We start from the raw sequence: 461,373 nt of genomic DNA, 5'->3' as shown, positions 1-461,373 counted from the left end.
TCTGCATAGAGAATCGCCTTGCCGTTGAGGTTACGTGCCGCACGGCCGATCGTCTGAATCAGCGAACGCTCGGAGCGAAGGAAACCTTCTTTATCTGCATCGAGTATCGCGACAAGTGAAACTTCAGGCATATCAAGGCCTTCTCGAAGCAAGTTAATCCCAACTAGCACATCGAAACCGCCGATCCGTAAGTCGCGGATAATCTCGACACGCTCCACGGTATCGATGTCCGAGTGCAGATAGCGCACTCTCACGCCATGATCCGCCAGATAATCAGTCAGATCTTCGGCCATGCGTTTGGTCAAGGTAGTGACCAGCACCCGTTCACCCTGGGCTACGCGCAGGCCGATCTCGGACAGCAGGTCGTCGACCTGGCTGGTAGCCGGACGCACCTCGATCTTCGGATCGACCAGACCGGTAGGCCGGACCACCTGCTCCACCGTACGTCCCGCATGTTCCTGCTCATAGGGGCCAGGGGTTGCAGAAACGAAGATAGTCTGCGGCGAAATAGCCTCCCATTCATCAAAACGCATCGGCCGGTTATCCAGCGCCGAAGGCAAGCGAAAACCGTACTCGACCAGCGTCTCCTTGCGCGAACGGTCGCCTTTGTACATGGCCCCGACCTGGGGAACCGATACGTGGGACTCATCGATAATCAGCAAGGCGTTCTGCGGGAGGTAATCGAACAGTGTTGGCGGCGCTTCGCCATGTGGTCGGCCAGACAGGTAGCGGGAGTAGTTCTCGATGCCATTGCAATATCCGAGCTCCAGAATCATCTCCATATCGAAGCGCGTACGCTGCTCCAGACGCTGCGCCTCGACCAGCTTGTTCTGGCTGGTGAGCGTTTCAAGTCGCTCCTTGAGCTCGACCTTTATATGCTCTACCGCGTCGACGAGCTTCTCGCGAGGCGTAACATAATGTGATTTAGGATAGATAGTTACGCGTGGAACCTTACGTAGAACCTCACCGGTCAGCGGGTCAAAAAAGCTGATGGTTTCCACCGTTTCGTCAAACAGCTCGATGCGCACTGCTTCAAGATCCGATTCCGCAGGAAAGATATCAATCACATCGCCGCGCACCCGGTAGTTGGCGCGCGAGAGCTCCATGTCGTTACGCGTGTACTGCAGCTCGGCCAGCCGGCGCAACAGCGTGCGCTGATCCAGAATATCGCCGCGGTCCACGTGCAGAACCATGCGCAGATACGACTGTGGATCGCCGAGACCATAAATAGCCGACACCGTAGCAACGATAATGGCATCCGGTCGCTCGAGCAGCGCTTTGGTCGCAGACAGGCGCATCTGCTCGATGTGGTCATTGATGGACGCGTCTTTCTCGATAAAGGTATCTGAAGACGGGACATAAGCTTCAGGCTGGTAATAGTCGTAGTAAGACACGAAGTATTCGACGGCGTTGTTCGGAAAGAACTCCCGGAACTCCCCGTACAGCTGTGCAGCCAGGGTCTTGTTTGGCGCCATGATGATCGCAGGACGCTGCACCTGCTGGATCACATTCGCCACGGTAAACGTCTTGCCTGAGCCCGTCACCCCTAGCAATGTCTGGTGCGAAAGCCCTGCCTCGATACCTTCAACCAGCTGGACGATCGCCGTGGGTTGGTCGCCTGCTGGCTCGAAACGGGTTTGCAGGTTGAATTGGCTCATATTCTCGGGTCCACCGGGTAACGGATACCCCAACATCATAGCATCGAGGTCAACCGGTTCCGGGTGACGATACAGCCGAAAAAGGCGTCGAATGATTTCAGGATACTGCGCCACTCGCAGATGAATGCCGGTCTGTTTATAATGTGCAACCCTGAATGCCACATCCATTCACCTGCCCGAGTCCCCTATACCATGAGTCTGTTCTTCCCCGTCGAAATGGCCCCGCATGACCCCATCCTGGGCCTGAACGAAACGTTCAATGCTGATACCCGCGCGGAAAAGGTCAATCTTGGCGTCGGCGTATATTATGACGAGGCAGGCAAACTGCCGTTACTGAGGGCGGTACAGGCCGCCGAAGAGGCCAGGGTTGCCGAGCACGCGCCCCGCGGTTACCTGCCAATTGATGGTCTCGCCGCCTATGACAAGGCTGTTCAGGAATTGCTGTTCGGTGCCGAATCCTCGGTTATGCAATCCGGTCGACTGATCACAGCCCAATCCCTGGGCGGAACCGGCGCGCTCAAGCTGGGGGCTGATTTCCTCCACCGTCTGACCGACAAACGCCTGGTGGCGATCAGCGATCCGAGTTGGGAAAACCATCGTTCGCTGTTCGAAGCAGCGGGCTATGAGGTCGTGACCTACCCCTATTACAATCCCGAAACGCACGGGCTGAACCTGGCCGGCATGCTTGAAGGCATCGAAGCCCTGCCCGAGGGCAGCGTGGTATTGCTACACGCCTGTTGCCACAACCCCACCGGGGTGGATTTGGGCCTGGCTGACTGGGCTCGGGTGATTGATGTCATCCAGCGTTGCAATCACGTGCCCTTCCTGGATATTGCCTATCAGGGCTTCGGTGAGAATCTGCAGGACGACGCACTGGCTGTACGCCTGTTCGCCGAAAGCGGTCTACCCTTTCTGGTGGCCAGCTCGTTCTCCAAATCCTTCTCCCTGTACGGCGAGCGGGTGGGCGCATTGACCCTGGTTACCCGCGATGCAGACGAGAACGCGCGTGTTCTGTCCCAGCTCAAACGGGTCATTCGCACCAACTATTCCAACCCACCGACGCATGGCGCCAAGATCGTTTCGGCAGTCCTCAATAATGCTGAGCTGTATGCCCTCTGGGAAGATGAACTGGCTGAAATGCGCGAGCGTATCCGCGGGATGCGCCAGGCGCTGGCTGAGAAACTGAAAGCCGAAGGCGTCGATCAGGATGTCGATTTCATTCAGCGCCAGCGGGGCATGTTCTCCTATTCCGGGCTAAGCAAGGATCAGGTAAAGCGTCTGGCTGATGAGTTCGGTATTTATGCTGTAAGCAGTGGCCGGATATGCGTTGCCGCGCTGAACATGAACAACGTCGACTACGTTGCCAAAGCCATGGCTACGGTCATGCGAGAAGCCTGATCAACAGCTGCGCATTTACTCACAAAGCCATTTCAAGGCGTTGACTTTGATGGTTATTTTGGTAAAGTGCGCAGCGTTCATTCCGCGATAGCTCAGTTGGTAGAGCAAATGACTGTTAATCATTGGGTCCCAGGTTCGAGTCCTGGTCGCGGAGCCAACTATCGGAAAACCCGGCAACTGCCGGGTTTTTTATTGCCCGGATTTCATGCTCGCCGTGAGCGTCGCCAGCGTCGAAACCCACTCTGTCCTGAAGCTGAACCAGCCTGCAATTCACGTCTCAGCAGGCGCGTCTGGCTCACAGCTGATAGCCACTCGCACGCGATTGATATGCCGGCTGAAGGCTTGCGTAACCACGGTATGCTCCCCGGGATCGAGACGGATACGGCTTTCCGGCGGGCGCTCCGGACCGTTGACGAACGTGGCTCGGCACAACGCTCGTTCGATGCCCTCGTTTGCCAGCGTAACCGTCGCTATATTGCTCAGATAGGAACTGCTGGCAATGACCGATACACCCTTCGACTGGATTTCGACGTCCACCGGAAACGCCCAGGCGGTCAGTGGAAACAGCAAACCAATCAACAGACCTGCCAAAGATTTGCGCATAATGGTCGCTCCGTTCAATGTCTCGTTTGCAGCCTTGCCAAAGGAAGGACTGATGAAAGCACCCCGCGTCACGTTAGAGCAATGGAGAACCCTCCAGGCAGTGGTTGACCACGGCGGATACGCACAGGCTGCAGAGGCGCTTCATCGATCACAATCATCAGTCAGTTACACCGTATCCCGAATGCAGGAACAACTGGGAGTGCCTGTGCTTGCGATCGAAGGCCGAAAAGCCGTGCTCACGGAGGCGGGCACGGCATTGCTCCGGCGTTCGCGCAGCCTGATTGCACAGGCCAGCCAACTTGAGATGCTTGCCTGGAATATGGACCAGGGCTGGGAAGCCGAGGTTCAGTTGGTCGTAGACGCGGCCTACCCGACAGACCGGCTGGCCCGTGCATTACAGGCGTTCATGCCGCTTAGCCAGGGTTGTCGTGTGCAGGTCCGGGAGGAAGTACTCTCGGGTGTGGAGGAATATCTGGTCAGTGGAACGGCAGACCTTGCCATTTCCGGCCTGAGCATCCCGGGATATCTACCACAACAACTCAACGCAGCCGAGTTTGTCGCGGTGGCGCATCCACAACACCCACTGCATCAGCTGCAGCGCCAACTCAGTCATCAGGATCTGGAGCAGCACCTGCAGGTGGTCATCCGTGATTCCGGCAGGCGTCAGCCGCGTGACGCAGGCTGGCTCGGCGCTGAACAGCGCTGGACGGTTGCGAGCCTGAGTACCGCCGCCAAACTGGTCAGCAGCGGGTTGGGGTTTGCCTGGCTGCCACTGCATGAAATCACCATGCAGCTGGAAACAGAACTGTTAAAGCCATTGCCGCTGCAGCAGGGCGCGCACCGGTCCAGCTGGCTGTATCTGTACTCGAACAAGGATAAGCCCCTGGGCCCCGCTGCGAAGATACTTGCCGACCTGATTATCGAGCACTCGACAGCGCAGTAAGCGCTGGAGGCTGGACTTTTCAGCTGATTACAGGTTTGCTAACCGCCTCGTAACACCAACCTATGGAGTCAGACGAATGTTGAAACGCCTGTTCGGCGCGTGCGCCCTGATGTTGATTGCCGGCTCGGCCCTCGCCGAAAACCCTCGCGTGCTGGTTACCACCAGCCTGGGTGAAATCGAGCTGGAGCTGAATGCAGAAGAGGCGCCAATCAGCGTGGAGAATTTCCTGCGCTACGCGGATGCCGGTCATTATGACGGCACAATCTTTCACCGCGTCATTCCTGGATTTATGGTCCAGGGCGGCGGTTTCACACCTGATATGCGCCAGCGTCCCGTCGGCAAGCCGATCAAGAACGAAGCTGACAACGGTCTGCGCAATGATCGCTACACCGTGGCAATGGCACGGACCCAGGTCGTCGACAGCGCCACCAGCCAGTTCTTCATCAATCTGACCAGCAATGACTTCCTCAACCACGGTGGACGCGACTTCGGCTACGCAGTGTTCGGCAAGGTTGTCGATGGCGAGCACGTTGTGGAAACCATCGCCAAGGTCCCAACCGGCAATCAGGGCGGCCATCAGAATGTGCCAACCAACCCGGTGACCATCGTCAGCGTTGAACGCATCGATCAGCCCGCAGAGTAACGCTGGTAACTAAAGCAATTATTCCGCTTGCCGGAACGGCAGGTAGCTGCGGGCATCGCTTTGGTAATCGAGCATGCCCGCCCGCTCCCGGCGCAGGAAGTCTTCCACCGCCTCATGCAGTCCGGGCTGCAGTTTATGCCAGGACTGCGTCATAACCGGCTCAAAACCACGAATCAGTTTATGCTCGCCCTGCGCCCCGGCATCAAATCGAGCAAAGCCTTCGGCAATGCAACGATCCATGCCCTGGTAGAAACACGTCTCGAAGTGCAACCGGTCGAATTCGTCCAGGCAGCCCCAGTAGCGGCCATACAAGGTATCGTCGCCAGCCAGAAACAGCGCGCCCGCAACATCCCGGTCATCCAGTCGCGCGAAGACCAGTCGCACCGCATCCGCCATGCCCTCTGACAGCAGACTGAAGAAGTCCCGCTGCAGATAGGGATGCTGGCCGCGCTTCAGATAAGTGGCTGCGTAGAACGGATAGAAGCGATCCCAGTCCGCCTCGGTTATCTGTTTCGCTGCCAACCACACAAACTCGATACCCTGCGCTGCTACGGCCTGGCGCTCCTTGCGAAAGTTCTTGCGTTTGCGCGAACTGCAGGCTGCCAGAAAATCATCAAAGTCATCGTAGTCCCGATTAATCCAATGAAACTGACACCCTAGCCGCTGCACCCAACCGGCAGCTTCCAGTGCTGCGTTTTCCTCGCCCTGATTGAAAAGCAGATGCAGGCTGGATACTTCGTTTTGGTCCAGTACGGAATCGAGATAGTCGAGAATCATGGCGCGGCTCTGTTCGCACCGGCCCACCAGACGTGGTCCCTGGACCGGCGAAAAGGGGATCGCCGCCAGGCACTTCGGATAGTACCGCCGCCCTGCCCGCTCCCATGCATCTGCCCACTGGAAGTCGAAGACATATTCTCCATAGGAGTGCAGTTTTTGATACAGCGGCAAAAGCGCCTGCAGACTGCCGTCAGGATTTTCCACTACAAGATGGGACGCAATCCAGCCTTGTTCGGCTGTGACTGAGCCGCTGCTCTCCAATGCTGCGAGGAATGCGTGGCGCAGGAAGGGATAGCCCGAAGGAATAAGCGCATCCCATGACGCGGACGGGACTTCATTGATGTGGTTGAGTTGACGTATATGCATGGCGACAAGCATGCCATAGGGACCAGCGATTGTGCTGCATGAGCCTTACTGGATCGTCAGAAAAGATTGCTGCGGGGGCAACGTTACCCAAAGTTGCCCCCGCAGCGGAGGCAGATTACTGCCTGGCCCAATCCATAAAAGCTTCACGGCTTTCAGGACTGAGCAACAGCCAGAGCTGCTGAAGCGTATTCAAGGTCGCATCGTTATGCGGCAGGGTTTGCTCAGGCGCAGCGGCAGCAGACGGCGCGGATACGGTGGCGACCGTGGTCGCTGCCTGTGCGCTGTTCAACGGTGCCACGGTAGATTGGCCGTTGTTACTCGATGTCTCTCCACCCAGCAGCTGCTTGATGGGCGAAGCCGGCTTAGCGCCTGATTCTGTGGCGATACGCTCACCCGTGCGCAGATTTTCCGCCCACCCGGCGAAACTGTCTTCCATCGCCTGCGCTTCCTGCAGGTTCTTCGGCGTTTCGAACGCCAGACGCCAGGTATCCCCTGCTTCGCCATCCAGTTTGAAAACAGCGCTTCTGGTACGTACGACTTCATGGCTCAGGCCGCCACCAATATCGAATATGTTTTTATAGAAAGCGCTGATCTGATATTCACCGGGCTGCAAATGCAGAGCCTTTGTATCAGTCCCAAACATCGAATTCGCCGCCGGAACCTCTTGTCCGTTTATGCGCATGACCTCAAGCGTATCGGGCACCTGGACCACCACCACCTGCTCCTTCGGTAACTCGGTGCCTGAATACAGCTTGACGTGGGACTGCTGGGCACAGGCAGACAACAGGCCGGCTAGGGCAATACACATGACGCGACGCATGGAAACTCCTCGGTAAGGTGAGCGAACTGAAGACTAGCGACGGGGCCTAGCCCTTCATCCGTGTCGGTTACAACTGGGGAACAAGATTAAGAACAATTGATTGCAATTCGATGACAAAAACCGGGTTGTCTCGAAGAGAGCAACCCGGTTCGGCACTTCAGGTCCCGCTGAGCGAGATCAGAAATCGTAGCGCAGACCAAGGGACAGGCCTGATGCTTTTTCGCCTGATGCATCGGCGCTATCCGGGTCAGCGGTACGAGCCTGGCTCCAGGGCGTCAGATCAGCGAGGTCATCATTGTCGACAACCGCGTAGTTGGCATATACGCGCACAGCCTTGTCCAGTTTGTGCTCGACACCCACAACCCACATGTCGCTGTCAGCGTCGTCCGCATCGGCAGCCCGGGTCATCCACATACCTTTCAGCGCCGTATTGGCAGCGATCTTGAATTCACCGCCCAGACCGTATGTGTCTGAAGTCAGCAGGTCGCGCTCCAGAGCCGTAACGCCATCGTTCTTGTAATCAACAGTCTGATAGAAGCCAACCAGCTTGAAGGCGTCATTCAGTTTGTAGGCCCCTGCAGCGCGGAGGCCATCACGCTCACCGCGACCGGTATCTTCCTCGGCCATTTCGTAAGCCAGTGCCGCTTCAAACGGGCCGCCTTCATAGATCAGCGCCATACTGATTGCATCGGTGTCCAGCGCATCGCCGCTTTCATCAAGCTCGACAGACTGACCTTCATGAACCGAATAGGCCAACCGGCCGGTGAGTCCGCTGAAGGTCGGTGTGGAATACTGGACAGTGTTGTCATAGCGCTCGTCGAACCGAGCGTCACCGACACGGGTCAGGTTACGCATATCGCCGACCTGATCGCCGAACAGATTGGCCGGGCCGCGAGCGGTCTTGAATGGACTGTCGAAGCGGCCCATTTGCAATGCACCGAAGTTTCCATCCAGGCCGACAAAGGTATCGCGGGTGTGGAAGTTGCTACCTGAATCGGTACCAAAATCGATCTGCTGCTCGATCTGGAAGAACGCGCGCAGGCTCGGGTTGATGTCATGGTCGCCTTTGAAACCAAGGCGCGAAGAGTTGCTCGAGAGGTTGGTTTCGGAATAGTCGGCACCGTCGTCAAGAAAGTCGGTGGATACGTGAGCGCGACCATAGATATTAATGTCGGCCATGGCCATAGCGGGCATCACGGCTGCAGCACCAACAACAATCGCAATCAACTTCTTCTTCATCGGAAAAACTCCTTCGGGGTTGTATAACGTCATCCTGCGAGTGACTTGACGTCGTTGTTTCGACCGAAGCGATTATGGAAATCCGATGTGACAGTACGCTTGCTGATTTATGAAGGTTTTAAGTCTGGGGAACTTTTTGAGGGGCGTGGTGGTACGGGATTGGGGACTGGAAGCTAGAAGCTAGAAGCTAGAAGCTAGAAGCTAGAAGCTAGAAGCTAGAAAGTCTAAGTTTGGGGTTTTGGATTAGCAAGAAAGTCTCGATCGCGAGTCCTGGGCGTCCTGCGGACGCCATCGCGGCGGGTCGCCCCTCCCACAAGTTCGGCAGTGTGGGATTACTATCCTTGTGGGAGGCGCGACTCGCGGCGATGCTGGCCCTAAGGCCAATTTTTTTGAGTTTGCGGTTCGGCTCTTCGCCAGGCCAGCCTAATTTTAGAGCTTGCGCACAATCACACAACCAATCGAATACCCCGCTCCGAAGGAGCAGATAACGCCGTGGCTACCTGCAGGCAGGTCGTCCTGGTGCTTGTGGAACGCAATAATGGAACCTGCGGAGCTGGTATTGGCATATTCATCCAGTACGACCGGTGCTTCATGCTCTTCCGGATCACGGCCAAGCAGTTTGCGGGCGATGAGCATATTCATGTTCAGGTTTGCCTGGTGCAGCCAGAAGCGTTTGACGTCGGCGACCGGCAGACCGGTCTCCTGCAAATGTTTGCCGATCAGGTCAGCCACCATTGGGCAGACATCCTTGAATACTTTGCGGCCCTGCTGGATGAACAGTTTGTCAGGCAGCTCCTGACCGCTCTCATCGGCCCGATTGAGAAAGCCGAAGTTATTGCGGATGGCATTAGAGAATTTGGTCAGCAGCTTGGTACCGAGCACTTCGAACTGGTTGTTCGAAACCGCCTGATCGGCACGTTCGACCACAACCGCAGTACAGGCATCGCCAAAGATGAAGTGGCTGTCACGGTCGCGGAAGTTCATGTGGCCAGTACAGATCTCCGGGTTGACCATCAGGATCGCCCCCGCCTGGCCCAGCTGCACCGAGTTGGCGGCGGTCTGGATGCCAAAGGTTGCTGAAGAACATGCCACGTTCATGTCGAAACCGAAGCCTTCGATACCAAGCGCTTCCTGAACTTCGACAGCGATCGCCGGATAGGGACGTTGCAGGTTTGAACACGCAACAATAACGCCGTCGATGTCCGCCGCAGTACGGCCAGCGCGCTCCAGCGCCTCAGTCGCCGCCTTGACTGACATTTCGCACAGGATCGACCATTCGTCATTGCTGCGCTCGGGAATGTCCGGCTTCATGCGGTCAACGTCGAGAATGCCGCTCTTGTTCATCACGAAGCGGCTTTTGATGCCTGAAGCCTTCTGGATAAACTCGGTGCTGGACGGCGACAGCGCTTCCACCTCACCCCGGCTGATCGCCTCGGCGTTCTCTTCGTTGAACTTCGCCACAAAGGCATTGAAACTCTCGACCAGCTCTTCATTACTGATGCTGTTCGGCGGGGTGTACAAACCTGTTCCGCTTATCACGACTCTATGCACGGTCGGTCCTCGTCAATTAGTGTTGGTGTCGCGCATCGTTGTATCACGAGGCTGCGACGGTATTTCAGGGCTGTGCTGTGCAAGCCAGGACAGCACCAGCGGGAAATGATCCACCTCGGCTTGCGGATGCGTCAGCAGGTCGTTGTGGCCGTAATCCCGCGAACAACCGGTGCCCTTCTTCAGTCTTATTATCTGCGCATCATGCTCGCCCAGCTCGCAGGCAAACGCCTTGACGTCGGAAAAATGCCCCAGATGGTGGTCTTCATTGCCCGCCAGATACAATCCCGCGGGCCAGGCCAGGGTTCTCAATGCCAGAGCATAATCGAAAGCGTCCTGTTGATCACGCCATTCACCACCCCAGGCCCATTGCAGATGCTCAGCATGCAGCCTGAGCGATACATCTGCCGAGCCAATGCCCAGCGAACAGGCAGGGATCAAACCCTTGCGGCGACCCATGAGCGGTGCAACACGCCGCCACAGCAGTTCCGAGGGCATGCTTTGCAGACGCAAACCGCCCTGGCGCGCCCGGCTGCCGGCAAAATGCACCAGACCGGCGATTTTGCCCAGTACCTCTGGTCGGCGAATCAGCGCGCTAGCCAGCAACACACTGCCCCAGCCATGTCCGGCGGCAAAGAAGGCTTCGTCCGGGTGGTTGCGTTGAATCAGATCAAAGAAAGCCGGCAGGTCCTCGGTAATGATCTGATGCTGGCTGATTTCCATACCCGGCTTGAGCTCTGGCTTGCTCTTGCCGTAACCGCGAAACTCGGCAATGTAAACGTCGAATCCCGCTTCTGCGAGGAAAACCGCGAGCCCGCCGCCGGAATTCAGATGATAAACATGCTTGTCTTCCGCCAGCCCGTGGATTAGCAAAATCGCCGGACCGCTTGCACCGGTGCGTACGTGCTGGACGTGTAACCGTACCTCCGCCGAGACGGAAAGCAATTCGGAGCTGATGAGCAATTGCGTCACAGATTGATCCTTGTATCTGAACTGAAGCCCAGAGTCTGTTCCCGTTTCATCGCGAGCCGCGTTGCCGTGTCAAACGGCGCCAGGCCGGGCGGCGTTGCGCAAGGTGGAGCCCGCTCCCGGCGGGCTTGCTGCATTCACCGCATCCATGTGGATCGCACGGGACGCAGGTAATGGTTGTTCCCTTGCCAAGTCGCGCAACGCCGCATGGCGTCATTTGACACGCAACCTAGGCGGCCCCACCCCTGGCGCCGGCATCAGGCGGGGATCTCCTGCCACAGTTTATTCAACCGCTTGGCCGACACCGGTACACGGGTACCGAGTTGCTGGGCAAACAACGATACCCGATATTCTTCCAGCAACCAGCGCCAGGTGACCAGGCGATCATCCCAGCGGCCTTCCTGGCGGTACTTTTCTGCCCTGGCGCGATACTGCTGCGAAAGCTGCTGGATTTCATCGGTCCACACGCGGTCACGCTGCACCTGCGCGGACAATTTGTCCAGCCGCTGATCGAGGGCATTTAGATACCGGAGGTACTGGTCCAGCCATTCCGCCGGCACATCCCGCACGAATCCCTTGAACACCAGACCGCTTAGCTGCTCCCGGATATCATTCAGCGCCAACGCCCAGGACAGATCGATCTTGCCCTTGAGCCGTTTCTGGATACCGTGCCAGCTCTTGAGGATAGTCAGTACCAGCGCTGCGAGCTTTTCTGCAGCCGGGATGAAGTCCCCGCGGCCGTGCGCGAGCAGCTTGTCGAGCGTCTGCGGATCCCGCGGCAGCGGTTGTCCGGCCGGCAAGAACACCCTATCCACGGTCGCCAGCAAGACATCATCGGTCAGCTGCTGCTGGTTACCCAGTTCACGAAAATAGATAGCCGCCTCTTTCAGAGCAGGTACTTTCTGCCTCAGGAATTTCACCTGCTCGGGCAATCGCTGCAGGAGTAACCGCTGTACCCCGCGCCGGTGCGCCTGCTCGGCTTGCCCTTCGATATCGAAAAGCTGCTCAACCACCTCATCGCCCTGCTCAACCCACGCTGGCCAGAAAGTCACGGCGATCCCCGCCTGTTTACGATTCACCGTCTGCGGCAGGGCATATTCGCCGGGCGTTCCGGCAGGCGCTGCATGCTGCGCCGCCGGGGTGTGCTCCATCGCCGCGACAGTCTGGCCTGACACCTGACGACACAGGGCATTGAAGTCGCGCCCTGTCGCGATCGGAGTGCCGTCGGCGTCCACCACCTCGAGCCGCATCAACAGATGGTCTTCCACCTCGACCTGGTCCCAGACATCCTCTGGCAAGCGCGCGCCCGTCATGCGACTGAGCTCGCGACCGAGGACCTCGGTCAGCTTGCCCTGACCGAAGGGCATACGCTCAAGCGCGGCGCGGACAAAGTCCGGGACGGGAACGAAATTCTTGCGCAACGCCTTGGGTAATCCACGGACCAACGCCAGACATTTGTCATAGATCAGACCCGGCACCAACCAGTCGAGCCGCTCCTCGGGGAGCTGCCGAAGTAATGCAGCGGGTACGCGGAGCGTCACGCCATCCTCGGGGTGCCCCGGCTCGAAGTGATAGCTCAGCGGCAGTGCAACACGCTCCCAGCGCCAGGTATCCGGGTACTGCTCAACGCTGACTTCGTTCGCGTCGCGCTGCAGAAGCTCCTCGCGGGTCATATGTAACAGCGTGGGGTCGGCCTGGCTTTGCTTCTTGAGCCAACGCTCGAAACTCGCCAGCTGATAGATATTTGCCGGGATCCGTGCATCGAAAAAGCGATAAAGCGTTTCGTCATCGACCAGAATGTCCCGCTTGCGCGCCTTGGCTTCCAGCGCCTCCAGCTCTTCAAGCAGTGCCTGATTGGCCTTGTTGAACGCCGAGCGGCCATGCCACTCGCCAGCCACCAGCGCCTGCCGAATGAAAATCTCGCGCGAGGCAACTGGGTCAATCGGCCCGAAGTGCACCTTGCGTTTCGGCACGATGATCAGCCCGTACAACGTAACCTGTTCATAGGCGATGACCTGCCCACGCTTTTTCTCCCAATGTGGCTCGCTATGGCTGGTTTTGACCAGGTGCCCTGCCAGCGGCTCGACCCACAGCGGATCGATCTTGGCGGCGAGGCGCCCATACAACCTGCGCGTCTCGGTCAGCTCGGCCACCATGACCCATGCCGGCCTTTTCTTCGCCAGCGCCGAGGATGGATGCAACATGAAACGGCGTTGCCGCGCGCCCATGTAGTCACCCTCCTCGGTTCTATTGCCGAGCTGACTGAGCAGTCCGGCAAGTAATGACTTGTGCACTGCATCGTCGGCTGCCGGCTCCTTGTTCACGGACAGGTTCAGTTCGCGGCAGGCCAGCAATAATTGTCGATGCGTCTCACGCCACTCACGCATGCGCAGATAATTGAGGAAATTGCGTCGGCACCAACTACGCAGCTGATTCTGGCTCAGCTCCTGACGCTGGGATTCAAAGCCGCGCCACAGATTGATGAAGGCAGCAAAGTCGGAGCTTTCATCCTTCCACTGACTGTGTGCCTGATCGGCTGCCTGCTGTCGTTCGATCGGACGCTCGCGCGGGTCCTGCACGGCCAGAGCGCTGGCAATGATCAACACTTCATCCAGGCTGTTGCGCTCGTTTGCCTCGATCAGCATGCGGCCGATACGCGGGTCGACCGGCAACCGCGCCAGCTGCCGCCCGACCTCGCTGATGGCGCCAGCTTTATCGACTGCGCCCAGCTCCTGCAACAGAGTGAAGCCATCACTGATGGCGCGGCCATCCGGTGGCTCGATGAAGGGAAAATCTTCGATGCGGCCTAACCGCAAATGCAGCATCTGCAGGATGACGGCTGCGAGATTGGTGCGCAGTATTTCCGGATCAGTAAAGGCGGGACGGCTCTCGAAGTCCTGCTCGGAATACAACCGCACACAGATCCCGGGCGCCACACGACCACAGCGGCCCTTGCGCTGATTGGCGCTGGCCTGGGAAATCGCCTCCACCGGCAGCCGCTGAACCTTGGAACGCGGACTGTAGCGACTGATGCGCGCCTCGCCGGGATCGATTACATAGAGTATGCCCGGCACAGTGAGCGATGTTTCCGCCACGTTGGTCGCCAGTACCACCCTGCGCCCGGCATGCGAGGCAAAGATCTTTTGCTGCTCGGACACGGACAGGCGCGCATACAAAGGCAGGATTTCAGTGTGACGCAGATTGGCTTTGCGCAGGTATTCAGCGGTGTCGCGAATCTCCCGTTCACCGGGTAAGAACACCAATGCATCCCCCGGTGGCAACCGATTGGCGCGCTCGTGCGCTTCCAGTTCCTGGAGCGCCGCGAGGATGCCCTGATCGATGCTCAGATCTTCCTCGACCTGATTGCCCTCTTCATCGATCTCAGCCGTCAACGGCCGATACCACAGATCCACAGGATAGGTCCGGCCGGACACCTCGATAATCGGGGCGTCATCGAAGTGTTCGGAAAAGCGTTCCAGGTCGATGGTTGCCGAAGTGATGATGACTTTCAGATCGGGGCGCTTGGGCAGGATAGTTCTGAGGTAGCCAAGCAGAAAGTCGATGTTCAGGCTGCGTTCATGCGCCTCGTCGATAATCAGGGTGTCGTACTTGTTGAGAAAGCGGTCGTGCTGGGTTTCGGCCAACAAGATGCCGTCGGTCATCAGCTTGACCAGGGTGCGCTCGTTGCTCTGGTCAGTGAAACGCACCTGAAAACCTACCAGTTCGCCAAGGGTGGTGCCGACCTCCTCCGCCACCCGGCTGGCAACAGTGCGCGCTGCCAGACGCCGTGGTTGCGTGTGTCCGATAAGGCCATAGGCACCGCGGCCCAGCTCCATGCAGATTTTCGGAATCTGCGTGGTCTTGCCCGAGCCGGTTTCGCCGGCAATCACCACCACCTGGTTATTGACTATAGCCTCGGTGATCTCCGCGCGCTTGGCCGCTATGGGCAGGTTGTCGTCATAACGCATGGGCGGGATGCTGGCCCGGCGTGACTCGACTCTGCTGCGCGACTTGTCAAACCGAGCCAGCCATTGCTCAAGCCGAGCTGGTTCGGGCTGCTTGCCCAGGGCGTGCAATTGCCTCAGCAAACGGTGCCGGTCTGCGGACATGGCCTGATCAAGGTTAGCGGCTAATGCATGAAAATCGGTCATTCATTCCTGTCTGTTTCAGATGGCGGAAAAAGCAAAAACCCCGACCGGGCAACCGGGCGGGGCTTATTGTCGCAAAGAACCGTGCGGGAGTGTTATTTCGCGCCGAGCTTCTTCAGTTCCTCATCGCGCAATTCGCGTCGCAGGATCTTGCCCACGTTGGTAGTAGGCAGTTCTTCGCGGAACTCGACCTGACGCGGCACTTTGTATGCTGTCAGCTTCTCACGCATGTGGGTCTTGACCTGATCGGCAGTCAAGTCGGCTCCCGGTGCCTTGACCAGGAATACCTTGATCGCTTCGCCGGATTTTTCATCGGGTACACCGATGGCGGCACATTGCACGACGCCAGGAATCGCAGCCATCACGTCCTCCAGCTCGTTGGGATACACGTTAAAGCCGGAAACGACGATCATGTCCTTTTTACGATCGACGATGCGCATATAGCCATCTTCCTGGATGACAGCGATATCACCGGTTTGCAGCCAACCGTCGGCACTGAGCATTTCTTCGGTGGCTTCCCGACGCTTCCAATAGCCTTTCATCACCTGCGGACCTTTGACGCACAACTCGCCTCGCTCTCCGATGGCCAGCTCATTACCCTCATCGTCGATCACCTTGCACAGCGTCGAGGGCACCGGCAAGCCGATTGTGCCGAGCTGCACTGCATTGGCAGGGTTCACTGATACCACCGGGCTGGTCTCGGTCATGCCATAACCTTCACAGACCTTGCTACCGGTCACTTTTTCCCAGCGCTCGGCAGTCGCTTGCTGCAATGCCATGCCGCCCGACAAGGTCAGCTTCATACCGCTGAAATCCAGCTGACGGAACGCTTCGTCGTTACACAATGCTGCGAACAGTGTGTTCAGGCCAACAAAGCCGCTGAATCTGACCTTGGAGATTTCCTTGACGAAAGCCGGAATGTCACGGGGATTGGTGATCAGGATATTGTGATTACCCGTAACCATGACCGACATGCAGTGAAAGGTGAACGCGTAGATGTGATACAGCGGCAACGGACAGATAAACACTTCTTCACCGTCGCGCAGCTCCGCCGGCATGACCGCTTTGCATTGCAGCATGTTGGCTATCAGATTGCGGTGAGTCAGCATCGCGCCCTTGGCGACACCTGTGGTACCGCCAGTGTACTGCAGCACGGCGGTATCGTCGCCCTTGGGGCTGGCTTCAGTAAGATGTGCGTTCTTGCCAGCGGACATGGCTTTGACGAAAGTCGTCGAGCCGGGAATGGAGTAGTCCGGAACCATTTTCTTGACGTGCTTGACCACGGCATTGATCAGCAGCCGCTTGAAGGCTGGCAGCATGTCGGCTACTTCCGTCACCACTACGTGCTTCACACCGGTTTTCGGCACCACTTCCTGCGCCAGGTGAGCCATATTCGCCAGGCAGACCAGTGCCTTGGCCCCGGAATCATTGAACTGATGTTCCATTTCCCGCGCGGTATACAAGGGATTGGTATTCACTACCACGAAACCGGCGCGCATGGCGCCAAACACAACGACGGGATATTGCAGCACGTTCGGGAGCTGGATGGCGATGCGGTCACCTGGTTGCAGCCCGGAGTGCGCCTGCAGATACGCAGCAAACTCACCCGATAACCGATACAGCTCGCCATAGGTGATGGTCTTGCCCAGATTACTGAACGCTGGCTTGTCAGCGAAGCGTTCGCATGATTCCTTCAATACAGCAAGCACACTGGGGTATTGGTCGGGATCGATTTCCGTAACGATGCCAGCCGGATACTTGTCCTTCCAGAAATTCTCGTGCATTAGATGCCCCGCTCCTTAGCTCGACCGGTCATGCCACAGCCGATTCGCTTTTTTTGGGTTTCCGCAATGATGTGACTTTCGATTCAAATATGAATATTTGGTCCAATTGAGTCGAAAAGTGGCCGAAGATTAGCAGTTTTTCTATAGCCCGACCAGTAACGCAATTTCCATCATTTGGCGTTGTGACAGTAGGCAAAAAATCTGGCGTTGACGGCGATAGGAAGGGTTATCGGCCAACGGGCCAACGGGCCAACACTGCCAGTCTGTAGGGAGACGTTCGGTTGAGGCTGCATTGCCGCGCCGTCGCGGAATCAGGGGGGGGGGGCTGGAAACAAGGCTGCCCATCGCCGGAAGCCGGACGATGGGCAGCTGTCGCTTGCGAGTGTTACTGGTCGCGCAGTTCGCGGCGGAGAATCTTGCCGACCGGAGTCATCGGCAAGAAATCCCGCAGTTCGTAATGCCGCGGCACTTTATACCCGGTGAAGTTCTCCTTGCAGTACGCCTTGAGCTCTTCGATCGTCAGATCCGGTGAGTTCGGCACCACAAAGAGCTTGACCGCCTCGCCGGATCTCTCGTCAGGCACTCCGATAACAGCCGCATTGGCCACCTTCGGGTGAGCCGAGACGACATCTTCTATCTCGTTCGGATATACGTTGAAACCTGAAACGATAACCAGGTCCTTTTTGCGATCGACGATACAAACGAAGCCGTCCTCCTCGATCACTGCGATATCACCGGTTTTCAGCCAGCCACCTTCATCAATCGCTTCGGCGGTGGCGTCGGGTCGCTGCCAGTAACCCAGCATCACCTGCGGACCCTTGACGCAGAGCTCTCCCCGTTCGCCGATCGCTGTTTCATTGCCATCGTCATCGATGGTCTTCACGGCTGTACCGGGCACAGGCAGACCGACATAACCGAGACGCTGCAGGCCATCACTCGGGCTGGAACAGACAACCGGCGAGCACTCGGTCAAGCCATACCCTTCGCCAATACTCTTGCCGGTTTTTTTCTCCCAGCGATCAGCCGTTGCCTTGACCAGCGCGGTGCCACCAGAGGTTGTGCCTTTCAGATTGGAAAAATCGATCTGGTCGAATTCCGGATGATCCATCAACGCCACGAAGAGCGTATTCAGGCCGACCATCGAGGAAAACTTCCATTTTTTCAGCTCGCGAACGAAGCCGGTGATATCCCGCGGATTGGTTATCAGCACGTTATGGTGCCCGGCCACCATGATGCACATCAGGTTCACCGTAAATGCAAAGATGTGGTACAGCGGCAGGGGCGCAATGACGATCTCCCCTGCGTCGCTCATGATCTTCTGGCCGTTCTTGTCGAGCTGCTGCATGTTGGCGTACACCTGCAGCATGTTGGCAACCAGATTACGGTGCGTCAGCATCGCACCCTTGGAGGGGCCGGTGGTGCCGCCGGTATATTGCAGAACAGCGATGTCGTCCATGGTCTTGCCGACCTGACGCGGTGAATTGCCCTTGCTGCGGGCCAGTGCAGCCTTGAACGACACCGCACCAGGCAGGTTGTATTCGGGAACCATTTTACGCAGGTGTTTGACCGCCAGGTTGGTCAGGGTCCCCTTGAGCGTGGGGAGCATGTCGCCCATGCGCGCTTCAAAGAGATGCTTGATCTCGGTGTCGGGTAGTACCTGCTCAACCAGGTGGCCGAACACGTTCATATACACAAGTGCCTTGGCACCCGAGTCAGTGAACTGATGCCGCATTTCCCGCGCGGTATAAAGCGGATTGGTATTCACTACCACCAGCCCTGCACGAATCGCCCCGAACACTGCCACAGGAAACTGCAATACGTTCGGCATCTGGATAGCGATGCGATCACCGGGTTGCAGGTCAGTGTGATTCTGCAGATAGCTGGCAAAGGCCCCGGCCTGCTTCTCCAATTCACCATAGGTGATCGTAGTGCCCATACAGGTGAAGGCGGGACGCTCGGCATACTTGCTGCACGAGCGTTCGAACACATCGATGATGGAACTGTACTGATTCAGATCTATGTCGTTAGGAACGCCGGCGGGCCGTTTGTCGTCCCAGAATGCTGCATCCATTATTTTTGTCCTCTTTCCCGATTGTTTTGATTCACGGCCTACAGCGACTGAGCGGGCGCTACTGTGCCCAGCAAACTACCAGTAACCAGGGCTGGTGCAAAACGCAGATCCGCTCCATCAGTGTCATGAATATGGCATCCGCACCCGGCTTCCGCCAACCCCGCTGACAGCTGCTGTTACAAGTTGCAACTGCGGTAGAATCGACTCACCGCCCTCGCCGCTTATAACGGCAGGATTCATTCAACATCACGATCTGGAAGCCAATGATGCACATGCTCGAAAACCGCACATACGACGAACTCAAGGTTGGCGACACGGCCAGCGTTTCTCACACCGTCACAGAGCGTGATCTGGTCCTGTTTGCCGAAGTGTCCGGAGACGTAAACCCCGTACACCTGGACGAAGCGTTCGCCGCAGCAACCCCTTTCAAAGGACGCATTGCCCACGGCATGCTCGCCGGCGCATTCATATCCGCCACCATCGCGTGCGAACTCCCCGGGCCTGGCTCCATTTATATAGGTCAGGAGTTGAGTTTCTTGCGTCCGGTACGCCTGGGTGACGAGATTCGTGTTGATCTCGAAGTGCTTGAGAAGCTGCCTAAAAACCGCGTGCGAATCGCCACACCGGTTTTCAATCAGGACGGAAAAAAGGTGGTTGAGGGTGTCGCCACCGTTATGGCGCCGACCGAAAAAGTCAGCCTGCCCCGTCCTGCGCTGCCAGCAGTAACGATTTCGGCTTGATTGACGCGATTGGCATCACGTGACCGCGCGTGATGCCAAACGTAAGATTTATTGAAGAGCTCAAGTCATAAAGAAGCCGAAGGCAAAGGCTCTGACAATAAACACATGCAGAGGCGCTGGTTGAAACACTACAAACCATTATTCGCAAGCCGCGGCTCACCGGTGAGGCCATCAACCGGGAAGCCTGCCGACCTGATGGCGTCCAGCAGCGCTCGACAACCCGGTCAGGATTCCCCGGTCACTTGGCCAGGTACTTCATCCCCTCTTCCAGACCTTCGAGGGTCAAGGGATACATGCGGTCTTCAATGAGGTCTCTGACGATGCGCGTAGAGGTCGTATAGTCCCAGGCGTCCTTGGGATAGGGGTTTATCCAGATAAGCTTCTTGTACTTCTCCATGAAGCGCTGGATCCAGACGTGTCCAGCCTCCTCGTTCCAGTGCTCGACGCTACCGCCTGGTTGTGTGATCTCATACGGTGCCATCGCCGCATCGCCGACAAAAACCACTTTGTAGTCGGACCCGTATTTGTGCAGCAGATCCAGGGTGGACGTACGTTCTGCCGTCCGGCGCAAATTGTTCTTCCACACGGATTCGTACACGCAGTTATGGAAGTAGTAATACTCCAGATGCTTGAATTCGGTGCGGCACGCGGAGAAGAGCTCTTCGCATACCTTGATGTGCGCATCCATGGAGCCGCCAATATCGAACAGCAATAGCAGTTTCACCGCGTTGCGCCGTTCAGGCCGCATCTGGATATTCAGCAGCCCGCCGTCGCGGGCGGTGTGATCGATGGTGCCATCGATGTCCAGTTCGTCAGCAGCGCCCTGCCGGGCAAACTTGCGCAACCGCCGGAGCGCCACCTTCATATTGCGCGTACCCAACTCGACCTGATCATCGAGGTTCTTGTACTCGCGCTTGTCCCAGACCTTGGCCGCCTTGCCCTGACGCTTGCCCGCATCACCGACGCGGATGCCTTCCGGATTATAGCCACCCGAACCGAAGGGGCTGGTGCCACCCGTGCCGATCCATTTATTCCCGCCGGCGTGACGTTCCTTCTGTTCCTCGAGGCGCTTCTTGAACTCCTCGATCAACTTGTCCAGACCGCCGAGCGACTTGATGTTTTCCCGCTCTTCGTCGGTCAGCATGCGCTCGAATTCCTTGCGCAGCCAATCTTCTGGAATCAGCGCCTCAAGCAGCTGATCGAGACTTTCGAGCCCCTTGAAATAAGAACCGAACGCCCGATCAAATTTATCGAAATGACGTTCGTCCTTGACCATGACCGTGCGTGTCAAATAATAGAATTCGTCCATGTCGGCGAATACCACATGGTGTTTCAGCGCATTGATCAGATCCAGCAGCTCCCGCACCGATACCGGCACCTTGGCTGCACGCATTTCGTTGAACAGGCCCAGTAACATCGGGCACCCCCTTTATCTACGGGTAGACCGGATATCCGGGGCCCGCGATGCAGACTCCGGATGCCACGTCGGTAATGACACTGCTTCGATTGTGGACGCGCGGTTTGGCTAAACGCGCGAAGCCTGGCTCAAGCGCTATCAGCGATTCTGCCGGCGGGTCATGAACGCCAGGCGTTCAAGCAGCTGCACGTCCTGCTCGTTTTTCAAGAGAGCGCCATATAACGGCGGAATCGCCTTGGTTGGATCGCGGTCGCGCAGCACGGCTTCGGGAATCTGATCTGCCATCAGCAGCTTGAGCCAGTCAACCAATTCGGAGGTTGAAGGTTTCTTTTTGAGGCCGGGCACCTTGCGCACGTCGAAGAATATATCCATTGCCTCGGATAGCAGCTCTTTCTTGATCTCGGGATAATGCACGTCGACGATCTTCTGCATGGTCTGGCGATCAGGAAAGGCGATGTAATGGAAGAAACACCGGCGCAGGAAGGCGTCTGGCAATTCCTTTTCGTTGTTCGAGGTAATGATGATGATAGGTCGCTTGCTGGCCTTGATGGTCTCGTTCGTCTCGTAGACGTAGAATTCCATCTTGTCGAGTTCCTGCAGCAAATCATTGGGGAACTCGATGTCGGCCTTGTCAATTTCATCAATCAGCAGGATTGCGCGTTCTTCGGATTCGAACGCCTCCCACAGTTTTCCCTTCTTTATATAGTTGCGAACGTCATGCACCTTATCGACACCCAACTGGGAATCGCGCAGGCGGCTGACTGCATCATATTCATACAGGCCCTGGTGTGCCTTGGTGGTCGACTTGATATGCCAGGTAATCAGCCTGGCGCCCAGCGAGTCGGCCAACTGCTCAGCCAACATGGTCTTGCCGGTGCCAGGCTCACCCTTGATCAATAATGGGCGTTCAAGCGTAATGGCAGCGTTAACCGCCAGTTTCAGGTCGTCAGTGGCGACGTAAGACTGAGTGCCTTCGAACTTCATCGGGGATTTCCTCGGACGAAAGCCCGGCTGAACCAGGCGATACAGGGATAAACGAGGGCGAAACTATAGCTTGCAGGTCGTTCGGGTGTAAACGAAGGCAGACCATTCGCCGCCTGAATGGATAGCAGACTGCATGTATCCCACTACCTCAGGAATCTTCTTCTCCAGTACCCAGCGCGCGCTCGAACTGGGGGCTGAACGCCTCAACGAAGGCGTTGCGCAAAATGGCGAAAAAAGCCTGTAGCGCACTGACCTCCGGATCATCCAGAGAGCCTTCCAGTTCGATGCGGCTAGCAAACTGGTCGGCTGACGGATTGGAAAGGACCTCTTCGCCGCCATGCACCAGCGCCTCCCAGACCCCACGGAAGAATCCTTTATCTTCGTTGGCAACATCCTGCTCGAAATCGAATATCTCCACATCGCGCAACAACGGTTTGATGTAGCCGCTCAGCTGGCTTTCTTCTGCCTCCACTTCCATGACGACTTCGCCGTGGCCCGCCTTGAAATCAAAATTGCCGTAGGCTGCGGCGAAATCATTCAGCCGGGTCAGATCGAGCCCTTCCAGCCGCATCCGCGCATCGAAGTTGTCAAAGCGCAGCAAGGGATCAAAGTTCGCCTGGGCTTCGACCGGTGCATGATCGAGAAAATCGGCCGTGCCCTCGAGGCGAGCGTCTCTCGATCCGTCTTTCTCTTCCGCATTGGTCAGGTTGTACACCATGACATTGACGTTGTCAGCGTAGAGGTTGACCGGCGGGTCCGATGTGAAATTGCGGAAATGCACACGGCCATTGTCGTAATGAAACTCATCGATCTCTACCTGCAGCAACTCCTTGACCGTATCGCGCCAGTCAACCTCATCGCCATACTGGTCTGCTTCCTCTGGTCCATCGACGAAATTAAGCTCAGGCTCCAAAAGATGTATCCTGATCGCCAGTATCTGCTCGCGAATCAATGGGGCCCAGCGCAGAGACAAGTCCGCTTCGGGTGTCTGGAAAAAGGGTACCTGCTCGTTGTCCTGGATCTTGTGAACACTGACATTTTTCAGCGTTGCCGCCCCGCGCCATATCGCCAGGTCGACATCCTCGACTTCACCCCGGTAGTCTTCACCCATGTTGGCCATTTTGTCGTTCAGCGTATCCCGCACGATACCGGGTAACGCCACGCGTAGCGCGACCAGCAGAAGCGCTATAATCACGAGCACGACGAGCAGGATGCTTAAGGACTTTTTCATACTCAACTGACCTCGCACCTCGAGCTCAGTTCAGCGAATCCAGTATGACCGACACGCCCCATCCGTCAGGGCACAGGTGCTAATAAGAGGATCAACCCATGAGCCATATCTTTGCTGACAATTCGCAGTCCATCGGTAATACGCCGCTAATCAGAATCAACCGCCTCGGCCCCAAGGGAGTCGATATCCTGGCGAAGATCGAAGGGCGTAACCCGGCTTATTCAGTCAAATGCCGCATTGGTGCGAGCATGGTCTGGGATGCCGAAGGCAGTGGCCGCCTGAAGCCGGGGATGACAATAGTCGAACCCACCTCAGGCAATACCGGCATTGGTCTGGCTTACGTAGCCGCTGCCCGCGGTTACAAGCTGATCCTGACCATGCCGGCGTCAATGAGCCTGGAGCGCCGCAAGGTTCTCAAGGCACTCGGCGCTGAGCTGGTGCTGACCGAACCGGCTCAGGGTATGAAAGGGGCGATTCAGAAAGCGCAGGATATCGCCGCATCTGACCCCGAACAGCATCTGTTGCTACAGCAGTTTGAAAACCCGGCCAACCCCGATATTCATGAAAAAACCACCGGGCCCGAGATCTGGAAAGATACTGGTGGCTCGGTAGATGTACTGGTGTCAGGGGTAGGTACAGGCGGAACATTGACCGGCGTGTCCCGCTATATAAAGAACCAGTGCGGCAAGCCCATTATTTCCGTTGCGGTAGAGCCGGCAACCTCACCCGTCATCAGTCAAACCCTGGCAGGTGAAGAGGTGAAACCCAGTCCGCACAAGATCCAGGGCATCGGTGCTGGTTTCGTTCCGGCCAATCTGGATCTGAGCATGGTCGATCGTGCCGAGCAGGTCACAGATGAAGAATCCAAGAGCATGGCCCTGCGCCTGATGCGTGAGGAAGGCATTCTATGTGGAATCTCGGGTGGCGCGGCCATGGCCGCTGCAGTGCGCCTGGCACAATTGCCGGAAATGCAGGGCCGGATGATAGTCGTTATCCTGCCTGACTCTGGCGAACGCTATCTCTCCAGCATGCTTTTCGACGACATGTTCAGTGATCAGGAACTGGTCCAGTAAATCGGCACTTTCGCCACCGGCGGGCTTTCTGGCCCGCCGCCCTTTCATTCGCCACAGGCCCTTTGCCCAACATGCCGTTGATACATGCACGTATTGCCCAGCACATTCTTGTCGGGTTTGATGTCTACAGAGCCCGTTTCCAGGAAATAACCCGCGGCGCTCGCAGCCGTTTTGAGCAGGCACGCTGGGTCGATATTCAGGACGCCTCTGCTGCACGCATCAACATGTACGAGGAGTGCGTCAAAGCGACAGCACATAGCCTGAACGGGCAATTCGAACTGGCTGATATCATGGACGTCAGCAACTGGCCGCACATCCGTGAGGCGTACATCGAACTGATCGATCCAAGACTCGATGGAGAGCTGGCAGAGACCTGGTACAACTCGATCTTTTGCCGGTTCCACCGTCACGAGCTGATCAGCGACCGCACCATGTTTGTCCACACCACCAGACCAGTGACCCGCCCACCGTCACGTATTCCGCTGACCAGGGGGCTCATCTCGGAAGGTTCGCTGGATGACCTGGCGCGACAGATTCTTGAGGAATATAGCTTCGAAACCCCGTGGCACGACTTCGATAGCGACTGCGCAAAAATCGTTGCCTATCTGAAGCAGGGTCTCCCCGATTGGGCGCAGCTGGACCGAGGGTTGACCGTAGAGATAATCCAGGACGTGTTCTACCGCAACAAGGGCGCTTACCTCGTAGGCAGACTGCTCAGCCAGGAAGAGCAGTGGCCATTCGTGCTGCCGTTGGTTCATCGTGAAAATCAGGGCATCAGTGTAGACACACTGATTACCGACGAAGCAGAAGTGTCTATCATTTTCTCGTTTACCCGCTCCTATTTCATGGTGGATGCACCCGTACCCTGCGAGATGATCAGCTTTATCAAGCGACTGATTCCGGGCAAACACATAGCCGAGCTGTACACCGCGATCGGGTTCTACAAACAAGGCAAATCCGAATTCTATCGGGCCCTGATAGAACACCTCGCACGCAAGGAAGATCGGTTCATCATGGCGCCAGGTGTGCGGGGCATGGTGATGAGCGTGTTTACCCTCCCTGGCTTCAATACCGTGTTCAAGATCATCAAGGATCGCTTTGCCCCGTCAAAGAATATTGACCGGGCGACCGTCATTGAAAAATACCGTTTGGTCAAACGCCACGACCGCGTCGGCCGCATGGCCGATACACAGGAATTCTCGGACTTCCGCTTCCCGCGTGATCGGTTTGATCCCGAGTGCCTGGCAGAACTGCTTGAGGTAGCGGCCCAGACGGTTATAGAGGAAGGCGACGTCATCCTCATAAGGCACTGCTGGACCGAACGGCGCATGACGCCCCTTAATATCTATCTTGAAACAGCCAGCGAGACCCAGACCCGCGAGGTGCTGCTGGATTACGGAAAATCCATCAAGCAGCTGGCGGCAGCGAACATTTTCCCTGGCGACATGCTGCTGAAAAATTTCGGTGTCACACGCCACGGTCGCGTGGTGTTCTATGACTACGATGAGATCAGCTACCTGACCGAGGTCAATTTCAGGCACATCCCCGAAGCAATGTATCCCGAGCAGGAGATGGCGTCCGAGCCCTGGTACTCAGTCGGCCCCAACGACGTCTTTCCCGAGGAGTTCCCGGTTTTCCTGTTCGCCGACATCAACCACCGCAAGCTCTTCGCCAGCATGCATGGCGAATTGTTCGACGCGGATTACTGGAAGACGTTGCAGGAACAAATCCGTGCCGGACTGATAATCGACGTGTATCCCTACAAGCGTCCCGGGATCGAGACAGGCAGCCCTTTATCCGACATTCAGTAAAAAACCGACGAAAGGGATGTTATTTTCTGAAACTGTCGTATACTGAATTTCGTTCATTTGGTGCCTGAACGCGGCAGCACAAGCATTGCTTGACTTGATCTGCTTTAAGGCGCACAGTGAGCGCGTAGGTTTTCAAGATAGAGTAGTAGGCTACAAGCGCACTTTTAGTACGTAAGTTTGTCATTCTCGTAATCTTCGATTCCCGCGCTACCATTGAGTCTGCTCATGTGAGTGTTCTCAAGTATTTTAATTTGATAGGAATTATCCGAAATGGCAACTGGTACAGTTAAGTGGTTCAACGACACTAAAGGCTTTGGCTTCATTACTCCGGACGGCGGTGGTGATGATCTGTTCGCCCACTTCTCCGAAATCAAGGTTCAGGGCTTCAAATCCCTCGCCGAGAACCAGAAGGTGTCTTTCGACATCACTACTGGTCCTAAAGGCAAGCAAGCTGCGAACATTCAGATTATCGGTTAATCCGGTATCTGACTAAAAAACCCGGCCTCGGCCGGGTTTTTTTTCGTCTGTTTTTTGTGTAACGACTGCCCTGTCTGCTATTCCCTCCTCTGCTTTCGCTCTCCCCGGCGGCAGCCTAAAAAAAACTCGCCTGCCCAGCCGGTACGTCGTACCCTAGGGGCCAACGATCCGAGGGAGCCAAGATCGCTTCAATATCAGCATCTAGCGCCCGCCACCCATTGTCCGGAAGAGGTTTTCGCAGTGGACAGTAGCAATGAAAAAAAGAGTAACGACGCGCTTCGGCTGAGTCTGTTCCGTGCCGCCGAGGCCATCGTCAGCGAGCTGGGCGCATCCCAGCTTACCTTCGCCAGTCTGAGCGAACGCACCGGCGTTGATGAAACGACACTGCGCGCCGAGTTTCCAGACCGTGAAGCTCTGCTGTCGGCAATGATCGAACACCGCCTGGAGCGTTTCCGGGTTCGTTGGGGCGCCTATGAAAGCGTGCTGCCAGATGAGCCCATGCGAGAACTCAAAGCCTTGTTGCTTAGCAACCTGAGCGAATCGACAGAAGAGAAGAATCTCGACTCTGCAATCTTCGCGGCTGCAGCAAGTAACCCAGCGCTTCTACGGACAACGTCCGATGATATCCAGGGCCTGTTCGATATTCTGGAGAAGTCTCCGCTGGGTCTGGCTCAGGCAAGCATCCTGTTCTTCTCGGTGCGCGGCTATCGACTGTTTGAACAGATCGGCATTTGCCCCATGACCGACAACCAGCGGACCGACTTTCAAGAACAGATCATGCAACTGGCCAGGACCATGTACGAACAGAAAACCGGCGAATGATCCAGCGCAGCGCAGCGCATCGCTGCTGCCTTGCCTGACCGCTAACGGCTCGCCGGAACCGATTTGTGATTCCGGCTACGCCAATGCCGCCATCCAGCCCGCAACAGAACCAGACCTACATAGGCGAGACCTGCAACGGTAAGCGCCAGACTGAGGTTACCCAGCATTCTCCCCATGTTGTCCCCTGTATCAAATAGCGTGTCCAACAGCCATATAAAGAAGGCCGGTGCCAGCCATGGCTCCGCCGGATCAACGCGGGACGGGACGAATAACAACACGGCAGCAATAACCCAGAGCGGTTCGCGCACGAACCACCATTTGATCCAGCGGGTCATTTGCCACCAGACCAGCCAGGCACAGCCTGCCGCGGCAAGATAAATCATCCAGACAGTCTGGTACTCGGATTCATTGAACATGGATGGTACAACCGGTGTGAGTGTGCGAGCGGCTATAATATCTTTTTTACCATCCGAGGTCCCAGACTGATGCCACCCGTTGCCCGCCGAGACGAAAAAGCAGTAGATCCCTATGCCTGGCTGGAGCAGCGTGATGCTCCGGAGGTGTTGGCGTATCTGGAAGAAGAAAACCGTCATACCGAAACCTGGCTGTCGGAGAATCTGGATCGTCGCGATCAGCTCTTCGAGGAAATCCGCGGGCGCATCCGTGAGACAGATCTGTCGCTTCCCGCCATCAAGGGCCCGTGGTTGTATTACCAACGCACCGAAGCTGGCGCCGAGTATCCGCGATTCTATCGGTGTCCACGGCCTGACGACGGTAGCCTGGAGATTGATCCGGCGACCCAGCAGCTATTGCTTGACCTCAACGTACTGGCTGGCGATGACTTTCTGCACCTTGGCGGCTTCACCATCAGTCCGGATCAGCATTGGCTTGCCTACAGCCTAGATCGTCAGGGCAACGAGACCTATCAGCTCTATCTGAAGAATCTGAGTAGCGGTGAGGTTGCCGAGCTGGAACTGCCGCAGGCCGATGGCAGCCTGACCTGGGCTAATGACAGCGAAACGCTGTTTGCGATGAGTATGGACGAGACGTCGCGCCCTTCTACGTTGTGGCGCTTACGACCGGGGCAACCTGCCCATCAGGTATTTCACGAAGCAGACCAGCGTTTCTACGTGCACGCCTATCGCAGCAGCTCGGAACAATGGCTGATGCTGGCATGCGATAGCAAGAACACCAGCGAGGTAAGGGTCTTATCGGCGAACGAACCTGAGGGGCAATGGGCACTGCTTGCCGAACGCCGTGAGGGGCATGAATATCAGGCAGACCATGGCCCGCAGGGCCTACTCATCCGCAGTAATGCACAGGGCGAAAATTTCTGCCTCTATCGTTGCGATCCTGCGGCCCCGTCGCGCGATCATTGGGAAATGCTGGTAGAAACTGACCCGGCCCGCACGCTTGAAGACTTTGATGTGCAACAGCACGGACTGGTTCTACATTACCGCGACCAAGGATTGATCACCCTCGAAGTGCGCCCGCAAGCCGGCGCCGCCTATACCGTACAGATGCCTGACGCTGTCTACAGCTTGCACGTACAAGGCGGCGAAGAATACGTCAGCGAACGTATCAGGCTGCGCTATGAATCACTGAACCGGCCGGCCCAGGTGCGCGCATTGGACCTGGTCTCTGGCGAGCAACAGATACTTAAAGAAACGCCGGTGGAAGGCCCGTTTTCCGCAGACGATTACAGCGTCAGACGCGAATGGGCCACCGCACCAGACGGAACCCGCATACCGATCAGCCTGGTCGGCCGACCAGGCTGCCTGAACGCATTGGCGCCTTGTTATCTGTATGGGTACGGCTCCTACGGGGCGAGCATGGACCCCTGGTTTTCCCACGCCCGGCTTTCTCTGCTGGATCGCGGCTGGGTGTTCGCGATAGCTCATGTACGCGGCGGCGCCGATATGGGCGAGGCCTGGTATCAGGCTGGCAAGCTTGAACACAAGGAAAATACCTTCAAGGATTTCATTGCCTGCGCTGAGCATCTTATCGAGGCAGGGTACACCGATAGCCAGCGGTTGGTTGTCGCCGGCGGAAGTGCCGGCGGACTGTTGATCGGTAATGTCATCAACCAGCGACCCGAGCTGTTCGCTGCAGCCGTGGCGGATGTGCCGTTTGTCGACGTATGGAACACCATGAACAACCCCGCCCTGCCCTTGACCATCGGCGAGTATGAGGAATGGGGTAACCCGGCCGAGGCGCAGGTGGCCGAACGCATCAAGGGCTACGCGCCCTATGAACAGGTACGCAAACAGGCCTATCCGGCTTTGTTTGTCACGGCCGGCTATCACGATATGCGGGTTCAGTACTGGGAGGCCGCCAAGTGGGTCGCCAAACTGCGGCATCACAAGACTGATCATCGTCCCTTGGTGTTACGTACGCAGATGAGCGCAGGCCACGGCGGCGCCAGCGGACGTTATCAGGCCATGCGGGAACTGGCGGAGGAATACAGCTTTCTGCTTGCGGTTATTGAGGGCTGACGACGGCCCTGTTGCGCCTACATAGCAACGAAGAAAGCAATCACCAGAGGCCAAGCGAAAGGGCCGGACTGTCAGCAGTCCGGCCCTTCTTTTTTGAATCAGTAGCGGTTGGCTACGTCGTCGAAGGTTTCCTGAATAGTTTCGGAGGGCTCGGGAGTCAGTAGCGTGACGATCACGATGGCAAGGGTGGCCAGAATGAAACCGGGAATAATTTCATACAGACCAATAGTGTCGATCTGTTTGTAGACCACGACGGTTACGCCACCAACGATGATGCCTGCCAAGGCGCCATTGCGGTTCATCCGTTTCCAGAACAACGAGAGGATGACCGCTGGCCCGAATGCGGCGCCAAAGCCCGCCCAGGCATAGGACACCAAGCCCAGTACCGTACTCTCCGGATTGAACGCAAAGATCAACGCCAGAATAGCGATGCCGACCACGGCGAAGCGTCCTACCCAGACCAGTTCGCTCTGAGTAGCATCACGCCGGAACAGCGCCTTGTAGAAATCTTCCGCCAGCGCTGAAGACGACACCAACAGCTGGGAATCAGCGGTCGACATGATTGCAGCCAGCACTGCGGCGAGCAGAATCCCCGCCACCAGCGGATGCATCAGCGCCTGGATCAGCGACAAAAACACCGTCTCTGCGTCCTCGAGGCCTGCCTCGCCAAAATAGCCGATCCCTACCCAGCCGGTCATCAGTGCAGCAAATAGGCAGACAGCGCTCCAGAGCACGGCAATGCGGCGCGCTGTGGGCAGCGCGGCATCATCCCCAACGGCCTTGAAACGCGCCAGAATATGCGGCTGGCCGAAATAGCCTAGCCCCCAGCCAAACAGCGAGATGATGGCAACAAACCCGAGCGCCTCCCCATCGACATCAGTAAAAAACGATAGTAATTCAGGATTCGCCGCTTCCATGGCGCTGCGCGCTTCGCCCCAGCCGCCCATGGTATTCAATGTCATCAGCGGAACCACGACCAACGCTGCAGCCATCAGCAGACCTTGGATGACGTCGGTCCAGGACACCGCGAGAAATCCGCCGAAGAAAGTGTAGGAAACGATAATCACCGTCCCCACAACCACCGCCAGCTCGTAGCTCAGACCGAAGGTGCTTTCGAACAATTTACCTGCGGCGACCAGGCCGGAACTGGTGTAGAACAGAAAGAACAGCAGAATGAACACGGCCGAGATGACCCGTAGCAAACGGGATCGATCTTCGAAGCGGAATTCAAAGTACGCCGGCAGCGTCAGCGAATCGTTTACCGCGTGGGAGTAAACCCGCAAGCGGCGCGCTACGATCAGCCAGTTCAGATAGGTTCCCGCCAATAGCCCGGCAGCAATCCAGGTCGCTTCATAGCCGGCGACCAATGCATACCCCGGCAACCCGAGCAGCAACCAGCCACTCATATCCGAAGCCCCGGCAGACAGCGCTGCAGTCCCCGGCCCGATGGTGCGGCCACCGAGGATGTAGTCGGACAGATTACTGGTTCGCTTGTATGCGATAAACCCGATAGCAAGCATGATTGCGATGTAGACGGCGAAGGTAGCTGTCAGAATCCCTGCGTTTCCAGTCATGTTTTTTAGCTCCTTGGTGTAAGGGCGTCGAGTACGATTCTCATGCCTGCCCCGATTGACCCTGGACATCGGGCTTGTTGGGCAGAGCCCGTCTGTCGGGATGCAATTCTGCCACAGCCAGCTCCCGAGAGGGTCATGACTGGCCCGCTGATGTTAACGGCGACAGCCGGCTATACCCGCTCAATGAAGCAACTTACCCGGTATGCGCAGGCTCCACGCCGGCATAGTGCTACCGGCGCCTCCATCTACATTAGTTCAAAGTACGCCATCCGACGAGTCGAACTTGACATCTGAGCCGGCCTTCTTGGACTTCGTGGCGCCGCTATTGAAATACATCAATGCAGGCACCATCTCATCGCAAGAGACTCACAATAGTACGTTCAACCACACAGGAACCTTCAATGACTGACCAGTCTTCAACGAAACCAGATTTCATCGAGGGGGACGAGCAGGAACCTAAACAGGATTTCGAGCCTGGCACTGGCCTGGTCATTCCCAACCAGCGGCTGCCGGACAAGATCTACCTGCTACCTATCCACAACAGGCCGTTCTTTCCAGCCCAAGTCATGCCGGTGGTCATCAACGAAACGCCCTGGGCAGAAACCATCGAGCAGGTGGCCAACACGCCCCACCACGCGCTTGGTCTGTTCTATGTCGACTCGCCGCTGGACGAAAGCGGCCACCTTGACCCTAGCCATCTCCCGGATACTGGCTGCGCGGTCAAGATCCACCATGCAGTCAGGGAAGACGGCAAGATCCAGTTTATCGCCCAGGGGCTTACCCGCGTCCGTATCACCAACTGGCTGACCCGCAAGCCGCCCTATCTGGTCGAGGTCGAATATCCCGAGTCGCCGACCGACGAGCGCGACGAAGTACGCGCCTATGCCATGGCCCTGATAAATGCCATCAAGGAGCTGCTTCCGCTGAACCCGCTCTATAGCGAGGAGCTGAAAAACTATCTGAATCGCTTCAGCCCGAACCAGCCCTCGCCGCTCGCGGACTTCGCAGCGGCGCTGACGTCAGCGCGCGCCGAAGAATTGCAGGATGTACTGAACACCATCCCTATCCTGCGACGCATGGAAAAAGTGCTGGTCATGCTCAAGAAGGAGATCGACGTTGCGCGGCTACAGGGCGAGATCAGCGCGGAAGTTAACCGCACTATCAGCGAGCATCAGCGCAAGTTCTTCCTCAAGGAGCAGCTCAAGGTTATCCAGCGCGAACTGGGTTTGTCGAAGGACGACCGCACCGCCGATATCGAGCAGTTTCGCCAGCGTCTGGCAGACAAGACGTTGCCAGAGCCAGCCAGCAAGAAGATCGAGGAAGAGTTGCAGAAGCTTTCAATACTGGAGACCGGGTCTCCGGAATATGGCGTAACCCGTAATTATCTCGATTGGGCTACGTCCATCCCCTGGGGCCTTACCCATGCCGACAAGCTGGATATCAAGCATGCCCGCAAGGTCCTCGATCGGGATCATGATGGGCTCGAGGACGTCAAGCAGCGCATACTCGAGTTTCTGGCTATCGGCGTATTCAAGGGCTCTGTTTCGGGCTCCATCATCCTTCTTGTTGGCCCGCCTGGCGTCGGTAAGACCAGTATCGGTCACTCGATTGCGGAAAGTCTGGGGCGCCCTTTCTACCGGTTCAGTGTCGGCGGCATGCGTGACGAGGCGGAGATCAAGGGTCACCGCCGCACCTATATCGGCGCCATGCCGGGTAAGTTCGTACAGGCCTTCAAGGATGTCGGCGTAATGAACCCGGTGATCATGCTCGATGAAATCGACAAGCTCGGCAGCAGCCATCAGGGCGACCCGGCATCGGCGCTCCTCGAGACACTGGACCCGGAACAGAACAACCAGTTTCTCGATCACTACCTGGACATGCGTCTGGATCTTTCCAAGGTGCTCTTCGTATGTACAGCCAACACGCTGGATAGCATTCCCGGCCCGCTACTCGACCGTATGGATGTGATTCGCCTGTCTGGCTATATCGCCGAGGAAAAGCTCGCAATCGCCAAGCATCATCTGTGGCCGCGGCAGCTGGAGCGCGCCGGGTTACGCAAGAGCCAGCTGCGTATCACTGACAAGGCGCTACGCGAGATCATTGAGGGTTATGCCCGCGAGGCTGGCGTTCGTAATCTGGAAAAACAGCTGGCCAAGATAATCCGCAAATCGGTCATGCAGCTGCTGGAAGACCCCGATCGCAAGGTCACCATCAAGCCAGACGATCTCAAGGCTCTGCTCGGCACCCCCGCATTCCGTACGGAAAAGACGCTCAAGGGCGTCGGTATCATTACCGGCCTGGCCTGGACCTCGATGGGCGGCGCGACCCTGCCAGTCGAAGCAACCCGCATTCATACCCTCAATCGTGGATTCAAACTGACCGGCAAGCTGGGTGACGTGATGAAGGAGTCGGCGGAAATTGCCTACAGCTACGTCTGTGCCAATCTTGGACGGTACAAGGCAGACAAGGATTTTTTCGACGAAGCCTTCGTGCATTTGCATGTCCCCGAAGGCGCGACGCCCAAGGACGGCCCGAGCGCGGGCGTAACGATCGCCAGCGCCCTGCTCTCATTGGCTCGCGATGAGGCGCCGCGTGAAGCAATAGCCATGACAGGCGAAATCACTCTCACCGGACAGGTGCTGCCGGTCGGCGGTATCAGGGAGAAGGTTATCGCAGCGCGCCGGCAGTCGATTTATGAATTGATACTGCCTGAAGCCAATCGAGGCGATTTCGAGGAACTGCCGGATTATCTGACCAAGGGGATGACGATTCACTTCGCCAGTCATTTCCGCGACGTGGCCAAACGACTATTCAACTAGCAAACCGGAGTACTGCGTCAGTCCAGCGTGCTGGCAATCTGGCGCAGTAATTCCGATGACGCTTTAACTGTCGCGACGCGGTGGCTGCGCGCCCTGCTTGCCAGGGAACAGATCCTCGTCGTCATCCAGCTCTTCGACCTCGGGCATCTTGCGCAGACCATCACGGAGCATTTCATCATCATGCGGTTCCGGTTGCGCATCGGCGTCCTGACTTCCCGGGTCCCGATTGCCTGGCGCAGGGGTCAAGCCTTCGATCAGATCCCAGTCCGGATCCAGCGTAAAGTCATTCAGGTTCAGCTCGCTGCTCTCCTCATTGCTGGCGAAATCGCCTGATGCATATGACTCGGTACTGCCCGCGCCCTCATCCAGATCGTCGTCCAGTAGCGGCTCGAGCTCATCGACCTGCTCCACCTGATCGCTGCGTCCAGAGAACAATTCCGGGTAGCGCGATTTGATTTCATCAATCCGCGTCGGATTACCGCCGACCGCGAGGATCGCCTGTTCCTGCTCGGTAAATTGGCGCACTTCACCCAACTCGGCCAGCACTCGCAGTTGCTGATAACGCAGGTCCAGACGCTTGGGATTCTCTTCGATGGCCCGTTCCAGCATGACCAGTGCCTCAGCAAAGCGCCCGTAAGTGATGTAAAGCTCCACCCCATCGAGCTGGTCCACTGGTCGCGTCGTACGAGGCGCAACGGCTTCCCTGACCATGGTGGTCTGCACTGCAGCCTCGGCAGCGAGTGTCGCCGCAGCAGCCTCAGGTACCGTCAGCTCCCGCCCATCGACCGTCGTCGTGTCAGCTTCCTGCTCACTTTGCCTGCGCTTCCACAGCCATAGCAGCGTTCCGAGCAATGCCGCGAGCAGGCCTAACAGCGCGGGCCACCAGCGCGACAAGAACGTTTCGTTGCTGACTTGCGGCTCAGGTATGGCGACTTCGGCAGCGATTGCACCGGATTCCGGTTCAGCGCTACCAGACGCAGCGACTGCGCCGGCCCGCTCAGCGTTCTCGCCTACCGTGCCTACCGTGCCTACCGGTGCGATACCGCCCGACGTGCTTTGCGCCTCGGAAGCCTGGGCGGCACGCAAAACCTCAAGCTCCGCCTGCAGATTGGCAATCTGGCGATCACGCGCATCCAGCTCATTCAACAGGACATTGAATCGCGCCTCCAGCGACTGCAGCCGATCAAGCAGAACCTGATTGTTCGCAATAGCGGTATCCGCGGTGGTCTCTTCGATCCGGAATCGCGCACTGGTATTCGACCCGGCACCTTCCGACCGAGCCCGATCAGTCGCTGACGCTGTTTCCGAGTCATCGGATCTCGTCGCCCGTTCCGGTGCAGCCGGGTCAGGACGCGCGCCCTGGGACCCTGCGGTGTTTGTGTTCGAGTCCGTCGGCGCTGTCTGCGCTGTGGCCTCGACGCCCAGCTGCTCTGCAGTAGGCAGCACCAACCTGGCGTTGCTGCGCAGCCGGCCAATATCGCCGCCGATGAAGGCATCTGGGTTCAGGGCCTGGATAGCCAACATATTGTCGCGGATAGAAACCGAATCGGTCGGGCGCGTCTTCGCCGCAATCTCCCAGAGAGTATCCCCCGCCACCGTGTTGTACGTGCTGGCGCCTGGCTGAGCGGTGATATCCGGCAACTGTGCTGGTCGGGCAGGCGCAGCGGAGCGGTTAGTAGAAGAAGAACTGCTGCCCGTGCGCGGTACAGGCGCAGCGGACGCCTGACGCGCTGGCGCCTGGCTCAGCAAACCTGCGTTGGGATCGTACAGGGGCGGGTCGAGCAACAGCGTGTACTCACGCAATACGCGGCCATTAGGCTGACGCAGCTCGACCAGAAAATTCAGATAGGGCTCCAGTACCGGCTTGCTCGATTCGATGCGGATGACCATCTCGTTGCCCGTGATCACCGGGGTGAAGCGCAGGTCGGACAAAAAGAAGGGACGCTCGATACCTGCGTTGGCAAACGCCTCAGCGCCCGCGAGCGATACCCGGATTTCCTCCGGAGAAAACCCCTGGCTGCCTTGCAACTGGATGATTGCGTTCAAGGGCTGATTCAGGGCAGATTGCAGTTCAACCTCACCTAACCCCAGGGCATTGCTCAAACCTGCATAAAGAGCCGCCACCGAGGCGACGCCGAAAACCAACTGGCGCTTTACTGCCATACCCTTTCCTCTGTTATATGAACGACAGACGCTGTGCGACGCTGTCGCTGCCTTCCCGGACACGTTCTCATGCCAGTGAGACCTTTCCGATCACAACTAATATCACTATGACATCACTTTGACTGAAAAACGAGCAGCGCAATGACCCTGTCGTCAAAAAATGGTTCGCGGTGCGTATCATAACCGTAATGGTCATTTTCATGACATAGCGTGTCGTCCGGGATTTGCCGTCGGGGGGCTCACCGCCTATATAAACGCTGCGCCACAGAGGACCTGGCAATCACCAGCTATCGCTGAAAGCAAGTAGTGCACTGGCCAGGCACTGGATTGTCGGCGCCCTCTTACGCGTCGTTTTGCGCTAAAATCCCGACCTCAAAATGATCCGGACCTGACAATGACGGAAGTAGATAAACTGTTCGCTACCCCACTGAGTCGGGTGGCTGATTTCGTATTCGATCATGATGTGGCGAAAGTTTTCCCCGATATGATCAAACGTTCAGTGCCTGGTTACCCCACCATTGTAGAGAGTATCGGGCTGATTGCCGGACAGTATGCCCAGCCAGGCAGCCTGATCTATGATCTGGGATGCTCGCTTGGCGCTGCCAGCCAGTCGATGCGCCGGCACGTGCGCGCCGACGGCTGCCATATCCGCGCCGTCGATAATGCTGAGGCGATGACCGAGCGCTGCCGCGAATACCTCACCGCGCAGGACGCGATGGTGGAAGAGCTCACGCCAATCGACGTGGTGCACGGCGATATACTCAACCTTCCGTTTGAGCCGTGTTCGGTCGTGGTGCTGAACTTTACCTTGCAATTCATCGATCCGGAGCAGCGCCTGGCCCTGCTTACGCGCATCCACGAAGCACTGTTGCCTGGCGGCATATTGGTTTTGTCGGAGAAGCTGCACTTCGCCGACGAGAGCACCCAGCAGAGCCTCGAGTTGCTGCACTACGCATTCAAGCGCGCCAACGGCTACAGCGAACTGGAAATTGCACAGAAACGCTCAGCGATTGAAAAGGTGATGCTTCCGGACACTCTGGAAACGCACCTCGAACGGCTGCAACAGGCCGGCTTCAAGCACGCCCATAGCTGGTTTCAGTGTCTCAACTTCGGCTCGATGATTGCCCACAAATGATTGACTTCGCACCGCTGTATCACAGCCTGGCAGGTACCCCGCTGGAACATTGGCTGGATCCCCTGCCCGCCGCCCTTGAAAAACGTATGGAAACCGCGCGCAGGCATGGCGATTTGCCGCGTTGGCAAGCCTGTCTGGACTTGTTGCCAGACCACGACCAGGTAGCCGTTGAACTGCATGATCGCATCAGCGTGGGCCGAGCCGACCAGCTGACGGAGGCGGAGCACACACGTCTCGAACAGGCGCTGCGTGGTCTGCACCCCTGGCGCAAAGGCCCCTTCGAACTGTTCGGCATGCATATCGATACCGAATGGCACTCCGACTGGAAGTGGCAGCGCGTGGCACCGCACCTTTCTCTGACGGGAAAACGGGTGCTGGATGTCGGTTGCGGCAACGGTTACTACATGTGGCGGATGTGGGAGGCAGGTGCTCGACAGGTCATCGGGGTGGATCCGAATCTGTTGTTCATGACCCAGTTCGAAGCGGTGCGTCATTACCTGCCGGATGCGCCGGTATGGCTACTGCCGCTAACGCTGGAAGACCTGCCGGAACCCACCGGCGGCTTCGATACCGTGTTTTCCATGGGTGTGTTCTACCACCGACGCTCGCCCATCGATCACCTGCTGCAGCTCAAGGCCTGCATTGCCCGGGGCGGCGAACTGGTACTGGAAACACTGGTTATTGAAGGCGACGAAAACAGCTGCCTGATGCCGCAGGACCGCTATGCCCAGATGAGAAATGTGTGGTTCCTGCCATCGGTGGCGATGCTCGAGCGGATGCTGAGTCGCGCGGGGTTCGTCAATATCCGTTGCGTTGACCTCAACCGCACCAGCACCGAAGAGCAGCGCAGCACTGACTGGATGCGCTTCCAGTCGCTACCGGATTTCCTCGACCCGGAGAATGCTGCACTGACCTGTGAAGGTTACCCGGCACCGCTGCGTGCCACGCTGATCGCCGAGCTGCCCTGACCTGTTGTGAGTAATATCAGCCGAAGACTGTGACGGTCTGGCGGCTGATGGCGACCAGCTCGCCGCGTTCGTTCCAGGCTTTGGCTGCGGTGTGCCCGTAACCATCGCGGGCGCGCTCGATTTCGGCCCGGTACAGCAGGTATTCGGTATTACCGACCTGCGGTTGTGGCTGCATGAATTCGATGGTCCAGGTCAGCGTACTCGCCGGCGCGCGTTGCGCCAGATGCGGCAGCACGGCAGGCGGCCAGACATCCATCAGTCCCAGAATATGTCCTTCGTGGATATCACCTTCGTCCTGACTGAAGCCCATCCAGCCGCCCATCTCGCGCTTGCGGCTGTTGGTGAACGGCAGATCACCGAAGAGCCAGCGCACCGAGAAGTGCTGGATGAAGTCGGGACTGATTCCCTTGACGAAAGGCAGTTCCTTGCAATGCTGCGGAGCACTTACCTGCGGCGCGTCTTCGGCGGCGACGTCAACTACCGACTCACGGGACGCGCCGAAGCTGCCCTGAATGATGCACATTGTCTGCCCATTCTGCACGGCCTTGCCAAGCATCTGCGTCACCGCCTTGCCTTCGCGCAGCACCTCGCTTTCGACCTTCATCGGCTCTCCCGGCGCGACCGGGCCGACGAACGTGATGGCCAGCGAGCGAACCGGACGGCCACTTGCCTTGGCGCGCATGCCTTCGAAAACCAGCGCGGCGATCAAACCGCCGTAACCAGCCCTGCCCTGGGCCCAGCTGGCAGGAACAGTAACCTGATGGTCTGGAGATTCAGCCAGCGCAGCGAGCAAATCAGCGAAAGTCATGGTCGTCTCTCTTCATGAATGTTTTCAGCATGTTAGGTGATCCTGCCAGAGCAGCAAAGGCTCCCGTTCCATCATCGATTCGCGGAATGACGCCTTATCGCGCATCGTCTGTGATCAACCGCAAGCCGCATAACCAACCGAGAGCCAGCCAGGCTGCGGGGAGTTCTGGCCAATCATTATCACCCAGCCCATCCAGTGCAGATCCGGGTTCGCCCGCCCGTGCGAGCAATTGATCCTGCCACCAGCCCACATATTTACCGGAGCCAGGCGGGTAGCGCTCAAGCATGACCGTACGCAGCCTGAGCGGTAACGATTCGAACAACAACACATCGATGGCCGGGTAGATCTTCTGCTCATTTTTCAGATAGGCAGACTCGGCGGCAGGTTGCAGATCCAGTTGCCGGGCAAGCACGACAAGCTGCGCGGCATATTCGCGATGACTGTGCAACGGATCGAGCCGCACCCGCCAATCCAGTTGTAGCCGCTCAATCGCCTCTATCAGCGTACTGGCCCCGGCACTCGGCGCATCAAGCAGACTGGCCAGCCAGCGGCGCTGATGGAGCGGCAAGGCTTGCACAAGCAACCCGAGCTCGGCACTGCTGGAGCCTGGCCGTGGCTTCCAACTGGACACCTCCGCATCAGGGATTGCCATCATGCGAGCACAACGAGCGGTCCAGTCGGCCGGCATCAGCTGGTTCTGAAGCGCTTCCCAACGCTTGACCAGCGTTTGCCGACGCTTCGCCAGCCAGCGCTCCATCAGCCAGCGCTGCCGTGATTTATGGGGTTTGTTCATCCTTGACCTTGCCTAACCGTTCCCGAATTCCATTGATAATGCCGCGGTTGTCTTCGGCCAGCATCTGACGGTCTGGCAGTGGCACCGCCCGGCACAGATCCAGGGTAAAGTGACCCAGCCTGGCGCTATACAAGCCGACACCGATCCCCTGTCCGATACGGGCAGCCAGTTTTTCCATGATCCCCGACAACAAGCTGTCGCTCAGCGCGCCGATGGCCATCTCGGTACCACCGGCCAGCGCAATATTACGCAGCACATGCCGCGCCAGTCGCCAACGTCCAAGCTGGCCCATCGGCAATCCGAAACACACGGCTACGCGCTGCATCATGCGCAAGTTCCGCCAGACGACCAGAAGCAGATCCACCGCCACCCAGGGGCTGGTCGCCACCAGCATGCCGGTGCCGATGGCGCCGCGGCGGACCATCTGCCGCGCTTGCATGTCCAGTGGCTGGTAAAACAACAGATTCAAGCGCCTGCTCACCTCGTCGGCGCCGTGAGAGCCATCGAGGTCGGCGCAGGCGATGCGCATGCGCGACGCCAGGGGTGTATTGGCGTAGAGCTGCTGCAGGCGATCCAGCCAGTCCACAGCCAGCCGCTCACGAGGATCCGCCAGCGCGGCCTGCATTTCCAGACGCAACTGCTCGAGTTCGGTGAGCCGTCCGCGCTGCCGGCGCAGATCGCGCCAGGCCATTACACCCGTGCCAGCAATACCGACACCCAGGGCGCCGAGCAGACCGCCAGCCACGGGATGCCATTGCCAGGCAGACAGTGTCCAGGTAGACCATTCGTAGACGGCGCCACCGAGTGCGACACCCACTGCTGCGCGCCATAAACGACGCGGCCAGGGGCTCAAAGGTGGTGCGTTGATTGCGCCAGGCAGAGGTAATTCTTCCGCGATTTCCTGCTCACGCGGCGTCATGCTGGCTTCGCCAATAATGCGGGTCCGTGTGAGCTCAGCCTCGGTGGCAGGCTGCTCCCAGGATTCCAGAATCCGGGTCTTCTCGCGCCGCATTTCGTCTTGATTCATACCTGGCTCCCGTCGACCAACCAGCCGATCAGATCATCCATGCGGTAATGGGGAAAGGGCTCGTTGCGGTGCAGCCCAGGCGGTGGCCGCAATTTGAGCAGCTCCGGTCCTTCAACCTGGAGATCCAACGGCAGATGTTCGGGAATGCTGCCGGGCTGATAGCGCACCCAGCCGGTTTTGCCGACGAGCCCGGCCACCAGCGCGTCGCCCTCCTGACGCGTCGAACGGATTGCTGCCAACGGAAAGCCCCGCACTTTCACCCCACCATGTCTGACTTCTGACAAGCTATCGGTGACCAGGTCTTCCAGGCATTGTTGTACAGCGCGCTGTTGCCCGGGTACCACCTGATCCACCTTGGTTGCGCAGACCGCCAGCTGGTTGATACGCGGCTTGAAAAGCCGCTCGAAGAAGGTGTTGCGGCCATAGCGAAAACTTTCGAGCACTGATTCAAGGCCAGCTTTGAGGTCGGTCAGCGCGTTCTGGCCGGCATCCATCGGAGCCAGCATGTCAACCAGCAGTATCTGCCGGTCCAGCCGGCTGAAGTGCTCGTCGTAGAACCCCTTGACGATGTAGTCGCGATAATAATTGAAGCGCGCCTCGCATTCGGCCCACCAGGTCCCCTTGCCGCCACTGCTGTGCTGATTGGCTGATAACAGCGGAACAAAGCGCAGCATCTCCGGTGCAACGCCACTGCCGGGCAATAGAAACCGGCCCGGCTGATTGCGCGCCAGTCCCGCCTCGCTGCGGCAACGTCGCAGGAACGCCGTCCACTCTTCGGTGAGCTTTGCCAATTGCTCGGGATCGTGCGGCTTGTCCGCGGGCAAGGCCATCAGCTCGTCCCGCAGGGGCCCGGCCAGACTGCGCCGCGGCTCGGTATCCAGCCAGCTGCGCATCTGCTCGCACCACTGGCCATAACTCAGGCGCAGTAACGGCAGATCAAGTAGCCATTCACCCGGATAATCCAGGATTTCCAGCCGCAGTGACCGCGGTCCTTGCAGCTTCTTGAGTAATCCTTGCGAGCGAAAGCGCAGATCGACCACGACACGGGACAGATCCCGGGTGGATTCCGGCCAGCTGGCCGGATCGAGGGACAGCGAGCGCAGCGCCTCGAGGTAGGGAAAGGGCTGCTCGACTGAATCACGCTGCCAGCGGACGGATTCCAGGCGGTCGAAGGGAGCACGCCTGGCCAGCAAGCCGCGCTGGTGGTTTTCCAGCTGATTGATCAGGCTGGTGATGAAGGTAGTTTTACCGGCAGCGCTGAGCCCGGTCACCCCGACCCGCAATCGCTGGGTAGTCAAACGTCCGGCCTGCTCCCGCGCTTGCTGTACCAGGCCGTTTTTTTTCCGTACTACCATGCACCTGCTCCAGTAATCATTTATGGTTAGGTTCTGCAGTTAAGTATTGCATAACGACTAAAAGGAATTGAGGTAGCACTAATGGCATATTCTGACACCCACAGCAAAACCATCGGTTACCTGCTGTGGATCTTCGGGTTCATGGGCGCTCACCGGTTCTACTATGGCAAGCCCTGGACTGGCACGCTGTGGTTTTTCACGCTGGGTCTGTTTTTCATCGGCTGGATCGTCGACCTGTTTCTGATTCCGTCCATGGACGATAAAGCCGATCGGCGCTTTCGCAGCGGCCCCGTCAATTTCAATCTCAGCTGGGTGCTGCTCACCTTCCTGGGTATTTTTGGCGCCCACCGTCTGTATCTGGGCAAATGGATCACCGCGATCATCTATTTCTTCACGGGTGGCCTGTTCCTGCTTGGCGTTTTGTACGATTACTGGACGCTGAACGAGCAGATTTCCGAGAAAAATATCCAGCGCTCGTGGTAATGCGGGCCGTGGAGACTGCGCGAATCAGGTAAACTGGCGGCCTTTTTTCAGCCGGTCAGACTCATGCTTACGCGTCTTTACCAACTCATTGAGCACAGCAGCACCCGCAATGCGGGTGCGCCCGCGCTTGTATGGCGCGATCAGGTTCTCGACTACGCACAGCTGCGAGACGACGTCGAGGCCTTCGCCGGCAGCCTGCAGGCTTTGGGCATACAGCGTAACGATCGGATTGCAGTCTACCTACCAAAACAACCTGAAACCGTGATTGCGCTTTTTGGCAGTAATCGCGCAGACGCGGTGTTTGTTCCGGTCAACCCGCAGCTCAAAGCCACCCAGGTTGGCCACATTCTGCAAGACGCAGGCGCTCGCTGGCTGGTTACAAGCGCCCAGCGGGCGGGCCAGCTGAAAGACACTATCGCTCACTGCAGTGATCTGAGCGGCGTCATTCTGGTCGACAAGGCTGCCGATTTGCCGGTTCGAACCATTGTCTGGGCAGATCTGCCGACTGCGGCTCCGCAGCCGAGCAAGGCGATCGACAGTGATATGGCCGCCCTGCTCTATACCTCCGGCAGTACCGGGCAACCCAAGGGGGTGATGCTCAGCCAGCGCAATATGCTGGTGGGAGCTCAAAGCGTTGCCGAGTATCTGCACAATTCAGCGGAAGACCGCTTGCTGGCGGTGCTGCCGCTTTCGTTTGATTACGGTTTGTCGCAACTCACCACTGCCTTTCTGCGTGGCGCCAGTGTGATATTGCTGGACTATCTGCTACCGCGTGATGTCATCAAGGCCGTGGCACGCTATCAAGTCACCGGCCTGGCCGGTGTACCGCCACTCTGGCAACAGCTGGCCGAGCTGGAATGGCCGGATGAAGCCCGGTGCCTGCGTTATTTCACCAACTCCGGCGGCCGCCTGCACGCAGCGACTTTGCAGACCCTGCGCGCTGCACAGCCGCAGGCGTTGCCCTACCTCATGTACGGCCTGACCGAAGCCTTCAGGTCGACCTGGCTGCCACCACACCGGATTGATGAAAAACCCGGTTCCATCGGCATCGCGATTCCCAATGCCGACGTGCTCGTGGTGCGAGAAGACGGCAGCCTGTGCGATGACGATGAAGAAGGTGAGCTGGTACATCGCGGTGCCTTGGTCGGCATGGGTTACTGGAATGACCCAGCACGTACCGCCGAGCGTTTCCGACCCGCGCCCTGTCAGCCACATCAACAGCCGATCCCGGAGCTCGCGGTATGGTCAGGCGATCGGGTGTTTCGCGATGCTGAAGGTTTCATGTTCTTCGTCGGCCGCCGCGACGAGCAGATCAAATGTTCCGGCTACCGGATCAGCCCCGACGAGATTGAACAGACACTGCTGGAAAGCGGCCTGGTAGATGAAGCGGTTGTTACCGCGGCGGAGCATCCCAGCCTCGGTCAGGCGCCCATCGCTGTGCTGCGTGGCAACCGGGACAACGAAGCGCAACTGCAGACCTGGCTCAAATCACGCTTGCCCAACTATATGCAACCCCAGGCGTGGATCTGGTGCGAGACCATTCCGCGCAATGCCAATGGCAAGTACGATCGAAGCCTGCTGCGTCAAGGCTACGCGCGACAGTTCAATCACGCCTGAGCGCTGCTCAACAGGCCCCGATGACTCAAGGTAATGCCATGAAACCGGAAGATCTGCAGCTACTCCTGACCCGCGAGATGCCCTTCGGCAAATACAAGGGCCGGCTCATTGCTGATCTGCCTGGCCATTATCTGAACTGGTTTGCCCGGGAAGGCTTCCCCTCCGGAGAAATCGGCCGGTTGTTGGAGTTGATGCAGGAAATCGACCACAACGGCCTGTCGTACCTGCTTGATCCGCTGCGTAGCGATGTTCGCCGCGCCAGACCTTGACCTTCGAATCGGGACAGATATGACCACTCACGCCGCTTTCGACAACCTGCCCATCCAGTCCAATCAGCTACTGATAAACGGCCAGACACTGCAGCAACTGACCCTGCGTGCCGGCCAGACGCCCTTCTATGCCTATGATCGCGCCATGATCCGGCGCCGGGTGGCTGAGTTGCGCAGCGCGCTGCCCGATTGTATTGAGCTGCATTATGCAATCAAGGCCAACCCGATGCCGGCAGTCGTGCAACTCATGGCCAGCGAGGTAGACGGCCTGGATGTCGCATCCATCGGCGAGTTGCGCACGGCACTTGATACCACCATGGATCCGCAGGAAATCAGCTTTGCCGGCCCGGCCAAGGGCGACCATGAGCTGGCTGCGGCGATCGCCAGCGGTATCATGTTGAACGTGGAATCCGCCGGGGAGCTGACGCGCATCCGGCGGATCGCCGGGGAATTCGGCCTGCAGCCGCGCATCGCCCTGCGCGTGAATCCCGACTTCGAGCTCAAGTCTTCCGGCATGAAGATGGGCGGGGGTGCAAAACCCTTCGGTATCGACGCCGAGCAGATACCCGCTCTGCTAGATACCTTGCGTGACGGCCCGCTGCAGCTCTGCGGCCTGCATATATTCAGCGGCTCACAGAATTTGCGTCAGGCGGCGATTGAAGAAGCCCAGCTACAGACCTTTGCCCTGGCCAAGCGCCTCAGCGACGCCTGGGGCAAGCCGTTCGAGCTGATCAACCTGGGCGGCGGGCTGGGTATTCCGTACTTTCCGGGTGAACAGGCGCTTGACCTACCGGCGGTGGGCAAGCATCTACAAAGCCTGATCGATGATAATGCCCACTGGCTTGGCCAAACCCGGCTGGTCATGGAGTTGGGCCGCTATCTGGTTGGCGAAGCGGGCTATTACGTATGTCGCGTGATCGAGCGCAAGGAGAGCCGCGGCCAGACGTACCTGATGTGCGATGGTGGGCTGCATCATCATCTGGCCAACTCGGGGAATTTCGGTCAGGTACTGCGCAAGAACTATCCCGTGCTCATCGGTAACAAGGCCGGGTTGCCCTCCACCGAGACAGTGACGGCCCAGGGCCCGCTGTGCACACCTCTGGATATCCTTGCCGACAAGGTCAGCCTGCCCGAAGCTGCGCCGGGCGACTGGCTGGTGGTGTTGCAATCGGGCGCCTATGGCGCCAGTGCCAGCCCGGCATCCTTTCTCGGACACCCGACTGTGGTGGAGTTGCTGGTCTGAGGTAACGGGGCCTTGTTACCAGCAGTGCCGGCTAGATCGGATCGTTGCGGTACAGCAGCTCATCGGGCAGATGAACCAGATAGTCTTCAGGCTCAGGCGGCATCTGCAAGTGATAGCCCTGGGCTTTCAGGTTATCCATCACCTTGAGCACGTCTTCACGCGCGAGTTTGCGCTGCTCGGTCAGGACCAGATCCATGGCGTGTTCCGGCACGCCGAAAACGACCGACAAATGTCCGGGCAGCTCTTCCAGATCGGTTTCCTTCGGTACGTATAGATACATCCCCGGCTTGCGCTTGCTACGGTAAATCGACACTTCAATTTGCATACTCAACCTGCGTTAGCCACGTCCAGTAATTCGGCGCCCATCAGTTCGCGCCGCCAACCATTCAATTCGTCGGGCAGGCTGTAAGGGCCCGCCGGATAACCTGTACGCACGATGGCTTCCAGTACTTTTTTGCGCAGCATCAATTCAGGCGCGATATTCAGTTTGACTGCATGTCGCTGTCCAATCTTACGCAGCGACTTCAACAGGCGATTGGCATCCGGCGGCAGCGGCTCGGGCAAAGGCTGTGGCCACTCGGATGGAGGTATCGCCTGGCCCTGACGGACCAACTCGAGCACCATTTCACCATCATGTCGGACCGAACGAGGATGCATATCCTCGATTCTGGAAAGTGTCTGGAGCGAGTCGGGCTGGCGTTGTGCAATCGGAACCATCGCCGATTCGCGCAGGATACGGTTACGCGCCTGATCCCGCTGCCGCGCTTCACGCTCCCGCCATGCCGCGAGCAGTTTGAGTATGGCCAGTTCATCGGGCTTCAGACGCCAGGCCTGCTTGATGCCCCGATATGCCTGGTCAGGGTCCTGCAAGACCCCTACATGACTGCCCTGCTCCGCCGTATCGCTGAGCAACCAGGAGGTAAGACCCGCTGCATCGATACGCGGCGCCATGAGTTCATAGATCTGCGCGAGGTGCAGCGCATCGTCTGCGGCGTACTGCAGCTGCGTCGGGCTCAGGGGCCGCTGCAGCCAGTCCGATCGCGTTTCGTCCTTGGCCAGCTCGATATCGAGCAAGGCTTTTACCAGCCGGGAATAGCCCATGGAAAAGTCCATGCCGAGATAGGCAGCCGCGAGCTGGGTATCAAATAACGGTTGTGGGACCACGCCACACAGATGATGAAAGACTTCCAGATCTTCGCTGCAGGAATGGAACACCTTGATCACCCCGGGAGCGCCCAGCAGCTCGACCAGGGGAGCCCACTCGGTGATAGCCAGCGGGTCGATCAGATAAGCATGCTGTCCATCGCCGATCTGGATCAAACCAGCAATCGGGTAGAAGGTCTCGGTGCGTACAAACTCGGTGTCTACCGCCACATAGGGTAACTTGAGCCATCGCTCACACCACTCTGCGAGCACTTCATTACGATCAATAAACAATGTTTTCGCCTGGGTCACTTCCATCATGTTTTCCTCGTTTCGCGGCGAGCCCCGACGAAACGTCAACAGCCCCAAACCAGCCGCAAGTATACCCGATCCGCTTCTGGCCGCACTGCACTCTAGGGTCTGTTGCCGTTTCATTGCGGCCGCGACGGAAGCCCGTTTCGTGCAGAACAAGGCGCGAGGAGTGAAGTTTGGTTGTTCCAAATGAGCGACGAGTAACGCAGGGCTGCGCTAAACGAGCCCCGTCCCTACGGGTGGGGCCGCCTAGGTTGCGTGGCAAATGACGCCACGCGGCGTTGCGGGACTTGGCAAGGGAACAACCATTACCTGCGTCCCGCGCCTTGCGGATCGCCGCCCGGCCTTGCGCCATTTGACACAGCAACGCGGCTCGCGATGAAACGGCAACAGACCCTAGACCGGTAAAAGTTTTGCTTTTGCTATCAAGAATATGCCTCACCGACCGATACCAAGACATAACACTCGGGAAATGGATTAGGCATGGTTTCTTTCAAGCATGTACCGCTGAAATACAAGTTCTGGGCAGTGAACGGCGTTTCGTTCGTCAGCCTGCTGCTACTGGTATTGGTCGCTCTGTACGCTGAGCAAAATGCTTTGCATGGCGAGCGCAAGGCACTGGCCGCTTCGTTGATCCATAGTCTGCCTGAAAATCAGCACGTACCCGGTCTGAGCTGGATCAATCCCGCAGCGATACGCAGCCAAATGAAAGCTGGCGCTGGCACTTCGGACGTATGGATCCCGCAAGAGAACCTGAAGCAAGCCGCTACTGGCGACCTGTTTGGTCTGTGGACGGCGCAGGTCGATGGGCAGCAGCGCGCGCTGGGCGTACAACGCCAGGATTATATGGCGTTGTTGCTTTCCCGAATTACTACCTACGCCCCGGCAGTCTTTATGCTGATGCTCGGCGTTCTGGTCGTCTCCCAGGTGCTGATCCTGTTCATTACGCGCCATATTATTGCCGTGCGTGACGTCATGTTATCCGTGCAGGAAACAGGTGATCTGCGGTTGCGTGCCCGAGCTGACACACGTGATGAGGTCGGATCCATCGCCAGAGCCTTTAATGCCATGCAAAGTGCCCAGCAGGAAGTAGTAGGCTCGGTTCGCCAGGCGGCCGAACAGCTAGACCGCAGAGCCAGCGAACTGGCCGGGCTGATGGTACGGGTGCGCGATGGGATGACGGCACAACAAGGCGAGACCGACATGGTCGCCGCTGCGGTCAACGAAATGGGCGCTACGGTACAGGATATTGCCGGCAATACTGCGCGAACCAGCGAACGCTCCAACCGTACCGATGGCCTGGCGCGGGAAGGCCGCGATCAGGTCGTTCGGGTCAGCCAGACGATTACCGGTCTGGCAACCAGCATTGAACGCTGCACCAAGCATATGCAAAACCTCGAAGGCCACAGCCAGGAAATCAGCGGTGTAGTCAGGGTTATCGGCGAGATTGCTGAACAAACCAACCTGCTTGCTCTGAACGCTGCCATTGAGGCTGCCCGCGCGGGTGAGTCCGGGCGTGGTTTTGCGGTCGTTGCTGATGAGGTCAGAGCGCTGGCTCAGCGCGTACAGACATCCACCAACGAAATACAGCGAATGATCGAGGGGTTGCAGCGCGGCACAGGTGATGCAGTCCGGGACATGCAGGACAGTGCGCGGTTAACCCATGAGTCGGTCGAGCAGGTAGAACAAGCGGGCGTCTCGTTGGGGGAGATTACCGCAGCGGTCACCGCCATTCGCGACGGCAACTCGGAGATCGCATCAGCTGTCGAGCAACAGAGCCAGGCGGCTGAAGCCATTACCCAGAGCGTTATCCAGATACGTGACGTAACGGAACAAACCGTCGATCAGACTCGCCAGAGTGCCACCACCAGCGAACAATTGGCGGCCCTGGCTCATCAGCTGACGGATTCGGTAAGTAGACTAAAAACCTGAGAGTCGGATTGAGCGCCATTGCCATGCGAGTTGCAATGACGCCAATCGAGTTACGGAAGGGTTAACGCTTACTGCAGAGCAATACGGGCACGGTTTTTTTCGACGGTAGCCGCACCAATACCCGATACTTCGGACAGGGACTCGACGGAAGCAAAACTACCATTGGCTTCGCGGTAGGCAACAATGGCATCCGCCTTGGCAACACCGACACCCTGCAGGGTTTCGGCGATTTCCGCGGCGCTGGCGTTATTGATGTTGACCGAGATAACCGATGCCGGGGCCGCGGATGTCTCGGCAACAACCGGGAGCGCGAACCAGGACGACAGGACAAACAGAACAGCAAGATATATGGCTTTCATAGGTTTCTTCCTTGATTTGAGTTAAGCCGCACTGCCCGCGAATACCACTACGCGGGTCGACTATCCCTGCGGCTTCACAAACGTAGAACAACCCAACCCCATTAAGCAAAACGGATCACATGGTTTGTGATCCGTTAGCCATAGCTGCCCCTACTACTGTGCGCTACCTCTAGATTGCAGACAGACCCCGCTGCAGATCCGCGCGGAGATCTTCTACGTCCTCCAGTCCTACCGCCAAACGGATCAGGCCTTCGTTGATACCGGCTGCCAAGCGCACGTCGGGCGCCAGGCGACCGTGGGTAGTGCTGGCCGGATGGGTGATGGTCGTTTTGCTGTCACCCAGATTCGCAGTGATGGAAAGCATCCGTGTGGCATCGATAAAACGCCACGCAGCATCGCGACCGCCCTCAAGCTCAAAGCTCACCACTGCACCGAAACCGCTTTGCTGAGACTTGGCCAGTTCATGCTGCGGATGAGAGACGAGCCCAGCGTAATACACCCGCTGGATAGCCGGTTGCTGCTCCAGCCACTCGGCAAGAATCTGGGCGTTTGCACAATGCTCTCTCATGCGCAAACGAAGCGTCTCGAGTCCCTTGAGAAATACCCAGGCATTGAAGGGGCTAAGGGTCGGGCCGGCAGTGCGCAGGAACCCGACGATTTCCTTCATCTGCTCACTGCGTCCGGCGACCACGCCGCCGAGACAGCGGCCCTGGCCATCGATGTATTTGGTTGCTGAGTGCACAACGATATGCGCACCAAGCTCAAGTGGCTTCTGCAAGGCCGGCGTGCAGAAACAATTATCGACAACCAGCCAAGCGCCCTGCTCGTCTGCCACCGCAGACAGGCCGCGGATATCCACCAGCTCTGCCAGCGGATTGGACGGAGACTCGACGAAGAACATTCTGGTATTCGGCTTACACGCAGCCTGCCAGCCATCCAGATCGGCAAGTCCAACGTAGTCAATCTCAATCCCGAAGCGCTTGAAGTACTTGTCAAACAGGCTGACGGTTGCCCCGAAAACACTACGCGACACCAGGATATGGTCACCGGCTGAACAAAGGCTCATGACAGTGGCCAGAATCGCAGCCATGCCCGACGCGGTAGCAACCGCCTGTTCTGCACCTTCCAGCGCGGCGATGCGCTCCTCGAAGGTGCGCACGGTCGGGTTCATGTACCGTGAATAGACATTACCCGGCGCATCACCGGCAAAGCAGGCCGCGGCATCCGCGGCGCTGCGAAACACATAGCTCGAAGTGAGGAACAACGCTTCGCCGTGCTCCGCTTCAGGTCCGCGGCGCTGCCCGGCCCGTACCGCCAGTGTGTCAAAGCCGGCGTCGCCCAGATCACTGTTGAGCCGGCCTGGCTCCCATTCAGTTGTCATGTCAGTCTCAACCATTGTGCTTGTGCAGATCGATCATTTCATTGTGAATCTCGCCACCAGCCATGGCAGCGTCGTTACGCGCCTGCTCGATCTTGCCGAGATAGGCTTCGTTCACGTCGCCGGTGACATATTCACCGTCAAACACCGAACAGTCGAACCGACCGAGTTTCGGGTTGCCTTCGCGTACCGCATCGACCAGATCTTCGAGGTCCTGATATACCAGCCAATCGGCCCCGATCAATTCGCAGACTTCTTCTGTCGTACGGTCATGCGCGATCAGTTCATGCACGCTCGGCATATCAATGCCGTATACATTCGGGAAGCGAACCGCGGGTGCTGCCGAACAGAAATACACGTTCTTGGCGCCGGCTTCCCGGGCCATCTGGATAATCTGTTTGCAGGTCGTACCGCGCACGATGGAATCGTCCACCAGCATCACGTTCTTGCCGCGGAATTCCAGCTCAATGGCATTCAGCTTCTGGCGCACGGACTTCTTCCGGGCCGCCTGGCCCGGCATGATGAAGGTGCGGCCGATGTAGCGATTCTTGACAAAACCTTCACGAAACTTGACGCCCAGATGGTTAGCCAGCTCGACGGCGGACGTGCGGCTGGTGTCGGGGATCGGAATGACTACATCAATCCCATGGTCCGGCCGTTCGCGCTGAATTTTCTCGGCGAGCTTCTCACCCATACGCAGGCGCGCCTTGTACACCAGAATACCGTCAATCATCGAGTCAGGTCGGGCCAGATACACGTGCTCGAAAATGCATGGCGAATACTGCGCGTTATCTGCGCACTGACGCGTGAACAGCTCACCCTGCTCGGTGATATACACCGCTTCGCCGGGCGCCAGGTCGCGAATCAGCTCAAAACCCAGCACATCAAGCGATACACTTTCCGAGGCGATCATGTACTCCGTCCCGCTCTCGGTGTCACGCTTGCCGAATACGATGGGGCGAATCGCATTGGGATCACGGAAACCGACGATTCCATAGCCGGTGACCATGGCGATAGCGGCGTAGCCACCCCGGCAACGGGTATGTACGGCACGCACAGCATTGAAGATATCTTCCTCACCCGGCTGCAATTTACCTGCCCGAGCGAGCTCGTGAGCGAACACGTTGAGCAGCACTTCCGAGTCGGAGTTGGTATTGACATGACGCAGATCAGACTCGTAGATCTCGCGCGACAGCTGCTCGACGTTGGTCAGGTTGCCGTTATGCGCAAGGGTGATGCCATACGGGGAGTTGACATAGAACGGCTGAGCCTCAGCAGAGCTGGAGGACCCGGCCGTAGGATAGCGAACATGGCCAATACCCATGTTGCCGATCAGACGCTGCATATGGCGCTGATGGAAGACGTCGCGCACCAGGCCGTTGTCCTTGCGCAGGAACAGCCGCCCCCTGTCGCTGGTTACGATGCCGGCGGCGTCCTGGCCGCGATGCTGCAGGACGGTCAGGGCGTCATAGAGCGCCTGATTGACGTTCGATCTGCCCACTATGCCAACAATGCCACACATACCTGAACCCTTTCGTTAACGTTGAAACGCGCTCGCCGAGGAAGGCGGAAATCAGCGACCTATCAAACCCAGGATGAAATCCTTGGACCAGTCGGCCACCAGCAAAAAATGGGGAATGAGTTGCGATTGACGCCACCACTCATCAGCCTCTACCGGGGCCAGGCTCAACAATCCAGCAGCCACGACCACCAGCAAGACGCCTCGCGCGGCGCCAAAGACCATCCCGAGGAAGCGATCAGTACCCGACAGACCGGTCGCCACAACCAGCTGACCGATCAGGTAATTGAGCAATCCACCCAGAATCAATGTGAGAACGAAGAGAATACCGCAGGCCACGATGACACGCAGCGATGGCGTTTCAATATAGCCGGTGAGCAGGTCGGCAAAGGCCCCGCCGAACATCCAGGCTACCAGGCCAGCGATCACCCAGGTCAGCAAGGACAGGGCTTCCTTGACGAAGCCACGAGTCAGGCTGATTAGAGCCGATACGACAATGGTCCCGATTATTACCCAATCTACCCAGGTGAATGTCACTATTCGGCGCCCTGCTGCGAAAAGTGCGTCATTCTATCAGAGCGCCGTATCGGATCGAAACATCATTGCGAGCGATTGTCGGAGTCGTATGCGACGACCATTCCCTTGCTGCCATGTCGCCGTGCCAACTCGTCGCGCAGACGGTTCGCACCCTCACGATCGATTACCGGCCCGACGAATACACGGGTGAGCGACTGACCGTCGACACTGGAAGACCGGGTATAGGCGTTGTAGCCCTGGGTCAACAGCGTTTCGCGCAAACCCTCTGCGTTGGAGGTGCTGGAGAAGCTTCCCAGCTGCACTACCCAGTCGCCGGTCGGAGCGGACGCTGCTTGCGTCGGCTGAGACGGCGCCGGCTGGGCAGGCGCAGGCGCAGGCGGGATTGCGTCAGCGGGTTGTGGCGTCGGCGCTACTGCAACCGCCGGTTCAGGTGGTTCAGGCGGCTCAGAAGGCTCGGGCAAAGGGATAGGTTCGGGATCGGGTAAGGGTGTGGGCGGCAAGTCAGGGACCTGTTCGGGCTGCGGTAATTCCACTGGCGCAGCCACGTCAATCTCGCGCTCGTCCATCTGGGGCGCAGGAGGGGCATCGATCTCCACCGTGACCGTCTCGTCCTGTCCGGACAACAGCATGGGCAGGAACACCACGGCAGCTACGATAAGTACCAGTGCACCGATTATGCGCTGCTTAAGGCCTTGATCCATCGGTCAGCTCCTGAGTGTGTTCGGAAAGCCAGAGTATGGCGTCTGCCACGCAAAAAAACGATCCGAAAATCACTATTTCGGTTGTCGCCGGCGTGTTATCCAGCGCATCGCGCAACGCGTCTGCGACGGACTGGAAAAGCTCGGCCCGCTCGCCCCTTGCGATCAAATGCTCCGCAAGCTCCTCGGCGGACCGGCTGCGCGGGCTTGGCAGAGGCGTGACCGCCCAGGACTCGAACAGCCCGCTCAACGGCTCCACCACACCGGGGAGATCCTTATCCGAAAGCAGGCCGAAAATGGCATGACGGGTAACCGGACGTTGCTGCAGTGACGCGCCCAGAAACGCGGCCGCGTGAGGGTTATGCCCGACGTCGAGACACACCCTGCGCGGCTGACCGAGCCAGCTCACCGTGCGCCACTCCACGCGTCCGGGCACGTAAGCGTCGCGCAGGGCCTGAGCTGACAGGGTGTCCGACAGGTCCAGACCTGCAGCCCAGAATGCCTGTATCGCCACCGCCAGGTTGTCACGGGGAAGGCGCACCGCCGGAAGATCGGTCAGCGTGCGCGACTGGCTCTTACAATCCAGGCCATACAGCGACCAGCGCCCATCTGTCGTGTGCGACCAGTCAAATTGCGAGCCGCGCTGCAGCAAGTTCGCATTCAGTCGGTTCACTTCGCCGATGAAGCTTGCAGGAAGGTCGATTTCCCCACATACCACGGAGCGACCCTGACGAAGAATGCCAGCTTTCTCATAGCCCACCAGTTCGCGCGTGTCGCCAAGATATTCCTGATGATCCAGACCGATGCTGGTGACCACAGCGACATTCGCATCGACCACATTGACCGCATCCAGCCGGCCGCCGAGGCCTACTTCAAGCACGACGGCATCCAGCTCTGCATCCTTGAACAACCACAGCGCAGCAAGCGTACCGAACTCGAAATAGGTAAGCGAAACCTCACCCCGGGCCTGTTCCACAGCCTCGAAGGCCAGACAGAGCTGGTCGTCAGTGGCCAGCTGGCCGGCGATGCTGATGCGCTCGTTATAGCGGACAAGATGCGGGGAGGTGTAGCAGCCGGCACGCATGCCGGCCTGGTGCAGAAGCGATGCAAGCGCGGCACAGGTGCTGCCCTTGCCGTTGGTGCCGGTCACGGTAAAAACCAGCGAGGCCGGCCGCAGCACGTCCAGCTGGCTGGCGACACGACTGACCCGCGCAAGCCCCATATCAATTTCCTTGGGATGCAGCCCTTCCAGACGGGTCAACCATTCGGTGAGACTGCGCGGCGTCATCAGACCTCGTCGGCCTCGTCTTCAGTTGTCTCGGTCAGCTCGGTTCCGGGCTGAAGCGCCACGCCGGTCATCATCGACAGAATGCTGGCGACGCGATCACGCATTTCCAGCCGCGAGACGATCATGTCCAGCGCACCATGCTCAAGCAGGAACTCACTGCGCTGGAAGCCGGCCGGCAGCTTCTCACGAACGGTCTGCTCAATTACTCGCGGACCGGCAAAACCGATCAACGCGTTGGGTTCGGACATATTCAGATCGCCAAGCATCGCCAGGCTCGCCGACACGCCGCCATACACCGGATCGGTCATCACGGAAATGAACGGGATACCCTCTTCCTTGAGCCGGGCCAGCGCGGCGCTGGTCTTGGCCATCTGCATCAGGGAGAACAAGGCTTCCTGCATCCGCGCACCGCCAGAGGCCGGGAAGCACACATAAGGGATGCGCTCACGCAGGGCAATCTCAGCGCCCCGGACGAAACGCGCACCTACTACGCTGCCCATGGAGCCGCCCATGAAGCTGAATTCGAAGGCGCTGGCGACAATCGGCATGCCCTTCAGCTTGCCTTGCATCACTATCAGAGCGTCCTTCTCGCCGGTTTCCTTCTGCGCGGCGGTCAGGCGATCCTTGTATTTCTTGCTGTCGCGGAACTTCAGCTTATCGACTGGCTCCAGTTCAGCGGCCACTTCAGTGCGGTCTTCCTTATCCAGGAAAATGTCCAGCCTGCGGCGGGCATTGATGCGCAAGTGATGTTGACACTTGGGGCACACGTCCAGATTCTTTTCCAGCTCCGGTCGATACAGCACCGCATCACAGGAGGGACATTTACGCCATAGGCCTTCTGGTACGCTGCTCTTCTGAGCCTCAGAGCGTACGATGGAAGGAATCAGTTTATCCACCAGCCAGTTGCTCATTGCCAATCCTTATTCAATTTATCTGCTGTTCGAGTTGAACTGCTCACTGATCCATCGCCTGTCGCATGTCTCTGATGGTCGCGGCGATCGCTTCGCGGGCCTGTTCCGGCTGGCTGGCGTAGGTCGCAATCTTGTTGACCAACACCGAACCTACCACCACGCCGTCAGCGACCTTGCCCACCGCCGCAGCGGACTCACCGTCGCGTATGCCAAACCCAACGCCGATAGGCAAATCGGTCACAGTGCGCAGCGCTTCGAGTTTGCTTGCCACATCGGTGACGTCCAGAGCACTGGATCCGGTCACACCTTTCAGTGAAACATAGTAGACATAACCACTGGCCTGCTCGCAGATTCGGCGGGCACGGTCCAGGGTTGTCGTCGGCGACATCAGGAAGATACAGTCCAGATCATGCTGCTTGAAAAAGCCAATCACTTCATCGGCTTCCTCAGGGGGCAGGTCGACTGTCAATACGCCGTCCACTCCGGCGTCAGCTGCCTCCCGGGCGAAGGTTTCATAGCCCATGCGCTCAACCGGGTTCAAATACCCCATCAGTACTACAGGTGTCGTCTGGTCCTGTTCGCGGAACGCGCGAACCATATCCAGCACCTGGCGCAGGCTCACATGGTGCAACAGGGCGCGCTCCATCGCCTGCTGGATCACCGGACCGTCAGCCATCGGGTCGGAAAAAGGGATGCCCAGCTCGATGATATTAGCGCCCGCCTCGACCAGTGCATGCATCAGCGGCAGCGTCATGGACGGATCGGGATCACCTGCGGTGACGTAGGGAATCAGGGCTTTGCGGCCTTCACTGCGCAGGTTTTCAAAACATTGTTGAATTCGGCTCATTTCAGACTCTTCTAGATGCTTATTCCGTCGATGCCTGCAACGGTGTGAATGTCCTTGTCGCCGCGCCCGGACAGGTTGATGACGATTCGTTGATCCTGGCGCATGGTAGCGGCGAGTTTCATTCCGTACGCCACCGCGTGACTGGATTCCAACGCCGGCATGATGCCTTCGATCCGCGTCAGCTCGCGGAACGCGGTCAAGGCTTCGTCATCGGTGATATTCACGTAATTGACCCGGCCGATATCCTTGAGCCAGCTGTGTTCCGGCCCGACGCCAGGATAATCAAGCCCTGCAGAGACGGAATGGGTCTCGATGATCTGGCCGGCGTCATCCTCCATCAGGTAGGTGCGGTTGCCATGCAAGACACCCGGGCGGCCAGCACACAGAGGCGCTGCGTGTTGCCCTGTCTCTATACCGCGCCCGCCGGCCTCGACACCGTACATCTGCACGGCAGAATCTTCGAGGAACGGATGAAACAGGCCGATCGCATTGGAGCCACCGCCTACACAGGCGACCAGCGCATCAGGCAACACGCCGGTCTGATCCAGGCATTGCTGGCGGGCTTCGCGGCCGATAACGCATTGAAAATCCCGAACCAGCTTGGGATAAGGATGCGGACCGGCGACGGTACCGATGATGTAGAACGTATCGTCCACATTGGTGACCCAGTCCCTCATCGCCTCGTTCATTGCGTCCTTGAGGGTTCTTGATCCTGATGTCACCGGAATGACTTCAGCGCCGAGCAACTTCATACGGTAAACGTTCAATGATTGCCGCTGAACGTCCTCGGCACCCATGTATACCTGACATTTCAAGCCTAGCCGGGCAGCGACTGTCGCGGTCGCAACCCCGTGCTGGCCCGCGCCGGTTTCGGCAATGACCCGTGGCTTACCCATGTGCTTGGCGAGCAGCGCCTGGCCGATAGTATTGTTTACCTTGTGTGCGCCAGTGTGGTTGAGATCTTCACGTTTGAGATAGATCTGTGCGCCTCCAACCTTTGCCGTGAGACGCTCAGCCAGATAGAGCGGCGACGGACGACCAACGTAATGTGCGAGGTCTCGATCAAATTCGGCCTGAAAGTCGGCATCGGCGGATAAACGGTTGTACAGCGACTCGAGCTCTTCGAGCGCATCCATCAAGGTCTCGGAAACAAAGCGTCCGCCGTAGGGACCAAAATGCCCCCGGTTATCCGGAACAGCTGAAAAATCGATCGGGTTAGAGTCAGACACGCTTGGCCTCTCTGATAAAAGCATTGATTTTGTCGATATCTTTTTTGCCCTTCGAAAGCTCTACACCGCCGCTCACATCAACGGCCCAGGGGTGAGCCTGAGTGATCGCCTGCTGCACATTGGCGGTATCGAGTCCGCCGGCCAGCACCAGCGACCATTTGCGCTCAGCGGGGATCATGGTCCAGTCAAACACCTCACCCGTGCCGCCAGGGACGCCGGGGCGATAACTATCGAGCAGGATGCCGCAGGCGCCCGGCCATTGTGCGGCTGCCGCGTTGACATCCTGTCCGGGCCTGACGCGGATGGCTTTCAAGTAGGGAATTCCGAACTGTCGGCAGAAGTCGTCCGGTTCATCGCCATGAAACTGCAACATATCCAGGCGAACCTGGGCCAACACCTCGCGGAGCTGTTCGGCAGTCGCGTCAACAAACAGTCCCACGGTGGAAATGAAAGGCGGTAGCGCCTGCTGAATGATGCGGGCTTGTTCGATACTGACGGCACGCGGGCTGGCTGCATAAAACACCAGGCCAATGGCATCGGCACCGGCGGCGGCCGCAGCCAGCGCGTCCTCCACCCGGGTGATGCCACAGATTTTTACTCGTACCATTCGCTATGCCCGTTTGAAATCGAGGGCTGACGATAGTAGCAGATCATCCGGAGAGCGTCAGTCGTCCAGCGAATTCAGCGCAGACAGAAAATGTGGCCCCATATAACGATGAGGAAGCTGGAACCGCTCAGGGTAGGTAACATCAACCAGATACAGACCGAACGGCGGCGCGGTCAACCCTCCTTCCCGCCTGTCTCGACTTGTCAGCACCTCTGCGGCCCACTCTACCGGTCGCTCGCCACAACCAATTTCCATCAATACGCCAGCAATGTTGCGCACCATGTGATGCAGAAAGGCGTTCGCCCGAACGTCCAGCACAATGAACTGGCCGAAGCGAACCAGGCGCAAATGATGGATCGTCTTGACCGGCGATTTAGCCTGGCAGGCAACCGCGCGGTAAGCGGAGAAATCATGCTCCCCGACCAGTAGCGCACCGGCCTGCTGCATCCGTTCGATATCCAGCGTCCTGTAGTTCCACGTCACCTCATGAGCGAGGTGCGCCGGCCGCACCGGGTCGTTGTAGATAACATAACGGTAGCGCCGGGCCTTTGCGGAAAACCGAGCGTGAAAGTCCTGCTCTACCGGCTGCGCCCACGCCAGGCTGATATCCGCGGGCAGGTTGGCGTTCGCGCCATGGAACCAGTTGGCCATGGAACGCCTTGCATCGCTGTCAAAGTGGATGATCTGACTGGACGCGTGGACGCCTGCATCCGTCCGCCCTGCACACACCGTGCTCACAGGATGATTTGCCACTCTGGAAAGCGCCTTTTCGACCGCTTCCTGAACGCTGCGGACGCCACTTTGCTGGCGTTGCCAGCCACGATAGGCCGTGCCGCGATATTCGATACAGGCGGCTACCCTTGAAACAACAACGGCCGCCTCAGGGGCGGCCGCTTCGAAGGTTTGTGAAACCATTTGTCAGGCCAGTTGCTCCATCATTTCACGCGCATCCTGCTGCTGTTGATCGTTCCCTTCTTCAATCACTTCAGCAAGGATATCACGCGCACCTTCCTCGTCACCCATATCAACGTAGGCACGGGCAAGGTCCAACTTGGTTGCGCACTCATCGGTGCCGGACAGGAAGTCAAACTCATCTTCCATGCTTTCACTCATCGCCTGATCGGTGGGCATATTTCCAGTGAAAGGGTCCAGTGCATCAGGCAACGAAGATAGCTTCTCGGCGTCGGCTTCAGATTCCGCTGCCTCAGTTTCCGCTTCGATCGACGCGTTGAGCTCGGATTCAAAGTCCGCCAGATCGGCATCAGAAAAACCGAAGTCACCCGTTGTCTGTTCGGTTTCCGCTGTCTCGCCGGTGCCGGTAGCAGCAGCATCAGCTTCAAGCGGATCGATAACATCCAACTCGGTCAGCGCGTCATTCTCATTGCGTGGAGGCAATACCAGATCAGCGTCATCGAAATCATCAGCGCACGCGGAGGACGCCGTTTCAGAGTCAAGCTCATCATCCAGATCAAGGTCGAATCCTGAAGCAGTTGCTTCGTCAGTCGGCTCAGGCTTGGCCAGCTCTTCGGCAAGCGAGTCGTCCAGATCGAAATCCAGATCGAACGCATCGTTCTCATCTTGCTTGTCTTCGAAGAGACTGTCTTTCGGCTGGGCAGGCTCGTCGAGATCGCCGAAGTCAAAGTTGCGGGCGTCCTCTTCGAAGAGGGAGTCGCTCGTGTCGTCAGTACCACCCGGGGCCGTATCGAGATCAAGGTCGAATTCATTTTCGTCCAGATCACTGATCACCATCGAGGCCCCGACCAGACCTGCAGCCATGGCCGGGAACCGTGCGTTCATTTCCGCCAGCTGCGCATCCGCCCCGCCCAGATGCTCGACCGCTTCAGCCTGCTCTGCATAGCCCTGAGGGTGGTCCTGAAGCGCCTCGACCTCCATCAGCTTGAGCCGCAGATCGGTACGTCCAGGCTCATCATCGATTGCAGAGCGCAGGGTTTCAGCCGCCTCAGCCAGTTTCCCATAGGCAACCAGTGCGTCAGCTTCGGTAATCACATCCCGATTCAGACGCTGGTCATCTTCCGGTTCGTCAAAGTTAGCCAGAGCAACATTGAAATCCTCACCGTCATGCGTACCGATATCGTTGTCCGAGTCTACCGATGAACCGAGGAAATCATTCGACAACTCCTGCTCGCGACGAGCGTTACGGCGCGAAATCGACATCAGGATCAGCAGTAATATGAACAGCGCCGCGGCGCCTGCTATCAACATCAGGGTCTGGTTTTGCAGGAAGCGCTGAAGCATTCCCTCGATGCCGCCAGCTTGTGTTGCACTGACTTCGGCTGGCTCTGCGGACTCGGTCGGTGCCGCTGCAACTTCCGGTCGCGCGGAAGACGTTGCTTCCACAGGCTCGCTTACGCTCGGCGCCTCTGCGACAGCAACGGGCTCAACGGGCGCATCGGCGGCCGATACTGCCTCGTTATCCAATGTCGATACCTCCGCGAGCGCGGCCTCGTCCTGCGCAGTGGCAGACTCCGACTCGTTATCCGATCCCACCGGCTCGGCTGTGCCCGCCAATTGGGGGTCGACCGGTGATTCCTCTTCCACAGCAGCGCTCTCAGGCGCGCCAGGCTCAGCACCGGCCTCTTGCGCTGCCACGTTACCCATTTGCTCCTGTAACGCAGCAAGCTGGGTGTCTTTCAATGTCAGCAGCCGCTGCAAGGTTTCCAGCTGTCCCTGAACATCGTCGAGACGCGAAGCCAATTCGGCTTTTTCACTCTCAGCGGAATCGAGCTGTTCCTTGGTGCGGTCAAGCGCATCACGTAGCTGACCTTCGCCGTTGCCACCCGCGGAGTCCGAGCCACCGCCATCTTCAGACCCGGCAACCAGCCGTAACGAATCGCTGGTATCGGCTTCGGCGGGCGCAGCCGCTGCAGTTTCTCGCTGTCGCGCATCGAGCTGACGCTGCGATGGCTCAGCCGCCCTGCGGCCGCTTTGCCAGGCGCTGGTCTGCTGGGCAACTTGGTCCAGGGCGTCAGCGCGACTTCGCTGCGATGCCTGCTCAGCATCAGGCAAGGTCAACGTCTGGTTCGCCAGCATGGTATTTATGTTCTGGTTCAGGAACGCCTGGGGATTGAGATCCTGGATGGCCAGCATGGTCTGGTGTACTGAAGCGCCGCGCGGCCGGTGTGCCAGGGCGATTTCCCACAGCGTATCGGAAGGACTGGTGCGTAGAGTCCCCCCTTCAGACGCAGCGGATGACGCCTGCTGTGCAGGGCGCGCAGCCGCAGCCTGCTGCGTAGGTCGAGAAGGCGCTGACGCTTGCTGGCGGGGGGCACTCGGAGGGGTTACCGGTGCCGCTGCAGTGACAGGAGTAGATGACGTCTGATACAGGGGAGGATCAAGCAGTACGGTAAATTCGCGAAGCACTCGACCTGAAGGCCAGCGTACCTCCATAAGGAAGTTCAGAAAGGGTTCGTTGACTGGTCTGCTGGAGGTAACCTTGATCACTGCTCGCCCGTCGGGCTTGATTTCGGGGGTGAAATTCAGATCGGTGAGAAAAAACGCCCGGTCGATACCTGCCCTTCCAAAATCATCTGCTGACGCGAGGGTGGGCAGAATCTCTTCACTGGACAAATCCTTGACCTGAAGCAACTCGATCTCTGCTTCGAGGGGCTGATTCAACGCTGAACGCAGGTTTATATCACCTACTCCCAGAGCCAGAGCCATATTGGAAGACATCAAGGCGCTTGCCGCGGTGACAGCCAAAACCAGTTTGCGAACCATAGCGAAAATCCTTTGCTTTATCGTTTTTTCACGCGTCTAAGACTCCGGCTATCTCTATCGGCCCTGTACTCCCCCCATCCGATAGAGACTACCCGTATACCCATCAGAGCCTTACGTAAGTCTGCTTCTGCAAACCTTAACCGCTAAGTTGAAATCCACAGCAAGTATTGATTACAAAAAATCTTTTATCAACAACCCAGCGACCTCAAGACTGTTAAGTGCGACACCTTTTCGCAGATTATCCGACACGGCCCACAGATTGACTGAGTGCGGCTCGAGACGGTCCTGACGCAGACGGCTTATCCAGACATGGTCACTGCCCGTGGCATCGCTGACTGGCGTTGGATAACCGCCCTCGGCCGGCTTATCCAGCAGCTTGATTCCTTTGGCTTTACGCATGAGCGTGCCAAGACGTTTGCCGGCAATTACCTGTTCGGTACGCGCCTGCATCGCCTGGGCAGTGCCAAAAAAGATAGGCACCAGTACACAGGTCGCAGACACCGGGAGATCCGGCAGACCCAGCACTCGCCGCAAATCCTCGGCAAGGCGCCGTTCAGACTGACTATCGCCGTTTTCGTCTACTTCACCGATGCGTGGGATCAGGTTGAATGCAGCCTGCTTGTCGAATGCGCCCCGCTCTGCAGGCTGACCGTTGAGTAACCGACCCGTCTGCAACGCCAGGGCCTCGACCTCTTCCTTGCCTTGAGTAGACATGGACTGATAGGTCGCAATGTTCACCGACCGCAGCCCAGCGTCATCAAGCAGCGGTTTCAACGCGACTGCAGCCTGTGCAACCTCACTATCAGGGCAGGCAACAATGCGCCGCGTCGCGAACCCGGACAAAGACTGAGGGTTAACTTCAGCGACCACCAGGGGGATATCCGCATCACGGAAGGCGCCGGTGGCATCAACCACAGCACATCCGGCAGCCACGGCTTTGGGGGCCCACTCGGCTGCCAGGTCCATGTCGCCAACAAACAGCGCGAGCTGAACCCGGCTGAAATCGAACTGCTCGACAATCTCCACCCGCTGACTCTGCCCATGGATCATCAGCCTGCCACCAGCCGCTTCCCTGGTTTCAAGCAGGTGCACCGTAGCAAAGGGAAATGCGTGATCCTCCAGCAGACTCATCACGTTCTCGCCGACGATCCCGTAGACACCTACTATTGCCACATCACATGACTTCGTCATTACAACCTCTTGGTTTTAAAACAAAAAGGGCATCCCCGAATAACGGAAATGCCCTGTCAGGTCTGCTCAGCTATCGAGCTGGACCAGCCTCAGTCTTCTTGGAGAATGTTCAGCATGCGACGTAGCGGCTCTGCAGCGCCCCATAGCAACTGGTCGCCTACAGTGAACGCGGACAGGTACTGCGATCCCATGTTCAGCTTACGCAAGCGACCTACCGGAACCGTCAGATTACCGGTAACAGCCGTCGGCGTCAGATCCCGGAGAGTGGCTTCCTTCTCGTTCGGCACTACCTTCGACCAAGGGCTGTGTGCATCCAGCATCGCCTCGATATCAGCGAGCGGCACATCCTTGTTCAACTTGATGGTCAATGCCTGGCTGTGACAGCGCATGGCACCAATTCGCACGCAGATGCCGTCCACCGGGATAGGACGACCGCTACGACCAATGATCTTGTTGGTCTCCGCCTGCGCCTTCCATTCCTCACGACTCTGCCCGTTCGGCAGCTGCTTGTCGATCCATGGGATCAGGCTGCCGGCCAATGGCACACCAAAATGCTCAACCGGGAAACTGTCATCACGCAGCGTCGAGGCAACAGTGCGATCAATCTCCAGGATCGCGCTGGCTGGATCAGCCAGTTTGTCAGCGACAGAGGCGTTGATTGTGCCCATCTGGTTAATCAGTTCCCGCATATTCTGCGCGCCGGAGCCACTGGCTGCCTGGTAGGTCATGGCAGTCATCCACTCGACCAGACCGTTTTCAAACAGGCCTCCCAACCCCATCAGCATCAGGCTTACAGTACAGTTTCCGCCGACGTAGGTCTTGACCCCGTCACGCAGCGCCTGATCGATGTTCCGACGGTTAACCGGATCGAGGACGATGACTGCCTCGTCTTCCATGCGCAGGGTGGAAGCAGCGTCGATCCAGTAACCATTCCAGCCTTCGGCGCGCAGCTTCGCATACACGGCCTGGGTGTAATCGCCACCCTGACAGGTGATGACAACGTCCAGCGTTTTCAGGGATTCCAGATCGAAGGCGTCCATTAGCGGCGGGATATCCTTGCCGATATCCGGACCCTGGCCGCCCACATTGGAGGTGGTGAAGAACACCGGCTCGATGTTGTCGAAATCGTTTTCTTCACGCATGCGTTGCATCAGCACGGAGCCGACCATGCCACGCCAACCTACCAGTCCAACTCTTTTCATATTTGCCCCCCGGGGGGTAAAAATTCAGAAACAGCTGCATCCGGCATGAGCCGAATGCACGTAGCCGTACAGATTACAGGTTTTTCAATTCCGCTACCACGGCATCACCCATCTCGGCGGTGCCTATCCGACGGCAGCCCTCCGACATGATGTCTCCAGTGCGCAACCCTTTATCGAGAACCAGGCTGACCGCCTTCTCGATGGCATCAGCAGCGACAACCTGATTGAAGCTGTAACGCAGCATCATCGAAACGGACAGGATGGTCGCCAGTGGATTGGCGATGCCCTGCCCCGCGATGTCAGGCGCGCTGCCATGGCACGGCTCATACATACCCTTGTTGTTCGAGTCCAGCGATGCCGAGGGCAGCATGCCGATGGAGCCCGTGAGCATGGACGCCTGATCCGACAGGATATCGCCGAACATGTTGTCAGTGACGATGACGTCGAACTGCTTGGGCGCACGTACCAGCTGCATGGCAGCGTTATCGACATACATATGCGAAAGCTCGACCTCGGGATAATCCCTGGCCACTTCTTCAACCACTTCCCGCCATAGCTGGCTGGAGGCGAGCACATTGGCCTTGTCGACCGAGCAGAGCTTTTTATTGCGCACCATGGCCATGTCAAAACCGACTTTGGCGATGCGACGAACCTCGCTTTCGCTGTAGGGCAAGGTGTCATAGGCCTGTCGCTCGCCATTCTCGAGCGTACGGCGCTCGCGTGGCTGACCGAAGTAAATGCCACCGGTCAATTCGCGCACGATCAGAATATCCAGCCCTGATACCACCTCAGGCTTCAGCGTCGACGCATCGGCCAGCTGCGGATACAGAATGGCCGGACGCAGGTTGCCGAACAGCGCCAGCTGCGAGCGGATTTTCAGCAATCCCCGCTCAGGGCGCAGAGACGGATCGATCGAGTCCCATTTCGGCCCGCCTACCGCCCCGAGCAGAATCGCATCCGCCTTGCGAGCGCGCTCCAGCGTCTCATCAGCCAACGGCGAACCATAACGGTCATAGGCCGCACCACCCAGGTCGTCGGTCTCAAGTTGCATATCGAGATCGAACTTTTCGATTGCCAGGTCAAGCACCTTGACGGCCTCGCCCATAATCTCCGGACCGATGCCGTCACCGGGTAAAACGAGAATCTGCTTACTCATAATCTCTCTCTGTTAACGCCGCAGCGTCTGGTGAATACAAATCAGCGACCGCCCCACAGCACGATCACATCGGTGCTGAATGAACCGTCACCTAATATCTCGAAATAACTTACAACGTCTTCGCTAACTGATTGTTGCAAAAGACGAATAGCCTCAGTCATAGCGCGGGGAGTGCGCATGCGGCCGACCCAGGAACTGAACTCCAACGACAACCGTTGCATGCGGTGACCGGATACCAGCAACCCAGCCGAAGTGAACATGTCGAGCCATTCGGTCGCGGAGTAATCGCGCACATGGCTGGTGTCGCGCAACACTTCTACTGTCTGAAGATAGGTATCCAGCAAGGCCACGCCAGGTGAAGCAACGTCAACAAAAGCAACTCGACCGTATGGCTTGAGCACGCGCCGCACCTCGCGCAATGCCTGCAGCGGGTCGTACCAGTGGTGCGCCGAATACCGACTGAATACAAAATCAAAGCTTTCATCCGCGAAGGGCAATTGCTCCGCCGCGCCCTGCCTGACGCTTATATTGCCAAGCTTTTTTTCCGCGGCTGTGGCAGCGACAACATCAAGCATCCCTTGCGACAGGTCGTAAGCGACGACAGACCCTGCCAGCGGCGCCACATGAAAGCTGACGTGGCCGGCTCCACAACCCAGATCCAGCACCTGAGCCTGCCGCGTTTGCGTTACGGCTTCCGCCAGCTCGGCCAGTTCAGGCCCAACCGAATGAATGCCGCTCTGCAGATACGCCTGCGCCTGCTCGCCGAATTGACGCTGAACGACCTGGTCATGTGCCAATTTGCTCATCGCGCTCCTCCGGCGAGCTGGTGCACCTACGTTGAGCTACTTGATCGCACCAAACAGCCACGGATTGGCCTGTTTGTGCTGCTCTTCAAAGTTCCGGATGGCATCGGCATCCTGAAGAGTCAGGCCGATATCATCCAGACCATTAAGCAGGCAATGCTTGCGAAACTCGTCAATCTCGAAGGAATAGCTGACACCGTCGGGCCGGGTGACGGTTTGTGCGTCGAGATCAATGGTCAGCTGATAGCCCTCTTCCGTCTCTGCCTGCCGAAACAGGTCGTCAACATCTTTTTCTTTTAAAACAATGGGTAACAACCCGTTCTTAAAGCTGTTGTTATAAAAGATATCGGCAAAACTCGGCGCAAGGATGGCGCGAAAACCGTACTCTTCCAACGCCCATGGCGCATGCTCGCGACTGGAGCCGCAACCAAAATTCTTGCGCGCCAGCAGCACACTTGCCCCCTGATACCGGGGCTGATTGAGCACGAAGTCAGGGTTCAGCGGGCGGTTAGTCGAGTCCTGACCCGGGAAACCTTCGTCAAGGTAACGCAGTTCGTCGAACAGGTTCTGACCGAATCCGGTACGCTTGATCGACTTCAGGAACTGCTTCGGAATGATCAGATCCGTATCGACATTGGCGCGGTCAAGCGGTGCAACCAGGCCGGTGTGCTGTGTAAAAGGCTTCATGCGCTTACCTCCTGCTTGAGCATTTCCCGGACGTCGACAAAATGACCAGCGATGGCGGCCGCAGCTGCCATTGCCGGGCTGACCAGGTGCGTGCGCCCCCCGTTGCCCTGACGACCCTCGAAGTTGCGATTGGACGTTGAAGCGCAATGCTCGCCCGCCTGCAGGCGGTCAGGGTTCATTGCCAGACACATGGAACAACCCGGATCGCGCCATTCAAAACCCGCGGCCAGAAAGATCTTGTCCAGACCCTCGTTTTCGGCCTGCTCCTTGACCAGTCCGGAGCCCGGCACCACCATCGCCTGCTTGATCATTGGCGAAACGTGGCGGCCCTTCGCGACAGCCGCTGCGGCGCGCAGATCTTCGATACGCGAGTTGGTACAGGAACCGATGAATACCCGATCAAGCTTGATGGAGCTGATCGGCTGGTTGGCCGCGAGCCCCATATACTGCAGCGCGCGTTCATAACCGCTGCGCTTGACGGCGTCCGCTTCCTGTGTCGGATCCGGCACCTTGTCGTGGATGGCAACGACCATTTCCGGAGACGTACCCCAGGACACCTGGGGCTGAATCTGCGTCGCGTCCAGTTCAACAACTGTGTCGAACTCAGCCTCGGCATCCGAGACCAGATCCTGCCACGCTGCAACTGACCGCTCCCAGTCCTCACCCTTGGGCGCGTAGGGACGACCCTTGACGTAATCGATGGTCTTCTCGTCGCAGGCAACCAGACCAACCCGCGCACCCGCCTCGATAGCCATATTGCATATGGTCATGCGCCCTTCGATCGACAGATCCCGAATCGCGGAACCGGCAAATTCAATTGCGTGCCCGTTACCACCGGCGGTACCGATCTTGCCGATGACGGCCAGGACAATGTCCTTGGCCGTCACGCCAAAGCCCAACTTGCCCTCAACGTTGACCAGCATGTTCTTCATTTTCTTGGCGACAAGGCACTGGGTGGCCAGCACGTGCTCGACTTCGGAGGTGCCGATGCCATGCGCCAGGGCCGCAAAAGCGCCATGCGTTGCGGTATGCGAATCACCACAGACGATGGTCATACCCGGCAATGTAGCCCCCTGCTCCGGACCGACCACGTGCACAATGCCCTGACGGCGATCAGTCATCTGGAATTCCATGATGCCGAAGTCCAGACAGTTGTCGTCCAGGGTGGTGACCTGCAGCTTGGAGACCTGATCGTCGATACCCGCTACCCCCGCCGACCGATTGGTAGTCGGCACGTTATGGTCTGGCGTCGCCAGGTTCGCATCAATGCGCCAGGGCTTGCGACCAGCCAACCGCAACCCTTCAAAAGCCTGCGGCGAGGTCACCTCGTGCAACAGGTGGCGATCGATATAAAGCAGTGCGGAACCATCGTCCCGCTGTTTAACCAGATGGTTATCCCAAAGCTTGTCGTAAAGCGTCTTGGCGGACATGCTGATCTCCTGAATCAGGCCGAGGACGGTCGGACGCCGTCATGCAGAACCTGCGTTGCTAATCATGGCGAATACTAAAAGCTGGCAACCAATAAAACAAATTCATTATATTCATGGTTTGGATTACCAACTGGAATACCTATGGACACTGCGAATCTGTCTGCTTTTCTGGCGGTTGCGGCCAGCGGATCCTTTTCGCGGGCGGCCGAATCACTGCATCTCACCCAGCCGGCGATAAGCAAGAGAATCGCAGCCCTCGAGACCCAGCTCGGCGCTCGGCTGTTCGACCGAATCGGTCGACATATAACCCTGACGGAGGCAGGCCGTGTGCTGAAACCCCGCGCAGAGGACATCCTTGGCGTGCTGGGTGACACGCAGCGGGCTCTCAGCAACCTGTCGTCCACTGTGCAAGGCCGTTTATCGCTCGCCACCAGTCACCATATAGGGCTTCATCGGCTGCCGCCGGTGCTCCGGCAGTATACCAAGCGTTATCCCGAGGTCGCGCTGGATATTCATTTTCTGGATTCCGAGGTCGCACACGACCGAGTCATGCATGGCGAAGTCGAACTGGCGGTGATTACCCTCGCGCCAAGGGTTGAGTCGCCGATCATTGCAGAGAACATCTGGAACGACGTGCTGGAATTTGTCGTAGCCCCAGATCATCCACTTGCCATTGAACGACACATCACGCTGGAACAATTGGCCAGCTACCCGGCCGTATTTCCGGGGCTGAATACCTTTACCCACCGTATCGTCAGCCAGGCGTTCGAGCGGCATGGCATTACGCCACAAATCAGCATGAGTACCAATTATCTTGAAACGATAAAAATGATGGTTTCCATCGGCCTGGCGTGGAGCGTATTACCGCGCACCATGCTGGATGAGCAGGTGCGCAGCCTGACCGTTCCGGACACTCACCTGGTCAGACAGCTGGGGTGCATCTGGCATAGCGGCAAAACCATGTCAAACGCAGGGCGCGCCATGATCGACATGCTCAAAACGCACCCAGCGCAAGTTTACAGACCACTGGCCTTGTAGCCCGTTAGCCAACCAGCTATTTTCAGAACAGACCGACTTACCTACCGCCGCAGGAACCTTCCATGGAGTATGTGTCAGGGGCCCACGTAGCTGACACCGGGCAATATCAGGATGATGCTTTCGGCATTCTTTTCCACCGCATGCCCACCGCAGGCCTGTTGGTGGGTGATCAGTCCGACCAGATTCTCGATTCGAATAGCGCATTCGACCAACTGTTTGGTTGGAAATCGCAGGCGCTGCAGGGTCAGCAGGACGGGAGATTTCCGCTTTGGCCCAATGCCGCCGGGCGCAAGCAATGGCTTGCACGATTTGCCGCCGGAGAGTATCCAATAACGCTTGAAACATCGCTTCGCTGCCGTGACGGCAGAATGCTCAGCTGTAGCCTCAGCATCGAACGTGTATCCCTTGCCAACGGGCCCCACCGTTTATATCTGTTTCAGCCACTTGCAAGCCCACGAGGCAGTCACCGCCCATCGCCCCTCGATGCTGTGGACACAACCCTCCCCGATCAGGATAGCCTTGCTCTTGCGTTGGATGCCTCACAAATGGGGATATGGGAGCTGGACATCCAGAGCGGCTTGCTGAATGCCTCGGCGCGGTCGGCCGTACTTCACCGTTGCTCGCCGAACGCCTGGAAAGGACTAATACAAACCTTTATGACCGTGGCGCTCAAGGAAGATCAGCGCGCCATGCGCCGTGCCTTCATTGCGATCTGCCGCGGTCGCCGACGCCGCCACCGACTGACCTATCGTATCAGCCAACCGGATGGCAGCTTGAAGTGGCTCGAAGCGACCGCACGCCTGGACCGGGACGTTGAAGACAAGCCATTGCGCCTGACCGGCACGCTGCTGGATATCACTGAACGACGTCGAAGTGAGCAGGCATTGGCGGAGAGCCAACGAAAGTTTTCCGAGCTGTTCCAGGGCGCGCCCGAGCCATACCTGCTGATGTATACCGACAGCGGCGTGATTATTGAGCTGAATCGTGCATTTATCCGTACTTTCGGATACCGCCTGCAAGACGTGATCGGCACGCCATTGACAGAAACAAGGCTGATAAACCCGTCGAATGATTCCCAGCTCACCATTGCCGGTTTGCTGGCAGGCAAAGCCGTGCATGTAGATGAGATCGACGTACGCCATGTGAATGGCCGGACACATACCTGCGAACTTTCCAGCGCGCTGTTTACCATCAACCGTCAGCAATGCACGCTCGTAAGCCTCAAAGATATTACTGCGCGCAAGGCAGCGGAAAGCGCCCTGCGCGCCTCCGAAAACAAATTCTCCCGCGCCTTCCGCGCCAGTCCCGACTCAATCAGTATTACCGAGAAGCGCTCGGGCCGACACCTGGAGGTCAATGAAGGCTTCACCCGTCTTACCGGCTTCACACCGGCCGAAGCCATCGGCCGTACCAGCGCAGAGCTTGAGTTGTGGGCCGAACCTGGAGAGCGTGCTGCAATCCTGGCTGAGCTGAAACGCTGCGGCCGGATACGCCAGCGTGAATTACGCCTGCGTGACAAATACGACCAGATTCGTATCGTGCTGATATCTGTCGAAACGCTCGACATTAACGGCACCGACTGCCTGCTGACCACCGCCCGGGACATCACCGAACAGAAGTACATCGAAGAACGGGTCCGACACCTCGCCTATCACGACGCCCTGACGGATCTGCCCAACCGATTGCTGCTCAGTGACCGGCTCGTACAGAACATCGCGCTGTATAACCGTCACAGGCTAAAGGGCGCACTGCTGTTCTTTGACCTTGACCGCTTCAAACAGATCAACGATACGCTGGGACATGCGTTCGGCGACGCGGTGCTGTGCGAAGTGACGCGGCGCATGCTCTCGGTAGTGCGCAAGGAAGACACCGTCGCCCGGCTGGGCGGCGACGAGTTTGTGGTTCTCATCAGCGGGCTCGAAGAAAATGAGCAGTCCTTTGTGGAGCAGATCAACCAGAGTGCAGTGAAGCTGTTGAATGTGCTGGCTGAACCAATGGACATCGATGGTCACAGTCTGCAACTCAGCACAAGCGTCGGCATCGCACTCATTCCGGATCATGGCGACAATCCTGAGGAGCTGCTAAAGCGCGCCGACATTGCGCTGTACCGAGTAAAAGAGAGCGGCCGCAACGGCATTGCTTTTTTCGAGGAAGCCATGCAGACCCAGGCCGTCGAGCGCCTGGAAATTGAGACGGAATTAGCACAGGCGCTTCAGTGTGGCCAGATGCGGATCCGCTATCAGCCCCAATTCGATGTCTCCAGACAGCGCGTTATCGGCGTCGAAGCCTTCCTGTACTGGGATCATCCGGTCCGGGGGTTGCTTGCGTCCGGAGCGTTCGAAGACGCGCTGGAGCAAAGCGACATACTCATTGAGACCGGGCACTGGCAGCTCGAACAGGCCTGCCAACTGACAGCACAACTATTGGCATCGGGCCTGGCCGAGCCCACACAGTTCCGTGTCAGCGTTAACGTCAGCCCCAGGCAATTTCATCACGCCGATTTCATCCCACATCTCAATCATGCACTGTATGCCAGCGGCATCCCTGCGCGCTGCCTCAAGCTCGGCGTACCGGAAAGTGCAGTCATTCAGGACATGAGCGGAACTCTGTCGAGGATGACCGTACTGCATCAACAGGGCGTACTACTCTCCCTGAACAACCTGGGCACTGGCTACTCATCGCTCAATTACCTCAAGCGCCTCCCCGTCGACGTGCTCAAGATCAATCAGTCATTTGTTCAGGACTGCGCAGCCAGCCCTCACGACGCTGCCGTAGTGCGCGCCATTATCGGCATAGCTCACAGCCTGGATCTGGAGGTTGTGATAGAAGGTGTTGAAACCCGCGAGCAACTCGCCGTATTCGACCACCTCCCCTGCGATTACTTTCAGGGAGCCTTATTTTGTCCTGCAGTGGATGCCGACAGGCTTGTGCATATGCTCGAAGTATTCCGTGTCGCACAGCAGAGCGCACGGCAGAGCTGATTCGCGCCCCACTTCACATCGGCGCCAAATATAAGATTATTGAACCATTTCCTATGGGATGATGTCCGAGGCCCGGCATAATCGCCGGCCGTGCCGGAATCCGGAAATAAGGAAGCGTTACCCATGAATAAATCAATGCTGTCAGGAATTGTCATAGGCGCCATCGTAGCCACTGCGGGCGGCGCTATCGCCGGATATAACGCACTGGCACCCAAGACGCCCACTCACGCAGACGTCGTCAGCGTGGCGGAGATCAAGGAAGACGAGCGCACTTCACGGCAGGTGTGCCAGGACGTGGCAGTTACCCGCCAGAAGCCGGTCAAGGATCAGCACCAGATTATCGGTTCAGTTGCCGGGGCTGTCGTCGGCGGCGTACTGGGCAATCAGGTTGGCGGCGGCAGCGGCAAGAAGATCGCCACTGTGGCGGGCGCTGCGGCAGGCGGCTACGCCGGCAACAAGACACAGGAAAAACTGCAGGCGAACAGCACCTACACCACTATCGAAAACCGCTGTGAAACAGTTTACGACACTACTACCAAAGTGGTTGGCTACCAGGTGGATTACCGCATCGGTGAGGAACAGGGCAGCGTTCGCATGAACGAGCACCCCGGCAAGCAGATCGCATTGACTGATGGCAAGCTGAATCTCGATACGCTCTAAACCGCTTTCATGTTGCAGAAAAGACCGGGCTTGCGCCCGGTCTTTTCGTTTATGCCTGCGCCTCGGCTTCTCTGCACATTTCCAGCCAGCGTTCTATACCGGCGCTGCGGAACTTGTTGCGCTGAAGCACGAAATAGAAGCTGCGCTTGAAGTCTCGCTGCGGCACTGGCAGGGGCACCAGACTGCCGCGTTTGAAGGCTTCGACCAGGGTAATGGCTGACAGGCAACCGATGCCGAGCCCCGCTTCCACCGCACGCTTGATTGCCTCGGTATGCTGCAGCTCGAGCTTGAATTGCAGCCTCGGCAGCAACCCGTGCAAGGCCCATTCGAAATGCTGTCGCGTGCCCGAACCCTGCTCGCGCACTACCCATTCGGCTTCCACCAGCTCCTCGTCCGTCAGCCATGGCTTACCGGCCCAGGGGTGATCCGGTGCGCAGAAAACCACCAGCTCATCATCGCGCCAGTGCTTCATTTCCAGCTCGGGATGGTGTGTTTCGCCTTCGATCAAACCGATGTCGAGCTCGAAGTTGGCGATTTTGCGCACGATCGTTGCGGTGTTGGCGACCTCAAGCTCAACCCGCGCACCGGGTTGTTCGACCATGTAGCGCGCCATGATTTCTACCGCCAGGTAATTGCCGATACTCAGGGTTGCGCCCACCTTGAGATCTCCGACATCAGCATGGTTCGCCAATGCCAACTCAAGGCTCTGCGCCTGATCAATCAGGGCGCGAGCCTTGGGCCGCACGGTGTTACCCAGTTCGTTCAGCTGCAGCCGCTTGCCGACCCGGTCAAACAGCTGTACACCGAACTGCTTTTCCAGATCCCGCAGGGCGCTGCTGGCAGCGGATTGCGACATGGACAGGCTCTCCGCGGCACGCGTCAGGTTCTCGTAAAAGGACGCAGCAAGAAAGACCTCTAACTGGCGCAGGGTAAATTTCATTATCGGTATTTCCGTTTAGCTAAAGAGATACAAGTCGCTTAACCGATATACTACCAGAGCGTAGTATTCACGCCATCAGACGGGCTAAGGAGCATTTGAAAATGGCGGGATTCAACACCGAACGCGTTCTCAGCGTACACCACTGGACAGACAACCTGTTCAGCTTCAAGACCACCCGCGATCCGGGGTTTCGCTTCAAGAACGGTCATTTCATCATGATCGGTCTGGAAGTCGAGGGTCGTCCGTTGATGCGCGCCTACAGTATCGCCAGCCCGAACTACGAAGACACTCTGGAGTTTTTCAGCATCAAGGTGCCGGATGGTCCGCTGACGTCGCGGTTGCAGAATATCAGGGAAGGCGACCAGATCATGCTGAGCCGCAAGCCTACCGGCACACTGGTGCTCGACCATCTGATCCCGGGCCGGAATCTGTACCTGCTCAGCACCGGTACCGGCCTGGCACCTTTTATCAGCATCGTCCAGGATCCGGAAACCTATGAGCAATATGACAAGGTGATTCTGGTGCACGGTTGCCGGTACGTTCGTGAACTGGCATATCAGGATCTGATCGGCCAGGATCTGCCGAACCATGAATACTTCGGCGATATGGTGCGCGACAAGCTGATCTATTATCCCACTGTCACCCGCGAGCCATTCCGCAACCAGGGCCGACTTACCGATCTGATGAACAGCGGAAAACTGTTCGATGATATCGGGCTGCCGCCCATCGATCTGGAGAACGACCGGTTCATGCTGTGCGGCAGTCCGAACATGCTCAAGGACACCTGCCAGATCCTTGATGCGCAGGGCTTCAAGGAAGCGCGGCATGGCGATCAGGGGCACTACGTGATTGAACGGGCGTTCGTAGAAAAATAGGCCGGGTTGGCAGCGCGCCAACTCGTGGATCGCCGGCTTCAGACGAGGCCGGCGTTATTCTTCCAAAAGACCTGACAGAATCCTTCCAAAAGACCTGACAGAATCAGGCGTTACTCGACGTAAAACATCTGTCGGGTCATGCCGCCATCAATCAGGTAATTCTGTCCGGTAATGAAGCCGGCATCCGGCCCCAGGAGGAAGGCAACCAGCGCCGCAACATCTGCTGGCTGCCCTACTCTGCCCGCGGCATGTTGCTCATGATCCACCACCCTCAGCGGATCACTGGCTTGCTGAACCGGCGGTCGCGTGTCGATCCATCCCGGACTGACCGCATTCACCCTGATTTCAGGCCCGAGGCTTACCGCCATGGCATGCGTCAGTGCTATCAGCCCGCCCTTGCTCGCCGCGTAGGCCTCTGTCTGTGCCTCGGACTGTACGGCGCGGGTTGAAGCCATGTTGACGATGGCACCGCCCCGCCGGCGCAACAATCCGACTGCATGCTTGGAAAGCAGGAAAGCGCCGGTCAGATTGGTGCCGATCAAGCGATTCCAGCTGTCCAGACTCAACTGTTCCAGCGGACCATTATCCGGATCGGCGATGCCGGCATTGTTCACCAGGCCATCAAGCTGCCCGAAGTCTTCCTCGACGCGCTCCATGCAGGCAATCACACTGGCTTCATCTGCAACATCCAGGGTGACAAACTCGACCGTGCCCAGTCGCGCCAGCTCTTCGGCGGCCTCCTGGCCGCCAGCTTCGTCGATATCAGCCAGCACTACCGACCACCCGTCCCGTAACAGACGGGTAGCCACGCCATAGCCGATACCTCGAGCAGCGCCGGTAACCAGCGCCACCCTACCATCCAACGGAATCATTTATGGAGTCGTCCCACCGCGTGGGCCGGCAAAGAACCAGACGATCAGGCCGATCACCGGCACGATCAGAATGAACAATACCCAAAGTACCTTGGCGAGCGTACTCGCACCGCTCTGTACAATTTTGATGATGGCCCAGATACTCAGAACGAGTATCACCAAACCAATTAGACCGCCGCCTAAATTTTCCATCGCTAAGCCCTTGTTTTGAGAAGTTCTTCTCCAGTCTAGACCATCATCACAGCTTCGCTTGCGCAATAGGCAACGCAGCGATAATCCAATACGGCCACGGCCTATCGGATCTCAGAATTCCGGCAACTCGATTCCCCTGGCCAGGCGTTCATCGCAGACGACGCACTGGAGCCCGTCAGTGCTATGTGCAAGGCGAACCACAACGCACTCGGGACCAGTGCTCTGACGGAACCAATGGGTCACACCCGCCGGAACCGAGACCAGGTCTCCCGCCTCACACCCCAGCGCGTACAGGTGGTCCGCCTGATGCAGGCAGAATACGCCCCGGCCTTGAACAAACAGCCGCAATCCTGCGTCAACGCAGCGTTGCTCGGGCTCGCCAGCGTCGGATGGCGGCGTTGCGTAACGGGGTATCGCCGGCAGCCGGATAACTTTTCTGTGCGGGTAGTCCTCGAACTGCGCTTCGAGGCTGCCCAGAATCCGCGAGTCATTTTCGACGCCAGTGAATGCAGCGGAGATATCAAGGTTCTCGTAGCTGACGGAGACCGCTTCCAGCGTGGCGGTTATATCGTCGCGGTGCGTCAGCAGTTTGATCGGGTTCAACAGGTTCTCGTGGTGATACACCGCCAGGAAAGTCATGGCCATCCGCCTCTGATTATTCGATTAATGGACCCGATCGTTTTCAGTTGCCATATCGGCTCGACCGGGCAGACGCCACTGCAGCACCAGCGCAGCGAGCAGTGCAGCAAAACTGGCGATGGCAAAGGTCCAGAACGGCCCAATGCTGGTCCAGCTGTAGCCCGAATATAGCGCACCGAGCGCGCCGCCTACCCCGGCAAGCGTCGCATACAAAGCTTGCCCTTGTCCCTGCATCCTCTCGCTGAAACTCTGCTGGACGAAATGGATCGCTGCGACATGAAAGCTGCCGAACGTGGCAGCGTGCAGCAACTGCGCGAACAGCAATACTGCCAGGTGATCAGCCAGCCCGCCCAACAACAGCCAACGCAGCGCAGCCAGCGCAAAGCTGACCACCAGCATCTGCTTTAAACTGCAAAAAGCCAGGATCCGGGTCATCAGGGCAAACAGCAGAATCTCGGCCAGCACGCCGAACGCCCACATCACGCCAATCGCGCTGCGCGTATAACCGAGCGCTTCCAGGTGCAGCGTGAGAAAGGTGTAGTAAGGCCCATGTGACAGTTGCATGAGTGCAACACAGACAAAGAATGCCGGCACACCCGGGCGGAGCAACTGCCTGATGAACCCCGTCGCCAGCTGGCCGCCCTCCTTCACGAGGCGTGATGGGGGCGCCGGAACCAGCAGGCTACACAGAAAAATCGCCGACATGATAGCGAGCATGACGACCGGGTATACATCCAGATCGAACGCCTGTAACAGCCAACCCAGGCCAACCACGGTGGCGATAAAGCCCACCGATCCCCACAGCCTTACCTGACTGTAGCGAGCCGACTGATCTCCCAGATGTGCCAGTGTGATTGCCTCGAATTGCGGCAGCACTGCGTGCCAGAAGAAGCTGTGCAAAGCCATGATCAACGCCAGCCACAGATAATCCTGCCGCAGGAATATCCCGGTGAAACTCAGCGCAGTAGCCAGCGCACCACAGCGAACAATCAGCAGGCGCCGCCCGCTCACATCACCCAACCAGCCCCACAGACTGGGCGCCAGGCAACGCATCAACATGGGGATGGCGACAAGCTCACCGATGCGTGCGGCGGAAAAACCCAGGTGATGGAAATACAGCGACAGAAATGGCGCTATGCCGCCGAGCAGCGCGAAATAAGCGAAGTAAAAACCCGATAGTCGCCAGTACGGCACGATCATGACCCTGACAGGATATTCGGATCAGCCCCGCCTGCGCTGGCGCCAACACCAGCCAGACAGGCCGCAGCAGTCAACCGGAAGATTACAACTGACCGAGCACGGGCGTAGCCACCTGCACCTCTGCATTCTGCCCGCGGTGACGCAGCAGATGGTCGAGCAACACGATAGCAACCATCGCCTCGGCGATCGGTGTGGCACGGATGCCGACACAGGGATCATGCCGCCCCTTGGTAATAACCTCGACAGGATTACCATTGATATCAATGGATTGGCCGGGAGTCGTGATGCTGGATGTAGGCTTTAGCGCCAGGCTTGCGACGATCGGCTGGCCCGAGGAAATACCGCCCAGTACGCCGCCCGCATGGTTGCTCCTGAACCCGGCGGGGGTCATTTCATCCCGATGTTCAGTCCCGCGCTGGGCGACCGAGGCAAAGCCGGCACCAATTTCGACGCCCTTCACCGCATTGATATTCATCAGTGCGTAGGCCAGCTCAGCATCCAGGCGGTCAAAGACCGGCTCGCCCAGGCCTGGCGGAACGCCCTCGGCGACCACGGTAATCTTCGCACCGACAGAATCCTGATCCCTGCGCAGCTGGTCCATATAGACTTCCAGCTCAGCCACCTTGCCCGGGTCCGGACAGAAAAAGGCGTTCTGATCCACCGACTCCCAGGTCTCGAAGGGGATTTCGATCGGACCCAACTGGCTCATATATCCGCGCACGGTGATGCCCTGAGTTGCCAGGTATTTCTTCGCGATAGCGCCCGCAGCCACGCGCATGGCGGTTTCACGTGCAGACGAGCGGCCGCCTCCGCGGTAATCGCGAATGCCGTACTTGTGATGGTAGGTATAGTCGGCGTGGGCCGGCCGGAACAGGTCCTTGATTGCCGAGTAATCCTTGGACTTCTGATCGGTGTTGCGAATCAGCAACCCGATCGGACATCCCGTGGTGCGCCCTTCGAACACGCCGGAAACGATCTCGACTTCGTCTGCCTCCTGACGCTGGGTTGTATGCCGGCTGGTGCCCGGTTTGCGACGATCCAGTTCATGCTGCAGATCAGCCGTGCTCAGTTCCATGCCCGGAGGGCACCCGTCCACAATGGCCATCAAGGCTGCGCCATGGCTCTCGCCGGCGGTGGTGACAGTGAACAGTGTGCCTATGGTATTTCCGGACATGCGCGCAACCCGAAGTCGATGATTGAAGGGCCAGCAGTATAGCGTTCCGTGCAGGAGGGTGACAGCCTGTTGGCCCGGCGCCTGTCTAGCCCTGCCCATGGGGTGCGATCTTGAGTTGCGGCAACAGGCGCACACACCCTAAGCTTCCGTTTTCGCAGCGACGGGCGTTCCGATGGAAACGGTCCTTGAACTCATTCTACCGGCTGGGCTTACTCCGGCACTGGCCAGCATGCTGGTCATCGCTGCGGGCATCACCTCGGCGATAACCGCGTCACTGGGTATCGGCGGCGGCGTTGCGCTGCTCGCTATCATGGCACTGGTCATGCCGCCCGCGGCAATCATTCCGGTTCACGGGATGGTGCAACTGGGCTCCAATTTCAACCGTGCCCTGATGACTGCCCGTCATATCAGACTCTCGGTGATCGCCTGGTTTTTCCCCGGAGTGCTTCTGGGAGCCTGGCTTGGCAGCCAGTTTCTGGTGGATTTGCCGCTGGCCCTGGTCCAGCTGTGTATTGCGGGTTTCATTCTGCTCCTCTGCTGGGGCCCGCAGATCCCGAAGATCGCCACCGGACCGGTCGGCATCCTGATCGCAGCCACGCTGACCACCTTCGTCAGCCTGTTTGTCGGTGCTACCGGGCCGCTGGTGGCCGCCTTTGTCAAACAGCAGCAACAGGGTGACCGCTTTGCCACCGTCGCAACCTTTGCCGCTGCAATGACATTACAGCATGCACCGAAGGCACTGGTTTACGGCGCCGCAGGTTTCATATTCATGGAATGGCTGGGGCTGATACTGATCATGATCGGGGCCGGCGCTATCGGCACCTGGCTGGGACTGACGCTACTGAAAAACCTCAGCGATCAACGCTTCGGCCTGTATTTCAATCTGCTCCTGACGCTCCTCGCGATCCGATTGATCTGGAATGCGCTGAGCAACTGGTAATCAGGTCAAGTTTACCTCCGCGCTGCCGATAAGCCTGTGAACTCTACCGGACATCACTCATGAGCAGCGCGGACCTACCGACCATCAACGCAACGGAACCCAGGTCGCCACGGGATCCCTTTGCCCGCGCCCGGCCAACCGACTTTCACTGGATATTGCTCAGGCCGGTATCGGTGCTGCGCAAGACCATTCAGCCGGAGACACTCGCCCAGGTAGCGACCACCCACGAGCGCATCGGCAACCTTGAACTCTATCGCCTGCAGGTCCGGCTGGATGGCGAACCGCTGCAGGAAGATGGCAACCGGCTTGAAGTATTGGTCGACCACAATCGTCAACGGGTGCGCTTTGGGCCCAGTGGCGTGCGCATCGCTCCAGCTCGGCGCGGCATAGCCGGGTATTTGCTCGCCCAGCTAATCGATTGGTGCCAGCGCAATGTGCCGGAGTATGTGGTCACGCCGCTGATTTTTGATGACCAGGGCCTGAGCGAGGAATTGCAGGAAGTACGCAGGAAGCTGCTCAAGCGCGCCGGATTCGATATCAGCTTCAACCCGGACTCCCCTGCCCGGGGCCGCGCCCAGACCAGCCATCTGCAGCATCTGATCGGAAGCTGGAACACCGAGCGCGTACAACCCATCGAGCCCGGAGAGCTCCTGCATCAACTTCGCGAGCAGGAAGCGGCCCAGCTGCAGCAGCAACGTCAGCTCAACACGTTGCAGGCGTCACTGGAAAGCTATAAACGCAACGATATCGGGCACCGCTTCGCAATCGGCTGTCTGATCGTGTTTTCCATTTTCCAGGCCATATTGCTGCTATGGGTGGTGCTGCGCTGAGTGGCTACAGCGAGGCCTGAAACAACTCCTGATGATCCCGGCACTGCGCCGCGCTCAGTACGAACACGCCGTGCCCGCCGTGCTTGAACGGTACCCACTCGAAATCGACTTCAGGCCACTCGGCCATGACGTGCACCATGCTGTTGCCCACTTCGATCACCAGAACGCCATCATCGGTAAGATGATCGGCGGCTTCTGCAAGGATACGCCGGACCAGATCCAGGCCGTCTTCACCGCAAGCCAGACCAATCTCCGGCTCATGTTGATACTCATCCGGCAGCCCATCCATATCCTGCGCATCCACGTAGGGCGGATTGCTCACGATCAAATCAAAGCGTTCGCCCGGCATGCCGTCGAGACCGTCCGACCAGCGCGCCTCAACCCGATCCTGAACCTGATGCGCTTCGATGTTTTCTTCCGCCACAGCCAACGCGTCGGTGGACAGATCCGCCAGCACCACCTCGGCCTGGGGGAACGCGTAGGCGCAGGCAATACCGATGCAGCCGCTACCGCTACATAGATCCAGAATCCGTACAGGATCGCGCTCCAGCCAGGGCTCGAAACGATTGGCAATCAACTCGGCAATCGGCGAGCGTGGCACCAGCACTCTTTCATCGACAATGAAATCGAGGCCGGCGAAGCGAGCATGCCCGGTCAGATAGGCCGCAGGGATACGCTGGTCTATCCGCTGTTGCAACAACGCGACCACAGCCGCGCGCTCGCTCTCGGTAACCCGGCAATCCATGTACTCCGGCGGCGTTTCCCAGGCCAGTGACAACCCGCTCAACACCAACAGGCGCGACTCGTCCCACGCGTTATCCGTGCCATGTCCGAACCACAGGCCGGCTTCGTGAAAACGACTCACGCCCCAGCGAACGAGATCCTTGATTGTGGTCAGCGCGGCAAGTTCAGTCATGGCAAAGCGTCCTTGAATCAGAGCCGCCATTCTAGCAGGCGCGGCAAATTCGTGGCGCCGGTTTTCTCGTCCGAGGCATAAGTCACAGGGGCTGGTACAATGCGTGTCTGCCAATTATGTGTGACAACCATGACCCACGATTCCAACGAGACCGATGATCTTGACCTGTTCAGGCAGGCGATCCGGGGAGTGAAACCGATCAAGGTCGACCAGGCCGATACCGGCAAGCCGCGCACTGATCACGCCAGGCTCAGGACCTTGCGTCAGGGTGCCGTACGGCCGGACAACCGCATCAAGGTGGATGGGCTGTCGGATCAGTTCGTGATGGATGTGCAACCCGAAGAAGAGCTGTCCTGGGCGTCCAACGGTGTTCAGGAAAGCCAGCTGCGCAAACTGAAAACCGGCCAGATACCCTTCGATGGCACCATCGATCTGCATGGCATGACCGTGGAGAAGGCGCGCGAGATTCTGTGGGAATTTCTTGCCGAGGCTAACCGGCTGGAGATCCGCTGTGTACGCGTGACTCACGGCAAAGCCATGCGCAAGGACGGACGCAAACCCATCCTCAAAAGCCACGTAAACACCTGGCTGCGCCAACACCCGAAGGTGTTGGGTTTTACCTCATGCATTCCACGCCATGGCGGCACCGGCTCGGTTTACGTCCTGCTCAAACGAACAATGCTGGAAGGACGGGACGAATAACCGGCTAACGGTTCACGCCTCGCTGGTTGACCGCTCAGCCAGGTATTCGATGACCGCTTGCTTGTCGCCACTGAATACGACCCGCTGCTCTTTCCCAGCCCGCTGGTAGGCATACATCGGATCGTAATAATGCGTCAGCAGCCCGGCAATCCAGTCACGGTGGGCATGCACATTCCCTTCATGCTGCTGAATGTCCAGCGCGTGACGCATCATCGCTTCAAGAGATTGAAAGCGCTCGCTACCCAAACGCTTGCGAATACGCAGCAGGCTACCCAGCAAAAACTCCGAGAACGCAGCGAAGGCGGCCTCAGGCTGGTCGGGATACAACAGTGCATATTCAGCATGCATATCCGTCACATAGTCCTGCAGGATTCGCTCAACACGGTTTTCGAAGCTCTCTTCCAGCCAGATCAGCGGCGCCTCCTGCATGGCGCGGAACAACTCGATCGGCACCGTGCAACTACCGACCATGCGGCCCTCGTCTTCCAGGACCAGTGATTGGTGACCTCTTGCGCGGACCTTGAGCACCTCGATGGCCAGACGATTCTCGAAATCAATCTGTCCCGGTTGAGGCGTAGCGCGTCGACCGAAGCTCGAGCCCCGATGATGGGCATGGCCTTCCAGATCCAGGCTGGACTCCAGCGCTGCGATCACTTCGGTTTTACCTGTGCCGGTCAAACCGGCTACCAGCTTGAGGGAGCACTCACGAATCGCCTCGTCCAGTGTATCGATCAGGAAACGCCGTAACGCCTTGTAGCCGCCGGCAACACGCGGATATTCCACGCCCGCCTCCGCCAGCCACTGCTGGACGATTTGCGAACGCAAACCACCCCGGAAACAATAGATATAGCCTTCAGGGTGCGCTTCGGCGAAGGCTTTCCAGGCTTCGACCCGCTGCGCCTTGACGTCGCTGTTGACCAGCTTGTGGCCCAGTTCGATGGCAGCCTGCTGGCCCTTCTGCTTGTAACAGATGCCCACCTGCTCGCGCTCGCTATCGAGCATCAGCGGCAGATTCACCACGCCCGGGAAGGCACCCTTGGCACACTCGACTGGCGCACGCACATCCAGCAACGGCACGTCGTCGAGAAAAAGGCGCGAAAAATCCTGCGTGTCAGCGCGCATCAAACGACCTCGACGCAGGGGCTGCCATCAGCGACAACGCATTCGCCAATCGGCTCAAGCTGCAGGCCCTCTGACTCGGCGAGCGCGACAAACGATGCCTCGGCCGCCGGATCGACAGCAACCAGCAAACCGCCGCTGGTCTGCGGATCACATAACAGGTTGCGCCAGGCCTGCGGCATATCGGCGACCTTGTGGCCGTAACTGTCAAAGTTGCGCCCGGTGCCGCCCGGAACGCAGCCAGCCGAGAGGTAATAATCGACGCTGGCCAGGCGCGGCACGCGCGCGTATTCGACGCGCGCCTTGACCCCTGACCCTTCGGCCATTTCCACCAGATGACCGAGCAGACCGAAACCGGTGACGTCCGTCATCGCCTGTACGCCTCCCAGCGTTGCGAACTGCGCGCCGATACGATTGAGTCGGCACATCAGATCACGCGCCACACCGGCGTCCTCGTCGCGCAGCTTTTTCTGTTTCTCTGCGGTGGTCAGAATGCCGATACCCAGGGGTTTGGTCAGGTATAACTTTGCGCCAGCACGCGCAGTATCATTGCGCTTGAGCTGGTTGCGGGTGACCTGGCCAGTCACCGCCAGACCAAAGATGGGCTCCGGCGCGTCGATTGAGTGCCCGCCTGCCAACGGCATGCCTGCCTCTGTGCAGACTGCACGAGCGCCAGCCAGAACCTCGCCCGCTACGGCTGCGGGCAGCACATTCACCGGCCAGCCAAGAATGGCGATTGCCATCAGGGGCGTGCCGCCCATGGCATAGATATCACTGATGGCATTGGTCGCGGCTATGCGGCCGAAATCGTATGGATCGTCAACAATGGGCATGAAGAAGTCGGTGGTGCTGACAATACCGCGTTCGTCATCTATGCCGAAAACAGCGGCATCATCCCGACTGGAATTACCGACCCACAGTTGCGGGAACGCCGGACCGGGTTGCCCGACCGAGAGGATCTCGTCCAGCACCTGTGGAGAAATTTTGCATCCACAGCCGGCGCCATGGCTGTATTCGGTCAAGCGAACTGAAGTTTTCATGCCGTCTCTCCTGCCAATTCAAGAGCGGCATTCTATCAGGCCTGACCAGACCGGCCTACGGAATGGACGGTGTCTGCCAACCTTTCGTCGAAGCCGCTACGAAGCATAGGCTTCGGGCTTGAGTCCCTCGAAACGGTCCAGAGTGTCGCTGGCAACCATCCGGCCGAGCTCGATCAGCTCCGGGGCGCGGTGAAAATCGAAGAAACGGCTCAGGCGTTTCGGTACTTCTATCAGTACGTCAGGGGGATAGCCGGCAATCTTGTACTGGGTCAGTGAAGCCTGCATCGTTTCGAATGACAGGTTCACCAGTTCCAGCATGCTTGCCGGGCCGACATTCTGCTCCACCCGTACCGGGGCCGTTTCGTCCTGTTGACGGATTGCAGCCTTCTCTGCGGGCGGTTCATCTTCGACAGGTTGATCCAGCGCAACCACATCATCGGCGGAGCTTCCGCGACGGCCGATCCAGTTGCGCATATTGATACTGCCCACCCAGTGGTCCCACTGCTGGCGGATCGGCGCAGGCCGCTCGATTACCGGCAAACTGTATCCGTAGGTATGTGTGCCGTTGAGGTTGACCGCCACGATGAGATCGCAATGGGAGGACACCACCGGAACAATCGGCAGCGGATTGAGCAGCCCGCCATCAACCAGCACCCGGCTACCCTGACGAACTGGCGAAAACAGGCTGGGTATCGCCGCCGAGGCGCGCATGGCCTGGTGCAAACAGCCCTGCTGAAACCAGACCTCCTGCTGGTTGGTCAGATCGGTAGCGACTGCGGTGAAGGGAATTTTCAGATCCTCGATCCGCATATCGCCGACGATTTCCCGGACGCGGCCGAAAATCTTTTCCCCACGGATGGCGCCGAGGTTGCCAAACCCAACATCCAGCAGCTTCAGCACGTCGAGATAAGCCAGACCGGAAACCCACTCACGGTATGCCGACAGCCCCCCCGCGGCATATACGCCACCCACTACCGCGCCCATGGAACACCCGGCGATGCACTCGATGGAATACCCGCGACGTTCCAACTCCTCGATCACGCCGATATGAGCGTAACCACGGGCTCCGCCACTGCCCAGAACCAATGCGACGCTGCGTCCCATGCTGCCTTTTCCTCTTCTGATTAATCCCGATTGACGACGGGTTTCACTCTCAGCATGATGCCGGGATAATTTTCACCATATCAAGGCAACCCGTGAACAAACGCCGTACCTTTCTGTTGAAGCTGGCCGCCGTAGTGCTCATTCTCGCAATAACCCTGGCCGGACTGGGCGCCTGGATATTTCACAGCTCGGAAGCACAGCGCAGCGGCACGTTAAGACTGCAGGGCATGGAACAACCGGCGCGGGTATATTACGACACCTGGGGAGTGCCGCATATTGATGCACAATCTGACCTCGATGCCTATCGTACTCTTGGCTACCTGCACGCCCAGGACCGTCTGTTCCAGATGGACCTGTTGCGCCGCATCGGGGCCGGGCGACTGTCCGAACTCTTCGGCCAGGAGTCGCTGGTAACTGACCGTTTCTTTCGCTCACTGGGCATCAGCCGGTTCGCCCGCGAATATGCCAGGCGTATGGAAGAAAATGCCGATGCGCCGCACGTACAGTTGATAAATGCATACCAGAGCGGCATAAACCAGTACATCGACCAAGGAAATGTGCCGGTCGAGTACCGCTTGTTGTTGAGCAAGCCGGACTACTTCTCCACGGCTGATATTGCGCATGTCATGGGCTACATGGCGTATTCGTTTGCCGAAGCCTTCAAGACGGACGCGTTGGTCGACCATGTCCGCGGCACCCTCGGCGAACGCCACATGCAGGATCTGGTGCCTGGATGGCCAAGCAGCAAGCCGCCCACTTCACCGCCAGCGCAGAGCGCCGCGTTGCTCGGGCCGCTGCTCCATCGGGTCGCCCACGTCGAGAAACATCTGCCGGTCGGCCAGTTCCTGGGCAGCAACGCCTGGGCCATCAACGCAAGCCGCAGCGCAAGCGGCGCCCCGATGCTGGCGAACGATCCACATATTGGCTTCTCGGTCCCCGCCACCTGGTATGAAGCCCATATCCGCACCCCTGAGCATGAGGTCTACGGGCATTTCCTCGCCGGGTTGCCATTTGCCCTGCTGGGCCAGACGCGGCATCACGCATGGGGACTGACCATGTTGATGAACGATGAGGTGGACTTCTATCGTGAGCGCGTTCATCCGGACAAACCCGACCATGTGTGGACCGACAACCGCTGGCAGAAGCTGACCGTGCACGAGGAGGTGATCAAGGTGCGCGGCCAGGAAGACCGCCTGATCCGCCTGCGCAGTTCGAAAAACGGACCTATCATCAATGACCGTCTGGACGCATCGGAAGAGGTTGAAGCGGATCGTCGCCCGGTCAGCCTGTTCTGGACGTTTCTTGATCCCGAAAGCGACTCCACCGAGGCCTTCTACGGTTTCTCACGGGCCAGCAACATGGCTGAGTTCGAGGCCGCGGCAGCAAAGCACTGGTCTCCCGGCTTGAACGTAGTGTACGCCGACGTGGAAGACAACATCGCCTCCTGGGCCATCGGTCGCATGAAACGCTGGCCAAAAAGCAATAACAGTTTCGCCCTGCTCAGTGGCGGCAGTGATCGGGACAAATTTCTCGGCTATCAGCCGTTTGCGCTCAATCCGCGCACGGTGAATCCATCCGTCGGGCATGTATACAGCGCCAACCACCCCTACGACCAGGACAACCCCCGGCGCCTGGTGCCTGGTTACTATGCACCGTCCGAACGCTCCCAGCGGCTGGCCGAGATGTTGTCCGACGATCAACCAATGGATCAGACGGTTTTCCGCCATATACAGCTCGATACCCGCCGCTCTCAATCGGCGGCAATGATTACCGACGCCTTGCCGTTGCTCAGCGAAAAACTGTTTCGCGAAGAGCTGCGCGCGCCTGCAGCTCGGGCAGCGGAGTTGGTCGCAGGGTGGGACGGCGAATTCGAACGCAACAATGTGGGCGCAACCCTTTATCAACGCTGGCATGACCAACTGATGCGAGCGCTATTTGCCGATGAGTTGGGCGACCAGTATGAGTTTTTCAAGAACACCAATATGGCCGAGAAAAGCCTGCTCAGTCTTTACTGGAAGCCCGCTTCACCGTGGTGGGACAACCGTGAGCAGCCCTCCCTGGATGGACGCCAGGCAGCGGTTGAACACGCCTGGGTCAGCACAATCGAAGGACTCGCTGAGCAACTGGGGCCAGACGTCGACAGCTGGAAATGGGAGCGTGTCATTCGACTCGAGCATGCCCATCCGCTGGCGGATAAACTTCCCTTTGGCGCGCTCTTGAGTAGTAGTCCGGTGCCTGTTGATGGGAGCCGGGAGAGTATCAACAGTATGACTTTCGGCCTGGAGCAGGACGTCTACCAGGTCAGTGCGGGGCCTTCGTCTCGCCGGCTGGTAGACCTGGGTAATCTCGACGGTACGCTGGGCATCCTGCCGCTTGGGCAGTCGGGCAATCCCTTCGACCCGCATTATGATGACCAGGCTGAGCTATTCAACGAGGGGCGTTACCGCACGCAACTCTTCGACTGGGTGTCTATTCAGGGATTGCCTGACCGTTTGAAGGTCAAGCCTTCCCGGAACCGTTGAGGGTGGCAGGTCTGTTGCCGTTTCATCGCGGCTCGCGATGAAACGGGCAAGACCCTATATCTTGACGATCCGTATTCCCAACCCGGGTGTTGCTTCGCCAATTTCCAGCCGCTGCTTGCGAATACCGCGATCAGCGAGCCCCTGCACAACGGCCGGCGCCTGAGCTCCGTGTATCACTACGCGTAAACGGGTGTCTGTGCGCAGTGCGCGGTTCAACAGGTCCAGCCAGCTTGCCATCGTCTCCCCTTCGGGATCCTCCAGCTCGGCAGCAGGCACACTGAAATGCCCCTCGCTGTTGATAACCTTCAACAAGGTTGCGGGCGTTGGATATAGAGCCCGCTCAACCGGCTCGTCAGGCGTGAACTGATCGACATGCAAATAGACCTGGCGGTTGCCACGGGTGATCGCGTACAGGCTGACAAATCGTTGCGGCGTCTCATCCACACGCACCGCCAGATAGGTCTGATTATCGTCTGGGCCATATAGACGCGAGAAGCCAATTACCTGACTGGCCCAGGTACTGCTGCTGCCGCACTCCCGACCTTCGCAGAAATACAACATGGTGGTGTCGTTATCCAGCAGCTGTTGGGTGGCATGAGCAAGCGCCTCATCTGCGTCATGCCCCGATGGAATAAGCCAGGAAACCTGCAGCAGCGTGCCGATGGTGCGCACTTCACGCTCGGCACGTAATTTGTTGTTGATGCGTCGCACGCTGCCAATGGCGACACCGTGGTCAACGTTCTCTTCCACATTCACCCTGGCAACCTCTGCGCGGGGAAACGGCTGGATCAACAATTCATCCGGGACCGCATCGGCAGCCTGACTGACGGCTGATGCCAGCCCGAATGCCAATCCCATTAACAGCAGAGCCGGTCGTCTTCTTGACGGCATTTGTTCTCCTCAGCGTTGCAGATTACCGCGCCTCCCAGGGGGTTCACGGGGCCAGACCCACCCAACCAACTCTGGCCAGTCATGCGGTGGCATGAGCCTATAGCAAAGACCAACCTTCTGATAGCCTCGGCCAGCGCCCGTAGCGGGTCAAGCAAGGCCTTTGAAAAAACTGTCAATAATCGTTGCGACACGTGGAGCGGCCTGTTCCAGGTGCAAGTGATGTCCGCCTTCAACCCGATGAATCTGCACGTTCTCAAGCTGATCAAGCAGGGCTGACGCCTCCGGGCGCCTGGCAAAGATACCTTCGCTGGCAACCACCAGACAGGTAGGCGTGCGGATCGCTTCAACTATCGCAATGGCCTGCTTATGGGTGAAGCGCAGCGCCGAAGGCAACATCAATTGCGGATCGGTTCGCCAGGTCCAGCCGCCCTGCTCAGGCATCAGCCCGCGTTCAACCAGACAATTGGCAGCAACGCGTGACAGGGGCATGCTGCCGCCCAATATCCGAGCGGTAGTAGCCTTCTCGGGCGATACGTAAATGGGCTTGCGCTTCCTGCTGGTGGCCAGGCTGGCTTTTAGAAAGCGCGCCATCTGAGCTGGCGTGTCATCCGCCTCGGAGGTGATCGGCATCAGGCCATCGATAAGCGCGGCGCCCATGATGCGGTCGGGCACGCTGGCGGACAGAATGCTGCTGATAATCGCACCCATCGAATGGCCCAGCAGCGCGAACCGGTCCCACCCCATGCTTTCGGCGACCTGTAATACGGTAGCGGCTTGCTGCCACAGGCTGTAGCCGCCGGCGGGCAGGTGATCGGAGAGACCGTGACCCGGCAGGTCCAGCGCGATCAGATAAACCCCATCGAGTTCGGGGGCGATCAGATCGAAGGTGGCAGCGTTATCCAGCCAGCCGTGCAGCCCTATGACCGGGAGCCCGTCAGGCTTGCCCCACACTTTTGCGGCTACCTCGACCGAAGGCAGATTGAAGCGGACTTCATGACTCGCGTGTTCCATAAATCCTGGGATCCTTAAAAAAGCGGGAAAATCTATACCTCGGATGGCCCGTAGACAAGGCGTCTGGCATGCATGAAACGCAGCACAACGCCGTCGGAGCGGGTCCGGCTCAAGAGTTCAGCCCGGGGTGGGTGTCTCTTGCCAGAGCACCCGTTTACCGCTGACCGACCATATTTCGAGCTGGTCCTGGTAGGTTGCTTCGACCACGTGACGTTTGAGCTTCAGCGTCGGGGTAATGAAGCCATTATTCACGCTCCATTTATCACCAATCACGACCAGGCAAGCGAGTTGCTGATGCTGAGGCAGCCGCTTGTTGGTTTCGCTGAGGATGCGCGTTAGGCGCTCCTCAACAACCTGATCGCGGCTGGGCGTAGCGGCAGACTCGGTCTCCTGCAATTGCACCAGCGCTATCGGCTGCGGCAGCTTCTCTCCCAGCACGCAGGATTGCTCGATCAGCGAACTGGCATCCAGCAGCCGCTCGATCGGCCCGGGCGGGATCACCTTGCCGGCGCGCGTGGTGAACAGGTCCCGGGCGCGTCCGATGACCCGCACAAATCCCTCCTTGTCGACCTCACCGAGATCTCCGGTGTGCAGAAAACCATTCTCGTCGAGCATTCGGGCGGTGGCGTCCGGATCCTTGAAATAGCCCAGCATAGTGGCCCGGCTGCGCAGCAGGAGCTCGCCATCTTCCGCGAGCCGGCATTCGACGCCCGGGTTCGGCAAGCCGACCCAGCCCGATTTGAATCGCTGGGGTCTGCCAAGGTGGGAATAGCCGCAGTTTTCGGTCATCCCGTATATTTCGACAAGGTTCATTCCAAGACGCTGGAACCAGCGCAGCATGTCGTCGGCTGGAGGCGCGCCGCCGCTGACGGCATAGCGGATATGGTTCAGGCCCAATGTTGCCAGCACCATACGGGCGGGGATTCTGCGAAGCAGCGGTATCTTCAACAGAGGATTCAGCACAATCGCCGGGACCCGTCTGTATACGCTTCGCTGTAACTTGGACCAGAGCCGCGGCACGCCAAAAAACACCGTTGGGCGGGCCCGGCGCATGTCGCGCACGAAGGTGTCAGAGCCATGCACGAAATAAACCGTCTCGCCGCCAAGCAGCGAAGCAATCTGCACGAACTGACGCTCCGCCACGTTACTCAGCGGCAAGTAGGACAGCAGTCGATCATTATCATTGATCACGAACAGACGCAGCCAGTTGCTGGCCGCGTGATACATCGCGCTGAAGCTGAGCATCACGCCTTTTGGTGGCCCCGATGTGCCTGCCGTATAGACCAGGGTCGCGACAGCGGCAGGGTCGGGCAGCACATCTTCGCTCAGCGGCTCGTTGCTCTCCAGCAGGCTCTGCCAGGGCAGCAGATCGGCATCCTCCGGTGCCAATGGCAGCCCGATCCACGGAATGTCCGGGTACACGGTGGGGCGTACCCTCTGCCAACTGTCCAGCTTGCCAATGAAAGCCGCCCGGCACTCGGCATGCTCGAGCATCGGGCGCACTGAATCGCGGCCCAGTGTCGGATAGATCGGCACACTGACATGCCCGGCCATCCAGATCGCCAGGTCGGCGATTATCCAGTGGGCACAATTTTTCGAGAAAAGCGCAATATGGCTGCCAGGTTCAAGCTCAAGCGAGCGCAGATAGCTGGCAATCCGGCGCGCCTGGTCGCCCACCTGAGCCCAGGTGAATTCGTCGACGCTGGCGTCTGCGTGGGGCTGGACCAGATAGACCTTGTCAGGGTGAGCCCGCTCCCGCTCATAGAAGCTTTCGAGAGCAGACGAAACAGCCAGTTTTACCTGATCTGGCATTTGCTGTGCCTCATGGACTTTTTGTTTTTTTCTGCGCTGAATGCTGAATGACCAAGGTATAGCGTCACCCGAATAATCGCTTCGAGCGTCACTATCCCATGCTCAAAAAGGGCAAACAAGCGCAGAACAGAGGCAAACGCACCGATTCTGCAGATGAATGCCAGATCATTTGACGAGCCGGGCCAGCCCCGCTGCCACATAGTCCAGATCAAGGCAGACCAGCCCTGCGGTGGGCATCGGGAAGTGGCCGCGACGATGTCCCTCCACCAGCAGGCTGATCAACTGGCTGACCAAAGGCTGATGACTTACCAACAGCAGGTTCTGCTCGGTCTGCTGTTTCAGCTGGCTGATTACAGTGAGGGGATCCGATTCAGGTACCAGCCAGTCGACGGTGGTTACGTCGCCGCTATAACCGGTTGCCTGGCATGCCAGCTCAGCAGTCTGCTGCGCGCGCACGTACGGGCTCGAAAGCACTGCCTCAAAGGGCTCACCAGCCAGACCGGACATAACGGCCCGCACCTCATGACGGCCTGCCTCGGTCAGTTCACGAAGGGTGTCTGCGGACGCCTGAGCCTCGGCCTGACCATGTCGAAGTATCCAGAGCTTCATGGCTGCACTGGCCCGCTGGGCGATTCGCCGGGAGTTCCAGTACCCGCGTCACCGACCTTGGCGTTGCCCGCGGACATCGGCTCAGCAATAGTGACGTGCCATTGAGCCTGAGGGTCCGGCCATTCCATAAACGGCCAGGGTTTCTGCTCGGTAGCGCCGGTCGCATAACGTCCGATCTGCCACGCATATTGGGAAAGACTGTTACCGAAGCCGGTCAGCCGTGGCTCATGGGCCCCGTTCAGTAACTGGGAGCCGATCTGCAGCGCCACCACCACGACCAGCAGCAGCTCGGTAATCTGCCACGCAAGCGCAAACAACAGGATATAGAGTAACCGCAGCCAGAAATCGGCGGAGGTGATGGCTGTCTTGGCATGCTTCATGGTGTGGCGTTCCCGGCTTCGGTAGTGACATAGGAGGCGAATTCGACGTCGTCTTTCTGAGAGGCTGACATAAGCCGACCGATCACATCAGCCAGTGGCTGACCTTCAAACAAGATAGCGTGCAGGCCGGCGACCAGCGGCATATAGATGCCCTCTTCATCGGATTTCTGCTTGAGCACGCGCAGGGTGTTCACCCCTTCGGCGACCTGCCCCAGTTGCGCCACGCTATCTTCAAGCGTCTGGCCTTTGCCAAGCGCAAAACCAACCTGAAAATTGCGTGATTGCGGTGACATGCAGGTGACCATCAGATCGCCGATGCCGGCAAGGCCGAGGAATGTCATGGGATTGGCGCCCATGCTGACGGCAAACCGGGTCATTTCCGCGAGTGCCCGGGTGACCAGCATGCTCTTGGTATTTTCCCCAACCCCCATTGCCGCTGCCATACCAGAAATGATGGCGTAGACATTCTTCAACGCACCGCCGAGCTCCACACCAAAACGGTCCTGGCTGGCATACACTCGAACACTCTTGCTGCCCAGCACGGCCTGAACCTCGCTGCACAGCGTCTCGTCCCGGCAGGCGATCACGGTGGCAGTCAGTGCGCCTGCTGCCATTTCACGGGCCAGATTGGGCCCCGACAGCACCCCGACCCGCGCAGCAGGCGCCTCGGCTTCGACTATCTGACTCATCAGCAGGAAGCCGGGCTGCTCTATTCCCTTGGTTGTGCTGACGACGCCCTTGCCCGCCAGATCTGGTCCGATCTGCTGCAATACACTGCGAAACGCGCCACTGGGTATGGCCAGAAATATCAACTGGGCCGACGCCAGGGCGGCATGCAGATCGGTCGTGACAACAAGACGCGGATCCAGCGATATGTCCGGCAGGTATCGGCTGTTCCTGTGCTCGCGGTTGATCTCGTCTGCGACGGCCTGATCACGCAACCATAAGGTCACTTGCACCCCATGCGAGGCCATCAGATTGGCCAGGGTGGTTCCGAAACTGCCCCCACCCAGAACGCAAACCGGCTGTTTTTGCTCAGTCATGCAAGATCCTTTGTTCAAATGACAAACGGCATTATAAGTTCAGAGCACGATAACAGCGATGCGGGAGTGGCAAAATCTGTTCTCGCCGCTATGATGGCGCCGCCCAAACAGCCAGGACAGCTCAGGATATGATCAAAACCCGTAGTCTGGTCATTCTATTGACAATAGCCATGACCGGTGCAGTTCAAGCCGGGGAAGGCAGCCCGCTCGGTAATCCCGATCTGCCTACGGTTCTTAGTGCTACGCGGCTCAGGCAAGCGCCAGCTGACGTGCCTGGCAGCATGACGGTCATTGATCGCGAACTGATCCGCGCGAGCGGCGCACGGGATGTGCCCGAACTGCTCAGGCTGGTGCCGGGAATGCTGGTCGGCTACCACTCGGGCAACACGGTCAACGTCAATTACCATGGCACCAACGTAAGCGAAGCCCGCCGCCTGCAGGTGCTGGTGGACGGCCGTTCGATCTACCGCCCCGGATTTGCCACGATCGACTGGCCCGGACTTTCCCTGGCAATGGAAGACATCGAACGCATCGAAGTGTTTCGCGGGCCGAATACCGCGGCCTATGGTGCGAACGCCTTGATGGGCGTGATCAACATTATCTCCCGGGACCCGAGCGGGAGCCTGGGCACCCGTCTGAAGGTAACCAGCGGCACCCGGGGCGTGCGGGATCGCTACGGCAGCCACGGCTTCAAAGCGGGCGACACCCATATGCGACTGAGCATTATCGGCAGACGCGATAATGGTTTTGACCACGACGAAGAAGGCGAGTCCATTCGCGACGGTCAGCGCAGCGATGCATTCACCTTGTCCGGCGTCAGTGAAATCGATCCGACCCAGACGCTGGAGTGGCAACTGGGCGCGGCGGATGGCTCCCGTCAGGTAAATTATGATTACGAAGCCATGGCTCCGGGCAACCCGGATTATCCGGGTGCGGAAGGTTCCGCCTTTGAGCGAAGGATCAACAGCCATGCGCCTTCTTCGGATCTGCGGGATCGTAACTGGTTTGCCTCGGCGCGCTGGACCAACGATTTCTCCTCGACCCACAGCCTTCAGGCGAGTAGCTTCATCCAGCATATGGAACGGCTGCAGCAGTGGCGAGCCTGCGACTCGCCTGTTGTGTTCTCCCCTGAGCTGAAAACGATCTATCAGGCTGATCCGCAACTGGCACGGCATCTGAACAAATATTTCCGCGGCAAGCTGGATGATGCCGAAGCGCTGCAAGCATTATTCCCCGGCGACAAGGCGGCGCTGTTCCCCCTGGCCGAAGAGGTCATCGCGCAGCATGACGCATCCCTTGATACCGGACCGGTCTGCTGGGACATAAACCAGTCGCTGCGCGAAACGCGCTACGAGGTGGAGCTGCAGGACACCTTGCAGCTCACCGAACAACTGCGCACGGTGTTCGGTTCGAATCTGCGTTATGACCGGGTTCGCTCGGAGACCTACTTCAATGGCGTAGTGGACAACAGGACCCTTCAGCTCTTCGCCAACGTGGAATACCGGCCCCACGATCAATGGTTATTGCACGCTGCCGGCATGGCTGAGGACAGCGAGCTGACCGGTTACTCGTTTTCCCCGCGCCTGGCCGTGCATTATTTCCTCCGCCCGAGTCATAGCTTGCGGGCCGTGTATTCCGAAGCGGTACGCTCCCCGGACATGTACGAGAATCATGCCTCCTGGACCTATCGCCCGACTAACATGAACGGAGCCCCAACGCTCAGCCGGACATATTATGCCCACGCAAAGGGACCCGGGAATCTGGAGCAGGAACATATGCGATCGGCCGAGCTGGGCTACAACGGGTACAGCCACCAGCTCGCGCTATCGATGGATTTCCGTGCGTTTCATGAAGAAATCGACGACATGATGAGCGAACCACTGCAGCTGAAGAATTTTGTCCCGACCAACGCCGGGTTCGTGCGCTTTACCGGTGCCGAGGGGCAACTGGATTGGCAGGCCACGCCAACCGATCGTCTTCGGCTCACCTACGCCTACATCGATTTTACAGCGGCACACAAGCTGGACCAGCGCCTCACCCCGCGCAACAGCGGATCGGTGGCGTGGCTGCGGCAATGGCCTGGCGGCTTTGACAGTAGCCTGATCTATTACGGTGCTGACATGCTCAACGAACGACGCTTCGAACGTGTAGACTCCCGGGTCGGAAAACGACTGGAGCTGACCCGCAGCAGCAGCCTGGATCTGGCATTGACCTGGCAATACAGGCTGGATGACGAAGGTCTGACCTGGGCTGAAAACCGATTCGATAGTCCAAGCCATTACTACCTCAGCGCCCAACTGAGTTTCTGAGAGCCGGGAAGCAGCGTATGATCGCGGCTTCGGTCATACTAATAGATCATTGACAAGGATGTTTGATGACTCTTCCTCCCCTTGCGACCCTATGTTGGTGAAGCGCCTGAAAAAGGTGCTGTACGCCTGCCTGGTGCTGCTTGCGCTCCCGACCTGGGCGGCCAACCTGACGGTAGCAACCCCCGAGACCACCGAGTTGACTGACCATTTCACTGCCGCGCTGCGGCAGCTTCGGCCAGCGGACAACATCGAGGTTCATATACTCGGCGAGCCTCTGTCAGAGACGCCTCCCGACATGGTTGTGACCATGGGGTGGCGGGCGGCCCAGTGGCAGAAGGACCATCTCCCCGGCGCACCTACAGTCGCAGCCTACCTCAGGCTTGAACAAATTCAGCAGCACCTGCCCGAGCTGCTTCGGGGCCCGCGACATATCTTGCTTGCCAACCCGAAACCCTCCCGTCAGGTAGCGCTTGCGCGCTTGCTGCTCCCCCGCATCGACACGCTGGGGCTGCTGTACAGCGACGCCAGCCGCATGCAACTGCCGGCCTGGCAGGACGCGGCCGATTCTGCGGGCCTCAAGCTGTCCGCCGAGCTCGTGGAAACCCCGGACAATCTGACCCGCCCGCTGATCGAAGTGCTATCGCGCAGCGACGTACTGATCGCGATCGACGACCAGACGATCTATCGGGCCGACACTCTCAGAACGCTACTGTTAACCAGCTACGCGCGGGATAAGCTCATGATCGGCCCCAGTGCTCCATTCATTTCTGCCGGAAGCCTGGGCACCACGTTCAGCTCGCCTGCCGATACGGCGCGCAGTGTTAACGAGGTACTTGCAGGGGGTATCTCTACTGGCATGAGCTATCCGACCTATTTCTCAGTCATCAGCAACCCACACGTCGCCCGATCACTCGGCTTCCCGCCGCCGGATGACGCCGCACTGTCGCAGGAGCTGGCAACGATGGAGACCGGACAGTGACACACTACAAACCAGGCAGTATCCATAACCGTCTGATTCTCATTGCCTTGATGCCCGCGGTCATACTGGGTCTTACGTTGCTCCTGTACTTCGTCAACGCGCGGCTGGACGACGTCAAACGTCAACAGCATGAAACGGGGGAGCTCATCGCCACGCAGCTGGCGTCCACTGCCGAACTTGGCGTCGTAACGGGCCACACCGCCACGCTGGAAAATCTTATTTCCGGCGCCTTGCAGATTCGCGACGTGCTGGCTATCGAAGTATATGACCGGGACGGCGAGCTGCTGATCCGGTTGCCCCGCAAGGCCAGAAATATCGAACCGGGTTCGGCCAGCCTGGTGTTCAACGCCGATATCCTCCGTCAGCGCATTGAACTGGATCATGAGCTTTACATGCTTGATGTGACAGACCGCACCGATGCTGCGCACGATTTTCTCGGTCAGGTGAAGGTAGTACTCAACCATGAGACGCTTAGCGACCGGCGAGAGGACATCCTCTGGAGTGCCGCATTTATCGGCCTGGCTGTGCTGATTACCTTGCTCCTTGCACTGCGCCTCGCACGCAGGCTGGCCATGCCCTTGACCCATATGAGCAGCGCCATTCAATCGTTGAGAAATGGCCGGTTTGAAACGCGCCTCATCAGCGCGGGCAACGACGAAATCGGCCGCCTGGGCGCGAATATCAATGCGCTTGCCGACAGGCTTCAGCAGACGCGTGAGCAGCAACGTCTGACCATCAGGGACCTGATCGCTGCCAGAGAAGATGCCGAGCGGGCCAACAGCGCGAAATCAGCGTTTCTGGCGATGATGAGTCATGAACTGCGCACGCCAATGAATGGGGTGATGGGCATGCTCCAGTTACTCGAAACCACTGAGCTCGACCCGGAGCAGGCGGAATATGTGCATATCGCCGGCGAATCGACTCACCATCTGCTCGACGTGATCAACGATATTCTCGACCTGTCGCGCATTGAAAGCGGCACCATCGAATATGAGCGCATTCCCTTCGACCTGCGCGAAAAGCTCACCAGTGCTATCGCTCCCTTCGAGTATGCCGCGAAACAGAAAGGACTGCGTCTGGTTGTTGATCTCAATGGGCCGCCAGCACTGTGCGATGTGACCGGCGACCCTACCCGCCTACGCCAGATACTGGTCAATCTGATTGGCAATGCCTTGAAGTTTACTGCGCAGGGTGAAATCCGCATTGATGCCCGCTGGTATCAGGAGGCCGCCGGGGTCGTCTTGCACTGCGAGGTAAGCGATACCGGCATCGGCATCGCAGCAGATCGTCTGGAGACCATGTTTGAAGCCTTCCAGCAGGCGGACAGCAGCACCTCACGGCGGTTCGGCGGGACCGGCCTCGGGCTTTCCATAGCCCGGACATTCGCCCGCAGCATGGGCGGCGAGCTGAGCGCGACCAGCGAGCTGAATGAAGGCTCCTGTTTCACCCTGCGCCTGCCATTTACCCGGTCCGGCATGACGGCCAACAGCACGACGCTGAAACCGTCAGGCAGCAGCCCGCCGTCCGGCGCATTGCTACTGGTAGAAGACAATCCGGTCAATCTGATGGTCATCGAAGGCATGTTGCGCAATAGGGGGTATGAAGTACGAACGGCACATAATGGCCAACAGGCAATCGACCTTCTCACTGATCCGCAGCTGGCTTTCGCCGGCATTCTGATGGACATACAGCTGCCGGACATGGATGGCATCGCCGTTTATCAGCACTACCTGCAGTACTGTCAGCAGCAAAACGCGATTCCGGTTCCCTGCGTCGCGCTGACCGCCAGCGCACTGACGTCAGAGCGTCTGGAATGTGAGCAAGCCGGCATGAGCGGGTTTCTGAGCAAACCGCTGTCAGCCCGCGCGCTGCACCAGGCAATTGATGACTGGATTTTGCCGCGCCATTTACCGCACTGATCGCGCATCATTCTGTTCGTCCTTCATCGGACGCGGCAATGGAATATTGGCCTGCAAATGGAGAAACTAGGACATCCATCATCTTACAGGGCCTAACAACTGATGAGTGCCAATGCCGCTTCGCCAATCACCCTCGAGTCTCCTTTTACCACCCTGCCGGAGCTGATTGCCCAACACGGACGTGACCGCTCGGAACAGACGGCGCTGATCCAGGATGATCGCCGCGTTACATACGGGGAGCTGGATCGGTTGGCCAACCGCGTGGCCGCGTCTCTGCAGCGTGACGGCCTTGAGCCAGGCGACAGCATTGCGATCTGTTCCAGCAATTCGATCAACTACGCCATCCTGTTTGTCGGCGCACTGCGTGCTGGCGTAATCGTAGCCCCGCTAGCGCCCTCCTCGACGCCGGAAAGCCTACTGATCATGCTCAAGGATTCCGCTGCGAAACTGTTCTTCGTCGATCAACATACCGACCGGGAGCTGAGCGGGGTCCAGGAGCGGATAACGCAGCCCTTGTTCACTCTGGACGATAGCCGGCCCGTAGAGGGATTTTCCGAATGGCTGACTGACGCTGCGCCGAAGCCGGTAACGCTCTCCCCCGAGATGCCGTTCAATATCATCTACTCGTCCGGCACCACCGGCGAGCCCAAGGGCATCGTGCAATCGCATGGCATGCGGTGGTCGCACATCCAGCGCGGCCTGGCGTTTGGTTACGGCGCGAATTGCGTCACACTGATGTCGACCCCGCTGTATTCCAACACCACGCTGGTCTCCTTTTTACCGACGCTAGGCCTGGGTGGCACGCTGGTATTGATGAGCAAGTTCGACGCCAAGAAGTATCTGGAGCTTGCCGCCGAACACCACGCCACTCACAGCATGCTGGTGCCGGTGCAATACCAGCGCATCATGGCGCGGGAAGACTTCGATCAGTACGACCTGTCCAGTTTCCAGATGAAGTTCAGCACCAGCGCGCCCTTTCATGCCGAACTCAAGGCCGATATTCTCCAGCGCTGGCCCGGTGGGCTTCTGGAGTTCTACGGCATGACCGAAGGCGGTGGCTCCTGCATGCTCGCCGCACACGCGCATCCCGACAAGCTCGCCACTGTCGGCAAACCACTGGATGGCCATGACATGCGCGTGATCGACGAAGAGGGCAACGAACTGCCCCGTGGCGAAATCGGCGAGGTGGTGGGGCATTCGGTCGCGATGATGACCGCCTACCTCAACAAACCGGAGAAGACCGCCGAAGCAGAGTGGTATGACAGTACCGGCAAGCGCTTCATCCGCACCGGCGATGTCGGCCGTTTCGATGAAGACGGTTTCCTGACACTGATGGACCGCCGTAAGGACATGATCATCAGCGGTGGTTTCAACATTTATCCGAGCGACCTGGAGGCCGAGCTGCGCAAGCATCCGGACCTGCAGGAAGTGACCGTTATCGGCGTGCAGTCGCGCAGCTGGGGCGAAACCCCGGTGGGTTACGCGGTACTCAAACCGGGCGCAACCACAGCTGCCGAAGACATTCTGCAGTGGTTCAATGAGCGGGTGGGCAAGACCCAGCGACTGAACCGCCTGATACTTACTGATGAGCTGCCACGCAGCGCCATCGGCAAAGTGCTCAAGCGAGAGCTACGCGATAGCTTCCAGGCAACCCATGGTGAGCTGGACTGACGCCGGGAATTGCTACTGAGCCACGTGTCCGGCGAAGACAAGAAATTTTGTCCTCGGCGGGCCTTGCGGGTATCCTCTAGCGCCTCTGGTCTGACATGGTGTGACTTTCGCCCCTGGTCAGCAGTCTGAGCTTACGCTGGCGGATGCCTCACACAATTATTACCGCCAAGCCGAATCATTAGCGCCCCACCTTTGGGGATGAGCAGGAGCTTCTATGTCTAGACAAAACGCGTACAGCCGGGAAGAGCTGCTACAGTGCAGCCGCGGTGAACTATTCGGCCCCGGAAACGCGCAATTGCCCGCCCCGAACATGTTGATGATCGACCGGATCGTTCACATCAGCGAGACCGGCGGCCGCTTTGGCAAGGGTGAAATCGTTGCCGAGCTGGATATCCATCCTGACCTGTGGTTCTTCGCCTGCCACTTCGAAGGCGATCCGGTAATGCCCGGATGTCTGGGTCTGGATGCGATGTGGCAATTGGTTGGCTTCCACCTTGGCTGGTTGGGCTTTGAGGGCCGCGGTCGCGCACTCGGCTCCGGCGAGGTGAAGTTCTTCGGCCAGGTCCTGCCGACCGCGAAGAAGGTTACCTATACTATTCATATCAAGCGCACCATCAATCGCTCCCTGACACTCGGCATTGCCGATGGCAGCATGGCTGTTGACGGTCGCGAGATCTATACCGCCGAAGGTCTGCGGGTAGGTCTGTTTACTTCTACTGACAGTTTCTGAGGATTATCACTATGCGACGCGTCGTGATTACCGGTATGGGTATCGTTTCCTGCCTTGGCCAGGATGTCGAAACCGTGGCTGCCAGCCTTAAAGAAGGCAAGCCGGGCATTACCTTCAACCCTGAATACAAGGAAATGGGCCTGCGTAGCCAGGTCTCCGGCAGCATAAAGATCGATCTGGATGCCGCCATTGATCGCAAGATCAAGCGCTTCATGGGCGATGCGGCGGCCTTCGCTTATATCTCCATGCAACAGGCGATTGCCGATGCGGGTCTTTCTGAAGAACAGGTCAGCAACGTCCGCACCGGCCTGGTTGCCGGTAGCGGTGGTGCTTCTACGCTGAACCAGATGGAATCGGTGGATCTGCTGCGTGAGAAAGGCGTGAAGAAGATCGGGCCGTACCGTGTGCCGCGCACCATGAGCAGCACTGTGTCCGCCTGTCTGGCCACCCCCTTCAAGATCAAGGGCGTCAACTACTCGCTGTCCTCGGCTTGCGCCACCAGTGCCCACTGTATCGGCCATGCCGCAGAGCTGATCCAGCTCGGCAAGCAAGACGTGATGTTCGCCGGCGGCGGTGAAGAAGAGCACTGGTCGCAATCGATGCTGTTCGATGCCATGGGCGCTCTGTCCACCCAGTACAACGACACGCCGGAAAAAGCGTCGCGTGCCTATGACAACAAGCGTGACGGTTTCGTTATCGCTGGCGGCGGCGGCATGGTTGTCGTCGAAGAGCTGGAGCACGCTCTGGCCCGCGGCGCCAAGATCTACGCCGAAGTCGTCGGCTATGGCGCGACTTCTGACGGCTACGACATGGTCGCTCCCAGCGGTGAAGGCGCGGTGCGCTGCATGCAGCAGGCGCTGGCAACCGTCGATGGCAATATCGAGTACCTGAACACCCACGGCACCTCCACTCCAGTCGGCGACGTTGCCGAACTGAAGGCGATCCGCGAAGTGTTCGGCGACAAGGCTCCCAAGATCAGCTCGACCAAGAGCCTGTCCGGCCACTCGCTGGGCGCTGCCGGCGTACAGGAAGCCATCTACTGCATGCTGATGCTGCGCGATAACTTCCTTGCCGCCTCGGCGAATATCGATGAGCTGGATGAAAACGCCGGTGATCTGCCGATTCTGCGTGAGCGTCTGGATCAGGCGGTGGATCTGGTCATGTCCAACAGCTTCGGCTTCGGCGGCACCAACGCTACGCTGATTCTCAAGCGCTGGGCCAACGCCTGATCCTTTTGCGGGCGGATTTCTGCCCGCAAGAATCGCGTGAAGACCAACGCCGTTATCCTCCGGGATAACGGCGTTTTCGTATGCACTTTTCGCCGGGTTGTAGCGCGCCTGCGCTACGAAAACCTCATCCTCATAGTCCTACTGGAGGCAGGTCGACCCTGGGGTTGTAGTGCCCCTGCGCTACGACAAGACTGATCCGTGCCCGGCTAATCTGCCACAACAGAACCGACTCGTCTGGACCACAGTGAATCGAACCGCCATGCTATGGTCCGGTCAGATACACAAGTGCTGTAACCCCAAGCATCACCCCGGTCGCACGCTTATCCACGGAGCCCCATGAACCAGCAAGCTGATATTCGCCGCCTGTTACCCTCAGTCGATCAGATCCTCGCCTGGCCGCTTATTCACCAACTGCAGCAAAACCATGGCCAGCCACTGGTCAAACAGGCGGTGATAGAAGAACTGGATCAGTTACGCCAGAACCATTGCCCGTGCGAGCCGGACCAGCTCGCCGCAGCAGTCGAGAACCACCTGCTGCGACTGCTAAGCCCTTCCCTGCGCAAGGTGTACAACCTGACCGGTACCGTGTTGCATACCAACCTGGGACGCGCGCCTTTGCCGGAAGAAGCTGTCCAGGCGATGTGTGACGTCGCGCGCGGCGCCAGCAATCTCGAGTTCGACCTTGAAAAAGGCAAGCGCGGCGATCGTGACAGTCACGTAGAAGCCTGGCTATGTCGCTTGACCGGCGCCGAAGCCGCCACGGTGGTGAACAATAACGCCGCCGCGGTTCTATTGATGCTCAATACTCTGGCGCGCGGTAAGGAAGTCATCGTATCCCGGGGTGAACTGGTCGAGATCGGCGGTGCCTTCCGCGTGCCTGACATCATGCAGCGAGCCCAGTGCAAACTGCGCGAAGTGGGCACCACCAACCGCACCCACCTCAAAGACTATAACGAGGCTGCCAACGCCCGGACCGGGCTGATGATGACGGTGCACACCAGCAACTATGTCATCCAGGGCTTCACCGCGAGCGTACCCGAAGCGCAGTTGGCGCAAGCCGCACATGCCCATGGTGTGCCCTACGCGGTAGATCTTGGCAGCGGCAGCCTGGTCGATCTTCGTCGCTGGGGTCTGCCCTACGAGCCAACGCCGATGGACAGTCTGGCAAATGGCGCGGATCTGGTGTCATTCAGTGGCGACAAACTGCTCGGCGGCCCGCAGGCCGGCATAATCGTTGGCAAGCGGGCGCTGATCGACAAATTGAAAAAGAATGCACTCAAGCGCGCGCTGCGTTGCGACAAGGTAACCCTGGCAGCGCTTGAGGCTGTCCTGCGCATCTACGCCAACCCCGAGCAACTGGCTAGCCGGCTGCCAAGCCTGCGCTGGTTGAGCCGGTCGCAAGCAGAAATCGCCGAACAGGCCGAACGCTTGTTGCCCGCCATGCAGATTTGGGCAGATACCCTGTTCTGCGTGACTTCGGAGCCGGTTATGGGTCAGATCGGCAGCGGCGCCCTGCCCGTCGAACAACTACCCAGCCAGGCATTGGTACTGACACCGAACGCATCCAAACGCAGCGCAAATCGCAGCCTGCAGTCGGCCCAGAAGGCACTGAGGGAGCTCCCGGTACCCGTCATCGGGCGAATTAACGACAGGCGTCTGATTCTGGATTTGCGATGCCTTGACGAAGAGTCGGAGCTGATAAACCAACTGCGCAAATCCTGACGCATTGGACCGGGCGCCTATCCGGGCGGCCAGCGGTCACAAAGTAGCCAACTGTGATTGACCTTTGCACTCACAGGATGTCTATTGGTTATACCGCCTGCCGCAGCAACGCACTCGCCGCATCCGACCAACGTACGCACCGTCGCATGGGAGCTCCGTCGATGAATTATCCTCGAATTGCCCGGCTGTTATGCTTGCCACCGCTGATCGTTGGCCTGATCATGGGGAGCCAGGTCAACGCTGATGGCGGGCACTATCGAGCCGCTCCACCCCGAGCCGATAGTTATGGTGACACGCATTACCGGACGCCAGGCCACTATCGTCCCGCCCCTTCTGTGCAAGTGCAATCCGGCGGTTATCGGCTGTATTTCAGTTCCGGTGACTCGCGCCCCGGGCTCAGCCCAGGCTACGGAAATGAGAGGCATGAAAGAAACCGGCAACATCGCTCCGAGCAGCATTACCGTTCCAGGGACAGGGCACAGGAATATCGCCGGCAGCGCCCGCAGCAGCACAATCCCCATGCGCAGCCGGGCAACCCGCGGGCAGGCGAGAACCGGCTGGGCTCTGGCAATTCGCAGATGCGCAGACCGCCGCAGATGCAAGATCCCGGTCCGCTTCGTAACCGTCAGCCTGAACGTCGCTACCGCTAAACAGGCGCGAGGCCGGGCCATTCAGCGCCCCTGCACTAGTTTGCCAGCGCCGCCTGTGCTTTCTTCACCGTAGCGCGCTGTGCCAGGCGCGCCATCACCAGCGATCCTATACCGCATGTCGCCATGACTGCTGTCATGGGCACCGCCGTACCATCGTGCAGGATGCCGACCAGCGCTGAGGTGATACCTGCGATGACAAACTGCATGGTTCCCATCAGCGCCGATGCCACGCCTGCCTGGTGCCCCTGCCCCGCCATGGCTTCGGCAGAGGAATTGGGCAACACCAGCGCGATGACCGCGACACTGCCGAACAGCGGCAGCAAAAAAGGCCATAAAGACATAGGTTGGTAGATAGCGACGGCCAGTAACAGCACATTGCACACCGCAAAAAACAACGTCGTAAAGCGCAACAGCTTCATTGGCGGATGGCGACGCAGGAACCAGCTATTGATCTGCGCGAACAGGATGAATCCTGACGCGTTTATCGCGAAAAACCAGCCGAAATGCGCGGCTGAGATGCCGTAGAGTTCGATTATCAAAAACGGCGACCCGGCAATATAAGCGAACATTCCAGCCATAGCGATGCCGCCGGTGAGTGCATGAAACATGAACAACGGTTCACCCAGCAGCCGGCGATAGCGCCCCAGAGCGCTCGACAGCGCAGGCGGCGTCACGGTCGGTGGCAGCGTCTCCTTCAGGCCAAAAAACACTGCAAAAGAAAATACCGCCGAGAACAATGTCAGAAACAGGAAGATCCAGGTCCAGTTCCCCAGCGCCAGCAACCACCCGCCGGCAAGCGGCGCCAGAATAGGCGCAACCCCCATCACCAGCATCAGCTGGGAGAACGCCTTGGCGGCTTCGATCGGCTCACATAAATCGCGCACCACCGCCCTGTTCACCACTATGCCGGCGCAACCGCCAAGCGCCTGAGCGAAGCGCGCAACAATCAACCACTCAAGCGTGGGCGCCAGAGCACAGGCCAACGACGCGGCGCAGAATAGTCCAATACCGAACAGCAATGGCTTGCGACGACCAAAACGGTCTGCGATCGGGCCGTAGAACAGTTGTCCAAGCGCCAGCCCGAGAAAGTAGGCGGAAAGACTCAGCTGAATGTGCTCGCTGTCCGTCGCGAATGCTTCGGCCATTGCCGGAAAGGCAGGCAGGTACAGGTCTATGGCGAGTGGGCCAAAGGCACTCAAACCACCCAGGATGAGAAGAATCTTTAACGGCATAGGGTATTCCGGAGACGGGTCCCGACCGATGCGTAGCCGGAACCAAAACGATCATGATGACAGAAACAATTGCTGCATGCCTGCAACAGACCATTGCACTGATGATTCCGGACCTGATCAGGCCATGCCGTTCAACTTGGCGACGGGCCTCGCCAACAAATCCGCGGTACCCCGTTATCGACAGGTTTCGATTCAAGGTAGCATAGCGATCCCACTTTCGACCGGAGCCCTCATGTCGAGCTCTAACCAGCACGAGACACTAGGCTTCGCTCTGCGCTGCATCGCCCCCTATCGTTGGCGGGTCGCAGGCGCTTTGCTCGCATTGGTATTCACCGCCGGGATCACGCTCTCGCTCGGCCAGGGGCTTCGTCTGATGGTCGACCAGGGATTCGTGACCGGTTCGCCTGAACTGCTCAATCAGAGTGTGGGCGTGTTTCTGCTAATGGTCGTGGCGCTGGCGATCGGGACCTATGCCCGCTTTTATCTGGTGTCCTGGATTGGCGAGCGGGTCGTGGCGGATATTCGCCAGCGGGTTTTCGATCATGTCATCGATCTGCATCCCGGTTTCTTCGAGACCAATCGAGGATTGGAGATTCAATCGCGCCTTACCGCCGATACCACCGTCCTTCAGTCCGTGATCGGTTCGACTCTGTCCATTGCTCTGCGGAATGGGTTGATGCTGATCGGCGGCATCGTCCTGCTGGTGGTGACCAACCCGAAACTCACCAGTATTGTCATGCTGGCCGTTCCACTGATTGTTGCACCGATCATCTATTTCGGTCGACGCGTGCGCAGGCTTTCACGCCTGAGCCAGGACCGTGTGGCCGATGTCGGCAGTTATGTCGGCGAAGTGCTCGGCCAGATCAAGACAGTCCAGTCCTACAACCACCAGGCGCAGGATCGGGCGCGTTTCAGCACCGTCGTCGAACAGGCCTTTGAGGTATCCAGAAGCCGCATCCGCCAGCGCGCCTGGCTGACGTCCATAGTAATAGTGCTGGTACTTGGCGCAATCGGGATGATGATCTGGGTCGGCGGTCTGGATGTGATTGCGGGCAGGATCAGCCTTGGCGAACTGGCTGCCTTCCTGTTCTACAGCCTTATCGTGGGGCTTGCGGCCGGTGCGCTTAGCGAGGTCATTGGCGAGTTGCAACGGGCCGCGGGGGCCGGCGCGCGTATAGTCGAGCTGCTCCGTACCGAACAGGAAATCAGCGCACCGAAGACCGGTTTGGTGCAACTACCGGAAAGGCTTTCGCAGGGCATCGCCTTCGACCAGGTGAGTTTCAGCTATTCCACGCGCCCGGATGTGCCGGTAATCAGCGACTTCTCCCTGGATATACGCATTGGAGAAACCCTGGCTCTGGTTGGTCCTTCAGGTGCCGGAAAGTCGACACTGTTTGACCTGCTGCTGCGTTTTTTCGATGTCACCGGAGGCCGCATCACCATCGATGGCCGCGATATCCGCGCTCTCGAGCCAGCACAGCTGCGTGCCTGCTTCGCCCTGGTGTCGCAGAACCCGGCACTGTTCTATGGCAGCGTAGCCGACAACATTCGTTACGGGCGCCCGGAAGCGGACTCGTCAGCCATTGAGGCTGCTGCCCGCGCCGCGCACGCCGATGAGTTCATCGCGGACATGCCCAACGGCTATGAGACGCAACTCGGTGATGCCGGATTAGGTCTGTCGGGTGGGCAGAAGCAGCGCCTGGCCATCGCCCGTGCGCTGTTGACCGATGCCCCCATTTTGCTGCTCGACGAAGCGACCAGCGCGCTGGATGCGCGCAGTGAATATCTTATTCAGCAGGCCATGCCCAGACTGACCCAGGGCCGCACTACCATCGTCATTGCCCACCGTCTGGCAACGGTGAAGAATGCAGATCGCATTGCGGTAATCGATAAAGGGTGCCTGGTAGCGCTAGGTACGCACGAGGAGCTGGTAAGGCATAACGGCCTCTATGCACGCTTGGCCGAACTGCAATTTGGCACCGCGACAATTTGACAGGATTCATTTAGGGTCTGTTGCCGTTTCATCGCGGCCGCGACGGAGGTCCGTTTGGTGCAGAACAAGGCGCGAGGAGTGAAATTTGGTTGTTCCAAATGAGCGACGAGTAACGCAGTGCTGCGCTAAACGGGCCCCGTCCCTTCGGGTGGGGCCGCCTAGGTTGCGCGTCAAATGACGCCATGCGGCGTTGCGGGACTTGGCAAGGGAACAACCATTACCTGCATCCCGCGCCTTGCGGATCGCCGCCCGGCCTGGCGCCATTTGATACAGCAACGCGGCTCGCGATGAAACGGCAACAGACCCTAAAACGCGGGCCATGAGCGGCCCGCGTCCCAGGTGGTCAACTGAAATCAGTCAAGTGACTGGAAGAACGCCGCGCTTTCGCTCGCAGCAAAGCCAGGCCATTCGTGGTTTCTTGAGTTAGGCTGCTCTGCCAGGCTGTACTCACACCAGCGCACCGGATATCCGGTGTCACAGTTGGTGTATTCCACACAACCATTCTCAAGCTGACGCGTCTCCTCGCCACACATGTTCGCATCCAGCCAGTACTGTTTCTGGGCCAGCCCATCTGTGAACGGAATGAGTTTGTCCTGCGGATCGTGGGCGGCCCAGGCCGCAGCGCGGCCGACGCACTCCGAAGCGCTCTTCTGCGGCGGCGCCGAAGCGACGGCCGAGAATGCGCGAACCACATCGCCCCGCTCACAGGCCAGGCGAGAAGCGAACAAACCGCCCATACTCATGCCCATGGTAAATACCCGGTTCTCATCCACACAGGCTTCGCCGCGCAGTTCTTCATACATCGCATCGAAGAAGGCCACATCCCGCGAGCCAACCGTCTCCCAGCTCCTACGCTCGGGATACTCCGCAGCGCTGGGAACCGGCATACCCTGCGGGTGGACCACTATTGCAGCCTCGCCCATGGTTTCGACTACACCGTTTGTCGCTTTGTAGTTCTTGCCTTTTTCCTTGAGTTCGTCTCCGCGTCCGTGGAAGCTGAATACCACCGGGTAGGCTTTCTCCGGATCGTAGCCAGCCGGAAGATCAAGAATATAGCGCCGGTCGTCACCGCCCACTGCAATAGTCCGGCTACCGGCTTGCGGGGCTGGTCCGCCGCAGCCTATGGACGGTGCTGCAGGCGTGGGTCCTGCGGTCGGCGGTGGTGGCGGTTCGGCTATCGGATCATCAGCCGGTGGCGGATCTACCGGGTCAGCTGGAGCAGGATCGCCAGTAACCGGCGGCTCAGTGCCAGGGTCTGTGCCTGGCTCCGTGCCAGGATTGCCGGCGTCTGGCTCAGGTTCGGTAATGACATCAGGCGCGGTTTCATAATCGTCATCGTCGTCTCCGCTGCTACAACCCGTCGCCAGAATCGCCAGCGCCACACAGTACAGCAATTTATATTTGGTCATCGTGTCCCCCTTATAGTCACCCGGAACATTCCGGTGGTCAGCGGCAGACGTGAAGCAGACTGCACGAAAGGAAACACCACGTTTTCAACAAACATTTTCCCTACTACGACTTACCCTCACGCTCAAGCCACAAGCGTCAGCCGAGTCTGACGGCTGACCCACCGAGAAGTGCAGTCCAGACCGCTCGGCTTGTGATGGACTTCAACTTCAACGCACTGTTTTTCGCCGAACGGATGCTGTGAAAAAGCCACTAAAGCCGCTATCAGAGGTACGGAAAAACAGGTACTTCTGACGGAATACCGGATAGCTAGCATTTGCGGGAGGGAATATTGATATGCGAAAGCGGGCCGGTTAACCCGCTTTCCAATGGCCGATCAGTCAAGCGCAAGAAAGAAGTCGGCGGCCTCGCGAGGAGCGAAACTCGGCCATTCATGGTGGCTTGAATAGGGCTTGTCTGCCTGGCTGTATTGACACCAGCGCACCGGATAGCCCGCGTCGCAGTTGGTATATTCAACACAGCCGTTACTCAACTGGCGGGTTTCCTCGCCGCAGACATTTGCGTCCAGCCAGTAATCCCGGAGCGCCAATCCATCGCTTGTGTAGTCAATCAGCTCATCCTGGGGATCATGGGCTGTCCAGGCGGCGGCGCGTCCGACGCACTCGGTGGCGCTTTTCAACGGCGGCCCGGCGGCAGCCGAAGCAAACGCCCGCACCACGTCACCCCGTTCGCAGGCCAGCCGGGCCGCGAAGAAACCGCCCATGCTCATACCGGTGGTGAATACGCGGCTTTGATCGACGCAGGCTTCGCTGGTCAGTTGATCGTACAGGTCGTCGAAGAAGGCGATGTCGCGATCGCCGGTACGCTCCCAGCTATCCCGCTCCGGTTCAACCGGCGCGCCCGGGTCGGGCACCCCCTGAGGGTGGACCAGTATCACTGCATCGCCCATGGTCTCCCGCAAATTACTGCTGGTGCGAAAATCACTTGCCGTCCGCCCTCGACCATGGAAGCTGAATACCAGCGGATAGGCTTTGTCGGCATCGTAGCCGGTCGGGAGATCGAGAATGTATTGTCTGGTGCCACCTGTGACGGCGATGCTCCTGTTGCCTGTTTCTGGAACGGGTCCGCCGCAGCCGATTGAGGGCGTGGGCTGCGAGACCCCGCCGCCTGGCGGTGGGTTGTCCCCAGGATCCTCGGCAGGTGGCTCATCGACGGGCGGTGGATCTGTGGCGGGGGGTTCGTCTATGGGCGGCTCGCTTGTTGGCGGCTCTTCTACCGGTGTCCCTGGGTCTTCTGGGGGTGTATCGGGCGGCGCATCAGAGCCACCTCCGCCTCCCCCGCCGCAGCCCGTCGTCATCACTGCAAGTGCCATCCAGCACGCCAGATTCATCTTCGTCATCGTGTTTCCTTTTTCCGTGTCCAGCCGGATACCTATCCGGCGTCAGCAGCTGGCATGAAGCAGATTGCACGAAAGGAAACACGACGTTTTAGCAAACATTTTCCTGGAACGACTTGCCACAACGCTCTCGCTACAAGCGTAGCGCTAGGACGCCATGCAGTTCGAAAAGTGCCGTTGCGCAGACAACAGTTTGCGAACCGCTCGTCACTTGGAGAACGTTGTTTCAACCGCCAGGCGAAGCTGTTCCATCGCCCGTTGCAGGTTGGCTCGACGGGTGCCGATATTCAGACGCATGAAGCCGCTGCCGCCTTCGCCAAAGCTGATTCCGGGGTTGAGCCCCAGCCCGGCCTGCTTGATAAAAAAGGCCTTGAGTCCAGCATCGCTCAACCCCAGGCCACGACAGTCAAGCCAGAGCAGGTAGGTGCCTTCCGGTTCGATCAGGCTGATGCGGGGTATGTGTTCGCGCAAATAATCACTGACGAAACGGTGGTTGTCCTGCAGATACTCCAGCAACGCATCCAGCCACGGACCGCCGGATCGATAGGCTGCTTCGAACGCAGTCAGGCTGAACGGATTGGCCTGTTCCATGTGCAAAGTTTCGAAGACCTGCTTGAGTGCTTGGCGGTGATCCGGGTCGGGAACCACCAGCGCTGAGAGACCGAGTCCGGGCACATTGAACGTCTTGCTCGGCGCGACCGCCGTGATTACCTGATCATCCGCCTGCGCGACATTCGCCAGCATCAGATGGCGCTTGCCGGGAAGTACCAGATCGCAATGAATATCGTCGGACAGCAGAATCAAGTCATGACGCCGCGCAATCTCCAGCACTGCGCGCAGCTCATGTTCCTCCCAGACGCGCCCGACAGGGTTATGCGGTGAGCAGAGAATCAACATGCGCGCGCCCTGCGCCGCACATTGCTCGAGGTGCTCCAGATCCATCTGATAGCGACCGTTTTCCAGGCGCAGCGGATTGTCAATCAGGCGGCGTCCGGTCTTGTTAACCGAGCTGAAGAACGGCGGATACACCGGAGACTGAACGATAATGCCCTCGCCCGGATTGGCAAAAGCCATGATTGCCGCGTGAATGGAGGGCACGACACCGGGCGCCATGAGTATCCAGTCACGTTCGATGTGCCAGTCGTGCCGGGTAGCAAACCAGTCAATCATTGACTGATACAGACTGTCGGGGAACAGGCTGTAACCGTAAACCGGATGCTGCGCGCGTTCGACCAACGCGCTGGTCACCGCTTCGGGTGCTGCGAAATCCATATCGGCCACCCATAACGGCATCACATCCTCGCCGCCAAAGACCACTCTCCGCGCATCGTATTTTACGGACTGGGTCCCCTCGCGGCGGATGTCCCGGTCAAAATCAAAACTCATATTCCGTACTCCCTTGCTTGTTGTCAGAAGGCGCGGCACCAACGGGGAATGCAATGACCGCGACACCCGTCCACCCGTTGCGGTCCCATTGCTTTATAGCTGCCCTGTTTGGGGTCTGCCTGCAGCGCCCCCATTCAGGCTCACCAACCCCCGAAAGGCAAGTGCCTGTGGCCTGACACCCCCCCGGTCTGAGAGCCTGTTCCATACACCCGGCCGCTCCGTCTCAGCCCCCATGAACGCGCTTCTGCAGCCAGGGTTGCATAGCCCAATTAACCTGCCTACGCTGGAACAAGGGTTTGTTGATCCAAGGCGAGCCAGCAGCCCTTGCGTTCCAATGACGCATTTATAAATCAGGAGGCTTGATGTCACTTTCCCGCTTGAATTCACCACGCTTGTTTCGCCAGCAATGTTACATAGGCGGGAGCTGGGTAGACGCCCAGAACGAAGCCCGTATCAACGTGGACAACCCCGCCACTGGCGAGGATCTCGGCAGCATTCCGTCGCTAAGCGCAGCGGAGATCGAATCAACGATTGATACCGCCCAGGCAGCCTTTGATTCCTGGAAGCGTACTACCGCGCAAGAGCGCGCCAATTTGCTGATGCGCTGGTATCAGCTGATGCTCGATCATCAGGAGGATATCGCCACCCTGATGACCATGGAACAGGGCAAGCCGCTGGTCGAATCCCGTGGCGAAGTAGCCTATGCCGCGTCCTTCGTGCGCTGGTTCGCCGAAGAAGCACCCCGCATGTACGGCGAAACCATCCCCGGTGCCAAGCCTGGTCAGCACATTATCGTCAACCGCCAACCGGTAGGTGTTACCGCAGCCATCACGCCCTGGAACTTCCCTGCAGCGATGATCACCCGCAAGGCCGGCGCGGCGCTGGCAGCCGGCTGCAGCATGATCGTCAAGCCTTCAGAGGCGACCCCTTATACGGCGCTGGCACTGGCTGAGCTGGCCCACGAAGCCGGCATCCCGCCGGGGGTGTTCAACATCGTTACCGGCGATTCAAAAATGATCGGTAAGGTGCTGACCAGCAGCCCGATCGTACGCAAGCTCAGTTTCACCGGGTCCACCGGCGTCGGCAGTCAGTTGATGGCGCAATGCGCCGAACATATCCAGAAGGTCTCGCTCGAACTGGGCGGCAACGCGCCCTTCATCGTCTTCGATGACGCGGACCTCGAGCGTGCCGTGGAAGGCGCGATGATCTGCAAGTTCCGTAACACCGGCCAGACCTGCGTCTGCGCCAACCGTTTTCTCGTCCAGCGCAGCGTACATGAGAAATTCGCCTCGCTGCTGGCCAAGGCGATGGGCGAGCTGAAGCTCGGCAATGGCCTGGACGATGGCGTCACCCAGGCGCCCCTGATCAACCGCGCTGCGGCAGAAAAGGTACAGCAGCATTATCAGGACGCCATCGGCAAGGGTGCCACTCACCTCTACGGACCGACTCCCGGTAGCGATCAAGGCAGCTTCGTGCATCCGGTGCTTATTTCCGACGTGTCGACAGATATGCAGGTCTGCCACGAAGAAACCTTCGGGCCGCTAGCCGCGATCATGACCTTCGAGACCGAAGAAGAAGCCATCAAGATCGCCAACGACACGCCCTACGGCCTGGCCGCCTATTTTTACAGCCGTGACATCCACCGCTGCTGGCGGGTTGCCGATGCACTCGAAGCGGGCATCGTCGGCGTCAATGAAGGCGCCATTTCCAATCCCATGGCACCTTTCGGCGGCGTCAAGGCTTCGGGCCTCGGTCGCGAAGGGTCACGTCATGGCCTCGAGGAATATACCGAGCTGAAGTACATCTGCATGGGCACGGAGTAATCCTATGACCGAGCAATCCGATATCCGCATCGCTCTGATGCCGGGAGACGGTATTGGCCCGGAGGTCATGGATGCCGCCGAAGCGGTATTGGAGGTACTCCGTGAATGCTATTCGCTGCCGCTGAACTGGGATCGGCTCGACTGGCCAAGCACCACCTGGCACAAGGAATACGGCGAGATGATGCCGGCCAATGCGCTGCGCCGCGTATGCATTTACGACGCACTGTTGATGGGCGCGTTGGGCGACCCCGGCCCGGTCAGCGACTCGGAGCGTTACAAGCTGTCCGACAGTATTTCGCTCGCGCCGCTTTTGACCTTCCGCAAGGGGCTCGATCTCTGGGCCTGCGAGCGGCCGGCGCGGCTGCTGCCAGGTGCACCACGGTATCTGGCTGATCCACGCGCGGCGGATGTCGACATGCTGGTCATCCGTGAAAACAGCGAGGGTGAATACGTCAACCAGGGTGGCCGGCTGAACAAGGGCACGCCGTTCGAGGTGGCGACTCAGCTGGAAGTATTCACTCACCGTGGCACCGAACGGCTGATCCGGCATGCCTTCCTGCGCGCCGAACAGCGCATGGCGCAACGAGGTGAAACGCAGCAATTTTACTGTGCAGAAAAAGGCAGCGCGCCAGCGCAGGTGTGTCTGATCACCAAGCGCAACGCGCAGCCGAACTGGGGCGAGCTGTATACCGAGGTGTTTGCCGAGGTGGCAAAGGAGTTTCCGCATATTGGCATCCACCATCAGCTGGTCGATGCCGCCTGTATGAAATTCGTGCAGAGCCCCTGGGAGTTCGACGTGGTTGTTGCCAGCAACCTGCACGGGGACATTCTGACTGATCTGGCCGCCGTGCTGTCGGGCGGTCTGGGGCTCGCGCCCTCCTGCAACATCAATCCGGATAGTCGCGAGCTACCGGCGCTGTTTGAACCAACCCATGGTAGCGCGCCAGATATTGCAGGCCAGGACAAAGCTAATCCGGCCGCCATGCTGTTGACCACCGCCATGATGCTTGAATGGCTGGGATTCACCGATCCCGCAGACGTCGTGCGTCACGCCGTTGCGCAGGATCTGCAGGCCGCCGGCGATCAACCCCGAAGTTGCCAGGCAATTACCGCTGGTGTGATCGAACGCCTCAATCGCTGAGCAATTGAACTAACCGCGACGGGAACACCGTCGCTACCGCTTCACCGGGACCCAGGCCCCGTCCACCCGACAGGAGTCTCTTTATGAGTCACTTATCACCCTTGTTGAAGCAATCCAGCCGAGTCTGCGCTGACCATGGCCAAGGCAGCTGGCTATATGACACCGACGGCAAAGCCTACCTCGACTTTACCTCCGGAATCGGCGTTACCAGCACCGGGCATTGCCACCCGACGGTCGTCGCGGCCGCGCAGGAGCAGGTCGGCAAGATGATCCATGCGCAATACACTACCGTTACCCATCGCCCTATGCTGGAGCTGACCGACCGGCTGGTTGAAAAGATGCCCGCTGGCCTCGACTCGATCGCCTTGAGCAACTCCGGTTCCGAGGCAGTGGAGACGGCCATGCGCCTGGCGCGGCACGCTACGCGCCGCGCGAATATCATCGTCTTCAACGGCGGCTTTCATGGCCGCACCATGGGCGCCGCCTCGCTGACGACCTCCGGCACCAAAGTGCGTACCGGCTTCCACCCGATGATGGCTGGCGTAGTTGTCGCGCCCTACCCGCACAGTTGGCGTTATGGCTGGAGTGAGGAACAGACCACCGAGTTTTGCCTGCGCGAGCTGGACCATATCCTCAAAACCCAGACCGCTCCTGACGACACAGCCGCCATTCTGATCGAGCCGGTACAGGGTGAATATGGTTACTACCCGGCCAATACCGCCTTCATGCAAGGTCTGGCTGAACGCTGCAAACAACACGGCATCCTGCTGATCTGCGATGAGATCCAGGCCGGTTATGGACGCACCGGCAAGTTCTGGAGCCATCAGCACTTCGATGTCCAGCCGGATATTCTGATCACAGCGAAGGGCCTGGCCAGCGGCTTTCCGCTCTCTGCCATTGCTGCCTCGGCGGAGCTGATGGCCAAGGGCGCGCCTGGCTCCCAGGGCGGTACTTACGGCGCCAACGCGGTGTCCTGCGCGGCGGCCCTGGCCACACTCAAGGTGATTGAGCAGGAAAACCTGATCGAAAACGCTGCCGCTCGCGGAACGGAATTGTGGGATCAGCTGCATGCGTTGCAAAGTGACTATCCAATCATCTCCACCATTCGCGGCAAAGGACTGATGTTGGGTATGGAGATCGGCAAGGGGCCGAATCAACCGATGCCGGATGTCGCCCTACGCCTGACCGAGGCGGCAGAAGCCCAGGGCTTGCTGTTGTTGCGCTGCGGTATTGACGGCCAGATTGTGCGCTGGTTACCGCCGCTGGTGGTGACAGCCGAGGAGATCACCGACGCGGTGGGTCGTTTCGCCAAGGCGCTGGCCGAGGTCCAGCCATGACCGAGGTGTTGGTACTGGTCGCGCCCGGCGACGACACCTTGCCGGGGCTTGCAACACTGCCAAGTGAGGTCCGGGTGCGCACGGTCAGCGAAGAGTCCGAACTGCGGGAAGCACTGACGGATACTGATGTGCTGCTGGTAACCGACTTTCGCACCGGCCTGCTTGAGCGCTGCTGGCCGGATGAGCACCGTATCAGCTGGGTTCACGCGGCCAGCGCCGGGGTTGATGCACTGATGTTCCCCGCGCTGATAGAGAGTGACACTCAGATAAGCAACGCCCGCGGTGTGTTTGACCGCGGGATAGCGGAATATGTGCTGGGCGCTGTGCTCATGTTCGCCAAGGACACCCTGGGCAATCTGTCGCTGCAACGCCAACACAGATGGCAACACCGTGACACCGAGATGATTGCCGGGAAACACGCATTGATTATCGGTGCCGGCTCGATTGGTGGCGAGGTGGCAACACTGCTCTCGGCAGTGGGTCTGAGAGTCACTGGTACCGCGCGCAGCAGCCGTGACGATCCGCGCTTCGATTCGGTAGTCAGCAACAATCAGCTTTTTGAATGGCTGCCGCAGGCAGATTACGTGGTGATCACTGCACCCTTGACCGACGACACACAAGGTTTGTTCGACCATCGCGCCTTCCAGGCCATGCAGCCGCACGCGCGGCTGATCAATGTCGGGCGCGGCGCTATTGTCATCACCGATGATCTGCTCACCGCTTTGCGAGAAGGTGAGATTGCAGGCGCAGCGCTGGACGTGTTCGAACAGGAGCCCTTACCGCAAGACCACCCTCTCTGGGACATGCCCAACGTGATGATATCGGCGCATATGGCCGGTGATTTCATCGGTTGGCAACAGGCACTCGGCGAGCAGTTTGTCGCCAATTTCAATCGCTGGCAAAAAGGAGAGGCTCTTTTCAACCAGGTGAAAAAGAGTTGATACGGCAAAGGCTGGCTGCAATAGTGCGGCTACGCCCCATCCGTCGAAGGACGTGTTTTTTCGTGTAGAGCAAGACGACGGGAGAAACAATCATGTCCAAAGACATACTGCAGCTGACCGCTGTTGAACTGCTTGCGCGCTACCGGGACAAGAGCCTGTCGCCAGTAGAAGCCGCCAGCGCCATGCTCGATCAGATCGAGCGGGTGGATACCCATACCAACGGCTTCTGCCTGGTGGATCGGGACACAACACTGGACCTGGCCAGTGAATCCGAACAGCGCTACCAGAACGGGGAAACCCGTGGCCTGCTTGATGGCGTGCCGGTGGCGGTAAAGGATGTATTTCTTACACCGATGTGGCCCACGGTCAAAGGCTCGAAAACCGTCGACCCGGCCAGCACCCTGAACAAGTCCGCACCCGCCACGGCCGCGCTGTCGCGCCACGGTTATGTGCCAATCGGTAAAACCACCACACCGGAGATGGGCTGGAAAGGCGTGACGGATAACCCGATCGATGGTGTCACCAATAACCCGTGGAATGCAGAAAAAACCGCGGGCGGCTCCAGTGGTGGCAGCGGCGTGGCGGTGGCGCTGGGCATGGCGCCTCTGGCCCTGGGGACCGACGCTGGCGGCTCGATCCGGATTCCGGCGGGATTTTGCGGCATCGTCGGTCTCAAGCCCTCCTTTGGTGAAGTACCTCATTGGCCGGCCAGCCCGTTCGGCACCCTCGCCCACGCCGGCCCGATGACCTGGACGGTGGAAGACTGCGCGCTGATGATGAACGTGCTCACCGAAGCCGACCACCGCGACACCAATGCCGTACCGCGTCGCAATATCGACTATTTGGCCAACCTTAAAAACGGGGTCAAAGGCCTGAAAATCGGCTTTAGCCCCAACCTGGGTTATGTCGACGTGGATCCAGAAATCGAGACCGCTATCGCCGAGGCGGCGAAAGTGTTCGAACAGCTTGGCGCGGAAGTCATTCGGGTGGATCCTGGATTCAGCGACCCGCTGGCAGCATTCGGACATCTGTTCTACGGCGGCGCAGCGAATGCCATGCGCGACCTGGGTCCGAAAAAGCGCGAGCAAATGGATCCGCAACTGGTAACCGTCGCGGAGAAAGCCTCTCGTCTGAGCATGCTGGAGTACCTGGGCGCGGTAAACGAGTCCATGGCGCTGCGCGAGCGCATGGCGAATTTTCATCAGAAATACGATCTGCTGCTGACGCCTACCCTGCCCTTGACGGCCTTCGATACGGGTCGGGAGGTGCCTGTGGACTGGCCCAGCACGCGCTGGCCCACCTGGACGCCCTTTACCTACCCGTTCAACATGACCGGCCAACCAGGACTCGCCGTACCCTGCGGCTTCGACAGCAACCAGATGCCGATCAGCCTGCAGTTGATTGGCGCGCGCTTCAATGACGCGTTGGTATTGCAAGCCGGATACGCCTATCAGCAGGCCGCGCCGCTGACTGACCGCCGTCCCCCGTTATTCAGCGCCTAGGCGCCAAGGAGGTCACCATGCCCCTAAGCAACATGGACATCGAGCTGTACGAATCCGAAGATCCTATCTGGAACCCGGCGCTGTTGACCATACCCATCCCCGGCATACGCCGTATGGTCAACATGGCTGCGGGAATGAAGGATGTCATTCATCTGTCGATCGGTCAGCCCGACCTGCCGACGCCCAGCCATGTCATTGATGCCACCATCGAGGCACTACGTGCCGGACAGACTGGCTACACCATGGATGCCGGCCTTCCCGAGCTGCTCGAATCACTGGCCCTGTACTACAGCGACCGATACCAGCGCAAACTGACCTCGGAGAACATCCTGGTCACGACGGGGGCAACGGAAGCTATCTATCTGGCCTTGACGGCGGTCTCGGCTCCCGGCCGTCATTTCATCGTGCCAGACCCGGCCTTCACGCTGTATGCCCCGCTCATTCGCATGAATGGTGGCGAAGTTACCGAGGTGCGCACCCGCGTCGAAAACAATCATCAACTCGATCCTCAGGAGGTGATCGATGCGATAGAGCCTCATACCTATGCCATCGTGCTCAACTCACCGAGCAACCCGACGGGGACCGTTTATCCCAAGGAAACGCTTGAAGCGATTCTGGAGGAAGCGGCCTATCGCGACATTCAGGTGATCAGCGACGAGGTTTATGATCATCTTATTTATGATGGCAAGGAATACCCCTCGGTGCTGTCCTGCACCAGCGATATCGACAATGTCATGGTCATGAGCAGTTTCTCGAAAACCTACAGCATGCCCGGCATGCGTATCGGATGGATGATTGCCAGCCAGGCGGCGATCAAGAAACTGCGGCGCTATCACATGTTCACCACGACGGTCGCCAATACGCCCTGCCAGTGGGCCGGCGTTGCGGCGCTGCATGGCGACAACGCCTTCATCGACCATATGCGTTCGGAATACACAGTGCGCCGCGACCGGCTGGTCGAACTGGTGGAGCAGACGCCTTTTCTCACAGGTTACAAGCCCGAAGGAGCCTTCTATCTGTTCCCCTCGCTGCCCGAGGGAGTCAACGGCACCAACGTCGCGTTGCGCCTGCTCAAGGAAACGGGGGTCTGCACCATTCCCGGCGAAACCTTCGGCAGCCATTGCAGCAATGCCATTCGGCTGAGCTATTCCACTTCGGTGGAAAATATCGAAAAAGCCTTTGAACGCATCATTCCCTGGATGGAAAAGCAGGATTTCGGATAGAGGCCGGTCTATCGCGGGCGTTTTTGCCGGAGGCTAAACGCCCGCGATAGTCGTGTCGCCGGGCGAGTGGTCCCGGCCACTCCTGTCGAAAACAAACCGATCTATGCTGTTCGGGTGCGCAACCTAATCGCAGATCTAGCCCATGCCCGTTCCCGCCCTTGTTGATCGTCTGTACCGCACCCACTCGCGCCGCGTCCTGGCGACGCTCATTCGTCTGCTCGGCGACTTCGAGCTGGCCGAAGAATCCATGCATGACGCTTTCGCTGCCGCGCTACAGCAGTGGCCTGTCCAGGGCATTCCGGTGAACCCCACCGCCTGGCTGATCGGCACCGGGCGCCACAAGGGTATCGATCAGATCCGCCGCAGGCAGACCGCCAGCCAGCATATGCAGCAGCAGATCGAACTTGGCGAGATTCCCGCGCACGCCTTTGATGACCGCAGCGTTGACGATGATCAGCTACGGCTGATCTTTACCTGCTGCCACCCCAGTCTGGCAATGGAAACCCGGTTGGCCTTGACGTTGCGGGAGATGTGCGGTCTGACCACCGAGCAGGTCGCACGCGGCCTCCTGCAGCAACCCGCAACCGTCGCGCAACGCATAGTGCGGGCCAAGCGCAAGATCCGTGATGCGGCGATCCCCTATGAAGTGCCTGAGGGCAAGGCGTTGGCCGAGCGCTTGCACAGCGTATTACGCGTCGTCTATCTGGTATTCAACGAAGGGTATTCCAGCAGTGAAGGCGAAACCGTGACCAAGGTCAGTCTGACTGACGAAGCAATCCGTCTCGGCCAGCTACTGAGTTCGTTGCTGCCGCAGGCCGAGGTCTACGGGCTGCTGGCATTGATGCTGCTGCAAGACTCCCGCCGAGCCGCCCGACAATGCCCGGACGGCGATTTGATCACCCTTGAGCAGCAAGATCGGAGTCTCTGGGATAACCGAAAAATCCAGGAAGGGTTGCAATGCCTCGATGCAGCGATGCAGCTGCCGCAACCCAGGCTCTACAGCGTGCAGGCCGCCATTGCCGCAGAGCACGCCCGTGCTGCCAGCGCAGCGGAAACCGACTGGCACGAGATCGTGGAATTGTACGATGTACTTATCCGCCTCGATCCCTCCCCGGTGATCGCCCTGAACCGAGCCGTCGCCATGGCCATGCGCGACGGCCCCGAAGCTGGCCTGACTCAGTTGGCACAACTGGCTGGTAGCCCCGAGCTGCGACATTACTATCTGTTTCACGCAGCCAGGGCGGATCTGTTTCGGCGGGCCGGCCAGACTAATGCGGCACGCGAGGCCTATCAGCAGGCTATCGCCCTGACCCGTCAGGATCCTGAGCGCCGCTTACTGCAACGCAGGCTATCAGGCCTGCGGGAATAAATTGATGCCTGGCTGTCGATTTCGGCCATCCCGTCACGACTATTCATGCAACCGACAGCTTTGCTGATCAACCGACGGAGGGGACCATGAAATTCATGCTTATACGCAGGGCCGATACCCAGACCGAACAGGGAGTCATGCCCTCGGACGCCATGCTCAACGCCATGGCTGAGTACAACGAAACGATGCAACGCGCAGGCGTGTTTCTGACCGGCGACGGCCTTACGCCAAGCTCTGAAGGCTACCGGATCAATTTTATCGACGGCACGCCAGAAGTGACGCAGGGCCCGTTCGCCCAAAACGAGGTGCTTGCGGGCTACAGTATGTTGCAGGTCGACTCAGCCGAAGAAGCCATCGAGTGGGCCAAACAGTGGCCGGTGATGGATGGCAACGGCAATGTTGCGCTGGAGCTACGACGCTACTACGAGCTGGAGGACTTCGCCCCTGGCGCAGCGTTGGATCGCCATACGCAGCTTGAGCAGCAGCGCAGCAAACGCCCCCAGAGCCTGAGCGTATATCTGGGGTATGACGGGAATTGCCGTGAAGCCTTCACTTTTTATGCTGACACCCTGGGCGGCGATGTTGAAGCCATGCTTACCTACGGCGAAACGCCCATGGCCGCCGATTTCCCTGTGGAGAGCCATGAACTCATCGCCCACGCGCAAATGCGCATCGGCCGTTATCTGATCATGGGTGGTGACATGGCCGGCGACAGCTGCGGGCAGGCACTTGGCGGCTCGACGATAGCGCTCGAATATAGCGATACGGGCCAGGGCCGGCGGATTTTCGACCAACTGGCCGAAGGCGGCTCCGTGCAAATGCCATTCGACAAGACCTTCTGGGCCGAGGGTTTCGGCACGCTGACTGACCGCTACGGCGTTGGCTGGATGCTCAATTGCGGTCTGACTGATCAGCCCACCTGAGCCGAACCGAACCTAGGGAGGGTATAACCATGAAATATGTTGCTCTGGTGTATTTGCAGGAGAGTCTGATCAACGCCATGACGGAAAAGGAATGGCATGACCTCAATCAGGAGTGCGTCGGCTGCGTCGAAAAACTCACCAACCAGGGCAAGTACCAGGCTGGTGAGGCACTGCAACCCACAACAGACGCCACCACCATCCGCGTCCGGGACGGCGAAACGGTGATCTCCGATGGTCCCTTCGCCGAGACCAAGGAGCAACTCGCAGGCTTCTATCTACTCGACGCCCGCGACCTGAACGAAGCGCTACAACTGGCCAGCCACATCCCGCCAGCACGTCTTGGTAGCGTCGAAGTCAGGCCGGTGCGTGAGTTACCGCCAAAGGATCCGTAAACAAGCTGGAAGCTGGAAGCTGGAAGCTGGAAGCTGGAAGCTGGAAAATGTGGGCCGGGGTGTGAGGAGTCTTCAACTTTTTTGTCTGGTTTTTTGGTCCATGTGTAGTCCGCTACAACCTGAAGTCTCAACCCAGACACCTCGCCGCCTTCGAGGGAGCGTTGCCCTCGGCGCGACGGCGGCCGAAGGACGCCCCGGAGTTTGATTCACTGTCCTAACCGCCAGCGTCGCCCCGAGGGCAGACCTCCCACCGAAAAAGATCAGACTGCCCGCGCGCAATGGAGGGCCAGGTTCCCTCCTGGCCAGCTTACTAGCCGGCGATAATGCTGGTCGAGATGGAACTCAACGCTCCATTGCGCGCGGGCTTGTTCATACATCGTGTTAGCGGGCGGCGATGCTAAGTCCCACCCCTACAACTCCACAATCGGCTCAAATCCCCCATAGATCATCCGTTTGCCATCGAACGGCATCGGGTTTACATCGGGTTGCACGCGGGGGTCGGCCATGACTTTCTCCATACCTTCATCCCGGGCCGCTTTGGATGGCCAGGTAATCCAGGAAAAGATCACCGTTTCGTCTTCCTTGCATTTCACGGCCATCGGAAAGGAGGTGATTTCCCCCGGCGGCACATCATCGCCCCAGCATTCCACGAAGCTGATAGCGCCATATTCCTTGAATACGTGGCCCGCGGATTCGGCGTGTTTACGGTAGGCTTCCTTGTTGGCGGTCGGCACTGCGGCTACGAAGCCATCGACATAAGGCATGACAATATCCTCGTTATTTCGAGAGTCATCCGGAATGAATGACCTACCACAGTAGTCGGGCACAGGGTCGGCAAATCGACAAATGCTCAACCTGCCCGGTGAAAAATGATTGTCCCGAGGATAATCAGAGCGCCAGCCAAGCCGAGGTTGGGGGGCAGGCTCTCGCCGAGTATCAGAACCGCGATCAGCGTGCCTACCAGTGCAGCCACCAGGCCAATCTGGCTGAGGTAAACGGGGCCTGCGATTCGTTGCAAGACGAAGAAGAAAAAATACACCACGGCAAATACCGCTGTTTCCGCGAGCAAAAGCATCACAACCCGTGCCGAACCGAAGAGCTCGCCCAAGCGACCGGCTTCATTCGTCAGCGCGAAGGGCGACAATGCCACCGCGCCGCCGAGCATCATCACGGACGCCAGAAATACGGGTGCGGCGTTCTGCGGCCAGCGCCAGGTGCGGTAGATGTTGCCGACTGCCAGTACAACCGGCATAAGCATTACCAGCACTGCCCAGCCGAGTGCGCCGTCCGCATCGCTGCCTTTTGACAGCGCCAGCACTACCCCGCCCGCCAGTCCAAGCAAGACGCCAGCGAGACGCAGCACGCGTAGCGGCTCCATGCGCAAGGTTACGGCCAACAGCCAGGTCACCAACACCGGAAACGCCAGACTCAGCGCTACAAAGCCGGCACCTACGTGACGCACGGAGAGGAAGGAAACGGCATTGGGTATCGCGAACAGAACACCCGACACCACGGCATATTCGAGGGTGCGCCGGTTAACCGGCATGGGCTGCCCGCGTGCTGCCGTGAGCCCTGAAAGAATCAGCGCGGCGCCGACCAGGGCCGTCATCAGAAAGCTCAGACGCGGCGCGCCAGCTTCATCAGCCAGCTTGGCGATGACCAATGACAGTGCAAGAAAACTGCCTACCAGTAACAGACACCCCAAAGCATAAACGCCGACCCGTTTTGACTGGATACTTCGCTCTGCCACCTCGTTCATGTCTTCCCCATCAGCTGATTGTGTTTGCCACAGCTATGCGCGAGCCTGACGCCAGCCTGCATCGCTTCGACAAGAACGGAGCTGCGATCGTTCTCGACAAAACTCTGGCCAGGCGCGGGGGTGACGAGGCAGATGCGTCGCAAATGCACTTCAATCAGCTATGCTGCGATCCCAGCATTGCAAAATGCCACCTGCGTCAAAACATTGAGCGTCGCTATGAATTTTAAGCATGCGCCTGTGTCGACAGGGAGCTCGACCTATCGAGCCTTAGCAGCACATGGAAAAAGCCCGAGGTCATAATGATGCAACGGAAGCCCGGCCCATTTCTCGCACGATGGATGTTATTGCTGGCGGCATTTCTGGCGCTGCTGGTGAGTCTGTCGATGGCATTGCCAGGGGTATGGCTGGCAGTGCTGGGCGGCTCCTTCTATTACGCCATTGCCGGCGCGGCGGGCGCCTTCGCCTGCCTGCGGATCCTGGGCGGGCGATACGGCTCCGGTGTCGGACTCTTTGCCCTGGTCACCATTGGCACCGTCCTCTGGGCGCTATGGGAAATCGATATCAAGGCCTGGATGCACGCCTGGGGCTTCGATCTTGCCGGGCGTACCGGCCTGCATCTCGGTCTGCTGCTGGTAATGGTGTTGGCGCTTGCCTTCATCAGCGGGGAGCCTTCGCGCCGCTCGGATCACGGACTGGCGGCGATGATTCTGGGCATTCCGTTGTTATTGCTTGCCCTTGTGGCGGGTGTTGGATACCTGGTTCGCGGCTCAACGGACGATCCGCAAACGCCGACTCAGGCAACAGCGACCGATGCCGCGCCACTGGCTTCCGCGGTTGAAGCGACAACAGACCCGGAGGAATGGCGAGCCTTTGGGGGAACCAATCACGGGCAACGTTTCTCCACCGCGGACCAGATCACGCCGGGAAATGTCGCGCAACTGACGCAGGTCTGGGAATTTCACACCGGCGATCTCCCGCCCAACAAGCGCGTGGCCTATGCCTTCCAGAACACGCCGATAAAGATCGGCGACAGCCTCTTTGTCTGTTCGAGTAGCAACCAGGTATTTGCCCTGGATCCCGCAACCGGGGAGCAGCAATGGCACTTCGATCCTCAGGTCTCGCCTGATGCCATGGAATCGATGCAGAGCGTGGCCTGCCGAGCGGTGGCCTATCATGCATCGACCAATGCTCAACCTGACGCTGGTCAGTGCGCGCAGCGCGTATTGCTGACTACTGCAGACAGTCGACTGATTGCCCTCGATGCGAACACCGGTGAGCAATGCCGCACGTTTGGCAACAGCGGTACGGTAGACCTGGGCGAAGGGCTCGATAGCCAGGAAGTCGGTTTCGCCTCAAGCACTTCCGGGCCGGCTGTCGTTGGGGATCTGGTGATAGTGGGTCAACAGGTCAGCGACAATCAGCGCCGGGACGCCCCTTCAGGGGTGACACGCGCCTATAGCGCACTGACCGGCGAGCTTGTCTGGGCATGGGACGCCAAGCGCGTCGACCGGCCACGCCATCGCCTTGGCCCCGGAGAAACCTGGCCGCGGGGCACGCCAAACGTCTGGACCCTGATCTCGGCCGATGAACAGCTGGGCCTGGTCTATCTGGCCACCGGTAGCCCTGCGAATGATCACTGGGGCGGCGACCGCAGTGTAGAGGAAGAAGAGTACACAGCATCGGTGGTTGCCGTTGACGCTCTGACCGGCGATACCCGCTGGCATTTCCGCACCGTGGACCATGATCTATGGAACTATGATCTCGGCGCACAGCCCACGCTGACTGATATGGAGATCGACGGTGAGTGGCGCCGCGTCCTGTTGCAAGGTACCAAGAGCGGTTCGATCTATGTGCTCGATGCGCGCAATGGCCAACCTCTCACGCCCGTTGAACGGCGCGCCACACCAGAAGGCACCGTCGAGGGTGACTGGACCTCCCCGACCCAGCAGTATTCCACAGGCCTGCCCAATTTTGCCGGCGCACCGGGACGCGAACCCGAGCTGATCGCCGAGGAACATCTGTTCGGCCTCACCCCCCTCGACGCACTGTTCTGCCGCATCCAGTTCAAGCGCATGCGTTACGAAGGGATCTACACACCGCCCACGGACCAGGGCGATGGCACCCTGGTATTTCCTGGCAGCCTGGGAGGGCTGACCTGGGGCGGCTTATCGGTCAATCCGGAACAGCAGATTCTGATAACCAGCAGCAGTCGCCTGCCGGACCGGGTCCAACTCTACCCACGTATGCAGGTACTTGATCCACCCGTGGGCAGCGGCGGCGCGCGCCCAGACCAGAGCATCGCGCCGCAAGCCGGTGCGCCGTTCGGCGTCGACAACTCGATGTGGCTATCGCCGCTTGGGGTGCCCTGCCTCGCGCCGCCATGGGGATTTCTTTCGGCAACGGACATGCGTACCGGACAGCTACTCTGGAGCCAACCGCTCGGTACCGCCGAAGATGCAGGTCCGCTGGGCATTGCTACCCGCATGAAATCACGTGTCGGCACACCAAATGTTGGCGGCGCGGTGAATACGCGCAGCGGCCTGACCTTCATCGCTGCTGCACAGGACAATTATCTACGCGCCTTCGATACGCGCACGGGTGATTTGCTCTGGGACGGTCGTTTACCGGCTGGCGGACAGGCGAGCCCCATCACCTATATTCATGCGGGGCGGCAGTACGTCGCGATAGCCTCCGGAGGAGATGCGCGCCTCGACACTCGCATCGGAGACAGCGTCGTGGTGTTCGCTCTGCCGCAATAATTATTAACGATAACGCCGCTGGCCCATGCCCCATAGTTGGCCTAGCCTGTGACTTGCGGCTGCCGATATGCGCAGCCGCAACATTGAGAGATTGTCATTGAGGACTTATCGCGTCGCAAGCGCCAGCGTGAATGAAGCAGCGTGGGCCCTCGTTCTCTCACAGGGCAGCAATGGCTGCGGTAAGTATTCGGGGCTTTCGGTCCACCTTGGCTGTAACAGCCCTGCCGGAGGAGTAGCCAACATGTCCAGTAAATCCGGTGTCGCTCTGTTGTTCTCGAGCACAGCTACACCCGAGCATGAACGACAAACATTCCAGGCCGTGGGAACGAGGATCGCGCGGCTATTAGAGGTGCCCTACCAGGGGATCTTCGCCGATACAGCCTCGTCAGGCGCCCTCCCCTATTTCGTCCCTTCGGACACGCTGGTAGGCGTCTCAAATTATGAGAAACTGGCCATTCGTAACGAGAGCGATTTTTTCGGCGGTCTGGTGGCGCAACCATTCATGGGCACCAAAGCGATCTCCCACCCGCTTCACCGTTCCGCAACATATCAACCCGAAGGCTGGGCTGATCGCTTTCATTCCATCGCCGCGGACGCCGTACTGCCAGGCTATACCGCATTCTGCATAAAGGATGCGCTCGCTGCAGGAGCCGAGATGCTCCAAGCCGGGCCCATACGGCTCAAACCGGTCCTGGCGCGGGCGGGAAAAGGCCAAAGCGTAATAACCAGCCTGACCGAGTTGAAAGGCTTCATGGATCAGATCAATGAGACGGAACTGGCAATATGGGGCCTGGTCCTGGAAGAAAACCTCACTGATGTCATAACGTACAGCGTGGGTCAGGTAAGACTCTGCGGCGTGGTTGGAAGCTACTGCGGAACGCAGCGGTTAACCCGCGACAATACCGGCCAGCTGGTATACGGCGGTTCGGATCTACGCGTAGTGCGAGGGGATTATCCCGAACTGCAAAAGCTCGGCCTCTCGTCTGCTTTCAAGCTTGCAGTCGAGCGTGCACAGCAATATGAACGCGCCGCACTGGAGAGCCTGCCGGGGATTGTGCTGTCCCGCCGCAACTACGATGTCGCCGAAGGCACCAATCAACGTGGCGAACGCGTAACCGGTGTATTGGAGCAATCCTGGCGTATCGGCGGAGCAAGCAGCGCCGAGGTCCTGGCTATCGAAATGTTGAGCGCCGACCCCTCGCTCGCCCAGGTGCAAACCTCGACGCTGGAGATCTACGGCGAGGATGCTGAGCTCCCCGCTGACGCAACAGTGGTATACAGCGGAGAAGACAGCGAAGTGGGTTACCTGACCAAATGCGTAAAGGCGAACCATGACAGCTAACAAGGACCCCATCGATATTCTGGTTGAAGATCAACACATAGCCGGCACCTTCATGGCGCCCGAGTCAAAAATGCCCGGCATTCTTTTTGTCCACGGCTGGGGCGGTAGCCAGGCGCGCGACCTTGAACGTGCCAAGGGCATCGCCGGCCTGGGCTGCGTGTGCCTTACGTTCGACATGCGTGGTCATGTCGCAACGCAGGTTCAAAAGGAAACGGTCACCCGGGAGCACAATCTGGCGGACCTGCTTGCTGCGTACGATCAATTGTCCGAGCATCCGGCTGTCGACCCGTCCTGCATCGCCGTCATTGGTACCAGTTATGGCGGCTATCTGGCTGCATTCCTGACCACCCTGCGTCCGGTCAAATGGCTCGCGCTGAGGGTCCCAGCACTGTACTGGGACGATGAATGGACAACGCCCAAGCAAGCTTTGGACAAGATCAAATTGATGGATTATCGGCACGGCCGTCTGACCCCGAAGGATAACCGGGCGCTGGCGGCCTGCGCCGGGTTCGAAGGGGACGTGTTGTTAGTGGAATCGCAATACGATGACCGCGTGCCCCACGCGACCATCATGAGCTACCGCTCCTCCTTCGTCAGTGCCCACTCCTTGACCCACCGAATTATCGACGGGGCAGATCACGGACTCAGCCGCGAAGGATGCCAGGAGGTGTATACCAAGATTCTCACGCGCTGGGTCAGTGAGATGGTCATAGGCGCGCGCGTCGGTATCTGAATAGTGTCGGGCGGCCAGCGAGACTGGCCGATCGGCCGCGTTTCGGGCACCATTACCGGATGACTCAGCACGCCCCACTCCCCCCTTCGTTTGTCTATCGGCGAGCCGTTGAACAGCAAGGTTTCGAGATCGATCCGGCACAGGATCACGCCGTGCAGCTGCTGGATGACTGTCACCACGCCCTGCATTCCAACCATGCAACGACGGTGTCCGGTGTTTATCTCTGGGGGCCGGTCGGGCGTGGCAAAACCTGGTTGATGGATGCGTTTCATCAAGGGCTGACAGTGCCGGCGCGACGTCAGCACTTTCATCGTTTCATGAGTTGGGTCCATCAGCGGCTGTTCCAGCTGAACGGCACTGCCAATCCGCTGCATGCGCTGGCCGATGAACTGGCCCGTGAAGTCCGAGTACTCTGTTTTGACGAGTTGTTCGTCAACGACATCGGCGATGCAATATTGCTGGGCAACCTGTTTCAGCTCGTAGTTGACCGCGGCGTCGTGCTGGTGGCGACATCCAACCAGGCGCCAGATCAGTTGTATGCCGATGGATTCAACCGCGAGCGCTTCCTTCCGGCCATCGCTGCCCTTAACCAGCACATGCATGTTCTAAGCGTGGACGGCGGGATTGACCACCGCTTGCGCGGTGGTCATAGCCATCAGCGATACTGGGTCGTCAACGAGACGCATGCGGGCCCTCTACATGATGTTTTCAACCAGTTGAGCAGAGGCGCACCGGCAAACGCAGGGTCTCTGCAGCTGGGTCACCGCAAGGTGCCTGTCATCAAACATTCACCTTCAGTCGCCTGGTTCGGTTTCGATGCGCTATGCCAGCAACCTCTGTCCACGCTTGATTTCATCGGCCTGTGCGACAGATTCCAGGCGATCCTGCTCAGCGGTGTTCCTTGCCTTAGCGCCGCACAGCGACCTGCACGGATCGCTCGGGGAACTGAAGATGGTGTGCGCCAGGTGATCGCGGGTGATCGGAAACTACCCCGCCTGGCGTCTCATGATGACAGCGTGCGGCGCTTCATTGGTTTGGTCGATGAATGCTATGACCGAGGCGTCCCTTTGTATATCGAAGCAGCGGTTTCCTTGTCCGAGCTGTATACCGAAGGTTATCTCACATTTGCCTTTCGCCGTACCCTGAGCCGCCTGCATGAAATGCAACTGGAACGGTTCGGCGCCGATCACACCAGAGCCGATTGATGGTCCAGGGGCAGCTGATCAAGCGCTATAACCAACGAAGGCCTCAGCGCTCGATTCGAAAGCGCAGAGCTCTTCCATTGCGTCGGCGATCAGTCGGCGTGCGCGCTGCTCACCTATCACCTCAGTGATAGCGTCTGACATTCGGGTTTTACCTCGTAGCACCGCATAACGAGCGTATTTTCGTGCTTCAGCCTGGTACATGGCATCCGCGCAACCATAGCCATCCCAATCTGTGACCGACGGCAATGGAGCGCGAGCTTCGGTCCCCGCTACCAGGCGAGGCCGGGCCGTTTTATGGTGATCGCGCATGTTGCCTCCTTGTTATGAATTGTTCCGCCATCAGCGCCGGCGCCGTATCGGCTGCACCAGTACGGTGGCCCGGGCAGTGCGATACCAGGCCCAGGCATATCCAACCAGCAAATAGGGCGCAATGAATACCGACGTAAACGACAGCAGCGCCAGGAGTGAGTAGCTCATGTCATTCGCAGAATGTTGCTCCGGCCGGATACCACCCAGAAACCCGACCGCTACGTGCTCCGGGTTCAGGAGCGTCAGGGCTGCGGCAACAAGAATCATCGATGCCAGACACGTGGTAACCATAGCCAGACCCGACAATCCGCCAACAAGCCGCACAAACCAGATCAGCAAAGCGACACGCCACAACGTGACCAACCCGAACAGACTGGCATTGACGAACTGGGCATCACGCAAGGACAGGAAAGATTCCACCGGAATCAGAAATACCAGGCCGGGAGGCGCGGTCATCATCAGAAACAGCAGCAGTTCAGACAGCGAACAGTTTCGCGGACGGAAAGGCAAAAGTAATAAACGCAGCACCAGGGCGAGCGTTACGACATAGAACAGCGAGCCCAAGCCAAGCTGTTGCCAGAGTTCGGCGCGCGGGTTGTTCCAATAGCGACCGATCCCCACTAGCAGCGTAATACCTACACCGCAGGCGAAATGCCACGGCCACTGTCCACGAAACCTATCGCCAGGTTGGCGAAAGGCAAGCACCCGCCCTATATCCGCCAACACCCTGCGCAGCCCAGTGACTCGGTCAGGCGTGGCGTGTGCCCCCATCCGCTACTGCTGCTCCGCCGGCGCAGGCTGCTGAACAGGCTGAACGGCGGACGCCGCTTCATGGCGGATCAGAGATATTCGATATGAATTTTCGGATTTCTGCGCCAAGGCCAGCACAAATCCCTGTGGAATGGCGTCTTCGTCAATATCTATCGCGCCGTCCAGCTCATCCTGTAACGCGTTGCGATAGGCGTTCAGGGCCTGGAAATCGAGCGCCGAACCGGCTCCCGTCAGAACGATGCCGATACACAGCAAACGGCCTGGAAAAACCTGAAAGAACTGAACGAAATCAAAGCCATAGGTTTCGGTGTAATAATCCCGGTCCGGACCGAATATCAGAGAGATCACGCCAAGGATCATCAAAGTCACGCCGGCGCAGCTGATCAGATTGATCCATGTAGTGGTCGGTCTGGATGTTTCCAGGCGGATTTCGGCTGGCAGATCCCTGAACCGGATCGTTTTGCGTGCTCGATCCACTGTGAAGTCCCTTCCCATTATCTTTGAGCCGTCCTTCGCCCATGCATTGACGTCAGGGTTAACCTGACCACAACGGGATTCTGCAACCGCTGGGCCTGCAGGCCAAGCCCGCGTTACCGGGAATGGGAGCTGGTTCGCTGGTTATATACAGTGGGTCTGGTTTTCCGTTGTCCGGAACAAAGGATGCCCTGCCCCAACCAACTCGATCGTCTCAAGCCGGTACCCCTTCAGCGTTATTCTCCTGTCGGTTTGCACAGCGTATCCTCCTTCCGATCGACCCATCATTACAATGGTAGCGGCTTTACGCTTTCCGCCGAGCTGCCGCGAAGAGGTTCAGACATGTGGTTCCAAGGGAAACAGCTCCAGCGGCTGGAACGAAAGGTTGCGACTGAGCAGCAATCACTACGGCAAGCACAGCAAAGGATAGAAGAGCTTGAACAGCGCAACGCCGATCTCGTGACCGAGCGGGGTCAGTTACAGCATGAGCGGCAAATCAATCAGCGAGTCATGTCGGGGTTGTCACGCTTCGGCGACTCACTGTCTTCACTGCGAGGTTCTTTTGCTGGTCTGAACAATCTGCTCGATTCACGGCGTGCTGATTCGCAGCAGATCGCCGCCGAGTCATCGAGTAGTGCCCGCGCGATGCTGGAGCTGATTGCCAGTCTCGCGGGAATCAACCAGCAGATGAACGATACTGCTGAGGGAATGCAGAATCTCAACGAAGACGCGTTGGTCATCAACCGTCAGGTTGAATTGATTCGCTCGGTTGCCGACCAGACAAATCTTCTCGCACTCAACGCGAGTATCGAAGCAGCGCGCGCCGGTGAACATGGGCGTGGCTTCAGCGTGGTCGCTGAAGAAGTCCGCGCTCTCGCTGCGCGTACTGACCAGTCGTCGGGGGACATTGCTGGCGTGGTAGAGCGTATCCGCCATCGTGTTACCGATGCCACGCAACAGAGCCAGACCAATGCACGCACAACCGAACAGCTAAGCACATCCGCCGAAGAGTCTCGGGCGCGAATGGATGGCTTGCTTGAACTGGCACAGATATCCTCAGCGACGTTGGAACAGGCCGCCTTTCTCGCAGAGATAGAGCTAGCCAATCTCGAAGAGCTTGAAATCAAATTGACGGTCTACCAGGTTTTATCCGGACAATCCGACGAGACCTCAGCTGCCATACCGGATGAGACCGAGTGCCGGTTGGGCCAATGGTACTACCAGGGCGAAGGCAGCCGGCTGTTTCGTCGCGAGTGTGGTTTCACTGCCATTGAAGAGCCACATCGAGCGGTTCATCGCAATGCTCAAGCGGCATTGGATGCGTATTGGGCAGGTCGGTACGAAGAGGCCATCACCGCCATGGAGGAGATGGAACGCAATAACCTGGACGTCATGGAACGCATGCGGCGATTGATAGCCACGGATCGAACTATGGCTGACGGCTGACGGGTCCCGTTCTCTTCTTCAGGCCCGCCAGTTTCTGTAGCGCTGCAATCGGAGGTCTCGCGATAGCCATGCACTGCGAATCGCATTTCATGCATTCTTTCTCTAACCAGACAATCATGGCAATAACGCCTCTGGCAGCGCGTGCCGACATCCAGTTGCGTTGGTGCTGTTGTAGCCATGGTCATCCTGGGATCATCTAGCGACACGGGCGGGGATACTTTGCGAGGCGTGAGAATCAGAATACGAAGCGGACCGGCGTCTGGATCTCGAGACGGGCATCGATGCTGATTTCGTAGCGGGCCAGGCCACCGGCTTCAGCTGTTTCTGAGATGGGCCATGCGATATCCGGCTCTACAGCGAGCCTGGAATCGTTCCATGCGGTCACTGGCTCGTCGTCGGTGCTGATCAACGTGACCAGAACTGAAGCGGCTATAGCGACAAGAGCGACGGTCGTGCGATGAAGCAGGGGCTCGTGGCAGCGGGACTGGCGGAGTTTAAAATCGATGGACATAGGATATCCGTTCCTTGTGGAAACCGTGTCGTGACTGAAGCAACGCCAGTGCAAGATGCGAATCAGGTCGGCGTTACGAAGTAGCCGGCTTACCGAACGGCCTGGTGAGCACTCAGCGAGGGAGGGATTGTGTTGCTGCGTCGCAGGAAGTTCAATCACCCTGCTGTCAATTCGCGGTGCAGTTCTCAACTGGACAGATATGTGTTCTGAAGGGCTGGCCGAGCCTGGTGACGGCCAGCCTCCGGTCGTCTGGTTTGAGTGCGCCGCAATGGCACGCCCGTGACGATGCAAGCCCTTTCTGAGCCCGTCAAACAGTGCACCGCCAATGGGACAGATGCCACCGCAGCTCCAATGGCGGATTCGATGACCTCGCTCCTGTCGCGGGGAAACTCACTGGTTAAAACCTGAGAAGCCGTGCCCCTTGAAGTTCATCAGCTCATCAAAGACTGACACCTCTGGTGACAAGCGCAGTTAATGCTGGTTAGGCTAGGTTCCAAGCCTCTGAAAGTGAGTGGAGACAATTGATGACCGGTACCAATCAGGTCCCAGCAAGATTACTGGCGAATGCCGACAAGGTCGTGGTCTTCACCGGCGCCGGGGTATCTGCCGAAAGTGGAATACCGACGTTTCGGGACCGCCTTTCGGGCCTGTGGGAGCGCTTTGACCCTTCTCGACTGGCGACACCGGACGCATTTCTGGCCGATCCCGAGCTGGTGTGGGGATGGTATGAATGGCGACGAATGCAGATATGCAAGGCAAAGCCCAACGCCGCGCACATCGCTATCGCTGAACTTGCCGCACGGGTACCGGACCTGACTGTGATTACCCAGAATGTCGATGATCTGCATGAGCGGGCCGGCAGCATTGATGTCCTGCACCTACACGGCAGTCTGCACACGCCGCGCTGTTTTGACTGTAGCGCCCCCTATCCGGACGTTTCCGCGATGCCTGAAGAGCCTGAAGCCGGTAGGCGGCTGGCACCGCCGCGGTGTCGACAGTGCAGCGGGATGATTCGCCCGGGCGTGGTCTGGTTCGGCGAGTCGTTGCCAGAGCAAGCGTTTGCACGGGCCTTCGACGAGGCCGGCCAGTGTGACCTGTTGCTTTCAATCGGCACGTCCGGATTGGTGCAACCCGCAGCGCATATACCGGCGCTGGCCTTGGCCGCAGGTGCCAGCGTCATCCATATCAACCCACAAAGTGTTGATAGTCAGACGCAGAACGAGCACAGCCTCACCGGTGCGGCGGGAGAGATGTTGCCTGACCTGATCAGGAGAGCCTTTAGCGGCTCCCCATGAACACATTACTGAAACATCCAGAAATTGGGGTGCTCTGAAGTGGGCTGTACCGTCTGCTGCCGGGCCGGGCGAACACGTTGAAAGACGTGTTTGATAATGCTCATGATTGATCCCTCTGATTGGTGGAAACTGTGCGAATCTTGGCCCACCAGAACCCATAACCAAAATATATTGCTGCTATCTGGCTCATAGCTTTTGTTGTAAAGCCTTCTTCCGCGTTGAACGTATAGCCGTTACCCGTTTCTGATAATCAGATTTCGTCCGTTGCGTTCATCATCCCGTTTTCATGTTGAGTCTTACCCGGAGCATTCAAGCCATGGCAAAAAACCGACTTCCACGACATGTTGGCTTTATTCCGGATGGCAACCGACGTTGGGCCGTGGAACACGGCATGGCGAAAGAAGCAGGATATGGATACGGAATCGAGCCCGGCCTTCAGCTGTTCGAGCAATGCAAGCAGATTGGCATTGAGGAGGCATCCATCTATTGCTTCACACAGGACAATACCAAACGGCCGGCTACGCAGAAGCATGCGTTCCGTGACGCGTCGGTGGCCTTCGCGTTGGAGGTGGCACGCAGAGGCGCAGCCTTGCTGGTGGTAGGCGATGAGACCTCGGCCCAGTTCCCCGAGCAGCTTCGTCCGTTCAGGGAGCGTCAAGGCGAGGGGATCAAGGTCAATCTGCTGATCAATTATGGATGGGAATGGGATCTGGCCGGCATGCGTACCGGCGAGCTGCGTTCCGACGCTGTGTCGCGCCTGGACCTTATAGTGCGTTGGGGCGGCGGTCGCAGGCTCAGTGGTTTCCTGCCAGTTCAATCGGTGTATGCGGACTTTTTCGTACTGGAGCAATACTGGCCGGACTTCGAGCCGCAACATTTTCACGAGGCACTCGCCTGGTTCCGCAAGCAGGATCAAACGCTTGGGGGATAGCGCTCCATCGCACTCGCTGGCAATTACTACTCCTTCCGGCCACGCTCGGTGGGCTGAAGGTGAACGCTCAAGGCTCTACCGGGTCTATCGGAGTAACGAGCACCCTGAAGGAGAGAACAATGGCCATTCTGAAATTACTCGCCACTGCAGTCACTTTCGCTTCGATCGGCTTCAGCCTGCCGGTGGCCGCCCACGATCATAACGATGCGGAGCATGGCACCGAGACCAGCATGGAACATCAGTCACCCGCCGCCAATGCTGGCGGAACCCCTGGCGAGCAAGGCGTCGGCGGCTCCGTCGAGGTTCCCGGCTCGGACGCCGGTGCCGAGGAAACGACTCCGTATGACGATGTGGGTGAAGATGTCGAAGAACCCCGCGACGACCGCGAGCTTGATGATGTGACGCACGATCGAAACAACGACTGAGAGGCAGGAGACCGGCTTGCGGTTAACTAACGATTACAACCAGGCGGAGCTAATCGAGCGCGGCTTGTTCGTGGTTCTCATGCAGGACGAAGGCTGGACAATTGCCGACGGTCCCGGGACGCGGATACTTGCCCTCGATGAGCTGGAATCCGCCGGTTATCACTTGCCGGTTCGATTCGAGCGTTACGAGGATGCCGCTGCCGCTATTCGTTCCGGTCCGCCAGAGTGGTTCAGCACCCAGCCTGACTCGCCATGGGTCAGGCACTGTTTGAGTGTGGGCGCAAGATATCATCCTGATTACGAAGCGCCTTCCGGCCCTTCCAATCTGTCCAGCAAGTCCGGCTGACTGCGCTAGCGCCTAACCACTCGTCGGTAATACCGACACTGAAATACCCCCCTGAAAACGCCCCGAAGCGGCTTGGCCGGCACCTTGCCGGCCAGAAGCCATCTCCTATACGGACGCCCCGTTGCGCTTGTTTCGCGGGACGCGTTTAAACGTCAGGCACCGGCAGCAGAAATAGCCAGTATTTAGCTATCATTTTGCAACACATTATCTGAACCTATCTGACATAAGCGGGTCCAATACGCCCCCATTTAGCATCCATTCCGCTTCGACTAGGATGCCGTCCGTTCGCATATCGCCGCTTTACGCGGCTGCCGGTAATGCGATCAGAGCAGTTCCTTTCCTTCGTTCACCCAAGCGCAAGCCTGCCCCTGCAGGTCAAAGCGCTCCAGGAGATGTGCCAGAATGGCAAGAACCCCGAAAGCAGTCGGCAAATGGATCGCAGCCGTTACCTTTGGCCTGTTTGCAACCACCAGCGTGGCCACCGCCTCAGTTGATCTGGTTGGCTTGAACATCGCCGGTGCCGAATTCACCAGCAGCGCATTGCCAGGTAAGGCAGGCACTCATTATTTTTTCCCTTCTCGCAAGTTGCTGGAAACATGGAACGACAAGGGCATCCAGACCATACGCTTCCCGATCAAGTGGGAACGCTTGCAACCCAAGCTGAACAAGGATTTTGATCCAATATACGCTGGCCTGATCGACAAGCTGTTCACCGACGCAGCAGCCAGCGGCATTGATGTATTGCTCGACGTGCATAACTACGCCAGGTACCGCGGAAACATCATCGGCAGCAGCGCCGTTCCCCACAGTGCTTTCCGGAATCTGAACGAGCGCATTGCCAAGCGCTGGGGTAACCGCAGTGCATTGATCGGCTACGACATCATGAACGAGCCCTATGGCAGCGCCGACAAAAACTGGCCGACCGCGGCACAGGCCGGCATCGACGGCATCCGCAAACACGATCGCCAGACTGCTATTTATATCGAAAGCATGTCTTACTCCAGCGCAGCGCGTTGGCACTGGTACGCGGACAAGCTGCTCAGGTTGAGGGATCCAGTCGACAACCTGGTGTTCTCTGCTCACGTTTATCTTGATCCGGACGGCAGCGGTAACTACAAGAAGGGCCCTGCTGCCAATCTCGATCCGATGATTGGGGTCAAACGCGTGCAGCCCTTCGTCAAATGGCTGAAGAAGAACTACAAGCGCGGGCACATTGGCGAGCTCGGGGTTCCGAGTGATCCGAAATGGCTGGAGGCGATGGATAATACCCTGGCCTACCTTCAGGAAAACTGCATTCCTATGACCTACTGGGCTGCTGGTCCGTCCTGGGGCAAGCACAAGTTGTCGGTCGAGCCTAACAAAGACGGTTCAGACAAAGCGCAGTGGAAGGTTCTGAAAAAGTATGTCGGCCAGGGTAACTGTTCAGTTATCGGACCCACGCCGTAACGGTGGTTGCTTGATCCCGGTGAAGCGCGGACGCGCTTCACCGGAACGGGTGCTCAACATCACTTCATTAAAACGTCCTTGGCACGATTGATCAGTGCGGCCAGATAGGTACTTCCACCCCGATCGGGGTGCATCTTCTGCATCATGAGCCGATGGGCTTGCACGATATCCTCCCGCGTAGCGCCCTGCTCCAATCCCAGAATCTCCAGCGCATCCTGCTCTGATAGCGAGCGGCCGCCGTCTTCATTTCCTGTCTGTGCCCCTTCGTCCGTCGCACGGGGATCATCTTCTCGCCAGGAATCACCGAAGCGTCGATCCAGATAGGATTCCAGCAAACGCGCAGAATCTTCATCGCTTTGCCGGCAATAACCCAACAGTTCGATAAACTCAGCCTCCCCCAGCTCCGACAGCTCTCGCCCGCTCATTGGACCGGCAAGAATCCGTCCGGACATGTCACCAGAGTCATGATCCAGTGTCATTTCCAGTATCGACGTAGCCACCCGCGACGTATTGCCCGTCTTCGGCTGCGTCCGTGAGCCCATGCCCGGAATGCCGCCACGGAACAGTCGCCCCAGTACCAGACCGGGGAGTATGCGACGCGCCAGGGGCAGCAGGCCTGCGAGCAACCCCAACACCAGATAGAAACGACCGCTGAGAGTCAGATAAACAAGAACCAGCACACCGCCTGTCGCCACCAGCATCACTGCTGCCCGGCGGCGTTGAGCAGGCGGTTGGCTGCGTACCCACGCCCAACCGAGCGCACCAAATAGTGCCAGCAGGAGCAATAAGGCAATCATCAGCGTATCTGCCGGGTCAGGCGCTTGACCTCATTCGAGCTGCGCTGTGAGTAGTCCCGTAGAGCCTTGGCGCCGCCCGAGGCATAGACAGCTACGGCGCCAAGCAAGTCTTTCAACAATTGCGGGCTGCTGCGATCGAAGGGTGCGTAGGCTCCGCCTGACAATTTGCTGATCTGCTGAAAAACGGCAGACGCATGCGGGTCGTTGCCCTCCTGGAACATGAATACGGGTGTGCGCAACATGCCCAGCTCACCCGCTATATGACAGAGCTCATCAATGGGTTCTTCGCAGCAGTCTCCGATAAAGACAATGGCTTCTACTGGCTGGGTACGGGTCTCGTCACGTGCATGCGCGAGTACCCGGCTGATCTGAGTGATGCCGCCAAGGCATTTCACTCCGTTCATCAAGCCGAGTAACTGGGAGGTGTCGCGGACGAATCGGGTCGATTTGAATTCGCGGTAACCACGGTAATAACAAAGTTGTATGGCCAGCCCGCCGACGTCCCGCGTCGCCAGAAAGAGTTCACTTTGCAAGTGGCTCGCCTGGTCCCAGGTCGCTTCGCGGCTGGCGGTAGCGTCAAGCGCAAAGATCAACCGCGCTTGTCCCGCCGCCCCCTTGGGCAAGGTGCGGACCTGATGTATAAACTGGTCGATGGCGCGTTTGTCGGACTGCGCAGGTAAGGATTTGTCGGACATAGGCATCAGCTAGCTTGAACGGAACAGAATCGGGCCGTCACCCGGCGGGCGACGGTTCTGAGTTCAGCTTACCGGTAAAACCCCTTCCGGTAGAACCCGGAATGTATCCCGGCATTACCGTTCAGCGCTGGCGCAGACCATGCAGCCGCTCGCTTCAGCCAGCGGCTGCGTTCAACCTACCTGTAACCCATGCAGTTGGCGTAGTAAGTCGTGGTGGCAGGCCAATCGGAAAAGATGCCGATCACGCCGACATCCCTCGCGAGCACATCGATGACCGTATAAATATCGCCGTCGTTGTTGATCGCATCGTTTATTCCCTGGTAATACCAGCCACCGCCGTCTGCCAGCGGGCCACTACGCTCGATCGACCAGGCGATCATTTCCAGCCTGGCGTCACGCGCATTCTGGGCATACTCCGATGGGACGATCTGCCCTCCTCCATCCAGCGCCAGCATTTTCCAGATTGCCGGAGCGAGAATCCGCACGCCTTTTGCGCGCAGACTTTCCATATAGGCCAGCGAAGTGGTCTCGGCGGTATGCGGCGTTTCATCAAGGAATACCGCCTGGCGGGCGAAGTCCGGCGTTTCGTTGATCCAGAACAACACGTCATCAAGCAGGAAGGACTGGGGCCAGACCTGGTCAGGCTTGATGCCGGCTTCGACATAGTCCTCGATCATCTGGCGCGCGTAATCCTGCTGGGTGTAGTCACCCTCATAGGGCATAGCCACTACGGGCGTTTTCAGCTCGGGGGCGAACTTGACGCCCAGCTTCCGGAACAGCTCGATGCTCTCCTTGTGAGTCATCAGAGCGCCACGCGATGCATACAGATCAGTACGCCAGTCGGCCGTGCCGCCCAGGTATTCTTCCGGCGTGGTGGCCATGGGATCGAAAGCATCCATCTTGCCTTCTAGGCGCTTGAACTCTTCCAGGGTGATATCGCTGGTGCGGCATTCGGCCTGGGCTGGCGTGCCGCTGGCCGGGTCTGCCGGAACGAAGGGCTGCGTGCATCTGGCGTTCAACTCGGGGATGGCGACGATGTTGGTGGTGGTATGCAGGTCATTCTGGGCATGCCGGCACACCAGCTCACGGTCCTTGGTGAAGGCCACATCGCATTCGAGTATCCCGGCACCCATGCGCGCAGCGGCCACATAGGATTCGAGTGTATGTTCGGGAAACTGTAGCGGCGCGCCCCGATGCCCGATGGAAAAATCGGTGGGTTTCATAGGGTCGGACCGGCATGCCTGAAGCGTTTGCTTCAATGGACCTTCGTCCATGTCGTCGACCAGCCAGAACGGGCGCGGGCCAAGGTGCACGGTCTCGCCGCCCTTGCCCTTGTGCTTTGAGCCCGGGCTACCTTTGCCTTCAAAACCATGGTTTCGTTCGGGCAATGAGCCGTTGCTGGCGCAGGCAGTGCCTGCAGTCATGACGCCAGTAGCCAGCAACACGACCGCCAATGAGCGAGCAAGCATGTCAGTCTCCTTCGAAGTGAATGTCAGGATACTGTCTCAGGGGTGAATGTCTGCTTCGTGAAGTTTCGGTGAAGGTATAAGTTTGCGTCCAGGTACGCGGTTCTGCGACCTGAAACCCCGTCGGCACGTCCGAACGCGGCCCGAGACGCACGCCAACCCCCGGAAAACCCAGCCCGCAGTTGAAGCGCACCCCTGGGGGTGTAGCGCGCCTGCGCTACGCCAGGTTCCTTTCGCAAAGAGCCAGGATGGGCTTCCGCTTGGGTTTCGCTCAGGGCAGCACAACCAGACGATTGGGCAGTTGATTGCGCTCGTGAGTCGCCGGTAGCTCCCGTTGCAACTGCTCGCCACAGGTTTCGATACAGCGCAGGAAGCCCTGCAGAACATTGCCTTCGCGAACATCCGCGGTGAAGCGGGCAACAGCTGCTTCCCAGACGGCGTTGTCGATCCGGCTTGAGATACCCCGGTCCGCAAGGATCTCAACGTAATGCTCTGCCTCAGAGACGAAAATCAATATGCCAGTGTCACCGTCGGTATGGTGCAGGTTCTGTTCGATGAATTGCCGGCGGGCCAGATTGCTGGCTCGCCAATGCCTGACCGCGCGGGGGATCAAACGAGTGGTGATCGCCGGAATGCGAAACACCAGCGCCAGCACGATAAAAGCGGCCCACTGCGCTAACAATAGATAGCCAGCACTCAACCATTGTGTAAAAAACACCACTGCGCCCGGCACCAGCAGCGCAATCATGCTGGCCCAGAGCAGCGGGATATAGCGGTAGTCATCCGCCTGCCCGGCCAGAACCGTTACCAGCTCGGCATCAGTGTGTTGCTCGATGCGATCAATCGCATCGGCTACCTGTTGTTGTTCACTTTCGGTGAGAAGAGTCATCGCGTTTCCATCGTTGAATTACCAGCCCCCGGAAGCGCCACCGCCTCCGAAGCCACCTCCGCCGCCGCCAAAGCCGCCACCGCCACCGAAACCGCCGCCTCCGCGACCGCCTCCCATACCGCCAAGCAGGGCGCCAGCAAGCATCGCTGCACCCAGTCGACGTCCGCCGCCGCCTCTTCCACCCCCGCCGATTAGACCGAGGAAAATAAACAGCAACAGAATGAAGATGCCAACCGGGGGTTGCTCCGACTGTGGAGCGCCCGACCGGGGCGCAGCAGTACGTAACGGATCGCCGCCGAGTACCTGCACTATTGCCTCGGTACCTTCTACGATGCCGCGCTCGAACTGCCCCTGGCGAAATGCGGGTGTGATAATGCTGTTGATGATGATCGACGACTGCGCGTCGGTCAGGCGTCCTTCCAGCCCGTATCCCACTTCGATACGCAGGCGGCGATCATCACGCGCCACAATCAACAGCGCACCGTTATCTTCACCGGCCTGTCCGATACCCCATTCCCGGCCCAGCTCGACACCGAATTCTTCAATGCTGCGGCCTTCGAGGCTTGGAATGGTCACCACTACAACCTGTTCGGAGGCAGCCTCCTCATGGCCGGCCAGCATCTGGGTGATGCGAGCCTCCGCCTGGGTGTCGAGCATCTCTGCCTGATCGACCACCCGACCGGTCAACTCAGGCAAGACCAGCTCACCCGCTTGCTCCTGGGCAGCGAGTCCGCTGGCCCAGAGCAGCAATCCCAGGACGATGAAAAGACGGACGCTCATTCGAACTGCACTTGCGGCGCCTGATCGGCGTTCTCGCTGGTTGCCTCGAAATTCTCGCGCAATGGCATGTCGCTATACATAATCGTATGCCAGAGTCGGCCGGGAAAGGTTCGGATCTCGGTGTTATACCGCTGAACGGCGTTGACATAGTCGCGGCGCGCCACGGAAATACGATTTTCGGTGCCTTCCAGCTGGGACTGCAAAGCCAGGAAGTTCTGGTTCGATTTCAGCTCGGGATAGCGCTCGGATACAGCCATCAGGCGGCTGAGGGCACCGGTGAGCTGCGACTGCGCCTGTTCGAAGGCGCGCATCTTCTCCGGGTCGTCAAGATCGTCTGCGCTGATCTGGATCGAGGTCGCTCTGGACCGCGCTTCGGTTACCGCAGTCAGGGTTTCCTGCTCCTGACGGGCAAACCCCTTTACGGTTTCCACCAGGTTGGGGATCAGGTCGGCACGACGCTGATACTGATTCTCCACCTGCGCCCAGGCCGATTTCACCTGCTCGTCATAGGTAGGGATATTGTTGATGCCACAGCCCGCGACCAGTGAGGTCATCAGCATAATGACAGCCAGTTGCAGGGTGAACCGATAGCGCTTTATATGCATGGTCATCCGTCCGTCAGAATTCACAGTCACCTAGAGTCATCTTGAGAGTTACCCTAACAGAGACTATTCGCCGCTGCGTGAGTTCGGGCAATATTCAGTGCCAGGCATCAACCAGGGGCTCAGCTTCAGCGGTTTCGATCTCCGGACGCTGACGCAACCAGCTGACTACGGCATCGCGATCCTCTTCTGTGGCCGAGCCACGGCCGGCTTTGCAGACGAACCCGCCGCCAACCCAACCGCCAAACTCGAGCCCGCGCGGAGAAATGACTTCCTCGATCAAGGCGTCGATCAGCGCATCGGCCTGTTCGTCAGTCAGCGCTTGCTGCGGTGTGGCGGTAAAATTGAAACCCAGTTCCTGAAATTCATCGACGCGCATCTTCTTTCTGAGGCGGCGGCTACGTTGGCTGGTCATGATGTCTCTCTCTGTCTGTCTGGATTCGCGCACACTCTATCCGGATGAGTCGCCCGATGCATGTGATTATTCAGCCGCTCTTAACGCGGCCAAGAGTTCGCGCAGGCGGTCCATACCCTGCGCCACCCGACTTGCTTCTCCCTTCAGACTCAGCTCCACCTCACGCTTGCCATCGGCATTGGGCAGACAGGCCAGGCGCAGATCCGGAAATTCGCTGAGCAGCAAATCCATCGCAGGAATCAGCGGCCCTTCACTGGTATCAGCCAACAACAACGTCTGACTGACCCTGACGCCCGGTGCCTGGAGAACGGCATAATCGTGGTCCAACACCCACTCCACCATCGGCCACGCCATTTTCGGGAAACCCGGTACAAAATGATGCTGCTGGATGGAAAACCCGGGAATGCGATTGATCGGATTGGGAATGATCGAACTGCCCGCCGGATACTCGCCCATCCGCAAATGGTGGGAGTTGAGATGATCACCCAGCTGAGCGCGTATCTCTGCCTCCGCTTCAGGATGCAGGACGATTTCCAGACCCAGCGCAGCGGCAGCGCATTGCCGCGTCAGATCATCAGGCGTAGCACCAATACCGCCGAAACTGAAAACAATGTCGCCGCTGGCAAAGGTCTCGGTCAGCGTGCGGGTGATCAGTTCAGGGTCATCGGTGATGGTACGTACCCAGGCCAGCTCCAGCCCTCTTTGTTCAAAACGCGGAATCATTGCCGGCAGATGTGCATCCTGCTTGCGTCCGTTAAGCAGCTCGTCGCCGATCAGAATCAAACCAAACCGAGGAGATGTCGTATCGCTCATGCGCGCTCCAGTATCAACCAAACCTGTTTCAGCCCCAGCCCCTTCAACGAAGCCGTACTCGCAGTGTCTTGCCGCCCGAGGTCTTCTGGTCCTCGATAGCAAATTTTTTCGGAAACGCTTTTATCAGCTCGCTGAGCTTCTTGTAACCATACAAACGTGGATCAAATTCCGGGCGCAACTTACTGATATTACTACCAACCGGTCCAAGGTTAGCCCAGCCATCCTCGTCCGAAATGTCATCAATCACCTTGGCAATAAACTCCAGCGGCGCCTTGCTTTTACTCTTGGCGGCTGTCGCGGGTGTTGCGGCTGCCTCCTTTTGCTGTGCCTTGCCCGGGGCCTGGCTCTGCGTCTCCCGCACCGGCTCCGCCTCGGTTTCGACCACGTCGGTAGCACCCGCAGGCAGCTCCCGGAGGATCTCGGTATAGATGAACTTGTCGCAGGCGGAAACAAAGGGCGACGGTGTTTTCTTTTCTCCGAAACCGTACACAACCAACCCCTCCTCCCGCAGCCGGGCCGCCAGACGGGTAAAATCGCTATCGCTCGACACCAGGCAAAACCCATCGAAGCGACCGGTATAGAGCAGATCCATCGCATCAATGATCAACGAACTGTCAGTCGCGTTCTTGCCTTTGGTATAGGCAAATTGCTGTATGGGCTGGATTGAATAATCGAGCAAAACCTTCTTCCAGCTCCCAAGTTGCGGCGCCGTCCAGTCGCCGTAGATGCGCTTGACGCTGGCGACTCCGTACTTGGCAACCTCTTCGAAGATGCCATCGATAATCGAGGCCTGCGCATTATCTGCGTCGATGAGCACAGCGAGCCGCTTTTGCACATCGTCAGTGTCAGGCCGTGCCGGATGGCGATTGCCGTTTGATCTGTAATCCATGCTGTTCTCTGTGGATCGTTGTGTGGTTTCGCCCATAGTGCCACAGCGGTCGCTGTGAGCCACGGGGAGAAAGCGGCGACTCCGGGGTGCCTGGACGGGTAAACTGCAAGCTGATCCCGCTCCCAAGGTTTCCGGATGACTTTCGTCACGCTTGGTCTGTTTGACCCCTTACTCAGGACACTGGCCAGCCTGAACTACCGCACGCCGACGCCTCTGCAGCTGCAGAGCATCCCTGCGATTCTGCATCGCCGGGACCTGATCGCTACGGCGCAAACCGGAACCGGAAAAACGGCCGGTTTTGCGCTCCCTGTATTGCAATTGTTGACGACGGCAGGTGCGCCGGTGCGCGCCAATTCAGTGCGCAGCTTGATCCTCGTCCCCACTCGCGAACTGGCCAAGCAGGTGCACCAGAGCGTAAAGACCTACGGTCAGACCCTGCCGCTGCGTACACTCGCCGTATACGGCGGCGTCTCGATCAATCCACAGATGATGGCCATGCGCAAAGGCGTGGATGTATTGGTGGCTACACCCGGCCGCTTGCTCGACCTGCACCGTCACAACGCGGTCCGCTTCAGCCAGCTGCAGGTTCTGGTTCTGGATGAGGCAGACCGCATGCTGGATCTCGGCTTCGCCAGCGAACTCGACGAGCTGACCGCAGTACTGCCGAAGCAACGCCAGACCTTGTTATTCTCCGCCACCTTCTCTGAGCGGCTTGAACAGCTGGCCGTACAGATATCCAGGGATCCGCTGCGTATCGCTGTTAACACACCCAACGCGGCAGCGAGCACCGTCCAGCAGTGGCTCGTGCCGGTGGACCGCAAACGCAAGACCGAGTTGTTTCTGCACCTGCTGAGAGATCGCCAGTGGGGCCAGGTACTCGCTTTCGTGAATACCCGCAAAGGAGCAGATCTTCTGGTACAGGCAATTCAGGCGACCGGTACGCGGGTGGAGGCAATTCACGGAGATAAGCGACAACCCACCAGGCTGCGAGCACTCGAGCGATTCAAAGCCGGAGAGATACAGGTATTGGTGGCAACCGGCGTCGCGGCACGGGGCCTGGATATTGATGATCTACCGCTGGTGGTAAACATCGATCTGCCTGTTGTTCCTGAAGACTATATCCATCGGATTGGCCGGACCGGACGCGCAGGCGCTGCAGGCGAAGCTGTCTCACTGGTCAGCGCCGATGAGGGGCCGCATTTGGCTGCAATCGAGTCGCTGATCGGTGAGCTGTTGACGCGTCGGGAGGAAGCATCCTTTGAACCCGATCATCGGCTGCCGGTGACTACGGTGGACGGGCAGATCAAAAAGAAGCCGAAGAAGCCCAAAAAAGCCAGACAGGCAACACAGCCAGCTCACACAGCGCCCGCGCCAGCCACTGCGCTGAACAGTAGAATCCATCTGGGAGACTGGCTGGAGGACGAACCGAGTGGCGCCCGCACGCCAGCCGCGTCTCGATCAGGCTCCGGCAAGCCTGCATCCACCCGCCGGCCGCCGCGACAATGACAACTGGAACAAGGGTTCTATCGTTCCTGTAGGGTCATCGCCCGGGTCCGCAACGACCGCAAAGTCGTCGAGCCAGGATTTCGCTTCGCGTCTTCAGGGCTCAAGGCGCACTTCTATACGCTGATTCTGGCGCGCTATGGCATTCCATTCTCCGGCAAGCAGAAAATCGTCCATTTCCGGATATTGCACCAGCGGGTCAGGTTGTACGGCGGGCTTCGCTACCAGGCGAATGCGGCTACCTTCAACAAGAGGTTCCCGGTTGGCGAAATTGGCAAAGCCCACCGAGAAAAGATCTGTGCTGCGACCCCAGCGGGCCGCCTCCACACCGAACAGTTCGCAATCACCTAACCGCAAATCGTCCGGCGCAACCACCATCTCACCGCGATCATTCTGTACCAGACAAAAATCGCCAACATGCGCCGTCAGGTGAATAACGCCCTGGAATCCACCACCGTGCAGCATTTGTATCAGTTCGCTGACAAAGCTGAGTCGCCGATCGTTGAAGGGGATCTCATCCGGCGCATATTGCCCGTCGCGATTCAATGCCCATTCGATTCCGCGCAGCAGCGATTCCTTCTCATGTTCCGCACGGCCGCGCTGCTGAGCCAGGGCACCCAGCAGGACGCTGCCCTGCTCCGGGCCGGGCGTGCTGAGTTCGGCAACGGGTCCGGCCTGCGCAGCGTCCGGATCTACCAGAAGGATTTTGTAGCTCAACATCATCAACAATGCGCCGAGTACTACGCCCCCCACCAGCGACGGCCAGCTGCGCTGCACGGGCACCTCGGGCGGTGGCGTCTGGATTTCGTCGAAGAAGCGCCGCAGGTCCGACTTCAGACTCTGGTGCAACCTGGATACTTGCTGCTCGAGCTGCGGCTTGAGCAGCTCGATCATGGCTTCGTCCGCCGCCTCGCGCGCCAGGCTATTCATTTCCAGCGGTGTGCGTGAAGGCTGCGCCGGCGCAGGCTCTTCAGCTTGATTGGCCTCTTCTGCCGCAGCGCCAATCAGGCGCAGCGACCCGAGCACCACCTCCAGATCCGCCGGCTTCACTTCCTTGGGTAGCACACCCACGGCGCCCAACGCGCGTGCCTGACCCAGGAACAACTCTTCGCCGTCCTTCGACGTATACATCATGATCGGAATCAACGCAGTGGCCGGATCGCGCTTGATGATCCCGACCGCCTCGAGACCATCCATACCAGGCATCATGTGATCCATGAAAATCGCGTGCGGCTTGGTATAGATGAGGTATTCGAGCGCATCTTCGGCGGACTCGACCTCATCCACGATGATGCCGTGTTGCTCAAGTAGCCGTTTCAGGACAAGGCGTGCCGAACGTGAATCGTCGACCACCAGTGCGCGTTTTGAACCCATGGCCATATCCGCTTCTGAACTAGCATCAGGCGTATGCCCGATGGCGTATTATTTCGGCCAGCATAGGGAACACACCGGTTACAGGCACATACCTTGTTGCGAATCTGTGACGGTGTGCGCGGCCAAAATGCAACTTTGCAATACAATCGTGACCGCTATCAGAGCGCTATCGCCCGGATGGGGTAATGGCCAAAAGTACGCCTTCACCGAATGGCAAGACGCCCCTGAAAGCTTTTTGTATGGTTTTTGTAGCCACCCCATTATCCGTCGCAATTGCCGGATACAATCCGCCCTCAAAAGGTCGCTTGAGATCCGTTCAAAGCACATCAAATCGGTTCATGTCGAGGCGAACCGCTTTCCGGTCCCGGAACCAGGTACGTAAAGGAGAAAATAATGTACAGGAAGTTTGGCATAGCATTGCTGGCTGTATTCATCGGACAGGCGCACGCCAAGGTCGACTCGCAAGAGGCAGAACGTCTCGGTCGAGATCTGACACCGCTGGGCGCTGAGCAGGCCGGCAATGACGCAGGCACCGTTCCGGCATGGACCGGAGGTGTCAAACCGCCCACTGGCTATCAGCCTGGCATGCACCACCTTGACCCCTACAAGACCGACGCCGAGCTGTATCGAGTCGACAGCTCGAATCTGCAGGAGCATGCCGATCAACTGCCGGACGGCCTGATCGATCTGCTTGAACGCAATCCCGACTATTATTTGCGTGTATTCCCGACTCGCCGCAGTGCATCGGCCCCCCAGCGCATCTACGATGCCACCCGCCAGAACGCAGTAAACGCCGAGCTCATGTCCAATGGCAATGGCGTCCGGGGAGCGGCGGCCGGCGTTCCGTTCCCCATCCCCCAGGGCGGGATGGAGGCGATCTGGAACCATATTCTTCATTACAAGGGCGACCAGACTCATTTCATCAACAATCAGGCGGTAGTCATCAACGGCAACAGCAATCTGATCAAGCGCGACCGGCAGATCTACTATGTCTATGGACGCGAAGGCATGACCGAAGCGGATCTGGATAACACTTCGCTGTACTACAAATATGTGGTCACCGCGCCGGCCAAGCTTTCCGGCACCGCTCTGGTCGTGCAGGATCCATTGGATCAGGTGCTGACTACCCGCCGTGCGTGGCGTTACAGCCCGGATAACCGCCGGGTCCGTCGTCTGCCCTCCTTGGCCTATGACTCGGTACAACCCGATACCAGCGGACTGGCCATTGCCGATGTGGTGGATTCGTACAACGGCGCTCCCGATCGTTATGACTGGACGCTGGTAGGCAAGCGCGAAATGCTTGTGCCGTACAACAGCTATGCCGTTCACCAGCAAGGCATCCCTTACGACAAGATCATCCAGCCGAAAGCGCTGAACCCAGAGCTGTTGCGCTATGAGTTGCACAGGGTGTGGGTTGTTGATGCACAGCTGAGATTCGGTCTGCGCCATCCCTACGAAAGCCGTCGCTTTTATATTGACGAGGACAGCTGGCAAATTCTTGCGGTGGACCTGCGCGACAAGAAGGGTGAGCTGATTGGCCTGCAGGAAAGCCATCCTATCAGCTATTACGATGTGCCCATGTTCAACAGTACCCTCGAAACGCTCTATCACCTGAAGACCGGCGATTACTTCGCTGATGGGCTGGATAACAACGAACCAATGTACAATTTCAACGTCGAGCTGAACCCGAGAGACTTCTCGCCGCAAGCCCTGCGCCGCAGCGGTAACTAAAGGAAAGTCAGCAGAGGTGTTGCCGTTTCAATGAGATCAACGAGGCGGCAACAACCATGCTAGATGACGGCGGAGATCACGGTTGCCAGCACGGCGCCAACGATCACTCCGCCAACAGCTGCAGGCCACATCTCCAGGACCGGCGCGTTTTTGGCTGGCTTGATCGATTCACGCATGGCCTTGAATTCCGATTTGACGATTGACTGCATTCGGCGTGCATGGGCGTCCAGATGCGGCCGCATAAACCTGAACATCGCCTCCTCTGCCGCCTCGCGCCCGAGCGTCTCGGCTTCCGCCGCCACAGCAGGTGCACCAGCTGTTTCGGTTGCAATCTTCTGAACAGGCGCCGGCTCTTCCTCCGGCTCCAGCAACTTCAGCGAATCCAGCGCGGCAGCCAGGTCTGCAGACTCGATGCCCTTGGGAATCACCCCGACGGCACCAAGAGCCCTGGCCTGACCGAGAAAAACGTCGCCCCCCTCCTTTGAGGTGTACATCATGACGGGGATCATCCCGGTGGCGGGGTTGCCCTTGATGATGCGTACAGCCTGGAAGCCATCCATGCCCGGCATGGTGTGATCCATGAAAATAGCGTGCGGTCTTCGATACAGAAGATACTGCAAAGCGTCTTCGGCTGAATCCACTTCATCCACTACGAGTCCGTGCTGCTTTAGCTGGCGTTTCAAGACGTGGCGTGCCGAGCGCGAATCGTCGACTATCAGAACCCGTTTAGAACCCATGTCCATTCTGCCCTTTTCCAGCATCGCGCCTCATGCGCGATGCAGATCCATATCGCGTAGCATAAAAAATACGTCCTCTGCAGACACAGCTGTCTTTCATAAATGTGACGTCGTTAGCAACGATCAACCCTGCGGTTGCGAACGCTTGACGTTAAATGGCCATACCTGGCCTGGCTACGCAGCGGTTTGGTCGCTTACACATGATGTGCATTTGCCCCTCAACCACCCGCTCGTGCTCCCTGTCTCGCCTGTCAGGTTTCGAATGCTTTGGCGAAACGGGTATGATCCACAGGCGGCCTGTACAAGCAGCGCGACGCGCACCAGGCCCCTGGCCTGATCCGTCTCATTTATTCGAGGATTTACCATGCATCGTCTAACCATGTTTATTGCGGCAGGTGTTCTGGGCCTGTCGGGCGCGGCTACCGCCAGCAGCTTCATCGGAACCACCGATGCCATCGGCTCGTCGCTCGCCAACACCGTTGAGGCAACCAGCGACGTCACCTCTTCGGTCGGCGATGACAAGGTGGTTCTGGAAGCGCGCGAAGACGCAGCAAGCTTCGTCGGCAGCGACGGCGGTGTCCGCGGCGTGCGCCTGGAAGCAGCTCTGGCGCATATTCGCAGCGCGTTACCGGATCTCGAAGCAAGTGATATGCAGTTGGCCGCCGCCATCCTGGCACTTTGAATGAACCCTGATCTGCCGCATCAGGATGAGTAGCGCCCGGCAGCTGCAGCGCGGTCGCCTGATCCGTCTGGCTCTTCGCTGCGCCGGGCTGCTAGCGCTTGTTTGGGCAACCAGTCCGGCACAGGCTGCGCTTGAATGGCATCTGGCTGACGGCCCGTTGACCCCTGAAGAAGCAGCAGCTAGCCGCACATTGCTCGAGCACACCAGCACTATCCTGCCGCCTCAGCTGGTCCAGCAACTGGATCGCCAGATAACCGTGGAATGGATAGACACCCTGCCCACCGAAGTAATCGGGCGCGCCACGCCAGGCGGCCAGGTTCAGCTCAACCGCCGGTTTCTGCCAGCACTTATAGCGGGCGATGACGCCATTCTGCCGGCTGGACGCACCCATGACACCCTGCAGCGCGAACTGGTCGCTACCCTCGTGCATGAAATCGCGCACTTCTATGACCGTGGCCTGTACGTGCCGGACGACCACCAGCGACTACTGCGACGTTGTCAGGCTCAGCACGACGCCCTGGGCGGTATCGGGTTGCCCTCAGAATGCCGTGGCCAGATCAGCCGGCGATATACGCTCAGTGATGATCCTCGGCTGCTTGACCTGGCCGGCTGGCCGGAACAGGTTGGCGCACGTGGGCAGAGAGAAACGGAAAATCGCCAACTGGCCCGTACGCCTGACGACTATGAACTGACCAGTCCGCGCGAGTTCGTGGCCGTCAATCTGGAGTATTTCCTGTCGGACCCGCAATACCGCTGCCGTCGCCCTGCGCTGCATGCATATTTTGCCAGGCATTTCGACTGGGCACCGCGCTTCGAACAGAACTGTGCCAATGAACTACCCTTCATAAACGCCGGCCTTGATTCCTCCAGCCCTGCGCTAGGCTGGCTGGATCCCGAGCGCATTTATCAAGTGCATTATCTGCTTGCCGAACCAAACGACGCCTGGGCCAGCCGTTGGGGGCACAGCATGCTGCGCCTGGTTATGTGTGCGCCAGGCCGGCCTCGCGGACCAGAGTGTCTGCTCGATCTTGAGCATCATCTGGTGCTGTCGTTTCGAGCCTTCGTCAATGATGTGCAACTGTCCAGCTGGGATGGGTTGATTGGGAACTACCCTTCCCGGCTGTTTTTGCTGCCGTTGAACCAGGTGGTAGACGAATACACCAAACAGGAGCTACGCAGTCTGAGCTCCATCCCGCTGCGTCTGAGTAGAGCTCAACAGATCAGCCTGGCCGGGCGCGCCGCGGAAATGCACTGGAGCTATGACGGCACCTATTACTTCATCTCCAATAACTGTGCAGTGGAAACCCTGAAGCTACTACGCAGCGGCAGTGATCATCAGGCACTGCGCGACCTCGACAGCATCACGCCCATCGGCTTGTTGAGCAGCCTCGAAGCCCGCGGAATGGCCGATACCTCGGTGCTGCAAAACCGCAGCGAAGCGCTGCGCAAAGGCTGGTATTTCGATTCCTATCGCGAGCGCTATCAGCAGATGTATTCCGTGGTACGCGAACGGCTTGAAGTGCCGCCGAACGCAGTCGAGGACTGGCTGGACTGGTCCGCCGGTGATCGTCAACGCTGGTTTGCCAAAGCGGATTACCGTACTGCAGCGGCGTTGCTGCTGCTGGAACAGGCGGCGCTGCATCGCCTGGCACTGACAATCAGGCATGAACTGAAAGAGCGGTATCTATCCGGGGACCGCCTGGCTGACCCGGATCTCAGCGAGACGGCGGATTTCATGCGCCAGGCAATGGTGGAGAGCAGCTTTCTGAGCAGTCCTGCACAACTGCTTCCTGAAGGTTATGGGCTACCCCAACCTGGGGAATGGCAGGCGTTGAGAGAGACTAGCGGCGCGCGGCAGCGTGAGCTTCTGGATTTGCTTGAATCACTGGATCAAGGCGCCCAACGTTTATTGACACCAGAACAACTCACCGAGCTTGAGTCAGCCAGAGCCAACATCAGTCAGCTGGGTGACCTGCTGCGCCAGTTGCACCGGGACGCCGGCGGCCTGGAGCTTCCCTGACCCCGCCCGACGCACGCCGCGCTGGGCAGATTTACCTCGCATTGCCGTCCGTCGAACTATGCTGATCTGTCTCGGCAACAAAAGCCTAACGTGAAACTGATTACAAGGGAGCTTTCATGAAAACGATCGGCATGCTCGGCGGGATGAGTTGGGAATCCACCCAAAGCTACTACAGCGCCCTGAACCGGGGGATAAACCAGCAACTCGGTGGCCTGCATTCAGCCAGGATTCTCCTGCATAGCGTCGACTTCGCGGAGATTGCCGAATTGCAAGCAAGAGACCACTGGGATCAGGCCGCAGTGTTGCTCGGCGATGCCGCAGTGGCTGTGCAGTCGGCCGGTGCGGATTTTCTGCTCATCTGCGCCAACACCATGCACAAAGTGGCGCCTGCGATTCAGCAACGGATCGACATACCCATCCTGCATCTCGCGGACGCCACGGCTCGCGCCCTGAAAGCCGACGGCATAAGCCGGGCCGGCCTGCTCGGCACGCGCTACACCATGGAACACGCGTTCTACCGGGAGCGCATCGAAGCGCAAGGCATAGACGTGGTGGTACCGGAGGCACAGGATCGGGCCTTGATACATGACATCATCTACTCGGAGCTCTGCCAGGGCATCGTCAACGATCAGTCGCGAACCCGGTATCTCGCTGTGATTGATTCGCTGGCTGACCAGGGTGCCCAGGCCGTCATCCTGGGCTGCACGGAGATCGCCTTGCTGGTTCAGCAACAGCACAGCAAGGTGCCGCTTTATGACACGACCCAAATCCATGTCAACGAAGCTGTCGCCTACGCTATAGGCCAGGATGGCTAGGTACGACGATCAGGGCCGCTTGTCCTTCAAGGTTGCCAGAAAGCTGGCCATATTCTCGGCATCCTCTTCGGTCACACCCAGCCCGGGCATGGCACTGAGCGGGTCTATCTCTTGGGGTGAGCGGATCCAGTGGATCATATTTTCCCGCGTATTCGGTAGCACACCGGCAATGAACGCACGATTGGCGATACCGCCCAATGGTGGCCCGACATGCGCGGCAGCCCCGGTAATGCCCGGAATGGCATGGCAGGTTACGCAGCCATATTGTTGTACTGCCAGAGAACCTCTCTCCTCCGGCGTTTCGCCGGTTGATGCGCGTGCAGGCGAAGCCGCAGCCCCGCCGCTGGATTCCGGCGTGTCGAGCGAAGCAACAAGCTTCTGGTAATCCTCAGCGCTCAGATACGCCGATTGCTTGATGAAGGCAACGACGCTCCACATCTGGCGTTCACTCAGCCGATATTTCCACGGCGGCATGCCGGTCATCTTGATCCCGTGATTGATCACCCAGTACAGCTCGCTGACACTGCGTTCGCGTGCCATGCGGGCATTCGCTGCGGGCACCGGCGTCATACCCAACGCGAAGGCTTCAGGGGCTACGCCCGGAGCGCCATGGCACTGCACACAGTTGTCCCGATGCAGGCGCAGGCCCTCGCCTTGCCAGTCGAAGCCGTCGAGCGGCGGCGCGTTGATTTCCTCCGCACGTTGACTGATGGATGCGCGCAGCGCCTTGTCGACTACCGCATAGACTGGCTGGGTGTGCTGTTCCAGGGCCGAGACGTTGTACACGCCCAGATAGACGAACAACACGCCGCCCACGATGCCAAGCAGCATCAGCACAAACAACGTAGCCACTACGTAGACACTCGGCTTCTTGCGTTGCGAGATAATCATTTCGTTCCAATCACTTCAGTGTGCCCAGATAAGCCGAAATGGCTCTGGCCTCATCTTCTGCTAGCCCGAGGTTCGGCATTGCGGTACGCGGGTCCACTCCCTGTGGATCCATCAGCCAGCGCACCATGGTCTCCGGCTGGTTAGGTACCACGCCGCCCAGATAGGCCCGCCGACCGATCAATTCCAGGCTCGGCCCGACCAGCCCGTCCGCCCCGGTTATCCCGGGAATCCGATGACAGCTGCCGCATCCATAATCGCGTATCAGCTGAGCGCCTTGCTGCGCCTGCGCTTGGGATTTGTCTGTTCCCCAGTGCAGCTCCGGGCAGCCTGCCAGCATCGCAGCCGTCAGCAGCACAAGCATTGGTCGAATGCCTTTAGCGAGGCGACGCAGCGGCGCCGCCGATGCGCTACTGCTGCGCATGATCAGCTCCTCTCGTGCTATCGATCTGCTCCGCGCGACGGGCGCTGTTGCGCATATAGCTGGCAACTTCGAGAAGCGCCGCCGCGACATATACCAGCCCGGATGGCATCCACATGATCAAACCGCCCAGCTGCTGGTCTTCCAGCGCACTCAGACCCCATTCAGGCGCCGTCTGCAGGTAAGGCGCATACCAGACTTCAGGCGAGAACGTCAGCAATGCGCCGAGTACGCTGGCATGCACAGCGGTGGTGAACAAATACAGCACCCCCACCGCAGAGCCATTCTGACGCGCGCGTACCAACGCCCACCAGAACAGCAATGCCACCCAGAAAAAGCTCAGGTGCTGCAGCGCATGAATCCAGGTATTCTCCAGGCCAGCAGAAAACAGTACAGGCAGATGCCAGCCCCATAGCATCGCAAAATGCACCAGCCAGGCAACCAGCGGCGTGGCAAGCCAGGACCAAAACCAGCGCAGACCGTTGCCGCGCAACAGGGCGCCCGTGCCGCGCCCGACAAAGCGTGGCAACCCACGCAGCATCGCCGCACCGGGACGGCTCAATATCAGCAGTGGCGCGGTGATCAGCATCATCACTTCATGTTGCAGCATGTGCGCGGCAAATAGCTGCTCACCCAGCGGGTCGAGTGGCGAAGCCAGGGCGATCACCAGGGTCAGCCAACCCGACCAGAAATACAGCTGGCGGCGCTTGAAGGCCCCCGCATCGGCCTGCGCTCGGCGGTTCTGTTGCTTGATGCCGATCGCGTAGGCCACAGCCATAACAAGCAGCAATACCACCGCAACGGGGTCCACATGCCACCAATGAAATTCGCTGGTTGCCGGCCCGACCAGGTGGGCATGGCTCGGCGTGGCCACCAGAGCAAGCATCACCATCAGGCATGAACGACTCATTGGCATGGGCTCAGTACCAGGTTGGGTACGCTCTGCATGACAATCACGCCCAGCATCAAGACGCTGATGAGCGGACCGCCAGTCGCCAGAAAGCGGCTGCGACTGCTGGCTTCGTGCCCCAACTGCCGGACCGCACGCAAATTGCGCCCGGCCAGGTACAGCCCAGCCCCGGCGAGGATCAGCATGCACAGGGCGACGATATTCAAAACCAGCGAAATGCTCTGCGGTGCGTAATCCCCACCCCGGTTGCAGTACCACTCGACAATGCTATAGCTGATCGCCAGATGCAGGCCCCAGGCCGCGACGGCCAATCCCCAGCCTGCAGTCAGCGCGAGGACACCAGGTCCGCTGTTCACATCGGCACGCTTGTCAGTCACAACAGCCTCCGCTCATGATCTCCGACGGCCCATTCACAGCCATCTCGGCACCCAATAAACAACCAGATACAGCGGAATCCACACCAGACTCACGAAATTCCAGTACAGCGTGTCGACCACCACGCCAATCTTCTGTTGCGGATTGAAGTAACGCTTGATGCCCAGAATTCCGACGACCAGGGTCCCGGCGGCGGCGGATATCAAGTGCACGAAATGGAAGCCCATGATCGTCCAGACAATCGAGCCGTAGACATGTTCGTCCCAGGGCACGCCCAACTCCTGGAACTGCTGCCAACGGAGCATCAGCACCGTGCAGGCCAGCCCGACCGAGGCGAACATCGCGACAACGAACCGGTTGTATTGCTCGTTCTCAATGCATTTGCTGCCCCACTGCATGGTCATAGAGCTTCCGAGGAGCAGCGCAACGGAGATTGACGGCAGCAACAAGGGCGGCGGCTCGACACCCTCCGGCGGCCAGGCGGGGGCCATCAGGCGCAGATAAAAATAGGTGGCGATAAACGCCATGATGACGGTGGCCTCGATCACCACCAGCCCCAGGATTCCCCACCAGACCGGCGCCTGCGGGCCGGGATTGAAGCGTGAGAAGTCACCGACATCGATTACGAAGCGTTCGCGCACGTCAATTCTCCTGCCACGGCCGGCGTGGCCATAACCAGCCAACGATCATCCAGAAGCTGAGGAAAAAGCCGAGCCAGAACCCCCATGGGCTGAATATCGTTCCGATGAAACCGATACTCACCGCCACGGCAAGCAGAAACGGCCAAATGGTCGGCTGTGGCAATATCACTACTGCCTGCGGTTCTGCATCGACCAGCGTGGTCACCAGCACTTCGCGGCGGTCATCGCGCAGCCCGGTGACAAACTGGCGCTCATTGGCAATGGCGTCGTCCCAGAGCGGCGTCCCGCTACGCACGACCGGAATATACCGGAAGTTGTAGTTGGCCGGCGGCGAGTCGGTTGCCCATTCCAGCGAGTCGGCGTCCCACGGATTCGGGCCGGCAGGCGTTCCGCGTAAGCGACTCGTCCACATATTCACAAAGGTCAGTCCGAAACCCAGCGCAAGAACAAAGGCGCTGAGACTGATGAACAGATTCAACGGCCCCCAGCCCATGGTTTCCAGATAGGTATACACACGCCGCGGCATACCCTCCAACCCCAGCTGATGCATGGGAAAGAAGGTGGCATTGAGCCCCAGGAAGATGAGCGCGAAACTCCAGCGCCCGAGCCGTTCGGACATCAGCCGGCCGGTCACCTTGGGATACCAGTAATAGATCCCGCCAAACAATGGCAGCACGGCCCCACCAATCAATACGTAATGGAAATGGGCGACCACGAAATAGGTGTCGTGTACCTGCATGTCGAAGGGAATCGACGCCACCATCACCCCGGTCAGTCCGCCGATCACAAATACCGCAAAGAACCCCAGAACGAACAACATGGGCGTAGCAAAACGGATGCGCGCGCCCCACAACGACGCAATCCAGCAGAAGATCTGCACGCCGCTGGGAATGGCGATCATGGCACTGGCACCGGTGAAGAAGCTGAGCCCCAGATGCGGCAAGCCCGTGGTGAACATGTGGTGCACCCACAGGCCGAAGGAAACGAAACCAATCGCAACCAGAGACAGCACCATTGCCGTATAGCCAAACAGACGCTTGTGCGTAAAGGTAGTGATGATTGCCGACAGCACCCCGAGGGCCGGCACGAAAATGATGTACACCTCGGGATGCCCGAAAAACCAGAAAAGATGCTGCCACAGCAACGGCTCGCCTCCGCTGGCGACCACGAAGAACTGGGTCATCAGGGTACGGTCGAGCATCAGCAGAATACTGCCGACCATTACCGTCGGCATGGCAAACACGATCATGAAGGACATCACCAGAATCGCCCAGACGAACAGCGGCATGCGGTCAAGCGACATACCCGGCGCCCGTTGCTTGAAGATGGTGACAATCAACTCTACCGCTGCGGTCAGCGCCGACAGCTCGATGAAGGTGATCATCGTGGTCCAGATATCCATGCCCTTGCCCGGCGAGAACATGTCGTTGGCCAGCGGCACGTAGGCAAACCAGCCGGCCGCTGGTGCCATTCCAAGGAACAACGACAGATAGAGAACGATACCGGCGATGAGATACACGTAGTAGCCGAACGCGTTCAGACGCGGGAAGCACATGTCCCGCGTTCCGATCATCAGCGGCACCAGGTAAATGCCCAGTCCCTCCATGATCGGCACCGCAAAGAAGAACATCATGGTGGTGCCGTGCATGGTAAACAGTTGGTTGAACAGCTCCGGTCCCATCAGGCTGTTTTCCGGCGTAATCAGTTGCAAACGCATCAGCAGCGCCAGCACCCCGGCCAACACGAAAAAGACCAGGGAGGTCATGATGAAGCGGAAGCCGATCTTGCGGTGGTTGACGTGCGTAAACCAGCCGAAGAACCCGGCTGGGGAGGCCCAGGTCCGGTTCAGCTCGGCAGTGGCCTGTTCCGAAGGCGCTGACGATGCGGATTCGGGCATGTTGGCTGTCACTTGGCTCACGTGCGGTCCTTGTTCTGTCAGCAACGGGTTAACGTCAACGGAGGCTCTGCAGATACCCGATCAAGGCGGTCAGTTCGCCTGGCTCGAGCATTGTCGGCGGCATCAAGACCCCCGGCTTGATGCCCTGCGGATCGGATATCCAACCACCAAGATGGCCTGCCGTATTGGGTCGCGCTCCAGCGGCGAGCGTCAGGCGAGAGCCGAAATGGGTCAGATCTGGCGCAGGTACCGGTTTATCCCTGGCTGCAGTCCGGGCCTTGCTCAAGCTGCGGACGTCAGCAGAAAGCGGATTCTTGCTGTCAGTCTTGACTGCGTTCGCCAGAGCCGGCGGCGTAACGCCGCGAATCACATGGCAGCTAGCGCAGCCAGCGGAAACAAAGGCTTCTCGACCACGCCGCAGCATAGGTGAATCCGCCCGACGCGCGGGCTGCGCCTGCTGCGCGAGCCAGGTTTCGAATTCTGCTGCCGATTGAGCGATCACCCTGAAGCCCATCAGCGCGTGCTGCGTGCCGCAGAACTCTGCGCATTGGCCATGAAAGGTGCCGGCTCGCCTGGCGGTAAACCAGCTGCTGTTGGTCTGGCCGGGTACCAAGTCGGTCTTGCCGTGGAGGTTGGGCACCCAAAAGCTATGGATCACATCTTCGGAGGTCAGCGACAATCGTACCGGCCTATCCACTGGCACATGGATTTCATTGGCAGTGGTGGCGATCAGTTCGCCCTGGGAATCCCGATAGCGGATCTCCCACCACCAGCGCCAACCGATGACTTCGATATGCAACGCGCCATCCGGTGGCCTGGATGAGATGTTATTGCCCAGAAACAGGCTACCTGCCACCAGTGCGATCAGCACCGCCAACGGGACGGCCACGCCAGCGGCGATTACCAGGTTGCGACTGGCAAGATGAGATAACCGATGCTCTTGTCGCCGCGCGCGCCACAAACCCAGTGCAAGAATCAACATCACCGCGACAAAGATCAGGCAGCCTCCGACCAACATCGCCATCCATAACGAAGCAATACCGGCGGCCTGATCGCTGGCGGGCACAAGCGCTGTCTGATTGGGCGGGCTGGCTATCGAGGATTCGGCTACCAATGCCGCCGCCAACACCAGTACGTTCCGGCATCGGAACGTCATAGGGCGCGTTCGGAGCTGATGGGCCAGCGATCATGACCCGTTGCGACAAGAAAACAGATGACTGCGATGTTGATGGCGGCTACCTCCATAACGACCAGGGCGCCTGTTGTTACCGTTACGCTCGCTGGAGCTGCCTGACTGCGGGGTATCGGCCACTCAACCTCAGCTGACCGGTTCTGGCTCCCTCGGTAATACCTGGTTTCTGATTATGCTGCGATCAGTCTCCCTTTGGGACAGTGATCGTCTCGATTGATTCCGATCTCCGCCGACGCCCACCCTCATCTGAGCAGACGGCACAGGGCAAGTGCGACCATTCAACAGCCTTCCTGGAACTCAGAGGATTTGCAGCCCTTCGCATTTGTAGTCTCCGATAAACGTGTCGTCTTTCAATATTGTTCCGTCCAGATTGAAGCAGAACAGATAGCTCTCGGTGCGATCGCCAATCTCGACACTTTTAAGGGCGACGCATTCGTCCGGATGCCCCGGCAGAAGCTTGAAGGACGAAACACCGCGTTCAGGCACGCGCTCACCTACCGCGATGACGCGGATATCACTGAAGTCTTCGTTTGCGATCAGCAGCTTGTTGTTGCCCCGCTCCCGCTCGTCAATGGTTTCATCGAACGGCTCTGAAGACACCTTGCGCGGAAAGAACAGCCATTCCCGGCGATAGGGATGCCACTCGGCAGCCTCATGGATGACATAGCCATGCTCGCCAACCTGCAACGCCTCACGCATCCTCTGGTAACGCTCACGCCAGTCGACGCTCTTGAGACCGTAATTGCGATCCAATACCTTGACCCATTCCTCGGTCGGCTTCTTGCCGTGGCTGCCGACGACCAGGTCATCGTCTTGAAGTGTCGCCCATTCCGATTTGAAGCCCTTGAATTCCTCGTCCCCACTCCCGATCATGAGGATATGCCTGGGCACAAGCTGATTCTTGTCACGCACCTCACATACCAGCCCGGTACGATCATCAAAGGTAACCAGACGTTTGCCGAACATCACCAGCTCGGAAAACTCCGCACCACGGCCAGCCTCGGCTATCAAGCTCATTAGCTGATATTCGCCGCCTTGCGCAGCGGGTACATCTTCGAATGTGAATTCCACCTTGCCGGTAGCGGGATCCAGGTTCCGGTAGAGGCGGTCATAGCGCAGCGTGGACTGCCATGCGTGCTGCCCACCCTCCAGTGCTATCCGGGAAGCATGGTCCTCGTCGACAATGATCGCCAGCGTATATTCCCGTGCTGAGCTGTCGTAGCGTTCGATACGTGCTACATCGGCGCGTAAAGTTTCCATATGGACCACTCCTGATGGTGAGCCTGATCGGCTGTGGACTCGGGACGATGACATACCGTGGGGTCTAGGGAAGCTAGGACCGCCGGGCTCAGCGCAGAGTTTCATTCGAGGCGTATCGCTCACACCCGCGCAGGGTCAGATTCTGATGAGCGCCAGCGATTTTCCGGAACTTGCAGAGCCAGTCAGTGACGTAAAATAATGGGCAGTCCGAAACCGGAACATAAGGCTTGCTGACAGAGGACTCGCCCCGCGCTCCAACGAAACGAGGAGACACCAGATGAACAGAAAAGACCTAATCACTGCTTGCAGGTGCTGCAGTTCTGTCTGCTTCAGCGTGGGCACAGGATCCGCAACAGATGCCGGACGACAGCTGGATAAGCATCAGCGGCACGGTCGAAGCCGTCAGCCCCAACGCATTCACTCTCGATTACGGCGACGCCACGGTCATCGTGGAAATGGATGACAACGATCGGGACGCTGACGGTTACAAACTGGTCACGGGGGATCGTGTCACCGTAGACGGCATGATTGACGACGACTTTTTTGAAGCCACCAGCATCGAAGCAAGTAGCGTTTTCGTGGAAAACATCGGAACCTATTTTTTCGCCAACCCTGTCGATGACGAAACGACGCGCGTACAGCGAACCTTCGCTCCGGTTACCTACCCGATCATAGAAGGCGCCACCTCGATACAGGGGACGGTCACCGCCATAGACCGCGAAGACGAAACCTTCCAGATCAGCACCGGGACCCGGCTAATCACCGTCGCAGTGGACGAGATGACTAACAATCCGCTGGACGATGAGGGTTACCAACAACTTGAAACGGGAGACGAGGTTGTTGCCACTGGCACCCTCGATGACAGGTTCTTCGAAGGGCGCGTATTCATAGCCGATTACGTAACCACCATGGCCAACCGGCAATAACACCGCCGGGCTTGTCCCGACAACAAACTGACTCGATGAACGGTTTTACCGCCTCGCTGTCAGTAGCAGTGAGAGCAATCCAATAACTCTCCAATCGAGGATAAATCATGAACCTAGTAACCAGAACATTCCTGTTGAGTATCACCCTGCTGTTTGCTGTTGCCGGTTGCAACACCATGGAAGGCGCGGGCCAGGACATCGAAGCGGCGGGCGAAGGCATTGAGGAAGAATCACGCGAGAATCGCAACTACTGAAATGTATTAGTAGCTGCTAAGGACCTGGCCCCGCCATAGGGGCCGAGTCTTTTGAGTCATCCCCATGACTTCCTGAGCTACTGTTCGGTTGCACAGGAGCAACGTCCCGGCATTACCCATAATCACCTTGTCTGATGCGTTAACGCAACGCTCGGCACCATGCCTGCCATACCCCCGCCCGTCCCCTTCTGCTATCATCGCCCCCCTTTCATCAGCTAACCGGAAAGTACCCAAACGCCCATGTCTCAGAATGCCAGCCAACGCCAGATTCTTGTAACCAGCGCCCTGCCCTATGCCAACGGTTCGATCCATCTGGGGCATATGCTCGAGTACATTCAGACCGATATGTGGGTGCGTTTTCAGAAGCTGCGCGGTCATCAGTGCATTTACGTGTGTGCCGATGACGCCCATGGCTCGGCCATCATGTTGCGTGCCGAAAAGGAAGGCATCACGCCTGAGCAGCTGATCGACAACGTGAAAGCGGAGCATTCTGCCGATTTCGCCGATTTTCTGGTGGATTTCGACAATTATCATTCCACGCATTCGGAAGAGAATCGCGAGCTGTCTTCGCTTATATATGAAAGATTGAAAGACGCTGGCCATATCAGCACCCGCTCGGTGACCCAGTATTTTGATCCCGAGAAGAAGATGTTCCTGGCTGACCGGTTCATCAAGGGCACGTGCCCCAAATGTGCTGCTGAAGACCAGTATGGTGACAACTGCGAGAAGTGCGGCGCTACCTACGAGCCGACCGAACTGAAGGAGCCGCGCTCGGCCATCTCCGGTACCACCCCGGTACTGCGCGACTCCAAGCATTTCTTCTTCCGCCTGCAGGACTTCTCCGACATGCTCAAGCAATGGACCCGCGGCGGGGCCTTGCAGGAGTCAGTGGCAAACAAGATTTCCGAATGGCTGGATTCAGGTCTTCACGAATGGGATATCAGCCGTGACGCGCCCTATTTCGGTTTCGAGATTCCAGGCGAGCCGGGCAAGTATTTTTACGTATGGCTGGATGCGCCGGTCGGCTACATGGCCAGTTTCAAGAATCTGTGCGCGCGCCGTCCAGAACTGAGCTTCGAAGCCTTCTGGGGCGCCGACTCCACCGCCGAGCTGTATCACTTCATCGGCAAGGACATCATCAACTTTCACACGCTGTTCTGGCCGGCGATGCTCGAGGGGGCGGGTTTCCGCAAGCCTACTGCGGTCAACGTGCACGGTTACCTGACGGTCAACGGACAGAAGATGTCCAAATCCCGGGGCACGTTCGTCAAGGCGCGCACCTACCTTGAGCACCTGTCGCCTGAATACCTGCGCTACTACTACGCGTCCAAGCTGGGCCGCGGCGTGGAAGATCTGGATCTGAGCCTTGAAGATTTCGTCCAGAAGGTCAATTCCGATCTGGTCGGTAAGGTAGTCAACATCGCCAGCCGCTGTGCGGGCTTCATCCATAAGGGCAACGGAGGCGTGATGGTCGCGGCGAACCCCGCTCCTGAGCTGACCGAGGCCTTTGCCAAGGCCGCGCCCGGCATTGCCGATGCCTATGAGAAACGTGACTTTGCCCGGGCCATGCGCGACATCATGGGGTTGGCGGACAGGGCCAATGCCTACATTGCCGATAAAGCGCCCTGGGCATTGAACAAGCAGGAAGGCAAGCAGAGTGAAGTGCAGGCGATCTGCTCGCTGGGCATCAACCTGTTCCGTCAGCTGGTGATTTTTCTCAAGCCGGTCCTGCCGCACCTTGCGACCGATGCCGAGGCGTTCCTCAACGTGCCCGAGCTGACCTGGAAGAGCCACGAAACACTGCTCGCCGATCACCAGTTGAATCCGTTCAAGCCGTTGCTTACGCGCATCGAGCCGGCCAGAATCGAAGCCATGGTCGAAGCATCCAAAGAAGACCTGGAAGCGGCCACTACCGAACAGGCTGCCGCAGCTACAGTAGCCACCGGCAATGGCGAATTGACCAAGGAGCCGATTGGCGACGAGATCGATTTCAATACGTTCGCCGCCGTTGATCTGCGCATTGCACTGATCGAGAAATGCGAATTTGTTGAAGGCGCGGACAAACTGCTGCGCCTGACGCTTGATATCGGCGATGCCAAGCGCAACGTATTCTCAGGTATCAAGAGCGCCTATCCCGACCCGAGCAAACTCGAAGGTCGCCTGACGCTTTACGTAGCCAACCTGGCGCCGCGGAAGATGAAGTTCGGTGTATCTGAAGGAATGGTACTGGCGGCGGGGCCCGGCGGCGAAGAAATCTACCTGCTCAGTCCCGATACGGGCGCCAAGCCGGGACAGCGGGTCAAATAAGGGCTGGAAGCTGGAACGGAGAGATCGGCGTTGTTGGCTGGTTTTTTGCGCTCGTTCGGGCGACGAAGGACAGTGGACATAGAAGAATACGGGATGCCTGCTGAGAGGGACCTGATTCACAGCGTGTCCTGGACAGGCCGGCAGTAACGCGGCCAGGGCACGATAGGCGACCTGACCCATGTTTCCCAGCGACTTCAAACACGGTTAGATGACATGACGGAATTTGCTCTGATCCTGGTCAGTACCATACTGGTCAACAACTTCGTACTGGTGCAGTTTCTCGGGCTCTGTCCATTCATGGGCGTGTCCGGCAAGCTGGAAACGGCCATCGGCATGTCAATGGCGACGACCTTCGTGCTGACGCTGGCGTCGATTCTCAGTTACCTCACGTTCCAGTACATTCTGGTGCCCTTCGAGCTGGAGTTCCTGCGCACCATCTCTTTCATTCTGGTGATTGCCGTCGTCGTGCAGTTCACCGAGATGGTGGTGCACAAGACCAGCCCGCTGCTGTATCGCGTGCTGGGCATCTTCCTGCCGCTGATCACCACCAACTGCGCCGTGCTCGGCGTAGCGCTGCTGAACACCAACCGCGCCGAACAGACCTTCATGAAGTCAGCCTTCTACGGCCTCGGCGCAGCGGTCGGCTTTTCCATGATCCTGATCCTGTTTGCTGGCCTGCGTGAGCGCATCGCCATCGCCGACGTGCCGACACCTTTCCGCGGTGCGGCCATCGGCATGATCACCGCAGGCCTGATGTCCCTGGCGTTCATGGGCTTCACCGGACTCATAAGGTTATAAGCATGGGCATTGTCGTTACAGCCATCCTTGTACTGCTTGGCCTGGCGCTGATATTCGGCGCAATCCTCGGTTACGCCGCGATTCGCTTCAAGGTTGAAGGGGATCCCATCGTCGACCAGATCAACGCCGTGCTACCGCAAACACAATGCGGCCAGTGTGGTCATCCCGGCTGCAAGCCCTACGCTGAAGGCATCGCCAACGGTGGCGAGCCGATCAACAAATGCCCGCCCGGCGGTGAAGCCACCATCCAGGCGCTGGCTGATCTGCTTGACGTTGAACCACTGCCGCTGGATGCCGAGCACGGCGAAGAGAAGCCGCGCATGGTTGCGTATATTCGCGAAGCCGAATGCATCGGCTGCACCAAATGCATCCAGGCGTGCCCGGTCGACGCGATACTCGGCGCCGCCAAACAGATGCATACCGTCATCGTTGATGAATGCACCGGTTGCGACCTGTGTGTCGAACCCTGCCCGGTGGACTGCATCGACATGTTGCCGCTGCCGACTACACCGCAAAACTGGAAGTGGGATTATCCGTTGCCTGGCAAAACCCTGATCGCCACCGACGCCCAGCGAGGCGCCGCATGACCCAAGCTACGCCGATCAAGATCTGGGATATTCCCGGTGGCATCCATCCGCCTGAAAACAAGCACCAGTCCACTGCCAACGGGCTTGAAGTTGCGCCATTGCCGGCACGCCTGATCCTCCCGCTACAGCAGCATATCGGCGCGCGTGCCGAACCCGTCGTCAGCGTTGGTGACAGGGTGCTTAAAGGCCAGCTCCTGGCCGAAGCCAACGGGCTGGTCAGCTGCCCGCTGCATGCTCCGACCTCCGGCACTGTCAGTGCCATCGGGCCCGCGCCCTACCCCCACGCCTCCGGGCTGGAAGAATGGGCGATTACGCTCGAGAGCGATGGCCAGGATGAATGGACTGACCTTGAGCCGATCAGTGATTTTCGGGCACTGGAATCCGCGCCCCTGCTGGAGATGATCCGTCTGGCCGGCATCAGTGGTCTGGGCGGTGCGGGCTTTCCGACTGCAGTCAAGATCAATGCGCGACCGGAGCAGAAGATTCACTCGCTCATCATCAACGGCACCGAATGCGAGCCCTACATCACTGCCGACGATACGGCGATGCGCTACAAGGCGACGGAGATCGTGGCCGGTATCGAAATCCTCAGGCACATCCTGCACCCCGAGGAAGTACTGGTCGGCATCGAAGACAACAAGTCTGAAGCCATCGCCGCGATGCGTGAAGCGGTAGGCGAGCGTGACATACGCATCGTCCCCTTTCCGACCAAATATCCCTCCGGTGGCGAGAAACAGCTGATCCAGATCCTGACCGGCAAGGAAGTACCCAGCGGCGGGCTGCCTGCCGACATCGGCATGGTCTGTCAGAACATCGGCACGCTATTGGCTATTCACGATGCGATCATCCTCGGCCAGCCATTGATCAAGCGCATAACCACGCTGACCGGTGAAGCCCTGACGCATCCCACCAATGTCGAGGCGCTGATCGGAACGCCGATCCGCGATCTGCTCGAATTTGCCGGCCTGCAACCGGACCGGTTGTATCGACTGGTCATGGGCGGCCCGATGATGGGCTTTACCCTGCAGAGCATGGACGCCCCTGTCATCAAGACCAGCAATTGTCTGCTCGCCGGCACGCTCGAAGAATTACCGCCGCCGCCCGTCGCGCAGCCCTGCATACGCTGCGGTCTGTGCTCCGAAGCCTGCCCGGCAATGCTGCTGCCGCAACAGCTGCACTGGTTTGCGCTGGGCAAGGAATACGACCAGCTCAAACGCCTGAACCTGTTTGATTGTATTGAATGCGGCTGCTGTTCCTATGTGTGTCCCAGCAGCATTCCGCTGGTTCAGTACTACCGTGCGAGCAAGTCTGAAATCCGCGCCCTGGAACTGCAGCAGCACAAGGCCGAGCATTCCAAACAGCGTTTCGAGCAGCGCCAGCAGCGTTTGCAACGCGAAGCCGAGCAAAAGGAAGCCGACCGCAAGGCCCGCGCCGACAAGGCCGCACGCATGAAAGCCGCCAAGGAAGCCGGAACAGCCTCGCCTGACACCCCTGCTCCAGCCGAACCGGACGTTGCCCGCGTAACAGCGCAAAAGCCAGCGGGCCTGAACGCCGAGCAGAAACAACTGAAGATTGCCGCTGCCACGGCGCAGATGGCTTTGAAGAAAGCCCAGAAGCAGGTCGCAGCCAATCCGGACAACGCGGAGCTCAAGGCACAGGTGCCGGTGCTGGAGCAGGCCTGGCGCGAGGCGCAGCAGCGCTTCGATGCCAGCCTTGGTGAAGCCTCGGTAAAAGCCACGCCGGCACCTTCGGCCGGAGCCGATGACGAAACCAAACGGCTGAAGATTGAAGCCGCCATGCTGCGGGCCAGCCTGAAAAAGGCTGAGCGCGCTGCCGGCGATACGCCAACCGAAGAGCAGGAAAAGGAAATCTATGCCCTGCGCGAGCAGGTCGCGGTAGCCGAAGCGCGTCTGCCCAAGGAAACCGCAGCGAAAAAACCGGTGGACGAAAACCTGAAAAAGGCCAAGCTTGACGCAGCAATGGCCAAGGCCGCGCTGAAGAAAGCCGAGCGCGCACAGGCTGACAATATGGATGACCCCGCGTTACAGGAAGAAGTGGAACGCTGCCGGGACGTATTGACCGAGGCCCTGCACACACTTGAGCAGGCGGAGGCCAATACCAGCCAGCCTGTACCGGAGCGTGAACGTGTCGACAAGAAACCCATCGATGAAGCAACGCGTCAGCGCAAAACCGAGCTGGCCATGGCCAAGGCAGCTTATAAAAAAGCCGAGCAATCCCTGAAACAGGCGCAGGAAGCCAACGCCGATACTGGTGCAGCGCAGGCTGAGCTGGATCGCACCAAAGAAGCGTTGAACACGGCCGCCAAGGCCCTGGCCGAACATATGGCCAGCAAGGAGACTGACTGATGGCGCTGGTTCGCATGACTTCGCCCCACGCACGGGGCAACAACCGCACCCAGACCATCATGCTCTGGGTGGTTGCGGCGACCTTGCCCGGCGTGCTGGCCATGACCTGGTTCTTTGGCTTCGGCACGCTGATCAATATCATTCTGGCCAGTGTTGTTACCCTCGGCGTTGAGGCGTTGATTCTCAGATTACGCAAACGGCCGGTGTCGTTCTTCGTCACGGACGGCAGCGCACTGGTAACGGCCTGGCTACTGGCGCTGGCGTTACCACCCTTGTCGCCGTGGTGGCTTGTCGTAATCGCCGCCAGCTTCGCCATCGTGTTCGGTAAACAGCTGTACGGTGGACTGGGGCAGAATCCCTTCAACCCGGCCATGCTCGGTTACGCCGTAGTGCTTATATCCTTTCCGGTGGAGATGACCTCCTGGCCAGCCTGGCGCGGCATCGAACAAAGCGTCCCCGACGTCTCCGCCACGCTCGGCCTGCTTGACGCGCTACGCCAGGTATTCGGCTTCTCCGCCCAGGCAATCGATGGTTGGGCGCATGCCACCCCGCTGGATATCCTCAAGACCAACAGCGGGCTGACCATCAACGAACTCGCTACCAGCCAACCCGTGTTCGGAACGCTGGGCGGGAATATCTGGGAGTGGATCAACCTGGCCTATCTGGCCGGCGGGCTGTTGTTGATCTACAAGCGCATTGTGTCCTGGCATGCGCCGTTGGGCATGCTGACTGCGCTGGCGATCATGAGTTTGCTGTTCTGGGGCGGTAGCGGCTCCGATTCGAACGGCTCCCCCATGTTTCACCTGTTCAGTGGTGCGACCATGCTCGGTGCATTCTTCATCGTTACTGATCCGGTGTCCTGCGCCACCAGCAAACTGGGCCGGATAGTCTTCGGCGCCGGTGTCGGCGTGCTGGTCTATGTGATTCGCGCCTGGGGCGGCTATCCCGATGCGGTGGCCTTCGCCGTTCTGCTGATGAACCTCACCGCCCCGACCATCGATTACTACACCACTCCGCGCACCTATGGCCATCGCAAGGCCGAGCGCGGCATGGGCAAGGTTGACTGATATGGAAAATCCAGCCACAGCCGGCCACTCGGTGGCGCGCAACAGCATCATCCTGGGCATCTTTGCCATGGTCACTGTCGGTCTGATTGCAGTGACCCAGCAGAGTACCGCTGACCGTATCGCGGAAGAAATACGCCGCGCGCAGATGAGCGCGCTGACTGAAATCCTGCCCGACGAGCAGCATGACAATGACATGCTCAACGACACTTTCGTGGTGGATGATCGGGAGTTTCTGAATCTGCGCGGCCCTGCTGAAGCCTATCGCGGCAGGCAGGACGGGGAAGTCGTCGCGGTCATCCTGCCGGTGGTTGCGCCGGATGGATACAGCGGACGTATCGATTTGCTGGTCGGCATTCGCGCTAACAGCGAGCTGGCCGGAGTGCGTGTTCTCAATCACCGGGAAACCCCTGGCCTGGGGGACAAGGTCGAGCTTGCAAAGAGCGAGTGGATCCTGAGCTTTGACGGCAAGAGCCTGAGCATGCCTGCCCCGGAGAACTGGGGTGTGCGCAAGGACGGCGGCGCCTTTGACCAGTTCACCGGCGCAACCATCACACCGCGCGCCGTGGTGCAGGCCGTTTATCGCGCGTTGCAATATTTCGATGAAAACCGCGACAGCCTGCTTGAGCTGTCCAACCAGGAGCCTGCCAATGGCTAGCACCAAGTTTTCCGATATCACCGCTGACGGCTTGTGGCACAACAATCCCGGGCTGGTTCAATTGCTGGGCCTGTGCCCGCTGCTCGGCGTGAGTAGCACCGCCGTCAATGCGCTGGGACTGGGCATCGCTACCATACTGGTACTGACCGGCTCAAACCTCGCCGTATCGATCATCCGCAGCGCCGTAACCGATGCGGTGCGACTGCCCGCCTTCGTCATGATCATTGCCGCACTGACCACCTGCGTCGAATTACTGATGCAGGCCTTCACTTACGAGCTGTACCAGATCCTTGGCATCTTCATTCCGCTTATTGTGACCAACTGCGCCATCCTTGGCCGGGCTGACGCCTACGCGGCCAAGCATCCGGTGCTGCCCTCGTTGCTCGACGGCTTCATGATGGGCCTCGGCTTTGCCCTGGTGCTGTTGGTACTGGGATCACTGCGCGAGCTGATCGGCTACGGCACGCTATTCAGCGGCATGGACCTGCTATTGGGGCCGTTCGCAGCTGACTGGCGCATCGTCGTGTTCCCCAACTACAAGGAAGTGCTGTTCGTTATCCTGCCGCCAGGTGCCTTCGTCTTCATGGGTTTGCTGATCGCGTTGAAAAACACTATCGATGCCAAGGTCGCGGAGCGCGCCGCAGCACAGGCAGCGCAGCCGGCAGCCGGTGGCAAACGCGTGCGAGTGACCGGAACGATTGGATGAACAAAGCCAAACGCTACGAAATATTCCGGCGCCTGCGCGAAGACAACCCGAACCCCACCACCGAGCTGGAGTTCACCACACCCTTTGAACTGCTGGTGGCGGTAACCCTATCAGCGCAGGCAACCGATGTCGGCGTCAACAAGGCGACCGCTAGGCTGTTCCCGGTCGCCAACACGCCTGAGGCCATCCATGCCCTGGGCGTGGAGGGCCTTTCCGAGTACATCAAGACCATCGGCCTGTACAACACCAAGGCGCGCAATGTCATCGCCGCCTGCAAGATGTTGATTGATCTTCATGGTGGCCAGGTCCCAGAGGATCGCGCTGCGCTGGAAGCCCTGCCCGGTGTCGGACGCAAGACCGCCAACGTGGTTTTGAACACGGCCTTTGGGCATCCGGAAATGGCGGTGGACACGCATATCTTTCGGGTCAGTAACCGAACGCGCATCGCCCCGGGGAAGAACGTGGTCGAGGTAGAGAAGCAGCTGCTCAAACACGTGCCCAGGGAATTTCTGGTCGATGCGCACCATTGGCTTATTCTCCACGGTCGCTACGTATGCAAGGCGCGCAAGCCACTGTGCGGTAGCTGCCGCATCGAAGATCTCTGCGAATACAAGGCAAAGACCGAGGACTAGCCGGCCTTTTGGTCCTTTTCTTCCGGTTTGATTGAAAAATTCTATTTCCGCTGATCGCAGCCAGCCGCTATAAGGTGCGCAAATGGCATCTTCATAGTGGAGTTGAGTCATGGCCAAAGCGAAAGTTGAACTGGAACTGGATGATGATGATTTTGTCGAGGAGGATGACGCGCCAGAGACTGACTCAGCGCCGAATTCCAAGGCAAGTCTGACCAAACGGCGTCTGATCGATAATTATCTTGAGGAACGCCGACTGCAGAAACAGTTGACCGATTACGACTTCGAATAACGTACAGGCGGAAGGGCTCACCCCCTTCCGCTTTTGTTTCCAGGCGCACCCTACCCGCCCCGGCCTCGCGCTGCGCTGCCGCACACGGCCTCTATTCTCGCGGTGCTGACCCGCATTCCGGCGATTAGTGAAGCCAATCGCACCCATTGTTGTTTTCTTTTTGCTTGTCCGGCTGCCAACCCCTAGTATCACCTCATCAAGAATGATTCTTATTCATTACGAGGTGTTCCATGGTCAAGACAATCACTTTTGCGCTAATGCATTTCTCCATCGCGTTCTGCGTGGTCTACGCCATGACCGGTAGCTGGTTGCTGGGGGGTGCGGTTGCGCTTGTTGAACCAGCTGTGAATACTGTTGCCTATTACTTCCATGAACGGCTCTGGCAGCGGATTGAATATCGCAAGCTGTTGCGCAGGGAGAGGACCTCTCAGCCGATGATGCATGCCTGATCAACATACCGGTTGGCCCAGGGTCTGCTGACGTTTCGCAACTGCAGGACGAAACGACGACGGCCTGACCGAAAGAGGACGCATTCGAGGCTCTCGTTCGGGTTATAGTCGGCGCATTCAACCGGAAGGAAATATGAAAAGAATCATAGCAACTGCAACCTTGAGTTTTGCGCTGTTCGGAAATTACGCCGCCCAGGCTGAGGACTTCAGCTATAGCGAAGAAAACGCCTTCATGGCGACCATCGCGAGTACGCCGCCGCAGCAGGCGGCGCCCGTTCCCGCAGAAGTCGATGTTCAACAGGACGATTTGTCCGTTCGGGTGTTGCCCGATCGGACCCTCCCGCCCATTCTTTCCGGTTTCCATGAGCTGGATTTCAGGCTAGCGTGGCAGGACCAACCGGCTCCCTTGATGTTCCTGATTGCCGGCACGGGTTCCGGTTTCGATACTGCCCGCATGGACTATCTGAAGCGGGTTTTCTGGCAAGCCGGCATGCATGTGATTGTGCTGTCCTCGCCGACAAATCATGACTTCATAGCCGCCGCATCGCGTTCCGGCTTGCCCGGTCTCGGTCGGCGCGACGCACGTGATTTGCATACCGCCATGTCCATGGCTGTCGAGGAAGCCCGCGAAGCCAAGGGCATTGAAATCACCGAATACCATATGGCCGGCTTCAGCCTCGGCGCCCTGAATGCTGCGTTTGTAGGCGAACTGGATCAGCAGCTTGGCCAGTTCGATTTCTCTAAAATCGTGCTGCTGAACCCGCCCGTCGACCTCTACACCTCGGTCACGCGCCTCGACGCCTTGCCCTATACCCGCGTTGAAGGCGTAGACGGCACCGACAGTTTCTACGAGCACATCTTCGATAAGCTTTCGCGCTATTACGCCAGGCGCGGCACTATCGATGTTCAGGCCGGGCTGTTTGCCGACATCCAGGCCTCGGACGACGCCCTGACCGATGCCGAGCTGGCCATGCTGATCGGCGCGGTGTTCCGCTTCGCCGCGGCTGATCTGAGTTTTATGTCGGATGTGATTACCCAGGGCGGCCTTTACGTCCCGGTCGACCAGAAGCTCAAGGTCAGTACCTCGCTGACGCCTTACCTGCGCCAGGCACTGTTCTGCAATTTCAGGTGCTACATGGAGACCCAGCTGTATCCCGACTGGCAAACACGTAACGCTGAACAGAGCATCGAAGACATGTCGCAGGAATCCAGCCTGCGCAGCATTGAAGACTATCTGCGGGACAATTCCGATATCGCCGTGGTGACCAATGCTGACGACTTCATTCTCACCGGCGAGGATTATCAGTACCTTGTGCAGCTATTTGGCGAACGGGCATTCCTGTATCCACGTGGCGGACATGGCGGCAATCTTCAACACAAGGACGTCGTGGCGCGCATTCTTTCCTTCGTGGAGGGCACCCCTAATGAATAAGTTAGCAACTGCGGGTGTACTCGCCCTTTTGGCTACCACCGGCGTTCAGGCTCAACCCACCGAAGCGCCGCAATATCATGATCCGCTGGACAGTCTGGAGATCAATCGCGAAGCCACCGAATACCAGTTCGAACGCTCAAGCCTGCGCGCGCTGGAGGTGCAGGACCCTATCGAAGGGTTCAACCGTCGAGTCTATCGCTTCAATGCGCGCTTCGATGAGTATGTGTACCTGCCGGTCGTTCGAGGATATGTGTGGGCAACGCCGCGCTTCGTTCGCACCGGCGTTTCGAACGTTTTCAGCAACCTGGGTGATGTGTCTAATCTGGCCAACAGTCTTGCGCAGGGTCGTATTCAGAAAAGCGCGCGCACCACATCAAGATTGCTGCTGAACACGACGCTCGGCGTTCTGGGAATTTTCGATGTAGCCAAGGCAATGGGGCTGCCCCAGGAATCAGAGGATTTCGGCCAGACACTGGGGACCTATGGCGTACCGCCCGGCCCTTATCTGGTCATCCCTTTCCTCGGACCCTCTTCCCTGCGTGACGGCACGGGGCGTCTGGGAGACTGGGCCATTCAGGATGAGGTTGATTTCCTCAATAACCGCGAGCACAAGAACGAACACAAGTGGCCCTACGGGTTGCAGGCCGTCGATCTGCGCTACCGGACGCCTTTCCGCTATGGTGCGCTGGACAGCCCCTTCGAGTACGACCAGGTTCGCTATCTGTATACCAAGTTGCGCGAGCTGCAGATCAGTCAGTAGGGCCAGGTTGCGCCGGTGCGCCGGCGCAGCGTGTTAATTCAGCCGGACCTCCAAAATACTGCCCTTCCACCGCCCGAACGCCCGCGAAAAACCAGCTAACAACTCTGACCTGGCCCTTCCAGCTTCAAGCTTCTAGCCTCCATCTTTTGGCCCTACCCCACCCGAAAGATGATGTGATCCTCCCAATCATCCTCATCCACCGCGTCCTCAGCCAGCATCCGCCCCGCCTGCGAGATGCCAACCTTGTGTACCGCCTGGCGGTCACCACACACCAGATGATGCCACGGCGGCAGATCATCGCCCTCGGCTACCAGTCGGTACCCACAGGTCGGCGGCAGCCAGCCGAAGTCCTTGGCATCCCTGGGCGTTAACTGAATGCAATCCGGCACCTGCTTGCGCCGGTTCGCGTAGTCACTGCACTGACAGCTTTCCCGATCCAGCAGCTTGCACGCGACGCGGGTGTAATAGATTGCGGCGGGGTCGTCCTCGTCCTCCAGCTTCTGCAAACAACACAGACCGCAGCCGTCACACAGAGATTCCCATTCCTGCTGATCCATCTCGGCAAGCGTCTTGCGCTTCCAGAAGTCTCTTACGCGCTGCGCCATGTCTCAGGCCTCCTCGCCGATCACATGGGACAACCACAGCATCAGCTGCTCGAAACTCACCGGCCAGTCGAGTTCGTCGCCTGTGTCTTCGCGTTTAAGCACAGGGATACGCAGCTGGTAACGCTCCATCAACGCCGGGTCCTCGGTGATATCCACCTCGTTAACCCGCACGCCGTTGCCTGCAAAGGGCTGCAACAGTGCAGCCGCAGCCTCGCATAGATGACAGGCGGCGGTGCCGTACAGAGTAATGGTCAGCGCAGAGGACATGACGGATCCGGGGTTTATGGCAAAGCCGGCTATTCTACTCCGGATTGCCGGCGCGCTAAATCCCGGCCGACGCTTGGCAGTCCCACGGTCATGTCACATACTCCGGGCAAATACGGGGAGAACGGAATGGATTGGGAAACACTGCTGTGCCGGGAACGCCTCGGCAAACCGGTTGCAAGCTCTGATGAACTGGGGCGTACGCCCTTTCACAAGGACCATGACCGGGTCATTTTCTCTGGTGCCTTTCGCCGGCTCGGCAAGAAAACCCAGGTCCATCCGGTCTCCAGCAATGACCATATTCATACACGTCTGACCCACAGCCTGGAAGTCGGCTGTGTCGGTCGCTCACTCGGGATGCGCGTAGCCGAAATGCTGCGCAGCGAGTTGCCCGAATGGTGTGAACCCGCAGACATCGGCGTCATTGTCCAGGCTGCCTGCCTCGCGCACGATATCGGTAACCCGCCCTACGGACACTCCGGAGAGGATGCGATCCGGCACTGGTTCCATCAGGCCGCGGCTCAGGGCTGGCTGGATCCGCTGACCGACGCGCAGAAACTGGATTTTCTGAACTTCGAGGGCAATGCTCAGGGATTTCGCGTGCTGACGCAACTGGAATATCACCAGTTCGAGGGTGGCATGCGACTGACCTACGCCACGCTCGGCGCCTATCTGAAGTATCCATGGACCTCGCGTTACGCTGACAGTCCCGGGTACAAAAAACACAAGTTCGGCTGTTATCAGGGCGAGTTCGCGCTGCTCGAACAAATCGCCGCCAAGCTCGGCCTGCCCGCCCAGGACGAGCACAGCTGGGCGCGGCATCCGTTGGTCTATCTGGTCGAGGCAGCAGACGATATCTGCTACGCACTCATCGACCTGGAGGACGGCCTCGAAATGGAGTTGCTGGCGTATTCCGAAGTAGAGGGGCTGCTGCTGGATCTGGTCGGCGACGACCTGCCGGAGACCTACCGCCTGCTCGGCCCTAAGGATTCAACCCGCCGCAAACTGGCGATACTGCGCGGCAAGGCGATCGAGCATCTGGTCAATGCAGCCGCCGAAGCCTTCGTCGACCAGCAACCTGCCCTGCTCGCTGGCGAATTGCCCGGCGACCTGGTCGAACACATGCCCGCCAAGGCGCGCCATTGTGTGCTGGAAGCCAAGAGCATTGCACGCAAGAAGATATTCCAGGACAAGCGCAAGACACTGCATGAGATCGGCGCCTACAGCACACTGGAAACGCTGCTTGACGCCTTCTGCGGCGCCGTCAACGAACTACACACTGGCACGCATCTTAGCTTCAAGCATGAGCGCATCCTCGATCTGATGGGCAACAACGCGCCACGTCAGGATTGGGACCTGTACAGCAGCTATATGCGAGTCATCGACTTCATCGCCGGGATGACCGATTTGTATGCAGCAGATATCGCGGCGCGGATTCGGGGGATCAATCCGGGGTAGCTGGCGGCAAACCCGGGAAATCCCCCCTAGCCCGCCTTTTTCAAAGTGGGGAACTTGATCGTGCCAGCCGGGCAGATATGTGTCTGAGCGAGACCTGTGCGGCCGGCAATAATGAAAACCTGCAACTGCTCAAATCGACCCCAACAGAAAAGCTGCTGAAGGGATCTCTGAGGACGGCAACGGACACTAGCCACTGGCAATAACGAAATCGTCCCCGACAAAAAACTGCTGATAAATCTGTCGATACGGCAGCGACCACCCGAGCACAAGCAATAACTAAACCCGCAGCCGCGCGAACCAGTCCCCCCTTTGACAAAGGGGGCTAGGGGCATTCGGGTTTGCCCGGTTTACGCTCAGCGTACGGGTTATCCGTCCTGAGCCGCTGCAGCAGCTGATCAACCAGTACCAGATGCGCAGTGATCGCATGGGTAGCAGTCTGGAAGTAGGTTGCCGCGCGAAGCGTTTTGTCCTCTTCGGCTGCCAGCATCCGGTCCACAAGCTCGAGCAATCGGTCCAGACAATCTTCGGCCTCCTGCACTTGGGTTGCCATCACCTGGCGTAACTGCGGGTCGGCGTGCAGTTGTGCGAGCGGCAGATAAGCCTGGCCTGCAATCCGTATACGCAGCGCCTCCAGCTCAGTGCGCAGCGCTGAATCACTTCCGCGACGTACGATGGTGCCCGTGCCGATTGCGCGGGCCTGGCCCAGTAGCTCGGTGTGCTCGAGCAACTGCAGCCAACACCCGACAGGCTGCGTGGCGAGACCGCCGAGGCATTCGAGGTCATGCCGACCTGCGATGCCCCTGATGACTTCGAGCAATAGCGCTAGCATCCGATTGTGCAATCGCAGGCCAGCTTCTGCACTGATCTCATGTTCCTGTGCGCTTTCAATCTGTACCCACTGAGCCAACGCCTGCCGCCAGCCCGGATAGCATTGCAAGCTGCGCTCATGCGCTCGACAACGTTCCAGTTGAGCGAAAATCTCCTGGTGGACTGCCCAGCGTCGCGCCTGCCAACTCCCCTCGCCCGACATTTCGCCAAAGCTTAACCCGCGATGCTGCTGCACCAGCTCCAGCAACTGCCGCAGGCAAGCTATACGCTCGAGTTCATGCACGCAGGCCTGGCCGCGCTCGTGCAGACGCTTACGACGCGACCGCACGAGCAACGAAACTGCCAGAAGAATCAGGAGAGCGAGCGCAACAGTACCGAGGAACATGTTTGCGCTCCCGGGAGGGCTCAGGACGCGTTCGGTGTTTCCGAACGACCAGAGAGTAACTCGATGCGGTATCCGTCCGGATCCTCGACGAAGGCCAGCACGCTGGTGCCATGCTTCATCGGGCCCGGCTCGCGGACGATCTTGCCGCCGGCTTCGCGGATCTGCTCACAGGCCTTATAGACATCATGCACTTCGATAGCGATATGCCCGTAACCGGTACCCAGCACGTAATGATCGGTGTCCCAGTTGTGGGTGAGTTCGAGAACGGCATTCTCTGCTTCGTTGCCATAACCGACAAAGGCCAGAGTGAATCGACCTTCGGGAACATCCTTGCGACGCAGCAGTGTCATACCCAGCACCTCGGTGTAGAAGGCAATGGATTTGTCCAGGTTACCGACGCGAAGCATGGTGTGTAAGATGCGCATAGAATCTCCTTCGGAGCCTCGCTAAAGGCTTAGGGCTGGAAAGCTTGAAGCTGGAAGACACCCTTCGTGCCAGCACGGCTATCATCCCCCAGCCTACAGCCTCAAGCAGTGTTTACGGCTTTACAGTAATTGACGGCCCTTGCCAGCAGCGATACGCATGCGCAGCGCATTCAGCTTGATAAAGCCAGCTGCATCAGCCTGATCGTAGGCGCCGGCGTCGTCTTCAAAGGTCGCTATGGCGGCATCGAACAATGAGTCGTCAGACTTGCGGCCGGTAACAATGACGTTACCCTTGTAGAGCTTCAGACGCACTACACCGTTCACGTGGATCTGCGATGCATCAATCATCTGCTGCATCATGACGCGCTCCGGGCTCCACCAGAAACCGTTGTAGATCAGCTCGGCATACTTGGGCATCAGGCTGTCTTTCAGGTGGGCAACTTCACGATCCAGCGTGATCGACTCGATCGCACGGTGCCCTTTGAGCATGATGGTGCCACCGGGGGTTTCATAGCAGCCGCGGGATTTCATGCCGACGAAACGGTTTTCGACGATATCCAGACGGCCGATGCCGTTTTCGCCGCCAACCTTGTTCAGGTAGGCCAGCACTTCGGCCGGGCTCATCTGTTTGCCATCAATGGCGACGATGTCACCCTTGCTGTAGGTCAGTTCGATGTAGGTCGGAGTATCCGGCGCGGCTTCTGGCGACTTGGTCCAGCGCCACATGTCTTCTTCGTGCTCGGCCCAGGTATCTTCCAGCACGCCGCCTTCATAGGAGATGTGCAGCAGGTTGGCATCCATCGAGTAAGGCGATTTCTTCTTGCCGTGGCGCTCAATCGGAATGTCGTGCTTGGCTGCATAATCCATGAGTTTTTCGCGGGACAACAGATCCCATTCGCGCCAGGGAGCGATAACCTTGACGCCGGGCTTGAGGGCATAGGCGCCGAGCTCAAAACGCACCTGATCGTTGCCCTTGCCGGTAGCGCCATGGGAAATGGCGTCTGCGCCCGTTTCGTTGGCGATTTCGATAAGACGCTTGGCGATCAGCGGTCGGGCAATGGAGGTGCCCAGCAGGTACTCACCTTCGTAAACGGTGTTGGCGCGGAACATGGGGAACACGAAATCACGCACGAACTCTTCGCGCAGGTCATCAATGTAGATTTCCTTGACGCCCATGGCCTGGGCCTTGGCGCGGGCCGGCTCGACCTCTTCGCCCTGGCCGAGATCGGCCGTGAAGGTAACCACTTCGCAATCGTGAGTGTCCTGCAACCACTTGAGAATTACCGACGTATCCAGTCCGCCCGAATAGGCCAGGACGACTTTTTTCACATCAGTCATTACGCGCTCCCTTGAAGGTTCATTTCCGTCGCCGCTGAGAGCGCCGGTCAAAGGCGCTATTCTAGCGCCCGGCAGCGAGGAATCACAGCGCGGATGCCGATCAAAGCACCATGACCGCCAGCCAGCCGAAGGCAATCAGTGGCAGGTTGTAATGCAGGAAGGTCGGCACCACGGTGTCCCAGATGTGGTTGTGCTGGCCATCCACGTTGAGACCGGCGGTCGGCCCCAGCGTTGAATCCGACGCTGGCGAGCCCGCATCACCCAGGGCCGCGGCTGTACCGACCAGCGCGACAATCGCCAGCGGACTGAAACCCAGCTGCAACGCCAGCGGCACGTAGATGGCCGCAATGATGGGAATGGTCGAGAATGAAGAGCCGATACCCAGGGTGATCAGCAGCCCGACCAGCAACATCAGCAGCGTCGCCAGCCCCTTGCTGTTACCGATCATGTCAGCGGAGCTCGCCACCAGCGTCTCGATCGAACCGGTGGCACGCATGACTTCGGCAAAGCCGGCCGCAGCAATCATGATGAAGCCAATCATCGCCATCATTTTCATGCCTTCGGTGAAGACATCGTCCGCTTCACGCCAGCGCACCACGCCGGACACGGAAAAGATCACAAAGCCGGTGAGCGCACCAATAATCATCGAATCAAGCAGCAACTGCACAACGAAGGCAGCGGCCACAGCAAGCAGAGCGACAACCAGCGAAAGCGGGTTATAGCTTACGCTCTCCCCGCCGGTTTGCTCGATCCGCGAGGTGTCGTAGCTGCGCGGGCGGCGGTAACTGATGAAGATTGCCACCAGCAAGCCACACAACATGCCCAGCGCCGGCAAGCCCATCGCCTGCATGACGTTGACCTCGCTGACATCGGCGCCGCTCTCGGTGAGATTGGCCAGCAGGATGTCATTCAGAAATATCCCGCCGAAACCCACAGGTAGAAACATATAAGGGGTGATCAGACCAAAGGTCAGCACGCAGGCCACCAGCCGGCGGTCCAGATTCAGCCTGGCCATGACCATCAGCAGTGGCGGGATCAGCAGCGGAATGAAGGCGATATGGATCGGGAGTATGTTCTGGGACGATAACGCCACCGCCAGAATGACACCCAGCAACATGATTTTGAGCAGACCGTGGCCCGTTTCGCTTCGCTGGTTGATCATGCCCAGTGCGCGGTCAGCCAGTGCATGAGCGAGACCGGATTTGGCGATCGCCACAGCGAAGGCGCCGAGCAATGCGTAACTCAGGGCCACGTTGGCGCCTTTGCCCAGACCGTTCTGGAAAGCTTCCAGCGTTACCTCAAGCCCCAGCCCGCCCACCAGCCCGCCGGTTACCGCCCCGAGGATGAGTGCGACTACTACGTGCACCCTGCACAAGCTCAGCACCAGCATCACTGCAACAGCTACGACTACGGCATTCATCGTTGGAGTTCCTGTATTTGATTGCAGACTGCCAGACCGGCGCTGGCTGAAGGGCGCGTACTCTGCCGCATAGCCCCAATGCTGTCAAAAAATGACCCCCAAGGTGTTATTTGCGCCATACCCTACCAAAGTCTAATTCCCGCCAGCGAATCAGTGGATCCGTCCCGAGCCAACACGCAAGCGCTCAAGAACAGTGCCTGACGACAACATCTGTACTAACGCCTGCATTCGCAAGAGACAGCCCTATCCAGGGATTCGACCAAGGTCTTACGGTCGGGATGCCAAACGCGTGCTTTATTGAGTGGCGCCGCCGGCTGATGCCGGTTCGCTACCATCCATCAGGAGAATAATAATGAAAAAGCTTGGTAAACCCGGTGCGCTGGCTGCTGCCGTCGCCCTTTCGCTCACCCTGCCTACCTCTCCGGGAGCGCATGCCTCCCCCTTCGTTGACGATGCCAGCGGCTCGCTGCAACTGCGCAACTTCTATTTCAATCGGGATTTTCGCGATACCGGTGCACGTCCACAGGCCGAAGAGTGGGCCCAAGGCTTTATTTTCCGCGGCAAGTCCGGCTATAGCCACGGCGACCAGGGGCTGGGGCTGGACGTTCACGCGGCGCTTGGTCTGAAGCTGGCGTCAGATGATGACCACGCCGGCACCGCGTTGCTTCCCAGCGCACTGGGGGACGAAGGTCCAGGCAGTTACAGCCATATCACCTTCACTGCCAAAGCCAAGATATCCGAGACCGAACTCAAAGTAGGTGGGCTGACCCCGTCTATCCCTGTGTTGCAGGCCAGCGACATACGTTTGCTGCCCCAGACCTACACCGGCGCGGCGCTGACGATGAACGAGATCAGCGGCCTGGCGCTACAGGCAGCGCAGCTACGCGAATTCAATCAGATGAACAGCACCAATCGCGAAGACATGATCGCCAACATTGGCGGCACATCTGACCGCTTCAACTATTTCGGCGGGGCCTATACTTTTCCCGCCCAGTCCCCCGACTCCACCACGCTGGGTCTGTGGCGGGGTGATCTGGATGGTGTCTACGACCAGAACATGATCAACCTGCTGCATAACGTGACGCTCGGCAACTGGAAGCTGGGTGCCAACCTTGCCTACTTCGACAGCGACATCGAAGCCGGCAGCACCGACAACAAGATGAAATCCGTGATGCTCTCGGCCGGTACCGGTGCGCATACCTTCCGGCTCGGCTACCAGCATAGCGATGGCGACTCCGCGTTCCCCTACATAGCGCTGAGTAACCCCTATGTCGCCAACTACATCCAGATTCTGGATTTCGGCCGCCCCGATGAGAAGTCCTGGCAGGCCCGCTATGATCTGGATTTCGCCGCGCTCGGCGTACCCGGCCTCAAGGGTCTGGTGCGCTATGTCAGCGGCGACAATATCGATATCGCTGGCGCAGACAAGGAATGGGAACGGGATATCGACTTCACCTACACCATCCAGAGCGGCGCTCTGAAGAACGTTTCGATTCAATGGCGTAACGCGATGGTGCGCTCCGACGTAGCCGGCGCCATAGATGAGAACCGCCTGATCCTCAACTACACCATCGCGCTGCGGTAAGCGAATCCTGGGGGTGTAGCGCGCCTGTGCTACGCCAGCCTTGGTACCGCAACCCACCCCGTCGGCGAGTCCGGACGCGGCCCGAGGCGCTCACCACCCCCAGGACGGCAAGTCCGGGCCACCCTGGGGGTGTAGCGCGCCCGCGCTACGCCAGGTCTGGCTACCGCACCCAACCTATCGACTCAACGCCCCCAAAGCTGCGCCTGTAGCCCCTCGACGTGTAATATTACGGTCCAATCGTTTTCCCGGCATGCACAGAGACTTAACGCTTTCATGGTCGCCATCCACATTCCCTCCCCCGCACTGACACTCCGGGCCGGCCATAGCGCCATCGATCACATCCGCCAGAACGGACTGCAACCTGCGGACGTGCACATGATTCCCGGTGCCGCAGGCGGGCCCAAGGCGTTGGGTATCCAAGGGCTGGACCTGGCGCTCTTTGGAGACTGGCTTCCGCGCACCGATCAGCCACGCAGTCTGATCGGCGCCTCGATTGGCAGCTGGCGGTTCGCTGCGGCCTGCCTGCCGGACCCGGTTGCCGGCTTGAAGCGACTGGGGGAGCTCTATACCACGCAGCGGTTTCCCCGGTGCATCAGCGTTGCAGAAATCAGCCTGCGATGCGGCGTTATGCTCGATGACCTGCTTGGCAACGAGTTCGAGCAATTGCTACGCAACCCGCTGTATTACCTGAACGTGGTGGTGGTCAGAAGCCTCGGCCTGTTACAGCATGACTCGCGCTCACGACTGGCGCTTGGATTGGGCGGCGTGATTGGCGCCAACCTGTTGGGGCGTCGGTTTCTCAAACGCTACTTCGAGCGCGTCATTTTGCATGATCCGCGACTGCAGCCTCCGCTTGCAGCGCTGGTCGATTTCGCCAGCAGTCACGTGCATCTGAGCCCCGCCAACATGCGCCAGGCCTTGCTGGCTTCCGGATCGATTCCTATGGTGATGGAGGCAGTGCGTGATATTCCGGGCATGGCTGCGGGCGCTTATCGGGATGGTGGCCTGCTCGACTATCATCTGGACTTGCCCTATCAGGCGCCGGGTGTGGTGCTGTATCCGCATTTCATCGACCGGATCGTACCCGGCTGGTTTGACAAGACGCTGCCCTGGCGGCGCGGTAATCTCCAACAGTTGAAGGACGTACTCCTGATGGCGCCGTCACGTGAATACCTGGCCTCCCTACCCTACGGCAAACTGCCGGATCGCAAGGACTTCACCCGGTTTATGGATGATGATCTCAGCCGGGAAAAATACTGGCGCACGACGATGGCGGAAAGCGCCCGACTCGGCGACGAATTCCTCGAACTTGTAGAGAACGGTTGCTTGATTGACCGTATCCAGCCGCTTTAAATGCTGCGATACATGGCACTGCCGAGGCCCAGCCGCTCTGCGCTGGACGACGGCCTGATACTGGTGCGGCTGGCGGTGCTGTATGGCTGCCTCGGCTTGCTCAGCCATTATGTCGCGGCCTGGACCATGCGTCAGGTCGGTCATCGATTTCATATCGACAGTCAGTTCCTGATGCTGGATGCGCTGTTCGCCGCATCGGTCATGCTGGGCAGTCTGCTGATTGCCTGGCTGTTGCAGCCGGATTCGCCGCTACGCTGGCTATTCGGCGCGCACATCAGTCTGCGGGGCGTGCTGTTGGCTGTGCTGGGCGCAACGGTGATGGTGTACGCCGCTGACCCGCTCGCCGGCTGGTTTGATCTGCGCTTGCCCGACAGCGTGTTACTCCCGGAGGACCAGGCCAGGCCGCAAGCGATAACCCCCCTGCTGGATCTGACCGGTAGCCGCTTGGTCGCAGCGCTGCTGATTGCCGTGTTATGGGTGCCCGCCGCCGAAGAGTTCATTTTTCGTGGCTGGCTATTCAAGGCGCTGGCCCGAACGCGCCCCGGCATGCTTTTGGCGTTGCCAGCGTCAACCCTGATCTTCGCACTGCTGCATGGTTTCTACAGTCCCGGTGGCGTTCTGGTCATTGGTTTGCTGGGGCTGTTTCTGGGCTGGCTGCGCTGGCGTTATGACCAGCTCTGGCTATGCGTACTGGCGCATGCGGTGTACAACGGGTTGACCCTGTTGCTGGTGTCGATCCAGTGAATGCCTCCGTCTTTCCATGTCCGCTGTGCAATGCGCCGACCTCGCTTTACTGTACTGATCGACGGCGCGTCTATCATCACTGTTTCGTCTGCGGTCTGGTGCATGTTCCGCGCGAGTACCACATCGCTACCCAGGCCGAACGTGCGATCTACGATCTGCATCAAAACGATACTCATGAGCCTGGCTACCGCCGCTTTCTGTCACGCCTGGCCGAGCCGTTGCTGGCTCGACTGGCACCCGGTAGCGAAGGTCTGGATTTTGGCTGTGGTCCTGCCCCGGCGCTTGCCGCCATGCTGGAAGATCAGGGCCATCGTGTTGCCCTGCACGACATCTACTATCATCCGGCGCCTGAGCGGCTAGAGCAGCAATGGGATTTCATCACAGCCACTGAAGTTGTCGAGCACCTGGCACGGCCGGCGTGCGAGCTGGATCGATTGTGGCAATGCCTGAAACCGGGCGGCTGGCTCGCGATCATGACCAAGCGCGTGCGCGACCAGCACGCATTCCAGAGCTGGCATTACAAGAATGACCTGACGCATATCAGCTTCTTCAGCGATCAGACCTTTGAATGGCTGGCTGAGCGCTGGGGCGCGGAGTTGGAGATTGTCGGCGCGGATGTCGTAATGCTGCGCAAACACGCGCATTAGCGGTTCAAGTCGTAGCGATCAGTCCAGTACGCGACGGGAGCCACTGAACCAGCGCTGCCAATGACTGGCTTGCAAACTGTCGACGCGTACATGCCCACCCGTGCTAGGAGCATGCAGGAACCGACCGTCGCCGACGTATATCCCGGCATGGTTGACCTTGCGGCCCTGCATGGAAAACAGCACCAGATCGCCAGGCTGTAACGGAGCGGATTTCTGTGCGGGTAATGCGCTGAGCCCGGAGGTCGTGCGGGGCAGGCTGACGCCCGCCGATTCGCGGTAAACGTAGTTGATAAGCCCACTGCAATCGAATCCCGTCTCAGGAGACATGCCGCCATAGCGATAAGGCGTACCGAGCAGACTGAATGCGTGGAAAATCACGTCGTCATACGCCTGCCCTGAGGGTGCAGGCGGGGCCGGGCTAACATTGGGGGCATGGGTTTTTGGCGCGCTGGAGCAGCCCACCAGTACCACCGCCGCAGCAAGTATCATCAAACCCGGTAAACGCATGGAGCAGTCTCGATAGCCGATCATGGGCGTAACACTGCCCTGCCATCACAAACCGGTCAAGAATCAATGATTCACGGTGTGGCCCAACATCACAGATAGCTGACACATGGGCCTGCCACTTTCAGCGTGCCACTGATTGAACGCGTCCTGGGTAGCCGCCAGATCACGCTGGCTGCTCGGTACCTTATCGACCACGCCCTGCGCCTTGAGCGCCGCGACCACATCATTGCTGGGTACGAAGGTATCCTTGCCGAGCATGCGCAAATAGCGCGGCGCCGATAATCCGCCCATCTGGTTGCCACGCCGGGCAATCAATCGCCACAGCCCGGTGATGTCGCTGGCCGGCCAATCGGCAATGAAGTTGCCCATCGAACCCTGTTCAGCACTGATATCGAGGATCATCTGGGCGTTGCGCGGCACACTGCGGAGCTTGCCGAGATGCCGTATCAGCCGGGTGTCCTGCATCATCCGCTCAATATGCTCGGCGCCCATCAATACGACCTTGTCCGGATCGAACCCGAAGAACGCTTGTTCGAAGGCCGGCCACTTGGCATCGACCAGGCTGTGTTTCAGACCTGCGCGGAATACACGCAGCGCCAGGGTCGACAGATAGCGGTCGTTGCTCAACTGACGCAGCTGCTTGTCACTTGCCGGCACCGGCAATCGCGCCTCCAGCGCAGTACGCGAGCCGAAGCGGTTCAGGCAATACTCTTCCAGCCAGGTATAACTGCGCAGTTCAGGCATCAGACGTTCATGACATTGAGAAAACGTGGAGTGGCCTGATCGTCAATCTTCAGGCTGGCGAAGTCGAACAATTTGGCATCGGCCAGCTGGGAAGGATGCACATGACGCAGCGAGCGGAAGATGCTTTCAATCCGGCCGGGGTTTTCCCGCTCCCAGGTTTGCAGCATTTGCTTGACGACTTTGCGCTGCAGGTTTTCCTGTGAACCACAGAGATTGCACGGAATGATCGGAAATTCGCGCAGCCGTGAGTAGGCCTCGATGTCCTTCTCGCTGCAGTACGCCAGCGGCCGGATCACCACATTGCGACCATCATCCGACAGCAGCTTCGGCGGCATTGCCTTGAGCGTGCCACCGTAGAACATGTTCAGAAAGAAGGTTTCGACGATATCGTCGCGATGATGCCCGAGGGCCACGCGCGTTGCGCCGATCTCATCGGCAAAGGTGTAAAGATTGCCGCGCCGCAGACGCGAGCACAGCGAGCAGGTGGTCTTACCCTCCGGCACCTTCTCCTTGACGATGGAATAGGTGTCGCGCTCGAGGATATGGTACGGCACGCCAACCTGATCAAGGTAAGCCGGGAGAACGTCTTCCGGAAAACCCGGCTGCTTCTGATCAAGGTTCACCGCGACCAGCTCAAAACGGATGGGCGCGACCTTCTGCAGATGCAGCAGCATGTCCAGCATCGTATAGCTGTCCTTGCCGCCGGACAGACACACCATGATCTTGTCGCCCTCCTCGATCATGCCGTAGTCGGTAACGGCTTCGGCAGCGAGGCGGCGCAGACGTTTCTGCAGTTTGTTCTGGTTGACGCTCAGGGTGGACATGACAGCGGAATCCGGAAGGAGATAAAGCCGGCTATTTTACCCACAAATACTGCGCCATAAAAACAACGCCCCCTGACGACCGGACGGCCGTCAGGGGGCGTTTTGCATCCGGAGCCTGTCTGGCGTCTCGCAATGAGACACCAGACAAGCCCTGGTTAGCGCAGGTAAACCGGACCGATGCCGAAGCCCCAGAAAATCACGGCTGTCGCCATCATCGCGACCAGCACTACCAGGCCAACGGCCAGAATGGAGCTGGAGAAAAGGAAGCCTTCCTCAGGCGGGATGTCCATGAAGATAGGGATACCCTGGTACAGCAGATACGTAGTGTAAGCGACCGCGGCGGTACCGACCGTCATCAGCAGCCACAGGTTCGGATACAAGGCACATAAGCCCGCCAGGAACAACGGCGTTGCGGTATAGGCGGCAAACACCAGGCAGTCGCTCAGGGTCGGACTGGAGTCGTAGGTGCGCGCCATCCAGTGTATGAAGGCACCCATCACCACTACGCCTGCCAGCAAGGCGATATAGGACAGTATGGTCATGTAGAGCGCGCTTGCCTGCGTTAACTTGACCGCATCCACGGTGCCTATCGACCAACCCACCTGCGTAGTGCCAATGTAGGCCGATACGACTGGAATCGCGGCGAGGACAAGAACGTGGACAAGGTACATCGGGCCGATGGTGCGTTCCTCGCCCTTGATTTCTTTCCATTCCTGATCAGGGTGGGTGAACAATCCCATGACGTGTTGGATCATCGTGCGGCTCCTCGATTTATTATTCATTCCTGTCGTCTACGGCTTGGCCGGCGGCAGGTGCGAGGCTGTGACAGTATGTCGCAGCCCTTGCCTTGACTATAGTCAAAAAGCGTTCGGAAAAAAGCAGGACGATTAGAGAGTTTGGCGACTTCAAACGGCCGGGTAATAGCGTTTCAGAATTAAAAAAGCTTCATTGATGCGCTGGACAAGCTGTGTATCGCCCCCGCGATCGGGGTGGTGAGCGCTCATCAGGGTGCGATAGCGCTGCCTGATCTGCGAGAAGTTGGAGGGAGCTTCCAGATCGAAAAGCGCCAGTGCCTGTTCAACCTCGCCATCCAGAGCAATCGGCTGTCGGGACCAGAATGCATCCAGTAGCCTCTGTACTTCATCCGCGTTGGTAGCGGCCCATTGCTGCCAGTCCAGATAGTACGTACGTAGTGGATCGGCCACCCTCAGGCCCGGGCGGGACACCGTGACGGGTACAATAGCGATTCGCATTGCGCCGATTTGCAATTGCAATCCAGCGGGGTTCAGCGCATCGGACAACCGATACAATTTATGGAATAGCAGGAAGTGCATCCGGAACAATTGCAATGGATCGCTGAACACGCCCGGTATGGCAAAGACCGACTGCGGAAAATCCGCGGCCAGGCGTTTGATCAACCCATGCTCGTCCACGCCTTCCGGAGCGGATTCCAGAACGGAGAGCAGATGTTGATCGAACCCGGCGGGCAGCAGATCTTCGGGTGTGACAGTCATGGCGGCATTCTAGCACCGCCCATCCATTACCGTTGCCCAGATGCGCATCCCGGCAACAGGATTCAGCCTCCTCTGCCCGCCGCGGCTTCTGCAGGGTCCTGCACCTCTGCTCCCGACTGCCGGGGATGTTCAGCCTCTGAGGGGTGCACCTGATCTTCCAGCGCCAGCTCGAGCATGGCATCGGTTGAGTGCACCATAGGCACGAAATGCGCCGGTTCCTCGACGATACGGTCGCTGGACTTGCGCGCCTGAAAGAACGCATACAGGGAGCAAGCCGCGAACAGCACCACAAAGAACAGTGGCAGCGCACCCGGCGCGGTCACGCCCATCAGAAAGCCGGCCAATGCCGGCCCAAAAGCCGAACCAACGCCGTTAAGCATCAGCAACGCGGAGTTCCCCGAGAGAATCTCATCGTGGTGCAGGTGGTCGATCAGATGCGCAACAAGAGTGGGATACACCGCGAAGGCACCGGCACCGAATACGGCCGCCGCGACCAGCAACATCTGCATGGACGAAGCGAACACCAGCATCAACAACCCGCCCACCGCCGCGATGCCGGTGACGATAGCCAGCGCCTGTCTTCTGTCGATCCGGTCCGAAAGCAATCCCAGCGGCCACTGCATGAACATGCCCCCGAGAATGGTAAGTGACATGAAGCTTGCGACCCCTGCTGCATCCATCCCCAGCCGGCTCACATACACAGCGCCCAACCCCCAGAAACCGCCCATGGCCAACCCGGCCAGCAGCGATCCCGAGACCGCAACAGGCGCAGCGGCCCACAGGCGCTTCAGTGACAGCGCGGGTGTCTGGGAGATTTTCGGTTGCGGCAGGCGCGTCGCGGTCACCGGCAGGATGGCAGCCATCAGGAATATTGCCGCGACGGCAAACAGCACCGCTCCGACAGGGTTGCCGAATCGCAGTAATTGTTGAGACGCGGCAAGCGCCCCAAGGTTGACGACCATGTACACCGCAAAAACCTGGCTTCGACGCTCGGAGGGCGCCTCGGAGTTCAACCAGCTTTCGACCACCGTGTAGATGCCCACCAGCACGATCCCGGTCAGCACGCGCAGCACGAACCAGAAGGCCGCGTCGACAATCAACACATGCAGCAAGATGAACGCTGCAGTCGCTGCGGCGCAGAACGCAAAGGCGCGGATGTGCCCCATGCGCCGGATGAGTTTGGGGCATACCCAGGTGCCAATAATGAAGCCGGCGTAATAGGCAGAACCCAGCAACCCCAGCGTCTGATCACTGAAGCCTTCGGCACTGCCGCGCAGGGGCAGCAGTGTATTCAACAGCCCGGTGCCCATGAGCAGCAGGCCAATCCCCGACAAAAGCGCCCCAATGGGCAACAGTATTGGAATCATGGATCCGTTTCCCCCTTCCGGTTCCAGACAGCATTTCCCAGCCTGTTGTAAAAGCTGAACTGAACTGCGGTGAGCCAGACAAACCTTCGGCTGCCGCAGCTGGTGGTGTGTTTTTCAGGACTCGCGAGCGTCTTGCTACGTACCGGGCACCGGCAATGGCGCGCTGGAATCGATCATGCGAGCAAAAAACTCAAACCTGCGATCGCTTGCTGAACGGCAAAGGCCCGGCCCGCCTGAGCGCTGCCGCTTCGCTTACCGCTCAAGTCAGGTTCGACACTTCTGAGCCGGTGCGTTCCCTGACATAGCTGATACCTGCCCATCTATACTTGAAACAGAGGAGACAACCGCAGGAGCTGATCATAGAGGGTCGACTTGGTTAGGGTCGGCTGAAATGCACCGATGTTTTCCGTTCAGATGAGAGTTTCGATGGCCCAAAAACAATTGCTCATAGTCGCCCATGCCCCTTCCGCCAACACCCGCCAGCTGGCCGAAGCTGTATTGCGCGGCGCACAGAATCCCGATATCGAATACGTTGAGGCGCGCTGGATCCCGCCGCTGGAAGCCACGCCTGAAGACGTCCTTTCCGCCGACGGGATTATTCTCGGCACGACCGAGAATCTGGGCTACATGAGCGGCGCCCTGAAGGATTTCTTCGACCGTTGTTATTACCCCGTTCTGGAGAAAAAACAGGGGCTCCCCTGCGCCTTGTACATTCGCGCCGGCCTGGACGGCACAGGAACCCGGCGCGCCGTGGAAAGCATCGTCACCGGGTTACGCTGGAACTGGGCCCGGGATCCGCTCACATTCAGAGGTGAATGGCGAAGCGACTTCGCAACGGATGCGGAAGAACTCGGCCTGTACATGGCCGCAGGCCTGGAGAGCGGGATTTTCTAGTGCGCTCACCCCAATGTGTGTACAGCCCGTGCCGCTTCGGTTTTATAATGGACTAATGAAGTCTCTTACCGAAGCAGTCGAACAGGCATACCAGCGCGCAGAGCAACGTCTGGGCAGGGAATTCGTGCGCCCGCGCGTGACGCTGGACCTGCGTGGACAACGTGCCGGGGTCGCCTACCTGGGGCGCAACCTGCTGCGTTTCAACGAGCGCATGTACCGGGACAATCGGGAGGATTTCCTGCTGCAAACCGTCCCCCACGAAGTCGCGCATCTGGTTGCGCACGCCCTGCATGGCGGCAATATCCGCCCCCATGGCATCGAGTGGCAGACCCTGATGATTGAGGTGTTCGGATTGGAGCCGAAACGCTGTCACGACTATGCCGTTCCTGAGCGCCGCCGCACCCATTACTACTACCAGTGCGGCTGCCCTACTCCCATATCCTTCACCCCCCAACGCCATGCCTGGGTAGGCCGTGGCAGGCGTTATCAATGTCGGCGCTGCGGTGATCTCCTGAAATTTACGGGCAAGCTGCAGTTTGCTTGAGGGGAAGCGGTTGCTGTAAAGACAGACGGAATCCACGCATAGCTACTATGCAAAGGGTTCAACGCCGCGGCTATTGTCGCTGAATGCGCAGGGCATACCAGAGTCGGTATAAGCCGGTTGAAGCAGGCGTTTATAGCGGCGGCGCCTCATTAGCCCGACGCAGCAGCTGGATATAGGGCCGCAACGAATACCCGAGCTGCGGTTCCAGTTGGTCAGCCCAGTTCAGCATCCCGACGCGGTCGAGACCCAGCGTGCCACTTGCAGGTACGAACAGCAGGATATTGCCCTCTTCCACTGCCACCTGCAGATACTGATCCCCGAACAGGTCTTCCAGCAACCGCGAAGCATAGGGCTGGCCGGTTTCCCCCATCTGCCATTGATTGATAACCATCACTCCACCCGGCCGCAGCGTACGGTGGCACGCCTGAAAGAAATCCTTCTGCATTTGCAGACGCGAAATCCCACCCTCCATATACAAGTCCATGAACAACAGATCACAACTTGACGGTGCTGATCTGACGTAGGACTCAGCGCAACCAATGCCCACGTAAAACCGGTCATCCTGAGTCAATCCCAACCAGCGACTTGCCAGCTCTACTACCGCTGGGCGAAGTTCGATCGCGGTCAGCTTTTCAGTCCTGAAATGCTCAATTAGGCAATTCGCCAGCGCCCCGCCGCCCAGTCCCAGGATCAGCGTGTCACGCGGTGTCGACTGCCAGAAACAGCCCAGCAGCATAGCGCGCGTGTAGTCATATTCGAGCCATGCAGGCTCCGCAACGAAAGTGCAGCTCTGCTCGGTCTGCTCACCAAAATACAGAAATCGGTAACCCTCAGCTTCGGTAATTCGAAGCTGGCCGTAATCATCGCGGAGTTTCTCCAGGAGTACTTCGTCATCGTTCATCAGCAGGCGCCTCAAACAGCGATAGAGTCGCTTGGCAAAAGGTTCGGAATGTCTTTCAGGCATGGCTGAGGTTACCACTGCAGGGATGCTTTAACACTGACGAGACCTCTGAATGATCGAGACCACGAGCGGCGCCGAAGCCGCTTCATCGCGTAGCCGTCTGCCGAAACCACACCTTGCTCGCTCACGTACAGAAACTGACAAATCTTGCGAAGACGTCGACGTTAGCCGCTCAAAACCACCTGTTTGGGGGGATTTCATCACTTATCTCCCACAGTATTATCTGCCGGCCATAACGCAACTTGTCTCGCCTGGAGGTGCGCTGTCGGCGACTGCCAGGCAATACCAACAATAATAGACCGAGGAATTACCATGTCTTTGATGATCAGGATCAAGCACTGTGTCTGTATCACCGCAGCGCTGACGTTAATGAATATCGGCACCGCCAACGCGGTCAACCCGCCGGTAAGCGGTTCAGCAGATACCATGATTATTGGCGATTCAGTGTTCGCCCTGAGCGGTGACATCAAGGAATATCTTGAAGACGACCTGGGCGAACCCATCACCAGTCACGCACGTTCAGGCTGCCAGATGCTCGGCGGGAACCTGATCTGCTCGCGTCGCTACGCGATTCCAGAGCAATATGACAACGCGTCAAAAAGCGGCATAAAGACTGTCATCATGAACGGCGGCGGTAACGACATCCAGCTCAATGATTGCAGCCCGTCCCTTCGGGAATGCATGCCACTGCTGCAGGATCTCGAAGACGAGATCGCGTCACTGGCTCAGCAGATGCAGGCCGACGGCATCGAAGAGATCATTTTCCTCGGTTATTACAATGCCAAAGGTGATGCTGCGGCAATGAGGGAAATCAACGAATACAGCATGGATTACAAAGCCAGAACCTATCCGGGTCTTGGCATCACCTTCGTCGATGTCCGCGATCGCTTCAACGGCAACGAGGATCGTTATATAGCCAATGACGAGATCCATCCTACCGCTGAAGGTTCACGCGTACTGGCAGACCTGCTGCTTGAAAAGCTGACTGACTGACCGGTTCTACCTCTGCGGCCCGCCACGCTTGGCGGGCCGTTCTGTTAATCCTACGAATACCCGCCATCAGCCTCAGCATGCGCATCAGCTGATCGCATCGGTCTCTCCGAGGCTCTGGCGAGTCAGCGCCGAAGCTCTACCAGCCCCTTCCCCTTGAGCCGTCCGTTTGCCTGGGTCCATAATGCGCACCCTCTCCGCTTTGCCCACAGGCTGCCCCGATGTTTCGCTGGTTCGAACAACGTATCAATCCCTTTCCTTCCGAGGAACCCACTGAGCCGCCCCGCACGCTGCTTGCCTTTTGCCTGCATTTTACGCGTGGGAGCTGGTCGTACCTGTTGATTGCCGGCCTGCTGATGGCGGGTATTGCAGTCGCCGAGGTATGGCTGTTCAGCTTCTTGGGCAACATCGTCGATTGGCTTTCGGAGCAGAACCGCGAGTCCTTTCTGCAGACCGAAGGCTGGAAACTGGCAGCCATGGCGCTGGTAGTCATGGTGCTGCTACCAGGGCTGGTACTCGCCAACTCCCTCGTGACCTATCAGGCGCTGATGGGCAACTTCCCCATGCGCATCCGCTGGCTGGTGCACCGCTATCTTTTGCGCCAGTCCATGGCGTTCTACCAGGATGAGTTCGCTGGCAGGATTGCCACCAAGCTAATGCAGACTGCACTGGCCGTGCGCGAGTGTGTGATCAAGCTGATTGACGTCCTCAACTACGTGATCGTTTATTTCCTCGGCACACTTCTGGTCGTCGGTATCGCTGATTGGCGTCTGGCGATGCCAATGCTGCTCTGGTTTCTGGGTTACCTGCTACTGATGCGCATTTTCGTGCCGGTGATGGGCAAGGTTGCCGAACACCAGGCCGACGCGCGCTCAATGATGACCGGACGCATTGTCGACAGCTACACCAACATCCAGACGGTGAAGCTGTTCTCGCATGCCGGTCGCGAATCCAGCTTCGCCCGCGAAGGCATGGACGAGTTCATGACCACCGTCTACCGGCAGATGCGCCTGGTCACCCAGATCAACGTCTCGCTTTACGCACTGAACGGCATCCTGCTGCTTAGCGTTGCCGGGCTCGCGATCTGGCTCTGGATCAATGAAGCGGTAAGCGTGGGGGTCGTGGCCGTAGCCATCGGACTGGTTTTGCGCCTGTGGGGCATGTCGCAATGGATACTCTGGGAAGTCTCCGCGCTGTTCGAAAATATCGGTACCGTGCAGGACGGCATCAACTCCATCTCGCGGCCGCAGGTCGTCGAAGATGCACCCGATGCCGTGCCGCTGAAAGTCACCCGCGGTGAAATCAAGTTCGAGGACGTGCGCTTCCATTACGGCAAGGGTCACGGCGTGATGGAGCACCTCGATCTGCATATCCGACCAGGCGAGAAAATCGGGCTGGTCGGCCGCTCCGGCGCGGGCAAGTCTACGCTGGTCAATCTGCTGCTGCGCTTCTATGACGTGGAAGGCGGACGCATCCTTATCGACGGGGCGGATATCGCCGGCGTTACCCAGGACTCCCTGCGCGAGCATATCGGCATGGTCACCCAGGATACCTCCCTGCTGCACCGCTCAGTACGGGAAAACATTCTGTATGGCAGACCGGATGCGGACGAAGAAATGATGCTACAGGCAGCCCGCCGCGCCAGAACTGATGCGTTCATTCCGGACCTGCGTGACGCCAAGGGTCGTCAGGGCTACGACGCGCATGTCGGCGAGCGTGGCGTAAAACTGTCCGGCGGCCAGCGCCAACGCATCGCCATTGCCCGCGTCATGCTCAAGGATGCCCCAATACTGATTCTGGACGAAGCGACCTCGGCGCTGGATTCGGAAGTAGAGGCTGCTATCCAGCAGAGTCTGAACTCCCTGATGGAAGGCAAAACCGTCATCGCTATCGCCCACCGACTCTCCACCATCGCCGAAATGGACCGGCTGATTGTTATGGACCAGGGGCATATCATCGAAGACGGTAGTCATAGCGAACTACTCGCCCGCGGCGGGCTGTATGCGCAGCTCTGGGCTCGGCAGTCGGGTGGTTTTCTGGCTGAGGACTGATAGTAGCAGAAGCCCAACCCCGAATCCCCCCTCGCCCCCCCCTTCTGCGAAGGGGGGAACCTTGTCTGTGCGCTTTACTCGCTTCAGGCCAGCCTGAACCCTTGATGTGATCTACTCGGCTCTATTGAAAAGAATGGTTTTGGCCCAAGCCACACCAATTTTAGAACAAGCCCGCCGGCTGGCAGGATGGAGCAAGTGTTGAAAACAGGGATGTTTTCACCAGGCCTCGAGGGACGGGTTCTCGTCTTGCGCCATCCTGCCATACGGCGGGCGACCGGCATCAGCTCTCAGCACACCACTACGCAACCGCAAGCGTCGTCCAGCGAAGAGTCGCTGGCCTCAGCCAGACCAATGCCCGAACAAGCCCGCTGGCTGGCAGGGTGGAGCAAGTGTTGAAAACAGGGATGTTTTCGCCAAGCCCCCAGGGACGGGTTCACGGCGTCTTGCGCCACCCTGCCAGACGGCGGGCGTTAGGCTACGACTTCTCAGTCCGCCCAATTCCATTTAGATTTTCCAATCGTGATGGGTTTGAGGCTGCCAGGCTATTGAGAGCGGCCCAAGCCATCACTGCCCTGAATACCCGCAATCACCGGCACTTTCCGGGAACTGGTCATACAATCAGGCAGACTCTTTTCCATGAATCTGCCTGCCCCCCGCGGCTAACAGACTCTCAGCACGCATAGAGGCCCCATGAAAACACGCATAACAGAACTCTTTGGCATTCAGCATCCGATCATTCAGGGCGGTATGCATCACGTCGGCTACGCCGAGCTTGCTTCCGCCGTCGCCAATGCCGGCGGGCTGGGCATGATCACCGCCCTCACCCAGCCAAATCCGGCGGCGCTTGCCGAAGAAATTCGCCGTTGCCACGAGATGACTGACAAGCCCTTCGGCGTCAATCTGACCTTCTTGCCCTCAGTCAATCAGCCGGATTACCCAGGCTATATCGAAGCCATCATCAAAGGCGGCGTGAAGGTCGTAGAAACCGCCGGCAATAACCCGCAAAAATACCTGCCTGCGCTGAAGGAAGCAGGCATCAAGGTCATCCACAAATGCACCGCCGTTCGTCATGCACTCAAGGCCCAGGCCATTGGTTGCGATGCGGTCAGTGTCGACGGCTTCGAATGTGGCGGTCACCCGGGCGAAGACGATGTACCCAACTTCATTCTGCTGCCCCGTGCAGCGGAAGAACTGGAAATCCCTTTCGTCGCATCAGGCGGAATGGCCGACGGGCGCTCGCTGGTTGCTGCGCTGGCGCTGGGGGCCGATGGCATGAACATGGGCACGCGGTTTATTGCTACCCGCGAAGCGCCCGTTCACGAAAACGTAAAGCAAGCGATTGTCGCCGCCAGCGAACTGGACACCCGACTGGTCATGCGTCCGCTGCGCAACACCGAACGCGTGATGACCAACGAGGCTGTAGAGCGCCTGCTGGAAAAAGAGCGCCGCCTGGGCTCTGAGCTCAAGTTCGCCGACATCGCCGAGGAAGTAGCAGGCGTTTACCCGCGCATCATGAAAACCGGCGAGATGGATGCCGGCGCATGGTCCTGCGGCATGGTGGCTGGCCTCATCAATGACGTGCCCACGGTTCAAGAGCTGGTCGATCGCATCATGGCCGAAGCTGAAGGCCTGATTCGTGATCGTCTGGCCGGCATGCTGAACGGTTGATCTGCGGTCAAGAATAACAACGGAGATTTCCATGAGTTTTGACACCCCACTCTACCTTTGTGGCCCCTTGCGCGAGCCCCGCCAAATGCTGGCCGATCAGGAATACAGCGGCCATACCTCGATCCACGACGACAGCATGGCGGAAAAGCTTGGCTTCAGAGCGGGTCCGATCGAAGGCCCGACTCACTTCAGTCAGTTCGTTCCGCTGCTGGCGGAGGTTTTCGGACAAGCCTGGTTCGAGCGCGGCTGTTTCTCTTCGCATTTTCAGAACATGGTGGTCGAGGGCGAGCAGGTGCGCGCCTTCGTCGAACGGCCCAGCGCAGGCTCGAATCGGGTACGTTGCTGGGCAGAAAAGGCCGATGGCACACCGGTTCTGGAAGCGAGCGCCAGCCTGGGTTCGGACGACGGCCCCACCCTGCTGGAAGAGCGTATGGCCAAACTGCGCCCGCCGGAGAAGCTGGTCATCCTGTCTGAGCTGAAATTGGGCATGCGCGGCGCGGAGGAAGAGCACGTGCGGATGGATGCGGACCAGCATATGGGCAACCTGTATCCGTTTTCGCTCAATCAGAAACTCGAACGGATCACCGAGAATTCGCCCTGGTATTCGGATGCGCAAACCACACCCTGGGGCCGCGCAATCATTCCACTGGAGATGGTCAGCGTGCTCGCTGAATACACCAGCAAGCAGGCGGCCTTTCCCGTCAAACAGCCTGTAGTCGGCCTGTTCGCCGATCAGGAAATTCGCATGATCGACGGCCCCCTCTTCGTAGGTGAGGATTACCTGATCCGCCGCGAGATAGTCGCGCTATCCGAGAGCAAACGCACCGAATCGTACTGGGTGCGCACTCATATCTACGATGCGTCAGGCACGAGGCTCAAGGCGCAGATGCTGCTCAATCACGCCACCCTGAAGCACTCGTATGCCAATTACGAAGCAGAGGCTTCCGCCTGAACCTGGCGTTGTAACATTGAATCCGGCCCGATGCGCATGCACCGGGCCGGATCATCATTACGCCGGGTTACAGCTCTCCTTCCATCGCCATCCGTACATAGGTCGGATCAAACCGCAGCTGCACGTTGGCGCTATTTCCAAGTACCGAGCCATCGGCAAACTCCATCCCGACCACATCGGGACTGGGTGCACCATTGCCCAGCAACCCCTTGTCGAAGGAGAACAACCGCACCTTGTCCATGGTCTCGCGTAAAGCCGGATCGGTAGCAAAAGCATGGGTATCGGCAGGCGTATAGAACAGCATGGTTTCGGCCAGCTGAGCGTCAAAGCCCGCCAGATCTGTTCCAGCTTGCTCGGCCATGTAGGTACGGGCGGCCTTCGCTTCATCACCATCACCAGACATCAGCTCCAGCGTTTCGAACCAGGCCCCTACCAGCGCCTTGCCCAGCTCCGGATTGGCTTTCAACACCTCCGTATTGACCGCCATCATGTCGATGATCTCACCCGGAATCTCGGTGGAATCGAATACCTGGACCGCATCCGGTGATTGTTGCTTGATCAGGCTCAACTGCGGGTTCCATACCGCGGCAGCCGTCACGTCCGGCGTCATGAAAGAGGCGACGGCGTCTGCGTCCGAAGTGTTCATGACCTTGATGTCGCGCTCGGACATGCCATGTTCTTCCAGGGCCCGCGCCAGCAGATAATGGGATACGGACAGCTCAACCAGATTGACCTGCTGACCGCGAATGTCCTCCATGCTGGAGCCGTTCTTCAGCAGCACGCCGTCGTTGCCGTTGGAGTAATCACCAAGAATCAGCGCGGTAGTATCCACCCCGCTAGCCGCCGGGATGGTCAGAGCGTCCATATTGGTCATGCCGCAGGCGTCAAAGGCACCCATGGTGTACTGGTTGATCGACTCGATGTAATCGTTGAATTTCACCACCTCGATCTCGATGCCGTACTTGTCTGCCCACTTATCGACAATGCCGTAATCCGCTGCATAGGCCCAGGGCATCCAGCCTGCGTAGATCGACCAGGCGACCTTGAAACTCTGCTTCTTCTCGTTGGCAGCCGCGCCGGTTGCCAGGCACAGACTGGTAGCCAGCACGGCCGCCCATTTCCAGATTGACGTTTTCAACATCGTAATTACCTCGTGCATCAATAAAAGGATGCCGCCCCGGCCTCAGTAATGCGGCTCGGTATAGCGGGTCAGGGTTGGGGATTCGTGGTCATACCAGGCGGCAGCGTCTTCGCTGAAGCCGGTGGTCTGTTTAAAACTGATTGCTGCTTCAATAGTGTCGACAGCGAAGCGCCGTTCACAGCGCGAGCCCTCGATGGTCAGTTGCTGAACGACCTGATGGGAGTCGGGGAGGTATTCGAATCCATCCAGAGGACACAGGATCTGCCCGACTCGGGCCGGACAGGTCGAATGTTCGACGCGATAGCCCGTGGTTATCGAACCCGATGCCACGGAGGTCTCGAAGTTGAACAGATGGGCCAGGCGCTCGGCATCGCCAGCGGCCTCGGCTACCTCGTCGCACAATAACCCGCTTGCGCTATGCGGTATGAGATCATCAGCGCGCCCAAGCACCAGCGCGGCATGGTCGCCACAGATGATAAGCCCGCCACCGCGATGCCGACGCACGCCGGTGTCCAGATCCCGCTCCTCGATCAGTCTCAAACCGATCAGTGGCCCAGGAGGCGACGGCTGCAAGCGCCAGTCCTCGACATAGGCCCCGCTGGGTGCGAACTCGATCATGCAGTTACCGACGCGCTGCAATAGGGCCGGCTCCGGCCAGCGGTTGTGCAATTGCAGCGAGGATTCGCCATGCCAGCTCAGCGTTTCGCCGGTCCATTCGGAGTCCGCTGCCCAGCCTTCGTAGTTGGCGAGCACCTCAAGCTCTGCAGGCAGGTAGTCGACCCATTCCCGGTGTGGCGGCTGCGCCTGCGCTATTGGCAAACGCAGGTCGATGGTGAAAGTGCGACTCTGAATCCAGCACACCGTGGTGGTGGTGTCAGTCTGGCCATTGGCAAAACTGATGGCGCGGCGTCGGAAATACCCGAGCATCCAGTCTGGTACACCGCTGCTTGCGCGCTGCGGATACCTTTCCAGCAATTCCTGCAACGTCATGCCGTTTCCCCCTGCTTGCGTCCCTGATGTCCAAAGGAAGCGAGGCCGCGGGCACCCTCCGGCATCGATAGTTCGCCGGTTTCGAGGCGGCGCTTGAGGTAGCCGAATGTCTGCACCGTCTGCGCAAACAGATGGTCACCACAGCGTACGGGCTCGTAACGCGCCGGTGCTGACTCGCTTAACAGCTCGGGCACCGGTGCAATCAGCGTGTCGTAATCACAGGCGCAAAACAGCGGGAACGAATAGCGTTCCTCGGCAACCTTGCGCACCCGGTGCGAGGTGGCGACATACATCCCGTTGCTGAGCACTTCGAGCATGTCGCCGATGTTGATGACAAAGGCCCCTTCAACCAGCGGTACATCAATCCATTCTCCGGCGCCGTTGAGTACCTCCAGGCCTGGAGCTGTCGGCAGCAGGATGGTGAAGCACTCATAATCAGTGTGCGCACCAATACCGGGGCGGTCTGCCGCGTCGGGGTTGAACGGATAATGAATCAGCCGGAGCTGGCTTGGTGGGGTCGTAACATAGCGGCTGAAGCCGTCCTCGGGCAGGCCCAGCGCCAGCGCAAAGCCTTTGAACAGCTGACTGCCCAGGGCAAGCACCGCATCGTAGTAGGCTTTTACGTCCTCCTTGAAACCGGGCATATCCGACCACTGGTTCGGTCCCAACATCGGTCGGCGACGCTCGCGTTGGTCCAGATCAAACCCGAGGTCATAGGCTTCCTTGTGGTCGATGGTGCCGGAAGAGAACTGCTCCTCCCCCTCAGGCACATAGCCGCTGTGGTTATTCGAGTGACCGATATAGTGACGCATCTTTTCTTCTATCGGCTGTGCAAAGTATTCCTGTGTGCGGGCCACCAACCTGTCAATCAGTGCCTGGGGCACGCCGTGCCCGGTGATATAGAGAAAGCCTGCATCCTTCGCTCCCTTTCCAAGGTGCGTGGCTGTTTCCATGCGCGCAGCCGGATCGGCCGAAAACAGTCCGGATACGTCTACAACCGGGAGGCTGGTGAAAGCGGAATGGGTGGTACGAGCGCGCGACTCTTCAGACGCCATGGGTCACCTCCTGTTCGGATAATCGAGATGTCACCTGGTCGTCCAGGACTAATGCGAACGGAGCAAACATGTCTGGCACAAATAGCCTGGACCTGCTGCCTGATCGCCCCGGGTCGTCCCGGGAAGCTCAGCATGTAGCCACACGGCCAAGCAGCGCCGTGATGTCTGAGATAAAGCAAGACTCATACCATTGACCCAGCCCATCGACTGATAACGCGCGGCGTGCCCCATCCCGGAGTATCTGTAAGCATCCGATAGCTGATTCTGCCGGCAACAACGCACCAAAACGGCGCATCAATGCTCGCCCTCGGTGCGCTATTTGATCCCAAAACAGGGCACGGCCAGCGGACCAGTGGCCCCTTCAACGCTGCGCAGCACACGCCAACCGGGAGGCCACGCCTCTTTTTCGAGCGCTGGCATGGCGATTGCTATATCTCTGGTGCAGGAAGCTGCGAATCAAAAATGGCTGACTAGGGTTCCGGCTCGCAACGCGAGTGACTGGTCCGAGAGTTGGCGACCTCCAGTGAGGTTACACGGCGGGACAAAAGCCCGGGAGAATAGCGTCTTAGAGCGCAGCTCCGTGCGTCATGCCTAAAACTGGAGGTCAAACATGCGCCGATCAGCACCCGAATTACGATGGGTCCCGCGCCGCAACAGAACCGCGATTGCCAACCCACCTCCTGGTACCCTTGGCGGACAGCGGGGGCCAGCGCCATGCGCCTGATCAACGTCCGCCCCGGTAAACCCGGCAGGCTGCTCCTGCTCCTGCTGCCCTTCGCCCTGCTGGTACTGGTGTACCTGTCCTATTCAGCCCAGCGCCTGGAAATCAACCCGAGCGACAAACTGTTGCCAAGCCCGGCGCAGATGACCACAGCGATGGATAATTTGGCGCTGCAGCCGGACCGGCGTACCGGCGAATACCTGTTCTGGCAGGACACTGCATCCAGCCTGCAACGCATTGCGATCGGCCTGAGCATAGCCGCCCTGGTTGGCCTGTGTCTGGGTGTCGCAGCCGGCGCCATCCCGCTGTTCAGTGCAACGCTTTCCCCGCTGCTGGCGGTGCTATCGATGGTTCCACCACTGGCCCTGCTGCCTATCCTGTTCATCGTGTTCGGGCTGGGGGAACTGTCCAAGGTAATGCTTATCGTGATCGGGATAACGCCGATCATTGCCCGCGATCTGGAACAGCGCGCCAGAGAGATCCCTCAGGAATTATTGATCAAGGCACAGACCCTCGGCGCCAATACCTGGACGTTGATCCTGCGGGTCATTCTTCCGCAACTGTTGCCGCGCCTGCTGATCAGCCTGCGGCTGGTGCTGGGGTCGGCCTGGTTGTTCCTGATTGCCGCCGAAGCCATCGCCGCCACCGACGGCCTGGGCTACCGCATCTTTCTGGTACGGCGCTACATGTCCATGGACGTCATCCTGCCTTACGTCGCCTGGATCACCCTGCTCGCCTGGACCATGGACTTCGGTCTGCGCGGCCTGATTCGCCTGGCATTCCCCTGGTACGAAGGAGCCAAGTCATGAATGACACTACCCCCGCTACGCCGCCGCCCTTTATTCAGGTGAAAAACGTCTGGCAGCAGTACGGCGATCAGGTTGTCCTGGAGCGCTTGAATCTGACCTTTGCAGAAGGCGAGTTCTGCACCCTGGTCGGCACCTCCGGCTGCGGCAAGTCGACCTTCCTGCGCATGCTGCTGGGCCAGGAAATCCCCAGCCGTGGCGAAATCCTGCTCGACGGGCAGCCTCTCCAAGGCGAGCCCGACGCCAGCCGCGGCGTAGTCTTTCAGCGTTACTCGGTGCTACCGCACCTGAGCGTGCTGGATAACGTCGCGCTGGGCCTGGAACTCCCCAGAGCGCCGCTGTTCGGCAGGCTGTTTGGCCGTGCGAAGCGCGATGTTTGCGACCAGGCGGCAGCGATTCTCAACAAGGTGGGCCTGGGTCATGCGCTGGACAAATACCCGGCGCAGCTATCCGGCGGCATGCAGCAGCGCCTGGCGATCGCCCAGGCGCTGATCATGAAGCCGCGCATTCTGTTACTCGACGAGCCCTTCGGCGCGCTGGATCCGGGCATTCGCAAGGACATGCACAGCCTGCTGCTTGAGCTGTGGCAGGAGACCCGCCTGACCGTTTTCATGGTGACCCATGATCTGTCCGAAGGGTTCACGCTCGGCACGCGGCTGATGGTGTTCGACAAGCCGCGCATCGACCCCGATGCCCCGCACGCCTATGGCGCCCGCATCACCTACGACATTCCGCTCAACAGCAATCGTCTGGCTGCCCGCACCGCTGTCGAGTCGTTACCTGAACATATCGTCCATAGCCTGAATTCAGCTGCGTAAGGAGCTTCACATGACCGCTGAACTGACTCTACGTCCCACCTTGTACGAGGAAACCGTCCCCGGGGGCGGCCATACCTCCTTCGTGCTCAAGCGTGGGCAATTGCTACGCATCACCGATCCCCAGGGCGACGCAAACGTCAGCCTGATGCTGCTCAACGCGCATGAAAAGAGCGAGCGGCTGAACCTGCCCGATACCTTGAAAGGCCAGCACACCGCCAGGCTCACCGCCGGCCATTGCCTGTACTCGGACATGGGCCGGGTACTGGCAGCGATTACCGCCGACAGTTGCGGCTGGCATGACAGCTTTGGCGGCGTGCTCAACGCAGCAGAGACCGCGGAGAAGTACGGCCAGGGCCGCTACCAGGAGCTGCGCAACGGTTTCTACCGCAACGGTCATGACAATTTGTTGGTGGAGATGGGTAAGTGGAACCTCAACCAGCAGGACCTGCTGATGACCCTCAACCTGTTCAGCCGGGTCAATGTGGACGCCGATGGCTGCTTCGAATTTGCCCCGGGCAACTCGAAACCCGGCGACTACATCGAACTCTATGCGCCCATGGACAGCCTGGTGATTCTGACCGCCCTGCAGCATCCGATGGACCCCAACCCGGCCTACGATCCGCGCCCAATACAGCTCAGCTGGCATCAGATCGAGAGCGACGGCATTACCGTGCTCTGTCGGACCTCGCGCCCGGAGAATAGCCGGGGTTTCCATAACACTGAACGACTCTATGTCTAGGGGAGCCGAGATGATTACCGCAAGCGAAAGACATCCCGAAGCCGCCGTTTACCAGGCCACCATCCCCGCAGGTGAGCCCTTCCTGTTCGAAATAAAGGCAGGCCAGACGCTGCGCCTGCTCGACCTGGAGGGCAACCAGGCTGTCGATACCCTGTTCTTCAGCGCGGCCAACCCGCGCGAACGCTTCGATCCGCAGCGCACCCTGCGCAGGCAGAACCGCGTCTACCTGACCACCGGGACGGTGCTCTATTCCAACCTGGGCAACCCGCTGCTGAGCATTGTCGCCGATACCTGTGGCCGGCATGACACTCTGGGCGGCGCCTGCGCGCAGGAAAGCAACACCGTGCGCTACGCGCTGGACAAGCGCTACATGCACAGCTGCCGGGATAACTTCCTGCGCGCCTGCCTCACTGATGGACGTCTGGACAAGCGCGATATCGGCGCAAATATCAACTTCTTCATGAACGTTCCGGTGACCAGTGAAGGCGGCCTGACCTTTGAAGATGGCATTTCCGCTGCGGGCAAATACGTCGAGCTGCAGGCCCACATGGACATCATCGTGCTGATCTCCAACTGCCCGCAGCTGAACAACCCCTGCAATGCGTATAACCCGACGCCGGCACAGGTGCTGGTCTGGGACTGACTGATCGATCAACCACGGACGACCGTGGTGCAGAAGATAAAAGCGGGACGGCCCGCCTACCCTCTCGAGGGAACTGCCATGTTCGACACACTGCTTATTGCCAACCGCGGGGCCATCGCCTGCCGCATTCTGCGTACCCTGCGCCAACTCGACGTCAAAGGTGTCGCGGTCTACTCCGAAGCCGACGCCGCCAGTCTGCATATTCAGCAAGCCGATGAGTCCCACAGTCTCGGCGAGGGCCCTGCGACCGGCACCTACCTGGCCGTGGACAAGATACTCGGCATCGCTCAGGCCAACGGCGTCCAGGCTATTCACCCAGGCTACGGCTTTTTATCCGAAAACGCGGCCTTTGCCGAAGCCTGCGAGGCGGTCGGTATCGCCTTCATCGGCCCGACGCCGGAGCAACTGCGCGTCTTCGGTCTGAAGCACACTGCCCGCGCGCTGGCCAAACAGCACAATGTACCGCTGCTCGAAGGCACCGAGCTGCTCGACAGCCTGGATGCTGCCCTGACCGCCAGCGCTCAGATCGGCTATCCGGTAATGCTCAAGAGCACCGCTGGCGGTGGCGGCATCGGCATGCGGGTGTGTAATAGCGAACAAGAACTCAGTGAAGCCTTCGAAGCCGTCAAGCGGCTCGGGCAGAACAACTTCAGTGACGCGGGCGTATTCATCGAGAAATACATCCAGCGCGCCCGTCACCTGGAGGTGCAGGTATTCGGTGACGGCCAGGGCGAGGTGATTGCCCTGGGCGTGCGCGACTGCTCGGTTCAGCGGCGCAACCAGAAGGTGCTGGAAGAAACCCCCGCACCCAATCTTCCCGCCGGCATAGCCGAAGCCTTGTGCCAGGCCGCCATCAAGCTCGGCGAAGCGGTGAAGTACCGCAGCGCCGGCACTGTGGAATTTGTATACGACGGCGATGCCCAGCAGTTTTATTTTCTCGAAGTGAACACCCGCCTTCAGGTCGAGCACGGCGTTACCGAGCAGGTATGGGGCGTTGATCTGGTGCGCTGGATGGTGGAACTGGCGGCTGGCGACCTGGCGCCACTGTCCACGCTGGCGCAGTCGCTGCAGCCCAAGGGTCATGCTATTCAGGCGCGGCTGTATGCCGAAGATCCGGGTCGCGACTTTCAACCGAGCCCGGGGCTGCTCACAGCAGTCGACTTCCCGCATGCCGATGGCAGACAGCTGCGCATGGATACCTGGGTCGAAGCCGGATGCGAAATCCCGCCGTATTTCGATCCGATGATTGCCAAGGTAATCAGCTGGGCCGAATCCCGGGACGCCGCCAGCGCCGGCCTCGACACTGCCCTGGGAGACACCACGCTGTATGGCGTCGAGACCAACCGCGACTACTTACGGCAGATTCTAGCCGACACGCCCTTTGCCAGCGGCGCGCCTTGGACCCGTTGCCTGGAACAGCTGGAATACCAGGCCACCACGTTCGAAGTGCTGAGCGCTGGCACCCAGACCACCGTGCAGGACTATCCCGGCCGGCTGGGTTACTGGGCCGTCGGCGTCCCGCCCTCAGGTCCGATGGACAGCCGCGCCCTGCGCCTGGGCAATACGTTGCTGGGCAATGACGCAGATGCCGCCGGCCTGGAAATAACCATGAGCGGCCCGTCTCTGCGCTTCAATACCGATGCGGTGATCGCCGTGACCGGTGCGCCTCTGCCGGTCAAGCTGGACGGTATTGAGCAACCCATGGCCACCGCGCTGCTGGTAACGGCTGGCAGCGTGCTGACACTGGGCACCATCGCCGGCACCGGCGCGCGCAGTTACCTGTGCGTGCGCGGTGGGCTGCAAGTGCCGAACTACCTGGGCAGCAAGAGCACCTTTACTCTCGGCCAGTTCGGCGGCCACGGTGGTCGCGCCCTGCGGGCCGGCGACGTACTGCACCTGGCCCCGCTTGAGAACACATCTGTCGGTGCAAGCCTGCCAGGCGAGCTGCTGGGTGATCTCCCGGAAGTGCGCGAGATCCGCGTCATATACGGACCCCATGGTGCGCCGGAATACTTTACCGATAACTACATCAATACCTTCTTCGCGACAGCCTGGGAGGTGCACTTCAACTCCAGCCGGACCGGTGTGCGACTGATAGGTCCCAACCCCGAGTGGGTCCGCGACAGTGGTGGCGAAGCCGGGCTGCATCCTTCCAATATTCATGACAACCCCTACGCCATCGGTGCCGTGGATTTCACCGGCGACATGCCGGTGATCCTGGGGCCGGATGGCCCCAGTCTCGGCGGGTTCGTCTGCCCGGTAACGGTCATCGAGGCAGACCTGTGGCAGCTTGGCCAGCTCAAGGCCGGCGACAAGATCCGGTTCGTACCGGTGTCGGTTGATACTGCCCGCAACCTGGCCCGCACAATGAACGCGGAATGCGCCAGCCTGCAGCCACAGCCTTCCCAGCAAGCCGCCGATCTCGCCGTGCCTGAACTGTGCTCACCGATCGTTCTGGATCTGGGGCAGGACGACAAACGCTTGGTTGCGCGGCTGGCCGGCGACACCCACCTGCTGATGGAAATTGGCGACGCCGAACTCGACCTGGTGCTGCGTTTTCGCGGGCACGCACTGATGCAGGCGCTGGAAGCCAGAGAACTCAACGGCGTGATCGATCTGACCCCCGGCATCCGCTCCCTGCAGGTGCATTATCAGCCGGAGACGCTACCCCTCGCGTCGCTGCTGGAGACCATCACAGGCCTGTGGGATCAGGTCTGTGCGACTGACAACCTCAAGGTGCCGTCGCGGATCGTGCATCTGCCGCTGTCCTGGGACGACCCGGCCTGTCAACTGGCCATCGAGAAATACATGACCACGGTGCGCAAGGATGCGCCCTGGTGTCCGAGCAACCTGGAATTCATTCGCCGGATCAACGATCTGCCCGATCTTGATGCGGTACACCGCACAGTATTTGACGCCAGCTACCTGGTCATGGGTCTGGGCGATGTGTATCTGGGTGCGCCGGTGGCGACGCCCCTGGACCCGCGTCATCGTCTGGTGACGACCAAATACAACCCGGCGCGAACCTGGACGGCGGAAAACTCGGTGGGCATCGGTGGCGCCTACATGTGCGTGTACGGCATGGAAGGTCCCGGTGGCTATCAGTTCGTAGGCCGCACTCTGCAAATGTGGAACCGCTACCGCGAAGTCGCGGCCTTTGATGGCAAGCCCTGGCTGCTGCGCTTCTTCGATCAGATTCGTTTCTATCCGGTTTCCGCTGACGAGCTGCTGCGCATTCGCCGCGACTTCCCGCTCGGCCGCTTCGACCTCGAGATCGAACACAGCGAATTGTCCTTGGCTGACTACCAGGCCTTTCTCGACCGTGAAGCATCCGAAATCGGGGATTTTCGTACCCAGCAGCGCTCCGCGTTCAGCGCCGAACGCGAGCGCTGGATTGCATCCGGGCAGGCCGACTATCAGAGCATCGAACCAGCACCGGAACCCGAAGAGAACGCCCCGCTTGAAGAGGGTCAGCACAGTGTCGAAAGCCATATTGCCGGCAACCTGTGGCAGGTACAGGTTGAGCCCGGCGCTACCGTCAAGGCAGGCGACGTGCTGGTCATTCTTGAATCAATGAAAATGGAAATTCCGCTTACCGCGCCCCACGACGGGATCGTACGTGAAGTCCGGGTTCAGCCCGGTTCAGCCGTGCGAGCCGGTCAGCGGGTAATCGTTCTGGAAGAGGTCCGTGAAACATGCCAATAAATACCTTTGATCTGCGTCTGGACACCCTGCGCCTCGCCTACCGCGACGGTCAGCTGACCCCACGCGAACTGATACGCAACCTGCGCGACCGGGCCGCAGCCCTGAACCCGGGCTTCAACCTGTTCATCCATCTGCTCAGCCCGGCCGAACTGGAGCCCTATCTGGATGCGCTGGACGGCAAGCAGCCTGCCGAGCTGCCCCTGTTCGGCGTGCCCTTTGCCATCAAGGACAACATTGACCTGGCAGGCGTCCCAACCACTGCCGCCTGCCCCGCCTTCGCCTACACCCCGGACCGCAGTGCTACGCTGGTCGAGCAGCTGATCGCCCTTGGCGCGATTCCGCTGGGCAAGACCAATCTGGATCAGTTTGCTACGGGACTTAACGGCACACGTTCGCCCTATGGTGAATGCCGCAACAGCGTGCATCCGGATTATCCTTCTGGCGGATCCAGTGCCGGGTCGTCACTGGCCGTCGCCCTTGGCGTGGCCAGTTTTACACTGGGTACCGACACCGCTGGCTCCGGCCGGGTGCCGGCCGCGCTGAACAATCTGGTCGGGCTCAAACCCAGCAAGGGATTGCTGTCCACCGCCGGCGTGGTTCCGGCCTGTCGCACACTGGACTGTGTAACGTACTTTGCGGCCACCGCGCAGGAAGCCAGCCAGCTGCTGGCGCTCACTGCCAAAATTGATCCGCGTGACCCGTACAGCCGCAAGAACCCGCTGTGGAACGACGGTTCAGCCTTCGGCGCAGTAAACGCTTTCCGTTTTGGTGTACCCCGGCAGCTCGAGTTTCTCGGCTGCGCCGAAAGCCCGGCGATGTTCAATAAAACCATCAGCGATCTGCAAGCCATGGGCGGCGAAGCGGTCGAGATTGATTTCGCACCATTTCTGGAAGCAGCCAAGCTGTTATATGAAGGGCCCTGGGTCGCGGAGCGTTATAGCGTCGCCGGGGAGCTGATCGAGCAGCAACCCGATGCGGTGCTGCCGGTGATTCGCGCCGTGCTCGAACAGGCGCCGGGTACCACCGCAGTGCAGGCGTTTCGTGCCCAGTACCGGTTGCAGGAGCTCAAGGCCATCTGTGATGCCATCATGGCCGACCTCGATTGTGTGCTGACCCCGGCCTTCCCGCGCCCGGTGACGCTGGATGAACTGCACGCCGAACCGGTCAAGCGTAACGCCGACCTGGGTTACTACACCAACTTCATGAACATGCTCGACTTCGCAGCCGTCGCTGTACCGGCAGGCTTTATGGGCAACGGTCTGCCCTGGGGCGTCACGCTGTTCGGACGCGCCTTCACCGACCAGTACCTGCTCAGCCTGGCAGCCAGCTTGCAGCGTCAGCATGGGTTGTCACTGGTCGGCAGAACCCGGCTCAACGCTCTGCCACCGCAGCAGCCAGCGCGCAATGACCGCGCGCGGCTGGTTGTCTGTGGTGCCCATCTGGAAGGGCTGCCGCTCAACTGGCAACTGCAGCAACGTGGCGGACGGCTCGTCGAAGCCACCCGCAGCTCACCCGATTACCGGCTCTACGCCCTGTCCGGCGGCCCGCCCTATCGTCCCGGCATGGTACGCGTGGCAGAAGATGGCGCAGCCATCGACATCGAAGTCTGGGAATTGCCGAGCAGTGAGCTGGGGTCCTTTCTGACCGGGATACCTGCGCCCCTGGGACTGGGCAAGGTACAGCTCGAGAATGGTCGGTGGGAGACGGGATTCATCTGCGAGCCTTACGGCCTGGCAGGTGCCGAGGATATAACCGGCTTCGGTGGGTGGCGCGCTTATCTTGCCGAAAAAGGCCAGTAACCGCTCGAGACAAGAACTGCCCGAGACGGTAATCGAAAGCTGAGAGCGCTCCGGCCAGCCAGGGCTGCGCCGGACCACTTTCAGTCCGCATCGAAGGTGATATGTACCGAAGAAGCGCTACGCTTGGCTTCTCCGTGATACACGACCTCGATGTTATTGCCATCGGGATCCAGCACAAAGGCGGCGTAGTAGCCGGGATGATATTCGCGATCGGCCGGTCCGCCGTTATCGGTACCGCCGTTGGCAAGCGCAGCACGGTAGCAGCGTTCCACCTGCTCCGAATCAGCCGCTTGAAAAGCGATATGCTGGCGGCCGGTCAACTCACCCTGCGCCGCGGGCGAATCGGCGCTTGATACAACCAGCTCGTCCGCCCAGAAAAAACCTTCTCCTCGCCCACCCAGCGGCACGCCCAACACATCCAGCAAAGCCGTATAGAAGCGCTCTGCCGCAGCCAGGTCGCGTACCACGAGCTGGATGTGATCGATCAGCCGGCCGCGATAAATTTCCAGAGTTTCCATAATGTTCACCTGTACGGTTTGATTATCGACTCCTCAGGTTAGATCGCGCGCCAACCCCTCGCCAGGTAACTCATCAAGCCATCGCCCTTCCCTAGGCGAATAAGAACAGGACTTGATGCTTAGGCCTGTTTTTTCTCACCTACCGCGACGATGTGGCCGTCGCGCGGATTGACTCGCCCCAGAACCAGGTCTTCGATCAGTTTCTGGGCCGACTCGAACCCGGCATGCTGAGCGATATTCATCCACGGCGCGCTTGCATCGCTAACGCGGCCGATGAACGCCAGCTGCGCTTCGTTGAAACGGCGCGTGACTTCCTTCGGGCCCCAATCCGTGTTGCGCTTCTTGATCTGATAGGGGGCAAAGTAGGGTTGCGGCTGCGGTCCCGGCAGGTTCTGGTCCGCCTGGTCGAGGTGGTCCTGCGACTGGGCTGAGCCGGCGTAGCAGTTGTAGACCAGGGACTCCCCAAAATGATTATGTACGCGGGCACGCAGCGCATTATCGCCGGCGAAATCCACGTAGAGTGTCGGCACTTGCGGATCCAGCGACTCCAGCTCGTCATAGGTCACGGCTTTTTCGTAGCAGCCAAGGGAGTCGACAAAGTCGCGGTTGCCCTTGGAGGTCCAGCCCAGCAGCTTCACATCGTCGCGATTCTCCAGGCAGAAGGCGGTGCCGTAGGCAGTCTTGCTTGAGGCGCTGGAAATCAGAATCTGTTTCGCACCGAAGAAGCTGTTGTCCTCGAGGAAGTCAGCGAGCATGAAGGAAGTGATGAACAAGGGCCGCAGAAGCGCCTGATAGGGCTCGTATTCCGGACGATATGCGGCATCGGTGGTGGTGCGCTGATAATGGTTATAGGCGGAAGTCAGGTCCAGGCGGTGCGGAGCGCCGTCATAGAATCCGCGCTCGCTCACGCGCACCGGCTGCGTGACCAGGTGCGTCGCGATCGGCCAGTAACCGTAAAAACGCTCCCCGGGCTCTATCCCTTCAACAGTGGATTCAACTACCTCGGCAAAACCCCAGGCGGGCATGTGGCCCCAACCTTCAGCCTTGGTGGGGAAGAAACTCCAGTAGCGCAAATGCGGCGTGTCACCAAAGGCGGCATAGGTGATGTTGTTGGCGGTGATCGCCAGATCGGTTATTTTCAACAGCGCTTCGCCGGCTTTGAGCGCCGGTAGTTCAGACGTCACGATGCGAGTGCGTTCCAGTGCTGATTTATCGGTTTGCAACTGCGTTACAGTAGTCATATTCATTCCTTCCTGTCAGTGAGGCCAAGGTGCAACGACTGTATCCCATCGATCCGGCTCCCGGGTTCGGATACCACTGATGCGTACCCGTCCACCGGAACCCCGCACCAAGCCGCTCAAGCGCCCTTCCCAAGCCCGCGCCAAGGTCACCGTTCAGGCGATTTTTGACACCTATGTTCGGATTTGGCAGCGCGACGGCTGGGAGCGCATCAACACCCGCGCCATTGCTCTGGAATGCGGGATTGCCGTGGGCACGCTGTACGACTATTTCCCCAGCAAGATGGCCTTGCACTCCGGGTATATCCGCCACTGCATCGAGGCGCTTATCCAGCAAGTCCAGCAATCGGCGGTTGAGCCCAAAGACCTGAACTGGGAGGAACGCCTCCACCGCTTGTTGCAGCTGGTGTGCGGCCTAGAGCGCTCGGGCCTGCCGTGGTTTCATCCCAAGCTGATCGAGCTGGAACCAACAGTGGCGGAGCACAAACATCAACAACGCGCGCATATCGAGCTCAAGCAGATGTGGCTGCGCGTTTTCGAAGCCTGCGACGACCTCCCCCGCCCGGTCAGCGCCGAAACAATCGAGGCACTGCATCTGGCCGTATGGGGCGGCCGGCGCTACAGCATCCTGTTGCAGCTTGGGGAGGATGAGATTCAGAGTTGGGCGAGGGAGATGGAGCGCATGTGTCGGGGGGTGGTTTTGGGATGCAGCGAGAGCGAACAGCAAAGATAGTGACCTCCGCTTACGCTTTATTTGCTGGTGCGCTGCTGGAATGATGCGCAAGGGTCAGGCTTCTTATTTTGCTGTTGTACCGCTATCGCCGCGGGTCGCGCCTCCCACAAATTAGCCCCAGATGTTCCCTGAACTCGGTGTCTCGTCTGGTCCTGCGAGTATCGGTCAGTCACGTAATTTTCTAATATTTGCTTCGTTTCCAGTGGGAGATTCTATGGTTCACCACAACCCCTTTCAGGCTGTTTTTGGTTGATAGGTGGTTTGGTTCTGCATCAAGGCAAAAGCGATGCGGGCCAGTTTCCTGGCCAGCTTGACCAACGCCTGGGTCGGCTTGAGTCCTTGTGCAATATAGGTTTCATAGAGGCTTTTCCAGGCCTGTGTTTTTCGCGCTGCCATCGCGGCGTTGTAGAGCAGTCGGCGCAGCTCAGGATCGCCTTTCTTGGTGAGCTTGCGTCGACCTATTTGTTTGCCCGAGTCTCTGACTCTGACATCCATGCCCAGGAACGCAATGAAGGCGTCACTGGTTTTGAAGGGGCCGCGATGGAAGGTGTTGGCCAGCGCCATGGCCGTCAGGTCGCCGATGCCTTCGATGGCCTTGCAGCGCTTGGCATCGAGCCACCAGCCGACATCTGCCATAGCTTGTTTTAATCGCTGAACGATTAGCAGCTCTACTCGGCGAATATGCGCATCTAGCTGTTTGGCGGCCTGCTTCAACTCCGGTATGTCCTGCAGACTTTGACTCAGGGCTACTCTGGTATGAACCAGCGACGCCCGGCGGCGCATCAGCCCTTGGACGCGATAGAAGGCATCATGTGCAGGTATCCACGGTTTAAGGCTGTCCATTTCCTTGGTGAGATAGCGGAGAATGAGCTTGGCATCTGACGCATCAGTCTTTGCCCGGGTGCCGACGCCACTGCGGTAATGGTTGAGCTTGTATCCGTCCAGCAGATAGAGCTCAAAGCCTGCTTCGTGCGCCAACCTAGCAAGCTGGCGGTGATAGATACCGGTCGCCTCCAGGGCAATCTTCGATCCAGGTGGCAAAGACTTCAGCCACCGTCTAGTCGGGCCCACGGCGTTGCTAATGGCCTCCACCCCGGACGAATCGCTGCGAGCTATCACGAGCTCAGCTTTGCTGACATCGACACCGGTCAGAACGGGTTCGACTGCCTTTGCCATGGTACGTCCTCCAAGCTAAAGTAATCTTTGACTTGTCAGGGCTCACCAGACGCTGGCTTGCAACATATCGTCGGTCGAAGCGGGCGACGCTCTGCCGATGGATTCTCTATTGGCGTTGTGGTGAGGGTGGGGCTGAATCTCCCACAGTCCGTGCCGAAAGGCCGGAAGGCGCGTTTGCCCCTCCACCCTGACAGGTCCATTTTGGTTTTGGACCTGTGGGAAAACCATACAAGGCGCGACTCGCGGCGATGGCGGCCGCAGGACGCCTGGGGTGTGGTTCAGGTTTGCACATATCCAGGCTTATCGATGCCGCACAGCCTGCGAAGCCAACACTATCCTGTCCGCCGGCACCCTCAGCTGCGTCATCAGATATTCCTTGAACGCGCCCGACCAATCCTGCCGTTCGATGGCATCCGCCATACAGCTCAGCCAGATATCCCGCTCGGCCTCGTTGACAGCCCAACGCACGTGAAATGCAGGAATGCTGATCTGGCCGTAACGCTCGAGATACAGCCGCGGCCCTCCCAACCAGCCACAGAGAAAACGAGTCAGTTTGTCATGCGCCTCGCTGAGGTCTTCCGGGTACAGACGGCGGACGTCGGCCGCTCCCTCGGAGCCATCCATGATCTGATAGAAATCATCTACCAGCTGACAAATGCCTTCATAGCCACCGGCAGCCTGGAACGAAGCGTCTCCTTCACCGAAATGCGCCATTCTCAGGTCTCCTCCTTCCTTTTGCCGAGATTACCCATCAATCGATAAAACCTTCGAGCTGCTGCTCGCGCTGTTGCGCATGGTCGATCATGCAGAACTGGTAGGCCGGCAGGCGTACCGAGCCGCCCTGGTCAAGGGCGAATTGAGCATCGCAATCGGTCTTGCGAAACGCTGCCCATTGATTCTGCGCACGGATCAGCAGCTCCCGCGCTTCGAGTGCATGGGGGTTGTTCTGGCCTTGGGATTCGAGCTCATCAAGCAGTGATTGGAATGTATCGTCGAGGCGTGCGTCTGCGCGTTCACTTTCCTGCGTGACGCATTCGATGATGTCAACATCGGAGATAAATTGGCCGCATTCGCTGCCAGCCATAGCCTGCGATGATAGCGCCAGCATGCTGCCCGCGATAACAGATTTCATATGCCTCATGACTTTTGTCCCTTCAACCCGATCCCCGAAGATTATCAGCAAACCTTCGATCCAGCTGCTTGTCACACGGACAGGCATCTGAAAGAGGATATGACATGGCACATAAGTTCAAGGTCGGTGATCACGTCAGCTGGAACTCCGAAGCCGGTCGGGTCAGCGGCACCATTAGCCGGGTGCATACCTCCGACACCACCTACAAAGTGCATACCCGGCGAGCGAGCGAAGACGCGCCGCAATATGAGATCAAGAGCGACAAGACCGATCACATCGCCATGCACAAGGAAGATGCGCTCAGGAAGAAGACCTGAGTATGGCGCTCCCCGAAAGCATCTGGACCATCGGCCACTCAACCCGCTCGATCGAGGATTTCATCGCTGTGCTCAAGCACTACCGGATCGAAGCAGTCGCAGACGTGCGCCGCTTCCCCGGCTCCCGGCGACTGCCTCAGTTCGGTACGGAAACCTTGCAAACGAGCCTGGCTGTTCATGACATAAAATATGAGCTGATCACCGAGCTGGGCGGTCGACGCCGACCCACCACAGATTCGGTCAATATCGCCTGGCGCAATACCTCATTCAGAGGGTATGCGGACCATGTCGCGAGTGATGAATTCCGGGTCGGACTGGAGCGCTTGTGCGATCTAGCTAAGCGGTACAGGACCACGATGATGTGCGCCGAGGTGCTATGGTGGCGCTGTCACCGCTCGCTGGTGTCGGATGTATTGCAGGTCGCAGGCACCAGCGTTATCCACATTCAGGATGAAAAAAACAGTACCGAACACCCCTTCACACGGCCCGCGCGGCTGTATAAGGGCACGCTCACCTACGATTCAACCCGGGGCGAACCGCTGAATGACAAAGAGCGGAGCCAGGGAGTGCAGACTCAGCTGGACCTGTAGTAGCTGCAATGACAAGCAGCGTAGCCTGTGCTGTTCTATCTTTAACCCACACTTCCCAGCCGGAGCCTTCACATGGCGGATAACAAAGACGACATGCGCAAATATTCATCACAGGTAGTAGATGGCGTCGAAACCGCCCCGGCTCGCGCCATGCTCCGCGCCGTAGGCTTCACTGAAGAAGACTTCAGCAAGCCGCAGGTCGGCATTGCTTCGACCTGGGCCAACGTTACACCGTGCAATATGCACATCAACCGGCTTGCCGAGGATGCCGGGCGTGGCGTGGATGCCAACGGCGGCAAAAGCGTTATTTTCAATACCATCACCATTTCCGACGGGATCGCCAACGGCACCGAGGGCATGAAGTATTCGCTGGTCTCCCGCGAGGTGATCGCAGACTCGATCGAAACCGTTGCCGGCTGTGAAGGCTTCGACGGTCTGGTCGCCATCGGCGGCTGCGACAAGAACATGCCTGGCTGCCTGATCGGCATGGCGCGGCTGAATCGCCCCTCCATTTTCGTCTATGGCGGCACCATCAAACCGGGCGCCAATCACACCGATATCATTTCGGTCTTCGAAGCCGTCGGTCAGCATGCCAAGGGCGATATCGACCTGCTGCAAGTGAAGCAGATCGAAGAAACCGCCATTCCCGGGCCAGGTTCCTGTGGCGGGATGTACACAGCCAATACCATGGCCTCGGCTATCGAAGCGCTGGGCATGTCGCTACCCGGCTCCTCAGCGCAGAATGCTGTCTCGCTGGACAAGAGTGAGGACTGCATCAATGCCGGGCGGCAGGTGCTCGAGTTGCTCAGACAGGACATCAAGCCGCGGGACATCATGACCCGCAAGGCATTCGAGAATGCCATCCGTGTGGTGATTGCGTTGGCCGGCTCGACCAATGCCGTTCTGCATCTGCTGGCCATGGCCCATGCGGTGGACGTGGAGCTGACCCTGGACGATTTCACAGAGATTGGCAAAACCACACCGGTGCTCGCCGATCTGCGCCCCAGCGGTCAATACATGATGTCCGAGCTGGTTGCGATTGGCGGCATTCAGCCGTTGATGAAGCGTCTGCTGGACGCGGGCCTGTTGCACGGCGACACGCTGACCGTCACCGGCAAGACGCTCGCCGAGAATCTCGCTGATGTCGATGACTATCCCCAGGGTCAGGAGATCATTCGGCCCTTCTCCGACCCGGTCAAAAAGGACTCCCACCTGGTGATTCTGCACGGCAACCTGTCTCCGGATGGCGCCGTGGCGAAAATCACCGGCAAGGAAGGACTGCAGTTTGAGGGTAATGCCCGCGTTTACCACGGGGAAGAAGCCGCGCTCGACGGCATCCTCGATGGCCAGGTAGTGGCGGGTGACGTGATCGTGATCCGCTACGAAGGGCCCAAGGGCGGCCCGGGCATGCGCGAAATGCTGTCGCCCACCTCAGCCATCATGGGCAAGGGGCTGGGCAAAGACGTGGCGCTGATCACCGACGGCCGCTTTTCCGGCGGGTCGCACGGTTTTGTGGTCGGCCACATCACGCCCGAGGCCTTCGACGGCGGGCCTATCGCTCTGGTCGAGGATGGCGACCGCATCAGTATCAATGCTGAAACGCGCGAGATAACGCTGGACGTAACAGAGGCTGAGCTCTCCAAACGCAGAGCCCGGTGGCGCAGGCCCGCTCCCCTCTATAACCGGGGCGTGCTGGCCAAATACGCAAAACTGGTGTCGAGCGCGTCCGAGGGCGCGGTTACGGACAAGTAGCGATGGTTTCGTACATCATTGCAGCATGCCGAATCTGACCTGTCGGCGCGTCCGAACGCGGCCCGAGGCGCACGCCACCCCCAGGAGGACACCAGCCGCCCCTGGGGGTGTAGCGCGCCTGCGCTACGCCAAAGGCCTGCACCAACACCAGACTCTGGCGGGGCGCCCGAACGCGACCGAGACACCTGTCGAATCTGCCCCGTCGGCGCGCAGGCGCACGCCAACCCCAGGAAAACCCCAGTCCGAAACCATCCCTCGGGGTGTAGCGCGTCCGAGGGCACGGTCACGGATCAGTAGCGCTGGCTTCGTATATCAACAAGGCGACCGTCCACGAAACGCAGATGTCTGTACATGCCGTTCCGCGGACCATACGTCCAGTGGTCGACTCGCACGGCGTCAGCTACCGGGGCACCATAGCCGTCAATTTCAGCCGGCTCGGTGACATGCTCATCTGGCTCTCCACACTTGTCCCTGACGCTCTGCATGGTTTCTTCGGCACCGACGATACCGTCAGCGCAGCGCATGGAGGCAACAGCTTGCGCGCTGCACAATGAAAGCAGAACTGCTAGAAGTAACGAACCAAGCTTTGAAATATCCATTTTCAGTCACCCGTTAAATAAGGCGTTGATTGAGACTGGCATGGGCTGAGTGAAGTCATTTAAACGACCACAGGATTAGCATGCGACTCTGGACACTCCATCCCAAATATCTCGATCCCAAAGGCCTTGTAGCGCTGTGGCGTGAAGGACTGTTGGCCCGTGCCGTGCTGCATAACCAGACCAGAGGCTACAAGCAGCATCCCCAGCTTGAGCGCTTCCGGGCGCATCCGGATCCGCTTGCAGCTATCGACGCCTACCTGGCGGCCGTACTGGCAGAAGCCACTTCACGCGGATACCGCTTCGATCAGAGTAAGATCGCCCCGACTTTATCCGTCGCGCCCATCGCTGCGACGACCGGCCAGGTAGAGTGCGAATGGGCTCACTTGATGAACAAACTTCTGATTCGTAGTCCGGGCCTGCACGCTCACTGGATTGAAACGGCGAACCCCGATTGCCATCCACTGTTTACTCTTACGCCGGGCCCTGTAGCGTCCTGGGAGCGGGCGCCAGCGGTCGCCGTCCAGGTCAGCAACCCTTTCCTCAAGCGCCTCGATTAGATCCGGCACCACGGCATTCTGATCATTTCCTGCTCATGCTCTCCTCTGTGGCACGCAATCTGCAGCCATCCAGGCACATCCATTCCCGACAACCTTCAAGGGGAGCATATGAATAAGAGCTTCTGGAACGCAGGTCACACGCCCACGCTGTTTGCCGCCTTTCTCTACTTCGATCTGAGCTTCATGGTGTGGTATTTGCTTGGCCCCTTGGCGGTGCAGATCGCCACAGATCTGGACCTGACTGCACAACAGCGGGGCATGATGGTCGCCACGCCGATTCTTGCGGGGGCCATTTTGCGGCTGGTTCTCGGCTTTCTGGCGGACCGTGCGTCGCCCAAGACAGCCGGGATTACCGGTCAGGTGGTGGTCATCACTGCGCTGCTTTTTGCCTGGCTGATGGGCATCAACAGTTATAACCAGGCACTGCTGCTCGGGCTAGGTCTGGGCTTTGCCGGTGCGGCCTTTGCCGTGGCGCTGCCGCTCGCCTCCCAATGGTATCCCGCGGAACATCAGGGCACGGCGATGGGCATTGCCGGGGCAGGCAATTCGGGCACGGTTCTGGCTGCGCTGTTTGCACCCGGTCTGGCCTATCTGTTCGGCTGGCAGAACGTGTTCGGACTGGCGTTGATACCGCTGGTCGCCACGCTGATCATTTTCATCCTGGTGGCGCGCAATGCCCCGGCACGCCCCAAACCGAAGGCGGTCCGTGATTACCTCAAGGCCCTGCGCGACAAGGACAGCTGGTGGTTCATGTTCTTCTATAGCATCACCTTCGGCGGCTTCATCGGGCTGGCCAGTGCCCTGCCCGGTTATTTCAATGACCAGTACGGGCTGGATCCGGTAACCGCTGGCTATTACACCGCGGCCTGCGTCATGGCCGGCAGTTTCATGCGCCCCCTCGGCGGCGCGCTGGCAGACCGGGTCGGCGGCGTGACCGCGCTGTCGTGCATGTACGCTGTTGCCGCCCTGTGCATCGCCGTCGTCGGTCTTAATCTCTCCAACTCCTTCGCTGCCCTGGCATTGTTCGTCGCGGCCATGCTCGGGCTCGGTGCAGGGAACGGCGCGGTGTTCCAGCTGGTTCCGCAACGCTTTCATGGTGAAATCGGCGTCATGACCGGGCTTATTGGTATGGCCGGCGGCGTCGGTGGCTTCGTACTGGCCGCAGGACTGGGGACGCTCAAGCAATACACCGGCGATTACCAACTGGCCCTCTGGCTCTTCGCTGGATTGGGAATGCTCGCCTGGGTAAGCCTGTTGAACGTGAAATACCGCTGGCGGACCACCTGGGGTTCGTCAGGGATGACAGCGGCGCGGGTTTGATTGCTCGCCGGAGCTGCGCAGCGTGATTTACCCGCACGGATATCGAGCTCCGTCCAACCATAGGCTTCCCGGCGAGCACTCGCTCGAGCTGAAACAGAGCGCTTTGGAGTGTCGAGTTCCATCTCGACAAAGGTGACCTCACACAACGCCGCTGGCCGGGATGGAACCCGGCCCTCCATAGTAGGTGGCTTTATAGGTGGATTTAGCAAAATCGATCACGCGGTCGGCCATCGGCCGCTGGAGTACGCCTTCTCCAGCAGCCATTCGAAACCATGCTGCAACGCCCACCACTGCGCACCACCAGTGCGCATCAAAGCCTCAACGCGGTGCATTCAAGGCCCGGGAAATCCCTGCAGAACCTCTCTAGCCCGCTATTCAGGCGAGCAGGCAACCTGGCACAACCTATGCACTCCTTTCACACCAAAACGAGGGCCCATCCATCGGAGTGGGCGCTCCCGCTCACCAAGCGCTTGGTACTGGCGCCTATAAAAGGAGCACTCCATGCAGAAACTCAAACTGGTCCTGATTGGCAACGGGATGGCCGGAATTCGCACCCTCGAAGAGCTGATCAAGCTGACCCCGGATATGTACGACATCACGGTGTTCGGTGCCGAGCCCCATCCCAATTACAACCGCATCATGCTTTCACCTGTACTCGCAGGCGAACAGACCTTCGAAGACATCATCCTCAATGACCTGAGCTGGTATCAGGACAACGGTATTCAGCTACACCTCGGTCGCAGGGTCGAAAAGATTGATCGCATACGTCGTCGGGTCATCGCGGATGATGGAACCGAAGCAGAGTATGACCGGTTGGTCCTGGCGACTGGCTCCAAGCCATTCATGCTGCCGGTGCCGGGCAATGACCTGGGCGGCGTCATCGGCTACCGCGACATCGAGGATACCCAGGCGATGCTCAAGATCGCCAGGCGTTACAAGCATGCCGTCGTCATCGGCGGAGGTTTGCTGGGGCTGGAAGCTGCCAACGGGCTGAAATTGCGCGGCATGAATGTGACCGTTGTGCATATCGGTGAAACCCTGTTGGAGCGTCAACTCGACAGAACCGCCGGCACCCTGCTCCAGCAAGCGCTGGAAGAACGTGGTCTCAACTTTCTGCTGCCCAAGTTCACCAGTGAGCTGATCGACGATGGCTCGGGGCGGGTCTGCGCTGTCCGGTTCAATGATGGCACCGAGATCCCGGCTGACCTGGTGGTAATGGCCGCCGGCATACGGCCGAATACCGAATTGGCTGAATCCTCCGGGCTCGCCTGCAACCGCGGCATCCTGGTCAACGACACGCTTCAGACCTTCGATCCGCGCATCTACGCCATCGGCGAATGCGCCAGCCACCGCGGCATCGCTTACGGCCTGGTAGCACCGCTGTTCGAGCAAGCCAAGGTGTGCGCTAACCACCTGGCCATGCTGGGCTTCGGCCGTTATCAGGGGTCGATTACCTCGACCAAGCTCAAGGTCACGGGCATCGACCTGTTCTCCGCCGGTGATTTTCTCGGTGACCAGGACTGCGAATTCATCACCCTGTCGGATCCTATACGCGGCGTGTACAAGAAGCTGGTGATCAAAAAGGACATTCTCGTCGGGGCCTGCCTGTACGGCGATACGAGCGACAGCGGATGGTATGTCCGCCTGATTCAGGAAGGACAACCTATCAGTGAGATCCGCAACCATCTGATGTTCGGCGAAGCCAGTCTGGCCGCACAACCCGCCGGCGAAATCCGCTGCATCGACGCCAGTTCCCAGCGCCAGGTGGCCAGCAATGCAGAACCTCTGAGAGCCATTGCATGACTGTGAAAACCGCCTCCACCTGCTGCTACTGCGGCGTCGGCTGCGGCGTGCTGATCGAGCACGATGGCGAACGTATCCTTGATGTACAGGGCGACCCGACCCACCCAGCCAATTACGGACGCCTGTGCACCAAAGGCTCGACCCTGCACAAGACCGGCGACATGGCGGCCCGCGCACTGTATCCGCAATTGCGCCTCGGCAAGGGGCTCGCACGCAACCGTGTCGACTGGGATACCGCCATGGGCCACGCCGCGCAGATGTTCGGTCAGGCCATCGCCGAACACGGCCCCGACAGCGTTGCGTTCTATATATCGGGCCAACTGTTGACAGAGGATTACTACGCCTTCAACAAGCTGGCGCGCGCCCTGATAGGCACCAACAACATCGACAGCAACTCGCGACTCTGCATGTCCAGTGCCGTGGTGGGATACAAACGCAGCCTGGGAGCCGACTCACCGCCCTGCTCCTATGAAGACATCGAGCGCAGCGATTGTGTACTGATCGTTGGCAGCAATATGGCCTATGCGCACCCGGTGCTGTTCCGCCGGTTGGAGCAGGCCAAGGCCGAATTTCCGGATAAACGCATTATCGTGGTCGATCCACGACGCACCGACACCTGTGATCTGGCGGACCTGCATCTGCAGATCCAACCCGGCACCGATGTCGCGCTGTTCCACGGCATCATGCATCTGCTGCTATCCGAGGGTTTGATCGACCGTGCCTATATCGATGCGCACACCCGTGGATTCAGCGAGCTCGAAGCACTGGTCGCCGATTACCCACCGGCGGTGGCGAGCGCGCTGTGCGGTATCGCCGAAGACGTCCTTGTGACAGCTGCGCGCATGATCGGCAACGCGCCGAGCTTCCTCTCGCTGTGGTGCATGGGGCTGAATCAGTCAACGTCCGGCAGTGCCAAGAACAGCGCTCTGATCAACCTGCACCTGGCCACCGGTCAGATCGGCAAAGCCGGCAGCGGCCCGTTCTCGCTGACTGGCCAGCCCAACGCCATGGGCGGACGCGAGACCGGCAGCCTGTCAAACCTGTTGCCCGGGCACCGCGACGCCGGAAACACCGAACATCGCGACGAAGTCGCGGATTATTGGGGGGTTGATCGGCTGCCATCCGCGCCAGGGCTTAGCGCCATCGAGCTGTTTGAGGCAGTGCGTGAGGGCCGTATCAAGGCGCTCTACATCGCCTGCACCAACCCGGCCCAGTCCCTGCCGGACCAGACGCTGGTGCGCGAAGCCCTTGCGGCCTGCCCCTTCGTTATCGTGCAGGAGGCCTTCGGCAACACCGAGACCTGCCAATACGCCGATCTGCTACTGCCCGCCGCGAGCTGGGGCGAGAAGCAGGGCTCGGTCACCAATTCCGAGCGACGCATCAGCCATGTGCGCGCCGCGATACCTGCGCCGGGCGATGCGCGCGCAGACTGGGATATCGTCTGCGACTTCGCCCGACGGCTGGAAAAACAACTCCGCCCGGGCCAGGAAACCCTGTTCAACTTCAGCGCACCGGCCGAGCTATTTGATGAGTTCATCGGTCTGACCAAGGGCCGCGACCTTGATTACAGCGGTCTGAACCATGCGTTGATCGAGGTGTTGGGCCCGCAGCAATGGCCCTTCCCTGCTGGCGCGACTGCTGGCACGCGGCGCCTGTATGCCGACGGCCGCTTTCCCACCGATGACGGCCGCGCGCGTTTTTTGCATGAGCCGTATTTACCTGCAATCGAACAGCGCGAATCCAGGTTCCCCCTCACCCTGAATACCGGCCGCCTGCGCGATCAGTGGCATGGCATGAGCCGCACCGGCACTGCGGCGCAGCTCTTCGGGCATGTTGATCAGGCGCAGCTGAGCCTGCACCCGGAGGAGCTTGAGCGGCGCAACCTGAGCGACGGCCAGTTGGTGAAAGTCAGCAGCCGCCGGGGCGAGTTGATATTACCGGTATCGGCTGATGATCAGCTGCGACCCGGACAGGCCTTCATTCCCATGCACTGGGGTGATCGCTACCTCAAGGGGCTCGGGGTCAACGTCCTGACCCAGCCGGCATTCGATCCGTTGTCCAAACAACCGGAGCTAAAGCACACCGGCATTGATCTGCAGCCAGTTTCGCTGCCCTGGGAGCTTTTCATACTGGTGGAAGGCGATGTGCAGCAGCGGTTTGACGCGCTACGCCCGCTATGCGAGCAGTTTGCTTACGCCAGCTTCGCACTGAGTGGTCGCGATCGACCGGCGTTGCTGGTCCGCGCCGCGCATACTACTGCGCCAGATGCGGCGTGGATGAATACTGTCGATCGGTTACTCGGCGTGGATGAGGGCGCTGTATTGGTGTATGACGATCCTGGCCAGTCCGTTGGCAAGCGCATCAGAATCGAACAGGGGCGCATCACCGCCATCCGCCTAACCGGCGAAGCGGCAGCCCGTGACTGGCTACGTGGCCTGTGGGAAAGAGGCGAAATCAGCTCACCCTTGCATCGCTGGTTCCTGGCGCCACTGGCATCGCCACCCGGCGGTGCCACCGCTACGGACAAAACCCTTTGCAATTGCATGAACGTCAGCGCCAGCCGCATACGCGCCGGCGTAGAGGACGGATTGGATTTGCAGGGGTTGAAGGATCAACTCGGCTGCGGCACCCAATGCGGATCATGCGTGCCGGAAATCAAACGCATGCTGGCAACCCATTCGGTAACAGCCTAGGCGGGATCCTCCCAGGCTGTAAGGCGTAGCGCATTCGCGCTACGCCTTTCTACTGGCGAGAATCTACTCGGCAATCAACTGCCGCAGCACGTAATGCAGAATCCCACCGGCCTTGAAGTAATCCACTTCGTTTCGGGTATCGATCCGGCATAGCACTTCGAAGCTGAAGCTGTCTCCGTTGGAGCGGGTCCCTGACACCTTGAGGGTCTGACCCGGCTGAATGTCATCGTTAATGCCCTGGATATCCAGCACCTCATGTCCATCGAGCGCCAGCGATGCAACGTTCTGACTATTGAGGAACTGCAACGGCAGGATGCCCATTCCGACCAGATTGGAGCGGTGGATACGCTCGAAGCTCTCGGCAATCACCGCCTTGACCCCCAGCAAATTAGTGCCCTTGGCTGCCCAGTCGCGGCTGGAGCCGGTGCCGTATTCCTTGCCGGCAATGACGACCAGCGGCGTGCCTTCGCTCTGGTAACGCATTGCCGCATCGTAAATCGCCATCCTTTCTCCGGAAGGCGTGTGGATGGTTTCCCCGCCCTCTTCGCCTCCCAGCATGCGGTTACGGATACGGATATTGGCGAAGGTGCCGCGCATCATTACTTCATGATTGCCACGGCGCGAACCGTAGGAATTGAAGTCCGCCGGCTTGACGCCGAGGCTCTGCAAATATTCACCCGCAGGGGACGTAGCCTTGATGTTACCGGCCGGAGAGATGTGGTCAGTAGTGATCGAATCACCAAACACCGCCAATACGCGCGCACCATTGATGGGTTCGAGCGGGGCCAGCGGCTGGTCGATGGTCTCGAAATACGGTGGATTCTGGACGTACGACGACTGGCTGCTCCAATCGTAGGTATTGCCCTCGCTCACCCGGATCGACTGCCAATGTTCATCTCCGCTGAATACGTCGGCATACCGCGAACGGAACATGCTGTCTTCAACCAGGGCTACGGCCTCGGCAATTTCAGCGTTGCTCGGCCAGACGTCGCGCAGGAACACCGGTTTGTTGTCCTTGTCCAGGCCCAGCGGTTCATCCATCAGGTTCATGCGCGTATTCCCGGCCAGAGCATAGGCTACGACCAGCGGCGGAGACGCCAGCCAGTTGGCCTTGACGTGCTGATGCACGCGGCCTTCAAAGTTGCGATTGCCTGACAGAACAGCCGACACAACCAGATCATGTTCACCAATGGCCTGGGCAATGGGCTCGGGTAGCGGGCCGGAATTGCCGATACAGGTGGTGCAGCCATAACCCACCAGGTTGAAGCCAAGCTGGTCAAGATACTGGGTCAACCCGGCTTTCTGGAGATAATCGGTGACCACCTTGGAGCCCGGTGCCAGGGAAGATTTCACCCAGGGTTTGCGCTGGATGCCACGTTCAATGGCCTTCTTGGCAACCAGACCGGCGGCCATCATGACGTTGGGATTGGAGGTGTTGGTACATGAGGTTATCGCCGCGATGACCACGGCACCGTGTTCGAGTACGTGTTTTTCGCCATTGAGCGTGATGCATGCCTGACTGCCTTCGGCGCCCACTGCTGTTCCACCGCCACCTTCGCCTTCCAGGCGGGCTTCGTCCTGGTCGGCAGGCTTGACCTGCAAGCCCAGCAGCTCGTCGAATGCCTTGCTGACGCTACCCAGTTCGACCCGGTCCTGCGGACGACGCGGGCCGGCGAGGCTCGGTACAACCTCGCCCAGATCCAGATGCAGGGAATCGGTAAATTCAGGTTCGTCGCCGGGGTTGCGCCACATGCCCTGCGCCTTGCAATACGCCTCGACCCGCTCGACCACTTCGGTGGGACGGCCGGTGAGCCGCAGATAACCAATGGTGATCTCGTCGATGGGGAAGAACCCGCAGGTGGCGCCATATTCTGGGGCCATATTGGCAATAGTGGCGCGGTCAGCCAGCGGCAGATCAGCCAGACCATCGCCGTAAAACTCAACAAACTTGCCCACCACGCCCTTCTTGCGCAGCATTTCCGTCACCGTCAGCACCAGGTCGGTGGCGGTCATGCCCTCCCGGAGGCGGCCGGTCATCTTGAAGCCGATCACTTCCGGAATCAGCATGGAAACCGGTTGCCCCAACATCGCCGCTTCTGCTTCGATCCCGCCTACACCCCATCCGAGCACGCCCAGGCCGTTGACCATAGTGGTGTGGGAGTCAGTCCCCACCAGCGTGTCCGGATAAGCCCACTGCTTGCCATCCACCTCGGAAGCCCAGACGCTCTGCGAGAGATATTCCAGGTTCACCTGGTGACAAATGCCCGTACCGGGCGGTACCACACGAAAATTGTTGAATGCCTTCTGGCCCCAGCGCAGGAATTCGTAACGTTCGCCATTACGCTGCATTTCAATCTCAACGTTGTCGTTGAAGGCGCTGGGGTCGCCAAAATGGTCGACCATTACCGAGTGGTCAATGACCAGGTCGACCGGCGACAGAGGGTTGATCCGCTGCGGATCGCCGCCCGCACGAGCCACTGCGTCACGCATCGCAGCCAGGTCCACCACGGCGGGAACACCGGTGAAGTCCTGCATCAGTACCCGGGCTGGCCGATACTGAATCTCGCGGGAGGATGAACGGTTTTGAAGCCAGTCCGCCATCGCCTGGATATCGTCACGTGCGACGGTCACGCCGTCCTCATGACGTAACAGATTCTCCAGCAGCACCTTGAGAGATTTAGGCAAGCGGTCCAGATTGCCCAGCTGTTCGGCTGCCTTGGGCAGAGAATGGTACTGATAGGACTGGTTTCCGACCTGCAGGGTAGACATGGTACCCAGACTGTTCACTTGGGACATTAATCAAATCTCCTTTCGGGCTGACCGACGGATAGCGGCCAAGGCGTTGGAATAGAGTCACCCTGAATGATCATCAAAGCCATTGCAACCGGGCCAATATGGATGCCGCCATGGGTGCTGCGCATTGATACAACCAGCATAGACAACAATTGGGGCATCAGCGTTTCGTCCTTTGATGTTACTGCTGCCTGAAAATGCCAATTCCCGGGACCATGCAACAACGTGCTGCCCGTCTTACCCAGCCGCAAGCCGGAATGCTAGAATGCGCGTTTTGCACATCATCAAGGAACAAGACCTATGTGCGGCATCGTCGGCGCCATCGCTCAGCGCAACATCACCCCTATTCTCCTGGAAGGCCTGCGTCGTCTTGAATACCGGGGTTACGATTCAGCTGGCGTTGCGGTTATTGCTGAAAACGATGGCATCCAGCGCGTTCGTGCAGCTGGCAAGGTGATCGAGCTGGAGAACAGCCTCGAGGCGCAGCCCGCCAACGGTCACCTCGGAATCGCCCATACCCGCTGGGCCACGCACGGCAAACCGGCGGAACACAATGCCCATCCGCACCTGAGCACCCGCCTGGCGATCGTGCATAACGGCATCATCGAGAACCATGCCCCGCTGCGTAGCAAGCTGAAGGAGCTGGGCTATCAGTTCACCTCGGACACCGACACCGAAGTGGTCGCCCATTTGTTGGCCCACCACTACAGTGAATCAAATGATCTGCTGGCCGCGTTCCGCACCACACTGTCCGAGATCCACGGTGCTTACGCCCTGGCGATGATCCATGAGGACGAGCCGAACACACTGTATTGCTCGCGCATGGGCAGTCCGCTGGTGATTGGTGAGGGCAGCGAAGAGCATTATCTGGCTTCTGACCCACTGGCGCTGCTGCAGGTAACCGACTGCTTCCGCTACCTGGAAGAAGGTGACTACGCCCGCATCAGTATGAACAGCTGCGAGATCTGGGACGCTGAACACCAGCCTGCAGAACGTCCGGTCAAGCGCTATGAACACGCAGCGCACAGCCTGGACAAGGGTGAGTACCGTCATTTCATGCTCAAGGAGATCTTCGAGCAACCCAAGGCCATCGAAGAAACCCTTGCCGGTACGCTCGGTGACGACCATGTGCTGACCGCCTTGCTGGGTCCGGACGCTGAAACGCGCCTGGCCGATGTGGCGAACATTCATATCGTGGCCTGTGGCACCAGCTACCACGCAGGACTTGTCGCCCGCTACTGGATCGAAGCCCAGGTCGGTATCCCCTGCCAGGTCGAAGTCGCCAGCGAATACCGCTACCGCACCGTCGTTGTCCCGCCCAACACCCTTCTGATTACCATCTCCCAATCGGGCGAAACTGCAGACACTCTGGCCGCCCTGCGCCATGCAAAGAATCAGCATTATCTGGCTTCCCTTGCTGTCTGCAACGTAGCGGGTAGCTCGCTGGTACGCGAAGCCGACTGGCGCTTGCTCACCCATGCAGGGCCGGAGATTGGCGTCGCTTCAACCAAGGCGTTCACCACCCAGCTGGTTGCGCTGTTGTGGCTCACCACCGCTCTGGCCCAGGTGCGTGGCGGCACCAAGGAGCAGATCATCGCCAATATCATGGCCATGCGTGCTCTGCCTGACGTGATCACCAGGGTGCTCACACTGGAGCCTGCCATCACCGAACTGGCCGAGCGTTTTGCCAACAAGCATCACGCATTGTTTCTTGGCCGTGGAACGCACTTCCCGATCGCCATGGAAGGAGCACTAAAACTTAAGGAAATCAGTTATATACACGCTGAAGCTTATGCAGCAGGTGAGCTAAAGCATGGCCCGCTCGCACTGGTCGACGAAGATATGCCAGTGGTCAGTGTTGCGCCAAGCGACAGCTTGCTGGAGAAGCTCAAATCCAACCTGGAAGAAGTGCGTGCTCGCGGTGGCCAGCTGATTACCTTCGCCTGTGAGACCATCGAGCAGAACGCCAACGACGAGAACAACGAAACCATCGTACTGCCCTGGGTTGAAGAATGCATTTCGCCGATCGTCTACACCATCCCGCTGCAGCTGCTCAGCTATCACGTGGCTTTGGTCAAGGGAACAGATGTGGACAAACCCAGGAACCTGGCGAAATCGGTGACGGTGGAATAATTCGTCAAGCGTGCTGCATTCTAAGCCGGTTCGCGGAGTTCCCTACTCTCCAGAGCGAACCCCTTGGAATGCGTTCCATCTCAATCAGCCGCGCTGTCTTTGAGCGATGTAGCCGGGATGGAACCCGGCCCGCCATGAAGCGCTGCAGCCATGAAACCGGGGGCAGTTCACCTGCCGCAGCTTCATGCTCCGCGCTAAAGCAGCCCCCGCATCACCCCGAACCATTCCCCTTTGAAAAAGGAATTAGGAGATTTCCTTTTACCCGGCCCGCCATCGACAGTCCTGCCATTACTTAGGCGCGTAAAATCCCTCGACCCGGTCTATATCAAGCGGCTGGAAATGCAGTTCTACCCGATTAGCGCCGTGGGCCTGGCTGATAACCAGACGCTTGTCATCCGAAACGGCGTGCAGCCGCCCTTCATGTACACGCCCTGCCAGGGTGGTCAGACGCAATAACGTACCCCTGAACAGGTCCGGCTCATCAACCAGCGCCAATAGACTTACCGGATGCCAGCCAGGCTGCGACTGAACCGATGCCTCAATGGGCTGCGCCAGGGCGTGGGCTGGTTCAGGCCCGACAGCCTTATCGCTACTGATGAGGGCGACCAGCCACGCTGGTGTCTCTTCCAGCACAGCATCGCCTACCAGCCAGGTTTCTTGCACGGTGGGTAAATGCAGGTGTATCTGCAATGTGGTTGTGCCGTCGTTGGCAGGTTGCAGATCCAGATCAAGACTGTATTCGCCGGTCAGAGTACGACGCCCCGGGCTGGCCAGCGCACCCTGGTACCAGCGCAACTGTAATTGCGGCCACTCACCGGCATCGGTAGGAATCCGCTCGATTGAGGTGCTGTTCAGTAAAGACGGTGCGGAGGTAAAACGGATCGCCAGGGACCGGCGAACGCGCTCTGCAGAGGCCTCTTCGAATACCAGCTCATCATCGCGCCAATAAACGCGCTGGGGAGAGAAGGTCTGCCCCGCCACTGCACCGTGAAGCCTCGTCTGCTGACCAGCAGCGTCAAGCCAGCCGCCCGAGATCAGCATCGCGAAACGCTCTGGCTGTTGCTGATGCAGAAGCCCCAGCCCGAAAGCCGTTGCGAGACAGCCGAGGCAGAGCGCCAGACGCGGCCAAAGCGCAAACCCGCGTCGAGGCATCAGTACGGTGATCAGCGGGAACGTCAGAGCCAGCAGTACCAGGCCGATGGACAGATGCCGGGACTGCACCACCAGCCATATCCAGGCCGCGCAAAGGAGAAAAGTACCACTCAATATCAACAAAGCGTCCATGCTCTCGGCCCTTTAGCCAGGGTCCGGCGTTCTTACAATGAAGAAAGCCGGTTGGTCCTAGTCCAGCTTGAAGTGTGCCCGGGCAGTTGCAATCGGTTCGTTGGAGCGATTCTGCCAGGCGGTGATGGCTACATTACCAACCCGGCGCCCCTGGCGCCACACCTGACAGCTGGCGTAGGTATCCTTCTTAAGCCCCGCTCGCAGGTAATCAATCGAGAAGTCAATGATCTTGGGAAATTGCGGGCTGTTCATGAATATCATCAGATGCAGCATAGCTGCCTGTTCCATGAAGCCAGCAATGACGCCCCCATGTATGGCAGGCAGCACCGGGTTACCGATGTTGTCATCGCTCATGGGCAGGCGAAACAGCACCTCATCGCCGAGCGCCTGCACCTGGATACCGATCAACTTTGCGTAGGGTACGGCATCAATCAACGGCTCATAGTCGCCGCTATCGTGTGCCTGACGGATCAAGGTTTCGATACTTGCTGCGTCCTGGCTCATGCCGCACCTCCGTCAATCGTGCGCGACAGCTGACCAGCTGCGTCAGGCTTGCCCATCCGCATGAAGGTACCGACCACGTGGGCGATCGGCTCCTCGCGGGACGCCTGATAGGCGATGCCTCGGGTGAAGATAACAGTCGGAGTGACCCGGTAGCATTCGGCGAATCCATAGATAGCTTCGCCCGGTTGTGCGGGCCGCATATAGTCGATGCGCAGGTCAAGCGTTGGGCAGATTTCGAATTCGGTAAGAAAACAGACCGTCGATATCCCACAGCAGGTGTCCATCAGAGTGGTAATCGCACCACCGTGAACCAGGCCATTGACCGGATTTCCAACTATTTTGTCGCTATAGGGTAGTTTCAGGACCAGTCCGTCCTGATCCGCCTGCTCGACAGCAATGCCAAGCAACTGGCAATGACGCAGCACGGAAAGAAAATTGCGCGCGCGGTCTTCTATGGTTCCCATGATCTTCCTGAACTTAGGCTTACAAGCGCCGCATTCTAGCAGAGATCCTGAGCCCGAGCCGCCTGCGGCTGGCCTCAACCTGTACTCTCTGGAACTAACCCCCTAATAACAAGACCAAAGCTGTGAATATATTCACGGGAGAACGCTATGAAAAAACTTTGCGCAACAGCTGTATTGGTAGCCAGCTTTGGTCTTCTCGCCGCATGTGGCGGTGATGAAGAAGAAGTGGAATACCCAGCAGAAACAACTGACGAAAGCACCATGGGCACCAATGACGGCATGGGCGCTGATCCAGGAGCGACTGGCAGCGGCATGGGCAGTGGAACCGGCACAGGCACCACTGGAACCGGCACTACCGGGACTGGAACTGGCACTGGCACCACTGGAACCGGCACTACCGGGACTGGAACTGGCACTGGCACCACTGGAACCGGGACTGGCACCACCGGCACCGGCACTGGCACCACTGGAACAGGAACCGGCACTGGCACTGGCACCACTGGAACAGGAACCGGGACTGGCACTGGCACTGGCACTGGCACTGGCACTACAGGATCCGGCACCAGCGGCACCGGTACCCAGTAATAGCAATAGCGGTTTTCTGCAGGGTGCGTCCGACGGCGCATCCTGCTTATAACCGCCCCTTCGGTTCGTCATCACCCGCACTGTCCACGCCTTGTCCCCGCTCCGCCCTCGAAACAATGGTCCTAATCAGGATTATCCGGCGTCGGATCGACAAATTCCGTCGGCGTGAACATCATCGCCTCAAGTACATGAGAGTGGAATTCCCGCCGGTACAATACCCAGACGACCCAGGTAGTTGCTGCCAGAAAAAGGAATGGATTGATAAACCAGGCCAGGGTCGCCAGCGCGAAGTAATAAGAGCGCAAGCCCAGATTGAACGAGTAGCCTGCCATCGATAATACCCGTGCCGCCCTTGCTGCATAGGCCTTTCGTTCCGCTTCGGTAACGCGCTTCTCGCCAACCAGCGGCGCCGATCCAAGCAGCACTGACGCAAAGTTGTACTGACGCATCCCCCACGAGAACGTGAAGAACGCATAAACGAATATCCCGAGCATGACCAGTAGCTTGATTTCGGACGCTCCGCGACTGACAGGCACAACGAAAGGGAGATCCTGCAACAGACTTTCGGCACGGTCGGTAGCCCCCATCACAGTGATCAGGCCAGCCAGGATCAACAGTGTGCTTGAGGCAAAAAACGCCGTATTACGCTCCAGGTTGGCTATCACGCTCACATCAGCAATACGCTGGTCGCGCATTAACAGCCGGCTCATCCAATCCTTGCGATACAGATGCAGCACACTGGCCAGGCAGGCGGTATCACGCGCCTTGCGCCGCGCATAGTATGTATAGCCGACCCAGCACGAAAGAAACCATGCGAGGGCAACGCTATTGAGCCAGACATTTCCAGCGTCAGGTAGTGAGAACATCAAACCAGCCTCAGTTATTGGCAGCATGTCGCAGCGCGCCGTGCCGACTGCGATCAACAACAATGGCAACCACCAGCATCACCACCACCGGCACAAGCCAACCCAAGCCCTGCGAAGATAAAGGTAACGCCTGTAACCAGGTGGTTTCAGGTTCCATCAGGCCGGCGGCTTTGAGCCCATCCATGACGCCGAATACCAGCGCCACCAGCATGACCGGTCGCATGATGTTCTGTGGCCGCGCCCACCCGTGCACCAGCAAACCGACCAGCACTAACACGATAGCCAGTGGATACAGACCCACCAGCACCGGGATGGAAATTCTGATCAGATTATCCAGGCCCTGGTTTGCTACGGCCATGCTGAACAAGGTGAAAACCCAGACGACAGCCGAATAGCTCACCGGCATGATCCTGCTGAAAAATTCACCGCAGGCGACCATCAAGCCCACGGCGGTAGTCAGGCAAGCCAGCGTAATAACCACGCTCAACAGCATGCTGCCGGCGGTGCCAAAACGAAACTGAACGAATGCCGCCAGAATACGGCCACCGTTGGCGCCTGGTTCGACCAGTGAGCCACTGGTCGCACCCAGCTGGAACAATGCGAGATATACCAACGCCAGTCCGATTGCGGCAATGACAGCGGCGATCATGGTGTAACGCGTGATGAGCGCGGTGTTATCGATCTGGCGGTCGCGTATGGCCGTGGTCACGACGATACCGAACACCAGTGCACCCAGCGTATCCATGGTCAGGTAACCCTGCAGGAAGCCTTCGATAAAGGGCGCACGCCGATAAGCTGCTGCAGCTGGCGCCACCTCGCCAGCGGGGAACAGAATGGCTGACAGACCCAACACCACCAGCGCGGCCACCAGTATCGGCGTGATGTATTTGCCGACGTTATCCATCAGTCGTCCGGGCTTGAGCGCCAGGAACAGAACCGCAGAGAAGAATACCAGCGTATAAACCAGCAGAGTCTGCCAGCTGTTCTGCACGAAAGGCACCACGCCAATCTCATAAGACACGACCGCGGTGCGCGGCGTGGCAAACAACGGCCCGATCGCCAGATATACCAGCACAGCCAGAGCCACACCGGCCAAACGTCCCAGAGGGCTGGTCAGCTCGTTGATGCCGCCGCCTACTTTGGCCAGCGCCACGAGGGTCAACAGCGGCAAACCCACAGCGGTAATCAGGAAGCCCAACGCGGTCGGCCACATATTTTGCCCGGCGACCAGGCCGGCCTCGGGTGGAAAGACGACGTTACCGGCGCCGAGAAACAGCGCAAAGGTCATAAAACCCAGCGCAAGCAGATTTGCGGATGACAGTTTTCTCACGGGATCTCTTCAAATTCAGGCCCATCCGGTAGAGACAAGCGATATCCCGGGCATTATAGATGACCCGAAAAACAAAAACCCCGCCGAAGCGGGGTTTCATCTGACACAAGGGGCGCGGCCCCGGCTGGTCAGTTACTTCATCGCCCAGCCAGTCAGCTCGGACAAAGCCTTGCCGATATCTGCGAGCGACCGTACGGTCTTGACGCCTGCGTCTTCCAGCGCAGCAAACTTCTCGTCGGCAGTACCCTTGCCGCCCGAGATGATCGCGCCTGCGTGACCCATGCGCTTGCCCGCCGGAGCGGTTACACCAGCGATGTACGAAACGACCGGCTTGGTGACATTGGCTTTGATATAGGCTGCAGCTTCTTCTTCAGCACTGCCGCCGATCTCGCCGATCATCACGATTGCTTCGGTTTTTGGATCCTTCTCGAACATCTCCAGGATGTCGATGAAGTTGGAGCCCGGAATCGGGTCCCCGCCGATGCCAACGCAGCTGGACTGGCCAAAGCCAGCGTCAGTGGTCTGCTTGACCGCTTCGTAGGTCAGGGTGCCGGAACGCGATACGATGCCGACTTTGCCTGGCTGGTGAATGTGACCGGGCATGATGCCGATCTTGCATTCGCCGGGGGTGATGACGCCCGGGCAGTTAGGTCCGATCAGGCGTACGCCCAGCTGGTCACAGACGACTTTGCAGTCGAGCATGTCCAGAGTCGGGATGCCTTCGGTGATGCAGACAATCAGCTTGATGCCACCGTTGGCCGCTTCAAGGACCGAGTCCTTGCAGAAAGGCGCCGGAACGTAGATCACGCTGGCAGTAGCACCGGTCTGCTCGACTGCTTCACGAACGGTGTTGAACACCGGCACGCCCAGGTGGGTAGTACCACCCTTGCCCGGGGTCACGCCGCCGACCATCTGGGTGCCGTACTCGATGGCCTGTTCAGTGTGGAACGAACCCTGTGAACCAGTAATGCCCTGGCAGATTACCTTGGTATCTTTATCGATCAAAATGCTCATTTATTTACCCTCCGCGGCCTTGACGACTTGCTCAGCAGCGTCGGTCAGACTGGTTGCTGCAATGATGTTCAGACCACTTTCCTGCAATACCTTGGCACCCAGGTCGGCGTTGTTGCCTTCCAGGCGAACCACTACCGGCACCTTCACGCCGACCTCCTTCACCGCGCCGATGATGCCTTCGGCAATCATGTCGCAACGAACGATGCCGCCGAAAATGTTGACCAGCACTGCCGCCACATTAGTGTCAGACAGAATGATCTTGAAGGCTTCGGTAACGCGTTCTTTGGTCGCGCCGCCGCCCACATCCAGGAAGTTGGCAGGCTTGCCGCCGTGGTGGTTGACGATGTCCATGGTGCCCATGGCCAGACCGGCGCCGTTGACCATGCAACCGATGTTGCCTTCAAGGGCAACGTAGTTCAGTTCGAACTTGGCAGCGTGGGCTTCGCGCGGGTCGTCCTGGGACGGATCATGCATGGCACGCAGTTTTGGCTGGCGGTACATGGCGTTGCCATCGATGCCAAGCTTGGCGTCCAGGCAGTGCAGATCACCGTCGGCCTTGATGACCAGCGGATTGATTTCCAGCAGCGCCAGGTCGTAGTCGGCAAACAGCTTGCCCAGACCCATGAAGATCTTGGTGAACTGCTTGATCTGGTCGCCCTGCAGGCCGAGCTGGAACGCCAGGTCACGGCCCTGGTAAGGCTGCGGGCCTACCAGCGGATCGATAGTCGCCTTGAGAATCTTCTCAGGGGTCTCTTCTGCGACCTTCTCAATCTCCACGCCACCTTCGGTAGATGCCATGAACACGATACGGCGGCTGGAACGGTCAACGACTGCGCCGAGGTACAGTTCCTGGGCGATGTCGGTGCAGGATTCAACCAGAATCTTGGCGACAGGCTGGCCATCGGCATCAGTCTGATAGGTCACCAGACGCTGGCCGAGCCATTTTTCAGCGAAAGCCTTCGCATCTTCCTTGCTTTTGATCAGCTTGACGCCGCCTGCTTTGCCGCGACCGCCAGCGTGAACCTGAGCCTTGACGACCCACTCGGTACCGCCAATTTTGTCACAGGCTTCTGCCGCTTCTTCAGGAGTGTCAACAGCATAACTCTTGGAGACAGGAAGGCCGTACTCAGCAAAGAGCTGCTTTCCCTGATATTCGTGGAGATTCATACGTGTCTACCGTTTTGATCGTGTAGGAATTGCGTTCATGGCAGCGGCCAGACCGCGCCGCCGTCACCCTTGCCAGGCGATGCATCATCCTTCATCCGACTTGATTCATCGTCTGGGTATCACCCGCAGGTGACTGGCCGATCACTCGGCCTGTGCTTGCAGATAAGGGCCAGGCAACCGGCGGATTGGATGACCCGCCGGTCACAGGGGCGATATCTTAACGCTTCTTGCGATTGGCTACATGTATCGCGTGGCCATTTACTGCTAGCGCTGCTTCCTTCAGCGCTTCTGATACGGTCGGATGCGAGAAGACCATCATGCCGATGTCTTCTGCGCTGGTGCCGAACTCCATCGCAATGGCGCCCTGCTGTACCAGCTCTGCTGCACCCGGACCAATTACGTGTACACCCAGTACACGGTCAGTCTTGGCATCCGCAATCACCTTGACCATACCAGTGGTTTCGTTGGCAGCTACCGCGCGGCCATTGGCTGCGAAGGGGAACACGCCGATATTGACTTCGACGTTCTCTGCCTTGAGCTGCTGCTCGTTCTTGCCAACCCATGCGATTTCCGGATGGGTATAGATAACCGAGGGAACGAGGTCATAATTCATCGCGGCTTTCTGGCCAGCGATACGCTCGGCGACCATCACGCCTTCTTCAGAAGACTTGTGTGCGAGCATTGGACCGCGGACCGCATCACCGACGGCATAGACGCCTGGGGCGCTGGTTTCGCAGTAGTCGTCAACGAAGATCACGCCGCGCTCGTCCAGATCGACACCACAATCGGAGGCCAGCAGGTTCTCGGTGTAGGCACGACGCCCAACTGCCACAATCAACTTGTCGAACGTAAGCTGTTGCTCGCCGTTGGCGTCAGTGAAAGAAACCGTTACCTGCTCACCCTTGACTTCAGTGCCGGTGACCCGGGCACCCAGACGAATCTGCAAGCCCTGCTTGGTAAAGGTCTTGAGCGCTTCCTTGGCAACCTGCTCATCAGCGAGGCTAAGGAACTTGTCCAGTGCTTCGAAAACGACCACCTCAGCACCCAACCGACGCCATACCGAGCCAAGTTCTAGACCGATCACGCCAGCACCAATAACACCCAGCTTCTGCGGCGTCGTCTGGAAATCCAGCGCGCCGGTGGAGTCGACGATGATGTTCTCGGTCAACGGAGCAGGCGGAATATCAATGGGACGTGAACCCGATGCGAGGATGACGTTACCCGCCTCGATAACGGTGGTGGTGCCATCCTTCGCGGTGACTTCAACCTGCTTGTTGGCCAGCAGCTTGCCGTGGCCCTCGATGCTCGTGACACCGTTTGCCTTGAACAACGAAGCGACGCCGCCAGTGAACTGCTTGACGATCTTGTCCTTGCGGTCAATCATCGCCGGCACATCAATGCTGACACCCTTGGTTTCAATACCGTGCAGTGCCAGGCCATCCTGCGCCTCATGGAATTTCCATGAGCTGTCCAGCAACGCCTTGGACGGAATACAGCCCACGTTGAGACAAGTCCCACCTAGGGCCTGCTTGCCATCCTTACCCACATACTCTTCGATACATGCGGTTTTCAGGCCCAACTGCGCGGCGCGAATGGCGGCTACATAGCCACCCGGACCGGCACCGATTACGACCACATCGTATTTCTCACTCATATCCATTTCCTCTATTTGCGGCGGAGCTCAGAAGCTGTCAGTACCTATTCCCCTGACAGCTTGCCGCTCGAAGCTGAACGCGTTTGACTGAATCAGATTTCCAGCAGGATGCGCGCTGGATCTTCCAGCAAATCCTTGATGGCAACCAGAAAGCTGACCGCTTCCTTGCCGTCGATCAGGCGATGGTCATAGGACAGCGCCAGGTACATCATCGGCAGCACCACGACCTGTCCATTGACCGCCATCGGACGCTCCTGGATCTTGTGCATGCCCAGAATGGCTGCCTGCGGCGGGTTCACGATCGGCGAGGACAACAGTGAACCAAACACACCGCCATTGGAGATGGTGAAGGTTCCGCCGGTCATTTCTTCCATCGACAACTTGCCGTCGCGCGCCTTGCGGCCGTAATCGGCGATGGTGCCTTCAATCTGCGCCAGGCCCATGTGTTCGGTATTGCGTAGGATAGGTACAACCAGACCCCGGTCGCTGGATACGGCGACACCGATATCCTGATAACCGTGGTACACGACGTCATTGCCATCAATCGAGGCGTTAACTGCGGGGTAACGCTTGAGCGCTTCAGTAGCGGCCTTGACGAAGAACGACATGAAGCCAAGACGCACGCCGTCGTGCTTCTTCTCGAACTGATCCTTGTACTTCTTGCGCAGATCCATGATCGGCTTCATGTTGACTTCATTGAAGGTAGTCAACATCGCCATGCTGGACTGGGCATCAACCAGACGCTCGGCGATACGTGCACGCAGACGAGTCATCGGGACACGCTTCTCGATGCGGTCACCCTCTCCCAGCGCCTCGGCACCCGATTGGGCTGCGGCAGGCTTGGCAGGCGCAGCGGCAGGCTTGGCCGGTGCGGCTTTCTTCGCCTCGATCGCGTTAACGACATCTTCCTTGGTGATGCGTCCGCCCTTACCGGTACCGGAAATCTGCGAAGCGCTCAGGCCGTTTTCTTCGGCCAGTTTGCGCGCAGCAGGCGCCATCATTGCATCGTCAGACGATTCTGCAGCCGGTGCAGCAGCAGAAGCGGCTTCCTGCTTGGGTGCTTCCTTGGCCGCAGGTGCAGCGCCGGCGGCGCCTTCGTTCAAGGTGCCAAGCAATTCCGCACTGAGTACGGTCTCGCCTTCGCCCTTGACGATGTCTCCGAGTACGCCATCGGCTTCAGCCAGTACTTCCAGTACGACTTTGTCGGTCTCGATATCAACGATCAACTCGTCGCGCTTGACTGCATCACCCGGCTGCTTGTGCCAGGTCGCCACGGTGCCGTCGGCAACCGATTCGGGGAAAGTAGGGGCCTTGATTTCAATAGCCATGGTCGATCCTTATCAATTCTGTTGTGTCTGCAGCTGCTCAGATGGTGAAAGCGTCTTGCAGGAGTTTTGCCTGTTGTTCTGCATGCATGGACGCATAGCCACCAGCCGGGGCAGCCGAGGCCTCCCGTCCAGCGTAGTCCAGATACAGGTTGTCGATCTTGTGCTGGCCGATTACCCGACGCATGTGATGCTGACTGCAATACCAGGCGCCCTGGTTCATCGGTTCTTCCTGACACCAGATGACCTTCTTCAGTGACTGGTAAGGTGCCAGCGCTTCAGCCAGGTCTTCCTCGGGGAACGGATACAGCTGCTCGATACGCACAATGGCAGCTGTCTCATTGCCTTCGGCACGACGTTTTTCCAGCAGATCGTAGTAAACCTTGCCGCTACACATGATGACGCGTTCAACCTTGGCCGGGTCGAGCGTATCGATCTCGGGCACGACCGTGTGGAAGGAGCCCTCGGCAAGTTCTTCCAGACTTGATACCGCAAGCTTGTGACGTAGCAGTGACTTTGGCGTGAGCACGATCAATGGCTTGCGCAGCGGACGAATAACCTGGCGGCGCAGCAAGTGATATATCTGCGCAGGCGTAGTCGGCACACACACCTGGATGTTGTGCTCGGCACTGAGCTGAAGGAAGCGCTCAAGGCGAGCAGACGAATGCTCAGGCCCCTGCCCTTCATACCCGTGCGGCAGCAACATGGTCAGCCCGCACAGACGTCCCCATTTATGCTCGCCACTCGAGATGAACTGGTCGATAACCACCTGTGCGCCGTTGGCAAAGTCCCCGAACTGCGCTTCCCAGACAACCAGCGCATTCGGCGTAGTGGTCGCATAACCATACTCGAAGGCCAGTACCGCCTCCTCCGACAGCAGGGAGTCATAAATGTCGAAGCGTGGCTGGCTTTCCGACAGGTTCGCCAGCGGAACGTAGCTGGTGCCGTCCTTCTGGTTATGCAACACCGCATGGCGGTGCGAGAAGGTACCGCGGCCAACGTCCTGACCGGAAATCCGTACCGGGTGCCCTTCATGCAGTAGTGTGGCGTAGGCCATGGTCTCTGCGAAGCCCCAGTTCAACGCCAGGCCACCAGCGGCCATCTTGCGACGGTCTTCAATGATCTTGCCGGTTTGACGCTGCACGACCAGACCGTCGGGAACGGTATTCAGCTGGTTGGCAAGCTCTTGCAAGGTCTTCAGGTCAAAACGGGTGTCGTGGCGTGCAGTCCAGACATGGCCCAGATAGGGCGACCAGTTGACGAAAGAGGTGCTATCAGGCTCCTTGACCAGGCTCTTGACGACGTGATCGCCATTGTCCAGTGCTGTCCGATATTCATCGATCATGCCCTCAATATCTTCAGCGGTGAGAACCCCGGCTTGCACGAGTCTCTCGGCATAGATATCACGCGTGGTGGGATGCTTGCTGATCACCGAGTACATCAGTGGCTGGGTACCGGACGGCTCATCCGCCTCGTTATGACCACGACGGCGGTAGCAGACCAGGTCGATCACTACGTCGCGCTTGAACTGCATGCGGTAGTCAACGGCCAGCTGGGTAACCCACAGGACCGCTTCCGGGTCATCACCGTTGACGTGCAGGATCGGTGCCTGAATCATCTTCGCCACGTCGGTAGCGTATTCAGTCGAGCGCGCGTCTTCCTGGCGGCTGGTAGTAAAGCCGACCTGGTTATTGATGATGATATGGATAGTGCCGCCGGTCTTGTAGGCGCGGGTCTGGGACATCTGGAATGTCTCCATGACTACACCCTGACCGGCAAACGCCGCATCACCGTGAATACTGATCGGCATCACCTTGTCACCCGTGGCGTCCTTGCGGCGATCCTGACGAGCACGCACCGATCCCTCTACCACCGGAGAAACGATCTCCAGGTGCGAAGGGTTGAAACCCAGTGCAAGATGCACTTCCCCGCCGGAGGTCATTACGTTGGAGGAGAAGCCCTGGTGATACTTGACGTCACCGGAGCCCAACGCCAGCTTGGCTTTGCCTTCAAACTCGTCGAACAGGTCACGCGGGTTCTTGCCCAGCGTATTGACCAGTACGTTCAGGCGACCACGGTGGGCCATCCCCAACACGATTTCCTGGGTACCGTAGGAACCGGCACGCTGGATGATCTCGTCGAGCATGGGAATCATGCTCTCGGCCCCTTCAGCGCCAAAACGCTTGGTGCCGGGGTACTTGGTGCCAAGGTACTTTTCCAGGCCTTCGGCGGCAGTCAGGCGCTCAAGCAGGTGCTTGCGGCTCTCCACCGAGTGCTGCGGACGGCCGCGTACGGTCTCCAGGCGCTGCTGGAACCAGCGGCGCTGGGCCGAGTCGACGATGTGCATGTATTCGGCGCCGAAAGTCGAGCAATACGTCGACTGCAACGCTTCCAGTATTTCGCGGAGGGGTGCTTCTTCCTTGCCGATTTTCAGCTCACCGGTGCGAAACACAGTGTCCAGATCGGCATCGGTCAAAGCGTAGTCATCGAAGGTCAAATCAGCGATCTTGTCCCGAACCCACAAGCCGAGCGGATCGAGGCTGGAGGCCTGATGTCCGCGCATCCGGTAAGCCTGGATGAGGCGCAGCACATCGACCTGTTTCTTCTCGTGCTCACTGCTGACTTGTCCACCTGCGCTCGCCTGGGGGCGGCGGCTACTGGTCGCGAGCTTCTCGAAATGTTCGCGAATGGTGGAATGGGAAACATCCGAGGCGGCGTGTCCGTTGATCTGCGGCAGCTTCTGGAAATAACTGCACCATTCTTCGGCTACGCTGTTCGGATCGTGCAGATAGAGCTCATAGAGCTCTTCAACATAGGAGGCATTCCCACCGGATAAGTGAGACGTGCTCCACAGCTGCTGCATTTCGCTGTCTGGCATGCTTGGTCACCCTCTTTAAGGGGACACCACCTGGCGCAAAGACCATTAATCGGCATAAGAAACTGCCTTCCGTGCAGGCTATGAAGCAAGACGTTCGACAGTGTCGCTGCCGTTCCTTGCCCTACCAGACCCTGCTTTCCGGAATATCGCCGGCCCCGACAGATAGTTCGGGTGTTACCCGAGTGCCCCTGTTGGTTTATAGGTATTACAAACCGCGGCTTTTTGGGCTGCGGTTCGACTAAATCTGACCGACTCCCTATAGCAGGAGCCGGCACAGGCCAACCTTAATGCAGAATCACGCCAATCAGGTACCGCTCTGCAACAACATGTTGCGGATGTGTCCAATCGCACGGGTCGGATTCAGACCCTTCGGGCAGACATTCACGCAGTTCATGATGCCGCGGCAGCGGAATACGCTGAACGGATCGTCCAGAGAAGCCAGACGCTCGTCGGTCTTGGTGTCGCGGCTGTCGGCCAGGAAACGATAAGCCTGGAGCAGACCAGCAGGACCGATAAACTTGTCTGGATTCCACCAGAACGAAGGACAGGAAGTGGAGCAACATGCACAAAGAATACATTCGTACAAGCCATCCAGCTTCGCCCGTTCCTCAGGCGTTTGCAGGCGCTCAATCGCGGGCGCCGGCGTATCATTCTGCAAATACGGCTGAACCTTCTCGTATTGCTTATAGAAGATGCTCATATCCACAACCAGGTCACGTATTACCGGCAAACCAGGCAGAGGACGCAAAACCAGCTTGTTGTTCTTCACCACCTCTGACAGAGGAGTGATACACGCCAGGCCGTTTCTTCCGTTGATATTCATCCCGTCGGAACCACAAACGCCCTCACGGCAGGAGCGGCGGTAGGCCATGCCCACGTCCTGCTCCTTCACCAGAGCCAGCACGTCAAGGACCATGATGTCCTTGCCGCCGGTGTCGATCTGGAAGTCCTGCATGTAGGGAGCGTTGTCGCTCTCGGGGTTATAACGGTAGACGCTTACTTGCAACATATTGGTCACCCTTAATAAGTACGCACTTTAGGCTCGAAGCTCGGCACTGTCTTTGGCGAGAAGTTCACCGCACGCTTGCGCAGTTCCTTGGTCGCGGGCATGTACAGGCTGTGGCACAGCCAGTTCACATCGTCCCGGTCCTCGTAATCTTCACGTGCGTGGGCGCCACGGCTTTCAGTCCGGGTGTCAGCAGCAATAGCTGTGGCCTCGGCGACTTCCAGCAGGTTCTGTAGTTCCAGCGCTTCGATCCGGGCAGTGTTGAACGCCTGGCTCTTGTCCTGGATCTTGACGTTGGCGATACGCTCGCGCAGTTCGGCCAGTTGCTTGATACCTTTCTGCATGAACTCGCCGGTACGGAATACACCGAAATAGTTCTGCATGCAGCTCTGCAATTCCTTGCGCAGCGGCGCCACATCTTCACCGGTAGTGCGCTCGTTCAGTCCGGACAGACGCGCCAGGGACGACTCGATATCGGACTCCGAAGCGCCGCGATGATCGATGCCTTCCTTCAACGCGCTTTCCAGATGCAAGCCGGCTGCACGACCGAACACCACCAGGTCAAGCAGCGAGTTACCGCCCAGACGGTTGGCGCCGTGTACCGATACGCAGGCCACTTCACCGACAGCAAACAGACCGTCGATGATCTTGTCATTGCCCTGGGCATCCTGAGTCAGTGCCTGGCCATGAATATTGGTAGCAACACCGCCCATCATGTAGTGACAGGTCGGAACAACAGGGATCGGGGCAGTGACGGGATCAACGTGAGCGAAGGTTTTGGACAGCTCACAAATACCAGGCAGACGACTGTGCAGGACTTCCTCACCCAGGTGATCCAGCTTCAGCATCACGTGGTCGCCTTCCGGACCACAGCCGTTACCGGCGATGATTTCCTTGACCATGGAGCGAGCAACAACGTCACGACCAGCAAGATCCTTGGCGTTTGGAGCATAGCGCTCCATGAACCGCTCACCGTGCTTGTTGATCAGGTAGCCACCCTCACCACGGCAACCCTCGGTAACCAGCGTACCCGCGCCGGCAATACCGGTGGGGTGGAACTGCCACATTTCAATATCCTGAACAGGCACGCCTGCGCGCAGCGCCATGCCGACGCCATCACCGGTATTGATCAGTGCGTTGGTAGTAGATGCATAGATACGCCCTGCACCACCAGTGGCCAGTACAGTGGCCTTGGCGCGGATATAAACGGTCTCACCGGTTTCAATACAAATGGCGATGACACCCACCACAGCGCCGTCCTGGTTCTTGACCAGATCCACTGCATACCATTCATTAAGGAAGGTAGTGTCGTGCTTGACGTTGTTCTGATACAGCGTGTGCAGCAGCGCGTGACCAGTACGGTCCGCGGCGGCGCAGGTACGGGCAGCCTGAGTCGGGTTATCCGGACCTTTGGACTGACCACCGAACGGACGCTGGTAAATGCGGCCCTGCTCGGTACGGGAGAAAGGCAGACCCATGTGCTCAAGTTCGAATACCGCTTCCGGCCCTACGGAACACATGTACTCGATGGCGTCCTGGTCGCCGATGTAATCGGAACCCTTGACGGTGTCATACATGTGCCAGCGCCAATCGTCGTTCGGATCTGCCGAGGCGATAGCACAGGTGATGCCGCCCTGGGCGGATACGGTGTGCGAACGGGTCGGGAAAACCTTGGTAACGACGGCAGTCTTGTGTCCGCCCTGAGCCAGCTGCAGCGCCGCGCGCATACCAGCACCACCGCCACCTACAATGATGGCATCAAAAGTCAGTGTACGAATATTAGCCATTTAGAAACCCCAAAGAATCTGGACGCCCCAGACGAACAGGACAAACATTGCCAGCCCGCAGACAGTCTGGAAAAGGAACCGAACAACGGTGGCAGACTTGCCCAGTGCCATCGGAGTGAGATAGTCGGTAGAGATCGTCCACATTCCGACCCAGGCATGCACACTCAGCGCGACCAGCGTCAGCAGACTGAAAATGCGCATCCAGTTCTGGCTGAACAGGTTATGCCATTGTTCGAAAGTCAGATCCGGGTTGGCGATCAGGTAACCGAGCAGAAACAGGGTGTAAACAGCTAGCACAACCGCCGATACGCGCTGCGCCATCCAGTCATACAGGCCGCTGCGCGACAGGTTGGTGACGTTGGTTACCATATCCATACCCCCAGAAGAACAATCAGAACAGCGGCAATGACGATCACCGCCTGCGCGCCACGCTTGCCACTTTCAAGCCCTTCACCAACGCCAGCATCCATCACCAGGTGCCGGATACCAGCGACCAGGTGATACAGCAGAGCAGACAGGACGCCCCACGTGATGAACTTGACTAAAGGGTTTTCGAAAACATCCTGAACCTGCTCGAAGCCGCTTTCGGAACTCAGTGAGCTGTCCAGCATCCATAGCAAACCTGCTATGGCGACAAACAGAATGATGCCCGAGATACGGTGAGCAATAGATGTATAGGCAGTGACAGGAAGTTTGATCGTCCTGAGGTCTAAATTGACAGGTCTTTTGCTATTCACGGCTATATTCACACTTATGGCCCTGTGGGCAGGGCTGGATTATAGGAAGGCGCACTCGCGTGGGTACCCAAGCGTCCATACAGGCAGCCATGCCGGGACAGGCAGAGGGCTAATGGGCCGCTTTTCCGGACAGGGAGTATAGAGACTCAGACCTTTGATTACAATGCGATACACTCTTTCCAGCGGGCATTCCCAGTCCATGCTGTGCGGTTAACGCCCCCGATCTAGCGGCTTATTGACTGCCTAAATCAAGCTTATAACCATTCTCTATCCCATAATTGACAAACGGGATTATGACCTTATAGTGATGCGGGCCCTGCGTGGGGGCACACTTTCGATACCATCAAACAGGAGGCCTCATGGCTGATAAAAAGGCGCAATTGATCATCGAGGGCGCTGCCCCCATCGATCTGCCAGTTTACTCTGGCACCCTAGGCCCAGATGTGGTGGATGTCCGCGGTTTGACGGCAGAAGGGGTTTTTACATTCGACCCCGGCTTCATGGCCACATCATCCTGTGAATCAAAGATCACCTACATTGATGGCGACAAAGGGATCTTGTTGCATCGTGGTTACCCGATCGAACAGCTGGCCGAGAAGGCCGACTTCCTCGAAACCTGCTTCTTGCTGCTCAAGGGCGAGCTTCCGACTGACGAAGAGAAGCAAACCTTTGATACCACCATCAAACGCCACACCATGGTGCATGAACAACTGTCGCACTTCTTTAATGGTTTCCGTCGCGATGCCCATCCGATGGCCATCATGTGCGGCGTGGTCGGCGCGCTGTCGGCCTTTTATCATGACTCGCTGGACATCAACGACGCCCATCATCGGGAAATTTCGGCAATCCGCCTTATCGCCAAGATGCCTACCCTGGCAGCCATGGTGTACAAATATTCGGTCGGTCAGCCGTTCATGTTTCCGCGTAACAACCTGTCCTATTCGGAAAACTTCCTGCACATGATGTTCAACACACCATGCGAAGAGAAGAAGATCAATCCGGTCCTGGCCAAGGCGATGGATCGGGTATTTGTACTGCACGCGGATCACGAACAGAACGCCTCGACGTCTACCGTACGCCTTGCAGGCTCCTCGGGTGCCAACCCCTTCGCCTGTATCGCTGCGGGCATCGCCGCGCTCTGGGGCCCTGCACACGGCGGCGCCAATGAAGCCGTCCTGCGGATGCTGGATGAAATCGGCGACGTATCCAACATCGACAAGTTTGTAGAAAAGGCCAAGGACAAAGACGACCCGTTCAAGCTGATGGGCTTCGGTCATCGCGTCTACAAAAACTTTGATCCACGCGCCAAGGTCATGAAGCAGACCTGCGACGAAGTGCTCGGCGAACTCGGCATCAACGATCCGCAGCTCGAGCTGGCGATGAAGCTGGAAGAAATCGCGCTGACCGATCCGTATTTTATCGAGCGCAACCTGTATCCGAACGTGGACTTCTATTCCGGCATCATCCTGAAGGCCATCGGCATTCCCACCGAAATGTTCACGGTGATTTTTGCCACGGGTCGTACGCCAGGCTGGATAGCACACTGGAACGAGATGATCAGCAATCCGTACAAGATCGGTCGTCCGCGCCAGCTGTACACCGGCTCGGAACAGCGGGATTATCCGACCAGATAACGCGAAAAACCCCGCCATCGAGCGGGGTTTTTTGTATCAGGCCAAAGCGCAAAGATCAGGCGGTTTGCTGTTCCCACCATCGCAATATCATCAGCGCTTCCTCGGTACTTTCCCCACATACCTGCGGATCAGCAGCAAACTGGCTGCATACCAGCGGGCGTAACGGTGAAGTAAATATTCCGCAGCGATTATCCGGCGTCAGGTTGATACAGGCGACGCCTGCTGGCTTACCGTCAGGCATACCGGGAATTGCTGAGGATATTGAGGGCGCAATACAGCATGCGCCGCAGCCTTCCCGACATTTCATGTGGACACCCCGCTCAAAACACACTCATCCGCCACCACACTCCCGGCTCGAAGTCATACTGGCCATCGTAATCCGGCGCGCCAGTTTATTTGGGGCGCTCAAACCTGGCAATCAGACTCGATGTATCCCAGCGCCCTCCCCCCATGGCTTGGACATCAGCGTAAAACTGGTCCACCAGAGCCGTGACCGGCAGCTGAGCACCGTTGCTGCGCGCCTCATCCAGAACGATACCTAGATCCTTGCGCATCCAGTCCACTGCAAAACCGAAATCAAACTCACCGGCAATCATGCTTTTGTGGCGGTTCTCCAGCTGCCAGGATTGTGCCGCACCCTTACTGATCACCTGCATTGCCGCCTCGGCATCCAGCCCGGCACAGCGGGCAAAACTCAGCGCTTCGGCAAGGCCTTCCACCAGACCCGCAATACAGATCTGGTTGACCATTTTGGTTAGCTGCCCGCTGCCCACTTCACCCATCCGCCGCACCATCTTTGCGTAGCTGCTGATGGCCGGACGCGCCAGGTCATATACCGCCTCTTCCCCGCCCACCATTACCGTGAGTTTTCCGGCCTCTGCGCCAGCCTGGCCTCCGGATACCGGCGCATCCAGAAAGCCAACCCCCTTGGACGTGCATAGCAGGGCGATTTCTCGCGCCACGCCCGCAGATGCTGTTGTATGGTCGACCAGAACGGCACCGGATCGCACCCCTTCCAACACACCGTCGGGACCACTGACAACCTGTCGCAGATCATCATCATTACCCACGCAGATCATGATGAAATCACGCTCAGCTGCCGCGCGAGCAGGCGTAGAAAAAGCTTCGCCACCAAATTCGGCAACCCAGGCCTGAGCTTTCTCATCCGTGCGGTTGAACACTCCGACCTCATGCCCTGCACGTAGCAGGTGACCAGCCATCGGGTAACCCATTACGCCCAAACCTATAAAAGCGATGCTCGCCATATTGCCTCCAGGGGTGGTGCTGAATCGACGGACTCTTCAAGTCGAGCGCTTAGCCTCGGACTCAAGAGAAGCGGTTATATGGAGAGGATAATAACAGGGCACAAGGGGGAAACCAGGCCGCAGGATGCCTGCGGCAGCTGGTTGTCATGCTTGATCAGTCGTCAATTTCGATTTCTGTTGCGATCATTTCGCCGTTGGTTTCCTCATAGTCCACCTCCACGCGCATACCCTGCTGAAGATCGCCGAACGACTTGAGCTTGTCTTCGTACTCGGTCTGCTCATTGGTCGAGAATGACTTACCGTCGACCACGAAAGACATGGCTTCCTTATCAATCGACTCGATATCACCTTCCAGGTCATCGGCGTGAGCCGAGGCAGCTGTCAAACCGAGAGCCAGAGCGGCAAACCAGGCAGTTGCAGAAGCTTTCATAAGTAACTCCGAAGTTGTTGGGTACACACATACCTGACCCTCGAACAAATCACAGGTTCAGATTGCCGGGTTCGATGCATGCCGATTCGCCCGGGTGCATGCAGAAAGAATCCACCTTTCGGTGATTTGGATTGCCGCTTCGCGAGCCGCATCGGCATAATGTTGACCCTTTTAATCCCTATCAGGAGCGCAACAATGTTCACGGTAAACGAATACTTCGAAGGCAAGGTTGCCTCTATCGCCTTCCGGCAGCTAGAGGGCGCAGCGACCGTCGGCGTGATGGCGCCGGGAGAGTATGAGTTCGGAACCAGTCAGCTGGAGATCATGCATGTGATCAGCGGCCACCTCACCGTCAAACTGCCAGGCAGCGAGCAGTGGGAAGAGTTCAGCGCAGGCATGCAGTTTACGGTGCCGGGCAACAGCCGGTTCCATCTTCAAGTTGAGCAGGATACGGCATACCTCTGCGAATACCGTTAAGCACCGCTTCCAGAATGAAGGGTCGAGCCGACGAACTGTCGGCCCGCCTGATCGCTCTCTGGAACGCTCAGCTCTGCATTTGAGCCTCTGTGAGGCCTCGCGCATATTTCTCGATAAAAACCGGCGGCATGCGTCGCGGTTTGCCAGAGCTCATCTCGATGCAGGCAAAGATTGTTTTTGCCCGCAACAGGGTCGCCTGGTCCGATTTGCGCACCAACTGGAAATGCCGAGTCATGCGCAGCTTGCGGTCCCAGTGCACGATCCACGTCGCCATTACCAGCTCGTCCTTCTCGTACGCCGCGCCAAGGTAATCGATCTCGTGGCGTACCACCGCCATCGCCCTGTCCAGCTCGCGATATTCCTCTACGCTCAGCCCCAGGGATTGAGAATGGTTCCAGGCACAACGCTCCAGCCAGCCGACATAGACGGCGTTGTTGGCGTGCCCCAATTCGTCGATGTCAGTCGCCTGAACGGTGATATCGCAGGTATGCGGGTTGTCGAGATCCCAGTTCACAGAGTCAGCTCCTTCAGCGCATTCGATGGGCGTGCAGCATAACACCGCCGGTCACGGGCCTTCCCCGTATGCCCCCAATAATATGGATCTTTGTTTCGCATGTGTCTTCGTCTGATTTGATGCAATCGTCTGACTTGCCGCAGCAACCACCAACCGGCTAGCGTGTAGGCATACTCCCGACGGAACCGTTCGCATGTTCAAACACCTGCACTTTCCCATTCTGGTGATTAATCCACACATCGGCCGGCAGGACGTGGCCGGTACTCAGCTTGCAGAACTCTTCAAAGGGTTGGAGCAGGAAGGTTTTGAAGTGCTTGGTACCGCTTCGACAGACGAGGGCCGCTTGATCGCCGAGGCGCACCGCGGATTGTCATGCATCCTGTTTACCGCGGACCTGGAAGCCGATCTCGCACCAGTGCGTGCGCTTTTTGAGGCCGCGCATTCGCGCTCGCCCGAACTGCCGATCATGGCGCTGAGCATTCAGCAGAACCTGGATAGCGCCAAGCTTGCCGAGCTGCGCAACCTGCACCAGTTGCGCGGCATCATTTACCTGTTCGAGGACACCCTGCCTTTCATTGCCGGACAGATTGCACGCACTGCCCGCTCTTATCTTTCCCAGCTGTTACCGCCGTTCTTCAAGGCATTGATGGATTACACCGGACGCGCCAGCTACTCCTGGCATTCGCCCGGTCATGGCGGCGGTGTCGCCTTTCGCAAGAGCCCTGTCGGACGTGCTTTTCATGATTTCTTTGGCGAAAACACCCTGCGTTCGGACCTGTCGGTTTCGGTGCCGGGCCTGGGCTCGCTGCTCGACCATAACGGCCCCATCGCCGCGGCCGAGGCCAATACCGCACGCACCTTTGGCGCTGATCACAGTTTCTACGTCGTCAACGGCACCTCCACCGCCAACAAGATTATCTGGCACGCCTATGTCACCCGCGACGATGTGGTGTTGGTGGACCGCAACTGCCACAAGTCGATCCTGCATGCGATCATCATGACCGGGGCGATTCCCGTATATCTCACCGGTTCACGTAACGACTACGGCATCATCGGCCCGATCAGTCTCGATTCCTTCTCTCCCCAGCGGCTGCGTGAACGGCTGGCGGAGCATCCCCTTTTGCAGGGACGCGAAGCCAGGATCCGCCTGGCGGTGGTCACGAACTCGACCTACGACGGGCTTTGCTATAACGCCGAGCTGATCAAGGACGAGCTTGAGGACGCTGTTGATATTCTGCATTTTGACGAAGCCTGGTACGGGTACGCCGCCTTCCACGAATTTTATGCCGGTCGCCATGGCATGGGTCGTCATCGCGGATTTCCCCGCGCGCAGCATCCGCTGGTGTTCGCTACGCAATCGCCGCACAAGGTATTAGCCGCACTGTCGCAGGCCTCGATCATTCTCGCCGAAAACAGCGATGAGCAATCGCTGGATGAGCAGCGTTTCAACGAAGCGTTCATGATGCACACCTCCACTTCGCCGCATTACGGCATCATCGCGTCCATCGATGTGGCCACGGGCATGATGGCCGGCGCACCAGGACGTTCATTGGTACAGGAAACCCTGGACGAGGCGCTGTCGTTCCGCTGCGCCATGCACCAGATTGCCGAGCGGCTTGATGAAGACCAGTGGTGGTTCGACCTATGGGAGCCTGCAGCGGCGCTGAACGCCGAACCGCTTTCAGCGCATGACTGGACACTCGATAACGAGGCCGGGTGGCATGGGTTCGGCCCGATGGCAGACGATTACGCATTGCTTGATCCGATCAAGGTGACCCTGCTTACGCCCGGGGTGGAAGAACAGGGACGCCTGGCCCGAAGCGGCATACCCGCCGCTATCGTCACTCGCTTTCTCGCCGAGCGCGGGCTCGTTGTCGAGAAGACCGGGCTGTATTCCTTTCTGATTCTGTTCTCGCTGGGCATTACCAAAGGCAAGTGGAGCACGCTGGTGTCCGAGCTGCAGGAATTCAAGCGGCTTTATGACACCAATGCACCACTTGAGGTAACGCTGCCTGGCATCGCACGGACAGGGCATTACAGCGGCATGGGGCTGCGCGATCTTAGCCAACAATTACACCATTTCTACAAGACCCAGCGACTGGTAAAGGTATCCCGGCAGCTGTATACCGAATTGCCGGAGATGGCCCTGCGGCCGGCTGATGCCTATCAGGAAATGGTGCGGGGAAACGTCGAATCAGTATCCATCGAGCAACTGGCAGGCCGCGTCAGCGCAGTAATGCTTGTGCCTTACCCGCCCGGCATCCCGGTGATCATGCCCGGGGAGCGCTTTCCTGCCGACAGCACCGCGATCGTGGACTTTCTGCAGATCGCTTCAACGCTCGACCGCCAGTTTCCCGGATTCGAGAGTGATATCCACGGCTTGCGCCGGCTGCAGGCCACAGACGGACAGCTATCCTTCTGCGTTGACTGCCTGACGTCCTGAGCCAGCGAACCCCCGCACAGGGGCCTCGCTGCTGTCGCCGATGACGACTCTGTCCCGGACCTCAACATTCGTCGGCTACAGGTCACACTAACGTCATGAAAGAGTCGCAGGCTGGACACTCTTCCTGTTGAATATCGGCCTTGCAACAACCTGCACATTCTCATCAGGAAGAGCATCGGAACGAGTTCTGGTCTGCGCCTGTCGCGCGATGTCCTGGAGCTCTCTCAGACAATTCGCGTTATCCGCCCGGGTGCAGATAACGAGGCCAGGAGCAGCTGCAATGAACTATCGAAGCCTGAACGACCTATCAATGCTGATTAATGATCATGCCGGCAACTTCCCCCGCGACGCCGAACTGGTAGTTGGGGCGTCGCGTAGCGGCATGCTGGTGGCGAATATCATCGCGCTCAAACTGAACCAGCCGAGCACGGATCTCCAGACGCTTCTGCGCAGCGACGCCTCACCCGAAATTGGCGCCCGGAGAATATTGCTGGTTGATGATTGCCTGTCGAGCCCACATTCGATGCAACAGGCGAAAGAGAAACTCGAAAAGCATCGCGCCGCGTCGGTGACGACACTGGTAGCCTTCGCCGAAAGAGAGCATGTCCTGGATATCGATCTGGTGCTGGAGGTGCTTGAGCACCCGAGGGTCTACGAGTGGAATATCATGCACCACCCACTGGTCGGTCAGGCGTGCTTCGATATCGATGGTGTTCTGTGCGTTGATCCGACCCAGGCCGAAAACGACGACGGTCCTGTATATCGCAATTTCCTCAGTACTACCCGACCGCTTCATATCCCTTCGCTACCGATCGCGCATCTGGTTACCAGCCGACTCGAAAAGTACCGCGCCGAGACCGAGGATTGGCTGCAACGAAATGGCGTGCGCTATGGCACCCTGCATATGCTGGATCTGCCGTCGGCCGAGGAACGGCGACGTCTGAACATGCATCACAAGTTCAAAGCCGAGGTATATCGTAACAATCCGCTGGCGCAACTGTTCATCGAGAGCGAAAAGGCGCAAGCAATCGAGATCATGCGCTCCGCCGGCAAACCGGTGTTCTGCATTGAGACCAACCGTATGTACGTACCCGGCATGAAGCAGAAGGAACTGGATACGACGCAGCCTGGCGGATTGCGTAAAGCACTGGGTAAAGCAAGACGCTTGCCGCGACGGGTGGTGGATACGGCGGTCGCTCGGCTCATGCCAATCGCACAATAGCCGCGCTTAGCGACCGACGCCGGCGCCCATCGCGCCGGCGTACCGGTCCGGTGCGTACTCCACCAGCACAAAAAAAAGGGCCGACAATAAATGCCGGCCCTTTGAAATGGTGGAGCTATGCGGGATCGAACCGCAGACCTCCTGCATGCCATGCAGGCGCTCTCCCAGCTGAGCTATAGCCCCGTGGTCTTGCGACCGCCGATACGATATTGCCTGTACCGGATCAATAATGGCGTCCCCTAGGGGACTCGAACCCCTGTTACCGCCGTGAAAGGGCGGTGTCCTAGGCCACTAGACGAAGGGGACGCAAACCCTTCTATGCGTTTGAGCCTGGGCGCCTCAAGGCATCAGTGTAAAAACAGGTCAACGCAGAACGTTGACCAAAGAAATTGGTGGAGCTAAGCGGGATCGAACCGCTGACCTCCTGCATGCCATGCAGGCGCTCTCCCAGCTGAGCTATAGCCCCGTCTTCTGGACGGGGCGCATATTATGATTCATGCCCTGGTCTGTCAACAGAATTTAACGCAAAACAGCAACTTAACCAGCGAAGCTGAGAACTCAAAAGCTTGAGGCTGAGAGATTGAAGCTGGAAGGTCGAGATCTCCATGGGCGCGCGGGCGGTGCTCAACAGAACAGCGCGTGAGCATAAACCCACTCAACATCTCAACATTTCAACATTTCAACATCTCAGATTTTAACCTTCTACCTTCCAGCTGCTGATCCCGAATGAGAACAAATCCACCCAACCCTTCCGAGCCCGCCCCTTCCAGCTTCCAGCTTCCAGCTTCCAGCCATCAGGCCAGCAGAATGTGCTGATGGTCCAGGCGAGCGAAAAACGAACCACCCTCTCGGACTTCTAGCTTCTAGCTTCTAGCTTCTAGCTTCTAGCCGCGAGCTCTGCGAGCAGCTTCTCCCAGGCTTTCACTTCCTTTTTCGAACTGCCGCCCAGCAGCTCCAGCGCCTGACGCAACCTGAAGCGGGTCAGGTCCGGCCCCAGGTGGGCCATGGCGTCCAATACCGATACGGAACTCGCCTGACCGGTGATCGCAGCGAAAAGCAGCGGCATCAGATCGCGAAGCTTGAGTTCCAGCCCTTCGGCGATGAACTGAATGCTCGCGGTGATATTCTCCTTGCCCCACTCACGTAGCGCCTCCAGCTTCCACAAAAGAAGCTGCAATGCCTGGCGAACCTGATCGGGCGACAATTTCTTGTGAGCGAACAGCTCGGGAGCAGGATTCACCTTGCCGCTCAGGAAAAAGCCCGCCAAGGGAACCAGGTCACTGAAGGTCTCGACCCGCGCTTGAACCAGTGGAACCATAGGACGCAGATATTCAGGGTTGAGTGCCCAGCGTTGCACCGCTTCAACGAAGTCATTCTCGGACAGCTCGCGAATCCATTGACCGTTGAGCCAGGCCAGTTTCTCGACGTCGAAGATTGGCCCGCCCAGCGAGACCCGCTGAATGTCAAAGTGAGCCACCATTTCGTCGAGGGAAAACTTCTCGCGCTCGTCCGGCATTGACCAGCCCATGCGCCCGAGATAGTTGAGCACAGCATGAGGCAGGTAGCCCATGCGTTCGTAGAAGGTAATGCTCGTCGGGTTCTTGCGCTTCGAGAGCTTGCTTTTGTCCGGGTTACGCAGCAGAGGCATATGACACAACTGGGGCATGTCCCAACCGAAGAACTGATAGAGCAACATGTGCTTGGGCGCGGAGTTGATCCATTCCTCGCCACGTAAAACATGAGTAATGCCCATCAGGTGATCATCGACCACATTGGCCAGATGATAGGTGGGCAGCCCGTCGGCTTTCATCAAGACTTGCATGTCCACCTGCTCCCAGGGGATCTCGATCTCGCCGCGCAGCATATCCTGCACTGTGCAGATCCCTTCCGTTGGGACTTTCATACGCACCACATGCGGCTCGCCGGAGGCCAGGCGACGCTCAACTTCATCCGCCTCCAGATTGAGGCAGTGGCCGTCATAACCTGGGGTCTGCTTGTTGGCCATTTGCTCTGCACGCAGCGCGTCGAGTCTTTCTGAGGTACAGAAACAGCGAAATGCATGGCCTCCGTTGATCAACTGCTCGCTATGCTCCTGGTAAATCGCACTGCGCTCACTCTGCCGGTACGGGCCATGCGGGCCGCCAACATCCGGACCTTCATCCCATTCCAGTCCCAGCCAGCGCAGCGAATCAAGGATCTGCTTTTCCGATTCGGCAGTGGACCGCACCTGATCGGTATCTTCGATGCGCAGGATGAACTTGCCGCCGTGCTGGCGAGCAAAACACTGGTTGAACAATGCGATATAAGCCGTGCCGACATGGGGGTCGCCAGTGGGGGACGGGGCAATTCGAGTGCGAACGGTCATGAGGTCTCTCGTCAGAAACAACCCGGCTGGATCCCGGGCTGTACAGGAAAAAGGGAATCTTATCAGCGCTTAGCCGTTAGTCTCTACCGGCCGGTCGAGGAAGGCAGCAAGGCGTTCGATCATGTAGTCGATGAAGGCCTTGACCTTCATCGCCTGGAAGCGTCTTGAAGGATATAACGCATAGAGCTCGGTTGACGGCAACACGGTGCCCTCCAGTATGCGGCGCAGCTTGCCCTCTTCGACGTAGGGCTCCGCAATGAAAGCGGGAACGTTGATGATCCCGGTGCCAGCAAGGGCGGCTTCGCGGGCAAAGGTAATGTTATTCACTGTCATCACAGGGGTAATGGTGACGCTTGTCTGGGGCTGCTGGAAGTGCCATTTACGTCCCCCGTCCATCAACGTCTGAATGCAGCGGTGTGTGGACAGGTCTTCGGGGCGCGCCGGCATACCGTACTGGGCGATATAGGCCGGACTTGCATACAGCTGTCTCGGACTTGCAAGCATCGACCGGGCAACCAGGCTGGAATCCTGCGGGCGTCCAAGATGGATGGCGATGTCGATCCCCTCCTCGACCGGGTTGACCACCCGCGTAGTCAGTTCCACTTCCACCCGGATAGCGGGATAGCGGCACATGAATTCTCCCACCACGCCGCCGAGAAACAGCTGGCCGAATTCAATTGGCGAAGTGACCCGCAGCAGGCCTGTCGGCTCACTTTGCAGCTGCATGATAGCCTGCTCTGCTTCGGCAAATTCCTGCATTATCTGGCGGCAGCGCTCGTAGTACGCCTGCCCGACTTCCGTCAGGCGCAGCTTGCGTGTGGTCCGGTTGAGCAGACGTACGCCAAGCCGCGATTCAAGCTGGGCAATCCGCCTGCTGACCGTGGATTTCTGCATGTTCAGAGTCAGCGCAGCGCTGGTAAAACTATGGCACTCCACCACCCGGGTGAAAACGAGTGCGTCATCCAATCCCATGACAACTGTTCCTGTAGCGCAACAAAGTATCTGATTGTAAACCTTCGGTCTCGTCGGCGTAATAACCGACTGATTTAACTGCCTGATTGGTAGCGTTATGCAGAACAGAGCGGTAGGATCAACAATGTAAAATATTTCAAACATAGGTGTGCCATGTCTGCTACGCCGCATACTGCGTCCTACTACGCTGCCAGCGCCAACCCCACCCCTCCCAGACCGCCGCTCAACGGAAACCATGACACCGACGTGTGTGTTATCGGGGCCGGGTACACCGGTATTTCAGCAGCCCTTCATCTGCTTGAGCAGGGATTTCGAGTCACGGTGCTGGAAGCGGCCAAGGTCGGCTTTGGCGCCTCGGGTCGCAACGGCGGCCAGATCGTCAACAGTTATAGCCGTGATATCGATGTCATCGAGCGGTCCGTCGGCACGCAACAGGCGCAACTGTTGGGGGAAATGGCCTTCGAGGGCGGCCGGATCATTCGTGAGCGGGTAGCAAAGTACGACATTCAGTGTGACCTGAAGAGCGGCGGCGTGTTTGCTGCGTTTACGCCCAAGCAAATGCAACAGCTGGAAGAACAGAAAGCGCTCTGGGAGCGGTACGGTAATACCCAGCTTGAAATGCTCGACACTCGCCGTATCCGCGAGACGGTAGCTACCGATCTGTATGTCGGCGGCATGCTCGACAAGAGCGGTGGCCATATCCACCCGCTCAACCTGGTGCTCGGCGAAGCTGAAGCGGTTGAATCACTGGGCGGTATCATCCATGAGCAATCCGAAGTTATCCGCGTTGACCAGGGCGCGAACCCTGTCATGCACACCGCTCAGGGCCAGGTCACCGCCAGGTTCGTAGTCGTGGCCGGCAACGCCTATCTGGGCAACCTGATTCCGGCGCTGGCCGCCAAGTCAATGCCATGCGGCACACAGGTGATTGCAACCGAACCGCTGGGCGAAGAGCTGGCGAATTCGCTCTTGCCGCAGGATTATTGTGTAGAGGACGCAAGTTACCTTCTGGACTATTACCGTCTCTCGGCAGACAAACGCCTCATCTTTGGCGGCGGTGTGGTGTACGGAGCCCGCGATCCGGCGAATGTCGAGGCGATGCTTCGTCCCAACCTGTTGAAAACCTTTCCGCAGTTGAAGAACACCAGGATCGACTATGCCTGGACGGGCAACTTTCTGCTGACACTGTCGCGCCTGCCACAAGTCGGCAGGCTGGGTGACAATATCTACTATTCCCAGGGCTGCAGCGGGCACGGTGTGACCTACACACATCTGGCTGGAAAGATTATCGCGGAAGCCCTGTCGGGCCAGGCCAAGCGCTTCGATGCCTTCGCCAGCCTGCCCCATTATCCATTTCCCGGAGGCCGCCTGTTGCGGGTTCCCTTTACTGCCCTGGGCGCCTGGTATTACCAGTTCAGGGACAGGCTGGGTCTATAATCGAATTGCCAATCGGAACTCCCGAATTTCAAATCGGGTCGATTGATTGGCAATAGCTGCGCGCTCCATCGGGTCGCAGCCCGGGAGACCGGAATGAACGGCTGACCGCACGGACAGCCAAACAAGAAGAAACAGGAGTTGTAACCATGAAATTGCTGCAATCAACCAAACGCTACATTTCCATCATGCTCACTGCCCTGTTCATGCTTACCAGTCTGGCAAGCATTCAGGCTCAGGCTTCAACTGCCATGGTGGGTACCCATGAGCTCATTGCCGAAGAAAAGCTGAATCTAGACCGCGACGCACTCAAAGGTATGCTTGCCGACCAGGACGTGCAGGACAAGCTGGCCAGCATGGGCGTATCGCCTGACCAGGTGGAGAAACGTATCAACAGCCTGACCGCCAGCGAACTGGCGAGCTTCAATGCCCAGCTCGACAATGCCCCTGCCGGTGCCGGCGTAGTCGGCGTGATCGTACTGTTCCTGGTGATTTTCGCGGTAACCGACATTCTCTGCGTGACCAATATCTACAGCTTCATCAACTGCGCCAGGTAAATCAGTGCCGCCTATCTGGCGCCTGATGGGCTTGCTAGGGCTGACAGCTTTGCTGTCAGCCTGCGCGGGCCGATCAATGATCCTGCCTGATCAAACCCAGCTGCGAGACGTCCCCCAGAAAATACTGCTGACTGACGTCCGCTTTCACCCACAGGATGAGTATCAATGCGGCCCAGCCGCCCTCGCCATGGTGCTCAATCACCAAGGCCTTCCGGACACACCCGAGCAACTGGTAGAGCGCGTCTATATTCCCCAGCGCGAGGGCAGCCTGCAGGTCGAAATGGTCGCCGCGGCGAGAGAAAGAGACCTGCTTGCCTATCCACTGGCCGGAAAGATCGAATCGGTCATACAGGAAGTGGCCGCAGGCAATCCGGTGCTGGTCATGCAGAACCTTGCGTTGAACTGGTACCCGCAATGGCATTACGCCGTGGTGATAGGCTACGACCTTGAACGACAGGTCATGATTCTTCACAGCGGATTGAATGCCGAGCAGCGCGAACCTTTCAGATTATTCAGCAAAACCTGGAACCGCGCCGATAACTGGGCGCGCGTCATGCTTCCGCCAGATCAGTTGCCCGCCACTGCCGAACCCCTGCCCTACCTCACCGCGGCCAGCGAACTGGAGCAGACCGGCAAACTGGAAAGCGCCCGCACGGCTTACACGACGGCACTCAAGCAATGGCCAGACCAGCCTGCTGCGCGTTTCGGGCTGGGCAACGTTGCCTGGGCGCAGGGCCAGCGCGAAGAAGCAGCCCGGCATTTTCTCCGGCTCACAAAGGAACATCCGGGGCTCACAGTTGGCTGGAATAATCTTGCGGTAACGCTGGATGCGCTGGATTGCGAAGAAAGTGCCAAACAAGCGCGACACTGTGGAACCGGCCCCTCCGATTGCCCGCCTGCATTCCACGAATCGCTGTTCAAGCAGTGCCCGCTTCACTGATAACAGCGTTTACTGCGTATTCTGCTCAGAATACTTTGCAAAGAAACAAAACAAGAACGCTGCAACACGTTATAAGTTATTGCGCAACCACTCTTAACATCTCGGTCAACCGCTTAATAATTAAAATGCCAATCCCGGCACAAATATACATTTCATACCGCGACAGAGGTCTCACCTCCTAAAGCAGCAGTACAGAGGGCTTGACGTCAGCCTTCGCTAATAACCATCCATGCCAGTAACGTTTTTCTGGCGTCACTATTAATAGTTTAACTCAATCTCCCATATAGCAAACCAGCGCACAGTTCGCGCCTTGTCGAGCCCGACGCTCAGAACTAGGATACACGCAGCTCAACGAAGTATGCGCAAGTTCTTGCGCTACCAACCGGAATCATATTGCTTGGCAGATATTTGTTGAGCACGTTCTATTCCGACCGCATGAGTTGACAGTTACACACAACTTCGATGCACCAGTTGTTGTTCAGGAGAACACAGCATCGCAACGGATCGCGACCCAAAGGTCGCAACATCAAGGATAGATGGCGTCCATGCCCGTACAGCATTACCTTGAAAACGTGGCCCATAAGCCCATCAGCGATGCCGACTTTGCTGGCACGGATGTGCGCTACTCGCCCGAGTTCGAAGCTCTGGAAGCAGAGCTGGCCAAGACCGGCTCGCTGCACCAGGGCGAAGGTACGGACTGGGAAACTGTACGGGTCACCGCCGAAGCAATCCTGACCACCTCCTCCAAGGATCTACGCGTTGCCGCCTGGCTCGCCTGGAGCTTGTTTCAGGAGCAGTCCCTCAGCGGACTGCAGGCAGGTATCGCCGTGATCCACGCGCTGTGTACCGGGCACTGGTCCGAGCTTCATCCCCGCAAGATGCGCACCCGCTCAGCCGCTCTACGCTGGTTACAACCTCGTCTGGAGCAGGCCCTCGGCGAATGCTCGCCACAGCCGGATGATTTCGATGCGCTGCGGGCTATCGCTCCGCTGTTGCGCGGTCTTGATACGCAATTAAGCGCTCAGCTTGGTTCCGACACGCCCGAACTCCTGCCGCTTTGCCGGCGACTGGAAGAGCTGGTCAAACGCAGCGAACAGGAGCACACACCCCCACCCCTTGCTTCGACGCCGATCAAACCGGTGGTCGTATCTTCGTCCAGCTCCGATTCGGATACGCCACAATCGAGCAAGGACGCCCATAAGCTGCTGCGTCAGCTGCAGGATCAAGGGCGCCAGCTGTGCAGCTGGTGGCAACAACAGAAAGTCGGAGACGTGCGCAGCATCAAGCTGTCCAGAACATTGCTATGGCTACCGATCGACAACGCGCCAGAACACGACGCCAACAATGTTACGGCGCTGCGCGGACTGCCTGCGGACCGCCTGGCGGCCTATCAGGAACGCCTCGCTCAAGGTCACTACAGCGAACTGCTGTTGGACCTTGAGACCAGCATTGCCAGAGCACCGTTCTGGCTGGATGGCCAATACCTCGCCTGGCAGTGCTTGCAAAATCTCAATAACGAAGCAGCCATGCAGGAGCTGGAATCACAGCTCGGTGCCTTTCTCAAGCGACTACCTGACCTGCACACCCTGTGCTTCCACGATGGCGCGCCCTTTGCCAGCGGCGAAGCGCTGAACTGGATCACTACCCGTGTACTGGCTCAGGACCTCACCCATCAACCCGACGCGAACAGTGCAGCTGCAGCAAGCGACACCACAGCCGCCTGGAACAACGCATTGCAGGACGCTCTGGTCGTGCTGCGCGATGACGGGCTGAAAGCCGCTGTGCAGCACATCAAGCAGGCCAGCCAACAGGCGAAAGGTGGTCGCGATCGTTTTCACTGGAAACTGGCGCAAGCGCGTCTGTGCTACCACGCCGGAAAATACGAGATGGCCAGCGTCCAGCTCGATTCACTCGATCAGCTTCTCCAGACCAGCGGTCTGGGGGACTGGGAGCCCGATCTCAACCTGCAGGTATTGAGCCTGTCATATCGCTGCTGCGAGCGTCTGCCGCAGCAGCACATGCGTGAACGCAAGGAAGAGATCTACCGCAGGTTGTGCCACCTCGATCTTGAAGTGGTACTGGACCAGGCCTTCGGGCCATAACTGTAACGGAGAACGACCATGGCCAAAGACGGCTCAGTAGCACCCAAGGAACGCGTCAACGTCACCTTCACCCCTGACAGCGGAGGCGCTCAGGAGGAAGTCGAATTGCCACTGAAACTGATGGTACTGGGCGATTTCACCCAGCGTCAGGACGACCGCAAGATCGAGGACCGCAAGCCCATCGCGATCGACAAGAACAGCTTCGATGAAGTGCTCGGCAAGCAGGATCTGAGTCTGACCTTTGCTGTCCCTAACCGCCTGCAGGAAGACGGCGGCACGGAAGACCTCGCTGTTCAGTTGAAAATCAACTCAATGAAGGATTTTAATCCGGGCAGCCTGGTGGATCAGGTTCCAGAACTGAAAAAACTGATGGAACTACGTGATGCACTGGTGGCGCTGAAGGGCCCGCTGGGTAATGCACCGGCGTTTCGCAAGGCAATCGAGAGCGTGCTGAGCGATGACGACTCGCGCGAACGCGTACTGGCCGAACTGGGCCTGGCCGACCAACAACCGCAAAGCTGATCCGCTCAGACAAGGACGCTACAGATGAGTACTCAAGCCGCAACAGCCGCCGACCATGTAACCGGCGAAGTCAGCATTCTCGACAGCATCATCGCCGAAACCCGGCTCTCTCCCGAAGACGAAGCCTACGGTATCGCCAAGCGCGGCGTATCAGCCTTCATCGAAGAATTGCTCAAACCGCAGAACCAGAAAGAGCCGGTCAAGAAGGCAATGGTCGACCGCATGATTGCCGAGATCGACGCCAAGCTCAGCCGGCAGGTGGACGAGATTCTGCATCACCGTGATTTCCAGGCGCTGGAGTCCTCCTGGCGCGGACTGAAGCTGCTGGTCGATCGCACCAACTTCCGCGAGAACATCAAACTGGAGCTGATCAACGCCTCCAAGCAGGACCTGTTGGAAGACTTCGAAGATAGCCCTGAAGTCACTCAGTCTGGTCTGTACAAGCACGTCTATACCGCGGAATACGGCCAGTTTGGTGGCCAGCCGGTGGGCGCGCTGATTGCCAACTACTTTTTCGATCCCAGCGCGCCAGACGTCAAGACCATGCAGTACGTGGCCAGCGTTGCCAGCATGTCCCACGCCCCCTTTATCGCCTCGGCGGGCCCCAAGTTTTTTGGCCTGGAAAGCTTCACCGGCTTACCGGACCTGAAGGATTTGAAGGACCATTTCGAAGGCCCGCAGTTTGCCAAATGGCAGAGCTTCCGCGAGCAGGAAGATGCGCGCTATGTCGGCCTGACCCTGCCCCGCTTCCTGCTGCGCAACCCCTACGACCCCGAAGACAACCCGGTCAAGAGCTTCGTCTACAAGGAAAACGTGGCCAACAGTCACGAAGACTATTTGTGGGGCAACACGGCCTTCACCTTCGCCACCCGCCTGACCGAGAGCTTCGCCAAATTCCGCTGGTGTCCGAATATCATCGGCCCGCAAAGCGGCGGCGCTGTCGAGGATCTGCCGCTGCACCACTTCGAAAGCATGGGCGAAATCGAAACCAAGATCCCGACTGAGGTACTGGTGTCCGACCGCCGTGAATACGAACTGGCCGACGAAGGCTTCATCGCCCTGACTATGCGCAAGGGCAGCGACAATGCCGCGTTCTTCTCCGCCAACTCAGCACAGAAAGCCAAGTTCTTCGGCAACAGTGAAGAAGGCAAGACTGCCGAACTCAACTACAAGCTCGGCACTCAGCTGCCCTACCTGTTCATCGTCAACCGCCTGGCCCACTACCTCAAGGTCCTGCAGCGCGAGCAAATCGGTTCGTGGAAAGAGCGCACCGATCTTGAACTTGAACTGAACAAGTGGATTCGCCAGTACGTTGCCGACCAGGATAACCCTAACCCGGAAGTACGTGGCCGCCGTCCGCTCCGCGCAGCTCAGATCAATGTCAGTGACGTCGACGGCGAGCCAGGCTGGTATCGGGTGACGCTGAGCGTTCGTCCGCATTTCAAGTACATGGGCGCCGATTTCACCCTGTCGCTGGTGGGCAAGATGGACAAGGAGTAAGCACCGTGAGCTATGGCAGCCTGTTCGAGCGTCTCGGTGGCGAAAGCGCCAGACGCAGCAGTTGGCAGCATGAAAAGGCCGTGACGACATCGGTTGCCAGCCATCTGGCGAAGATGCTGAGTACCCGTGCCGGCAGCGTGCAGGCGTTGCCGGATTATGGGCTGCCTGATCTCAATGATATGCGCTTGTCGTTGCATGATTCACTGCAGCAGGCGCGTATCGCTATAGAACGTTTTATCGAGAACTACGAACCCCGCTTATCCAGGGTGCGGGTCATCTCGTTGCCGCGTGACCATGATCCGCTGAGCCTGGCCTTTGCCGTGGAAGGCCTGCTGGAAGCCGATGGTTTCCGGCAACAGGTGAGCTTCTCGGCGCGCCTCGATGGCAGCGGCCAGGTTCGGGTTCAATAAGGAGCACAACTATGTCTGGCAAACCGATCGCGCGCGTTGGCGATATGACTGAATGCCCGAAGGACAAACACGGCGGCAATCCGATCACCCAGGGATCACCCGATGTACTGATCGAGGGAATGCCCGCCGCCCGTATGGGCGACCCGACCGCATGCGGCAGTACCCTGGCCGCCGGGGTTAGTGGCAGCGTCATGATCAATGGCAAGCCCGCCGCAATCCTGGGCAGCACCGGAAACCATGGCAATGCCGTGGTCTCAGGGTCGACGACTGTTGTAATCGGCAAATGACTGCCATCTATCCAAAGGACTGATCCGTGTCATTCAACCACTACTATCAGAGTGAGCTATCGGCGCTGCGCCAGCAGGGCAAGCGCTTTGCCGAGCGCAGCCCGGCACTGGCGCCGTTCCTCGGGCAGAGCGGTCGCGACCCGGATGTTGAGCGCCTGCTCGAAGGCTTCGCTTTTCTCACGGGACGTCTGCGGCAGAAGCTCGACGATGAACTGCCAGAACTCACGCATTCGCTGATGCACCTCCTGTGGCCCAACTACATGCGGCCGCTGCCAGCCTTCAGCATGCTGCAATTCGATCCGTTGAAGCGCTCCGGACCTGCACTGATGGTCGAGCGCGACACGCCGGTTGAATCGCGCCCCATCGAAGGGGTGACCTGCCAATTCCGTACCGCCTATGCGACCGAGGTCATGCCCCTGGCGCTGAGCCAGCTGGACTATTCAGTCAAAGGTGACGGAGCGCTGCTTAACCTGCGATTGAGCATGACTGCAGACGGCCATCTTGGCGATTTGAATATGCGCAGCCTGCGACTTCATCTGGCGGGCGAGCGGTATATCAGCCAGATGCTGTATCTCAGTCTGCTGCGACACCTTCAGGGAATCAGCCTGGTATTGCTGGACAAAGCAGGCAAACCCGTCACCGACGCCAGCGGCGCGCCATTGGCCGCCCTGCATATCGGCTCGGAACAGGTCACCCCGGTCGGCTTTGCCGAAGATCAGGCGCTGATCCCCTACCCTTTGAATACCTTCCGCGGCTACCGCTACCTGCAGGAGTACTTCGCCTTTCAGGAGAAGTTTCTGTTTGTCGATGTGGGCGGCCTGGAACGCATTCGTCAGCTGCCTGCAGACGTGCTCAAGCAAGTGCGCGGCATGGAGCTGCGGTTCGATATTCGCAAATCAAGCCTGCAACGCATTCGTCCTACCCTGGATAACGTTCGCCTGTACTGCACGCCGGTAGTCAATCTGTTCAGTCATGACGCCACCCCCATTCGCCTCGATGGCCGCCAGGATCAGTACCTGCTGCGCCCAGCCGACTACGGCAGCAACCAATGCGGTGTGTTTTCCGTGGACCGGGTGACCGGCTGGAAGCCAGGCGGCATGGGCTACGAGGAATACGTGCCCTTCGAGTCCTTCGAGCATGACACCAGCTTCGATGTGGATCAGGCCCGGCCGCACTACAGTCTGCGCCAACAGCCTTCGCTGCTCGGCGATAGCCAGGACACCTATCTCAGCTTCGGGCTGCGCCAGGTTGATCATCACGAAACCCTCTCCATCGAGCTGACATGCACCAACCAGAATCTGCCACGCCAACTGGCGCTCGGCGATATCTGTCTACCCAGCGAGGAAACGCCGGAATTTCTCACCTTCCGCAATATCAGCGCGGTAACCCCTTGCTATGCCCCGCCGTTACACGAGGATTTCCTCTGGAAGCTGATCAGCAATATGTCATTGAATTACCTGTCGTTGGCCAACGTCGAGGCGCTCAAGGTGATCCTCGAAACCTATGACCTGCCGCGCCATTACGACAAACATGCAGCCAAAGTCAGTCAGCGCCTGCTGGGCGGCCTCAAACATATCGGACACAGCCACGTCGACCGCTTGCATCGCGGATTGCCGGTGCGAGGCGTGCGCACGGAATTGCTCATGGATCCGGAAGGCTATCTGGGCGAAGGCGATCTGTTTGTATTCGCCTCGATACTGAACGAGTTCTTTGCACTCTATGCCAGCTTGAATTCCTATCACGAGCTGGTCGTCAAAAGCACACAGGGAGAAGTGTACCAATGGACGCCGCGCATGGGGCAGCAGCCCCTGCTTTGAACAACCTGCCAGGCCGGAGTATCCGCGAGTACAGCCTGTTTCAGGGCGTCCTTCTGGTGCTTGATCAACTGCGCCAGGCACATCCTGAACTGGATGACGAGGCGCTGTACGACCTGCTCGAATTCCGTGCAAATCCAAGCATGGGCTTCCCCGGGAGCGACATCCAGAGCGTCGAGTTCTTCACCGAAGACGGACAGCTGCGCGCCACCCTGTGCGTGAACATGGTCAGTCTGTTCGGCGCCGGATCACCGATTCCGGCCTTCTATGGCGAACAGGCATTGGGCGAGACGCCCGAGGGCAACCCGACGCGTGTATTCCTGGACCTGTTCAACAACCGTCTGCAGAGGCTGATGCTGCCGATCTGGCAGAAATACCGATACCGCGCGCGGTTTACTGCCGGCGCTCAAGACCCGTTTTCCGCACGACTCTTTGCCCTGATGGGCCTCGGCGGCGACAACATTCGCAGCGCTACCGAGCTCAACTGGAAGCGGTTGCTGCCCTACTTGGGTCTGCTGAGTATGCGAGCGCAGTCCGCGACCCTGATCGAATCGGTACTGCGTTATTACTTCAAGCACCCGGATCTGCGCATCGAGCAGTGCCTGGAACGCCGTGTAGATATTCTGCCCGAACAGCAAAATCAGCTCGGACGCGCCAACAGTACGTTGGGCTCCAGCCTGGTATTGGGCGATAGCGTGCGCGACCGCAGCGGCAAGTTTCGCGTGCATATACGTCAGCTGAGCTGGGACCGCTTCCAAGAGTTTCTGCCGGTGGGTCCCGGCTATCAGCCGCTCTGCGCGCTGGTGCGCTTCACCCTGAGAGACCCGCTGGACTACGACATCCAGCTGCAGTTACGCAAGGAAGACATACGAGACCTGCGCCTGGGCGCAGAGAACCCGTGCCGGCTGGGATGGACCAGCTGGTTGGGGCTGGAAAACGCCGATGCGGTTGTCACGCTCGCCGGACAGACACATTAAGGACGATGAAATGATCAACGTAGACCTGCAAAAACTGGTCAAGACCCTCGACGCAGCAAGCCGTGCCGATCTCGAAGGCGCCGCTCAACGCTGCGTTGTACGCGGCGGCACCCAGGTGCTGATCGAAGATTTGCTACTCGGTCTGCTTGAACGGGCCGACAGTCTGCTGCTGCGGGCGCTGCAGGACGCGCATATAGAAGCAGCCGATCTGGCCCAGACGCTCACTATCCGAACCCAGCAAAGCGAGTCGGGCAACCCGGTCTTCTCCGTTGAGCTGGTGCAATGGCTGCAGGATGCGCTGCTGGCAGCGAATCTGGAACTGGGCCGCGGTGAGATCGATCAGGCCGCTCTGCTGCTGGCATTGCTGCGCAATCCATTACGTTACGCCGGCAGCCGCTATCAACCGTTACTCGCGCAATTGAATATTGATCAACTGCTCAGCTTCGCTCTCTCTGAACGGTCCACCGAAACCACGGCTGGTCCGGCCCGCACTGCCGAATCCGACGAATCTGCATTGGGACGTTTTACCCATAACTTCACGCAGCAGGCCCGGGACGGCAAGCTGGATCCGGTGCTGTGCCGCGATGCCGCCATTCGCCAGATGATCGACATCCTGGCCCGACGCCGCAAGAACAATCCGATCGTGGTGGGTGAAGCCGGTGTGGGCAAGACCGCCATCGTCGAAGGCCTGGCATTGCGCATTGTTGCAGGCGAAGTGCCCGATGCACTCAAGGGCGTGGAACTGCTGTGTCTCGACCTCGGGTTGCTGCAGGCCGGCGCGAGCGTCAAAGGTGAATTCGAGCGCCGCCTGCAGGGTGTAATTGACGAAGTCAAAGCCTCAGCCAAGCCGGTCATCCTGTTTATCGATGAAGCGCATACCATGATCGGCGCAGGCGGCCAGACCGGCAGCAATGATGCCGCAAACCTGCTCAAACCAGCGCTGGCACGCGGCGAACTGCGCACCATCGCCGCGACCACCTGGAGCGAGTACAAAAAGTATTTCGAAAAGGACCCGGCTTTGGCGCGCCGCTTTCAGCCCGTGCAACTGCACGAGCCAACCGTGGCCGAGGCTGTCACCATTCTGCGTGGCCTGGCACCGGTTTACGAGCGCAGCCATGGCATCTATCTGCGAGACGATGCCGTTGTCGCGGCGGCTGAATTGTCCGCGCGCTATCTCGCCGGCCGACAGCTCCCAGACAAGGCGGTCGATGTACTCGATACCGCCTGTGCGCGCGTACGTATTGGCCTGGCAGCAGCGCCTGAAGCCATTGAACAGTTGCGCGGTGAAATCGCCGAAGGCGAACGTAAACGGACTGCCCTGCGCCGCGATCACGAAGCCGGCCTGAGCATCGATACGGACGCCTTCGATCAACTCGAGACCCGTCTGCACGGAGCGGCGAGCCAATTGAGCGAGCTGACCGCACGCTGGGAAACCCAGCGCAACCTGGCTGAACGGTTACTCGACCTAAGCATGCAACGCGCGCAGCTCACAGCTGCGGAAACGGATGCAACCCAGCCAATGGATGAATCCATCTGCGAGCTGGACGAAGCCCTGAGCGAAACCCGCCAGGCGCTAATCGAGGCACAGGCCAGCGAACGGCTGGTCAGCCATGAAGTGTGTCCACGTCTGGTGGCGGAAGTCATCAGCCACTGGACAGGCATCCCTCTGTCACAACTGGCCCGTGAGCATAACGCCAGCGTCACCGCTTTTGCTGGAGACTTTCGGGCGCGGGTGCGCGGTCAGGAGCAGGCAGTCGAGGCGTTGGACAGAGCCATGCGCGCCAGCGCAGCCGGGCTCAACAAGCCCGACGCCCCGGCGGGTGTTTTTCTCCTGGTGGGCCCCAGCGGCGTAGGCAAAACCGAAACTGCGCTGGCATTGGCTGACCTGCTGTATGGCGGCGAACGCTTCCTCACCACCATCAACATGTCAGAGTTTCAGGAAAAGCACAGCGTTTCGCGCCTGCTGGGCGCACCGCCGGGATATGTGGGATATGGCGAAGGCGGCATGCTGACCGAGGCCGTCAGGCAGAAGCCCTACTCGGTGATTCTGCTCGACGAAGTCGAAAAAGCCGACCCGGACGTGCTCAACGTCTTCTACCAGATCTTCGACAAAGGCGTGGCTAATGACGGAGAAGGTCGGGAAATCAACTTCCGCAATACGCTGATATTGATGACCTCCAACCTGGCCAGCGATCGCATTGCCAGCCTGTGCAACCAGGATCAGCGCCCCTCAGCAACTGATCTTGAGCAGGCCATTCGCCCCGCCTTGAGTCACCACTTCAAGCCGGCATTGCTGGCACGTATGACTATCGTGCCCTACTACCCGGTCGATGGCGACGTACTGCAGGAGCTGATCACGCTCAAGCTGGCCCGCTTCGGCGAACGCCTGCAACGTCGCCAGCTCGCGTTCAGCCACTGCGACAAACTGGTGGACCATTTCGCACTGCGTTGCGGCAGCAGCGACAGCGGCGCCCGGCTGATTGATCATCTTATCGATAGACATCTGCAGCCCCTTGCAGTGGATCGTCTGCTCGAAGCCATGGCCTCAGGCGAAGTACTGCGAAGCGTCCATGCCACGATCAACGAGCAAGGAGCGGTCAGCTGTGAATTCGCCTGAGGCTTCGGCCATGTTCAGCCAGATCCAGAAGCCGCTGCAGTATGCGGAAGCGCTACTTGAGCGGCTCGCCGATCTCAGCGGACGAGCCAATCGCGGTGCCCTGCTTGACGGGCTGGTCGAGGCCGCAGCCGAGCTGGCCGGTTGCGAGCTGAGTCAGCTATACCTGCTGGACGAAACCCATACCCGGCTGTACCTCACCGCCGAATGGCTGGACGGCGCAAGACAATCAGTCGCCTCCTCCAGCTTGTCCAGCGACTACCACGCTGAACAATTGCTGCAATACAGCCTGTGCCAGAACCAGGTCGTGTCCCTCGTCGGACTGGATCGCAGCATTCACGACACCAACTTCCTGCCGTGCACGCCTGATCCCTGGTGCAGCTTGCTGTGCCTGCCATTGCTTAACGAACACAAGCAGGTCGGCGGCCTGCTGCTGGTCGCCAGCCGCAGCGCGCGCGACATGAAACGCTTCACCGATTCGCTCGCACTGCTGGGCAATTGCATACTGGCGCAGCTCCACGTATTGCATCGCCTCGGCGTGCAGCGGCCCGACCCGACCAGCGCGGTGCAGGACAGCCCGCCCTGCGCCAGTGGTTACGGCCTGATCGGCGATAGCCCCCGTATGCGCGCCGTATACAAACTGATCAGCAAGGTGCTGCATAACCCGGTGAACGTCATGCTGACCGGTGAGACGGGTACAGGGAAGGAGCTGGTAGCCCGTGCAATCCATGAGTTCGGCTTCCGGCGCAGCAAGCCCTTCGTGGTGCAGAACTGCGCGTCTCTGCCGGAAAACCTGCTCGAGAGCGAACTGTTCGGCTACCGCAAGGGTGCTTTCACCGGTGCCGATCGGGACCGTAAAGGCCTGTTCGACGAAGCGGACGGCGGCACCCTGTTTCTCGATGAAATCGGCGATATGCCGCTGACCTTGCAAGCCAAATTGTTGCGCGTGTTACAGGAAGGCGAAGTCCGCCCGCTAGGCAGCAACGAAACGCACAAGGTGGATGTACGCATTCTTGCCGCGACCCATTGCGACCTGCGGGCGTTGGCCGATCAGGGCCGATTCCGTGAGGACCTGTTCTACCGGCTTTCGCATTTCCCCATCGAATTGCCACCCCTACGCGAACGCAGCGAAGACATTCTGCGCCTGGCTCGGCACTTCACTGACAAGGCCTGCACCTTCCTGCAACGCGATCCCTGCGACTGGTCAGACACTGCTCTGCAACAGATTGCCGCCTACGCGTTTCCAGGCAATGTGCGTGAACTCAAAGGACTGGTCGAGCGTGCGGTGCTGCTCTGCGAGGGCAATCTGCTGCTGCCCGAGCACTTCAATCTACAGCCCAGTGAGCCGACCCGGAACGTTTTGAATTTGCGTGAACGCCTGGAGCAGGTTGAGCGCAACCTGCTGATGGATTGCCTGCGCAAGAATCAGGGCAACCAGACCAGCGCCGCCAGCGAATTGGGCCTGCCGCGACGCACCCTGCTGTACCGCATGCAACGGCTGAACATCAACCCTGCCGAGCTCAAAACCAAGGAGAGAATCCATGTTCAGTCCGGGCAATGAAGCACACTTCAACCTGACCATCGAAGACGCCGAGCACGACTTCAAGGTCCTTGAGTTCACCGGCCACGAAGCCCTGTGCCGACCCTATCGTTTCGAACTGGATCTGGTCAGCGAAATGCCTGATCTGGACATCGAAGGCTTCCTGCACAAGCCCGCCTTTCTCGCCTTTGCAGCCGATGGTAGCGGCGTGCATGGTTTGATCCACAGCATCGCCCAGGGTGAAGCCGGCAAACGCCTGACCCGCTATCGCATTACCCTGGTACCGCAACTGGCTTACCTCGCGCACCGCACCAATCAGCGCATCTTCCAGCATTTATCCGTGCCGCAAATCATCGCGCAGCTGCTCGAAGAGCATGGCATTCAAGGCAACACCTACCGTTTTCAGTTAGGCAGTCAGTACCTGGAACGGGACTACTGCACCCAGTACGACGAGACCGATCTGCATTTTCTGCAGCGCTTGTGTGAAGAGGAAGGCATTCACTACCACTTCGAACACACCGGCGAGAGTCACAATCTTGTGTTTGGCGACGATCAGACATCCTTTCCCAAGCTAGCCCCGACCCGCTTCGAACAGGGCAACGGCATGGTGGCCGACGAGCCGGTTATCAAACGCTTCGCCCTGCGCCTGGAAACCCGCCCGAGCCGCGTTACCCGCCGCGACTACGATTTCGAAAAGCCGCGCCTGCGACTGGAAAGCGCGGCCCGGGGCGCAGCCGTTCCGGACCTGGAAGACTACGATTATCCTGGCCGCTTCGCCGACCGCGAACGCGGCAAGCATCTGGCCCAGCGCAGCCTGGAACGTCACCGCAGTGACTACCGCCTGGCCGAGGGCTCAAGCGACCAGCCACTGCTAGTCAGCGGCCATTTCCTTCCCCTCGCCAACCACAGCCGGGACAGTTGGAATGACCTCTGGCTGCTCACCGAAATCCACCACCAAGGCAAGCAACCGCAGGTGCTGGAGGAATCGGTCACCAGCGACGTAACCGCTGCCGATGGGTTTACGCAGGGCTACCGCAACCGCTTCACCGCCACGCCCTGGGATGTGCCGTACCGTCCACAGCTCGAACACACAAAACCACAGGTGCTCGGCAACCAGACCGCGGTAGTGACTGGCCCACAAGGCGAAGAAATCCATTGCGATCAATACGGGCGCATCAAGGTCCAGTTCCGTTGGGACCGTCATGGTCAGGGTAATGACAAGAGCAGCTGCTGGTTGCGCGTTGCCAGCAGCTGGGCCCGCGATCGCTACGGCGACATTGCCATCCCACGCGTCGGAATGGAAGTACTCATCTCATTCCTCGAAGGCGATCCGGACCAGCCGTTGGTAACCGGCTGCCTGTACCACAAGGAACATCAGGTTCCCTATGACCTGCCGGCCAACAAGACCCGCAGCGTATTCAAGACCCTGAGCAGCCCCGGCGGCGACGGCTTCAACGAGCTGCGTATCGAAGACAAAAAGAACGAAGAACAGATCTTCATCCACGCCCAGCGCGACTGGGAGCAGAACATCCAGCACAGCCAGCGCATCCGCGTCGGCAACGAACGCCACGACCGCGTCGAAGCCAACAGCTACACCGAGCTGCTCGCCGAAGAACACCACACCACCCACAGCGACCGCCGCACTGAAATCAAGGCCGAGGATCACCTGACGGCCGCAGGCAGCCAGCATGTAAAAGTCGGAGCCGGCCAATTCATCGAGACCGGACACGAGATCCACTATCACGCTGGGAACACAGTCGTCATAGACGCCGGCATGGAGCTTACGGCAAAAGGTGGCGGGAGTTTCCTGAAGCTCGATCCCAGCGGAGTGACACTGAATGGAGCGAGCATAAAGATCAACTCCGGGGGCAGCGCCGGTAACGGAGCAGGGGTTGGCGTTCTGGGAGCAGCGCTGCCTTTCATGGCTGCGGTCGATCAGCCAGGCCACATTCTGGCGAAGCTCGCCTCTTTCGCCAAGTTTCCTGAACCAGAGCTTGATATGCGGGCCACCCCTGTCATCGAAGCCGAAACGGTCGAGGATGAAGAAGAGGAAGAAGAAACCGAGCTACCTCTCACGCAACTAATTACCTTGAGAATCGGCGTATTCTTCGATGGCACCGGAAACAACAAGGACAACAGCCAAAGCGTCGCTGGATGCCGCGCAGAAGATGTTGGCCTGGAAAGTATCGCTGAAGACATTCGGCAGCATTGTGCAAGCCACGGTTTTGATGGCCAGGGTAGTTCGCCCAACAGCAGCTACGGCAACGATCTGACCAATGTGGCGCGGCTGTACGGCCTTTATCAAGACGATTCGCAGGAAAAGCTCGTACCAGACGCCAAGCAAGCGTCGATGAGCGTTTATTTAGACGGAATAGGTACGCGCAGCGGCAGTTCAGACTCTTTATACGGGCAAGGAAGTGGGCGGGGTATCACTGGAGTAAGAGCCCGCGTGGAGGAAAGCCCATTACACATAATGAAGGCAATAGATAGATTCCATACGGCAAATCCTGACGTGCTGATAGAGCATATCGAGTTCGATGTTTTTGGTTTTAGCCGGGGCGCAGCCGCCGCACGTGACTTCGCTAACGACGTGAAAAGAGGAGATAATAGCTTGATCGCCAAAAGTCTTCCTCCCGGCTCCCCTATGCTCACACCAGGCTTTGGCTGGAACATCGGGGTTGATGTAAATATCAGGTTTATCGGCCTTTTCGATACGGTTGCTGGTATCGTTTCCCCGAGTACGCTGGACTTCAGCCCCCATAACCAAAGAAATCAAGGGCTCGACCTGCAACTTACTCCGGGCATCGCAAACAAAGTGGTGCAGCTGGTAGCGCGCGACGAGCGACGACACAACTTCTCACTAAACAGTGCAGGGGCGGCCGACATGCTGGTGCCGGGCGCCCATTCAGATATAGGAGGCGGTTATTTGCCCGCGGCTACGGAGAAAGTTTTAATGAGTCGCCCTAGAAGCAGCCTGGTAAGACGCACCACACCCAATGACGAAACCAACGCATGCATCTCAACCGTCGCTGAACTGAACAAAAGGCTTGGGACACTTCAGCGTTATGGAATGGGAATTTCCATCGAGGAATGGGCAACAGACCGCCCCTTCAACCGCCGACGGGACCTCTACCCCGAAAAACGGGTCTTCTGCGCAATAAAAAGCGAGCGCGAAGTTTCAGGGGCACTCTCCCTAGTCTATTTTCGAGTAATGCGAGAACTAGCTGTTCGGGAAGGCGTGCCTATGAACGAGGTGCCTTTCATTCCACAGTTTGCCCTGCCTCAAGAGCTGGAACCGATATACGCAAAGATATTGGCCTATGCAACGGGAGAGTCCGCCGGTCTAGGGTTAACGGACAGTGAAGAAGCGCTATTGTATCGACGCTATATCCACCTCTCTGCAAATTGGAACGCCGCCAATGGCTGGAATAACAGCAGCCTCTCTATCTTGTTTATCAACCGGCCGGCTCATGATGGAAAACGTATCGTGTATCGACATGACTAAGACTCGAATCGTTGCGCTCCTTTTGGGCTTGTTACTCAGCGGCTGCGCCCCTGGGTTCGGCAAGTCTTTGCCGTATGACGCCTGGTTCCTCGGATTTCTGGCACCTAGCTACATGGAGGTCTGGATTGAAACTGCTGATGTAGTGGATATAGAGGAGCGCGTGTATCGGCAAGCTATGAGCGGCATTGCCGCGATACAAACTCCTCCTGAGAACCGCGGCGACCCAAAAGGATGGCCTGAAGGGCCGGGCATGGGTAAAGGCAAGCACGTCATTGGAGCCAAGCTTCCACGGCTGGTCTATGTACGGTGGCAGTCACTAGCCGAACCCCAAACCTACGATGCTTATATAGTCATTTCCTCGAAGATTCAGGAGTTGATGATCAAGCCCGAACGAGTTCGTTGTCATGGTGTGGGGAAATGGGTTACGGATCATCGATACATGTTCACGATCGGCTTAGCCCCCGGAGGCATTGCAAAAGCCTGGCTAAGCGGACCCTGCCTCCAGCCCATCGAAATTGGTAGAGTAGAAGGCGACATAGTCACCCGCGGCCCTTACTTGGGTGAAATGAAGGGCGTATATGCCGCCAAGCTGAGGCCCGAGTCCCAGGCTTACGTGGATGAATTCGGTATCCCTTTTGGCTCCTGGTAACAAGCCAGGCACAGCCAAGAGTAGCAACATGCTAAGGACGCAGCTCTTCTATTCTTGCTGGCTGCAAGCTCAGCAAATTCTGCAGTGCTGAGCGTAGCCAAGTCGAAAAACGTGCATATCGGTACTCCTTGGCAATTGCAGTGACTCGGAATCTGTAATCTGCGACCTGCGTCGCAGCCTTGGGCTGCAGGTGCCTTGGCCCGGTATGGCGTGGGTTGCTTAGAAAGTACTATTGGGCCTTCACGAATGATCGCGCAATGGATACTTTGGGATGGTCAACCTGGCCTCCCCTGACAGGGAAGTACAGCCATGAATCTGGCTATGAACACGGATGTAATGCCATCAGTCACAAGCGCCGTCGGCACGTTACAGACGGCTATATCCCGACTGGTCTCCAACTCCCGTCTTTACCTTCCGGTTCGACTTCGTCGAGCCGCTTTTTTACTGGCAATGGCAATATCCGTTGCAGGTTGCAGCAACCACAGATTCAACGATGACGACTACCGCCCGCTCGGAGAGTCGCAAACGGTACAGCGCAGCAGTTAAGCGTAAGGAGCAAGAAACCATGGAATTGGTATTCGATGTGGTCAGCGCCCAGCCATTAACCGCTGGTTTTACCGCCACCATGACCTTCAGGAAAGCCGGCGGGATAATCGGCCGGGCCGAGACCTGCGACTGGGTTATTCCCGACCGCAAGCGTGTGGTATCGGGTCGCCACGCATTGGTCACCTTCGAAAACGGCGCCTTCCATCTGACCGACACCAGCAGTAATGGAATACTGGTAAGGGATTCGGGAGCCCGCCTGCAGAAGAACGAGCCCCATCGTATCGAGCATGGGAGCGTCTACTCTTTGGGCGAGTTCGAGATCCGCGCGCGCCTGATACAGGATCCTGCGGTATACGAATCCGACCTCGGCCGCCCCGAGGCGTCAGGCAGCATCATTCCGGACGATGCGTTTCTGGATCTGGATCCGCTGAATGCGTTGGATCAGCAGGAAAGCGCCTATGCGCAGAAAAGCGATCTGGATTTATTCGATCCCCCCTCTCCCGACCATGACATCCAGCAGGACTACGCACGCATCGATATGGAAAGCCTGCTGGTGCCCGAGATGGTCGCTGCGCCCACCCCGCCATCGCAGCCCGAGCCCGCAACACCACCACCGCGCATGCCGTCGCGCTTCTGGGAGAAATACAGCGAAGCGCTCGGCGTGAACATGGACGATTTGGGTGATGATGAGAGAGAAGCGCTTGCGCTGGCCGCCGCGAAATTGCTCAAGCAAAGCATTGGTGGACTGCAGCAGAGCCTGAAAACCCGAAGCGATCTCAAGAGTGAGATGCGGCTGGCGTTGACTGCCGTTCAGGGCGCCGACACCAACCCGCTCAAACACGCCAGTGAAACCAGTGAGGCTCTGACCGGCATGTTGCGTAACCCGAAGCTGGGGCAAATGTCCGCCTCCCGAGCAGTCAGCCTGGCCTTCCGCGACCTGCAGGCTCACCAGGTCGCGCTGATTTCAGCCAGCCGCGCCGTCGTGAAGGCGGTGCTGGATCAATTGGCACCCGACCAGCTTGCCCTCCGTTTCGAAAGCGAAAACAAATCGCTGCTGCGCACAGCCGGCGGAAACTGGCGTGACTACAGTCGCCTGCATCATTCCATGCAGCGCGATGACGAATGGAGCAAGCGCCTGTTTGCCCGTGATTTCGCTATGGCCTATGAAGAACAAGTCCGCCTTATTGCCACCCTAAATACCGATATTCAAGGATGAATCCCATGCCCCGCCTCGCCACACTTGCTCTGATTTCCGCCCTTGCCCTGCTCGGCGGCTGCTCTGGACTCACCAAGATCGATCTCTCACTTGAGAGCAGCAACAAGCTCAATCCGGACCTGAACGGCCGGCCCTCCCCGGTGGTACTGCATTTGATCGAACTCAAGCACCCGGTGGCTTTCGAAAACGCTGATTTCTTTTCGATTTATCAGCATCCGCGAGAAACCCTCACACCCGACTTCGTTCGCCTGGAGGAGCTGGAAATGCGTCCGGGGGAGCGCCGCAACGTGAAATTCTCGGTGGCAGAGAACAGTCGTTACCTTGGCGTTCTGGCCGCCTACAGAGACCTGTCTGGTGGTGAATGGCGAACCGTGATTCCGCTTCGCGCCAAGAAAAAACACAAGGTTTCGCTGTATCTGGACGAACGCGGAATACGGGGTTCGGGCAACACTTCGGGCAGGGACTGAGCCATGAGCACACAGAAAGTCGTCTGGCAGGAAGGCATGCTGCTACGCCCGCAGCATTTCCAGCAGAACGATCGATATTTTGACAACCAGATCAAATCGCGCACCCAGCGCCTGGACATTTACCCCTGGGGGTTCTTCAGTCTGGAGATCGATATCCAGTTCCTCAGCATGGGTAAGCTGGTTGTCAGTCATGCCAGCGGCGTACTGCCTGACGGTAGCCTGTTCGAGCTAGGCGCCGAACGCGAGCCATTGGCGCTGGATATTCCGGCCAACACTTCTGACAAGCCGGTGTATCTGGCCTTGCCGCTGGTCACCGGTAACCACGTCGAAACCCGTCGCCCGGAACAAAAGGACGTACTGGCCCGCTTTACCGCGTATGACGCAGAAGTAGCCGATTCCAACGCGGGCGATACCAGCAGCAGTCAGGTGAGTTGCGGCTCGCCGGACTTTCGACTGCTGCTCGGTGAGCAGCAGAGCGACCAGGCATACGTCAAACTAAAGCTATGTGACGTGCTGGACACAACCCCCGACGGCGTTATCAGCCTGGACCCGGAATTTGTCCCGACCTACATACACTTTCAGGCCAGTAGCTTTCTGCAGTCGTGCATGAAGGAAACCATCAGCATGCTCGCCCACCGCGGCGATATCCTCGGCGAACGCATCCGCGCCACCGGCAAGGTTGGCAGCGCCGAGTTTGGCGACTTCATGATGCTGCAGTTGATCAACCGCTATGAGCCCATCCTGCGGCATTACATGAGCATCGAGCAGATCCATCCGGAGCAGATCTATCGGGAATTGCTCGGCCTGTTGGGCGAGTTATCGACTTTCGCCAGCGAAACCAAGCGTCCACGCCTGGACAGCCGTTATCAGCATAGCGACCAGGGCTCAAGCTTCCGCAAGCTGCTCGATGCGATCCGCCAGGTGCTGTCGATGGTGCTGGAGCAGCACGCGGTTGAATTGCCTCTACAGCAGCGACAGTACGGTATTCAGGTATCCCCGCTGCACGACCACAAATTGCTGGCCTCGGCCTCGTTTGTACTGGCCGCCAGCGCGCAGTGCGATTCGGAAGAGCTGCGCAAGCGTCTGCCAGCGCACCTGAAAATCGGTCCGGTCGAGCGTATTCGGCAACTGGTCAACCTGCATCTGCCAGGCATCAAGGTCAAGCCGCTGCCCGTGGCGCCGCGCCAGATTCCCTTCCATGCCGGCAAAACCTACTTTGCGCTGGAGCTCGGCTCGGAAGATCTGGCGCAACTCGAGCGCTCCGGGGGCTTCGCATTCCACGTGTCGGGCGAGTTCTCCGCACTCGAGTTGAAATTCTGGGCGATAAGGAATCAATAACATGAACAACGAAATGGACTACCGCCAGGACGACCAGACCGTCATTCTCAACCGCAATGGCAACCTCCCAGCGCAAACGCCGCTGACTGATTTCGATGCCCCGCCGAAGTACGAGAAACTTGAGCAGCGCATGATCTATGCCGCGCGGATACGCCCGGCTGAAAGCTACAACTTCAGCCTGAATCCGCTGGTCGCGATGGCATCCGGGTTGCTGTCGGAGGTGGTGCGGCTCAAGCACAGCTACGACCGCGAGGACCTGCACGCGCTCAAGGACCGGCTCAGCGCCGAAATCAAGTTGTTTGAGCACCGCGCCCTGCAGAGCGGCGCCGAAAGCACTGAAGTAATGGCCGCTCGCTACGTGATATGTACTGCCCTGGATGAAGCAATTGTCACTACACCCTGGGGTAACGAAAGCGAATGGTCGCAGATGAGCCTGCTCAGCAGCTTCCATAACGAAACCTTCGGCGGTGAGAAATTCTTTCAGCTTCTGGAACGCCTGTCGCGCAACCCGGTGAAACACCTTGCCATGCTCGAATTGATGTATCTGTGCATTTCCCTCGGCTTTGAAGGCAAGTACCGCGTCATGCCACGCGGCATGATGGAGCTGGAGGTCATCCGTGACAGCCTGTATCGCCAGATTCATCAGATCCGCGGCGACATTCCCCGGGATATATCGCCGCATTGGGAAGGTCTGAAAGACGCCCGCCGCAACCTGATTCGCATCGTGCCCTGGTGGCTGGTCGTACTCTTCACCGCCGTGTGTCTGGCAACCCTGTTCACCGGCTTCAGCTGGGTGCTCAGCGAGCAGCGCAGCGCGGTGCTACAGCCATTCGAACAGCAGGATGCTGCTCCGCTCGTCACGCCGTTTTCAGGGATGAACTGACATGAAATCGCAACTGTTTCGCTTTGCCCGCTTCGCGCAAATCAACCAGCTATCGCGCCTTCCAAAAATATTTCGCCGCGGCTGGGCTCTAAGCCTGTGTCTTGTACTCGCACTGGCTGCGATGGTGTGGTTTGTCGGCCCCCTGCTGGCGGTCAATGACAATAAATTCTGGGCATCGGCCAGCAGCCGGCTGGTGACCATCAGCGTGCTGTTTCTGGTCTGGGGTCTGTCGATGGTGTACTTCAGCTGGAAAGCAGGCCAGCAGAAAAAAGCCGACGAGGACGATGAGGACGCTCAGGAACGCCTGCGCCGTGAAGGGTTGATCGTCGAAGAGCAGGTTGAGCTGCATAGTCGCTTCAAGAATGCCCTGCGTACCCTGCGCCGTTCGAACCTCTACCAGGGACGCAGCGAGCGGTGGCGTAATGAATTGCCCTGGTATTTGCTGATTGGCCCGGAAGGCAGCGGCAAGACCAGCTTGCTGGATTTTTCCGGCCTGGAGTTTCCGCTTAACCAGACCGGCCAGCAGCGCCTGACCCGTGACATCAACGGCACCCGTTATGCTGACTGGTATTTCGCCGAGCACGCGGTACTCATCGACACGGCCGGGCGCTACCTCAGCCAGCCGGCCGAAGACATCGATGGCATGGGCTGGCAAACCCTGCTCGGCCTGTTGCGTCGCCGCCGCCCTCGCCCACTTAACGGCGTGCTGGTGAACGTCCCGGTTGAACAACTACTGCAGGCAAGCGAGCAGGAGCTCGAAGTCCTGGCCCGGCAGACCCGGCAGCGCCTGCACGATATCAATCAACGACTCGGCGTAGATGTGCCTGTGTATCTGGTGCTCAGCAAGGCCGATCGTATTCTCGGCTTCGATGAGTTTTTCGATCAGTTGAGCCGTGAGGACAGTGACCAGGTGTTCGGCACCAGTTTCCGCAAGGAACAGGACGGCACCGATACCCAGGTGGTTCGTCGAGAATTCGAGGAGCTGTTACATCAGATCAACAGCCAGGTCATCATGCGGATGCATCAGGAGCGCGATCATCAGCGCCGCGGCCGCATCATGGATTTCCCGCATCAGCTGAGCCAGATTGGCGAGCCGCTGAGCCTGTTCATCGAGCTGGCATTCGCCGGCAATCGCTATCAGCGTGCCAGCCAGCTTCGCGGTTTTTACCTGACCAGCGCACCAGAGCTGCAGCATGGTCTGGACCCGCTCACTGCCAGCATCGGGCGCAATTTAGGTCCCGCCGGCAATGACCTGCCCACCTTCCGCAACGGTCGCGCGCGCTTCATTCACAATCTGATGAGCAGAGTGATTTTCCCCGAAGCCGAGCTTGCCGGTCTGGACGACCGCGAGGTCAAACGCATCGGTTGGGGGCAACGCTCGTTGTATGCGGCTGCGGTGGTATGCCTTGCCGTATTCGGCTTGAGCTGGGCCGTGAGTTTTTCGAGTAACCACGACCGCCTGGAACAGCTGCGCGATCTGGCCCAGGCCCTGAAAGACCAGCGGCATCAGGCCCGGGACCGACAGGATGCGCTGGACACCCTCGATACGCTTGATACAAGCTTTGCCGCTACCCAGGTATTTCCGCCCAGCGAAGGCGTCAGCTGGTTTCAGCGTGGCGGGCTTTATCAGGGCGAACCGGTGAACAGTATCGTCTATGGCACTTATAGGGATGATCTCGAATCCGTGTTACTGCCGCGGGTGGCACAGCAGATTGAGGAGCAGATTCGCGCTAGCCTGGATAACCGTGAAGGCCTGCTGGCCAGCCTGCGCGCCTACCTGATGCTCAACCTTGAAGGTCGGCGTGACCCCAAGTATCTGCAGGAATGGATGGCTGCCGACTGGTCGCTGCGCTACGCCGGCAACAGCGAAGCCCAGCAAGGTCTCAGCGCGCATTTCAGGCGGTTGCTGGAAGGCTCGTTCAAGCCCTATACCCTCAATAACCGGCTGGTCGCCGATGCCCGCCAGCAGCTGCGTAGCGAATCACTCGCCACCGTGGTCTATCGCATGCTGCGTGAACAGGCACGCAATCTGCCTGACTACCGGCTCGAACAACACCTGGGGCCGCAGGCCGCGCTACTGACCAGCAGTAATAACATCATCCCCGGTTTTTATACCAAACGCGGATACGAAAGCATGTTCGTCGCCCAGGGCGGGGATCTGGTCAAGAATATTCTGCGCGACAACTGGGTGCTGGGTGGCAGCGATACGCTAAGCCGCAATGATCTCAACCGTCTGATGGTCGAAATGGAAGAGCTGTATTTCCAGGACTATGCGGGTTACTGGACGGACGCACTGGCGAGGCTGCACCTGGAACCGCTCGGCGACACCGCGCAGGGTTCCCTGCAACTGGCCAGGCTGACCGCCTCCAACTCGCCCATCCTCGAGCTGCTGTCACAAGTGAAGGAAAACACATCCTTCAGCGAAGCACCGGAGCCGGTCGATTCGCTGCAAGCCAAGGTCAATCTGTTGCAAGCTGAAAACGCTCGCAAGACATTGGAACGGCGCTTCGAACCCCTGCATCGGTTACTCGACATGAATGGCGGCCCCGCACCGGAACTGGCGAGCAGTCTGCAGGCTCTTGATGCCTTGCAGCTTCAACTCACCAGTCTGGCTCAGGCGAGCGTGCCGCAGCAGGCTGCCTTCGACATGGCCCGAGCACGTATGGACGGCCAGCGCGACGCTATCAACCAGGTACGCGCCAGCGCCGCCCCGCTGCCCCAGCCGGTGGGCAAATGGTTCGAGGCTCTGGCGGCAGACAGCTGGATGATGGTACTGACGGATGCGCACAGCTTCCTCAATCAGCGCTACCGCAGTGAGCTCTATGCCGCGTACAACGATTCACTGCATGAGCGCTATCCATTCAACGTGCAGAGCGAAAGCGATGTGGCGCTGACGGACTTCCGCGAGTTTTTCAGAGCTCAAGGGATTGCGGACAGTTTCTATGAGCGTTACCTGAAGTCGTTTTTGAGCGATGCCAACGGAAGCTACCGCGTACGACAGATCGACGGCAGAGGTATGCCCATGTCACGGCAGTTCCTCGCACAGATGGGCAACATTCTCACTATCCGCAAAAGCTTTTTCGCCGAGAACCCGAACGAGCCGCAGATTCTGTTCAAGCTCGAACCCTACTCGCTGGATTCCAGCCTGGGCCGCGCCAGTTTCCGCTTTGGCTCCCAGCAAATGGAATACCGTCACGGTCCGATCATGCAGACCGCCTTTCAATGGCCGGCGCAGACAGAAGACGGTCGTGTGACCCTGCAGTTGGAAGATCTTGGTGGACGGCGTGTGAGCCTCGACGAAGAAAGCGGGACCTGGTCGCTGTTCCGCATGCTGGACCAGGTGGAAGTCGGCAAGCACTCAGAGCGAGATGTACTGATGCTCAAGGCAGACCTGAGCGGTCTGCGGGCGAACTATCTGTTGCATAGCCAGCGCTCGCCCAACCCTTTCGAGACAGGCTCGTTACGCTCGTTCAACCTGCCCGCGAGGCTCTGAGAGTGGCGCCTGGCGGTTCCTGGCGCAGCGCAGGCCGTACCGATACCGGAAAGGTCCGCGCGCGCAATGAGGATGCCTTTCTGGCGCAACCCGAGAAGCGATTTTGGGCCGTGGCGGATGGCATGGGCGGACATCAGAACGGCGCGCTCGCCAGCAGACTCATTGTTGAGCACCTCGCAGAGCTGCCGCATCGGGACGACATGGACCAGCGCGTCAAGGATGTGCGGCGTTGCCTTCACCTGCTCAATCGCAGGCTCACTCAGGAACTCACGGTTACAGCTGAGCAGCCAGATCCGGTTATCGGCAGTACCGTTGTTGTGCTATTGATCGAAGGGGACCACGCTGTGTGTCTCTGGGCGGGAGACAGCCGGTGCTATCTCTGGCGCGGGGGCACGCTGTTTCAGCTATCCAGAGACCATTCGTTCTATGAAGAACTGATACAGGAAGGCCGACTCACGCCTGCTCAGGCGGCTCAGCATCCTTCAGCACGTGCGCTGACCCGCGCAGTGGGTGCCAACGAGACCCTGACGCTGGATCTGGTGGAGTTCACCGTTTATCCCGGCGACACGCTGCTGTTATGCACTGACGGGCTCTACCAGGAGATGAGCACTGACACCATCGGGCGGGGGCTGAGTCAGCCCTCAGTCCGCCTGGCATTACAGCAATTATTTGAGTTGGCCTTGAATGGCCCTGCACGCGACAACCTGAGCGCTGTAGTGATACGTCAATAAACGAGATGGAGTTCTGTATGGATACCCCCCTCATGGACGAGGACGCTGACCTCACTCATATGGTCGGCGGCGCCCCGTCTGCGCTGGCAGATAATCAATCGGTGTCGCCCGTTGCGGCCTTACCGGAAGTGCTCTGCAAGCGATACAAGGTCGAGAGGCTGCTGGGCGTTGGCGGGATGGGCGCTGTGTACCGCGCGCGCGATCTATTGCGTGAGCAATACGGCGATCCCGAGCCCTATGTCGCGCTGAAAGCCCTGAACGAAGAATTTGCCCAGTATCCCGATGCCAGCGCCCTGCTCTACAGCGAGTTCGCGCTGACCAGTCGGTTGCGGCATTCAAACGTAATCCGGCTGTATGCGTTTGATATAGATCCGCCGAGCCAGCGCGCATTTATGACCATGGAATTGCTCAAGGGCCCGACGCTGGATCAGCTATTAGCTGAGCGTCCCGACGGCCTCCCCTGGGCAGAATGCCAATCCATTGCCATCCCTCTGCTCGAAGCGCTGGAATGTTCCCACAACCTGGGTGTGCTGCATGGCGACCTGAAACCAAGCAATGTCATGCTCGCTGCCGATGGCTTGCGGCTGTTCGACTATGGTCTTGGCCAGCCCACCAAAGGTCTACTGACCAGCCTGCCCCGCCTCAGCCGCTCGCGCATCGCCGCCTGGACGCCACGTTACGCCGCTCTGGAACTATTGAACGGCGAAGCCCTGGCGGCTCCGGCAGATATCTACGCGGTGGCCTGTGTGTTGTACGAACTGAGCAGCGGTCACCACCCGTTCAGCCGCCTGACCGCCAGACAAGCCAAGGCCATGGAGCAGGACAAAAGCCTGCAGCGCCCAGCTAACCTGCCACCGCATTGCTGGCCAGCATTACAACGCGCCCTCGCCTTCGATCCGGAGCAGCGTGATATTGACGCTACCGGATTGCTGGATGCGTACCGCGCTCCTGAACCGAGCCTGTTTGGGCGCATGTTTGGCCGTAAGCGGGGATAACGACCCGCTGGGTCGGAGCCGCGAAGCCTGTCCATCTTGGACAAGAGCCGGCGCCGAGAGAGGCATAACGATCAAGCCCAGCGGCCGTTTATTGATCGCCATCGACATGACCTTCTATCCGCAGGCGGAGAGCGTCAGCCCAGCAGTTTCAACAGCTTTTCAGCCACAGCGGCGGAACTGGCGGGATTCTGACCAGTGACCAATTGTCCATCAGCCATCACGTGCACCTGCCAATCGCCAGCCTTGGAGTAGCGTGCACCCAGACGCTGGAACTCATCTTCAATCAAAAACGGCACCACGTCCGTCAGACCTACTGCGGCTTCTTCACCATTGGTGAAACCGGTTACTTCGCGCCCCTGAATCAACGGCTTGCCATCGGCGCCCTTAGCGTGAAGCAGAGCCCCGGGACCATGGCAGACAAAACCATGCGGTTTGTTACCACGGGCGAAGGCTTCAACCAGCGCGATTGAATGTTTGTCCTCGGTCAGGTCCCAGAGCGGACCGTGGCCGCCGGGGTAAAACACCGCATCGAACGCCTCAGCGGTCACGTCGGCCAAGCGTCCGGTATTTGCCAGCGCCTGTTGCGTCTCAGCGTCATTCCGGAAGCGCTCCGTGTCGGCAGTCTGAGCATCCGGCTCATCACTTTTAGGGTCGAGCGGCGGTTGGCCGCCGGCAGGCGATACCAGCGTCACGTCGACTCCGGCATCCTTGAATGTGTAGTAGGGAGCGGCAAATTCCTCGAGCCAGAATCCGGTTTTGTTGCCAGTGTTACCGAGTTGATCGTGTGACGTAAGTATCATCAGTATTTTCATAAAGCACCCTGAGTTGTTGAACGTGATTGAATACGCCCGCTGTGCATTTTCGAAGAAGCCTCGGCGGGAAAGGTTCCATTCATACTAGACCACTTCTCCTTCGTGTCTTTCGCCTGCACAAGGCAAATTACCGTCCTGCAAAGTACGTGCGATTGGCTTATTGGTTGGCCGTTGCTTGTCACCAAACCACCGGTCCAAAAGCCTTTCCCTTGCTTGAACCTCGCTCGGCCGGCGGGCAGAATACTGTATATATAACTAGCAAGTAGGCTTATGCAGATTCCTTTCGGCCCCGCATTTTATTATCTGGCCAATTTCCACACCGCGATTGACTGGCTCTCGTCACGCTATGACGACTTGCTTGATGAGCAGGAACGCCAATTCATCGCGGATTTCCGAACACTGGCATTGCCCGCTCAGGCGCTGCTGGTGCGCTTGGTCATGCGTAAGGGTCCACATTTTCGGGGTAGCAAACTGGATTATGCGGAGATTGGCAATATCCAGGCCGCTGCCGAGCCCCTGCTTGAACTCGGCTGGGTAAAACATGACACGGCGCTGACCATTGAGGAAACACTGGGGCTGCTGCGCCGGGACGAAGCGGTCGTCTGTTTTGGAGAACTTGCCCCGTTACGCTCGGCGCCAAAGAGTGCAATGCATCAGTTGCTCGCGGATATCTGCCCTGGCAGTCGTGCATTCGCTGACTGGTGTCCGGCCCTGACTGATGCGCTCTACACCCTCGTAATCGGAGCACTCTGTGACCGGCTGCGGCTGATCTTTTTCGGCAATATGCGCCAGTCCTGGTCCGAGTTTGTTCTGGCGGACCTGGGTATCTTCCGCTATGAGCAGGTGCCGATCTCGCAGCATTCCCGGGGGTTCAGTTGCCGTACCGATATCGAGCAATACCTGCATATTCATCACTGCCGCGAGGACTTTGACGGCGGCGTGCCGGTGGCACAGGTACTCGAGCGCCTCGGCAGACCTGACTGCGCTAATCCTTATGTTCACACCCGCTACGCCAAGCTGTTATTTCTGATAGCGCGCCAGCTTGAGCGGACAGATGATTGTGAGTTGGCACTTGAGATTTATCAGCGTAGCCAGTACAGCGGCGCGCGCCAACGCCGTCTGCGCATTCTGGAGAAACGCGGGGCAAACACAGAAGCCCATGCGCTTGCGCAGCAGGCGCTTGCTGCACCGGAGAGTGATACCGAACAGCAATTGGTTGAGCGCGCGTTGGCCAGAATATCCCGCCGGCTCGGGCTCGCAGCCTCGGCGCGAAGCGTCCATCCGACTGAGCGCCGTATTGATCTGAGCCTACCCGGGCCTGCGGCTGTTACGGTCGAGCTGCTGGTGCGTGAACGCCTCTCCCGGCCCGACGCGCCGGTGCATTATGTGGAGAACGCGCTGATCAGCAGCCTGTTTGGCCTACTTTGCTGGGAAGCGATTTTTGCCCCGTTGCCCGGAGCGTTTTTTCATCCGTTTCACAATGCGCCGATGGATCTGCACAGCCCGGATTTTCGTCAGCGCCGCGCCGAGCTGTTCGACGCATGCCTGGACCAGATCGATACGGGCATCTACAAGGAGACCATATTGCGAAACTGGCAAGCCAAGCATGGCATCCAGTCGCCCTTCGTATTCTGGGGCGCACTGTCGCCGGAGCTGCTTGAACAGGCGCTCGCCTGCCTACCGCCGGCGCATCTGCGCATCTGGTTCGAACGTCTGTTGTGCGATGTACGGGCCAACCGTGCCGGAATGCCAGACCTCATCCAGTTCTGGCCCGCTGAGCAACGCTACCGCATGATCGAGGTCAAGGGTCCCGGCGACCGGCTACAGGATAACCAGCGACGCTGGCTCGCATTGTGTGCCCAACACGATATGCCGGTCGATGTCTGTTACGTACAGTGGGCGAACGCGTGAATTACAGGATCGCTGTACGTGCACTGTGCGAATTCACCGCCAAGGAAGGTGACCTGGACCTGCGCTTCACTCCCGCGCCCACCGCGCAGGAAGGCATTGCCGGACACAGGACGGTCACCTCCCGGCGAGGCGATCACTATCTGTGCGAGGTCGCATTGGCGGGCAGCTATTCGGGATTGCTGGTTACTGGCCGGGCCGATGGTTACGACCCACTGCTGAATCTGCTGGAAGAGATCAAAACCCACCGCGGCGACGTATCGCGCATTCCGCAGAACCACCGCTTGTTGCACTGGGCTCAAGCCAAGGTCTACGGCTGGCTGCTGTGCGAGACGGAGGAGCTGGAAGAAATCGATCTGGCAATCGTATATTTCAATGTCATCAGCCAGAAGGAAACGGTATTTCGCGAGCGCTTCGGCGCCGACAGTCTGCGTGATTTTTTCGAGCTACAGTGCCAACGATTTCTCGCCTGGGCCGAGCAGGAGACGGCGCACCGGGCAGCCCGTGACCTGAGCCTGGCATCGCTGCAATTTCCGCACGCAAGCTTTCGCAAAGGGCAGCGCCAGCTGGCCGAATCCGTGTATCGGGCAGCGCGAGACGGCCAAACGCTGATGGCTCAGGCCACCACCGGCATTGGCAAGACAGTGGGCACGCTGTTTCCGCAACTCAAAGCCTTTCCGGATCAGCAGCTTGATCGGCTGTTCTTTCTGACCGCCAAAACGCCCGGTCGCAGGCTTGCATTGGATGCACTGGCAACTCTGCGCGAACAGGACCCGGAGATGCCGCTGCGCGTGCTGGAACACGTCGCCCGCGACAAGGCGTGCGAATATCCCGACCGCGCCTGTCATGGCGAATCCTGCCCGCTGGCCCAGGGATTTTATGATCGTCTCCCTGCTGCCCGGTCTGCTGCGCTGGCACGGCGCGTGTTAACCCAGCAGGTAGTACGCGAGGTCGCGCTGCAGCATAAGGTATGCCCTTACTATCTCAGCCAGGAGCTGTGCCGCTGGGCCGATGTGGTGGTGTGCGACTACAACTATTACTTCGATATGGCTGCCCTGCTCTACGGGCTGACGGTGCTTAATGATTGGCGCGTCACGCTGTTGGTCGACGAAGCTCACAACCTGATTGACCGTGGGCGCGGCATGTATACCGCCGAACTGAATCAGGCCCGGTTCAATGACCTGCGCAAGCTGGCCCCGGTCGGATTGAAGACTGCTCTTGACCGTGTAGGGCGGCACTGGAATCAGCTGCACCGGGATCAGGAATCTGATTATCAGATCTACCCAGCTATCGCCGATCTGTTTATTGCCGCACTGCAAAAAGCCGTTAGCGCCATTACCGAACACCTGACCGACCAACCCACCGGCAACGACGGGTCACTGTTACGTTTTTACCTTGACGCCATGTTGTTCTGCCGTCTGGCTGATGCCTACGGTCCGCACTCGTTGTTTGATATTTCCCGTCATCCCGGCAACCACAAACGCACGTTGTCGACGCTCTGTCTGCGCAATATCGTGCCGGCACCCTTTCTGGCGCCGCGCTTTGCTGCCGCCCACAGCAGCACATTGTTTTCAGCCACGCTTAGCCCCCAGGACTACTACAGCGACCTGCTCGGCTTGCCCGAACAGACGCAGTGGCTGAACGTGCAATCGCCCTTTGCAGCAGAACAGCTCGATGTGCGCATCATCGGCAATCTGTCGACCCGCTACCGGGATCGCGAGACGAGCCTTGCGCCCATTGGCAGGCTGATGGCGGATCAGTTTCATGCCCAACAGGGCAATTATCTGACCTTCTTCAGCAGTTATGCCTATCTGGAACAGGTGCTGGATCGTTTTAAACGGGATTACCCGAACGTTCCGGTATGGGCCCAGTCGCGCAGCATGAACGAAATTGATCGACATGCCTTTCTCGAGCGCTTCAGCGCTCACTCGGAGGGGATCGGCTTCGCAGTACTGGGCGGCGCCTTTGGCGAGGGGATCGACCTACCCGGCAACCGCTTGATCGGTGCCTTTATCGCCACACTGGGCCTGCCGCAAATCAACCCGATCAATGAGGAAGTCAAAACGCGCATGCAATCGATGTTCGGCAACGGCTACGAATATGCCTATCTGTATCCGGGAATGCAGAAAGTGGTTCAGGCTGCGGGACGGGTTATCCGCTCCACCGATGATCGTGGCGTGGTGTATCTGCTGGATGACCGTTTCGGCCAGGCAAGCATCCGTCATCTCTTCCCCGACTGGTGGCGGCCAGTCCGCCAGCTGATTGACACCAGTCCACGCGCCTCCAACCGCCATGAACCCGAAGTGGGTATCGGTCAGCTGTTTCCCTGAGGTGTGTCAGCGGTTAAGCATGAAGGTGTCGTACTTGAGATCATCCAGTGCGCGGTTCAAGCGCACCAGCGCGACGAACACACAGCACACCAGGGATACCGTGAAGCCGTAACCGAAAAAACTCGGGCCGAGATACTGGCTCAGCAGCGTCAACAGTGCATTGAGCACTACGAAGAGCGCGCATAGCTGCAACACCACCGTTCGTTTGTCGAGGTAGAAGAAGACATTCAACAACGCCATGAAGACCACCTGCACGCTGACGCCGACCAGATCAACGTAGAACAGCGGCAGGTAATACCGCGACATACCAAGCCAATCCAGCAGGTTCGGTGCGAACAGCAGGAGCAGGACCACCGTGAGCCCCTGAACTTTACAGATCTCCTGCAAACCCTGACGGATCGACAGCGTCATTTCGTTTTTCAGCTGGCCGATATGCTGCAACGTCTCGCCATCGCGGATCGCGCGAAACAACCGTTCGTACCACTCGGCAAAATCGGTTTCGATGCGCACCAGAAATACCGCCATGCCGGGGATAATCGCCAGATAAGCGAGGAAAATTGGCAAGTCGTACAGCATCGATGCGCGAAGCGGTCCAACGATCTGGTTGGAGGTCGCCGGGTTGAACCAGAAAATCAGCTTGTCTATCCAGATCCCAAGGTTGTAGCAAAAACCGGTCAACAGAAGGCTGAGGAAAACCTTGTTGCGGTCGAGAAAATCGAAGGCAATCAAGCGGTCCGAATCGTAGTCGCGGACAATGTCGAAAAGGAACATGAACAAAAGACAGCCGTGGCCAATCAGTAGCGCCAGCAGCAAACCGTCTACTCCCCAATGCCTGAGCAGGAAGGCGCTGGCGACCATGATCGAGTAGCCGCCGGCCATTATCAGCAGGATGCGGTTGTAGGCTTTCATGCCTGACAGGAAAATAATCACCAGCCACAGGTTACAGAGCACCACAAAGTTGGCCAGGACGAGCAACCGGTACACGAAGGGCTCGTCAAACAAGGTGATCAGCACTGCACAGGCCAATACACCCGCCCCCAATGTCACCAGCAACAGGATGCCCAGCAAATTCGGCAGGATGAGCTCGGTTCGCTTTTGAAACAGCTGATCAGAAACGAAACGCGTAAAGAACAGTTGCAACCCACCCGTAACGATCAGCGAACTGGCCATGAGATAAGTCACCGTGACCAGAAACTGGCGCACCAGGGATTGCGATCCGACCACCCCGACGCTCAGCAAGCCGATCAGCATTACACTGATGATCGAGAGAACCCACGGCCCTGAACTGATCAACCCCGCATAGACATAGCCTCTAAGCGTTGCGGTGTAGGAGTCTCTGGAAAGGATCTTTCGTAATTCGAAGCCGATACCAGCCATTCGGTATTCTCCATGGCAGCGTAATAAATATCGCGATAGCAGGCGAGCATCATTGCTTCACCGTAGTATCGATTTACCCGAGCGAGCCCGCTGGCCTGAGCCGCCTGCCAGCGTGTCGGATCCAGTAACAGGTCGAGGATTGCCCGTGCAGTAGCCTGCGGATCGGCAATCGCCACTACCTCCCCGGCTGATCCGAGCGCCTGGTCCTCCCGCGTGCCTCCCTCTATCAACTCCCGACAGGAACCCACGTCCGTGCTGACCACCGGCGTGCCGGCACACCAGGCCTCGAGAATCACCAGCGGCTGGGCCTCACTGATTGACGTGAGCACCATGACTCCCAGTTGCGGAAGGATTTCCTGAATATTCTGGAACCCCAGAAAACGCACCTTGCCTTCCAGTCCGAGACTGGCGACCAGACTGTGACATTCAGCGGCATACGCCGGATCTTCATCCTCGGGGCCTACAATCCAGGCCTCGGCCTCGGGCATCGCGCTGACTACCCCGCGAATCGCCCGGATGAATGTTTTCAGGTCCTTGATGGGTACAACACGCCCTATGAAACCGACCACCGGCGCAATGCCTTTATCGCGCTTCGCCACCGCATCGCTCCAGCGTTGCAGATCAATGCCATTAGGGATGATGCGGGTCCGCGTCGGGTCGGCACCGTCGTTGATCTGCCGTTGCCGGTTACCCGCGTAGAGAGAGATGATCGGACTGGCCGAACGGTAAGTAAGCAGGCCGATGCGCTCGAAATAACGAATCCACAACGATCGAATGTAGCCGGTACCCGAGTCGATCCCTCCACTCAGAGCTTCCATCGGGTCCTCGCCAATCCAGCTGGCCTGCGCCAGATCGATCTTGCGTTCCTTGGTATAAATGCCGTGCTCACTGAGCACATACTCACAGCCCCACAGTTGTTTGAGGATGCAGCCAAGCAGGCCCGCGTAACCGGTCGAAATGGAGTGCAGCACTCGCGTTTTCGGGAACTGGCGAGCCGCCTGGGCAAGCATTACCAGAGGTGCCTGTATGGACCGTAGCGTCCAGAAAAAATCAACAAATGACGGATCGCTGCAGTGGCTACGGTATCCCTCGGTGACGATGTCCCAGTTCTCATGACTGTGCAGCACATCATCAAGATCGATTTTTCCCGCGGCCAGGGAGGCCAGCAACGCCTCGCCAGTTGACTCGTCAGGCACGTCCGGATCATGCAAAAAGCGGTATAGACTGAGCAACTGATCGCCCGGTGCATTCCGTTTCGGACGTCCGCTTTTGCGCCCGTGGGGCTGCCAGGATTCTTCAATGTACAGCTCTTCGATATGCACTACGTTCGCAGGAACCTCATACCGCCGTTGAGGGTAGGCGTCGCGTTTCCCTCCGATGAAGACAACCGAAAAGGTCAGCTCCGGAAGCCCCAGAATCAGCTGATTGACCCAACTGGACACGCCTCCGCGGACGTAGGGCCAGGTACCCTCGAGCAGTAGACAAATATCTGCCTTGTGAGCTTCTTCAGTGGCAAGCGAACGCGTCATAGCCAATACCTCGCCAATTCGGTGAAAGGTGGACGTCTGAGTACATCGCTCGACAAACTGGCAAGCAGCCCCGGCACCTCGGCGTAATCGGCACAAAGAAAGGCTGCTTCGGCACGAAAGGGTGTGAGTTTTTCCGTCGCGATGCCGCCCTGCTCCGCCCGTCTCAAGAAAAGTCTGGCCTCGTGCGGCAGCCCTTGCTCCAGCGCAATACGGGCGCCCAACAGTTCCAGTTCGGGATTTGGTGATGATTCCAAGGCCGTTTCGAGGTGTTCACGAGCCTGCATCAGTACGTGCTTCAATACACTGCCTTGAGCCAGCCCCAGATAGCTCAGCTCCCAGTACCAGTGCGCCAGCGCGGCATGCAGCGCGCCCTTTTGTCTATCGTCAGCGGTGGTCAGCCGCGTCAGCAACGCCTCGATCCGCTCGTTAATGCGGGTTTCCTGCTGATCAAGCATGGAATAAGCGAGCAGCCGAACGTCATCGACCGGGTCTCTCAGCGCCAACTTGAGAATTGGCATAGCGGACTGTCCGGCCATGCGTCGGGTGGCCAGTATGGCGGCAAGGCGTTGCTCCGGATCGGTGGAAAGTCTGAGCACATCCTGCAGACTACCGTCATTGAACAAGGGGGATAGCTGCTGCATTGGCGGACGAAACGGTAGTTGCGGTGCACTGAGTGCCCGCCAGGATTGATTTTCTCGCCGACGCTGAAACCACAGCGCCGGCGTCAAAGCCAGCAGGGTTCCCAGCGCGCCGAGCCCGGGAATGAAGAAAGCCAGACTGAACAACAGTAGCGGCACCCACGGCCAGGGGCGCTGATAACGCGCCGGCAACAATTGCCATAGCCCCGTGGCCAACAACACACATGCTAATGTGTGCAGTAGTAAAAAATACCGGAGTCCATCGGCCAGCAGTGGAGCCAACCCAAGATGCGTCCAGCCGCCGAATTCGATCACAATGGAGCTGAACACGAGGGCACCGCTAGATAGCAATCTGACTTTCATTCAGCTCGCACTCCTTGAACAGGAAGTCACGCAATGCATTGCGAGAGCCTGTGGGTTGCAACTCGAATTGCCTGACCACAACCCCGAGTTCCAGCAACGTGTAGCCCGGGCCAAATCGCTTCGTCAGCAATTGCTCCAGGCGTGCTGCAAACCCACCAACGCCCATTTGCGGCGTCAGCGGCATAAGGATCAGCAAGCAGTCGTGACCGCGTCCATTACGTACGCGCAAATGCAGATCCAGGCCTCGTTGGCTCTCGATGAACAGTCGCATCAGGTCCTCATCGACCTCCGACAGCTCAAGCAGACACAGCGTACCGGGTAATCGATGGCGTTCGGTGTCCATCAGCGAGCGATGCAGATGCTGCGAAAAAGTCTGCATATCAGCACCCGGTAGCTGCAGCGCGCGCGGATCGCTCTGTAGCAGATCTGCAGCGTGCCCAGCCAATAAAACCAGCAGGCTCAGCGTCTTGTCGTTGAACAGAAAAAACGGCATCTGACGAACTGCCAGCACTGCCAGCAGGGTGCCGTGGGTATCGATCAGAGGGATGCACGCCTGCAGCGAAGAGAACCCCTGCTCTTCTCCATGCTCGATAGAATCGGCGCCCACGCTAACCAGATCGCCGCGATCGATGCACAGCCTGATCATGCGATCGTCTGCGTCTACCTCTCCCATCTCGCCTATAGTCGCAAGGGGCCAGGGCAGCATCTGCCTCTCTTTGTTCACGGCGTACAAGCCAGCCACCCTCAGCGAGCCATACTGACCAAGCAGGCCAATTATCGGCTCCGCCATCCATATCAGAGTCTCGCCGGGCGTTTTCACCTCGCGCATACGTTCACGAAGCAGCAGCAAGGAGCTGCGCAAACTCTGGTCACTCCCAGCCACCCGCTGTTCCAGGCGATCATGGGAAATACGCAGCATCTGATGTGCCCGAGTAAACTCGTCGAGTCGATACTGTCGATAATCGTTGGCCATCTTCAGACGCTGCAGGCGACGGCCCCAAAGGTCGCGAAATTCCCCTACCAGCATACTGCTGACCAATACACCGATGATGTAAGGACCCGGCAGTGCGTCATAGAGCGGCCCGTAATAACGTAGCAGTAACAGCGTAAAAACCAGCAACGAGGCGCTCACCAGGGCCTTTACGAAGCCGTAGCGCACCCCAAGCAACAACGGCGCAAGCATGGGCCAGGGGAACCCGAAAACCTGAAGCGGATCGTCAGGCGTCAGCCAGAAACCCAGAATCAGTGCGAGCGCGGTGAATCCAAGCGTTTCAGTCCAGGCAGTCGCGCTGCCAGCCTGAGGAGCAAGGCTGTCTTCCCTGTGCGACAGATCGGTATCCATCATTCAATCCGCAGGTCATCAACCAGTTCGCCCAATACTTTCTGTGCAGTGCCCGCCAGGCTTTCCCGGGACCAGCCAGCACGTGCGGCACTATTGCTCCAAAGTACCTTGCCGGTGGATGGCTCTAGCACACGCAGACTGATACCCACGGCGGGCTCGCCGTCTAGGCCGTTCTTGTATTGCCATTCTTCCACGCTTCCGCTGACCAGATAGTCGAAATCCTGCTGGCGTGCCCAGGTCATGGCTTCAGCGAAACGCTCACGATCATCCAGCAGCACTGCATCCTGGTTGCTGGAATGAGGGTAAACCTGAGGCTGAATATTCTGCTTGCTCAAGATGCTGATCAAGATCTGTTCGCTGCGTTCACCCGCTTGTGGGGCCTGCGAATAATTGACGATCGGCAGGAGCGCCCAGCGGGCGTCAGCCGGCAACGCAGGGCTTTCCTTGCTGGTAATGCTGGTGCAGCCAACAGCAAGCAAAGTTGCCATTGTCATGGTCAAACAACGTATGGATTGCATGGTCTTTCTCCTTGATAGGGTCAGCGTCCGAAACGCCGGCTGTAAGTTATTCCCAACGACCCGCCTGATGATCCGTCACTGCCCCGCGGCGTAGACTGATAACCCAGGGTTATCGCCAGTTCGTCATCTCCCACGACACCAGTACCTACACCGGTGGAAATACCGTAGGTAAATTCGCTCTCTGTCCATTCCCAGCCAGCCTGAACATCAACCAACCAGGTCAATTGCGGCTCGGTCCGGTTCAGCGCGCCCGGCATCCCGCGCCTCAGGGTGCTGCCCACATACACACGGCCATAGCGACTTTGCAGAAGATCTTCGGTCACTGGTTCGTCTAAGGTCAGCAGGCCGCCGGCCTCAGCCAGGGATATATCGCGTAACCGATTGTTCTGATAATCGACGCCAACCCGCGTGGTCCAGGTGGGCCCCCTAAACTGCTGAACCTGGTTGAATTCGAGATTCACGGCTTCTCCTTCACCTAGGCTTTCACCGGAGCGAGTGGAAAATGCTCTATGGGCAACCCACCAGGACAGCTGGTCGCGTGCCGAAAAACCGTGGCTGCCAGCCAACCAGAGCGAATCCGCCTGCCCCAGAGCCCGCATCAGCCCGCTGTCCTGACTTTCGCGCTGCCAATCCAGACCCAGTTCCACTTCGTCCCGCGCGCTTAACTGCCACTGACGCGATATGCCCAGGCCATGACGGTCATGATCCCGGCGCGAGCTGCTGTCCAGCATGATCGAGAAACGCCCGTTATCGAGCGGCCGCTGCAGCGTCGCGAATGCGTTGGTCTCGGTTCCCAGCAGGCTTTCATTCAAGCTGACAGCCTGGTAACGATCGCGGCTGAGCTTAAGACTGGCATACCAGGTGCCGTTAAGATGACGTGCCATCAGCAACTCTGGACCTCTGAGTTCGAGATCGCCGAAATCCCGGCGGAACCACCCCAATCGAATACCCTGGGGCTCCTGTTCTAGAAGGTCGGTGGCCATCAAGCGCAGAGGATTATTAATAACGGGGGACGGATTACTGCCGAGCTGGCTCAACGCGCTACCCAGTGCATGACTGTTGCGTCGTAGCAAACTCAAGGCGCCGGTTTCCTGGACCGGGTCAAACTCGTTGCTGACCAGCGCTCGCTCCAACATGTCACGGTTGTACTGGCGTAACCCCTGCTGCAGTTGTTCATAGCGATCAATCTTCAGGCCGCGCCCGCGGGCCCATGCCAGCCATTGATCCTTGGCCACCTCCTGATTCGACTCGCCCAGCTGCGCCAGTACCCGGTCAAACCAGACCTGCAGCATCAAGGTATCGGCACCACGATTGCTGGCCGCCAACTGCTGGGCATGCAGCCCCGATCGGGTGCTGGCAACCAGGCGCAGCCAGGTCGCGTAGCGTTCCGGCGATTCTGCCAAGAGCTCGTCTTCGAACCGGGCAACGAGGGATTTGCGCAACCGTAGCGCCTGATCGAGTCGTCCTGCGCCCTCCAGCGCGTCGGCATAGGCAGCTCTGACCAGTAGATCGTCCGGTTGCCCTCTCAGATAGAAGTGATACCAGGCCAGCGCCTGATCGTAACGCCCGAGCATTTGATTGCCCGCAGCGAAGGGCAGCCACAGGGCACCAGACTTCAGCGCAACGATGCGCCACTCTTGCAGCAGCTCAGCCAACCCATCGGTGCGCCCGTGGTCAATCAGAAACCATATGAGACGCTCACGGAATACGGCCACCGCTGGCGAGCGCTTGGTGCCCAATCGATAGATTCGCTCTGCATCGTCAAGACGATTCTCATGTACAGCCAACGAGCCCCGGGCAAGCATCACCGTAGGCAGATTCGCCACTGCCGGATCACCTTTTGCGTCAGCCAGCAACTCTGCGACCAGCTCAAAATTGCTATAGGTCTCGGCCAGTTCCAATGCGCCCACCAGGCGCTCTGCCCGCCTGTGACTGCGCCAGCCGGCGACCATGAGGCTCAGCGCCTTGTGCGGGGATTCGAGTCTATAGAGCTCAATCAGCTCCGACTCTTCGCTGAAGAACAGATCGATATTCCTCTGACGCATGGTCTCGTATGCATGCTGCAGCTGTTCGTCACGTTCCAGCTCCCACGCCAACCCGGCACGGGTACGCCAGTAGTCGCCGTCGACTATCCCATCGGTGTCGATATCCAGAACATGCCAGGCATGATCCGGTTGATACAGCCGCCAGTGCACGCTGGCCCACTCGACGCGTTCGGCAGCGCTCAGCTGGAACTGCTCTGCCATGGCCTGCCAGGCCTCAGCTTCCGCCTCATATTGCAAGGTGTTCTCGAGATTCTGGATCAACCGGACCCACCCCAGTCGGTGTTCAGGGTAGGCTTGCAGATAGTTTCTTAACCACTCTTCAGCCTTTGCCGGGGTTCCACGGGACTCATGCGCGTAAATCAATGCATCGAGCTCCTCATCGCTTAGCTGTCGTTTGTCCGTCAGCTCGGTAAGCAGCGGCAGGCCACGCTCGAAATCGAAAATCTGGAACGCCCGACGCCAGACGTAATCCTGTAGCTGCGTATCGGGACGTAGTCGAAGATAGGAGATCCACAACGTCAAAGCCTCGGAGTTGAGACCATTCCACTCGGCGACTTTAGCCATCTGACGTTTCAGCTCAGCATCATCCGGGCGCAGCAGCAAAAGTTGACTTCCCGAATCCCAGGCGGCCGACATGTCCCCGGAGGCGAGGGCGAAATCAAAGGAAGCCTGGACCGCGTCGGGATCCCGCGGATGAAGCTGCCGCCAGCGCTCAACGATCGGGGCCGCGAGATCCAGTCGCGCAATCGACAACGCTACATTGCGGCCCTGCTCTAACCACAGCCGGTCAGGCGACGAGGTAGTCAATTGCTCAAGCTCGGCGACCAACATCAAGGTCGCATCCTCTTCCCGCCCGGTCTCGAGCATCGTCGAGTAGGCCTTGCGAACAAAACCCAAACGTTTTTCCGGATAGCGATTTTCTTCCAGCAGGACCAGATACATTTCGCTGGCCCTGCGAGGCTGGTTGCTCGCCTGATACCACTGCGCTGCCGCTTCGAGATATTCGCTCCGATGATCGGGCTGCGCCTGGGCAAGTTCGTAATAGATATCCGCAGCCAGCCAGGGTTGCTCGAAGCTGAGCGCCAGCTGCGCCAGTGTAAGCAGGCGTGACGTCGGTAACTGGCTCCGATCAAAGGCAGGCAACTGATTCTGAACGGCGCGAATCCGATCGGTTTGCTCAAGCTGCATCGCCGTTTGCGCGTCGATTACCAAGCGAAAAAAGTCCGCCAGCAGTGGCTCGGTTTGTTGCCATTCAAGCAAATGAAACCGCGCTCTATCGTACTGATTCAGGTCGATGAGTAACTGCACCAGCTCCTGACGCAGCTGTGTTGCCTCGGGACTATGAGCAAGCATCAATTCGGCATAACTGGCGGATACGGCATCTGCACCCCGGCCATCTGGCAGAAAGTCTTCTTCCTTGGCGAGCACCAATACCAGCAACACCAACACAGCGACTCCGGCCAGCGCCAATGTACGAAACCGCAATAGCCGTACCGGCTTAGTCGCAGAGGAGTAGCGCATCGCTGACCTCGCTGGTGTCGAAATCGAACTGCCAGAGATCCTGTACAGCGCGACCGGTGTGACGTGTGCCGCCGGCGCTTACCTTGCAAGGCTTGGCTGAACGTACTGAGAAACTGACCGGAAACTCACCAGCAAAGCCAAAGCGCACCCTGCCTTTATCAAGGTACTCCCACTGCAGCAAGGGAACGTTTGCCTCTTCAAGCGCGGGTGTCGGGTCCCGCTCGGAACGAAGCACCAACCGGGCGCGATCGCCACTGAGATGAACATAGCGTCCCTGGGGCAGATCACGCACGCCAGCGACCCCGGAGGATTGCCGCAGGTCGGGCCAACCGAGCGCAGGATCAAGCCGCACGGTGCGCAGCCCTCGCATGGCGCGGATATGCCATGAGCCGTCTACAGCCAGCCCCAGCGAGGCGTCATGCAGTCCAAACACGCGTTGCAAGTAATCGCTCATCCAGAGCGATATCGGCTCCTGTTCGAGCATGTACTGGTAGATCTCATCCATGACCTTGATCGAAGCCTGCTTGGTTCCGGAATAAAAATGGTAGTACAGATGCAGACCACGGAATCTGCGCGGCGCATCGGTCAACTCAAAGGTTTCGATGACGCCGCGGAATCCGTAATAGGGGCCATGCCACAGATTGGTATAAACGTTCTCGTTGATAATCGGTGCATACACATGCAGGCCGCCGGCAGTAGGTCGCAGCAAGGGATACAGGCCGGTCAGCGAAGGCTCGGCGTAGGTCAGCTTGGTCGTCCCGCCATTGACGTTGAGCAGGCCTGCGTTATACGTCAGGCGCAACGTCTCGGCGTCCGGCATCGCATCACCGCTCCAGAACATTACTTTTACCGGCTTTCCAGGGGGGGCAAGCTGTTGGTTGATGTATTGCGTCGAACCGATGATTTCTCGCTTGAAATCCAGCTTTTCATAGCCGGGAATTTCCATATGGAGCCCGTACTCCGGATTAAACCCCTCCCGCTTACTCGCTACTTCCGGTTGCCAGAAGAAAGGATGGCTGAATGAATGAGAAGCCACTTCTACCCGCTTTTCGGCAAGGATCTCCCTGGCGATAGGTTCCAGCTCGTCCGCTAGTTCAGGAAAGGCGCCAGCGGAGCTGACCTCCCCTTCCACTATCGATACGGAAGTGAGCAATGGGTAGGGCCTGATAAAGGCATCCAGAACCTTCTGACCGGCGAATGGCGTGCCAGGTATCTCGGCGCGGGATGGAAACCCGTCGCCGTCGATATGTACCGTGGCAATACGCCGACCATTTTCGGTAGTGGCGTCGGGCGCAGGGATAGGTTCCAAGCGCAAGGTTCGCTGAAGGAATTCGAAAGGGTCGAGAATCCATCGGCGGGTTTCGCCGCCCTCTTCCAGAACGTAGGGATCCAAGGCCATGCCGCCCCAATCCGCGACGACCACCGGCGCATACTGGGTGCCGGAGCCATCGCGTATCAACAGCGCAGCTCTGGCTTCTTGCCCTCGTACGGAGACCGGAACAAGACCGCGGGTACGGGGCGCTAGTGGCGCCTCGAACTGACCCAGCAACTCGGCGTCGTGCTCGGCGATCTCGGCGCCGGTATGCACGATATCGTCGGTTCGGCGCAATCCGAGCCGACGCAGCAACGCAGCATCCTCGACCGGCAGGCCTGCCATGAACGCCAGGGGGACTTTCTCGTCCAGTCGCGCCGTAATCCAACCATGGAAATTGTCGGAGGGCAACGGCACGCCGCTTGTCATCCACACGACGATGCCAGCATAAAAACCAATACCCCGGTTCATCGGCAGCGTGCCATCCACAGGCAGATAATCCACGCGGTAGCCAAGATGCTCCAATAATCCGCCGAGCAATAGATGACCGGAGCTTTGATCCAGGGTACCTTCGCGCGGATCATAAAGCATGGCGATGCGGCGCGGCTGAACCTCCACATTGCTGATACCCAGGTAGTCGAGTTCGGGGGTGCTTACAAAGGGAACATAGCCTTCATCATGCAGCCGTTTGGCCAGTTTGCGTGCTTCGTCACGACGATGTGGTGGCAGGTAATCAATAGCGATAATCGGAACGCCACGCTGGCGTAATGGTTCGAGCTGATCGATCAACCATTGTCGATCCAGCTCAGGCACCTTTCGATAACGTTGCGTACTGGCATCCCATCCCTGGTAAAACGACTCTGCCGCGACAGCTGCGACGCTATCGCCGACATCACCTATTACTTCAAAACCGCGATTAAAAACCAGCTGGAGATGCGGGAAGCGCTTTTTCATGCGGATCAGCAGCTCGACCAGCGCGTCTCTTTGAGCCTTTCGCTCGGCCTCAGGCAGCAGCGTAAAGCTGTCTAATGTATCGAGGAATAAACCTGTGTATCCCTGTTCGTAGAAGTTTCCGGCCTCAGCCATCAAGTGATCACGCCAGCCTGGGACGGTCAGGTCCATGACCTGACTGTCCCAGGCTGCATTGCGTGTTGAAGAAGCGTATTCCCGAAGCTCTGGATTTTTGTCGGCATCATGCGGATCCAGTTCGCCGACAGACAAGTATGCGAAGGGCTGCGATCCCTGGCTGCGAATAAAGGATACGTCTTCGGCTTTGAAATGCTCCGGTTCGACAACCAACCAATCGAACTGCACCAGTTCTGACAGGGGGGGACGATCGCCGTACCAGAAGCCAATACTCGCCGGAGCGAGTGGTTCAGCTCGAATGGACAGCGAGGCTAAACACATAACGAATAGCGTTCCGACCCATAAGCCGGATCGTCCCTGGCGTAACCGCCTTTCCATTGCCGTGCCTTTTGTTGATCAGTGATTGGTCTGAAAGCATTTTCACTCACGCCCGAGCGAGAGCAGGCGCCAATAAACTACCCATCTCGATACCGCTCAAGCATAGATGTCAAAATACCAGCAACAGTTCAAAATTTGGCTAAAAATCATGAAATATTTTGAATCCTATTCTTGTAAGCCCCACTACACGGGCTTTGGGAACTGGTTCACATATTCACAACCGTTCGGCTGCCGGATGATTCAATGGCATCAAAATGATGCCAACCTCCGCTAGCCGGCTGGCGTGGAACGGCTAGCGCTATAAAAAAATGCTGATATTTCAATGGGCTGAACACACCCATCCAGACGGCCACCGTGCGAGAAAAAAAACCCCATTGCTGATACACTAGCGGCCTGGCGTCTATTCAGACGCAGCACCACAACTGAACCACGTCGCTGGCACTGCCAATGTCGACTCCGGTCATATCCCTAGCAGGCTTCACGAAATGCCCCTGGAAACCTCGATCGAGCCAACCACTAACCACCCGGAACCGTCCCGCCGCTTCTGCGTAGCGCCGATGATGGATTGGTCTGACCGTCATTACCGTTACTTCGCCAGGCTGATCAGCCGGCACGCGCTGCTCTATACCGAGATGGTGACGACCGGAGCAGTGATTCATGGCGATCGCGAACGATTCCTCGGGTATAACCCCGAAGAACAACCGCTGGCGCTGCAACTGGGCGGTAGCAAAGCGCAGGAGTTGGCGATCTGCGCCGCCTTGGCGCAGGATGCCGGTTTTGCCGAGGTAAACCTCAACGTTGGCTGCCCCAGCGACCGTGTTCAGAACAACCTGATCGGCGCCTGTCTGATGGCTCGTCCTGAGCTGGTGTCAGAAGGCGTCAAGGCGATGAAAGATGCCTGTGAGCTACCCATTACGGTCAAACACCGCATTGGTATCAACGGGCGGGACAGCTATGACGAGCTGTGTGACTTTGTCGGACAGGTGCACGAGGCGGGATGCGAAACCTTCATTGTCCATGCACGTATCGCGATTCTCGAAGGGCTTTCGCCCAAGGAAAACCGTGATATCCCGCCCCTGCGCTATGAGGTCGTGCACCAGCTTAAAAGGGACTTCCCTGCCCTTGAAATCATTATCAACGGCGGCCTGAGCCAGCTTGAGACAATGACCGAGCAGTTGCAGCACATGGATGGCGTAATGGTTGGGCGCGAGGCCTATCACAATCCTTATCTCATGGCTGAAGTGGATCGTCTTTTTTATGGTGATGATCGCCCCGTCCCTTGCCGGATCGACGTGCTGACCGCGATGCGCCCTTATATTGAGCGGCATCTTGAGCGTGGCGGAATGATGAATCACATCACCCGACATATGCTCGGACTATTCCAGGGCCTGCCCGGAGCCCGGCATTTCCGCCGCGAGCTAAGCAGCTCCCTACACCGTACCGACCAACCCCTTGCGCTCTATGATCGATTGATCGACGAGATGTCACAGCGGCTCGCGCCGCGGGATTGCTCCGCCTAATCGCCATGGGGTAAGGTCAAGGCATATTCGTCTCTCGCGGAAACGTCCATGACCAGCAAACTAGACAGCCTCAAGAAGCTCACTCAGATTGTCGCCGACACCGGCGACATCAATGCCATTCGAACCCTGCAACCCGTCGATGCGACCACCAACCCGTCACTGATGCTCAAGGCTGCCAGCCAGGCCGAATACAGCGGCATGCTCGAGCAGGCAGTGACACAATCGGTTGATAGTGCTGACCGTGCCAGCGACGCTTGCGACCACTTTGCCGTGGCCATTGGCTGCGAAATCCTCAAGCTTATTCCCGGCAGAGTATCCACCGAAGTGGACGCGCGACTCTCCTTTGATCGCGAAGCGACGCTCGACAAGGCGCGACGGATTATTCAGCGCTACGAAGAAGCTGGCGTCACCCGGGACCGCGTGCTGATCAAGATCGCCTCGACCTGGGAAGGCATTCAGGCCGCTGCCGAGCTGGAGAAAGAAGGTATTCAGTGCAACCTGACCCTGCTATTTTCCTTCGCCCAGGCCCAGGCGTGCGCAGATGCAGGCGTGTATTTGATATCGCCGTTCGTGGGCCGTATCTATGACTGGTACAAGCGACACGAACAGCGGGACTATACCGGCCAGGACGACCCGGGGGTACAGTCGGTTGCGCGTATCTATCGCTACTTCAAGCAGCACATGTACGAAACCGTGGTGATGGGAGCCAGCTTCCGTAATGTCGGTCAGATCGAGGCATTGGCGGGTTGCGACCGCCTGACCATCAGCCCTGCCCTGCTGCAACAGCTGTCAGAAGAGCAAGGCGACCTGACCCGTTCCAGCTTGCTTGAAGCCGGCGCGGGCGAGCCGCGGATAGTGCTCAACGAGCCCGACTTCCGCTGGTCGCACAATGAAGACGCCATGGCTACCGAGAAACTGGCCGAGGGCATTCGTGCATTTGCTGCGGATCAGATCAAGCTGGAGCGACTAATGGCCGAGCGAGCGGGATCAGTTGCCTGATTCAAGTGTGCTGACGAGGTCACGGAAGGCCTCGCGGTTATGATCGTTGAGGTTCATCAGGATCCGATGCGCCTCAAGAACCTTGTCCTTCACGACCTCCTCTGAAAGCACCTGTCCGGGCAGATCTTCCAGCTCCACTATGGTAGGCGCGCCTTCCGACAGGATGTTGAACACCTGATCGAAACCCATGCTCTGCAACAGCCGGTTCATATCTTCGTGGTTGGACACCAGCGTCGGCAACAAACCCACCTTCTGTCTGGACAGATTGGATAGTTTTGCCAGCAGACCCAACGAGGTGCTGTCGATATTTTCCGTTTCTGTCAGGTCGATGATGATCGAGTCGAAACTGAGGGCGCTGAAAATCTTCTCGATATAAGCATCAAGCGCTGCGCACAAGGTCAGGCGTACGTCACCTATGAACTTGAGAACAAAGGTGCCCTCCGACTCCGCGAACTGGATCTTGCCAGTAGTCATCATCTCGGGTTCCTGCTTAGCACCAGTAGGGAAATATCATCCGGCATCGCTTGGCCGGGTACCAGGCCAAGTTCGGCCAAAATCGTGGAAAATTCGCCTTCAGCCTGCTCGACAAGACCGGGCAAGCGAGCTTCCTTTTCCCTAAGGGTAGCCCCTTCCAGACAATCCAGCACTCCGTCAGAGCACAGCGTAAGGCTAAAATGCTCAGGCAGGCTGATCTGATAATTATCGTACACTGCGTCATCGAACAGACCGACAGGCCGGCCTTTTCCCTGCAGATATTCCGCCTTGCCATCAATGTAAAGTATCGGCAACGGCAGATGCCCGCCAATGCTGTAAGTCAGCGTATGAGAGGTTTCGTCAATGACCCCGCCAAGCATCGTGACATGCTTGCCGAGCTTGCAGCTGATCAGACTGCGGTTGATATGCCCAAGAACATCCGAAGGCTGGAACGCAATCGGCCCGCTGGTTTCCTGTCGACGTTGCTCGTACAACAGACGCGTTGTCATGAACTTGAGCAGGACCGTAACGAAGGCTGAAGAAGCACCGTGTCCGGAAACATCCGCCAGGTAAAATGCGAGCTGGGTCTCAGATACCCGGAAATAATCAACGAAGTCACCCGACAGATACAGAGAAGGGATAATCCGGTGTTCCAGTCGATACTGACCACTGGACCAGGGGCTGGCCGGCAACATGTTCAGCTGGACCTGCCGTCCGGCGGCCTGATCATCCTTGAGCTCCTGCAAATGATTCTCGAGTTCGTGGTTGGCCCGTTCGAGGCGCTCGCGAATGCGCTGATTCTCGACCCTCAGGCGCGCACGATCAAGCGAGCGCTGGACCGCATGGTCAAGCACCGCCAGGTCAGTGAAAGGTTTGATCAGATAATCGCTGGCACCGACGCGCAATGCTTCGACTACGTCGTCCATGATGCCCGCAGCAGACACTACGATAACAGGGGTGTCAGGCGCATCTTCGATAAGCTGGCGAATCAGTTCGAAACCGCACATATCTTCGATATGCAGATCGCACAGGACAAGCTCCGGCCTGTGTTTTGCGAACAGTTGGAGGCCCTGCTCCGCTTGGCTTGCCTGCAATACATCAAAGCCGCTGTTTTCAAGATAACCGGTAACGTGCTGACGCGCTGCATCGTCATCATCAATTACCAGTAAAGTCGTGCCAGGAAGCTGCATAGAGTCCCTACGTCAATACCATGGTACAAGGTGAGTCCCACAGCCACAGGGTGTGTGCCGTGTCAGGATTCCCTGACGCTTTCAAGGGGCAAACAGTACTCCCATCCAATGCGCCAGGCAACCGCTGCCAGGCGACGAAAACCGAGTGCACAGCTTTCGCATCTCAGAATTCGTCCACCACCTCCCCGTCACGCACCCGGTACTCACGATTTTGCAGAAAGGCATTGCGAATAAAGGCGTAACGATCACCACGGATCAGCCTCTCCTGACTCAACAATGCCGCCCGGGTATCCAGTATGTCGGTACCCAATGCAGTATTGCGCGTTGGGACATGATCGACCTGACCCGTATAGGTGTATCCGATGAAACTCTCGGACACACGTGAACCGGCATCACGCACAGTCGAGGGGCCAAGCAAGGGCAAAACCACATAGGGACCGCTTGGCGTACCCCAGCTACCGATGGTCTGCCCCAGGTCTTCGTCATTGCGCTGCAAACCCATGCGAGTGGCGACGTCAAAAATGCCCACCACACCCAGGGTCGAATTCAGCAAAAACCGGGAGAGATCCACGCTTGCATCATGAAATTTCCCTTGCAAGGTGTTATTGACCAGATTTCTGGGCTCGCCGAGGTTACTGAACACATTGGTAACGCCGTCGTCGAGAAACTCAGGCATGACCGCGTTATATCCCTTGGCCAAGGGTTTGAGCGTGTAGGTATCTATCGTGTCGTTGAAGCGAAAAACCACACGATTGAAGGGTTCCCATGGATCCGGGTTGGTATATTCGTCAGCGTAATCATCGTAGCCTTCCTGCGCGGACGCCGATGTAATACACAAAAGCGAGGCTGTGCAAGCCAGGGCCCAAGGGGTAACGGACTTCAATTTGTTCATTCAACGTCTCCAATTGCGGGGATACCCTGACCTGCCAGGGGGGGCCGCGGTCCGCGAATTGTAATTCAAATAACCGAAGCAGAAGTGAATCCCGTCATAAGCGAAAATGACAACCGCCTCTCCATAAAGCAAAGATTACCGCTCCCGGAGCGACAGACCAATATATTGAAGAAACGAAAATCGAATAACTGGGGCCGAGCACTCAGCCAGGAAGGGACAGGAGCAGATGCTTCTCACTGATTTTCTGCGCGCCGTAGATCATCCGCCGACAATGCTGGTCTGATCGTATGCCGGTGAGGTTGTCGCAGCCGCCTGACTTTCAACATTGATTCTATAGGGAACACGCCGAACCCGTCGGCCCTGAAACCGAAGAACCGGGACAGTTCGGAGTCGAGCGTCAGTGGTCCATTCCGGCGCCTGATAGCCTGCGCATAGCAAGGGGTATCCGCTCGGCAAACCGAACCGGCATGATCGGCCGGCGCGACGCTGGCCGAAAAGACAGGTTATAGTGAAACAAGACCGCCAACGCAGGAGTAGTCAAGATGGCCGAGCAGCACCTGAGAGAACAACTGGAATCACTGGAGGAGATGCTGGGTGACCCCGAAGCGCCTTTGTCGGCTGAAGAACGCGAGTCACTTCAACAACTTGCAACAAACATTAAAGCTAGATTGATAGCTAAAGAGGCTAACGAGGAAGCTGAAGCTGACCCAACGCTGGTGGACGGGGTCAACTTGATGGTCGAACGGCTGGAAGCCCGTCACCCGACCACGGCCGCGACCTTGCGCAGCGTTATGCAAACGCTAGTGGACATCGGCGTCTGAGGCGATTCAGCCCGGCATCCAGCAACCGCCGGGCTCGCTGATAAATCTCTGGCCGCTTATTGCCTGGCCAGACGGAAGTTGTCTGGTGGGCCCGGCTCGGTAGAACGGTATGGATTGATATCCAACCCGCCGCGCCGTACATAGCGAGCATATACCGTCAGTTCGCAGCGACTGCCCAGTAAGGTATACAGATCAGTGAAGATGCGCTCCACACACTGTTCGTGGAAATCCGCCTGCTGACGGAATGACAACAGGTACTTCAGCAGGCTCCTCCTGTCCACCCGGGTTCCCGCATAACTGATCATCACACTGCCCCAGTCGGGCTGACCCGTCACCGGGCAATTGGACTTGAACAGATGCGTGTACAGCGTCTCCCGGGTGCGTCTGGCATTCGGAGCCAGCGTCAGGAGGTCCGCATTATATTCGTATTGCTCGACGTCCACGACTAGATCATCAAGACATTCGCCTGGCAGTTCGACCATCCCGGCGCGGTACAACTGATCCATCGTCAACAGCTTGACCAGTACCGGCCCCTGCGCCGCTACGGACAGATCGGACTCGAGCGTACGCAGCACTTCGTGCCGGTCCCTGAACACCGTCTGATTGAACGAATTCAGGTACAGCTTGAAGGATTTTGATTCGACAATACGCTGAGCGGTGATCGGAAAAATAAACTCGGCAGCAGCTATTTCCGGCTTACCCGACGGCGTGAGCCAGGACAGCTCGTAACAGTTCCAGACGTCCGCGCCATTGAAAGGCAGGTCGTCGGGATTAAGCCCAAGCTCACGCCACTTGGGCAGCCGTGAAATCGGAAATAGTAGAGATGGGGTGTAGACACTTACGTAAGCACTTGATTTACCAAGCGGCGATTGCTCTGCCGGATGCTCATTCATACATTTTCTCCATGCCGGGCCGGCAGCATACCCTGCCGCCGTCCACCCGGCCAGCCAAGGCTACTGACGCATCCCAATGCCGCGTTTGAGCAACCAGTAACTGAAGCAATACAGCACAGCTACGAATACCAGCATCAGTACCAGAGCTACACCAATGTGGATGTCCGATACCCCGAGAATGCCATAGCGGAAGGCATTGACCATGTGCAATATCGGATTGATCAGCGACACCTTCTGCCAGAATTCGGGCAGCATATTGATCGAATAGAACACGCCCCCCAGATAGGTCAAAGGCGTCAGCACGAAGGTCGGCACTATTGAAATATCATCGAAGTTGCGTGCGAAGGTCGCATTGATGAAGCCGCCCAGCGCAAAGACCAGCGATGTAAGGAACACCACCGTGATAGTCAGGCCAATGTGTTGCACCTGCAACCGCGTGAAGAACAGCGACATCAGCGTGACAATCAATCCGACTGCCAATCCCCGGGCTACGCCACCGAAGGTATAGCCAAGCAGGATGACGTGCGGTGATACCGGCGCCACCATCAGCTCCTCAATCGAGCGCTGAAACTTGGTGCTGAAAAAGCTCGACACTACGTTGGAGTAGCTGTTGGTGATGACTGACATCATGATCAGCCCGGGTACGATGTAGTCGATGTAAGGATAGCCATCCATCTCGCCGATACGGCTGCCTATGAGATTGCCGAAAATGACAAAGTACAGGGCCATGGTGATGCCCGGCGGCAACAGCGTCTGCGGCCAGATGCGAGAAAAACGCCGGACTTCCTTTGACAGGATGGTGACAAAAGCGACCCAGCCGCTACGCCAGTGAGACATCAGGCCGCTCCTTTTTCAGCATTTTCATCCACCAGGTTGAGGAACAGCTCCTCGAGCCGGTTGCTCTTGTTACGCAAACTCAGCACCTCGATACCCTGCCCCGCCAATTCGGCGAACAGACCATTCATGCCCTGCGCCTTGTCGATCTGCACTTCCAGCGTGTGCTCATCGATCAGCCGGCATGGATAGGCATCCAGCACGGGCGCTTCCTGCAGGGTTTCACGGCAATCGAGCAGGAAGGTTTCGACATGCAGCTCCTTGAGCAGACGGCGCATGCTGGTGTTATAGATGATGCGGCCCTGATCGATAATCGCGATGTTCTTGCACAGCTGCTCGGCCTCTTCCAGGTAATGCGTGGTGAGGATGATGGTCACTCCCTGGGCGTTGATCTCCTGCAGGAACTGCCACATCGAACGCCGAATCTCTATATCTACCCCCGCGGTCGGCTCATCCAGAATCAGCAGACGCGGTTCGTGAATCAACGCGCGGGCGATCATCAACCGCCGTTTCATACCCCCGGAAAGCATGCGCGATGCAACATCACGCTTATCCCACAGGCTCAGGCGCTTGAGATACTTTTCTGCGCGTTGCGCGGCTTCCCCGGCAGGGATGCCATAGTAGCCGGCCTGATTGATCAGGATATCCATTGCCTTCTCGAACTGGCTGAAATTGAATTCCTGCGGCACAACGCCAATGCAGCGCTTGGCCGCCATCAGGTCAGTATCGATGTCATGACCGAAAACACTGACTCGGCCCGCTGACTTGGTAACCAGCGATGAGAGAATGCCAATAGTGGTGGATTTCCCGGCCCCGTTGGGTCCCAGCAAGGCAAAGAAATCACCTTGCTGCACTTCCAGATCGATACCTTTGAGGGCGGTAAAACCGTTGCCGTAGGTTTTTTCCAGCCCCTTGATACTTATAGCTGCGGTCATGCAAACGTTTCCGGCCTTGAGAGTCGATGGCTAATAATGGGGGCGCGCGCCGGAAAATCAAGACCTTGCGCCAGACGGCGATGATCTGCGCAACGCGTCTCGAGATTACAAAACCACTACAAATGTCCGCCATTCGTCAATTGTCGATGCCTCCGGCCAGCCCGTATGCTCCTAGGGTCTGTTGCCGTTTCGTCGCGGCCGCGACGGAGGCCCGTTTGGTGCAGAACAAGGCGCGAGAAGTGAAGTTTGGTTGTTCCAAATGAATGACGAGTAACGCAGTGCTGCGCTAAACGGGCCCCGTCCCTTCGGGTTGCGTGCAACGCGGCTCGCGACGAAACGGCAACAGACCCTAGCACAAAGACAACAGCCCATGGAGAGCCCGATGGCAAATACGCCCGAATCAGCGGCAGTAGAACAGGATGACGTTGCCAGCCGCATCACGCCCGCCTACCGACGTTATGCGTTAATAGTACTGCTCGCGGCCTACACCTCGAGCCACGTCGACCGCAATATCGTCGGCATCCTGATCGAACCGTTGAAAGCCGACCTGCTGCTCTCTGATACACAGCTGGGCTTCCTGTCAGGCATAGCATTTGCCTTGTTCTATGCCACGCTGGGCATTCCAATCGCAATATTTGCCGACCGCTCCAACCGCCGAAACATCATTGCCTGGTCCATCGCGATCTGGAGCGGCATGACGGCCTTGTGCGGTGCGGCGCAGAATTTCTGGCAGCTGGCAGCCGCCCGGATCGGTGTTGGTATCGGTGAAGCCGGTTCGAGCCCGCCTTCGCACTCGATGCTATCGGATTTGTATCCGAAGGAAAAACGCTCCGGTGCCATGTCGATCTATTCCCTTGGTGTGTACTTCGGCATCATGATCGGCTTCCTGGTTGGCGGGTTCGTCACCGAATGGTGGGGCTGGCGCGCGGCGTTCCTGGTCGTTGGCCTCCCCGGTCTGCTGATTGCCGCACTGGTCCGTTTCACCATGATCGAACCGCCGCGCGGGTTCGCCGACGGGGTCAAGCCGCCGCCGCTGGGAAAAGTCAACGTACGTGCAGGATTCGCGGTGCTATGGCGGGTGCGTACCACTCGGCACGTGGTGCTCGGCCTGACCCTCACCAGCCTGGTCGGTTACGGCAGCATCATCTGGAGCCCTGCCTTTCTGATGCGCAGCCACGGCCTGACGGCGAGCGAAGTCGGCCTGTTTCTTGGTCCGGTAATGGGCGTGATCGGCGGCGTGGGAGCGTTCGTTGGCGGCATGCTCGCCGACAGACTTGCCGCGCGCGATCAGCGCTGGAACGCCTGGATCGTCGGCCTGGCCAAGTTTCTGTCTGTCCCGTTCATTGCCGCGTTCTATCTGATCGACAGCACCATGTGGGCACTGATCGCCTATATGCCTGCCGTGTTCCTCGGCGCCTTCTATCTGGGGCCCAGCTTCGCCATGATCCAGAGCCTGACGCCACTGCGTAGCCGCGCGCTGGCATCGGCAATCATGCTGCTGGTACTCAACCTGGTCGGCCTGGGACTTGGCCCGCAAGCTATCGGCATCGTCAGTGACCTGATGCGCGTCTGGTTCGAGAACGACAGCCTGCGCTACGCACTGCTTGGCGCCGCCATCATCAACTTCTGGTCGGCTGCGCACTACTACCTGGCAGGTCGCACTATCAAGCAAGACACCGCCAACCTCGAAAGCTGATCTGCAATACGTTGCTGCCCGCTCGGGGCAGCAATGCCCCCCTGCTTTCCTTCTGCTATCGTCCGGTCCCCGCCAAGGGCATCATGTTTGGTCGCGATCACCGCAAACCCCAACAGACCCTTCCGCTTTAAACAGCTATGCTGGTTGCTGGACATTTCTCAATCGAAGGAGCGCTAAATGGTGACCCTGCTTTGGCTCATCGGCCTGATACTTTGCGTAACCGTGCTGGCTCATGTGCGCAGCGGCTTGCTGAATGGCTGCATAGCCACCGCGGTCTATCTGCTCGCGATGACCGTGTTAAGTCCCACGCACTGGTTATTGATGCTGGTTCTGTGGGTAGTATTCCTCGGCATCGCAATACCTCTGAACCTTCCCGATTGGCGGCGCGCCAACATCAGTACGCCGACCTTCCACTGGTTCAGAAAAGTGCTGCCGCCTATATCCGATACCGAACAGGAAGCACTCGAAGCCGGCACCGTGTGGTGGGATGGCGAACTGTTCAACGGTCGTCCTGACTGGAACAAACTGCACGCGTTCCCGCGTCCGGCCCTGACGACGGAAGAGCAGAACTTCATCGATGGTCCGGTCGAACAGCTATGCACCATGACCCGGGAATGGGAGGTCACTACGGCCTTTCAGGATCTGCCACCGGATGTGTGGGATTTCATCAAGGACAACGGCTTCTTCGGGCTTATCATCCCTAAAGAACACGGCGGCAAAGGCTTCTCGGCCTTTGCCCATTCGCAGATTGTCATGAAGCTTGCCAGCCGCAGCGGCGATCTCGGCTCTACCGTCATGGTGCCCAATTCGCTCGGCCCCGCTGAGCTGCTGTTGCAATACGGCACCGACGAACAGAAGAAGCACTATCTGCCGCGCCTCGCAGCGGGCAAGGAAGTACCCTGCTTTGCCCTCACCTCGCCTGAAGCGGGTTCCGACGCAGGAGCCATGCCCGACAAAGGCATCGTCTGCATGGGGGAGTGGGAAGGCAAGCAAACCCTGGGGCTGCGCGTCACCTGGGAAAAGCGCTATATCACCCTTGGCCCGGTAGCCACATTGCTGGGACTGGCGTTCAAGGTATACGACCCTGAACACCTGCTAGGCGAAGAAGAAGAGCGCGGCATCTCGCTGGCTTTGATTCCAACCGAAACACCCGGCGTCGAGATCGGCCGCAGACATTTCCCGTTGAACGCAGCCTTCATGAACGGCCCAAACTCCGGCACCGATGTGTTCATCCCCATGGAATATCTGATTGGCGGACAGGACATGATCGGTCAGGGCTGGGTCATGCTGATGAATTGCCTGTCGGTAGGCCGTTCCATTTCCCTGCCAGCTGGCAGCACTGGCGCCGCCAAGATGGCGAGCATGACCACCGGCGCCTATGCGCGCGTTCGCCAGCAGTTCGGTCTGTCTATAGGTGAGTTTGAAGGCGTACAGGAAGCCCTCGCCCGGATCGGCGGCAACACCTATGTCATGGACGCCGCGCGGCGCATGACCGCTGGCGCCATCGATCAGGGTGAAAAGCCATCGGTCCTGTCTGCAGTGGTCAAATACCATCTGACCGAGCGCATGCGTCAATGCCTGAATGATGCGATGGATGTGCACGGCGGCAAGGGCATCTGCATGGGACCCAAGAACTACCTGGGCCGCGCCTATCAGTCGATACCGATCTCGATCACCGTCGAGGGTGCCAACATCCTTACCCGCAGCATGATGATTTTCGGCCAGGGGGCAATCCGCTGCCATCCGTACCTGCTGCAGGAAATGACCGCCACGCAGGATCCGGATGTAAACAGCGGGATTCGTCGCTTCGACAAACTGCTGTTCGAGCATGTCGGCTTCGGCGTGAGCAATGCCGCCAGCAGTCTGCTGCTTGGACTCACCGGCGGCATGCTGGCCAAAACGCCCGGCAACGCCGAGACCAAAGGCTATTACCAGCAGCTGTCTCGCCTTGCTGCCGCATTCGCCACGCTGGCGGACACCACCATGCTGATGCTCGGCGGTGAACTGAAGCGCCGTGAGCGGCTCTCGGCGCGGCTGGGCGATGTGTTGAGCAACCTGTATCTGGCCAGCGCCACGCTCAAGCATTACCACGACCAGGGCTCGCCCGAAGAGGATCTGCCCTTCGTACGCTGGGGCGTTGAGGATCTCCTCGCGCGCACCGAGCAATCCATGCATGAAATATTGCTCAATTTCCCGAACCGGGTAGCCGGTGTGCTGCTGCGCATCGTGGTATTCCCGCTGGGGCGTCACCTCGCTCCACCCAGCGATCGGACCGGTGCAGAGATAGCCCGACGCCTGATGACACCCGGCGCGTCGCGCGATCGGCTGCTGGCGGGCTGCTACCGGAGCAACGACCCTGACGATGTCACCGGCCTGCTGAACAGCACGCTTGAGCAAGTGATCGCCGCCGACGCGTTGACCTCGCGCATGCGCAAGGCGAACAAGGCAGGTGACATTGAAGGGGACGGGCAGGAAGATCTGGTGGCCGCTGCCTTAACCAGCGGAACGATCAACGAAGCCGAGGCAGAACAGCTCAGCGCTGCGATAGCCGCGAGACGCGCGGTGATCGAGGTCGATGACTTTTCTGCCGAGGAAATGAACCCTCAGCACGATACCTCGGTTCCGCTCAAAACCTGAGCCCTACGGAACGATGCCGGCCAGCGTGCCGGCATCGTCTTTACGCGCCCCACCGCACTCACCCTGCACGTCTTCTGCTAGACTCTCGCGCTTGTTTAGGAGACACCGATGAACACTTCACTGCCCTACCACACCTATCATCTGGCGCTTTTGAAAAGCCTGTTCGATACCCTGCGCGCCCAGTCCGTCCTGATGGAACAAGTCCCCGAGGAAAGTAACATCCTTTTCCTCGAGCGCTTCGACGAACTGATCACCGAACTCGAAGCAGGCAATGACGACGCGATGCAGCAAGGACAGGAAATTATCTGTCAGATCATTTCACGCTATCCGCAGATCGCGCACCTGATTCCCCGCGACCTGCTGTGGTATTTCGGCGGTGATTGTCTGCACTTCATGCCAGATGAGGAGATCGCTCTGTACCAACTGCTTGACGAGCACCAGGCCGCTGCTGAAGCGCGTGGCGAAACCTTTGACTGGGCCCAGGCCAAGCAATTGCTTCTGAGCAGCCAGAGCCAGAACTAAGCCGACCCAGGGCCGGGCGCGACAGACGCGCTCTGCTCTGCTCAAGACTGAAGCCTGAGGCCAAATCGCAGGCACAAAAAAGCCGTCACATGGACGGCTTTTTTGATGAATCTGGAGCGGGAAACGAGACTCGAACTCGCGACCCCGACCTTGGCAAGGTCGTGCTCTACCAACTGAGCTATTCCCGCAAAACTGACGCCGAAGTGGCGTCCCCTAGGGGACTCGAACCCCTGTTACCGCCGTGAAAGGGCGGTGTCCTAGGCCACTAGACGAAGGGGACGTATCCGGACTTCACAGTGCCGAGGTAATTAACCCTGGCTACTTGCTGCTCCCGTGTTTCAATGTTCGCTGCAAGTGGCGCGCATTTTAGGCAGGGTCCGGAGAACCGTCAACCCCCCAACCTGATATTTTTTCAGGTTTTTTTCGTGCGCCGCGGAATCTCAGGGATTGCGGGCAGGCGGGCCTGGTTCAACGCTACCCTTCCCTCCCTGAACTGACGAGTCTAGTTATGCCTGTGATGATTTGCGAACTGCGACACAGAAATTCCTGCTTGCAACGTTTCCTGTTTAGTTCGATGCTTGGGCTTCTACCACGTACATCACCAAGGAAGAGAGATCGATCGTGTCCCCTTTAGTCATTGGAGCCCTGGTAGCTGGCGGCGTGCTGATCCTTATCAGCATCGGTTTCATCAGCCACAGCCTTGAACGCGCACGGCTAGAGCGCGCCCGGCAGACTGCCGAGCTGAACGCTCGCATCAGATACTGTTCTACCCTCAGCGGTGAATTGCCCGGCCAGTTCATGACAGTCGAGCTGAAGTCCCTGCTGCTGACCATTGAAGAATATCTGTTAACGCAACTCCTCAAGCTGGACCGGAAGAACGCCAAGGCTGAAAACCAGCTGGCCATGGTCCGCCAGCAGCTGACCACCGGAGACCTGAGTATCGGCAACACGCCGATAGCCATCACCAGCGAAACACAGGCCCGCGACGTTCGCCTTCTGCTGGAAAACCTGCACAAGCTGCTTTCCCAGGCTCACAAGGATGGCCTGCTCGACAGCGCCACCCTGCAGCAATGGGTAGCCAGGATCCGCCAGCATATCGTTGCGATCAACCTGGAAATGTTCCAGTCGCTAGCCAACGAAGCTCTGCAACAAGGCAAGCCACGCGTAGCCAAATTGCAGTATGAGCGCGCAGTAGCGTTTCTTCAGAAGCAGAACGATCCAGCCTTTGCCGAGCTGCTTGCGCAGATGAGACAGAAGCTCAGAGAGGCCGAGCAGGCTGCCATCCGCACCGAGCAGACTACCGATCCGGCAAACAGTGAACTGCTCGCCGGATTGGACGCGCTTGAAGAAGACGATGAAGCCTGGAAAAAACGATCCGTGTACGATGATTAACGCCGTTAAGTACCGCGTGCGCGTGTTGCTAATAATCAGGATGTAGCTACGCACGCCATGTGAGACTTCGGTGGCCTTTTCCATAACAAGATAACGGAGCCCCCGCATGGCACTGACCCTTTATGGCGCGATTCTGTCTCCCTTCGTTCGCAAGGTCCGCATCCTGCTTGCCGAGGTCGGGCAGGAATACGAACTGGTCACGGTCAATCCCTTCGGACAGCCTGACTGGTATTACAAGATCAACCCGCTTGGCCGCGTCCCGGCCATACAGGATGGCGATCTTACCCTGGCCGACTCTGCTGTTATCGCCCAGTACCTGCATGAAAGCCGCGGCAGCTCGCTATACGGCACGAATCCGGAGCAGGCTGCCAGGATCCGCTGGCTGGAAAAATACGCCGATTATGAAGTGGCGCCCTTTGCCACCTTTACGGTGTTCTACAACCGGATTGTCCGGCCACTCAAGGGCGAGACGACCGATGAGCAACTGGTGAGGACAGCGTTGAACGAGACACTGCCGCCGCTGTTTGATTATCTGGAGGCGCAACTGGGCGATAACGAATATCTGGTCGGTGACCGGTTCAGCATGGCCGATATCGCCGTGGCATGTCAGCTGATCAATTTCGGGCACGGCGGCGAAACGCTGGACCCGCAACGCTGGCCCGGCCTGGCTGGGTTACTCGAACGGGTCAGCACACGCCCCAGCATTGCCGATCGCCTGACCGAGGAGCGCGGCCTGCTGGCCAAGATAGCGGCGCGCTCGGCCCAGAAACAGCCCAGCTGAGATGGATCGAACCTAGAGCAAAGCCCGCCCTACCCACGAGCGGGCAAACTGGTAGGCGCAACGCCCGTTGCGATTCCCCCGCGCCAACGCCCAGCGTATTGCCTCCTTTTTCAGCTCCTCAGTCCAGTGCCAGGTCAGGTCATGCTCGCTCGCCAGCGCCGCGAGCCAGTGCTGAACCACTTCAAGATAATGCTCCTGGGAGAACGGATAGAACGACACCCACAACCCAAAGCGGTCCGATAGCGCGATTTTCTCCTCGATCGCTTCACCGGGGTGCAGCTCGCCATCAACCATCGCAGCCCCTTGATTATCGCTCCGCTGCTCGGGCAGCAGGTGCCGCCGGTTGGACGTGGCGTAGAGCAGCAGGTTGTCCGGTGTAGTTTCCAGGGTTCCATCGAGTACAGTCTTCAAAGTCTTGTATGCACTGTCATCCGCCTCGAACGCCAGATCGTCGCAGAACAACAGAAACTGCCAAGGCAGCGATCTTACCTGTTCAATCAGCGCAGGCAGATGCACCAGGTCATTCTTGTCGATCTCGATCAGACGCAGACTGCGACCTGCATATTCATTCAGCAGCGCCCTGATCAACGACGACTTCCCGGTACCACGCGCGCCCCACAACAAGGCGTTATTGGCAGGCAGCCCCCCCACAAACTGCTCGGTGTTGGCCCGCAACAGCTCTTTCTGGCGCTCAACGCCGACCAGATCGGCAAGCCCGGTATGCTTCCCGACGGTCAAGGGCCGTAGCCAGCCTCGATCCCCCTGACCCATCCAGCGGGCGGCCAGCGTCACCTTCCAGTCAACGGCTTCCGGAGCTGGCGGGAGTGTCTTTTCGAAGCGATCCATGAAACTCGCCGCACGTTTCATGAACTCTCCGGGAGTCATTTCGTTCATACCTGTATTCCTGTTCAAGAGAAATGACTTAGCATGCCACGTCTAACGCGAACGACCGATACCATCCCATCACCAGGCAGCGGGGAACCAAGCTAATCTGATGGCGAAAGCAAACCGCAGGATGACCCGTGAACCATATTCGCTTTACTGATCGGCTTTCATTCAAACAGGCGCGACAGGGCGTTCTGGCGGCTTTTATTCTGGGCACCCTGCTAGGGCTGATCCAGGTAGCGCTGGATTACCGGGCCGAAGAGGAAGCTATCGACCATGAAATCGCCGCGCAGATAAACGTCAGCCTCGGGCCTGCATCCCGGATCGCCTACAACGTTGATACCGAACTCGCCCGCGAGCTGACCACAGGCTTGCTGCAGTCTCCGCCAATCGTACGGGCCGAAATAATCGATGATACCGGCGTCGCCCTCGCCAGCGTGAATCGCCCGATGATCGAGAGCCGTTACCGCGCAGTCAGCGACGCACTGTTCGAGCCGTCACGCAATTATTCACAACCGCTATACGTTGAACATGCGCCTAACGAGCTGCTCGGCCACCTGGTAATTGAAGTGGACACCTTTCACCAGGGTGCGAAATTTCTCCGCCGCGCAGGCCTGACACTGGTCTCGAACTTTATTCTGTGCCTGGTGCTATCGCTGATACTGGTGGTGCTGTTCTACGGCATGCTGACCAAACCGCTGGTGCGGCTGATTACCGACCTGCTCGGCATGACCGGCGAGCATGAACGTAGTCGGCTGCCCTGCCCTGCTGGCCATGAACGGGACGAAATTGGCGCACTGGTCGAGGTCATCAACCAGCAGTTGCAGAGCATCGACGTCAACCTTCGCCAGAAGCTGCGTGCCGAAGACCGGCTCCGCCAGTATCTCGAAGAACTTGAAACCATTGTCGAGGCACGCACCACCGAACTGCAGAACGCCAATCGCCAGCTGCGTTTATCCAACCAGGAGCTGGAGCGCTCCCGCCAGGAGGCATTGGAAACCGCGAGCTCCAGAGCCGCGTTCCTGGCTGCCATGAGCCATGAGATACGCACGCCTATCAATGGGCTGTTGGGCATGATCGGTCTCGCCCTGGATAGCCCGCTGAACGACGAACAACGCCAGCAGCTATCCATTGCCTATGATTCAGGCAAGATCCTCGTTGAGCTACTCAATGACATCCTCGATCTATCCAAATTCGAAGCTGGAAAGCTGCAATTGGAAGAGATCCCCTTCGATCTCGGTGCCCTGGTGGAAGACACAACCAGCCTGCTCTCCCAAAACGCTTACAAGCGCGATATCGAACTCAGCTGCCGCATCGACCCAGCGCTGCCGGGGATAATGCTGGGCGATCCCACCCGTATTCGTCAGATCATCAGCAACTTGCTCTCCAACGCGTTGAAATTTACCGAGCAGGGTCAGGTCTCCGTTTACCTGGCCCTCCACCCTAACCGGGGCGGGCAACAATGGGTGGACATCAGCGTGCGCGATACGGGCATCGGCATCCAGACGGAAGCACTGGAATCGGTGTTCGCCCCCTTTACCCAGGCCGACGCACAGATTTCCAGACGCTTTGGCGGGACCGGGCTCGGCCTGGCTCTGTGCAAAAGTCTGGCAGACGCCATGCAAGGCACTCTGAAAGTCGAGTCGGAGCAAGGCCAGGGCAGCACCTTTACCGTGAGCCTACCGCTCAAAACGCACAGCACCGAACCCACCTTCGCTCTGCCTGCCCCGCGCAGCGTGTTGATATGGAATCGTCTGGGACGCCTGCAAGGCAGTTTTCTGCTCGAACAACTGGAGCACTGGGGGATGCGCTGCGCGGTAATCAATTACAGCGCCCAGGTTGAGCCACCGATGAACAACCCTCCCTTCGATCTCTGGCTGCTGGACAGTCCCGACGTCGCGCATCAGCTCGCCGGCCAACGCATGGAAATACCGCGCTTGCTGGTATGCCCCTACACAGGCTGGCTGAGTTCAAGCGACGCGCGCGCCGCAGGCGTACGCCAGCATGTAGCGAGTCCGCCCGGGCGTGCCCGCCTCGCACGTGCAATCGATGATCTGTTCGCCCAGCCCCAGCTAAACGGCGAAGGAGCCGCACTGGCGCAGGCGCAAACCGGTCACACGGTGCTGCTGGTGGAGGATAACCTGGTCAATCAGATGGTCGCCAAAGGCATGCTGGGCCGCCTGGGCTACGACGTAGCCGTTGCAGAGCACGGCGAAGCCGCGCTCCAACAGCTGCATGAACATGAGTTCGATCTGGTGCTGATGGATTGCAACATGCCGGTCATGGATGGTTACGAAACCACCCGGCGCATCCGTGAGCAAGCTCAATGGGCGTCCTTGCCGGTCATCGCGCTGACAGCCAACGCATTGGAAGAAGACCGTGAGCGTTGTGCCGCGGCCGGCATGAACGATTATCTGGTCAAACCCTTTAAACGGGAGGACTTGCAGACCATGATGGACAAGTGGCTCGGAAACAACGACAGCCGCGCCAGTCTGGACAAAACGACTGGCACCTAGGCGAGCAGCGACTCGATATCCCGCGCTAGCTGCTCGGGCTTGGCAGTTGGAGCATAGCGCTTGATTACCCGCCCCTCGCTATTCACCAGGAACTTGGTGAAATTCCATTTGATGCGCTTGCTACCCAGCAGACCGGGCGCCTGGGATGTCAGATGTGTAAACAACGGATGCGCTCCCCTGCCATTCACCTCGACTTTGCTGAATAACGGGAAAGTGACACCGAAGCGCATCTCACAAAACGATGATATGGCCTGTTCGTCCCCCGGCTCCTGCGAACCAAACTGGTTGCAAGGAAAACCGGCTACGCGCAACCCCTTGTCGGCGTAGGTCTTCCAGAGCGACTCCAGCCCCTTGTACTGAGGTGTGAAGCCGCATTTGCTGGCTGTATTGACCACCAGATAGGCTTTGCCGCCCAGCTCCGCCAGGCTGGTCTGCCGGCCGTCTATGGTCGTGCAGGGAATGTGCAACACGTTGTTCTTGTTATGCATTGACGTTCTTCCGTTGAGTTATTCGTTACGCGGGTGCAGCTTCAATGCCACCGAATTAATACAGTAACGCAAACCCGTCGGCGGCGGACCATCCGGAAATACATGGCCGAGATGCGCATCACAGCGCGCGCAAAGCACCTCGGTGCGCATCATTCCGTGACTGGTGTCCCGCTGCTCGGCAACGGCTTGTCCATTGATTGGCTCGTAATAGCTCGGCCAACCGCACCCGGCGTCAAACTGGGTGGCGGTATCAAATAATGGCGCATCGCAGCAGATGCAGTGGTAGACGCCCGGCGTCGTATTGCTGTTGTAGATGCCGGTATAGGGCCGCTCGGTGCCCTTGAGACGACACACCTGGAACTGCGACTCGTCCAGCTGTTCACGCCAGTCCTCTTCGGACTTGATGATCTTATCCATATTTCCTCCTAACACTTGCGTTTATCAGACTTTCCCGATTATGGCTGCACGACGTATCATGCTGTCTCATTTTTATGGCTTCGCTCTACGTCAGCCTTCAGGAACCCAAGGGAAACATCATGCAGGTTAGCAAGTCCAACAAATTGGCCAACGTCTGTTATGACATTCGCGGGCCCGTCCTGCACCACGCCAAACGGCTGGAAGAGGAAGGTCATCGGATCCTCAAGCTGAATATTGGCAACCCTGCGCCCTTTGGTTTCGAGGCCCCGGAGGAAATTCTCCAGGACATCATTCATAACCTGTCCACAGCCCAGGGCTACAGTGATTCCAAGGGTCTGTTTTCCGCGCGCAAGGCGGTCATGCATTACACGCAGACCAAGAACATTCCCGGCGTAACGATCGAGGACATCTATCTCGGCAACGGCGTATCCGAGCTTATCGTCATGGCCATGCAGGGCCTGCTGAACAACGGCGATGAAGTGCTGATCCCGGCGCCAGACTATCCATTATGGACCGCCGCCGTCAGTCTGTCCGGCGGCAAGCCAGTGCATTACCTGTGCGACGAGGAATCTGACTGGTATCCCGACATCGAGGATATCCGCAGCAAGATTACGCCGAACACCCGCGCGCTGGTCATTATCAACCCGAACAACCCCACGGGGGCTGTCTATTCTCGCGATATGCTCGAGCAACTGGCGCAAGTTGCCAGGGAGCACCACCTCGTCCTGCTCGCCGACGAGATCTACGACAAGATCCTCTACGACGGCGTCGAGCATGAATCCATTGCCGCGGTTGCGCCGGATGTGTTCTGCCTGACCTTCAACGGCTTGTCCAAGTCTTACCGGGTGGCCGGCTTCCGTTCAGGCTGGATGATCATCAGCGGCCCCAAAGCCAAGGCTCATAGCTATATCGAAGGCCTGGATATTCTGTCCTCGATGCGCCTGTGCGCCAACGTACCGGCGCAGCATGCCATACAAACCGCTTTGGGCGGCTATCAGAGCATCAATGATCTGGTGCTGCCTGGTGGCCGGTTGCTTGAACAGCGCGATACCGCCTGGGAATTGCTCAACGACATTCCCGGCGTCAGCTGCACCAAGCCCAAGGGGGCGCTCTACCTGTTCCCCAAACTGGACCCCAAGGTCTATCCGATCCATAACGATGAAAAGATGGTGCTGGACCTTCTGCTCAAGGAGAAAATCCTCATTGTCCAGGGCACGGCATTCAACTGGCCGTGGCCGGATCACTTCCGCATCGTGTCGCTACCGCGCAAGGATGATCTGGAAGTCGCGATTGGCCGGATTGCCAATTTTCTCAAGGACTACCGCCAGTAGATACTTCCGGGCGAGGCGACCATGGCCGACCTGCACATCGACGATTTCTACCGGGACGTAGCGGGCATTTTGCTGAGCCTGTACAACGGCTTCCCGTCGCCGAGCATCCTTTTCGTTGAAGACCTCATCGGGCCCCATGAGCCCGATGCCTTTGGCGTTCCGGCGCCCCGTCACCTCGCCTGCTTCAACGCGATGTTGTGGATGGCTGACGAAGGCTTTCTGCGTTACAGCGACAGCATTCGTCAGGAAGGCCTCGATCAATGCAGCCTCACCGAGCGCGCCTTCCTGATGCTCTCGACACCTGCGGCCGACTGGCTGGATGAAGCACTGCCTGCAAGCATCGCCCGGCAACGTGCCACACCCGCCCAGCGGCTTCGTGACGCCCTTGCCAGCCAAAGCTCTACCGAGCTTGCAGAGATCGTTCAGCGCTGCTTTGCACGGGCTTCGGTACGCCGCTGAGCGATACACGATTTGAAATAGACTGCCGATTGAAAGCCGGACGGATTCGCCCAATATACCCACCAGCAAAACTGGGTTCGGATTGCGTATGAAGCAGGATGGAACCCTTATCGAATATCAAAGGAGTTATGAATAGATGATGCGCATTGTGCTGTTTCTGGCGACTAACCTGGCGATTATCCTGGTAGCCAGCGTTACGCTCAGCCTGCTGGGAGTTGGCAGTGTTCATGATGGTCAGGGCGGCATGAATTTGCAGTCGCTGCTCATCTTCTGCGCGGTCTTCGGTTTTGCGGGCTCGTTCATGTCCTTGTTCATGTCCAAGTGGATGGCCAAGCGAGGCACCCGCACCCGGGTGATCGACACCCCGCAGACCCGTCAGGAACAGTGGTTGGTCGATACCGTCGCCGAACTGGCGCAGAAAGCCGGCATTGGTATGCCCGAGGTAGGCATCTTTCCGTCGCGCGCACCTAACGCCTTCGCAACCGGCTGGAACAAGAACAACTCCCTGGTGGCGGTTTCCGAGGGCATGCTGCAGCGCTTCAGCCCCAACGAAATCAAGGCCGTCATGGCCCATGAGATCGGCCACGTAGCCAACGGCGACATGGTCACGCTGACGCTGATCCAGGGCGTAGTGAACACTTTTGTGATGTTCTTTGCGCGGATCATCGGCAACTTCGTCGACCGCGCCGTATTTAAGAACGAGAGCAGCGGACCGGGCATCGGTTACTTTATCGCGACGATTTTCGCGGAACTGATTCTGGGCATTCTCGCCAGCATCATCGTCATGTGGTTCTCGCGCCAACGCGAATTCCGCGCCGACGCAGCCAGCGCGCAACTGGTCGGGAGCGGCATGATGATCGCAGCGCTTGAGCGCCTGCGTGCTGAACAAGGCATACCGGTAGAAATGCCCGGCGAGATGACTGCCTTCGGCATCAACGGCAACCTGAAGAATGGTCTGGCAGGTCTGTTGATGACCCACCCGCCGCTGGAGCAGCGTATTGCAGCGTTGCGTGCAGGTAATTACTAAAACCCCCATCGGGTCGGCGAGCTTTGGGCTCGTCGGCGGACTTGTCGTAGACGCCGACCTGGCGTAGCGCAGGCGCACTACACCCCCAGGACGCGGACTGGGTTTGCGTGGGGTTGGCGTACGGCTCGGACCGCGTTCGGACGCGCCGACGAGGTTTGCCTGGGGTTGGCGTGCGCCCGCGCGCCGACAGGGTTGGTGTAGACGCCGATCTATCCTAGCGCGGACGCGCTACACCCTCAGGGAAACCTACTCCGCCTCAGCCTTCCAGCTGACCGGATAGAGCATTTCCTCGCGATATCCGCTTAGCACCCGACGCAACCCCGTCAGCCGCTGATCAAGGTCCGCATCGCCGGTGTCGACCAGAAACGGCCGGCCCTGCAGTGTTTTGAGCTTGGTTTTGGTAGCCACCACCAGCAGATTCTCGGGACCTACAGCTTCCAGTACGCGCGGTGAAATCTGTTGGTTGCCACGCCCGAGAATATGCCCCTGCCCGCCGATAGCCGTCACCAGAATCCGCCATTCACCTTGATGGACCAGCTCCCACAGCTGCGCCTCGGTGGCGTCCACCAGAATCAGCTCGCCGTGGCGCACCACATCGACACCCAGCAAGGTGCCTTGCAGTCCCATGGCCTCAAGCAGACCCAGGTTGGTCGAGCCAGGCCCGAAGATCCAGCCTTCCACTTCATCCTGCATCTCCTGTAACCAGGCGGCTACATCGTCCAGTACCAATGTTTCCTGTTCACGACCGCCCTGTTTGACCTGCTGGACGAAACGCCCCTCCTCCGGGACCGACAGCTCGCCATAATGCCGCGTGCGCACCAACCCCTGACGGAAGGCGTCTTCGTCGATGTCACGTACCTCTGCTTCACCCAGTCGAACCAGCTCACCCTGCAGCAGCAGCGCAACCAGCTCACCGGCAGCGCGGGGATTGACCGCATACACGCCCGAGTGGATCTTCACCCCCGCCGGGATGCCCAATACCAGCTGCCCCGGTCTGATGCTATTGCATACATCACGCGCTGTGCCGTCACCACCGGCAAATAGCAGCAGATCAATATCACGCTCCTGGAGCATCCTGACCATGCGTTCGGTGTCGGCTGCGGTGGTTCCTGCACCGGAGAGCTCGCCGACCACCTCATAGTCGAAGCCCATGCTGGCCAGCAGATCTTCGCCCATCGCGCCCGGCGCGCAAAAAAACTGCATACGCTCCCGCCAGGCTTCGATGCGCTCCAGCGCCTGGCGTACGCGGTCGTGCGCGCGGGGCTCGATTCCCATGGCCAACGCCTGATGCGCGACACCATCGGACCCCTTCAAAGCCGCCTGACCGCCCAATCCTGCATACGGATTGATAACCAGGCCCAGTTTAAAAGCCTCTTTCATTGGAATTTTCCTGGCCGTTTCGCTGTCACAAAGTTGCCACCTTTATGCCATACCCTGCCTTCGAGGGTCAGTTGCTAAGAAGTGTCGACCCATCATGCCGGATCGAGAGGAGCACCAACGACATGAGTTTACACATGCTGGACACCAGGAACGCTTGCCCGGACGAGAACAACCTGAACACCGAGCCCGCCGGATACGTCATCGATGAACAGGGGCGCGAGATCGCCATAACCGAACAGATGATCCAGCAGGCCTGCGCGGAACTGGATCAGCATTGGCGGCCTGTCAGCCCATCGATGAGCGAAAGCAGGGTCTGAAAACGCTAGGGCTTGAATCCCGCCGCAGCCAGCCTGTTGGTCACCGCGCGCTCCATCGGGGCGTCGGTGTTGACGCGATAGAACGAATTTTCCCGTCGCAACGGATAGTGTTTACGCAACAGGTCAAAACCGCTGCATATATCGCTGTCTGACTCCGCCTTGCCCAGCATGGCTCTGAACCGCGCATCATCGTCACGCACGTCATATACCAGGCGCAAGGCCCGGGCTAGCAGCCATTCCCTGGGCGTCGCCGCGCTGACGCTAAGCTCTCCACTGCCCTGGGATGGCGCGATATCCTCCAGGCGAACAGCAATCTTCTCACCAAAAAAACGGCATAGCGCCTGGTAAATCTGCTCGGTGCCACGCAGCTTGCCGTCCAGGCTGTAGCCTGCAATGTGCGGCGTCGCCAGGGCGCAGAGAGAGGCGAGTTCAGGGTCGACGCGCGGCTCATGTTCCCAGACATCGAGCGCTACCTGCAGGTCATCTCGACGTTCAAGCAGCGACTTCAATGCCTGATTGTCGATGACCGGACCGCGGCTGCTGTTGATCAACCAGGCGCCTGGACGCAATCTGGCCAGGCAGTCAGCATCGAACAAATGACGGGTTGGATACCGTCCCGAATCAGTAAGCGGTACATGGCAGCTGATCACATCAGCCCGCTCGATCAGGGTATCCAGATCGACATAACCGGACTCCTGCTCTGACTGCGGCGGATCACAGAGCCGGCACTCCACACCAAGCTGGCGCAGCGTCCGGGCCAGACGGCCACCCACCTGCCCGGCCCCGATTATCCCGACCACCTGCTGTTGCCAATCGATACCGGTACGCTCGGAGAATGCCAGCAAGCAACTCAGCACATATTCCACCACCCCCCGGGCATTACACCCCGGTGCGCTGGCGACGCAAATTCCGGCCTTTGCCAGCCCGTGCAAATCGAGGTGATCGGTACCGATCGTGCAGGTGCCGACGAAGCGTACCGAGCTTCCGGCCAGCATGGCTGCGGACACCTGCGTCACAGAGCGCACCAGCAGGACGTCTGCATGCCGCACCGAAGACGCATCGATTTCACGTCCAGGCAGGCGCGTGACACGTCCGAAACCGGACATGAATTCATCAAGCAGAGGGATATTTTCGTCAGCAACAATATGCATGGGGAGTTCCGGTTTGCGCGGGTTGCTCATTGTCGGTCGCCGCTCGCTCGCCTGTCCAGAGCCCTTGCCGCAGGGTCGCCGTTATATGCGATCGAGTCTAAAGGCATTCGCGGTGAGCTGGACACCCGGCCGGTAACAATCCAGCAGAGCCTGGATAAAGCGCTGCGGCCGTTCGGACACACCCTCTGCCAGACAGGCATGAACCTGAGCCACCACCTTTCGTTTGAAAGGCAAAGGGTCGGTCGGCTCGCCGCTGAGGTTATCCAGGCTGACACGGAACGGATGGCCTGCAGCTTCGCAGAACAGCCACTCCAATGCCTGCGGTTTGACTTCAACCTGCTCGAATGCCTGCTGCTGCTGGGCCGTTCGACCATCCGGTGCGTACCAATATCCGAAGTCGGGCAGCAAACGCCGCTGTGGTCCCGCGACGCACCAGTGCGAGATCTCGTGCAGCGCACTGCGGAAGTAGTCGCGGGTGAACAGAATGCGGTGATGCGGGCTGGTTTCGTCTGCTGGCAGGTATTCCGGCTCTTCGGCACCAGGCACAAGCACAGTATTGAAATCATTGAGAAAACAGCGCTCGAACAGCTGAACCAGTTCCTTACAATCGAAATTCATTAGCAGGTGGACAATATCGGGCAAATTGATAGGATGGGGCGCTTTTCCTCAGACCATGCCTTCATGACAATCGCTGAACATACCGGCCGGTGGCATCGCAGTGTAACAGAACTGCGCAGCCTCACCTGGCTGGCACTACCTATTATCGCGGCGCAAATGTCGCACACCCTGCTCGGCTTCGTCGATACCGCGATGGCTGGTCGAGTCAGCGCGCTTGATCTGGCGGCAGTGGCGCTCGGCAACGCATTCTGGGTGCCCACTTTCCTGTTCCTCACCGGCGTGTTGATGATCGTCACCTCGAAGGTGGCGGCAAGCAGCGGTCCGGCCCAGATTGGCGAAACCGGTGCTCTGGTGCGCCAGGGCGCATGGCTGGGCGTCGCTGTCGGCGTGGCCTGCGCGGCTTTTCTGTGGTCGGTCGAGCCTGTCCTGCATGTAATGGATGTTCAGGACGACCTGATCCCCTTGACCATGGGCTATCTCAAGGCCGTAGCGCTCGGCTTTCCCGCGGTAGCCATTTACCAGGGTTTGCGCGGGTTGAGCGACGGCCTGTCACGCACCAAGCCGACTATGCTGATCGGTTTTGCCGCCCTGGTGCTCAACGTGCCGCTTAATTACATCCTGGTGTACGGCAAACTTGGCATGCCCGCTTTGGGCGCGATCGGCTGCGGTATCGCCACAGCAGTGGTCATGTGGTTCATGCTCGGTTGTATGCTGATCTACCTGAAACGCTCCCCGGTCTACCGCGCGAGCAAGCTATTCGAACGCTTCGACTGGCCGCGCTGGCCAGCTCAACGGCACCTGTTGGGCCTGGGCTTGCCGATCGGCATCGCCTTGTTCGCCGAGACCAGCATGTTCTGCGTAATCGCCTTGCTGATCGCAGGTCTGGGCGCTGAAGTGGTCGCGAGCCATCAGGTCGCACTCAACTTCTCTTCCATTACCTTCATGGTGCCCTTCAGTCTGGGTCTGGCAATTACCGTTCGGGTCGGGCATAACCTCGGATTGAATGGCGCTCGCGCCGGCTTGTTTGCGGCCAAGGCCGGGATCCTCGCGTCGCTGGTATATGCCGCCATTGCCGCAAGCCTGATGCTGGCCCTGGCAGACCAGATTCCATTGCTCTACACGCGCAACCCGGAGGTCATCGCCCTCGCCTCCACACTGTTTTTCTACGCAGCGCTTTATCAGTTCTCCGACGCGGTCCAGGTCGCCTGCGCGGGTGCCCTACGCGGGTATCAGGACACTCGATTGCCCATGTTGCTGACCATGATTGCCTATTGGGCTATCGGTTTGCCGAGCGGCTACATTCTTGGCCTGACCGATATCTGGGGCCCTGCGCAGGGTCCCGCCGGATTCTGGCAGGGCCTGATTCTGGGATTGACCGCTGCGGCCGTGTTCCTGTCGATCCGCCTGGCAATCGTCGGGGCACGGCGTAAACGCTACCAGCCTCACGGCGTCGGCCTGGCCGGTCGCGAATAACCCTCCACGTCTGCATCGCCTGCACTGCCATACTGACTACATCTGTTACCGGGCATTTGTGGAGATCTTCGATGCTGCGTGTTGTGGTCGTCCTGCTTGTTTGCGCGCTTGCGACTGGCTGTCAGCGCGCGCCTGAAGCAAGCAGACAGATGGACAACTATCTCGACCGGGTCGGCCGCGTTCTTGGTCAGGACTGGCAGGCCTGGGATCAAGATACATTGAGCCAGTACCGGCTGCCGGCGCGCCGAAGCCGTATGCAACCGGTGCCTCAGCTGCGCCTGGGCATGCTCGATCTGGTGGTTGAGTCGAACCAGTGCCCCGCCCTGCAGCAGACCGTCGCACAGCGTAACAGCAGCCTCGGCAAGGTGATGCCCGGCAGCCATCTCCTGGCCTACGAGGGCGAGCTGTTGCGCAATCTTGACGCCTGCCTGGACATCATCAAAGACGACGCCGAACGCGGTGCGCTGCACCAACAGCTCAGCGAGATCGCCGACATCAAACGGGCCAGTCTGCCCACCGCATTCTGGAATGCGCTGAACGCGAGCCCTGAGTTCGAGCACTATATGCGCTTCAATAATGAACCGCTGCCTGTCAGTCAGGAGCCGCTAACTGATCATGCCGCGATAGATGCGTTGCTCGATCTGGCTGCCATAGGCCAGGCCCTGCCCGCTCGACTGCCGCCAGCGCAGTCAACGCTCGAGCCCCTGTTCGAAGCGCTACAGCGTAGCGACCACAGCGGCCAATTGATTCATAGCCTGTCTCGCCTGAGCCATACCCTGGACCAGGCGACCGCCATGTTACGCGCCAGGCAACCTGCCTTCCTGTGTCCTATGGGTCAACCAACGCAACGTTCGCGCACGCTACTGACTGTCTTTACAGCGTTCTACGCCGGTGAAATCCAGCCGCAGATGGCCCAGGCGCAGCGACTCGGCCAGGCCTGGCGGGAAGCCATTTTGCTGTTAAGCCAGACGGCGGAAATTCCCAGCGCGACCGCACAGTATCTGCAGCGTCTTGCTGGTGGGGACAATTCACTCTGGGAGCGTTATCAACGCAGTATCCAGGCGCATAGCGAAGCCTGGCAGGATGTGCTGGGCGCCTGCCAGCAACGTCCGGGACAATCCGGCTGGGACGCCGGGCGACGAGAATAGCGCCGTCTCTCTCAACTCTTGCGTATCAGGTACCGGTAGGTACCCTCCTGCACATCCTGCTCAACCAGCTGGTGACCGAGAAAATCACAGAAGCGCGGAATATCGCGCTGGGTAGAAGGGTCGGTGGCAAGCACTTCAAGCAGCTCGCCAGCGCTGATATCGCGCACTGCGTTGTGCAGCATCATCACCGGTTCAGGGCATAGTAGCCCGCGGGTGTCGAGGTGATTCATATCGGCTGGCTCGGTCATAACACTCTCAGCTTTCCTTCGTTGCACACAGGTTTGTTCAGACCAGAATTCGGGCGCTTCAATGCGAATCAAAAAATGCTTCGCGGATTACAGCGGAAAAGATTATCGGAAAAAAGCCTGTCTCTTGCCAGCAGCGCCGGCAGAGACAACACTATGGGTGACGGGACTAAAATCACTAAGGAAACTTCATGATTAAAGTGTTGATTGAGCGTGTAATTGCCGAAGGCCTGGAAGACCATTACGAAGCCGCGGCACGCAGAATCATCCAGCAAGCCATTCAATCGCCAGGGTTCATTTCCGGTGAATCATTCCGGGACCTGGAACGACCCAACCATCGCATCGTGATGGTCACCTGGCAGAATCGTCATTCCTGGGAGCGCTGGGAAAACTCCGATGGGCGCAGAAACAGCCTCAACGAGTTCAGACCCATGCTGCTGGAAGACGAACGAATCACCCTGCTCGAGCCGCTTTAATCGTCAGGCCACTTGCCGGCTCGCAGCAGCCGGCGAATGAGCCGTTCGACTCACTGTTGAACTGACTGCACCCTGTAGCTGCCCGCATGCAACACCCGCACATGGCAGGTCACTTCTTCGCGGTCGGAGTACAGCTGCTTGCAGGAGATCGTCGCGCGTATGCCCGCCTCGTCCAGTGCGGACTGAACATGATCCATGCACTGCAGCACCTCGTAGTAACGGCGCTTCATCGGTAGCTTGAAGTTCATGATTGCTTCGCGGCACCAGCCTCGCGATACCCAGCGCGCCAGCAACGAGCTGCTGCGCGCTGGCTTGTCGACGATATCGCATACCATCCATTGCACCGGCACCTTCGGCTTGTACATATAGCCGTCGGCCTCGACGTGTTCGACCTGACCGCTATCCATCAGTTTGCGATCCATGGGCCCGTTGTCCACCGCCACCACCTTCATGTGACGGTTGACCATTTGCCAGGTCCAGCCGCCGGGCGCAGCGCCCAGATCAACTGCGAGCATGCCGGGCGCCAGACGACTGTCCCATTCTTCCCGAGGGATGAAATGGTGCCAGGCCTCTTCAAGCTTGAGGGTCGACCGGCTGGGCGCCTCGCGCGGCACCTTCAGGCGTGGGATACCCATTGGCCAGGGCGCGGCGTTATCCGCCCAGGACCAGCCGACAAAAATCCGCTCGCCGCTCTCGAAACATACATGCAGTCGTGGCGCATCGGTTTTCGTCGGGCGGATAAAGCGGGTCTTCAGCAAAGCTGTTTCCAGCGGCTTGCCAAGCTTCTTGGTGAGCGCGGCCATTGCCTTGCCGTCATTGGTATCGGCCGTTTCCAGCCACAGGCTGGAAGCCAGCGGCCCCTTGGAACAGGCGGTGATGATGGGAGCGATGCGGTCTTCAACCGACACATCGAGCCAATCGCCAAGTGCCCACTGTCGAACGAAAATCAGATGATGAAAGCTCAGCTTGCGCATCAAGGTGGCGGCATCGCCTTCACCCGGACACACAAAGCGCACCAGCGCCGTGCCTTCCTTCGTGACGGCATAGCCTGCAATACCCTTTGCGGCTGACAACTCCTGCATCTCGGCAGCGGCTTCGCCCTCGAATCCCGGCCGACAGTGCAACAACAATTCCTGCATGGAAAACCCCAGATAAGTAATCGGTCGCTACTTTACAGGGTACTACGACGCGGAAGAAGGAAATTAGGATCCGCTACCGCTTCCTGTTGCCGCAGTTGACGGGCGGCATCGACCATCGCTTTCAGTGCAGCCCGGGTTTCGGTCCAACCCCGAGTTTTCAAGCCGCAATCGGGATTAACCCATAAGCGTTCCAGGGGGATGACGCGCGCCGCCTTGCGCAACAACCGCAGCATCTCATTGCACTGCGGGATCCGTGGTGAGTGAATGTCATACACCCCCGGGCCTATCGCGTTCGGATAGGCAAAATCGGCAAAGGCGTCCAGCAGCTCCATGTCCGAACGGGATGTTTCGATGGTGATCACATCCGCATCCATGTCCGCGATAGCGCCCAGAATATCGTTGAATTCGCTATAGCACATATGCGTATGGATCTGCGTGGTATCGGCTATACCACTGGCGCTGATGCGAAACACCTCCGACGCCCAGCGCAGGTAGTCGCCCTGCTCGGCCGCACGCAACGGTAATCCTTCCCGATAGGCAGGTTCGTCAATCTGGATGATGTTGATACCGGCGCGCTCGAGATCAACCACTTCGTCACGAAGGGCCAGCGCGAGCTGCCGCGCACTGACTTCACGGGGCACGTCTTCGCGCTGGAAAGACCACATCAGCATGGTTACCGGGCCCGTGAGCATGCCTTTAACCGGGCGCTCCGTCAGGCTTTGCGCATAGCGCGCCCATTCGACCGTCATTGCACGCGCTCGGCTGATGTCACCATAGATGATCGGCGGCTTCACGCAGCGCGATCCATAGCTCTGGACCCAGCCGAATCGGCTGAAAACGTAGCCTTCCAGCTGCTCACCGAAGTACTCGACCATATCGTTGCGTTCGGCTTCACCGTGCACCAGCACATCCAGATCCAGCGCCTCCTGCTCGGCAATCACCTGGGCGATTTCCGACTGCATGGCGGCTACATACTCCGCTTCAGAGAGATCACCCGCCTTGAACGCCCGGCGCGCGGACCGGATCTCGGCTGTTTGCGGAAACGACCCGATAGTTGTGGTGGGCAACAGAGGTAGACGCAAGGTCTGCTGCTGAACCGCCGCGCGGACTGAATAGGCCGAGTGCCGCTGGCTGTGCTGCGGCTGGGTGCCTCGAAGTCGTGCAGCGACCGCTGGATTATGAATGCGGCCTGAGGCGCAACGTGCTTGCTGATTCTGATCGGACAGCTGAATAGCCGCCACCACTTTGGCCTCGAAGGGGTTATTCAATGCCTGGGCAAGCAATGCTGTTTCGCTGACTTTCTGCACAGAGAAGGCCAACCATTCGTGCAACTCTTCGTCGAAATGGTTCTCGCGCTCAAGATCAACCGGAGCATGCAACAGCGAACAGCTGGGCGCCACCCACAGTCGCTCGCCAAATTTCTGCTCTGCACTGCGTAACGCCACCAGCGCAGCAGACAGATCGCAACGCCAGATATTACGGCCATTGACCACGCCCAGCGACAGCACCTTGTAGCTGGGCAGACGATCCATTACCGCCAACAATTGTTGCGGAGCGCGCACCAGGTCTACATGCAGACCATCAACCGGCAGAGCGCAGGCCAGACCAAGATTGTCATCCAGCGCGCCAAAATAGGTGGTCAGCAGTTTGCGCAGCGGTGCCCGTTGCAGCAGGTTATAGGCGCTCTCGTATGCCGCTTTCCACTCCGCTGGCAAGTCGAGTACCAATGCCGGCTCATCAATCTGCACCCACTCGACGCCCCGCTCCGCCAATCGCTCGAAGATCTGGCAATACACCGGTAGCAGGCGTTCGAGCAATCCCAGGCGATCAAACTCGCTGCCCTTGGTCTTGCCCAGCCACAGATAACTGAGCGGGCCGAGCACCACCGGCTTCACTTTATACCCAAGCGCCAGCGCCTCGTCGACCTCATCGAACAGCTGCTGCCATTGCAGGCTGAACTGCTGGTCTTCAACAAATTCCGGGACCAGATAGTGATAATTGGTATCGAACCACTTGGTCATTTCGCAGGCGAAGGTGTCGCTGCCGACGGTGCTAACGCCACGCGCCATGCGAAACAAGGTGTCCAGATCCGCTTGCTCTGTGGCACCGAACCGGGACGGAACGGCACCCACCATCAGGCTATGCGTGAGAACCTGGTCATACCAGGCGAAATCGCCTACCGGCAGCAAGCCCAGCCCTGCGTCTGCCTGTATTTGCCAGTGCGCCGCACGCAATTCGCGGCCCGTCTGCAGCAGGCTCGCCTTATCCAGCGTGCCGTTCCAGTAGGCTTCCAATGCCTTCTTCAATTCGCGGTCGCGTCCTATCCGGGGAAACCCCAGGTTATGGGCCAATGCCATGTCAATCTCCAAGTCTTTTAAGCGAGACGCATAGGATCGGCCGCAACGGATGCTGAATCAAACTCATCGTGCTAACGTTAAACTTCTAAATTATTCATGATGAGCCAAGCATGCTTGAGATCCGCCACCTGAAGACCCTTGCCACCCTGCGCGAAGCCGAAAGCCTGGTTGAAGCATCCGAACGATTGCATCTCACGCAATCGGCTTTATCTCATCAACTGAAAAATCTTGAGGAAGAGTTGGGCCTGCAGCTGTTTGTGCGCAAGACGCGCCCGGTGCGCTTTACCAGTGCCGGATTACGATTGCTGCGCCTGGCGGACAACCTGTTGCCGCAATTGCGCCAGGCCGAGCGCGACCTTCAGCGTCTCGCGGGCGGACAGGCCGGACGCCTGCATATGGCTATCGAATGCCACAGTTGCTTCCAATGGCTGATGCCGACTATCGACCAGTTCCGCAATGCCTGGCCCGAAGTGGAGGTCGACTTTGCTTCCGGGTTCTTCTTCGCCCCGCTGCCGGCGCTGGCCCGTGGAGAACTCGATCTTGTGGTGACCTCCGATCCCCAGGATATTCCCGGTATCACCTATGTCCCGTTGTTTACCTATGAGGCACAGCTAGCGATCAGCAACCAGCACCCGCTGGTCAACCGCGCGTTCGTGGAGCCGGTGGACCTGGCTGGTGAAACCTTGATCTGCTATCCGGTGGATCGTGAGCGACTGGATATCTTCAAGCACTTTCTTGAGCCTGCCGGCATCGAGCCCGCCGCCGTGCGCAATGCCGAGATGACGGTGATGATGATGCAGCTGGTGGCGTCCGGCCGCGGGGTGTGTTGCCTGCCCAACTGGGCCATGGCGGAATATCTGCAACGCGGCTATGTCAGTGCCCGACCGCTCGGTTCTGAAGGGCTATTCGGCACCTTGTATGCAGCCGTGCGTGACGACATGCTCGACAGCTCATATATGCAGGATTTCCTGCTGACAGCCAAGGACATCTCCTTCGCCACCCTCGACGGGGTGACTGCCAAGGCGCTCGCCTAACCTGTTTTGAAATTCGACTGGCAGCTAAACGCAGAAGTTAGAAGCTGTGCAGGGCTATGGAGGGCCGGGCTCCATTCCGGCCATGGTGCTCGGCGGCTACACCGATGTTCGGGATGGGCTCAACCGTCCATTGGCGGTGGGCATGGTGTTTCTCTGACGGCGCTCACATTTTTCCGCCGCCACTCCCCCAATCAGGCGAGATCCAGCATTGCGCTGATCAATATACATTGATCCGATCCAGAGCCTGACTTGGGTCTCGACCATAGCGCTCGGTAAACAGTAACAATAAGAATCGACAGGATTCCAACGATGAACGCTTCCTTGCACAAATTTACCGCTGTTGCTTTTGGTCTGTTGTTGTCTTCTGGCGCCATGGCCTACAACCCGACGCCTCCAACCAATCCTGATCCCGATCCGAATCCGGGTGAAGGCTCCGGCTTTCCATCCGTATCGGATTTCAGCCGCTCTGGCTCGTTCTCAACCACCAATGGTAACGAAGGCCCGAACTGCACCATCTACCGTCCGCGCACCCTCGGTGATAACGGTCTAAAGCACCCCATCATTCTATGGGGTAACGGCACCGGGTCCTCGCCAAGCACCTATAGCGCCTTGTTGACTCACTGGGCCAGCCACGGTTTTGTCGTCGCAGCCGCGCGTACCTCCAATGCAGGCTCAGGCGAAGAGATGATTGATTGCCTTGATTATCTGGTCGAGCAGAACGGCCGCAGCAGCGGCACCTATGGCGGCAAACTCAATGTAAACCGCGTCGGTACTGCCGGCCACTCCCAGGGTGGTGGCGGCACCATCATGGCCGGGCAGGACAATCGCGTCACAGCGACCGCTCCCTTCCAGCCGTACACCATCGGCCTCGGTCACCGTTCATCCTCACAAAGCAACCAGAGCGGGCCAATGTTCCTGATGACTGGCGGTGCGGACACCATTGCCGCTCCCTCACGTAACGCTCAACCGGTCTTCAATCGCGCCAACGTTCCTGTTTTCTGGGGCGAGCTGAATTCGGCCAGTCACTTTGAGCCAGTAGGCAACGCAGGCGGATTTCGCGGTCCCTCTACTGCCTGGTTGCGTTACCACCTGATGGCAGACCAGAACGCACGCAGCACTTTCTACGGCAACAACTGCACACTGTGCTCTGACCGCAGCTGGACCGTTCGCCGTAAAGACATTAACTGATACCCGCGTTTCACTTTGTTCCTCTCTTTACGGCTGCTTTGGCGGCCGTTTTTTTAGCCCAAAATCCAGCTCTCGCGGCCTGCCTACAAGCATCTATTGTGCGCCGTTTCGCAAAATTCAACCGAAGGTGTCTCATATTCACCCGAACAGGCGACTGTGTATCAAATTGGAAAGCGCTAGGGTTTGTTCCGTGAACGTGAAACACCGTCGTTGGAAGTAGCCCCCGAGCTCAATGATGAATCCCCATAAGAAAGCTAAGAAAGAGAGATCACCATGAAAGCACCACTGTTGAAAATGACAAGCGTCGCCATTGGCGTCCTTCTTTCGGCCGGAGCCATGGCCTACAACCCACCAGGCGGTGGAGATGGCGGCGACAACGGCGGAGGTGGCGGCGGTGGCGACTTCCCACCTGTTTCCGACTTCAGCCGGTCTGGTTCCTTTTCGACCACTAATGGAAATGAAGGTCCGAGCTGCAGCATCTACCGTCCGCGCACCCTCGGTGAAAATGGACGTCAGCATCCGATCATCCTCTGGGGCAACGGCACCGGCTCCAGCCCAACTACTTACCGCTCACTGCTAGATCACTGGGCGAGCCATGGCTTCGTCGTCGCCGCGGCACGCACCTCCAATGCCGGTACCGGCCGCGACATGATTGCCTGCCTCGACTATCTGGTTCAGCAGAATGGCCGCAGCACAGGTACTTATGCCGGCAAGCTGAACGTAAACCGCGTGGGTACTGCAGGGCACTCTCAGGGAGGCGGCGGTAGCATCATGGCTGGTCAGGACAGTCGCGTGACCGTTACTGCACCCTTCCAGCCCTACACCATCGGGCTTGGCCACAGTTCATCCTCGCAGAGCAACCAGAACGGTCCAATGTTCCTCATGACCGGTAGCTCGGACAGCATCGCCTCACCAACCTTGAATGCCGCTCCGGTATTCCGCCGCGCCAACGTGCCGGTGTTCTGGGGCGAGCTGTCACGTGCCAGCCACTTCGAGCCTGTGGGTGACGGCGGCGGGTTCCGCGGTCCATCCACAGCATGGTTCCGCTTTCATCTGATGAGCGATGGCAACGCCGAGAGCACCTTCTACGGCAGCAACTGCGGCCTGTGTAGTGATCGCAGCTGGGACGTAGAGCGCAAAGGCATCAACTAAACTGAGGCATCGGCACTCGAAGCCGGTTACCGAAAGGTAGCCGGCTTTTTTATCTTTGGTTGGCAGAACGCCACTGCGCGGGCCGTGATACGGGACACAAAACAGGCCGACTTCACCCTTTTGGGCGAGTGAATAGTCATTCACTGGTCGATAGTTTCTTACTCGCAGCGAGCGCAGCAGTTGTCAGGGATGATCTTGAGCTCAGTTCAACCCTTACAATAATGCTAAGAGAGATCATGATGAATTTACCCGTAATGAAGCTTTCCGCTTTCACACTCGGTCTTGCACTGTCTGCCAGCGCATTGGCTGGTAACCCACCCGGCGGCAACCCTCCAGGCGATCTGCCGGTAGACTCGGGTTTTCCCGCAGTAAGTGATTTTGCAGCGGACGGCCCTTTTGCTACCACCGCCAGCAGTGAAGGTCCCAGCTGCCGGATCTCGCGCCCGCGCACACTCGGAGAAGACAGCCTCAAGCATCCGATCATCATCTGGGGTAACGGTACGGGCGGCGGCGCAACAACCTATGCCGGTCTGCATGAGCACTGGGCAAGCCATGGCTTCGTTGTCGCAGCGGCTACCACAGCCAACGCAGGTAGCGGTGAGGAAATGCTTGCCTGTCTCGACTACCTGGTGCAGCAGAACGGCCGGAGCAGCGGCACCTACGCTGGCAAGCTCGATCTGAACCGGGTAGGCGCATCTGGTCATTCCCAGGGCGGCGGCGGCACCATCATGGCTGGCCAGGATCCTCGCATCACTACCACTGCGCCCTTCCAGCCGTACGTACTTGGCCTGGGTCATGTATCGTCCTCGCAGCGCAACCAGAACGGCCCGATGTTCCTGATGACCGGTAGCGACGATACACTGGCAGGCTCTGCATTAAATGGTCGCCCCGTCTTCCGCAATGCTAACGTCCCGGTATTCTGGGGCGAGTTGCAGGGTGTAAGCCACTTTGAACCTGTCGGCGACGCAGGTGGATACCGCGGTCCGTCGACTGCCTGGTACCGCTATCAGCTAATGGGCGATCAAAACGCTGCCGGCGTCTTTGAAGGCTCCGACTGCACGTTGTGCACCTCACGCGACTGGGAAGTTCAGAAGAAAGATTTCAACTGATATCAGGCTCTGCAGAGCCACAACCCAGCGTGACCGAGAACCGGCTATCATTCGATAGCCGGTTTTTCTTTCCGCTTTCCCGACCTTGTCCAGCCTCGCTGCTCCCGGTAGCAAAAAGCAGCCCTCAGCGGTGACCTCCAAGTCTGACCCAGACTGTCCGCCCAGCAGACATATCCATGTTCCGGTTAAAGGGGAATACAAATTCCGTCTCGCTTATCGCTAGAACACGAAGCTCGTATTTGTCCGCAGACCGCACAACAAAACAAGCGAAGCCCGATCTGCTACCTGCTCCAGGTGCGGGACACTTCTATTCTTGGTATCAGCCTTGCTACTATAGGTGTCAACAATGACAATCACGTGATCAAATAGGCAGTCGATATGAGCAAGCCCAACACCCCACTGGCCCTGGCACTCTCGCAGCGTAAATCAGATGAACGCGCGACACCGTTGAGCGCCTTTCGCATGGCCAGGCGATGGTGGCTGGAGGGCCGCCGACTGAATCTATCCTTGCTGGCAGAAGAGCTGGATATCGGTCGCGCGACGCTGATGCGCTGGGTCGGCAATAAAGACCTGTTGATGGGCGAGATACTCTGGTCGCTCTACAAGGAGATTTACGACGAGTCGATCGAGCGCGCCCAGGCGGACCCCAAACTCACGGGGATCGACTTTCTATCCCAGATCTATAACGACATCAACGTCGCGCTGATCGAAGCCAAGCCGTTGCACAACTTTCTGCATTCCGAGCCCCAATGGGGGCTGCAGCTACTCACTTCGAACATTGCCGGCTTGCAGAATCGCCTGATCGAAACCTGGCGAAAATTGTTCGAACACGAAATAGAGGCCGGCAGGATAAACCCGGAAATGGACCCCGAAAGCCTGGCCTACTTCATTATCCGTATCGGTGAGAGCGCTATTTACTGCGATCTTATTTGCGGCCGCACGCCTGATGCGAAACAGGCCGACACTGCCTTTCGGCTGCTGGTGAATGGTCATAGCCGCTAGGGTTGATCGACCTAGCTCCGGCGTAATGGCCAATCCAGAATAAAGGCCGCGCCTTCCAGCGTTGTGGAGCGTTCAACCCGAGCGCTTCCCTGATGCCAGTAAATAATCCTGCGCACGATAGCCAACCCAAGCCCGTAACCGCCGGATGAGCGAGTGCGGCTATCATCCAGACGCAGAAATGGCGTAAAGATCTGTTCCCGGAATTCTTCAGGAATACCCGGGCCGTCATCTTCCACCATGATGATGCAGCGCTCGTATTGCACCTGGGTGGTGACCAGCACGCGACTCTTCGCATAGCGCATCGCATTGTTGACCAGATTGGCGACGGCGCGCTGCAGATAGCGCGATTCGGCTTCGACGTACCGCGCCCTGCCCATCGAATGATCATCGTGGCGGACCTCGAGCTGCTGATTCAGCGGAGCCAGTTCGCTGACCACCTGCTCGACCATTGCCGGTACATTGGTGCGTTTGAATGTCAGCTCGGGCGCACCCTGATCCAGCCGCGCATATACCAGTATTTCGTCTACCAGCCCATCCAGCTCGTTCAGATCGGCGTCCATCCCCTCCACATACTTTCGCCGATCCTCTGGCTTCACCGCGGTATCGACCATTTCCAGGCCGAACCGCAACCGCGCCACGGGGGTGCGCAACTCATGGGACACCGCGCCAATCATCTCCTGTTGGATGCGCATGAGACGCTGGAGGTGTGTCGCCATACGGTTGAATGCCCGTGCCAGACGGCCCACCGCATCGTTTCCCCTGGCGTCGACGCGAGCGTTCAGGTTGCCCGCGCTGATATGCGCCGCCGCAGACTCCAGCGTCAACAAGCGTCTTTCCAGCTGCCGGACCAAGAGATAGATAAGCAAACCGCATAGCGCCAGCATTAACATGCCAGTGACCAGAAGCAGCCCTGCCGGGTATTCGTTCATTTGATACAACGGACCCAGACTCAGAATCCACTGGGTATCCGGGATTTTCAGGTAGAGCAGCACCGAGTCGCCGTCGGGCCCGAGGGTCATTACAGTATCGCTTTCCTCCAACCGGCGACGTTGGTCGGCATCCAGATCGGCTTCGCGGATCGGCGTCAGGCGCAGCGGATACCCAAAGCCCTTGTCGCCCCTGAGCTGTTGCAACCGACCCGGCATATCTCCTTCTGGGTGACGAACCAGTTCATCGGCCACCAGAAACAGCGTCGCCCTGCCTAGCTGCTCGGAAATCCGGTGGATGGCCGCGGTTAACACAACACCTTCATCGACGCTCACCATGGCATAAATACGCAAACGCGGATTGCTCGATGGCTTTACCAGCACGCGGCCCTTGAGCAACCGGGACCAGGTGCTGGCCTCAAGATTGAGGTTGTCGAGGTGCTTGAGCTCAAGGGGTACTCCAATCAGTCTGGTCCATGCCGCCAGCGCACGCAGCCGTTCGGCCTCGTCCATTTCTTCAAGGTTGTCGGCCATCAGCCGGAACGTACCCGTGGCAATGCGCTCGCGATATTCATCAGAGCGCATATCGTTGACGAACCAGATGGCCGCCAACCCCAGTAGCAGCACAGTAATCAGCACCGCCAGGATGCCGCCATATACCCGAAAAAAAATGGAGTTCACGTGTCGGCCGGCTCAGGCGCGACAAACAGATATCCCTTGCTGCGAACGGTTTTTATAATCCGCGGCTGATCCGGATCATCGCCGATCTTGGGACGTATTCTTGAGATGCGGACATCAATCGAGCGGTCCTGCCCGTCATATCCGATGCCGCGCAGCGCGACAAAAGTTTCCTCTCGGCTCAGCACCCGCCCAGCGTTGCTCGCTAACAGCCAAAGCAGATCAAACTCGGCACCGGTGAGGTCAATCAGCTCAGATCCAAGCCAGGCTTCGCGACGCGTGCTGTCGACAATCAGAGCACCGAATTGCAGCCTGCTCGGTGGCTGACTGACTTGCTGCTCGACGTCACCCCGACGGCGCAGTAACGCGCGGATCCGGGCCAGCAAGACCTGTGGCCGTACCGGCTTGTTTACAAAATCATCCGCGCCAAGCTCCAGCCCCTGAATGTGGTCCTTATCATCACTGCGAGCAGTCAGCATGAGGATCGGTCGGGTGTAACCGGCGTCACGCAAACGCTTGCAGATGGACAGACCATCTTCTCCCGGCAGCATCAAATCCAGCACAACCAGATCAGGCACATGCTTGAGCACACGCTCGACCGCCTTGCTGCCGTCCGGCTCTATTGCTGTCTGCAGTCCTTGAGCGCTGAGAAAATCGGCAATCAGCGAAGCAAGCTTCAAGTCATCCTCGACAATCAGAATGCGTTCATTTTCGTCCACGTGTTCCCCCGGTCGCGTTCTAGGCCAGCGCGGCATTGTAGCATCAGCGCGATGCCGTCCAGCACCGGTCAGACCATCCTTCCAAAACACAACATATTGTAAGTCGCGCAAGCATGTCGAGCTTCACCTGACAGCACAACTGAGCCGCCAAGGCCCGCTCTGCGTCCCAGCATATTTTTCCAACCGAAACTTGCGCCAGAGATATAACCACACTATCTTGTGTCACCTAGATCAATAATCACTACATATACATATAAACACCTAAACCCAGATTGCACAGAAGCTGAGCTTTAACAGCGTTCACTCGTATCTGGAAGCCCGATCGCCATCGCAGACCGGACCGACAACACCACTACATATAGTGATACACAGGAGCACGCATATGCAGCCCTCACCGGCCACCCACACGAATCTTTCAACCGATGCACCGGGGGTCGAAAGCGAACATGACAAGGATCTGTTGGTTACGGCGCCGGGAGCCCTGCGGGTAATCAAGCGTAACGGCGCGCTGGTCAGCTATACCGATGACAAGATCAAGGTCGCCATCACCAAAGCCTTCCTCGGCGTTGAGGGAAGCCAGGCCGCTGCTTCAAGTCGCATTCATAACGTGGTCGATACGCTGACAGAAACCATTACCGCGACGTTCTGGCGACGCATGCCCTCCGGCGGCACCCTGCATATCGAAGATATACAGGATCAGGTAGAGCTTGCGTTGATGCGTTCAGGCGAGCAGAAAGTCGCCCGCGCCTATGTGCTGTACCGTGAAGAACATGCCCGCCAGCGTCAGGCGCGGCAGGGTAATGAACCGGTAGAGGCGCATCCGAGCATTCGCGTCACGCTGGAAGACGGCACCCAGCAGCCGCTGGATCTGGGGCGTTTGCGCATATTGATCACCGAAGCCTGCGAAGGTCTGGCCGAAGTCGACGCCGCGCTGATCGAACGCGAAACCCTGAAAAACCTGTACGACGGCGTCACCGCAAGCGATGTGAGCACCGCCCTGGTAATGACCGCCCGCACGCTGGTGGAACGCGAGCCGAACTATAGCCAGGTGACAGCGCGCCTGCTGATGGACAGTTTGCGCGCCGAAGCGCTTGGCTTTCTCGGTGTGGCCAACAGCGCCACTCATCACCAGATGGCCGAGCTGTATGCCAGAGCCCTGCCCGTCTACGTCAGCACCGGCGCTGAACTGGAACTGCTGGATCCGCGCCTGAAAGACTTTGATCTGGATGCCCTCGGCGACGCCATCAATCATGAGCGCGATCAGCAATTCACCTACCTGGGCCTGCAGACACTTTACGACCGCTACTTCATCCACAAGGACGGCGTGCGCTTCGAGCTGCCACAGATATTCTTCATGCGCGTCGCCATGGGTCTGGCAATAGAGGAAAAGGACCGCACGGCTCGCACCATCGAGTTCTACAACCTGCTCTCGCGTTTCGACTATATGGCGTCCACGCCGACGCTGTTCAATGCCGGCACCCTGCGCCCGCAGCTTTCCAGCTGCTACCTGACAACCGTCCCCGACGAGCTATCCGGCATTTATCACGCCATTCATGACAATGCCATGCTCAGCAAATTTGCTGGCGGCCTGGGTAATGACTGGACCAACGTGCGCGCGCTAGGGGCTTACATCAAGGGCACCAATGGCAAATCCCAGGGTGTTGTGCCGTTCCTCAAGGTGGTTAACGACACCGCCGTGGCGGTAAACCAGGGCGGCAAACGCAAGGGTGCGGTCTGCGCCTATCTGGAAACCTGGCATCTGGATATCGAGGAGTTCCTTGAGCTGCGCAAGAACACCGGTGACGACCGCCGCCGCACCCATGATATGAATACTGCCAACTGGATCCCTGATCTGTTCATGAAGCGCGTATTCGACGACGGCCAATGGACCTTATTCTCCCCCTCCGATACGCCCGATCTGCATGACCTGACCGGCAAGGCCTTTGAACAGCGCTACACGCACTACGAAACACTGACCGAGCAAGGCAAACTCAAACTGCACAAGACCATTCAGGCCCGCGACCTCTGGCGCAAGATGCTCAGCATGCTGTTCGAAACCGGCCACCCCTGGTTCACCTTCAAGGACGCCTGCAATCTGCGCAGCCCGCAACAGCACGTCGGCGTCGTGCACAGTTCCAACCTGTGCACCGAGATCACGCTGAACACCTCAGCCGATGAGATCGCCGTGTGTAATCTGGGCTCGGTCAACCTGCCGAACCACATGACAGACGGTAAGCTGAATACCGCCAAGCTGGCTGCTACGGTCAAGACCGCCGTACGCATGCTGGATAACGTCATCGATATCAACTACTACTCGGTGCCGCAGGCGAAAAACTCCAACCTCAAGCACCGCCCGGTCGGCCTTGGCATTATGGGCTTTCAGGATGCGCTCTATGTGCAGCAAACGCCTTACGGTTCGGACGCTGCCGTCGCCTTTGCCGACCAGTCCATGGAGGCGCTCAGTTACTACGCCATTCAAGCCTCGTGCGATCTGGCCGAAGAGCGCGGCAGCTACGCCAGCTTCGACGGCTCACTGTGGAGCCAGGGCATTTTGCCGCTGGACTCGCTGGACATTCTCACCGAGCAGCGCGGCGCCCAATATATCGATGTCGACCGCAGCCAGACCCTGGACTGGGAGCCGCTGCGCGAGCGTGTGAAACAAGGCATGCGCAACTCCAACATCATGGCCATCGCGCCGACTGCCACCATCGCCAATATCACTGGCGTGTCACAGTCCATCGAGCCGACTTACCAGAATTTGTACGTCAAATCGAACCTGTCCGGCGAGTTCACCGTGATCAATCCCTACCTGGTCCGCGACCTCAAGGCTCGCAACCTCTGGGACCCGGTCATGGTCAACGACCTGAAGTTTTATGACGGCTCGGTGCAGCAGATCGACCGCATTCCCGCCGACATTAAAGCGCTCTACGCCACCGCTTTTGAAGTGGATACCAAGTGGATCGTTGAAGCCGCCAGCCGCCGCCAGAAATGGATCGACCAGGCTCAATCGCTCAACCTGTATATCGCCGGTGCCTCTGGCAAGAAGCTCGACACGACCTACCGCATGGCCTGGTACCGCGGCCTGAAAACGACCTATTACCTGCGTGCGATGGCTGCTACCAGCACCGAGAAATCCACGGTGGAGACTGGCAAACTCAACGCAGTGTCGTCCGGCCCAGCACCGGTCCCCAAAGCCTGCTCCATTGACGAACCAGATTGCGAGGCTTGCCAGTAAACAGATCAGCGCTATCAGCCCTGGGGGTATAAGCACATGCGCGCCGCCAGGTCTGCGGCTGGAACAAATCCTGTCGGCGCGCCGGCGCACGCCAACCCCAGGAAAACCGGCGCATCCGAACGCGGCCCAGCTGCCCCCCGGGGGTGTAGTGCACCTGCGCTACGCCATGCGGTAGCGAACACGCCAAGCAGTGCCCAAGCGCACCATTCAATGACACAACAGAACAGGAGCTAACCCATGCTCAACTGGGACGACCAAGACAACGAACACACCAGCGCCGCGCCGCTGGAAGCATCGAATTCAACCTCGACAACAGCGATCACAGACCGCGCCCGCCGCGTTGCCAGCGAGGACTCGAACGCCGTCGCCCGTGCCAAGGCGGCTCTGGACGAGCTCGATATTCAGGAGGGTCTGGAAGATCTTCAAGGCTCCGCTGCAAGGGTCAACGTCGACGCCAAGCGCATGATCAATTGCCGCGCAGACCTCAATCAGCTTGTCCCTTTCAAATATGACTGGGCCTGGCAGAAATACCTCGACGGCTGTTCCAACCACTGGATGCCGCAGGAAGTAAACATGACTGCCGACATCGCCCTGTGGAAAAACCCCGAGGGCCTGACTGATGACGAGCGCCGCATCGTCAAGCGCAACCTGGGCTTCTTCTCCACTGCCGACTCCCTGGTCGCCAACAATCTGGTGCTGGCTGTATACCGGCTGATCACCAACCCCGAGTGCCGCCAATACCTGCTGCGCCAGTCCTTCGAAGAGGCAATCCACACCCACGCCTACCAGTACTGCGTCGAGTCATTGGGGATGGATGAAGGCGAGATTTTCAACATGTACCACGAGATTCCCAGCGTCGCGAAGAAAGCCGCCTGGGGCCTCACGTACACTCGCTCCATCTCCGATCCGACCTTCGAGACCGGCACCCTGGAAACCGACCGGGAACTGCTGCGCAACCTGATCGCATTCTATTGTGTACTGGAAGGCATCTTCTTTTACTGCGGCTTCAGCCAGATCCTGTCCATGGGCCGCCGCAACAAGATGACCGGCGTCGCCGAACAGTTCCAGTACATTCTGCGTGACGAATCCATGCACCTGAACTTCGGCATCGACGTTATCAACCAGATCAAGATCGAAAACCCGCACCTGTGGGATGCCACTATGCAGGACGAAGCCGCGCAGATGATTCTGCAAGGCACCCAACTGGAAATCGAGTACGCCCGCGACACCATGCCCCGCGGCGTCCTTGGTATGAACGCGGTGATGATGGAGGACTACCTCAAATACATTGCTAACCGCCGCCTGACCCAGATCGGCCTGAAAGAAGAATACCCAGGCACCACCAACCCCTTCCCGTGGATGAGCGAAATCATGGACCTGAAAAAGGAGAAGAACTTCTTTGAAACGCGAGTGATTGAATACCAGACCGGCGGGGCCTTGAGCTGGGATTGAGACACCGGTGAAGCCGGGGCGTCCTACGGGCGCCTTCGCGGCGGCGGTTCGGCGTTCCGATTGCCCCAGACTCGCACTTCCCCGGAGAAAGCTCTCACTAGCAGGAGGTACCACGAACTCTGAGGCACCGGGTCATAGTTTGGGTCTTCCGGAGCCTGCCTAGCCTTGCGTAGCAGGTGTTTTTATCGTGCCCCCCGCTCGTTCACGCTTCACGCAGACGAATATCGCGTTCCCGGATGCTCCTTCCCAGGGAAGGATCGTCTCGTAATCATGCTCAAACACCTGAACATCGAAATACGGCTGCAAAAGCTCAATCAGTTCGCTGAAACTCACAGCCACCATACTGTGCTCGTCCTGCCATACATGGCTTTCATCCGCGGCCGTTCTTTCAACGCGGAGCTTCAACGACTGCTGCTCGCCGACTCCCGAATAGTGCCAGCCGGAGCTAAAGCTGAATAACCCATCAGCGCGCGCAGCCGTGTGCGATACACGCGAGTTGTTGTCGATCATGCGCTTGTCGACAGCGTTGAAGCAAAACAGCCCACCTGTCACCAGCGCTGCATGCACACTGGCGATGCACGACTGCAGCCTCTCAATCCCGGCACTGTAATGAATGGAATACAGGAAACAGGTAATCAGGTCGACCGGCTGGTTCAGCGTGAAGCCACACATGTCCTGTACAGAAAAGTTAGCCTCCGGGCAGCGAATCAGCGCCAGGTCCAACATGGGCTGATTGATGTCCAGCCCACTGCTCTGATAGCCCGCATCGAGCAGATGCCGCACATGCGGCCCGGTCCCGCAGGCCAGATCGAGATGCGTCTTTCCAGCGTTACCGAATAACCGATGCAGCCGCTGAACACCTTGGCTCTGAGCCCTGTAGTCAATATCCGCACACATTAAATCGTAGTAACCCGACAGATCGGTATAGATGGCGTTTCTGGGCATGGTGGCCTGATGCATGAGGCAGCGTATTGGGGCGCGAATCATATCCCGGCCTCACGCTAAGCGCCCGCACATTGTGCGGTCCAAACCAATGTCGTATGGCTTATGCCGCCGGCTGTTTCCCAGCGCGACAGACAAGATAAACAATCCCAGCAACAACAAGCGCAACAGCCGCAACAACGTCTGCCATCACCACCCTGCGGATCGGCTCATTGAACTCCCCCACGGACCACGCAAACCACTGATGCATAACGATTTGCTCAGTTCCATCGCGCGCCCATCAGAACGAGAACCCATCGAGCCTTCGCACGACTGAGCAGACGACGCCCAGCCAACAAAAAAGGAACCCGAGACGCGCAAAATTCTCTGCTGCTATATGCCCCAGCGAAAAGAGGAGTCGCGAAATGAAACTGACCTATGTCTGTGCCGTCATCGGTTGCCTGCCCGCAGTCGCCCTGGGTTCACCGGAGATACTGCTGGATAAGGAGCTCAATGAACTGGATATCCGAGCCTGGGTTATTGAACCGCAGGAGACCTCTGCCCCGGCAACATCGGATAACCTGAAACACCTGCGCCTGACCAACAATCACAGCAGCGCGGTGCAATGCTCGCTCAGGCCTGAGCCGGCAGAGGACTCATGGACCTTCTTTCCCGACGCGACTATCCAGCCGGGCGAGGACGCCGAGTTACCGATTGGCGGCGACTATTCCACCGAAACCATCCGCGTGAAATTGATCTGTGACGACGAAGACTTGCTTTAGCTTCTACGAATCCCAGAGCAGATAGACAGAGCCGGGCTGCACCCTCTGTTTCAGAACCTGTTGGCACCACTGGCAAACGCAGCGGTCAATCAAATATACCCGCCTGATGTGTAGACAGGGAAATGACCCATGCCCGATTCCGCGTTGCAAGCAGACCTGCCTCGCGACTTACGCTACGTCGACGACACCCAGCCCGGCATCAGCCGCAAGAAATACCGCGGCACGTTCAGGTATTTCGATGCCAAGGGTGTGCGCATTACCGAGCCCGATGAAATCAAGCGCCTCGATTCGCTGGCCGTGCCGCCCGCCTACACTGAGGTGTGGATCTGCGCCGACCCGCGCGGCCATCTGCAAGCCACCGGCCGCGATGCCCGCGGGCGCAAGCAATACCGCTATCACCCACGCTGGCGCGAGGTGCGCGACGCCGACAAATACTCACGCCTGCAAGCGTTCGGCAAGACCCTGCCCAAACTGCGCAAGCAACTGGAAGCGCAAATCGCGGAGCCAGGTTTTACCCGCGAAAAGGTACTGGCCACAGTGGTCATGCTGCTGGATGCCACGCTGATCCGCGTCGGCAACACGCAGTACGCCCGGGACAATAAATCCTACGGACTCACCACCCTGCGCACCCGCCATGTCGACATCAAAGGCAGCGCAATCAAGTTCCAGTTTCGGGGCAAGAGCGGCGTGGAACACCAGGTCAGCGTGAAAGATCGGCGCCTGGCCAGGGTGGTCAAACGCTGCCAGGAACTGCCGGGGCAAGACCTGTTTCAATACCTGGACGAAGACGGCGAGCGCCATACTGTCAGTTCCGCCGACGTTAACGACTACCTGCACAGCCTCACCGGGGCCGACTTTACCGCTAAGGATTACCGCACCTGGGCCGGTACCGCGATGGCGTTGGCCGTGCTACGGGAGCTGGAATGGCAGCCCGAATCGCATGCGAAACGGCATGTAGTGGCTGTCGTCAAAGACGTTGCCAAGCAGCTGGGCAACACCCCTGCGGTGTGCCGCAAATGTTATATCCACCCAGCCGTACTGGAGCATTTCAGCCTGGGTGAACTGACCAAGCTGCCCAAGCCGCGCGTGCGCAAGGGGTTGAAAGCCGAGGAAGTAGCGCTGGCGATGTTTCTCGAACGACTGGCCGCCGACATGCCGGAAAAAGCCAAGGCGAGTTAGCCTCCCCTCGTTTGGCCGCTGAATGGTCGCCAGGGTGAATCACACGGCTGGGTTCGCACTGGACATGGCATAGTGTCAGCCCGTGCCCCCCATGAACAACAACAGGAGCCCCTGTGTCCACCAGCGTGCAAATGAGCGGTATTCACCTCAGTTACCCCACAGAGTCAGGCACCGTTGCGGTGCTCGACAACGCCTCGCTCACCGTTCCACCCGGCGAGTCACTGGCGATTACCGGCCCCTCCGGCAGTGGCAAGACCTCGCTTCTGCTGTTGCTCTCCGGTCTCGAACGACCTGATCAGGGCGAGATACGGGTAGGCAGCCAGCGCCTGGGCGACATGGACTCCAATGCGCTGGCCGACTGGCGCAGTGAGCATCTGGGGATCATCTTTCAATCATTTCATTTGCTGCCGGGGCTCAGCGCACTGGGGAACGTCAGCCTGCCGCTGGAGATTGCCGGCCAGGCCAATGCCCGCGAGCGCGCACTGGCCATGCTCGAAGCTGTTGGGCTGAGCCATCGCCTGCAGCACTACCCCACCCAGCTTTCCGGTGGCGAACAGCAGCGTGTGGCTATTGCGCGCGCACTGGTGCATCAGCCGAGCCTGCTGCTGGGCGACGAGCCAACCGGCAACCTGGACCAGATAACCGGTGAAAAGGTGCTGACGCTACTGTTCGACCTGCACAGGCAAAGCAAATCCACCCTGGTGCTGGTAACCCACGACGAGCGAGTAGCCGAGCGCTGCCAGCACCGGGTCAGAATGGATGCAGGGCGTCTGCATGCGCTCTGAAGCCTCTAACAAAGCGCTGTGGATGCTCCGATTCGCGGTTTCCGATCTGCGCTCGCGCATCTCCGTGCTCAAGATCTTTCTGGCCTGCCTGATACTCGGCGTCACGCTGGTGGCGGCTACAGCCAGTCTCTACCGGGTGATCGAGCAGAGCCTGCTGGCGGATACCCGTGCCCTCCTGGGCGGCGATGTCGAGCTGGATTCCAGCGAGCCCCTGCCCGATGATGTGCTCGAATGGCTCCGGACCAGCGGTACCATCTCGCTGGTGCGCCAGCTCGACACCATGGTCACTGACGCAAATGGCGAGAACTTCTTCAGGGCCGCGATACTGGTCCCCGATGCAGCCTACCCGTTGTACGGCAAGTTACAGCTGATGCCAGACCAACCCCTGGCCGCGGCGACTGCACAACAGGACGCGCTCTGGGGCGCAGTGGTCGATCCCCTTCTGGCTGAACGCCTGGGTCAGACCATTGGCGATCAGATCCAGATTGGCGCGGCGACATTTCGCATCAGCGGCCTGATTCAGACGCAGCCCGATCGCAGCCTGAATGCCAACTGGCGCGGCTTGCCGATCATTATTTCCGACGAGGCGCTGCAGGCCGCTGAGCTGATACAACCAGGCAGCCGCATCGACTATGAATATCGGGTGCAGACCGACCGCGACCTGGCTCTCTGGCTGGATGAATTCGAGCAGGCCTTTCCCGATACCCGCTGGGATATCACCACCTTTGCCGAGCGCAGCGAACGTTTGGCCGAACGGCTGGACCAGATTGCCACGGCGCTGATTCTGATCGCCTTTACCACCCTGTTCATCGGCGGCCTCGGTGTCGCCAACAGCATCCACGCCTACCTGGATGAGAAGCTCGGCACCATAGCCACGCTGCAAACGCTGGGTCTGCGGCGCGGGCCGTTGGTGCGCATTTATCTATTGCAGATCGGCATACTCGGCAGCCTTGCCGGCCTCATCGGCGGCGCCATCGGGTTGGGGTTGTCTGCGGTAGCCCTGAGCCTGGCCGGCGATGCCTTCGCGGTATCCGAATCGAGCGGCGCCAGCCAGTGGATAAAAATGTGGCTCCTGCCATTGCTCCTGAGCTGGCTGTTTGCAGTGCTGACCGCCTACGTCTTCGCGCTACCGGCCTTGGCCAGAGCCCTTGCTGCATCACCGGCCGGGCTGTTCAGAGGCAAAGTCCAGGCCGCCAGCCATGAACCTCGTATTTGGCGCATAGCCAGCTATATCCTCCTGGCTGTGTACATCGGGGCCCTACTGCTTTGGCTGCCTTCTTCTCAGCTCGGCTTTCTGTTCCTGCTCGCGCTGGTCGTGCTCTGGGGCTTGCTGGAAGGTCTGATCAAGGGTCTACGACACGCTGCCAAGGCGCTGGAAAACGGCGGCTTTGCCGATCGCAATTTCGCCCGGCGGCTGGCTCTGGCCAATCTGCACCGCCCGGATTCGCCGTTGCGGGCAACGCTACTTTCGCTGGGTACGGCGCTGACACTGGTCGTCGCTTGCACTCTGCTCGTCAGTACCCTGCTGCGCGCGCTGGAATCCACCATACCGGCCGAAGCTCCCGCCCTGATCCTGTACGACGTTCTGCCTGATCAGACTGACGGGCTCCAGGCTGATCTCGAATCGCTCGACTCTTCCAGCCAGACCGAGTTACTGCCTCTGGTACGTGCGCGCTTGGCGACCATCAACCAGGAGCCAATCGCCGAGGCGCTAGCGGACAACTCGCAAGCCAGACGCGAAGCCATGGGTGATGAATACAAACTCAGCTACCTGTCCGGCAACCCGGAAGATCTGGAGCTGATAGCAGGCGACTGGTGGACGATACCTGCGCCGGAGGGCGAGCCCGCCTTTATGGCCATGGAGGATCGCGAAGCCAACGAACTCGGACTGACCGTTGGCGACCAGGTGGCATTTCTGGTCGAAGGCCAGACCATAGTCGCAGAAATCAAAGCCCTCTATCGGCAGAAAGGTCTGCAAACCCGGTTCTGGTTTGAAGGCGTACTGCAAGATGGCGCACTGGATGCGCTGATCGGCCGTTACGTCGGCGTGGTCTACCAGAGCGACCCGGCCGCAAAACAATCCCAACAATGGCTGGCCAGGAACATACCGAACGTAATGACGCTGCGCACCGCCGACTGGCTCGAAACCGCAGGAGACTTGCTTGGCAAGGCCACCGCTGGCCTTGCCGCCGTCGCTCTGGTCAGTCTGACTGCAAGCTTGCTGGTACTGTCCAGCGTGGTCAGTGTCAGCCGCAAGCGCCAGCTTTATGAAGCCAACCTGCTGCATTGCCTCGGCGCCCGGCACCGGGCGATTCGCCTCGCCATGCTGCTGGAAACAGGATTGCTTACCTTCACTTCGACCCTGTTCGCTACCGCCCTCGGCGCGCTGATTGCCCTACCACTGGCGGCCACGCTGCTCAAGCTGCCAGCAGGTGATTTATGGTGGCTCGGAGCGCTGGTGGCGGGCGCGGTCAGTTCGCTTGCGCTATTGGGTGGGCTGCTGCCAACGCTAAGGGCGTTGCAGATGAATCAGGCGATGTTGTTGCGGGAGGGTTGAGCGACTCATACCACAAGCCAAACAGCGCGGTTACGACAAACGAGGTGCGCCAGCCTGGCTCGTGAGTATCCAACGGGTACTCACGAGCTAGACTGCCTCAGAACCAGAGATCAAACAGTCAGGTCCCGACGGCCTGGGACAGGAGCGTTGTTATGTCACCACCCCCGAGCGCCTGGATCCGCTTTCTCGCCCATTTGCTGTTCATCCTCGCCGCCTGGACGCTGTTCATCAAATACCTGTTTCCGATTGGCTATGCTGTGGCCTACGGAGAGCCCTGGGCGCGCTATATCTATTGGGATCTGTGGCCACTGGCCCACATCTGGCTGGGTTGGGCGCTATTGGCGCGGCCTCGTTATACGCGTGTCCTGGCCGTTGGCATGTCTCTCATCGAAATCCTCATCATCTGCACCCTGTTCGTCCGTTTTCTCGCCGACCCGGAGTGGTCGATCTGGCGCACCAACTGGTTTGTTAATAAGGTGTTCGTGCTGACATGCTTTGTTCTGGTGTTGGCTTCCACGGTGCCGATTCATAAAAACATGAAGGAGCGGCCGCTATGAACCATCGCATCACGCGCAGACAAGGCCTCAAGCTCATCGGCGCGACGCTGGCCGCCATGCTGCTGCCGTCGATACGCCTTTACGCCAACACTGGCGGGCCGCGGCAGACGCTCCCGGTCATCGGCCTGGGTACCTGGCGCACCTTCAACGTCGGCAGCGATCCGAAGTTGCTTGATGCCCGCACTGAGGTGGTAAAGGCGTTCTTCGAGCACGGCGGCGGCCTAATTGATTCCTCGCCCATGTACGGTTCGGCGCCGGACGTGATGGGCTATGCGTTACAGCAGCTCGGCACGCCCGAGAGTCTGTTTTCTGCAGAGAAGGTCTGGAGCCCGGCCGGGGGATCGGCCCGCGAGCAGGTAGCCGAACTGCAGGACCGCTGGAACCTGGAACACTTCGATCTGGTGCAGGTACATAACCTGACCGACTGGCGCGAGCACCTGGCAGCGCTCAAGGAGATGAAAGCCGAGGGCGCAATCGGGCATATCGGCATTACCACCTCCCACGGGCGCCGCCATCGAGAGATCGAACAGATCATGACCTCGGAGGACATCGATTTCGTTCAGCTCACCTACAACATCACCCAGCGCGAGGCCGAAGATAGGCTGCTGCCCCTGGCAGAAGAACGCGGCATCGGCGTGATCGCCAACCGGCCTTACAATGGCGGCAGTCTGATCAAGAACCTCAAGCGCCGTAACGAGCCACTGCCCGAGTGGGCGCAAGTAGAATGCGGCTGCAGCACCTGGGGAGACTTTCTGCTGAAGTTTATCGTCAGCCACCCGGCGATAACCTGCGCCATCCCCGCGACCACCCAGGTCGAACATCTGCAGGAAAACATGCGCGCCGGTCATGATCCCATGCCCTCCCCTGACGCCCGGCAGCGCATGGCAGCCTATATCGAGTCGCTATGAACGACTGGGCGAGCTACCGACTGCAGGACTTCATTCCCTTCACGGCGGATGTCTACCTCCGCCTGCTTGAACGCATGGGCGAGACCTTCTGGCCGCTGCACCTGCTGACCCTGGCGCTGGGCGCAGCCGCGCTTGTGCTTGCATTTAAAGGCCACACACGGCTCGCCTGCCTGCTGCCCGCCCCGCTCTGGGCCTTCGTCGCCATCGCGTTCTTTATGCAGCGCTATGCAGAACTCAACTGGGCTGGGGGCTATGTTGGCTACGCGTTCATCGCCCAGGCCGTGCTACTGGCACTGATTGGGCTGACCGGGTTTGGCCTGGATACAACACCGCGCCGCACAAGCCCACCGGTCGTCATCGGCGCAGCAATTACCCTGTTCGGCCTGGTCATCCTGCCGCTAATGGCGCTGCTCACCGGCAGTTCCTGGTACCAGGCGCAAGTGTTCGGCATCCACGCCGATCCCACCGCCATCACCACCTTGGGCCTGGCGCTGATCCTGCTACGCAGTTTGGCGCTCTGGATTGCAGCCGTCATCCCGGCGCTCTGGATGCTGGTCTCCGGTCTCACGTTGCAGGTGCTGAATACGTCCGGGGCCGGTGCGTTGTTCGCCATTCTGGCAATCGCATTACTCGGTGTCGTCTGGAAGAGCATTGAGTCCTGTTCGGCCCACCACAGCGGATAACTGTTAATCTGAGCGGCTGCGAAGTGTCAGATTAGAAGAGAGCCCCGATGTCCCAGAATGCAAACCGCCCGAACATGGTGCTTACCGTACTGTGTGGCACCCTTACGTCCCTGGTTGTGATCGGGTTCGCCCGGCTGGCGTTTGGCATCATCCTGCCAGCGATGCGCGCAGACCTTGGCTTGTCCTACCAGCAGGCCGGGATTCTCAGCACCGTTACCGCCCTGTGTTATGTGTCCTTCGTGCTGGCCGGGGGCCTGGCGGCTGCTCGCTGGGGCGCCAAGGCCTCGGTCATGTTTGGCATGCTCACGGTATCCGTGGGGTTCCTGGGTCTGTCGATGGCCGCGAACTTCTGGCTGGTGATGTTCCTGATGGGGTTACTGGGGTTTGGGACCGCCTTTGCGTTTGCGCCCATGGTGGCGCTGCTAGCGACCTGGTTTCCCGATAAGCGTGGGCTGGTGATCGGCTGCATGACCAGCGGCGTAGGTGTCGGCATTCTGGTGTCCGGTGTCCTGGTGCCCTTCTTATTCAACCTATTCGGCGAGCAGGGTTGGCGGGTCAGCTGGGGCGTGTTTGCCGGCGCAGCGCTGCTCGTGGCGACACTGATCGGCCTGTTCGTTCGCAATCCGCCAAAGGCCACCGCCAGCCCTACTGGCAGCCTGCCCTCGGATGACAAGTGGCGGATCTACCGCAACCCCCGCATCCTGATCGTGGCCACCACCTACGGCATCATCGGCCTGGGCTATATCGTCCAGACGGTGTTCATGATCAGTTTCATGGTCGAAAGCGGGCACAGCGAAGCCATCGCAGGACGCTTCATGGCAATGATGGGCCTGATGTCCATCGCTGCCGGTCCGCTATGGGGATGGGTATCTGATTTCTGGGGCCGGGGCAACGCGCTGTCGATGTGCATCTTCCTGGTGATCGTGGGTATGGCGTTGCCCCTCATCGACCAATCACTGCCCTACTTCTTCGTCCATTATCTGGTGATGGGCGCTTCGGTCAACGGACTCTTTGCGATGATTCAGACCAGCGCTACGGATCAGGTCGCGCCCCGCTACATCCCTATCGCGTTCAGTTTCGCGACCCTGTTCTTTGCCTTCGGCCAATTCCTCGGCCCCGCCATCGCCGGCTGGCTGATCGAAACCACCGGCGGCTTCACCGCCGCGTTCAGCTTCACCTTCGTGGTGTTGTCGGTGGGCTTTGTCCTGACGCTATTGATCCGCCGCTTTCCCAAGGAGTGGGCGGTTGGGGAGCCGAAGACGGAGCCGGTGCAGCCTCCTGAAGGCGCGGGAACAATTAGATGAGCAAGGAGCCCCGTCTCCAGCGGGGCGTAACTGAGCGGTATGTTCACTGCAGGCACGTTAGACAACCCATAGTCGGCATTAAAATGCCGAATTCGCGCAGAATAAGGCCAATTACAGATTTATATTGCCGATTAAACCCGCATGACCTAGATTAGTCAGCATCTTAATGCCGATTGAGTTCGCCGTAATGTTCGAAGCGCTAACCATACAAACCTTTGTAAACGGCCAATGGCACGACGCCCTGGATCTGAGCATCTCAGGTACGCAAGCTGTTGCGGAGACCCGCGTAACGACTTCGTATAAGACAACATATCTGCATGATTTCTTTGACGTGATAGATAGCGTTTTCGAACATGCCGTCAGCGTGAACTTGCCGGTCAACTGGAGCCCTGAGGATACCAGAGGCTTCCCAGCCTTCATTCTCGACATCATACCTGCTGGTCATGCGAGGAAGTCACTGATCAAGCGATTTAATGATGAAAAGCCCCCAGAGATAGATCTTGATCTGTTTCTACTGGGGAGATGTACGCCATCGCCCATCGGCAACCTACGTATCAAAGAGTCCGTTGAGGCTCTTGAGGACACCGGGGCTGAAGCCTTCGCTCGCCAGGAAGTGGTTGAGCGTACCAATGATTTTCTTGAGTACGCTTACGAGGCTGGGGCTGCACTGGGTGGCGCGACTGGCGCTCAGGGTGAAGCACCAAAGCTATTGCTGACCGAGGGGCGTGACGGAAAGCTTTACGCTGATGCCATGCTTGATGATTCTCGCGTGCAATCACACGCATTAGTTAAGTTCGCTCGGAACAAGGTGACGGAGAACGACAAGAACATTCTTCGCGCTGAGTACCAGTACTACAAAGCGGTGTCGCGTCTGGGCTTGAATACCGTTTCGACTCATGGTTTGAGTCTGGAAGAAGCCGAAAGGCCCAGTCTTTGGATGCCACGGTTTGACCGCATCGTGAATGGAGGGAGCGTCGAGCGTCTCGCGGTTGAATCCGTCTACTCCTTACTCGGTAACACAGAGCCTGGATCGAGACTCAAGCATGAGGTTGTGTTGTCGAAGCTGATTGAGTTGTGGTGCTTAAGCGGGCAAGCCGATGAGGTGCCAGAGCTGATCTTTGAATACATACGTCGAGACCTGCTCAACCGAATTCTGGGCAACAGCGACAACCACGGTCGTAACACATCCATATTCCGGTACAGGGAAAAGTTTGATCTGGCCCCGATCTATGACCTGGCCCCGATGGTATTGGATGCAGATGGCGTAACCAGGGCGACAAAATGGGAAGCCGAAAAGAAAGGGAGCCCAAGGTGGCGTGAAATTTGTGCCGGCTTCCCGGATTGGTATGCCCCGGATTATCTGTATGAGCGTATCCGTGGCGCTGCCAATGAGTTCCGAGCGCTGCCGGATTTGCTCGTAGATATGCCCCTGGATATTCGTCAGTCAAAGGCTATCCCAGTGAATAATCTGGACTCGAATTTTGAGTTATGGGAGCTGCTATGAAAGCCACGACCGGAGAACTGCGTAAACAACTGATCGAAGAGATCATTCAGCTGCACACTGATGGTGAATTAACCCTCGGCATGGCTATTCGCAGGCTTCGTTTGGAGGTTACTGGTTTCGATCAGGAAACCTTTGCTCAAATGTGCGGCATGTCCACCAGAGCGCTGTATCAGTTGGAAACAGACAAAGGTAATCCGACGTTGAGTACCGTCGATTCGATATTGCGTAAGTTTGGGCTACGGATGGGGCTCATGGCTGCGATGCCTGCACACAGAAGGCGCGTTATTGCTGGCGAACGCAGCAGCGTATCTCAAATTGTTAAAGGTGAGGTCGTAAATCGCAAGGTCACCCACGCCATTTCAAGGGGGGCGAAGCCTAAAGGGACAGCGGGGAACAGACCTGCAGTTGGCACGTCGCGCAAAATCGCCAAAAAAGAGGCTCAAAAAGATGGGCCAACCAGCGAGGACGATGTCAGTCAGTAGTTGCGCGTAACGTTATCGAGGGGCCCGCTCCTGGCTCGCAAGGCGCCGCGCCCTCTATCCCTCGCATCAAAAACACCCCATTCACTTTACCAGGTCGGCCCTCCACAATTCAGGGTTTGCTGGCTTGGCGAATCCGAACGAGGCCGGCAACCCAAACGCGCTCCTGGGGGTGTAGCGCGCCTGCGCTACGCCGATACTCGTCTTCACCTTGGACATCCCGCACACCGCTAGCTTCGGCCATCAATCGTCCTGCAGAGCCTCTGCAATGAGCTGCAGTGACATCAGCCGCTTCTCCGGATCGAAGATATCGCACACGATCATCAGTTCGTCCGCTCCGGTGTCCTTGATGAGCTGTTGAAGGCCGCGGCGGACGCTTTCTCGGCTGCCAACGACGCTGCAGCTGAGCATCTGCCCCGCCTGAGCCTTTTCTTGCGGCGTCCAGTAGGTCTCGATATCCTTGATCGGTGGCTGCATCAGGCCGCGCGTCCCGCGAAACAGGTCGGTGAACGACATCTGCTGTGAAGTAGCAAGATAACGCGCTTCTTCATCCGTCTCGGCTGCGATCACGTTGACCCCGACCAGCGCGTAGGGCTTGTCCGCCTGCGCCGATGGTTTGAAGGTCGAACGATAAACATCCAATGCCTGGTGAAGCGCCTGGGGTGCGAAATGCGATGCGAAGCCATAAGGCAGCCCCAGGGACGCCGCCAACTGCGCACCGAACAGGCTGGAGCCCAGAATCCAGAGCGGCACGTTGGTGTCCACGCCAGGGATAGCCTCGATGCGCCGTCCGGCCTTCCTGGGTCCAAGAAACCCCTGTAGCTCCAGAACGTCCTGGGGGAAATTCTCGGCGTTGGCCGGATTCCGGCGCAAGGCCCGCAACGTCATCTGGTCGGTCCCCGGCGCACGGCCCAGCCCGAGATCGATGCGTCCGGGAAACAGGGTTTCCAGGGTGCCAAACTGCTCGGCGATCACATAGGGAGCATGATTGGGCAACATGATGCCGCCAGCGCCCACGCGGATACTGCTGGTCCCGGCGGCAATGTGGGCAATGACGACCGAGGTGGCCGCCGTCGTCACGCCAGGCATATTGTGGTGCTCGGCCACCCAGATGCGGCGGTAGCCCAGACGCTCAGCGTGCTGAGCCAGGGTGCGAGCCTCGTTGAGTGCGGTACGTGGGTCTGCCCCTTGACGCACACGCCCAAGTTCAAGAATAGAAAGCGGGATCATGGAACGGTTTCCTTTGATAAAAAAGTCGCCTGCGGGCAGGCGAGCTGTAAGACTGGGATTCAAGGCAACTGGATAAGCACAGCACAACCAGCCACGCGGGCCGTATAGGGCTAATCCTTGTCCAGGCGGATGGTAGAGTCCACCGAAAAGTTGGAGTCGTTCAATTCGTTCACCTTTTTGCCCAAGAGGCGACGGTGCAGGAACGAAATGCCCTGTCGGGTACGCCAGGACGTAGGTGTCAATGTGCTCCCGGCATGATCGCTTTTGATAATAAAGTCTCGAGTGGCGCTAATCGGCCGGGGTTCCGGGCCATACAGAGCGATAATCTGGACACTCAGAGATTCCAATTGTATGTCGCCCTCGGGGCAATAGCCCCGCATCGGGATGCCGGCATGCCGCGCCAGGCGGTTGACGATGCTCTGAAACGTACCGATATGCATATACTCACCCGAGAGGAGTGGGCCCTGTCGAGTATTCTCACGAACGTTCTCGGGCGTCACCGATACAGCTTTCCGATTGCCCTCTTCATCCTCACGCTCCTCAGTAGCGGACTGTTCGAAATCCGTGACATCCATTGTGATATAGCCCGCCGAGGTTTTGAGAGTAGCGAGAAGATACTCCACATAGATCGCCTCCTTGCTCATGTTGCTGATGATGCACAGCCCGTCCAGATCCTTTTGCCTGCCGCGGTTGATGATCACCCGGGGCGTGCGCTGCCGGCGAAAGCCGAAATACAGCAAATGGGCGTATATCAGCCAGATAAGCATCGTAGCGATGTTGACGCCGATCTGGATTACCGTCTGGTTTGCTTCGATCAACTCAACCATGGGCTAAACGAAAACTCCTCGATTAACAAATGTCGGGCAGGATGCCGTGCGCGTATGACAATGAATATTGTGATTTCGTGCACATTTCAAGCACGATGTTATCGGCTTGGGCTGTCCGCTAGCTGGTGATGGGCGCTTCGGTCAACTGACTGTTTGCGAGATTCAGACCAGCGCTACGGATCAGGTGGCGCCCCGCTACATTCCCATCGCGTTCAGTTTTGGGACACCGTTCTTTGCCTTCGGCCAATTCCTCGGCCCTGCCATTGCCGGCTGGCTGATCGAAACCACCGGCGGCTTCACCGCCGCGTTCAGCTTCACCTTCGCGGTGTTGTCGGTGGGCTTTGTCTTGACGCTATTGATCCGTCGTCTTCCTAAAGAGTGAGCGGTTGGGGAGCCGAAGGGGGTGCCGGTTCGAACTTCTGAAGGGCCGGGACCGCTAGATGAGGGTGGGATTGCTAACTTTCATCTCCACACCGCTCGACACCGTTCGCTATCGCGCTCGGCGCGCCGAATTAATTGGGTATTACGTATTGATTCACTAGCAAGCAATGGCGAAAATCCCATCCGCTGATTATCGGCCTCGATCTTTATCGAGCACACGGTTACACTCAGCACCATAATGGAGATTGGATATGATTGATGCGGTCGATTTGTTCTGTGGTGCGGGTGGTCTAACGGCGGGATTGCGCAACGCCAATGTGCAGGTTCAGGCCGGATACGACAATGATAGCAACTGTAAATTCGCCTACGAGCACAACAATGAAGCCACTTTCAACTGCAAGGATGTGGAAAATGTTACTGGTGAAGAACTGCTCAAACACTATCGCCCCGGTCGTGTCAAGCTATTGGCTGGCTGCGCGCCCTGCCAGCCTTTCTCCACATACAATCAGGGCCGAGACACCACCACCGACAAGAAATGGCCGCTTCTCAACGCTTTTTCCCGATTGATCCGTGAAGTACAACCAGAATTGGTTACCATGGAGAATGTGCCTGATGTGACTAAGCACGCAGTCTATGATGACTTCGTAGCAAACCTGAGAGAACAAGGTTACGAGGTCTGGGCCCAGCGAGTCGAGTGCGTAAAATACGGGTTACCCCAACAACGCAAAAGGCACGTTCTTCTGGCTTCAAAGCTCGGACCGATAGAACTCATTGCTCCCACCCACGAAGGCAAATACGTCACAGTTAAGGAGATTATTGGGAAATTACCGCCATTAGGGGCCGGTGAGAGCGATCCCAATGACGACTTGCATCGCGCAGCAACGCTGTCCCCTTTGAACCTAAAACGGATCAAGCATTCCGTACCTGGCGGTACATGGAAGAGCTGGCCTCCTGAACTTATAGCAAATTGTCACCGAAAAGCGAGTGGTAGTACTTATCCCAGCGTGTATGGACGCATGAGAAACGACGCGCCCAGCCCTACTATGACCACCTTGTGTTACGGCTTTGGTAATGGACGGTTTGGGCATCCGGAACAGCATAGGGCGATCTCTCTAAGAGAAGCAGCTCTTCTTCAGTCCTTTCCAGCGGATTATAAATTCATGGAAGGAAAGCGCATCTCATTCAAAGCTATCGGCCGCATGATAGGTAATGCCGTACCCGTGAGGCTGGGCGAGATAATTGGGCTTAGCATCAAAGCCCACGTATATCTGCACACTCGCGCTGCCAGCGTTGAACATCAGGAAAGCTAAGCAACAATTGGGGCCGCAGTGTACTGTTTTTTTCTTAAGTATATAGACACAGACCAAAGGACCGTACGCAAGTAAACTGCTGTTTCTTTGGATACTTTAGCCAGGTGCTCTGCTGCTGTTTCATGCCCGCATTGTTCGAACGAAAGTCGGCCATGAGCCAACCCATTTCGCTTGTCTCTGACCTCGTTAAGAAGCCTCAACACTTGCCGTCCTTTTGCATTCGGGTCAGGACTAATGAAGCCATAATTATTAGCTGTTTTTTGTATTTCAGAACAATTAACATTCCCCGAAAAAATTTTCTCACGGTCATAACCCAACCTCAAAACCGCAATCCCGATAGGATGCTCCAGATTCTGACGAATATGTTTAACATCTCCAGACATAGCTATCTTGAAATGCTTAATAGCAACGGCTTGGAGCTTCTCACTTAAATTAATAAACTCTAAGCCTTCAGATTCAATAGCTCTGTGAATCGTATCAATTGCGTTAGTCATCGTTGCCTCCACCAAGTTATAAAGCAGAAGGTAAGCATTTGCCCTGAAGGTTTTGGTAAGTTCTCTAGACATCTCAAAGCCCGGAACGGGAAGACGATCTCCCCCTTCCAGCTTAAGCAAGCCAACCACACGATTCTCAGTTATACACTCGACGAATTTTAAATATCGATTTACCTCGGCGTATCGCTGTCTAAACAAAACGTAAAGTTCCGCAACTAGAGTATTAGCATCAGACATATTCAACATCCCTACCCAGCAGGCTGTCGCGAACAAAATGAATTCGGTTGATAACTTTAGGGCGGGAGTTACTCGCATCCGATCGAATCAAAGCTTTATACTCTTCGCACTCAACCCATTCCATAGAGGCCGGGACAAGCGACGGCATCTCTTCTAACGCAAGAGCCACTCCGACAGCGATAGATTCGAAACGAATCCGTGGCACGGAGGTGTTCTGAGCACTCTTCTTGAATCCATTGGGGAAATAATTGTTAACAAACGCAACCACAGCATTGAAGGAAACAGCGAGCCCAGCAGAATCAAAAGCTCTTTGATTCATATCTTTTAAGTAGTCATCCAAGAAATCATCCACTCTCTTATTGAAAGTCTTATACCTATCGAGATACGCAAAAAATCTCAACACCATTTCTTCATAGTCACGATGCTTGACCCTAACAGCACTGATGGGGCACAAAGCTCTAAATACGCCATTCTCAGCCACCTCGCGCACAAAATCAGTGAACGGACCGCCTTGAGAACCAAATCGTTGTTCCATATCTTTAAGCCGCGTACCGCCAGTATTCAACCGATCAAACAATTGGCGACGCGCCTCCTCATCAACTTCAATCAACTCGATCATACGCATGGTCTTGCGCTTAAATCGCAGCTGCCTTGAGATAGAAAAGTCCTTAAAAGTAAAACCATTGAGCATCGGAAGCATTTTTAACTTATCAAGGCGGAACTCATTACTAATGAATCGAACAAGCGTCCTGATCCGTTGCGATCCATCAACTATTTCTATGCGCCCTTCATCCTCTCCTTCGGTCACATCCGCAACGTATAAGTACGGAATTGGCAAGTTCAAAAAAATAGATTCGATGAATCTACTTTGCTGTTCCTCGCTCCATACAAGCTCTCTTTGATAATCAGGAACGAAAAGTTCCGACTTATCTGTTTCTTCAAGCTTATTCAGAAACTTTGAAACTATGACTTCAACGGGATATTCTCGTATATCAAAGTCAGTTTCTTTTTGCTTTTCTATAATTTGTTTTTCAGCATTTTCTTTTTGCTCATCAGAAACAAGAGCAAACATTTCACTTTGATTTGCCATAGACCCCTCACCCTAAATATCAATTAGTATAAATTAAAACCAACCCGCGCACTCCCGAGTCCAGAACGGGACAGGTCGACCCTCTAATTTTGATTTCCACGTTGTATACCGCTAACTCGCTCAGTCGTTAGTTGACTCAAGAACCACCTGTTCCGCATCTTCACTATCCTCAATCGCCATCGCCTCGACCGGGTCGCGCTTCTGCAGTTTCGGTGGCTGTGCGACCCAGGCTCTGAGTTTCTGTCCTACTTCCTGGTAAAAATGCGGTACAGCCTTTTCGAGCTCCTCGATGAATACTCTTGCGCCGGAAAAACGCGCGCCGAGGTCGGCCATATAGAACACTTCGAAGGCGCTCGGTGCTACGTTGGTGGAGAGGGTTTCCAGTGCATTCCCGTCTGCAAGCAATTTTGCCAGCGGCGTCTGGGTTTCTTCGGCACGGCCTGGGCGGATGGCTTTGACGTAAAAACCCTCGGCATTCGCCTTGCTGACTTGTTTAATCAACCAGTTAACGCGAGCCGAACTGCGTACCTTGTCTTGCGGTGCAGCCAGTCGCATGGAGCAGGTTATGGTGCGCTTTGTCAGATCTGCTGTTATATCGAAGTCAGCGGCGGCATCAGGAATAGTTAGGCAGCAGGTTAGCTTGTGCTCCTTGGCTAAAAACTCACAGTCATCCTTGAGTCGGAGGACGGGCTCATTGCGGTGGGCTTTACTGATCTTTTGCTTTACCTGCCTGCCAAGCTGGCGGCTCATGACAAGGCACAGGTCGCGTTGCTCCTGATGCCAGCTTGAAACTGTATTCTCTACTTCCTCTGCGGCCTTACCCAACACGGCTCCGCTCTTGACCTTTGCGACGACCTCTTTCCATTCACGGTTCATGCTGTCGAAACGCGTTGCACCGCTGGAATCATGACTGAAATAGCGCAGTACTTCCTCGAGGATGAATCTCTGATCAGGCGACGTAATGTCGCCCGAATCCAGCAGCAAAGTTGCCTGCGTAACCGCGTACATCCAGGACCAATGGTAAAGCTCTACGCCTTTCAGCAGCGTTTTTGGAAGCTTTACTGGATGATGGTTTGGCAAGGCGACAAACTGGTTAGTGATGGTGATGACGGCATCAATCTTGTTCTTCTTGGCTTGCAGCAGGTAGCGCTTCAACTGCTCTTCACCCACTTCGTTATTACCAATCTTGGCTTCGATCAATGCGGACCACTGTTTGCTGCCGGTCACTAGCTGCACAAGACCGTCCGGGCGGTCCTTTTTGGGTATGTCCAGGTCGCATTCCAAAGCGACCTCAGTCCAGGCGCCCATCCTAGCGCGAGCGCTGACTCGATGCCCCAGCGAGGCAAACATCACCTGCCGAAACTCATACACCCCACGCAGCGCAGCAAGCAGAATCGAAGCCGCCCGCTGCTCGCGGTTGGTATCTGCTACTACCGGTATCAAGCGAGCTACTTCTCCATGAATTACGTAATCTGGCCGTTCCATGTCCGTTTATCCTTTTTTTGGTCCTGTTTGCCAGCAGGTCATTCCACCGGTTTTTAGGGCAGGTTTCGCTCCCAGCAGGTATTAGTTCATCCGCCACTGGTGTAGATCATCCATGTTATGAAGGCGGCGAAGGGAGCGATCATTACTAAGCTGCCTGCCAGAACGGCGCAGCCCCAGGCGTAACCGCTCTCTCCCTTAAACTGGCCGCCAGTCAGCAACTTCAGCACGCGAACGCCGATACGATGGGCCGCCACATTGAATATGAAATCGAAAATGTAATCCATTTTGGTTTTCGGGCCTCTGGCTTACCTATCCATGGACTGAGGTTTTTTGCTGACTTACCGCTTGCCTGTAAGCAGCCTCAGCCCCTATCCCACGCATCGAAAGCAACCACCATTCACTTCACTGGGTTATACAGCTCCGATTTTCTGCACGCAGCGGAATACTTGCGCTCGCTGTTGTAGCACAGGTGGTTGTATGCGCTTTTCATCGCCTTTTTATGGCTGCGGCAATCGATACTGCCAGGCTTGAATGGCCAGCAACTTGGCTTCGTTTCCTTCACGACCGTCACGTACCCAGGCTTTGGCTTCGGAGACTGCACCGACGGTATCGCAGAGCGAGGCTGCCTCATGCTGACTGTATTCACCTGCGTAGCCGGCACGTAGTTGGCATCGTTAAATGCAGTTTGCTTGGGTTCGGTGGTAAATGGTCGTACCGCTGGTTCGGCAAGCAGGCGGTTTACTTGCTCGTCGTAGTTATCAACGCGCTGCTTGCTCGAATGAGAAATTGCGGCCGGTTGGGATTTATTCGGTGCCGTTGACGAGGCTCGAACAACGGCCGGAGACGCAGTTCCGGCTGCTTCGTTGATTTGCCAAATGAGTTGCTTCGAGTCGAGATAGTTCGCTACGGCACCAAACGCGATACATACCCCCAGAATCGACAGCCACAATCGCGTGTGCTTGCTCCGCCCGCTCCTGACCCGGATTGGCGCATCATCCCAATCGGCACGGAGTAACAGTTCTTCCAGCTCTTGCCGACGATCAGACATTTGCTACCCCACGGCAGCCTGGATACTTCGAGCATCCCCAGAAAGCATTGCCTGCGTTGGCGCCGCGCTTGGCCAGTCGCTTGATCATGGTGCTGTTGCACACCGGGCACACTGGGTTCTCAGGTACCGGTTGGTGGACTGGCTGTGCGGGCTCGGCGAACGTGGGGTCTACAGGCCGTGAGCGATGCTGGGCAAGCCATGGTTTGAGCTGTGCCCCGTCGAGGAGCTGGATATTGCGGCCGGAGGCGAAGGCTTTCGCAGCACCAGTGAACTCGCCTGAAGTGACAACAAAGCCCCCTGCCGCCCCTTCCACCGCCATCGCTCCAAAGAATTCACGTACCACCGGCACGCCGACTTTCAGTGAGCGCCAGTGCTTGCACTGCACCAGATACTTTTCCCCACCCTTACGCAGGATCAGATCTATGCCGCCGTCCGGTCCGTTACCGCCGGTTTCGGTGATGCTGTAGCCCTGCCTGCGAAACGCTTCACCTATCAGCTGCTCGAACTGCTGCCAGCTGAGTCCATCAATGGTTTTGCCGGGCTGGGTAGCAGCTTTGACGTCTTCAAGCAGGGCCTTGCGCCGATGACGGCCGACGAGAGAGCCTATGGCACCGATGAGGCAAGTGAAGGGAATCAGGTATTGGCCAATCATGGCAAAGGTGTGCCAAAGCTGGCTAAGCATCACGCCCGACATGTCTCCGGGCTTTACGCCGGTGGGAATAATGACAGGACTGCTGGCAACGGGATTCAGGATCAGCCAGCTGACAAATCCAATCAATAAGCTGACCCACCAGGACAGGCGGGAAAGGATCGATATTAGATCTTCGAACGTTAAAGTACGTCTACGCGCCATCCATGGGCTCCTGAGAGTGGCCTAATGCCTTGTCTTGTAAGGTAAACCTTCGCCGCAATAAAGGCCAGAGTTGCGTTCCACACCCGCAGCAACGGAGAAGTCCTTAGTAATTCGTCTTCACAGCAACGTCTTCAACCCGTTCGCGATTTTACGCCACGGGAAAAACTAACACTCTAGGTGTGACTATCGAGGGGAAAATAAACTCGATACGATCCTAATCCGCGGGATTGATTGATCTGTAACTGACCGTGAAACCGATGAGGCACCGACAGCGACCCTCAAAAAGCACACCTCGGCGTGAGGCTTGCATAGCAGATGCTCCGTCTTGGTGTCGGCACTAACCTCGTTTATCGTGTCGAACTATCAGGCCGTTGAACACTTCCGTACCGAACATCAAGGAGACAAGCATGAACACTGCATCAAGTCGGGGCTCTGAAATTCGCAGCGCACTGCAAGTGAACCCTAACCTCAAGGGAACCGCTGAGCTGAAGCAGGAGATCGACCGGCGTGTCGATTTCATCAAGGACACTGTGCGCCGCTCCGGTACGCGGGCGCTGGTGTTGGGGATCAGCGGCGGTGTGGATTCAACGACTGGGGGCAAGCTGTGCCAGATGGCTGTTGAATCGCTGCGTCAGGATGGCTATGAGGCGACCTTCTACGCCATGCGCTTGCCGTATAACGTGCAGGCCGATGAACACGATGCGCAGGCGGCACTGGATTTCATCAAGCCGGATCAGCTACGCACGGTAGACATCAAAGAGTCGGTCGATGCAATGATGGCTTGCTTTGCTGACGAGCCCGCTGAGCCGGCCAAACGTGATTTCGTCAAAGGTAACGTCAAGGCCCGCGCCCGCATGATTGCGCAATATACGCTGGCCAACTTCGTCAATGGTCTGGTGGTCGGTACCGATCATGCTGCCGAGGCGGTGATGGGCTTTTTCACCAAGTTCGGTGACGGCGCCTGTGATCTGGCCCCACTATCCGGGCTGGTCAAGGGCCAGGTGCGGCGTATCGCTGCGGAGCTGGGTGCGCCTGAATCCCTGGTAGGCAAGATCCCCACTGCCGATCTTGAAGAGCTGGAACCCGGCCGGCCTGATGAAGATGCCCACGGGGTAACCTACGCGCAAATCGATGCGTTCCTGCTGGGCGAAGCCGTTGATGAGGAGGCCGCGAAGATCATCATCAGAAATTACGACGCAACAGAGCATAAGCGTCAGGTGCCCTTGGCACCTTGACCCATACCTGCTTGCAGCTGACGCGCCAGCCTCAGCCCGACGCGGTTCGTACGACTGACAAGGGCACCGGGCGCGCCTCGCGCTGCGCCAGGTAGCGCGTGCAGCTTACCCGCAGAAACGAGGCGAAGTTCACCACTTCGCCTCGCAGCTCCATGATCTCCTCATACAACTTGGTGATCAGCTGATTGGTGGTCATGCCATCGACCTCGGCAATTTCCTGCAGAATCTGCCAGAACTGATTCTCCAGCCGCAACGTGGTGACCACACCGCGTATGCGCAGCGAGCGGGAACGTGATTCATACAGAATCGGATCGGCTTTGACGTAAAGCTCACACATACGGCCACCACCTGGTTAAAGAATTATCTGAATACTCAAAGCGTTATCTGAGCGCCCAGCAGTTTAACGAATGCGGCCAGCCACGCTGGATGAGACGGCCAGGCGGGGGCCGTAACCAAGTTACCCTGGACGTGGGCCTGATCCACCGGAATGTCCATATAGGTGCCGCCAGCCATTTTCACATCGGGGCCGCAGGCAGGATACGCGCTGCATTCACGGCCTTTGAGTACGTCAGCTGCTGCCAGGATTTGCGCCCCATGACATACCGCGGCAATGGGCTTTTGGGCCTTGTCGAACTGCTGCACAATCTCGATGACCCGCTGGTTCAGACGCAAGTACTCTGGCGCCCTGCCGCCGGGTATCACCAAACCGACGTAGTCTTCGACCTTCACCTTGTCGAAGTCATAGTTCAACGCGAAGTTGTGCCCCGGCTTTTCCGTGTAGGTCTGATCACCCTCGAAGTCATGGATAGCGGTACGCACCGTGTCCCCTGCTTTCTTGTCCGGGCACACCGTGTCCACTTGATAACCGAGCATGGTCAGCGCCTGAAACGGCACCATGGTTTCATAGTCTTCGGTGAAGTCACCGGCGAGCAACAATAGTTTCTTAGCGGTCATTTTTCGTCCTCCTTTCAATAGTGAGGCCAGCATGCACCGCTAAGAGGGCCTGCGGGTAACAGGCGGCTACTACAAACCCGCCGCCCTGCCCCGCGCCGCATGCAGCTTCTTCAGGCTCTCGATCATCCGGTGATGCCTGTCCAGTCCTTCCAGCTTCATGCTGGTGGGCGTCAAACCGAAGAAGCGCACGCTGCCCTCTACTGAACCGATGACTGCGTCCATGCGCTCGTTGCCAAACATGCGGCGGAAGTTGGCCTCGTAATCTTCCAGCGCCAACTCGTCGTCCAGCTGTACTTCAAGCGCCGCGTTCAGCGCCTGATAGAACAGCCCACGCTCGGCGGTGTTGTCGTTGAATTGCAGGAAGGTTTCGACCAGTTCTTTTGCTTCTTCAAACTGCTGTAGGACGAGGTAGATCAGCAACTTGAGTTCGAGAATCGTAAGCTGGCCCCAGGCGGTGTTGTCGTCAAACTCGATGCCGATCAGCGTGGTGATATCGGTGTAATCATCCAGTTCGCTTTCTTCCAGGCGATCGACCAGCGCTTGCAGGCTTTCTTCGTCCAGGCTGTGCAGGTTGAGGATATCCTCGCGGAAGAACAGCGCCTTGTTGGTGTTGTCCCAGACCAGGTCGTCGACCGGGTATACCTCAGAGTAACCCGGCACCAGGATCCGGCAGGCGGTGGCGCCGAGATCGTCGTATACGGCCATGTACACTTCCTTGCCCATGTCTTCGAGGATGCCGAACAGGGTCGCGGCTTCCTCGGCATTGGCGTGCTCGCCCTCGGCGGAGAAGTCCCATTCGACGAATTCCAAATCCGACCTGGCGCTGAAAAAGCGCCAGGACACCACGCCGCTGGAATCGATGAAATGCTCGACAAAATTGTTCGGCTCGGTCACCGCCTGGCTTTCGAATGTCGGCGCGGGCAAGTCGTTCAGGCCTTCGAAACTACGGCCCTGCAGCAATTCCGTCAGGCTGCGTTCCAGCGCGACTTCAAAGCTCGGGTGCGCGCCGAAGGAGGCGAACACGCCGCCGGTGCGCGGGTTCATCAGGGTGACGCACATCACCGGGTAGGCACCGCCCAATGAGGCATCCTTCACCAATACCGGAAAGCCCTGCTCCTCCAGCCCCTGAATGCCGGCCAGAATGCCGGGATACTTAGCCAGCACGGCCTGCGGCACATCGGGCAGCGCGAGCTCACCTTCGAGGATCTCGCGTTTCACCGCACGCTCGAAAATTTCCGACAGGCACTGCACCTGCGCTTCGGCCAGCGTGTTACCGGCACTCATGCCGTTGCTGAGGAACAGGTTCTCGATCAGGTTGGAGGGGAAGTACACTGTCTCGCCATCGGACTGGCGCACATAGGGCAGCGAGCAGATACCGCGCTCCATGTTGCCGGAGTTGGTGTCGTATAAATGCGAGCCGTGCAGTTCGCCGTCGGGATTGTAAATCTCAAGGCAGTACTCATCGAGGATCTCAGCTGGCAATGCATCCTTGCGGCCAGGCTTGAACCAGCGCTCGTTTGGGTAATGTACGAAGGGCGCGTTGGCGAGGTCTTCGCCCCAGAACTGATCGTTATAGAAGAAGTTGCAGTTCAGCCGCTCGATAAATTCACCCAGCGCCGAAGCCAACGCGGCCTCTTTGGTCGCACCCTTGCCGTTGGTAAAGCACATGGGCGACTGCGCATCGCGGACATGCAGTGACCAGACATTGGGGACGATGTTGCGCCAGGAGGCGATCTCGATCTTCATGCCCAGCTCAGCCAGAATGCCGGACATGTTGGTAATGGTCTGCTCCAGGGGCAGATCCTTGCCCAGCACACGGGTGCCCTCGCCTGTCGCAGCAAGGGGCATCAGCAATGCCTGGGCATCGGCGTCCAGACTTTCCACTTCTTCGATGACGAACTCGGGCCCGGTTTGCACCACCTTTTTCACGGTGCAACGGTCGATGGAACGCAAAATCCCCTGGCGATCCTTGTCGGACATGTCCGCTGGCAATTCGATCTGGATCTTGAAGATCTGGTTGTAGCGGTTTTCAGGGTCAACTATGTTGTTCTGCGACAGGCGAATGTTGTCGGTGGGAATATTGCGGGTATTGCAGTACAGCTTCACAAAATAGGCTGCACACAGCGCCGATGAGGCCAGAAAGTAATCGAACGGACCCGGCGCCGAGCCGTCGCCCTTGTAGCGGATGGGTTGATCAGCCACCACCGTGAAGTCATCGAACTTGGCTTCAAGTCGAAGGTTGTCGAGAAAGTTGACCTTGATTTCCATGGGGGGCACCAGAATGACGAGCAGGACGAATTGGCCGCCATTATCCGGCTTTTGAGTGGGAAGTCATGCGCTGGTCATCAGGTACTTCATACTGGCGCCTGAATACACAGTGTGGAACGGACCGTCACTCGGCTGGCTTTGGGACGCCCCGCTCCGTATAGTCAAACCTCCCCTTTCAGCACGGCAGCCAAATCACGCCCGCCGCTGCAGAGACATCAGCATCTTCACATTTCCGTTTGAATTCCTGGCAATCCAGACGTCGACCCGAGCACTCAGCTATGCGTTTACACCGTTTCATTTCCAGCAACATGGAAGCAATCCTGAAGGAATGGGAAGATTTTGCTCGTGAGATTCAGCCGACCGGCGGGAACCTGGATGTAACCGATCTCAGGGATCATGCGCAGAATATGCTGGAAGTGATTGTTCTGGACATGGCGACAGAACAGACCGAATCGCAGCAAACGACGAAGTCGCAGGGCAACAGCCCCAAAACTGGTCGCGACACCGCAGCAGAGGACCATGCCAATGAGCGCCTTAGCGCAGGCTTCTCCATACGCCTGTTGGTGGCCGAGTATCGCGCATTACGCGCCAGCGTCTTGCGTCTGTGGTTGAGAGATATCGCCACAGGCATGCATGAAGACGAACACCACGTGGATGACATGATTCGATTCAACGAAGCGATAGATCAGGCGTTGGCAGAATCCGTTGCGCGTTATTCGGAAGTGGTCACCGAGAACTCGAATATTTTTGTCGGGATGCTCAGCCATGATCTTCGCTCGCCATTGCAGGTAATGCAGTTCGGCGCGGCAAAACTGAAGAAACTGGAAGAGGCCGCCGAAACCCCGAGCCGACTGGCGCCGGTGATGATTTCCAGCATATACCGCATGAAAGAAATGCTGGACAACCTGATGGACTTTACCGAAAGCCGCCTTGGAACGGGGCTGAAGATAAGTTTTGGACCAGCGGATCTGGCAGCCACCTCCCATCAGCTCGTCGAAGAATTTCGCTCTGTTCATCAGGATCATAGCTTTCTGCACCGCGTGTCGGGCGACTGCACCGGCACCTGGGACGCGCTTCGCGTCGCGCAGATCTGTCAGAACCTGATCAGCAACGCCTTGCAACATGGCGATGCGAATGGCGAGATTGAGGTGGCCTGCGAAGGCAGCGATGACAAGGTCATCCTGACCGTCAAGAATGACGGCAAACCCATACCCACATCGGATCAGAACGCGATCTTCGAAATCTCGACCCGCAAACATTATGCGCAGGGCAACCCGAATCGAAACCTTGGGCTGGGCCTGTATATCGTCAAAGAGCTGGTCACGGCTCATAACGGCAGCGTCCATGTGACGTCCAGCCAGAGCGCCGGAACGATCTTCAGCGTCGTGTTACCGCGAAACCCTAGCGATCGCTCCGAGCGACGTTGAGCGCGCACTTTTCCCACCCTCGCGCACAGGCTCAGTGGCCACAAGCGCTATAGCACCGGTGAAGACCCCGCTGTCGTAAGCTGAGACATCAGCTTGCGACAGTACACACCCTGTCTGGGTCCTGCTCCGCTGATCTCATGCGCCCGTTTTACGCGTGGTCTCGGGTGCTGTCTCTTGTAAGCGTTGCCGCCATTGCGACGCAGATTCGGTGTCACCCGCCTCCTCCGCAGCGCGCGAGGCGCCTTGCAGCGTGTTGTAACGCTGGGGCCAGGTTTGGTCCGACTGTTCGTAGGCCGCCAGCGCCTCGGTCGGGCGGTCCAGCGAGAGCAACAGGTCGCCGAGGGCCTCATAGGGCGGCAGCAGCGCGCCTGGCGACACGGGGTGTTTTTCTACGGTCGATTCAAGCTCTCCGGCGGACTCCATCAGCTCGACGGCGCGTTCAGGGTTACCTTCCGCGTTTGCGATCCACCCTGCAAGGATCTTGCGGTCTACCTCCAGATAGACCGCAAAGCGTGCGTCGGCGGCTGACTTCGCCTCCTCTACCAGCGTGGCCATGCGCTGTTCGGCTTCACGGGCGGCATCCAGATCACCGCTATGTACAGCGCCCAGGCCGCGGGCAAACCAGCTCAACCCATCGGGCCAGGCGAACTTGTCCCAACTGATATAACCAGGTTCGCGGGGCGTGACCGCCGCTGCGGCATCCCAGTTACGGGCTTCGACAGCCAACCTGGCCGGGATAGAAGCCAAATGGTAGGCGCCCGGAAAGTTGCCCTGATGGGGCCCGTTGGCCTGTGCCGTTTTCCAGACAGTTTCAGCTGCCTCATCCTCTCCGCGCTGGAGATGCCCGTAAACGAGGTAGTCCATAGCATGAATGTAGTGAAACGATGTGGCATCACCTTCTTTATGATCTCTTGCTACGTCAGCTGACCGGCGGTTCCATTCAATCGTGCGCGGCCAATCACCAAGCCTCACATAGATGTGCGAAGGCATATGCAAGGCGTGAGGTACTTCGGGCGCGATCTCGCCGTAGGAGTCCACGATTTTTGTGGCATTTGCGCTGCGACCATCAGCATCGGTGGCATGGATGCTGTAGTGCACCGCGCCGGGATGGGTGGGTTCGGTTTCCCAGGCTGCACGCAACACACGCTCGGCCTCGTCATGCAGGGCTTGCGGGTTATCGGCGTACAGAGCGCGCGTCAGCCGTGATAAAGCGTAAAGCGTGGCAACGTTGAGATCCTCCGGAAAGGCCTGGTAGGCCTCTTCCATCCCTGCTATCCACCCGGACAACCGTTCTCTGACTTGCCCGGTCTCCGGCTCGAAGAACGCAGCCGTTGCCTCAATCAGCAGTTTTTCCCGCTCATCCTCAACCGTTTGCCGGGCTTGCTCGATAGCCTCCCTGCCCCGTGTGATTTCTGCTTCACTCGGCGTTGTGCCCCACAGTGGCTGCAATATCGATGTGGCAACGCCCCAGTGAGCAGCAGCGCAGCCAGGGGCCTTTTGCGCAACGGCTTCGAACTCGGCAAGCGCCTGGGTATACATCATGTGGTGCATCATGCCCAAGGCGTGATCGACATCGGGACGTAAATGCTCGGCACAGTTGGCCTGGAAATTGACAGTACCGATGGCTTCCTCGGCGCTGGCAGGAAAAGCGACATTGAGGGAAGTAGCGAGAATCGCGAAGCGTAGGTAAGCGTTCATGACATCTCTCCAATAAACCGTGAAGGTATGGAGCCGGCATGTCGAAAAACCAATCAGGACCTGAATACAGTACTACCAGTGCTGGGCTCTGCATGCGCAGCTTGTACTATTAACGCTAGGCCGATTCTGCCCGCATGGCGAGACGACGATCCGCACGAAAGCATATATGCGAATAAAGCATTCTTGGATACTTCTGCACACCAACCAGGAGCTGATGACACGGCCTCGTACTTCAAGACCCGGTCCGAACTTCAGCAGCTCCCGTCGTGCGGTTTGGGTTTAAAGCTTGATCACAAAAGTGCGCGCCTGGTACAGAGCCAAGCCGCTGAGTACGATAATGACGGCGACGGCGAGCATATCAGCCCCCGGAAAACCCCAGAAATCAGACATGGTATCTCCTTGGTTGTGGTGGGTAATGCTGGCGGTCAGGCCAGCGCGGTGTCACGCATGCGCTGCCGACCGAAGTCGTTGAGGCGAAACTTGAACAGCACTCGGCCAGCGCCGAAATAGGCCTCGTCGTCGAGCTTCTCCTCTACGCTCTCGATAATGCCGCTGGAGAACAAGTCGGTCAGCGTGACGCGAGTATTGCCGCGCCAATACGCACCGCTGAGACCAAACTCGCTCATCAACGCATCGGTGACTTGCCAGTCCCAGATGCCATCGTCCTGCTTGGCATCGATCAGCTGCAGAATCCGGCCTTTCATGTGCAGTTTTTTCATGGGTTGCTCCTCTGATTACACGTTGGCCGAACTGGCAGCAGTGGTGGACGTTTCGCTGTCGCTGGAAACGGCACGCACGACTTCGAGTACTTCGTTGTTTTCCGTGTACATGACGAACCCGCCCGTGACGAACAGGACCAGGCCTGCAAGGAAGTTCCATTCGGGAAACTTGAGGGTGAACGCCGCGAGGAAAATCACCGCAAACAGCCCGTACAGCGCCGCAATCGCTTGTCCGCGCCCTACTCCGATCAAGGGGAAGGACTTGTACCAGGAGACATAGCAGAAGGCGAAGGTCACGCCCGCCAGCGTCAGCCAGCCCAAAGCAGCCCAGTTGAAGGTCGCGACGACCAGCTCCACCACCGGTTGATCGGTGAAGAGGAAGATCGCAGGCAGAATCAGCACTACCCAGTAGAGCACTTCAGCCGTGAAGCGCACGGTAATGCCCACATCCGGGTCAGCCACATCCAGTCCGCGGCCGGCGATTGCGCCTTCAACACCCCAGCCCAGCGCTGCCATCGCGCCGCCGAGATAGCCAAGCCAGCCGGCCTCGCCAGTACCGGTAAGCTCACCGATGATGCCGGGAGCATATACCGTTATGCCGCCTGCCAGGATGATGAAGATACCCAGCGCGGCGCGCCGTGTGATCTTCTCCTGGTACCAGAGCCTGGCCAGCGTGGCGCCGATGATTGGATACATCAGCGCCGAGATGGCCGCGAAGGCCCCGCCGATATAACCCATCGCCAGATACGAGCCAAAGATCGCCATAGGGCCACCAAAGATGGCGCCTATGAAGAACCACTTGGATATATAGCGCATCTGTTTGATGGTGCGTACGTATTCGCCCCATTTACCCAACACCCCGTTCCAGACAAACAGGAAGAACAGCACAGCGATGGCGTTAAAGGTAGTCAGCACCGCCGCAGCCAGCAGGAACTCGGCATTGGTCTCGTAGCTCAAGTCAATATAGGGCGCTTCAAACCAGACTGCAGAGCCCGGCACATACCAGGCGCCCCAGAGCACGGCGCACCATAGCGCCCACATGAACCCCCAGCGGATACTGCTGGAGGTGAAACGCGAGCGCGCCTGGCTCAGGCTTGCCTGACTCATGCGCTTTCCTTTGTCGGCTGGGCTTGCTCTTCGTAGAGGAAGGCTTCCAGCGAATCGTCCATGGCATCCATCCAGGGCGTGTGGTGCACGGGCGCCAGGGTACCGGTCAACGTCGAGCGATAGCTCTTGTTGCGATAACCGAGGATGTCCGCTTCCTTGTGGTGCTCCCACTGTTTGAAGATCTCGGCCACGCCGGTCACATCGAACGCTGGATAGTCGGTAGGCTCAAGCAGATCGAGGATGTAATCAGCCTGGAAGTCGATTGCCTCGAAGGGATTGGCGACCTGCTCTTCGCGGCTCACCCATTCGCTGCAGTCGGCCTGCATCGCCGCTGCTGCTGGCAGCTTGATGCGACCGAGCATCAGGTCGCGGGCATACCAGGCCTGGGCGTCGAACATGTTGAAGGTGTAGTACTGATCCTGCATGCCGAGAAACATCAGCTGCGGACAGGCCAGGGAAACGATGCCCTTGTACAGGCCTTCAGGGTAGAGCCGGTTGTGCGTGGTCAGCGTCAGCTCGTTGGGCAGGAACGGGAAGTGATGCTGGTACCCGGTGCACAGAATGATCGCGTCGACGTCCTTGCGGGTGCCGTCCTTGAAGTGGGCGGTCTTACCGACCACTTCGGTCAGCAGTGGCACTTCGGCGAACGACTCCGGCCAATCGAAGCCCATGGGCTGGGTGCGATAGCTGAAGGTGACCGATCTGGCACCGTACTTGTGGCACTGGGTGCCGATGTCTTCTGCGGAATAGCTACTGCCGATCAGCAGCAGATCCTTGCCTTCGAATTCGCAGGCGTCGCGGAAATCATGCGCATGCAGTACACGGCCGGGGAACTGCTCCAGACCTTCAAAGTACGGCGCATTGGGCGTCGAGAAGTGCCCGGTCGCGACGATCACATGATCGAACTCTTCGGTCTGCAGCTCGTCCTGCTTGAGATCTCGTGTTGTGACCGCAAATTTGCCGGTCGCTTCGTCCTGGGCGACCCAGTGCACCGCGGTGTTGAAGCGGATGTACTGACGCACGTTGCTCTTGGCCACGCGCCCCATGATGTAGTCATGCAGCACGGCACGCGGCGGATAGGACGGAATAGGACGGCCGAAATGTTCTTCGAAACTGTAATCAGCGAATTCGAGACATTCCTTGGGGCCGTTGGACCACAGGTAGCGATACATGCTGCCGTGGACGGGCTCGCCGTAGGCATCCAGGCCGGTGCGCCAGGTGTAGTTCCACAGGCCGCCCCAATCGCTCTGCTTTTCATAGCAGACGATCTCGGGAATCTCGGCACCGTCACGGCGGGCAGCTTCGAAAGCACGTAGTTGGGCCAGGCCGCTCGGGCCGGCGCCTAGAATGGCGATTCTTAAGGTCATAATGACTCCAGTTAACAGCGATGCATCGTGCGCCAGGCGAGAACAGCCCGGGCGACGATTAACAGCGGAAATGAGCGCAGCGCAGACCGTCGAGGGTCCGGCCATGAGGCTCCGCAATGGGCGCACTAACGTCGGGTCTACCGATGGCGCATGTAATGAAGGCAGCATCTGTCGGATGAAACAGACGGCCGGGGGCGGGCAGGCCGCCGAGCTGAAATACGAGAAATCGAGAATACGCCGGAGGGAAGCGCTCGAACGGGTCAAGCAGAGGAAAATACTTGGTAACTCGTATGCCAGGGGCGGCACCTTAACATATTTCGGGTATCGCTGTGTTTATACCGCTGGCACACTGCTCCTATTGACGTGAATCACTTGCGGAGCCGACCCACGGCGTTGAACCGATGAATATGACACCCACCTCCACCAGCCTTTGTCCCCTTTGTGCCGGCGCAAACCAGTGCACCTCTGCCGCGGCCTCAGATACCGGCGCGCCATGCTGGTGTTTCAACGTGCCAATAAGTAGGGAAGCACTCGCCCAGGTGCCGGGTGAGCAGGTCAACAAAGTCTGCCTGTGCGCTCAATGCGCCGCCGGGCTGTACCTGGACGACGAAACGGCAGGCGCGCCACCGGTCTGACAGCGCTAACCCGGCGCCCTTTGCACTCGACTCACCTTCTATTTCGGCACTGGCGCATTCTCGGCCATAAGCCCCTGCTCCTTGGCGGCTTCCCAGAATTCCTTTGGTACGGTGGCCGACATGGACGCCACGTTCTCTTTAATGTGCTCGGGTCTGCTGGCGCCGTGCAGAACGGATGAAACGACGTCCGGTGCATTGCAGAAATGTAACGCTGCGGTACGCAGATCCACTTCGTGCTGCTCGGCCAGCTGGCGATAGCGTTCCCGCTTTTCGCGTATCTCAGCAGGCACGTCCTTGCTGTAGTTGAAGTACTCATTACCGGCGAGATAGCCGGAGTTGAGCGGTGCGCCAAGCACAAAGGTCTGGCCCTGCTCGCTGGCAAGCGGAAACAGATCGTTCAGAGCGTCTTCGTGCTTGAGTAGTGAGTACTGTGTAGCCAACAGAATCACATCGGGATCGGATCGCTCTATCGCTGCGCGCGCTGGCGCCAGTTCGTTCACGCCCATGCCCCACCCCTTGATCAGTCCTTCCTCACGCATCTTGATCAGTTCGGGCATGGCGCCTTCCACCGCCTGGTCCATATATTCGGTCCAGCGCTCACCCAGATCCTTGTTGTCTGGAGAAAGGTCATGAATGAATACCATGTCCAGGCTCGGCACGCCCATGCGCTGCAGGCTGTCTTCGATCGAACGGCGCGTGGCGCTCGCACTGTAGTCATACTCGTAATTGAAGTGGTTCACGCCTTGCCAGTTGTCATGGGAATAGCCGGCTTCCGGCTTGAGTATGCGACCGGTTTTGCTCGATAGCAGATAGTCGTCCGGCATCAGCGGTGATAGCAGCATCGCGTGGCGGCGCTCACTCAGCCCCAGGCCGTACCAGGGGGAGGTGTCGTAATAACGGATGCCCTGATCCCAGGCGGTCTTCAGTAGATCCAGCGCGTGCTGTTCGGACCATACCCGGCGAGAGTCACCCAGGCCGACAGCGCCGCCCAGTCCAACACGGTACTCGGGCCTGTAGCGCCGAGCGTTGCCGGTATTACGGGGCAGCGCGTTTGGTGCGGTGGCGGCTGACGAAGATGAGGACTGGGCAGAGGTTGTGTCCGTTGCGGGAGATTGGGCACTGGCAAGCAAAGGTGCCATGGCGAGACCGGCGGTGCCGATGCCGACGGTCGAAAGAAATGCGCGGCGCTGCATGGAAAACCTCCATGGGACAGGGACATGAATGGCTGTGATAACAAGATTGTGACGTCGTCATTGGCAGGGTGGTTCCATCACCGGCTCACCGCAAAAACTCCACAATCGCGTTCTGAAAGCCTGGTTTGACCAGCACACTGGAATGGTCGCCGGGCACCACCTTGAGTTGCGCACCGCGGATTGCTCTTTGCAATTTCTGAGGGTGGCTGGCGAAGGGATCACTGTCGCCAACGAGAATCAGGGTCGGCACAGTGATGCGTTCCAGCGGGATGCGTTTGGAGTGGAAGGCAAGGGCCTGGGCAGCCATGGCTTTGCGATCGGCCCAGACCATATCCGCGAGCAACCTAAAGCCTGCCAACGTCGGATCACGGATACTCCAGCGGCTGGCGAGCATGGCGTTGGCTAATGCTTTTCGACCGCTCGCCCGATAACGGCTATCCAGATGCAAGGTGGCGCCGCCAATGCCTCCCGCTACCACCCGGCGGATACGCCGTTCCTGCGTAGCCGCCAGCAGTGCGACCGTAGCGCCCATGGAATAGCCAACCAGGTCGATCTCCTCCAGGCCCAGCTCATCCAGCAGGCAGCTTATGTCCTTGGCCATACGGGATTCGCCATAGGAGGCGGGATCATGTGGTCTGCCTGAACGCCCATGCCCCCGCGCGTCCAGCGCGATCACGCTGCGTCCGGCCAGGTTGAGCCGGCGCACTATGCCGGGCACCACCCAATTGACGCGCATATTGGCCACATAACCATGTTGCAACACAACTGGCGGCAAGGCCGATTTACGCAGCCAGGCCTGATAATAGATCTCTACCCCATCGAACGACTTGAAACGACTCATACGCCCCCCGGAACTTGCGCCTGTTATGGCTCGAGTATTGGACGGCGGGGCTAGAGTAAAAAACCTAATTTTGTGATTTTTGATACATGACCGGTCTTGGCGTCGGTCCCCTTGGTCCTGAGAATCGCTGCCATGACAGCGTATCGCTACTCGCGAAGCTCCAGCCCCATCGCCCAGAAATCGATTTCCAGTCGGGTCGCGTCGCTGAATATTCGCGCCAGCCGCTCGAAACGCCGGGGCGTTACATCCGCCAATTCACGGTTCAGCCAGTCGATTTCGGCACGCATGGCGTGCTGGAATTCCTCGCTTTCGTACATGGCGATCCAGGCATCATAAGGGTTCTGCTTACCGCGTAGGGTTTCCGCGCGGCTGTTGAGCCAGTTGGCAATTTCCCCATAACCGACAAGGCAAGGCGCCAGCGCGACGTGCAGGTCCAACAAATCCCCACGGTTACCGGTATCCAGCACGTAGCGGGTGTAAGCCAGGGTCGCCCGCGCTTCAGGCAGCGCCTGCAATTCCTCCTCGCTGATGCCCCACTCCTTGCAGTATTGAACGTGCAGACCCAGCTCCAGATCCACAATCGCCTCAAGTCCCGCTTTGGCCTGCCGCAGGTCATCCAGCGTCGAGCTCTTGTAGGCCGCCAGGGCAAAGGCGCGAGCAAACTGAATGAGGAACAGATAATCCTGCTTGAGATAATGACGAAACGACTCCGGTGCCAGCCTGCCCTCCCCCAGCTGACTGACGAAAGCGTGCTGGATGTAGGCATCCCATTCGCGCTGGCAGTGTTCTCTGAGGTGATCGAAGGTATAGGCCATCTATTTATCTCTCTGTTTCTTATAACGAATATCGTGACAGGACGCACCCTGGCACAGCCGGCGCGAACGCAATCGCGCCGCGCACGTCGTGCCACAAACAGGACGGCAAGCCTAGCGCTTGTTGCGCTCGTCGATGCTCAAAGGTCCTGGCCCCACCGCAGCCAGCAGCAACAGCCCGCCAATCATCGAGATCTCTTTCCAGAAACTGTTCCATTCTCCCTCGACCCAGAACGGATGGAAGATAAACGCTGTACCCAGCGTGAACAGGATCAGCAAACAGGCTGCGATCCGCGTCTGGAATCCGATGATCACCGCCAAGCCGGCGAATAGCTTGATAGCGAACCCGACCCACACGGCAACGGCCGGGAGGCCCTTCGATGCTGCATACTCGACGGGCATATCACCCGTCAGCAAAGCGAAACCACCCAGGAAGTAAATCAGCACCAGAAGCACACGGCCTATTGCCATAACGTATTGGTTGTGAAGGTTCTCAAGCATTGAAGTCACCCGTCGTGGTTGGTTGTGAGCGTTGCTACAAGCGTAGTGGTGATGACTGGTTGGTCAATGCAGTACCGCAAAACCCGGCGCTGTTACTTTTCCACCGTTAACAAGCCGCGGACCACCGAGCCAAGGGCCGTAGCCCGCCGTTGCCACACCCTGTCGGCGCGTGCGAACGCGGCCCAAGCCGCTCGCCAACCGCAGGATCAATCCGAGCTTCCTGGGGGTGTAGCGCGCCTGCGCTACGCCATGTCCGCGAGCAGGCGCTCGCCAACCCCTGATCACCGAAGCGTATTTTTCATGGGAAAATACGCTCGTTCCGCATAAGATCACGGGCAATTTCAACTTTTTCGATTATGGCTATTCCGATGTCCTCTCCATCCGACCTCGACCGCGACGTAACACGAATCGCCAGGATCGACGCTGTCTCGCTTATCCTCAGCATGGTGAAACACACCACAGGGATGCGCTTCGCTGCCGTCGCAAGAGTGACCGATTCCCGATGGGTCGCCTGCGCGGTGGACGACTCTATCGACTTTGGGCTGGAGCCTGGCGGTGAGCTGGTACTTGAGACGACCATCTGTAACGAGATTCGCGATCACCGTCGCCCGATGATATTCCGGCACGCCAGTGAAGACAGTGTTTACTCTGTGCATCACACGCCAAGGCTCTATCAGCTGGAAAGTTACGTATCCATCCCCATCATCACAGCCGACGGTGAGTTCTTCGGAACACTCTGCGCCATTGACACCGCTCCCGCACAATTCGATGAAATGGCCGTTCTGAATACCTTAGGCCTTTACGCACAACTAATCGGGCTCCAGCTGGACATGCAACAAGCCCAGGAAACAACACAGGTTGCGTTGATCAACGAAGAAGAGACTGGTCGTCTGCGCGAGCAGTTTATTGCCGTTCTGGGCCACGACCTGCGCTCGCCGCTCACGGCAATCGGTATGAGCTCCGAGTTACTGGAAGCCAAGCTCACCGGCGAACGCGAGCGCGAACTCGCCTCCGGTATCAAACAAAGTTCACGGCGAATGAGTTCGCTCATTGAAGATGTACTGGATTTCTCCAATGGACGCCTTGGTGACGGCATCCCCGTCAAGCGCGAAGTAACCAGGGACCTGCTTGCAGTTCTAAATTCCGTCGTAGACGAGATCACGGTCTCTCATCCTGAGGTCTCGATAAACAGTCATTTTTCAATAGAGTCGCAGAGCTTTTGTGACGCCGGCAGAATGGGGCAGTTACTCTCGAATCTCCTGATCAATGCAGTCACCCACGGCTCTCCCGATTCGCCAGTCGACGTCACAGCAAAGACAGAGAACGGCGAGATCGCCCTGTCGGTAACCAATAGTGGCCCCGTTATTCCCCAGGAACTGATGTCGCTCTTGTTCCAACCCTTTACCCGTTCCAACGCAGGCGGTAGAGGCAAGGGACTGGGATTGGGTTTATACATTGCCTCCCAGATTGCTGCGGCGCACGATGGCACCCTCTCGGTCTCCTCTACTCCGGAGAACGGCACCCGCTTTGTGGCGAGATTGCCCAACGTTGTTGAAAGAGTAGCGCTGCAACCGATCGGTAAGCCAGCCTAGAGGCCTGCATTCCGGTTGTGTATGGCGCTGTACGCTACGCCACACCCAAATAATGCTCGCCGTTGAGCAGTCGTTCAACAACCCCTGGGGCAACCCGGACGTCCTGATGGATGTAGCGCTGCGCTACGCCATGTTACCGGTCAGTCGCCACTTGCTCTCCCCTGCGTCATCAAGGTAACTTCACCGGCAATACCATTCTGCCTCTTCTACCGCCCCGGGCCGTGCGAGATGCGAGCTGCCTCATATCTGTCGTTCAGATGCTTGGCACTCTTGGATTCATTACGCTATACGAGCATCCGGTCATGCATAACAAACATTCCTTTCTTTCAGGCGGCGGAGAAATGGGAGCGCGCATGCGTGCGCATGACTGGGGCAGGACACCGTTCGGCCCGCCCGATACCTGGCCACAATCGCTCAAATCAGCCATTTCGATCTGTATAAATTCGCCTGTGCTCGGCGCCGTGCTGTGGGGCCCTGACATGAGAATGTTCTATAACGACGCTTATATTCAGTCCATGGCGGAACGTCATCCCCTTGCGCTGGGCTGTCCTGTGGCAGAGGTATGGGACATGTCATGGAAGGCCGTCGAATTGCCTTTCTGCAGATTGATGGAAACCGGAGAAGGATTCGGTCGTAGAAAGGTGGAGCTGCCGATGGTTCGCCATGGTCAGCTCGAGACCACGTTCTGGGACATCACCGCCAGCCCGATTCGCGGCGAAGACGGCACCATCGTAGGTCTGTATAACCAGGGCTTTGAAATCACCTCGAGAGTCATCGCCGAACGCGAGCGTGAGGCGGCGGAAACGCAACTACGTCAGCTTAATGGCAGGTTGACTGAGGAAGTGAGCATCCGCACGGAAGAGCGGAACCTGATGTGGGACACCGCTCCCGACTTGATGGTCATTATTGATTTCAAAGGCATATTCCAACGCGTCAACCCATCCTGGACACGGGTGTTGGGCTATACAGCGGTTGAATTGGTTGGACATCACATCAATGAGTTCGTGATACCGGAGGACCATTCCGCTGCAGTGAAGGCCTATGAATCTGCGGCGACGGGTCACCAGCCGCGCATCATCAACCGCTACAGACACAAGGATGGTTCAGTGCGCTGGTTTGCCTGGGCGGCAGCGCCCGCTGGCAAGCTGACCTATGCCACAGGACGGGACATCACGCTGGAAAAGGAGCGCGAGGCCGAACTGGAAATAGCCCAGGAACAGCTACGCCAGTCGCAGAAAATGGAGGCGGTGGGCCAGCTTACCGGCGGGCTTGCGCATGATTTCAACAACCTGCTGACCGCAATATCTGCGAGCCTGGAGCTTATCAGCCTGCGGATCGACCAGAACCGCCACGACCAGGTGCACCGATACATCGTGGCAGCGAAGGAAGCATCCAAGCGCGCAGCATCGCTAACCCATCGTCTGCTTGCGTTCTCGCGCAGGCAGACACTGGCCCCTCAGCCAGTCGATCCCGACCAGCTGATCAAGGGCATGCTTGAGCTCATCTGCAGGACTGTCGGGCCCATGGTAACGGTCAAGCACGTTGAAGCAGCGCAGCGGTGGACAGCGTTGGTAGATGCATCCCAGCTAGAGAACGCCCTTCTCAATCTCTGCATCAATGCCCGCGATGCGATGCCTGGAGGCGGCCGGATTCTTATCGAGACGAGCAGTCTCGTCTGTGGCAAAAAGCGTGCATTGGAACAGGACATGCCGGCAGGAGAGTATCTGCAGCTTACCGTTAGCGACACCGGAGGCGGGATGTCTCCCGACGTCGCCGCAAGGGCGTTCGACCCCTTCTTCACGACCAAGCCCACCGGTATGGGAACAGGGCTCGGGCTATCGATGATTTATGGCTTCGCCAAGCAATCTGGCGGGCAAGTACGACTCACTTCGACGCCGGGCGCAGGAACGCAGGTCGCTATCTATCTGCCTCGTCATGCCAGCGTAGCCGGGGCTGAAGGAACGTCCCCAAGCGAAGCAGCCCCGCCCATTGGTGCTGCAAGAGAAACTATTCTGGTCGTTGATGACGAGGCCGCCGTACGCATGCTGGTGACCGACGTTCTGCATGACCTGGGCTACAAAACCGTTGAGGCCGAAGACGGTTTGGCAGGCCTGGAGATAATGCGATCGGACCAGCGGATTGACCTGCTGGTGACGGATGTCGGCCTCCCCGGGGGAATGAATGGTCGACAGCTCGCCGATGCAGGGCGCGTGCTACGGCCTAAGCTGCCAGTGCTGTTCATTACCGGTTATGCCGAGCAGGCGCTCTTCGAGGACGCCAACGCCGAAAGCGAAATGGCAATACTGACCAAACCATTCGCCATTGCCACGCTTGCATCCGGCGTTCGAGAGCTGTTGAAGCGTTAGCGTAGCAACCCCCTTCTTCGCTATCATGTTGCCGCTAATAAGAGGCAACGTAGATGGAACTACAAAGACAACTATGGTTATTACTGCTCGTTATGTTGACATCGACTGCAGCCTGGGCGGCCCCGCAGATCGAAATCGACGAAGGCCCGGTCGATCTGACAGACTTTCGCATCGCCTATCATGTAGATGACTCCGAGGTTTTGACCTACGAGCAGGTCAGGCATCTTCCGTTCGCGGAGATCGATAATAAAGCCTCACTCGGCACGGATGCCAAAGTGACATGGTTCAAACTTGTGCTGACCAATGCCACCGGAGTGGAGCAACGCCTGTTCGTCCACCTGCCCCATGCATATCACGTCCAGTCGGTGGAGTTTTACGAGGAGCGCGGCGGGACGTTGCTGCGCCGGGAACGCCTGGACCTGAACGACTCGCCTGTCAGCGATCTGATGTACCGCGGCACGGCTGTTTATCCATTCACCCTGTCGGCCGATCAACCGACCGTATTCTATCTGCGCAGCCATTCCTATTCGCACCAGTGGTTTGGCATCGAAGTTCTGGATGAATACGCATCGCGGCATACCCTGGTCAGCGTTAACTTCGATATTGCCCTGATGGTCGGCATGTTGCTCGCGCTGGTCTTCTACAACGGTTTGCTCTATTTCGCTACCAGCAGAAAAGAAAACATCTTCTATTCGCTATACCTGATCTCGGGCTTGCTGTGGATTGCGCTGTCTTATGGATTGATAGCCAATGTCTTCGACGTTTACGGCAGTCACGTATTCAGATTGAACATCTCGTTGATCACCATGCCGATTTTTTTGCTGCTGTTCATGATGGCAATCTTCGAGACCGGGAAAATTTACCCGGCCGAACATCGCTGGCTTCAAGCTCTCATCGTTTTGCTGGTCGGCAATCTGGGCTGGGGCATCTATGACATTGCCGCCGCGCTGAAGCCGGCAAGTTCGCTAGCGGCATTGATGATGGTTGTTACTTTCTCGGTGAGCATATCGCTATATCGGAAAGGCAATCCGTTGGCGAAATATTTCCTGATCGGTCATAGCTTCTTCGTGGCATTCAACATTATTGCTGTCCTTTTCTATAAAGGCATCATTCCCGTCAGTTATCTGAGCTTTCATGGTGTGGGCATCGGTATTGTGCTCGAAGCGCTGACACTGGCCTTTATCATTTCCTATCGCATCAGAATTCTGGAAAACATCCGCTCCTCGCAAGAGGAGCTGAAAAAGCAGGCTTCAACCGACCCGCTGACCAAGCTGCACAACCGCCGATTCTTTTTCTCCGAAGCCGATTATCTGCTCGATATTGCCAAGAGCAACCAGACGCCCATGTCGCTATTGGCGCTGGACATCGACCACTTCAAAACCGTGAACGACACCCACGGCCATGCCTGCGGCGACCAGGTAATCATCGCGCTGGCGCGGCTCCTGAGAGAGCACAGCCGCGAAAAGGACCTGATTGCTCGTTTCGGCGGAGAAGAGTTCGTCTTACTGCTTCCCGGTGTGGAACTGGTGGATGCACAACGCTGTGCTGAGCGTGTTCGCACAGCAGCCGAAACGCTCGAAGTAAGGAGCGATACTGACAAAACCGTGCGAATAACCGTCAGCATCGGCGTTGCGGAAATCAGCATAGGACATGAGCCGATCGAAGCAGCCCTCGGCCGCGCAGACCGTGCGTTGTATGTCGCCAAACATAGCGGCCGCAATCGAGTGAGCACTGACAGACCAACGCTCGATACACTACAGGCGGTTTGAATTGGCGCACCTTGCTCACCGCCTGTCTTGAGTCGGTGAGCAAGATGCGACAGCGTTCGCCAGGGACTCAGCTTGCGCTCACGCAGCGTAGCGAACACATCGAAAAATGTGTCGTCGCTGGCCTGCTAGTCAATGAATCCGAGCTTCCAACTCTCTGGACATGTCGTGACCCCGGCCGAGGTCCGCATCGGTACGCCAGGCGACACGAGCTTGTTGATATCGGCTTCAGCCAGCCCTTGTTTTGCGGCGATCTCCTTTCAGTTGCGGTCGTCATCAGCTGTCTGCTTCTCCAGCTGAATGCAGGTGAGTAGGCGCAGAGCCTTTCCGCCTCAGATAAGAATATGCTGATCCTTAGTGCACGCTGTTCCACCTATACAGTCAGCACGTGAATGGACTCAATCTGGTACTGACTTCCGCTTCCCACTCGCAACTGTTCCGCTTTGCGAGACGCAGGATTCCTCCAAATGCATCCTTATCGATATTGACAACTGTTCTCTATCGTATTTGACAATCATTCTCATTACTTTTTACTATTACGCCTTGCTGATAACGCCTGCCCGCAGGCTTTCGTAACCACGCTCAGGAAGACGCAATGAAACCCGCAACCTTCGCCACACCCCACGCCCTCGCTATTGCAGTAGCCGCCTCACTCTTACCGGCCGTCTCGTTCGCCCAGTCGGACAATGTGCTGAAAATGCCCTCCATGCAGGTAGTCGGATCCGAGCAGGATGCGATATCGCGCCAGACCGGCGCGGTGGTGATCGTCGATAGCGAAGAGATCCAGCGCATCCAGCCGACGTCTACCGAAGATGTTCTGCGCCGACAGCCGGGCATCAACACCAAGACCGAGGAAGAGTCGGCGATTGTCAGCAATATCGGTATCCGCGGTCTGTCGGCCAGCGAGTCGAAGTCTTTGGTTCTGGAGGATGGGGTACCGGTTGCACCCGGCCTGTTCATTGGTAATGACCGTTATTACAACCCCCGTATCCAGCGCATGGACGGCATCGAGATACTCAAAGGCTCCTCGTCCCTGCGTTACGGACCTTCCACCATCGGCGGGGTAATCAACTACATCACCAAGACGCCCGACGACGGCGTCGGTGTATCAGCGCGCGTTGGTTCTTGGAATACCCGTGAGGCGACTCTGGAAGCAGGCGGACGTAATGAGGCAGGTAATGCTTTTGGTGGTCTGGTTGCGACCCACGCGCGCAGCGACGGCTGGCTCGACCGCGACTATGAGATGACCGATCTGATGTTCAAGGCCGGTATCGCTCCGAATGAAAACCACAACCTGGGAGTGAAGCTTTCCTGGCACGAGAACGATGCCAATATCTCGTACCGTGGGATGTTCCTCGGCGACTATCGCGCAGGCAGAACCTATAACCCCGCGCCAGACGATTACTACCTCACCGACCGCAAAGCGATAGATGTCAATCATGAATGGCACCTAAACGATCGGGCGACCCTGAAAACCCTGGCTTACTGGAGTGAGCTGACGCGGGACTACTGGCGCTACGGTGTTGACACTCCCGCCTCCAACGCGGCGGGCCGCTGGGTCTACACCGACGACCTGACCGGCAATAACCGTACCTTCGAACGCTACGGCATCGAATCACGGCTGTCGCTCGACCACGACCTGTTCGGCTGGATCAACGAAGCCGAGTTCGGCGTACGAGTGATGAAGGAAGAAGCAGATGATCGCCGCATCCGGGCTACGCGGGCCAACGACCGCAGCGGCATCAATGATCGTCATATTATCGATTCCGCCGAAAGCGTCGCGGGGTACGTACAGAACCGGATTATCTTCAATGACCGCTTCAGCGTCACGCCAGGTGTGCGGATTGAGTCCTACGAACAGGAGCGCCGCGTCAAAACGGAGGACGATGCCTCGGCCACGACGCGCAACACCGAAGTGCTGCCCGGCATTGGCGCGACGTACCAGCTGATTCCTGAAGCGCAACTGTACGGCGGTGTATACAAGGCATTTTCTCCGGCATCCAACGGTGTAGCACTTGATGGTCTAGCCGACCAGAAGCTGGATGGCGAACGCTCAGCGAATTACGAGTTCGGTGTGCGCGGGGCGCGCGGCGTAATCGATTACGAGCTGACTGCCTTCTACATGGATTTTCGCAATCAGGTGGTCACCGGCAACAGTGATCCTAATCTGTCGCAGTCCAATGCCGGCAAGACTGAGCATTACGGCCTTGAAGCCGCACTGGGCGTAGCTCTTGGCCACGGCTTCAGCGTCGACTCCAACCTGACCTGGGTACCGGTGTCCGATTTCACCACGGGTGAGTTCGAGGGCAACCGCCTGCCCTACGCACCTGAATACCTCGCTAACCTTGGCCTTCATTACGTCCAGGGTCCGTTCGCCTCATCGCTCACTGCACACTATCGGGGCGAACAGTTCGGCAGCCCCGACAACGTCAAGGCAATACCGGCGGGTGCTGAGGGCGGGATCTGGGGCGGTGAAATGTCCTCCTATACCCTGTTCGATCTGACCACGCGCTATCAGGTTAACGAGCAGTTCGGCGTGCAGGCTGCGGCCAAGAACCTTACCGACAAGCGCTATATTACTGGCCTGCGTCAGGGTGTGTACGTCGGGCCTGAGCGGTCGTTTGAAGTGGCGCTTAATTACGATTTCTAAGCGGCATTCTCCAGCAAACAGCCAGCGCATCTGTCGGCTGTTTGCTGCGCTGAGCATTCAGCTTGGTGTACCTCTATTGGAATCCTTACGAACAGCTCGGCGGTCTTGAACTTGGCAATTTAGGGCGTGTCGTAATCGCTAAGAAACCGGTAATTCGAGCATTCAGGGATAGCGTCGAGGAGACAGCAGTACGCTCCGGAAAGGGGGGCGTGAAGTGTATCCAGCGACATCGACTTGCTGATCAAGTGCGAGGAAAAACAAGGATTCTGACATGGATATCAATCGCGTATCGCCCGAGCGTGTAGGGAACAAGCATTACGAACTTATCATTATTGGATCCGGGTTCGGCTCCACTTTCTTTCTGAACGAAGCGGTCAAGCACATCGCCGGCAGAGCTCTGGTGATCGAATGGGGCGATCATTATCCTTGGGCCGCCCAGGTCCGTGACCAACGAAACAGCGATATTCCCCAGGATTCCACCTACGAGAACCGCGGCGACAAGCCCTGGAACATGACCATCGGCCTGGGCGGCGGCATGAACTGCTGGTTTTCCCAGGCGCCACGCCTGCACCCCAAAGACTTTTACATGAAAACCCACTTCGGGGTGAGTAACGACTGGCCGGTCGACTATGACGAACTGGAACCTTACTACTGCCAGGTCGAGACCATGATGTCGATTGCCGGCGATCCGGCGATGGCACGAATTCTGCCTCGCAGCATGCCCTACCCTCTGCCGCCACACAGGGGCACCACAGTCGACGAAATGATGAAGGCGGCAATGCCCGAACACCATTTTATCGTCCCCACGGGGCGCGCCAGCGTGGTCAACAATAAGCGCGGAGTGTGTTGCTCCAATGCAACCTGTTATCACTGCCCGGCCAATGCCAAGTTCACGGCCGAAAATGGCTTCCCCTCCTTGTTCAGCCATCCAAAGGTGGACGTTTGCCTACGTTCGGAGGTCAAGTCGCTGGACTATCGGGGCGATACCATCACTGCGGCAGTGTTCGAGTCAAAGGGCAAGCAGTACAGGGTTTACGGAGATATGTTCGTGCTGGGGGCCAATGCCATCCAGGCGCCCGCTATTCTGTTGCGCTCGGATATTATCTACGGCGAAACGGCCCTCAACCTCCACGAACAGATAGGGGCAGACGTTGAGGTCTATCTCGATGGTCTGGCTGCTCTGAACGGCAGCACCATCAGTACCGGGCTCAATTACTACTTCTACGATGGCGATTTCCGGAAGGAGCGCGGCGCCAGCGTGGTCGGGTTCGAAAATCGCTGGCCCCATGGGTTGCGGCTCGAGCCAGGCAAATGGCATCACCTCCTTCCGCTCAACATCGTAACCGAGGATTTGCCAAGCCTGGATAACAGGGTGACGGTTGATCCTGACACCGGCAAGGCCATCATCCACCACACCGGCCCATCCGAGTATGGCCGCAAGGGGCTGGACCATGTACTCAATAATCTCGACGAACTGCTGGCGGCGATACCGGTGGAATCCATCCACTTCAGGCGCTGGCGGATAACCGAGTCGCACGTGCAGGGCACGCTGCGTATGGGTGAGGACGGAGATGGCTCGGTAGTCGATCATAGCCTGATGCATCATCGCAAACGCAACCTGATGGTCGTGGGCAGCTCGACCTTCCCTACCTGTTCGGCCTCCAATCCCAGCGTAACCGTAGCGGCGATGTCCATCCGGGCGGCCGATCTGCTCTATGGCAAGGGAGCGTTAGCATGAACAGGCGCAATTTCCTGATTTTGTCTGCAGCCACAGCAAGCGCAGCCGCAATAGGCGGGACCGTTGCCGTGCTGGATGATCCCTATGCCTATATTCACATGCTGCTGCGCGGGTACGTTGGCGAATTCACCATGGACGAAGAGCAGGCGCGTCAGTTCGTGGATGCATTCAGCGAGCATTACGGTACTGAGAAAGTACTGGGCTTTGTTGCTCTGCACCGCCTTCGCAAGGCGACGCCACTAAGCACTGAATATACCGAGGCCAAGGTTAATCTATACGAACGTCGGCTGGTGTCAGATTTCATGACCTCGACAGACTTTTTCCGCCAGTATCAACAGGGCGGCGTGCCGACAGTCAGCTTCACAGGCTTCAAGCTCCCCTGCAGCAACCCCTTCGCTCAGCGGGTTTCTTGACAGGAGCAACAACAAGCCCCGCTCAGCTGAGCGTTCCCGTTTTCAACAGGAAATCAATCAACAGCCGGCTGACCTCTTCCGGTCGCTCCTGCTGCACTCAGTGCCCGGCGTTGTCGATCAGGTGTTTACCCTGTAGCCGGGGCACCGTGCTGGTCGTCGCCTCGATGTCCTCGCCGGTTATCTTCAGCAGGCCAATCGCCCCACCGATGACAGGATCCAGCTGTGCAGGTGCAGCTGAAGCCACCACGCCCGGTTGGCATTGATTCGGGATCATGGCATCATTGTGCCATCCACCTGTTAGTATCGCGCTGAAACCTACGGGCCCTTGCCGTAAGGGCCTGTACCGATCTGATTAGCGTCAAGATCGAAGCTCGCATCACAGGCGTGCGGGTGTGTACGCCTGAAGAAAATGTTTGGCCGCGCTATATCAGGGAAGATTTATCGGTTAAGGCTACAGCCGCTAATGTAGCCATATGGACATCTAGGGACTAATCAATGAAATGCATTAAAATCGCCGGTCTTTTTTGTGCCGTAACTTTGGCAAGTGGCTGCGCCACCGGCTTGAACTCCATGCAGGAGCGCGAATACCGAGCCATGCAGTCAGAGAATGTTTTGGTAGAAGAGAAGAGCCCCACCGCCGGAGCGGTTCTGGGTATATTGCCAGGCGGCGGCTCCTTTTATGCGCGTGAACCAGCATTAGGGATAGTAAATCTATTGTTCTGGCCCTTATCCATCCTATGGGACCCTATCAGTGGGCGCGACGGCGCCATGGCGATCAACTACGATCTCAGCAAACAAAAACTCAAGCGTGATTTGGCAAGCGAGATGTCCGAACTGGACAATCAGCTGACACTGGGTCAGGTTACAAATGTCGAGTATGTGGCTGAAAAAAGAAAGGTCGAAAAGAAGTACGACTTCCAGTAATCAGGATGATATTAGCTAACCAAGCGGCCTGAATCCGGGTCGCCTGGTCATATCGTTCCGCTGTTACTTAGTGAAACCGGTTCACATGCGGGTCCGCATGCGCCGGTTCTAAGTGCCTAAAAGACAGCGGATATTCACTTCAGGAAATCAATCAACAGCCGGCTGACCTCTTCCGGTCGCTCCTGCTGCACCCAGTGCCCGGCGTTGTCGATGAGGTGTTTACCCTGTAAGCGGGGCACCGTGCTGTCCATGGCTTCGATGTCTTCTGCGGTTATCTTCAGCACGCCATCCATGGCGCCAGCGATATAGATCAGCGGCTGGATGATTCGCGCGCCGTCCCAGAACGGCGTCTGCGCCCAGTTTCGGTCCATGTTGCGGTACCAGTTGATGCCGCCGCGAAAGCCGGAATGTTCGAAATGATCAACGAAAGTGCCCAGATCTTCGTCGGATAGCCAACCGGGCAGTTCGTCAGGGATCGTCAGATTGTCGACGAGACGCGTATTTTTGTCGAAGAAGACCATATTGGTTTTCGGCTGATCCGTATCCATGCGTGACTCAGCGGCCCCGTCGTACAGGATGCCAAGCAGACTGCGGCGCACGTCCTCATTCAGCTCTGTTTCTGCCCGACCCGGTGCCTGAAAATACGCCTGATAGAAATGCGCTTTCTGCGAGGCCATTTCGTAACGCACCGCCGGCCTAATGGGCTTGCGCTGCATGAACGGGACGCTCAGCAGCCCTACCCGCGTGAACATATCGGGACGCAGCAACGCGGCGGCCGAAGTGACAATCGATCCCATATCGTGTCCTACGATGGCCGCCTGCTCTTCGCCGAGCGCGTTGACCAGCCCCACCACGTCGCCCACCAGATTGAAGATCCCATAATCGCAGATCTCTGCGGGCGCCTCGGTATAGCCGTATCCACGCTGGTCGGGGGCGACCACTCGGTACCCCGCTTCGGCCAGCGCGGCGATCTGATGCCGCCAGGCATACCAGGACTCCGGCCAACCGTGCAGCAGAACGACCAGGGGCCCCTCCCCTAGCTCGACGTAATGCATGCGGATGCCGTTGGTGTGAACGTAAGCGTGCTTGAAAGAGGCCAATTTGGGTATCCCTTGAGTGTGACAATGGAGCTATTTAAGCTGGGGAAACGCTGAGTCGCCAGCCCACCGGTAAATATCGATATGACACACAGCTCATTCTGCGAACATCTTCGGGGCTATGGTTCGGCGCCCCACTCACCCTTCTGCGATCTTAGCAATCTATCAGACCCATGACGCTTGGGTGGAAGAGGTGTCTCGGTGCAAAAATCCCGACTACGCTCAGATATGGAAATATCACCAGCCCATTGCGTGGTAGTCCCTGACGTACCACACAGGAGATCAAACATGGCGATGAATAATACCTACACAGCCCAGGCACCTTCCCGAGCCGAAGTTGATGCCCTGCAGGGCGCGACGGTTATCGAATTCGGCACCGGATGGTGCGGCCATTGCAGTGCTGCGCAACGGCATATTGCCTCGGCGTTCGCCGGACATCCCGACCTGCGTCACCTGAAGATCGAGGACGGGCCGGGCCGTAAACTCGGCCGCTCGTTCAAGGTCAAGCTTTGGCCGACGTTGATATTCATGAAGGATGGGGAAGAAGTTGAGCGGTTGGTCAGGCCAACCGATGCAGAACCCATCCGCCAGGCAATGGACCGGATTGATCCATGACTGGCGGTCGTGGGGGCAGCTCTACCGGCTAAGGTATCAGCGCGGCGAACGGCGGATGGTCTTGACCAAGTCTTCCGGGGTGATGGAGCCGACAATATTCTGTCCGCTACCCGGGTTCTGTCCGCTGCCCGGCTGCGCCATGTTGAAGATGTTGCTGCGCATCTTGCCGATCACGTGCATCTCGCAGGGTTTGCAGTCGAACTTCAGGGTCAGCACATCGTCTCCATGCACCAGCTGCATCGGCGCGACCTTGGTACGCACTCCGGTAACGCCCTTGGCCTGCTTCGGGCACAGATTGAAAGAAAAGCGCAAGCAATGCTTGGTGATCATCACCGGCACTTCGCCAGGCTCTTCATGGGCCTCATAGGCCGCATCGATCAATTCGACGCCGTAACGCTGATAAAAGGTTCGCGCTCTATGGTTATAGACGTTAGCCAGAAACGTCAGGTGCGACTGCGGATACACTGGCGGTGGAACACTGACCGGCTTGCGGCCGCCGTGCGGGAACGCCGCAACGCGCGCTTCGCTCAACCGCTCGATCAACTCACGGCGTAATGCCTTGAGCTGTGAATTGGGAACAAAGGGCACAAAGTCACCGGCGATCTCGACCTGCTCGGCGTGGTACTGCGTTGTGCCAAGCTGACCGAGCAGGTCGCGTAGTTGATCCAGCGCCTTCGTCTCTTGCTTGGCGGGCTCGAAGGGTCCGCTCAGCTCACCCGAGGCAACGACGCCCTCCTCGCTTACGGCGCTCAGCTTAAAGCTGTCCGCACCGGGTTCGACCTGCCAGCGCAAACCGATACGGCGTTCCGCAGAGACCTTCTGCAAGGCCTGTTGCCAATTGTGATCCAGATTACGACTAAGGGTTTGCGGCAGCCGGGCGCGGCGCAGCGGCTCGGGCAGCTCGTTTGGCTCGATGCGGTATTCCCAGCGCGGCTGCCCGTCTTCCTCGAACTGGCGCAACGGCTCAGCCACATTCGCTCGGAAGCCGACCACCTCGCGTTTGACCATCACGTTCAAGCCGTCGCCATTGGACAGCGGCGTATCGGTCACCGCCAGCAGGTCGTGCTTGTGCACCTGCTGCAGTTGACCAACGGCCAGGCCCGTAAAGGTCGGCGAATCAAAGGCACCGATATCAATCTTGCGATCGGTAACAAAGTAATCGGTGCTGCCGCGGTGGAAGGTCTTGTCCGGATCCGGCACGAAGAAATGCTCGGTGCGCCCGCTGGATGCGCGCGCCAGATCCGGGCGCTGCTCAAGAATGGCATCCAGCTGCTGCCGGTACCAGGCGGTAATGTTCTTCACATAACCCATATCCTTGTAGCGCCCTTCGATCTTGAAGGAGCGAATGCCTGCACTGACCAGGGCATCCAGATTGGCGGACTGGTTGTTGTCCTTCATCGACAACAGATGTTTTTCGTAGGCGATCACACCGCCGCTTTCATCTTTCAGGGTGTACGGCAACCGGCAGGCCTGGGAACAATCACCACGGTTGGCGCTACGGCCGGTCTGCGCATGCGAAATATTGCACTGACCGGAAAACGCCACACACAACGCGCCGTGGATGAAGAATTCGAGGGTGGAATCGACTTGCTGATGGATCGCCCTGATCTCCTGCAGGTTGAGCTCGCGGGCCAATACCAGCTGGGAGAAACCCGCCTTATCCAGGAAATGCGCCTTGTCCAGACTGCGGATATCGCACTGGGTGCTGGCATGGATCTCGATTGGCGGGAGATCCATTTCCATAACGCCCATGTCCTGGATGATCAGCGCATCCACGCCCGCGTCGTACAGCTGATGAATCAACTGCCGCGCCGGCTCCAGTTCATCGTCATGCAGGATGGTATTGAGCGTGACGAAGATGCGTACATGGAAAAGCTTGGCGAAACGCACCAGCTCGGCAATATCAGCCAGGCTGTTCTCGGCATTGTGCCGGGCACCGAAGCTCGGGCCGCCGATATACACCGCATCCGCGCCATGCAGGATAGCCTCACGGGCAATGGCCACATCCCGGGCCGGGCTGAGGAGTTCGAGGTGATGCTTGGGAAGGGACATGGGAGGCTACCGCGCTACGTGGAAGCCGGCAATTGTAGCTGGGTTGGTTGCGTGCTGCACGGTCGGGCGATCGTTGGAATGACCATGGCGGGGTTGCCGCCATGGTTGGTTTAGATTGACCTCGTTATCACAGCGGGCAGGCGGGCAAACCCGGCCGTTGCCCGACGGTGAATCTGCAACCGTAGTCGTCATCCGCAACAACGACCGGATCAAGCACTTCATCTCCCTCGGGCTTATCAGCGACCACATCGCCGTTGACCCATGTCAACCAGTCATCAATGAGCGCCTGGTATTCACCGGCGGAGAAATCGCAATGGCTGGGCGCTCGAATCGCACGCTGAACCAGAAGATTGTCGTTGCCATTTTCCCGGGCTCGCTCACGGTAAAGCTGCTGGTGGCGGAAAGGCACATAGAAGTCGCCCAGGGTATGCATGGTCAGCACCGGTACGTCGAAATCACCGTTGACCAAAGGAATCCAGCGCACGCCGTCCTCACGCAGCGGATTAGCATCCGGATCGGCGCTCACGCGGGCGATACGTTCGTTGAATTCGATTTCTTCGGCGGTTGGTTGCGGACCGTTGGTCCAGCGATAGACCTGGTCTTCGTTGCCATAGCCGTTGCGAGCCAGGATGCCGTTGATATCGCCTGCGGAACCACCCGTTCCCAACACAATGCTCTGAAGGACGCTGTCAAAACCGAATTCGAAAATCGGACGCTCGCCCCCAGTCAGGTTCTCGGCGATGGCCATCAAACGCTGACCCTCGATGCTTTTGGGCGATGACCAGTCCGGTAAGCCACCCGCTTTTTGATCGAACAACGCATTAACCATTGGTCCGGGTTGAATTAGCGGTCCTTGCGGATGAAAAGTTCCGACCAGCTCGGGGAAACTTGAGTAATCTTCATTACCGTAGCCAGACAGCTCCATCATTACCCTTGGGTAGTCGCCCAGCCACTGGAATTGATTCTGCTCTGACTGGCATAAGGGAGCAGCACCAGCGTAGTCGACCTTGAATTGGGTGCGCTCCATGTTCTCCCGATCTACAGATGCAGCGGCAACGTGACCGCCCAGCGATGCGCCCGAGATCAGATACTGGCCGGGCGTGGAGAATCTCTCACCATAATCGCGCTCGACATACTCCACCACATTCAGCGCCAGTTTGTTGGTATCTTCGATACCCGCACGAGCGTCGTACCAGTTGGCGGAATAGGACGACGCGGCCCAGGCGTAGCCCGCATCGATCACGGCTTGGCGCCAGGCTGCGCCCGGCATGGAGAGCCCCAGCTCCAGGTTTTCGCCACCGTAGCCCCGCGTCCACATGATCAGACCGTCACCATCCCAGCCGTCAGGCACTTCAAATGCGTAGAGCGCATCGCCCTGCAGACCGTCATATTTACCGAAATAGATGTCGGCACCACTAAGCGCAGAGGGACGGTCCGTTGCTGCTGGGAGCTCTGCTGTAAAAGAGCGTTCGTCATGCTCCCGTGTCACTTCGGGCGTTCCTGAACCCGGTGCTGCTGGCTTGTCAGAACTTCCGCCACCACTGCTTAAACAACCGCTCAACACAATTGCTGAAAGTGCCATGGGCACGGCGGCCGAGTACCAATGTTGAGTGCGCAAGGTAAACCTCCATTGTTATTTCTTATTAGTTTTGTTATCCGCGGGCATCTGAGCCCAGCGCACTTACAACAATAGTCAAGTCTTCAACAAAAGGCTTCTCCATCATTGCAATTGATACTTCTACCACCGCCCGGACGATTGTCCCGAATCCCGCGTGCATCCAACCTGATTTATCCATCCATTACGGTTGTGCCGACTGACTCACAGCCTTCCCCGTCGCTATTCGAGACAATACGTGCCATCTAAAGGTGACGATCGAGCGCTTATCGTTAGCTCTGCAACGGACTTGCACAAGGAACAACGGATGTTTTCATCTGCAAACACCCCGCATTTCACCCTCCGCATTCAAGGTGATGACCACGATTTCAAGGTGCTGGCTTTCAATGGTCAGGAGAGCCTGTCAAAGCCCTACTGCTTCGAGGTTGAACTGGTCAGCGAACAACCTGACCTGAATATTGAAGACCTGCTGCATGTGCCGGCGTTTCTGAACTTCGCTGGCGAGAGCAAGGGCGTTCACGGGCTGATCCACAGCATCGCCCAGCGTGAAGCCGGCAAACGCCTGACCCGTTATAGCCTGACGCTCGTGCCGCACCTTGCCTATCTGCAACATGCCCGTAATCCACGCATCTTCCAGCACCAGACCGTGCCGCAGATCATCTCCAGCGTTCTGCACGAGCACGGCATCCATGGCGAAGCTTTTCGCTTTCAGCTCCTCAATGAAGGTCCGGAGCGCGTTTACTGCACTCAATATAACGAAACCGATCTGCACTTCATTCAGCGACTATGTGAAGAAGAAGGCATCCATTATCACTTCCAGCATGCGCCAGACGGGCATCTACTGGTCTTTGGCGATAATCAAACTGTTTTCCCCACGCTGGCACCGACCGGTTTCGATCAGGGCAACGGCATGGTGGCCGACGAGCCGGTGATCAAGCGCTTCGCGCTGCGCCTGGAAACGCGCCCCAGCCGTGTCACCCGCCGCGACTACGACTTTGAAAAACCACGCCTGCTGATGCAAAGCGATGCTCGGAGCAAGACGCTGCCTGACCTGGAGGATTACGATTATCCCTGCCGGTTCACTGACCGCCAGCGCGGGAGCGAACTGGCTACGATCAGTCTGGAACGCCACCGCAGCGACTTTCGACAGGCGAGCGGTGAAAGCGATCAACCCCTGCTGGTCAGTGGCCACTTTCTCGCTCTGAACGGGCATTCGCGGCAGGATTGGAATGACCTATGGCTGCTGACCGACATTCGGCACGAGGGCAAGCAGCCGCAGGTGCTGGAAGAGTCCGTTATTAGCGACGCTAAATCCGAAGATGGTTTTACGCAGGGCTACCGCAACCATTTCACCGCGACACCCTGGGACGTTCCCTATCGCCCGCCGATGGTGCACGCCAAACCACGTATTCGCGGCAGCCAAAGTGCCGTGGTAACGGGTCCTGAAGACGAAGAAATACATTGCGATCAATACGGTCGCATCAAGGTGCAGTTTCATTGGGACCGCCTTGGCCAGGCCAATGACAAGCCCAGCTGCTGGCTCAGGGTGGCAAGCAGCTGGGCTGGTGATCGCTACGGCAGTGTAGCCATCCCCCGGGTCGGTATGGAGGTGTTGGTCAGCTTTCTGGAGGGCGATCCGGATCAACCGCTGGTTACCGGCTGCCTGTACCACAATGAACATCAGGTTCCCTATCACCTGCCCGACAATAAAACCCGCACCGTCTTCAAAACCCTGAGCAGCCCCGGCGGTGACGGCTTCAACGAGCTGCGCATCGAAGACAAAAAGGACGAAGAACAGATCTTCATCCACGCCCAGCGCGACTGGGACCAGAACATCCAGCACGATCAAAAGATCCGCGTCGGCAACGAGCGCCACGACCGCGTCGAAGCCAACAGCTATACCGAACTGCTCGCAGAGCAACACCACACCACCCACGGCGATCGCAAAACCGAACTCAAAGATGACGACCACCTTACCGTAGGCAACAACCAGCACATCCAGCTCGGCAAAGCGCATCTGCTCAAAGCCGGTCGCGAAATCCACCTCAAAGCCGGGCAGAAAATGGTCATCGAAGCCGGCGCCGAGCTGACCCTGCAAGCCGGGGGGAGCTTCATAACCATTACCCCGGCCGGGGTGAGTCTGAATGGGCCGGCTATCCGCTTGAATGCGGGCGGTCATCCAGGTAAAGGCTCGGGAGCTAATGTGTTGCGTCCAGCGGTTCCTGTGCCGGCAGATACCGACAAGACAGGTGAACTGACCAGGCCAGCCGGGGCCAACGCCACGCCAACTGCACTTTCCCGACCAACTCTTGCCAGCGCTCAACGCTCCATGGCACTGACAGCGCGTGAACTGGGAGCCAGCCGCTGCCCTGTTTGCGAAGCCTGCATGGAGGGTGCATGTCCGGTATAACAAGCGTTGCCGAGCCAGCCAAGATCTGGATCACTGAACAGCACCGAATGGATCGGGATCTGTTCATGGTGATAGACCGTCTTGCCGAACCAGACCCGATTCCAATGCTGTTTGCAGCGGGGGTTATGGATGAGTACATCAATCTCTATCAGGGTACTGAATGGGATGAGATGGCCGAAATCGGCCCCTGGCTTGTAAAGCTGCCGGCGGGGCAAGCTGAAGCCATAGCGGGCTTCCTTGAAACACCACAGCGCAACTGGGGCTGGCTGGCCAGCGCGACAGAGTTGAAGCTTTCGACGTTTGCAGCGCACTGGCGCGAGCGGATGGTTATTAAAGAGCAGGGAACGACAGCACTCTATCGTTTTCAGGACAATCGGGTGATCGCTCACCATCTCGCTTCGCTAACAGCGGATCAACTGCCCTTATTACTTGGCCCCGCCTGCGCCATACTTTGCTGGCATGGCGAGACTTGGCAGGCGACCAACAACAGCGCCCCCGCGCAGTACATCTCCCCTTTAGATCGTCCATGGCTGGATGTGCCTGAACCAGCCGAGGTGCTCAGGGGTATCCGGCGCAAAAATCTGCAACAGTGGTTATGGGAGCAGCATCCAGTGGCGACGACGCGGCTGGCATCCACCGAGCCACTGCTGCCGTGGTTGGACCGACAATTGGATAAGGCTGAACAATGGAGATGGGAAGAATCTGAACAGATCAAGTTTTTGCTTCACCATCAGCTAGATCCCAAGCTTGCCAATGCTCCGTTCTGGTCGGCGAGGAATGAAGAGCCCCCTGAAAAACATTACCAGCGCTGTCAGCGGGACATCGCCAGGCAAACCCGGAGCCAGGCATGAAAAAACTTTTATTACTGCTACCCCTCGTGTTGCTCACCGCCTGCAACGCAACAGGCTCAATGGTCAAGGAAAGCGCCTTATCTTTAACCGAGCGCGAAGGCCGCGAAAGCTTCACGCTTGCCGGCAAGTTACCCGCGAACTTTCTGATCCAGGCCACTGCCCAGTTCAACCCACTTAATCCAGAGCGCTGCCAAGTGTACAACATGGGGCTGGGGCATAACGTAACCCGGGATACACGCACGCAATACCGTACCGAATTTCAGGATGAACCGTCCTCTTTCAGTTTTGATATCCCGCTGACTTATCACATTGGGCTTTGTGATATGGAGTTGGGCGGAGTCGGGCTTCTAATACGCGGTCGTTACGGTGAGGCGAGCTGGCAGCATCACCGATCCACCGGGGGGATTGGTATCGCTGATACGCGTCCAGCGGGCGCACCGGAGTTTGCTTCCAATGGAACACAGACACTCCGAGGGATTTGCACTTGGCTATTCCAAATAAGCAAACTCCGGCTGGAGCTCAGCAAGGTCCTTAGCTGCTCGGAAACTGACGAGTCGTGGAAACTGGACCCGGACTTCGTTAAGCGTCGTTCTATCGGCACCACGCTGGGGCGCGATGAGCTGGCTGGAAAGACAGTGGTCCTGAATCTTCGTGTGAATCCCAAAGAAGAGCCATCTATGCACCGCAGATGGATACAAACCGAGGCGGGCTGGAAGCCTTGCACTGGGACAGAACAGTCCGGCAGATGCCAATCCCCACCTGTTTTCAAGCCTTTTAAGATGGGTGAGCAAAAATGCACTGTTTACCCGGCCTGCAAGGAGTAACCACGGATGGCTATTATCAGATTCGAGCAATTGGAGTGTCCCAAGCGTAAGCAATGGGTGAGCTTTCGCCTGGTAAATGAATCTGGGGACGGACAACCCTACAGCGGGCTTCGTTTCAAGCTATATGATGCACTCGGCACAGAATATCCCGGCAAGCTGGACGAGGACGGTTTTGCGCGAGTTGATGGCATATACGCAGGACCCGCCCTGCTGAGCATCTCTGAAACATATGGCGGCGGAGAGGACTGGTACGAAACTCTTATCGACCGTAAAGCCTACCCTCTTCCGATAACTGCGCTTCAGGTATTAGCAGAACAATCACCCACCGGCCCCGTCAAAGCTGACGGATCGACCTGGCTAGCGGAACAACGCGCCGCAGAAGAAAACGCCCGATTCTTCCGCGTTGAAGTCAGCGATTTTGTATCAGCCAACAAGCATCTGCCGGCCCCCGATACGAAATGGGGACCGCGCCCCAGCGCAGCATTGAAATCTGCAGCAGGCGAGATGGAAGGTGTAGCTCTAGAGCCAAACCAGCACCACGTATTCGAGATCAAAGCATTACGCGCTTACAGCCCGCTGTTTTCTTTGGCGCCGGAGTTTAGTGCGTTGAACGCCTATCACCTGGCTGTAATGAGCGTGTTGTCATACGCGCCATTCGGCGCCAAACCAGGCTTTGTGGAGTCCTATAAACCCAGCCCGCCGCCATATGATGCCGCAGGCAGTATCGGCCATGTATTACGCGAACAATTGGCCCGATTGGAAAAGCCTACGCAGTTCGATACCGCGAGCTATCACCTGCTTTGTGAAGAAGTACCTTACTCCAAGCGCCTTGAGGTGGTGCCCTACGATCCGGCGCGATATCCGCAGCAACAGGAAGGGAGCACTCCGGAAAGCGTGCACTTTCTTCACGATAAAGACACCGAAACACAGGCATTTGTCACCCACAATGACCAAACGATTCTGGTGTCAATCCGAGGTACTGTGGGATTTCGCGACTGGCTGAGAGATTTCGATGCGCGGCAGATATCTGCTGACGGTATGGAAGGCCAGGTCCATCGCGGCTTCTACGGCGGCTTCTTGGCAGTTCAAAAATTTCTCGAACCCTATCTGGAAGATTTTTATACCAGGGGCCAGACAATCTTGATCAGCGGCCATAGTCTCGGCGGGGCAATCGCCCTGCTCGTGGCTCAATGGCTTAAAACACTACCCGCCGCTCCGAAGGTAATTCTCTACACCTACGGTGCCCCACGCGCCGGCACTACCGCCTTTGTTGAAAGTGCAAGAGACCTGGTTCACCATCGTCTGATCAACCACAACGATCCTATCCCCAGCGTGCCCTTTACCTGGATGGATGCCGAATGGAAGCTGGCCCTGCCCGGCACGGTCTCACTGCTGGCTTCGATCGGAGCGCCATACGCGGGCGTTGCCCTGCTGCTGGGCGGCCTGCTTAATCTGAAAGGGCATGATTATGGTCATCATGGCGAGCAGAGACATTTCATGCCCCGCAAGAGAGGCGGCGGTAGCGAAGCATCAGTCTTGTGGCAGCCGGGTGAAGCAATCGAACATATGGCCGGCGCAGAGCTTGCCGCCAAGCTGGATCTTGAGCGGGATGAAGTAAAACGTGGCAACCTTCTGCTCCAGATGGCTGGCGTCGGTCATCATTCCTCGAATACCGGCTACGCCCGAGCGGCGCTTGCCAACCTGCTGCGCTGGAATGCCAGCCTCAGCCGCAATGGCGCACTTTTCACCGAGGAGGAGCTGCAGGCGTTACAGCCGCAACTGCGCGGGCTGGAAGAATATTTGAGCAACTGGGAAGCCGGTAGCTTCCAGGCGTTTGAGAAACAGGTCCGCGCCCGCCACGACACGCGGTTCTACAATATGTCAAAAACTGAGCGAGTTCAGGCCTATCACGGTGGCGTAGAGAGGGCCCGAGACGAACAAATGGAACAACTGGCCGGGTTGTCGCGCGCTCAGGAACGGCTGTTACAGCAGGCCCAGCAGCCGGTAACACCGCGCTGCGTTTTCGGGGATCGGGCGAACCACGAAGCACTACCCCGATTGCTCAGCGAGTGGCGCCAGTTGGCCGATGTAAAACAGGCAGAGCAGCTGGCCGTGGAGCTGGCCCGAACGGAAGAAGCATTCGCTTGAGGTAGCCTGCGTTATCGCTAAATCGCGGCACCCGGTGCGCCTCGCTGATATTCCGATCAGCGAGGCGTTTTACATGCTGCGCAGGATTACTCGCCCCAACGCCCCGGAGCATAGGTGAACACCGGCAGCGCCAACGACCAGCGAATGGCGCTTAGCCGTAACGCCAACCCTACGCTGAAAGAGGCGAGCAGGTTGATGTCTTCGTTTACGCCCAACCGCATCAGTCCGAGATACAGCAACGCTACGAGCAAGGAAACGCTGGCATACAGCTCCTTGCGCAGTACCATCGGCGTGCGATTACACAGCAGATCCCGCAGGATGCCGCCGAATATACCAGTCGTGATACCGGCCATGATCACTACGGGTGTCGGATAGCCGAGCCTGAGCGCGACGTTGCAGCCAATGACGGTGAAGGCAATCAGGCCCATGGCATCCAGCACCAGAAACAGCGAATGGAGATGGTGCATGAAGCGGGCAATGACCATGGTCAGCAGGCCGGCAGAAATGGTCAGGTAGATATACATTGGATGCTGGGTCCAGGTAACAGGGTAGTTCCCCAACAGCATGTCGCGGACGGTGCCTCCGCCCAGCGCGGTAATAAAGGCGATGAAGGCCACGCCAAACATGTCCATATTACGCCGGCCTGCGGCCAGGGCGCCGGACATGGCTTCAGCGGTGATAGCTATCAGATAGACGTAGATAAGCACACAGTACTCCTGCAGCTGTGTCGCCTCTCCCCCTGTCCGTTGTACCTGAGAGTTACACAGTCATAGACTGCTTGCCCCTTCGGTGGGTTGTCTAAGCAACCTCTCTCCAGCTGGCGTTACGGAGACGTTTTCGTTTGTCTCCGGTAAGATTCGCAGTACGTCTGCCTGAGCGATTATGGGAGTTTGCGCCTTCGGCGGAGACTCGAAGCCTCTCTCTCCTGCGAGCCGCGATTATACAGAAAGCCGAGCGCATTCATATGGTCGCTAAAACCCCGCGCCTTGGAAGATCTCAGCCAGCACCAACCGTCGATACCGGTGTCATTTGCGATAGCGGTCACCCAACAGGACAGGTAATGAATTCAACCGTCAGCATAAGTAATCAGCGTCTGGCGCAAGCCCTGGAGATCCAGGCCATCGGCGTCATTTATCTGGATATGACGGGCCGGCTAGTGGGCGCTAACGATGCTTTCCTCGCTGCAACGCAATATAGCCGTGATGAATTGCAGTCGGGCCAGCTGACCTGGCAGAAGCTCACCCCGCCAGAGTGGATTGAAGCATCGGAAAAGGCATTTGCTGAACTGAGAAGCTGTGGCGAGACCACGCCATACGAGAAAGAATATATCCGCCGTGACGGCTCGCGCTGGTGGGCTTTGTTTGTCGCGAAAATGCTCGACGACGATATCGCGTTCGAATTCACCATCGATATTACCGATCGCAAGTTAGCCGAACAGGCGCTCGAGCGAAGCGAACAACGCCTGCGCTCGCTTATCAACACGATTCCACAGCTGGTCTGGCGCTCAGCGCATACCACCGACTGGGTGTGGACCAGTGAGCAGTGGACCAAACACACTGGCCTATCCAGCAAACAAAGCAAGGGCAAGGGCTGGCTGGCTGCGGTGCACCCCGATGATTATGCGCGCGTGATCGCTGGCTGGCACCCCTGCCCCAACGCCCAACGGGCCGAGTTCGATTGCCGGATACGCAACGCAGAATCAGGTACTTATCGCTGGTTTCAGGGCTGTGCTACGCCTGTCCACTCGACTAGCGGCGAGTTGCTGGAATGGGTGGGCACCTTTACTGATATCGATGACCAGGTATGCAGTCGCGAAGCGCTTGCCCAGAGTCGAGACTTGCTGGAAGCCCGCGTTGTAGAGCGTACCAGCGAGCTGCAGTCGGCTCTGGATGAACTATCCGTCGAAGTCAGCGAGCGCAAGCAGGCCGAGGAAAAGCTCGTTCAAAGCGAGAAGCTCAAGGCGATAGGACAGTTGACTGGCGGCATCGCGCACGATTTCAACAACCTGTTAGCAGGAATCAGCGCCAGCCTGGAAATCATGCAACAACGTATGGCATCGGGCAGGACAGAGCATCTGGAGCGTTACAGCAGCATGGCGTTAACCTCAGTCAAGCGGGCTGCAGCCCTCACCCATCGGTTACTCGCCTTCTCTCGACAGCAATCACTTGCCCCCCGTTCGATCTCACCAAAACAGGTCATCGCTGAGCTCGAGGAGTTGATTCGTCGCACTGTGGGCCCACATATTCGCATCAGTTGCAATTTCGCGGCAGGCGGCTTTGTCATGTGCGACCCCCAGCAGCTGGAAAACGCGCTTCTCAATCTGGCGATCAATTCGCGTGACGCCATGCCAGACGGCGGCACCCTCACGATCAACACCCGCCATTGTCGATTCGATCAGCGGCTCGCTGACGAACTGTCGCTGCAAGCCGGCGAGTACGTATGCATCTCGGTCACTGACACCGGCGAAGGAATGGATGCCAATGTGGCCGCCCACGCCTTCGACCCTTTTTATACCACCAAGAGTATTGGCGACGGCACGGGCCTGGGTCTGTCCATGGTATATGGCTTTACTCAACAATCCGGCGGATCTACCCATATCCAAAGCGAGCCTGGGCTGGGCACCACGGTCAGTATGTTCTTCCCCAGCGATACTGGTCCGACGCCTGAGGCCAGAAAGCAGGTTCAACATGCTCTGCCAGAAGCCAATGGGGAGAACATTCTGGTGGTGGACGACGAAGCGCCGGTTCGCGTACTCGTCAGCGAGGGGTTACGCGAGCAGGGTTATCGAGTCAGGGAGGCCGAAGACAGCGAATCAGCCTACCAGTTACTTGCACAGGACGAAGCAATAGACCTGTTGATTACGGATATAGGCCTGCCGGGTGCTGTTAATGGCAGAGCACTGGCGGAAACATTCCGCTCGAAACTTCCTGGTTTGAAAGTTTTGTTCATCACCGGTTTTGCCGCTGACCCACAGCTTGAAGCAGCAGCAAGTTTACGCAGCACCGCGCTGTTGACCAAGCCATTCGCGATGGTTGATATGACTGAGCGTGTGCACAGTTTGTTGACTGAAGAGGACTAGTTGTTCACTCATCCACCCTCCGTCTGAGGCATGCCGTCAATCTGGCATGTCTTGTCCCCATGCGAAACCTTAAAGAAAAATCGGCATTACCAAAACCTGGACCGCAACACCTAGGAGAGCGAATACTTGATGACCTGCAGGGACCAGCTCCGATTAGCTCATAGTACAAAATGACATCATATGAGCACTATCTTTTGACAGACCTGTTGGCGCTTATACCGCTGTCCGGGATCGCCACCCCAGATCGATAACCAAGCATTTCATTCGCATCTATAAAATCACCCCAATGGGTTAATTTATTGATTCAGCGGCACATACATCAGACCTGCTTCAAACTTTCACCATTTATCAAGCCCACCATATCGCGTACAAATAAACTTCAAAAGACAGCCATCTCAGCTCTGTCCAGAACTTATACCCCATACGGGTGGACTTTCCTCTCAACCGTTGACGTGTGCAAATACAAAGTTAAGACTCTGATTCCGGCCGGCGGTAGTTCGATGTCCTGGCCATCATGGAACCGTAATACGTTTTGATAATCGAACAACTCAATGGAGTTACAATGAATAACAAGAAATCGCCGAAATCGGCACTTTCCCTGCTCGCTGCAGGCGCATTGTTCCTTTCTGCTTCCGCTATGGCAGCTAACCCAGTCCCACCACCGACCGATCCAGGAACTCCTGACGGTGGCTATCAGCGGGGACCGGATCCAAGCGTCTCAATGCTCGAAGCTCGAAACGGTCCCTTCTCGGTAAGGACCGAAAGTGTTTCGAGCTTTACCAGCGGTTTCGGTGGCGGCACGATTCACTACCCCACCAATACCACCGGCACCATGGCAGCTATCGTTGTCATTCCCGGGTTCGTTTCAGCTGAGTCTTCGATCGAATGGTGGGGCCCTAAACTGGCCTCCCATGGCTTCGTGGTCATGACCATTGATACCAATTCCGGATTCGATCAGCCACCGAGCCGCGCTCGCCAGATCAACGCTGCACTGGATTACATGATCGATCAGAACAACTCTCGCAGCAGCGCTGTGTCAGGCATGATCGACCCTGAGCGTCTGGGCGTCGTGGGCTGGTCCATGGGTGGCGGCGGCAGTCTGCGCGTAGCCGCTGAAGGTCGCCTGGATGCGGTTATTCCGTTGGCGCCGTGGGATACCACCAGCTTCCGCAGCGTGAATACGCCCGCTCTGATATTCGCTTGCGAGTCAGATCTCATTGCGCCGGTCAGCAGTCACGCATCGCGGTTCTACAACCAGATACCGGCCAGCACACCAAAGGCCTTTGTCGAAATCAATAACGGCACCCATTATTGCGGTAATGGCGGCGGTTTGAATGACGATGTGTTGAGTCGCCTGGGTGTCTCCTGGATGAAAGTCCATCTGGACAAGGATCAGCGTTACCAGCAGTTTATCTGCGGACCCCGCCACGAATCGGATCGTGACATATCCGAATACCGTGGCAACTGTAGCTAAGCACCACCTTGTAGAGTAGACCCTGGAGCTGATATGGCTTCAGGGTTTTTTATTCAGGCACTAACCTTTTGTTTGGCCTGAAACAAAGTCTTCCCGGCTTTTTAATCTCGAAAACTTTTCGGTTGCCATATCGATCACCAGCAGCAACAGTAAACTCGCCCCGAAGACCGGGAGTGACAATCCCAGCAATACTGCAACAAGTACTGCACCCGCTTTTCCTCTGGATGATAACCGAACCCAGGCCTGTATCACCCCTCCCCGCCCACTGTTTGGTAACGGCCGGCGGCGCCACCAAATGATATATCCCAGCGCAACCATCGTTACCACGCCTAATGCAGACACAATAAGAATGATCTGATTAGCCAGACCAAACAGCGTCCCCATGTGAGCGTCGATCCCCCAACGCGTAAGTTTGCCGGCGACCGGGAAGTTTGCAAATTCGATTTCGTCAGTAACTGTCATGCTGTGCGGGTCGATGGCAACGGCATCCACTTGCGTGGGCCAGCCTCGATCGATCTCCACGACACTCCAGGCTTGGTCCGGAGCCTTCGCCGGCGTGATTTCCAGCTTGGTTGCATCAATGCCAGCTGCCCGGGCCGACGTTAATATCGCGTCAATCAATGAGTAATCGACGGCTGCTTCGGTTCCCACTGTTTCCTGCAGATGATGCGCATGTATATCGGCGGTGCTGTCCTCCCCCGCGAGACGTGTGGAAAGACCTGGCGTGGACATCCCGAACGCAGCACGCGCGACGCCAATATTGCCGCCCGCCCATTTTGACCAGGTCAGGCCCGTGGCGGAAAAAAACAACAAGGCTATCAGAAGGATGACACCCAACAGCCCGTGCCACCGCCTCGGGCCGGGCGCCGGCCCCGCTTCGACTGGTCTCGACTGTCTTTTACGGACCAGCCATATCGTCAATCCGCCCAGTGCAATCAGCCATAACCATGAAGCTGCCAACTCGCTGTAGACCCGGCCCCATTCACCAAGAAAAAGCCGTCTGTGCATATCGCCTATCCAGTTGCGCAGCGGAAGTACCCCGGTGGTGCCGTAAACCCTGAGGTCTCCTCTCGGCTCTGCCGTAACAGGATCTATGAACACCGCGAGATGTTCGAATGCCTTGAGCCCTTCGCCTGCGAACATCACCCGGGTAGTATCTCCGGGCTCGGGTGCAGGCCGCACTGCCGCAAGCCTGACGTCGGACTCGCCGAGATGATTCTCAGCGGCCTCGATCTGAAGCTTCAATGGAACTGCCGGCCCCTGACTCTCGGTAAACAACTGTTCTGAGTAGATCCAGTTCTCGAGTTGGGGCGTTAGGGCGTAGAACAGGCCACTCAGTGCTGCGACAAGGATAAAAGGGCCTACAAGGAGTCCTGCCAAAAAATGCAAACGGGCAATCAGCGCGAATATCAATCTACCGGAGTCGGCAGCACGCGGGGTATCGATATCAGGGACTTCAACGCGGGACACGCTGGGCATGGCTGAACGGCCTTTATCACGCAAATATTGAGCTGCATCGCGCCACACGCAACACAGGATGAAGGGAATCGACACCCAGCACCGCGAGTGCCAACAGCAGCGCGACGGCGATACAACATTCGACTCATGATTACGTCGAGCCGTAACCGGCTCCGAGTGTAGAACGCTATCGCCGCTTTGTCAGGAGATTGCTGGAGCCTGATGTCAAGGCGTTGGTGTCTCACGCAATCGGTCCGCGGCTTGCATCAGAGCCGTTTCGGTCTTGCTCCAGCCCAGACAGCCATCAGTAATCGATACGCCATACTCCAGGCGAGACGACAGCTGCTGGCAGCCATCAAACAAGTGGCTTTCGAGCATCACACCACGCAATGATTGCTCGCCAGCCCGGCGCTGGTCGACAACCGATTCGAGCACAGCAGGCTGGCGCAGCGGGTCCTTGCCACTGTTGGCATGACTACAGTCGACAACCAGGCCGGCGTCGATGCCCTGGCGAGCCAACGCTGTACGCGCTGCCGCTATCGCATCAGGATGGTAATTAGGCCCCGCATGACCGCCACGAAGCACCAGATGCGTATCAGGATTGCCCTGGGTCTGGATCAACGCCGGCTGCCCTTGATCATTGATTCCAAAATGCCGGTGCGGGTGCTCAGCCGAACGCATCGCGTCGCAGGCAATACCCAGGCTGCCGTCCGTGCCGTTCTTGAAGCCCACCGGCAGATCAAGCCCACTGACCATCTCCCGGTGTATCTGTGACTCGCTGGTGCGCGCACCGATTGCGGCCCAGCCAAGCAGATCATCAAGGTAGCCGGCTACCATCGGCTGCAGCAGTTCAGTTGCGATTGGCAAACCTGACTCTGCGATAGACAACATCAGCCGACGCGACAGCGCCAGCCCTTCGGTCATGTCGCCGGTGCCATCCAGACGCGGATCATATAACAGCCCTTTCCAACCAATGGTCGTCCGCGGCTTTTCGACATAGGCGCGCATTACCAGCAGCAGCTGGTCGCTTACCTGATCAGCCAGCTCAGCCAGACGCTGGGCATATTCGATGGCGGCGTCCGGGTCGTGCAGCGAGCAAGGCCCAACAACCACCAGCAAGCGATTGTCTTCCCCATTCAGCACAGAGCGGATTTGGCTGCGATGCTGCTGGATTGAAGCGCCCAGTTCAGATGAAAGCGGCAAGCGGCCGCGCAACTGAGCGGGCGTGGGAAGCGGTTCGGCAGTGCGCCGCTGGAGGACTGGCGAAGTCGGCGTTGCTGCGGTCAGGTCACTGGGAGTCAGGGCTGAAACATTGGCGTTCATGAATGCTTTCCTTAGCCGGGCGGCAAAGCCGCTGCGGCGCTATCGTAGTGTTCGTTCTAGGCATGGTGCTGGTGCGCGCAGAGCGCTGGTAAATCGCCAGTTGCGATAGCAAAACAGAACATTGCTGCGGTTGTTGTACATAGTCATATCCTCTTCACGTGTAAATAAAAATAAAAAACCCCGGTCGGGTTGCCGACCGGGGTTTCAGGATTTCTCTGGTGGCGACCCGTTAAATCTGGCCGCCTGGGGGTATCAGGCGCGCCAGAGGCTAAACCAATATCCGAAATAAAAATATTTGCCCGCTGCAACCGAACACCCACGCGCCAAGGCTGCGCAAAGGGCGCAGGCAGGAGCTTTGAGGTTTTCGCGTTGCAGCAAAGACATGGGAATCTCCATTGAGTTGACCAGACTTTAGCCGATCAACCTTTAGGGAAGCAACCGCCGCCAGGTAATTCATTTCGTGTTCGGGGATCCCATGCTTGATCCACCAGGCATTTCTCGCCGGGTAATCCGGCGAGAAATGCTTTGCAGAGTTTCCCCAACCAGCACACAGCAGATCGGGCCTGGAACAGGCAATCTTGAGCCCTGCACTTGACACGGACGGAACGTATAACTAGTACCAGTATTGGACATACGTCCGGAACGTCTCACAAGAAGAATATTGGAGCTCCCCATGATTCGAGAAAGAATCGCTTCACCGCATGACGGGACGCAGTCCGCCCGGATTTCATTCCCCCTGCTGGCCGGTCTGGCGCTGGGCTTGTCCTGGTCGGCCAGCCTGCTCGCGGCGCCAGCGGTTGACGGCCCTATACCGGGCTCACCTCCCGGCGATCCGCTCGCAGCGGAAGTCGAGAATACCTATCCGTTCTTCGCTACCCGGGATGCGCTGGCCCGACGCGGCTATGTGGAAGAAGAGTTTTATCTATCTGGCACCGCGACCGGATATAGCGTTGAAGGCGAACAGCTCGCCGAGGATGTCCCCTATCGCACGCGCATCGTGGTACGACGACCAAAATCACCGCGCAAGTTCAATGGCACGGTCGTCATGGAATGGCAGAATGTAACGGCCGGTTATGACCTCGATGCACTCTGGCATGGTGAACAGCTGATGCGCGCCGGCTTCGCCTGGGTGGGCGTGTCAGCGCAGCGCGTCGGGGTCAACCATCTGCGCGAATGGAGTCCAACCCGCTACGGCGAACTGGATGTCACAGGCGGCGGGTCCTACAACACCGATGAACTGTCCTACGACATCTTCGCCCAGGCAGCGGAAGCAGTACGTCAGCCGGCCGATATCGATCCGATGGGCGGGCTGGATGTCGAGAAAGTACTGGCAGTGGGCGGGTCACAATCAGCTGGGCGGATGACAATCTACTACGACAACATCTTGCCTCAGGTGGAAAACCCGGTATTCGATGGATACAACTTCGTTGTGGGGACTGGCCCCTCACGCGCGGGCACCGAGCCCGTGTTCCACGTATTGTCGGAAACGGACGTGAGAACGCCTGAAGGCCGGCGGCCCGATAGCGACGTGTATCGTCGCTGGGAAGTGGCCGGGGCGGCACACTCCGGATACCAGGGGCAGGCCTACCGCGCCCCTCTGTCGGAGCGGGACCTTCCAGATGGCCCACCAGAATACGAGTGTGTGGCCGAGCCCTTTAGCCGGATCCCCCTGCATCACGTCGTAGTGGCTGCACATGATCATCTGGTCGACTGGATTGACGGAAAAGCGCCGCCCAGTGCGCCCTATCTGGAATTCGAGGGAACCACCAAAGTGCGCAACGAGCTTGGACTGGCGCAGGGCGGCATCCAGTTATCACAGCTAGCCGTTCCGACCGCAATCAATACCGGTGATAACGCAGGACAGACCTTTTGCTTCCTGTTTGGTAGCTATGAGCCGCTTGATGAAGCGCAGCTCAAGGAGCTTTATCGAAACCACGGTACTTACGTGGCCAAGGTGACCAAAGCAGCCGGCAGCAATGTATCGGACGGATATGTACTGCCGGCAGATGGATTGCTGACAATCAGGGAAGCGGCCAAGTCAGACGTCGGCAAAGGCCGTCGCAAGCATTGACGATCAGAACCGCAGGGCAAGGACGCCCTCTACCTCCGAAACGACTGCATCATTATTTTTACGCTCAACTATTTCATCAACAGTATCGCCACCCCAAGCAGATACAGCAGGACAATCGCCACACTCTCCACACCGACGCGTCCGGGCCCCTGCTCCTGGCGTCTGATAAGGCCCATCATCAGCACCGCCGCCATGACCAGGGTCAGCGAGATCCACAGGTAGATCTGTCCGGACATCACGTGATAAATCGAGCCGCCACGATAAGCGATATCTGAAGCTGCGGTGAATAGCGTGTCGAATGCATTCCCACCCACAATACCGCCGACGGCCAATGTCAGTGCGCCCCGTCGTACCGCCGCGACCGAGGTAACCAGCTCAGGGATGGAAGTGCTGATAGCCGTTAGTAGCACACCTACCGTCGTCTGGCCGATGCCGGTGAGCCGGGCGATGTTGGTGGCAGCGGGCTCAAGCAACCAGCCGGCGATCCCTAATCCGCCCATCAGGAATATGAAACTGACCCAGAGCTTTGCCAATGATGGCGTGGCCGAATCATCGTCGGGCGTATCTTCACGTGTTTCATCGGTGACCTGGGGATGCCACATGGGATGGTTGCGGGCTTTACTCACCAGATTGATACCGTACACATACAGCGCCAGCAGTGTCGGAGTAACCGGATGAATATTCCAGAAGGTAACGTCAGGTAGGTTAGGTGACAGCAATATCACGCCGAGCAAGGTAATGAGCAATGCGTTCTGCAACATGTTCGGCGCCGAGGCCGCTGCATGCTCCAGGTTGGCCCGGGCGTGTGTCATATCGGCCACAACCAGAAAAAGTGTCTGGACGGCGATGCCACCCAGCGCGTTGGCCAACGCCAGTTCCGGATTGCCATTCCAGGCGGCGGTAACAGAAAGCACCGCTCCTGATAACGAGGTGGCTGCCCCCAACAGCACTGCGCCCACCACGGCTTCGCCCAATCCGGTTCGATCCGCCAATTGGTCGACGACCCGTGTTATCAAGGTACCCAGCACCGTAATGACGCCTGCACACAAGCAGAACACGAGAATGCTTACGGTCAGCGACCAGGTTGAAGGGTTGAAGAGATCCAAATGTGTCTCCTTTTCCGCAGCAAAGTGGGTTCCCTGCCTTGTCTCCCCGTTTCTGCGTCAGGAGCCCCCGTCAACAATTGAACGGGTTGGGCAGTTTTCCAGTCTACTGATCGTGCATAGCGGGCATTGGCGACGACGCCTTGCTCGCGTAACTTTGATATTGCTATCTGACAATTACCGGCCCGAGGCCGCCTCGCACAGGTGACCGATTCGCGGCCATGTCCAGGAGACACGCTCTATGCATACTCTCAAGACACTGCTAACCGCTTCCCTTCTCGTTTCATTCAGCCTGGCCGGCCCTGCCGTGCTGGCGAACGAGAAGAATGGCGATCACAAAACGGGCCAGAATGCGACCAGCAGCCAATCGGGCAGCCAGCAGAACGATACGTCCAATAACCGCAGCGCTGAACCTGGTGAAACAGGCGACACAACGCACACCAGCCCTTACAAAAAGACCTACCCCGCTGAGGATCCGGTCACCAGCGGCGAAGCAAACGAAACTGATAACCGGGACAATCCTGACCAGCGCTAGAGACGCGAAAAACTGCTACCGCAGAACGAGCAAAGGGCCATTGGCCCTTTGTTCGTTAATGCTCACAATTCTCGGCTCACCATTCAATCCGGTGCCTGTGCCGAGCGAGCCTATAGACCCGGGGTCGACTTCGGATGGGTTTCGTGGCCCATCGGTGTGGTATCAGGCATCGACGTATCAGAGTCCTGGAAGTCAGGACTATGCACCTCGGAATCGAGAGGCATGTGACTGTAACGCTCTTTGGACTCGTGTTCACCGGAACGCCCTTCGACCAGCTGGCGCTTCATTTCACACTGACCGGTCACCCCGCGCAAAAGCGCCATGCCGCCCAAGGCAAGCTCAAGAACGCTACCTATCCCGCCGGTACGCATACCTCTTTTCAGCAACATCAGACCACCAGCAACCGAAGCGGCACGCTCCCAGCTCTGGACATTCTGCGGTGCGTTTGGATCGTACAGTTTGTTCATCATTTAACTGATCTCCTTGGTAAGGCACATCGTTAATAGATGACTCTGCTAATGCGCAACCGTTCCGGGCGGCGGATGGAATACATGCGAAATCGTCTCTTCCTCAACGTTAGCGCGCTGGCTCAACTACAGGGTGACGGGGCAACGCAACGGAAATCAGCGCGGCGATCAGTACGAAGGCGCTGGATGCCCAGAGACACGCTTCCAGGCCGTACGCCTGATACAGCCAACCCGAGAGCAAGGTGCCGATCAAGCGCCCCATCGCATTGGACATGTAGTAGAACCCGACATCCAGCGATACGCCATCATCGGTGGCGTAGCTGACGATCAGGTAGCTGTGCAGCGAGGAATTGATAGCGAACAGCACACCGAAAACCAGCAAGCCACCCACCAGCACAATCGGCTCAGGCAGGTCTGTGCCCAGCCCCACTGCGATGGCTGCTGGCAGACCGGCAAGCAGCGTCGCCCAAAGCAGTGCAGCGCGGCCATCAGGTGCTCTGCCGCTGCGTGACCGTGTCAGCGTTGGCGCAACGGTCTGCACGATGCCGTAACCGATAATCCATACCGCCATAAAGCCGCCAACGCGCCAGAAGTCCCAACCAAAGGCGGTACTCAGGTAGACCGGCAAGGCGACCACGAACCAAATGTCGCGGGCGCCGAACAGAAACATGCGCGCTGCCGATAGAAGGTTGATCGCCCGGCTCTTGGACAATAGCTCGCGAAACTTTGGTTTGGCGCTGGCCTTGCCCAGATCTTTTTTCAGCATCATCACACTGAAAACCCACACCAGCGCCAGCGTACCCGCCATCCCGAACATCGCACCGCGAAACCCTGCGGTAGAGAGCAATATCGCGCCAAGGAAGAACCCGACGCCCTTGAGGGCGTTCTTCGAACCGGTCAGCAACGCGACCCATCGATACAATGTGCCCTGCTGATCAGCAGGCACAAGAAGCTTGATGGAGCTTTTGGCCGACATCTTGTTCAGATCCTTGGCGATTCCGGACAGCGCCTGAGCGGCCATGACCAGCGGCACGCTCAGCCAGGAAACCGGTGCGGTGAGCATCAGCAGCGCCACCACCTGCATTGCCAGCCCGACATTCATTGTGCGGTTCAGGCCGAGCCGCGCGCCCAGATAGCCACCGATAAGGTTGGTCAGTACCCCGAATATTTCGTAGAACAAAAACAGCGAGGCAATCTCCAGCGGCGTATACCCCAGCGCATGGAAATGCAACACCACCAGCATGCGCAGCGCGCCATCGGTAAGCGTGAACACCCAGTAATTACCGGTCACGACGAGATACTGGCGTACCTCCGGGGACAGCCCTGCCAACGTTTTCATCAAACCTCCCTGCTAACCGATCCTGCCATTGCCGAGGCGCTACCCGATACCCGCCGCCTATCAGTTCGCGGTGCCCACCAGCCGAGCCAGTTCAACCGTACGGTTTGCATAGCCCCATTCGTTGTCATACCACGCGTAAAGCTTCACTTGAGTGCCGTTGACCACCATGGTCGACAGCGCGTCGATGATGCATGAGCGTGGGTCAGTTCGATAATCAATCGAGACCAGAGGACGCTCTTCATATCCGAGGATGCCGGCAAGATAGTCCGCCGCAGCAATCTGGAACAGCGCGTTTACTTCATCGGCTGTGGTGGCCCGCTCAACTTCGAACACGCAGTCGGTCAGCGATGCATTGGCCAGCGGCACGCGCACCGCATGGCCATTCAGGCGGCCCTTGAGCTCCGGGAAGATCTCGGCAATCGCCGTGGCCGACCCGGTCGTTGTCGGAATGAGGCTCATGCCCGACGCTCGCGCCCGACGCAGATCCTTGTGCGGTTGGTCGAGAATGCTCTGCGTATTGGTCAGATCATGAATGGTGGTAATGGAGCCATGACGAATCCCCAGCTGCTCATGGATGACCTTGACCACAGGCGCGAGGCAGTTGGTCGTGCAAGAGGCTGCGGTGACGATGCGGTGAACGGCCGGATCAAACAGATGATCGTTTACGCCCATCACGATGTTCAGCGCGCCCGGCTCTTTCACCGGCGCACTGACGACCACGCGTCTGACACCTCGCTGCAGATACGCTTCGAGCAGCGCGACGGTTTTCATCCGTCCGCTGGCTTCGATAACCAGATCACATCCCGACCAGTCCGTCTCCGCAATGGGCTGGTTAGCCGTGACCCGTATCCGCTGCCCGTCGACCAGGATGGCGTCACCCTCTGCAGTGGCCTGGCGATGCCAGCGCCCGTGAACCGAATCGAAGTTCAGCAGGTGCGCGTGGGTCGGTGCATCGCCTGCGGGATCATTGATCTGGACGAATTCGACGTCAGGCCAATCGAATGCCGCGCGTAATGCGAGCCGACCGATACGGCCAAATCCATTGATACCAATGCGGATGGTCATAGATATTTCCCGTTTTAATGAGGTCGCATGATGACGTGCAATGGTATTACGCATACCTGCAGAAATCAGCGCTGCATTACTGCTCGTTTAGCGTTTGGGCACACTGATCCAGGCTATCTAAGGTCTCACACCCGGGAATCATAAGGTGACACATAATAAGACGCTGGACGTTCTGGTTATTGGCGGAGGCCAATCGGCCCTGGCGACCGCCTATTTTCTTCGCAGGGCACGGCTCGATTATGTTCTGTTGGATGATCAGGCGCGGCCAGGTGGGGCCTGGCAACATGCCTGGGACTCCCTGCGATTATTTTCTCCGGCCACCTGGAGCTCCATTGCCGGCTGGCAAATGCCACAGACAGCCGATGACTACCCGCCTCGCGACGCCGTGATTGATTATTTGAGGCGCTATGAGCAGCGGTATCAGTTTCCGATACTAAGACCCGTTCATGTCGATTCGGTGACCAGCGAGGGAGACTGTCTGCGGGTTCAGGCCGGCGCTGACAGCTGGCTAACCCGAGCGGTTGTCAGTGCGACCGGTACCTGGTCCAAGCCTTTTATCCCGCAATACCCGGGCGCCGCAGATTTCGCCGGACAGCAGCTGCATTCATCCCGCTACCGCTCACCGAAGCCGTTTGCCGGCAAGAAGGTCATGATCGTGGGGGCCGGGAACTCCGCAGCGCAGATCCTGGCTGAAGTATCGCAATACAGTGACACGCTATGGATCGCCCTGGAGCCACCCTCGTTTCTGCCTGACCATTTCGACGGTCGCGTATTGTTCCATCGCGCCACTGCCGCATGGAAAGCACAACAGGCGGGACGGATCATAGAGGAGCCACCCGGCGGGTTAGGCGACATAGTGATGGTAGAACCAGTAATCGAAGCGCGTGAACGCGGCGTTCTGGCGGCGCAGCGGCCCTTTCAGCGGTTCACCCGCCACGGCATCGTCTGGGAAGATGGTAGGCGCGCGTCCGTCGAAGCAGTGATCTGGTGTACCGGCTTTCGCCCGGCGCTTGATCACCTCGCCAAGCTGGATATCGTCGAGGCTGACGGCAAGGTTCAGGTTGAGGGCAACCGTTCAGTCAAGCAACCAAATCTCTGGCTGGTCGGATATGGCGACTGGACCGGCACTGCCTCCGCCACGCTGATCGGGGTGATACGTAGCGCCCGCTCCGCTGTGTCGGAGATCCAGGCGTTCATTTCGCAAACGACCGATTGCCCGTGACTCATGAGTTTACGAGTATGCGTAATCAGGCAGGCAGAAATCCCACTGTCTGCCTGATACTGGCAGCCCGGCATTCGGCTGATGCGTTTAACTGACTACCCGATAACAGGGCTCGTAGGGCATCCCTCCGGGCAGCTTCATGCGGTGTTGTTCGACAAAGGACTCAAGAAGCTTGTCCAGCGGTTCCATGATGGCCGATTCACCGCGTATTTCGTATGGGCCATGCTCCTCGATACGCCGGATGCCGCGCGCCTTGACGTTGCCCGCTACGATCCCCGAGAAAGCCCGACGCAGGTTGGCTGCGAGTTCGTGTGCAGGGAGATCGCGGCTCAGCTGCAGGTTTGCCATGTTCTGATGTGTCGGATCAAAGGGCCGCTGAAAGCTCTCTTCGATCTTGAGTAACCAGTTGAAGTGAAAGGCGTCGTTGCGTGCACGGCGGAATTCAGTGACAGCCTTCAACCCTTCGGTCATTTCCCGCGCTACCTGAGCCGGGTCATTGATGATCACCTGATAGCGACTTTGTGCAGCCTCGCCCAGCGTAGCGCCGATAAAGGCATGAACCTGGCGGAGATAGGCCTCGGCACTGGCTGGCCCGGTAAGGATCACCGGGAAAGGAACGTCGTCATTGTCCGGATGCAGCAAGATGCCCAGCAGATACAGAAACTCTTCTGCAGTGCCGACCCCACCGGGGAAAATAATGATGCCGTGACCCACGCGGACAAAGGCCTCTAGGCGCTTTTCAATATCCGGAAGAATGACCAGCTCGTTGACGATCGGATTGGGGGCTTCGGCCGCAATAATCCCCGGCTCGGTCAGACCCAGATAACGGCCATGTCGAATCCGCTGTTTGGCGTGGGCGATGGTGGCGCCCTTCATTGGTCCCTTCATTACGCCTGGCCCACAGCCGGTGCAGATGTCGTGGTTGCGCAGTCCCAGCTCGTGGCCAACTCTCTTGGTATATTTGTATTCCTCGGTGCTGATCGAATGCCCGCCCCAGCACACCACCATGTTCGGCTCGACGCCGGCGCGCAAGGTACGGGCATTACGCAGCAGGTGGAAAACGTAATCAGTAATACCCTGGGAATTGGTCAGATCGATTCGCGGGCTGCCCAGTTCGCTCTCGGTGTATACGATGTCCCTCAACGCGCTGAATAGCATCTCCTTGGTGCTGGCGATCATTTCACCATCGACGAAGGCGTCAGCCGGCGCATTGATAAGATCAAGCCGCACGCCCCGGTCCTGCTGACGGATTCGCACTTCGAAGTCTTCATATGCTTCGAGAATCGTCTTGGCATTGTCGATCTGGGCACCGGTGTTGAGGATTGCCAGCGCACACTGGCGAAACAGTCGGTAGGTTTTCCCTGAGCCAACTTCGCTGAGCTGCTGAACTTCGAGCTGGGACAGCGTTTCCAGGCTGCCACGGGGATTTACTGAAACGTTGACTACTTGTCTTTGCATTCTGAATTCCGGCCAGATGAGGTAATGACCCAATCTTACTCCAGCCTCGCTGAGACGTCGCATAAGCGAAACATGAAAACCGCGATCTGATTTGCGAAACGTCGCAGAGCATTATGGGCTGATCTAGGACAGTAGACCGGTCGAATAGTTTGCGAGCATGGCATTCAGCGTAACGCGCAGCGAACTACACTGAAACTCTCTTCCTCGGGAGTACGATCATGCGGCTTATACGGATTGCGATATACCTGACGGCTTTGACGTGCATCAGCCAACCCCTGGCGGCTGAAAGAGCGGAGCGAGCCGAAGCGGCAATAAACAAGGCGGAGACGCTCGAGCAAATTACCGTTGATGAAGGCGACGTAAGCCGGGCCGCTTCTGCTGACGCGATCACCAAGGCCGAGGCCCGAGCTGTCGATCCAGCCGGTGAGGCGCCGCTGGATGACGCCATCACCTGCCTGGCGCGCTCAATCTATTGGGAAGCAAAAGGCGAAACGACAGCCAGTATGGAGGCGGTAGCCAGCGTGGTGATGAACCGGCTCGCCGATAGCAGCTTTCCAAAAACGGTGTGCGATGTGGTCAAACAAGGCTCCGAACAGGGTTCTTGCCAGTTCTCCTGGTGGTGTGACGGCCGCTCGGACACTGTGCAGGAGGAAGCGCCCTACCGGATCGCTACAGAGGTCGCACGCCAGGCACTAAACGGTCAGCTGAAGGACCGCACAAAAGGTGGTCTTTATTTCCATGACCGCCGCGTTGCGCCCGGCTGGGCGGATATCTTCACCAAGACCGCCGAAGCCGGTGACCTGCTCTTTTACCGGCCGGATTAGCCCCCCTCATTTACCAGAACGGAATTAACTGGCCACTATCGGGTCTGTGTAATCAGGAACACTCGATTAACGCCTCGCGATGCTTCACAAGAGGCCGGGTGATCTGCAGCCGGCCCACCACTGTGGGTCGGGAGGTCTCACTCTGGTTCCTGGAACAGAGCTGTCCAGGTCACGCCTCAAGCTTTCTGGGCACAGGAATGCACGGTTGACCCGTGAGTAATCGCAACCGGGGTAAGCGCGTGGATCAGATTTCAGAGGTGCACTCATGACCAGACACGCCACCGAACTACCCAGTTTTGACGAACTTATGGAAATGGCGCAAAAGCGCCCTGATGAGCTGGAAAACCTCAGGCAGCGAATGACCGACGACATTCTGCGCGACGTGCCGGCGGAACGACGACGCCGCTTATTAGGCGTCGTGTTCCGTGTGGATGCCGAGCGGCGCAAGGCCAAGAACCCACTGCAGGCTTGCATCAAGATATCCCAGATGATGATGGATTCGGCCCTCGAATTGCGCGACGGCATACTCGGTCCACTGCCGGCCCGCAATGAATCCAGGCTGGCGCAGGTTGTCCCGCTACACAAGAACAAACCCGACCGCTGAGACTGCTCCAGCACCTGATGTCCGGCGACCGGGCCGGACATCAGGAAAGCCCGCCCTGTAGACTGCACCCTCCTCCTCGGGTTTCGACCAAGCACAATCGACTCGGGCATCAGCTTGGGTAGACTTGATATACCCGACCGTCGATAGAGATTCCTGTATGACATCCAGCACCGAAGAGCTTTCCAGAATCAGTGCCGTGACCCTCGGCCATTACCAGCGTCAGGCTGAACAGTTCGAGGCAGGCACTCGTGATCATGATGTGCGCCAGAATATCGATGCGCTGCTGCGCCATATCAAAGCTGATGCCCCGCTGCAGATCCTCGACTTCGGATGTGGCCCGGGGCGAGACCTGCGCACCTTCGTCGAGATGGGTCACCAGGCGGTCGGGCTCGACGGCTGCCCTCGCTTCGTCGAGATGGCCCGGGCCAGTAGCGGCTGTGATGTCTGGCTTCAGGATTTCCTGGCGCTGGACTTACCTGCAGAACGATTCGACGGCATATTCGCCAATGCGGTGCTGTTTCACGTGCCAAGCGCGGCATTACCGAGTGTCCTGCGTCAGCTCAGAACCAGCCTGAAGCCCGGAGGCGTGCTGTTCAGCTCCAATCCCCGCGGGCACAACGAAGAGGGCTGGAATGGCGAGCGTTATGGTGCTTATTACGACCTTGAAACCTGGCGCAAATTGATGAATCAGGCTGACATGGCGGAACTGGAGCATTATTACCGACCCGCTGGCCTGCCCCGTGAACAGCAGCCCTGGCTGGCCAGCGTGTGGCGCAAGCCGTTCTGAATTTTGCCTGGCGCCTGTACAGGCTCAGCTGAACTTCGCCGCGCTTCGTATTTCCAATCGGTACACCAGCTGAACCATTAGGAGATAACCACAATGATCGACAAAAAAGCACCGGAGGACGAAAAGCCCTCAGCCCCGGAACCGTCACAGGATGAGCCCGACATCACCATGAACGATGCAGGGGAAGGCGGCCCTGGCGAGGATCCGGACTACGACGAGGCCGGCGAAGGTGATGACGGTATCGACGACCGCCATTGATCCGACACAACCTACGAAAAGGTCAGGGTTCATCGACACGGATCAGATGAACCCTATCCACCGACCCGCGACGACCGCCCCTAACCAGACGCTGATGGAAGCCACTGCGTGCAGACGCACGACTGGGTCGGCTTCACCCAACGCCAAGGCCGCACGCCAACGATCACACCTGTGCAGCCAGACAGCGTTAACCACGCCCAGCAATACCAGACATAGCTTGGTGAGAAACGCCGGATTGTCGAGATAGGCGAAGGGATCAACGCTGAACAACCACGCTCCGGTGAACATCGCCAGAAGCAGGCCGCAGGCCGCACTGCGGGAAAGCATCGGCCCGATCACATCCAGCGGAACGGCGCGAAAGATTCCGAGCAAACGAAGATCCAGCGTAAGAATGTTACCCACCAGATACGCCAGGGAAAGAATATGGGCGGCGTTGACCAGCAGATAGGCCGTTCCTGAATGACGTATCCAGGCTGCTGGTGGCAATTCGGATACTGCCGTCCAGAATTCCGGCATCGCCGCTACTGCTCAACACGCTCTGGATAGATAACGTAGTTTTTACCCTCGACGGTGACCTGGACAGCTTTCATCCGCAGCTCGGAACGGTCCTGACTGCGATTGCCCACGACGGTTATCTCGTCCCCGGCTTCAGCAGAGTCCTGATCAAAACCGGAACGCGCGGTTCCGGCTGGATTTCCGAGCTGGATATGCCAGCTTTCACCGTCCTGCGTTTCGATATCCAGCGAGGGGTGCGGCGGAGCAATGCTGACGCTTTTGACCGTTCCGGTAAGCTGCATCTGTTCGGGTTCGGCCCATGACCAGCCGTGGTGTGCCGCTACTCCTGACGCGAACAACATCCCTGCGGCAACCGTGGCGATGTATGGCAATCGATTGAACATTTCACTCCCTCCTCTTTTTTTCCGGACCAGTCAATCTGATCACGGCATTGCTGCATTGAGTATAGGAGCTGAATGAGGATGGGGTTCAGTCAGCCGAGACCGAGCAGACGTTGATATCCATTGCGGCTGAACAGCACCAGGTGATTGGTGCTGCGGTAGATCTGACCGGACGCCTTGAGCGACTCGATGAACGCGGCATGCTCGGCAGCATTCAGGTAGAAGAAATCGATCTGCTCGACCAGCTGCTCCCGCCGGCGCTTGAATGCACGGAACGCAGTGCCCTTCTCAACGCCGTTAAGTTCGTCGAGCTGTTTGAAGCTCAAGGTCGCTTGCCCTGCATATTCGATCGGATTAATGCGTGCCATTTACTTCCCTCGACAGCCATGACCTGACGCTGATGCGCATGTGATAGGTTAAAGCAATTCAACCAGACCAAAGGGCAGCCTGATGGATGAGTTCCATTATTACGAGCCGGCGAAAGGCCACGGTTTACCGCACGACCCCTTCAACGCCATCGTCGGACCGCGCCCCATAGGCTGGATATCTTCCTGCGACGCTGCCGGCAATGTAAACCTGGCACCCTATAGTTTCTTCAATGCATTCAATTACGTACCGCCCATCGTTGGCTTCTCGAGTGTGGGCCGCAAGGATAGCCTGAACAATATCGAGCAGACTGGAGAGTTCGCCTGGAACCTGGTCACACAACCGCTCGCAGAAGCCATGAACCAGACCTGTGCCATGGTGCCCCCCGATGTCGATGAGTTCGACCTGGGCCAGTTAAGCAAAGCGCCATCGCGGTTGATCGCGCCGCCGCGGGTAGCGCAAAGCCCTGTGTCCTTTGAATGCAAGGTAACCCAGATCATCCAGTTACAGCGTGCCGATAAAAGTCTGGTTCCCAGCTGGCTGATTCTGGGCGAAGTCGTCGCGGTACACATAGCCAGCCGGATGCTCAGCAAAGGGGTTTACGATACCGCCGCTGCAGAACATGTATTGCGCGGGGGCGGACCGGCAGATTACTTCTCGATACATCCCGACTCGCTGTTTCGCATGACCAGGCCAACATAGCGCCTGTACCGGTTTCCGTGACACGGGTGGTTAGGGTACCCTGCTTCCTTCCATTAACAGGAGCACATTTCATGGCCCAAGCAACAGCCCGTCACATCCTGGTTCCGACCGAGGCGAAATGTATCGAATTGAAGAGCGCCATCGAAGGCGGCGCTGATTTCGCACAGGTTGCCCGCGAGAATTCCACCTGCCCGTCAAGCCGCCAGGGCGGTGACCTTGGGACTTTCGGTCCTGGTCAGATGGTCAAGGAATTCGACACCGTTGTATTCAGCGCGCCTGTGAACGAAGTTCAGGGACCGGTAAAAACGCAATTCGGATACCATCTGCTGGAAGTCACCAGCCGCCAGGACTGATCAGCGCCGGCCTCTTTTTTTCGGCGCGCCGGGTTCGACCGCATGACGGCGAGCCCGGACAGATCCGGGCAGCGGCATACTCCGCACGAAGCTACCTCAGCGGTGTGCCGAAAACCTGGGTCCAGACTATAGTGCCCTCGCCGTCGCCGCCCAAGGCATACGCCGCTCCCATTTCGGTATAGGACGATTCCATTATGTTGGAACAATGTCCCGGGCTGGCCAGCCATCCTTGTACAACCTGTTCGACTGCGCCCTGCCCCGCTGCGATGTTCTCGCCAATGCGGCTGTACTGGTAGCCGTGATCCCTGGCGCGCGAGTCAACCTGCCTGCCGTCTCTGCCGGTATGACTGAAATAGCCCTGCTCTGCCATATCTTCACTGTGCTCAAGGGCGGCGGCTGCCAGTTTGGCATCCCACTGCAACGCTGGCGCCGCCTGGTACTCGGTGTTTCCACAGGTCTGAGGCGAGCTGCGGGCCTCGTTCACACGGGCCAATACGGCCTTTCCGGCTTCCTGCCAGTCACCCAGGTCATCATCCAGCAACGGCTGCGCCAGGATGATTTGCCAGTTATTACCTTCCCGGCTAACGCCAATATCGGCCACGTCCGGATCAAGCAGCGCACTGCAATAGCGCTCATCTATCATGCGCATCGCCATCTCGGCGTCGGAGGGCCCTGAAAAGGCCAGTGCCTGAGCGCCAGCGGCCTGATAATCCGCCTGCTGCAGCATCGATTGCAACTGCTCGCCCTGACTCAGCCGAATCCCGGACAGCGTCTGGTCAGGCGTCAACGGGCCGACAGGACCAACCCGCTGCCCTTCACAGGTTTGTTGCGACTCACGGAACTGGTTAATCAAGCTGATCAGCTCGTCAGCTTCATCAGCAACCAAAACAGGGCTCAGCAGCGTCATAGGCAGCAAGCAAACCGAGGCTGCCTTGTGCAGAGCGCTGGACCTTCTATGTGCCGAAGCACCCGACTCTGAGAACATGAGTGTGTTCTTCCCTATCGCCCGTCTTGCGAGATTGGACAACGGGTCGTAGCCAAATACTCTCGCGCCAAAAAGCAAAAAGCCGGAAGCTTATGCTCCCGGCTTGCTCGCTTGCAGCTGACTGCAGCAGGCTTCAGGCCTTGTCGACACCTTTCTTGAGGTTGTCCTTGGCTTCACCTTTCACGCCTTGTGCTTCGCCTTTGGTTTCCTGGAGCTTGCCTTCGCCTTTGGTTTCCTGATCGTCGGTCGCTTCACCTACGCCCTGCTTGGCTTTGCCCATTGTTTCGTTAGCCTTGCCTTTGAGCTTGTCACTTGTGCTTCCCATAATCATGTCTCTCTTGTGCTGGAAATACGAGGTGTACATAGAGTCGATCCTGATAACCGACAACAGTTCACTCGCGGTGCATAAACAGTTTCAATGGTGGGGCTCATTCTCATGCAGCAAGACGTTGAGCTCATCGACCACAGGCTCCCAGTCTGCATCGTCCATGATGGATTCTTTCAGGAACGCTGCCTGGGATTCGTTCCAGAATGGCGCTTCGGAAACTTTCACGTCATCAGGTAGCGGATAGTGACTGGCAACGAATGCATCGATGCTGGCCTGGTCGGATGGCAGGCCCAGTTGTTCAAATAGCAGGCTCAGGTCTTTATTGAGCAGTTCCATGGTGACTCCTCTGTCAGGCGCCGGAACTAGCGGCTCCAGGTCGCGTGCTTGGTTAACCCAGGGCCTGCTGAGGTATTGTCGCTGCGAGCAACACATCAGCAGGCTCTAACCAGTAGAGAGTCATTCGGTGATATCGGTTCCCTTCGATCCGCCTCGCTGGAAGGAACCGAAGGCGATCTACTTGACCAGCAGGACCGGAACCGGGGAGTCGTGAACCACACGTGTGGCCACAGAGCCCATCACCAGGTTGCCCAAACTACCCATACCCCGCGTACCCATTACCACGGTGTCGCATCCGTGGCGAGCGACTGCCTCAACCAACTCGGAAGTAATCTCTCCGACGGCGGTATGTGTCACGCAGGCGATACCCGCAGCCTCCAGCTGGCTCGCCGCTTCGGCTACGATTTCCTTCGCATGATCCTCCGCTCCGGCATTCAATTGCTCGAGCATCGTGGCGGATACATAGTTGCCATAAAGCTTGGGACCAGGCTGCACGTTCAAGACATGCACTTTTATTTGCGGGTATTCCCTTGAAAAATCCACCAGATATTGAATGGCACGCTTGGCTGAAGGCGAACCGTCAAATGGCACCAGTACCGTCTGCATAACTTCTCCTCGTTCTTGTTGATCTTGGCCCTGTCACTATAGTCATTCTGGCACCGACATATCACGTTCGGGTTGACCTCAATCAATATGCCTGACGAGATTGATTGTGCGGACCAACAACACAGCAATGCAGCTTCCACAGGCTACCTCCGAAATCAGCTGTCGCGAGCCAAATATCTGAGTTGCCGGATGGCACACACCCCAATACAGGATAATGCGCCGCATCACTCCGATGGCTGATCAAGCCTGCCGGCTGGCAGGGTGGGGCAAGAATTGAAAACAGGGATGTTTTCATCAAGCCCCCAGGGAAGGGTTCATGCCGTCTTGCGGAGTCCCGGCAGGCGGTGGGTGGACAGCAGCGGAGATACAGCCGCTACATCTCAGCGTGACGACGCCGGATGCCTATATCGACTCGCATACAGACTGCAGCGATAAACAGAAAGGCTATACCCAGCGCACCGCGGCTGACGGTAGTGCCGGCGATTGACGACACGGCGTTGGCAATCTCGTTGGGATACGCGGCCAGGAGCCCACCAAGCGGCACCATGATGAACAGGAAGCAGAAGCCCAGAGTACGGAAGATTTTCAAAGTTACCTCACACCATGCATTGTTGTTTCAACTCAGCATGGCGTGATTCGGCACGATAAACAAACTAGACGATGGTGGAAGGCCGTGCTCAGGCGCGCGGCAAAGTCACGCCGCGCTGGCCCTGATACTTTCCGCCCCGGTCCTTGTACGACACTTCGCATACTTCGTCGGACTCGAAGAACAGCATTTGCGCTACGCCTTCGTTAGCGTAGATCTTCGCCGGCAAGGTAGTAGTGTTGGAAAATTCGAGGGTGACGTGACCTTCCCATTCAGGCTCGAGCGGAGTGACGTTGACGATAATGCCGCAACGCGCATAGGTGCTCTTGCCCAGACAAATGGTCAGTACATTGCGAGGAATACGGAAGTATTCCACGGTACGCGCCAGTGCAAAGGAGTTCGGCGGAATGATGCAGACGTCGCTCTTGATATCGACGAAGCTGTCTTCATCAAAATGCTTGGGATCGACGGTAGCCGAGTGGATATTGGTGAAAACCTTGAATTCATCCGCGCAGCGCACATCGTAGCCGTAGCTGGATACACCATAGGAGATTACCCGGCTGCCTTCCTCGCCACGCACCTGGCGTTCCAGAAAGGGCTCAATCATGCCCTGCTCTTCGGACATGCGGCGAATCCAGCGGTCAGATTTAATGCTCATGGAGTGTCCTGCTTTAGACCAGAAAAGGTGCCGTATCTTAGCCGGTTATGCCTGTCGACAAAAGGTCAACAGGCAAGCCGCTATCAATCGTCGCTGACACTGATGGTCGGAGCAGCCTGAGCCTGTCCGGCGCGCTGGGCAATACGTGCCCCGACGTGCCGGGCAATGTCCTGGTAGAGCATGCTTATCTGACTGTCCGGCTCGGCAACGACGGTGGGCTTGCCGCCATCTGCCTGTTCGCGAATCATCATTGACAGGGGCATCGAGGCCAGCAGGTCGACATCGTATTCGTCCGCCAACCGCTCACCGCCACCTTCACCGAACAGATGCTCGGCATGGCCGCAATTGGAACAGACATGCACCGCCATGTTTTCCACCACGCCCAGCACCGGAATGTTCACCTTGCGGAACATCTCGACGCCCTTCTTGGCATCCAGCAAGGCCAGATCCTGTGGCGTGGTCACGATAACAGCCCCCGTGACCGGCACCTTCTGCGCCAGGGTCAGTTGAATATCCCCGGTGCCCGGCGGCATATCCACGACCAAGTAATCCAGATCGTTCCAGGCAGTCTGCGTCAGTAACTGCATCAGCGCACCGGAGACCATCGGGCCACGCCATACCATGGGCGTCTTGGCATCGGCCAGAAAGGCCATGGACATCACCTGGATACCATGGGCAGTCGGCGCTATAAAAAACTTTTCTTCACGCACTTCAGGGCGGGTGCCCTCCGGCAGGCCGAGCATCAGACCCATGCTCGGGCCATAAATATCAGCATCGAGCACACCGACCCGGGCACCTTCCCTGGCCAGCGCCAGTGCCAGGTTGGCGGCAGTAGTGGACTTGCCCACACCGCCCTTGCCTGACGCCACGGCAATAATATTCTTCACGTTGTGCAGAGCTTCCACTGAACCCTGCGCAGGCGCGGCGGCGATATCGCAACGCACATTGATAGTGGCCGATTCGACGCCGTCCACGTTTTCAACGGCGACCCTGAGCATTTCGGCAATTCCGCTAATGATGCCGGCCGCCGCATAACCCAACACCACCTCCGCCGTGACCTTGCCACCTTCTATATCCAGCTGCTTGAGGCAACCCGAACTCACGAGATCCGTACGTGTATAGGGATCCTGATACTGAGCAAGGGCACGTTTGATGGCGGGACGATCTATAGCGGTCATGGGGTATCCAATGCTGTGACGTTTCAGATTTGTATGCTACTGACTGAACATTAGCCAGGGAAGCGCTGTGCCGAATATGACAGCGCACATCAATGCTTTACTCATGAAAAAGGCCGGAGCACGAGAAAGTGCGCCGGCCTTGATCGAACACCTGCGAAGCTACGCAGATCTAAACGCTTCAAGCCGCTTCAGGCTGCTCTTCTGTTGCCTCTTCAGGCTGATCGCCCGCTTCAGCTTCAGGTTCAGGCTCTTGAGCAGCCTCGGGCTGCTCGTCCTGTGGCTCTTCGCCGACTTGCTCGAGCAGTGCGTTAAGCAGTGTTTCACCACGCTCGCCGACCATTTCAACGAAGACATCGCGGACCGGCAAGCTACGCTCGCGGAATGCTGCTCGTTCTTCGGCGGTGAGGTAAATCAGCTCGATATCGCTGTTCTCGGTAATGATATCCAGGCGCTCGGTGTTCAGACGCGTCTGCACGTCATGAATATATGGCACCAGTTCAACCACTACTTCTTCGATAAGATCCTTGCGCTCGTCAGACAGATTCTCGTACCACGACTGATTGGCCATGAAGGTGGCAATAAACTGCGCCTGGTTGGCGAAGATCATGTAATCCTGGACCTGATAGAAGTCCATTTCCTGGTGAGCGAATACCGGCTGAATGTTGCCGTCAAGCTGGCCCAACTGCAGGCCGCTATATAGCTCGCCATATTCCATGGTGGTCGGGTCGGCCCCATAAGCGCTGTATGTTTCGTTCAGCAAACGGTTATCCATGGTGCGAATGGCCAGGCCCTGGAAATCTTCAGGCGTACGGATTGCCGTGTTCGCAGTCCAGACCTGCCAGCCTTCCGGCACGATTGCTAAAGGGTGCAGATCACGTTCATTGAATGCTTCGATAAGAGCGGAATGCTTGCGAAAATCGGGATGATTGAGCACTTCAGCATTTTTCTTTTCGTCATCGGTCAGCACGAAGTTCAGGCTGAACAACTGCGATTCAGGAACAGTACCACCGAGAAAGCCCGAGCCAAATGCCATTTCGATCGAGCCTGCCTGGACCTGATCATAAATATCAGTCAAACCGCCAAGCTGACCATAAGGAAACAGTTCCACCTCGACTTCGCCGTTTGTTTTCTCACTGATCAGTTCCGCGAACTGCGCGCCGTATTCGTATTGGACACTGCCTTCGATCTCTTCCAGACCAATTCGCCACACCTCGACCTGGCCGGGTTCCGGTTGTGCCTCAGGGCCCGTTTCGGCTGTTTCTTGCTCATCTGAGCCACACGCCGCCAATACCAGGGCTGCTGCCCCAACTACTCCATTACGCCAGTTCATGGAACGCTCCTTATCGATTGTTCTGCTTAACCGTTTTTAACCTTATCACAAGGTCGTCATATGTCCACGTCGTGCAAAAACCCGAATCATGAGTTAAGGTCAAAAAAGGAAACTGGACGCGAAGTCGGTGCAACGTGGCCAGTTACCACTGCATTGACTACAGAATGAAAGTAAATATCCCGACGTTAATATTTACGCCCGGGTAGTGCCTGACCAGGCCATGGAGAGGATCAACAGATGCCCGAGCCTGCCGACAGGTCGGACAACCACTCGTTCAAGGCGTTGCTGAGCAAAGCTCTGCGCGCCCTGGATCGAATTGCAGAACACATCGAGAAAACCATACTGGGTTGCAGCGTGCTGTTTCTGGCGGGTCTGTTGATTGCTCATGTTCTCGGGCGCCAGCTGCTGGGAACCGGCGTAACCGGTCAGGTGGAACTGACTCAGATGAGTCTGATCATCATGACCTTCGCCGGATTGGGCTATGCCGTTCGACGCGCCCGGCACATCTCTATGTCAGCCTTCTACGACCAGCTCAAGGGCACGCCCCGCAAGATTCTGCTGGTCACCATTTCCTTGTCGACCGGCGCACTGATGTTCTTCTTCGCCTGGCACGCCTGGGACTATGTTATGGCCATTCACGGTCGCGGCCGCACCTCTTCCGCCTTACAAATCCCGTTGTGGATCCCCTACCTCATGGCGCCGGTGGGCTTTGCTCTGGCGGGCATTCAGTATTGGCTCACTGCGATACGCAACATGATCTCCAAGGGCATCTACCGGTCATTCAATGAGAAAGAAGCTTACGATGAAGTACCCGACTCAGCCCTCTAGACGGGTGATCAATCCATGCTGACCCTTACTGTCATCGTTATGGTGGTGTTGCTGCTGCTTGGCTTCCCCATGCTGGTTCCGCTGCTCGCAGCGAGCCTGATGCTGCTGTTCCTCGAGCTGGACATGAACAACGTAAGCCTGCTGATGGGCCAGATGATCAGTGGCGTTCAGTCCTGGGCACTGGCCGCCGTTCCGCTGTTCATCTTCGCTGCCGATGTAATGACCCGAGGCCACACTTCCCAGCGCCTGCTTGATCTGGTGCAAAGCTTCGTTGGCCATTTGCGTGGCGGCTTGCCCATTACCACTGCTGCCAGCTGTACATTGTTTGGAGCAGTCTCGGGTTCGACCCAGGCCACCGTCGTTGCAATGGGTGGACCGATGCGGCCAAAGTTGCTCGAAAAAGGCTATTCCGACAGTTTCTCCCTGGCTCTGATCATCAATGCCAGCGATATCGCCCTGCTGATTCCACCCAGTATCGGCATGATCATCTATGGCGTGGTATCCGGCGCCTCGATCGGCAATCTGTTCATTGCCGGCATCCTGCCCGGCTTGCTGATTCTGCTGATGTTCTCCGTCTATTGCTGGGCAGCCTCTATACGCATGGGTATTGCGCCTGAGCCCCGTTCCGGCTGGGCGACTCGTTGGGCAGCAATGAAAAAGGCCGTACTGCCCCTGGGCTTTCCGCTGGTTGTGGTCGGCGGCATTTACGGAGGCATTTTCAGTCCCACTGAGGCGGCGGCTATTGCCGTGCTCTATGCGCTGGTGCTGGAGATCGTCATTCTGCGTGCGGTCAAGATCAGCGAGATCTGGGATGTAGCGCTTTCGACCGGTCTGATCACGGCCGTGGTCTTCATTCTGGTAGCAGCCGGGACGGCTTTCACCTATACCATCTCGTTCGCCGGCATACCCCAGGCGATACTCGGGCCGATAATCGAGGCGATCGGTGACAGTCAGCTGCTGGTGCTTGGGCTGATCGCGATCTCCTTCTTTATTGGCTGCATGTTTGTCGATCCCATCGTGGTCATCCTGATTCTCACCCCTCTGTTCAAGCCCGCTGTGGACGCAGCCGGACTCGACCCAGTGCATGTAGGTGTTATCGTGACCCTGCAGGCGGCGATCGGCTCCGCCACGCCCCCGTTCGGCTGCGACATCTTCACTGCAATGGCCATCTTCCGGCGCCCCTACTTTGACGTTATCAAGGGCACGCCACCCTTCATTTTCATCCTCCTGCTGGCCACCGTTCTGTTGATATTCTTCCCTCAGATATCACTCTGGCTGCCCTCATTGTCTGATTCATGAGGGCGCGTTAACCAGAGCCCGGCATTGCCCTCAGGTCTCGTAGCGCATAACAAAAAAATCACGCTCTCTCCCCTTCGGTTATTTCCTGGCCTGCCGATATGTCTATATAGTGGCGAAACCCAATCAGCGGTATCGCTTGCTTGATAGGCAGAAAACGCAACCCATGATGCGTTATGAGGAAATTATGAACGCGACGGAAACCGCACCCAAGAACGGCCTTGCACCGAATCTTCCCCGTATGTCCCGAGCGGGCATTTGTCTGGCGTTGTGTCTCTGCCAACTCTTCTTCACCGGCACACTGATATGGCTAGCCGATGGTGTGCTATTGGTGATGGCCGTTCTTCTTACCCCGGTAGCTCTCTATCTGATTCTGCAGTCGCGCTCAAACCAGGACGATGCAGGTAATATGGTGGGCCGTCTGGCCGTAACCAACAGCAAGCAGATCGACCTGCGCCAGCTCGAGTCGAGCGGTTCGCAGGAGCACGAAGCTACCCGCATGTTCAATGCTCTGAACGAGCGGTTACGCACGGTTATGCTCGACCTGCAAACCAGCAGCTTGCGAACCGCTCTGGCATCGGCGAACAGTCGCCTGCTGGCAGAAAAAGCTGCGAAGGATGCGGGTCTCCAGCAGCAGCTATCCGAACTGATATTCCACGCCAGCGAGCAGACGACCGTCGCGCTGCAGGATATTTCCTCTCGCGCGTCCGACATTACCGCAGTCAACAGGCGCAACCTTGAGCTGGCCCGCGAATCGAAACAGCAGATGGGCGATGCGCGGCAGAACATGCAGCTGGTCAGCGAGTCGATGAATGGCTTTAAAGGCAACATCAACGCGTTGACTGCCACCTCGACCAAAATTCGGGAAATCCTGAATACGGTTCAGGACTTCTCCGCACAAACCAATATGCTGGCGCTGAACGCGGCCATCGAAGCGGCGCGCGCCGGCGAACAGGGCCGCGGCTTCGCCGTGGTTGCGGACGAGGTGCGCAGTCTCTCGTTCAAGGTGGGCAGTGCCGCCGAGCAGATCACGCAGCTCATGGAGCAGATGACCAAAGCCATGTCAGGAGCGGAGCAGCAGACCCTCGGCATGCTCGAACAGACCGAAACCACCGGACTGGCCGTCAGCACCGCAGCCGACCAGTTCAATGCCATGGTGGAAGATTTCCAGCAAGCCAATGATGACCTGCTGATGGTCAGCAGCGCCCTCGAAGAACTTACCGCGACAAATGCCGAGACACTGAAGCACGGCGGCGAAATTCGCGAGCTTAGCGTCACCATCAGCAAATGCATGGAAGACACCTTCAGCCAGGCCGACGCTCTGCGCGACAACACTCACTTCACCCTGCGATCGCTGGCGGGCTTCCGTCTCGGTGAAGGTAATATGGAGGGAGTTACCCAGCGGCTTATGCAGCGCAGGGACGAACTGCAGGGCCGGCTGAATGATCTGGCTCGTGCAGGCGTCGACCTGTTCGATCAGCGTTACACACCAATTGCCGGCACCAACCCGCCCAAGCATGACGTGAGCTGGGCAGACGCCTTCATCAAACAGGTCCGTCCGCTGCTGGACGAATGGGACCAGGGCGGCAAGGACGGCATCGTGTATATGGCGGCGGTCAATGACAAGGGCTATCTGGCGACCAGCCGCAGCGCGTCGTCACAGCCCGCTACCGGAGACCCGAAGGTTGATGCTGCGCGCAGCAACTTCAAACGCTTCGCTGTCACCAACGCTGCCGATCTGCACTTCCTGACGTCGTGCACCTATATGAATATGGGCACCTTCGTACTGCCCGGCACTTCCACCATTGTGTTTGTGCTGTATGTACCGATCGAGGTGAACGGGCGGCGTTGGGGAACCATGTCGGCGGCCGTTCTGCCCACGGCGCTGGGGATTTAGCCGCTACCCGCGTCCTTCAACAAACTGCAAGCAGGCCGTCGCGGCCTGGCCGATCATCGCCTGCTGCGTCTGGCCGCTGGCTTTCAGAGGCTTGAAGTCATGGTCGCCAGTGTCCAGCCAGTGGATCGCGACCTGGTTGCCCAGCGCATATCGGCTGACTTCGTCAGGCTTGCCAAAGGGGTCGCGGGTACCCTGAATTATAAGGGTAGGTGTCGCGATCGTGCGCAAATGGTCGACGCGGGTCTTTTCCGGCTTACCCGGCGGGTGAAAGGGATAGCCGAAGCACAACAGCCCATCGGCACCCAGTTCATCGGCCAGCATGCTGGCCACACGTCCGCCCATCGACTTGCCAGCGACATATACCGGTCCGTCAGTATCGGCTCGGCACTCCCTGTAAGCCCCCCGAAACGCATCAAGCAGGACCGGCATAGGATTCGGCGGTCGCTTGCGGCCGTCTTCTCGACGAACCGCCATGTAGGGAAACTCGAAACGCGCTACCTTTAGTCCAACGCCTGCTATGCCCTGCGCCAACAGCTCCATGAACAGGCTGTCCATCGGCGCTCCGGCACCATGGGCCAGTAACAGGGTTCCAGAAAGCTGTGGCACTTCAGGCTGATTGAATATGAAGGAGGCGGACATAAGGATTCCGGATTGTCAGTAATGCGACAAGATGTCACAGCTGCATAACCATCGAAGGGTTCACATGCGGATCGTGCGGGATTACCCTTTAGTCCGTCCAGAGCATCTAGAAAAACTAATACGGGCGAGGTACCAACGAGCCCCGAAACCATACGGGCCGGCTTGCTGGCTCCATTCTGTACGATCTCGTTTGATCCAGGCAAGGCCGCTTTCGAGGACGCAGTAAAACCCCGGTTTTATGCGCTTCCGGCACCGCGCCAGAGAGGTCGCGGACAACCGCCAACGTTGACCTGCGTCATTGCAAAGAGTTCAGCGTTTCCTCATACTTGCGGCCGCTTCGCCCCCCCTTAACCCATTGCTATCCGTGGAATCTCGCATGAGCACAGCTACCACTCCGACAGCTTATAACTACAAGGTAGTACGCCAGTTCGCCATCATGACGGTGGTCTGGGGTATTGTAGGTATGGCATTAGGCGTTTTTATCGCCGCACAACTGGTCTGGCCTCAACTCAGCTTTGACCTGCCCTGGTTGAGTTTCGGACGCTTGCGTCCATTGCACACTAACGCGGTCATTTTCGCGTTTGGTGGCTGCGCCCTCATGGCCACCTCCTATTATGTGGTTCAGCGCACCTCCCAGGCACGGATATTCTCCGACGGCCTGGCTGCGTTCACATTCTGGGGCTGGCAGGCAGTGATCGTGCTTGCGGTCATTACCCTCCCTATGGGCATGACGTCCACCAAGGAGTACGCTGAACTTGAGTGGCCGATCGACATCCTGATTGCGCTGGTCTGGGTCTCGTACGGAGTGGTGTTCTTCGGCACCATCATGAAGCGCAAGATGAAGCACATCTACGTAGGCAACTGGTTCTACGGCGCTTTCATCATCACTGTTGCGATACTGCACATCGTTAACAGCGCAGCCATGCCTGTCAGCCTGTTCAAATCCTACTCTGCCTACGCCGGCGCGACCGATGCGATGGTGCAGTGGTGGTACGGACACAACGCGGTTGGTTTCTTCCTGACTGCAGGCTTCCTGGGCATGATGTACTACTTCGTACCCAAGCAGGCCAATCGTCCGATCTACTCCTATCGTCTGTCGATCGTGCACTTCTGGGCACTGATCGCACTGTACATCTGGGCCGGCCCGCACCACCTGCACTACACCGCTCTGCCTGACTGGGCACAGTCGCTGGGCATGGTGATGTCGCTTATTCTGCTGGCTCCAAGCTGGGGTGGCATGATCAACGGCATGATGACCCTGTCAGGTGCCTGGCACAAACTGCGTACCGATCCGATTCTTCGTTTCCTGGTAGTAGCGCTGGCGTTCTACGGCATGTCCACCTTTGAAGGCCCGATGATGGCTATCAAAACGGTCAACGCCCTGTCTCACTACACCGACTGGACCATCGGCCACGTACACGCCGGCGCTCTGGGCTGGGTAGCCATGATCTCTATCGGCGCGCTGTACCACATGATTCCGAAGCTGTTTGGCCGCGAACAGATGTATAGCGTGGGCCTGATCAACGCGCATTTCTGGCTGGCAACCATCGGTACCGTTCTGTACATCGTATCGATGTGGGTAAACGGTATTACCCAGGGCTTGATGTGGCGCGCAGTCAACGTTGACGGCACGCTGACCTACTCCTTTGTAGAAGCACTGGAAGCCAGTCACCCCGGCTTCGTGGTTCGCATGATTGGTGGCGCGTTCTTCCTGATCGGCATGCTGGCAATGGCTTACAACGTCTGGCGCACTGTTCGCCAGTCCGAGTCGGCCGAAGCTGAAGCCGCAGCGCAGATGGTCTGAGGATTAAATAGATGAAACACGACATTATCGAAAAGAATGTTGGGCTGCTGGTAGTGCTGATCGTTTTCGCGATCAGCTTCGGCGGCCTGACTCAGATCGTACCCCTGTTCTTCCAGAAAGAGACCACCGAGCCGGTTGAAGGACTCCGTCCTTACACCGCGGTAGAACTTGAAGGTCGGGACGTATATATCCGCGAAGGCTGTGTGGGTTGTCACTCGCAGATGGTTCGCCCGTTCCGCTCAGAAACCGAGCGCTACGGTCATTACTCGGTAGCCGGCGAGAGCGTCTGGGAGCACCCCTTCCTGTGGGGCTCCAAGCGTACCGGTCCTGACCTGGCCCGCGTAGGCGGTCGTTACTCCGATGACTGGCACCGTGCTCACCTGATCAACCCCCGTGATGTTGTTCCCGAGTCCAAGATGCCGTCCTATCCATGGCTTCAGGATAACGTTCTGGACGGCGAGCACACTGCCCGCAAGATGGAAGTTCTGCGTACTCTGGGCGTGCCATACACCGATGAAGACATTGCCGGTGCAGAGGAAGCGGTTCAGGGCGTCGCCGAAATTGACGCTGTGATCGCCTATCTGCAGCATCTCGGCACTGTTCTGTCCGACCGCAGGTAATCAACCAATGGATATCAACACTCTCCGCGGCATAGCCACCATCTTCGCAATGGTGGCCTTCATCGGCATCGTGATATGGGCCTACAGCTCATACAAGAAAAAGGATTTCGACGAAGCGGCCAACCTGCCCTTCGCCGATGAAGAAAACGATGAGAAAACGGCCCGTGAGCAGCATGACACCAGGAGCAATGACAAATGAGTAATTTCTGGAGTGGGTATATCATCGCCCTCACCACGGTCTTTCTTATCCTTATCACCTGGCTGCTGTTCGCCACGCGCAAGGGTCAGAAGGCAGACCAGACTGATCAGACCACAGGCCACTCGTTTGACGGTATCGAAGAGTACGACAACCCCCTGCCCCGCTGGTGGTTCATGCTGTTCATTGCCACTATCGTGTTCAGCGTCGTGTATCTGGTGCTGTATCCCGGTATGGGCAAATGGAAAGGCCTCCTCGGCTGGACCCAGATTGAGCAGTACCAGGACGAAGTAGTACGCGCAGAGGAACAGTTCGCGCCAATCTTCGCCCGCTATGTCGATATGCCGGTCGAGGACGTTGCCCGCGACGAAGATGCGGTACGCATCGGTCAGCGTCTGTTCGCTACCAACTGCTCCGTCTGCCATGGCTCTGATGCGCGCGGTGCCTTTGGTTTCCCGAACCTGGCTGATAATGACTGGATCTGGGGCGGCAGCGTCGATCAGATCAAGACTACTCTGCGTGAGGGCCGCCAGGCGGCGATGCCGGCATGGTTGGCGGTAATTGGCGAAGCCGGCGTACGCAATACTGCAGGTTATGTGCGCAGCCTGGCCGGCCTGGAAACCGAAAACGTCGACCTCGAAGCAGGCCAGAAAGTGTTCCAGACCAATTGCGTCGCTTGTCACGGTCCGGAAGGTAAGGGTAACCCGATGCTTGGCGCGCCCAACCTGACTGACGATATCTGGCTGTACGGCTCGAGCATGCTCCAGGTTCAACACACGCTACGCTACGGCCGCAACGGCAACATGCCTGCTCAAGCGCATCTGGGTGAAGACAAGATCCACATGCTTGCGTCTTACGTCTATAGCCTGTCCCAGGAAGACGGTGAAGTAACTGACACTGGCCGCCCCAAAGGCCGGTAAGCGGTTGCGACTTCTGGTCGCATAGTACGTCGCGCCTCCCCGCATTACCCTATGCGTGCGGAAAGCCATCCCGGCCGGATCCTCTTCCGGCCGGGTTTCCCCCCCTCCCATACGACCAAGGCTCAGATGACTCAAAAGATCCCAGTCAAAGATGTAACCTCGGGCAAGGTGGAAACGTACGACTTGTATGCCAAGCGCCCGAAAATCCATGCTCGCTCCTATACTGGCCTGTTCAAAAAGGTACGTCAGGCGGGTATCGCAGCGCTGTTCATGCTGTATTTCGGTACGGCCTGGCTTGAATGGAACGGGCGTCAGGCCGTGCTGTTCGATCTGCCGGCCCGACAGTTCCACATCTTTGGCGCGACCTTCCAGCCAGAGGATTTCTTTCTGCTGTCGTTTCTGCTGATCATCTGCGCCTTCGGCTTGTTTTTCATTACCGTATTTGCTGGACGGGTCTGGTGTGGCTATACCTGCCCGCAGACCGTCTGGACCTGGATTTTCATGTGGGCCGAGCGGGTCACCGAAGGTGAACGCAACGCGCGCATCAAGCTCGACAAGGCGCCGATGAGTGCCGACAAATTTGCACGACGAACAGCCAAACACAGCATATGGCTGGCCGTCTCCATCGCCACCGCCATTACCTTCGTCGGCTATTTCACCCCGATCCGTGAATTGGTGATCGATACCTTCACGCTGGAGATCGGCGGCTGGGCGGCTTTCTGGGTGTTCTTTTTCACCGCCGCCACCTATATCAACGCCGGCTGGCTGCGTGAGCAGGTGTGTTTTCACATGTGCCCCTACGCCCGCTTTCAGAGCGTGATGTTCGACAAGGACACGCTGATCGTCTCCTACGACCCCAATCGTGGCGAGCAACGTGGTCCACGCAAGAAAGGGGTGGACCCGGCCTCCGTGGGCCTCGGCGACTGTATCGACTGCAGCATGTGCGTGCAGGTGTGCCCGACCGGCATCGATATCCGCGACGGCCTGCAATTCGAGTGCATCAGCTGCGCCGCTTGTGTGGACGCCTGTGACGAAGTCATGGACAAGATGGAGTATCCGCGCGGCCTGATCCGCTATACGACCGAGCACAACCTTGCCGGCGAAAAGACCAAGATATTGCGTCCGCGGTTGTTCGGCTACGGTGCCGCTCTGCTGATCATGATCGGCCTGTTTATTGCCACCGTGGCCAGCATGGCTGAGGTATCGCTGGACGTTGAACGCGACCGTAACGTTCTGTTTCGAGAGGCACGAGGCGGAAACATCGAGAACGTGTATATCATCAAGCTGTTCAACAAGAGCCAGGAAGAGCAGACCTATACGCTGGCAGTTGAAGGGCAACCTGGGCTGACGCTCGAGCTGGCAGAGAACCGCCTGACTGTTCAGCCAAGTTCGATGCTCCAGCTTCCAGTCAGTGTGCAGCTGGATCCCGCCTCCATGGAAGGCACCAATATGCCGGTGACTTTTCAGGTAACCGCATTGAACGATCCGGACATCAGCGCTGAAGCAGAAAGCCGCTTCATGGGCCCCACTTTAAGGTAAACCGATGCACGAAGACGACGATATTCAACCCTGGTACAAGCAGTTCTGGCCCTGGTTCATCATTAGCATTCTCGGCCTCTCGGTCGTGCTCGGGCTCGGCCTGCTGTACGTGTCGATCATCAACCAGGACAGCATGGTTCGAGACAACTATTACAAGGAAGGTCGCGCAATCAACATGCATCTGGGGCGCGACCATATGGCCGAAGAACTGAACCTGTCAGCAGAGTTCAGCATTGACGAGCTTACCCGCGAGATTAGCCTGGAGCTGGACGGCGACCTCGATGTGGCGCCCTCCGAGCTGAAGTTCGACATCATGTCGCCCACCCATGCAGAGCGCGACCGCACCGTCACGCTTAGACGCGTCGGCGCACGCCAGTACGCCGGTCAGCTCGAGAGCCCGCTTGAAGGGCGACACTACGTCGATCTGAGTGATCCGCTTCTGGCCGGGGACGATGGTTGGCGCCTCACCGATGAACTTACGCTCGCGGCCGGCCAGTCCTACACATTGTCCCCCCGATAGTTCATGACCCGCCCCCTCTCCTGTTATCACTGCGGTGAGCCGGTTCCTGCCGGCTCATCCTGGAGCAGCGATATCCTCGGCGAAAAGCGCGCCATGTGCTGCCCGGGCTGCCAGGCGGTCGCTGATGCGATCGTCGCTGGTGGCCTTGAGTCCTATTACCGCCATCGCACCGACAACTCTCTCAATCCTGAAGCGCTTCCCGAAGCGCTGCAGGACGAGCTGGAAATGCTGGATCGCGCCGACGTGCAAACGCGATACGTACGCACCGACGGCGATACCCAACAGATTCAGCTGCTGGTCGAAGGCATCACCTGCGCCGCCTGCGGCTGGCTGATCGAGAAGCGGCTGAGGCAGATTCCGGGCGTCAGCGAGGCGCTGATCAATCTCGGTAATCACCGCCTAACCGTTAACTGGCACCCGGAGCAGACTCAGCTATCGGCCATTCTGGCCGAGCTCAAGCGTATCGGCTACGCCGCTCATCCCTACGAATCCGACAAGGCCAGCGAGCAGATCGCTACAGAAAACAAGCGCTATCTGCGTCGCCTCGGTCTGGCGGGCCTGATGTTCATGCAGGTCATGATGGCCAACATGGCACTCTATGAGGAATTCAATCAGGACCTCAGCGAGAGCATGGCGATCATGCTGAGATGGATCAGCCTGCTGATGACCACGCCGGTGGTTTTCTATAGCTGCGCTCCGTTCTTTCAGGGCGCCTGGCGAGATCTGCGAAACCGCCGCCTGACCATGGACGTCTCGGTCTCGCTCGCTATTGGCGGCGCTTACCTGGCCGGCATCTGGGCGACGGTCACCAATACCGGCGAAATCTATTTCGACTCGGTGACCATGTTCGCCTTCTTTCTGCTCGCCGGCCGTTATCTCGAACGTCGTGCCAGGCAGCGTACCGTTGAAAGCACCGCGCGGCTGGTCAACCTTCTCCCCCCAAGCGCAGTACGCGTGGATGCCTCCGGCAAGCCCAGCCGCATCTTGCTCGAAGAGGTGAAAGAAGGCGATCTGCTGGCAGTGAAGCCCGGCGAGAGCATTCCAGCCGACGGCGTCATCATCGAAGGCATCAGCAGCATCGATGAGTCCGCCCTGTCCGGTGAGTACTTGCCGCTGACCAAGCGCAGCGGAGACCAGGTAGTCGCCGGAACACTGAATGTGGAAGGGCCTGTTCGCATCAGGGTAACCGCCATAGGCGAAGGAACCCGGCTTTCGGCAATCGTGCGCTTGCTTGAGCGCGCCCAGACAGATAAACCGAAACTGGCGCGCATCGCCGATACCGTCGCACAGTATTTTCTGCTGACGGTTCTGCTTGCCGTCGTGCTGGTAGGCGGGCTCTGGTGGTGGCAGGTCAACGGTGAGACGGCGTTCTGGATTGTCCTTGCCATGCTGGTCGCCACCTGTCCTTGCGCCCTTTCGCTGGCTACTCCCACCGCGCTCACCACCGCCACAGGCAGCCTGCACAAACTTGGCATGCTTGTTACCCGCGGCCACGTACTCGAGGGCCTGACCAAGGTAGACACGGTCATTCTGGACAAGACCGGCACGCTGACCGAGGGCCGCATGACGCTGGAACGGATCGATGCCTTCCCCGGCCAGGATGGGGATCAGGCGCTACATCTGGCGCGCATGCTCGAAGCCCGTTCGGAACACCCTATCGCACGTGCCTTCGGGCGTGCCACGGAGCAGGCCGAGCACGTCAGCAATCATCCGGGCCTCGGCCTGGAAGGCACCTGCAACGGCCGACAGCTGCGTATCGGCAAGCCTGATTTCGTTGCTCAGCTCGGCAGCTATCCCGCCCCTGCCCTGCCAGATGCGGCCGGGCAGTGGTTGCTGCTTGGCGATGCCGCAGGCCCCATCGCCTGGTTTATCCTGAACGACCGCCTGCGCACTGAAGCTAGCGGCATGGTGGCTGGCTTGCACGCACGTGGCATGCGCGTCGTGCTGTTGTCTGGTGATCACAGCGGCGTTGTCCAGCGCATGGCTCGCAAACTGGGGATCAGCGAAGCAATAGGCAACGCCAGCCCGGATGACAAACTGGCCTTTGTGCAAACACTGCAAGCCGAAGGCGCAACGGTGTTAATGCTTGGTGATGGCGTCAACGATGTGCCGGTTCTGGCCAGCGCCAACGTATCTATCGCCATGGGGCAGGCTTCCGATCTGGCCAAGACCAGCGCTGATGCCGTCCTGCTGAGTGGGCATCTGAGTGTTATCCTGCACGCATTGAACGGGGCCCGGCGCACCCGTCGGATCATGCTGCAGAACCTGTTCTGGGCCAGCGTATATAACGCCGGGGTGTTACCCCTGGCCGCATTGGGGATGGTTACGCCCGCCTGGGCTGCGATAGGCATGTCGGCCAGCTCATTGCTGGTGGTACTCAATGCGCTGCGACTGACGCGCCTGGGCAAACCGGTTTACGCAGCGCCCCGCCACTCAATTGTCGTGGAGGAACTCGCATGACCGTTCTCTATATTCTGGTGCCCGTCGCTGTAGTGCTGGTCATTGTCGCCATATGGGTTTTCAACTGGGCTGTAAACAGCGGACAGTACGATGATCTGGATAGTCCCGCCCACAGCATTCTGTTCGATGAAGATGACCCCGCTCACCTCGCTGCCCAGAAGAAGACATCGACCGAAGACGACACGCAAACACCGGATTCCGATGATCCGGAGCGCAAAACGTGACAGCAGAACTCCTTCCCTTGATCCTGACGGCGCTGGCGCTGGGCCTGCTTGGCGGGGGCCATTGCATCGGTATGTGCGGCGGCTTGATGGGGGCGCTGACCCTGGCGATTCCGCTAGAGCAACGACGCGGTTGGGCGATGTGGCGCATCCTGCTTGGCTACAATGCCGGCCGTATCGCCAGCTATTCTGCCGCTGGCGCATTGCTTGGCAGCGTAGGCTGGCTGCTGCGTGACCTGGGGCTGGACCTGGTGTTGCGCGCCCTGGCCGGGTTACTGATGATTGCCATGGGCCTATATCTGGCCAACTGGTGGTCCGGGCTGACCCGCATCGAAAGAGTCGGCCGGGGGCTCTGGAAGCATATCGAACCCCACGCCCGGGCGTTGCTTTCGGTCGAACGATTGCCGCAGGCCATGGCACTCGGCGCATTATGGGGCTGGCTACCCTGCGGACTGGTATATAGCACCCTGGTATGGGCCAGCAGCCAGGGCAGTACCGGACTTTCGGCGGGACTGATGTTGGCGTTCGGCATAGGTACCTTGCCCACCTTGCTCGCCACCGGCCTCGCGGCGGAACGGCTGTTGGCATTGCTGCGCAAGCGCGCAGTACGTGTGAGCGCTGCGGTAATGGTCATCCTGTTCGGCATCTGGACGCTGCCCGGTCCCCATAAGGCCATGATCATGGGTCATGGCTCCAGCCACAGCAGTGATCACCAGACTCAGCCGCATCACTGACGCTTCATTGGTGCACCATGGAACAGGCTACCCAGTTGGTGGTACGCTTGCGCTTCTCAAAACGCCTGCTTCGGGATTGAACGGCATGACTGACCCACTCAAACTTCGCCCCCTGCCTGGAGCACATTGCAAGGACTGCACCCTGTCCGGATTGTGTTTGCCACTGGCTCTGCAGGATGACGAGATGGATCTGCTTGACGATATCGTCAAGCGTGGACGTCCGCTGAAGAAAGGCGAGATGCTGTTCCGTCAGGGTGAGCCGTTTACCTCTATCTATGCCCTGCGGTCCGGCGCGGTAAAGACCTACAGTCTCTCCGACACGGGCGAAGAGCAGATTACCGGCTTTCATCTGGCCAGCGAAATGATTGGCCTGTCTGGTATGGACGCCGACAGTTACCCCTTGTCCGCCATGGCGCTGGAAACCACATCTGTCTGTGAGATCCCCTTCGAGCGTCTGGACGACCTTACCGCTTCCATGCCACAGTTGCGCAAGCAGGTGATGCGGCTGATGAGCCGTGAGATCCGCGAAGACCAACAGATGATGTTGTTGCTTTCGCGCAAGACCGCCGATGAACGGATCGCGACCTTGCTGATCAACCTGTCGGCACGCTTCCGTGCCCGCGGCTACTCAGCCAAAGCGTTCCGGCTGGCCATGTCGCGAAATGAAATCGGCAACTATCTCGGGCTGGCAGTTGAAACCGTGTCACGGGTATTTACCCGCTTTCAGCAGCAGGGCCTGATCGCTGCCGATGGCAAGCAGATAGAGATACTTGAACATACCCAGCTTTGCGCGCTGGCCGGTGGCCAGAGCGAATAATGATTGCGAGTGCAGCATGATATTTGACGAGTACAGCATCAAGACCCTGATCAGACCCGTGCAGGACTTCCCCAAGCCCGGCATCATTTTCAGGGACATCACGCCGCTCTACCGCTCCCCGCGCGCCATGCGCATGGTTGCAGACAGCCTGATTCAGCGTTATGTCGAGTCGCCGATCACCCACATCGGTGCAATCGATGCGCGCGGTTTCCTGCTCGGTGCCGTGCTGGCGTATGAACTGAACAAGCCGCTGGTGTTATTCCGCAAGCCCGGCAAGCTACCCTGCGACACGCTTTGCGAATCCTATGAAACCGAGTACGGCGAAGCGCAGGTTGAGGTGCACCGCGACGCATTGAAGGCGGGCGACCAGGTATTGCTGCTGGATGATCTCATCGCTACCGGTGGAACTCTGCTCGCCGCAGCGCGTTTGATAAAGCAGCTCGGCGCAGAAATCTATGAAGCCGCTGCCATCATCGATCTTCCTGATCTGGGTGGCTCCCGTAAAATGCAGGACGCGGACATTCCCACGTTCACCCTGTGCGCATTCGAAGCTGACGAATAATCTGCCCGTGCCGGACGTTGCGTCCGGCCGGCCTTACACCTACCTATACTGAATCGATGAACTCTACCCTTGAAGCAACCCAGCCCTGGCGCCTGCGCCTTGCCGAGCTGATTGAACGTCCGCGTACCCAGTTCCTGGTCATGGCACTGATCCTGATCAACGCCGTAATCCTCGGCCTGGAAACCTCTTCGGCAGTCATGCAGGAATGGGGCGACCTGTTGATACGCCTCGACCAGATCATCCTCGGACTCTTTGTGCTCGAGATCGCGCTGCGCTTTGTGGCCCATGGCTGGAGGTTGCTGCGTGACCCCTGGGGGCTATTCGACACGCTGGTAATCGCTATCGCACTGGTGCCGGCCAGTGGCCCGCTTGCGGTACTGCGAGCGTTACGCGTGTTACGAGTGCTGCGGCTGATATCGATCGTACCCAGCATGAAAATGGTCGTTCAGTCCTTGCTGTCTTCGCTACCCGGAATGGGCAGTATCGTCGCCTTGCTGGGACTGGTGTTCTACGTGGCCGCCGTCATCGCCACGCAGCTGTTCGGTGCGGCGTTTCCGGAGTGGTTCGGCAGTCTGGGCGCTACGCTTTACACCCTGTTCCAGGTCATGACCCTGGAAAGCTGGTCGATGGGGATCGTCCGCCCGGTGATGGAGGAATATCCCTACGCCTGGCTGTACTTTGTGCCGTTCATCCTCATCGCGACCTTCATGATGCTCAACCTCTTCATTGCCGTGATTGTCGATGCGATACAGACCAACCGCGAACGTGTTGCAGCGGGCAAAGCCGAGGGCCAGGAAGAAACCAGCAAATCGACGACCAGCCTCTCGGGCACCAACCAGGAACTGCTACTACAGGAAGTACGTCAGTTGCGGGCCGAAATACGCGCCCTGCAAGACCGTATCGATGAGCGCTGAACCGCTTATTGAGCGCGGCACGCCGGCCTACCGGCGTGCCTGTCTGGCTCTGGTAGTCGCCTCGCTGGTTATCTTCGCCAATCTTTATGCGATTCATCCGCTCCTTCCGCTGATTGCCAAGCAATTCCAGGTTTCCACGCTACAGGCCGGTAACGCCTTTACCATTACCAGCCTTACGCTGGGACTGTCGTTGCTGGTTCACGGTCCGGTTTCCGATGCCATCGGCCGCCGGGCCCCGTTACTTGTCGGTCTTGGCGTGACAGCCTTGCTCACCTTCAGCATGGCTTTTACTACCCACTTCAGCACCCTGGTCTGGTTACGTGCGGCGTTGGGTATAGCGCTAGGGGTCTTGCCGGCCGTAGCCATTGCCTATCTGGGCGATACCATGACACGCACCGCTCTGGTCGGGGCTGTCGGTTTGTATATCGGCGGCAATACCCTGGGCGGCGCCGGAGGCCGGCTGGTCGGCGGTTTCATTGCCGAACACTCGGATCTGCAAACGGTCTTTCTTAGCCTCGGAGTGTTGAGCCTGAGCGGGCTAGCCGTAGTTGCCAGGCTGTTGCCGCCGGCTACTGGATTTGTCTCGCGACCGCTGTCACTGGGCGGCAGTCTCAAGGGGTTTGTCGCCCACCTGACCAACCCTGCCCTGCTGCCAGCGTTTGCAGTGGGTGGGTTGAACTTCATGATCTTCATCAACCTGTATACCTATCTGACGTTCCGCCTGAGTGACGGCCCATGGCAGCTCGGTGCCGGCAGCCTGGGCTTGCTGTTTCTGACCTATCTTGCCGGTACGGTTTCTGCGACCTTCTCGGGGCGCGTGCCATTCAACCGCGCGTTGCACGGCATGATGACTGGCGTCGCCTTGCTGATATTCGGCACGCTGCTACTGCTTAGCGACCGTCTCTGGTTGATCATCCTGGCGTTGCTGTGTAATGCCTTCGGGTTCTTTCTGACGCATTCATTGGCCAATACATGGGTCAATCAGCAAGCCAAATTCGGCAAGGCGAGCGCGTCATCGCTGTACTCGGTGTTCTACTACATGGGAGCCGCTGCCGGCGTTTACTATCTGGGCTATTTCTGGGAAACAGCCAGCTGGCACGCGGTGGTAATAGCCAGCCTGTTCGTTCTGTTCTTGAATGCCGGATTAATCAGAACTCTTTACCGACATTTGTGACGCATTACCGGTTTCCGCCCCGTTTGGATGCCTTATATTCAGGGATATAATAAATTACGCCTGTAGCCCGACCTGCGCTGCAGCCAGGCGTAAACAAGAGGGAAAAATAGATGGGAATTATGACTTTGCCGCCGGACACGCGGTTGCTGTTGATCGATGACCATCAGATCTATCTCGACGGACTCAGCCTTACCCTCACCAACCTCTGCAAGGATGTGACCCTGGATCACGCGCACAATGCGGCAGAGGCGGAAGCATTGGTGAGAACCAACACCTTTGATCTGATCCTCCTGGACCTTCAGCTACCCGACAGTAGCGGTCTGGCTCTGCTGCAGAAATTACGGGCGATCGACTCCCTGGTGCCCATCGCCATCCTGACTGCCAGCAACAGCCCCAGCGATCTTGACGCAGCCCTGCAGATGGGCGCGGCAGGTTTCATCAGCAAGACCGCAGATGGCCAGACGCTACTTGATGCAGCGACCCGTCTGCTGTTTGGTCAACAGGTTGTGATCGCTTCGGAGTGCCCACCCCTCGACCGCCAGGGCAACGCCCGCGATCTGGGCGTCACGCCTCGGCAACTGGAAATTCTTGATCTGCTCTCGGAAGGTCTGCCGAACAAGGTGATCTGCCAACGCCTGAACCTTTCCGAGGATACGGTGAAGACGCATCTCAAGGCGCTATTTTCCACCTTGAACTGTCACAACCGCACCGAATGCGTGAACAACGCGCGCAAACTGGGGCTGGTCAGCCTGTAATACGGCCCGGCCCCGCTACGTTTGGCGCAGCACCTACAAAACGTCAGCAGACGCCAGCGGCAACAGGCGTTGCACGGTTCGCCGCAGGCGAGCCGGCAACACCGGCTTATAGATAACCGCCACGTCAGCCTGGCGCGCTTCGATCAGCAGCTCCTCACTGGTATCAGCAGTAATTAACGCCGCGGCGCCTGCATGGATGCGCTGCGAGCGTAATTCGCGTATCAGCTCCAGCCCGTCCATCGACCCTTCGAGCCGAAAATCCGACAACAGCAGATCCACTGTGGTTTTCTGCAGCCCCAGCAGCGCCTGTTCCGCCGTTTCATAACTGATGACACTGCAGCCCCACTGGCGTAACAGAGTTTCAGTGGCCAGACGATTGATCTCGTCATTTTCCACGACGGCAATCAGACCGTTGAGCAGCTGTCCATCAGGCATGGGCGCAACCTGACTGTCCGCGACCCAGTCCGCTGCCGGCACTTCAAGCCAGAACCGCGAACCCTGGCCAGGGGTAGATTCGACGCCGGAGGGGTACTCAAGCAGATGCAACAACTGTCGACAGATCGATAGGCCGAGTCCTACCCCCTTTTCCAATGTCCGGGCCGGGTTTCGTAACTGTGTGAACTCCTCGAATATGCGCTCTTGTTCTTCCTCGGTCAGACCGCAGCCGTTGTCCACCACCGCCAGCCGGGTGCGCTCACCACAGCGAGTGACCTCGATCCAGACGTCGGTTGCCTGGGCATGCACCAATGCGTTGTTCAGATAGTTGCGCATGAGCCGCTCCAGCAGGAGCGAATCCGCCGAGACGGCGCAATATCGCGGGCAGCTGAGTTTCAGTGTAACGCCCCGTTCCTGAGCGCTGGATTCGAGGGTACCCAGTAACTGTTGCAGCCAGGGCTGAAGATTGATTGATCGCAATTGTGGCTTGACCATGCCCACGCTCAGACGCGAGATATCCAGCAATGAGTTAAGCATGGCTTGCAGGAGGTGGGTGGAATCAGCTAAACGCCTGACCGTTATCCTTGCCTCGGGCTCCTTCACTCTTTCGTCCAGATGCTGAATGAACAACGACATGGCGTGCAGCGGCTGACGCAGATCGTGGCTTGCCGTAGCAAGGAAGCGCGTCTTGCTCTGGCTTTCGCGTTCGGCGCGCTTGCGTGCGGCGTCTAACAGACGCTCATTGAGATAGGCGCGGCGCATCATATACTCATAAACATAGGCGCCAAGACTGCCCATCGCGGCAAAACAGCCCAGGAACAGCGCTCCAGAAATGATCAGATAGCGCGAAGCGCCTACCCAGTATTCGGCAAACAGATAAGCGGCAACTATGAACCAGGAGCCTATCACGGCATGCCGCATCGGCAGGCCCAGCAGAAAGAAGCCGGATAACAACACCAGATAGAGTCCGTCATGGGTTACGGGCACCGGCACGACCGTGAGCCGGCTACTGGCAATCACCAGCACCACCATCAGACCGACACTGACGTAACACACCGTGGCTGCGATGAAAGCGCGCGACGGAGCCACTCGTCCAGGACGATTGGCATACCACAACGTGGCCGCTATCAACAACAATGCCGCGCCGCGAATGGGCACGGTATAGCGATGAATGACTTCAGGAAGGTAGGCAACGTCCACCCACATGAACAGCAACATGAAACTGATGCTGGAGAAGCCGACAATTCCGACGCGCCCGCACATCTTGCCGTGTAGATACTCACGAAACGCTGGCTCAAACTGCGGACTGAATCGTAACGCAGCGAAGCGCCGTTGCTGCGCCAGCAGAGCGGGCTCATCTAACGCTGGGGGTGAAACAGGCGTATCGGTCGCTTGCATGTGCCATCATCCAATCTGATGTCGGGGCATTTGGGTGATATATCCCAAGGATATATCTCAGCCTACCACTGCGTTTAAATAGTTTAAAAAACAGGCTTTTACTTTGAATATTCAGCGCTATGCTTTAACTAAACATAAGCGCAGGATGCCATTGTGACAGTAAGTGCTATCAATCCAGCCTTGAGTTGTCTGAACGACGTTCAACCAGCCAGTCAGGTCAAACTTTGGCCGACACTTGCTCTCGCCTCGACGAGCACTATCCGGCTAGCGGTGTTGGGCCCCACACTGGGATTTCTGGGCGTTGACAGCCCCGCCGCCGAAGACCTGATGCTGGGCACGCTGCTGATTATGTCCAGTCTGCCGCAAGCTATATGCCCGGTCGATGGTATCGGCCCTTACGCGATACCGCCAGCCCTACATATCGAGCTCTGGGACAACCATCTCGCACAGTCTCCTGATCAGGCAAGTCTGGTTCGCGGACTGGCCAGTCAGCACTGCTTTCTGAAAAACCCTCATGCCGAACTCGGATTCAATCTCGGCTACGCCACCGCCATCGCCTGGGCGGTATATGAATACCGCGGCGTCACACCAAAAGGTCATACCGAGCTGGCGGACCTGGCGCGCATCTGGCAATCAGCGTACCCGCATCGAAACGGCCGGGCCAACGACTTTGTTCAGGCCTGGAACCAAGTTTTACGCACCCCTCATATTGGGTGATAGCAGACTATAAGGCCGGCTCAGATGGCTTGACCGAAACCAGCACCCCACCCATGCTGACTTTTTGTCTCATTCATTGAACCGGAGCCAGACATGCCACAGTCCTCGTCCGTCAACCGCCAGATACTGCTCGCCTCGCGCCCCGTCGGCGCGCCAAACGATGACAATTTCAAACTGGTGGAGACCCCGATTCCCAAGCCGGCACAGGGACAGATGCTGCTACGTAATACCTGGATGTCGCTCGATCCCTACATGCGCGGCCGAATGAGCGATGCCAAATCCTATTCCGAGCCCACCGAAGTGGGGGATGTCATGCCATGCGGCGCGGTGAGCCGGGTAGTTGAATCCAATCTGGAGGGCTATCAGCCGGGCGATCTGGTGATGGCCTACACCGCAGGCTGGCAGGATTACGCCATCTCGGACGGCTCCATGGTGTTCAAACTTGATCCCGACATGGAGCATCCCTCCCATGCGCTTGGCGTGCTGGGCATGCCCGGATTCACCGGCTATATGGGCCTGACGGACATTGGTCAACCCAAAGCAGGCGAAACCGTTGTAGTGGCTGCGGCAACCGGGCCAGTTGGCGCGGTAGTGGGTCAGGTGGCCAAGCTGAAGGGATGCCGGGTGGTCGGCATCGCTGGTGGCAAACAGAAATGTGATTATGCCGTTAATGAACTTGGCTTCGACGCCTGTCTGGATCATCACCTCGACAGCCTGGAAAGTGATCTGCAACAGGCCTGCCCGGACGGCATCGACATTTACTTCGAGAATGTAGGCGGCAAGGTATTCGACGCGGTCATGCCTCTGCTCAATCCCCACTCGCGCGTGCCAGTGTGCGGCCTGATCGCTCAATACAACGCAACCTCACTGCCGGAAGGTCCCGACCGGCTTCCGCAGTTGATGCGGCTGTTGCTGAGTCAGCGTATCCGTATGCAGGCCTTTATCATCTTTGATAACTACGGTCCGCATTACCCCGAGTTCCTGAAGGTCATGACACCCTGGGTCAAGGAAGGCAAAGTGAAGGTCAAGGAAGATGTGGTTGAAGGACTCGAAAACGCGCCGCGCGCGTTCATGGGCCTCCTTGATGGCAAGAATTTCGGCAAGCTGGTGGTGAAGATCGCCGACGCCTGAGGCCGCGGCACGTTGCTATCGCAAATAACGGATGGGGGCAAAGGACGGATCAGTTGGTCGATTCCGGCCCCATCCGCTGCAATTCAAGATATTCGCCAAGTCGCTGCTGTTGCGCTGCGCCGAGGTGCAGGCCCAACTTGGTTCGGCGCCAGAGGATGTCCTCGCTGGTGATAGCCCATTCCCGATCGCATAGATAGCTGACCTCGCGCTCGGTCAATCCGCCACCGAAGTCCTCGCCCAGATCCTCTGGCCTCTGGGCCTCGTCCAAGAACTCCCGGCACAACGTACCGTAACTGCGCACATAGCGGGCTATCTGCAGCGGGGTCAGCCAGGGAAACAGAGTCGCCAATTCGTTATGCAGGGCAGCTTGCGTCTCGAAGTTTCCACCAGGCAATGCGTGCGAAGCGGTCCAGGCCGGCCCGCCATCCAACCAGGGGACGAGTTTTTCCAGGGCGGCTTCGGCCAGGCGCCTGTAGGTGGTGAGCTTGCCGCCGAAAACCGACAGCAACGGGGGCTCGTTCTCTGGCGCGTCCACGGTGAGGGTGTAGTCCCGCGTCACGGCAGACGGATTGTCGTCCTCGTCATCCAGCAAAGGTCTGACGCCGGCGTAGCGGTGGTGGATATCCTGGAGGGTTAGCTGGCGTTTGAAATGTGCGTTGACCACGTCCAGCAGATAACGCTCCTCCCCCGGCGTCGGAGATATATCAGCAGGGTCACCCTGGTAGTCGAGATCGGTCGTACCGATCAGCGAAAAGTGTTGCTCATAGGGTATGACAAATACGATGCGCTGATCCTCATTCTGCAGAATGTACGACTGGGGACCCGGATGCAGTTGCGGTACTACGATGTGGCTGCCCTGGACCAGCCTGACCCCATGCGGTGACCGGCCTGCAACTACCTGTTCGATAACCTCCGCAGCCCAAGGACCGGACGCGTTCACCAGCGTCCTGGCCTGGATGAGTTCGCTATTGCCCCCGGCGTTTTGCAGTTTCACCTGCCAGAGCCCACCCTCACGCCGGGCGCTGACGCAGCGCGTTCGGGTGCGTATATCCGCACCCAGCGCCCGGGCCTGAATGGCATTGAGCACCACCAGGCGGGCATCGTCTGCCCAACAATCGGAATATTCAAAGGCGTGGGTAAAACGAGACTGTAGCGGCCCCCGAGCATCCAGCCGCAGCGCAGTGGACCCGGGCAAGGTCGTGCGGGCGCCGAGATGATCATAAAGAAACAGACCTGCCCTGAGCATCCAGCGCGGCCTGAGATGACTCCGATGCGGCAACACGAAGCGCAACGGCCAGATGATGTGTGGTGCCTTGCGCAACAGCACTTCCCGCTCGCCCAGTGCTTCATGCACCAGACGAAACTCGAAATGCTCGAGATAGCGCAAGCCGCCATGAATCAGTTTGCTGCTCGCCGAGGAAGTATGTGCCGCCAGATCGTGTTGTTCGCAGAGCAATACCGAGAGCCCCCGACCTGCCGCGTCATTCGCGATGCCGACGCCGTTAATGCCGCCGCCAATCACCACTAGATCTAAGGGTGCCTGACCATTCTTCGGCGTAGCTTTCCCCATCTCACCCGGATGCGCTTCGAGCACTCGCCCTACTCCACTGACCTGTCCGACTTGATTAGAGCATAGAACCACGGCCAGAATCGCTGACTAATCCAACACGAAGCCGCAGCATGACACCAGCCACCAAACAACTCGACAAAGCCAGGGTAAGCTACCGACTGCACCGTTACGATCACGACCCAAAGGCCGAATCCTACGGCACGGAGGCGGCAGAATGCCTCCAACTCGAACCCGCCCAGGTGTTCAAGACCTTACTGGCCGCCACGGATGGCGCAGAGCTGCTGGTCGCCATTGTTCCGGTTGACCGCATGTTGGATCTGAAGGAGCTGGCCCAGGCGGCGGGCACCAAGAAAGCGATCATGGCCGATCCGGCAGCAGCGCAGCGCAGTACCGGCTATCTTGTTGGAGGTATCAGCCCGCTCGGCCAGAAAAAAACTCTGCGCACTTTTATCGATGCCAGTGCAGAAGCATTGCCACAGATATTTGTCAGCGGAGGCCGCCGCGGCCTGGAGATCGAGCTGGCTCCGACCGATCTGGCCAGCCAGACAGGGGGCCAGTTCGCCCCGATTGCTCGTTAGCTACTATAGGATGCACATGCATGGGCAACCACATACTCGCGATTGACCAGGGAACGACCAGCACTCGGGCCATCATCTTCAATGACGAGGCGCAGCCCATCG

At 58.3% G+C, this 461,373-nt stretch carries 407 protein-coding genes, 6 tRNA genes, 4 pseudogenes and 3 riboswitches (2 of these 420 running past the window's edge); of the genes and pseudogenes, 213 read left to right on the top strand and 204 right to left on the bottom strand.

Features of this window, described 5'->3' with window-relative positions; translation table 11 throughout:
- Positions 1 to 1,658 carry the 5' portion of an excinuclease ABC subunit UvrB gene (gene uvrB, locus G3M63_RS14120; RefSeq protein WP_150302265.1) on the bottom strand. 364 nt of this gene lie to the left of the window's left edge, so 1,658 of the gene's 2,022 nt are visible here — the first part of the coding sequence; the start codon lies at positions 1,656 to 1,658; its stop codon lies off the left edge, out of view.
- A gap of 192 nt (positions 1,659 to 1,850) precedes the next feature.
- On the opposite strand from uvrB, the gene G3M63_RS14115 reads away from it, so the two are divergent.
- Positions 1,851 to 3,056 carry an amino acid aminotransferase gene (locus G3M63_RS14115; RefSeq protein WP_163983548.1) on the top strand — a complete coding sequence of 402 codons (1,206 nt, stop codon included), beginning with the start codon at positions 1,851 to 1,853 and terminating at the stop codon, positions 3,054 to 3,056.
- Between the two features lie 81 nt (positions 3,057 to 3,137).
- Positions 3,138 to 3,213, top strand: a tRNA-Asn gene (locus tag G3M63_RS14110).
- Between the two features lie 113 nt (positions 3,214 to 3,326).
- Here the strand turns inward: G3M63_RS14110 and G3M63_RS14105 are convergent.
- Entirely contained in the window at positions 3,327 to 3,659 is a 333-nt protein-coding gene (locus G3M63_RS14105; RefSeq protein WP_150302267.1) for a 3-phosphoglycerate kinase, read from the bottom strand.
- A gap of 52 nt (positions 3,660 to 3,711) precedes the next feature.
- Between G3M63_RS14105 and G3M63_RS14100 the strand changes: the two genes are divergently transcribed.
- Both G3M63_RS14100 and G3M63_RS14095 read left to right on the top strand, forming a co-directional pair.
- Positions 3,712 to 4,602, top strand: a complete 891-nt coding sequence (locus G3M63_RS14100; protein WP_163983547.1) for a LysR family transcriptional regulator — start codon at positions 3,712 to 3,714, stop codon at positions 4,600 to 4,602.
- Positions 4,603 to 4,678: 76 nt separating this feature from the next.
- A complete protein-coding gene (locus G3M63_RS14095) occupies positions 4,679 to 5,245 on the top strand; it encodes a peptidylprolyl isomerase (RefSeq protein ID WP_150302269.1) in 567 nt (188 codons plus the stop codon).
- Between the two features lie 18 nt (positions 5,246 to 5,263).
- Here the strand turns inward: G3M63_RS14095 and G3M63_RS14090 are convergent, their stop codons facing one another.
- The 8 genes from G3M63_RS14090 to G3M63_RS14055 form a co-directional block, all read right to left on the bottom strand.
- Positions 5,264 to 6,388 carry a GNAT family N-acetyltransferase gene (locus G3M63_RS14090; RefSeq protein ID WP_163983546.1) on the bottom strand — a complete coding sequence of 375 codons (1,125 nt, stop codon included), beginning with the start codon at positions 6,386 to 6,388 and terminating at the stop codon, positions 5,264 to 5,266.
- A 115-nt stretch (positions 6,389 to 6,503) separates the two neighbouring features.
- Positions 6,504 to 7,208 (bottom strand): DUF2057 family protein, encoded by a 705-nt coding sequence (locus tag G3M63_RS14085; RefSeq protein ID WP_163983545.1) that lies wholly within the window; start codon positions 7,206 to 7,208, stop codon positions 6,504 to 6,506.
- A 177-nt stretch (positions 7,209 to 7,385) separates the two neighbouring features.
- A complete protein-coding gene (locus G3M63_RS14080) occupies positions 7,386 to 8,447 on the bottom strand; it encodes a porin (RefSeq protein WP_150302272.1) in 1,062 nt (353 codons plus the stop codon).
- A 429-nt stretch (positions 8,448 to 8,876) separates the two neighbouring features.
- Positions 8,877 to 9,998 carry a beta-ketoacyl-ACP synthase III gene (locus G3M63_RS14075; RefSeq protein ID WP_163983544.1) on the bottom strand — a complete coding sequence of 374 codons (1,122 nt, stop codon included), beginning with the start codon at positions 9,996 to 9,998 and terminating at the stop codon, positions 8,877 to 8,879.
- A 12-nt stretch (positions 9,999 to 10,010) separates the two neighbouring features.
- Entirely contained in the window at positions 10,011 to 10,967 is a 957-nt protein-coding gene (locus tag G3M63_RS14070; RefSeq protein ID WP_163983543.1) for an alpha/beta fold hydrolase, read from the bottom strand.
- A 254-nt stretch (positions 10,968 to 11,221) separates the two neighbouring features.
- Complete coding sequence (hrpA, locus tag G3M63_RS14065; protein ID WP_163983542.1) at positions 11,222 to 15,115, bottom strand: ATP-dependent RNA helicase HrpA; 3,894 nt, start codon at positions 15,113 to 15,115, stop codon at positions 11,222 to 11,224.
- Between the two features lie 92 nt (positions 15,116 to 15,207).
- Positions 15,208 to 16,896, bottom strand: coding sequence for a long-chain fatty acid--CoA ligase (locus tag G3M63_RS14060; RefSeq protein ID WP_163983541.1), 1,689 nt, complete (start codon positions 16,894 to 16,896; stop codon positions 15,208 to 15,210).
- 385 nt (positions 16,897 to 17,281) lie between these two features.
- Positions 17,282 to 18,967, bottom strand: a complete 1,686-nt coding sequence (locus G3M63_RS14055) for a long-chain-fatty-acid--CoA ligase (protein WP_163983540.1) — start codon at positions 18,965 to 18,967, stop codon at positions 17,282 to 17,284.
- Positions 18,968 to 19,233: 266 nt separating this feature from the next.
- Here G3M63_RS14055 and G3M63_RS14050 point away from each other — a divergent pair, with 266 nt between their 5' ends.
- Positions 19,234 to 19,707 carry a MaoC family dehydratase gene (locus tag G3M63_RS14050; RefSeq protein WP_150301228.1) on the top strand — a complete coding sequence of 158 codons (474 nt, stop codon included), beginning with the start codon at positions 19,234 to 19,236 and terminating at the stop codon, positions 19,705 to 19,707.
- Between the two features lie 238 nt (positions 19,708 to 19,945).
- Here the strand turns inward: G3M63_RS14050 and G3M63_RS14045 are convergent, their stop codons facing one another.
- The 3 genes from G3M63_RS14045 to G3M63_RS14035 all read right to left on the bottom strand — a co-directional run bounded on the left by G3M63_RS14045 (position 19,946) and on the right by G3M63_RS14035 (position 23,339).
- On the bottom strand, positions 19,946 to 21,124 hold the full coding sequence (locus tag G3M63_RS14045) for a VWA domain-containing protein (RefSeq protein WP_150301227.1): 1,179 nt from the start codon (positions 21,122 to 21,124) through the stop codon (positions 19,946 to 19,948).
- Positions 21,125 to 21,262: 138 nt separating this feature from the next.
- A complete protein-coding gene (locus G3M63_RS14040) occupies positions 21,263 to 22,108 on the bottom strand; it encodes a MoxR family ATPase (protein ID WP_163983539.1) in 846 nt (281 codons plus the stop codon).
- Positions 22,109 to 22,256: 148 nt separating this feature from the next.
- Entirely contained in the window at positions 22,257 to 23,339 is a 1,083-nt protein-coding gene (locus tag G3M63_RS14035) for a DUF748 domain-containing protein (RefSeq protein ID WP_163983538.1), read from the bottom strand.
- Positions 23,340 to 23,437: 98 nt separating this feature from the next.
- Here G3M63_RS14035 and cysK point away from each other — a divergent pair, with 98 nt between their 5' ends.
- From cysK to G3M63_RS14015, 4 genes are all read left to right on the top strand, one after another.
- A complete protein-coding gene (gene cysK, locus G3M63_RS14030) occupies positions 23,438 to 24,412 on the top strand; it encodes a cysteine synthase A (RefSeq protein ID WP_163983537.1) in 975 nt (324 codons plus the stop codon).
- 71 nt (positions 24,413 to 24,483) lie between these two features.
- Entirely contained in the window at positions 24,484 to 26,223 is a 1,740-nt protein-coding gene (gene aceK / locus G3M63_RS14025) for a bifunctional isocitrate dehydrogenase kinase/phosphatase (protein ID WP_163983536.1), read from the top strand.
- Between the two features lie 270 nt (positions 26,224 to 26,493).
- The gene (locus G3M63_RS14020) at positions 26,494 to 26,700 is read left to right on the top strand and encodes a cold-shock protein (RefSeq protein WP_036989629.1); all 207 of its coding nucleotides are present in this window, start codon (positions 26,494 to 26,496) and stop codon (positions 26,698 to 26,700) included.
- 240 nt (positions 26,701 to 26,940) lie between these two features.
- A complete protein-coding gene (locus tag G3M63_RS14015; RefSeq protein WP_150301222.1) occupies positions 26,941 to 27,522 on the top strand; it encodes a TetR/AcrR family transcriptional regulator in 582 nt (193 codons plus the stop codon).
- 41 nt (positions 27,523 to 27,563) lie between these two features.
- Here the strand turns inward: G3M63_RS14015 and G3M63_RS14010 are convergent, their stop codons facing one another.
- Positions 27,564 to 27,938, bottom strand: a complete 375-nt coding sequence (locus G3M63_RS14010; RefSeq protein ID WP_163983535.1) for an MFS transporter — start codon at positions 27,936 to 27,938, stop codon at positions 27,564 to 27,566.
- A 69-nt stretch (positions 27,939 to 28,007) separates the two neighbouring features.
- Between G3M63_RS14010 and G3M63_RS14005 the strand changes: the two genes are divergently transcribed.
- Positions 28,008 to 30,017, top strand: a complete 2,010-nt coding sequence (locus G3M63_RS14005) for a S9 family peptidase (RefSeq protein WP_163983534.1) — start codon at positions 28,008 to 28,010, stop codon at positions 30,015 to 30,017.
- Between the two features lie 98 nt (positions 30,018 to 30,115).
- Here G3M63_RS14005 and putP read toward each other — a convergent pair whose 3' ends face one another.
- Positions 30,116 to 31,591 carry a sodium/proline symporter PutP gene (gene putP / locus G3M63_RS14000; RefSeq protein ID WP_150301219.1) on the bottom strand — a complete coding sequence of 492 codons (1,476 nt, stop codon included), beginning with the start codon at positions 31,589 to 31,591 and terminating at the stop codon, positions 30,116 to 30,118.
- A 401-nt stretch (positions 31,592 to 31,992) separates the two neighbouring features.
- Here putP and lon point away from each other — a divergent pair, with 401 nt between their 5' ends.
- Positions 31,993 to 34,410, top strand: a complete 2,418-nt coding sequence (gene lon / locus G3M63_RS13995; RefSeq protein WP_150301218.1) for an endopeptidase La — start codon at positions 31,993 to 31,995, stop codon at positions 34,408 to 34,410.
- A 63-nt stretch (positions 34,411 to 34,473) separates the two neighbouring features.
- Here the strand turns inward: lon and G3M63_RS13990 are convergent, their stop codons facing one another.
- On the bottom strand, positions 34,474 to 36,573 hold the full coding sequence (locus G3M63_RS13990) for a FimV family protein (RefSeq protein ID WP_163983533.1): 2,100 nt from the start codon (positions 36,571 to 36,573) through the stop codon (positions 34,474 to 34,476).
- A 394-nt stretch (positions 36,574 to 36,967) separates the two neighbouring features.
- Here G3M63_RS13990 and cmoA point away from each other — a divergent pair, with 394 nt between their 5' ends.
- Both cmoA and cmoB read left to right on the top strand, forming a co-directional pair.
- The gene (gene cmoA, locus G3M63_RS13985; protein WP_150301216.1) at positions 36,968 to 37,708 is read left to right on the top strand and encodes a carboxy-S-adenosyl-L-methionine synthase CmoA; all 741 of its coding nucleotides are present in this window, start codon (positions 36,968 to 36,970) and stop codon (positions 37,706 to 37,708) included.
- A complete protein-coding gene (cmoB, locus tag G3M63_RS13980) occupies positions 37,705 to 38,676 on the top strand; it encodes a tRNA 5-methoxyuridine(34)/uridine 5-oxyacetic acid(34) synthase CmoB (protein ID WP_163983532.1) in 972 nt (323 codons plus the stop codon). Before cmoA ends, cmoB begins: the two co-directional genes overlap by 4 nt.
- A 16-nt stretch (positions 38,677 to 38,692) precedes the next feature.
- Here the strand turns inward: cmoB and G3M63_RS13975 are convergent, their stop codons facing one another.
- From G3M63_RS13975 to G3M63_RS13960, 4 genes are all read right to left on the bottom strand, one after another.
- Positions 38,693 to 39,484, bottom strand: a complete 792-nt coding sequence (locus G3M63_RS13975) for an acyl-CoA thioesterase II (RefSeq protein WP_163983531.1) — start codon at positions 39,482 to 39,484, stop codon at positions 38,693 to 38,695.
- Between the two features lie 94 nt (positions 39,485 to 39,578).
- Positions 39,579 to 40,277 (bottom strand): hypothetical protein, encoded by a 699-nt coding sequence (locus G3M63_RS13970; protein ID WP_163983530.1) that lies wholly within the window; start codon positions 40,275 to 40,277, stop codon positions 39,579 to 39,581.
- Positions 40,261 to 41,304: a TIGR01620 family protein gene (locus G3M63_RS13965; RefSeq protein WP_163983529.1), complete on the bottom strand. Its 1,044-nt coding sequence runs from the start codon at positions 41,302 to 41,304 to the stop codon at positions 40,261 to 40,263. Before G3M63_RS13965 ends, G3M63_RS13970 begins: the two co-directional genes overlap by 17 nt.
- The gene (locus G3M63_RS13960) at positions 41,301 to 42,659 is read right to left on the bottom strand and encodes a YcjX family protein (RefSeq protein WP_163983528.1); all 1,359 of its coding nucleotides are present in this window, start codon (positions 42,657 to 42,659) and stop codon (positions 41,301 to 41,303) included. The genes G3M63_RS13965 and G3M63_RS13960 overlap by 4 nt, the downstream gene beginning before the upstream one ends.
- A gap of 81 nt (positions 42,660 to 42,740) precedes the next feature.
- On the opposite strand from G3M63_RS13960, the gene G3M63_RS13955 reads away from it, so the two are divergent.
- The 4 genes from G3M63_RS13955 to G3M63_RS13940 all read left to right on the top strand — a co-directional run bounded on the left by G3M63_RS13955 (position 42,741) and on the right by G3M63_RS13940 (position 46,271).
- A complete protein-coding gene (locus G3M63_RS13955) occupies positions 42,741 to 43,142 on the top strand; it encodes a TM2 domain-containing protein (RefSeq protein ID WP_150301210.1) in 402 nt (133 codons plus the stop codon).
- A 63-nt stretch (positions 43,143 to 43,205) separates the two neighbouring features.
- Complete coding sequence (locus G3M63_RS13950) at positions 43,206 to 44,759, top strand: acyl-CoA ligase (AMP-forming), exosortase A system-associated (RefSeq protein ID WP_163983527.1); 1,554 nt, start codon at positions 43,206 to 43,208, stop codon at positions 44,757 to 44,759.
- A gap of 38 nt (positions 44,760 to 44,797) precedes the next feature.
- Positions 44,798 to 45,028 carry a DUF3820 family protein gene (locus G3M63_RS13945; protein WP_150301208.1) on the top strand — a complete coding sequence of 77 codons (231 nt, stop codon included), beginning with the start codon at positions 44,798 to 44,800 and terminating at the stop codon, positions 45,026 to 45,028.
- Positions 45,029 to 45,047: 19 nt separating this feature from the next.
- Positions 45,048 to 46,271 (top strand): pyridoxal-dependent decarboxylase, exosortase A system-associated, encoded by a 1,224-nt coding sequence (locus tag G3M63_RS13940; protein WP_163983526.1) that lies wholly within the window; start codon positions 45,048 to 45,050, stop codon positions 46,269 to 46,271.
- A 31-nt stretch (positions 46,272 to 46,302) separates the two neighbouring features.
- Here G3M63_RS13940 and G3M63_RS13935 read toward each other — a convergent pair whose 3' ends face one another.
- Both G3M63_RS13935 and rnd read right to left on the bottom strand, forming a co-directional pair.
- Entirely contained in the window at positions 46,303 to 46,596 is a 294-nt protein-coding gene (locus tag G3M63_RS13935) for a YcgL domain-containing protein (protein WP_150301206.1), read from the bottom strand.
- A gap of 2 nt (positions 46,597 to 46,598) precedes the next feature.
- A complete protein-coding gene (rnd, locus tag G3M63_RS13930) occupies positions 46,599 to 47,735 on the bottom strand; it encodes a ribonuclease D (protein ID WP_223825051.1) in 1,137 nt (378 codons plus the stop codon).
- A gap of 474 nt (positions 47,736 to 48,209) precedes the next feature.
- On the opposite strand from rnd, the pseudogene G3M63_RS19765 reads away from it, so the two are divergent.
- Positions 48,210 to 48,794 (top strand): annotated as a pseudogene (locus tag G3M63_RS19765) (HAMP domain-containing protein); the annotation flags it as partial.
- A gap of 318 nt (positions 48,795 to 49,112) precedes the next feature.
- Positions 49,113 to 49,658 (top strand): methyl-accepting chemotaxis protein, encoded by a 546-nt coding sequence (locus G3M63_RS19760; protein WP_371923588.1) that lies wholly within the window; start codon positions 49,113 to 49,115, stop codon positions 49,656 to 49,658.
- Positions 49,659 to 49,726: 68 nt separating this feature from the next.
- Here the strand turns inward: G3M63_RS19760 and G3M63_RS13920 are convergent, their stop codons facing one another.
- From G3M63_RS13920 to leuC, 18 genes are all read right to left on the bottom strand, one after another.
- Positions 49,727 to 50,017, bottom strand: a complete 291-nt coding sequence (locus G3M63_RS13920) for a helix-hairpin-helix domain-containing protein (RefSeq protein WP_150301204.1) — start codon at positions 50,015 to 50,017, stop codon at positions 49,727 to 49,729.
- Between the two features lie 169 nt (positions 50,018 to 50,186).
- Positions 50,187 to 51,398 carry an O-succinylhomoserine sulfhydrylase gene (locus G3M63_RS13915; protein ID WP_150301203.1) on the bottom strand — a complete coding sequence of 404 codons (1,212 nt, stop codon included), beginning with the start codon at positions 51,396 to 51,398 and terminating at the stop codon, positions 50,187 to 50,189.
- 7 nt (positions 51,399 to 51,405) lie between these two features.
- Positions 51,406 to 52,917: an amidophosphoribosyltransferase gene (gene purF / locus G3M63_RS13910; RefSeq protein ID WP_150301202.1), complete on the bottom strand. Its 1,512-nt coding sequence runs from the start codon at positions 52,915 to 52,917 to the stop codon at positions 51,406 to 51,408.
- A 51-nt stretch (positions 52,918 to 52,968) separates the two neighbouring features.
- Positions 52,969 to 53,451, bottom strand: a complete 483-nt coding sequence (locus G3M63_RS13900) for a CvpA family protein (RefSeq protein ID WP_150301201.1) — start codon at positions 53,449 to 53,451, stop codon at positions 52,969 to 52,971.
- A 62-nt stretch (positions 53,452 to 53,513) separates the two neighbouring features.
- A complete protein-coding gene (locus G3M63_RS13895) occupies positions 53,514 to 54,152 on the bottom strand; it encodes an SPOR domain-containing protein (protein WP_163983524.1) in 639 nt (212 codons plus the stop codon).
- Positions 54,136 to 55,437, bottom strand: coding sequence for a bifunctional tetrahydrofolate synthase/dihydrofolate synthase (gene folC / locus G3M63_RS13890; protein ID WP_163983523.1), 1,302 nt, complete (start codon positions 55,435 to 55,437; stop codon positions 54,136 to 54,138). Before folC ends, G3M63_RS13895 begins: the two co-directional genes overlap by 17 nt.
- The gene (accD, locus tag G3M63_RS13885) at positions 55,437 to 56,348 is read right to left on the bottom strand and encodes an acetyl-CoA carboxylase, carboxyltransferase subunit beta (RefSeq protein WP_150301198.1); all 912 of its coding nucleotides are present in this window, start codon (positions 56,346 to 56,348) and stop codon (positions 55,437 to 55,439) included. Before accD ends, folC begins: the two co-directional genes overlap by 1 nt.
- Positions 56,349 to 56,391: 43 nt before the next feature.
- The gene (gene trpA / locus G3M63_RS13880) at positions 56,392 to 57,195 is read right to left on the bottom strand and encodes a tryptophan synthase subunit alpha (protein WP_150301197.1); all 804 of its coding nucleotides are present in this window, start codon (positions 57,193 to 57,195) and stop codon (positions 56,392 to 56,394) included.
- 11 nt (positions 57,196 to 57,206) lie between these two features.
- The gene (trpB, locus tag G3M63_RS13875) at positions 57,207 to 58,424 is read right to left on the bottom strand and encodes a tryptophan synthase subunit beta (RefSeq protein WP_256669827.1); all 1,218 of its coding nucleotides are present in this window, start codon (positions 58,422 to 58,424) and stop codon (positions 57,207 to 57,209) included.
- Positions 58,417 to 59,031 carry a phosphoribosylanthranilate isomerase gene (locus G3M63_RS13870; protein WP_150301195.1) on the bottom strand — a complete coding sequence of 205 codons (615 nt, stop codon included), beginning with the start codon at positions 59,029 to 59,031 and terminating at the stop codon, positions 58,417 to 58,419. Before G3M63_RS13870 ends, trpB begins: the two co-directional genes overlap by 8 nt.
- A gap of 57 nt (positions 59,032 to 59,088) precedes the next feature.
- Positions 59,089 to 59,946, bottom strand: coding sequence for a tRNA pseudouridine(38-40) synthase TruA (gene truA, locus G3M63_RS13865; RefSeq protein WP_163983522.1), 858 nt, complete (start codon positions 59,944 to 59,946; stop codon positions 59,089 to 59,091).
- 3 nt (positions 59,947 to 59,949) lie between these two features.
- Positions 59,950 to 62,769 (bottom strand): FimV family protein, encoded by a 2,820-nt coding sequence (locus tag G3M63_RS13860; protein ID WP_163983521.1) that lies wholly within the window; start codon positions 62,767 to 62,769, stop codon positions 59,950 to 59,952.
- 171 nt (positions 62,770 to 62,940) lie between these two features.
- The gene (locus G3M63_RS13855) at positions 62,941 to 63,960 is read right to left on the bottom strand and encodes an aspartate-semialdehyde dehydrogenase (protein WP_163983520.1); all 1,020 of its coding nucleotides are present in this window, start codon (positions 63,958 to 63,960) and stop codon (positions 62,941 to 62,943) included.
- 89 nt (positions 63,961 to 64,049) lie between these two features.
- Positions 64,050 to 65,162, bottom strand: a complete 1,113-nt coding sequence (asd, locus tag G3M63_RS13850; protein ID WP_163983519.1) for an aspartate-semialdehyde dehydrogenase — start codon at positions 65,160 to 65,162, stop codon at positions 64,050 to 64,052.
- 73 nt (positions 65,163 to 65,235) lie between these two features.
- Complete coding sequence (leuB, locus tag G3M63_RS13845) at positions 65,236 to 66,318, bottom strand: 3-isopropylmalate dehydrogenase (protein WP_163983518.1); 1,083 nt, start codon at positions 66,316 to 66,318, stop codon at positions 65,236 to 65,238.
- Positions 66,319 to 66,359: 41 nt separating this feature from the next.
- Complete coding sequence (locus tag G3M63_RS13840; protein WP_163983517.1) at positions 66,360 to 67,124, bottom strand: class I SAM-dependent methyltransferase; 765 nt, start codon at positions 67,122 to 67,124, stop codon at positions 66,360 to 66,362.
- 36 nt (positions 67,125 to 67,160) lie between these two features.
- The gene (gene leuD / locus G3M63_RS13835) at positions 67,161 to 67,808 is read right to left on the bottom strand and encodes a 3-isopropylmalate dehydratase small subunit (RefSeq protein WP_150301189.1); all 648 of its coding nucleotides are present in this window, start codon (positions 67,806 to 67,808) and stop codon (positions 67,161 to 67,163) included.
- Positions 67,805 to 69,238 carry a 3-isopropylmalate dehydratase large subunit gene (leuC, locus tag G3M63_RS13830; protein WP_150301188.1) on the bottom strand — a complete coding sequence of 478 codons (1,434 nt, stop codon included), beginning with the start codon at positions 69,236 to 69,238 and terminating at the stop codon, positions 67,805 to 67,807. Before leuC ends, leuD begins: the two co-directional genes overlap by 4 nt.
- 141 nt (positions 69,239 to 69,379) lie before the next feature.
- Here leuC and G3M63_RS13825 point away from each other — a divergent pair, with 141 nt between their 5' ends.
- The 3 genes from G3M63_RS13825 to G3M63_RS13815 all read left to right on the top strand — a co-directional run bounded on the left by G3M63_RS13825 (position 69,380) and on the right by G3M63_RS13815 (position 73,917).
- Positions 69,380 to 70,276, top strand: a complete 897-nt coding sequence (locus tag G3M63_RS13825) for a LysR family transcriptional regulator (protein WP_150301187.1) — start codon at positions 69,380 to 69,382, stop codon at positions 70,274 to 70,276.
- Between the two features lie 62 nt (positions 70,277 to 70,338).
- Complete coding sequence (locus tag G3M63_RS13820) at positions 70,339 to 73,257, top strand: EAL domain-containing protein (RefSeq protein WP_163983516.1); 2,919 nt, start codon at positions 70,339 to 70,341, stop codon at positions 73,255 to 73,257.
- 123 nt (positions 73,258 to 73,380) lie between these two features.
- Positions 73,381 to 73,917 carry a glycine zipper 2TM domain-containing protein gene (locus G3M63_RS13815; RefSeq protein WP_163983515.1) on the top strand — a complete coding sequence of 179 codons (537 nt, stop codon included), beginning with the start codon at positions 73,381 to 73,383 and terminating at the stop codon, positions 73,915 to 73,917.
- Between the two features lie 49 nt (positions 73,918 to 73,966).
- Here G3M63_RS13815 and G3M63_RS13810 read toward each other — a convergent pair whose 3' ends face one another.
- Positions 73,967 to 74,857, bottom strand: a complete 891-nt coding sequence (locus G3M63_RS13810) for a LysR family transcriptional regulator (protein WP_163983514.1) — start codon at positions 74,855 to 74,857, stop codon at positions 73,967 to 73,969.
- 101 nt (positions 74,858 to 74,958) lie between these two features.
- On the opposite strand from G3M63_RS13810, the gene G3M63_RS13805 reads away from it, so the two are divergent.
- A complete protein-coding gene (locus tag G3M63_RS13805) occupies positions 74,959 to 75,732 on the top strand; it encodes a ferredoxin--NADP reductase (protein ID WP_150301183.1) in 774 nt (257 codons plus the stop codon).
- A 110-nt stretch (positions 75,733 to 75,842) separates the two neighbouring features.
- Here G3M63_RS13805 and G3M63_RS13800 read toward each other — a convergent pair whose 3' ends face one another.
- From G3M63_RS13800 to aroC, 5 genes are all read right to left on the bottom strand, one after another.
- Positions 75,843 to 76,604, bottom strand: a complete 762-nt coding sequence (locus G3M63_RS13800) for an SDR family oxidoreductase (RefSeq protein ID WP_163983513.1) — start codon at positions 76,602 to 76,604, stop codon at positions 75,843 to 75,845.
- Complete coding sequence (locus tag G3M63_RS13795; RefSeq protein ID WP_150301181.1) at positions 76,605 to 76,796, bottom strand: PLDc N-terminal domain-containing protein; 192 nt, start codon at positions 76,794 to 76,796, stop codon at positions 76,605 to 76,607.
- A 111-nt stretch (positions 76,797 to 76,907) separates the two neighbouring features.
- On the bottom strand, positions 76,908 to 77,435 hold the full coding sequence (locus G3M63_RS13790) for a hypothetical protein (protein WP_163983512.1): 528 nt from the start codon (positions 77,433 to 77,435) through the stop codon (positions 76,908 to 76,910).
- Between the two features lie 24 nt (positions 77,436 to 77,459).
- Positions 77,460 to 78,635, bottom strand: coding sequence for an MFS transporter (locus G3M63_RS13785; RefSeq protein WP_163983511.1), 1,176 nt, complete (start codon positions 78,633 to 78,635; stop codon positions 77,460 to 77,462).
- An 82-nt stretch (positions 78,636 to 78,717) separates the two neighbouring features.
- Positions 78,718 to 79,809, bottom strand: a complete 1,092-nt coding sequence (gene aroC, locus G3M63_RS13780) for a chorismate synthase (protein WP_163983510.1) — start codon at positions 79,807 to 79,809, stop codon at positions 78,718 to 78,720.
- 172 nt (positions 79,810 to 79,981) lie between these two features.
- Here aroC and G3M63_RS13775 point away from each other — a divergent pair, with 172 nt between their 5' ends.
- Together G3M63_RS13775 and G3M63_RS13770 are read left to right on the top strand one after the other, a co-directional pair.
- Positions 79,982 to 80,749, top strand: coding sequence for a sulfite exporter TauE/SafE family protein (locus tag G3M63_RS13775; protein WP_163983509.1), 768 nt, complete (start codon positions 79,982 to 79,984; stop codon positions 80,747 to 80,749).
- Between the two features lie 59 nt (positions 80,750 to 80,808).
- The gene (locus G3M63_RS13770; protein ID WP_163983508.1) at positions 80,809 to 81,579 is read left to right on the top strand and encodes a hypothetical protein; all 771 of its coding nucleotides are present in this window, start codon (positions 80,809 to 80,811) and stop codon (positions 81,577 to 81,579) included.
- Positions 81,580 to 81,583: 4 nt separating this feature from the next.
- Here G3M63_RS13770 and prmB read toward each other — a convergent pair whose 3' ends face one another.
- The gene (prmB, locus tag G3M63_RS13765; protein WP_163983507.1) at positions 81,584 to 82,495 is read right to left on the bottom strand and encodes a 50S ribosomal protein L3 N(5)-glutamine methyltransferase; all 912 of its coding nucleotides are present in this window, start codon (positions 82,493 to 82,495) and stop codon (positions 81,584 to 81,586) included.
- 129 nt (positions 82,496 to 82,624) lie between these two features.
- Between prmB and G3M63_RS13760 the strand changes: the two genes are divergently transcribed.
- Positions 82,625 to 83,197 carry a Smr/MutS family protein gene (locus tag G3M63_RS13760; protein WP_163983506.1) on the top strand — a complete coding sequence of 191 codons (573 nt, stop codon included), beginning with the start codon at positions 82,625 to 82,627 and terminating at the stop codon, positions 83,195 to 83,197.
- A 12-nt stretch (positions 83,198 to 83,209) separates the two neighbouring features.
- On the opposite strand, the gene mnmH is transcribed toward G3M63_RS13760, so the two are convergent.
- The 3 genes from mnmH to G3M63_RS13745 all read right to left on the bottom strand — a co-directional run bounded on the left by mnmH (position 83,210) and on the right by G3M63_RS13745 (position 86,460).
- Positions 83,210 to 84,319 carry a tRNA 2-selenouridine(34) synthase MnmH gene (mnmH, locus tag G3M63_RS13755; RefSeq protein ID WP_163983505.1) on the bottom strand — a complete coding sequence of 370 codons (1,110 nt, stop codon included), beginning with the start codon at positions 84,317 to 84,319 and terminating at the stop codon, positions 83,210 to 83,212.
- Positions 84,319 to 85,356, bottom strand: a complete 1,038-nt coding sequence (gene selD, locus G3M63_RS13750) for a selenide, water dikinase SelD (protein ID WP_163983504.1) — start codon at positions 85,354 to 85,356, stop codon at positions 84,319 to 84,321. Before selD ends, mnmH begins: the two co-directional genes overlap by 1 nt.
- Positions 85,357 to 85,452: 96 nt before the next feature.
- Positions 85,453 to 86,460 carry a patatin-like phospholipase family protein gene (locus G3M63_RS13745; RefSeq protein WP_150301171.1) on the bottom strand — a complete coding sequence of 336 codons (1,008 nt, stop codon included), beginning with the start codon at positions 86,458 to 86,460 and terminating at the stop codon, positions 85,453 to 85,455.
- A 92-nt stretch (positions 86,461 to 86,552) separates the two neighbouring features.
- Here G3M63_RS13745 and G3M63_RS13740 point away from each other — a divergent pair, with 92 nt between their 5' ends.
- On the top strand, positions 86,553 to 88,982 hold the full coding sequence (locus G3M63_RS13740) for a penicillin acylase family protein (RefSeq protein WP_163983503.1): 2,430 nt from the start codon (positions 86,553 to 86,555) through the stop codon (positions 88,980 to 88,982).
- 54 nt (positions 88,983 to 89,036) lie between these two features.
- Here G3M63_RS13740 and G3M63_RS13735 read toward each other — a convergent pair whose 3' ends face one another.
- The 6 genes from G3M63_RS13735 to G3M63_RS13710 all read right to left on the bottom strand — a co-directional run bounded on the left by G3M63_RS13735 (position 89,037) and on the right by G3M63_RS13710 (position 94,728).
- Positions 89,037 to 89,873 (bottom strand): DUF4892 domain-containing protein, encoded by an 837-nt coding sequence (locus tag G3M63_RS13735; protein WP_150301169.1) that lies wholly within the window; start codon positions 89,871 to 89,873, stop codon positions 89,037 to 89,039.
- A gap of 147 nt (positions 89,874 to 90,020) precedes the next feature.
- Positions 90,021 to 90,884 (bottom strand): alpha/beta fold hydrolase, encoded by an 864-nt coding sequence (locus tag G3M63_RS13730; protein WP_163983502.1) that lies wholly within the window; start codon positions 90,882 to 90,884, stop codon positions 90,021 to 90,023.
- 117 nt (positions 90,885 to 91,001) lie between these two features.
- Positions 91,002 to 92,696: an AMP-binding protein gene (locus G3M63_RS13725; protein WP_163983501.1), complete on the bottom strand. Its 1,695-nt coding sequence runs from the start codon at positions 92,694 to 92,696 to the stop codon at positions 91,002 to 91,004.
- Positions 92,697 to 92,861: 165 nt separating this feature from the next.
- Entirely contained in the window at positions 92,862 to 93,305 is a 444-nt protein-coding gene (gene sixA / locus G3M63_RS13720) for a phosphohistidine phosphatase SixA (protein ID WP_163983500.1), read from the bottom strand.
- The gene (locus G3M63_RS13715; protein ID WP_163983499.1) at positions 93,302 to 93,685 is read right to left on the bottom strand and encodes a DUF4389 domain-containing protein; all 384 of its coding nucleotides are present in this window, start codon (positions 93,683 to 93,685) and stop codon (positions 93,302 to 93,304) included. Before G3M63_RS13715 ends, sixA begins: the two co-directional genes overlap by 4 nt.
- Complete coding sequence (locus G3M63_RS13710; protein WP_163983498.1) at positions 93,682 to 94,728, bottom strand: NAD(P)H-dependent glycerol-3-phosphate dehydrogenase; 1,047 nt, start codon at positions 94,726 to 94,728, stop codon at positions 93,682 to 93,684. Before G3M63_RS13710 ends, G3M63_RS13715 begins: the two co-directional genes overlap by 4 nt.
- A gap of 128 nt (positions 94,729 to 94,856) precedes the next feature.
- Between G3M63_RS13710 and G3M63_RS13705 the strand changes: the two genes are divergently transcribed.
- From G3M63_RS13705 to G3M63_RS13670, 8 genes are all read left to right on the top strand, one after another.
- Complete coding sequence (locus G3M63_RS13705) at positions 94,857 to 97,037, top strand: TonB-dependent siderophore receptor (RefSeq protein ID WP_256669826.1); 2,181 nt, start codon at positions 94,857 to 94,859, stop codon at positions 97,035 to 97,037.
- Positions 97,038 to 97,128: 91 nt separating this feature from the next.
- Complete coding sequence (locus tag G3M63_RS13700; RefSeq protein ID WP_163983497.1) at positions 97,129 to 98,016, top strand: hypothetical protein; 888 nt, start codon at positions 97,129 to 97,131, stop codon at positions 98,014 to 98,016.
- Positions 98,013 to 99,935 (top strand): ATP-binding protein, encoded by a 1,923-nt coding sequence (locus G3M63_RS13695; protein WP_163983496.1) that lies wholly within the window; start codon positions 98,013 to 98,015, stop codon positions 99,933 to 99,935. The genes G3M63_RS13700 and G3M63_RS13695 overlap by 4 nt, the downstream gene beginning before the upstream one ends.
- Before the next feature lie 102 nt (positions 99,936 to 100,037).
- Positions 100,038 to 101,606, top strand: coding sequence for a class I adenylate-forming enzyme family protein (locus tag G3M63_RS13690; protein ID WP_163983495.1), 1,569 nt, complete (start codon positions 100,038 to 100,040; stop codon positions 101,604 to 101,606).
- Positions 101,607 to 101,820: 214 nt separating this feature from the next.
- Positions 101,821 to 102,336: a 3-hydroxyacyl-[acyl-carrier-protein] dehydratase FabA gene (fabA, locus tag G3M63_RS13685; RefSeq protein WP_150301160.1), complete on the top strand. Its 516-nt coding sequence runs from the start codon at positions 101,821 to 101,823 to the stop codon at positions 102,334 to 102,336.
- A gap of 11 nt (positions 102,337 to 102,347) precedes the next feature.
- Positions 102,348 to 103,565, top strand: coding sequence for a beta-ketoacyl-ACP synthase I (fabB, locus tag G3M63_RS13680; protein ID WP_150301159.1), 1,218 nt, complete (start codon positions 102,348 to 102,350; stop codon positions 103,563 to 103,565).
- 336 nt (positions 103,566 to 103,901) lie between these two features.
- A complete protein-coding gene (gene selA / locus G3M63_RS13675; protein ID WP_163983494.1) occupies positions 103,902 to 105,287 on the top strand; it encodes an L-seryl-tRNA(Sec) selenium transferase in 1,386 nt (461 codons plus the stop codon).
- 161 nt (positions 105,288 to 105,448) lie between these two features.
- Positions 105,449 to 105,937, top strand: coding sequence for a hypothetical protein (locus tag G3M63_RS13670; protein WP_150301157.1), 489 nt, complete (start codon positions 105,449 to 105,451; stop codon positions 105,935 to 105,937).
- Positions 105,938 to 105,972: 35 nt separating this feature from the next.
- On the opposite strand, the gene G3M63_RS13665 is transcribed toward G3M63_RS13670, so the two are convergent.
- Positions 105,973 to 107,169: a multidrug effflux MFS transporter gene (locus G3M63_RS13665; RefSeq protein ID WP_163983493.1), complete on the bottom strand. Its 1,197-nt coding sequence runs from the start codon at positions 107,167 to 107,169 to the stop codon at positions 105,973 to 105,975.
- 232 nt (positions 107,170 to 107,401) lie between these two features.
- Here G3M63_RS13665 and G3M63_RS13660 point away from each other — a divergent pair, with 232 nt between their 5' ends.
- Positions 107,402 to 109,162 carry an ABC transporter transmembrane domain-containing protein gene (locus tag G3M63_RS13660; RefSeq protein WP_163983492.1) on the top strand — a complete coding sequence of 587 codons (1,761 nt, stop codon included), beginning with the start codon at positions 107,402 to 107,404 and terminating at the stop codon, positions 109,160 to 109,162.
- 353 nt (positions 109,163 to 109,515) lie between these two features.
- On the opposite strand, the gene G3M63_RS13655 is transcribed toward G3M63_RS13660, so the two are convergent.
- From G3M63_RS13655 to G3M63_RS13645, 3 genes are all read right to left on the bottom strand, one after another.
- Entirely contained in the window at positions 109,516 to 110,571 is a 1,056-nt protein-coding gene (locus tag G3M63_RS13655; protein WP_150301154.1) for a PHB depolymerase family esterase, read from the bottom strand.
- 374 nt (positions 110,572 to 110,945) lie between these two features.
- Positions 110,946 to 111,968, bottom strand: a complete 1,023-nt coding sequence (locus tag G3M63_RS13650) for a PHB depolymerase family esterase (protein WP_163983491.1) — start codon at positions 111,966 to 111,968, stop codon at positions 110,946 to 110,948.
- Positions 111,969 to 112,172: 204 nt separating this feature from the next.
- A complete protein-coding gene (locus G3M63_RS13645; RefSeq protein WP_163983490.1) occupies positions 112,173 to 113,351 on the bottom strand; it encodes a MalY/PatB family protein in 1,179 nt (392 codons plus the stop codon).
- Between the two features lie 362 nt (positions 113,352 to 113,713).
- On the opposite strand from G3M63_RS13645, the gene G3M63_RS13640 reads away from it, so the two are divergent.
- The 9 genes from G3M63_RS13640 (at position 113,714) to G3M63_RS13600 (ending at position 124,002) form a co-directional block, all read left to right on the top strand.
- The gene (locus G3M63_RS13640; RefSeq protein WP_163983489.1) at positions 113,714 to 115,174 is read left to right on the top strand and encodes an NAD-dependent succinate-semialdehyde dehydrogenase; all 1,461 of its coding nucleotides are present in this window, start codon (positions 113,714 to 113,716) and stop codon (positions 115,172 to 115,174) included.
- A 4-nt stretch (positions 115,175 to 115,178) separates the two neighbouring features.
- Positions 115,179 to 116,315, top strand: a complete 1,137-nt coding sequence (locus G3M63_RS13635) for an isocitrate/isopropylmalate dehydrogenase family protein (protein WP_163983488.1) — start codon at positions 115,179 to 115,181, stop codon at positions 116,313 to 116,315.
- Between the two features lie 83 nt (positions 116,316 to 116,398).
- A complete protein-coding gene (locus G3M63_RS13630; protein WP_163983487.1) occupies positions 116,399 to 117,652 on the top strand; it encodes an aspartate aminotransferase family protein in 1,254 nt (417 codons plus the stop codon).
- The gene (locus G3M63_RS13625) at positions 117,649 to 118,593 is read left to right on the top strand and encodes a D-2-hydroxyacid dehydrogenase (RefSeq protein ID WP_163983486.1); all 945 of its coding nucleotides are present in this window, start codon (positions 117,649 to 117,651) and stop codon (positions 118,591 to 118,593) included. The genes G3M63_RS13630 and G3M63_RS13625 overlap by 4 nt, the downstream gene beginning before the upstream one ends.
- 92 nt (positions 118,594 to 118,685) lie before the next feature.
- The gene (locus tag G3M63_RS13620) at positions 118,686 to 120,095 is read left to right on the top strand and encodes an amidase (protein WP_163983485.1); all 1,410 of its coding nucleotides are present in this window, start codon (positions 118,686 to 118,688) and stop codon (positions 120,093 to 120,095) included.
- Between the two features lie 17 nt (positions 120,096 to 120,112).
- Positions 120,113 to 121,318 (top strand): pyridoxal phosphate-dependent aminotransferase, encoded by a 1,206-nt coding sequence (locus G3M63_RS13615; RefSeq protein WP_150301146.1) that lies wholly within the window; start codon positions 120,113 to 120,115, stop codon positions 121,316 to 121,318.
- A 142-nt stretch (positions 121,319 to 121,460) separates the two neighbouring features.
- Positions 121,461 to 122,687, top strand: coding sequence for an RNA polymerase sigma factor (locus G3M63_RS13610; protein ID WP_163983484.1), 1,227 nt, complete (start codon positions 121,461 to 121,463; stop codon positions 122,685 to 122,687).
- 86 nt (positions 122,688 to 122,773) lie between these two features.
- Positions 122,774 to 123,610: a YciI family protein gene (locus G3M63_RS13605; protein ID WP_163983483.1), complete on the top strand. Its 837-nt coding sequence runs from the start codon at positions 122,774 to 122,776 to the stop codon at positions 123,608 to 123,610.
- A 29-nt stretch (positions 123,611 to 123,639) separates the two neighbouring features.
- Positions 123,640 to 124,002 carry a YciI family protein gene (locus G3M63_RS13600; protein ID WP_150301143.1) on the top strand — a complete coding sequence of 121 codons (363 nt, stop codon included), beginning with the start codon at positions 123,640 to 123,642 and terminating at the stop codon, positions 124,000 to 124,002.
- Positions 124,003 to 124,412: 410 nt separating this feature from the next.
- Here the strand turns inward: G3M63_RS13600 and G3M63_RS13595 are convergent, their stop codons facing one another.
- On the bottom strand, positions 124,413 to 124,766 hold the full coding sequence (locus G3M63_RS13595; RefSeq protein ID WP_163983482.1) for a DUF1428 domain-containing protein: 354 nt from the start codon (positions 124,764 to 124,766) through the stop codon (positions 124,413 to 124,415).
- 86 nt (positions 124,767 to 124,852) lie between these two features.
- Complete coding sequence (locus tag G3M63_RS13590; protein ID WP_163983481.1) at positions 124,853 to 125,761, bottom strand: DMT family transporter; 909 nt, start codon at positions 125,759 to 125,761, stop codon at positions 124,853 to 124,855.
- 299 nt (positions 125,762 to 126,060) lie between these two features.
- Here G3M63_RS13590 and G3M63_RS13585 point away from each other — a divergent pair, with 299 nt between their 5' ends.
- From G3M63_RS13585 to zapE, 4 genes are all read left to right on the top strand, one after another.
- Positions 126,061 to 128,520 (top strand): pyrroloquinoline quinone-dependent dehydrogenase, encoded by a 2,460-nt coding sequence (locus tag G3M63_RS13585; RefSeq protein ID WP_218573614.1) that lies wholly within the window; start codon positions 126,061 to 126,063, stop codon positions 128,518 to 128,520.
- Between the two features lie 241 nt (positions 128,521 to 128,761).
- Positions 128,762 to 129,862 carry a DUF3182 family protein gene (locus G3M63_RS13580; RefSeq protein WP_163983480.1) on the top strand — a complete coding sequence of 367 codons (1,101 nt, stop codon included), beginning with the start codon at positions 128,762 to 128,764 and terminating at the stop codon, positions 129,860 to 129,862.
- The gene (locus tag G3M63_RS13575) at positions 129,852 to 130,595 is read left to right on the top strand and encodes a S9 family peptidase (RefSeq protein WP_150301139.1); all 744 of its coding nucleotides are present in this window, start codon (positions 129,852 to 129,854) and stop codon (positions 130,593 to 130,595) included. Before G3M63_RS13580 ends, G3M63_RS13575 begins: the two co-directional genes overlap by 11 nt.
- 59 nt (positions 130,596 to 130,654) lie before the next feature.
- Positions 130,655 to 131,800 (top strand): cell division protein ZapE, encoded by a 1,146-nt coding sequence (zapE, locus tag G3M63_RS13570; protein WP_163983479.1) that lies wholly within the window; start codon positions 130,655 to 130,657, stop codon positions 131,798 to 131,800.
- Between the two features lie 18 nt (positions 131,801 to 131,818).
- On the opposite strand, the gene G3M63_RS13565 is transcribed toward zapE, so the two are convergent.
- Genes G3M63_RS13565 through G3M63_RS13555 form a run of 3 tightly spaced genes read right to left on the bottom strand, consistent with a single transcriptional unit; the run spans position 131,819 to position 133,357 of the window.
- Positions 131,819 to 132,109, bottom strand: a complete 291-nt coding sequence (locus G3M63_RS13565) for a hypothetical protein (protein WP_163983478.1) — start codon at positions 132,107 to 132,109, stop codon at positions 131,819 to 131,821.
- A 30-nt stretch (positions 132,110 to 132,139) separates the two neighbouring features.
- Positions 132,140 to 132,880, bottom strand: a complete 741-nt coding sequence (locus G3M63_RS13560; RefSeq protein WP_163983477.1) for a hypothetical protein — start codon at positions 132,878 to 132,880, stop codon at positions 132,140 to 132,142.
- Positions 132,881 to 132,883: 3 nt separating this feature from the next.
- Positions 132,884 to 133,357 carry a hypothetical protein gene (locus G3M63_RS13555; protein ID WP_163983476.1) on the bottom strand — a complete coding sequence of 158 codons (474 nt, stop codon included), beginning with the start codon at positions 133,355 to 133,357 and terminating at the stop codon, positions 132,884 to 132,886.
- 183 nt (positions 133,358 to 133,540) lie between these two features.
- Here G3M63_RS13555 and G3M63_RS19755 point away from each other — a divergent pair.
- Both G3M63_RS19755 and G3M63_RS19750 read left to right on the top strand, forming a co-directional pair.
- Positions 133,541 to 134,344, top strand: a pseudogene (locus G3M63_RS19755) (methyl-accepting chemotaxis protein); the annotation flags it as partial.
- A gap of 33 nt (positions 134,345 to 134,377) precedes the next feature.
- A complete protein-coding gene (locus G3M63_RS19750; RefSeq protein WP_371923587.1) occupies positions 134,378 to 134,800 on the top strand; it encodes a CZB domain-containing protein in 423 nt (140 codons plus the stop codon).
- Between the two features lie 235 nt (positions 134,801 to 135,035).
- Here the strand turns inward: G3M63_RS19750 and G3M63_RS13545 are convergent, their stop codons facing one another.
- A complete protein-coding gene (locus G3M63_RS13545) occupies positions 135,036 to 135,311 on the bottom strand; it encodes a hypothetical protein (RefSeq protein ID WP_163983474.1) in 276 nt (91 codons plus the stop codon).
- A 524-nt stretch (positions 135,312 to 135,835) separates the two neighbouring features.
- On the opposite strand from G3M63_RS13545, the gene G3M63_RS13540 reads away from it, so the two are divergent.
- From G3M63_RS13540 to G3M63_RS13520, 5 genes are all read left to right on the top strand, one after another.
- Positions 135,836 to 136,606 carry an NAD-dependent deacylase gene (locus tag G3M63_RS13540; protein WP_150301132.1) on the top strand — a complete coding sequence of 257 codons (771 nt, stop codon included), beginning with the start codon at positions 135,836 to 135,838 and terminating at the stop codon, positions 136,604 to 136,606.
- A 316-nt stretch (positions 136,607 to 136,922) separates the two neighbouring features.
- Positions 136,923 to 137,537: an undecaprenyl diphosphate synthase family protein gene (locus G3M63_RS13535; RefSeq protein WP_163983473.1), complete on the top strand. Its 615-nt coding sequence runs from the start codon at positions 136,923 to 136,925 to the stop codon at positions 137,535 to 137,537.
- Between the two features lie 119 nt (positions 137,538 to 137,656).
- Positions 137,657 to 137,962, top strand: coding sequence for a hypothetical protein (locus G3M63_RS13530; RefSeq protein WP_163983472.1), 306 nt, complete (start codon positions 137,657 to 137,659; stop codon positions 137,960 to 137,962).
- Positions 137,963 to 137,978: 16 nt separating this feature from the next.
- Positions 137,979 to 138,308, top strand: a complete 330-nt coding sequence (locus G3M63_RS13525; protein WP_150301129.1) for a hypothetical protein — start codon at positions 137,979 to 137,981, stop codon at positions 138,306 to 138,308.
- Positions 138,309 to 138,710: 402 nt separating this feature from the next.
- Positions 138,711 to 139,754 carry a glycoside hydrolase family 5 protein gene (locus G3M63_RS13520; RefSeq protein WP_163983471.1) on the top strand — a complete coding sequence of 348 codons (1,044 nt, stop codon included), beginning with the start codon at positions 138,711 to 138,713 and terminating at the stop codon, positions 139,752 to 139,754.
- Positions 139,755 to 139,813: 59 nt separating this feature from the next.
- Here G3M63_RS13520 and G3M63_RS13515 read toward each other — a convergent pair whose 3' ends face one another.
- From G3M63_RS13515 to G3M63_RS13475, 9 genes are all read right to left on the bottom strand, one after another.
- Positions 139,814 to 140,551, bottom strand: coding sequence for a molecular chaperone DnaJ (locus G3M63_RS13515; protein WP_163983470.1), 738 nt, complete (start codon positions 140,549 to 140,551; stop codon positions 139,814 to 139,816).
- The gene (locus tag G3M63_RS13510) at positions 140,551 to 141,246 is read right to left on the bottom strand and encodes a VWA domain-containing protein (protein ID WP_163983469.1); all 696 of its coding nucleotides are present in this window, start codon (positions 141,244 to 141,246) and stop codon (positions 140,551 to 140,553) included. The genes G3M63_RS13515 and G3M63_RS13510 overlap by 1 nt, the downstream gene beginning before the upstream one ends.
- A gap of 176 nt (positions 141,247 to 141,422) precedes the next feature.
- Positions 141,423 to 142,715 carry a glycerophosphodiester phosphodiesterase family protein gene (locus tag G3M63_RS13505; RefSeq protein WP_163983468.1) on the bottom strand — a complete coding sequence of 431 codons (1,293 nt, stop codon included), beginning with the start codon at positions 142,713 to 142,715 and terminating at the stop codon, positions 141,423 to 141,425.
- 268 nt (positions 142,716 to 142,983) lie between these two features.
- Positions 142,984 to 143,601 carry a TPM domain-containing protein gene (locus G3M63_RS13500; protein ID WP_150301124.1) on the bottom strand — a complete coding sequence of 206 codons (618 nt, stop codon included), beginning with the start codon at positions 143,599 to 143,601 and terminating at the stop codon, positions 142,984 to 142,986.
- Between the two features lie 18 nt (positions 143,602 to 143,619).
- Positions 143,620 to 144,381 carry a YgcG family protein gene (locus G3M63_RS13495; RefSeq protein WP_163983467.1) on the bottom strand — a complete coding sequence of 254 codons (762 nt, stop codon included), beginning with the start codon at positions 144,379 to 144,381 and terminating at the stop codon, positions 143,620 to 143,622.
- Entirely contained in the window at positions 144,378 to 144,986 is a 609-nt protein-coding gene (locus G3M63_RS13490) for a LemA family protein (RefSeq protein WP_150301236.1), read from the bottom strand. Before G3M63_RS13490 ends, G3M63_RS13495 begins: the two co-directional genes overlap by 4 nt.
- A 94-nt stretch (positions 144,987 to 145,080) precedes the next feature.
- Positions 145,081 to 145,398, bottom strand: coding sequence for a YggL family protein (locus G3M63_RS13485; protein WP_163983466.1), 318 nt, complete (start codon positions 145,396 to 145,398; stop codon positions 145,081 to 145,083).
- Positions 145,399 to 145,464: 66 nt separating this feature from the next.
- Positions 145,465 to 146,211, bottom strand: coding sequence for a molybdopterin-binding protein (locus G3M63_RS13480; protein WP_163983465.1), 747 nt, complete (start codon positions 146,209 to 146,211; stop codon positions 145,465 to 145,467).
- Between the two features lie 43 nt (positions 146,212 to 146,254).
- Positions 146,255 to 147,100: an NYN domain-containing protein gene (locus G3M63_RS13475; protein WP_150301120.1), complete on the bottom strand. Its 846-nt coding sequence runs from the start codon at positions 147,098 to 147,100 to the stop codon at positions 146,255 to 146,257.
- Positions 147,101 to 147,235: 135 nt separating this feature from the next.
- Between G3M63_RS13475 and G3M63_RS13470 the strand changes: the two genes are divergently transcribed.
- Positions 147,236 to 148,606, top strand: a complete 1,371-nt coding sequence (locus tag G3M63_RS13470; RefSeq protein ID WP_163983464.1) for a DEAD/DEAH box helicase — start codon at positions 147,236 to 147,238, stop codon at positions 148,604 to 148,606.
- Positions 148,607 to 148,699: 93 nt separating this feature from the next.
- Here G3M63_RS13470 and G3M63_RS13465 read toward each other — a convergent pair whose 3' ends face one another.
- On the bottom strand, positions 148,700 to 149,977 hold the full coding sequence (locus G3M63_RS13465; RefSeq protein WP_163983463.1) for a PleD family two-component system response regulator: 1,278 nt from the start codon (positions 149,975 to 149,977) through the stop codon (positions 148,700 to 148,702).
- A gap of 393 nt (positions 149,978 to 150,370) precedes the next feature.
- Here G3M63_RS13465 and G3M63_RS13460 point away from each other — a divergent pair, with 393 nt between their 5' ends.
- On the top strand, positions 150,371 to 151,708 hold the full coding sequence (locus tag G3M63_RS13460; protein ID WP_163983462.1) for a DUF1329 domain-containing protein: 1,338 nt from the start codon (positions 150,371 to 150,373) through the stop codon (positions 151,706 to 151,708).
- Positions 151,709 to 151,767: 59 nt separating this feature from the next.
- Here G3M63_RS13460 and G3M63_RS13455 read toward each other — a convergent pair whose 3' ends face one another.
- Positions 151,768 to 152,451, bottom strand: a complete 684-nt coding sequence (locus G3M63_RS13455; protein ID WP_163983461.1) for a PleD family two-component system response regulator — start codon at positions 152,449 to 152,451, stop codon at positions 151,768 to 151,770.
- A 358-nt stretch (positions 152,452 to 152,809) separates the two neighbouring features.
- On the opposite strand from G3M63_RS13455, the gene G3M63_RS13450 reads away from it, so the two are divergent.
- The 3 genes from G3M63_RS13450 (at position 152,810) to G3M63_RS13440 (ending at position 155,962) form a co-directional block, all read left to right on the top strand.
- Complete coding sequence (locus G3M63_RS13450; protein ID WP_150301115.1) at positions 152,810 to 153,127, top strand: DUF2388 domain-containing protein; 318 nt, start codon at positions 152,810 to 152,812, stop codon at positions 153,125 to 153,127.
- 25 nt (positions 153,128 to 153,152) lie between these two features.
- Positions 153,153 to 155,147, top strand: coding sequence for a DUF4105 domain-containing protein (locus G3M63_RS13445; RefSeq protein WP_163983460.1), 1,995 nt, complete (start codon positions 153,153 to 153,155; stop codon positions 155,145 to 155,147).
- 116 nt (positions 155,148 to 155,263) lie between these two features.
- The gene (locus G3M63_RS13440; protein ID WP_150301113.1) at positions 155,264 to 155,962 is read left to right on the top strand and encodes an aspartate/glutamate racemase family protein; all 699 of its coding nucleotides are present in this window, start codon (positions 155,264 to 155,266) and stop codon (positions 155,960 to 155,962) included.
- 9 nt (positions 155,963 to 155,971) lie between these two features.
- Here the strand turns inward: G3M63_RS13440 and G3M63_RS13435 are convergent, their stop codons facing one another.
- The 8 genes from G3M63_RS13435 to G3M63_RS13400 form a co-directional block, all read right to left on the bottom strand.
- The gene (locus tag G3M63_RS13435) at positions 155,972 to 156,853 is read right to left on the bottom strand and encodes a c-type cytochrome (RefSeq protein WP_163983459.1); all 882 of its coding nucleotides are present in this window, start codon (positions 156,851 to 156,853) and stop codon (positions 155,972 to 155,974) included.
- A gap of 10 nt (positions 156,854 to 156,863) precedes the next feature.
- Positions 156,864 to 157,274, bottom strand: coding sequence for a cytochrome c family protein (locus G3M63_RS13430; protein WP_218573612.1), 411 nt, complete (start codon positions 157,272 to 157,274; stop codon positions 156,864 to 156,866).
- Positions 157,261 to 158,181 (bottom strand): cytochrome c oxidase assembly protein, encoded by a 921-nt coding sequence (locus tag G3M63_RS13425; RefSeq protein ID WP_163983458.1) that lies wholly within the window; start codon positions 158,179 to 158,181, stop codon positions 157,261 to 157,263. The genes G3M63_RS13430 and G3M63_RS13425 overlap by 14 nt, the downstream gene beginning before the upstream one ends.
- Positions 158,178 to 158,558 (bottom strand): hypothetical protein, encoded by a 381-nt coding sequence (locus G3M63_RS13420; protein WP_150301109.1) that lies wholly within the window; start codon positions 158,556 to 158,558, stop codon positions 158,178 to 158,180. The genes G3M63_RS13425 and G3M63_RS13420 overlap by 4 nt, the downstream gene beginning before the upstream one ends.
- Before the next feature lie 33 nt (positions 158,559 to 158,591).
- The gene (locus G3M63_RS13415) at positions 158,592 to 159,197 is read right to left on the bottom strand and encodes a cytochrome c oxidase subunit 3 (protein WP_218573611.1); all 606 of its coding nucleotides are present in this window, start codon (positions 159,195 to 159,197) and stop codon (positions 158,592 to 158,594) included.
- Between the two features lies 1 nt (position 159,198).
- A complete protein-coding gene (gene ctaD, locus G3M63_RS13410) occupies positions 159,199 to 161,115 on the bottom strand; it encodes a cytochrome c oxidase subunit I (RefSeq protein WP_218573610.1) in 1,917 nt (638 codons plus the stop codon).
- A 34-nt stretch (positions 161,116 to 161,149) separates the two neighbouring features.
- Complete coding sequence (coxB, locus tag G3M63_RS13405; protein ID WP_163983457.1) at positions 161,150 to 162,250, bottom strand: cytochrome c oxidase subunit II; 1,101 nt, start codon at positions 162,248 to 162,250, stop codon at positions 161,150 to 161,152.
- A 333-nt stretch (positions 162,251 to 162,583) separates the two neighbouring features.
- Positions 162,584 to 163,546 (bottom strand): hypothetical protein, encoded by a 963-nt coding sequence (locus tag G3M63_RS13400; protein WP_163983456.1) that lies wholly within the window; start codon positions 163,544 to 163,546, stop codon positions 162,584 to 162,586.
- A gap of 356 nt (positions 163,547 to 163,902) precedes the next feature.
- Between G3M63_RS13400 and G3M63_RS13395 the strand changes: the two genes are divergently transcribed.
- From G3M63_RS13395 to G3M63_RS13330, 14 genes are all read left to right on the top strand, one after another.
- On the top strand, positions 163,903 to 164,472 hold the full coding sequence (locus G3M63_RS13395; protein WP_163983455.1) for a DUF5666 domain-containing protein: 570 nt from the start codon (positions 163,903 to 163,905) through the stop codon (positions 164,470 to 164,472).
- Between the two features lie 107 nt (positions 164,473 to 164,579).
- Positions 164,580 to 164,726, top strand: coding sequence for an entericidin A/B family lipoprotein (locus tag G3M63_RS13390; RefSeq protein ID WP_150301104.1), 147 nt, complete (start codon positions 164,580 to 164,582; stop codon positions 164,724 to 164,726).
- 240 nt (positions 164,727 to 164,966) lie between these two features.
- Positions 164,967 to 167,033 carry a methionine--tRNA ligase gene (gene metG / locus G3M63_RS13385; protein WP_163983454.1) on the top strand — a complete coding sequence of 689 codons (2,067 nt, stop codon included), beginning with the start codon at positions 164,967 to 164,969 and terminating at the stop codon, positions 167,031 to 167,033.
- A 213-nt stretch (positions 167,034 to 167,246) separates the two neighbouring features.
- Positions 167,247 to 167,831, top strand: a complete 585-nt coding sequence (gene rsxA / locus G3M63_RS13380; RefSeq protein ID WP_150301102.1) for an electron transport complex subunit RsxA — start codon at positions 167,247 to 167,249, stop codon at positions 167,829 to 167,831.
- 2 nt (positions 167,832 to 167,833) lie between these two features.
- Complete coding sequence (rsxB, locus tag G3M63_RS13375; RefSeq protein ID WP_150301101.1) at positions 167,834 to 168,418, top strand: electron transport complex subunit RsxB; 585 nt, start codon at positions 167,834 to 167,836, stop codon at positions 168,416 to 168,418.
- Positions 168,415 to 170,784, top strand: a complete 2,370-nt coding sequence (rsxC, locus tag G3M63_RS13370; RefSeq protein ID WP_163983453.1) for an electron transport complex subunit RsxC — start codon at positions 168,415 to 168,417, stop codon at positions 170,782 to 170,784. The genes rsxB and rsxC overlap by 4 nt, the downstream gene beginning before the upstream one ends.
- A complete protein-coding gene (gene rsxD, locus G3M63_RS13365) occupies positions 170,784 to 171,851 on the top strand; it encodes an electron transport complex subunit RsxD (RefSeq protein ID WP_163983452.1) in 1,068 nt (355 codons plus the stop codon). Before rsxC ends, rsxD begins: the two co-directional genes overlap by 1 nt.
- A gap of 1 nt (position 171,852) precedes the next feature.
- Positions 171,853 to 172,506, top strand: a complete 654-nt coding sequence (rsxG, locus tag G3M63_RS13360) for an electron transport complex subunit RsxG (RefSeq protein ID WP_150301098.1) — start codon at positions 171,853 to 171,855, stop codon at positions 172,504 to 172,506.
- Positions 172,499 to 173,212, top strand: a complete 714-nt coding sequence (locus G3M63_RS13355) for an electron transport complex subunit E (RefSeq protein WP_150301097.1) — start codon at positions 172,499 to 172,501, stop codon at positions 173,210 to 173,212. The genes rsxG and G3M63_RS13355 overlap by 8 nt, the downstream gene beginning before the upstream one ends.
- Positions 173,209 to 173,844 carry an endonuclease III gene (gene nth / locus G3M63_RS13350; RefSeq protein ID WP_150301096.1) on the top strand — a complete coding sequence of 212 codons (636 nt, stop codon included), beginning with the start codon at positions 173,209 to 173,211 and terminating at the stop codon, positions 173,842 to 173,844. Before G3M63_RS13355 ends, nth begins: the two co-directional genes overlap by 4 nt.
- A gap of 109 nt (positions 173,845 to 173,953) precedes the next feature.
- Positions 173,954 to 174,133: a PA3496 family putative envelope integrity protein gene (locus tag G3M63_RS13345; protein ID WP_150301095.1), complete on the top strand. Its 180-nt coding sequence runs from the start codon at positions 173,954 to 173,956 to the stop codon at positions 174,131 to 174,133.
- Positions 174,134 to 174,363: 230 nt separating this feature from the next.
- Positions 174,364 to 174,582 carry a DUF2061 domain-containing protein gene (locus tag G3M63_RS13340; protein ID WP_150301094.1) on the top strand — a complete coding sequence of 73 codons (219 nt, stop codon included), beginning with the start codon at positions 174,364 to 174,366 and terminating at the stop codon, positions 174,580 to 174,582.
- A 133-nt stretch (positions 174,583 to 174,715) separates the two neighbouring features.
- Positions 174,716 to 176,014, top strand: coding sequence for a serine/threonine protein kinase (locus G3M63_RS13335; RefSeq protein ID WP_163983451.1), 1,299 nt, complete (start codon positions 174,716 to 174,718; stop codon positions 176,012 to 176,014).
- Positions 176,007 to 176,774 (top strand): VacJ family lipoprotein, encoded by a 768-nt coding sequence (locus tag G3M63_RS13330; RefSeq protein ID WP_150301092.1) that lies wholly within the window; start codon positions 176,007 to 176,009, stop codon positions 176,772 to 176,774. Before G3M63_RS13335 ends, G3M63_RS13330 begins: the two co-directional genes overlap by 8 nt.
- A gap of 152 nt (positions 176,775 to 176,926) precedes the next feature.
- On the opposite strand, the gene G3M63_RS13325 is transcribed toward G3M63_RS13330, so the two are convergent.
- Both G3M63_RS13325 and G3M63_RS13320 read right to left on the bottom strand, forming a co-directional pair.
- Positions 176,927 to 177,379, bottom strand: coding sequence for a YcgN family cysteine cluster protein (locus tag G3M63_RS13325; RefSeq protein ID WP_150301091.1), 453 nt, complete (start codon positions 177,377 to 177,379; stop codon positions 176,927 to 176,929).
- Positions 177,380 to 177,382: 3 nt separating this feature from the next.
- Positions 177,383 to 177,646 (bottom strand): glutaredoxin family protein, encoded by a 264-nt coding sequence (locus tag G3M63_RS13320; RefSeq protein ID WP_163983450.1) that lies wholly within the window; start codon positions 177,644 to 177,646, stop codon positions 177,383 to 177,385.
- Positions 177,647 to 177,772: 126 nt separating this feature from the next.
- Between G3M63_RS13320 and G3M63_RS13315 the strand changes: the two genes are divergently transcribed.
- Positions 177,773 to 179,101, top strand: a complete 1,329-nt coding sequence (locus G3M63_RS13315; protein WP_163983449.1) for a deoxyguanosinetriphosphate triphosphohydrolase — start codon at positions 177,773 to 177,775, stop codon at positions 179,099 to 179,101.
- A gap of 322 nt (positions 179,102 to 179,423) precedes the next feature.
- On the opposite strand, the gene G3M63_RS13310 is transcribed toward G3M63_RS13315, so the two are convergent.
- From G3M63_RS13310 to G3M63_RS13295, 4 genes are all read right to left on the bottom strand, one after another.
- Positions 179,424 to 180,314, bottom strand: a complete 891-nt coding sequence (locus G3M63_RS13310) for a nitrate- and nitrite sensing domain-containing protein (protein WP_163983448.1) — start codon at positions 180,312 to 180,314, stop codon at positions 179,424 to 179,426.
- Between the two features lie 20 nt (positions 180,315 to 180,334).
- Positions 180,335 to 180,739: a lactoylglutathione lyase gene (gloA, locus tag G3M63_RS13305; RefSeq protein ID WP_150301087.1), complete on the bottom strand. Its 405-nt coding sequence runs from the start codon at positions 180,737 to 180,739 to the stop codon at positions 180,335 to 180,337.
- Between the two features lie 120 nt (positions 180,740 to 180,859).
- Positions 180,860 to 182,077, bottom strand: coding sequence for an argininosuccinate synthase (locus G3M63_RS13300; RefSeq protein WP_163983447.1), 1,218 nt, complete (start codon positions 182,075 to 182,077; stop codon positions 180,860 to 180,862).
- 100 nt (positions 182,078 to 182,177) lie between these two features.
- Entirely contained in the window at positions 182,178 to 183,497 is a 1,320-nt protein-coding gene (locus G3M63_RS13295) for a Na+/H+ antiporter family protein (protein WP_163983446.1), read from the bottom strand.
- Between the two features lie 352 nt (positions 183,498 to 183,849).
- Here G3M63_RS13295 and G3M63_RS13290 point away from each other — a divergent pair, with 352 nt between their 5' ends.
- The 4 genes from G3M63_RS13290 to G3M63_RS13275 all read left to right on the top strand — a co-directional run bounded on the left by G3M63_RS13290 (position 183,850) and on the right by G3M63_RS13275 (position 187,826).
- Entirely contained in the window at positions 183,850 to 185,082 is a 1,233-nt protein-coding gene (locus G3M63_RS13290; protein ID WP_163983445.1) for an OprD family porin, read from the top strand.
- 273 nt (positions 185,083 to 185,355) lie between these two features.
- On the top strand, positions 185,356 to 186,435 hold the full coding sequence (locus G3M63_RS13285) for a patatin-like phospholipase family protein (RefSeq protein ID WP_163983444.1): 1,080 nt from the start codon (positions 185,356 to 185,358) through the stop codon (positions 186,433 to 186,435).
- Between the two features lie 12 nt (positions 186,436 to 186,447).
- A complete protein-coding gene (locus G3M63_RS13280; protein WP_218573609.1) occupies positions 186,448 to 187,179 on the top strand; it encodes a CPBP family intramembrane glutamic endopeptidase in 732 nt (243 codons plus the stop codon).
- Complete coding sequence (locus G3M63_RS13275) at positions 187,176 to 187,826, top strand: class I SAM-dependent methyltransferase (protein ID WP_218573608.1); 651 nt, start codon at positions 187,176 to 187,178, stop codon at positions 187,824 to 187,826. Before G3M63_RS13280 ends, G3M63_RS13275 begins: the two co-directional genes overlap by 4 nt.
- Positions 187,827 to 187,844: 18 nt before the next feature.
- Here the strand turns inward: G3M63_RS13275 and G3M63_RS13270 are convergent, their stop codons facing one another.
- The 6 genes from G3M63_RS13270 to G3M63_RS13245 form a co-directional block, all read right to left on the bottom strand.
- The gene (locus tag G3M63_RS13270) at positions 187,845 to 188,333 is read right to left on the bottom strand and encodes a C40 family peptidase (protein WP_150301080.1); all 489 of its coding nucleotides are present in this window, start codon (positions 188,331 to 188,333) and stop codon (positions 187,845 to 187,847) included.
- Between the two features lie 63 nt (positions 188,334 to 188,396).
- Positions 188,397 to 189,068: a DNA-3-methyladenine glycosylase I gene (locus G3M63_RS13265; protein WP_163984275.1), complete on the bottom strand. Its 672-nt coding sequence runs from the start codon at positions 189,066 to 189,068 to the stop codon at positions 188,397 to 188,399.
- 8 nt (positions 189,069 to 189,076) lie between these two features.
- Positions 189,077 to 189,901, bottom strand: coding sequence for a tRNA 2-thiocytidine(32) synthetase TtcA (gene ttcA / locus G3M63_RS13260; RefSeq protein WP_150301079.1), 825 nt, complete (start codon positions 189,899 to 189,901; stop codon positions 189,077 to 189,079).
- A 155-nt stretch (positions 189,902 to 190,056) separates the two neighbouring features.
- Positions 190,057 to 190,656, bottom strand: coding sequence for a Yip1 family protein (locus tag G3M63_RS13255; protein WP_150301078.1), 600 nt, complete (start codon positions 190,654 to 190,656; stop codon positions 190,057 to 190,059).
- Between the two features lie 150 nt (positions 190,657 to 190,806).
- Complete coding sequence (locus tag G3M63_RS13250) at positions 190,807 to 191,415, bottom strand: DNA-J related domain-containing protein (protein ID WP_163983441.1); 609 nt, start codon at positions 191,413 to 191,415, stop codon at positions 190,807 to 190,809.
- Between the two features lie 62 nt (positions 191,416 to 191,477).
- Positions 191,478 to 192,782, bottom strand: coding sequence for an MFS transporter (locus G3M63_RS13245; RefSeq protein WP_163983440.1), 1,305 nt, complete (start codon positions 192,780 to 192,782; stop codon positions 191,478 to 191,480).
- Between the two features lie 426 nt (positions 192,783 to 193,208).
- On the opposite strand from G3M63_RS13245, the gene G3M63_RS13240 reads away from it, so the two are divergent.
- Both G3M63_RS13240 and G3M63_RS13235 read left to right on the top strand, forming a co-directional pair.
- Complete coding sequence (locus tag G3M63_RS13240; RefSeq protein ID WP_163983439.1) at positions 193,209 to 193,676, top strand: flavodoxin family protein; 468 nt, start codon at positions 193,209 to 193,211, stop codon at positions 193,674 to 193,676.
- 55 nt (positions 193,677 to 193,731) lie between these two features.
- On the top strand, positions 193,732 to 194,220 hold the full coding sequence (locus G3M63_RS13235) for a SprT-like domain-containing protein (protein ID WP_150301074.1): 489 nt from the start codon (positions 193,732 to 193,734) through the stop codon (positions 194,218 to 194,220).
- Positions 194,221 to 194,350: 130 nt separating this feature from the next.
- Here the strand turns inward: G3M63_RS13235 and G3M63_RS13230 are convergent, their stop codons facing one another.
- Complete coding sequence (locus tag G3M63_RS13230; protein WP_163983438.1) at positions 194,351 to 195,121, bottom strand: methyltransferase domain-containing protein; 771 nt, start codon at positions 195,119 to 195,121, stop codon at positions 194,351 to 194,353.
- Positions 195,122 to 195,493: 372 nt separating this feature from the next.
- On the opposite strand from G3M63_RS13230, the gene G3M63_RS13225 reads away from it, so the two are divergent.
- The 4 genes from G3M63_RS13225 to G3M63_RS13210 all read left to right on the top strand — a co-directional run bounded on the left by G3M63_RS13225 (position 195,494) and on the right by G3M63_RS13210 (position 200,842).
- On the top strand, positions 195,494 to 196,174 hold the full coding sequence (locus G3M63_RS13225) for an SGNH/GDSL hydrolase family protein (protein ID WP_163983437.1): 681 nt from the start codon (positions 195,494 to 195,496) through the stop codon (positions 196,172 to 196,174).
- 218 nt (positions 196,175 to 196,392) lie between these two features.
- Entirely contained in the window at positions 196,393 to 198,222 is a 1,830-nt protein-coding gene (locus G3M63_RS13220; RefSeq protein WP_163983436.1) for an ABC transporter ATP-binding protein, read from the top strand.
- A 690-nt stretch (positions 198,223 to 198,912) separates the two neighbouring features.
- Entirely contained in the window at positions 198,913 to 199,890 is a 978-nt protein-coding gene (locus tag G3M63_RS13215; protein ID WP_163983435.1) for a nitronate monooxygenase family protein, read from the top strand.
- A 31-nt stretch (positions 199,891 to 199,921) separates the two neighbouring features.
- Positions 199,922 to 200,842: a hypothetical protein gene (locus tag G3M63_RS13210; protein WP_163983434.1), complete on the top strand. Its 921-nt coding sequence runs from the start codon at positions 199,922 to 199,924 to the stop codon at positions 200,840 to 200,842.
- 67 nt (positions 200,843 to 200,909) lie between these two features.
- Here G3M63_RS13210 and G3M63_RS13205 read toward each other — a convergent pair whose 3' ends face one another.
- From G3M63_RS13205 to G3M63_RS13195, 3 genes are read right to left on the bottom strand one after another with little or no spacing between them, the layout of a single operon-like run.
- Complete coding sequence (locus tag G3M63_RS13205; RefSeq protein ID WP_218573607.1) at positions 200,910 to 201,983, bottom strand: putative urea ABC transporter substrate-binding protein; 1,074 nt, start codon at positions 201,981 to 201,983, stop codon at positions 200,910 to 200,912.
- Between the two features lie 42 nt (positions 201,984 to 202,025).
- Entirely contained in the window at positions 202,026 to 202,973 is a 948-nt protein-coding gene (locus G3M63_RS13200; RefSeq protein ID WP_163983432.1) for a hypothetical protein, read from the bottom strand.
- Positions 202,970 to 204,028 carry an isopenicillin N synthase family oxygenase gene (locus tag G3M63_RS13195; protein ID WP_150301066.1) on the bottom strand — a complete coding sequence of 353 codons (1,059 nt, stop codon included), beginning with the start codon at positions 204,026 to 204,028 and terminating at the stop codon, positions 202,970 to 202,972. Before G3M63_RS13195 ends, G3M63_RS13200 begins: the two co-directional genes overlap by 4 nt.
- A 459-nt stretch (positions 204,029 to 204,487) precedes the next feature.
- Positions 204,488 to 204,586: riboswitch (guanidine-I (ykkC/yxkD leader) on the top strand.
- A 156-nt stretch (positions 204,587 to 204,742) separates the two neighbouring features.
- Between G3M63_RS13195 and G3M63_RS13190 the strand changes: the two genes are divergently transcribed.
- The 6 genes from G3M63_RS13190 to atzF all read left to right on the top strand — a co-directional run bounded on the left by G3M63_RS13190 (position 204,743) and on the right by atzF (position 213,259).
- Positions 204,743 to 205,558 (top strand): ABC transporter permease, encoded by an 816-nt coding sequence (locus tag G3M63_RS13190; RefSeq protein ID WP_150301065.1) that lies wholly within the window; start codon positions 204,743 to 204,745, stop codon positions 205,556 to 205,558.
- Positions 205,555 to 206,373 carry an ABC transporter ATP-binding protein gene (locus tag G3M63_RS13185; RefSeq protein ID WP_163983431.1) on the top strand — a complete coding sequence of 273 codons (819 nt, stop codon included), beginning with the start codon at positions 205,555 to 205,557 and terminating at the stop codon, positions 206,371 to 206,373. Before G3M63_RS13190 ends, G3M63_RS13185 begins: the two co-directional genes overlap by 4 nt.
- Before the next feature lie 10 nt (positions 206,374 to 206,383).
- A complete protein-coding gene (locus tag G3M63_RS13180) occupies positions 206,384 to 207,112 on the top strand; it encodes an urea amidolyase associated protein UAAP1 (RefSeq protein WP_150301063.1) in 729 nt (242 codons plus the stop codon).
- 10 nt (positions 207,113 to 207,122) lie between these two features.
- On the top strand, positions 207,123 to 207,755 hold the full coding sequence (locus G3M63_RS13175; RefSeq protein ID WP_150301062.1) for an urea amidolyase associated protein UAAP2: 633 nt from the start codon (positions 207,123 to 207,125) through the stop codon (positions 207,753 to 207,755).
- A 78-nt stretch (positions 207,756 to 207,833) separates the two neighbouring features.
- Positions 207,834 to 211,460, top strand: coding sequence for an urea carboxylase (gene uca, locus G3M63_RS13170; RefSeq protein ID WP_163983430.1), 3,627 nt, complete (start codon positions 207,834 to 207,836; stop codon positions 211,458 to 211,460).
- On the top strand, positions 211,451 to 213,259 hold the full coding sequence (gene atzF / locus G3M63_RS13165) for an allophanate hydrolase (RefSeq protein ID WP_163983429.1): 1,809 nt from the start codon (positions 211,451 to 211,453) through the stop codon (positions 213,257 to 213,259). Before uca ends, atzF begins: the two co-directional genes overlap by 10 nt.
- An 80-nt stretch (positions 213,260 to 213,339) precedes the next feature.
- On the opposite strand, the gene G3M63_RS13160 is transcribed toward atzF, so the two are convergent.
- Positions 213,340 to 213,777 (bottom strand): VOC family protein, encoded by a 438-nt coding sequence (locus tag G3M63_RS13160; protein WP_163983428.1) that lies wholly within the window; start codon positions 213,775 to 213,777, stop codon positions 213,340 to 213,342.
- Between the two features lie 119 nt (positions 213,778 to 213,896).
- Complete coding sequence (locus G3M63_RS13155) at positions 213,897 to 215,018, bottom strand: DUF2855 family protein (RefSeq protein WP_163983427.1); 1,122 nt, start codon at positions 215,016 to 215,018, stop codon at positions 213,897 to 213,899.
- Between the two features lie 79 nt (positions 215,019 to 215,097).
- On the opposite strand from G3M63_RS13155, the gene G3M63_RS13150 reads away from it, so the two are divergent.
- The gene (locus G3M63_RS13150; RefSeq protein WP_163983426.1) at positions 215,098 to 215,748 is read left to right on the top strand and encodes a TetR/AcrR family transcriptional regulator; all 651 of its coding nucleotides are present in this window, start codon (positions 215,098 to 215,100) and stop codon (positions 215,746 to 215,748) included.
- 234 nt (positions 215,749 to 215,982) lie between these two features.
- Here G3M63_RS13150 and G3M63_RS13145 read toward each other — a convergent pair whose 3' ends face one another.
- The 3 genes from G3M63_RS13145 to G3M63_RS13135 form a co-directional block, all read right to left on the bottom strand.
- Positions 215,983 to 216,924 (bottom strand): IS110 family transposase, encoded by a 942-nt coding sequence (locus G3M63_RS13145; RefSeq protein ID WP_163983425.1) that lies wholly within the window; start codon positions 216,922 to 216,924, stop codon positions 215,983 to 215,985.
- A gap of 300 nt (positions 216,925 to 217,224) precedes the next feature.
- On the bottom strand, positions 217,225 to 217,638 hold the full coding sequence (locus tag G3M63_RS13140; RefSeq protein WP_163983424.1) for a group II truncated hemoglobin: 414 nt from the start codon (positions 217,636 to 217,638) through the stop codon (positions 217,225 to 217,227).
- Positions 217,639 to 217,675: 37 nt separating this feature from the next.
- Complete coding sequence (locus G3M63_RS13135) at positions 217,676 to 218,056, bottom strand: lysozyme inhibitor LprI family protein (RefSeq protein WP_163983423.1); 381 nt, start codon at positions 218,054 to 218,056, stop codon at positions 217,676 to 217,678.
- Positions 218,057 to 218,160: 104 nt separating this feature from the next.
- Between G3M63_RS13135 and G3M63_RS13130 the strand changes: the two genes are divergently transcribed.
- The 3 genes from G3M63_RS13130 to ilvD all read left to right on the top strand — a co-directional run bounded on the left by G3M63_RS13130 (position 218,161) and on the right by ilvD (position 220,715).
- Complete coding sequence (locus G3M63_RS13130; RefSeq protein WP_163983422.1) at positions 218,161 to 218,373, top strand: DUF2945 domain-containing protein; 213 nt, start codon at positions 218,161 to 218,163, stop codon at positions 218,371 to 218,373.
- Positions 218,374 to 218,375: 2 nt separating this feature from the next.
- Positions 218,376 to 218,963 carry a DUF488 family protein gene (locus G3M63_RS13125; protein WP_163983421.1) on the top strand — a complete coding sequence of 196 codons (588 nt, stop codon included), beginning with the start codon at positions 218,376 to 218,378 and terminating at the stop codon, positions 218,961 to 218,963.
- Positions 218,964 to 219,035: 72 nt separating this feature from the next.
- Positions 219,036 to 220,715 carry a dihydroxy-acid dehydratase gene (gene ilvD / locus G3M63_RS13120; RefSeq protein WP_163983420.1) on the top strand — a complete coding sequence of 560 codons (1,680 nt, stop codon included), beginning with the start codon at positions 219,036 to 219,038 and terminating at the stop codon, positions 220,713 to 220,715.
- A 290-nt stretch (positions 220,716 to 221,005) separates the two neighbouring features.
- Here the strand turns inward: ilvD and G3M63_RS19565 are convergent, their stop codons facing one another.
- A complete protein-coding gene (locus tag G3M63_RS19565; RefSeq protein WP_256670026.1) occupies positions 221,006 to 221,200 on the bottom strand; it encodes a DUF2845 domain-containing protein in 195 nt (64 codons plus the stop codon).
- A 194-nt stretch (positions 221,201 to 221,394) separates the two neighbouring features.
- Here G3M63_RS19565 and G3M63_RS13110 point away from each other — a divergent pair, with 194 nt between their 5' ends.
- The 4 genes and pseudogenes from G3M63_RS13110 to G3M63_RS13095 all read left to right on the top strand — a co-directional run bounded on the left by G3M63_RS13110 (position 221,395) and on the right by G3M63_RS13095 (position 227,687).
- Positions 221,395 to 221,871, top strand: a complete 477-nt coding sequence (locus G3M63_RS13110) for a pyrimidine dimer DNA glycosylase/endonuclease V (protein ID WP_163983419.1) — start codon at positions 221,395 to 221,397, stop codon at positions 221,869 to 221,871.
- A 108-nt stretch (positions 221,872 to 221,979) separates the two neighbouring features.
- Positions 221,980 to 223,191, top strand: a complete 1,212-nt coding sequence (locus G3M63_RS13105; RefSeq protein WP_163983418.1) for a NarK/NasA family nitrate transporter — start codon at positions 221,980 to 221,982, stop codon at positions 223,189 to 223,191.
- 501 nt (positions 223,192 to 223,692) lie between these two features.
- Positions 223,693 to 224,901: pseudogene (locus G3M63_RS13100) on the top strand (NAD(P)/FAD-dependent oxidoreductase); the annotation flags it as partial.
- Between the two features lie 89 nt (positions 224,902 to 224,990).
- Positions 224,991 to 227,687 carry a nitrate reductase gene (locus G3M63_RS13095; protein ID WP_163983416.1) on the top strand — a complete coding sequence of 899 codons (2,697 nt, stop codon included), beginning with the start codon at positions 224,991 to 224,993 and terminating at the stop codon, positions 227,685 to 227,687.
- Between the two features lie 63 nt (positions 227,688 to 227,750).
- Here G3M63_RS13095 and acnA read toward each other — a convergent pair whose 3' ends face one another.
- Positions 227,751 to 230,483: an aconitate hydratase AcnA gene (acnA, locus tag G3M63_RS13090; RefSeq protein ID WP_163983415.1), complete on the bottom strand. Its 2,733-nt coding sequence runs from the start codon at positions 230,481 to 230,483 to the stop codon at positions 227,751 to 227,753.
- A 66-nt stretch (positions 230,484 to 230,549) separates the two neighbouring features.
- Between acnA and G3M63_RS19560 the strand changes: the two genes are divergently transcribed.
- Positions 230,550 to 230,675 carry a hypothetical protein gene (locus tag G3M63_RS19560; protein WP_256669822.1) on the top strand — a complete coding sequence of 42 codons (126 nt, stop codon included), beginning with the start codon at positions 230,550 to 230,552 and terminating at the stop codon, positions 230,673 to 230,675.
- Between the two features lie 105 nt (positions 230,676 to 230,780).
- Positions 230,781 to 232,613 carry a glutamine--fructose-6-phosphate transaminase (isomerizing) gene (glmS, locus tag G3M63_RS13085; protein ID WP_163983414.1) on the top strand — a complete coding sequence of 611 codons (1,833 nt, stop codon included), beginning with the start codon at positions 230,781 to 230,783 and terminating at the stop codon, positions 232,611 to 232,613.
- Positions 232,614 to 232,901: 288 nt separating this feature from the next.
- Here glmS and G3M63_RS13080 read toward each other — a convergent pair whose 3' ends face one another.
- The 3 genes from G3M63_RS13080 to G3M63_RS13070 are packed head-to-tail and all read right to left on the bottom strand — an operon-like array spanning position 232,902 to position 234,865.
- Entirely contained in the window at positions 232,902 to 233,897 is a 996-nt protein-coding gene (locus G3M63_RS13080) for a hypothetical protein (RefSeq protein ID WP_150302213.1), read from the bottom strand.
- A gap of 57 nt (positions 233,898 to 233,954) precedes the next feature.
- A complete protein-coding gene (locus G3M63_RS13075; protein WP_150302214.1) occupies positions 233,955 to 234,401 on the bottom strand; it encodes a PaaI family thioesterase in 447 nt (148 codons plus the stop codon).
- Positions 234,398 to 234,865: a PaaI family thioesterase gene (locus G3M63_RS13070; RefSeq protein WP_163983413.1), complete on the bottom strand. Its 468-nt coding sequence runs from the start codon at positions 234,863 to 234,865 to the stop codon at positions 234,398 to 234,400. Before G3M63_RS13070 ends, G3M63_RS13075 begins: the two co-directional genes overlap by 4 nt.
- A gap of 214 nt (positions 234,866 to 235,079) precedes the next feature.
- On the opposite strand from G3M63_RS13070, the gene G3M63_RS13065 reads away from it, so the two are divergent.
- Positions 235,080 to 235,502 carry a hypothetical protein gene (locus tag G3M63_RS13065; RefSeq protein ID WP_163983412.1) on the top strand — a complete coding sequence of 141 codons (423 nt, stop codon included), beginning with the start codon at positions 235,080 to 235,082 and terminating at the stop codon, positions 235,500 to 235,502.
- A 70-nt stretch (positions 235,503 to 235,572) separates the two neighbouring features.
- On the opposite strand, the gene G3M63_RS13060 is transcribed toward G3M63_RS13065, so the two are convergent.
- The 11 genes from G3M63_RS13060 to sdhC form a co-directional block, all read right to left on the bottom strand.
- Positions 235,573 to 236,316 carry a DUF599 domain-containing protein gene (locus G3M63_RS13060; RefSeq protein WP_178100981.1) on the bottom strand — a complete coding sequence of 248 codons (744 nt, stop codon included), beginning with the start codon at positions 236,314 to 236,316 and terminating at the stop codon, positions 235,573 to 235,575.
- A 10-nt stretch (positions 236,317 to 236,326) separates the two neighbouring features.
- The gene (brnQ, locus tag G3M63_RS13055; RefSeq protein ID WP_218573606.1) at positions 236,327 to 237,646 is read right to left on the bottom strand and encodes a branched-chain amino acid transport system II carrier protein; all 1,320 of its coding nucleotides are present in this window, start codon (positions 237,644 to 237,646) and stop codon (positions 236,327 to 236,329) included.
- Between the two features lie 132 nt (positions 237,647 to 237,778).
- Positions 237,779 to 238,660: a succinate--CoA ligase subunit alpha gene (gene sucD / locus G3M63_RS13050; protein ID WP_163983411.1), complete on the bottom strand. Its 882-nt coding sequence runs from the start codon at positions 238,658 to 238,660 to the stop codon at positions 237,779 to 237,781.
- On the bottom strand, positions 238,661 to 239,827 hold the full coding sequence (gene sucC / locus G3M63_RS13045; protein WP_150302218.1) for an ADP-forming succinate--CoA ligase subunit beta: 1,167 nt from the start codon (positions 239,825 to 239,827) through the stop codon (positions 238,661 to 238,663).
- A 217-nt stretch (positions 239,828 to 240,044) separates the two neighbouring features.
- Positions 240,045 to 241,481, bottom strand: a complete 1,437-nt coding sequence (gene lpdA / locus G3M63_RS13040) for a dihydrolipoyl dehydrogenase (RefSeq protein ID WP_163983410.1) — start codon at positions 241,479 to 241,481, stop codon at positions 240,045 to 240,047.
- A gap of 92 nt (positions 241,482 to 241,573) precedes the next feature.
- Positions 241,574 to 242,809: a 2-oxoglutarate dehydrogenase complex dihydrolipoyllysine-residue succinyltransferase gene (gene odhB, locus G3M63_RS13035; protein WP_163983409.1), complete on the bottom strand. Its 1,236-nt coding sequence runs from the start codon at positions 242,807 to 242,809 to the stop codon at positions 241,574 to 241,576.
- Positions 242,810 to 242,846: 37 nt separating this feature from the next.
- Positions 242,847 to 245,684: a 2-oxoglutarate dehydrogenase E1 component gene (locus G3M63_RS13030; RefSeq protein WP_163983408.1), complete on the bottom strand. Its 2,838-nt coding sequence runs from the start codon at positions 245,682 to 245,684 to the stop codon at positions 242,847 to 242,849.
- Positions 245,685 to 245,988: 304 nt separating this feature from the next.
- Complete coding sequence (locus G3M63_RS13025) at positions 245,989 to 246,693, bottom strand: succinate dehydrogenase iron-sulfur subunit (RefSeq protein WP_150302222.1); 705 nt, start codon at positions 246,691 to 246,693, stop codon at positions 245,989 to 245,991.
- 11 nt (positions 246,694 to 246,704) lie between these two features.
- Positions 246,705 to 248,477, bottom strand: coding sequence for a succinate dehydrogenase flavoprotein subunit (gene sdhA / locus G3M63_RS13020; RefSeq protein WP_150302223.1), 1,773 nt, complete (start codon positions 248,475 to 248,477; stop codon positions 246,705 to 246,707).
- A complete protein-coding gene (sdhD, locus tag G3M63_RS13015) occupies positions 248,478 to 248,846 on the bottom strand; it encodes a succinate dehydrogenase, hydrophobic membrane anchor protein (RefSeq protein ID WP_150302224.1) in 369 nt (122 codons plus the stop codon).
- A complete protein-coding gene (sdhC, locus tag G3M63_RS13010) occupies positions 248,840 to 249,226 on the bottom strand; it encodes a succinate dehydrogenase, cytochrome b556 subunit (protein WP_150302225.1) in 387 nt (128 codons plus the stop codon). Before sdhC ends, sdhD begins: the two co-directional genes overlap by 7 nt.
- Positions 249,227 to 249,573: 347 nt before the next feature.
- On the opposite strand from sdhC, the gene gltA reads away from it, so the two are divergent.
- Positions 249,574 to 250,848, top strand: coding sequence for a citrate synthase (gltA, locus tag G3M63_RS13005; RefSeq protein ID WP_150302226.1), 1,275 nt, complete (start codon positions 249,574 to 249,576; stop codon positions 250,846 to 250,848).
- A 55-nt stretch (positions 250,849 to 250,903) separates the two neighbouring features.
- Here the strand turns inward: gltA and G3M63_RS13000 are convergent, their stop codons facing one another.
- The 3 genes from G3M63_RS13000 to G3M63_RS12990 form a co-directional block, all read right to left on the bottom strand.
- Positions 250,904 to 251,155 (bottom strand): YkgJ family cysteine cluster protein, encoded by a 252-nt coding sequence (locus tag G3M63_RS13000; protein ID WP_150302227.1) that lies wholly within the window; start codon positions 251,153 to 251,155, stop codon positions 250,904 to 250,906.
- Between the two features lie 85 nt (positions 251,156 to 251,240).
- The gene (locus G3M63_RS12995; RefSeq protein ID WP_163983407.1) at positions 251,241 to 252,113 is read right to left on the bottom strand and encodes an NAD(P)-dependent oxidoreductase; all 873 of its coding nucleotides are present in this window, start codon (positions 252,111 to 252,113) and stop codon (positions 251,241 to 251,243) included.
- A gap of 154 nt (positions 252,114 to 252,267) precedes the next feature.
- Positions 252,268 to 252,543 (bottom strand): DUF5666 domain-containing protein, encoded by a 276-nt coding sequence (locus G3M63_RS12990; protein WP_150302229.1) that lies wholly within the window; start codon positions 252,541 to 252,543, stop codon positions 252,268 to 252,270.
- 195 nt (positions 252,544 to 252,738) lie between these two features.
- Here G3M63_RS12990 and G3M63_RS12985 point away from each other — a divergent pair, with 195 nt between their 5' ends.
- Positions 252,739 to 253,020 (top strand): pyrimidine/purine nucleoside phosphorylase, encoded by a 282-nt coding sequence (locus tag G3M63_RS12985; protein ID WP_150302230.1) that lies wholly within the window; start codon positions 252,739 to 252,741, stop codon positions 253,018 to 253,020.
- 67 nt (positions 253,021 to 253,087) lie between these two features.
- On the opposite strand, the gene G3M63_RS12980 is transcribed toward G3M63_RS12985, so the two are convergent.
- Positions 253,088 to 253,534 carry a thioesterase family protein gene (locus G3M63_RS12980; RefSeq protein ID WP_163983406.1) on the bottom strand — a complete coding sequence of 149 codons (447 nt, stop codon included), beginning with the start codon at positions 253,532 to 253,534 and terminating at the stop codon, positions 253,088 to 253,090.
- Positions 253,535 to 253,727: 193 nt separating this feature from the next.
- On the opposite strand from G3M63_RS12980, the gene G3M63_RS12975 reads away from it, so the two are divergent.
- Together G3M63_RS12975 and G3M63_RS12970 are read left to right on the top strand one after the other, a co-directional pair.
- Positions 253,728 to 255,977 (top strand): Orn/Lys/Arg decarboxylase N-terminal domain-containing protein, encoded by a 2,250-nt coding sequence (locus G3M63_RS12975; protein ID WP_163983405.1) that lies wholly within the window; start codon positions 253,728 to 253,730, stop codon positions 255,975 to 255,977.
- Positions 255,978 to 256,257: 280 nt separating this feature from the next.
- Complete coding sequence (locus G3M63_RS12970; RefSeq protein WP_163983404.1) at positions 256,258 to 257,199, top strand: phosphoribosyltransferase; 942 nt, start codon at positions 256,258 to 256,260, stop codon at positions 257,197 to 257,199.
- Positions 257,200 to 257,306: 107 nt separating this feature from the next.
- On the opposite strand, the gene G3M63_RS12965 is transcribed toward G3M63_RS12970, so the two are convergent.
- From G3M63_RS12965 to G3M63_RS12945, 5 genes are all read right to left on the bottom strand, one after another.
- Positions 257,307 to 257,382 (bottom strand) — tRNA-Ala (locus G3M63_RS12965).
- A gap of 47 nt (positions 257,383 to 257,429) precedes the next feature.
- Positions 257,430 to 257,505: transfer RNA gene (locus tag G3M63_RS12960), tRNA-Glu, on the bottom strand.
- An 84-nt stretch (positions 257,506 to 257,589) separates the two neighbouring features.
- Positions 257,590 to 257,665 (bottom strand) — tRNA-Ala (locus tag G3M63_RS12955).
- A 411-nt stretch (positions 257,666 to 258,076) separates the two neighbouring features.
- Complete coding sequence (gene gltX, locus G3M63_RS12950) at positions 258,077 to 259,564, bottom strand: glutamate--tRNA ligase (RefSeq protein ID WP_163983403.1); 1,488 nt, start codon at positions 259,562 to 259,564, stop codon at positions 258,077 to 258,079.
- Positions 259,565 to 259,633: 69 nt separating this feature from the next.
- Positions 259,634 to 260,536: a LysR family transcriptional regulator gene (locus tag G3M63_RS12945; RefSeq protein WP_150302235.1), complete on the bottom strand. Its 903-nt coding sequence runs from the start codon at positions 260,534 to 260,536 to the stop codon at positions 259,634 to 259,636.
- A gap of 153 nt (positions 260,537 to 260,689) precedes the next feature.
- On the opposite strand from G3M63_RS12945, the gene G3M63_RS12940 reads away from it, so the two are divergent.
- The 22 genes and pseudogenes from G3M63_RS12940 to G3M63_RS12840 all read left to right on the top strand — a co-directional run bounded on the left by G3M63_RS12940 (position 260,690) and on the right by G3M63_RS12840 (position 289,056).
- Entirely contained in the window at positions 260,690 to 261,973 is a 1,284-nt protein-coding gene (locus G3M63_RS12940) for an FAD-binding oxidoreductase (protein WP_163983402.1), read from the top strand.
- Positions 261,974 to 262,119: 146 nt separating this feature from the next.
- Positions 262,120 to 262,527 (top strand): PA2779 family protein, encoded by a 408-nt coding sequence (locus G3M63_RS12935; protein ID WP_150302237.1) that lies wholly within the window; start codon positions 262,120 to 262,122, stop codon positions 262,525 to 262,527.
- 4 nt (positions 262,528 to 262,531) lie between these two features.
- Positions 262,532 to 263,467 (top strand): PA2778 family cysteine peptidase, encoded by a 936-nt coding sequence (locus tag G3M63_RS12930; RefSeq protein WP_163983401.1) that lies wholly within the window; start codon positions 262,532 to 262,534, stop codon positions 263,465 to 263,467.
- Between the two features lie 536 nt (positions 263,468 to 264,003).
- On the top strand, positions 264,004 to 265,569 hold the full coding sequence (gene tssA, locus G3M63_RS12925) for a type VI secretion system protein TssA (protein ID WP_163983400.1): 1,566 nt from the start codon (positions 264,004 to 264,006) through the stop codon (positions 265,567 to 265,569).
- A gap of 18 nt (positions 265,570 to 265,587) precedes the next feature.
- Positions 265,588 to 266,091: a type VI secretion system contractile sheath small subunit gene (gene tssB, locus G3M63_RS12920; protein ID WP_163983399.1), complete on the top strand. Its 504-nt coding sequence runs from the start codon at positions 265,588 to 265,590 to the stop codon at positions 266,089 to 266,091.
- Between the two features lie 24 nt (positions 266,092 to 266,115).
- On the top strand, positions 266,116 to 267,591 hold the full coding sequence (gene tssC, locus G3M63_RS12915) for a type VI secretion system contractile sheath large subunit (RefSeq protein WP_163983398.1): 1,476 nt from the start codon (positions 266,116 to 266,118) through the stop codon (positions 267,589 to 267,591).
- Between the two features lie 5 nt (positions 267,592 to 267,596).
- Entirely contained in the window at positions 267,597 to 268,001 is a 405-nt protein-coding gene (gene tssE, locus G3M63_RS12910) for a type VI secretion system baseplate subunit TssE (protein WP_163983397.1), read from the top strand.
- Positions 268,002 to 268,012: 11 nt separating this feature from the next.
- The gene (locus G3M63_RS12905) at positions 268,013 to 268,288 is read left to right on the top strand and encodes a PAAR domain-containing protein (protein ID WP_163983396.1); all 276 of its coding nucleotides are present in this window, start codon (positions 268,013 to 268,015) and stop codon (positions 268,286 to 268,288) included.
- A gap of 26 nt (positions 268,289 to 268,314) precedes the next feature.
- Positions 268,315 to 270,105 (top strand): type VI secretion system baseplate subunit TssF, encoded by a 1,791-nt coding sequence (gene tssF / locus G3M63_RS12900; protein ID WP_163983395.1) that lies wholly within the window; start codon positions 268,315 to 268,317, stop codon positions 270,103 to 270,105.
- Complete coding sequence (gene tssG / locus G3M63_RS12895; protein ID WP_163983394.1) at positions 270,069 to 271,079, top strand: type VI secretion system baseplate subunit TssG; 1,011 nt, start codon at positions 270,069 to 270,071, stop codon at positions 271,077 to 271,079. The genes tssF and tssG overlap by 37 nt, the downstream gene beginning before the upstream one ends.
- A gap of 10 nt (positions 271,080 to 271,089) precedes the next feature.
- Complete coding sequence (tssH, locus tag G3M63_RS12890) at positions 271,090 to 273,696, top strand: type VI secretion system ATPase TssH (RefSeq protein WP_163983393.1); 2,607 nt, start codon at positions 271,090 to 271,092, stop codon at positions 273,694 to 273,696.
- A 10-nt stretch (positions 273,697 to 273,706) separates the two neighbouring features.
- Positions 273,707 to 275,254 (top strand): sigma-54-dependent Fis family transcriptional regulator, encoded by a 1,548-nt coding sequence (locus G3M63_RS12885; RefSeq protein ID WP_163984273.1) that lies wholly within the window; start codon positions 273,707 to 273,709, stop codon positions 275,252 to 275,254.
- Positions 275,235 to 277,184 (top strand): annotated as a pseudogene (locus tag G3M63_RS19745) (type VI secretion system tip protein VgrG); the annotation flags it as partial. The gene G3M63_RS12885 and the pseudogene G3M63_RS19745, both read left to right, overlap by 20 nt.
- 48 nt (positions 277,185 to 277,232) lie before the next feature.
- Positions 277,233 to 278,738 carry a phospholipase effector Tle1 domain-containing protein gene (locus tag G3M63_RS19740; RefSeq protein WP_371923586.1) on the top strand — a complete coding sequence of 502 codons (1,506 nt, stop codon included), beginning with the start codon at positions 277,233 to 277,235 and terminating at the stop codon, positions 278,736 to 278,738.
- On the top strand, positions 278,731 to 279,387 hold the full coding sequence (locus G3M63_RS12875; protein WP_163983391.1) for a DUF2931 family protein: 657 nt from the start codon (positions 278,731 to 278,733) through the stop codon (positions 279,385 to 279,387). The genes G3M63_RS19740 and G3M63_RS12875 overlap by 8 nt, the downstream gene beginning before the upstream one ends.
- A gap of 565 nt (positions 279,388 to 279,952) precedes the next feature.
- Positions 279,953 to 281,149, top strand: a complete 1,197-nt coding sequence (tagH, locus tag G3M63_RS12870; protein WP_163983390.1) for a type VI secretion system-associated FHA domain protein TagH — start codon at positions 279,953 to 279,955, stop codon at positions 281,147 to 281,149.
- 5 nt (positions 281,150 to 281,154) lie between these two features.
- Positions 281,155 to 281,616 (top strand): type VI secretion system lipoprotein TssJ, encoded by a 462-nt coding sequence (gene tssJ, locus G3M63_RS12865; protein WP_163983389.1) that lies wholly within the window; start codon positions 281,155 to 281,157, stop codon positions 281,614 to 281,616.
- 3 nt (positions 281,617 to 281,619) lie between these two features.
- Positions 281,620 to 282,954 carry a type VI secretion system baseplate subunit TssK gene (tssK, locus tag G3M63_RS12860; RefSeq protein WP_163983388.1) on the top strand — a complete coding sequence of 445 codons (1,335 nt, stop codon included), beginning with the start codon at positions 281,620 to 281,622 and terminating at the stop codon, positions 282,952 to 282,954.
- Between the two features lies 1 nt (position 282,955).
- Entirely contained in the window at positions 282,956 to 283,837 is an 882-nt protein-coding gene (icmH, locus tag G3M63_RS12855) for a type IVB secretion system protein IcmH/DotU (protein ID WP_163983387.1), read from the top strand.
- Between the two features lies 1 nt (position 283,838).
- Positions 283,839 to 287,330: a type VI secretion system membrane subunit TssM gene (tssM, locus tag G3M63_RS12850; protein ID WP_163983386.1), complete on the top strand. Its 3,492-nt coding sequence runs from the start codon at positions 283,839 to 283,841 to the stop codon at positions 287,328 to 287,330.
- 2 nt (positions 287,331 to 287,332) lie between these two features.
- The gene (locus G3M63_RS12845; RefSeq protein WP_163983385.1) at positions 287,333 to 288,061 is read left to right on the top strand and encodes a PP2C family serine/threonine-protein phosphatase; all 729 of its coding nucleotides are present in this window, start codon (positions 287,333 to 287,335) and stop codon (positions 288,059 to 288,061) included.
- Between the two features lie 59 nt (positions 288,062 to 288,120).
- On the top strand, positions 288,121 to 289,056 hold the full coding sequence (locus G3M63_RS12840; protein ID WP_256670025.1) for a serine/threonine-protein kinase: 936 nt from the start codon (positions 288,121 to 288,123) through the stop codon (positions 289,054 to 289,056).
- A 134-nt stretch (positions 289,057 to 289,190) separates the two neighbouring features.
- Here G3M63_RS12840 and G3M63_RS12835 read toward each other — a convergent pair whose 3' ends face one another.
- Entirely contained in the window at positions 289,191 to 289,868 is a 678-nt protein-coding gene (locus tag G3M63_RS12835; protein WP_163983383.1) for a type 1 glutamine amidotransferase domain-containing protein, read from the bottom strand.
- 270 nt (positions 289,869 to 290,138) lie between these two features.
- Here G3M63_RS12835 and G3M63_RS12830 point away from each other — a divergent pair, with 270 nt between their 5' ends.
- Positions 290,139 to 291,779, top strand: coding sequence for a VRR-NUC domain-containing protein (locus G3M63_RS12830; protein ID WP_163983382.1), 1,641 nt, complete (start codon positions 290,139 to 290,141; stop codon positions 291,777 to 291,779).
- On the top strand, positions 291,776 to 294,106 hold the full coding sequence (locus G3M63_RS12825; RefSeq protein ID WP_163983381.1) for an ATP-dependent DNA helicase: 2,331 nt from the start codon (positions 291,776 to 291,778) through the stop codon (positions 294,104 to 294,106). Before G3M63_RS12830 ends, G3M63_RS12825 begins: the two co-directional genes overlap by 4 nt.
- 6 nt (positions 294,107 to 294,112) lie before the next feature.
- Here the strand turns inward: G3M63_RS12825 and pelG are convergent, their stop codons facing one another.
- Genes pelG through G3M63_RS12790 form a run of 7 tightly spaced genes read right to left on the bottom strand, consistent with a single transcriptional unit; the run spans position 294,113 to position 306,158 of the window.
- Positions 294,113 to 295,483 carry an exopolysaccharide Pel transporter PelG gene (pelG, locus tag G3M63_RS12820; RefSeq protein ID WP_163983380.1) on the bottom strand — a complete coding sequence of 457 codons (1,371 nt, stop codon included), beginning with the start codon at positions 295,481 to 295,483 and terminating at the stop codon, positions 294,113 to 294,115.
- Entirely contained in the window at positions 295,396 to 297,012 is a 1,617-nt protein-coding gene (gene pelF, locus G3M63_RS12815) for a GT4 family glycosyltransferase PelF (RefSeq protein WP_163983379.1), read from the bottom strand. Before pelF ends, pelG begins: the two co-directional genes overlap by 88 nt.
- Complete coding sequence (locus G3M63_RS12810) at positions 297,009 to 298,013, bottom strand: HEAT repeat domain-containing protein (protein ID WP_163983378.1); 1,005 nt, start codon at positions 298,011 to 298,013, stop codon at positions 297,009 to 297,011. Before G3M63_RS12810 ends, pelF begins: the two co-directional genes overlap by 4 nt.
- Positions 297,991 to 299,358, bottom strand: coding sequence for a PelD GGDEF domain-containing protein (locus G3M63_RS12805; RefSeq protein WP_256669819.1), 1,368 nt, complete (start codon positions 299,356 to 299,358; stop codon positions 297,991 to 297,993). The genes G3M63_RS12810 and G3M63_RS12805 overlap by 23 nt, the downstream gene beginning before the upstream one ends.
- The gene (locus tag G3M63_RS12800; protein WP_163983377.1) at positions 299,355 to 299,873 is read right to left on the bottom strand and encodes a penicillin-binding protein activator LpoB; all 519 of its coding nucleotides are present in this window, start codon (positions 299,871 to 299,873) and stop codon (positions 299,355 to 299,357) included. Before G3M63_RS12800 ends, G3M63_RS12805 begins: the two co-directional genes overlap by 4 nt.
- Before the next feature lie 20 nt (positions 299,874 to 299,893).
- Positions 299,894 to 303,439: a tetratricopeptide repeat protein gene (locus G3M63_RS12795; RefSeq protein ID WP_163983376.1), complete on the bottom strand. Its 3,546-nt coding sequence runs from the start codon at positions 303,437 to 303,439 to the stop codon at positions 299,894 to 299,896.
- Entirely contained in the window at positions 303,417 to 306,158 is a 2,742-nt protein-coding gene (locus tag G3M63_RS12790) for a bifunctional glycoside hydrolase 114/ polysaccharide deacetylase family protein (protein WP_256669818.1), read from the bottom strand. Before G3M63_RS12790 ends, G3M63_RS12795 begins: the two co-directional genes overlap by 23 nt.
- A 542-nt stretch (positions 306,159 to 306,700) precedes the next feature.
- Between G3M63_RS12790 and dusA the strand changes: the two genes are divergently transcribed.
- Together dusA and tal are read left to right on the top strand one after the other, a co-directional pair.
- Positions 306,701 to 307,735: a tRNA dihydrouridine(20/20a) synthase DusA gene (dusA, locus tag G3M63_RS12785; protein WP_163983374.1), complete on the top strand. Its 1,035-nt coding sequence runs from the start codon at positions 306,701 to 306,703 to the stop codon at positions 307,733 to 307,735.
- Positions 307,736 to 307,783: 48 nt separating this feature from the next.
- Positions 307,784 to 308,734, top strand: a complete 951-nt coding sequence (gene tal, locus G3M63_RS12780) for a transaldolase (protein ID WP_163983373.1) — start codon at positions 307,784 to 307,786, stop codon at positions 308,732 to 308,734.
- Here the strand turns inward: tal and rssC are convergent.
- From rssC to G3M63_RS12765, 3 genes are all read right to left on the bottom strand, one after another.
- The gene (rssC, locus tag G3M63_RS12775) at positions 308,723 to 309,208 is read right to left on the bottom strand and encodes an anti-sigma factor antagonist RssC (RefSeq protein WP_150302062.1); all 486 of its coding nucleotides are present in this window, start codon (positions 309,206 to 309,208) and stop codon (positions 308,723 to 308,725) included. The two genes, tal and rssC, sit on opposite strands and share 12 nt — an antisense overlap.
- Entirely contained in the window at positions 309,208 to 310,398 is a 1,191-nt protein-coding gene (locus G3M63_RS12770) for a SpoIIE family protein phosphatase (protein WP_150302050.1), read from the bottom strand. The genes rssC and G3M63_RS12770 overlap by 1 nt, the downstream gene beginning before the upstream one ends.
- A 163-nt stretch (positions 310,399 to 310,561) precedes the next feature.
- Positions 310,562 to 311,290 (bottom strand): VacJ family lipoprotein, encoded by a 729-nt coding sequence (locus tag G3M63_RS12765; protein WP_163983372.1) that lies wholly within the window; start codon positions 311,288 to 311,290, stop codon positions 310,562 to 310,564.
- Between the two features lie 542 nt (positions 311,291 to 311,832).
- On the opposite strand from G3M63_RS12765, the gene G3M63_RS12760 reads away from it, so the two are divergent.
- Positions 311,833 to 312,111, top strand: a complete 279-nt coding sequence (locus G3M63_RS12760) for a DUF4404 family protein (RefSeq protein WP_150302052.1) — start codon at positions 311,833 to 311,835, stop codon at positions 312,109 to 312,111.
- 56 nt (positions 312,112 to 312,167) lie between these two features.
- On the opposite strand, the gene queF is transcribed toward G3M63_RS12760, so the two are convergent.
- The 3 genes from queF to G3M63_RS12745 are packed head-to-tail and all read right to left on the bottom strand — an operon-like array spanning position 312,168 to position 314,773.
- Entirely contained in the window at positions 312,168 to 313,004 is an 837-nt protein-coding gene (gene queF / locus G3M63_RS12755; protein WP_150302053.1) for an NADPH-dependent 7-cyano-7-deazaguanine reductase QueF, read from the bottom strand.
- 60 nt (positions 313,005 to 313,064) lie between these two features.
- Positions 313,065 to 313,841: an ABC transporter permease gene (locus G3M63_RS12750; RefSeq protein ID WP_163983371.1), complete on the bottom strand. Its 777-nt coding sequence runs from the start codon at positions 313,839 to 313,841 to the stop codon at positions 313,065 to 313,067.
- The gene (locus G3M63_RS12745) at positions 313,841 to 314,773 is read right to left on the bottom strand and encodes an ABC transporter ATP-binding protein (protein WP_150302055.1); all 933 of its coding nucleotides are present in this window, start codon (positions 314,771 to 314,773) and stop codon (positions 313,841 to 313,843) included. Before G3M63_RS12745 ends, G3M63_RS12750 begins: the two co-directional genes overlap by 1 nt.
- 382 nt (positions 314,774 to 315,155) lie before the next feature.
- On the opposite strand from G3M63_RS12745, the gene G3M63_RS12740 reads away from it, so the two are divergent.
- From G3M63_RS12740 to G3M63_RS12730, 3 genes are all read left to right on the top strand, one after another.
- Positions 315,156 to 316,469 (top strand): MFS transporter, encoded by a 1,314-nt coding sequence (locus G3M63_RS12740; protein ID WP_150302056.1) that lies wholly within the window; start codon positions 315,156 to 315,158, stop codon positions 316,467 to 316,469.
- Between the two features lie 180 nt (positions 316,470 to 316,649).
- Positions 316,650 to 319,106 carry an acyl-CoA dehydrogenase gene (locus tag G3M63_RS12735; protein ID WP_163984271.1) on the top strand — a complete coding sequence of 819 codons (2,457 nt, stop codon included), beginning with the start codon at positions 316,650 to 316,652 and terminating at the stop codon, positions 319,104 to 319,106.
- 108 nt (positions 319,107 to 319,214) lie between these two features.
- A complete protein-coding gene (locus G3M63_RS12730) occupies positions 319,215 to 319,628 on the top strand; it encodes a PA2817 family protein (RefSeq protein ID WP_163983370.1) in 414 nt (137 codons plus the stop codon).
- 112 nt (positions 319,629 to 319,740) lie between these two features.
- On the opposite strand, the gene G3M63_RS12725 is transcribed toward G3M63_RS12730, so the two are convergent.
- Together G3M63_RS12725 and G3M63_RS12720 are read right to left on the bottom strand one after the other, a co-directional pair.
- Positions 319,741 to 319,816: transfer RNA gene (locus G3M63_RS12725), tRNA-Gly, on the bottom strand.
- Positions 319,817 to 319,832: 16 nt separating this feature from the next.
- Positions 319,833 to 319,908 (bottom strand) — tRNA-Glu (locus G3M63_RS12720).
- Between the two features lie 341 nt (positions 319,909 to 320,249).
- On the opposite strand from G3M63_RS12720, the gene G3M63_RS12715 reads away from it, so the two are divergent.
- Entirely contained in the window at positions 320,250 to 321,020 is a 771-nt protein-coding gene (locus G3M63_RS12715) for a hypothetical protein (RefSeq protein ID WP_163983369.1), read from the top strand.
- 106 nt (positions 321,021 to 321,126) lie between these two features.
- A complete protein-coding gene (locus G3M63_RS12710) occupies positions 321,127 to 321,801 on the top strand; it encodes a glutathione S-transferase family protein (RefSeq protein ID WP_163983368.1) in 675 nt (224 codons plus the stop codon).
- Positions 321,802 to 321,813: 12 nt separating this feature from the next.
- On the opposite strand, the gene G3M63_RS12705 is transcribed toward G3M63_RS12710, so the two are convergent.
- Positions 321,814 to 322,686, bottom strand: coding sequence for an ATP-binding protein (locus G3M63_RS12705; RefSeq protein WP_163984270.1), 873 nt, complete (start codon positions 322,684 to 322,686; stop codon positions 321,814 to 321,816).
- 137 nt (positions 322,687 to 322,823) lie between these two features.
- Here G3M63_RS12705 and G3M63_RS12700 point away from each other — a divergent pair, with 137 nt between their 5' ends.
- Positions 322,824 to 325,202, top strand: a complete 2,379-nt coding sequence (locus tag G3M63_RS12700) for a response regulator (protein ID WP_218573605.1) — start codon at positions 322,824 to 322,826, stop codon at positions 325,200 to 325,202.
- Here G3M63_RS12700 and G3M63_RS12695 read toward each other — a convergent pair.
- The gene (locus G3M63_RS12695; RefSeq protein WP_163983367.1) at positions 325,199 to 325,690 is read right to left on the bottom strand and encodes a glutathione peroxidase; all 492 of its coding nucleotides are present in this window, start codon (positions 325,688 to 325,690) and stop codon (positions 325,199 to 325,201) included. The genes G3M63_RS12700 and G3M63_RS12695 overlap by 4 nt on opposite strands.
- Positions 325,691 to 325,708: 18 nt before the next feature.
- Positions 325,709 to 326,107: a peptide-methionine (R)-S-oxide reductase MsrB gene (msrB, locus tag G3M63_RS12690; RefSeq protein ID WP_163983366.1), complete on the bottom strand. Its 399-nt coding sequence runs from the start codon at positions 326,105 to 326,107 to the stop codon at positions 325,709 to 325,711.
- A gap of 119 nt (positions 326,108 to 326,226) precedes the next feature.
- Here msrB and G3M63_RS12685 point away from each other — a divergent pair, with 119 nt between their 5' ends.
- The 3 genes from G3M63_RS12685 (at position 326,227) to htpX (ending at position 328,924) form a co-directional block, all read left to right on the top strand.
- A complete protein-coding gene (locus tag G3M63_RS12685) occupies positions 326,227 to 327,438 on the top strand; it encodes a pyridoxal phosphate-dependent aminotransferase (RefSeq protein ID WP_150300868.1) in 1,212 nt (403 codons plus the stop codon).
- A gap of 21 nt (positions 327,439 to 327,459) precedes the next feature.
- Positions 327,460 to 327,897, top strand: coding sequence for a hypothetical protein (locus G3M63_RS12680; RefSeq protein ID WP_163983365.1), 438 nt, complete (start codon positions 327,460 to 327,462; stop codon positions 327,895 to 327,897).
- A gap of 136 nt (positions 327,898 to 328,033) precedes the next feature.
- Positions 328,034 to 328,924, top strand: coding sequence for a protease HtpX (gene htpX / locus G3M63_RS12675; RefSeq protein ID WP_163983364.1), 891 nt, complete (start codon positions 328,034 to 328,036; stop codon positions 328,922 to 328,924).
- Positions 328,925 to 329,170: 246 nt separating this feature from the next.
- Here htpX and G3M63_RS12670 read toward each other — a convergent pair whose 3' ends face one another.
- Positions 329,171 to 330,304, bottom strand: a complete 1,134-nt coding sequence (locus G3M63_RS12670; RefSeq protein ID WP_163983363.1) for an ATP-NAD kinase family protein — start codon at positions 330,302 to 330,304, stop codon at positions 329,171 to 329,173.
- A 122-nt stretch (positions 330,305 to 330,426) separates the two neighbouring features.
- Here G3M63_RS12670 and G3M63_RS12665 point away from each other — a divergent pair, with 122 nt between their 5' ends.
- Complete coding sequence (locus G3M63_RS12665) at positions 330,427 to 330,621, top strand: PA1571 family protein (protein WP_223825031.1); 195 nt, start codon at positions 330,427 to 330,429, stop codon at positions 330,619 to 330,621.
- 5 nt (positions 330,622 to 330,626) lie between these two features.
- On the opposite strand, the gene pdxB is transcribed toward G3M63_RS12665, so the two are convergent.
- Together pdxB and G3M63_RS12655 are read right to left on the bottom strand one after the other, a co-directional pair.
- On the bottom strand, positions 330,627 to 331,772 hold the full coding sequence (gene pdxB / locus G3M63_RS12660; RefSeq protein ID WP_163983362.1) for a 4-phosphoerythronate dehydrogenase PdxB: 1,146 nt from the start codon (positions 331,770 to 331,772) through the stop codon (positions 330,627 to 330,629).
- An 81-nt stretch (positions 331,773 to 331,853) separates the two neighbouring features.
- Entirely contained in the window at positions 331,854 to 332,390 is a 537-nt protein-coding gene (locus tag G3M63_RS12655; RefSeq protein ID WP_163983361.1) for an elongation factor P hydroxylase, read from the bottom strand.
- A 63-nt stretch (positions 332,391 to 332,453) separates the two neighbouring features.
- Between G3M63_RS12655 and G3M63_RS12650 the strand changes: the two genes are divergently transcribed.
- Both G3M63_RS12650 and G3M63_RS12645 read left to right on the top strand, forming a co-directional pair.
- Positions 332,454 to 333,863 carry an MATE family efflux transporter gene (locus tag G3M63_RS12650; RefSeq protein ID WP_150300874.1) on the top strand — a complete coding sequence of 470 codons (1,410 nt, stop codon included), beginning with the start codon at positions 332,454 to 332,456 and terminating at the stop codon, positions 333,861 to 333,863.
- A 71-nt stretch (positions 333,864 to 333,934) separates the two neighbouring features.
- Positions 333,935 to 335,011, top strand: a complete 1,077-nt coding sequence (locus G3M63_RS12645; RefSeq protein ID WP_163983360.1) for a DUF3080 family protein — start codon at positions 333,935 to 333,937, stop codon at positions 335,009 to 335,011.
- Positions 335,012 to 335,022: 11 nt separating this feature from the next.
- Here the strand turns inward: G3M63_RS12645 and tusA are convergent, their stop codons facing one another.
- Positions 335,023 to 335,259, bottom strand: a complete 237-nt coding sequence (gene tusA, locus G3M63_RS12640) for a sulfurtransferase TusA (protein WP_150300876.1) — start codon at positions 335,257 to 335,259, stop codon at positions 335,023 to 335,025.
- Between the two features lie 188 nt (positions 335,260 to 335,447).
- On the opposite strand from tusA, the gene G3M63_RS12635 reads away from it, so the two are divergent.
- Complete coding sequence (locus tag G3M63_RS12635) at positions 335,448 to 335,732, top strand: antibiotic biosynthesis monooxygenase (RefSeq protein WP_150300877.1); 285 nt, start codon at positions 335,448 to 335,450, stop codon at positions 335,730 to 335,732.
- Positions 335,733 to 335,782: 50 nt separating this feature from the next.
- On the opposite strand, the gene rlmM is transcribed toward G3M63_RS12635, so the two are convergent.
- A complete protein-coding gene (gene rlmM / locus G3M63_RS12630; RefSeq protein ID WP_163983359.1) occupies positions 335,783 to 336,871 on the bottom strand; it encodes a 23S rRNA (cytidine(2498)-2'-O)-methyltransferase RlmM in 1,089 nt (362 codons plus the stop codon).
- Positions 336,872 to 336,903: 32 nt separating this feature from the next.
- Complete coding sequence (gene metE, locus G3M63_RS12625; RefSeq protein ID WP_163983358.1) at positions 336,904 to 339,228, bottom strand: 5-methyltetrahydropteroyltriglutamate--homocysteine S-methyltransferase; 2,325 nt, start codon at positions 339,226 to 339,228, stop codon at positions 336,904 to 336,906.
- A 110-nt stretch (positions 339,229 to 339,338) separates the two neighbouring features.
- Here metE and G3M63_RS12620 point away from each other — a divergent pair, with 110 nt between their 5' ends.
- From G3M63_RS12620 to G3M63_RS12600, 5 genes are all read left to right on the top strand, one after another.
- Positions 339,339 to 340,262, top strand: a complete 924-nt coding sequence (locus G3M63_RS12620) for a LysR family transcriptional regulator (protein ID WP_150300880.1) — start codon at positions 339,339 to 339,341, stop codon at positions 340,260 to 340,262.
- A gap of 372 nt (positions 340,263 to 340,634) precedes the next feature.
- Complete coding sequence (locus G3M63_RS12615) at positions 340,635 to 341,450, top strand: alpha/beta hydrolase (protein ID WP_150301039.1); 816 nt, start codon at positions 340,635 to 340,637, stop codon at positions 341,448 to 341,450.
- Between the two features lie 336 nt (positions 341,451 to 341,786).
- Complete coding sequence (locus tag G3M63_RS12610) at positions 341,787 to 342,602, top strand: alpha/beta hydrolase family protein (protein WP_371923585.1); 816 nt, start codon at positions 341,787 to 341,789, stop codon at positions 342,600 to 342,602.
- A gap of 236 nt (positions 342,603 to 342,838) precedes the next feature.
- Entirely contained in the window at positions 342,839 to 343,711 is an 873-nt protein-coding gene (locus tag G3M63_RS12605) for an alpha/beta hydrolase (RefSeq protein WP_256669812.1), read from the top strand.
- A 378-nt stretch (positions 343,712 to 344,089) separates the two neighbouring features.
- Entirely contained in the window at positions 344,090 to 344,713 is a 624-nt protein-coding gene (locus G3M63_RS12600) for a QsdR family transcriptional regulator (protein WP_163983357.1), read from the top strand.
- Between the two features lie 11 nt (positions 344,714 to 344,724).
- Here the strand turns inward: G3M63_RS12600 and G3M63_RS12595 are convergent, their stop codons facing one another.
- Positions 344,725 to 346,320 (bottom strand): ATP-binding protein, encoded by a 1,596-nt coding sequence (locus G3M63_RS12595; protein WP_163983356.1) that lies wholly within the window; start codon positions 346,318 to 346,320, stop codon positions 344,725 to 344,727.
- On the bottom strand, positions 346,317 to 347,072 hold the full coding sequence (locus G3M63_RS12590) for a response regulator (RefSeq protein WP_163983355.1): 756 nt from the start codon (positions 347,070 to 347,072) through the stop codon (positions 346,317 to 346,319). Before G3M63_RS12590 ends, G3M63_RS12595 begins: the two co-directional genes overlap by 4 nt.
- A gap of 346 nt (positions 347,073 to 347,418) precedes the next feature.
- On the opposite strand from G3M63_RS12590, the gene G3M63_RS12585 reads away from it, so the two are divergent.
- Positions 347,419 to 350,271, top strand: coding sequence for a ribonucleoside-diphosphate reductase subunit alpha (locus tag G3M63_RS12585; protein ID WP_163983354.1), 2,853 nt, complete (start codon positions 347,419 to 347,421; stop codon positions 350,269 to 350,271).
- Positions 350,272 to 350,508: 237 nt separating this feature from the next.
- Positions 350,509 to 351,723: a ribonucleotide-diphosphate reductase subunit beta gene (locus G3M63_RS12580; protein ID WP_163983353.1), complete on the top strand. Its 1,215-nt coding sequence runs from the start codon at positions 350,509 to 350,511 to the stop codon at positions 351,721 to 351,723.
- 159 nt (positions 351,724 to 351,882) lie between these two features.
- Here G3M63_RS12580 and G3M63_RS12575 read toward each other — a convergent pair whose 3' ends face one another.
- Positions 351,883 to 352,668 (bottom strand): class I SAM-dependent methyltransferase, encoded by a 786-nt coding sequence (locus G3M63_RS12575; protein ID WP_163984266.1) that lies wholly within the window; start codon positions 352,666 to 352,668, stop codon positions 351,883 to 351,885.
- A gap of 401 nt (positions 352,669 to 353,069) precedes the next feature.
- Between G3M63_RS12575 and G3M63_RS12570 the strand changes: the two genes are divergently transcribed.
- The 10 genes from G3M63_RS12570 (at position 353,070) to G3M63_RS12525 (ending at position 363,385) form a co-directional block, all read left to right on the top strand.
- The gene (locus G3M63_RS12570; protein ID WP_163983352.1) at positions 353,070 to 353,426 is read left to right on the top strand and encodes a hypothetical protein; all 357 of its coding nucleotides are present in this window, start codon (positions 353,070 to 353,072) and stop codon (positions 353,424 to 353,426) included.
- Between the two features lie 129 nt (positions 353,427 to 353,555).
- Positions 353,556 to 354,605, top strand: coding sequence for a DNA topoisomerase IB (locus G3M63_RS12565; protein WP_163983351.1), 1,050 nt, complete (start codon positions 353,556 to 353,558; stop codon positions 354,603 to 354,605).
- A gap of 131 nt (positions 354,606 to 354,736) precedes the next feature.
- The gene (locus G3M63_RS12560) at positions 354,737 to 355,390 is read left to right on the top strand and encodes an ABC transporter ATP-binding protein (RefSeq protein WP_163984265.1); all 654 of its coding nucleotides are present in this window, start codon (positions 354,737 to 354,739) and stop codon (positions 355,388 to 355,390) included.
- Between the two features lie 22 nt (positions 355,391 to 355,412).
- A complete protein-coding gene (locus tag G3M63_RS12555) occupies positions 355,413 to 357,947 on the top strand; it encodes an ABC transporter permease (RefSeq protein WP_218573603.1) in 2,535 nt (844 codons plus the stop codon).
- Between the two features lie 152 nt (positions 357,948 to 358,099).
- Positions 358,100 to 358,504, top strand: a complete 405-nt coding sequence (locus G3M63_RS12550; RefSeq protein WP_163983349.1) for a hypothetical protein — start codon at positions 358,100 to 358,102, stop codon at positions 358,502 to 358,504.
- On the top strand, positions 358,501 to 359,412 hold the full coding sequence (locus G3M63_RS12545; RefSeq protein WP_163983348.1) for an aldo/keto reductase: 912 nt from the start codon (positions 358,501 to 358,503) through the stop codon (positions 359,410 to 359,412). Before G3M63_RS12550 ends, G3M63_RS12545 begins: the two co-directional genes overlap by 4 nt.
- Complete coding sequence (locus tag G3M63_RS12540) at positions 359,409 to 360,095, top strand: DUF6064 family protein (protein WP_163983347.1); 687 nt, start codon at positions 359,409 to 359,411, stop codon at positions 360,093 to 360,095. The genes G3M63_RS12545 and G3M63_RS12540 overlap by 4 nt, the downstream gene beginning before the upstream one ends.
- A gap of 47 nt (positions 360,096 to 360,142) precedes the next feature.
- Complete coding sequence (locus tag G3M63_RS12535; RefSeq protein WP_163983346.1) at positions 360,143 to 361,399, top strand: MFS transporter; 1,257 nt, start codon at positions 360,143 to 360,145, stop codon at positions 361,397 to 361,399.
- Between the two features lie 187 nt (positions 361,400 to 361,586).
- On the top strand, positions 361,587 to 362,903 hold the full coding sequence (locus tag G3M63_RS12530) for a type II toxin-antitoxin system HipA family toxin (RefSeq protein WP_163983345.1): 1,317 nt from the start codon (positions 361,587 to 361,589) through the stop codon (positions 362,901 to 362,903).
- The gene (locus tag G3M63_RS12525; protein ID WP_256669810.1) at positions 362,900 to 363,385 is read left to right on the top strand and encodes a helix-turn-helix domain-containing protein; all 486 of its coding nucleotides are present in this window, start codon (positions 362,900 to 362,902) and stop codon (positions 363,383 to 363,385) included. The genes G3M63_RS12530 and G3M63_RS12525 overlap by 4 nt, the downstream gene beginning before the upstream one ends.
- A 240-nt stretch (positions 363,386 to 363,625) precedes the next feature.
- Here G3M63_RS12525 and G3M63_RS12520 read toward each other — a convergent pair whose 3' ends face one another.
- Together G3M63_RS12520 and G3M63_RS12515 are read right to left on the bottom strand one after the other, a co-directional pair.
- Positions 363,626 to 364,612, bottom strand: a complete 987-nt coding sequence (locus tag G3M63_RS12520; protein WP_163983343.1) for an LLM class flavin-dependent oxidoreductase — start codon at positions 364,610 to 364,612, stop codon at positions 363,626 to 363,628.
- Positions 364,613 to 364,722: 110 nt separating this feature from the next.
- Positions 364,723 to 365,439, bottom strand: coding sequence for a hypothetical protein (locus G3M63_RS12515; RefSeq protein ID WP_163983342.1), 717 nt, complete (start codon positions 365,437 to 365,439; stop codon positions 364,723 to 364,725).
- Positions 365,440 to 365,545: 106 nt separating this feature from the next.
- Between G3M63_RS12515 and G3M63_RS12510 the strand changes: the two genes are divergently transcribed.
- On the top strand, positions 365,546 to 365,821 hold the full coding sequence (locus G3M63_RS12510; RefSeq protein WP_371923456.1) for a YbfB/YjiJ family MFS transporter: 276 nt from the start codon (positions 365,546 to 365,548) through the stop codon (positions 365,819 to 365,821).
- A 244-nt stretch (positions 365,822 to 366,065) separates the two neighbouring features.
- Positions 366,066 to 367,130, top strand: coding sequence for a DNA cytosine methyltransferase (locus tag G3M63_RS12505; protein WP_163983340.1), 1,065 nt, complete (start codon positions 366,066 to 366,068; stop codon positions 367,128 to 367,130).
- Here G3M63_RS12505 and G3M63_RS12500 read toward each other — a convergent pair.
- The 6 genes from G3M63_RS12500 to G3M63_RS12475 form a co-directional block, all read right to left on the bottom strand.
- Positions 367,127 to 367,861, bottom strand: a complete 735-nt coding sequence (locus G3M63_RS12500) for an MAE_28990/MAE_18760 family HEPN-like nuclease (RefSeq protein ID WP_163983339.1) — start codon at positions 367,859 to 367,861, stop codon at positions 367,127 to 367,129. The genes G3M63_RS12505 and G3M63_RS12500 overlap by 4 nt on opposite strands.
- Positions 367,854 to 368,951, bottom strand: coding sequence for a DUF262 domain-containing protein (locus tag G3M63_RS12495; protein ID WP_163983338.1), 1,098 nt, complete (start codon positions 368,949 to 368,951; stop codon positions 367,854 to 367,856). The genes G3M63_RS12500 and G3M63_RS12495 overlap by 8 nt, the downstream gene beginning before the upstream one ends.
- 120 nt (positions 368,952 to 369,071) lie before the next feature.
- Positions 369,072 to 370,151 carry a hypothetical protein gene (locus tag G3M63_RS12490; RefSeq protein WP_218573602.1) on the bottom strand — a complete coding sequence of 360 codons (1,080 nt, stop codon included), beginning with the start codon at positions 370,149 to 370,151 and terminating at the stop codon, positions 369,072 to 369,074.
- Between the two features lie 371 nt (positions 370,152 to 370,522).
- Positions 370,523 to 370,720 (bottom strand): hypothetical protein, encoded by a 198-nt coding sequence (locus G3M63_RS12485; protein WP_163983336.1) that lies wholly within the window; start codon positions 370,718 to 370,720, stop codon positions 370,523 to 370,525.
- A gap of 113 nt (positions 370,721 to 370,833) precedes the next feature.
- Positions 370,834 to 371,484: a hypothetical protein gene (locus G3M63_RS12480; RefSeq protein ID WP_163983335.1), complete on the bottom strand. Its 651-nt coding sequence runs from the start codon at positions 371,482 to 371,484 to the stop codon at positions 370,834 to 370,836.
- Entirely contained in the window at positions 371,477 to 372,337 is an 861-nt protein-coding gene (locus tag G3M63_RS12475) for a restriction endonuclease (RefSeq protein WP_163983334.1), read from the bottom strand. Before G3M63_RS12475 ends, G3M63_RS12480 begins: the two co-directional genes overlap by 8 nt.
- Positions 372,338 to 372,744: 407 nt before the next feature.
- Here G3M63_RS12475 and nadE point away from each other — a divergent pair, with 407 nt between their 5' ends.
- Positions 372,745 to 373,572 (top strand): ammonia-dependent NAD(+) synthetase, encoded by an 828-nt coding sequence (gene nadE, locus G3M63_RS12470; protein ID WP_163983333.1) that lies wholly within the window; start codon positions 372,745 to 372,747, stop codon positions 373,570 to 373,572.
- A gap of 31 nt (positions 373,573 to 373,603) precedes the next feature.
- Here the strand turns inward: nadE and G3M63_RS12465 are convergent, their stop codons facing one another.
- The 3 genes from G3M63_RS12465 to G3M63_RS12455 form a co-directional block, all read right to left on the bottom strand.
- Complete coding sequence (locus G3M63_RS12465; protein ID WP_163983332.1) at positions 373,604 to 373,909, bottom strand: ribbon-helix-helix domain-containing protein; 306 nt, start codon at positions 373,907 to 373,909, stop codon at positions 373,604 to 373,606.
- Between the two features lie 35 nt (positions 373,910 to 373,944).
- Positions 373,945 to 374,526, bottom strand: a complete 582-nt coding sequence (locus tag G3M63_RS12460) for a DJ-1/PfpI family protein (RefSeq protein WP_163983331.1) — start codon at positions 374,524 to 374,526, stop codon at positions 373,945 to 373,947.
- Positions 374,527 to 374,595: 69 nt separating this feature from the next.
- Positions 374,596 to 376,794, bottom strand: coding sequence for an OsmC domain/YcaO domain-containing protein (locus tag G3M63_RS12455; protein ID WP_163983330.1), 2,199 nt, complete (start codon positions 376,792 to 376,794; stop codon positions 374,596 to 374,598).
- Between the two features lie 278 nt (positions 376,795 to 377,072).
- On the opposite strand from G3M63_RS12455, the gene G3M63_RS12450 reads away from it, so the two are divergent.
- A complete protein-coding gene (locus tag G3M63_RS12450) occupies positions 377,073 to 378,221 on the top strand; it encodes a sensor histidine kinase (protein WP_163983329.1) in 1,149 nt (382 codons plus the stop codon).
- Between the two features lie 135 nt (positions 378,222 to 378,356).
- Here the strand turns inward: G3M63_RS12450 and G3M63_RS12445 are convergent, their stop codons facing one another.
- The 4 genes from G3M63_RS12445 to G3M63_RS12430 form a co-directional block, all read right to left on the bottom strand.
- Positions 378,357 to 379,919, bottom strand: coding sequence for a hypothetical protein (locus tag G3M63_RS12445; protein ID WP_163983328.1), 1,563 nt, complete (start codon positions 379,917 to 379,919; stop codon positions 378,357 to 378,359).
- Between the two features lie 425 nt (positions 379,920 to 380,344).
- Positions 380,345 to 380,638, bottom strand: a complete 294-nt coding sequence (locus tag G3M63_RS12440; protein ID WP_150300911.1) for a hypothetical protein — start codon at positions 380,636 to 380,638, stop codon at positions 380,345 to 380,347.
- 15 nt (positions 380,639 to 380,653) lie between these two features.
- Positions 380,654 to 381,745, bottom strand: coding sequence for a DMT family transporter (locus G3M63_RS12435; RefSeq protein ID WP_163983327.1), 1,092 nt, complete (start codon positions 381,743 to 381,745; stop codon positions 380,654 to 380,656).
- Complete coding sequence (locus G3M63_RS12430) at positions 381,742 to 383,112, bottom strand: NAD(P)/FAD-dependent oxidoreductase (RefSeq protein ID WP_163983326.1); 1,371 nt, start codon at positions 383,110 to 383,112, stop codon at positions 381,742 to 381,744. The genes G3M63_RS12435 and G3M63_RS12430 overlap by 4 nt, the downstream gene beginning before the upstream one ends.
- Before the next feature lie 401 nt (positions 383,113 to 383,513).
- On the opposite strand from G3M63_RS12430, the gene G3M63_RS12425 reads away from it, so the two are divergent.
- A complete protein-coding gene (locus tag G3M63_RS12425) occupies positions 383,514 to 383,747 on the top strand; it encodes a cysteine-rich CWC family protein (protein ID WP_163983325.1) in 234 nt (77 codons plus the stop codon).
- A gap of 38 nt (positions 383,748 to 383,785) precedes the next feature.
- Here G3M63_RS12425 and G3M63_RS12420 read toward each other — a convergent pair whose 3' ends face one another.
- From G3M63_RS12420 to G3M63_RS12405, 4 genes are all read right to left on the bottom strand, one after another.
- A complete protein-coding gene (locus G3M63_RS12420) occupies positions 383,786 to 384,940 on the bottom strand; it encodes an aldo/keto reductase (protein ID WP_163983324.1) in 1,155 nt (384 codons plus the stop codon).
- Between the two features lie 85 nt (positions 384,941 to 385,025).
- A complete protein-coding gene (locus G3M63_RS12415) occupies positions 385,026 to 385,781 on the bottom strand; it encodes an alpha/beta fold hydrolase (protein WP_163983323.1) in 756 nt (251 codons plus the stop codon).
- A 146-nt stretch (positions 385,782 to 385,927) separates the two neighbouring features.
- The gene (gene tenA / locus G3M63_RS12410) at positions 385,928 to 386,596 is read right to left on the bottom strand and encodes a thiaminase II (RefSeq protein WP_163983322.1); all 669 of its coding nucleotides are present in this window, start codon (positions 386,594 to 386,596) and stop codon (positions 385,928 to 385,930) included.
- Between the two features lie 111 nt (positions 386,597 to 386,707).
- Entirely contained in the window at positions 386,708 to 387,094 is a 387-nt protein-coding gene (locus G3M63_RS12405; RefSeq protein ID WP_163983321.1) for a DoxX family protein, read from the bottom strand.
- A 368-nt stretch (positions 387,095 to 387,462) separates the two neighbouring features.
- Here G3M63_RS12405 and G3M63_RS12400 point away from each other — a divergent pair, with 368 nt between their 5' ends.
- From G3M63_RS12400 to G3M63_RS12375, 6 genes are all read left to right on the top strand, one after another.
- Positions 387,463 to 388,686, top strand: coding sequence for a GAF domain-containing sensor histidine kinase (locus G3M63_RS12400; protein WP_163983320.1), 1,224 nt, complete (start codon positions 387,463 to 387,465; stop codon positions 388,684 to 388,686).
- A gap of 302 nt (positions 388,687 to 388,988) precedes the next feature.
- A complete protein-coding gene (locus G3M63_RS12395) occupies positions 388,989 to 391,052 on the top strand; it encodes a PAS domain-containing sensor histidine kinase (RefSeq protein WP_163983319.1) in 2,064 nt (687 codons plus the stop codon).
- Between the two features lie 53 nt (positions 391,053 to 391,105).
- Entirely contained in the window at positions 391,106 to 392,821 is a 1,716-nt protein-coding gene (locus G3M63_RS12390) for a diguanylate cyclase (protein WP_163983318.1), read from the top strand.
- Between the two features lie 592 nt (positions 392,822 to 393,413).
- Entirely contained in the window at positions 393,414 to 395,468 is a 2,055-nt protein-coding gene (locus tag G3M63_RS12385; RefSeq protein ID WP_163983317.1) for a TonB-dependent siderophore receptor, read from the top strand.
- A 271-nt stretch (positions 395,469 to 395,739) separates the two neighbouring features.
- Entirely contained in the window at positions 395,740 to 397,206 is a 1,467-nt protein-coding gene (locus tag G3M63_RS12380; RefSeq protein ID WP_163983316.1) for a GMC oxidoreductase, read from the top strand.
- Positions 397,203 to 397,619, top strand: coding sequence for a hypothetical protein (locus tag G3M63_RS12375; RefSeq protein ID WP_163983315.1), 417 nt, complete (start codon positions 397,203 to 397,205; stop codon positions 397,617 to 397,619). Before G3M63_RS12380 ends, G3M63_RS12375 begins: the two co-directional genes overlap by 4 nt.
- A gap of 97 nt (positions 397,620 to 397,716) precedes the next feature.
- On the opposite strand, the gene G3M63_RS12370 is transcribed toward G3M63_RS12375, so the two are convergent.
- The gene (locus tag G3M63_RS12370; RefSeq protein ID WP_163983314.1) at positions 397,717 to 397,893 is read right to left on the bottom strand and encodes a hypothetical protein; all 177 of its coding nucleotides are present in this window, start codon (positions 397,891 to 397,893) and stop codon (positions 397,717 to 397,719) included.
- Between the two features lie 221 nt (positions 397,894 to 398,114).
- Here G3M63_RS12370 and G3M63_RS12365 point away from each other — a divergent pair, with 221 nt between their 5' ends.
- Positions 398,115 to 398,543 (top strand): hypothetical protein, encoded by a 429-nt coding sequence (locus tag G3M63_RS12365; protein WP_163983313.1) that lies wholly within the window; start codon positions 398,115 to 398,117, stop codon positions 398,541 to 398,543.
- 134 nt (positions 398,544 to 398,677) lie between these two features.
- Here the strand turns inward: G3M63_RS12365 and G3M63_RS12360 are convergent, their stop codons facing one another.
- A complete protein-coding gene (locus G3M63_RS12360) occupies positions 398,678 to 399,643 on the bottom strand; it encodes an alpha/beta fold hydrolase (RefSeq protein ID WP_256669805.1) in 966 nt (321 codons plus the stop codon).
- Positions 399,644 to 399,928: 285 nt separating this feature from the next.
- Here G3M63_RS12360 and G3M63_RS12355 point away from each other — a divergent pair, with 285 nt between their 5' ends.
- Entirely contained in the window at positions 399,929 to 400,255 is a 327-nt protein-coding gene (locus G3M63_RS12355; RefSeq protein ID WP_163983312.1) for a thioredoxin family protein, read from the top strand.
- A gap of 36 nt (positions 400,256 to 400,291) precedes the next feature.
- Here G3M63_RS12355 and G3M63_RS12350 read toward each other — a convergent pair whose 3' ends face one another.
- Positions 400,292 to 402,307, bottom strand: coding sequence for a U32 family peptidase (locus G3M63_RS12350; protein WP_163983311.1), 2,016 nt, complete (start codon positions 402,305 to 402,307; stop codon positions 400,292 to 400,294).
- 127 nt (positions 402,308 to 402,434) lie between these two features.
- A complete protein-coding gene (locus tag G3M63_RS12345; protein ID WP_163983310.1) occupies positions 402,435 to 403,796 on the bottom strand; it encodes an alpha/beta hydrolase in 1,362 nt (453 codons plus the stop codon).
- Positions 403,797 to 404,229: 433 nt separating this feature from the next.
- Between G3M63_RS12345 and tssI the strand changes: the two genes are divergently transcribed.
- Genes tssI through G3M63_RS12325 form a run of 4 tightly spaced genes read left to right on the top strand, consistent with a single transcriptional unit; the run spans position 404,230 to position 410,155 of the window.
- Positions 404,230 to 406,332, top strand: coding sequence for a type VI secretion system tip protein TssI/VgrG (tssI, locus tag G3M63_RS12340; RefSeq protein WP_163983309.1), 2,103 nt, complete (start codon positions 404,230 to 404,232; stop codon positions 406,330 to 406,332).
- A 47-nt stretch (positions 406,333 to 406,379) separates the two neighbouring features.
- Complete coding sequence (locus G3M63_RS12335; protein ID WP_256669804.1) at positions 406,380 to 407,183, top strand: DUF4123 domain-containing protein; 804 nt, start codon at positions 406,380 to 406,382, stop codon at positions 407,181 to 407,183.
- Positions 407,180 to 408,007 (top strand): hypothetical protein, encoded by an 828-nt coding sequence (locus tag G3M63_RS12330; protein WP_163983308.1) that lies wholly within the window; start codon positions 407,180 to 407,182, stop codon positions 408,005 to 408,007. The genes G3M63_RS12335 and G3M63_RS12330 overlap by 4 nt, the downstream gene beginning before the upstream one ends.
- Positions 408,008 to 408,013: 6 nt before the next feature.
- Positions 408,014 to 410,155 carry a lipase family protein gene (locus G3M63_RS12325; protein WP_178100976.1) on the top strand — a complete coding sequence of 714 codons (2,142 nt, stop codon included), beginning with the start codon at positions 408,014 to 408,016 and terminating at the stop codon, positions 410,153 to 410,155.
- Positions 410,156 to 410,241: 86 nt separating this feature from the next.
- On the opposite strand, the gene G3M63_RS12320 is transcribed toward G3M63_RS12325, so the two are convergent.
- Positions 410,242 to 410,862, bottom strand: coding sequence for a trimeric intracellular cation channel family protein (locus G3M63_RS12320; protein WP_150300934.1), 621 nt, complete (start codon positions 410,860 to 410,862; stop codon positions 410,242 to 410,244).
- A 22-nt stretch (positions 410,863 to 410,884) separates the two neighbouring features.
- Positions 410,885 to 410,982: riboswitch (glycine riboswitch) on the bottom strand.
- Positions 410,983 to 411,005: 23 nt separating this feature from the next.
- Positions 411,006 to 411,093, bottom strand: a riboswitch (glycine riboswitch).
- A gap of 122 nt (positions 411,094 to 411,215) precedes the next feature.
- Between G3M63_RS12320 and G3M63_RS12315 the strand changes: the two genes are divergently transcribed.
- Together G3M63_RS12315 and G3M63_RS12310 are read left to right on the top strand one after the other, a co-directional pair.
- Entirely contained in the window at positions 411,216 to 413,234 is a 2,019-nt protein-coding gene (locus G3M63_RS12315) for a PAS domain-containing sensor histidine kinase (RefSeq protein ID WP_163983307.1), read from the top strand.
- A gap of 562 nt (positions 413,235 to 413,796) precedes the next feature.
- Entirely contained in the window at positions 413,797 to 414,708 is a 912-nt protein-coding gene (locus tag G3M63_RS12310; protein ID WP_150300936.1) for a dienelactone hydrolase family protein, read from the top strand.
- Positions 414,709 to 414,768: 60 nt separating this feature from the next.
- Here the strand turns inward: G3M63_RS12310 and G3M63_RS12305 are convergent, their stop codons facing one another.
- Both G3M63_RS12305 and G3M63_RS12300 read right to left on the bottom strand, forming a co-directional pair.
- Entirely contained in the window at positions 414,769 to 416,262 is a 1,494-nt protein-coding gene (locus G3M63_RS12305) for a PepSY domain-containing protein (RefSeq protein WP_306110136.1), read from the bottom strand.
- A 129-nt stretch (positions 416,263 to 416,391) separates the two neighbouring features.
- Positions 416,392 to 417,489 carry a 3-deoxy-7-phosphoheptulonate synthase gene (locus tag G3M63_RS12300; protein ID WP_163983306.1) on the bottom strand — a complete coding sequence of 366 codons (1,098 nt, stop codon included), beginning with the start codon at positions 417,487 to 417,489 and terminating at the stop codon, positions 416,392 to 416,394.
- 673 nt (positions 417,490 to 418,162) lie between these two features.
- On the opposite strand from G3M63_RS12300, the gene G3M63_RS12295 reads away from it, so the two are divergent.
- On the top strand, positions 418,163 to 419,560 hold the full coding sequence (locus G3M63_RS12295; RefSeq protein WP_218573601.1) for an alpha/beta hydrolase domain-containing protein: 1,398 nt from the start codon (positions 418,163 to 418,165) through the stop codon (positions 419,558 to 419,560).
- Positions 419,561 to 419,628: 68 nt separating this feature from the next.
- On the opposite strand, the gene G3M63_RS12290 is transcribed toward G3M63_RS12295, so the two are convergent.
- Complete coding sequence (locus tag G3M63_RS12290; RefSeq protein ID WP_163983305.1) at positions 419,629 to 420,666, bottom strand: sodium:calcium antiporter; 1,038 nt, start codon at positions 420,664 to 420,666, stop codon at positions 419,629 to 419,631.
- A gap of 238 nt (positions 420,667 to 420,904) precedes the next feature.
- Here G3M63_RS12290 and G3M63_RS12285 point away from each other — a divergent pair, with 238 nt between their 5' ends.
- Positions 420,905 to 421,198: a hypothetical protein gene (locus G3M63_RS12285; protein WP_150300939.1), complete on the top strand. Its 294-nt coding sequence runs from the start codon at positions 420,905 to 420,907 to the stop codon at positions 421,196 to 421,198.
- A gap of 110 nt (positions 421,199 to 421,308) precedes the next feature.
- On the opposite strand, the gene G3M63_RS12280 is transcribed toward G3M63_RS12285, so the two are convergent.
- The 3 genes from G3M63_RS12280 to G3M63_RS12270 all read right to left on the bottom strand — a co-directional run bounded on the left by G3M63_RS12280 (position 421,309) and on the right by G3M63_RS12270 (position 424,069).
- Complete coding sequence (locus tag G3M63_RS12280; protein ID WP_150300940.1) at positions 421,309 to 421,668, bottom strand: DUF2892 domain-containing protein; 360 nt, start codon at positions 421,666 to 421,668, stop codon at positions 421,309 to 421,311.
- 106 nt (positions 421,669 to 421,774) lie between these two features.
- Positions 421,775 to 423,004, bottom strand: coding sequence for an organoarsenical effux MFS transporter ArsJ (gene arsJ / locus G3M63_RS12275; RefSeq protein ID WP_163983304.1), 1,230 nt, complete (start codon positions 423,002 to 423,004; stop codon positions 421,775 to 421,777).
- A 60-nt stretch (positions 423,005 to 423,064) separates the two neighbouring features.
- Positions 423,065 to 424,069, bottom strand: coding sequence for an ArsJ-associated glyceraldehyde-3-phosphate dehydrogenase (locus tag G3M63_RS12270; RefSeq protein WP_163983303.1), 1,005 nt, complete (start codon positions 424,067 to 424,069; stop codon positions 423,065 to 423,067).
- 145 nt (positions 424,070 to 424,214) lie between these two features.
- On the opposite strand from G3M63_RS12270, the gene G3M63_RS12265 reads away from it, so the two are divergent.
- Positions 424,215 to 425,291, top strand: a complete 1,077-nt coding sequence (locus G3M63_RS12265) for an ArsO family NAD(P)H-dependent flavin-containing monooxygenase (RefSeq protein WP_163983302.1) — start codon at positions 424,215 to 424,217, stop codon at positions 425,289 to 425,291.
- Positions 425,292 to 425,378: 87 nt separating this feature from the next.
- On the opposite strand, the gene ppnN is transcribed toward G3M63_RS12265, so the two are convergent.
- Positions 425,379 to 426,749 carry a nucleotide 5'-monophosphate nucleosidase PpnN gene (gene ppnN, locus G3M63_RS12260; RefSeq protein WP_163983301.1) on the bottom strand — a complete coding sequence of 457 codons (1,371 nt, stop codon included), beginning with the start codon at positions 426,747 to 426,749 and terminating at the stop codon, positions 425,379 to 425,381.
- A 218-nt stretch (positions 426,750 to 426,967) separates the two neighbouring features.
- Here ppnN and G3M63_RS12255 point away from each other — a divergent pair, with 218 nt between their 5' ends.
- The 4 genes from G3M63_RS12255 (at position 426,968) to G3M63_RS12240 (ending at position 429,222) form a co-directional block, all read left to right on the top strand.
- Positions 426,968 to 427,573, top strand: a complete 606-nt coding sequence (locus tag G3M63_RS12255; protein WP_163983300.1) for a cell wall hydrolase — start codon at positions 426,968 to 426,970, stop codon at positions 427,571 to 427,573.
- Positions 427,574 to 427,838: 265 nt separating this feature from the next.
- Positions 427,839 to 428,177, top strand: a complete 339-nt coding sequence (locus G3M63_RS12250) for a DUF3135 domain-containing protein (protein ID WP_150300946.1) — start codon at positions 427,839 to 427,841, stop codon at positions 428,175 to 428,177.
- 157 nt (positions 428,178 to 428,334) lie between these two features.
- Complete coding sequence (locus tag G3M63_RS12245) at positions 428,335 to 428,964, top strand: bifunctional 2-polyprenyl-6-hydroxyphenol methylase/3-demethylubiquinol 3-O-methyltransferase UbiG (RefSeq protein ID WP_163983299.1); 630 nt, start codon at positions 428,335 to 428,337, stop codon at positions 428,962 to 428,964.
- 93 nt (positions 428,965 to 429,057) lie between these two features.
- A complete protein-coding gene (locus G3M63_RS12240) occupies positions 429,058 to 429,222 on the top strand; it encodes a hypothetical protein (RefSeq protein ID WP_163983298.1) in 165 nt (54 codons plus the stop codon).
- A 42-nt stretch (positions 429,223 to 429,264) separates the two neighbouring features.
- Here G3M63_RS12240 and G3M63_RS12235 read toward each other — a convergent pair whose 3' ends face one another.
- From G3M63_RS12235 to G3M63_RS12225, 3 genes are all read right to left on the bottom strand, one after another.
- The gene (locus G3M63_RS12235; protein ID WP_163983297.1) at positions 429,265 to 429,738 is read right to left on the bottom strand and encodes a DUF6644 family protein; all 474 of its coding nucleotides are present in this window, start codon (positions 429,736 to 429,738) and stop codon (positions 429,265 to 429,267) included.
- Between the two features lie 5 nt (positions 429,739 to 429,743).
- A complete protein-coding gene (locus tag G3M63_RS12230; RefSeq protein WP_163983296.1) occupies positions 429,744 to 430,121 on the bottom strand; it encodes a DUF6152 family protein in 378 nt (125 codons plus the stop codon).
- Positions 430,122 to 430,210: 89 nt separating this feature from the next.
- On the bottom strand, positions 430,211 to 430,486 hold the full coding sequence (locus tag G3M63_RS12225; protein ID WP_163983295.1) for an ORF6N domain-containing protein: 276 nt from the start codon (positions 430,484 to 430,486) through the stop codon (positions 430,211 to 430,213).
- 79 nt (positions 430,487 to 430,565) lie between these two features.
- On the opposite strand from G3M63_RS12225, the gene G3M63_RS12220 reads away from it, so the two are divergent.
- Both G3M63_RS12220 and G3M63_RS12215 read left to right on the top strand, forming a co-directional pair.
- The gene (locus tag G3M63_RS12220; RefSeq protein ID WP_163984259.1) at positions 430,566 to 431,186 is read left to right on the top strand and encodes a flavin reductase family protein; all 621 of its coding nucleotides are present in this window, start codon (positions 430,566 to 430,568) and stop codon (positions 431,184 to 431,186) included.
- Between the two features lie 71 nt (positions 431,187 to 431,257).
- Positions 431,258 to 431,539 (top strand): peptidylprolyl isomerase, encoded by a 282-nt coding sequence (locus G3M63_RS12215; RefSeq protein WP_150300952.1) that lies wholly within the window; start codon positions 431,258 to 431,260, stop codon positions 431,537 to 431,539.
- 91 nt (positions 431,540 to 431,630) lie between these two features.
- Here G3M63_RS12215 and G3M63_RS12210 read toward each other — a convergent pair whose 3' ends face one another.
- From G3M63_RS12210 to dctP, 8 genes are all read right to left on the bottom strand, one after another.
- A complete protein-coding gene (locus G3M63_RS12210) occupies positions 431,631 to 432,425 on the bottom strand; it encodes a CAP domain-containing protein (protein WP_256669802.1) in 795 nt (264 codons plus the stop codon).
- 232 nt (positions 432,426 to 432,657) lie between these two features.
- On the bottom strand, positions 432,658 to 432,849 hold the full coding sequence (locus G3M63_RS12205; RefSeq protein WP_150300954.1) for a CsbD family protein: 192 nt from the start codon (positions 432,847 to 432,849) through the stop codon (positions 432,658 to 432,660).
- A gap of 90 nt (positions 432,850 to 432,939) precedes the next feature.
- Complete coding sequence (locus G3M63_RS12200; RefSeq protein ID WP_150300955.1) at positions 432,940 to 433,188, bottom strand: DUF2789 domain-containing protein; 249 nt, start codon at positions 433,186 to 433,188, stop codon at positions 432,940 to 432,942.
- A gap of 177 nt (positions 433,189 to 433,365) precedes the next feature.
- Complete coding sequence (locus tag G3M63_RS12195; RefSeq protein ID WP_150300956.1) at positions 433,366 to 433,794, bottom strand: universal stress protein; 429 nt, start codon at positions 433,792 to 433,794, stop codon at positions 433,366 to 433,368.
- Between the two features lie 373 nt (positions 433,795 to 434,167).
- The gene (locus G3M63_RS12190) at positions 434,168 to 434,383 is read right to left on the bottom strand and encodes a hypothetical protein (protein WP_163983293.1); all 216 of its coding nucleotides are present in this window, start codon (positions 434,381 to 434,383) and stop codon (positions 434,168 to 434,170) included.
- A gap of 88 nt (positions 434,384 to 434,471) precedes the next feature.
- On the bottom strand, positions 434,472 to 435,038 hold the full coding sequence (dcd, locus tag G3M63_RS12185) for a dCTP deaminase (protein WP_150300958.1): 567 nt from the start codon (positions 435,036 to 435,038) through the stop codon (positions 434,472 to 434,474).
- Between the two features lie 83 nt (positions 435,039 to 435,121).
- Positions 435,122 to 436,216 carry an iron-sulfur cluster carrier protein ApbC gene (apbC, locus tag G3M63_RS12180; protein WP_163983292.1) on the bottom strand — a complete coding sequence of 365 codons (1,095 nt, stop codon included), beginning with the start codon at positions 436,214 to 436,216 and terminating at the stop codon, positions 435,122 to 435,124.
- A gap of 178 nt (positions 436,217 to 436,394) precedes the next feature.
- A complete protein-coding gene (dctP, locus tag G3M63_RS12175) occupies positions 436,395 to 437,546 on the bottom strand; it encodes a TRAP transporter substrate-binding protein DctP (RefSeq protein WP_163983291.1) in 1,152 nt (383 codons plus the stop codon).
- A 237-nt stretch (positions 437,547 to 437,783) separates the two neighbouring features.
- Between dctP and G3M63_RS12170 the strand changes: the two genes are divergently transcribed.
- The 3 genes from G3M63_RS12170 (at position 437,784) to G3M63_RS12160 (ending at position 441,567) form a co-directional block, all read left to right on the top strand.
- The gene (locus tag G3M63_RS12170) at positions 437,784 to 438,374 is read left to right on the top strand and encodes a TRAP transporter small permease (RefSeq protein ID WP_163983290.1); all 591 of its coding nucleotides are present in this window, start codon (positions 437,784 to 437,786) and stop codon (positions 438,372 to 438,374) included.
- A 15-nt stretch (positions 438,375 to 438,389) separates the two neighbouring features.
- Positions 438,390 to 439,673, top strand: coding sequence for a TRAP transporter large permease (locus G3M63_RS12165; RefSeq protein ID WP_163983289.1), 1,284 nt, complete (start codon positions 438,390 to 438,392; stop codon positions 439,671 to 439,673).
- Positions 439,674 to 439,836: 163 nt separating this feature from the next.
- Positions 439,837 to 441,567: a methyl-accepting chemotaxis protein gene (locus tag G3M63_RS12160; RefSeq protein WP_371923454.1), complete on the top strand. Its 1,731-nt coding sequence runs from the start codon at positions 439,837 to 439,839 to the stop codon at positions 441,565 to 441,567.
- A gap of 3 nt (positions 441,568 to 441,570) precedes the next feature.
- Here the strand turns inward: G3M63_RS12160 and G3M63_RS12155 are convergent, their stop codons facing one another.
- Positions 441,571 to 442,206 (bottom strand): alpha/beta family hydrolase, encoded by a 636-nt coding sequence (locus tag G3M63_RS12155; protein ID WP_163983287.1) that lies wholly within the window; start codon positions 442,204 to 442,206, stop codon positions 441,571 to 441,573.
- A 376-nt stretch (positions 442,207 to 442,582) separates the two neighbouring features.
- On the opposite strand from G3M63_RS12155, the gene ccoN reads away from it, so the two are divergent.
- The 14 genes from ccoN to G3M63_RS12085 all read left to right on the top strand — a co-directional run bounded on the left by ccoN (position 442,583) and on the right by G3M63_RS12085 (position 455,442).
- On the top strand, positions 442,583 to 444,010 hold the full coding sequence (ccoN, locus tag G3M63_RS12150; RefSeq protein WP_150300965.1) for a cytochrome-c oxidase, cbb3-type subunit I: 1,428 nt from the start codon (positions 442,583 to 442,585) through the stop codon (positions 444,008 to 444,010).
- An 11-nt stretch (positions 444,011 to 444,021) separates the two neighbouring features.
- Positions 444,022 to 444,630: a cytochrome-c oxidase, cbb3-type subunit II gene (gene ccoO, locus G3M63_RS12145; RefSeq protein WP_150300966.1), complete on the top strand. Its 609-nt coding sequence runs from the start codon at positions 444,022 to 444,024 to the stop codon at positions 444,628 to 444,630.
- Between the two features lie 7 nt (positions 444,631 to 444,637).
- A complete protein-coding gene (locus G3M63_RS12140) occupies positions 444,638 to 444,829 on the top strand; it encodes a cbb3-type cytochrome c oxidase subunit 3 (protein WP_150300967.1) in 192 nt (63 codons plus the stop codon).
- Positions 444,826 to 445,746 carry a cytochrome-c oxidase, cbb3-type subunit III gene (gene ccoP / locus G3M63_RS12135; protein WP_150300968.1) on the top strand — a complete coding sequence of 307 codons (921 nt, stop codon included), beginning with the start codon at positions 444,826 to 444,828 and terminating at the stop codon, positions 445,744 to 445,746. The genes G3M63_RS12140 and ccoP overlap by 4 nt, the downstream gene beginning before the upstream one ends.
- Before the next feature lie 126 nt (positions 445,747 to 445,872).
- Positions 445,873 to 447,285 carry a cytochrome c oxidase accessory protein CcoG gene (gene ccoG / locus G3M63_RS12130; RefSeq protein ID WP_150300969.1) on the top strand — a complete coding sequence of 471 codons (1,413 nt, stop codon included), beginning with the start codon at positions 445,873 to 445,875 and terminating at the stop codon, positions 447,283 to 447,285.
- Between the two features lie 4 nt (positions 447,286 to 447,289).
- Complete coding sequence (locus G3M63_RS12125; protein ID WP_150300970.1) at positions 447,290 to 447,805, top strand: FixH family protein; 516 nt, start codon at positions 447,290 to 447,292, stop codon at positions 447,803 to 447,805.
- A 3-nt stretch (positions 447,806 to 447,808) separates the two neighbouring features.
- Complete coding sequence (locus G3M63_RS12120; protein ID WP_163983286.1) at positions 447,809 to 450,265, top strand: heavy metal translocating P-type ATPase; 2,457 nt, start codon at positions 447,809 to 447,811, stop codon at positions 450,263 to 450,265.
- Complete coding sequence (ccoS, locus tag G3M63_RS12115; protein WP_150300972.1) at positions 450,262 to 450,489, top strand: cbb3-type cytochrome oxidase assembly protein CcoS; 228 nt, start codon at positions 450,262 to 450,264, stop codon at positions 450,487 to 450,489. Before G3M63_RS12120 ends, ccoS begins: the two co-directional genes overlap by 4 nt.
- Complete coding sequence (locus G3M63_RS12110; protein ID WP_256669800.1) at positions 450,486 to 451,220, top strand: sulfite exporter TauE/SafE family protein; 735 nt, start codon at positions 450,486 to 450,488, stop codon at positions 451,218 to 451,220. The genes ccoS and G3M63_RS12110 overlap by 4 nt, the downstream gene beginning before the upstream one ends.
- Positions 451,221 to 451,305: 85 nt before the next feature.
- Entirely contained in the window at positions 451,306 to 452,037 is a 732-nt protein-coding gene (gene fnr, locus G3M63_RS12105; protein WP_150300973.1) for a fumarate/nitrate reduction transcriptional regulator Fnr, read from the top strand.
- Positions 452,038 to 452,053: 16 nt separating this feature from the next.
- Complete coding sequence (locus G3M63_RS12100; protein WP_163983285.1) at positions 452,054 to 452,599, top strand: adenine phosphoribosyltransferase; 546 nt, start codon at positions 452,054 to 452,056, stop codon at positions 452,597 to 452,599.
- A gap of 56 nt (positions 452,600 to 452,655) precedes the next feature.
- Positions 452,656 to 453,513: an ion transporter gene (locus G3M63_RS12095; protein ID WP_163983284.1), complete on the top strand. Its 858-nt coding sequence runs from the start codon at positions 452,656 to 452,658 to the stop codon at positions 453,511 to 453,513.
- Positions 453,503 to 454,687: an MFS transporter gene (locus G3M63_RS12090; RefSeq protein ID WP_163983283.1), complete on the top strand. Its 1,185-nt coding sequence runs from the start codon at positions 453,503 to 453,505 to the stop codon at positions 454,685 to 454,687. The genes G3M63_RS12095 and G3M63_RS12090 overlap by 11 nt, the downstream gene beginning before the upstream one ends.
- Positions 454,688 to 454,797: 110 nt before the next feature.
- On the top strand, positions 454,798 to 455,442 hold the full coding sequence (locus G3M63_RS12085) for a response regulator transcription factor (RefSeq protein WP_150300977.1): 645 nt from the start codon (positions 454,798 to 454,800) through the stop codon (positions 455,440 to 455,442).
- Between the two features lie 33 nt (positions 455,443 to 455,475).
- Here the strand turns inward: G3M63_RS12085 and G3M63_RS12080 are convergent, their stop codons facing one another.
- On the bottom strand, positions 455,476 to 457,275 hold the full coding sequence (locus tag G3M63_RS12080) for a hybrid sensor histidine kinase/response regulator (protein ID WP_150300978.1): 1,800 nt from the start codon (positions 457,273 to 457,275) through the stop codon (positions 455,476 to 455,478).
- A 153-nt stretch (positions 457,276 to 457,428) separates the two neighbouring features.
- Between G3M63_RS12080 and G3M63_RS12075 the strand changes: the two genes are divergently transcribed.
- Both G3M63_RS12075 and G3M63_RS12070 read left to right on the top strand, forming a co-directional pair.
- Positions 457,429 to 457,992, top strand: a complete 564-nt coding sequence (locus tag G3M63_RS12075; protein WP_256669799.1) for a hypothetical protein — start codon at positions 457,429 to 457,431, stop codon at positions 457,990 to 457,992.
- 93 nt (positions 457,993 to 458,085) lie between these two features.
- On the top strand, positions 458,086 to 459,123 hold the full coding sequence (locus tag G3M63_RS12070) for an NADP-dependent oxidoreductase (protein ID WP_163983282.1): 1,038 nt from the start codon (positions 458,086 to 458,088) through the stop codon (positions 459,121 to 459,123).
- Between the two features lie 49 nt (positions 459,124 to 459,172).
- Here the strand turns inward: G3M63_RS12070 and glpD are convergent, their stop codons facing one another.
- Entirely contained in the window at positions 459,173 to 460,693 is a 1,521-nt protein-coding gene (gene glpD / locus G3M63_RS12065) for a glycerol-3-phosphate dehydrogenase (protein ID WP_163984256.1), read from the bottom strand.
- Positions 460,694 to 460,803: 110 nt separating this feature from the next.
- Between glpD and ybaK the strand changes: the two genes are divergently transcribed.
- Positions 460,804 to 461,271 carry a Cys-tRNA(Pro) deacylase gene (ybaK, locus tag G3M63_RS12060; RefSeq protein ID WP_163983281.1) on the top strand — a complete coding sequence of 156 codons (468 nt, stop codon included), beginning with the start codon at positions 460,804 to 460,806 and terminating at the stop codon, positions 461,269 to 461,271.
- A gap of 20 nt (positions 461,272 to 461,291) precedes the next feature.
- Positions 461,292 to 461,373: the start of a glycerol kinase GlpK gene (gene glpK, locus G3M63_RS12055; protein WP_163983280.1), read on the top strand. The gene runs 1,406 nt beyond the window's last position; only the first 82 of its 1,488 coding nucleotides appear in the window; it begins with the start codon at positions 461,292 to 461,294; its stop codon lies beyond the right edge, outside the window.

This window comes from Pseudomonas sp. OIL-1, from assembly GCF_010669185.1.
Lineage (GTDB): Bacteria > Pseudomonadota > Gammaproteobacteria > Pseudomonadales > Pseudomonadaceae > Halopseudomonas > Halopseudomonas profundi.
The sequence above is the reverse complement of the archived record's forward strand: the minus strand, read 5'-3'. Positions and strand labels throughout refer to the sequence as shown.

Coding starts and splice junctions, on each gene's coding strand:
- G3M63_RS14115 (WP_163983548.1), top strand. CDS start 1,851: ATGAGTCTGTTCTTCCCCGTCGAAATGGCCCCGCATGACCCCATCCTG.
- G3M63_RS14105 (WP_150302267.1), bottom strand. CDS start 3,659: ATGCGCAAATCTTTGGCAGGTCTGTTGATTGGTTTGCTGTTTCCACTG.
- G3M63_RS14100 (WP_163983547.1), top strand. CDS start 3,712: ATGAAAGCACCCCGCGTCACGTTAGAGCAATGGAGAACCCTCCAGGCA.
- G3M63_RS14095 (WP_150302269.1), top strand. CDS start 4,679: ATGTTGAAACGCCTGTTCGGCGCGTGCGCCCTGATGTTGATTGCCGGC.
- G3M63_RS14090 (WP_163983546.1), bottom strand. CDS start 6,388: ATGCATATACGTCAACTCAACCACATCAATGAAGTCCCGTCCGCGTCA.
- G3M63_RS14085 (WP_163983545.1), bottom strand. CDS start 7,208: ATGCGTCGCGTCATGTGTATTGCCCTAGCCGGCCTGTTGTCTGCCTGT.
- G3M63_RS14080 (WP_150302272.1), bottom strand. CDS start 8,447: ATGAAGAAGAAGTTGATTGCGATTGTTGTTGGTGCTGCAGCCGTGATG.
- hrpA (WP_163983542.1), bottom strand. CDS start 15,115: ATGACCGATTTTCATGCATTAGCCGCTAACCTTGATCAGGCCATGTCC.
- G3M63_RS14060 (WP_163983541.1), bottom strand. CDS start 16,896: ATGCACGAGAATTTCTGGAAGGACAAGTATCCGGCTGGCATCGTTACG.
- G3M63_RS14055 (WP_163983540.1), bottom strand. CDS start 18,967: ATGGATGCAGCATTCTGGGACGACAAACGGCCCGCCGGCGTTCCTAAC.
- G3M63_RS14050 (WP_150301228.1), top strand. CDS start 19,234: ATGCACATGCTCGAAAACCGCACATACGACGAACTCAAGGTTGGCGAC.
- G3M63_RS14045 (WP_150301227.1), bottom strand. CDS start 21,124: ATGTTACTGGGCCTGTTCAACGAAATGCGTGCAGCCAAGGTGCCGGTA.
- G3M63_RS14040 (WP_163983539.1), bottom strand. CDS start 22,108: ATGAAGTTCGAAGGCACTCAGTCTTACGTCGCCACTGACGACCTGAAA.
- G3M63_RS14035 (WP_163983538.1), bottom strand. CDS start 23,339: ATGAAAAAGTCCTTAAGCATCCTGCTCGTCGTGCTCGTGATTATAGCG.
- cysK (WP_163983537.1), top strand. CDS start 23,438: ATGAGCCATATCTTTGCTGACAATTCGCAGTCCATCGGTAATACGCCG.
- aceK (WP_163983536.1), top strand. CDS start 24,484: ATGCCGTTGATACATGCACGTATTGCCCAGCACATTCTTGTCGGGTTT.
- G3M63_RS14020 (WP_036989629.1), top strand. CDS start 26,494: ATGGCAACTGGTACAGTTAAGTGGTTCAACGACACTAAAGGCTTTGGC.
- G3M63_RS14010 (WP_163983535.1), bottom strand. CDS start 27,938: ATGTTCAATGAATCCGAGTACCAGACTGTCTGGATGATTTATCTTGCC.
- G3M63_RS14005 (WP_163983534.1), top strand. CDS start 28,008: ATGCCACCCGTTGCCCGCCGAGACGAAAAAGCAGTAGATCCCTATGCC.
- putP (WP_150301219.1), bottom strand. CDS start 31,591: ATGACTGGAAACGCAGGGATTCTGACAGCTACCTTCGCCGTCTACATC.
- lon (WP_150301218.1), top strand. CDS start 31,993: ATGACTGACCAGTCTTCAACGAAACCAGATTTCATCGAGGGGGACGAG.
- G3M63_RS13990 (WP_163983533.1), bottom strand. CDS start 36,573: ATGGCAGTAAAGCGCCAGTTGGTTTTCGGCGTCGCCTCGGTGGCGGCT.
- cmoA (WP_150301216.1), top strand. CDS start 36,968: ATGACGGAAGTAGATAAACTGTTCGCTACCCCACTGAGTCGGGTGGCT.
- cmoB (WP_163983532.1), top strand. CDS start 37,705: ATGATTGACTTCGCACCGCTGTATCACAGCCTGGCAGGTACCCCGCTG.
- G3M63_RS13975 (WP_163983531.1), bottom strand. CDS start 39,484: ATGACTTTCGCTGATTTGCTCGCTGCGCTGGCTGAATCTCCAGACCAT.
- G3M63_RS13970 (WP_163983530.1), bottom strand. CDS start 40,277: ATGAACAAACCCCATAAATCACGGCAGCGCTGGCTGATGGAGCGCTGG.
- G3M63_RS13965 (WP_163983529.1), bottom strand. CDS start 41,304: ATGAATCAAGACGAAATGCGGCGCGAGAAGACCCGGATTCTGGAATCC.
- G3M63_RS13960 (WP_163983528.1), bottom strand. CDS start 42,659: ATGGTAGTACGGAAAAAAAACGGCCTGGTACAGCAAGCGCGGGAGCAG.
- G3M63_RS13955 (WP_150301210.1), top strand. CDS start 42,741: ATGGCATATTCTGACACCCACAGCAAAACCATCGGTTACCTGCTGTGG.
- G3M63_RS13950 (WP_163983527.1), top strand. CDS start 43,206: ATGCTTACGCGTCTTTACCAACTCATTGAGCACAGCAGCACCCGCAAT.
- G3M63_RS13945 (WP_150301208.1), top strand. CDS start 44,798: ATGAAACCGGAAGATCTGCAGCTACTCCTGACCCGCGAGATGCCCTTC.
- G3M63_RS13940 (WP_163983526.1), top strand. CDS start 45,048: ATGACCACTCACGCCGCTTTCGACAACCTGCCCATCCAGTCCAATCAG.
- G3M63_RS13935 (WP_150301206.1), bottom strand. CDS start 46,596: ATGCAAATTGAAGTGTCGATTTACCGTAGCAAGCGCAAGCCGGGGATG.
- rnd (WP_223825051.1), bottom strand. CDS start 47,735: ATGATGGAAGTGACCCAGGCGAAAACATTGTTTATTGATCGTAATGAA.
- G3M63_RS19760 (WP_371923588.1), top strand. CDS start 49,113: ATGCAAAACCTCGAAGGCCACAGCCAGGAAATCAGCGGTGTAGTCAGG.
- G3M63_RS13920 (WP_150301204.1), bottom strand. CDS start 50,017: ATGAAAGCCATATATCTTGCTGTTCTGTTTGTCCTGTCGTCCTGGTTC.
- G3M63_RS13915 (WP_150301203.1), bottom strand. CDS start 51,398: ATGACAACTGAATGGGAGCCAGGCCGGCTCAACAGTGATCTGGGCGAC.
- purF (WP_150301202.1), bottom strand. CDS start 52,917: ATGTGTGGCATTGTTGGCATAGTGGGCAGATCGAACGTCAATCAGGCG.
- G3M63_RS13895 (WP_163983524.1), bottom strand. CDS start 54,152: ATGGATCAAGGCCTTAAGCAGCGCATAATCGGTGCACTGGTACTTATC.
- folC (WP_163983523.1), bottom strand. CDS start 55,437: ATGACGCCGCGCAGTCTCACCGAATGGTTGACCCGTCTGGAAGGGCTG.
- accD (WP_150301198.1), bottom strand. CDS start 56,348: ATGAGCAACTGGCTGGTGGATAAACTGATTCCTTCCATCGTACGCTCT.
- trpA (WP_150301197.1), bottom strand. CDS start 57,195: ATGAGCCGAATTCAACAATGTTTTGAAAACCTGCGCAGTGAAGGCCGC.
- G3M63_RS13870 (WP_150301195.1), bottom strand. CDS start 59,031: ATGGTACGAGTAAAAATCTGTGGCATCACCCGGGTGGAGGACGCGCTG.
- truA (WP_163983522.1), bottom strand. CDS start 59,946: ATGGTTTCACAAACCTTCGAAGCGGCCGCCCCTGAGGCGGCCGTTGTT.
- G3M63_RS13860 (WP_163983521.1), bottom strand. CDS start 62,769: ATGGTTCGCAAACTGGTTTTGGCTGTCACCGCGGCAAGCGCCTTGATG.
- G3M63_RS13855 (WP_163983520.1), bottom strand. CDS start 63,960: ATGACGAAGTCATGTGATGTGGCAATAGTAGGTGTCTACGGGATCGTC.
- asd (WP_163983519.1), bottom strand. CDS start 65,162: ATGAAAAGAGTTGGACTGGTAGGTTGGCGTGGCATGGTCGGCTCCGTG.
- leuB (WP_163983518.1), bottom strand. CDS start 66,318: ATGAGTAAGCAGATTCTCGTTTTACCCGGTGACGGCATCGGTCCGGAG.
- G3M63_RS13840 (WP_163983517.1), bottom strand. CDS start 67,124: ATGAGCAAATTGGCACATGACCAGGTCGTTCAGCGTCAATTCGGCGAG.
- leuD (WP_150301189.1), bottom strand. CDS start 67,808: ATGAAGCCTTTTACACAGCACACCGGCCTGGTTGCACCGCTTGACCGC.
- leuC (WP_150301188.1), bottom strand. CDS start 69,238: ATGTCCGCCAAGACGCTTTACGACAAGCTTTGGGATAACCATCTGGTT.
- G3M63_RS13825 (WP_150301187.1), top strand. CDS start 69,380: ATGGACACTGCGAATCTGTCTGCTTTTCTGGCGGTTGCGGCCAGCGGA.
- G3M63_RS13820 (WP_163983516.1), top strand. CDS start 70,339: ATGGAGTATGTGTCAGGGGCCCACGTAGCTGACACCGGGCAATATCAG.
- G3M63_RS13815 (WP_163983515.1), top strand. CDS start 73,381: ATGAATAAATCAATGCTGTCAGGAATTGTCATAGGCGCCATCGTAGCC.
- G3M63_RS13810 (WP_163983514.1), bottom strand. CDS start 74,857: ATGAAATTTACCCTGCGCCAGTTAGAGGTCTTTCTTGCTGCGTCCTTT.
- G3M63_RS13805 (WP_150301183.1), top strand. CDS start 74,959: ATGGCGGGATTCAACACCGAACGCGTTCTCAGCGTACACCACTGGACA.
- G3M63_RS13800 (WP_163983513.1), bottom strand. CDS start 76,604: ATGATTCCGTTGGATGGTAGGGTGGCGCTGGTTACCGGCGCTGCTCGA.
- G3M63_RS13795 (WP_150301181.1), bottom strand. CDS start 76,796: ATGGAAAATTTAGGCGGCGGTCTAATTGGTTTGGTGATACTCGTTCTG.
- G3M63_RS13790 (WP_163983512.1), bottom strand. CDS start 77,435: ATGACTTTCCTGGCGGTGTATCACCACGAGAACCTGTTGAACCCGATC.
- G3M63_RS13785 (WP_163983511.1), bottom strand. CDS start 78,635: ATGATCGTGCCGTACTGGCGACTATCGGGTTTTTACTTCGCTTATTTC.
- aroC (WP_163983510.1), bottom strand. CDS start 79,809: ATGTCCGGAAATACCATAGGCACACTGTTCACTGTCACCACCGCCGGC.
- G3M63_RS13775 (WP_163983509.1), top strand. CDS start 79,982: ATGGAAACGGTCCTTGAACTCATTCTACCGGCTGGGCTTACTCCGGCA.
- G3M63_RS13770 (WP_163983508.1), top strand. CDS start 80,809: ATGAGCAGCGCGGACCTACCGACCATCAACGCAACGGAACCCAGGTCG.
- prmB (WP_163983507.1), bottom strand. CDS start 82,495: ATGACTGAACTTGCCGCGCTGACCACAATCAAGGATCTCGTTCGCTGG.
- G3M63_RS13760 (WP_163983506.1), top strand. CDS start 82,625: ATGACCCACGATTCCAACGAGACCGATGATCTTGACCTGTTCAGGCAG.
- mnmH (WP_163983505.1), bottom strand. CDS start 84,319: ATGCGCGCTGACACGCAGGATTTTTCGCGCCTTTTTCTCGACGACGTG.
- selD (WP_163983504.1), bottom strand. CDS start 85,356: ATGAAAACTTCAGTTCGCTTGACCGAATACAGCCATGGCGCCGGCTGT.
- G3M63_RS13745 (WP_150301171.1), bottom strand. CDS start 86,460: ATGGGACGCAGCGTCGCATTGGTTCTGGGCAGTGGCGGAGCCCGTGGT.
- G3M63_RS13735 (WP_150301169.1), bottom strand. CDS start 89,873: ATGCCGTCAAGAAGACGACCGGCTCTGCTGTTAATGGGATTGGCATTC.
- G3M63_RS13730 (WP_163983502.1), bottom strand. CDS start 90,884: ATGGAACACGCGAGTCATGAAGTCCGCTTCAATCTGCCTTCGGTCGAG.
- G3M63_RS13725 (WP_163983501.1), bottom strand. CDS start 92,696: ATGCCAGATCAGGTAAAACTGGCTGTTTCGTCTGCTCTCGAAAGCTTC.
- sixA (WP_163983500.1), bottom strand. CDS start 93,305: ATGAAGCTCTGGATACTTCGACATGGTCAGGCCGAGGCTCAGGCGTCC.
- G3M63_RS13715 (WP_163983499.1), bottom strand. CDS start 93,685: ATGAAGCATGCCAAGACAGCCATCACCTCCGCCGATTTCTGGCTGCGG.
- G3M63_RS13710 (WP_163983498.1), bottom strand. CDS start 94,728: ATGACTGAGCAAAAACAGCCGGTTTGCGTTCTGGGTGGGGGCAGTTTC.
- G3M63_RS13705 (WP_256669826.1), top strand. CDS start 94,857: ATGATCAAAACCCGTAGTCTGGTCATTCTATTGACAATAGCCATGACC.
- G3M63_RS13700 (WP_163983497.1), top strand. CDS start 97,129: ATGTTGGTGAAGCGCCTGAAAAAGGTGCTGTACGCCTGCCTGGTGCTG.
- G3M63_RS13690 (WP_163983495.1), top strand. CDS start 100,038: ATGAGTGCCAATGCCGCTTCGCCAATCACCCTCGAGTCTCCTTTTACC.
- fabA (WP_150301160.1), top strand. CDS start 101,821: ATGTCTAGACAAAACGCGTACAGCCGGGAAGAGCTGCTACAGTGCAGC.
- fabB (WP_150301159.1), top strand. CDS start 102,348: ATGCGACGCGTCGTGATTACCGGTATGGGTATCGTTTCCTGCCTTGGC.
- selA (WP_163983494.1), top strand. CDS start 103,902: ATGAACCAGCAAGCTGATATTCGCCGCCTGTTACCCTCAGTCGATCAG.
- G3M63_RS13670 (WP_150301157.1), top strand. CDS start 105,449: ATGAATTATCCTCGAATTGCCCGGCTGTTATGCTTGCCACCGCTGATC.
- G3M63_RS13665 (WP_163983493.1), bottom strand. CDS start 107,169: ATGCCGTTAAAGATTCTTCTCATCCTGGGTGGTTTGAGTGCCTTTGGC.
- G3M63_RS13660 (WP_163983492.1), top strand. CDS start 107,402: ATGTCGAGCTCTAACCAGCACGAGACACTAGGCTTCGCTCTGCGCTGC.
- G3M63_RS13655 (WP_150301154.1), bottom strand. CDS start 110,571: ATGACCAAATATAAATTGCTGTACTGTGTGGCGCTGGCGATTCTGGCG.
- G3M63_RS13650 (WP_163983491.1), bottom strand. CDS start 111,968: ATGACGAAGATGAATCTGGCGTGCTGGATGGCACTTGCAGTGATGACG.
- G3M63_RS13645 (WP_163983490.1), bottom strand. CDS start 113,351: ATGAGTTTTGATTTTGACCGGGACATCCGCCGCGAGGGGACCCAGTCC.
- G3M63_RS13640 (WP_163983489.1), top strand. CDS start 113,714: ATGTCACTTTCCCGCTTGAATTCACCACGCTTGTTTCGCCAGCAATGT.
- G3M63_RS13635 (WP_163983488.1), top strand. CDS start 115,179: ATGACCGAGCAATCCGATATCCGCATCGCTCTGATGCCGGGAGACGGT.
- G3M63_RS13630 (WP_163983487.1), top strand. CDS start 116,399: ATGAGTCACTTATCACCCTTGTTGAAGCAATCCAGCCGAGTCTGCGCT.
- G3M63_RS13625 (WP_163983486.1), top strand. CDS start 117,649: ATGACCGAGGTGTTGGTACTGGTCGCGCCCGGCGACGACACCTTGCCG.
- G3M63_RS13620 (WP_163983485.1), top strand. CDS start 118,686: ATGTCCAAAGACATACTGCAGCTGACCGCTGTTGAACTGCTTGCGCGC.
- G3M63_RS13615 (WP_150301146.1), top strand. CDS start 120,113: ATGCCCCTAAGCAACATGGACATCGAGCTGTACGAATCCGAAGATCCT.
- G3M63_RS13610 (WP_163983484.1), top strand. CDS start 121,461: ATGCCCGTTCCCGCCCTTGTTGATCGTCTGTACCGCACCCACTCGCGC.
- G3M63_RS13605 (WP_163983483.1), top strand. CDS start 122,774: ATGAAATTCATGCTTATACGCAGGGCCGATACCCAGACCGAACAGGGA.
- G3M63_RS13600 (WP_150301143.1), top strand. CDS start 123,640: ATGAAATATGTTGCTCTGGTGTATTTGCAGGAGAGTCTGATCAACGCC.
- G3M63_RS13595 (WP_163983482.1), bottom strand. CDS start 124,766: ATGCCTTATGTCGATGGCTTCGTAGCCGCAGTGCCGACCGCCAACAAG.
- G3M63_RS13590 (WP_163983481.1), bottom strand. CDS start 125,761: ATGAACGAGGTGGCAGAGCGAAGTATCCAGTCAAAACGGGTCGGCGTT.
- G3M63_RS13585 (WP_218573614.1), top strand. CDS start 126,061: ATGATGCAACGGAAGCCCGGCCCATTTCTCGCACGATGGATGTTATTG.
- G3M63_RS13580 (WP_163983480.1), top strand. CDS start 128,762: ATGTCCAGTAAATCCGGTGTCGCTCTGTTGTTCTCGAGCACAGCTACA.
- G3M63_RS13575 (WP_150301139.1), top strand. CDS start 129,852: ATGACAGCTAACAAGGACCCCATCGATATTCTGGTTGAAGATCAACAC.
- zapE (WP_163983479.1), top strand. CDS start 130,655: ATGACTCAGCACGCCCCACTCCCCCCTTCGTTTGTCTATCGGCGAGCC.
- G3M63_RS13565 (WP_163983478.1), bottom strand. CDS start 132,109: ATGCGCGATCACCATAAAACGGCCCGGCCTCGCCTGGTAGCGGGGACC.
- G3M63_RS13560 (WP_163983477.1), bottom strand. CDS start 132,880: ATGGGGGCACACGCCACGCCTGACCGAGTCACTGGGCTGCGCAGGGTG.
- G3M63_RS19750 (WP_371923587.1), top strand. CDS start 134,378: ATGGATGGCTTGCTTGAACTGGCACAGATATCCTCAGCGACGTTGGAA.
- G3M63_RS13545 (WP_163983474.1), bottom strand. CDS start 135,311: ATGTCCATCGATTTTAAACTCCGCCAGTCCCGCTGCCACGAGCCCCTG.
- G3M63_RS13540 (WP_150301132.1), top strand. CDS start 135,836: ATGACCGGTACCAATCAGGTCCCAGCAAGATTACTGGCGAATGCCGAC.
- G3M63_RS13535 (WP_163983473.1), top strand. CDS start 136,923: ATGGCAAAAAACCGACTTCCACGACATGTTGGCTTTATTCCGGATGGC.
- G3M63_RS13530 (WP_163983472.1), top strand. CDS start 137,657: ATGGCCATTCTGAAATTACTCGCCACTGCAGTCACTTTCGCTTCGATC.
- G3M63_RS13520 (WP_163983471.1), top strand. CDS start 138,711: ATGGCAAGAACCCCGAAAGCAGTCGGCAAATGGATCGCAGCCGTTACC.
- G3M63_RS13515 (WP_163983470.1), bottom strand. CDS start 140,551: ATGATTGCCTTATTGCTCCTGCTGGCACTATTTGGTGCGCTCGGTTGG.
- G3M63_RS13510 (WP_163983469.1), bottom strand. CDS start 141,246: ATGTCCGACAAATCCTTACCTGCGCAGTCCGACAAACGCGCCATCGAC.
- G3M63_RS13505 (WP_163983468.1), bottom strand. CDS start 142,715: ATGCTTGCTCGCTCATTGGCGGTCGTGTTGCTGGCTACTGGCGTCATG.
- G3M63_RS13500 (WP_150301124.1), bottom strand. CDS start 143,601: ATGACTCTTCTCACCGAAAGTGAACAACAACAGGTAGCCGATGCGATT.
- G3M63_RS13495 (WP_163983467.1), bottom strand. CDS start 144,381: ATGAGCGTCCGTCTTTTCATCGTCCTGGGATTGCTGCTCTGGGCCAGC.
- G3M63_RS13490 (WP_150301236.1), bottom strand. CDS start 144,986: ATGCATATAAAGCGCTATCGGTTCACCCTGCAACTGGCTGTCATTATG.
- G3M63_RS13485 (WP_163983466.1), bottom strand. CDS start 145,398: ATGACCAGCCAACGTAGCCGCCGCCTCAGAAAGAAGATGCGCGTCGAT.
- G3M63_RS13480 (WP_163983465.1), bottom strand. CDS start 146,211: ATGAGCGATACGACATCTCCTCGGTTTGGTTTGATTCTGATCGGCGAC.
- G3M63_RS13475 (WP_150301120.1), bottom strand. CDS start 147,100: ATGGATTACAGATCAAACGGCAATCGCCATCCGGCACGGCCTGACACT.
- G3M63_RS13470 (WP_163983464.1), top strand. CDS start 147,236: ATGACTTTCGTCACGCTTGGTCTGTTTGACCCCTTACTCAGGACACTG.
- G3M63_RS13465 (WP_163983463.1), bottom strand. CDS start 149,977: ATGGGTTCAAAACGCGCACTGGTGGTCGACGATTCACGTTCGGCACGC.
- G3M63_RS13460 (WP_163983462.1), top strand. CDS start 150,371: ATGTACAGGAAGTTTGGCATAGCATTGCTGGCTGTATTCATCGGACAG.
- G3M63_RS13455 (WP_163983461.1), bottom strand. CDS start 152,451: ATGGACATGGGTTCTAAACGGGTTCTGATAGTCGACGATTCGCGCTCG.
- G3M63_RS13450 (WP_150301115.1), top strand. CDS start 152,810: ATGCATCGTCTAACCATGTTTATTGCGGCAGGTGTTCTGGGCCTGTCG.
- G3M63_RS13445 (WP_163983460.1), top strand. CDS start 153,153: ATGAGTAGCGCCCGGCAGCTGCAGCGCGGTCGCCTGATCCGTCTGGCT.
- G3M63_RS13440 (WP_150301113.1), top strand. CDS start 155,264: ATGAAAACGATCGGCATGCTCGGCGGGATGAGTTGGGAATCCACCCAA.
- G3M63_RS13435 (WP_163983459.1), bottom strand. CDS start 156,853: ATGATTATCTCGCAACGCAAGAAGCCGAGTGTCTACGTAGTGGCTACG.
- G3M63_RS13430 (WP_218573612.1), bottom strand. CDS start 157,274: ATGCGCAGCAGTAGCGCATCGGCGGCGCCGCTGCGTCGCCTCGCTAAA.
- G3M63_RS13425 (WP_163983458.1), bottom strand. CDS start 158,181: ATGAGTCGTTCATGCCTGATGGTGATGCTTGCTCTGGTGGCCACGCCG.
- coxB (WP_163983457.1), bottom strand. CDS start 162,250: ATGACGTTCCGATGCCGGAACGTACTGGTGTTGGCGGCGGCATTGGTA.
- G3M63_RS13400 (WP_163983456.1), bottom strand. CDS start 163,546: ATGGAAACTTTACGCGCCGATGTAGCACGTATCGAACGCTACGACAGC.
- G3M63_RS13395 (WP_163983455.1), top strand. CDS start 163,903: ATGCCGGACGACAGCTGGATAAGCATCAGCGGCACGGTCGAAGCCGTC.
- G3M63_RS13390 (WP_150301104.1), top strand. CDS start 164,580: ATGAACCTAGTAACCAGAACATTCCTGTTGAGTATCACCCTGCTGTTT.
- metG (WP_163983454.1), top strand. CDS start 164,967: ATGTCTCAGAATGCCAGCCAACGCCAGATTCTTGTAACCAGCGCCCTG.
- rsxA (WP_150301102.1), top strand. CDS start 167,247: ATGACGGAATTTGCTCTGATCCTGGTCAGTACCATACTGGTCAACAAC.
- rsxB (WP_150301101.1), top strand. CDS start 167,834: ATGGGCATTGTCGTTACAGCCATCCTTGTACTGCTTGGCCTGGCGCTG.
- rsxC (WP_163983453.1), top strand. CDS start 168,415: ATGACCCAAGCTACGCCGATCAAGATCTGGGATATTCCCGGTGGCATC.
- rsxD (WP_163983452.1), top strand. CDS start 170,784: ATGGCGCTGGTTCGCATGACTTCGCCCCACGCACGGGGCAACAACCGC.
- rsxG (WP_150301098.1), top strand. CDS start 171,853: ATGGAAAATCCAGCCACAGCCGGCCACTCGGTGGCGCGCAACAGCATC.
- G3M63_RS13355 (WP_150301097.1), top strand. CDS start 172,499: ATGGCTAGCACCAAGTTTTCCGATATCACCGCTGACGGCTTGTGGCAC.
- nth (WP_150301096.1), top strand. CDS start 173,209: ATGAACAAAGCCAAACGCTACGAAATATTCCGGCGCCTGCGCGAAGAC.
- G3M63_RS13345 (WP_150301095.1), top strand. CDS start 173,954: ATGGCCAAAGCGAAAGTTGAACTGGAACTGGATGATGATGATTTTGTC.
- G3M63_RS13340 (WP_150301094.1), top strand. CDS start 174,364: ATGGTCAAGACAATCACTTTTGCGCTAATGCATTTCTCCATCGCGTTC.
- G3M63_RS13335 (WP_163983451.1), top strand. CDS start 174,716: ATGAAAAGAATCATAGCAACTGCAACCTTGAGTTTTGCGCTGTTCGGA.
- G3M63_RS13330 (WP_150301092.1), top strand. CDS start 176,007: ATGAATAAGTTAGCAACTGCGGGTGTACTCGCCCTTTTGGCTACCACC.
- G3M63_RS13325 (WP_150301091.1), bottom strand. CDS start 177,379: ATGGCGCAGCGCGTAAGAGACTTCTGGAAGCGCAAGACGCTTGCCGAG.
- G3M63_RS13320 (WP_163983450.1), bottom strand. CDS start 177,646: ATGTCCTCTGCGCTGACCATTACTCTGTACGGCACCGCCGCCTGTCAT.
- G3M63_RS13315 (WP_163983449.1), top strand. CDS start 177,773: ATGGATTGGGAAACACTGCTGTGCCGGGAACGCCTCGGCAAACCGGTT.
- G3M63_RS13310 (WP_163983448.1), bottom strand. CDS start 180,314: ATGTTCCTCGGTACTGTTGCGCTCGCTCTCCTGATTCTTCTGGCAGTT.
- gloA (WP_150301087.1), bottom strand. CDS start 180,739: ATGCGCATCTTACACACCATGCTTCGCGTCGGTAACCTGGACAAATCC.
- G3M63_RS13300 (WP_163983447.1), bottom strand. CDS start 182,077: ATGACTGATGTGAAAAAAGTCGTCCTGGCCTATTCGGGCGGACTGGAT.
- G3M63_RS13295 (WP_163983446.1), bottom strand. CDS start 183,497: ATGAATGCCGTAGTCGTAGCTGTTGCAGTGATGCTGGTGCTGAGCTTG.
- G3M63_RS13290 (WP_163983445.1), top strand. CDS start 183,850: ATGAAAAAGCTTGGTAAACCCGGTGCGCTGGCTGCTGCCGTCGCCCTT.
- G3M63_RS13285 (WP_163983444.1), top strand. CDS start 185,356: ATGGTCGCCATCCACATTCCCTCCCCCGCACTGACACTCCGGGCCGGC.
- G3M63_RS13280 (WP_218573609.1), top strand. CDS start 186,448: ATGGCACTGCCGAGGCCCAGCCGCTCTGCGCTGGACGACGGCCTGATA.
- G3M63_RS13270 (WP_150301080.1), bottom strand. CDS start 188,333: ATGCGTTTACCGGGTTTGATGATACTTGCTGCGGCGGTGGTACTGGTG.
- ttcA (WP_150301079.1), bottom strand. CDS start 189,901: ATGTCCACCCTGAGCGTCAACCAGAACAAACTGCAGAAACGTCTGCGC.
- G3M63_RS13255 (WP_150301078.1), bottom strand. CDS start 190,656: ATGATCCAACACGTCATGGGATTGTTCACCCACCCTGATCAGGAATGG.
- G3M63_RS13250 (WP_163983441.1), bottom strand. CDS start 191,415: ATGACTGTCACACCCGAAGATCTGCTGCCCGCCGGGTTCGATCAACAT.
- G3M63_RS13245 (WP_163983440.1), bottom strand. CDS start 192,782: ATGATTCCAATACTGTTGCCCATTGGGGCGCTTTTGTCGGGGATTGGC.
- G3M63_RS13240 (WP_163983439.1), top strand. CDS start 193,209: ATGGCCCAAAAACAATTGCTCATAGTCGCCCATGCCCCTTCCGCCAAC.
- G3M63_RS13235 (WP_150301074.1), top strand. CDS start 193,732: ATGAAGTCTCTTACCGAAGCAGTCGAACAGGCATACCAGCGCGCAGAG.
- G3M63_RS13230 (WP_163983438.1), bottom strand. CDS start 195,121: ATGAACGATGACGAAGTACTCCTGGAGAAACTCCGCGATGATTACGGC.
- G3M63_RS13225 (WP_163983437.1), top strand. CDS start 195,494: ATGTCTTTGATGATCAGGATCAAGCACTGTGTCTGTATCACCGCAGCG.
- G3M63_RS13220 (WP_163983436.1), top strand. CDS start 196,393: ATGTTTCGCTGGTTCGAACAACGTATCAATCCCTTTCCTTCCGAGGAA.
- G3M63_RS13215 (WP_163983435.1), top strand. CDS start 198,913: ATGAAAACACGCATAACAGAACTCTTTGGCATTCAGCATCCGATCATT.
- G3M63_RS13210 (WP_163983434.1), top strand. CDS start 199,922: ATGAGTTTTGACACCCCACTCTACCTTTGTGGCCCCTTGCGCGAGCCC.
- G3M63_RS13205 (WP_218573607.1), bottom strand. CDS start 201,983: ATGTTGAAAACGTCAATCTGGAAATGGGCGGCCGTGCTGGCTACCAGT.
- G3M63_RS13200 (WP_163983432.1), bottom strand. CDS start 202,973: ATGACGTTGCAGGAATTGCTGGAAAGGTATCCGCAGCGCGCAAGCAGC.
- G3M63_RS13195 (WP_150301066.1), bottom strand. CDS start 204,028: ATGGCGTCTGAAGAGTCGCGCGCTCGTACCACCCATTCCGCTTTCACC.
- G3M63_RS13190 (WP_150301065.1), top strand. CDS start 204,743: ATGCGCCTGATCAACGTCCGCCCCGGTAAACCCGGCAGGCTGCTCCTG.
- G3M63_RS13185 (WP_163983431.1), top strand. CDS start 205,555: ATGAATGACACTACCCCCGCTACGCCGCCGCCCTTTATTCAGGTGAAA.
- G3M63_RS13180 (WP_150301063.1), top strand. CDS start 206,384: ATGACCGCTGAACTGACTCTACGTCCCACCTTGTACGAGGAAACCGTC.
- G3M63_RS13175 (WP_150301062.1), top strand. CDS start 207,123: ATGATTACCGCAAGCGAAAGACATCCCGAAGCCGCCGTTTACCAGGCC.
- uca (WP_163983430.1), top strand. CDS start 207,834: ATGTTCGACACACTGCTTATTGCCAACCGCGGGGCCATCGCCTGCCGC.
- atzF (WP_163983429.1), top strand. CDS start 211,451: ATGCCAATAAATACCTTTGATCTGCGTCTGGACACCCTGCGCCTCGCC.
- G3M63_RS13160 (WP_163983428.1), bottom strand. CDS start 213,777: ATGGAAACTCTGGAAATTTATCGCGGCCGGCTGATCGATCACATCCAG.
- G3M63_RS13155 (WP_163983427.1), bottom strand. CDS start 215,018: ATGACTACTGTAACGCAGTTGCAAACCGATAAATCAGCACTGGAACGC.
- G3M63_RS13150 (WP_163983426.1), top strand. CDS start 215,098: ATGCGTACCCGTCCACCGGAACCCCGCACCAAGCCGCTCAAGCGCCCT.
- G3M63_RS13145 (WP_163983425.1), bottom strand. CDS start 216,924: ATGGCAAAGGCAGTCGAACCCGTTCTGACCGGTGTCGATGTCAGCAAA.
- G3M63_RS13140 (WP_163983424.1), bottom strand. CDS start 217,638: ATGGCGCATTTCGGTGAAGGAGACGCTTCGTTCCAGGCTGCCGGTGGC.
- G3M63_RS13135 (WP_163983423.1), bottom strand. CDS start 218,056: ATGAAATCTGTTATCGCGGGCAGCATGCTGGCGCTATCATCGCAGGCT.
- G3M63_RS13130 (WP_163983422.1), top strand. CDS start 218,161: ATGGCACATAAGTTCAAGGTCGGTGATCACGTCAGCTGGAACTCCGAA.
- G3M63_RS13125 (WP_163983421.1), top strand. CDS start 218,376: ATGGCGCTCCCCGAAAGCATCTGGACCATCGGCCACTCAACCCGCTCG.
- ilvD (WP_163983420.1), top strand. CDS start 219,036: ATGGCGGATAACAAAGACGACATGCGCAAATATTCATCACAGGTAGTA.
- G3M63_RS19565 (WP_256670026.1), bottom strand. CDS start 221,200: ATGCAGAGCGTCAGGGACAAGTGTGGAGAGCCAGATGAGCATGTCACC.
- G3M63_RS13110 (WP_163983419.1), top strand. CDS start 221,395: ATGCGACTCTGGACACTCCATCCCAAATATCTCGATCCCAAAGGCCTT.
- G3M63_RS13105 (WP_163983418.1), top strand. CDS start 221,980: ATGAATAAGAGCTTCTGGAACGCAGGTCACACGCCCACGCTGTTTGCC.
- G3M63_RS13095 (WP_163983416.1), top strand. CDS start 224,991: ATGACTGTGAAAACCGCCTCCACCTGCTGCTACTGCGGCGTCGGCTGC.
- acnA (WP_163983415.1), bottom strand. CDS start 230,483: ATGTCCCAAGTGAACAGTCTGGGTACCATGTCTACCCTGCAGGTCGGA.
- G3M63_RS19560 (WP_256669822.1), top strand. CDS start 230,550: ATGATCATCAAAGCCATTGCAACCGGGCCAATATGGATGCCGCCATGG.
- glmS (WP_163983414.1), top strand. CDS start 230,781: ATGTGCGGCATCGTCGGCGCCATCGCTCAGCGCAACATCACCCCTATT.
- G3M63_RS13080 (WP_150302213.1), bottom strand. CDS start 233,897: ATGGACGCTTTGTTGATATTGAGTGGTACTTTTCTCCTTTGCGCGGCC.
- G3M63_RS13075 (WP_150302214.1), bottom strand. CDS start 234,401: ATGAGCCAGGACGCAGCAAGTATCGAAACCTTGATCCGTCAGGCACAC.
- G3M63_RS13070 (WP_163983413.1), bottom strand. CDS start 234,865: ATGGGAACCATAGAAGACCGCGCGCGCAATTTTCTTTCCGTGCTGCGT.
- G3M63_RS13065 (WP_163983412.1), top strand. CDS start 235,080: ATGAAGAAGAAGTGGAATACCCAGCAGAAACAACTGACGAAAGCACCA.
- G3M63_RS13060 (WP_178100981.1), bottom strand. CDS start 236,316: ATGTTCTCACTACCTGACGCTGGAAATGTCTGGCTCAATAGCGTTGCC.
- sucD (WP_163983411.1), bottom strand. CDS start 238,660: ATGAGCATTTTGATCGATAAAGATACCAAGGTAATCTGCCAGGGCATT.
- sucC (WP_150302218.1), bottom strand. CDS start 239,827: ATGAATCTCCACGAATATCAGGGAAAGCAGCTCTTTGCTGAGTACGGC.
- lpdA (WP_163983410.1), bottom strand. CDS start 241,481: ATGAGTGAGAAATACGATGTGGTCGTAATCGGTGCCGGTCCGGGTGGC.
- odhB (WP_163983409.1), bottom strand. CDS start 242,809: ATGGCTATTGAAATCAAGGCCCCTACTTTCCCCGAATCGGTTGCCGAC.
- G3M63_RS13030 (WP_163983408.1), bottom strand. CDS start 245,684: ATGCCAGACAGCGAAATGCAGCAGCTGTGGAGCACGTCTCACTTATCC.
- G3M63_RS13025 (WP_150302222.1), bottom strand. CDS start 246,693: ATGTTGCAAGTAAGCGTCTACCGTTATAACCCCGAGAGCGACAACGCT.
- sdhA (WP_150302223.1), bottom strand. CDS start 248,477: ATGGCTAATATTCGTACACTGACTTTTGATGCCATCATTGTAGGTGGC.
- sdhD (WP_150302224.1), bottom strand. CDS start 248,846: ATGGTAACCAACGTCACCAACCTGTCGCGCAGCGGCCTGTATGACTGG.
- gltA (WP_150302226.1), top strand. CDS start 249,574: ATGGCTGATAAAAAGGCGCAATTGATCATCGAGGGCGCTGCCCCCATC.
- G3M63_RS13000 (WP_150302227.1), bottom strand. CDS start 251,155: ATGAAATGTCGGGAAGGCTGCGGCGCATGCTGTATTGCGCCCTCAATA.
- G3M63_RS12995 (WP_163983407.1), bottom strand. CDS start 252,113: ATGGCGAGCATCGCTTTTATAGGTTTGGGCGTAATGGGTTACCCGATG.
- G3M63_RS12990 (WP_150302229.1), bottom strand. CDS start 252,543: ATGAAAGCTTCTGCAACTGCCTGGTTTGCCGCTCTGGCTCTCGGTTTG.
- G3M63_RS12985 (WP_150302230.1), top strand. CDS start 252,739: ATGTTCACGGTAAACGAATACTTCGAAGGCAAGGTTGCCTCTATCGCC.
- G3M63_RS12975 (WP_163983405.1), top strand. CDS start 253,728: ATGTTCAAACACCTGCACTTTCCCATTCTGGTGATTAATCCACACATC.
- G3M63_RS12970 (WP_163983404.1), top strand. CDS start 256,258: ATGAACTATCGAAGCCTGAACGACCTATCAATGCTGATTAATGATCAT.
- gltX (WP_163983403.1), bottom strand. CDS start 259,564: ATGACCGTTCGCACTCGAATTGCCCCGTCCCCCACTGGCGACCCCCAT.
- G3M63_RS12945 (WP_150302235.1), bottom strand. CDS start 260,536: ATGGGATTGGATGACGCACTCGTTTTCACCCGGGTGGTGGAGTGCCAT.
- G3M63_RS12940 (WP_163983402.1), top strand. CDS start 260,690: ATGTCTGCTACGCCGCATACTGCGTCCTACTACGCTGCCAGCGCCAAC.
- G3M63_RS12935 (WP_150302237.1), top strand. CDS start 262,120: ATGAAATTGCTGCAATCAACCAAACGCTACATTTCCATCATGCTCACT.
- tssA (WP_163983400.1), top strand. CDS start 264,004: ATGGCGTCCATGCCCGTACAGCATTACCTTGAAAACGTGGCCCATAAG.
- tssB (WP_163983399.1), top strand. CDS start 265,588: ATGGCCAAAGACGGCTCAGTAGCACCCAAGGAACGCGTCAACGTCACC.
- tssC (WP_163983398.1), top strand. CDS start 266,116: ATGAGTACTCAAGCCGCAACAGCCGCCGACCATGTAACCGGCGAAGTC.
- G3M63_RS12905 (WP_163983396.1), top strand. CDS start 268,013: ATGTCTGGCAAACCGATCGCGCGCGTTGGCGATATGACTGAATGCCCG.
- tssG (WP_163983394.1), top strand. CDS start 270,069: ATGGACGCCGCGCATGGGGCAGCAGCCCCTGCTTTGAACAACCTGCCA.
- tssH (WP_163983393.1), top strand. CDS start 271,090: ATGATCAACGTAGACCTGCAAAAACTGGTCAAGACCCTCGACGCAGCA.
- G3M63_RS12885 (WP_163984273.1), top strand. CDS start 273,707: ATGTTCAGCCAGATCCAGAAGCCGCTGCAGTATGCGGAAGCGCTACTT.
- G3M63_RS19740 (WP_371923586.1), top strand. CDS start 277,233: ATGCGGGCCACCCCTGTCATCGAAGCCGAAACGGTCGAGGATGAAGAA.
- G3M63_RS12875 (WP_163983391.1), top strand. CDS start 278,731: ATGACTAAGACTCGAATCGTTGCGCTCCTTTTGGGCTTGTTACTCAGC.
- tagH (WP_163983390.1), top strand. CDS start 279,953: ATGGAATTGGTATTCGATGTGGTCAGCGCCCAGCCATTAACCGCTGGT.
- tssJ (WP_163983389.1), top strand. CDS start 281,155: ATGCCCCGCCTCGCCACACTTGCTCTGATTTCCGCCCTTGCCCTGCTC.
- tssK (WP_163983388.1), top strand. CDS start 281,620: ATGAGCACACAGAAAGTCGTCTGGCAGGAAGGCATGCTGCTACGCCCG.
- icmH (WP_163983387.1), top strand. CDS start 282,956: ATGAACAACGAAATGGACTACCGCCAGGACGACCAGACCGTCATTCTC.
- tssM (WP_163983386.1), top strand. CDS start 283,839: ATGAAATCGCAACTGTTTCGCTTTGCCCGCTTCGCGCAAATCAACCAG.
- G3M63_RS12840 (WP_256670025.1), top strand. CDS start 288,121: ATGGTCGGCGGCGCCCCGTCTGCGCTGGCAGATAATCAATCGGTGTCG.
- G3M63_RS12835 (WP_163983383.1), bottom strand. CDS start 289,868: ATGAAAATACTGATGATACTTACGTCACACGATCAACTCGGTAACACT.
- G3M63_RS12830 (WP_163983382.1), top strand. CDS start 290,139: ATGCAGATTCCTTTCGGCCCCGCATTTTATTATCTGGCCAATTTCCAC.
- pelG (WP_163983380.1), bottom strand. CDS start 295,483: ATGGCTGGTATCGGCTTCGAATTACGAAAGATCCTTTCCAGAGACTCC.
- pelF (WP_163983379.1), bottom strand. CDS start 297,012: ATGACGCGTTCGCTTGCCACTGAAGAAGCTCACAAGGCAGATATTTGT.
- G3M63_RS12810 (WP_163983378.1), bottom strand. CDS start 298,013: ATGAAAGTCAGATTGCTATCTAGCGGTGCCCTCGTGTTCAGCTCCATT.
- G3M63_RS12805 (WP_256669819.1), bottom strand. CDS start 299,358: ATGATGGATACCGATCTGTCGCACAGGGAAGACAGCCTTGCTCCTCAG.
- G3M63_RS12800 (WP_163983377.1), bottom strand. CDS start 299,873: ATGCAATCCATACGTTGTTTGACCATGACAATGGCAACTTTGCTTGCT.
- G3M63_RS12795 (WP_163983376.1), bottom strand. CDS start 303,439: ATGCGCTACTCCTCTGCGACTAAGCCGGTACGGCTATTGCGGTTTCGT.
- G3M63_RS12790 (WP_256669818.1), bottom strand. CDS start 306,158: ATGTGTTTAGCCTCGCTGTCCATTCGAGCTGAACCACTCGCTCCGGCG.
- dusA (WP_163983374.1), top strand. CDS start 306,701: ATGCCCCTGGAAACCTCGATCGAGCCAACCACTAACCACCCGGAACCG.
- tal (WP_163983373.1), top strand. CDS start 307,784: ATGACCAGCAAACTAGACAGCCTCAAGAAGCTCACTCAGATTGTCGCC.
- rssC (WP_150302062.1), bottom strand. CDS start 309,208: ATGACTACTGGCAAGATCCAGTTCGCGGAGTCGGAGGGCACCTTTGTT.
- G3M63_RS12770 (WP_150302050.1), bottom strand. CDS start 310,398: ATGCAGCTTCCTGGCACGACTTTACTGGTAATTGATGATGACGATGCA.
- G3M63_RS12765 (WP_163983372.1), bottom strand. CDS start 311,290: ATGAACAAATTGAAGTCCGTTACCCCTTGGGCCCTGGCTTGCACAGCC.
- G3M63_RS12760 (WP_150302052.1), top strand. CDS start 311,833: ATGGCCGAGCAGCACCTGAGAGAACAACTGGAATCACTGGAGGAGATG.
- queF (WP_150302053.1), bottom strand. CDS start 313,004: ATGAATGAGCATCCGGCAGAGCAATCGCCGCTTGGTAAATCAAGTGCT.
- G3M63_RS12750 (WP_163983371.1), bottom strand. CDS start 313,841: ATGTCTCACTGGCGTAGCGGCTGGGTCGCTTTTGTCACCATCCTGTCA.
- G3M63_RS12745 (WP_150302055.1), bottom strand. CDS start 314,773: ATGACCGCAGCTATAAGTATCAAGGGGCTGGAAAAAACCTACGGCAAC.
- G3M63_RS12740 (WP_150302056.1), top strand. CDS start 315,156: ATGGCAAATACGCCCGAATCAGCGGCAGTAGAACAGGATGACGTTGCC.
- G3M63_RS12730 (WP_163983370.1), top strand. CDS start 319,215: ATGAACACTTCACTGCCCTACCACACCTATCATCTGGCGCTTTTGAAA.
- G3M63_RS12710 (WP_163983368.1), top strand. CDS start 321,127: ATGGCACTGACCCTTTATGGCGCGATTCTGTCTCCCTTCGTTCGCAAG.
- G3M63_RS12705 (WP_163984270.1), bottom strand. CDS start 322,686: ATGACTCCCGGAGAGTTCATGAAACGTGCGGCGAGTTTCATGGATCGC.
- G3M63_RS12695 (WP_163983367.1), bottom strand. CDS start 325,690: ATGCATAACAAGAACAACGTGTTGCACATTCCCTGCACGACCATAGAC.
- msrB (WP_163983366.1), bottom strand. CDS start 326,107: ATGGATAAGATCATCAAGTCCGAAGAGGACTGGCGTGAACAGCTGGAC.
- G3M63_RS12685 (WP_150300868.1), top strand. CDS start 326,227: ATGCAGGTTAGCAAGTCCAACAAATTGGCCAACGTCTGTTATGACATT.
- G3M63_RS12680 (WP_163983365.1), top strand. CDS start 327,460: ATGGCCGACCTGCACATCGACGATTTCTACCGGGACGTAGCGGGCATT.
- htpX (WP_163983364.1), top strand. CDS start 328,034: ATGATGCGCATTGTGCTGTTTCTGGCGACTAACCTGGCGATTATCCTG.
- G3M63_RS12670 (WP_163983363.1), bottom strand. CDS start 330,304: ATGAAAGAGGCTTTTAAACTGGGCCTGGTTATCAATCCGTATGCAGGA.
- G3M63_RS12665 (WP_223825031.1), top strand. CDS start 330,427: ATGAGTTTACACATGCTGGACACCAGGAACGCTTGCCCGGACGAGAAC.
- pdxB (WP_163983362.1), bottom strand. CDS start 331,772: ATGCATATTGTTGCTGACGAAAATATCCCTCTGCTTGATGAATTCATG.
- G3M63_RS12655 (WP_163983361.1), bottom strand. CDS start 332,390: ATGAATTTCGATTGTAAGGAACTGGTTCAGCTGTTCGAGCGCTGTTTT.
- G3M63_RS12650 (WP_150300874.1), top strand. CDS start 332,454: ATGACAATCGCTGAACATACCGGCCGGTGGCATCGCAGTGTAACAGAA.
- G3M63_RS12645 (WP_163983360.1), top strand. CDS start 333,935: ATGCTGCGTGTTGTGGTCGTCCTGCTTGTTTGCGCGCTTGCGACTGGC.
- tusA (WP_150300876.1), bottom strand. CDS start 335,259: ATGACCGAGCCAGCCGATATGAATCACCTCGACACCCGCGGGCTACTA.
- G3M63_RS12635 (WP_150300877.1), top strand. CDS start 335,448: ATGATTAAAGTGTTGATTGAGCGTGTAATTGCCGAAGGCCTGGAAGAC.
- rlmM (WP_163983359.1), bottom strand. CDS start 336,871: ATGCAGGAATTGTTGTTGCACTGTCGGCCGGGATTCGAGGGCGAAGCC.
- metE (WP_163983358.1), bottom strand. CDS start 339,228: ATGGCATTGGCCCATAACCTGGGGTTTCCCCGGATAGGACGCGACCGC.
- G3M63_RS12620 (WP_150300880.1), top strand. CDS start 339,339: ATGCTTGAGATCCGCCACCTGAAGACCCTTGCCACCCTGCGCGAAGCC.
- G3M63_RS12615 (WP_150301039.1), top strand. CDS start 340,635: ATGGCCTACAACCCGACGCCTCCAACCAATCCTGATCCCGATCCGAAT.
- G3M63_RS12610 (WP_371923585.1), top strand. CDS start 341,787: ATGGCCTACAACCCACCAGGCGGTGGAGATGGCGGCGACAACGGCGGA.
- G3M63_RS12605 (WP_256669812.1), top strand. CDS start 342,839: ATGATGAATTTACCCGTAATGAAGCTTTCCGCTTTCACACTCGGTCTT.
- G3M63_RS12600 (WP_163983357.1), top strand. CDS start 344,090: ATGAGCAAGCCCAACACCCCACTGGCCCTGGCACTCTCGCAGCGTAAA.
- G3M63_RS12590 (WP_163983355.1), bottom strand. CDS start 347,072: ATGCCGCGCTGGCCTAGAACGCGACCGGGGGAACACGTGGACGAAAAT.
- G3M63_RS12585 (WP_163983354.1), top strand. CDS start 347,419: ATGCAGCCCTCACCGGCCACCCACACGAATCTTTCAACCGATGCACCG.
- G3M63_RS12580 (WP_163983353.1), top strand. CDS start 350,509: ATGCTCAACTGGGACGACCAAGACAACGAACACACCAGCGCCGCGCCG.
- G3M63_RS12575 (WP_163984266.1), bottom strand. CDS start 352,668: ATGCCCAGAAACGCCATCTATACCGATCTGTCGGGTTACTACGATTTA.
- G3M63_RS12570 (WP_163983352.1), top strand. CDS start 353,070: ATGAAACTGACCTATGTCTGTGCCGTCATCGGTTGCCTGCCCGCAGTC.
- G3M63_RS12565 (WP_163983351.1), top strand. CDS start 353,556: ATGCCCGATTCCGCGTTGCAAGCAGACCTGCCTCGCGACTTACGCTAC.
- G3M63_RS12560 (WP_163984265.1), top strand. CDS start 354,737: ATGAGCGGTATTCACCTCAGTTACCCCACAGAGTCAGGCACCGTTGCG.
- G3M63_RS12555 (WP_218573603.1), top strand. CDS start 355,413: ATGCTCCGATTCGCGGTTTCCGATCTGCGCTCGCGCATCTCCGTGCTC.
- G3M63_RS12550 (WP_163983349.1), top strand. CDS start 358,100: ATGTCACCACCCCCGAGCGCCTGGATCCGCTTTCTCGCCCATTTGCTG.
- G3M63_RS12545 (WP_163983348.1), top strand. CDS start 358,501: ATGAACCATCGCATCACGCGCAGACAAGGCCTCAAGCTCATCGGCGCG.
- G3M63_RS12540 (WP_163983347.1), top strand. CDS start 359,409: ATGAACGACTGGGCGAGCTACCGACTGCAGGACTTCATTCCCTTCACG.
- G3M63_RS12535 (WP_163983346.1), top strand. CDS start 360,143: ATGTCCCAGAATGCAAACCGCCCGAACATGGTGCTTACCGTACTGTGT.
- G3M63_RS12530 (WP_163983345.1), top strand. CDS start 361,587: ATGTTCGAAGCGCTAACCATACAAACCTTTGTAAACGGCCAATGGCAC.
- G3M63_RS12525 (WP_256669810.1), top strand. CDS start 362,900: ATGAAAGCCACGACCGGAGAACTGCGTAAACAACTGATCGAAGAGATC.
- G3M63_RS12520 (WP_163983343.1), bottom strand. CDS start 364,612: ATGATCCCGCTTTCTATTCTTGAACTTGGGCGTGTGCGTCAAGGGGCA.
- G3M63_RS12515 (WP_163983342.1), bottom strand. CDS start 365,439: ATGGTTGAGTTGATCGAAGCAAACCAGACGGTAATCCAGATCGGCGTC.
- G3M63_RS12500 (WP_163983339.1), bottom strand. CDS start 367,861: ATGTCTGATGCTAATACTCTAGTTGCGGAACTTTACGTTTTGTTTAGA.
- G3M63_RS12495 (WP_163983338.1), bottom strand. CDS start 368,951: ATGGCAAATCAAAGTGAAATGTTTGCTCTTGTTTCTGATGAGCAAAAA.
- G3M63_RS12485 (WP_163983336.1), bottom strand. CDS start 370,720: ATGGATTACATTTTCGATTTCATATTCAATGTGGCGGCCCATCGTATC.
- G3M63_RS12480 (WP_163983335.1), bottom strand. CDS start 371,484: ATGTCTGATCGTCGGCAAGAGCTGGAAGAACTGTTACTCCGTGCCGAT.
- G3M63_RS12475 (WP_163983334.1), bottom strand. CDS start 372,337: ATGGCGCGTAGACGTACTTTAACGTTCGAAGATCTAATATCGATCCTT.
- nadE (WP_163983333.1), top strand. CDS start 372,745: ATGAACACTGCATCAAGTCGGGGCTCTGAAATTCGCAGCGCACTGCAA.
- G3M63_RS12465 (WP_163983332.1), bottom strand. CDS start 373,909: ATGTGTGAGCTTTACGTCAAAGCCGATCCGATTCTGTATGAATCACGT.
- G3M63_RS12460 (WP_163983331.1), bottom strand. CDS start 374,526: ATGACCGCTAAGAAACTATTGTTGCTCGCCGGTGACTTCACCGAAGAC.
- G3M63_RS12455 (WP_163983330.1), bottom strand. CDS start 376,794: ATGGAAATCAAGGTCAACTTTCTCGACAACCTTCGACTTGAAGCCAAG.
- G3M63_RS12450 (WP_163983329.1), top strand. CDS start 377,073: ATGCGTTTACACCGTTTCATTTCCAGCAACATGGAAGCAATCCTGAAG.
- G3M63_RS12445 (WP_163983328.1), bottom strand. CDS start 379,919: ATGAACGCTTACCTACGCTTCGCGATTCTCGCTACTTCCCTCAATGTC.
- G3M63_RS12440 (WP_150300911.1), bottom strand. CDS start 380,638: ATGAAAAAACTGCACATGAAAGGCCGGATTCTGCAGCTGATCGATGCC.
- G3M63_RS12435 (WP_163983327.1), bottom strand. CDS start 381,745: ATGAGTCAGGCAAGCCTGAGCCAGGCGCGCTCGCGTTTCACCTCCAGC.
- G3M63_RS12430 (WP_163983326.1), bottom strand. CDS start 383,112: ATGACCTTAAGAATCGCCATTCTAGGCGCCGGCCCGAGCGGCCTGGCC.
- G3M63_RS12425 (WP_163983325.1), top strand. CDS start 383,514: ATGAATATGACACCCACCTCCACCAGCCTTTGTCCCCTTTGTGCCGGC.
- G3M63_RS12420 (WP_163983324.1), bottom strand. CDS start 384,940: ATGCAGCGCCGCGCATTTCTTTCGACCGTCGGCATCGGCACCGCCGGT.
- G3M63_RS12415 (WP_163983323.1), bottom strand. CDS start 385,781: ATGAGTCGTTTCAAGTCGTTCGATGGGGTAGAGATCTATTATCAGGCC.
- tenA (WP_163983322.1), bottom strand. CDS start 386,596: ATGGCCTATACCTTCGATCACCTCAGAGAACACTGCCAGCGCGAATGG.
- G3M63_RS12405 (WP_163983321.1), bottom strand. CDS start 387,094: ATGCTTGAGAACCTTCACAACCAATACGTTATGGCAATAGGCCGTGTG.
- G3M63_RS12400 (WP_163983320.1), top strand. CDS start 387,463: ATGTCCTCTCCATCCGACCTCGACCGCGACGTAACACGAATCGCCAGG.
- G3M63_RS12395 (WP_163983319.1), top strand. CDS start 388,989: ATGCATAACAAACATTCCTTTCTTTCAGGCGGCGGAGAAATGGGAGCG.
- G3M63_RS12390 (WP_163983318.1), top strand. CDS start 391,106: ATGGAACTACAAAGACAACTATGGTTATTACTGCTCGTTATGTTGACA.
- G3M63_RS12385 (WP_163983317.1), top strand. CDS start 393,414: ATGAAACCCGCAACCTTCGCCACACCCCACGCCCTCGCTATTGCAGTA.
- G3M63_RS12380 (WP_163983316.1), top strand. CDS start 395,740: ATGGATATCAATCGCGTATCGCCCGAGCGTGTAGGGAACAAGCATTAC.
- G3M63_RS12375 (WP_163983315.1), top strand. CDS start 397,203: ATGAACAGGCGCAATTTCCTGATTTTGTCTGCAGCCACAGCAAGCGCA.
- G3M63_RS12370 (WP_163983314.1), bottom strand. CDS start 397,893: ATGATCCCGAATCAATGCCAACCGGGCGTGGTGGCTTCAGCTGCACCT.
- G3M63_RS12365 (WP_163983313.1), top strand. CDS start 398,115: ATGAAATGCATTAAAATCGCCGGTCTTTTTTGTGCCGTAACTTTGGCA.
- G3M63_RS12355 (WP_163983312.1), top strand. CDS start 399,929: ATGGCGATGAATAATACCTACACAGCCCAGGCACCTTCCCGAGCCGAA.
- G3M63_RS12350 (WP_163983311.1), bottom strand. CDS start 402,307: ATGTCCCTTCCCAAGCATCACCTCGAACTCCTCAGCCCGGCCCGGGAT.
- tssI (WP_163983309.1), top strand. CDS start 404,230: ATGTTTTCATCTGCAAACACCCCGCATTTCACCCTCCGCATTCAAGGT.
- G3M63_RS12335 (WP_256669804.1), top strand. CDS start 406,380: ATGGATCGGGATCTGTTCATGGTGATAGACCGTCTTGCCGAACCAGAC.
- G3M63_RS12330 (WP_163983308.1), top strand. CDS start 407,180: ATGAAAAAACTTTTATTACTGCTACCCCTCGTGTTGCTCACCGCCTGC.
- G3M63_RS12325 (WP_178100976.1), top strand. CDS start 408,014: ATGGCTATTATCAGATTCGAGCAATTGGAGTGTCCCAAGCGTAAGCAA.
- G3M63_RS12315 (WP_163983307.1), top strand. CDS start 411,216: ATGAATTCAACCGTCAGCATAAGTAATCAGCGTCTGGCGCAAGCCCTG.
- G3M63_RS12310 (WP_150300936.1), top strand. CDS start 413,797: ATGAATAACAAGAAATCGCCGAAATCGGCACTTTCCCTGCTCGCTGCA.
- G3M63_RS12300 (WP_163983306.1), bottom strand. CDS start 417,489: ATGAACGCCAATGTTTCAGCCCTGACTCCCAGTGACCTGACCGCAGCA.
- G3M63_RS12295 (WP_218573601.1), top strand. CDS start 418,163: ATGATTCGAGAAAGAATCGCTTCACCGCATGACGGGACGCAGTCCGCC.
- G3M63_RS12285 (WP_150300939.1), top strand. CDS start 420,905: ATGCATACTCTCAAGACACTGCTAACCGCTTCCCTTCTCGTTTCATTC.
- G3M63_RS12280 (WP_150300940.1), bottom strand. CDS start 421,668: ATGATGAACAAACTGTACGATCCAAACGCACCGCAGAATGTCCAGAGC.
- arsJ (WP_163983304.1), bottom strand. CDS start 423,004: ATGAAAACGTTGGCAGGGCTGTCCCCGGAGGTACGCCAGTATCTCGTC.
- G3M63_RS12270 (WP_163983303.1), bottom strand. CDS start 424,069: ATGACCATCCGCATTGGTATCAATGGATTTGGCCGTATCGGTCGGCTC.
- ppnN (WP_163983301.1), bottom strand. CDS start 426,749: ATGCAAAGACAAGTAGTCAACGTTTCAGTAAATCCCCGTGGCAGCCTG.
- G3M63_RS12255 (WP_163983300.1), top strand. CDS start 426,968: ATGCGGCTTATACGGATTGCGATATACCTGACGGCTTTGACGTGCATC.
- G3M63_RS12250 (WP_150300946.1), top strand. CDS start 427,839: ATGACCAGACACGCCACCGAACTACCCAGTTTTGACGAACTTATGGAA.
- G3M63_RS12245 (WP_163983299.1), top strand. CDS start 428,335: ATGACATCCAGCACCGAAGAGCTTTCCAGAATCAGTGCCGTGACCCTC.
- G3M63_RS12240 (WP_163983298.1), top strand. CDS start 429,058: ATGATCGACAAAAAAGCACCGGAGGACGAAAAGCCCTCAGCCCCGGAA.
- G3M63_RS12235 (WP_163983297.1), bottom strand. CDS start 429,738: ATGCCGGAATTCTGGACGGCAGTATCCGAATTGCCACCAGCAGCCTGG.
- G3M63_RS12230 (WP_163983296.1), bottom strand. CDS start 430,121: ATGTTCAATCGATTGCCATACATCGCCACGGTTGCCGCAGGGATGTTG.
- G3M63_RS12225 (WP_163983295.1), bottom strand. CDS start 430,486: ATGGCACGCATTAATCCGATCGAATATGCAGGGCAAGCGACCTTGAGC.
- G3M63_RS12215 (WP_150300952.1), top strand. CDS start 431,258: ATGGCCCAAGCAACAGCCCGTCACATCCTGGTTCCGACCGAGGCGAAA.
- G3M63_RS12205 (WP_150300954.1), bottom strand. CDS start 432,849: ATGGGAAGCACAAGTGACAAGCTCAAAGGCAAGGCTAACGAAACAATG.
- G3M63_RS12200 (WP_150300955.1), bottom strand. CDS start 433,188: ATGGAACTGCTCAATAAAGACCTGAGCCTGCTATTTGAACAACTGGGC.
- G3M63_RS12195 (WP_150300956.1), bottom strand. CDS start 433,794: ATGCAGACGGTACTGGTGCCATTTGACGGTTCGCCTTCAGCCAAGCGT.
- dcd (WP_150300958.1), bottom strand. CDS start 435,038: ATGAGCATTAAATCTGACCGCTGGATTCGCCGCATGTCCGAAGAGCAG.
- apbC (WP_163983292.1), bottom strand. CDS start 436,216: ATGACCGCTATAGATCGTCCCGCCATCAAACGTGCCCTTGCTCAGTAT.
- dctP (WP_163983291.1), bottom strand. CDS start 437,546: ATGAACTGGCGTAATGGAGTAGTTGGGGCAGCAGCCCTGGTATTGGCG.
- G3M63_RS12170 (WP_163983290.1), top strand. CDS start 437,784: ATGCCCGAGCCTGCCGACAGGTCGGACAACCACTCGTTCAAGGCGTTG.
- G3M63_RS12165 (WP_163983289.1), top strand. CDS start 438,390: ATGCTGACCCTTACTGTCATCGTTATGGTGGTGTTGCTGCTGCTTGGC.
- G3M63_RS12160 (WP_371923454.1), top strand. CDS start 439,837: ATGATGCGTTATGAGGAAATTATGAACGCGACGGAAACCGCACCCAAG.
- G3M63_RS12155 (WP_163983287.1), bottom strand. CDS start 442,206: ATGTCCGCCTCCTTCATATTCAATCAGCCTGAAGTGCCACAGCTTTCT.
- ccoN (WP_150300965.1), top strand. CDS start 442,583: ATGAGCACAGCTACCACTCCGACAGCTTATAACTACAAGGTAGTACGC.
- ccoO (WP_150300966.1), top strand. CDS start 444,022: ATGAAACACGACATTATCGAAAAGAATGTTGGGCTGCTGGTAGTGCTG.
- G3M63_RS12140 (WP_150300967.1), top strand. CDS start 444,638: ATGGATATCAACACTCTCCGCGGCATAGCCACCATCTTCGCAATGGTG.
- ccoP (WP_150300968.1), top strand. CDS start 444,826: ATGAGTAATTTCTGGAGTGGGTATATCATCGCCCTCACCACGGTCTTT.
- ccoG (WP_150300969.1), top strand. CDS start 445,873: ATGACTCAAAAGATCCCAGTCAAAGATGTAACCTCGGGCAAGGTGGAA.
- G3M63_RS12125 (WP_150300970.1), top strand. CDS start 447,290: ATGCACGAAGACGACGATATTCAACCCTGGTACAAGCAGTTCTGGCCC.
- G3M63_RS12120 (WP_163983286.1), top strand. CDS start 447,809: ATGACCCGCCCCCTCTCCTGTTATCACTGCGGTGAGCCGGTTCCTGCC.
- ccoS (WP_150300972.1), top strand. CDS start 450,262: ATGACCGTTCTCTATATTCTGGTGCCCGTCGCTGTAGTGCTGGTCATT.
- fnr (WP_150300973.1), top strand. CDS start 451,306: ATGACTGACCCACTCAAACTTCGCCCCCTGCCTGGAGCACATTGCAAG.
- G3M63_RS12100 (WP_163983285.1), top strand. CDS start 452,054: ATGATATTTGACGAGTACAGCATCAAGACCCTGATCAGACCCGTGCAG.
- G3M63_RS12095 (WP_163983284.1), top strand. CDS start 452,656: ATGAACTCTACCCTTGAAGCAACCCAGCCCTGGCGCCTGCGCCTTGCC.
- G3M63_RS12090 (WP_163983283.1), top strand. CDS start 453,503: ATGAGCGCTGAACCGCTTATTGAGCGCGGCACGCCGGCCTACCGGCGT.
- G3M63_RS12085 (WP_150300977.1), top strand. CDS start 454,798: ATGGGAATTATGACTTTGCCGCCGGACACGCGGTTGCTGTTGATCGAT.
- G3M63_RS12080 (WP_150300978.1), bottom strand. CDS start 457,275: ATGCAAGCGACCGATACGCCTGTTTCACCCCCAGCGTTAGATGAGCCC.
- G3M63_RS12070 (WP_163983282.1), top strand. CDS start 458,086: ATGCCACAGTCCTCGTCCGTCAACCGCCAGATACTGCTCGCCTCGCGC.
- glpD (WP_163984256.1), bottom strand. CDS start 460,693: ATGGGGAAAGCTACGCCGAAGAATGGTCAGGCACCCTTAGATCTAGTG.
- ybaK (WP_163983281.1), top strand. CDS start 460,804: ATGACACCAGCCACCAAACAACTCGACAAAGCCAGGGTAAGCTACCGA.